The sequence below is a fragment of the Methylobacterium sp. CM6246 genome (assembly GCF_054818005.1).
This window is the reverse complement of record NZ_JBTXKY010000001.1, coordinates 772,798-1,214,053: the sequence shown is the minus strand read 5'-3', so window position 1 is coordinate 1,214,053 and position 441,256 is coordinate 772,798. Positions and strand designations below refer to the sequence as shown.

The 441,256-nt window shown below is 67.1% G+C and carries 451 protein-coding genes, 6 tRNA genes and 6 pseudogenes (2 of these 463 running past the window's edge); 196 read left to right on the top strand and 267 right to left on the bottom strand.

Annotated features, from left to right (window positions below; translation table 11 throughout):
- From ACYQPG_RS06145 to ACYQPG_RS06115, 7 genes are all read right to left on the bottom strand, one after another.
- Nucleotides 1-268 carry the 5' portion of a hypothetical protein gene (locus ACYQPG_RS06145; RefSeq protein WP_147908462.1) on the bottom strand. 152 nt of this gene lie to the left of the window's left edge, so the window shows 268 of its 420 coding nt (coding positions 1-268); its start codon is at nt 266-268; the stop codon falls past the left edge of the window.
- Between the two features lie 95 nt (nt 269-363).
- On the bottom strand, nt 364-849 hold the full coding sequence (locus tag ACYQPG_RS06140) for a MerR family transcriptional regulator (RefSeq protein WP_147908463.1): 486 nt from the start codon (nt 847-849) through the stop codon (nt 364-366).
- A 156-nt stretch (nt 850-1,005) separates the two neighbouring features.
- Complete coding sequence (locus ACYQPG_RS06135) at nt 1,006-1,335, bottom strand: integration host factor subunit alpha (RefSeq protein ID WP_147908464.1); 330 nt, start codon at nt 1,333-1,335, stop codon at nt 1,006-1,008.
- A gap of 217 nt (nt 1,336-1,552) precedes the next feature.
- Nucleotides 1,553-2,545 carry a beta-ketoacyl-ACP synthase III gene (locus ACYQPG_RS06130; RefSeq protein WP_147908465.1) on the bottom strand — a complete coding sequence of 331 codons (993 nt, stop codon included), beginning with the start codon at nt 2,543-2,545 and terminating at the stop codon, nt 1,553-1,555.
- 298 nt (nt 2,546-2,843) lie between these two features.
- Nucleotides 2,844-3,878 carry a phosphate acyltransferase PlsX gene (gene plsX, locus ACYQPG_RS06125; protein ID WP_147857119.1) on the bottom strand — a complete coding sequence of 345 codons (1,035 nt, stop codon included), beginning with the start codon at nt 3,876-3,878 and terminating at the stop codon, nt 2,844-2,846.
- Nucleotides 3,879-4,297: 419 nt separating this feature from the next.
- A complete protein-coding gene (locus ACYQPG_RS06120; protein ID WP_238261464.1) occupies nt 4,298-4,813 on the bottom strand; it encodes a YceD family protein in 516 nt (171 codons plus the stop codon).
- Complete coding sequence (locus ACYQPG_RS06115; RefSeq protein ID WP_147908467.1) at nt 4,810-5,367, bottom strand: ubiquinol-cytochrome C chaperone family protein; 558 nt, start codon at nt 5,365-5,367, stop codon at nt 4,810-4,812. Before ACYQPG_RS06115 ends, ACYQPG_RS06120 begins: the two co-directional genes overlap by 4 nt.
- A gap of 191 nt (nt 5,368-5,558) precedes the next feature.
- Between ACYQPG_RS06115 and ACYQPG_RS06110 the strand changes: the two genes are divergently transcribed.
- Nucleotides 5,559-6,056: an outer membrane protein assembly factor BamE gene (locus ACYQPG_RS06110; RefSeq protein ID WP_147857231.1), complete on the top strand. Its 498-nt coding sequence runs from the start codon at nt 5,559-5,561 to the stop codon at nt 6,054-6,056.
- A gap of 143 nt (nt 6,057-6,199) precedes the next feature.
- On the opposite strand, the gene ACYQPG_RS06105 is transcribed toward ACYQPG_RS06110, so the two are convergent.
- The 3 genes from ACYQPG_RS06105 to ACYQPG_RS06095 all read right to left on the bottom strand — a co-directional run bounded on the left by ACYQPG_RS06105 (nt 6,200) and on the right by ACYQPG_RS06095 (nt 10,307).
- A complete protein-coding gene (locus ACYQPG_RS06105) occupies nt 6,200-6,862 on the bottom strand; it encodes an HAD hydrolase-like protein (RefSeq protein WP_461230537.1) in 663 nt (220 codons plus the stop codon).
- A 1-nt stretch (nt 6,863) separates the two neighbouring features.
- The gene (locus ACYQPG_RS06100) at nt 6,864-8,777 is read right to left on the bottom strand and encodes a PAS domain S-box protein (RefSeq protein ID WP_461230536.1); all 1,914 of its coding nucleotides are present in this window, start codon (nt 8,775-8,777) and stop codon (nt 6,864-6,866) included.
- Between the two features lie 438 nt (nt 8,778-9,215).
- On the bottom strand, nt 9,216-10,307 hold the full coding sequence (locus tag ACYQPG_RS06095) for an alkene reductase (RefSeq protein WP_147940113.1): 1,092 nt from the start codon (nt 10,305-10,307) through the stop codon (nt 9,216-9,218).
- Nucleotides 10,308-10,750: 443 nt separating this feature from the next.
- On the opposite strand from ACYQPG_RS06095, the gene ACYQPG_RS06090 reads away from it, so the two are divergent.
- Together ACYQPG_RS06090 and ACYQPG_RS06085 are read left to right on the top strand one after the other, a co-directional pair.
- Nucleotides 10,751-11,314: a hypothetical protein gene (locus ACYQPG_RS06090; RefSeq protein WP_461230535.1), complete on the top strand. Its 564-nt coding sequence runs from the start codon at nt 10,751-10,753 to the stop codon at nt 11,312-11,314.
- The gene (locus ACYQPG_RS06085; protein WP_419828953.1) at nt 11,311-11,589 is read left to right on the top strand and encodes a hypothetical protein; all 279 of its coding nucleotides are present in this window, start codon (nt 11,311-11,313) and stop codon (nt 11,587-11,589) included. Before ACYQPG_RS06090 ends, ACYQPG_RS06085 begins: the two co-directional genes overlap by 4 nt.
- A 243-nt stretch (nt 11,590-11,832) precedes the next feature.
- Here ACYQPG_RS06085 and ACYQPG_RS06080 read toward each other — a convergent pair whose 3' ends face one another.
- The gene (locus ACYQPG_RS06080) at nt 11,833-13,977 is read right to left on the bottom strand and encodes a sodium-translocating pyrophosphatase (protein ID WP_461230534.1); all 2,145 of its coding nucleotides are present in this window, start codon (nt 13,975-13,977) and stop codon (nt 11,833-11,835) included.
- Between the two features lie 503 nt (nt 13,978-14,480).
- Here ACYQPG_RS06080 and ACYQPG_RS06075 point away from each other — a divergent pair.
- Nucleotides 14,481-14,882 (top strand): hypothetical protein, encoded by a 402-nt coding sequence (locus tag ACYQPG_RS06075; RefSeq protein WP_147908473.1) that lies wholly within the window; start codon nt 14,481-14,483, stop codon nt 14,880-14,882.
- Here ACYQPG_RS06075 and thiL read toward each other — a convergent pair.
- The 4 genes from thiL to ACYQPG_RS06055 all read right to left on the bottom strand — a co-directional run bounded on the left by thiL (nt 14,802) and on the right by ACYQPG_RS06055 (nt 17,606).
- Complete coding sequence (gene thiL, locus ACYQPG_RS06070) at nt 14,802-15,797, bottom strand: thiamine-phosphate kinase (RefSeq protein WP_147940110.1); 996 nt, start codon at nt 15,795-15,797, stop codon at nt 14,802-14,804. The two genes, ACYQPG_RS06075 and thiL, sit on opposite strands and share 81 nt — an antisense overlap.
- A gap of 3 nt (nt 15,798-15,800) precedes the next feature.
- Complete coding sequence (nusB, locus tag ACYQPG_RS06065) at nt 15,801-16,424, bottom strand: transcription antitermination factor NusB (RefSeq protein ID WP_461230533.1); 624 nt, start codon at nt 16,422-16,424, stop codon at nt 15,801-15,803.
- 11 nt (nt 16,425-16,435) lie between these two features.
- Nucleotides 16,436-16,924 (bottom strand): 6,7-dimethyl-8-ribityllumazine synthase, encoded by a 489-nt coding sequence (ribH, locus tag ACYQPG_RS06060; protein ID WP_147908475.1) that lies wholly within the window; start codon nt 16,922-16,924, stop codon nt 16,436-16,438.
- Between the two features lie 112 nt (nt 16,925-17,036).
- Nucleotides 17,037-17,606: a carboxymuconolactone decarboxylase family protein gene (locus ACYQPG_RS06055; RefSeq protein ID WP_461230532.1), complete on the bottom strand. Its 570-nt coding sequence runs from the start codon at nt 17,604-17,606 to the stop codon at nt 17,037-17,039.
- Between the two features lie 176 nt (nt 17,607-17,782).
- Here ACYQPG_RS06055 and ACYQPG_RS06050 point away from each other — a divergent pair, with 176 nt between their 5' ends.
- The 11 genes from ACYQPG_RS06050 (at nt 17,783) to dxs (ending at nt 26,353) form a co-directional block, all read left to right on the top strand.
- Entirely contained in the window at nt 17,783-18,505 is a 723-nt protein-coding gene (locus ACYQPG_RS06050; RefSeq protein WP_058193267.1) for an SDR family NAD(P)-dependent oxidoreductase, read from the top strand.
- A 22-nt stretch (nt 18,506-18,527) separates the two neighbouring features.
- Nucleotides 18,528-19,658: a hypothetical protein gene (locus tag ACYQPG_RS06045; RefSeq protein ID WP_461230531.1), complete on the top strand. Its 1,131-nt coding sequence runs from the start codon at nt 18,528-18,530 to the stop codon at nt 19,656-19,658.
- Nucleotides 19,655-20,128, top strand: coding sequence for an NUDIX hydrolase (locus tag ACYQPG_RS06040; protein WP_419828951.1), 474 nt, complete (start codon nt 19,655-19,657; stop codon nt 20,126-20,128). The genes ACYQPG_RS06045 and ACYQPG_RS06040 overlap by 4 nt, the downstream gene beginning before the upstream one ends.
- 11 nt (nt 20,129-20,139) lie before the next feature.
- Nucleotides 20,140-20,553 carry a TIGR02301 family protein gene (locus ACYQPG_RS06035; protein WP_461232427.1) on the top strand — a complete coding sequence of 138 codons (414 nt, stop codon included), beginning with the start codon at nt 20,140-20,142 and terminating at the stop codon, nt 20,551-20,553.
- 159 nt (nt 20,554-20,712) lie between these two features.
- Nucleotides 20,713-20,967, top strand: coding sequence for a hypothetical protein (locus ACYQPG_RS06030; RefSeq protein ID WP_007564226.1), 255 nt, complete (start codon nt 20,713-20,715; stop codon nt 20,965-20,967).
- Between the two features lie 110 nt (nt 20,968-21,077).
- The gene (gene ygfZ / locus ACYQPG_RS06025; RefSeq protein WP_461230530.1) at nt 21,078-21,932 is read left to right on the top strand and encodes a CAF17-like 4Fe-4S cluster assembly/insertion protein YgfZ; all 855 of its coding nucleotides are present in this window, start codon (nt 21,078-21,080) and stop codon (nt 21,930-21,932) included.
- A 75-nt stretch (nt 21,933-22,007) separates the two neighbouring features.
- Nucleotides 22,008-22,622, top strand: a complete 615-nt coding sequence (locus ACYQPG_RS06020; protein ID WP_461230529.1) for a DNA-3-methyladenine glycosylase I — start codon at nt 22,008-22,010, stop codon at nt 22,620-22,622.
- On the top strand, nt 22,619-23,239 hold the full coding sequence (locus tag ACYQPG_RS06015) for an HD domain-containing protein (protein ID WP_461230528.1): 621 nt from the start codon (nt 22,619-22,621) through the stop codon (nt 23,237-23,239). The genes ACYQPG_RS06020 and ACYQPG_RS06015 overlap by 4 nt, the downstream gene beginning before the upstream one ends.
- A gap of 76 nt (nt 23,240-23,315) precedes the next feature.
- Nucleotides 23,316-23,828, top strand: coding sequence for a tyrosine phosphatase family protein (locus ACYQPG_RS06010; RefSeq protein WP_147908482.1), 513 nt, complete (start codon nt 23,316-23,318; stop codon nt 23,826-23,828).
- A 226-nt stretch (nt 23,829-24,054) separates the two neighbouring features.
- On the top strand, nt 24,055-24,315 hold the full coding sequence (locus ACYQPG_RS06005; RefSeq protein WP_058193261.1) for an exodeoxyribonuclease VII small subunit: 261 nt from the start codon (nt 24,055-24,057) through the stop codon (nt 24,313-24,315).
- 43 nt (nt 24,316-24,358) lie between these two features.
- Nucleotides 24,359-26,353: a 1-deoxy-D-xylulose-5-phosphate synthase gene (gene dxs, locus ACYQPG_RS06000; protein WP_461230527.1), complete on the top strand. Its 1,995-nt coding sequence runs from the start codon at nt 24,359-24,361 to the stop codon at nt 26,351-26,353.
- 116 nt (nt 26,354-26,469) lie between these two features.
- Here dxs and ACYQPG_RS05995 read toward each other — a convergent pair whose 3' ends face one another.
- Together ACYQPG_RS05995 and ACYQPG_RS05990 are read right to left on the bottom strand one after the other, a co-directional pair.
- On the bottom strand, nt 26,470-27,561 hold the full coding sequence (locus tag ACYQPG_RS05995) for a tartrate dehydrogenase (RefSeq protein ID WP_147910955.1): 1,092 nt from the start codon (nt 27,559-27,561) through the stop codon (nt 26,470-26,472).
- A gap of 101 nt (nt 27,562-27,662) precedes the next feature.
- Nucleotides 27,663-29,597 carry a chloride channel protein gene (locus ACYQPG_RS05990; protein WP_461230526.1) on the bottom strand — a complete coding sequence of 645 codons (1,935 nt, stop codon included), beginning with the start codon at nt 29,595-29,597 and terminating at the stop codon, nt 27,663-27,665.
- 150 nt (nt 29,598-29,747) lie between these two features.
- On the opposite strand from ACYQPG_RS05990, the gene ACYQPG_RS05985 reads away from it, so the two are divergent.
- Nucleotides 29,748-29,824, top strand: a tRNA-His gene (locus ACYQPG_RS05985).
- Between the two features lie 373 nt (nt 29,825-30,197).
- Here ACYQPG_RS05985 and ACYQPG_RS05980 read toward each other — a convergent pair.
- The 12 genes from ACYQPG_RS05980 to ACYQPG_RS05925 form a co-directional block, all read right to left on the bottom strand.
- Nucleotides 30,198-30,812 (bottom strand): hypothetical protein, encoded by a 615-nt coding sequence (locus ACYQPG_RS05980; protein ID WP_461230525.1) that lies wholly within the window; start codon nt 30,810-30,812, stop codon nt 30,198-30,200.
- The gene (locus tag ACYQPG_RS05975) at nt 30,794-31,831 is read right to left on the bottom strand and encodes a hypothetical protein (RefSeq protein WP_461230524.1); all 1,038 of its coding nucleotides are present in this window, start codon (nt 31,829-31,831) and stop codon (nt 30,794-30,796) included. The genes ACYQPG_RS05980 and ACYQPG_RS05975 overlap by 19 nt, the downstream gene beginning before the upstream one ends.
- A 1,426-nt stretch (nt 31,832-33,257) precedes the next feature.
- A complete protein-coding gene (locus ACYQPG_RS05970) occupies nt 33,258-34,220 on the bottom strand; it encodes a hypothetical protein (protein ID WP_461230523.1) in 963 nt (320 codons plus the stop codon).
- Between the two features lie 212 nt (nt 34,221-34,432).
- Complete coding sequence (gene drmB, locus ACYQPG_RS05965) at nt 34,433-36,286, bottom strand: DrmB family protein (RefSeq protein WP_461230522.1); 1,854 nt, start codon at nt 36,284-36,286, stop codon at nt 34,433-34,435.
- Nucleotides 36,287-36,288: 2 nt separating this feature from the next.
- Nucleotides 36,289-39,834 carry a DISARM system helicase DrmA gene (drmA, locus tag ACYQPG_RS05960; protein WP_461230521.1) on the bottom strand — a complete coding sequence of 1,182 codons (3,546 nt, stop codon included), beginning with the start codon at nt 39,832-39,834 and terminating at the stop codon, nt 36,289-36,291.
- Nucleotides 39,831-40,673 (bottom strand): hypothetical protein, encoded by an 843-nt coding sequence (locus ACYQPG_RS05955; protein WP_461230520.1) that lies wholly within the window; start codon nt 40,671-40,673, stop codon nt 39,831-39,833. Before ACYQPG_RS05955 ends, drmA begins: the two co-directional genes overlap by 4 nt.
- Before the next feature lie 51 nt (nt 40,674-40,724).
- A complete protein-coding gene (locus ACYQPG_RS05950) occupies nt 40,725-44,630 on the bottom strand; it encodes an Eco57I restriction-modification methylase domain-containing protein (RefSeq protein ID WP_461230519.1) in 3,906 nt (1,301 codons plus the stop codon).
- A gap of 51 nt (nt 44,631-44,681) precedes the next feature.
- Nucleotides 44,682-47,885 carry a DISARM system SNF2-like helicase DrmD gene (gene drmD / locus ACYQPG_RS05945; RefSeq protein ID WP_461230518.1) on the bottom strand — a complete coding sequence of 1,068 codons (3,204 nt, stop codon included), beginning with the start codon at nt 47,883-47,885 and terminating at the stop codon, nt 44,682-44,684.
- Between the two features lie 292 nt (nt 47,886-48,177).
- Complete coding sequence (locus tag ACYQPG_RS05940) at nt 48,178-48,669, bottom strand: hypothetical protein (protein ID WP_461230517.1); 492 nt, start codon at nt 48,667-48,669, stop codon at nt 48,178-48,180.
- Nucleotides 48,670-48,798: 129 nt separating this feature from the next.
- Entirely contained in the window at nt 48,799-51,153 is a 2,355-nt protein-coding gene (locus ACYQPG_RS05935) for a bifunctional DNA primase/polymerase (RefSeq protein ID WP_461230516.1), read from the bottom strand.
- Between the two features lie 383 nt (nt 51,154-51,536).
- The gene (locus tag ACYQPG_RS05930; RefSeq protein ID WP_461230514.1) at nt 51,537-51,719 is read right to left on the bottom strand and encodes a hypothetical protein; all 183 of its coding nucleotides are present in this window, start codon (nt 51,717-51,719) and stop codon (nt 51,537-51,539) included.
- A gap of 230 nt (nt 51,720-51,949) precedes the next feature.
- Complete coding sequence (locus ACYQPG_RS05925) at nt 51,950-52,159, bottom strand: helix-turn-helix transcriptional regulator (RefSeq protein WP_461232426.1); 210 nt, start codon at nt 52,157-52,159, stop codon at nt 51,950-51,952.
- 477 nt (nt 52,160-52,636) lie between these two features.
- On the opposite strand from ACYQPG_RS05925, the gene ACYQPG_RS05920 reads away from it, so the two are divergent.
- Nucleotides 52,637-53,581, top strand: coding sequence for a tyrosine-type recombinase/integrase (locus ACYQPG_RS05920; protein ID WP_461230513.1), 945 nt, complete (start codon nt 52,637-52,639; stop codon nt 53,579-53,581).
- Between the two features lie 397 nt (nt 53,582-53,978).
- On the opposite strand, the gene ACYQPG_RS05915 is transcribed toward ACYQPG_RS05920, so the two are convergent.
- The 3 genes from ACYQPG_RS05915 to ACYQPG_RS05905 form a co-directional block, all read right to left on the bottom strand.
- Nucleotides 53,979-55,157 carry a DUF4062 domain-containing protein gene (locus tag ACYQPG_RS05915; RefSeq protein WP_461232425.1) on the bottom strand — a complete coding sequence of 393 codons (1,179 nt, stop codon included), beginning with the start codon at nt 55,155-55,157 and terminating at the stop codon, nt 53,979-53,981.
- Between the two features lie 383 nt (nt 55,158-55,540).
- Nucleotides 55,541-56,227, bottom strand: coding sequence for a hypothetical protein (locus ACYQPG_RS05910; RefSeq protein WP_461230511.1), 687 nt, complete (start codon nt 56,225-56,227; stop codon nt 55,541-55,543).
- A gap of 235 nt (nt 56,228-56,462) precedes the next feature.
- Nucleotides 56,463-57,665, bottom strand: a complete 1,203-nt coding sequence (locus tag ACYQPG_RS05905; RefSeq protein ID WP_461230509.1) for a tyrosine-type recombinase/integrase — start codon at nt 57,663-57,665, stop codon at nt 56,463-56,465.
- A gap of 423 nt (nt 57,666-58,088) precedes the next feature.
- On the opposite strand from ACYQPG_RS05905, the gene ACYQPG_RS05900 reads away from it, so the two are divergent.
- Complete coding sequence (locus ACYQPG_RS05900) at nt 58,089-58,229, top strand: hypothetical protein (protein WP_461230508.1); 141 nt, start codon at nt 58,089-58,091, stop codon at nt 58,227-58,229.
- Between the two features lie 693 nt (nt 58,230-58,922).
- On the opposite strand, the gene ACYQPG_RS05895 is transcribed toward ACYQPG_RS05900, so the two are convergent.
- The 4 genes from ACYQPG_RS05895 to ACYQPG_RS05880 all read right to left on the bottom strand — a co-directional run bounded on the left by ACYQPG_RS05895 (nt 58,923) and on the right by ACYQPG_RS05880 (nt 60,260).
- A complete protein-coding gene (locus ACYQPG_RS05895) occupies nt 58,923-59,270 on the bottom strand; it encodes a hypothetical protein (RefSeq protein ID WP_461230507.1) in 348 nt (115 codons plus the stop codon).
- Between the two features lie 65 nt (nt 59,271-59,335).
- Nucleotides 59,336-59,638: a hypothetical protein gene (locus ACYQPG_RS05890; RefSeq protein WP_461230506.1), complete on the bottom strand. Its 303-nt coding sequence runs from the start codon at nt 59,636-59,638 to the stop codon at nt 59,336-59,338.
- Entirely contained in the window at nt 59,635-59,874 is a 240-nt protein-coding gene (locus ACYQPG_RS05885) for a hypothetical protein (protein WP_461230505.1), read from the bottom strand. Before ACYQPG_RS05885 ends, ACYQPG_RS05890 begins: the two co-directional genes overlap by 4 nt.
- Nucleotides 59,871-60,260 carry a hypothetical protein gene (locus ACYQPG_RS05880; RefSeq protein ID WP_461230504.1) on the bottom strand — a complete coding sequence of 130 codons (390 nt, stop codon included), beginning with the start codon at nt 60,258-60,260 and terminating at the stop codon, nt 59,871-59,873. Before ACYQPG_RS05880 ends, ACYQPG_RS05885 begins: the two co-directional genes overlap by 4 nt.
- Nucleotides 60,261-60,730: 470 nt before the next feature.
- Here ACYQPG_RS05880 and ACYQPG_RS05875 point away from each other — a divergent pair, with 470 nt between their 5' ends.
- Nucleotides 60,731-60,883, top strand: a complete 153-nt coding sequence (locus ACYQPG_RS05875; RefSeq protein ID WP_461230503.1) for a hypothetical protein — start codon at nt 60,731-60,733, stop codon at nt 60,881-60,883.
- 87 nt (nt 60,884-60,970) lie between these two features.
- Here the strand turns inward: ACYQPG_RS05875 and ACYQPG_RS05870 are convergent, their stop codons facing one another.
- The 10 genes from ACYQPG_RS05870 to ACYQPG_RS05825 all read right to left on the bottom strand — a co-directional run bounded on the left by ACYQPG_RS05870 (nt 60,971) and on the right by ACYQPG_RS05825 (nt 69,703).
- Complete coding sequence (locus ACYQPG_RS05870) at nt 60,971-61,513, bottom strand: hypothetical protein (protein ID WP_461230502.1); 543 nt, start codon at nt 61,511-61,513, stop codon at nt 60,971-60,973.
- Nucleotides 61,514-61,518: 5 nt separating this feature from the next.
- Nucleotides 61,519-62,466, bottom strand: coding sequence for a hypothetical protein (locus ACYQPG_RS05865; protein ID WP_461230501.1), 948 nt, complete (start codon nt 62,464-62,466; stop codon nt 61,519-61,521).
- Nucleotides 62,466-63,065, bottom strand: coding sequence for a hypothetical protein (locus ACYQPG_RS05860; RefSeq protein ID WP_461230500.1), 600 nt, complete (start codon nt 63,063-63,065; stop codon nt 62,466-62,468). The genes ACYQPG_RS05865 and ACYQPG_RS05860 overlap by 1 nt, the downstream gene beginning before the upstream one ends.
- A gap of 561 nt (nt 63,066-63,626) precedes the next feature.
- Entirely contained in the window at nt 63,627-66,119 is a 2,493-nt protein-coding gene (locus ACYQPG_RS05855; protein WP_461230499.1) for a hypothetical protein, read from the bottom strand.
- A 30-nt stretch (nt 66,120-66,149) separates the two neighbouring features.
- Nucleotides 66,150-67,268, bottom strand: a complete 1,119-nt coding sequence (locus ACYQPG_RS05850; protein ID WP_461230498.1) for a phage baseplate assembly protein — start codon at nt 67,266-67,268, stop codon at nt 66,150-66,152.
- Nucleotide 67,269: 1 nt separating this feature from the next.
- Nucleotides 67,270-67,392, bottom strand: coding sequence for a hypothetical protein (locus tag ACYQPG_RS05845; RefSeq protein ID WP_461230497.1), 123 nt, complete (start codon nt 67,390-67,392; stop codon nt 67,270-67,272).
- Complete coding sequence (locus tag ACYQPG_RS05840; protein WP_461230496.1) at nt 67,389-67,979, bottom strand: hypothetical protein; 591 nt, start codon at nt 67,977-67,979, stop codon at nt 67,389-67,391. Before ACYQPG_RS05840 ends, ACYQPG_RS05845 begins: the two co-directional genes overlap by 4 nt.
- Before the next feature lie 207 nt (nt 67,980-68,186).
- Complete coding sequence (locus tag ACYQPG_RS05835; RefSeq protein WP_461230495.1) at nt 68,187-68,393, bottom strand: hypothetical protein; 207 nt, start codon at nt 68,391-68,393, stop codon at nt 68,187-68,189.
- Between the two features lie 231 nt (nt 68,394-68,624).
- Nucleotides 68,625-68,897: a hypothetical protein gene (locus ACYQPG_RS05830; RefSeq protein WP_461230494.1), complete on the bottom strand. Its 273-nt coding sequence runs from the start codon at nt 68,895-68,897 to the stop codon at nt 68,625-68,627.
- A 2-nt stretch (nt 68,898-68,899) separates the two neighbouring features.
- Nucleotides 68,900-69,703 (bottom strand): cell envelope integrity TolA family protein, encoded by an 804-nt coding sequence (locus ACYQPG_RS05825; RefSeq protein WP_461230493.1) that lies wholly within the window; start codon nt 69,701-69,703, stop codon nt 68,900-68,902.
- A 1,007-nt stretch (nt 69,704-70,710) separates the two neighbouring features.
- Here ACYQPG_RS05825 and ACYQPG_RS05820 point away from each other — a divergent pair.
- Nucleotides 70,711-70,965 (top strand): hypothetical protein, encoded by a 255-nt coding sequence (locus tag ACYQPG_RS05820; RefSeq protein WP_147899136.1) that lies wholly within the window; start codon nt 70,711-70,713, stop codon nt 70,963-70,965.
- A 1,179-nt stretch (nt 70,966-72,144) separates the two neighbouring features.
- On the opposite strand, the gene ACYQPG_RS05815 is transcribed toward ACYQPG_RS05820, so the two are convergent.
- The 8 genes and pseudogenes from ACYQPG_RS05815 to ACYQPG_RS05780 all read right to left on the bottom strand — a co-directional run.
- On the bottom strand, nt 72,145-74,262 hold the full coding sequence (locus tag ACYQPG_RS05815; protein WP_461230492.1) for a DUF3987 domain-containing protein: 2,118 nt from the start codon (nt 74,260-74,262) through the stop codon (nt 72,145-72,147).
- Nucleotides 74,259-74,552, bottom strand: coding sequence for a hypothetical protein (locus tag ACYQPG_RS05810; protein ID WP_461230491.1), 294 nt, complete (start codon nt 74,550-74,552; stop codon nt 74,259-74,261). Before ACYQPG_RS05810 ends, ACYQPG_RS05815 begins: the two co-directional genes overlap by 4 nt.
- Nucleotides 74,549-74,752 carry a hypothetical protein gene (locus ACYQPG_RS05805; RefSeq protein WP_461230490.1) on the bottom strand — a complete coding sequence of 68 codons (204 nt, stop codon included), beginning with the start codon at nt 74,750-74,752 and terminating at the stop codon, nt 74,549-74,551. Before ACYQPG_RS05805 ends, ACYQPG_RS05810 begins: the two co-directional genes overlap by 4 nt.
- Nucleotide 74,753: 1 nt before the next feature.
- The gene (locus tag ACYQPG_RS05800) at nt 74,754-74,966 is read right to left on the bottom strand and encodes a helix-turn-helix transcriptional regulator (RefSeq protein ID WP_461230489.1); all 213 of its coding nucleotides are present in this window, start codon (nt 74,964-74,966) and stop codon (nt 74,754-74,756) included.
- A 49-nt stretch (nt 74,967-75,015) separates the two neighbouring features.
- Nucleotides 75,016-75,549 carry a hypothetical protein gene (locus tag ACYQPG_RS05795; RefSeq protein ID WP_461230488.1) on the bottom strand — a complete coding sequence of 178 codons (534 nt, stop codon included), beginning with the start codon at nt 75,547-75,549 and terminating at the stop codon, nt 75,016-75,018.
- Nucleotides 75,533-75,817, bottom strand: a complete 285-nt coding sequence (locus tag ACYQPG_RS05790; RefSeq protein WP_461230487.1) for a hypothetical protein — start codon at nt 75,815-75,817, stop codon at nt 75,533-75,535. Before ACYQPG_RS05790 ends, ACYQPG_RS05795 begins: the two co-directional genes overlap by 17 nt.
- The gene (locus ACYQPG_RS05785; RefSeq protein ID WP_461232424.1) at nt 75,817-76,461 is read right to left on the bottom strand and encodes a tyrosine-type recombinase/integrase; all 645 of its coding nucleotides are present in this window, start codon (nt 76,459-76,461) and stop codon (nt 75,817-75,819) included. The genes ACYQPG_RS05790 and ACYQPG_RS05785 overlap by 1 nt, the downstream gene beginning before the upstream one ends.
- A gap of 99 nt (nt 76,462-76,560) precedes the next feature.
- Nucleotides 76,561-76,755: pseudogene (locus ACYQPG_RS05780) on the bottom strand (Arm DNA-binding domain-containing protein); the annotation flags it as partial.
- A gap of 502 nt (nt 76,756-77,257) precedes the next feature.
- On the opposite strand from ACYQPG_RS05780, the gene ACYQPG_RS05775 reads away from it, so the two are divergent.
- From ACYQPG_RS05775 to ACYQPG_RS05740, 8 genes and pseudogenes are all read left to right on the top strand, one after another.
- On the top strand, nt 77,258-78,334 hold the full coding sequence (locus ACYQPG_RS05775) for a tartrate dehydrogenase (RefSeq protein ID WP_147940767.1): 1,077 nt from the start codon (nt 77,258-77,260) through the stop codon (nt 78,332-78,334).
- A 123-nt stretch (nt 78,335-78,457) separates the two neighbouring features.
- Nucleotides 78,458-79,027 carry a hypoxanthine phosphoribosyltransferase gene (gene hpt / locus ACYQPG_RS05770; RefSeq protein WP_147909684.1) on the top strand — a complete coding sequence of 190 codons (570 nt, stop codon included), beginning with the start codon at nt 78,458-78,460 and terminating at the stop codon, nt 79,025-79,027.
- A 184-nt stretch (nt 79,028-79,211) separates the two neighbouring features.
- Complete coding sequence (locus ACYQPG_RS05765) at nt 79,212-79,577, top strand: response regulator (RefSeq protein ID WP_007567202.1); 366 nt, start codon at nt 79,212-79,214, stop codon at nt 79,575-79,577.
- Nucleotides 79,578-79,667: 90 nt separating this feature from the next.
- Nucleotides 79,668-79,994: a hypothetical protein gene (locus ACYQPG_RS05760; RefSeq protein WP_461230486.1), complete on the top strand. Its 327-nt coding sequence runs from the start codon at nt 79,668-79,670 to the stop codon at nt 79,992-79,994.
- 246 nt (nt 79,995-80,240) lie between these two features.
- Nucleotides 80,241-80,618: a hypothetical protein gene (locus ACYQPG_RS05755; RefSeq protein WP_147909685.1), complete on the top strand. Its 378-nt coding sequence runs from the start codon at nt 80,241-80,243 to the stop codon at nt 80,616-80,618.
- Nucleotides 80,619-80,805: 187 nt separating this feature from the next.
- Nucleotides 80,806-80,878, top strand: a tRNA-Thr gene (locus ACYQPG_RS05750).
- Nucleotides 80,879-80,959: 81 nt separating this feature from the next.
- Nucleotides 80,960-81,592, top strand: a pseudogene (locus ACYQPG_RS05745) (DUF6538 domain-containing protein); the annotation flags it as partial.
- A gap of 285 nt (nt 81,593-81,877) precedes the next feature.
- Nucleotides 81,878-82,318, top strand: coding sequence for a site-specific integrase (locus ACYQPG_RS05740; protein WP_461232534.1), 441 nt, complete (start codon nt 81,878-81,880; stop codon nt 82,316-82,318).
- A gap of 782 nt (nt 82,319-83,100) precedes the next feature.
- Here the strand turns inward: ACYQPG_RS05740 and ACYQPG_RS05735 are convergent.
- The 8 genes from ACYQPG_RS05735 to ACYQPG_RS05700 form a co-directional block, all read right to left on the bottom strand.
- Nucleotides 83,101-83,415 (bottom strand): ArsR/SmtB family transcription factor, encoded by a 315-nt coding sequence (locus ACYQPG_RS05735; protein WP_461230484.1) that lies wholly within the window; start codon nt 83,413-83,415, stop codon nt 83,101-83,103.
- A gap of 581 nt (nt 83,416-83,996) precedes the next feature.
- Nucleotides 83,997-84,209 carry a hypothetical protein gene (locus ACYQPG_RS05730; protein WP_461230483.1) on the bottom strand — a complete coding sequence of 71 codons (213 nt, stop codon included), beginning with the start codon at nt 84,207-84,209 and terminating at the stop codon, nt 83,997-83,999.
- Nucleotides 84,210-86,305: 2,096 nt separating this feature from the next.
- Nucleotides 86,306-87,004 (bottom strand): haloacid dehalogenase type II, encoded by a 699-nt coding sequence (locus ACYQPG_RS05725; RefSeq protein WP_461230482.1) that lies wholly within the window; start codon nt 87,002-87,004, stop codon nt 86,306-86,308.
- 96 nt (nt 87,005-87,100) lie between these two features.
- Nucleotides 87,101-87,967, bottom strand: a complete 867-nt coding sequence (locus tag ACYQPG_RS05720) for a hypothetical protein (protein WP_461230481.1) — start codon at nt 87,965-87,967, stop codon at nt 87,101-87,103.
- A 54-nt stretch (nt 87,968-88,021) separates the two neighbouring features.
- Nucleotides 88,022-88,513, bottom strand: a complete 492-nt coding sequence (locus ACYQPG_RS05715; protein WP_461230480.1) for a hypothetical protein — start codon at nt 88,511-88,513, stop codon at nt 88,022-88,024.
- Between the two features lie 958 nt (nt 88,514-89,471).
- Entirely contained in the window at nt 89,472-90,332 is an 861-nt protein-coding gene (locus ACYQPG_RS05710) for a DNA N-6-adenine-methyltransferase (RefSeq protein WP_461232423.1), read from the bottom strand.
- 1,060 nt (nt 90,333-91,392) lie between these two features.
- Nucleotides 91,393-92,673, bottom strand: coding sequence for an IS66 family transposase (gene tnpC, locus ACYQPG_RS05705; protein ID WP_461230479.1), 1,281 nt, complete (start codon nt 92,671-92,673; stop codon nt 91,393-91,395).
- Between the two features lie 246 nt (nt 92,674-92,919).
- The gene (locus tag ACYQPG_RS05700) at nt 92,920-94,203 is read right to left on the bottom strand and encodes a hypothetical protein (RefSeq protein ID WP_461230478.1); all 1,284 of its coding nucleotides are present in this window, start codon (nt 94,201-94,203) and stop codon (nt 92,920-92,922) included.
- Nucleotides 94,204-95,287: 1,084 nt separating this feature from the next.
- Between ACYQPG_RS05700 and ACYQPG_RS05695 the strand changes: the two genes are divergently transcribed.
- Together ACYQPG_RS05695 and ACYQPG_RS05690 are read left to right on the top strand one after the other, a co-directional pair.
- A complete protein-coding gene (locus tag ACYQPG_RS05695) occupies nt 95,288-95,989 on the top strand; it encodes a GAF domain-containing protein (protein WP_461230477.1) in 702 nt (233 codons plus the stop codon).
- Between the two features lie 36 nt (nt 95,990-96,025).
- Complete coding sequence (locus tag ACYQPG_RS05690) at nt 96,026-96,256, top strand: hypothetical protein (protein WP_461230476.1); 231 nt, start codon at nt 96,026-96,028, stop codon at nt 96,254-96,256.
- 9 nt (nt 96,257-96,265) lie between these two features.
- Here ACYQPG_RS05690 and ACYQPG_RS05685 read toward each other — a convergent pair whose 3' ends face one another.
- Nucleotides 96,266-96,664, bottom strand: a complete 399-nt coding sequence (locus tag ACYQPG_RS05685; protein WP_461232422.1) for a PAS domain-containing protein — start codon at nt 96,662-96,664, stop codon at nt 96,266-96,268.
- A gap of 650 nt (nt 96,665-97,314) precedes the next feature.
- A pseudogene (locus ACYQPG_RS05680) lies at nt 97,315-97,677 on the bottom strand (recombinase family protein); the annotation flags it as partial.
- Nucleotides 97,678-98,046: 369 nt separating this feature from the next.
- Between ACYQPG_RS05680 and ACYQPG_RS05675 the strand changes: the two are divergent.
- The 3 genes from ACYQPG_RS05675 to ACYQPG_RS05665 are packed head-to-tail and all read left to right on the top strand — an operon-like array spanning nt 98,047 to nt 100,600.
- The gene (locus tag ACYQPG_RS05675; RefSeq protein ID WP_419828914.1) at nt 98,047-98,676 is read left to right on the top strand and encodes a TadE/TadG family type IV pilus assembly protein; all 630 of its coding nucleotides are present in this window, start codon (nt 98,047-98,049) and stop codon (nt 98,674-98,676) included.
- A gap of 11 nt (nt 98,677-98,687) precedes the next feature.
- On the top strand, nt 98,688-99,296 hold the full coding sequence (locus ACYQPG_RS05670) for a TadE/TadG family type IV pilus assembly protein (RefSeq protein ID WP_461230475.1): 609 nt from the start codon (nt 98,688-98,690) through the stop codon (nt 99,294-99,296).
- Complete coding sequence (locus ACYQPG_RS05665; RefSeq protein ID WP_461230474.1) at nt 99,281-100,600, top strand: TadE/TadG family type IV pilus assembly protein; 1,320 nt, start codon at nt 99,281-99,283, stop codon at nt 100,598-100,600. Before ACYQPG_RS05670 ends, ACYQPG_RS05665 begins: the two co-directional genes overlap by 16 nt.
- Before the next feature lie 449 nt (nt 100,601-101,049).
- Here the strand turns inward: ACYQPG_RS05665 and ACYQPG_RS05660 are convergent, their stop codons facing one another.
- Nucleotides 101,050-102,087: a YihY/virulence factor BrkB family protein gene (locus ACYQPG_RS05660; protein ID WP_461230473.1), complete on the bottom strand. Its 1,038-nt coding sequence runs from the start codon at nt 102,085-102,087 to the stop codon at nt 101,050-101,052.
- Nucleotides 102,088-102,330: 243 nt separating this feature from the next.
- Between ACYQPG_RS05660 and ACYQPG_RS05655 the strand changes: the two genes are divergently transcribed.
- Nucleotides 102,331-102,405 (top strand) — tRNA-Thr (locus ACYQPG_RS05655).
- A 319-nt stretch (nt 102,406-102,724) separates the two neighbouring features.
- Here the strand turns inward: ACYQPG_RS05655 and rsgA are convergent.
- The 9 genes from rsgA to ACYQPG_RS05610 all read right to left on the bottom strand — a co-directional run bounded on the left by rsgA (nt 102,725) and on the right by ACYQPG_RS05610 (nt 111,785).
- Nucleotides 102,725-103,759 carry a ribosome small subunit-dependent GTPase A gene (gene rsgA / locus ACYQPG_RS05650; protein ID WP_461230472.1) on the bottom strand — a complete coding sequence of 345 codons (1,035 nt, stop codon included), beginning with the start codon at nt 103,757-103,759 and terminating at the stop codon, nt 102,725-102,727.
- Nucleotides 103,744-104,208: a transposase gene (locus ACYQPG_RS05645; protein ID WP_419829984.1), complete on the bottom strand. Its 465-nt coding sequence runs from the start codon at nt 104,206-104,208 to the stop codon at nt 103,744-103,746. The genes rsgA and ACYQPG_RS05645 overlap by 16 nt, the downstream gene beginning before the upstream one ends.
- A complete protein-coding gene (locus ACYQPG_RS05640) occupies nt 104,153-104,680 on the bottom strand; it encodes a chromate transporter (protein ID WP_210249209.1) in 528 nt (175 codons plus the stop codon). Before ACYQPG_RS05640 ends, ACYQPG_RS05645 begins: the two co-directional genes overlap by 56 nt.
- On the bottom strand, nt 104,677-105,282 hold the full coding sequence (locus ACYQPG_RS05635; protein ID WP_419828908.1) for a chromate transporter: 606 nt from the start codon (nt 105,280-105,282) through the stop codon (nt 104,677-104,679). Before ACYQPG_RS05635 ends, ACYQPG_RS05640 begins: the two co-directional genes overlap by 4 nt.
- Complete coding sequence (locus tag ACYQPG_RS05630; protein ID WP_147939648.1) at nt 105,260-106,246, bottom strand: phospholipase D-like domain-containing protein; 987 nt, start codon at nt 106,244-106,246, stop codon at nt 105,260-105,262. The genes ACYQPG_RS05635 and ACYQPG_RS05630 overlap by 23 nt, the downstream gene beginning before the upstream one ends.
- A 390-nt stretch (nt 106,247-106,636) precedes the next feature.
- Nucleotides 106,637-107,707, bottom strand: a complete 1,071-nt coding sequence (gene cydB, locus ACYQPG_RS05625; protein ID WP_419828907.1) for a cytochrome d ubiquinol oxidase subunit II — start codon at nt 107,705-107,707, stop codon at nt 106,637-106,639.
- Nucleotides 107,708-107,709: 2 nt separating this feature from the next.
- A complete protein-coding gene (locus tag ACYQPG_RS05620) occupies nt 107,710-109,122 on the bottom strand; it encodes a cytochrome ubiquinol oxidase subunit I (protein ID WP_461230471.1) in 1,413 nt (470 codons plus the stop codon).
- Between the two features lie 2 nt (nt 109,123-109,124).
- Nucleotides 109,125-111,416: an FdhF/YdeP family oxidoreductase gene (locus tag ACYQPG_RS05615; RefSeq protein WP_461230470.1), complete on the bottom strand. Its 2,292-nt coding sequence runs from the start codon at nt 111,414-111,416 to the stop codon at nt 109,125-109,127.
- A gap of 171 nt (nt 111,417-111,587) precedes the next feature.
- On the bottom strand, nt 111,588-111,785 hold the full coding sequence (locus ACYQPG_RS05610) for a hypothetical protein (protein ID WP_147939652.1): 198 nt from the start codon (nt 111,783-111,785) through the stop codon (nt 111,588-111,590).
- A 343-nt stretch (nt 111,786-112,128) separates the two neighbouring features.
- On the opposite strand from ACYQPG_RS05610, the gene ACYQPG_RS05605 reads away from it, so the two are divergent.
- The 8 genes from ACYQPG_RS05605 to ACYQPG_RS05570 all read left to right on the top strand — a co-directional run bounded on the left by ACYQPG_RS05605 (nt 112,129) and on the right by ACYQPG_RS05570 (nt 118,971).
- A complete protein-coding gene (locus ACYQPG_RS05605; RefSeq protein ID WP_147939653.1) occupies nt 112,129-112,437 on the top strand; it encodes a UBP-type zinc finger domain-containing protein in 309 nt (102 codons plus the stop codon).
- 186 nt (nt 112,438-112,623) lie between these two features.
- Nucleotides 112,624-113,661, top strand: coding sequence for a cupin domain-containing protein (locus tag ACYQPG_RS05600; protein WP_461230469.1), 1,038 nt, complete (start codon nt 112,624-112,626; stop codon nt 113,659-113,661).
- An 81-nt stretch (nt 113,662-113,742) separates the two neighbouring features.
- Nucleotides 113,743-114,792 carry an FUSC family protein gene (locus tag ACYQPG_RS05595; protein WP_147939655.1) on the top strand — a complete coding sequence of 350 codons (1,050 nt, stop codon included), beginning with the start codon at nt 113,743-113,745 and terminating at the stop codon, nt 114,790-114,792.
- Entirely contained in the window at nt 114,792-114,998 is a 207-nt protein-coding gene (locus tag ACYQPG_RS05590) for a DUF1656 domain-containing protein (RefSeq protein ID WP_147939656.1), read from the top strand. The genes ACYQPG_RS05595 and ACYQPG_RS05590 overlap by 1 nt, the downstream gene beginning before the upstream one ends.
- Nucleotides 114,999-115,001: 3 nt before the next feature.
- The gene (locus ACYQPG_RS05585; RefSeq protein WP_461230468.1) at nt 115,002-116,000 is read left to right on the top strand and encodes an efflux RND transporter periplasmic adaptor subunit; all 999 of its coding nucleotides are present in this window, start codon (nt 115,002-115,004) and stop codon (nt 115,998-116,000) included.
- Between the two features lie 17 nt (nt 116,001-116,017).
- Entirely contained in the window at nt 116,018-116,887 is an 870-nt protein-coding gene (locus tag ACYQPG_RS05580) for a Crp/Fnr family transcriptional regulator (RefSeq protein WP_461230467.1), read from the top strand.
- Nucleotides 116,872-117,699 carry an NAD(P)/FAD-dependent oxidoreductase gene (locus ACYQPG_RS05575; protein WP_461232421.1) on the top strand — a complete coding sequence of 276 codons (828 nt, stop codon included), beginning with the start codon at nt 116,872-116,874 and terminating at the stop codon, nt 117,697-117,699. Before ACYQPG_RS05580 ends, ACYQPG_RS05575 begins: the two co-directional genes overlap by 16 nt.
- A gap of 81 nt (nt 117,700-117,780) precedes the next feature.
- Nucleotides 117,781-118,971: an MFS transporter gene (locus tag ACYQPG_RS05570; protein WP_246692733.1), complete on the top strand. Its 1,191-nt coding sequence runs from the start codon at nt 117,781-117,783 to the stop codon at nt 118,969-118,971.
- Nucleotides 118,972-119,059: 88 nt separating this feature from the next.
- Here the strand turns inward: ACYQPG_RS05570 and ACYQPG_RS05565 are convergent, their stop codons facing one another.
- The 5 genes from ACYQPG_RS05565 to ACYQPG_RS05545 all read right to left on the bottom strand — a co-directional run bounded on the left by ACYQPG_RS05565 (nt 119,060) and on the right by ACYQPG_RS05545 (nt 123,526).
- A complete protein-coding gene (locus tag ACYQPG_RS05565; RefSeq protein WP_147939658.1) occupies nt 119,060-119,683 on the bottom strand; it encodes a response regulator transcription factor in 624 nt (207 codons plus the stop codon).
- Nucleotides 119,684-119,842: 159 nt separating this feature from the next.
- Nucleotides 119,843-120,259 carry a cupin domain-containing protein gene (locus tag ACYQPG_RS05560; RefSeq protein WP_147939659.1) on the bottom strand — a complete coding sequence of 139 codons (417 nt, stop codon included), beginning with the start codon at nt 120,257-120,259 and terminating at the stop codon, nt 119,843-119,845.
- Between the two features lie 19 nt (nt 120,260-120,278).
- A complete protein-coding gene (actP, locus tag ACYQPG_RS05555) occupies nt 120,279-121,943 on the bottom strand; it encodes a cation/acetate symporter ActP (RefSeq protein WP_461230466.1) in 1,665 nt (554 codons plus the stop codon).
- Nucleotides 121,940-122,245: a DUF485 domain-containing protein gene (locus tag ACYQPG_RS05550; RefSeq protein WP_147939661.1), complete on the bottom strand. Its 306-nt coding sequence runs from the start codon at nt 122,243-122,245 to the stop codon at nt 121,940-121,942. The genes actP and ACYQPG_RS05550 overlap by 4 nt, the downstream gene beginning before the upstream one ends.
- A 27-nt stretch (nt 122,246-122,272) precedes the next feature.
- Nucleotides 122,273-123,526 carry an FAD binding domain-containing protein gene (locus ACYQPG_RS05545; protein ID WP_461230465.1) on the bottom strand — a complete coding sequence of 418 codons (1,254 nt, stop codon included), beginning with the start codon at nt 123,524-123,526 and terminating at the stop codon, nt 122,273-122,275.
- 246 nt (nt 123,527-123,772) lie between these two features.
- On the opposite strand from ACYQPG_RS05545, the gene ACYQPG_RS05540 reads away from it, so the two are divergent.
- Entirely contained in the window at nt 123,773-124,498 is a 726-nt protein-coding gene (locus ACYQPG_RS05540) for a TetR/AcrR family transcriptional regulator (protein ID WP_461230464.1), read from the top strand.
- A 36-nt stretch (nt 124,499-124,534) separates the two neighbouring features.
- Here the strand turns inward: ACYQPG_RS05540 and ACYQPG_RS05535 are convergent, their stop codons facing one another.
- Both ACYQPG_RS05535 and ACYQPG_RS05530 read right to left on the bottom strand, forming a co-directional pair.
- A complete protein-coding gene (locus ACYQPG_RS05535; protein WP_461230463.1) occupies nt 124,535-125,194 on the bottom strand; it encodes a helix-turn-helix domain-containing protein in 660 nt (219 codons plus the stop codon).
- A gap of 393 nt (nt 125,195-125,587) precedes the next feature.
- Nucleotides 125,588-126,355: a helix-turn-helix domain-containing protein gene (locus ACYQPG_RS05530; protein WP_419828899.1), complete on the bottom strand. Its 768-nt coding sequence runs from the start codon at nt 126,353-126,355 to the stop codon at nt 125,588-125,590.
- A gap of 233 nt (nt 126,356-126,588) precedes the next feature.
- Here ACYQPG_RS05530 and ACYQPG_RS05525 point away from each other — a divergent pair, with 233 nt between their 5' ends.
- The 3 genes from ACYQPG_RS05525 to ACYQPG_RS05515 all read left to right on the top strand — a co-directional run bounded on the left by ACYQPG_RS05525 (nt 126,589) and on the right by ACYQPG_RS05515 (nt 129,524).
- Complete coding sequence (locus ACYQPG_RS05525; protein ID WP_461230462.1) at nt 126,589-128,070, top strand: sensor histidine kinase; 1,482 nt, start codon at nt 126,589-126,591, stop codon at nt 128,068-128,070.
- Nucleotides 128,071-128,077: 7 nt separating this feature from the next.
- Nucleotides 128,078-128,458: a response regulator gene (locus ACYQPG_RS05520; RefSeq protein WP_187193514.1), complete on the top strand. Its 381-nt coding sequence runs from the start codon at nt 128,078-128,080 to the stop codon at nt 128,456-128,458.
- Nucleotides 128,459-128,687: 229 nt separating this feature from the next.
- On the top strand, nt 128,688-129,524 hold the full coding sequence (locus ACYQPG_RS05515; RefSeq protein WP_461230461.1) for an alpha/beta fold hydrolase: 837 nt from the start codon (nt 128,688-128,690) through the stop codon (nt 129,522-129,524).
- A 102-nt stretch (nt 129,525-129,626) separates the two neighbouring features.
- Here ACYQPG_RS05515 and ACYQPG_RS05510 read toward each other — a convergent pair whose 3' ends face one another.
- The 5 genes from ACYQPG_RS05510 to ACYQPG_RS05490 form a co-directional block, all read right to left on the bottom strand.
- Nucleotides 129,627-130,592, bottom strand: a complete 966-nt coding sequence (locus ACYQPG_RS05510) for an alpha/beta fold hydrolase (RefSeq protein WP_461230460.1) — start codon at nt 130,590-130,592, stop codon at nt 129,627-129,629.
- Nucleotides 130,593-130,889: 297 nt separating this feature from the next.
- Nucleotides 130,890-132,137 (bottom strand): amidohydrolase family protein, encoded by a 1,248-nt coding sequence (locus ACYQPG_RS05505; RefSeq protein ID WP_461230459.1) that lies wholly within the window; start codon nt 132,135-132,137, stop codon nt 130,890-130,892.
- Between the two features lie 58 nt (nt 132,138-132,195).
- On the bottom strand, nt 132,196-135,384 hold the full coding sequence (locus ACYQPG_RS05500; RefSeq protein ID WP_461230458.1) for a helicase HerA domain-containing protein: 3,189 nt from the start codon (nt 135,382-135,384) through the stop codon (nt 132,196-132,198).
- On the bottom strand, nt 135,381-136,076 hold the full coding sequence (locus ACYQPG_RS05495; RefSeq protein WP_461230457.1) for a hypothetical protein: 696 nt from the start codon (nt 136,074-136,076) through the stop codon (nt 135,381-135,383). The genes ACYQPG_RS05500 and ACYQPG_RS05495 overlap by 4 nt, the downstream gene beginning before the upstream one ends.
- Complete coding sequence (locus tag ACYQPG_RS05490; protein WP_461230456.1) at nt 136,069-137,031, bottom strand: endonuclease domain-containing protein; 963 nt, start codon at nt 137,029-137,031, stop codon at nt 136,069-136,071. Before ACYQPG_RS05490 ends, ACYQPG_RS05495 begins: the two co-directional genes overlap by 8 nt.
- Nucleotides 137,032-137,465: 434 nt before the next feature.
- On the opposite strand from ACYQPG_RS05490, the gene ACYQPG_RS05485 reads away from it, so the two are divergent.
- Nucleotides 137,466-137,834 (top strand): NepR family anti-sigma factor, encoded by a 369-nt coding sequence (locus tag ACYQPG_RS05485; RefSeq protein WP_246692143.1) that lies wholly within the window; start codon nt 137,466-137,468, stop codon nt 137,832-137,834.
- Nucleotides 137,831-138,427 (top strand): sigma-70 family RNA polymerase sigma factor, encoded by a 597-nt coding sequence (locus ACYQPG_RS05480; RefSeq protein WP_147909697.1) that lies wholly within the window; start codon nt 137,831-137,833, stop codon nt 138,425-138,427. Before ACYQPG_RS05485 ends, ACYQPG_RS05480 begins: the two co-directional genes overlap by 4 nt.
- Before the next feature lie 6 nt (nt 138,428-138,433).
- On the opposite strand, the gene ACYQPG_RS05475 is transcribed toward ACYQPG_RS05480, so the two are convergent.
- The 8 genes from ACYQPG_RS05475 to chpT form a co-directional block, all read right to left on the bottom strand.
- Nucleotides 138,434-138,964, bottom strand: coding sequence for an isochorismatase family protein (locus tag ACYQPG_RS05475; protein ID WP_147909698.1), 531 nt, complete (start codon nt 138,962-138,964; stop codon nt 138,434-138,436).
- Nucleotides 138,965-138,970: 6 nt separating this feature from the next.
- Nucleotides 138,971-139,987 carry an asparaginase gene (locus ACYQPG_RS05470; protein ID WP_147909705.1) on the bottom strand — a complete coding sequence of 339 codons (1,017 nt, stop codon included), beginning with the start codon at nt 139,985-139,987 and terminating at the stop codon, nt 138,971-138,973.
- Nucleotides 139,988-140,216: 229 nt separating this feature from the next.
- Entirely contained in the window at nt 140,217-141,083 is an 867-nt protein-coding gene (locus ACYQPG_RS05465) for a CheR family methyltransferase (protein ID WP_147939673.1), read from the bottom strand.
- Nucleotides 141,080-142,276 (bottom strand): chemotaxis-specific protein-glutamate methyltransferase CheB, encoded by a 1,197-nt coding sequence (cheB, locus tag ACYQPG_RS05460; protein WP_419828888.1) that lies wholly within the window; start codon nt 142,274-142,276, stop codon nt 141,080-141,082. The genes ACYQPG_RS05465 and cheB overlap by 4 nt, the downstream gene beginning before the upstream one ends.
- 45 nt (nt 142,277-142,321) lie before the next feature.
- Entirely contained in the window at nt 142,322-142,714 is a 393-nt protein-coding gene (locus ACYQPG_RS05455) for a response regulator (RefSeq protein WP_147909951.1), read from the bottom strand.
- Nucleotides 142,715-142,724: 10 nt separating this feature from the next.
- Nucleotides 142,725-143,216, bottom strand: a complete 492-nt coding sequence (locus tag ACYQPG_RS05450; protein ID WP_147909950.1) for a chemotaxis protein CheW — start codon at nt 143,214-143,216, stop codon at nt 142,725-142,727.
- Between the two features lie 45 nt (nt 143,217-143,261).
- Complete coding sequence (locus ACYQPG_RS05445) at nt 143,262-146,009, bottom strand: hybrid sensor histidine kinase/response regulator (protein ID WP_461230455.1); 2,748 nt, start codon at nt 146,007-146,009, stop codon at nt 143,262-143,264.
- A gap of 103 nt (nt 146,010-146,112) precedes the next feature.
- Entirely contained in the window at nt 146,113-146,823 is a 711-nt protein-coding gene (chpT, locus tag ACYQPG_RS05440; protein ID WP_147909948.1) for a histidine phosphotransferase ChpT, read from the bottom strand.
- A 542-nt stretch (nt 146,824-147,365) separates the two neighbouring features.
- Here chpT and ACYQPG_RS05435 point away from each other — a divergent pair.
- Nucleotides 147,366-150,302, top strand: coding sequence for a bifunctional [glutamine synthetase] adenylyltransferase/[glutamine synthetase]-adenylyl-L-tyrosine phosphorylase (locus ACYQPG_RS05435; protein WP_461230454.1), 2,937 nt, complete (start codon nt 147,366-147,368; stop codon nt 150,300-150,302).
- A gap of 23 nt (nt 150,303-150,325) precedes the next feature.
- Here the strand turns inward: ACYQPG_RS05435 and ACYQPG_RS05430 are convergent, their stop codons facing one another.
- Nucleotides 150,326-151,987: a methyl-accepting chemotaxis protein gene (locus ACYQPG_RS05430; protein WP_461230453.1), complete on the bottom strand. Its 1,662-nt coding sequence runs from the start codon at nt 151,985-151,987 to the stop codon at nt 150,326-150,328.
- Between the two features lie 239 nt (nt 151,988-152,226).
- Complete coding sequence (locus ACYQPG_RS05425; protein WP_461230452.1) at nt 152,227-153,174, bottom strand: cytochrome-c peroxidase; 948 nt, start codon at nt 153,172-153,174, stop codon at nt 152,227-152,229.
- Between the two features lie 415 nt (nt 153,175-153,589).
- On the opposite strand from ACYQPG_RS05425, the gene ACYQPG_RS05420 reads away from it, so the two are divergent.
- On the top strand, nt 153,590-154,471 hold the full coding sequence (locus ACYQPG_RS05420) for a 3'(2'),5'-bisphosphate nucleotidase CysQ family protein (protein ID WP_147939679.1): 882 nt from the start codon (nt 153,590-153,592) through the stop codon (nt 154,469-154,471).
- On the opposite strand, the gene ACYQPG_RS05415 is transcribed toward ACYQPG_RS05420, so the two are convergent.
- Nucleotides 154,452-155,054 carry a YHS domain-containing (seleno)protein gene (locus ACYQPG_RS05415; RefSeq protein WP_246693292.1) on the bottom strand — a complete coding sequence of 201 codons (603 nt, stop codon included), beginning with the start codon at nt 155,052-155,054 and terminating at the stop codon, nt 154,452-154,454. The genes ACYQPG_RS05420 and ACYQPG_RS05415 overlap by 20 nt on opposite strands.
- 252 nt (nt 155,055-155,306) lie before the next feature.
- Between ACYQPG_RS05415 and ACYQPG_RS05410 the strand changes: the two genes are divergently transcribed.
- The 10 genes and pseudogenes from ACYQPG_RS05410 to ACYQPG_RS05365 form a co-directional block, all read left to right on the top strand.
- Nucleotides 155,307-155,927 (top strand): DUF1134 domain-containing protein, encoded by a 621-nt coding sequence (locus tag ACYQPG_RS05410; protein ID WP_147939680.1) that lies wholly within the window; start codon nt 155,307-155,309, stop codon nt 155,925-155,927.
- Nucleotides 155,928-156,036: 109 nt separating this feature from the next.
- Nucleotides 156,037-156,738 (top strand): hypothetical protein, encoded by a 702-nt coding sequence (locus ACYQPG_RS05405; protein WP_461230451.1) that lies wholly within the window; start codon nt 156,037-156,039, stop codon nt 156,736-156,738.
- 127 nt (nt 156,739-156,865) lie between these two features.
- Entirely contained in the window at nt 156,866-157,168 is a 303-nt protein-coding gene (locus ACYQPG_RS05400; protein ID WP_147909941.1) for a 3',5'-cyclic-nucleotide phosphodiesterase, read from the top strand.
- 114 nt (nt 157,169-157,282) lie between these two features.
- Nucleotides 157,283-157,630: an LPS translocon maturation chaperone LptM gene (gene lptM / locus ACYQPG_RS05395; RefSeq protein ID WP_147909940.1), complete on the top strand. Its 348-nt coding sequence runs from the start codon at nt 157,283-157,285 to the stop codon at nt 157,628-157,630.
- 136 nt (nt 157,631-157,766) lie between these two features.
- Nucleotides 157,767-159,035, top strand: coding sequence for a diaminopimelate decarboxylase (gene lysA, locus ACYQPG_RS05390; RefSeq protein WP_461230450.1), 1,269 nt, complete (start codon nt 157,767-157,769; stop codon nt 159,033-159,035).
- Nucleotides 159,032-159,877, top strand: coding sequence for a glycosyltransferase family 2 protein (locus ACYQPG_RS05385; protein WP_461230449.1), 846 nt, complete (start codon nt 159,032-159,034; stop codon nt 159,875-159,877). The genes lysA and ACYQPG_RS05385 overlap by 4 nt, the downstream gene beginning before the upstream one ends.
- A gap of 12 nt (nt 159,878-159,889) precedes the next feature.
- A tRNA-Ser gene (locus tag ACYQPG_RS05380) sits at nt 159,890-159,981 on the top strand.
- 87 nt (nt 159,982-160,068) lie between these two features.
- Entirely contained in the window at nt 160,069-160,521 is a 453-nt protein-coding gene (locus ACYQPG_RS05375) for a DUF6538 domain-containing protein (protein WP_461230448.1), read from the top strand.
- Nucleotides 160,522-160,587: 66 nt separating this feature from the next.
- On the top strand, nt 160,588-161,352 hold the full coding sequence (locus ACYQPG_RS05370) for a site-specific integrase (protein ID WP_461230447.1): 765 nt from the start codon (nt 160,588-160,590) through the stop codon (nt 161,350-161,352).
- Between the two features lie 228 nt (nt 161,353-161,580).
- Nucleotides 161,581-162,279: pseudogene (locus ACYQPG_RS05365) on the top strand (alpha/beta hydrolase); the annotation flags it as partial.
- A gap of 413 nt (nt 162,280-162,692) precedes the next feature.
- Here the strand turns inward: ACYQPG_RS05365 and ACYQPG_RS05360 are convergent.
- From ACYQPG_RS05360 to ACYQPG_RS05340, 5 genes are all read right to left on the bottom strand, one after another.
- Nucleotides 162,693-163,007, bottom strand: coding sequence for a GCG_CRPN prefix-to-repeats domain-containing protein (locus ACYQPG_RS05360; RefSeq protein WP_461230446.1), 315 nt, complete (start codon nt 163,005-163,007; stop codon nt 162,693-162,695).
- Nucleotides 163,008-163,147: 140 nt separating this feature from the next.
- A complete protein-coding gene (locus ACYQPG_RS05355) occupies nt 163,148-163,516 on the bottom strand; it encodes a hypothetical protein (protein ID WP_461230445.1) in 369 nt (122 codons plus the stop codon).
- A 10-nt stretch (nt 163,517-163,526) separates the two neighbouring features.
- Nucleotides 163,527-163,703 carry a hypothetical protein gene (locus ACYQPG_RS05350; RefSeq protein ID WP_187193456.1) on the bottom strand — a complete coding sequence of 59 codons (177 nt, stop codon included), beginning with the start codon at nt 163,701-163,703 and terminating at the stop codon, nt 163,527-163,529.
- 562 nt (nt 163,704-164,265) lie between these two features.
- Nucleotides 164,266-164,475: a hypothetical protein gene (locus tag ACYQPG_RS05345; protein ID WP_461230444.1), complete on the bottom strand. Its 210-nt coding sequence runs from the start codon at nt 164,473-164,475 to the stop codon at nt 164,266-164,268.
- A complete protein-coding gene (locus tag ACYQPG_RS05340) occupies nt 164,472-165,128 on the bottom strand; it encodes a sigma-70 family RNA polymerase sigma factor (protein WP_461230443.1) in 657 nt (218 codons plus the stop codon). The genes ACYQPG_RS05345 and ACYQPG_RS05340 overlap by 4 nt, the downstream gene beginning before the upstream one ends.
- A gap of 219 nt (nt 165,129-165,347) precedes the next feature.
- Here ACYQPG_RS05340 and ACYQPG_RS05335 point away from each other — a divergent pair, with 219 nt between their 5' ends.
- The 11 genes from ACYQPG_RS05335 (at nt 165,348) to ACYQPG_RS05285 (ending at nt 174,567) form a co-directional block, all read left to right on the top strand.
- A complete protein-coding gene (locus tag ACYQPG_RS05335; protein ID WP_147910239.1) occupies nt 165,348-166,808 on the top strand; it encodes a helix-turn-helix transcriptional regulator in 1,461 nt (486 codons plus the stop codon).
- A gap of 92 nt (nt 166,809-166,900) precedes the next feature.
- A complete protein-coding gene (locus ACYQPG_RS05330; protein WP_147910238.1) occupies nt 166,901-167,062 on the top strand; it encodes a CsbD family protein in 162 nt (53 codons plus the stop codon).
- Nucleotides 167,063-167,119: 57 nt separating this feature from the next.
- On the top strand, nt 167,120-167,623 hold the full coding sequence (locus ACYQPG_RS05325) for a CsbD family protein (RefSeq protein WP_461230442.1): 504 nt from the start codon (nt 167,120-167,122) through the stop codon (nt 167,621-167,623).
- Nucleotides 167,624-167,752: 129 nt separating this feature from the next.
- Complete coding sequence (locus ACYQPG_RS05320) at nt 167,753-168,673, top strand: PhnA-like protein (RefSeq protein WP_147908394.1); 921 nt, start codon at nt 167,753-167,755, stop codon at nt 168,671-168,673.
- A gap of 75 nt (nt 168,674-168,748) precedes the next feature.
- Complete coding sequence (locus ACYQPG_RS05315; RefSeq protein WP_147908393.1) at nt 168,749-168,952, top strand: CsbD family protein; 204 nt, start codon at nt 168,749-168,751, stop codon at nt 168,950-168,952.
- Between the two features lie 70 nt (nt 168,953-169,022).
- Nucleotides 169,023-169,460, top strand: a complete 438-nt coding sequence (locus tag ACYQPG_RS05310; RefSeq protein ID WP_461230441.1) for a CsbD family protein — start codon at nt 169,023-169,025, stop codon at nt 169,458-169,460.
- Nucleotides 169,461-169,634: 174 nt separating this feature from the next.
- A complete protein-coding gene (locus ACYQPG_RS05305; RefSeq protein ID WP_461230440.1) occupies nt 169,635-170,081 on the top strand; it encodes a BA14K family protein in 447 nt (148 codons plus the stop codon).
- A 480-nt stretch (nt 170,082-170,561) separates the two neighbouring features.
- Nucleotides 170,562-171,062, top strand: coding sequence for a YidB family protein (locus ACYQPG_RS05300; RefSeq protein WP_147908390.1), 501 nt, complete (start codon nt 170,562-170,564; stop codon nt 171,060-171,062).
- Between the two features lie 104 nt (nt 171,063-171,166).
- Entirely contained in the window at nt 171,167-172,300 is a 1,134-nt protein-coding gene (locus tag ACYQPG_RS05295; RefSeq protein ID WP_461230439.1) for a chromosome partitioning protein ParA, read from the top strand.
- A 75-nt stretch (nt 172,301-172,375) separates the two neighbouring features.
- Nucleotides 172,376-172,651 carry a hypothetical protein gene (locus ACYQPG_RS05290; RefSeq protein WP_147908388.1) on the top strand — a complete coding sequence of 92 codons (276 nt, stop codon included), beginning with the start codon at nt 172,376-172,378 and terminating at the stop codon, nt 172,649-172,651.
- A 155-nt stretch (nt 172,652-172,806) separates the two neighbouring features.
- Complete coding sequence (locus tag ACYQPG_RS05285; RefSeq protein ID WP_461230438.1) at nt 172,807-174,567, top strand: LysM peptidoglycan-binding domain-containing protein; 1,761 nt, start codon at nt 172,807-172,809, stop codon at nt 174,565-174,567.
- A 731-nt stretch (nt 174,568-175,298) separates the two neighbouring features.
- Here the strand turns inward: ACYQPG_RS05285 and ACYQPG_RS05280 are convergent.
- Nucleotides 175,299-175,907 carry a PAS domain-containing protein gene (locus tag ACYQPG_RS05280; RefSeq protein ID WP_461230437.1) on the bottom strand — a complete coding sequence of 203 codons (609 nt, stop codon included), beginning with the start codon at nt 175,905-175,907 and terminating at the stop codon, nt 175,299-175,301.
- A 345-nt stretch (nt 175,908-176,252) separates the two neighbouring features.
- Here ACYQPG_RS05280 and ACYQPG_RS05275 point away from each other — a divergent pair, with 345 nt between their 5' ends.
- The 6 genes from ACYQPG_RS05275 to ACYQPG_RS05250 all read left to right on the top strand — a co-directional run bounded on the left by ACYQPG_RS05275 (nt 176,253) and on the right by ACYQPG_RS05250 (nt 182,987).
- Nucleotides 176,253-176,477 (top strand): hypothetical protein, encoded by a 225-nt coding sequence (locus ACYQPG_RS05275; protein WP_147938796.1) that lies wholly within the window; start codon nt 176,253-176,255, stop codon nt 176,475-176,477.
- A 381-nt stretch (nt 176,478-176,858) separates the two neighbouring features.
- The gene (locus ACYQPG_RS05270; RefSeq protein WP_246692068.1) at nt 176,859-177,398 is read left to right on the top strand and encodes an SRPBCC family protein; all 540 of its coding nucleotides are present in this window, start codon (nt 176,859-176,861) and stop codon (nt 177,396-177,398) included.
- A gap of 14 nt (nt 177,399-177,412) precedes the next feature.
- Nucleotides 177,413-178,582 (top strand): zinc-dependent alcohol dehydrogenase, encoded by a 1,170-nt coding sequence (locus ACYQPG_RS05265; RefSeq protein ID WP_147908379.1) that lies wholly within the window; start codon nt 177,413-177,415, stop codon nt 178,580-178,582.
- Nucleotides 178,583-178,785: 203 nt separating this feature from the next.
- Nucleotides 178,786-179,961 (top strand): zinc-dependent alcohol dehydrogenase, encoded by a 1,176-nt coding sequence (locus ACYQPG_RS05260; RefSeq protein ID WP_147908378.1) that lies wholly within the window; start codon nt 178,786-178,788, stop codon nt 179,959-179,961.
- Nucleotides 179,962-179,978: 17 nt separating this feature from the next.
- Nucleotides 179,979-180,569, top strand: coding sequence for a hypothetical protein (locus tag ACYQPG_RS05255; RefSeq protein ID WP_147908377.1), 591 nt, complete (start codon nt 179,979-179,981; stop codon nt 180,567-180,569).
- Between the two features lie 222 nt (nt 180,570-180,791).
- Nucleotides 180,792-182,987, top strand: coding sequence for a PAS domain S-box protein (locus tag ACYQPG_RS05250; protein ID WP_461230436.1), 2,196 nt, complete (start codon nt 180,792-180,794; stop codon nt 182,985-182,987).
- Between the two features lie 125 nt (nt 182,988-183,112).
- On the opposite strand, the gene ACYQPG_RS05245 is transcribed toward ACYQPG_RS05250, so the two are convergent.
- The 3 genes from ACYQPG_RS05245 to ACYQPG_RS05235 form a co-directional block, all read right to left on the bottom strand.
- Nucleotides 183,113-183,940, bottom strand: coding sequence for a Crp/Fnr family transcriptional regulator (locus ACYQPG_RS05245; protein ID WP_147938793.1), 828 nt, complete (start codon nt 183,938-183,940; stop codon nt 183,113-183,115).
- A 67-nt stretch (nt 183,941-184,007) separates the two neighbouring features.
- Nucleotides 184,008-185,105, bottom strand: coding sequence for a two pore domain potassium channel family protein (locus tag ACYQPG_RS05240; RefSeq protein WP_419828865.1), 1,098 nt, complete (start codon nt 185,103-185,105; stop codon nt 184,008-184,010).
- A gap of 99 nt (nt 185,106-185,204) precedes the next feature.
- Complete coding sequence (locus tag ACYQPG_RS05235) at nt 185,205-185,438, bottom strand: hypothetical protein (RefSeq protein ID WP_147938791.1); 234 nt, start codon at nt 185,436-185,438, stop codon at nt 185,205-185,207.
- Nucleotides 185,439-185,677: 239 nt separating this feature from the next.
- Here ACYQPG_RS05235 and ACYQPG_RS05230 point away from each other — a divergent pair, with 239 nt between their 5' ends.
- Nucleotides 185,678-186,856 (top strand): peptidoglycan-binding domain-containing protein, encoded by a 1,179-nt coding sequence (locus tag ACYQPG_RS05230; RefSeq protein ID WP_461230435.1) that lies wholly within the window; start codon nt 185,678-185,680, stop codon nt 186,854-186,856.
- A gap of 216 nt (nt 186,857-187,072) precedes the next feature.
- Here ACYQPG_RS05230 and ACYQPG_RS05225 read toward each other — a convergent pair whose 3' ends face one another.
- Together ACYQPG_RS05225 and ACYQPG_RS05220 are read right to left on the bottom strand one after the other, a co-directional pair.
- Nucleotides 187,073-187,231: a hypothetical protein gene (locus ACYQPG_RS05225; protein WP_187278383.1), complete on the bottom strand. Its 159-nt coding sequence runs from the start codon at nt 187,229-187,231 to the stop codon at nt 187,073-187,075.
- 57 nt (nt 187,232-187,288) lie between these two features.
- Nucleotides 187,289-187,438 (bottom strand): hypothetical protein, encoded by a 150-nt coding sequence (locus tag ACYQPG_RS05220; protein WP_187278382.1) that lies wholly within the window; start codon nt 187,436-187,438, stop codon nt 187,289-187,291.
- A 71-nt stretch (nt 187,439-187,509) separates the two neighbouring features.
- Here ACYQPG_RS05220 and ACYQPG_RS05215 point away from each other — a divergent pair, with 71 nt between their 5' ends.
- Nucleotides 187,510-187,806, top strand: coding sequence for a PAS domain-containing protein (locus ACYQPG_RS05215; RefSeq protein ID WP_147938790.1), 297 nt, complete (start codon nt 187,510-187,512; stop codon nt 187,804-187,806).
- Here the strand turns inward: ACYQPG_RS05215 and ACYQPG_RS05210 are convergent.
- From ACYQPG_RS05210 to ACYQPG_RS05195, 4 genes are all read right to left on the bottom strand, one after another.
- Nucleotides 187,790-188,677, bottom strand: a complete 888-nt coding sequence (locus ACYQPG_RS05210) for a PDR/VanB family oxidoreductase (RefSeq protein WP_348642421.1) — start codon at nt 188,675-188,677, stop codon at nt 187,790-187,792. The genes ACYQPG_RS05215 and ACYQPG_RS05210 overlap by 17 nt on opposite strands.
- A gap of 64 nt (nt 188,678-188,741) precedes the next feature.
- Nucleotides 188,742-189,311, bottom strand: coding sequence for an MOSC domain-containing protein (locus ACYQPG_RS05205; RefSeq protein ID WP_147908369.1), 570 nt, complete (start codon nt 189,309-189,311; stop codon nt 188,742-188,744).
- Nucleotides 189,308-189,700 carry a RidA family protein gene (locus ACYQPG_RS05200; protein WP_147908368.1) on the bottom strand — a complete coding sequence of 131 codons (393 nt, stop codon included), beginning with the start codon at nt 189,698-189,700 and terminating at the stop codon, nt 189,308-189,310. Before ACYQPG_RS05200 ends, ACYQPG_RS05205 begins: the two co-directional genes overlap by 4 nt.
- A gap of 95 nt (nt 189,701-189,795) precedes the next feature.
- A complete protein-coding gene (locus ACYQPG_RS05195; RefSeq protein WP_147908395.1) occupies nt 189,796-191,124 on the bottom strand; it encodes an MFS transporter in 1,329 nt (442 codons plus the stop codon).
- Nucleotides 191,125-191,295: 171 nt separating this feature from the next.
- Here ACYQPG_RS05195 and ACYQPG_RS05190 point away from each other — a divergent pair, with 171 nt between their 5' ends.
- The gene (locus tag ACYQPG_RS05190; protein WP_461230434.1) at nt 191,296-191,907 is read left to right on the top strand and encodes a helix-turn-helix domain-containing protein; all 612 of its coding nucleotides are present in this window, start codon (nt 191,296-191,298) and stop codon (nt 191,905-191,907) included.
- Between the two features lie 334 nt (nt 191,908-192,241).
- Nucleotides 192,242-193,834 (top strand): ABC transporter substrate-binding protein, encoded by a 1,593-nt coding sequence (locus ACYQPG_RS05185; RefSeq protein WP_461230433.1) that lies wholly within the window; start codon nt 192,242-192,244, stop codon nt 193,832-193,834.
- Nucleotides 193,835-193,852: 18 nt separating this feature from the next.
- Here ACYQPG_RS05185 and ACYQPG_RS05180 read toward each other — a convergent pair whose 3' ends face one another.
- The gene (locus ACYQPG_RS05180) at nt 193,853-195,319 is read right to left on the bottom strand and encodes an amidohydrolase family protein (protein ID WP_147908365.1); all 1,467 of its coding nucleotides are present in this window, start codon (nt 195,317-195,319) and stop codon (nt 193,853-193,855) included.
- Nucleotides 195,320-195,614: 295 nt separating this feature from the next.
- Between ACYQPG_RS05180 and ACYQPG_RS05175 the strand changes: the two genes are divergently transcribed.
- Complete coding sequence (locus ACYQPG_RS05175; RefSeq protein WP_461230432.1) at nt 195,615-196,328, top strand: aspartate/glutamate racemase family protein; 714 nt, start codon at nt 195,615-195,617, stop codon at nt 196,326-196,328.
- Complete coding sequence (locus tag ACYQPG_RS05170) at nt 196,310-197,629, top strand: dihydroorotase (protein ID WP_461230431.1); 1,320 nt, start codon at nt 196,310-196,312, stop codon at nt 197,627-197,629. The genes ACYQPG_RS05175 and ACYQPG_RS05170 overlap by 19 nt, the downstream gene beginning before the upstream one ends.
- 15 nt (nt 197,630-197,644) lie before the next feature.
- Here the strand turns inward: ACYQPG_RS05170 and ACYQPG_RS05165 are convergent, their stop codons facing one another.
- From ACYQPG_RS05165 to ACYQPG_RS05130, 8 genes are all read right to left on the bottom strand, one after another.
- Complete coding sequence (locus ACYQPG_RS05165) at nt 197,645-198,937, bottom strand: hydantoinase/carbamoylase family amidase (protein ID WP_461230430.1); 1,293 nt, start codon at nt 198,935-198,937, stop codon at nt 197,645-197,647.
- 83 nt (nt 198,938-199,020) lie between these two features.
- Nucleotides 199,021-199,419, bottom strand: coding sequence for an oxalurate catabolism protein HpxZ (gene hpxZ / locus ACYQPG_RS05160; RefSeq protein WP_461230429.1), 399 nt, complete (start codon nt 199,417-199,419; stop codon nt 199,021-199,023).
- Complete coding sequence (locus tag ACYQPG_RS05155; RefSeq protein WP_461230428.1) at nt 199,420-200,604, bottom strand: amidase; 1,185 nt, start codon at nt 200,602-200,604, stop codon at nt 199,420-199,422.
- Nucleotides 200,601-202,217 (bottom strand): ABC transporter ATP-binding protein, encoded by a 1,617-nt coding sequence (locus ACYQPG_RS05150; protein ID WP_147908360.1) that lies wholly within the window; start codon nt 202,215-202,217, stop codon nt 200,601-200,603. The genes ACYQPG_RS05155 and ACYQPG_RS05150 overlap by 4 nt, the downstream gene beginning before the upstream one ends.
- Complete coding sequence (locus ACYQPG_RS05145; RefSeq protein ID WP_461230427.1) at nt 202,214-203,041, bottom strand: ABC transporter permease; 828 nt, start codon at nt 203,039-203,041, stop codon at nt 202,214-202,216. Before ACYQPG_RS05145 ends, ACYQPG_RS05150 begins: the two co-directional genes overlap by 4 nt.
- Nucleotides 203,042-203,043: 2 nt before the next feature.
- Entirely contained in the window at nt 203,044-204,015 is a 972-nt protein-coding gene (locus tag ACYQPG_RS05140) for an ABC transporter permease (protein WP_147938780.1), read from the bottom strand.
- A gap of 4 nt (nt 204,016-204,019) precedes the next feature.
- Nucleotides 204,020-205,522: an ABC transporter substrate-binding protein gene (locus ACYQPG_RS05135; protein WP_461230426.1), complete on the bottom strand. Its 1,503-nt coding sequence runs from the start codon at nt 205,520-205,522 to the stop codon at nt 204,020-204,022.
- A 179-nt stretch (nt 205,523-205,701) separates the two neighbouring features.
- Nucleotides 205,702-205,974 carry a hypothetical protein gene (locus ACYQPG_RS05130; RefSeq protein WP_461232533.1) on the bottom strand — a complete coding sequence of 91 codons (273 nt, stop codon included), beginning with the start codon at nt 205,972-205,974 and terminating at the stop codon, nt 205,702-205,704.
- Between ACYQPG_RS05130 and ACYQPG_RS05125 the strand changes: the two genes are divergently transcribed.
- A complete protein-coding gene (locus ACYQPG_RS05125; RefSeq protein ID WP_147854674.1) occupies nt 205,892-206,626 on the top strand; it encodes a maleate cis-trans isomerase family protein in 735 nt (244 codons plus the stop codon). The two genes, ACYQPG_RS05130 and ACYQPG_RS05125, sit on opposite strands and share 83 nt — an antisense overlap.
- 10 nt (nt 206,627-206,636) lie before the next feature.
- Here ACYQPG_RS05125 and ACYQPG_RS05120 read toward each other — a convergent pair whose 3' ends face one another.
- Genes ACYQPG_RS05120 through ACYQPG_RS05100 form a run of 5 tightly spaced genes read right to left on the bottom strand, consistent with a single transcriptional unit; the run spans nt 206,637 to nt 211,786 of the window.
- On the bottom strand, nt 206,637-207,401 hold the full coding sequence (locus ACYQPG_RS05120; RefSeq protein WP_461230425.1) for an aspartate/glutamate racemase family protein: 765 nt from the start codon (nt 207,399-207,401) through the stop codon (nt 206,637-206,639).
- 3 nt (nt 207,402-207,404) lie between these two features.
- Nucleotides 207,405-208,946 (bottom strand): amidohydrolase family protein, encoded by a 1,542-nt coding sequence (locus tag ACYQPG_RS05115; protein ID WP_461230424.1) that lies wholly within the window; start codon nt 208,944-208,946, stop codon nt 207,405-207,407.
- Between the two features lie 27 nt (nt 208,947-208,973).
- On the bottom strand, nt 208,974-209,771 hold the full coding sequence (locus ACYQPG_RS05110; RefSeq protein ID WP_147908353.1) for an ABC transporter ATP-binding protein: 798 nt from the start codon (nt 209,769-209,771) through the stop codon (nt 208,974-208,976).
- A gap of 28 nt (nt 209,772-209,799) precedes the next feature.
- Entirely contained in the window at nt 209,800-210,729 is a 930-nt protein-coding gene (locus ACYQPG_RS05105; protein ID WP_147908352.1) for an ABC transporter permease, read from the bottom strand.
- A 4-nt stretch (nt 210,730-210,733) separates the two neighbouring features.
- Nucleotides 210,734-211,786 (bottom strand): ABC transporter substrate-binding protein, encoded by a 1,053-nt coding sequence (locus ACYQPG_RS05100; RefSeq protein WP_147938775.1) that lies wholly within the window; start codon nt 211,784-211,786, stop codon nt 210,734-210,736.
- Nucleotides 211,787-212,296: 510 nt separating this feature from the next.
- Between ACYQPG_RS05100 and ACYQPG_RS05095 the strand changes: the two genes are divergently transcribed.
- Genes ACYQPG_RS05095 through ACYQPG_RS05070 form a run of 6 tightly spaced genes read left to right on the top strand, consistent with a single transcriptional unit; the run spans nt 212,297 to nt 218,683 of the window.
- Entirely contained in the window at nt 212,297-213,523 is a 1,227-nt protein-coding gene (locus tag ACYQPG_RS05095; RefSeq protein ID WP_419828859.1) for a transporter substrate-binding protein, read from the top strand.
- Nucleotides 213,516-215,192, top strand: a complete 1,677-nt coding sequence (gene urtB / locus ACYQPG_RS05090) for an urea ABC transporter permease subunit UrtB (RefSeq protein WP_461230423.1) — start codon at nt 213,516-213,518, stop codon at nt 215,190-215,192. Before ACYQPG_RS05095 ends, urtB begins: the two co-directional genes overlap by 8 nt.
- On the top strand, nt 215,189-216,289 hold the full coding sequence (urtC, locus tag ACYQPG_RS05085) for an urea ABC transporter permease subunit UrtC (RefSeq protein WP_461230422.1): 1,101 nt from the start codon (nt 215,189-215,191) through the stop codon (nt 216,287-216,289). Before urtB ends, urtC begins: the two co-directional genes overlap by 4 nt.
- On the top strand, nt 216,286-216,996 hold the full coding sequence (locus ACYQPG_RS05080; RefSeq protein WP_244039817.1) for an ATP-binding cassette domain-containing protein: 711 nt from the start codon (nt 216,286-216,288) through the stop codon (nt 216,994-216,996). Before urtC ends, ACYQPG_RS05080 begins: the two co-directional genes overlap by 4 nt.
- Entirely contained in the window at nt 216,993-217,700 is a 708-nt protein-coding gene (urtE, locus tag ACYQPG_RS05075) for an urea ABC transporter ATP-binding subunit UrtE (RefSeq protein WP_147938772.1), read from the top strand. Before ACYQPG_RS05080 ends, urtE begins: the two co-directional genes overlap by 4 nt.
- A 20-nt stretch (nt 217,701-217,720) precedes the next feature.
- A complete protein-coding gene (locus ACYQPG_RS05070; protein ID WP_461230421.1) occupies nt 217,721-218,683 on the top strand; it encodes an acetamidase/formamidase family protein in 963 nt (320 codons plus the stop codon).
- Between the two features lie 53 nt (nt 218,684-218,736).
- Here the strand turns inward: ACYQPG_RS05070 and ACYQPG_RS05065 are convergent, their stop codons facing one another.
- From ACYQPG_RS05065 to ACYQPG_RS05050, 4 genes are all read right to left on the bottom strand, one after another.
- A complete protein-coding gene (locus ACYQPG_RS05065) occupies nt 218,737-219,099 on the bottom strand; it encodes a transposase (protein ID WP_461230420.1) in 363 nt (120 codons plus the stop codon).
- 518 nt (nt 219,100-219,617) lie between these two features.
- Nucleotides 219,618-220,193, bottom strand: a complete 576-nt coding sequence (locus ACYQPG_RS05060) for a PilZ domain-containing protein (RefSeq protein WP_461230419.1) — start codon at nt 220,191-220,193, stop codon at nt 219,618-219,620.
- Nucleotides 220,190-220,459 carry a hypothetical protein gene (locus tag ACYQPG_RS05055; protein ID WP_461230418.1) on the bottom strand — a complete coding sequence of 90 codons (270 nt, stop codon included), beginning with the start codon at nt 220,457-220,459 and terminating at the stop codon, nt 220,190-220,192. The genes ACYQPG_RS05060 and ACYQPG_RS05055 overlap by 4 nt, the downstream gene beginning before the upstream one ends.
- Nucleotides 220,460-220,542: 83 nt before the next feature.
- Nucleotides 220,543-222,930, bottom strand: coding sequence for a bifunctional diguanylate cyclase/phosphodiesterase (locus ACYQPG_RS05050; RefSeq protein ID WP_461230417.1), 2,388 nt, complete (start codon nt 222,928-222,930; stop codon nt 220,543-220,545).
- Nucleotides 222,931-223,163: 233 nt separating this feature from the next.
- Here ACYQPG_RS05050 and ACYQPG_RS05045 point away from each other — a divergent pair, with 233 nt between their 5' ends.
- On the top strand, nt 223,164-223,910 hold the full coding sequence (locus tag ACYQPG_RS05045; protein ID WP_147938767.1) for a dienelactone hydrolase family protein: 747 nt from the start codon (nt 223,164-223,166) through the stop codon (nt 223,908-223,910).
- 310 nt (nt 223,911-224,220) lie between these two features.
- Here the strand turns inward: ACYQPG_RS05045 and ACYQPG_RS05040 are convergent, their stop codons facing one another.
- A complete protein-coding gene (locus ACYQPG_RS05040; protein WP_461230416.1) occupies nt 224,221-224,724 on the bottom strand; it encodes an SMP-30/gluconolactonase/LRE family protein in 504 nt (167 codons plus the stop codon).
- Here ACYQPG_RS05040 and ACYQPG_RS05035 point away from each other — a divergent pair.
- The 8 genes and pseudogenes from ACYQPG_RS05035 to ACYQPG_RS05000 form a co-directional block, all read left to right on the top strand.
- Nucleotides 224,714-225,247 (top strand): annotated as a pseudogene (locus ACYQPG_RS05035) (pirin family protein); the annotation flags it as partial. The gene ACYQPG_RS05040 and the pseudogene ACYQPG_RS05035 sit on opposite strands and share 11 nt — an antisense overlap.
- A gap of 1,021 nt (nt 225,248-226,268) precedes the next feature.
- The gene (locus ACYQPG_RS05030; RefSeq protein ID WP_461230415.1) at nt 226,269-226,712 is read left to right on the top strand and encodes a hypothetical protein; all 444 of its coding nucleotides are present in this window, start codon (nt 226,269-226,271) and stop codon (nt 226,710-226,712) included.
- Between the two features lie 405 nt (nt 226,713-227,117).
- On the top strand, nt 227,118-227,360 hold the full coding sequence (locus tag ACYQPG_RS05025) for a ribosome modulation factor (protein ID WP_147908638.1): 243 nt from the start codon (nt 227,118-227,120) through the stop codon (nt 227,358-227,360).
- Between the two features lie 162 nt (nt 227,361-227,522).
- Nucleotides 227,523-227,741, top strand: a complete 219-nt coding sequence (locus ACYQPG_RS05020; RefSeq protein WP_419828850.1) for a hypothetical protein — start codon at nt 227,523-227,525, stop codon at nt 227,739-227,741.
- A gap of 114 nt (nt 227,742-227,855) precedes the next feature.
- Nucleotides 227,856-229,940: a sensor histidine kinase gene (locus ACYQPG_RS05015; protein ID WP_461230414.1), complete on the top strand. Its 2,085-nt coding sequence runs from the start codon at nt 227,856-227,858 to the stop codon at nt 229,938-229,940.
- 11 nt (nt 229,941-229,951) lie between these two features.
- On the top strand, nt 229,952-230,617 hold the full coding sequence (locus tag ACYQPG_RS05010) for a response regulator transcription factor (protein WP_419828848.1): 666 nt from the start codon (nt 229,952-229,954) through the stop codon (nt 230,615-230,617).
- Between the two features lie 150 nt (nt 230,618-230,767).
- On the top strand, nt 230,768-231,169 hold the full coding sequence (locus tag ACYQPG_RS05005) for an exopolysaccharide production protein YjbE (RefSeq protein ID WP_147908641.1): 402 nt from the start codon (nt 230,768-230,770) through the stop codon (nt 231,167-231,169).
- A gap of 220 nt (nt 231,170-231,389) precedes the next feature.
- Nucleotides 231,390-232,775 carry an SLC13 family permease gene (locus ACYQPG_RS05000; RefSeq protein ID WP_461230413.1) on the top strand — a complete coding sequence of 462 codons (1,386 nt, stop codon included), beginning with the start codon at nt 231,390-231,392 and terminating at the stop codon, nt 232,773-232,775.
- Nucleotides 232,776-232,923: 148 nt separating this feature from the next.
- On the opposite strand, the gene ACYQPG_RS04995 is transcribed toward ACYQPG_RS05000, so the two are convergent.
- The 4 genes from ACYQPG_RS04995 to ACYQPG_RS04980 form a co-directional block, all read right to left on the bottom strand.
- A complete protein-coding gene (locus ACYQPG_RS04995) occupies nt 232,924-234,222 on the bottom strand; it encodes a DUF2254 domain-containing protein (RefSeq protein ID WP_147908643.1) in 1,299 nt (432 codons plus the stop codon).
- Nucleotides 234,219-235,214, bottom strand: a complete 996-nt coding sequence (locus tag ACYQPG_RS04990; RefSeq protein WP_461230412.1) for a mechanosensitive ion channel family protein — start codon at nt 235,212-235,214, stop codon at nt 234,219-234,221. Before ACYQPG_RS04990 ends, ACYQPG_RS04995 begins: the two co-directional genes overlap by 4 nt.
- Nucleotides 235,215-235,324: 110 nt before the next feature.
- Nucleotides 235,325-235,576, bottom strand: coding sequence for a hypothetical protein (locus ACYQPG_RS04985; RefSeq protein ID WP_461230411.1), 252 nt, complete (start codon nt 235,574-235,576; stop codon nt 235,325-235,327).
- A 26-nt stretch (nt 235,577-235,602) separates the two neighbouring features.
- Nucleotides 235,603-236,082 carry a PRC-barrel domain-containing protein gene (locus ACYQPG_RS04980; protein WP_461230410.1) on the bottom strand — a complete coding sequence of 160 codons (480 nt, stop codon included), beginning with the start codon at nt 236,080-236,082 and terminating at the stop codon, nt 235,603-235,605.
- A 383-nt stretch (nt 236,083-236,465) separates the two neighbouring features.
- Here ACYQPG_RS04980 and ACYQPG_RS04975 point away from each other — a divergent pair, with 383 nt between their 5' ends.
- The 4 genes from ACYQPG_RS04975 (at nt 236,466) to ACYQPG_RS04960 (ending at nt 240,062) form a co-directional block, all read left to right on the top strand.
- Nucleotides 236,466-237,020, top strand: a complete 555-nt coding sequence (locus ACYQPG_RS04975) for a fasciclin domain-containing protein (RefSeq protein WP_461230409.1) — start codon at nt 236,466-236,468, stop codon at nt 237,018-237,020.
- A gap of 229 nt (nt 237,021-237,249) precedes the next feature.
- Entirely contained in the window at nt 237,250-237,585 is a 336-nt protein-coding gene (locus ACYQPG_RS04970) for a hypothetical protein (protein ID WP_246692137.1), read from the top strand.
- 79 nt (nt 237,586-237,664) lie between these two features.
- Complete coding sequence (locus tag ACYQPG_RS04965; RefSeq protein ID WP_147940271.1) at nt 237,665-238,732, top strand: endonuclease/exonuclease/phosphatase family protein; 1,068 nt, start codon at nt 237,665-237,667, stop codon at nt 238,730-238,732.
- A gap of 55 nt (nt 238,733-238,787) precedes the next feature.
- Nucleotides 238,788-240,062: a cation:proton antiporter gene (locus ACYQPG_RS04960; RefSeq protein WP_147940272.1), complete on the top strand. Its 1,275-nt coding sequence runs from the start codon at nt 238,788-238,790 to the stop codon at nt 240,060-240,062.
- A 514-nt stretch (nt 240,063-240,576) separates the two neighbouring features.
- Here the strand turns inward: ACYQPG_RS04960 and ACYQPG_RS04955 are convergent.
- From ACYQPG_RS04955 to coxB, 7 genes are all read right to left on the bottom strand, one after another.
- Nucleotides 240,577-240,831, bottom strand: a complete 255-nt coding sequence (locus tag ACYQPG_RS04955) for a hypothetical protein (protein ID WP_147908648.1) — start codon at nt 240,829-240,831, stop codon at nt 240,577-240,579.
- Between the two features lie 212 nt (nt 240,832-241,043).
- Nucleotides 241,044-241,433 carry a c-type cytochrome gene (locus tag ACYQPG_RS04950; RefSeq protein ID WP_147908649.1) on the bottom strand — a complete coding sequence of 130 codons (390 nt, stop codon included), beginning with the start codon at nt 241,431-241,433 and terminating at the stop codon, nt 241,044-241,046.
- Nucleotides 241,427-241,834 (bottom strand): hypothetical protein, encoded by a 408-nt coding sequence (locus ACYQPG_RS04945; RefSeq protein WP_147940273.1) that lies wholly within the window; start codon nt 241,832-241,834, stop codon nt 241,427-241,429. Before ACYQPG_RS04945 ends, ACYQPG_RS04950 begins: the two co-directional genes overlap by 7 nt.
- A gap of 4 nt (nt 241,835-241,838) precedes the next feature.
- A complete protein-coding gene (locus tag ACYQPG_RS04940) occupies nt 241,839-242,471 on the bottom strand; it encodes a cytochrome c oxidase subunit 3 (protein ID WP_147940274.1) in 633 nt (210 codons plus the stop codon).
- A complete protein-coding gene (gene ctaD / locus ACYQPG_RS04935; RefSeq protein WP_461230407.1) occupies nt 242,464-244,443 on the bottom strand; it encodes a cytochrome c oxidase subunit I in 1,980 nt (659 codons plus the stop codon). Before ctaD ends, ACYQPG_RS04940 begins: the two co-directional genes overlap by 8 nt.
- A 22-nt stretch (nt 244,444-244,465) precedes the next feature.
- A protein-coding gene (locus ACYQPG_RS04930) for an IS5 family transposase (RefSeq protein ID WP_461230406.1) occupies nt 244,466-245,220 on the bottom strand; the annotation gives its coding sequence in 2 pieces (ribosomal slippage) (nt 244,466-244,890 and nt 244,890-245,220; 756 coding nt in all).
- 66 nt (nt 245,221-245,286) lie between these two features.
- A complete protein-coding gene (gene coxB, locus ACYQPG_RS04925; RefSeq protein ID WP_246692798.1) occupies nt 245,287-246,342 on the bottom strand; it encodes a cytochrome c oxidase subunit II in 1,056 nt (351 codons plus the stop codon).
- A gap of 407 nt (nt 246,343-246,749) precedes the next feature.
- On the opposite strand from coxB, the gene ACYQPG_RS04920 reads away from it, so the two are divergent.
- The 8 genes from ACYQPG_RS04920 (at nt 246,750) to ACYQPG_RS04885 (ending at nt 252,379) form a co-directional block, all read left to right on the top strand.
- Nucleotides 246,750-248,528, top strand: a complete 1,779-nt coding sequence (locus tag ACYQPG_RS04920; protein WP_461230405.1) for a methanol/ethanol family PQQ-dependent dehydrogenase — start codon at nt 246,750-246,752, stop codon at nt 248,526-248,528.
- A gap of 1 nt (nt 248,529) precedes the next feature.
- Entirely contained in the window at nt 248,530-249,393 is an 864-nt protein-coding gene (locus tag ACYQPG_RS04915) for a substrate-binding domain-containing protein (RefSeq protein ID WP_461230404.1), read from the top strand.
- On the top strand, nt 249,390-249,845 hold the full coding sequence (locus ACYQPG_RS04910) for a c-type cytochrome (protein WP_147908655.1): 456 nt from the start codon (nt 249,390-249,392) through the stop codon (nt 249,843-249,845). Before ACYQPG_RS04915 ends, ACYQPG_RS04910 begins: the two co-directional genes overlap by 4 nt.
- Before the next feature lie 38 nt (nt 249,846-249,883).
- Entirely contained in the window at nt 249,884-250,231 is a 348-nt protein-coding gene (locus tag ACYQPG_RS04905) for a GlcG/HbpS family heme-binding protein (protein ID WP_419828841.1), read from the top strand.
- Nucleotides 250,232-250,335: 104 nt separating this feature from the next.
- Nucleotides 250,336-251,124, top strand: a complete 789-nt coding sequence (locus ACYQPG_RS04900; RefSeq protein ID WP_419828840.1) for a cytochrome c oxidase assembly protein — start codon at nt 250,336-250,338, stop codon at nt 251,122-251,124.
- Between the two features lie 243 nt (nt 251,125-251,367).
- The gene (locus ACYQPG_RS04895; RefSeq protein ID WP_147908658.1) at nt 251,368-251,787 is read left to right on the top strand and encodes a CBS domain-containing protein; all 420 of its coding nucleotides are present in this window, start codon (nt 251,368-251,370) and stop codon (nt 251,785-251,787) included.
- Nucleotides 251,788-251,835: 48 nt separating this feature from the next.
- Nucleotides 251,836-252,039 carry a hypothetical protein gene (locus tag ACYQPG_RS04890; RefSeq protein WP_461230403.1) on the top strand — a complete coding sequence of 68 codons (204 nt, stop codon included), beginning with the start codon at nt 251,836-251,838 and terminating at the stop codon, nt 252,037-252,039.
- Between the two features lie 28 nt (nt 252,040-252,067).
- Nucleotides 252,068-252,379, top strand: a complete 312-nt coding sequence (locus tag ACYQPG_RS04885) for a hypothetical protein (RefSeq protein WP_461230401.1) — start codon at nt 252,068-252,070, stop codon at nt 252,377-252,379.
- Between the two features lie 128 nt (nt 252,380-252,507).
- Here ACYQPG_RS04885 and ACYQPG_RS04880 read toward each other — a convergent pair whose 3' ends face one another.
- Nucleotides 252,508-252,921: a hypothetical protein gene (locus ACYQPG_RS04880; protein ID WP_147940279.1), complete on the bottom strand. Its 414-nt coding sequence runs from the start codon at nt 252,919-252,921 to the stop codon at nt 252,508-252,510.
- A gap of 409 nt (nt 252,922-253,330) precedes the next feature.
- Here ACYQPG_RS04880 and ACYQPG_RS04875 point away from each other — a divergent pair, with 409 nt between their 5' ends.
- The 3 genes from ACYQPG_RS04875 to ACYQPG_RS04865 all read left to right on the top strand — a co-directional run bounded on the left by ACYQPG_RS04875 (nt 253,331) and on the right by ACYQPG_RS04865 (nt 254,452).
- On the top strand, nt 253,331-253,648 hold the full coding sequence (locus tag ACYQPG_RS04875) for a GCG_CRPN prefix-to-repeats domain-containing protein (RefSeq protein ID WP_461230400.1): 318 nt from the start codon (nt 253,331-253,333) through the stop codon (nt 253,646-253,648).
- Nucleotides 253,649-253,733: 85 nt separating this feature from the next.
- Nucleotides 253,734-253,925 (top strand): DUF3606 domain-containing protein, encoded by a 192-nt coding sequence (locus ACYQPG_RS04870; RefSeq protein ID WP_147908662.1) that lies wholly within the window; start codon nt 253,734-253,736, stop codon nt 253,923-253,925.
- Nucleotides 253,926-254,128: 203 nt separating this feature from the next.
- Complete coding sequence (locus ACYQPG_RS04865; RefSeq protein ID WP_147940280.1) at nt 254,129-254,452, top strand: hypothetical protein; 324 nt, start codon at nt 254,129-254,131, stop codon at nt 254,450-254,452.
- A 50-nt stretch (nt 254,453-254,502) separates the two neighbouring features.
- Here the strand turns inward: ACYQPG_RS04865 and ACYQPG_RS04860 are convergent, their stop codons facing one another.
- From ACYQPG_RS04860 to ACYQPG_RS04835, 6 genes are all read right to left on the bottom strand, one after another.
- Nucleotides 254,503-254,787: a hypothetical protein gene (locus ACYQPG_RS04860; RefSeq protein WP_461230399.1), complete on the bottom strand. Its 285-nt coding sequence runs from the start codon at nt 254,785-254,787 to the stop codon at nt 254,503-254,505.
- A 30-nt stretch (nt 254,788-254,817) separates the two neighbouring features.
- Nucleotides 254,818-254,979 (bottom strand): YqaE/Pmp3 family membrane protein, encoded by a 162-nt coding sequence (locus tag ACYQPG_RS04855; protein WP_147908665.1) that lies wholly within the window; start codon nt 254,977-254,979, stop codon nt 254,818-254,820.
- Between the two features lie 76 nt (nt 254,980-255,055).
- A complete protein-coding gene (locus ACYQPG_RS04850) occupies nt 255,056-255,229 on the bottom strand; it encodes a hypothetical protein (RefSeq protein WP_187193510.1) in 174 nt (57 codons plus the stop codon).
- 193 nt (nt 255,230-255,422) lie between these two features.
- Nucleotides 255,423-255,710, bottom strand: coding sequence for a hypothetical protein (locus ACYQPG_RS04845; RefSeq protein ID WP_461230398.1), 288 nt, complete (start codon nt 255,708-255,710; stop codon nt 255,423-255,425).
- A 139-nt stretch (nt 255,711-255,849) separates the two neighbouring features.
- Nucleotides 255,850-256,134, bottom strand: a complete 285-nt coding sequence (locus tag ACYQPG_RS04840) for a hypothetical protein (protein WP_187193509.1) — start codon at nt 256,132-256,134, stop codon at nt 255,850-255,852.
- A gap of 184 nt (nt 256,135-256,318) precedes the next feature.
- The gene (locus tag ACYQPG_RS04835; protein WP_147908668.1) at nt 256,319-256,579 is read right to left on the bottom strand and encodes a hypothetical protein; all 261 of its coding nucleotides are present in this window, start codon (nt 256,577-256,579) and stop codon (nt 256,319-256,321) included.
- A 519-nt stretch (nt 256,580-257,098) separates the two neighbouring features.
- On the opposite strand from ACYQPG_RS04835, the gene ACYQPG_RS04830 reads away from it, so the two are divergent.
- Entirely contained in the window at nt 257,099-259,561 is a 2,463-nt protein-coding gene (locus tag ACYQPG_RS04830) for a bifunctional diguanylate cyclase/phosphodiesterase (protein ID WP_461230397.1), read from the top strand.
- 101 nt (nt 259,562-259,662) lie between these two features.
- On the opposite strand, the gene ACYQPG_RS04825 is transcribed toward ACYQPG_RS04830, so the two are convergent.
- Nucleotides 259,663-259,947, bottom strand: a complete 285-nt coding sequence (locus tag ACYQPG_RS04825; protein WP_461230396.1) for a hypothetical protein — start codon at nt 259,945-259,947, stop codon at nt 259,663-259,665.
- Nucleotides 259,948-260,333: 386 nt separating this feature from the next.
- Between ACYQPG_RS04825 and ACYQPG_RS04820 the strand changes: the two genes are divergently transcribed.
- Nucleotides 260,334-260,588 (top strand): hypothetical protein, encoded by a 255-nt coding sequence (locus tag ACYQPG_RS04820; RefSeq protein WP_147908671.1) that lies wholly within the window; start codon nt 260,334-260,336, stop codon nt 260,586-260,588.
- Nucleotides 260,589-260,650: 62 nt separating this feature from the next.
- On the opposite strand, the gene ACYQPG_RS04815 is transcribed toward ACYQPG_RS04820, so the two are convergent.
- Nucleotides 260,651-260,965 carry a hypothetical protein gene (locus ACYQPG_RS04815; RefSeq protein ID WP_461230395.1) on the bottom strand — a complete coding sequence of 105 codons (315 nt, stop codon included), beginning with the start codon at nt 260,963-260,965 and terminating at the stop codon, nt 260,651-260,653.
- 405 nt (nt 260,966-261,370) lie between these two features.
- Entirely contained in the window at nt 261,371-261,655 is a 285-nt protein-coding gene (locus tag ACYQPG_RS04810) for a hypothetical protein (RefSeq protein WP_147908674.1), read from the bottom strand.
- A 182-nt stretch (nt 261,656-261,837) separates the two neighbouring features.
- Between ACYQPG_RS04810 and ACYQPG_RS04805 the strand changes: the two genes are divergently transcribed.
- Entirely contained in the window at nt 261,838-263,133 is a 1,296-nt protein-coding gene (locus tag ACYQPG_RS04805; RefSeq protein WP_461230394.1) for a TAXI family TRAP transporter solute-binding subunit, read from the top strand.
- A 284-nt stretch (nt 263,134-263,417) separates the two neighbouring features.
- Entirely contained in the window at nt 263,418-263,945 is a 528-nt protein-coding gene (locus ACYQPG_RS04800; protein ID WP_147908676.1) for a hypothetical protein, read from the top strand.
- A gap of 119 nt (nt 263,946-264,064) precedes the next feature.
- Here the strand turns inward: ACYQPG_RS04800 and ACYQPG_RS04795 are convergent, their stop codons facing one another.
- From ACYQPG_RS04795 to groES, 5 genes are all read right to left on the bottom strand, one after another.
- Entirely contained in the window at nt 264,065-264,433 is a 369-nt protein-coding gene (locus tag ACYQPG_RS04795) for a hypothetical protein (protein WP_147856340.1), read from the bottom strand.
- A 123-nt stretch (nt 264,434-264,556) separates the two neighbouring features.
- Nucleotides 264,557-264,799, bottom strand: a complete 243-nt coding sequence (locus ACYQPG_RS04790) for a DUF6522 family protein (protein ID WP_147908677.1) — start codon at nt 264,797-264,799, stop codon at nt 264,557-264,559.
- Between the two features lie 130 nt (nt 264,800-264,929).
- Nucleotides 264,930-265,295: a hypothetical protein gene (locus tag ACYQPG_RS04785; protein WP_461230393.1), complete on the bottom strand. Its 366-nt coding sequence runs from the start codon at nt 265,293-265,295 to the stop codon at nt 264,930-264,932.
- 182 nt (nt 265,296-265,477) lie between these two features.
- Entirely contained in the window at nt 265,478-267,121 is a 1,644-nt protein-coding gene (groL, locus tag ACYQPG_RS04780) for a chaperonin GroEL (protein WP_419828831.1), read from the bottom strand.
- A 207-nt stretch (nt 267,122-267,328) separates the two neighbouring features.
- Nucleotides 267,329-267,616 carry a co-chaperone GroES gene (gene groES / locus ACYQPG_RS04775; protein WP_007565402.1) on the bottom strand — a complete coding sequence of 96 codons (288 nt, stop codon included), beginning with the start codon at nt 267,614-267,616 and terminating at the stop codon, nt 267,329-267,331.
- Nucleotides 267,617-268,185: 569 nt separating this feature from the next.
- Here groES and ACYQPG_RS04770 point away from each other — a divergent pair.
- Entirely contained in the window at nt 268,186-268,395 is a 210-nt protein-coding gene (locus ACYQPG_RS04770) for a cold-shock protein (RefSeq protein WP_147856337.1), read from the top strand.
- A gap of 180 nt (nt 268,396-268,575) precedes the next feature.
- Nucleotides 268,576-268,938: a DUF6481 family protein gene (locus tag ACYQPG_RS04765; RefSeq protein ID WP_187193508.1), complete on the top strand. Its 363-nt coding sequence runs from the start codon at nt 268,576-268,578 to the stop codon at nt 268,936-268,938.
- Between the two features lie 153 nt (nt 268,939-269,091).
- Here ACYQPG_RS04765 and ACYQPG_RS04760 read toward each other — a convergent pair whose 3' ends face one another.
- The 9 genes from ACYQPG_RS04760 to ACYQPG_RS04720 all read right to left on the bottom strand — a co-directional run bounded on the left by ACYQPG_RS04760 (nt 269,092) and on the right by ACYQPG_RS04720 (nt 279,528).
- Nucleotides 269,092-270,438: an LLM class flavin-dependent oxidoreductase gene (locus ACYQPG_RS04760; protein ID WP_461230392.1), complete on the bottom strand. Its 1,347-nt coding sequence runs from the start codon at nt 270,436-270,438 to the stop codon at nt 269,092-269,094.
- A 36-nt stretch (nt 270,439-270,474) separates the two neighbouring features.
- A complete protein-coding gene (locus ACYQPG_RS04755) occupies nt 270,475-271,038 on the bottom strand; it encodes a cupin domain-containing protein (RefSeq protein ID WP_419828829.1) in 564 nt (187 codons plus the stop codon).
- A 34-nt stretch (nt 271,039-271,072) separates the two neighbouring features.
- The gene (locus ACYQPG_RS04750; RefSeq protein WP_419828828.1) at nt 271,073-272,077 is read right to left on the bottom strand and encodes an ABC transporter substrate-binding protein; all 1,005 of its coding nucleotides are present in this window, start codon (nt 272,075-272,077) and stop codon (nt 271,073-271,075) included.
- Entirely contained in the window at nt 272,077-273,174 is a 1,098-nt protein-coding gene (locus tag ACYQPG_RS04745; RefSeq protein WP_461230391.1) for an LLM class flavin-dependent oxidoreductase, read from the bottom strand. The genes ACYQPG_RS04750 and ACYQPG_RS04745 overlap by 1 nt, the downstream gene beginning before the upstream one ends.
- A gap of 19 nt (nt 273,175-273,193) precedes the next feature.
- The gene (locus ACYQPG_RS04740; RefSeq protein ID WP_461232420.1) at nt 273,194-274,342 is read right to left on the bottom strand and encodes an acyl-CoA dehydrogenase family protein; all 1,149 of its coding nucleotides are present in this window, start codon (nt 274,340-274,342) and stop codon (nt 273,194-273,196) included.
- 306 nt (nt 274,343-274,648) lie between these two features.
- Nucleotides 274,649-276,655 (bottom strand): family 2A encapsulin nanocompartment cargo protein cysteine desulfurase, encoded by a 2,007-nt coding sequence (locus tag ACYQPG_RS04735; RefSeq protein WP_461230390.1) that lies wholly within the window; start codon nt 276,653-276,655, stop codon nt 274,649-274,651.
- A complete protein-coding gene (locus tag ACYQPG_RS04730; RefSeq protein WP_147908565.1) occupies nt 276,642-278,033 on the bottom strand; it encodes a family 2B encapsulin nanocompartment shell protein in 1,392 nt (463 codons plus the stop codon). The genes ACYQPG_RS04735 and ACYQPG_RS04730 overlap by 14 nt, the downstream gene beginning before the upstream one ends.
- A 417-nt stretch (nt 278,034-278,450) precedes the next feature.
- A complete protein-coding gene (gene cysE, locus ACYQPG_RS04725) occupies nt 278,451-279,296 on the bottom strand; it encodes a serine O-acetyltransferase (RefSeq protein ID WP_419828826.1) in 846 nt (281 codons plus the stop codon).
- A 40-nt stretch (nt 279,297-279,336) separates the two neighbouring features.
- A complete protein-coding gene (locus tag ACYQPG_RS04720) occupies nt 279,337-279,528 on the bottom strand; it encodes a hypothetical protein (protein ID WP_147857105.1) in 192 nt (63 codons plus the stop codon).
- Between the two features lie 320 nt (nt 279,529-279,848).
- Here ACYQPG_RS04720 and ACYQPG_RS04715 point away from each other — a divergent pair, with 320 nt between their 5' ends.
- The gene (locus ACYQPG_RS04715; protein WP_147908567.1) at nt 279,849-280,262 is read left to right on the top strand and encodes a YeeE/YedE family protein; all 414 of its coding nucleotides are present in this window, start codon (nt 279,849-279,851) and stop codon (nt 280,260-280,262) included.
- Nucleotides 280,259-280,717: a DUF6691 family protein gene (locus ACYQPG_RS04710; protein WP_461230389.1), complete on the top strand. Its 459-nt coding sequence runs from the start codon at nt 280,259-280,261 to the stop codon at nt 280,715-280,717. The genes ACYQPG_RS04715 and ACYQPG_RS04710 overlap by 4 nt, the downstream gene beginning before the upstream one ends.
- 45 nt (nt 280,718-280,762) lie before the next feature.
- Here the strand turns inward: ACYQPG_RS04710 and ACYQPG_RS04705 are convergent, their stop codons facing one another.
- Together ACYQPG_RS04705 and ACYQPG_RS04700 are read right to left on the bottom strand one after the other, a co-directional pair.
- Entirely contained in the window at nt 280,763-281,830 is a 1,068-nt protein-coding gene (locus ACYQPG_RS04705) for a helix-turn-helix domain-containing protein (RefSeq protein WP_461230388.1), read from the bottom strand.
- A gap of 347 nt (nt 281,831-282,177) precedes the next feature.
- Nucleotides 282,178-282,935 (bottom strand): IS5 family transposase gene (locus tag ACYQPG_RS04700; RefSeq protein WP_461230387.1). Its coding sequence is split into 2 segments (ribosomal slippage): nt 282,178-282,605 and nt 282,605-282,935, totalling 759 coding nucleotides; the frame shifts between segments, so codons are not numbered across the junction.
- A gap of 140 nt (nt 282,936-283,075) precedes the next feature.
- Here ACYQPG_RS04700 and ACYQPG_RS04695 point away from each other — a divergent pair.
- The 3 genes from ACYQPG_RS04695 (at nt 283,076) to ACYQPG_RS04685 (ending at nt 290,108) form a co-directional block, all read left to right on the top strand.
- A complete protein-coding gene (locus ACYQPG_RS04695) occupies nt 283,076-287,695 on the top strand; it encodes a S8 family serine peptidase (RefSeq protein WP_461230386.1) in 4,620 nt (1,539 codons plus the stop codon).
- A gap of 389 nt (nt 287,696-288,084) precedes the next feature.
- A complete protein-coding gene (locus tag ACYQPG_RS04690) occupies nt 288,085-288,435 on the top strand; it encodes a hypothetical protein (RefSeq protein WP_419828822.1) in 351 nt (116 codons plus the stop codon).
- 287 nt (nt 288,436-288,722) lie between these two features.
- A complete protein-coding gene (locus tag ACYQPG_RS04685; RefSeq protein ID WP_461230385.1) occupies nt 288,723-290,108 on the top strand; it encodes an FAD/NAD(P)-binding protein in 1,386 nt (461 codons plus the stop codon).
- Nucleotides 290,109-290,151: 43 nt separating this feature from the next.
- Here ACYQPG_RS04685 and ACYQPG_RS04680 read toward each other — a convergent pair whose 3' ends face one another.
- Nucleotides 290,152-290,559: a helix-turn-helix domain-containing protein gene (locus ACYQPG_RS04680; RefSeq protein WP_246692463.1), complete on the bottom strand. Its 408-nt coding sequence runs from the start codon at nt 290,557-290,559 to the stop codon at nt 290,152-290,154.
- Between the two features lie 747 nt (nt 290,560-291,306).
- Between ACYQPG_RS04680 and ACYQPG_RS04675 the strand changes: the two genes are divergently transcribed.
- Both ACYQPG_RS04675 and ACYQPG_RS04670 read left to right on the top strand, forming a co-directional pair.
- On the top strand, nt 291,307-293,655 hold the full coding sequence (locus ACYQPG_RS04675) for a TonB-dependent siderophore receptor (RefSeq protein ID WP_147908574.1): 2,349 nt from the start codon (nt 291,307-291,309) through the stop codon (nt 293,653-293,655).
- Nucleotides 293,656-293,665: 10 nt separating this feature from the next.
- Entirely contained in the window at nt 293,666-295,240 is a 1,575-nt protein-coding gene (locus tag ACYQPG_RS04670; protein ID WP_461230384.1) for a PepSY-associated TM helix domain-containing protein, read from the top strand.
- 43 nt (nt 295,241-295,283) lie between these two features.
- Here ACYQPG_RS04670 and ACYQPG_RS04665 read toward each other — a convergent pair whose 3' ends face one another.
- Entirely contained in the window at nt 295,284-295,814 is a 531-nt protein-coding gene (locus ACYQPG_RS04665) for a DUF3016 domain-containing protein (RefSeq protein ID WP_147908576.1), read from the bottom strand.
- Between the two features lie 245 nt (nt 295,815-296,059).
- Between ACYQPG_RS04665 and ACYQPG_RS04660 the strand changes: the two genes are divergently transcribed.
- Nucleotides 296,060-296,188 (top strand): hypothetical protein, encoded by a 129-nt coding sequence (locus ACYQPG_RS04660; protein WP_281407077.1) that lies wholly within the window; start codon nt 296,060-296,062, stop codon nt 296,186-296,188.
- Nucleotides 296,189-296,205: 17 nt separating this feature from the next.
- Here ACYQPG_RS04660 and ACYQPG_RS04655 read toward each other — a convergent pair whose 3' ends face one another.
- Nucleotides 296,206-296,484, bottom strand: a complete 279-nt coding sequence (locus tag ACYQPG_RS04655; protein WP_147908577.1) for an adenylosuccinate synthase — start codon at nt 296,482-296,484, stop codon at nt 296,206-296,208.
- Nucleotides 296,485-296,620: 136 nt separating this feature from the next.
- Nucleotides 296,621-296,866 (bottom strand): DUF6894 family protein, encoded by a 246-nt coding sequence (locus tag ACYQPG_RS04650; RefSeq protein ID WP_147854111.1) that lies wholly within the window; start codon nt 296,864-296,866, stop codon nt 296,621-296,623.
- Between the two features lie 277 nt (nt 296,867-297,143).
- On the opposite strand from ACYQPG_RS04650, the gene ACYQPG_RS04645 reads away from it, so the two are divergent.
- Nucleotides 297,144-297,596 carry a hypothetical protein gene (locus tag ACYQPG_RS04645; RefSeq protein WP_419828819.1) on the top strand — a complete coding sequence of 151 codons (453 nt, stop codon included), beginning with the start codon at nt 297,144-297,146 and terminating at the stop codon, nt 297,594-297,596.
- A 40-nt stretch (nt 297,597-297,636) separates the two neighbouring features.
- Here ACYQPG_RS04645 and ACYQPG_RS04640 read toward each other — a convergent pair whose 3' ends face one another.
- The 5 genes from ACYQPG_RS04640 to ACYQPG_RS04620 form a co-directional block, all read right to left on the bottom strand.
- The gene (locus tag ACYQPG_RS04640) at nt 297,637-298,095 is read right to left on the bottom strand and encodes a Ros/MucR family transcriptional regulator (protein ID WP_419828818.1); all 459 of its coding nucleotides are present in this window, start codon (nt 298,093-298,095) and stop codon (nt 297,637-297,639) included.
- A 561-nt stretch (nt 298,096-298,656) separates the two neighbouring features.
- Nucleotides 298,657-299,304, bottom strand: a complete 648-nt coding sequence (locus ACYQPG_RS04635) for a hypothetical protein (protein ID WP_147939968.1) — start codon at nt 299,302-299,304, stop codon at nt 298,657-298,659.
- Nucleotides 299,305-299,342: 38 nt separating this feature from the next.
- Nucleotides 299,343-299,726: a hypothetical protein gene (locus ACYQPG_RS04630; protein ID WP_147908581.1), complete on the bottom strand. Its 384-nt coding sequence runs from the start codon at nt 299,724-299,726 to the stop codon at nt 299,343-299,345.
- 213 nt (nt 299,727-299,939) lie between these two features.
- On the bottom strand, nt 299,940-300,164 hold the full coding sequence (locus ACYQPG_RS04625) for a hypothetical protein (protein ID WP_147908582.1): 225 nt from the start codon (nt 300,162-300,164) through the stop codon (nt 299,940-299,942).
- A 93-nt stretch (nt 300,165-300,257) separates the two neighbouring features.
- Nucleotides 300,258-300,866 (bottom strand): PAS domain-containing protein, encoded by a 609-nt coding sequence (locus tag ACYQPG_RS04620; protein ID WP_461230383.1) that lies wholly within the window; start codon nt 300,864-300,866, stop codon nt 300,258-300,260.
- Nucleotides 300,867-301,043: 177 nt separating this feature from the next.
- On the opposite strand from ACYQPG_RS04620, the gene ACYQPG_RS04615 reads away from it, so the two are divergent.
- The gene (locus tag ACYQPG_RS04615; protein ID WP_147939964.1) at nt 301,044-301,310 is read left to right on the top strand and encodes a hypothetical protein; all 267 of its coding nucleotides are present in this window, start codon (nt 301,044-301,046) and stop codon (nt 301,308-301,310) included.
- A 60-nt stretch (nt 301,311-301,370) separates the two neighbouring features.
- On the opposite strand, the gene ACYQPG_RS04610 is transcribed toward ACYQPG_RS04615, so the two are convergent.
- From ACYQPG_RS04610 to ACYQPG_RS04540, 15 genes are all read right to left on the bottom strand, one after another.
- Nucleotides 301,371-301,883: a DUF1440 domain-containing protein gene (locus ACYQPG_RS04610; RefSeq protein ID WP_419828816.1), complete on the bottom strand. Its 513-nt coding sequence runs from the start codon at nt 301,881-301,883 to the stop codon at nt 301,371-301,373.
- A gap of 417 nt (nt 301,884-302,300) precedes the next feature.
- Complete coding sequence (locus ACYQPG_RS04605; RefSeq protein ID WP_147908585.1) at nt 302,301-302,987, bottom strand: response regulator transcription factor; 687 nt, start codon at nt 302,985-302,987, stop codon at nt 302,301-302,303.
- The gene (locus tag ACYQPG_RS04600; RefSeq protein WP_147908586.1) at nt 302,984-303,520 is read right to left on the bottom strand and encodes an MxaH protein; all 537 of its coding nucleotides are present in this window, start codon (nt 303,518-303,520) and stop codon (nt 302,984-302,986) included. The genes ACYQPG_RS04605 and ACYQPG_RS04600 overlap by 4 nt, the downstream gene beginning before the upstream one ends.
- On the bottom strand, nt 303,517-304,479 hold the full coding sequence (locus tag ACYQPG_RS04595; RefSeq protein ID WP_461230382.1) for a YncE family protein: 963 nt from the start codon (nt 304,477-304,479) through the stop codon (nt 303,517-303,519). Before ACYQPG_RS04595 ends, ACYQPG_RS04600 begins: the two co-directional genes overlap by 4 nt.
- The gene (locus tag ACYQPG_RS04590) at nt 304,476-305,009 is read right to left on the bottom strand and encodes an SRPBCC family protein (protein WP_147939960.1); all 534 of its coding nucleotides are present in this window, start codon (nt 305,007-305,009) and stop codon (nt 304,476-304,478) included. The genes ACYQPG_RS04595 and ACYQPG_RS04590 overlap by 4 nt, the downstream gene beginning before the upstream one ends.
- A 2-nt stretch (nt 305,010-305,011) precedes the next feature.
- Nucleotides 305,012-306,061, bottom strand: coding sequence for a vWA domain-containing protein (locus ACYQPG_RS04585; protein WP_461230381.1), 1,050 nt, complete (start codon nt 306,059-306,061; stop codon nt 305,012-305,014).
- A complete protein-coding gene (locus ACYQPG_RS04580; RefSeq protein ID WP_461232419.1) occupies nt 306,058-306,642 on the bottom strand; it encodes a tetratricopeptide repeat protein in 585 nt (194 codons plus the stop codon). The genes ACYQPG_RS04585 and ACYQPG_RS04580 overlap by 4 nt, the downstream gene beginning before the upstream one ends.
- The gene (locus ACYQPG_RS04575) at nt 306,642-307,703 is read right to left on the bottom strand and encodes a vWA domain-containing protein (RefSeq protein WP_461230380.1); all 1,062 of its coding nucleotides are present in this window, start codon (nt 307,701-307,703) and stop codon (nt 306,642-306,644) included. Before ACYQPG_RS04575 ends, ACYQPG_RS04580 begins: the two co-directional genes overlap by 1 nt.
- A 4-nt stretch (nt 307,704-307,707) precedes the next feature.
- Nucleotides 307,708-308,619 carry a nonribosomal peptide synthetase MxaA gene (locus ACYQPG_RS04570; RefSeq protein ID WP_147939957.1) on the bottom strand — a complete coding sequence of 304 codons (912 nt, stop codon included), beginning with the start codon at nt 308,617-308,619 and terminating at the stop codon, nt 307,708-307,710.
- A gap of 148 nt (nt 308,620-308,767) precedes the next feature.
- Nucleotides 308,768-309,625, bottom strand: coding sequence for a DUF58 domain-containing protein (locus ACYQPG_RS04565; protein ID WP_147939956.1), 858 nt, complete (start codon nt 309,623-309,625; stop codon nt 308,768-308,770).
- Nucleotides 309,622-310,653, bottom strand: coding sequence for an AAA family ATPase (locus ACYQPG_RS04560; RefSeq protein ID WP_147939955.1), 1,032 nt, complete (start codon nt 310,651-310,653; stop codon nt 309,622-309,624). Before ACYQPG_RS04560 ends, ACYQPG_RS04565 begins: the two co-directional genes overlap by 4 nt.
- Nucleotides 310,654-310,924: 271 nt before the next feature.
- Nucleotides 310,925-311,221 (bottom strand): methanol dehydrogenase [cytochrome c] subunit, encoded by a 297-nt coding sequence (locus tag ACYQPG_RS04555; RefSeq protein ID WP_461230379.1) that lies wholly within the window; start codon nt 311,219-311,221, stop codon nt 310,925-310,927.
- A gap of 86 nt (nt 311,222-311,307) precedes the next feature.
- A complete protein-coding gene (moxG, locus tag ACYQPG_RS04550; protein WP_419828810.1) occupies nt 311,308-311,901 on the bottom strand; it encodes a cytochrome c(L), periplasmic in 594 nt (197 codons plus the stop codon).
- A 62-nt stretch (nt 311,902-311,963) separates the two neighbouring features.
- Nucleotides 311,964-312,869 (bottom strand): methanol oxidation system protein MoxJ, encoded by a 906-nt coding sequence (moxJ, locus tag ACYQPG_RS04545; RefSeq protein WP_147939954.1) that lies wholly within the window; start codon nt 312,867-312,869, stop codon nt 311,964-311,966.
- A gap of 114 nt (nt 312,870-312,983) precedes the next feature.
- Entirely contained in the window at nt 312,984-314,867 is a 1,884-nt protein-coding gene (locus tag ACYQPG_RS04540) for a methanol/ethanol family PQQ-dependent dehydrogenase (RefSeq protein WP_461230378.1), read from the bottom strand.
- Between the two features lie 501 nt (nt 314,868-315,368).
- Here ACYQPG_RS04540 and ACYQPG_RS04535 point away from each other — a divergent pair.
- The gene (locus ACYQPG_RS04535; RefSeq protein WP_461230377.1) at nt 315,369-316,121 is read left to right on the top strand and encodes a trypsin-like peptidase domain-containing protein; all 753 of its coding nucleotides are present in this window, start codon (nt 315,369-315,371) and stop codon (nt 316,119-316,121) included.
- 27 nt (nt 316,122-316,148) lie between these two features.
- On the opposite strand, the gene ACYQPG_RS04530 is transcribed toward ACYQPG_RS04535, so the two are convergent.
- Complete coding sequence (locus ACYQPG_RS04530) at nt 316,149-316,298, bottom strand: hypothetical protein (RefSeq protein WP_187193506.1); 150 nt, start codon at nt 316,296-316,298, stop codon at nt 316,149-316,151.
- Nucleotides 316,299-316,406: 108 nt separating this feature from the next.
- A complete protein-coding gene (locus ACYQPG_RS04525) occupies nt 316,407-316,955 on the bottom strand; it encodes a GAF domain-containing protein (RefSeq protein ID WP_461230376.1) in 549 nt (182 codons plus the stop codon).
- Nucleotides 316,956-317,367: 412 nt separating this feature from the next.
- Between ACYQPG_RS04525 and ACYQPG_RS04520 the strand changes: the two genes are divergently transcribed.
- Entirely contained in the window at nt 317,368-318,204 is an 837-nt protein-coding gene (locus ACYQPG_RS04520; RefSeq protein ID WP_147897873.1) for an outer membrane protein, read from the top strand.
- A 173-nt stretch (nt 318,205-318,377) separates the two neighbouring features.
- On the opposite strand, the gene ACYQPG_RS04515 is transcribed toward ACYQPG_RS04520, so the two are convergent.
- Nucleotides 318,378-319,019, bottom strand: a complete 642-nt coding sequence (locus ACYQPG_RS04515; RefSeq protein WP_147909617.1) for an HD domain-containing protein — start codon at nt 319,017-319,019, stop codon at nt 318,378-318,380.
- A 115-nt stretch (nt 319,020-319,134) separates the two neighbouring features.
- Between ACYQPG_RS04515 and ACYQPG_RS04510 the strand changes: the two genes are divergently transcribed.
- The 3 genes from ACYQPG_RS04510 (at nt 319,135) to ACYQPG_RS04500 (ending at nt 324,661) form a co-directional block, all read left to right on the top strand.
- Nucleotides 319,135-320,097 (top strand): GlxA family transcriptional regulator, encoded by a 963-nt coding sequence (locus tag ACYQPG_RS04510; protein WP_147939122.1) that lies wholly within the window; start codon nt 319,135-319,137, stop codon nt 320,095-320,097.
- Between the two features lie 737 nt (nt 320,098-320,834).
- Entirely contained in the window at nt 320,835-324,050 is a 3,216-nt protein-coding gene (locus tag ACYQPG_RS04505; RefSeq protein WP_461230375.1) for an autotransporter domain-containing protein, read from the top strand.
- A gap of 116 nt (nt 324,051-324,166) precedes the next feature.
- Nucleotides 324,167-324,661, top strand: coding sequence for a phosphohydrolase (locus ACYQPG_RS04500; protein WP_419828807.1), 495 nt, complete (start codon nt 324,167-324,169; stop codon nt 324,659-324,661).
- A gap of 166 nt (nt 324,662-324,827) precedes the next feature.
- Here ACYQPG_RS04500 and ACYQPG_RS04495 read toward each other — a convergent pair whose 3' ends face one another.
- From ACYQPG_RS04495 to ACYQPG_RS04485, 3 genes are all read right to left on the bottom strand, one after another.
- A complete protein-coding gene (locus ACYQPG_RS04495; protein ID WP_187193505.1) occupies nt 324,828-324,995 on the bottom strand; it encodes a hypothetical protein in 168 nt (55 codons plus the stop codon).
- A 128-nt stretch (nt 324,996-325,123) separates the two neighbouring features.
- A complete protein-coding gene (locus tag ACYQPG_RS04490; protein ID WP_461232417.1) occupies nt 325,124-325,798 on the bottom strand; it encodes a DUF4142 domain-containing protein in 675 nt (224 codons plus the stop codon).
- A 475-nt stretch (nt 325,799-326,273) separates the two neighbouring features.
- Nucleotides 326,274-327,194 (bottom strand): outer membrane protein, encoded by a 921-nt coding sequence (locus ACYQPG_RS04485; protein WP_147909621.1) that lies wholly within the window; start codon nt 327,192-327,194, stop codon nt 326,274-326,276.
- A 290-nt stretch (nt 327,195-327,484) separates the two neighbouring features.
- Here ACYQPG_RS04485 and ACYQPG_RS04480 point away from each other — a divergent pair, with 290 nt between their 5' ends.
- The 3 genes from ACYQPG_RS04480 (at nt 327,485) to ACYQPG_RS04470 (ending at nt 329,418) form a co-directional block, all read left to right on the top strand.
- Nucleotides 327,485-327,637 (top strand): hypothetical protein, encoded by a 153-nt coding sequence (locus tag ACYQPG_RS04480; RefSeq protein WP_187193504.1) that lies wholly within the window; start codon nt 327,485-327,487, stop codon nt 327,635-327,637.
- Nucleotides 327,638-327,917: 280 nt separating this feature from the next.
- Nucleotides 327,918-328,553: a peptidase inhibitor family I36 protein gene (locus ACYQPG_RS04475; protein WP_461230374.1), complete on the top strand. Its 636-nt coding sequence runs from the start codon at nt 327,918-327,920 to the stop codon at nt 328,551-328,553.
- Nucleotides 328,554-328,908: 355 nt separating this feature from the next.
- Nucleotides 328,909-329,418, top strand: a complete 510-nt coding sequence (locus ACYQPG_RS04470) for a Ros/MucR family transcriptional regulator (RefSeq protein ID WP_461230372.1) — start codon at nt 328,909-328,911, stop codon at nt 329,416-329,418.
- Between the two features lie 175 nt (nt 329,419-329,593).
- Here the strand turns inward: ACYQPG_RS04470 and ACYQPG_RS04465 are convergent, their stop codons facing one another.
- Complete coding sequence (locus ACYQPG_RS04465; RefSeq protein WP_461230371.1) at nt 329,594-330,673, bottom strand: molybdopterin-dependent oxidoreductase; 1,080 nt, start codon at nt 330,671-330,673, stop codon at nt 329,594-329,596.
- A 79-nt stretch (nt 330,674-330,752) separates the two neighbouring features.
- Here ACYQPG_RS04465 and ACYQPG_RS04460 point away from each other — a divergent pair, with 79 nt between their 5' ends.
- Both ACYQPG_RS04460 and ACYQPG_RS04455 read left to right on the top strand, forming a co-directional pair.
- Entirely contained in the window at nt 330,753-330,902 is a 150-nt protein-coding gene (locus ACYQPG_RS04460) for a hypothetical protein (protein ID WP_419828802.1), read from the top strand.
- 50 nt (nt 330,903-330,952) lie between these two features.
- Entirely contained in the window at nt 330,953-331,207 is a 255-nt protein-coding gene (locus ACYQPG_RS04455) for a hypothetical protein (RefSeq protein WP_147939117.1), read from the top strand.
- A 68-nt stretch (nt 331,208-331,275) separates the two neighbouring features.
- On the opposite strand, the gene ACYQPG_RS04450 is transcribed toward ACYQPG_RS04455, so the two are convergent.
- The 5 genes from ACYQPG_RS04450 to ACYQPG_RS04430 all read right to left on the bottom strand — a co-directional run bounded on the left by ACYQPG_RS04450 (nt 331,276) and on the right by ACYQPG_RS04430 (nt 333,797).
- A complete protein-coding gene (locus ACYQPG_RS04450; RefSeq protein ID WP_461230370.1) occupies nt 331,276-331,560 on the bottom strand; it encodes a hypothetical protein in 285 nt (94 codons plus the stop codon).
- A gap of 1,113 nt (nt 331,561-332,673) precedes the next feature.
- Complete coding sequence (locus ACYQPG_RS04445; protein ID WP_281407058.1) at nt 332,674-332,796, bottom strand: hypothetical protein; 123 nt, start codon at nt 332,794-332,796, stop codon at nt 332,674-332,676.
- 162 nt (nt 332,797-332,958) lie between these two features.
- Nucleotides 332,959-333,165 (bottom strand): hypothetical protein, encoded by a 207-nt coding sequence (locus tag ACYQPG_RS04440; protein WP_147939115.1) that lies wholly within the window; start codon nt 333,163-333,165, stop codon nt 332,959-332,961.
- A 10-nt stretch (nt 333,166-333,175) separates the two neighbouring features.
- Nucleotides 333,176-333,493, bottom strand: coding sequence for a hypothetical protein (locus ACYQPG_RS04435; protein WP_147909627.1), 318 nt, complete (start codon nt 333,491-333,493; stop codon nt 333,176-333,178).
- 58 nt (nt 333,494-333,551) lie between these two features.
- Complete coding sequence (locus tag ACYQPG_RS04430; RefSeq protein WP_147909628.1) at nt 333,552-333,797, bottom strand: putative hemolysin; 246 nt, start codon at nt 333,795-333,797, stop codon at nt 333,552-333,554.
- Nucleotides 333,798-334,104: 307 nt separating this feature from the next.
- Here ACYQPG_RS04430 and ACYQPG_RS04425 point away from each other — a divergent pair, with 307 nt between their 5' ends.
- A complete protein-coding gene (locus ACYQPG_RS04425) occupies nt 334,105-335,208 on the top strand; it encodes an SMP-30/gluconolactonase/LRE family protein (RefSeq protein WP_246692683.1) in 1,104 nt (367 codons plus the stop codon).
- A gap of 341 nt (nt 335,209-335,549) precedes the next feature.
- Nucleotides 335,550-335,729 carry a hypothetical protein gene (locus ACYQPG_RS04420; protein ID WP_147909629.1) on the top strand — a complete coding sequence of 60 codons (180 nt, stop codon included), beginning with the start codon at nt 335,550-335,552 and terminating at the stop codon, nt 335,727-335,729.
- A gap of 536 nt (nt 335,730-336,265) precedes the next feature.
- On the opposite strand, the gene ACYQPG_RS04415 is transcribed toward ACYQPG_RS04420, so the two are convergent.
- Both ACYQPG_RS04415 and ACYQPG_RS04410 read right to left on the bottom strand, forming a co-directional pair.
- A tRNA-Arg gene (locus tag ACYQPG_RS04415) sits at nt 336,266-336,334 on the bottom strand.
- Nucleotides 336,328-337,623: a tyrosine-type recombinase/integrase gene (locus ACYQPG_RS04410; RefSeq protein ID WP_461230369.1), complete on the bottom strand. Its 1,296-nt coding sequence runs from the start codon at nt 337,621-337,623 to the stop codon at nt 336,328-336,330. The genes ACYQPG_RS04415 and ACYQPG_RS04410 overlap by 7 nt, the downstream gene beginning before the upstream one ends.
- Before the next feature lie 165 nt (nt 337,624-337,788).
- Here ACYQPG_RS04410 and ACYQPG_RS04405 point away from each other — a divergent pair, with 165 nt between their 5' ends.
- The 7 genes from ACYQPG_RS04405 to ACYQPG_RS04375 all read left to right on the top strand — a co-directional run bounded on the left by ACYQPG_RS04405 (nt 337,789) and on the right by ACYQPG_RS04375 (nt 342,725).
- Nucleotides 337,789-338,391: a hypothetical protein gene (locus tag ACYQPG_RS04405; RefSeq protein WP_461230368.1), complete on the top strand. Its 603-nt coding sequence runs from the start codon at nt 337,789-337,791 to the stop codon at nt 338,389-338,391.
- 12 nt (nt 338,392-338,403) lie between these two features.
- Nucleotides 338,404-338,649 (top strand): DNA-binding protein, encoded by a 246-nt coding sequence (locus ACYQPG_RS04400; protein ID WP_447672503.1) that lies wholly within the window; start codon nt 338,404-338,406, stop codon nt 338,647-338,649.
- Nucleotides 338,650-338,833: 184 nt separating this feature from the next.
- Entirely contained in the window at nt 338,834-339,085 is a 252-nt protein-coding gene (locus ACYQPG_RS04395) for a DUF6074 family protein (RefSeq protein WP_419828758.1), read from the top strand.
- A 1,210-nt stretch (nt 339,086-340,295) separates the two neighbouring features.
- Nucleotides 340,296-340,571: a hypothetical protein gene (locus ACYQPG_RS04390; RefSeq protein WP_147907869.1), complete on the top strand. Its 276-nt coding sequence runs from the start codon at nt 340,296-340,298 to the stop codon at nt 340,569-340,571.
- 72 nt (nt 340,572-340,643) lie between these two features.
- Nucleotides 340,644-340,946, top strand: a complete 303-nt coding sequence (locus ACYQPG_RS04385) for a hypothetical protein (RefSeq protein WP_461230367.1) — start codon at nt 340,644-340,646, stop codon at nt 340,944-340,946.
- A gap of 25 nt (nt 340,947-340,971) precedes the next feature.
- Nucleotides 340,972-342,039 carry a DHH family phosphoesterase gene (locus tag ACYQPG_RS04380; protein WP_447672504.1) on the top strand — a complete coding sequence of 356 codons (1,068 nt, stop codon included), beginning with the start codon at nt 340,972-340,974 and terminating at the stop codon, nt 342,037-342,039.
- Complete coding sequence (locus ACYQPG_RS04375) at nt 342,036-342,725, top strand: SDR family NAD(P)-dependent oxidoreductase (protein ID WP_461230366.1); 690 nt, start codon at nt 342,036-342,038, stop codon at nt 342,723-342,725. The genes ACYQPG_RS04380 and ACYQPG_RS04375 overlap by 4 nt, the downstream gene beginning before the upstream one ends.
- Nucleotides 342,726-342,901: 176 nt before the next feature.
- Here the strand turns inward: ACYQPG_RS04375 and ACYQPG_RS04370 are convergent, their stop codons facing one another.
- Nucleotides 342,902-344,473 carry an ABC transporter substrate-binding protein gene (locus ACYQPG_RS04370; RefSeq protein WP_461230365.1) on the bottom strand — a complete coding sequence of 524 codons (1,572 nt, stop codon included), beginning with the start codon at nt 344,471-344,473 and terminating at the stop codon, nt 342,902-342,904.
- Nucleotides 344,474-345,211: 738 nt separating this feature from the next.
- Here ACYQPG_RS04370 and ACYQPG_RS04365 point away from each other — a divergent pair.
- Nucleotides 345,212-345,535: a hypothetical protein gene (locus ACYQPG_RS04365; protein WP_461230364.1), complete on the top strand. Its 324-nt coding sequence runs from the start codon at nt 345,212-345,214 to the stop codon at nt 345,533-345,535.
- A gap of 17 nt (nt 345,536-345,552) precedes the next feature.
- Entirely contained in the window at nt 345,553-345,783 is a 231-nt protein-coding gene (locus ACYQPG_RS04360; protein WP_461230363.1) for a hypothetical protein, read from the top strand.
- 68 nt (nt 345,784-345,851) lie between these two features.
- On the opposite strand, the gene ACYQPG_RS04355 is transcribed toward ACYQPG_RS04360, so the two are convergent.
- A complete protein-coding gene (locus tag ACYQPG_RS04355; RefSeq protein ID WP_461230362.1) occupies nt 345,852-347,747 on the bottom strand; it encodes a potassium transporter Kup in 1,896 nt (631 codons plus the stop codon).
- Nucleotides 347,748-347,967: 220 nt separating this feature from the next.
- Between ACYQPG_RS04355 and ACYQPG_RS04350 the strand changes: the two genes are divergently transcribed.
- From ACYQPG_RS04350 to ACYQPG_RS04305, 10 genes are all read left to right on the top strand, one after another.
- Entirely contained in the window at nt 347,968-348,195 is a 228-nt protein-coding gene (locus tag ACYQPG_RS04350) for a hypothetical protein (RefSeq protein WP_461230361.1), read from the top strand.
- 134 nt (nt 348,196-348,329) lie between these two features.
- Nucleotides 348,330-348,695, top strand: coding sequence for a hypothetical protein (locus ACYQPG_RS04345; protein WP_461230360.1), 366 nt, complete (start codon nt 348,330-348,332; stop codon nt 348,693-348,695).
- Nucleotides 348,685-348,879 carry a hypothetical protein gene (locus ACYQPG_RS04340; RefSeq protein ID WP_461230359.1) on the top strand — a complete coding sequence of 65 codons (195 nt, stop codon included), beginning with the start codon at nt 348,685-348,687 and terminating at the stop codon, nt 348,877-348,879. Before ACYQPG_RS04345 ends, ACYQPG_RS04340 begins: the two co-directional genes overlap by 11 nt.
- Complete coding sequence (locus tag ACYQPG_RS04335; protein WP_461230358.1) at nt 348,879-351,413, top strand: hypothetical protein; 2,535 nt, start codon at nt 348,879-348,881, stop codon at nt 351,411-351,413. The genes ACYQPG_RS04340 and ACYQPG_RS04335 overlap by 1 nt, the downstream gene beginning before the upstream one ends.
- A complete protein-coding gene (locus ACYQPG_RS04330) occupies nt 351,379-352,296 on the top strand; it encodes a hypothetical protein (protein WP_461230357.1) in 918 nt (305 codons plus the stop codon). The genes ACYQPG_RS04335 and ACYQPG_RS04330 overlap by 35 nt, the downstream gene beginning before the upstream one ends.
- Nucleotides 352,286-352,906, top strand: a complete 621-nt coding sequence (locus tag ACYQPG_RS04325) for a hypothetical protein (protein ID WP_461230356.1) — start codon at nt 352,286-352,288, stop codon at nt 352,904-352,906. Before ACYQPG_RS04330 ends, ACYQPG_RS04325 begins: the two co-directional genes overlap by 11 nt.
- An 82-nt stretch (nt 352,907-352,988) precedes the next feature.
- Complete coding sequence (locus tag ACYQPG_RS04320; protein WP_461230355.1) at nt 352,989-353,246, top strand: hypothetical protein; 258 nt, start codon at nt 352,989-352,991, stop codon at nt 353,244-353,246.
- Between the two features lie 130 nt (nt 353,247-353,376).
- A complete protein-coding gene (locus ACYQPG_RS04315) occupies nt 353,377-353,742 on the top strand; it encodes a hypothetical protein (protein ID WP_461230354.1) in 366 nt (121 codons plus the stop codon).
- A 127-nt stretch (nt 353,743-353,869) separates the two neighbouring features.
- Nucleotides 353,870-354,187: a Rha family transcriptional regulator gene (locus ACYQPG_RS04310; protein ID WP_461230353.1), complete on the top strand. Its 318-nt coding sequence runs from the start codon at nt 353,870-353,872 to the stop codon at nt 354,185-354,187.
- 39 nt (nt 354,188-354,226) lie between these two features.
- Nucleotides 354,227-354,589, top strand: a complete 363-nt coding sequence (locus ACYQPG_RS04305; protein WP_461230352.1) for a phage antirepressor KilAC domain-containing protein — start codon at nt 354,227-354,229, stop codon at nt 354,587-354,589.
- On the opposite strand, the gene ACYQPG_RS04300 is transcribed toward ACYQPG_RS04305, so the two are convergent.
- The gene (locus ACYQPG_RS04300) at nt 354,586-354,732 is read right to left on the bottom strand and encodes a hypothetical protein (RefSeq protein ID WP_461230351.1); all 147 of its coding nucleotides are present in this window, start codon (nt 354,730-354,732) and stop codon (nt 354,586-354,588) included. The genes ACYQPG_RS04305 and ACYQPG_RS04300 overlap by 4 nt on opposite strands.
- 784 nt (nt 354,733-355,516) lie before the next feature.
- Entirely contained in the window at nt 355,517-356,071 is a 555-nt protein-coding gene (locus ACYQPG_RS04295) for a Ros/MucR family transcriptional regulator (RefSeq protein ID WP_461230350.1), read from the bottom strand.
- A 391-nt stretch (nt 356,072-356,462) separates the two neighbouring features.
- Between ACYQPG_RS04295 and ACYQPG_RS04290 the strand changes: the two genes are divergently transcribed.
- Complete coding sequence (locus ACYQPG_RS04290; RefSeq protein ID WP_461230349.1) at nt 356,463-356,636, top strand: hypothetical protein; 174 nt, start codon at nt 356,463-356,465, stop codon at nt 356,634-356,636.
- An 85-nt stretch (nt 356,637-356,721) separates the two neighbouring features.
- Here ACYQPG_RS04290 and ACYQPG_RS04285 read toward each other — a convergent pair whose 3' ends face one another.
- The 3 genes from ACYQPG_RS04285 to ACYQPG_RS04275 are packed head-to-tail and all read right to left on the bottom strand — an operon-like array spanning nt 356,722 to nt 359,069.
- Nucleotides 356,722-358,089, bottom strand: coding sequence for an ATP-binding protein (locus ACYQPG_RS04285; protein WP_461230348.1), 1,368 nt, complete (start codon nt 358,087-358,089; stop codon nt 356,722-356,724).
- Nucleotides 358,086-358,748: a response regulator transcription factor gene (locus ACYQPG_RS04280; protein ID WP_238262693.1), complete on the bottom strand. Its 663-nt coding sequence runs from the start codon at nt 358,746-358,748 to the stop codon at nt 358,086-358,088. The genes ACYQPG_RS04285 and ACYQPG_RS04280 overlap by 4 nt, the downstream gene beginning before the upstream one ends.
- Nucleotides 358,749-358,763: 15 nt before the next feature.
- Nucleotides 358,764-359,069: a PepSY domain-containing protein gene (locus ACYQPG_RS04275; RefSeq protein ID WP_147907885.1), complete on the bottom strand. Its 306-nt coding sequence runs from the start codon at nt 359,067-359,069 to the stop codon at nt 358,764-358,766.
- Nucleotides 359,070-359,239: 170 nt separating this feature from the next.
- Here ACYQPG_RS04275 and ACYQPG_RS04270 point away from each other — a divergent pair, with 170 nt between their 5' ends.
- Together ACYQPG_RS04270 and ACYQPG_RS04265 are read left to right on the top strand one after the other, a co-directional pair.
- The gene (locus ACYQPG_RS04270) at nt 359,240-359,824 is read left to right on the top strand and encodes a thermonuclease family protein (RefSeq protein ID WP_461230346.1); all 585 of its coding nucleotides are present in this window, start codon (nt 359,240-359,242) and stop codon (nt 359,822-359,824) included.
- 761 nt (nt 359,825-360,585) lie between these two features.
- On the top strand, nt 360,586-361,029 hold the full coding sequence (locus ACYQPG_RS04265) for a hypothetical protein (protein ID WP_461230345.1): 444 nt from the start codon (nt 360,586-360,588) through the stop codon (nt 361,027-361,029).
- 18 nt (nt 361,030-361,047) lie between these two features.
- Here the strand turns inward: ACYQPG_RS04265 and ACYQPG_RS04260 are convergent, their stop codons facing one another.
- The 3 genes from ACYQPG_RS04260 to ACYQPG_RS04250 form a co-directional block, all read right to left on the bottom strand.
- On the bottom strand, nt 361,048-361,746 hold the full coding sequence (locus ACYQPG_RS04260) for a thermonuclease family protein (protein WP_461230344.1): 699 nt from the start codon (nt 361,744-361,746) through the stop codon (nt 361,048-361,050).
- A 648-nt stretch (nt 361,747-362,394) separates the two neighbouring features.
- Complete coding sequence (locus ACYQPG_RS04255) at nt 362,395-362,994, bottom strand: hypothetical protein (RefSeq protein ID WP_461230343.1); 600 nt, start codon at nt 362,992-362,994, stop codon at nt 362,395-362,397.
- Nucleotides 362,995-363,071: 77 nt separating this feature from the next.
- A complete protein-coding gene (locus ACYQPG_RS04250) occupies nt 363,072-363,356 on the bottom strand; it encodes a hypothetical protein (RefSeq protein ID WP_461230341.1) in 285 nt (94 codons plus the stop codon).
- A 1,926-nt stretch (nt 363,357-365,282) separates the two neighbouring features.
- Here ACYQPG_RS04250 and ACYQPG_RS04245 point away from each other — a divergent pair.
- Entirely contained in the window at nt 365,283-366,416 is a 1,134-nt protein-coding gene (locus tag ACYQPG_RS04245; protein WP_461230340.1) for an acyltransferase family protein, read from the top strand.
- 526 nt (nt 366,417-366,942) lie between these two features.
- On the opposite strand, the gene ACYQPG_RS04240 is transcribed toward ACYQPG_RS04245, so the two are convergent.
- The 7 genes from ACYQPG_RS04240 to ACYQPG_RS04210 all read right to left on the bottom strand — a co-directional run bounded on the left by ACYQPG_RS04240 (nt 366,943) and on the right by ACYQPG_RS04210 (nt 369,582).
- The gene (locus ACYQPG_RS04240) at nt 366,943-367,134 is read right to left on the bottom strand and encodes a hypothetical protein (RefSeq protein ID WP_461230339.1); all 192 of its coding nucleotides are present in this window, start codon (nt 367,132-367,134) and stop codon (nt 366,943-366,945) included.
- A gap of 9 nt (nt 367,135-367,143) precedes the next feature.
- Nucleotides 367,144-367,449, bottom strand: coding sequence for a hypothetical protein (locus ACYQPG_RS04235; RefSeq protein WP_461230338.1), 306 nt, complete (start codon nt 367,447-367,449; stop codon nt 367,144-367,146).
- Nucleotides 367,446-367,709, bottom strand: a complete 264-nt coding sequence (locus ACYQPG_RS04230; protein ID WP_461230337.1) for a hypothetical protein — start codon at nt 367,707-367,709, stop codon at nt 367,446-367,448. Before ACYQPG_RS04230 ends, ACYQPG_RS04235 begins: the two co-directional genes overlap by 4 nt.
- Nucleotides 367,710-368,144: 435 nt before the next feature.
- Nucleotides 368,145-368,519 carry a DUF4440 domain-containing protein gene (locus ACYQPG_RS04225; RefSeq protein ID WP_461230336.1) on the bottom strand — a complete coding sequence of 125 codons (375 nt, stop codon included), beginning with the start codon at nt 368,517-368,519 and terminating at the stop codon, nt 368,145-368,147.
- A gap of 161 nt (nt 368,520-368,680) precedes the next feature.
- Nucleotides 368,681-368,914, bottom strand: coding sequence for a hypothetical protein (locus ACYQPG_RS04220; protein WP_461230334.1), 234 nt, complete (start codon nt 368,912-368,914; stop codon nt 368,681-368,683).
- 116 nt (nt 368,915-369,030) lie between these two features.
- Nucleotides 369,031-369,210: a hypothetical protein gene (locus tag ACYQPG_RS04215; RefSeq protein ID WP_461230333.1), complete on the bottom strand. Its 180-nt coding sequence runs from the start codon at nt 369,208-369,210 to the stop codon at nt 369,031-369,033.
- A gap of 120 nt (nt 369,211-369,330) precedes the next feature.
- Entirely contained in the window at nt 369,331-369,582 is a 252-nt protein-coding gene (locus tag ACYQPG_RS04210) for a hypothetical protein (RefSeq protein WP_461230332.1), read from the bottom strand.
- A 172-nt stretch (nt 369,583-369,754) separates the two neighbouring features.
- Here ACYQPG_RS04210 and ACYQPG_RS04205 point away from each other — a divergent pair, with 172 nt between their 5' ends.
- Complete coding sequence (locus ACYQPG_RS04205; RefSeq protein ID WP_461230331.1) at nt 369,755-369,970, top strand: hypothetical protein; 216 nt, start codon at nt 369,755-369,757, stop codon at nt 369,968-369,970.
- Between the two features lie 443 nt (nt 369,971-370,413).
- Here the strand turns inward: ACYQPG_RS04205 and ACYQPG_RS04200 are convergent, their stop codons facing one another.
- The 4 genes from ACYQPG_RS04200 to ACYQPG_RS04185 all read right to left on the bottom strand — a co-directional run bounded on the left by ACYQPG_RS04200 (nt 370,414) and on the right by ACYQPG_RS04185 (nt 371,932).
- Nucleotides 370,414-370,596, bottom strand: coding sequence for a hypothetical protein (locus ACYQPG_RS04200; RefSeq protein ID WP_461230330.1), 183 nt, complete (start codon nt 370,594-370,596; stop codon nt 370,414-370,416).
- 91 nt (nt 370,597-370,687) lie between these two features.
- Nucleotides 370,688-370,888 carry a hypothetical protein gene (locus tag ACYQPG_RS04195; RefSeq protein WP_461230329.1) on the bottom strand — a complete coding sequence of 67 codons (201 nt, stop codon included), beginning with the start codon at nt 370,886-370,888 and terminating at the stop codon, nt 370,688-370,690.
- A 44-nt stretch (nt 370,889-370,932) separates the two neighbouring features.
- Nucleotides 370,933-371,457, bottom strand: coding sequence for a hypothetical protein (locus ACYQPG_RS04190; protein WP_461230328.1), 525 nt, complete (start codon nt 371,455-371,457; stop codon nt 370,933-370,935).
- 142 nt (nt 371,458-371,599) lie between these two features.
- Complete coding sequence (locus ACYQPG_RS04185; protein ID WP_461230327.1) at nt 371,600-371,932, bottom strand: hypothetical protein; 333 nt, start codon at nt 371,930-371,932, stop codon at nt 371,600-371,602.
- A gap of 476 nt (nt 371,933-372,408) precedes the next feature.
- On the opposite strand from ACYQPG_RS04185, the gene ACYQPG_RS04180 reads away from it, so the two are divergent.
- From ACYQPG_RS04180 to ACYQPG_RS04165, 4 genes are all read left to right on the top strand, one after another.
- Complete coding sequence (locus ACYQPG_RS04180) at nt 372,409-372,570, top strand: hypothetical protein (RefSeq protein ID WP_461230326.1); 162 nt, start codon at nt 372,409-372,411, stop codon at nt 372,568-372,570.
- A gap of 9 nt (nt 372,571-372,579) precedes the next feature.
- Nucleotides 372,580-373,083 (top strand): hypothetical protein, encoded by a 504-nt coding sequence (locus ACYQPG_RS04175; RefSeq protein WP_461230325.1) that lies wholly within the window; start codon nt 372,580-372,582, stop codon nt 373,081-373,083.
- 2 nt (nt 373,084-373,085) lie between these two features.
- Nucleotides 373,086-373,319 carry a hypothetical protein gene (locus ACYQPG_RS04170; RefSeq protein ID WP_461230324.1) on the top strand — a complete coding sequence of 78 codons (234 nt, stop codon included), beginning with the start codon at nt 373,086-373,088 and terminating at the stop codon, nt 373,317-373,319.
- A gap of 87 nt (nt 373,320-373,406) precedes the next feature.
- Entirely contained in the window at nt 373,407-373,682 is a 276-nt protein-coding gene (locus ACYQPG_RS04165; protein WP_461230323.1) for a GNAT family N-acetyltransferase, read from the top strand.
- Nucleotides 373,683-373,789: 107 nt separating this feature from the next.
- Here the strand turns inward: ACYQPG_RS04165 and atzF are convergent, their stop codons facing one another.
- Genes atzF through ACYQPG_RS04140 form a run of 5 tightly spaced genes read right to left on the bottom strand, consistent with a single transcriptional unit; the run spans nt 373,790 to nt 379,129 of the window.
- Nucleotides 373,790-375,595, bottom strand: a complete 1,806-nt coding sequence (gene atzF / locus ACYQPG_RS04160; RefSeq protein WP_461230322.1) for an allophanate hydrolase — start codon at nt 375,593-375,595, stop codon at nt 373,790-373,792.
- 34 nt (nt 375,596-375,629) lie between these two features.
- Nucleotides 375,630-376,544: a polysaccharide deacetylase family protein gene (locus ACYQPG_RS04155; protein ID WP_461230321.1), complete on the bottom strand. Its 915-nt coding sequence runs from the start codon at nt 376,542-376,544 to the stop codon at nt 375,630-375,632.
- Nucleotides 376,544-377,326 carry an ABC transporter ATP-binding protein gene (locus ACYQPG_RS04150; RefSeq protein ID WP_461230320.1) on the bottom strand — a complete coding sequence of 261 codons (783 nt, stop codon included), beginning with the start codon at nt 377,324-377,326 and terminating at the stop codon, nt 376,544-376,546. Before ACYQPG_RS04150 ends, ACYQPG_RS04155 begins: the two co-directional genes overlap by 1 nt.
- Nucleotides 377,319-378,182, bottom strand: a complete 864-nt coding sequence (locus ACYQPG_RS04145) for an ABC transporter permease (protein WP_447672514.1) — start codon at nt 378,180-378,182, stop codon at nt 377,319-377,321. The genes ACYQPG_RS04150 and ACYQPG_RS04145 overlap by 8 nt, the downstream gene beginning before the upstream one ends.
- The gene (locus tag ACYQPG_RS04140; protein WP_461230319.1) at nt 378,179-379,129 is read right to left on the bottom strand and encodes an ABC transporter substrate-binding protein; all 951 of its coding nucleotides are present in this window, start codon (nt 379,127-379,129) and stop codon (nt 378,179-378,181) included. The genes ACYQPG_RS04145 and ACYQPG_RS04140 overlap by 4 nt, the downstream gene beginning before the upstream one ends.
- Before the next feature lie 117 nt (nt 379,130-379,246).
- On the opposite strand from ACYQPG_RS04140, the gene ACYQPG_RS04135 reads away from it, so the two are divergent.
- Nucleotides 379,247-380,143, top strand: coding sequence for a LysR family transcriptional regulator (locus ACYQPG_RS04135; protein ID WP_147907912.1), 897 nt, complete (start codon nt 379,247-379,249; stop codon nt 380,141-380,143).
- A gap of 389 nt (nt 380,144-380,532) precedes the next feature.
- Here ACYQPG_RS04135 and ACYQPG_RS04130 read toward each other — a convergent pair whose 3' ends face one another.
- From ACYQPG_RS04130 to ACYQPG_RS04085, 10 genes are read right to left on the bottom strand one after another with little or no spacing between them, the layout of a single operon-like run.
- Nucleotides 380,533-380,877, bottom strand: coding sequence for a RidA family protein (locus ACYQPG_RS04130; protein ID WP_147907913.1), 345 nt, complete (start codon nt 380,875-380,877; stop codon nt 380,533-380,535).
- A 29-nt stretch (nt 380,878-380,906) separates the two neighbouring features.
- The gene (locus tag ACYQPG_RS04125; RefSeq protein WP_461230318.1) at nt 380,907-382,067 is read right to left on the bottom strand and encodes an NAD(P)/FAD-dependent oxidoreductase; all 1,161 of its coding nucleotides are present in this window, start codon (nt 382,065-382,067) and stop codon (nt 380,907-380,909) included.
- Entirely contained in the window at nt 382,064-382,690 is a 627-nt protein-coding gene (locus tag ACYQPG_RS04120) for a hypothetical protein (RefSeq protein WP_461230317.1), read from the bottom strand. The genes ACYQPG_RS04125 and ACYQPG_RS04120 overlap by 4 nt, the downstream gene beginning before the upstream one ends.
- Entirely contained in the window at nt 382,687-384,060 is a 1,374-nt protein-coding gene (locus ACYQPG_RS04115) for an FAD/NAD(P)-dependent oxidoreductase (RefSeq protein WP_461230316.1), read from the bottom strand. The genes ACYQPG_RS04120 and ACYQPG_RS04115 overlap by 4 nt, the downstream gene beginning before the upstream one ends.
- Nucleotides 384,057-384,389 carry a (2Fe-2S)-binding protein gene (locus ACYQPG_RS04110; protein ID WP_147941441.1) on the bottom strand — a complete coding sequence of 111 codons (333 nt, stop codon included), beginning with the start codon at nt 384,387-384,389 and terminating at the stop codon, nt 384,057-384,059. Before ACYQPG_RS04110 ends, ACYQPG_RS04115 begins: the two co-directional genes overlap by 4 nt.
- Entirely contained in the window at nt 384,370-385,515 is a 1,146-nt protein-coding gene (locus tag ACYQPG_RS04105) for an NAD(P)/FAD-dependent oxidoreductase (RefSeq protein WP_461230315.1), read from the bottom strand. Before ACYQPG_RS04105 ends, ACYQPG_RS04110 begins: the two co-directional genes overlap by 20 nt.
- On the bottom strand, nt 385,512-386,312 hold the full coding sequence (locus ACYQPG_RS04100; RefSeq protein WP_147941439.1) for an ABC transporter permease: 801 nt from the start codon (nt 386,310-386,312) through the stop codon (nt 385,512-385,514). Before ACYQPG_RS04100 ends, ACYQPG_RS04105 begins: the two co-directional genes overlap by 4 nt.
- Nucleotides 386,309-387,205, bottom strand: coding sequence for an ABC transporter permease (locus tag ACYQPG_RS04095; protein WP_461230314.1), 897 nt, complete (start codon nt 387,203-387,205; stop codon nt 386,309-386,311). The genes ACYQPG_RS04100 and ACYQPG_RS04095 overlap by 4 nt, the downstream gene beginning before the upstream one ends.
- Complete coding sequence (locus tag ACYQPG_RS04090; RefSeq protein WP_461230313.1) at nt 387,202-388,251, bottom strand: ABC transporter ATP-binding protein; 1,050 nt, start codon at nt 388,249-388,251, stop codon at nt 387,202-387,204. The genes ACYQPG_RS04095 and ACYQPG_RS04090 overlap by 4 nt, the downstream gene beginning before the upstream one ends.
- On the bottom strand, nt 388,251-389,240 hold the full coding sequence (locus ACYQPG_RS04085; protein WP_461230312.1) for an ABC transporter substrate-binding protein: 990 nt from the start codon (nt 389,238-389,240) through the stop codon (nt 388,251-388,253). The genes ACYQPG_RS04090 and ACYQPG_RS04085 overlap by 1 nt, the downstream gene beginning before the upstream one ends.
- A gap of 236 nt (nt 389,241-389,476) precedes the next feature.
- Here ACYQPG_RS04085 and ACYQPG_RS04080 point away from each other — a divergent pair, with 236 nt between their 5' ends.
- Complete coding sequence (locus tag ACYQPG_RS04080) at nt 389,477-390,361, top strand: LysR family transcriptional regulator (protein ID WP_461230311.1); 885 nt, start codon at nt 389,477-389,479, stop codon at nt 390,359-390,361.
- A gap of 384 nt (nt 390,362-390,745) precedes the next feature.
- On the opposite strand, the gene recD2 is transcribed toward ACYQPG_RS04080, so the two are convergent.
- Nucleotides 390,746-392,947: an SF1B family DNA helicase RecD2 gene (recD2, locus tag ACYQPG_RS04075; protein ID WP_461230310.1), complete on the bottom strand. Its 2,202-nt coding sequence runs from the start codon at nt 392,945-392,947 to the stop codon at nt 390,746-390,748.
- Between the two features lie 245 nt (nt 392,948-393,192).
- On the opposite strand from recD2, the gene ACYQPG_RS04070 reads away from it, so the two are divergent.
- Nucleotides 393,193-394,179: an SDR family oxidoreductase gene (locus ACYQPG_RS04070; protein WP_461230309.1), complete on the top strand. Its 987-nt coding sequence runs from the start codon at nt 393,193-393,195 to the stop codon at nt 394,177-394,179.
- Between the two features lie 229 nt (nt 394,180-394,408).
- On the opposite strand, the gene ACYQPG_RS04065 is transcribed toward ACYQPG_RS04070, so the two are convergent.
- The 3 genes from ACYQPG_RS04065 to ACYQPG_RS04055 form a co-directional block, all read right to left on the bottom strand.
- Complete coding sequence (locus tag ACYQPG_RS04065) at nt 394,409-395,068, bottom strand: carboxymuconolactone decarboxylase family protein (RefSeq protein ID WP_461230308.1); 660 nt, start codon at nt 395,066-395,068, stop codon at nt 394,409-394,411.
- Nucleotides 395,069-395,259: 191 nt separating this feature from the next.
- Entirely contained in the window at nt 395,260-395,646 is a 387-nt protein-coding gene (locus ACYQPG_RS04060) for a hypothetical protein (protein WP_461230307.1), read from the bottom strand.
- A 306-nt stretch (nt 395,647-395,952) separates the two neighbouring features.
- Nucleotides 395,953-396,029: transfer RNA gene (locus ACYQPG_RS04055), tRNA-Arg, on the bottom strand.
- Between the two features lie 224 nt (nt 396,030-396,253).
- Between ACYQPG_RS04055 and ACYQPG_RS04050 the strand changes: the two genes are divergently transcribed.
- Nucleotides 396,254-398,461, top strand: a complete 2,208-nt coding sequence (locus ACYQPG_RS04050; RefSeq protein ID WP_461230306.1) for an FUSC family protein — start codon at nt 396,254-396,256, stop codon at nt 398,459-398,461.
- A 19-nt stretch (nt 398,462-398,480) separates the two neighbouring features.
- Here the strand turns inward: ACYQPG_RS04050 and ACYQPG_RS04045 are convergent, their stop codons facing one another.
- Complete coding sequence (locus ACYQPG_RS04045) at nt 398,481-398,711, bottom strand: hypothetical protein (protein ID WP_461230305.1); 231 nt, start codon at nt 398,709-398,711, stop codon at nt 398,481-398,483.
- A gap of 369 nt (nt 398,712-399,080) precedes the next feature.
- Here ACYQPG_RS04045 and pth point away from each other — a divergent pair, with 369 nt between their 5' ends.
- From pth to ACYQPG_RS04015, 6 genes are read left to right on the top strand one after another with little or no spacing between them, the layout of a single operon-like run.
- Nucleotides 399,081-399,689: an aminoacyl-tRNA hydrolase gene (gene pth, locus ACYQPG_RS04040; protein ID WP_419828741.1), complete on the top strand. Its 609-nt coding sequence runs from the start codon at nt 399,081-399,083 to the stop codon at nt 399,687-399,689.
- Between the two features lie 41 nt (nt 399,690-399,730).
- Nucleotides 399,731-399,961: a hypothetical protein gene (locus tag ACYQPG_RS04035; protein WP_147907930.1), complete on the top strand. Its 231-nt coding sequence runs from the start codon at nt 399,731-399,733 to the stop codon at nt 399,959-399,961.
- Nucleotides 399,954-400,400 carry a PIN domain-containing protein gene (locus ACYQPG_RS04030; RefSeq protein WP_147941308.1) on the top strand — a complete coding sequence of 149 codons (447 nt, stop codon included), beginning with the start codon at nt 399,954-399,956 and terminating at the stop codon, nt 400,398-400,400. The genes ACYQPG_RS04035 and ACYQPG_RS04030 overlap by 8 nt, the downstream gene beginning before the upstream one ends.
- A gap of 4 nt (nt 400,401-400,404) precedes the next feature.
- Nucleotides 400,405-401,502: a redox-regulated ATPase YchF gene (gene ychF, locus ACYQPG_RS04025; protein ID WP_147907932.1), complete on the top strand. Its 1,098-nt coding sequence runs from the start codon at nt 400,405-400,407 to the stop codon at nt 401,500-401,502.
- 34 nt (nt 401,503-401,536) lie between these two features.
- Complete coding sequence (locus ACYQPG_RS04020; protein ID WP_147907933.1) at nt 401,537-402,526, top strand: MaoC/PaaZ C-terminal domain-containing protein; 990 nt, start codon at nt 401,537-401,539, stop codon at nt 402,524-402,526.
- 60 nt (nt 402,527-402,586) lie between these two features.
- Complete coding sequence (locus ACYQPG_RS04015; protein ID WP_419828740.1) at nt 402,587-403,630, top strand: aldo/keto reductase; 1,044 nt, start codon at nt 402,587-402,589, stop codon at nt 403,628-403,630.
- Between the two features lie 6 nt (nt 403,631-403,636).
- Here ACYQPG_RS04015 and mtnA read toward each other — a convergent pair whose 3' ends face one another.
- Nucleotides 403,637-404,737 carry an S-methyl-5-thioribose-1-phosphate isomerase gene (mtnA, locus tag ACYQPG_RS04010; protein ID WP_147907935.1) on the bottom strand — a complete coding sequence of 367 codons (1,101 nt, stop codon included), beginning with the start codon at nt 404,735-404,737 and terminating at the stop codon, nt 403,637-403,639.
- Nucleotides 404,738-404,912: 175 nt separating this feature from the next.
- Between mtnA and ACYQPG_RS04005 the strand changes: the two genes are divergently transcribed.
- On the top strand, nt 404,913-407,585 hold the full coding sequence (locus tag ACYQPG_RS04005; protein WP_419828739.1) for a DNA translocase FtsK: 2,673 nt from the start codon (nt 404,913-404,915) through the stop codon (nt 407,583-407,585).
- 433 nt (nt 407,586-408,018) lie between these two features.
- On the opposite strand, the gene ACYQPG_RS04000 is transcribed toward ACYQPG_RS04005, so the two are convergent.
- From ACYQPG_RS04000 to ACYQPG_RS03990, 3 genes are read right to left on the bottom strand one after another with little or no spacing between them, the layout of a single operon-like run.
- The gene (locus ACYQPG_RS04000) at nt 408,019-409,059 is read right to left on the bottom strand and encodes an aldose epimerase family protein (protein WP_147941678.1); all 1,041 of its coding nucleotides are present in this window, start codon (nt 409,057-409,059) and stop codon (nt 408,019-408,021) included.
- 14 nt (nt 409,060-409,073) lie between these two features.
- Nucleotides 409,074-410,348, bottom strand: a complete 1,275-nt coding sequence (locus ACYQPG_RS03995) for a thermonuclease family protein (protein WP_461230304.1) — start codon at nt 410,346-410,348, stop codon at nt 409,074-409,076.
- A 42-nt stretch (nt 410,349-410,390) separates the two neighbouring features.
- Nucleotides 410,391-411,272, bottom strand: a complete 882-nt coding sequence (locus ACYQPG_RS03990; RefSeq protein WP_461230303.1) for a hypothetical protein — start codon at nt 411,270-411,272, stop codon at nt 410,391-410,393.
- Between the two features lie 290 nt (nt 411,273-411,562).
- Here ACYQPG_RS03990 and ACYQPG_RS03985 point away from each other — a divergent pair, with 290 nt between their 5' ends.
- The 3 genes from ACYQPG_RS03985 to ACYQPG_RS03975 are packed head-to-tail and all read left to right on the top strand — an operon-like array spanning nt 411,563 to nt 414,113.
- The gene (locus ACYQPG_RS03985) at nt 411,563-412,516 is read left to right on the top strand and encodes a lipid kinase (protein ID WP_147910974.1); all 954 of its coding nucleotides are present in this window, start codon (nt 411,563-411,565) and stop codon (nt 412,514-412,516) included.
- Nucleotides 412,513-413,271: a TerC family protein gene (locus ACYQPG_RS03980; protein WP_147910973.1), complete on the top strand. Its 759-nt coding sequence runs from the start codon at nt 412,513-412,515 to the stop codon at nt 413,269-413,271. Before ACYQPG_RS03985 ends, ACYQPG_RS03980 begins: the two co-directional genes overlap by 4 nt.
- A 56-nt stretch (nt 413,272-413,327) precedes the next feature.
- Nucleotides 413,328-414,113, top strand: coding sequence for an ABC transporter substrate-binding protein (locus tag ACYQPG_RS03975; protein WP_461230302.1), 786 nt, complete (start codon nt 413,328-413,330; stop codon nt 414,111-414,113).
- A gap of 304 nt (nt 414,114-414,417) precedes the next feature.
- Here ACYQPG_RS03975 and leuS read toward each other — a convergent pair whose 3' ends face one another.
- Nucleotides 414,418-417,000, bottom strand: coding sequence for a leucine--tRNA ligase (gene leuS, locus ACYQPG_RS03970; protein ID WP_461230301.1), 2,583 nt, complete (start codon nt 416,998-417,000; stop codon nt 414,418-414,420).
- Nucleotides 417,001-417,179: 179 nt separating this feature from the next.
- Between leuS and ACYQPG_RS03965 the strand changes: the two genes are divergently transcribed.
- Complete coding sequence (locus tag ACYQPG_RS03965; protein ID WP_461230300.1) at nt 417,180-417,932, top strand: YggS family pyridoxal phosphate-dependent enzyme; 753 nt, start codon at nt 417,180-417,182, stop codon at nt 417,930-417,932.
- Nucleotides 417,933-417,935: 3 nt separating this feature from the next.
- Here the strand turns inward: ACYQPG_RS03965 and ACYQPG_RS03960 are convergent, their stop codons facing one another.
- Nucleotides 417,936-418,463, bottom strand: coding sequence for a L,D-transpeptidase family protein (locus ACYQPG_RS03960; protein WP_461230299.1), 528 nt, complete (start codon nt 418,461-418,463; stop codon nt 417,936-417,938).
- 418 nt (nt 418,464-418,881) lie between these two features.
- On the opposite strand from ACYQPG_RS03960, the gene ACYQPG_RS03955 reads away from it, so the two are divergent.
- The 4 genes from ACYQPG_RS03955 (at nt 418,882) to ACYQPG_RS03940 (ending at nt 421,963) form a co-directional block, all read left to right on the top strand.
- Nucleotides 418,882-419,568, top strand: coding sequence for a response regulator transcription factor (locus tag ACYQPG_RS03955; protein ID WP_007563457.1), 687 nt, complete (start codon nt 418,882-418,884; stop codon nt 419,566-419,568).
- Nucleotides 419,569-419,695: 127 nt separating this feature from the next.
- Nucleotides 419,696-420,145 carry a cyclic nucleotide-binding domain-containing protein gene (locus tag ACYQPG_RS03950; RefSeq protein WP_147910363.1) on the top strand — a complete coding sequence of 150 codons (450 nt, stop codon included), beginning with the start codon at nt 419,696-419,698 and terminating at the stop codon, nt 420,143-420,145.
- Between the two features lie 88 nt (nt 420,146-420,233).
- On the top strand, nt 420,234-421,079 hold the full coding sequence (gene dapD, locus ACYQPG_RS03945; RefSeq protein WP_147910364.1) for a 2,3,4,5-tetrahydropyridine-2,6-dicarboxylate N-succinyltransferase: 846 nt from the start codon (nt 420,234-420,236) through the stop codon (nt 421,077-421,079).
- Nucleotides 421,080-421,105: 26 nt separating this feature from the next.
- Nucleotides 421,106-421,963: an alpha/beta fold hydrolase gene (locus ACYQPG_RS03940; protein WP_147910365.1), complete on the top strand. Its 858-nt coding sequence runs from the start codon at nt 421,106-421,108 to the stop codon at nt 421,961-421,963.
- 93 nt (nt 421,964-422,056) lie between these two features.
- On the opposite strand, the gene ACYQPG_RS03935 is transcribed toward ACYQPG_RS03940, so the two are convergent.
- Together ACYQPG_RS03935 and ACYQPG_RS03930 are read right to left on the bottom strand one after the other, a co-directional pair.
- Complete coding sequence (locus tag ACYQPG_RS03935) at nt 422,057-422,494, bottom strand: hypothetical protein (protein ID WP_147940905.1); 438 nt, start codon at nt 422,492-422,494, stop codon at nt 422,057-422,059.
- A complete protein-coding gene (locus ACYQPG_RS03930; protein WP_461230298.1) occupies nt 422,491-423,054 on the bottom strand; it encodes a hypothetical protein in 564 nt (187 codons plus the stop codon). The genes ACYQPG_RS03935 and ACYQPG_RS03930 overlap by 4 nt, the downstream gene beginning before the upstream one ends.
- 226 nt (nt 423,055-423,280) lie before the next feature.
- On the opposite strand from ACYQPG_RS03930, the gene ACYQPG_RS03925 reads away from it, so the two are divergent.
- The 5 genes and pseudogenes from ACYQPG_RS03925 (at nt 423,281) to holA (ending at nt 427,478) form a co-directional block, all read left to right on the top strand.
- Nucleotides 423,281-424,147, top strand: coding sequence for an acid phosphatase (locus ACYQPG_RS03925; protein ID WP_461230297.1), 867 nt, complete (start codon nt 423,281-423,283; stop codon nt 424,145-424,147).
- Between the two features lie 375 nt (nt 424,148-424,522).
- A pseudogene (locus tag ACYQPG_RS03920) lies at nt 424,523-424,711 on the top strand (hypothetical protein); the annotation flags it as partial.
- A gap of 107 nt (nt 424,712-424,818) precedes the next feature.
- Nucleotides 424,819-425,772, top strand: a complete 954-nt coding sequence (locus ACYQPG_RS03915; RefSeq protein WP_147910369.1) for an AEC family transporter — start codon at nt 424,819-424,821, stop codon at nt 425,770-425,772.
- Between the two features lie 121 nt (nt 425,773-425,893).
- The gene (gene lptE, locus ACYQPG_RS03910; protein ID WP_147910370.1) at nt 425,894-426,439 is read left to right on the top strand and encodes an LPS assembly lipoprotein LptE; all 546 of its coding nucleotides are present in this window, start codon (nt 425,894-425,896) and stop codon (nt 426,437-426,439) included.
- 7 nt (nt 426,440-426,446) lie between these two features.
- Nucleotides 426,447-427,478 carry a DNA polymerase III subunit delta gene (gene holA, locus ACYQPG_RS03905; RefSeq protein WP_147940902.1) on the top strand — a complete coding sequence of 344 codons (1,032 nt, stop codon included), beginning with the start codon at nt 426,447-426,449 and terminating at the stop codon, nt 427,476-427,478.
- Nucleotides 427,479-427,792: 314 nt separating this feature from the next.
- Here holA and ACYQPG_RS03900 read toward each other — a convergent pair whose 3' ends face one another.
- The 4 genes from ACYQPG_RS03900 to mnmG are packed head-to-tail and all read right to left on the bottom strand — an operon-like array spanning nt 427,793 to nt 432,193.
- Nucleotides 427,793-428,713 carry a ParB/RepB/Spo0J family partition protein gene (locus ACYQPG_RS03900; protein WP_147940901.1) on the bottom strand — a complete coding sequence of 307 codons (921 nt, stop codon included), beginning with the start codon at nt 428,711-428,713 and terminating at the stop codon, nt 427,793-427,795.
- A 56-nt stretch (nt 428,714-428,769) separates the two neighbouring features.
- On the bottom strand, nt 428,770-429,675 hold the full coding sequence (locus ACYQPG_RS03895) for a ParA family protein (RefSeq protein ID WP_246692111.1): 906 nt from the start codon (nt 429,673-429,675) through the stop codon (nt 428,770-428,772).
- On the bottom strand, nt 429,672-430,307 hold the full coding sequence (rsmG, locus tag ACYQPG_RS03890) for a 16S rRNA (guanine(527)-N(7))-methyltransferase RsmG (RefSeq protein WP_461230295.1): 636 nt from the start codon (nt 430,305-430,307) through the stop codon (nt 429,672-429,674). The genes ACYQPG_RS03895 and rsmG overlap by 4 nt, the downstream gene beginning before the upstream one ends.
- Nucleotides 430,304-432,193 carry a tRNA uridine-5-carboxymethylaminomethyl(34) synthesis enzyme MnmG gene (mnmG, locus tag ACYQPG_RS03885; RefSeq protein WP_461230294.1) on the bottom strand — a complete coding sequence of 630 codons (1,890 nt, stop codon included), beginning with the start codon at nt 432,191-432,193 and terminating at the stop codon, nt 430,304-430,306. The genes rsmG and mnmG overlap by 4 nt, the downstream gene beginning before the upstream one ends.
- A 363-nt stretch (nt 432,194-432,556) precedes the next feature.
- Here mnmG and ACYQPG_RS03880 point away from each other — a divergent pair, with 363 nt between their 5' ends.
- The gene (locus ACYQPG_RS03880) at nt 432,557-432,706 is read left to right on the top strand and encodes a hypothetical protein (RefSeq protein ID WP_461230293.1); all 150 of its coding nucleotides are present in this window, start codon (nt 432,557-432,559) and stop codon (nt 432,704-432,706) included.
- A 110-nt stretch (nt 432,707-432,816) separates the two neighbouring features.
- Here ACYQPG_RS03880 and ACYQPG_RS03875 read toward each other — a convergent pair whose 3' ends face one another.
- Both ACYQPG_RS03875 and ACYQPG_RS03870 read right to left on the bottom strand, forming a co-directional pair.
- Nucleotides 432,817-433,038: a heavy-metal-associated domain-containing protein gene (locus ACYQPG_RS03875; protein WP_147857329.1), complete on the bottom strand. Its 222-nt coding sequence runs from the start codon at nt 433,036-433,038 to the stop codon at nt 432,817-432,819.
- Nucleotides 433,039-433,115: 77 nt separating this feature from the next.
- A complete protein-coding gene (locus ACYQPG_RS03870; protein ID WP_461230292.1) occupies nt 433,116-433,988 on the bottom strand; it encodes a MipA/OmpV family protein in 873 nt (290 codons plus the stop codon).
- Between the two features lie 302 nt (nt 433,989-434,290).
- Here ACYQPG_RS03870 and ACYQPG_RS03865 point away from each other — a divergent pair, with 302 nt between their 5' ends.
- Nucleotides 434,291-435,760, top strand: coding sequence for an EAL domain-containing protein (locus ACYQPG_RS03865; protein WP_461230291.1), 1,470 nt, complete (start codon nt 434,291-434,293; stop codon nt 435,758-435,760).
- Nucleotides 435,761-435,782: 22 nt separating this feature from the next.
- On the opposite strand, the gene ACYQPG_RS03860 is transcribed toward ACYQPG_RS03865, so the two are convergent.
- From ACYQPG_RS03860 to bla, 6 genes are all read right to left on the bottom strand, one after another.
- Nucleotides 435,783-437,057 (bottom strand): OprO/OprP family phosphate-selective porin, encoded by a 1,275-nt coding sequence (locus ACYQPG_RS03860; RefSeq protein WP_461230290.1) that lies wholly within the window; start codon nt 437,055-437,057, stop codon nt 435,783-435,785.
- Nucleotides 437,058-437,180: 123 nt separating this feature from the next.
- Nucleotides 437,181-438,095 carry an alpha/beta hydrolase gene (locus ACYQPG_RS03855; protein WP_461230289.1) on the bottom strand — a complete coding sequence of 305 codons (915 nt, stop codon included), beginning with the start codon at nt 438,093-438,095 and terminating at the stop codon, nt 437,181-437,183.
- Nucleotides 438,096-438,295: 200 nt separating this feature from the next.
- On the bottom strand, nt 438,296-439,144 hold the full coding sequence (gene panC / locus ACYQPG_RS03850) for a pantoate--beta-alanine ligase (RefSeq protein ID WP_461230288.1): 849 nt from the start codon (nt 439,142-439,144) through the stop codon (nt 438,296-438,298).
- 171 nt (nt 439,145-439,315) lie between these two features.
- Entirely contained in the window at nt 439,316-439,639 is a 324-nt protein-coding gene (locus ACYQPG_RS03845) for a hypothetical protein (RefSeq protein WP_147910443.1), read from the bottom strand.
- Between the two features lie 244 nt (nt 439,640-439,883).
- Complete coding sequence (locus ACYQPG_RS03840; RefSeq protein ID WP_461230287.1) at nt 439,884-440,390, bottom strand: YbaK/EbsC family protein; 507 nt, start codon at nt 440,388-440,390, stop codon at nt 439,884-439,886.
- Nucleotides 440,391-440,507: 117 nt separating this feature from the next.
- Nucleotides 440,508-441,256 carry the 3' portion of a class A beta-lactamase gene (gene bla / locus ACYQPG_RS03835; protein WP_461230286.1) on the bottom strand. 151 nt of this gene lie beyond the right edge of the window, so only the last 749 of its 900 coding nucleotides appear in the window; the start codon falls outside the window, past its right edge — the gene reads right to left on this strand; it ends in the stop codon at nt 440,508-440,510.

Genomic DNA, 441,256 nt, shown 5'->3' with positions numbered 1-441,256 from the left:
GGCGGCAGACCCGGCGGATCGTCTCGGCGGCGGCGAGCAGCTTCTCCCGGTCGGGCGGCCCCATCTCCCACAGGGGGTTGCGCAGGCGGCTGATCACCCGCTTGGCGTCCCGGTACTCCCGGTCGACGTTGGTGGCGGCCTCGATCTGGCTCACCAGGAACATCAGTTCGAGGACTTCGGAGGCGGCCTCCGGGCAGGTGCGGACGATCCGCATGATGCGGGCCATCAGTTCCTGGCTGGGAGACAGCTTGGGTTTTGGCACGGCCATGCGGGCAACAACGCGGTTTGGGGCCGGAAGGTCCGCCCGCGCCGCAAGATGCGTGCGCGGCATCCTCAACCAATCGGCGAGATGCCGCGGGAACGCTACACGTCGCGGTCGTAGGGCCGGCGCAGGGCGTCGAGCAGTGCCCGGCAGGCCTGCAGGTCGTCGAGCACGTCCCGCAGGGCCGCCCGGTCGGGGGTGTCGGCGAGGTCCTGCATGGTCGCCTCGGGGGCGTCCTCGACCTCCTGGATCCGGGGCTCGGCCGCCCGGGCCTCGCCGCGGCCGACCGCCTGGACGAAGCGGATGCCGTTCTCCTTGAGCACCCGCTGCGCGCCCGCGATGGTGTAGCGCTGCACGTACAGGAGCTGCCGGATGCCGGCCACGAGCTCGACGTCCTGCGGCCGGTAGTAGCGCCGGCCGCCGGCCCGCTTCACCGGGCGGATCTGGCCGAATCGCGTCTCCCAGAACCGCAGGACGTGCTGGGGCACGTCGAGCTCCTCGGAGACCTCGCCGATGGTCCGGAAGGCGCCGGCGCTCTTCGCGCCGATCGGTTCGAGGGGCACGTCGGCGGCGAGGGCTGGGGGCATGGTTATCTGATGCGGCGGGACGACGGCGATCTTGCCGGTCCGCGGGGCCGGGCTCAAGCCTTACCGAGGGTTGAAGCGATAAAGTTTGCCGCGCCGGAACGACATCCGCTTAGCGCGCGTCGCCCGCCCCCCGCTGCGCGGTAGGGCGGTCCCCGCTCAATCGTCGTCGTCCGACCCGTCGGCGCCGTTGAGCGCCTGGCCGTTGATCTTGGCCTTGAGGACGTTGGAGGGCTTGAACACCATCACCTGGCGGGGCTCGATCGCGACCTCGACGCCGGTCTTGGGGTTGCGGCCGACGCGCTTGCCCTTGCTGCGGACCACGAACGAGCCGAACGAGGAAAGCTTGACCGTCTCGCCCCCCGCCAGGCAGCCGCAGATCTCCGACAGCACGGTCTCGACCAGGGCGGCGGATTCGGTCCGCGACAGGCCCACCTGGTGGTAGACGGCCTCGCTCAAGTCGGCGCGCGTCACCGTCTTGCCTGCCATGCCGTGTCCCCTCGCCTGCTGTTCTCATCCGGCAGCCCACGGGCGCGACGAACCTCGCCGCACCGTGAGCTGAAGGTGTATCCCTATGATCCGGCACGCTAATCTGCGTCCGCCGCCCGGTCAACCGCGCGGGGCGGACGAATTGGCCCCGCGCCTCCCGACGGATGGCGGCCGCCGGCTTCGGCGCCGGGCGCGGCCTACCTGAGGCCGTGCCGCGTCACCAGCGGATCAGCGCCGCCCCCCAGCTGAAGCCGCCCCCGATCGCCTCGATCATCACGAGGTCGCCGGGCTGGATGCGGCCGTCCCGCCGGGCCACGTCGAGGGCCAGGGGGATCGACGCGGCCGAGGTGTTGCCGTGGCGGTCCACCGTCAGGACGATCTTCTCCCGCGCGATCCCGAGCTTGTCGGCCGAGGCCTCGATGATCCGGCGGTTGGCTTGGTGCGGCACGAACCAGTCGAGGTCGGCGGCCGTGATCCCGGCCTGCGCGAACGCGTCCGCGATCACGTCGGTGACCTGCCCGACCGCGAACCGGAACACCTCGCGGCCCTCCATGCGCAGGCGCCCGGTGGTGCCGGTGGAGCCGGGCCCGCCATCGACGTAGAGCTTGTCCCGGTGCCGCCCGTCCGAGCGCAGGCTGGCGCAGAGGACGCCGCGCTCGCCCGCATCGGCCCGCGCCTCCAGCACCACCGCCCCGGCCCCGTCGCCGAACAGCACGCAGGTGGTGCGGTCCTCCCAGTCGACGATGCGCGAGAAGGTCTCCGCCCCGATCACCAGGGCCCGGCGGGCCGAGCCGGTGGTGAGGAACTTGTCGGCCGTGGAGACCGCGAACACGAAGCCGGCGCAGACCGCCTGCAGGTCGAAGGCCGCCCCCCGGTGGATGCCGAGCGCCGCCTGGATCTGGGTGGCGGTGGCCGGGAAGGTGTGGTCCGGCGTCGAGGTCGCGCAGATCACCAGGTCGATGTCGTCGGCGGTGAGCCCGGCATCGTCGAGGGCGGCCTGCGCGGCCCGGGCGCCGAGCACCGAGGTGGTCTCGCTCGCGTCGGCGATGTGGCGCTGGCGGATGCCGGTGCGCTGGACGATCCATTCGTCCGAGGTGTCGACCCGCTCAGTCAGGGCGGCGTTGGTGACGACCTGCGCGGGCAGGCTCGACCCGGTCCCGACCACCACCGAGCGCGGCGCCTGCGGAGACTCTGTGCGGAGGGCTGACATCGCTTTCCTTCCCGGACGGCGCAGGCGTCACAATTCTCAGTTGTGTCGCCCCGGACGTCCGAATTCCATCCGTTTGAACACGCGGAGCCGAGATAGGGATCCGGCCAACGCGGCACGCGCGTGGACAGCGGTCCGGCCGCACGCACGATCGCAGATCGTCCAGGGCCGCCCCGGCCACGTTCGGTGACCGGAGGAGCAACCTCGCGAGCACCGATCACACCGTCATTCCCGGGCGAGCCAGGTATGACGGGGAGGAGGTTCGGGCGTAGTGGGAGACGCCACGGCCGAAGACAGAGAATCAAGCCGGCGCCAGGACCGCCGTCTGGTCGAGCATTTCGCGGATCGTGCGGATCATATCGTGGCGGGCCATGTCGTGCGCCAGATCGATCGCGGCGGCGAAACCTTGCGCGTTCTCCGAGCCGTGGCTCTTGATCACGATGCCCTCCAGCCCGAGGAACACGCCGCCGTTGGCGCGGCTCGGATTCATCTTGTCCTTCAGGGCCTTGAACGCCTGCCGGGCGAACAGCGCGCCGATCTTGGCCGACAGGGTCCGGGTCATGGCCGAGCGCAGGTAGCTGCCGATCTGCTTGGCGGTGCCCTCGGCGGTCTTGAGCGCGATGTTTCCCGTGAAACCTTCCGTCACGACCACGTCGACGGTGCCGCGCCCGAGATCCGTGCCCTCGACGAAGCCGTGATAGGTCAGCCGCGTGCTCTCCATCTCGCGCAGCAGCCGCGCGGCTTCCTTGACCGCCTCGTTGCCCTTCATCTCCTCGGTGCCGACGTTGAGCAGGCCCACGGTCGGCTTGTCGAGATCGAACACGATGCGGGCCATGGCCGAGCCCATCACGGCCATCTCGACCAGGTGCTCGGCATCGGTGCCGATGGTGGCGCCGACGTCGAGCACGACGCTCTCGCCGCGCACGGTGGGCCACAGGCACGCGATGGCCGGGCGCTCGATGCCCGACATGGTCTTGAGGCAGATCTTCGACATCGCCATCAGGGCGCCGGTGTTGCCGGCCGACACGCAGGCATCGGCCTGCCCGTCCCGCACCGCCTGGATCGCCTGCCACATCGAGGACTTGCCGCGGCCCTGGCGCACCGCCTGGCTGGGCTTGTCGTCCATGGCCACGGCCACGGTGGTGTGGCGGATCTCGACGCAGTCCTTCAGCCGCGGCTCCTTGGCGACCAGCGGGGCGATCACCGCCTCGTCGCCGAACAGCAGGAAGGTCATGTCGGGATGGCGCTCGCGGGCCAGGGCGGCGCCGGGCACGACGGTCGAGGGCCCGTGGTCGCCGCCCATGGCGTCGAGCGAGATGCACACGCGTTGGGACATGTCTTTGCGGGTCGCGGTCTCGGCAGGGGGAACGGCGGCGGGAACGGCGGCGGGACGGACGAGGGCCGCCCGCCGGGCGCGCCGGACCATAGCGATACAGGCCCGCCGGGCAAATGAATTCGGGCCGGACGGGTCAGGCAATTGTTTCGGGGCGGGCCGGAGCGGGGCTCTGCGGGGGGCTTCTGCTTCTGCGAGCGATCCCGTCCACCCCCCTCATCCTGAGGTGCGAGCGCAGCGAGCCTCGAAGGAGATCTCCAGGGATCGCGCGGCCGGCTGGAGGGCTCCTTCGAGGCCTCCGCTGCGCTCCGGCACCTCAGGATGAGGGCGTAGGTTGGAGATTCCTCTTGGTGGAAACCGAACGCCCGATTCTTCCCTCTCGCGCAGCGACCCGACTGTTGACAGCGCCGAGCCGGACGGCCTCAGCCCTCCCCGTCGCGGAGCCGGCGCAACGCGTCGAAGGGGCCGGCATCCTCGCCCGCCACCACGGGCTCGAACGCGATGCCGGGCTTGCGCGGATAGGGATCGAGGCCCAGCGCCAGGAATTCGGCCGTGAGCGCGCCGAAGTCGATCCGGCCGCCGACCAGCGGGTCGGGCACCTCGACGTCCTCGGCGTCGGTGCCGGCGAGCTGGTCGGTGTCGGTGTAGACGACCTCCACCGGCTCGCGGACCGGGCCCTCGAACGGCTCGAGGCTGACGGTGCAGACCTGCGTCACCACGGCCTCGACCGTGCCGGTGACGGTCATCCGGTTCGTGGAGCCCGAGATGTCGAAGCGGCCGACCAGGTCGCGGATGGCGGGGATCTTGAAGTCGGCCGCGAGCGCGTCGCACTCGGCCTGGCTCGCCTCGACGGTGACGGCGCCCCGCCCCTGCGGCAGGCGCTCGACATTGACCCAGCGGGAAAGCGGCCCGCTCTCCGGGCCCGTACGGTGTCTCATGTCCTGTCTCCGGTCGGGGCCGGCGCGAACGCGTCCGGCTCCGGAAAGGGCGGCCCGGCACCGAGCAGCCCGTCGAGATCGGCCCCGGCCAGCGCCGCATCGGCCGCCAGCACGTAGGCGGCGAGGCCCGCCGGGTCGCCCTCCCCGCCGAGCACGTTGCGGGCGAGCACCACCCGCAGGGCCGCGTCGTCGCGGGCGTCGAGCGCAGCATCGTAGCCCGTGGCCCGGCCGTAGAAGGCGGCACCGAGTTTTTTCATCCGCTTGCCGACGCCCATATCGCCGACGCCGAGTTCGCGCAAAGCCGCGTCGAGCTGGGTGAAGACCGCGTTGACCAAGTCCTGCGCCACGTCGGCCGCCGGGGCCGGCAACCGGTTCAGCCGGCGCAGAACCAGGATCACGTGCAGGCACAGGGCCTCGAACCGGCCCTCCACGGTGTCGGGCACGGCGAGCCCCGTGTAGAGGCCCGGCCGGCGCGCCGCCAGGCTGATGGCCGCGTGCAGCCCCTCGACGGCGCGGCGGCGCGCGCCATCGCGCCGGAACAGCGCGGCGATCATGGATGCCTCCGAAAGAAGGGCGATGCCGGGCCGCGGCGGCATCGGGCGGCCGGGGCGTGTGGCCAAGCTTGCCTTGTCAAAGCCATATCCCCGCGGTACGGCAACCCACGCCCAAGGCGCAAGCGCCGTCGGAGACATGGACCGGCGGCGGCCTGCGTCGCTCGTCCGTCAACACGCTCTTTGGGGGCCCGATGCGGCGCCGTCTCGTCCAGTCCTTTGCGCGCCTCGCCCTGATCGGCCTCGCGGGTGCCGGCCTCGCCGGCTGCGTCGGCGAAGAGCTCCGCCACGGCTACCAGATCGACCAGGCGGCGCTCGCCACGATCAAGCCCGGCATGGCCCCCGAGCAGGTGCTGCAGATCCTCGGCACGCCGTCGACGGTCTCTACGGTGGGCAACAAGTCCTGGTACTACATCTCGCAGAACACCAGCCGGACGATCATGTTCCTGGGCGAGCAGGTCGAGGACCAGAAGGTCACGGCGGTCTACTTCACCCCCGGCTTCAAGGTCGAGCGGGTGGCGCTCTACGGCCTGCAAGACGGCCGGGTGTTCGACTTCATCGAGCGCACCACGCCGACCAGCGGCGCCGACCGGGCGTTCCTCAGCCAGCTGTTCCGCGGCCTGACCCGCTACGAGCCGTTCGGCTCCGGCAAGGGCACCAGCGTCGTCCCGGGCGCCAACCGCGGCCTGTAAGAACGAGCGTCAGGGGTTTCCGAAGGGCTCAGCCCTTTGACGGGGTTCGGGGGCGGAGCCCCTGAGCACCCAGAGCGGGGCTCTGCCGCAGGGCTCTGCCCTGCACCCGCAAAAGGTCGCAGACCTTTTGAACCTGACTTGTCTCAGACCAATTCGCGTCGCCGCACCAGCTGGGCGATGTCTGCCGGCTCGGCGAACAGGTATTCCGGCCCGAGCGCCGCCAGCGCGCCCGCATCGGTGTAGCCCCAGGCCACCGCGCCGAACGGGCAGCCGAGCGCCCGGGCCGCATCCAGGTCGCGGACCTCGTCGCCGATGCACAGGGCCCGCTCCGGCGCGACCTTCCGGTGGGCCAGCAGCGCCCGCAGCCTCCGGGCCTTGCCGAACAGCGAGGCGCCGCAGGCATAGGCGTCGATCCGGGCCGCGTTCTCGGGGCCGAGCACCCGGCGGACGGTGTCGGCGCGGTTCGACGACAGGATCGCCAGGGGCACCCCCGCCGCCGCGAGGTCGGCCAGCATCTCCGGCACCCCGGGAAACAGCGCGATCGCACCGGCGTCGCGGGCGGCCAGCGCGTGCATGTGCCGGGCGATGAAGGGCAGCTTCCAGCGCGGGATGCCGAGATGGGCCACGATCGCCCGCGCGCCCTGCAGCCGCAGCGCCTCGACCTCGTGGGCCTCGACCCGGCGGAAGCGGTAGCGGTCGGCGACGCCGTTCAGGACCGAGCAGAACCAGCCGAAACTGTCCGCGAGGGTGCCGTCGAAATCGAGCACCACGAGCGCGGGCCCGGCCCCGCCGGGGCTGCGCGCCATCTCAGTGCTGGAGGTTGGCCAGCGGCATGCTGAGCCGCATCAGCAGCCCGCCCGGCGCCCAATCGTGCTCCAGCACGCCGTCGAGCTGCCCCGCGACGCTGCGCTCGGCCAGCACGGTGCCGAATCCCTTCCGGGAGGGCTTTTGCGTGACCGGGGGCCCGCCGGACTCGGCCCAGGTCAGGGTGTAGCGGGCGCCGTCGCGCAGCCCGCTCAGCGTGACGCCGCCCGCCTTGGTGGAGAGCCCGCCATACTTCATCGCGTTGGTGGCCTGCTCGTGCATGATCAGCGCGAGCGCGGTGGCGGTGCGCTCGCCGATCGCGGCATCGTCCCCGGAGATCGCGACGCGCGCCCGGCCGTCCTCCTCGTAGGCGGCCATGATCAGGCGCATCAGCCCGAGCACGGTCTGGCCCTCGACCTCGGGGGCGCTGTCGGGGGAATGCGGGCGGACGTATTCGTGGGCCCGGGCGAGCGCGCCGAGCCGCTCGCGGAAGGCCGCCGCGAACGGCTTGGCCGCCGGGTCGCTGCGGGCGGTGAGGGCCGCCAGGCCGCCCACCACCGCGAAGATGTTCTTGATCCGGTGGGACAGCTCGCGGATCAGCAGGTCGCGGGCCTCCTCGGCGCGCTTGGCCTCGCGCAGGTCCCGGGTGACGGTGGCGTAGCCGATCTCGGCCCCGGTCGGGTCGCGCACCGGGAAGATGTTGTACAGCACGGCCACCGGCTCGCCCGTGCCGAAATGCCGGAAGGCCAGTTCGCCCTCCCAGTAACCGCTCCGGCGAACCGCCGGCATCACCGTCCCGGTCAGCACCCGGCGGCTGTCGTCGCCGAAGAAATCCTCCATCCGGTGCCGGCGGGCGGCGGCGAGGTCGGGCAGCCCGACCAGCGCCAGCGCGGCCTCGTTGAGATGGGTGACGGCGCCGTCCAGGGTGAAGAGGCCGATGAAGTCCTTGGAGGTCTCCACGATGGCGGCGAGCTTGCGCGCCTCGGCCTCCGCCTGCTTCAGGTCGTCGATGTCGGTGCAGGTCCCGAACCAGCGCTCGATCCGCCCCTCCGCGTCGCGGATCGGCATGGCCCGGCCCAGCGTCCACCGGTAGGCGCCGTCTTTATGGCGCAGGCGATACTCGATCTCGTAAGGCTCGCCGGTCTTCAGGGAATGGCGCCAGCGGGTCCAGGCCCGCTCCTGGTCGTCCGGATGGAACACGCCGTTCCAGCCCTCGCCATCGGTGGAGCCGTACGGCATGCCGGTGAACTCGTACCAGCGGTCGTTGAAATAATCGTGGAACCCGTCCGGCAGGGTGGTCCAGACCATCTGGGGCATCGCCGACGTCATCACCCGGAAGCGGCGCGCGCTGGCGGCGATCTCGGCCTCCCGGGCGGCGACCTGGGCGTGGGTCCGGCGGTTCTCGAGCAGCGTCGAGATCTGGCGCGCCAGGGCGGACAGCGTGGCGGCCTGGTCGGCGTCGAGCCCCTCGGGCCGGGGCGTCCGGTCGAGGACGCAGAGTGCCCCGAGCGGAATGCCCTGCGCGCCCCGGATCACCGCCCCCGCGTAGAAGCGGAAGCCCGCCCCGCCGGTCACCAGCGGGTTGTCGATGGTGCGCGGGTCGTCGGCGAGATCCGGGATGATGAGGCAGTCGCCGGCCTCGATCGTGTGGGCGCAGACCGAGCAGTTGATCGGCAATTCCCGCTGGCCGAGGCCGAATTCCGACTTGAACCATTGCCGCTCGGCATCGACCAGGCTGACCAGGGCCACCGGCGCCCGGCAGACATGGGCGGCGATGCGGACGAGGTCGTCGTAGAGCGGCTCGGGCGCGCTATCGAGGATGGCGAGGTCGTGCAGTTCCGCCAGCCGGTCCGCTCTGCTCCAGCGCCGGTCGGTCGGTTCGCGGTCCGCGCGTGAATTGGGGGGCGGCACATCCATGGTCTGGCGCTCACATAGGCGCGCGACGGGCGGCTGCATAGGCATGGCCGCGTATTAAGGCCCCGTATCAGGGTGCGCGGCGGGGTATTCGCTTCACCGGCCCGCGCAGTCGGGTCGGCGACATCGCCGCCCTGGGGCGGCTGATCCACCCGGCGTCGGCGCGGCGCCCGGACTCTGCACCATTCCGTATGGACCGCGCCCGTTTTCGGCCGGCTTGATCGTCGCGGGGACGCGCGCGGTTCGCTGCGCCATGCCGGGGCCCGGGATCCGGATCCGCCGACATCGCGAGGCCTTGCGCCGTCGGTGACCCTGCAATCCGGGCTCGCCTGCGGCGCCCCGGAATGACGAGGCGGTCCACGCGGCCGGCGTTGGCCTGTCGATCGAGACGGCATCCGGCACCGGGACCCGCCGCGCGGGCCCCGGCGCCGTGCCGGTCGATCAGGCGGCGCGGGCTTCGCCGAGCGTCGGGTAGTCGGTGTAGCCCTGCGGCCCCTGGCTGTACCAGGTCGCGGCCTCGTCCTTGGCGAGCGGGGCGCCCTTGGCGATACGCTCGACCAGGTCCGGGTTGGCGATGTAGGTCCGGCCGAACGCGATCGCGTCGGCGTCGCCCGCGTCCAGCACCTTCTGGCCGCTGACCCCGTCGTAATCGGCGTTGAGGATCATCGGGTTGCGGAACACCTTGCGCATCGCCGGGGCGATCGGCGGGTGGTCGGCCTTGCCGAAGGTCCCGTCCGGGCCGGGCTCACGCATCTCCAGGAAGGCGATGCCGCTGTCGGCGAGCGCCTGGGCGGCGGCCACGAACAGGGGCTCCGGGTTCGAATCGTTGGTGCCCTGGATCGCGCCGTTGGGCGACAGGCGCACCCCGGTGCGCTCCGGCCCGGCGACGCCCGCGACCGCGTCGGTCACCTCGCGCAGCAGCCGCACGCGGTTGGCGATCGTGCCGCCGTACGCGTCGGTGCGATGGTTGCTGCCGTCGCGCAGGAACTCGTCGATCAGGTAGCCGTTCGCGGCGTGGATCTGCACCCCGTCGAAGCCGGCCGCCAGGGCGTTGGCGGTGGCGCGCTCGTAATCGGCCAGCAGACGCGGGATCTCGGAGACCTCCAGCGCGCGCGGCTCGGCGTAGGGCTTCTTGCCGGAATAGGTGTGCGCCTGATCCGGGGCCACGATGGGCGAGGCCGAGACCGGCTTCTCGCCGCCGAGGAAGTCCGGATGGACCAGCCGGCCCATGTGCCAGATCTGGCAGACGATCTTGCCGCCGCGGTCGTGCACGGCCTTCACGATCGGCCGCCAGGCATCGACCTGCGCGTCGGACCAGATCCCCGGCGCGAACGGCCAGCCCAGGCCCTCCTGGGAGATGCCGGTGGCCTCCGTGAGGATCAGCCCGGCGCCGGCGCGCTGGGTGTAATACTCGGCCATGATCGGGGTCGGCACGTGCTCGCGGGTGGCGCGGCCGCGGGTGAGCGGGGCCATGAAGATCCGGTTCTTCGCCTCGATGGCGCCGATGCGGATCGGGTCGTGCAGGGACGGCATGGATACCTCGTGCTGGTGCGGCGACGCCGCGTCCGAAACTCAAACGCCGAGGTGGCGTCGCGGCGCGGTGATGCCAGGGTGCAGCGCAGCATGGGGGCTCGGTCCGTGCGCGAGCGCACGTCCCAGGGGGGTGGAATCATCCCGGTTTTCTTTGGATTTGGGGGTGGAACGATTCCAGGGGTCGGTCGGCGCAGCCGATCGTAGGGAGCCAAATGCATCGCTCGGCACTGAAAAGAAGTGCGCCCATCTCAGTATAGCGCACGCGGCAATTGACGCTCGAGACAGTCTATAAGCAGAAAAAGGCGCGGCCCCTAAGAGCCACGCCTTTCAAAAATTTTGGTTTAGACTCTCAAGGTGCCATGGCAATCCCATGGGCTCGCGACACCATTGCGCCGCCACCAAGCGAGTAGGCTTGTTATAAGGCGAGACTCAGACCATCACAAGTGCTGATGCCTGTCTCGAAGCGCCATGTCCCGACTCGCGAACTGCTCGGAGCGTACCTGACGTTCACGCCTCGCTCGCATGAGGTCGACTTGCTCGATAAGGACATGCGGACGCTGAACCCAACGCTGCTCCGGGACGCGATTCGCGAGGCCACGGAAATACGCAAGCTCCGGTTGGTACCACCTGACGCACAGCGATCCCTGGTGCATCAGATCTACACCCGGAAGATCAAGGAATTCTCCGCGATCTACCCGTTCCTGTTCGCGGTGGAGAACGGCCTCAGGTCGGCCCTGGCAGAGCAGTCAGCGATCAAGTTCAACGGTGTGCATTGGTGGACCTTGATCCGGGATGCCCGGGCACGCGGCCAGACGGCTCAAGCCCTCCCAACCATTTGGACGATCCCCGTGAGCGCTGCCTTCTTAAAGGCGGTCTGGCGGGCATTCGATACCATTGCCAATCCGCTCCACGTGCAGAGCGTCTCGGACCGGGTCGCACCGATGAGTTTTTCTACACCCTCAACCTCGGCGACCTGTGGAACATCCTCAGTGCAGACTGGTCGATGACACGCGGAATGTTCTGCTCGGACGCAGAACTCGGCTTCAAGCTCGACAGAAAGATGTTCGAGGATACGATGCGGGTCATCAAGGAAGCTCGCAACGAACTCTATCATAGCAATCCGATCACAGACCGCACGAAGGTCGTCGGGGCCTGCGAACGCATCCTGAACGGTCTCAATGTCCATCTCGGTGACTACGACACGGATTTAGCTACGATCCGCCATGTACGGGTGCCGCCGACTGTGCCCCGGAGTCCGCGACACGTCATTCCACCGCGTTGAGTTGTTCGCGAGGGCACACTTGAAGGCACCCTCCAGGGCTCGCGCGCCAGGCTGGAGCCCTCCTTCGAGGCCTCCGCTTCGCTCCGTCGCCTCAGGATGGGGTGAGGGATTGGGATGGCCGCTGAGGCGTTATCGCTGCCCTACCGTCATTGCGAGCGCAGCGAAGCAACCCAGGGACACGCGACCTTCACGGGCGGCGCGCTGAGCGCCGAGTCCGGCGCGGATCCGCGCCGGACCCGCCCCTCAATAATGCGCCAGCACCGCCAGCAGCAGCAGGGCGATGATGTTGGTGATCTTGATCGCCGGGTTCACCGCGGGGCCGGCCGTGTCCTTGTAGGGGTCGCCGACCGTATCGCCGGTCACCGCCGCCTTGTGGGCGTCGGAGCCCTTGCCGCCGTGGTGGCCGTCCTCGATGTACTTCTTGGCGTTGTCCCAGGCGCCGCCGCCCGAAGTCATCGAGATCGCGACGTAGAGGCCGGTGAGGATCACGCCGAGGAGGCTCGCCCCCACCGTGGCGAAGGCCTGGCTCTTGCCCGCGATCGCCTGGATCACGAAGAACAGCACGATCGGCGACAGCACCGGGAGCAGCGACGGGACGATCATCTCCTTGATCGCCGCCCGGGTCAGCATGTCGACCGCCCGGCCGTAATCCGGCCGGTCGGTGCCCTGCATGATCCCGGGCTTCTCCCGGAACTGGCGCCGGACCTCCTCGACCACAGCGCTCGCCGCCCGGCCGACCGCCGTCATGGCGATGCCGGCGAACAGGAACGGGATCAGGCCGCCGAGCAGCAGCCCGACCACCACGTACGGGTTGGACAGGGAGAAATCGACGCTGACGCCCTGGAAGAACCGGTACTGCGTCGGGCTGGCATTCGCGATGAAGTAGTTCAGGTCGGACGTATAGGCGGCAAACAGAACCAGGGCGCCGAGGCCGGCCGAGCCGATCGCGTAGCCCTTGGTGACCGCCTTCGTGGTGTTGCCGACCGCGTCCAGCGCGTCCGTGGACTTGCGCACGTCCGGCGGTAGCCCGGCCATCTCGGCGATGCCGCCGGCATTGTCGGTGACCGGCCCGAACGCGTCGAGCGCCACGATGAAGCCCGCGAGCGCCAGCATCGCGGTGACCGCGATGGCGATGCCGAACAGGCCGGCCAGGGCGTGGGTCGCGATGATGCCGGCCACGATCACGATGGCCGGCAGCGCGGTCGATTCGAGCGAGATCGCGAGGCCCTGGATCACGTTGGTGCCGTGGCCGGTCACCGAGGCGTCCGCGATGGACTTCACCGGGCGGTAGTTGGTGCCGGTGTAGTATTCGGTGATCACCACGATCAGCGCCGTGATGGCGAGCCCGATCACCGCGCAGCCGAACAGGCCGCCCGACGTGAAGGTCACGCCCGTGGAGGTGGTGAACGCCGTCGAGAAGCCGCCCAGCAGGGTCAGGTTGACGATCGCGATCGCCACCACGGAGAGCACGCCCGCGGTGATCAGGCCCTTGTACAGGGCCCCCATGATCGACTGGTTGGCGGACAGCCGCACCGCGTAGGTGCCGGCGATCGAGGTGACGATGCAGGCCGCCCCGATGGCCAGCGGATAGAGCATCATCGGCTCGAGCACCGCCCGGCCGCTGCCGGTGGGCCCGGAGAAGAAGATTGCGGCCAGCACCATGGTGGCCACGATGGTCACCGCGTAGGTCTCGAACAGGTCGGCCGCCATGCCGGCGCAGTCGCCGACGTTGTCGCCGACGTTGTCCGCGATGGTGGCCGGGTTGCGGGGGTCGTCCTCCGGGATCCCGGCCTCGACCTTGCCGACGAGGTCGCCGCCGACGTCGGCGCCCTTGGTGAAGATGCCGCCGCCGAGCCGGGCGAAGATCGAGATCAGCGAGGCGCCGAAGCCGAGCGCCACCAGCGCGTCGATCACCTCGCGGCTCGACGGGTCGAGCCCGGCGCCGCGGGTGAGGTAGAGGTAGTAGAGGGCCACCCCCAGCAGGGCGAGGCCGGCGACCAGCATGCCGGTCACCGCCCCGGACTTGAACGCCATGTCGAGGCCCGCCCCCAGCGAGGCCGAGGAGGCCTGGGCGGTGCGGACGTTGGCCCGCACCGACACGTTCATGCCGATGAAGCCGGCGGCCCCCGACAGGACCGCGCCGATCAGGAAGCCGACCGCCACCTTGATCCCGAGGAACACCGCCAGCAGCACGAACAGCACCAATCCGACCACGCCGATGGTGAGGTATTGCCGCTTCAGGTAGGCCTGCGCGCCCTCCGCGATGGCGGCGGCGATCTCCTGCATGCGCTGGGTGCCGGCGTCCCGCCGCATCACGTCGAGGATCGTGACGATGCCGTAGGCGACGGCACAGAGCCCGCCCACGATGATCAAAGCCAAGGGGATCATGCTCTACCGTCCTTGTTCTTATCGTGCCTGGCGGGGGCTTGTGATCGGTGTCGCGCTTGGCCGTCGCAGGACGACCATGGGACGTTGTGCGCGAATCAGTGCATTCCTTCCCAGTCGGTAAGTCTTAGCGCGTCCGCCGCCGAAGTGCAGACCGGTTCGGCGACAGTGAGCCGTCTCAGCAAAGGATAAGAGTCGGCCCGAGCATGGCGTGATCGGGCGGAGTCTAGTTGCCAAACTTCGCCGGTGAGCGCAAACGCCGCGTTTTCCGGCTTGGGCACTGCATCATGCCGATGCTGCATTGCGCCATGCCAGGATGCGGACCCAGACCGCGAAGGCTCTTCGCAGCGAAGCGGCGTCCGAGGTGTCGGTTCGTCGAAGTCTGGACCGATCCGACCGCCCCCGCGCCGCCCCGGCCGCCGAATTCTTCGCGGCTACGCAGGGCCTTAACCCGCGGTTAACCATACGGATCTCTACTTCCGGTTGTATAACGGATGGGGCTGAACATGAGCAGCGACCAGGTTGCCAAGCTGGCGGCGACGATCGAGGTGTTGACCGGGGCGGTGCACTTTTTGATCGCCGAGCGGGTCTCGGCCCAACCCGAGGCGGTCCAGGGCGACCTCCTGCACATCCTGCAGCGCGCCTTCTCGACGCCGCCCCGCCCGGAGGAGGCGCTCACCGGCCGCGCCGCGCTGACCAGCGGCGACCTGGCCCTGTGGATGCCGATCGTGGCGGCCGGGATGATGGACGAGGTCCGCCGCCAGATCGGGCGCCAGCCCGAGGGGGTGACCCACATCGTCCTCGGCCGGACCAATCCGGGCCCCGCCTCAGAAGTGGCTGAACGCCCCAGCCGCGAACACGCGCGCAGCGCCATCGCCCATTTCGAAGCGGGGCGGGCCGTCGCCTGAAGTGACGGTCCCGATGGCGGTGAGCGGGACCCCGGCTTCCGCCGCCTCGGCCCGGAGCGCGTCGAGGTCCTCGGGGGCTACGGTGCAGAGAATTTCGTAATCATCGCCGCCGGTTAGGACCGGGTCGATCAGGCCCGGCTCGGCGGCGCTCGCCCGGGCCGCGGCTTCCGACAGCGGCACGGATCCAACCGCGATCCGGGCGCTGCGGCCCGCGCCCAGCATCTTGGCGAGGTCGCCGGCGAGCCCGTCCGACACATCCATCGCGGCCGAGGCATGGCGGCGGATCGCGGTCGCCAGGGCGAGGCGCGGGCGCGGGTGCAGGTACCGGTCGGCCAGCACCGCCAGCAGCGCCGGGTCGAGGGCCGCCGCCCAGGCGGCGTCCGGCTCCAGGCGCAGCCGCAGGCCGAGCGCCGCATCGCCGATCGTGCCGCTGACGCAGATCCGGTCGCCGACCCGGGCGGTGCCGCGCCGGACGATGCCGCCGGACGGCACCTCGCCGAACAGCGTCACCCCGATCAGCGCCGGCCCGCCGGAACGCACCGTGTCGCCGCCGAGCAGCGGGCAGCCGACCTCGGCCGCCGCCGCCCCGAGTCCACCGGAGAAGCCGGCGAGCCACGCCTCCGTCCAGTCGTCCGGAAGTGCCAGGGTCAGCAGGAAGCCACGCGGCACCGCCCCCTTGGCCGCGATGTCGGACAGGTTCACCCCGAGCGCCTTGCGGGCGATCGAGGCCGGGGGATCGTCGGGAAAGTAGTGGATCCCGGCCACCACCGCGTCGGCGGTGACGACGAGATCATGCCCGGGGGTGGGCGTCAGGGTCGCGGCATCGTCCCGGAGCCCGTCCGCTCCCGGCCCGGCCAGCGGGGCGAAGTAGCGGGCGATCAGCCCCTCCTCGGAGGCGCGGCCCGGCCCGGACACGGCTCAGGCCTTCTTGGCGGGCGGCTTTCCGGAGCCCGGCTTGCCGCCCCCCTTGTTGCTGCCGCCCTTGTTGCTGCCGCCCTTGGGCGCGCTCATCTCACCCGGCCGGACCTCCCGGGCGACCCGGTCGAGGACGGCGTTGACGAGGCCGGGCTCGTCGGCGGTGTAGAAGCTGTGGGCCACGTCGACATATTCGGAGATCGCCGCCGGCGCCGGCACGTCGGGCCGGAACAGCAGCTCGTAGGCGCCCGCCCGCAGGATCGCCCGCAGCACGATCTCGATGCGCCGGAGCGGCCAGCCCTGGGCCAAAGCCTGGTCGAGCTTCTGGTCGATCGCCCGCTGCTCCTCGACCGTGCCGCGCAGCAGGTCACGGAAGAAGGCGGTCTCGGCCTTGGGATGCATTATCCCGTCGACCTCCTGGCCGATCCAGAAGGCCTCGAACTCGGCGAGCGCGTCGAGGACGCCCTTGCCGGAGATGTCCATCTCGTAGAGCGCCTGCACCACGGACAGGCGCGCGCCGCTGCGCGGGCTGATAGCCCGGGCCGTATCGTGAGCCGTCTCCTGGGCACCGCCTCCGGCGCCATCCTGGGCGGTGTCGTCCGGCCTGGTCTCGGTCGTCGCGGTCATGTCGGTTCTCGTTATCGCGGGCGCGCCGCCTCGGCTGCGCGCTTGAGGGCGAGCACCCCGAGCGCCGCCTCAGCCGCGCCGCCGCCCTTGTTCATCTCGGCGACCCGGGCCCGTTCCAGCGCCTGCGCCTCTGTCTCGACCGTGAGGATGCCGTTGCCGAGCGGCAGCCGGCGCTGGACCGAGAGGTCCATCAGGGCGCGGGCGCTCTCGCCGGCCACGATGTCGTAATGCCCGGTCTCACCGCGGATCACGCAGCCGAGCGCCACCACGGCGTCGTAGTCATCCGCCAGGATCGCCACGGCGGCGGGGATTTCAAGGGCGCCCGGCACCGTGACCACGGTGGCGTGCGCGGCGAACGCCTCGATCACCGCGAGGGCGCCGGCCAGCAGCTCGTCGGCGAGCGCCTCGTAGTAGCGGGCCTCGACGACGAGGATCCGGGCGCCGGCAAGGGCCGGATCCGCGGGCATCGGCGCCGTGGCGGCGCGGTTATGGGCGACCATGGCTGAGTCCGGTCGGTTTTTCGGGGGTTGGCGAGGGCGCCGCGCTTCGGGCGCCCTCGGGATAGAGGGACGGTTAGACCGAAGCGGCCGGCGCGACAAGCACCGCGGTACGCTACCGCACCAGCGGCGGCAGCGGCGGCGCGCCCGCCTCCGGGAGTGCCGTGCGGGCCACGTTCATGGTCATGGCCAGCAGCGCGTAGTAGCCGTTGATTCCCGTGAGATCGATCGCGCCCTGCTCGCCGAAGCGCCCCACCACGGACGCGTAGGTCGCATCGCTCACCGCACGGTTGTGCTGCAGCTCGGTCGAGAAGGCGTACGCCAGCGCCTCGTCGTCACTCATGGTCTCGGGGCGGCGGCCCTCTACCAGGGCCTGTGCGGTCTCCGGTGCGACCCCGGCCTTGAGCGCGATCGGGTGGTGGATCTGCCACTCGACCTGCTGGCTCCACAGCCGGGCGACGATCAGGATGACGAACTCGCTGATCCGCAGCGGGAGGGCGCTGCCGTAGCGCAGGTAAAGCCCCATGCGGCTGGCGCATAGCATCAGTTCGGGGCTTCGCAGCAGCGGCACGAACGGCCCGAAGACCGGGACCCCGCGCTCGGCGCGGAACACCTCGGCAGCTGCGGCCTGCACGTCCGAGAACTGGTCGGCGGGGATCTCCGGCAAGCGGTCCGTACCCGTCATGGCTTCCTGCCCTCACTAGCACCGTGCGCGCGGCACGCGCTCTGGATTTCCGGCCCCCGTGAGCCTAGACCGTTCAGGCTCACCGGCACGACGAGCGCCCGGGCCGGACGCGATCCGAACACACGCCAGCGAGGCTTACGGCTTTGGCCCTCCCCGTCAACGAACGCCGGCGCATCATGCTGCTCACGGGCGCGAGCCGGGGCATCGGACACGCCACCGTCAAGCGCTTCTCGGCGGCCGGCTGGCGGGTGATCACCTGCTCGCGCCACGCGTTCCCCGAGAACTGCCCCTGGGAGATGGGTCCCGAGGACCACCTCCAGGTCGATCTGGCGGACGCCCAGGACACGATGCGGGCCATCGAGGAGGTCCGGGGACGGCTCGATGCCGAGGGCGGCGTGCTGCACGCGCTCGTCAACAATGCCGGCATCTCGCCGAAGGGCCCCGCGGGCGAGCGCCTGGGGGCGCTGGCCACCGAGTTCGACGGGTGGCAGCGGGTGTTCCAGGTCAACGTCTTCGCCACGATCCTGCTGGCCCGCGGCCTGCGCGACGAACTCGCCCGGGCCCGGGGCTCGATCGTCAACGTGACCTCGATCGCGGGCTCCCGGGTCCACCCGTTTGCGGGTGCCGCCTACGGCACCTCCAAGGCCGCCCTCGCCGGCCTGACCCGCGAGATGGCCGCCGATTTCGGGCCCCTCGGGGTGCGGGTCAACGCGATCTCGCCGGGCGAGATCGACACCTCGATCCTGTCGCCCGGAACGGAGAAGCTCGTCGAGCAGATCCCGCAGCGGCGGCTCGGCACCCCCGACGAGGTCGCAAAGGCGATCTACTTCCTGTGCACCGACGCCTCGTCCTACGTGAACGGGGCCGAGCTGCACATCAACGGCGGCCAGCACGTTTGACCCGCCGCTCCGGGCGGCGGACATGACCGCCATGCGCTATTTCCCGCCCCGGCAACGCCGGATCGTCGCGGCCCTCATGGGATTGGTCCTGTGCGCGGCGCCGCTCGCCACCGCCCGCGCCGAGCCACCCGGCCTCCGGATCCTGGACCTGCCGTTCAAGGTGAGGGCGCTGCGCGGGCCGCGCAGCGAGGTCGCGATCTCGGTGGCGACCTCCGGCCTGCTGCCGATCGCCGGTGCGAAGACGAGCCAGCCGGCCGGCGACGAGGAGAGCGCCCCGATCGCCGTGGTCTGGGGCGACGACGGCGGTGCCGTGCTCGGCCTCGCGGACGGCACCGTTACGGCGCGGCCGATCGGCCGTGAGGCGGTCGAGGGGCTGACCGCCGCCGAGACGCCGCGGGGCGCCCTGCCGGGTTCGCGCCGGGTCCTGGCCGGGCCCCTGAGCGCCTACCTGACCGGCCGTACCCGGGCCGCAGATGGCGGCGAGGCCGCCGCCGTCCTGACGATCCGCGAACGCCAGCCGATGGCCGTCAGCACCGATCCGAAGCCGGTCCCGGTCGCCACCGTCACGGTACCGGCGGGGGGCGACGCGGCGTTCGCGCCGCTCCGGCCGCGCCTGCTGCGCCTCGCCGGCCGCCCGGCCCTCCTGGCCGCGACCCTCTCGGGACTGGATTCGGGCGGCCTCGTGCTGATCGGCCGCCCCGACGGTGCTGAGGCCTGGAGCGTCACGGCCCGCACCCCGGTGCAGCCCGGCCCGCCCCTGAAGATCGCCGGCATCGCGGATTTCGCGGGTTCCGGCATCGTGCAGGCCGCCACGGTCAGCGCACGGGGCCTGCTGCAGCTCTGGACCCTGCAGGCGGGCCGGATCGAGGCCGCTGGCGAGGCCCCGGGCTACGCGGCGGGCGAGGGAGATGCGGACCTCGCCGTCACGGCCCCGGCCGCAGGCCCACCCGAGCTCGCGGTGCCGGTGGCCGGACGGCCGGAGATCGCCCTCGTTCAGGCGAAGGGTGCGCTGCACGAGCGCCTGCGCATCCCGCTGCCGGCACCGGCCACGATCGGCATCGTGGCACTCGGCGAAGGCGCCGCGACGCGGCTGGTGGTCGGCCTCGCCGACGGGCGGGTCGCAATCGTCGCCCCCGACGGAGGCAAGCCGTGACGGCGGGCGAAGCCGATGGCGGCGGGCGCCTGTTCCCGACCCGGCCCTTCGTGGGCGCGTCGATCGCGGTGATCCGCGGCGATCGCGTCCTGCTGGCCGCCCGGGCGAACGAGCCGATGCGCGGCGTGTGGACCCTGCCGGGCGGCCTGGTCGAGGCCGGCGAGGCCCTGGCCGAGGCGGCCCTGCGCGAATTGTCCGAGGAGGTCGGCCTGGCGGCCGAGGTGGTCGGCGTGCTCTCACCCACCGAGATCATCGTCCGGGACGAGGCCGGCCGCGTCCGGCACCACTACGTCGTCCACCCGCACGCAGCCCTTTGGTGCGGCGGCGAGCCCGTGGCGGGCCCGGAGGCCCTCGGGGTCCGGTGGGCGACGCTCGCCGAGATCGCCGGCCTCGCGACGACGCCGGGCCTGATCGGGACCCTGCAGGAGGCGTTCGACCGGGTCGGCGACAGAGGAGAGGCGCGCCCGTGAGGCTTCCGGTCATGCTCTGCCTCGCCGTGGCGCTCGCGGGGCCGGCCCTGGCGCAGCAACGCGGCAGCCGCGCGGCGCCAGTCAAGGAGGCGCCCAAGGAAGCGTCCCCACCGGCGGACGTGCCCGCTCCCTACGACCGCGACCTGATGCGGATGTCCGAGATCATCGGGGCGCTGGCCTTCCTGCGCGGCCTCTGCGCGGCACCCGACGCCGGGGAATGGCCGGCCCGCATGAAGGCGCTGATCGAGTCCGAAGGCGTGACGCCGGCCCGGCGTGATCGACTGGCCGGCGCTTACAATCGCGGCTATCGCGGCTACGCGTTGACCTACCGGGTCTGCACCCCGGCCGCGCACGAGGCGGCCGCCCGCTATGTCACTGAGGGTGACAGGCTGTCGCACGCCTTGGCTGGGCGATTCGGTGGGTGATGCAGAGGCAACACAGGCGGGACGCATCCCCCGTAAGGATCAACTTCGAGCGTCCGCGTTAACCGATCTGAAATTCTCGGCTGGCCGAGCCGCGGGGAGCCACCTATCATTCGTTGGTCCGCCGGGTCCCGTGCCCGGCGCAACGGAAGTATCGGGTCCATGCAGCACATCTCTCAGACCGCCCCCATCGAGGTCGATGTCGAGGAGAAGCGCGTCGCGCTGAGTTATGTCTCGGAGGCGTTCGCGGAAGGCTGTCTCGACGGGCTCGACGGCGACTGCATGGCTCAGGCCGCCCTGTTCGCGGCCTTCCAGGAACTCGTGATGACCTACGGCGAGGAAGCCACCGCCCGCTACGCCGAGGGCTTTCCCGAGCGCATCCGCGGGGGTGCTTTCACCACGACCCTCCAGCATTGACGAGGCGGCCGCGGAGCCCGGACGGTTGAGGCACGGGTGCGCAGCGACTACCTCCCGGCCCTGCGCTCCGGAATTCCGGATTGCCCCTGTCGCGTGAGGATCTGACTGCCATGCCCGTCGCCCTGCTGCCGGACCGCGCCCTCGTCACCGTCACAGGGCCTGAATCCACCGCACTGCTGCAGGGCGTGCTGACCTGCAACGTCGAGACCCTGCAGGCCGGAGAGGCCCGCCTCGGCGCCCTCCTAGCGCCCCAGGGCAAGATTCTGTTCGACTTCCTGATCTCGCGGATCCCGGACGGTTTCCGGCTCGACACGGCGATCGACCGGGCGGCCGACTTGGCCAAACGCCTCACGCTTTACCGGCTGCGCGCGCAGGTGGCGATCGCGGTCGACCCAACCGTGGCGGTGGCGGCGGCCTGGGCCGGGGCCTCGCCGGCGGCCGAGTCGGACACCGTGGCGGATGCCCGCCATGTGGATCTCGGCGCCCGGATCTACGCCGGCGAAGGTGCCTTCTCGGCCGACGCGTCGGAGGCGGAATACCACCGGCGCCGCATCGGCCTCGCCGTGCCCGAGGGCGGACGCGATTACGTCTACGGTGATGCGTTCCCCCATGAGGCGCTGTTGGACCAGCTCGGCGGCGTGGACTTCAAGAAGGGCTGCTACGTGGGCCAGGAGGTGGTTTCGCGCATGCAGCACCGGGGCACCGCCCGCACCCGGATCCTGGCGGCTCGCTATACGGGCGAGGCCCCTCCCCCCGGCACCGAAATCGCCGCCGGTGGCAAGGGACTGGGTACCACCGGCAGTACCGCGGGCGAGCACGGCCTCGCGCTGGTGCGGCTCGACCGCCTGGCCGACGCCCTCGCGGCCGGCGCAACCCCTCTCGCCGGCGATCGTCCGGTGACGTTCGAGAAGCCGGCCTATGCGACGTTCTCGATGCCTGAGGCCTCTGCATCGCCGGCCGCCTGATCGCTGATCGCAGCGTAACGTGACGTGGTTGGCGTGGCGATAGCGTTCCGCTCCTGTTCTCGCTAAACCACCGGGATGCCCGAGACCGGCCTGATCGACCATCCCGACGGTTGCCCCCGCTGCTGGTGGGCCGGCCACGACCCGCTCTACGTCGCCTATCACGACACCGAATGGGGCGTGCCCGAGCGCGACGGGCAGGCGCTCTACGAGAAGCTGATCCTCGACGGCTTCCAGGCGGGCCTGTCCTGGATCACGATCCTGCGCCGCCGCGAGGGCTTCCGCGACGCGTTCTCCGGCTTCGACCCGGAGGCCATCGCCCGCTACACTGAGGCCGACGTGGCGCGGCTGATGGCCGACGCCCGCATCATCCGGAACCGCGCCAAGATCGTCGGCACGATCGCCGGGGCCCGGGCCTGGCTGCGGATCGAAGAGAGCGGTCCGGGCTTCGCGCCGTTCCTGTGGGACTTCGTGGACGGCCGACCGATCCAGGGGAGCGCCCGGAGCCGCGCCGAGATCCAAACCGAGACGCCGGTCTCCCGGGCGATCGGCAAGGCCCTCAAGGCGGAGGGCTTTTCGTTTTGTGGACCGACCATCGTGCATGCCTTCATGCAGGCGGTCGGCATGGTGAACGACCATCTCGTCGGCTGCCACCGCCATGGACCCTGCGCCGCGCTGGGCCAGCCGGCATGAGCGACCCGGCACCCCGGGCCTGGCAGCGGATGCTGTCCGGCCGCCGCCTCGACCTCCTCGATCCCGCGCCGCGGGACATCGAGATCGCCGACATCGCCCACGGGCTCGCCCGGGTGGCACGCTGGAATGGCCAGACCCGGGGGCCGCACGTCTTCTCGGTCGCCCAGCACAGCCTGCTGGTGGAGGCGGTCGGCCGCCACATCGCCCCGGGCCGCACCGATCGGGACGGGCTTGAGCTACTGCTGCACGACGCCCCGGAATATGTCGTCGGCGACATCATCTCCCCGCTCAAGGCGGCGATCGGCGACGCCTATCGCGGGGTCGAATTGCGCCTGCTCGCGGCCGTGCGCCGCCGGTTCGGCCTCGCGGCTCCCGTGCCCGCCATCGGACGGCTGGTGAAGCGGGCCGACCGGATCGCGGCCCATATCGAGGCCGTCGAACTCGCCGGCTTCGCCCTGGATGAGGCCGAGCGCTATTTCGGGCGCGCCCCGGACCTGCCGGCGGGTATCCTCGCGCTCGCCGAACCGTGGCCGACCGCGCAGGCGCAGGCGCGGTTCCTCGACCGCTTTCATACCCTGGCGGAAGATTCCGGGGCCCCATCTCCCGATCCGGAATGAGGCGCCATGCCGAGGCTGCGGGCCGCCGCCGCGTCGCCCTCGATCCGTCACGATCACGCGTCAGGTGCCCGCCATCATGCCAACCCTTCACGTCTGTCCGCTCTCGCGCCTGCCCGAGACCGTCGCCGCCACCGGGGCGAGCCACGTGCTCACGCTCGTCAACGTCGGCACGCCGCTCGAGCGCCCGGCGCTGATCGATGCGGAGAACCACTCCGTCATCGGGGTCAGCGACATCGCTGAGCCCCGGGATGGACACGTCTTGCCGGCCGACGAGCACGTGGCCGGCATCCTGGCCTTCGCCCGAGCCTGGCCCCGGGACAAGCCGCTGGTGATCCACTGCTATGCCGGGATCAGCCGGTCCACCGCGGCCGCCTACATCGCGGCCTGCGCGCTGGCACCGGACCGCGACGAGGGTGACATCGCCGACGCCTTGCGCGCGGCATCCCCGTCCGCGACGCCCAATCCGCTGTTCGTGGCGATCGCGGACCGGATGCTCGACCGTGACGGCCGGATGATCGCGGCGGTCGCGCGGATCGGCCGCGGCGCCGAAGCGTTCGAGGGGACGCCGTTCTGCCTGACGCTGACGTGACAGCCGGGCGGATAACCTCCGGTTGTCGGCGCCCCCGCCGCCGCGCACGACCGTCCGGTAGGCGTTCCACGCCGGGTTCGCTAAGGGGCGCCCCAAGGCGCGGAGAGTGTGGCGCAAACGCCGCCGCATGCTGCCAAAACGCGGCCTATCCGGCCGGCCTCGCCCTCGCGTGGGTTGTGGCCGCACCGGCTGCCGCCTTAGAACTGACCCAAAGGATGTGTGTGGGATGAACGCGAGCAGACCCGAGGTGGCCCCGGCCGCCGGCGACCTGCCCTTCGAGAAGGCGCTGGAGCAACTCGAAGAGATCGTGCGTAGGCTCGAGCGGGGTGATGTCCCGCTGGACGAGTCGGTGGCGATCTACGAGCGCGGCGAGGTGCTGAAGAAGCACTGCGAGGCGCTGCTGAAGCGGGCCGAGGCGCGGATCCAGAGGATCACCCTCGGCGCCGACGGGCGGCCCGAGGGCGTGGCGCCGCTCGATATATCCTGAGGCTCGGCGGTCAGACCGATCCCGTCCGATAGAGGTTGATGCCGTGGCGATTTCCCCCGAGCTGAGCGCACTTCTCGACCGTATCCCGGAGCCTGCGGCGCTCCGGCAGCTTCCCGAATCCGAGTTGCAGGCGGTGGCGGACGCGGTGCGGGCCGAGATGATCGACGCGGTGTCGATCACCGGCGGCCATCTCGGCTCCGGGCTGGGCGTGGTCGAGCTCACGGTCGCCCTGCACCACGTGTTCGACACCCCCGACGACCGCATCGTCTGGGACGTCGGCCACCAGTGCTACCCGCACAAGATCCTGACCGGACGCCGCGACCGCATCCGGACGCTGCGCCAGGGCGGCGGCCTGTCCGGCTTCACCAAGCGCTCCGAGAGCGCCTACGACCCGTTCGGGGCCGCCCATTCCTCGACCTCGATCTCGGCCGCGCTCGGCATGGCGGTCGCCCGCGACCTCGACGCCGAGGCCGCCAAGGCCAAGGGCCGGACCGCGAAGCGCCGCAACGCCATCGCGGTGATCGGCGACGGCTCGATGTCGGCCGGCATGGCCTACGAGGCCATGAACAACGCCGGCGCCCTGCACTCGCGCCTGATCGTCATCCTCAACGACAACGACATGTCGATCGCCCCGCCGGTGGGCGCGATGTCGGGCTACCTGGCGCGGCTGGCGTCGGGCGGCACCTACCAGTCCCTGCGCGAGACCGCCAAGCAGCTCGGCAAGCTCCTGCCCAAGGCGCTCTACCAGCGCGCGGCGGCCGCGGAGGAGTACGCCCGCTCCCTGGTGGTGGGCGGCGGCACGATGTTCGAGGAGATGGGCTTCCACTATGTCGGCCCGGTCGACGGGCACAACCTCGACCAGCTGCTGCCGGTGCTGAAGAACGTCCGCGACGCCGAGCACGGCCCGATCCTGCTCCACGTCGTCACCCGCAAGGGCAAGGGCTACGCGCCGGCCGAGGCCAGCGCCGACCGCTACCACGGCGTGGTCAAGTTCGACGTGGTCTCGGGCGTCCAGGCCAAGGCCAAGCCCAACGCCCCGGCCTACACCCGGGTGTTCGGCGAGAGCCTGATCAAGGCGGCCGACGCCGACGACCGGGTCGTGGCGATCACGGCGGCGATGCCGGGCGGCACCGGCATCGACCTGTTCGGCAAGGCGCACCCGGACAAGACCTTCGACGTCGGCATCGCCGAGCAGCACGCGGTGACGTTCGCGGGCGGGCTGGCGACGGAGGGCTACCGGCCGTTCGTGGCGATCTACTCGACGTTCCTGCAGCGGGCCTACGACCAGGTCGTGCACGACGTGGCGCTGCAGAACCTGCCCGTGCGGTTCTGCCTGGACCGGGCCGGTCTGGTCGGCGCGGACGGGGCGACCCATGCCGGCGCGTTCGACCTGGCGTACCTGTGCTGCCTGCCGAACATGACCGTGATGGCGGCCTCCGACGAGGCCGAGCTGGTGCACATGGTGGCGACCGCGCACGCCCATGACAGCGGCCCGATCGCGCTGCGCTACCCGCGCGGCGAGGGCGTCGGCGTGGAGCTGCCGGAGCGGGGCGAGGCGCTGGCGATCGGCAAGGGCCGGATGGTGCGCCAGGACCCGGAGGCGCGGGTGGCGATCCTGTCGCTGGGCACGCGGCTGTCCGAGGCGCTGAAGGCGGCCGACACGCTGGCGGAGCAGGGCGTGGCGGTGACGGTGGCGGATGCGCGCTTTGCCAAGCCGCTGGACGAGGCGCTGATCCTGGACCTGGCGCAGAGCCACGAGGTGCTGATCACGATCGAGGAGGGCTCGCGCGGCGGGTTCGGGGCGATGGTGCTGCACCTGCTGTCCGAGCGGGGCGCCCTGGATGCGGGGCGCGTCCGGGTGCGCACCCTGACGCTGCCGGACCTGTACCAGGACCACGACAGCCCGGAGAAGATGTACGCCGAGGCCGGCCTCGACGCCGCAACCATCGTCAAAACCGCGCTCGCGACCCTGCCGGCATCCTCCGGCCAGGTCGAGCAGGCGAGCAACGTGGTGAGCGTCCGCCGCCGCCCGCGCTGATTTTTCGAGCGGCGCGCCCAACCAGCCAAAGACCTTGTCCTGACGGCTGTGTAGCCCTCGGGGGAGCCCTTCAGTGATCTCGCGATCCTGCAGGGCTCCTCAGGATAGACGGGGATTTATCCCAACGCGTCCGCCACGGCCTTCCCGCAGGCCTGCGTGTCGGCATTGCCGCCCAGGTCGCGCGTGCGCAACGTCCGCTCGGACAGCACCCGCTCGATCCCGCTTACGATCTCCCGCGCGGCCTCGTGCTCGCCGAGATGCTCCAGCATCATCGCGCCCGACCAGATCTGGCCGATCGGGTTGGCGATGCCCTGGCCGGCGATATCGGGGGCGGAGCCGTGGACCGGCTCGAACACCGACGGGTGAATCCGCTCCGGATTGATGTTGCCGGACGGCGCGATGCCGATCGTGCCGGTGCAGGCGGGTCCGAGATCCGACAGGATGTCGCCGAACAGGTTCGACGCCACGACCACGTCGAACCGATCCGGATTGAGCACGAAATGCGCGGTCAGGATGTCGATGTGGTACTGGTCCCACCGCACGTCCGGGTAGCCCTCGGCCATCGCCTTCACGCGCTCGTCCCAGTACGGCATGGTGATCGAGATGCCGTTCGACTTCGTAGCCGAGGTCAGGTGCTTCTTCGGCCGGCTCTGGGCCAGCGCGAAGGCGAACTTGAGGATCCGATCTACCCCGTGGCGGGTCATGATCGTCTCCTGCAGGGCGAACTCGCGGTCGGTGCCGGCGAACATGCGGCCACCCGCATTCGAGTACTCGCCCTCGGTGTTCTCGCGAACTACCCAGAAGTCGATATCGCCGGGCTTGCGGTCGGCCAGCGGGCACTTCACCCCGGGCATGAGGCGCACCGGGCGCAGGTTGGCGTATTGGTCGAACTCGCGCCGGAACAGGATCAGCGAGCCCCACAGGGAGATGTGGTCGGGCACGCGTTCCGGCATGCCGACGGCACCGAAGTAGATCGCGTCGTGTTTCTCGATCTGCGGCTTCCAGTCCTCCGGCATCATCCGGCCGTGCTGCTCGTAATAATCGCAGCTCGCGAAATCGAACCAGTCGAACTGAAGCGCGAAGCCGTGCCGCTTGGCCGCCTGCTCAAGCACGCGCACGCCCTCGGGCACCACCTCCTTGCCGATGCCGTCGCCCGGGATCACCGCGATGCGGTAGCGGCGCTGGGAGCTGCTGTCTTGACCGGCCATGGATCCTCACGGGTCTCGCGTCGGGGGCCGCGTACCAGCCCCGGGTTGCACGATGCCAGGGTGTTGCACGCGCGCATGCGGTCAACACCCCGGCCTGACAATCACGCAGATTCGCCTGCCATGGCTCGGCGCTGACGGTCCAGTTCTTCGCTGTAGCGCTTGAGCGTGTGGCTCTCGGTGAGCAGGCCCAGGACCTGGCGGCTCGCGGCATTCTGGACCACCGCGAGCGCCTCGCTCTCGCTACGGTCGAAGGTTGCGGCCGCATCCCTGGCGTTCATCTCCGGCGTCAGGAACCGGTCGGGGTGAAGCAGGAGGTCGGCGAGGACCGGCGGGGCGCCGGCCTCGGCGTCGCGGGCGGCGGCATGAGCCTCTGGAACGTTCACGATCCCGGCGTAGCGGCCCTGCGCATCCACGGCGACCACCCGGGAGGGGGAGCCCAGCGGATGCGCGCGCAGGAAGGTCGGCAGCGGCGTGTCCACCGCCACGGTGGCGACGTCCCGGCGCATCAGCCGGCCCACGGTCAGCGAGCGGATCCAGCCGACATCGTGGGGACTGCGGATGGTCTCGCCGCGCAGGTGGAAGCGCCAGGTGGCGAAGGAGTAGCCGAAGATCTTCCGGACGGTCAGCGAGGAAGCGATCACCGCCGCCAGCACCAACCCGGTGATCGGCAGGCTGCCGGTGATCTCCAGCGCCAGGAACGTCATGGTCAACGGGCCGCCGATGATCGCCACGGCGAGCGCGCTCATGCCGATCACCGCGTAGGCCAGCGGCGTGAGGCCGAAGACTGCCATCGCGGGCAGGAGCTCCGGGGCCAGGGCGGCGAACAGCTTGCCGGCGATCGCTCCGAGGAACAGCGACGCGAAGAACAGGCCGCCCCGGAACCCGGAGCCGATCGAGATCGCGGTGGCCGTCGCCTTGGCGGCGAACAAGCCGGCCAGAAACGCGGCTCCGTGCCCCTGCCCCTCGGCGGCGAAGTGCATGTGCAGCGCCCCGTGCCCCCCCGAGAGCACCTGCGGCGTCGCGATCAGCGCCAGCGCGCCGACACATAGCCCCCCGAAGGCGGGACCGGCCGCCCGAGGCAGGCCGGAGGCCTGGACCAGCCGCTCGACCAGGGTGACGCCACGCATGATCAGGATACCGAACAGCGCGCAGATCAGCCCGAGGGCGAGGCTCGGCAGGATCTCGAGGCTGGTGATGTGCGAGGTCGTGACCGCCTGCATGTCGCCGAGGTCGACCAGCGGCTGGGTGTGGATCAGCGCCCGGGAGACGAGGTTGCCGCAGAGCGCTGCGACCACCACCGGCGCCAGGGTGGCGATCGAGTAGGTGCCGATGATCAGCTCGAAGGCATAGAACGCCCCGGCCAGCGGCGCCCCGAACCCCGCCGCGATGGCCCCGGCCGCCCCGCACCCGACCAGGGTCCGCAGGTCGCCCCGGCGTACCTCGAAGGCGATACCGAGTCGCGAAGCGAGGCCGGAGGCGAGCTGCGTGTAGCCGGCCTCCAACCCCACGGAGGCCCCGGAGCCGTTCGAGATCACGTTCTGCAGGGCAAGGTAGAGGCTGTCCCGCAGGGACATCCGGCCGCCGTGCAGGGCGTTGGCCTCGATGGGGTCGATGGCCGGGCGCTTGCGCGGCCCGCGCAGGTAGTTCGCTGCGAGGATCAGCAGCCCGAGCAGCACGCCGCCGAGACACGGGCCGATGAGCAGGAGCGGCGGTGCGACCGCGTGGGCGGCGCTGAGCCGGGTCCCTGCCGGGAGGTGGTAGAGCGCCTCGCGCAGGGCCTGCGTCACCCAGGTCATGGCCGAGACCGCCAGCCCGCTGATGCAGCCGACCAGGGTCGCCAGCAGGACGAGCCCGCCCTCGCTGCGCCGAACCAGGCTGCGCAGCCGCCCGGGCGCCAGGAAGATCCGAGAGCGGGTCCAGCGCCTGCGGGGGCTATGGCCCGGCCGGGCAGCCGCCCGGTTCGCCGCCCCCGTCTCGGCGGCCTGGCCCCGATCCCGGCTCCCGGTCGCGCCCGACGCTGGCTCTCGCGCGCTCACGCTCGCCCCTACCCCCCGATCCGCCCTGGCCGACGCGCGGTTTCGTCGTTGCACTTATGAGGCGAATCCGCCCTGCGTCCACCGAGACCGCATGAGCCTGCACACATCGTCTTGAAAACTGCCGCGGCCCACGATACACCGCCCGCCAGTGCCGCCGTAGCTCAGTTGGTTAGAGCACCAGATTGTGGATCTGGGGGTCCCCCGTTCGAGCCGGGGCGGTGGTACCATCGAATTTGTGACTGTTGGGAAGGGGTTGGCCTATCGCCGGCCCCTTCTTCGTTTGAAGGATGCTTCCTGGAAACGGCAACCAGGAAGCGAATAGGAAGCATTTCGGGAAGCTAGCCTCGGACAGGTGGCGTGCGGCTCCGTTTTGCTGGCAGCGCGCTCGCCTACCCTGTGGCGCAGATGCAACGCTTCATCACCGTGTCTTAGCTGCGTGGATAGCTTCGGTGAGGTCGCGAACTGCGAGCTTGCCCCCCGTCAGCCCGTTCGATCACCCGCCACAGCGCAGCTTGGCACGCATGCGCAATTTCATACTGCTGTTAGCCAGCGTGCCCACACTGCTCTCGTACGAGCGTCAAGGCGTGCGGCCAGTTTGTATCAGGATCCCGCAACTCCATCCTTCCTGTTGACGATGTCAGTCAGGAAAAAAAGGGCCCAAAAGACCGTAACGGCTAGGCTCGAGAGCAAAACGGAGAGCAGGAAGGCACCCGTCAGATGCACTGCGTCTTTGATGCCGGGATATGCCCTCGTCCAAACGACAACCGGGTCGTGCAGCAGTCCGGCAAAGACGACCGCACCGAGCGTCAGTAGACCCAGAAACGAAAGATATCCCAGCAGGTAACAGAGGAACTGCCGCAGGGTCAGTACCTCGCCATCGAGAAGGATCTCTGCTCCTGCTGGCCGTCGATCGAAAGCAGCTCCAGGTGAGCCCATCGAGACTGAAGCGAGCGCTCCAATCATGAATGGGACAGCCATGATTAGTAGATCGCGGGCGAAGCGAAGGAGGCCGGCATCGCCGAAAAGAGGGATCTTAGGAGTGAGCAGCGAGTAGACAGCCCACCCAAGGACACCAATCACGAGCGGCAGTTTGATGTCGTAGAAGGCTTTCTCGGCGTGATAGATCCACAGGTAGCGAAGTGGCGTGAGCAAGCGCAGGCGAGACGGTGTTCCGCCCTGCCTAACATCCTGCAACCCTACCCGGCGCGCCGCCATAGCTCGTCCCTGTCGACCAGTTCGCGCAGCTTTCCGACCACCTCGTCGTCGATATCCTGGCGCCAGCGCCGCGGAGGCGCACTCAGAGATATAACCTCCTTCGGACATAAAAGCAGGTCTGTAACCCCTTCGACCTCCTCGTGCAGCTTGCCGCCGATCGTCGCGTTGCCGGTGCTCCGATAGAAGACCTCCGACTGAAAGCCTCGGTGCTTGAAATCGTCGACGATCCGCTGAGCCCAGTTGCGCCGCTCTGCCGGATCGCCAGGCCCTTGCGAGACGTTCACCCGCATCTCTACGTCAGCCCGAAATTCTTCGTGCAGCACCGTGGTGGCTTGCCCTGTCGCATGTTTCTCTGAGCGCTTTGTGAAGATGAGGTGGGATAGCTCTCGGCCTACGCCCACAGCGGCATCAAGACTACGGCTGACGTCTGCCAGAAGATCAAGCTTAGGCCAGTATCTGTAGTTCTTCCTAATAGGCTTCCCCTTCTTATCCTTGGAGAATGCCTCGAATTCCCAACCCTCGGATTGCGCATGCCTTCTAAGCTGCCTGCGAAGTAGGGCAGCAATGTACTTTCGGCTCACACCGCCATGAATGTATTCGATCGCACATCTATATGAACCATCGTCGTAAGAACCAGCCCTGGGCAACTTAACGACGACATGCGCGGTCGATGCACCCACTTCATCCTGATCACCGGATAGTTCTCTCCCAATGAGTTTTCTCGTGTCTATAACTGAAAGGCTTTTAACATCGTAATCCGCGTGCTCAAAGAACAGCACGGCATAGCCACTATCGCCGCCCTCGAAGAATTTACAATCTTTTATTCTAATAAAATCATGGCCATATCCGTTACTTGCTCGTATTATTTCATCCTGACTATCAGTCGATCCAATAAATTCAATGGCATGGCCCAGCGCACGCCTTTCTTCAATGATACGCAAAAGCTCTGTTGCGCCATGTAACGGCGCCTTATGCTGATTGCCTGCATGTGTTACCGAGCGACTTACAAGGCGGTTCAACAGGATGTGACGATCGTGATTAGGTGCTCTCATTGCTTCCCCACACGGTCCCGTGTCGAGGGACGTGCTGACAGATTTGGCTAAGGCGAACTGTAGTTTCGCTTAGCGAGGGCCAGCAACCGCAATGCAACCTTTCGTCGTAGTGCTCCACGGGTTTGTGCGGCTCTTAGCGCCAGAGGCGCGCTCCACAGAAGCAGCCTCAGGTCGGGCAGCCCCGGTCCCGATGCTGACGCGCGGCTAGCCCATGCACGGGGCCAATCGCTTCCACGTTGGCATGAGCGCATGCAAACGATCTGAGTTGGCCAGCGGCAGACTAATTTGCAGCGGCTATGGACCTCAGAAAATTGTGGTGCACACCGCTGGTAAGGGATTAAGGCTGGCGGGGCTATGTACAGAAAGGCCTCGTTTAAGCTCGGCCATTGCTGGCGATGGAGCCCTACCTACCCTTCCGCAATATCAGTGTCATAATGGCATGGCTCTGATTTCTGCATTGTAAGCGCAGCTCTTGGCTACGACCCTCGTCGCACAAAATCAGTCTACGTAGCGGAGCGATCCCTTGGAACAAGCGAACCGTAAGCGAGCCCACCTGGAACGCGTTTTGCTCGTCTGTGGGAACCAGAACGCAGGGAAGAGCCGTCTTCTCCGACAGATGCTAGGCGACGAGCGATTAGGCGGCGAGGTTCCTGTGCACCCCCGTATTCGGGCCAGACCTTTGTCGCGGGAGAGATGCCTGGCGGTCCGTTTCACATCTCCTCATGAAATGGGTGAGACCCCTGCCGAGTTTCATCGGAAGGTAGACCGGGTCACAGAGATTGCGTGGTGGCACTTCTGGCGCGTAAATTTCGCCTGCGCGGTTCAGCCTCGACCGTTTAGAAATATGCCCGGGATCGTCGAAATTTGTGACGGCTTAATTAAAGAATTCATGCCAGAACGCATCCGGGTCGTACAACTGACGCCGGATCAGTGGGGCAATTCACCGAGTAGCTTGACGACTATCGACGTTGATGGGCTGAGAGCACTCGATGTCGAAGTGATAACTATCGATGCCCGCCGGAGCAGTCATCCGGCGGAACCCGGCAACGTTCGCATACTCGCGGATTTCTTCGAATTTTCATAATTGCATATCCGCCGATTTCGATTGGCTTTCTAATGACTGCGTCTAGTTAACGAGCAGTCATTGAAGCCTCTCCAGTTGAACATTCGGAAACAGCGCAACTGAGATCTACAACCGAAACTTCAGCAACGGCTACCGCGGACAAGCCGCAAAGATCGACTGAGCGGATAAAACGAGCAAAGGCAAAGGTTGGCTTTCAGACGGCAGCTTAATGCCGACCCGCCATTTGCGAGCCTCGCAAATGAGTACCCACCATCAGACTTGACTGCCTAGAGAAAACATTAAGGCAACATGACCGCCAGACAAAACACCTTAATATTTGACGTAAACTGCCTCCGCGATGTCGGTTAAATCGCCAATTTCTATGAAAAAGGCTGACAACTGCGTCTCTGGATCGCATGGCCACCACGTCGGGCGAAATTCACTCTGGTAAGAAAACGAAAAGTTTTTTGAGAACCCCGGCTCAAGTTCCTGCCGCTCAACCGTATATGGATCGTAGTATTTGACTGGTCCAGCTTTAAATTGAAGCTGCGGAAAGTTACTTGCTGTTGCTGCACTCAGGCGCCTAAGGAAAGATACGGGATCGCGAATGATAATCGCTGCATCTTTATCAAAATCTTTAAACATCCTCGCGTCAAACTGATCAGTGAGACATAGCACATAAAAATTTGCGCTATTCATGTATTGGAACATTTCGCCCCAGTTGACAGGCATCGGACGAGCTTGGCTCGGATCCTCGCCAGGCAAATACCCGTTGATCTGCATAACTATTCGGCGATCCCCTCGTACAGCCGCATGTGACAGCTCGTCATCTTTTTGCGCCGCATTCAGCGAAGGATCGTTATAGCCTCCAGCTGGAGCTATGCGAAATCTTCCATGCTCCAAAGCATCTTTAACATATTTCGCTTCAGTAAAACGGACCAAGAACGGCGATGTAGGTAGAACAAGGGTTTGGACCGCACCTACTACTTTTGTGTCCAACTCCGCATTTAAGAGCAGTTGGACCTCGTCAAACCCAATAAATGCCTCTGGCGATCCCTTGTAAAGACCAACTGCGTTCGAACGTCGAAATCTTTCAGATCGAACTTCTACCAGCTTTTTGGACCAAAATGCAGCTTTATGGGGGTCGGTATGCAGCTGTGGGCTTCCGGGCGGTGGAGCTATCCAGAGATTTGCACACACCGCATCGTGCCGCAGCGTAACTTGGGCTTCTGCCGCTTTAGATAAGTATGGATGCTGCAAGTATGCGCCAGCAATTGATGTGTTATAGATCATAGCGGCAGAAAATCCTCCGAGGTAGTTTTCTTATAGCCTGCGCTGGCTATATATGGACAAACTTTCGCAGATTGGCTCGATGTCGGCCCTGCCACCGATTGCACTCTCCCGTGAGCCGGTGCGAGGAAGCGAGGCGTCGATAGTTTGAAAAGCGCGCCCCGCGCAGGATCAAGGCTCCGGTGTTGCGCACACAATCGCGACCGTGAGCGATCTCACCCGTCGATCTCAAAGCAAGCGAAGCGCGGTGTCGACATGGTCGGCACCAGCAGGCTGCGATCGAGGAACAGGTTGCGGCTCTCGCAGCTCGTCTCGGCTATGAGCAAGCATCCATGACAAGCTGCCCCATGCGTCGCCCGGTCGCCTGTCTGATGCTCAGGGTCGTGGTCGCAGCACACGGGATCGTTCGAGCAGATGGCGATCCGCTCGAGCGCCGCATTTAGGATCTGGGCGAAGCGTGGTGCGGTACCGACGAGCCCACCGAGCGTCCCCTGTGCGCCCGCACTTGCTGTGTAGATTAGTATGCCGCAGCGCTCCGCCCCGTTCGCTCCGAGAGCGTAGATGCGCTCCTTTAACGAGCTTGCCGGGTAGCCGCAGTCGAGGGCAATTTCGGTCATCAGCGCGTGGGCGAGGCTGTGCAGCAGGACGTAGGGCGTAGTGGGGTACTTAGGGGCGGCGGACCCGAAGCGGACCTTCCAGCGATTGTAACCGCCAACAAGCTGCTGATGGCGAGCACCAACTTTTTTAAGCCAAGTCGCCATTGCGTCGCTATCGACGTGAACAAACAATCCTTCGCCGAACTGCTCGCAAGCTGGTAGCCAGTCGGTTGCCCGGGCGATCGGCGCACCGTGGACAGCGAGGCTGATATCTTCGATATCGCCGTCAGCTTCCGTTGGGGCCGCTTCAAAGCGTGTGAAGCCATATAAGCAGGACACCTCGCGTAGGCGGTGCACAACTACCAATGCGCGAACGAAGCTCAAACTGAGCCAGCTTTCGTCGGTCCAGTCGCTGCGCTCTAAAGTCTGCGCATAGAGTTTGGCACCGGCGTGGTTGGTCCCGATCTCGGGTCGCCCACTCGCGAACAAATCGAACTCAGCGACCTTCGGCGAGCGCGCCGCATCTACGGTGGCGCCTTCGCGCAGGCGGGTCAGGCGCTCAAAAATTTCGTCATCTGAGTACCCTGTTAGACTGGCCGCTGCCGCTTCATTAAATTCCCGAAATAGGCCAACCCGCTCGACAGAGGTAACCTTGTTCATCTCGCCGACGACTTCAGCGACGAGCTTTGTCAGCGCGTCTTCCTCGCTCGGCAGCGATATCACAGTCAGTACTTGCGGGAAGTAGGTGTTGGTCGCGGTGCGCGTCAGCAGCTTGAGCGGAGTGGTGCCGTCACCGCACCCCTCAGGATCTCGGTCGAGCAGCCAGGGTCGCTCGCCCCTGCAAAAGCCGAGGCGACGGGGCTGGAAGGCCTCCTGTAGCGAAAGCCGCTTGCCACAGCCGCAGACCACCGAGGTGTCAGCTGGATCAGCGCTTGTCCCGCGGTCCTCGATCCACATTGGTTCCTGGCACGGGGTGGCGCCGTGGACGACCCAGCGCCATTCGATGTCCTGCAAATGGCCCTTGTCGCAAGCGCATACGAAGCGGATTGGAGTGACTTCCGTGCGCTTGCCGCCCTCCGGCGTGAAGCGGCGGCGGCCTTTGGGATCAAGGTCGCGCCACTGAACCAGCCGGCGCCGGCGGGTTGGGATGCCTTCGGCGTTCGCCTCGACTTGGTCGCAGACGAACCAGTTCGGGAAGATAGGCGCAGCTACTCCTTTCGGCTCGCCGTTTCCGTCGCTGACGGGTGGGGTGCGCAAACTGAGGCGCTGTCCCTCGTCCAGTTGGCCGCGTTCGTGCAACAGTACCTCGAGGCGCTGGGCCAGGCGCGGTTCACTAATGACCTGAAATGTGCCAGGCCGCATGTCCCATTGTTCCAGGCCGCCGACGACAACCGAGCGCGTTGGTAGGTCGACCATACTGCCGGGACCAAAGGTCGAGACTAGCTGCGATAAACGTTGGGCGTTCTTGCTCATGCTCAGACGTCGTCCGCGTTGGAGATTGTATAGCCGTTGCGGTCTCGCACCTTCAGAAGCACGGCCGGCTCGACGTCACGCATAGAGCGACCCGCCTGAAACCGTTTGTGCGCTGGTTCAAGGCCATCCAATTCGCGCTCAAGTGGCATGTGAAGGAGGCGTCCCGGGCTCTTTTTCTGTGCATAGGCGAACGGTACGCCACTCGCCGTTTGCGCATCCACCGTAGCGATCCAAGCGTCAATCAAGCTTTCGACTTGTGCCCTCAGCGCCGCTCGGCCGCCGGGGATTGCGGCCTCCGGCGCTCTGGCGACGATAGTTTCGCATACTGCGGTCCGGGTTGCGGCCTGATCCTTTAGCATCACAACCGCCTCATTGGGCGAAAGCGTCGGATCGAGGTGTCGGGCGACCGCCACGACCACGGCTGCGAGCGCTCGGTCCAGCGCCCGAGCAGCCCACGGGGTTACACTGGTGGCCTCCACCGCGCGGTAAAAGGTGCGGTGGAAGTGGCCGAACTGCTCGAAGTGCATTCGATCGCGTGGCTTATGCAAGTTGAGGATCGCCACAACGAGGCCAGGCCGATCGTGGTCGCGCCCGACGCGGCTCGTGGCTTGAATGTATTCGGCCGCCGTTTTGGGCTGCCCTTGCACCAGCATTAGACCGAGCCGAGTGATGTCGAGGCCAACCGAGATCATGTTGGTGGCGAGCGCCACGTCAACGGTAGCCTCCTCACTCCCGAACGCCGCCTCAAGTCTCTGCTTGGCCGCTGCGACCTCGTCGGTTGAAACGCGCGAGGTCAGCTCCATCGGTTCGCGCAGCGCCCGATCTGCGAACGGCTGGACCGACGGATCCTTTCGGCGGCGGTCTCGTCCGTAGACGGTCGCGTATTTGCGCACTTCGTCTTCGACAATGCGCCGCGCCCCGCCAAGCTCTCGAAGCGCGTTGAAGTAGCATAGTGCCGTCATGTACGGGTCGGCTGGGTTCTGCTTACCCTCTGGCACGCCCGACGCAGCTGCCTCGTAAGAGGCCTGTGCGGCTGCAAGGAGAGTGTTTAAAGCCCTCCGGTACACAAGCTTCGGGCCTCGCCCCTGTGCGGCCAGACCCAGGTAGAGGCGCGCTGGGTTGACGTCCGTTGGGACGGTACGAGCAAAGAAGCTGTCTGTGCGGCTTACCCCTGGTGGGGGGAAGATCTGCGTCTCGTCCCGGTCGAACAACGCTTTGATCTGCGCGCCCGCCCGACGGACAGTCGCGGTCGAGGCGACTATCTTGGGGCGCACGCGGATCTGGCCCTTCACGCGCGTCGCGAGCGCGTCGATCGCCGTCTCGTAGAGGCCGGCCACCGTTCCCAGAGGACCGCTGATTAGGTGAAGCTCATCCTGAATGATGAGATCCGGCGGGTCGAGTGACCAACCGTTGTCGAGGCGCTTGCCCATCCGAGTTTCAGCCGCGCCGTAGAAGCCGGTTGGGTCATGGCGGTCAACGTGACCGAAGAATGCGCCGGTGCGCCCCTCCCAAGGCAAGCTAGCGAACTTGTCGACCGTGGCGATGAGGAAGGCTGGAAGGCGCCGGTAGATCGGCTCGTCGACGGTGAGTACCGGCAGCGCTCTCGATCCGTTGAAATCGCAGTCGAGGTTGTCGCAGCGCAACTCGAGGTTTGTAGGCGCAGTGTCATTAGGTACGCATTTGAAGGAATTCTTTGTGAACGAGGTGCCGCACCACGGGCAGGCCTTCAGCGGTGCCGGTGCCTTACCCTTACCTTTGATGTAGTCTGCTACGCGCCCAACCGCAGTATCGTCGCCCTTGTCGCCTTTACCGCCAAGGCGATTGGGTGAGGCATCGGAGCCTACCCAAAGCCCGATCTCGATCGGCCAATCGCCAAGTAGCGGTTGGCCCTTTTCGTCGAGGTGCTGGCCATCTGTTCGCATCAACTCCAGAGCGCAGACGACGCCGGCGGCACGGGCGAGCTGATCGAGGGTCAGAAGGCGCAGGGTATAGCGCATGATGACCGCCACGCCCGCTCCGAGCAGACCAGACCCAGTTACACGGCGGTGGGCAATCGTATAGGCGGCGAGACCTAGATAGGCTTCTGTTTTACCGCCGCCTGTCGGAAAGAACAGTAGGTCGGCGACTGCGCGGTCGGGGTGGGTCTTCTCGGTGAGACCTGCGAGATTAAGTAAGATGAACGCGAGCTGGAACGGCCGCCAAGCCGGCTTCGCATAAGCTGCGTTGCGCCGGCGGGCAGCCTCCGCAACTGCCACATTCATCAGCTGGAAAGCTGAGCGGGCGTGACGGTTTTCCGCCCCATCGCCCGTCAGCAGCGCAATGCCCTCGGCGATACGGTCTCGAGCGTGCTCTTGTTCGGCAACAAGTGTTTCGGCAGTCGCTCGCCGCCGGTTAGGAAGATTGGCTAGTTCAGTGCGCTGTGCTGCTGCGATCCAAGCATCATAGAGCCCCGGTAGCGCGCCGAGTGCCTGAGCCAAGGTCGGACCACCAGCTTGTGTGGCCGCAGCGAGGTCGTCCATGCCGAAGGTGACGGCCTGCTTCAGCGCGTCGTCCTCGTTCGGCGCCACGCGCTCAACTTCAGCACAAGGTAATGGGTCGGTCTCTGCCCAGGTGACTGAGCCCGCGGTTGGCTCTTCCCAGCGTGCGGCAGTGTTGCGACCGACCGCCCACTCGCAGACATCACGGTAGTGCAGATCGGCAAGCCGCAGATCTGGATCAGCGGCCTTGAGGCCAGAAAGGTCGCGCCGCGGGCGCAAACCTTGCGGACAAACGAGGCGCAAGCGCGCCTGGAAGGCGAAGGCCACGTCGGCGTAGTAGTGCCCAGCGGGGCGGCGCCGATTGACCAAAACGACTGTAAGTGCGCGGACTTCCTCACGGCCACCGTCCGGCGTCTCGTAGGAGAACAGACGAGCGTGTGCATCGAGCTCAAGGCCGCCAACAGCCGCTTGTTCGGCCGAACTCTCTGGGACCACGAGGGCATGGGGTGCGCGGCCGCCCTCGGGTACAGTGATGGGCAGCCGACGCTCTTTGGGTACGCGAACCCACTCGGTGCTGTCGCTGTCTTCCTGCCGACGTCTCTTGCGCTTGCCGTCCTCGTCGGTCTCCGGCTCACCAAGCAGGACGCTGTCGGGCAGTGGTGGAATTGTAGCGTAGTCGCCCCACGTAATGACTGCTTCAACTTCCCGAACGTCGGGTGGCAGCAGCACGGTGAGCCCAATCGTTGACGGTAGAAAGCGCCGCCGCGTATTAGGGGGTTCGGGCTCCTGTCGATCGGTCGCCGCACCACCGGCTTCCACCGGGTCAGTAGTCTCACCCTCGTTATCGCCATCCTCAACAAAGCTGGGCTCGTTGTCATCGGCCTCGCCACCAAGCGTGGCGGTGTCGTCGGATGGCGCTAGGAAGCCAGTCAGGTACCAGCGGGAGGGCCTTTCTCCTAGGCGCTCGCGAGCAATGTCGGCGTCCTCCGACGAGGGACCAACGAGGTCTCGGCGGAACGTTTCGATGAGTTGGCTGCGGACCGCGAGCGGCGTTATTGCGGAGGCTGTCATTGCGATCCCAGCTTTGGTGCGGTGGCGACACTGCGAGCCTCGGCTTCGTCGGCGGCGGTGTAGCGGCCGACCACCCAGATGAAACTTTGCACGTCGATCATGTCAGCGGGCTGCAGGTCTGCGATGTCAGCCTGCGTTGTAGCGGTAAGATCACGGAGCGCGTGGTAGACGTCCGGGTGAAGGTCCGGCGCGTAAGCGCGGGCGAAGGGGTGTCCGACACGCTCCGCGAACTCGCGCGTAACCTCGGGTTTTAGAAACATCTGCGTGTCTGGCCGCCAGAGGAATGGCAGGTAGGTGAGCGCCGTCCACTTGGCGATTGCGAAGGGCTTTAGGGCTTCCTGCATGGCCAGGATCCCGTCCTCAACCGCGCCGTCCGCGAAGGCCGCAGCGCCGCGAATGAATGGAGCGGCCGCTGTTGAGCGCAGGGCCTCACCAATCCGGGTGTTTTCAAATGGCGAGAGCAAGTTGGTTGCTCGGAAGGCGGCAAGCGCAGCTTCGCCGCCTCCGGTCCAGGTCAGCGCTGCGTCAAGCGGTAGGGCTGCATCCAGCCGCTCCTTCGCGCGCAATTTGTAGGCGCGCTCCTCAGCCAGGTAGACAGGGTCCGCGAAACCCTTCGGCATCATGCGTAGGAAGCGCGCTTGAGCGCCGGAAAAGCCGAAATAGCTTGGACTGAGCTTGGCGGCCTCGTCATGTAGGCGCCGCCAAACGTCATCGGCCGTGTCACCCTCGACAGTAGCGCGGAGTTTGTCCTCGACGAAGACGACGCCCGTGAAGCCTGCCTTGGTCTGGAGCAGCCTCAACCAAGCCTCACCGGAGCGAGCCTCTCGGATGGTTTTCATCGGCCCCTCTCAAACAGCTCAAGCCCGCGGCGCATTACAACGTCCTGAAGTTCAGGCTGCTTCATTGTCGGCCTCATCGGACGAGGCTGCGACTAGCCCCGCAGCGCGCTCTGCCGCCGCACGCTCGGCATTCACCGCGAGCAGTCGACCCAGCACCTCATCACGGAAGGCCGAGGGCCAAAACAGGCGACCTTGGTAGGAGTGCTCGGGCTCGTTCTCTTCGTCGAGCCACTGAGCTCCTGCGCGAGCGGCAAGGTCGTCCCAGCCGTAGCTCGCGAGTACGGCGCGGTCCATCTCATCGTGCAGGTCGCGAAGGCGTGCGATATCTTCCGCCTGCTCGGCGTGGTCATGAAAGCGGTTGTAGGTCTTGGTCATTCCCTCATCGCGGGCGATCATCAGGGCAGCGCGATTGTCATGGTAAATTCGGCCCGTGTCTTCGAGGGCAGCAATATTTTCAAAGTTGCGCGGAAACGGAAAGGTTTCGAAGCAGTCGGATGGGGTGTAGCGGAGATCGTCCTTCATCGAGGAGGCGAAGAAACGGGTCCAAACCTCATGAATACGAGACTGGCAACATGCGAAGAATGCAAGTTCCTCGTAAAGAAACACGTTCAATGTATTCGCAAATATTTGTTTAGAACACAACCTAGCGATCGCCATATGCGGCGAGGCACCACAGTTAATGGCAAAAACCGTTTTTATATGACGCGCGCCTTCGTAAAGAGAATTTTTTCTGTACGCGAATTGCCACCACCTATCTCTTAAATCTTTCCTTTTTTGCTTAATACGATCTTTTTTGACGCGTTTTTCGACGATAGAAATCAGCGATGGCCAGTTATCATGGCACTTCTGATGTGTAAAATCTTCAAAATCTATTATATATCGAAAGTGGGAATGCCTCGGATGATTTGTAATTTCCTCACCACCTACATAGGGGAATATGCGCTCGGCATTTCGACTATCTTGAGATATTAGTGCATGCATAGTAGTGAGGTTTTCGGCTTCACGCTTTGCAGCCGCTGCGTCGTCGAATGTGAAGCCCATTCCGAGCACGATTGAGCCCTGAAATGCCTTTCGGGCGTTAGCTACGAGGCGTGCTGGCGATCTATCAAGATCACCCTCGACGAGGTAGGCGGAGACGCGTCGGACCTGCCGTCCATCAAGGATTGGCGCCACAACCACGCGCTTGCTTATGTGGATGACGCTGATCACTACGGCCGCGTCGCCCGGCCACTGCAGACGCCGTGTCGCGCGAAAGATTGCTCCGCCCGCAGCAATGATCGCTGCGAGGCCCGTGTCGCGGGTATCTCCCTGACCAATCGTGTTGGTGGCGATGAGCCCAAAAGCACCGCCGTCACGCAGAAGCGTGAATGAGCGTCGGAAAAAGTGCGAGACGAGGTCGGCGTTGCCGTGCGCACCTGAGTGCAGGGTCTGAAGCCAGGGCAGGTACCCATCGCGGTTGCCGGCAATAATCGTGTTTTTACCTGCGAAGGGCGGGTTGCCGAGGATTGCATCGAAGCCCGGGTTCACGCGTGAGAACACCTCCGGAAACTCGATTGGCCAGTGGAACGGTCGCAACGGATGTAGCTCGCTCGCAAGGGCAGCTGAGAGCGGCGCCACTGCTTGATGCCACGCGGGCGAACCAAGATGGACCTGCACCGCCTTCTGCAAGGCGACGAGTGCTTCGACGCGCTTCTTTGTCTTGTCGGTAGCAAAATGGGCCGCGATCACACCATCGCCGATCAGGCGCGCCATCGTTAAGTTGGCGTCAGCCCGTTGCAGGCGTGGACGTAGGTCCGCCTCGCTGGCGCCCTCGGCCTCACTTCGGATTGCGGTGCGCTCAGCCTCTGCCTCGCGCAAATGGCTTGCGACGAGGTGGCCAGCGAGCGTCGGCGGTTTGCTTTCGTCCCAATGTAGGGCGGCGATTTGAGGTCGGTTCAGGCCCGCGAGGCTGTCACCTTCGCGCAGTGCGTGGTCGAGGAAGGTGAACTCGTGATCGGCAGCGAGCGTCGCTAGCCAAAGCGAAAGCTTAGCTAGGTCCACTGCGCGAGGGTTCTTGTCGACGCCGTAGAGGCAGTTCTGCGCCACGAGGCGGCGAGCATGAAGGTCGGCATCCTCGTCCGGTGGCAGCGTCGGTGTTGCCTGATGATAGGCCCACGCTCTGACGAGGCGAGCGCCGAGCTGGCGGCAGGCCTCGACCAGGAAGGCGCCTGAGCCCATGGCTGGATCACAGACTTTAAGATCCAGTACCTGCTCCGCGGTTGCCTCCTCGCCGAGACGTTCGAAGGCCGGCTGCAAGGCGTAACGAACGATCGGCTCCGTGAGACTGCGCGGCGTGTAATGCGAACCAGTACGGCGGCGCTCGTCAGTAGGCTGGAGCACAGGGGTGCCAGCAGACTGTACAGCCCGGCCGGGACAAGCACGCTCGTCGACGATCCCGTCGAGCGCTGCAGCCAAGTCGGTCACTGTGACTGCTGCCCTTACCGCTTTGTCCTGGGCTGTGGTGAGGCTCGCGCGGCCCGCAGTCTTGATACGCTTCGGCCGTTCCTCGCCCTCCAGCCCCGCAATCTCGGCAAGATCAAGATAGATCGGCGTACGGTTGTTTTTGCCGCCCTTCACCGCGAGTGCCGGGCCACTCGCAGGCAGCACAGTGAAGCCCATCACTGTCTCGTAAACCGATCCGATCTGCTCGACGTCGAGGGTCCGATAGGACAGCCGCTCACGGGCTCCACCGCGACCTTTTAGGGTCATTAACCCTTCAAGCACGCGCAGCACGCAGTCGTCCGATACCGGCAGCACGCGGGCAGGCGCATCGGCCTCTGCGCGGCCTTCAAGGAACGGGTAGACCGCGGGGTCGAACAGTTTGCCGCCGCGGCGCCGCACGAAGCCCGAGTAGCCACCGTGGACAAGGCGGAACAAAGCAACAAGCTGCCCCCAGCCACCGCGGCGCTCGTTCATCGTGTCGGGGTGCAACCCCGCATCCTCGGCGAGCCGGCCGTAGAGGCCCCGGAGCGAATAACTGCTTTCGTAGATCTCGCGTGCCCGAGCCTCGCCCGACGAAGGCAGCAGGCCGCGGTCCTCGGCGTAGAGGATGAAGACGAGGCGCATCAGCACAGCGAGCAACCCCTCGTAGAGATGGCCCTGGCCGGCGGCGGTGGCAGCGAGCCCCCGCATCAGTGCTGCATCGGCCGCGTCCAAGCCGCGCAGAAGCTCGTGCAAAGCTCCAAGCACTTGGCCGGCGAGCTCGGTCGAGACGTTCGACTGTTCGTCGCGCGAGCGCCGTAAGATCGCTGGCAGGCGGTGCGTGTCGCCGTCCGTAAAAAGGGCAGCGCGACCAAGTACGCGTTTGAGACCGCCGAGCATCGGCCGGCCTGCTACAGTCGCGAGCGGGCGCAGAGGGAAGCCGAGCCATCCCGATGTTTCGCCCTTCGGGGCGTACACAAGACGCAACGCGCCGTCTGTGACAAGCAGACCAGCCGGCACGCCTGTCTCACGCAGTAGGCGCTCCAAACGCTGTTGCGGCGTGGCTTCCCAACCGTCGAGCGCGCCCCGTGTGTCCGGTCCAACGCCCGAGGGTTCCAAACGGACAAGGAGCTGCCACACCTCGCTGTCGCGTATCGCGCGATCGCGCACAGCGAATGTCGGCGCTAGCGTCGTGTCGTGCTCAGGCAAGCGGACGTGCAGCGCTTCGGGGATCGGTGGTCCGCCGGGGCTGCCAGCAACGACGCCGGGCTCCCACCCTAGGATCTCACGGAAGAATGCCCACGGGTCTAGCAGCGCCGGCCCATCTTCCTCCGGCGAGGCGATGACAGCGGCGGCAGTGGCCGTTTCATGTGCCCCCTGCGGCTCTGGTGCTATGCCGAGATCCACCAGCACGGAGGCCGCGACGACGAGGCCTGAGCTGAACGGCTCGAGGTACTTCAACCAGTCGATGGTCGGATTAAGGGGAATTTCGGGCATGCGGGTCCGCGGCGCGATGAGAAACGGTAGCGGGACAGAGTGACCTCGGCCTCAGCCGGTTGCTGGCCAGAGATAGACTAGGCCGAGGGGCTCGAGCCGGTGCGCGTTCACTCGGTATCCGGCGCGTACCCGCTCGGGCTCGGTTTCGACTTGACGCTCTAACGCTGCGAGTTTCTCGCCCCAGTGGCGACGGTCTCGGTCGCGTTCGCGGCGCTCCTCAGCAAGGAACCCGAGCTCGAACTGGGTGGCTTCCCGCTCGGCCGCGCCGAGCTCCCGCATAATACGTGCGCGCTGGCTGGATAACAGGGCGGCGAGACCGTTCGCCTCCTCTTCTGCGCGTTGGGCGAGCAGCGCCTCGGCGCGGGTAAGCCGTTCGGCTGCGATCCGCTCCAGTTCTGGGCGCAGCTCGGCGATGTCCTGCGCGACGAGGCGCTTCACGCGGGCGACGGCACCTTCGGGTGCTGGCACCGCTACGCGCAATGCGTCCTCGAGTTGGCGCAGCGTTGTCGCCCCGCCACTCTCTCCCAGCGGACGCAACGGCTTCACGCCTCTATCAGCCTCGGTCCAGATCGCCGTGATTGGGATAATCTCCTCATGCAACCGCGCTGCCGCCGGCCCGTACACGCAGAGCCGACCAATCAGCACGACGCGCGGCTGCGCCCCGGGTCCACGGATCACCGAGACCCGCGAAAGGCCAGCCTGGAACCCCTGGCTGATGAAGCGCGAGAGCAGCCGCCGCACGAGGCGGTGCTCGAGATGCACTTGCACGACACCCGCCGCGAGGCGCCCGTCAGCGAGCTCCGGCGTCTCGAAGCTCACCGCCCGCGGGGGCGCAGCCCTGCGCCACTCGTTGAGCCGCTCGCCGCGGCGGCGCGGACGGACGCGTAAATCGTCAAAAGCGTCCGACCAGCCGCCCTCAGATGCGAAGGCCGGGTGCTCGCTATCAAAGCGGAAGGTCTCGACGCGATCGACAGGGTCGGAAATCGCCTCGTCGAGTTTGTAATCGACCCGCGCGAGCGCAGCCCGCACAACCCGGCGCAGGTCATCTGGGTCAACGCCGACGCGCTCACGTGATGCCTCCAGGGCGCGGCGGAGCACATCCTGCTCCCGCAACAAGCGCTCGTGACGAGCGTGCTCGGCATCATCCATCTCGTCGCGTGCACGAGCGAGGAGCACGGCATCGTCTTCAGCTACGATGGCGAGCGCAAGGTCGGTCTCGCCGCGCGCTCGGATACCTTCCTCCGCCAAGCGCTTGGCGATGCGCCCCTCGATCACCTGCCCAACCGAGCCGAGCTGTTCGCGGATCGTCTCGGTTTTGCGCACCAGTGCGTCGAGAACGATGTCGGCAGCGCGCTGCTCGTACCGGAAGTAGCGGCAGCGGATTTCTGGCGCTGGCTGTAGCTTGCGGTCGATGCGCCCGTTGCGCTGTTCAAGCCGGGCTGGGTTCCAGGGCAGGTCGAAGTGCAAAAGGTCGGCGCAGTGGCTTTGCAGGTTCAGACCTTCGCGCGCGGCATCCGTGCACAACAAGATCCGCACAGGTTCTTCACGCGGATCAGCGTTGAAGGCGCGCTTGACGTCCTCGCGACGATCGGCCGGCGTCGCACCGGAAAATACGAGGATGCGTGCCTCCGCGTCTTCGGTATCGCCGATCATCTCCATCAAACGCCGCTCCAACCAGCGGCGAGTGTCTTCGTACTCTGTAAAAATGATGAGCCGCCGGTCACGCCAGCGGCGGCCATCGAGTAGCTCTGCGCGGATCCAGTCGGCCAACCAGCGCGTTCGCGCGTCGCCCCTCCCCTTTTCGGCGTCGGCGAGCGCGAGCATCGCGTCGACAGCCGCAAGCTCGGCCTGTAGAGCGGCGCGCGGGGCCTCGACTACACCGGCTCGGGCCTCGTTATCGGCTACTGCATCAGCGTCGGCCTGAGCCGCTTGCTCCGCTTCGTCTCCGTCGAGCCCAAGATCGAACCGTGCTCCGAGATCGTCGTTCGCGTCGCTGACGGTTGCCTCGACCGTCGGGCCGTCCTCGATTGCGGCCAGCAGTGAGCGACGGTGAACCGCAAGCGTTCGAGCGAAAGCTGCGATTGAGGACAGCAGCCGCTGCTGGAGACCCACGAAAGCGAGCTTGGCCATCGCCGCCTTCGCCGCCGGCAGCCCGGCGATGCGTTGCAGACGTAACTCACCATAGGCTGCGAGCCGGTCAGCCAGGACAAGTTCTGGAGCGCCCGCCGGGAGATCTCTAATAGGGATCGCCTCTACGACCCGGTTCGGGAAGCCACCGCTGATCCGACGCAGGTCACTCTTTAAGCGCCGGACCATGACCGGCTCAATTTCCTTCGGGCTTACGGGAAAGCCGCGTGTGAACCTCTGGGGGTCCAGCATCTCAAGGAGGGCCGAGAAGCTGTTTGAGTGGCCGTTGTGCGGTGTTGCCGAGAGGAAGAGGCGGTGCTCGAAGCGGTCGCCCAGGTCGCGCACGGCCTTCGTGAACTGGCTTGAGACGGCATAGCGCGCGCTGGCGGCCGGTGCCGCGTGATGCGCCTCGTCGAGAATTAGGAGCGCGCGGGCGCGGAAGGTGCCCAGCGCGTCGCGCAGGTCGGCGGCGTAGGCCTCGTCCGTGAGAAGGCGGTGCGAGATAATAAAGCGCGATCCCGTGCGCCATGGGTTCGACCCGAAGCCCCGCGTGCGACGCAACTCGTTTAAGTGCTCACGGTCAATGATCTGGAACGACAAACCGAACTTCGCCGCGAGCTCGTCGCGCCACTGCTCGGTCATTGCCGGGGGCGCAGCTACTACGACGTAGTCGATCCGTCGCCGTAGAAGCAGCTCACGCACAATGAGCCCGGCTTCAATCGTCTTGCCCAGGCCTACGTCGTCGGCGATCAGGAGGTTCACTCGGGGCAATCGCATCGCTTTGCGAAGCGGAAGGAGCTGATAGGCGTCGAGCTTTATCCCGGCTCGAAATGGCGCCTGCAGAAGGTCCCGCTCTGCAGCAGTCGCCGAGTTCCACTGCATCACCCGCAGGTAGGCGGCGAGCACCTCGGCACTGTCGGGGCCACCCTGGCCCACACGCGCCCAATCATCGCGATCGAGTACGCGGGCGTCGACCTCGGCGTCCCAGAGCACCTCGAGCGGTTCGCCTTGTGCGTCGTCAGCGATGCAGGACAGGCGTACAGGCTTTAGCGGCGTGTCGGTGTCGACGGCTTCGACGAGCCAAGGACGCCCGCGCAGCTCGACGAAATCGCCCGGCGTTAGATCCATCCCTAGCACCTACCACGCGCCAGCGGTGCCTTTAGCCACCGCTCTCCACCCCCTATCGACGGGGCTTGTTCCGAGCAGGGTGTACCGACCAGCCTAGCAATGTCGAGCCGAAGGAACAGCTTTAGGTTGATTGATGGGCGGGTGTTGCAGCCCAGCAATAAGCCCTCGCCTCCGCCATGAAGGAGCAACAAGCCGTTCATAAATTTTAGAAGATGGGTGGGGGTTTTTAGCGCCGGAAAATTTGACGACTTGCAACACTATCCGCCCTTGATACTTCTAGAAAATTTCAGTTTTACGAGGATGATAACAGGGATGCGAGGTAGGTTTGGAAGCCAGCCGTTGTGAAACGCACACCTCCTATCGCCGGGCCAACCGCGCGAGCGTACATCACCGCGAGGCGGCGTATCTCGGGCGGATCGCCGGTCTTGGTGCCGAAGTCCCGCGCGAGCGAGAGCCGCCAGGTGGTGAGGGGGTCAAGTTGTTCCCCGCGCTTCGCCGCGAGCCACACTAGCACATCGCTCACCTGGTAGATCAACGGCGAGCCGGTGGCCCGGCGGAACCAGACACGCGGCAACGGAGCCGGCGTAAGTCGGCGGTTGCGCCACACGTTCCAGCTTCCGGGATCAACGCCGAGGGCGGCGGTGACGGTGGGGGAGGAGACCACCGACCAGGCGAACACGCCCGGAAAGTTCACCTCGGAGGCTAGCGGCAGCTCTTTGAGGCGACCTGTCGGCTTCCTCATAATAACCTTGGGATGGGTCTCAGATCGCAGATCGCAGTACATGAAAAAAACTCCTAGACCCTTCAGAGTACCAAAGGAGGGCCGGGGTGCCTGGCACCCCCGGCCCTCCTCCCTGGTAACGTCGCATGCTCCAGAGGTTTGCGAGGGGTACTGCGATCCGCGACTGTGCGATTAGCCGCCGGTCCGCCGAGCCGCCTCCTCCATCGCCCGCTTGAACGCGGCTTCCCGAATGTCAGCCACGTTGGCCCCTGCATCACCGGGGAGGCGCAGGAACTCAGCCTTCAGCTCCTCACGAGACGCCGTAGCCCAGCGGGCCGTGTTGCGGATGGCCCAGGGACGGATCTTCTTCCCGCCGCCGATGACCAGCTCCATGTGCTTCCCGTCCTCCATGTTCACCTGCTTGCCGCTCACGGCACGGATCACGTTGGCGATCTTCTGCGGGCTGATGCGTTCCAGCGTGTTGGCGTAGTCAGACATCTTCAGGGCGTGGACCACCTCCTTCACCTCCAGGATGTCTTTGTGGAACGGGGCCGCCTCTGTTGAGATCAACTCGGCCAGCACCTGCGCCACCGGGGTGCGGCTGGCTGTTGTTGCCGTCTCCTTCGCCGCCGTCATGAGCGGCGTGCCCTTCGGCTCGAAACCCTTCAGATCCACCTCATGCATGATGTGGTATGCGAAAGCGGCCAGCGCGGTGTCGTCCCGGTCCAGGACCTCATACAAGCGCTTGAAGAAGGCGCGGTGCTCCCGCTTTTCCTCCTCCGTCTCCGGGGTCGGCAAAGTGGAGGTGACGAACCAACGTCGATCGCCGGGCGGCAGGACAATGGGGGCCTCATCGTTCGACACCAGGGTGATGCCGCGCGGGGTACGCCCCTGGAACTGGCGGACGTACTTGTCGTGGACGTGAATGTGCTCCGCGACCAGCAACTCCAGGGTGCTCTTGAACACCTCCAGGCGCTCACCGTGGTGGGCCTCCTCGACCATCAGAACCTGGCAATCCACCCAGCGAGCGTTGTACGTGGACGCCAGCTCCGCACCCTCCAGTTTGCGGGCATTAGACTGGCCGAACAGGCCCTTCACCAGGCGGTGAAAGGTGCTCTTGCCGCTGCCGAAACCGCCCGTGATGATGGCCCCGAACTCGATCTTCACCTCCGGGTGACGGTACAGGTGGGCGAGGTACTGGATGAGGAACTGGCGGTCGCTCGGGATCGGGATGAGGCGGTCGAAATAGTCCAGGATCGGGCTGGCATCGCCCTCTACCGGGATCACGCCCGCGCCTTGCCACATGTTCACGGCCTTGGTGCCGTCCTCCTGATGCAGGATCAGGTTGGGGTTGCCCGGTAGGTACTCGCGGCGCGCCACGATGGGCATCGTCGGTGAACCCACGAGCTTGTCGTGCGGCTGCGGGCCAACCTTGGCTCGCACCCCGTCGGCGAACTCCTGCGGATCCAGCTTCTCCCCGCTCGCCAGGACATAATAGACCCGGCCCTTCTGGATGAAGACGGTTCCGCGCTGAACCTTCACCAGAGCGCGCGGCTGGTTGGCTAGGCTGATCGGACTGGTGATGGAGAAGGGGCATCGGGCGCACCCCTCGAACCCAAGTTCGTTCGCCACCTTCTTGCAGGTGACCGGGCCAGCGTCGTTCAAGGCATGGTCGATCTTGTCTTCGGTCTCCTGGGAGCTGTAGTCCGCGTAGGGCTCGGAGAGCTTATGCGACAGCTCCCGACCGTTCTCGCAGCGGGCGGAGATGCTGAGCATGGAATGCCACTCCGGCTCCGACAGGCTCGCGGCGTCGGCCTCGCAGTGTTCCATCCAGGCGCAACCGGCCAGAACCGACGCCAGGCTGTCCGGCTTAGCCTTCGAGATGGCCGCCTTCTTCGCCTGGTCCCTCAGCATGGCCGAGACCCCGCCGACCGTGCCCTTCGCCTTGGTGGTCACCTTCGGCACCTTGAGCTCATAGTCCCTAAGAGCCTCGACTACGACAGACGGCAGCTCAGCGAACTTGATTTCCCCGGGCGCGCGGTCCGCCTTCCACCGATGCTGACCGATCATGCCGTCCGGGTATTGGACACGCGAGGGCGGGAGGATACAGTTCACGGCGCCAACCCGGAACTCTAGGTCCGGTAGGCCGAGCATCTTCTTCTGGAACATCAGATTGGCGCCCGCCGGCACGCTGTAGATGCGTAGACCGCCACCGCTGGCCGTGACAGCCTCTACCGTGTCGGGGAACGGCCCGAGACGTTCGTTCAGCTCGGCCCAACTCTCCCGCCCCTTGCCGCCGTGCTTCGTATCGATATCGATCGCCGCAAACAGGTCGCCGGGTTTGAAGCCGATGTTCTGCTCCGGGTTCAGGAACATGATGCCGGCATGGATCGGGTCGGTGACACCGGGACGGTTCGGCCAATCGGCGTTCACCGGCTGCTTGGTCAGCGGGTGAACCACCAGCAATTCCATGCCGAGACCGACGTAAATCTTGGCTGCTTCGGCCGGATTGAGGTTGCCGGAAGCAGGCGGGATGATCATATTCATGGTTGTAGCGATCCTGTAATTCGCTGCTAGTCTTAGATCCGGGGTCAGGTGTTGGTCGCACCTGACCCCTTCATTTTATTTACGATTAAGCTCAGTCTCTTGACCAAAGCTATGTCTTGGGGTACGGCGCGCTCGCTGGTAATGGCGGCTCATCGCAGGCGATGATGTAGTATTCTCCTGAGAACGGCAGCCTACCAAGGCAATGCGGCACCCGGAAACCGGCGCCGTCACTATGCGTGTGAAGCTCCCCGCAGTAGGGACACGCAATCACCTGGAGGATTGACTTCCCGTCTCGGGCGAACCGTCGCTGCAGCGCGATCGCGAGCCGGTCGACCACACGCCCTTGAGGCGTGTCGGTCACGTACGCACCGAAGTGGAAGCGATCACGCTGCATCACGACGACCCTCCCCTTCGGTGATCGCGCGGATGTCCGTGAGGCGGATCAAGGCTCGATCACCCAGCCGCTGGAGGGGGAGGTTCTTGCGCACCGTGGCCGGGCACACGCCGAGGATTTTGGCAGCGTCTCGAACACTGACCATGAGGGGGGTATGGGACGGCTTCAGCACTGCTGGCCTCCGTGAGAGCACGCCGAACGCCGGCACGGCGCTCGACAAAAAGGGCTCATCCTCGAACGGCTGGCTGAAGTTGTCTGTTATCAGACTTCTTCAGCGGGGTTGTGCCTGACGTTACTTGGGAAGCCATGCGGGATCCTGCAAGGATATTTCGTATCTTGCAGGGACGTCACTACTGACTAGACGCCCTGAAGGACAATCCCGTCATCTAACCCGCAATCAAATCAGCGCCCGGCCAGCCACATTTCCAAGTCGGATCGACGAACGCCTAAGCGCCGTTCACTGAGCTGTAGGATGCGGGGTCCGCGGCCCGCCTTGATCAGCCGCCTCATTGTGGAGACAGACAAATTTGCTGCCTCGCACGCACTGCGAAAGCTAAGGACGACAGAGTACGGTTGCGGGATGAAAGGCGCCCACGCGGTGCCCTCGGTCATGCTGGGCATGACGGATCTCCAGCTCTCAATGGAGCTGGGTATCGGCCCGCGTATCGCGCAGGGCGCGTCGCAAATGGGCCTCTAATCTGACCTGCACCCAGCCGTGCAAGCCCAAACTGTGACTGTGAACTGAGGCCGAGATAGGCCGGCTTGAGCGGTCAGGCAAGGTCATCAGAGACCGCCGGGCATCACGAAGCTCTGGCATGGCCCATAGCTTCCTCCTTATTTCCCCGCTCTTCATCCTGGTGGCGAAAACCAGAGGTACGAAACGTACAATACAAACGCGTCGTATATCTCCAGACTTTAAATGTAAGAAAAATAAATTCAAGACTTTCGACAATAAGCAAACCGATATAAGACCGAGCGGCCCATCGGGCTAGAAATTTCGATCTCAGTACAAAATTAATGTGATGATTTATGCTTGAATTACTATGCATGCACGACAGAAATCATCATTACGGAACGAATGAGGATGATATGAACGAAGTCGTTACAATCGGATCGCTCATCCCTGAATATCTGAAGGAGCGATCACAGCAGCTCAGCACGAGTTACCTCGGCGATTTGAAGCGGTATTTAGAAGTCAATTTGAAACCGCTTCATCATATACCTCTCGAAGATTTGACGCGCGCTCAAGTTAAAGCGTGGCTATTAACACTGCGTGGTGCGACAGCGGCCAATCAGGCACGCGCTGCACTCTCAAAATTTTATAATTGGGCCATCGCGAGTGGTCTTGCCGAAAAGAACCCCGTTGCCGGGACTGATAAGCTCGGGCGTCAAGTGCGACGAGACCGGGTACTTAAGGGGGACGAACTCAAGGCCATTTGGGGCGCTTGCGCGGGGGATGACGATTTCAGCCTGATCGTGCGCTTACTGATCCTTCTGGGCCAACGACGCGACGAGGTTGCCAGAATGCGATGGGAAGAGATCGATTTCGTCGACGCGACTTGGTCGCTTCCCGGCGAGCGGACCAAGAACGGCCTACCTCACGAAGTTCCGCTTCCACCAATCGCTCTTAAAATTTTGCGGCAGCGTGACGATCGAAGGATCACAGGTCGAACTCACATCTTCGGCATGTGGGATAATAAGGGCTTTTCTGGCTTCTCGAAATCGAAGATCGCATTGGATGAGCGCTGCCCGCTAAGGACACCGTGGCGGCTGCATGACCTGCGCCGTACTTGCGCCACCCAACTTGCTCGATTGCGGGTTCCACCATACGTGATCGAGGCTGTGCTTAACCACATTTCGGGCACCAAGGCGGGCGTGGCGGGCATTTACAATCGCCACCTGTATGACGTCGAGAAGAGGGAGGCATTGGAGTTGTGGGCAAAGCACATTGCCGCCTTTGACACCACAACTTCTTCTGAGCAAATATCTGGGCCTACGATCTCAGACAAGCGGCACTCTATTATTGACTGCTAACGATTAAATACACTGTACTGCGCTCTTCGACCCAAAACGTGCGACGCGTTTTGCAGCTCTAAGGCTCAGTGCATATGCTGATGTGTTCGGCCTGCTGGTCGAACCTTGCCCTTATTGGTCGCCGAAGCGCCTGCTTCCAGCAGCGGCACGCCGCTGCTGACCCTGACCAACGCTGCACCGTTCAAACCGACCGATTTGGTCCCAGCCAACCTAGTTGAGCTGGAGACGCTCGCCGGCCTGCCGCGCACCCGCAACCTCATCCTCTGCAGAGCCCGCTCAAGCTGCTTGGGGCCATGCTCCTCATCCCCGAGGGGCTCGACTGGAACCACGACTGGCCGGCGAAGGGCCGGAGCCAGCTCCACGCCTTCATAAGGAGACGGCCCTAAAACGTTGAGCGTCAGTGTTTTCTGACGGCCATGGACGAGATGTAGATTTGTTCGCCAGCCTTGGTCAGACTAAAGAGCAGGCCCGGCTTTTCTTCCAAAAGGCTCATGGCAATGAAGTGCGTACAGATGACGTTGTAGTCGTAGTCACCAATTCGAGGAATGGTGTGAGGACCTAAGGAGCTTGACAGAGTTTTAGTGCTTGTAATTAAATTCGCCGCGAAGGCACGTCGCACAAGATGAGCTTGCGATTGATTTTTGATCGCGGCCACCAGAGAGATAAATATTACACGCCACTGAAACGTGCAAGAGTTTGCTGATACTACTTCGTCATTACCGAATGTAATGCTTAGATCGACGCCGTACTCGTCATTAAAATCCGCAAGTCCTTCGATTAACGGTACCGCACTTGAATTAATTTGGCCTATCTGCTGCTTTAGATTGTCGTTCTCTTTTCTAATCTCATTTATTTCCTTTAAGAGATCTTCTGTAGAGCTCTTTGGGGTCCGCACCCAGCCGTCTTGTGGATATCTCTTGAACGCAGCGGAAAGGGATTTGACGACAGCGAGTTCCAGATCTTTCTGGTCTTCCCAGGTGTTGATAAGACGACCTGACATAATCTCGGCTCTGAATGCATCAAGTTTAGCTAGTACTGCGGGGTCTGTTTCAGTTTGTTCGCGCCGTAATTTCGATATATCTTTAATCGGGAAGCCAAGCACCGTTTTCCCAATAAATTTTGCATATTCATATTCGCGCTGCGTGTATGATACGCCAAGATTATCGACGCTCCCGTACTTGCCGGCGGTCACGAGTACGTAATAATCGCATTCATCTATAACCTGCTTGATGTATTCAAGCTGCTCCTCATCCATGGCGGGGAAATGTTCCATGGCGGCGGGTATATGTTGTAAATCGAGGACTGCGCGCGCGATCGCTCTACGCTCATCAATCAAATCGCGGTACGTAGATGAGATAAAAATCTGGTACTTTTTTTCAGCCACTTCGGCGCCCCCGAGAATGTCAAGAGATCGTTTAGCCAAGGAAGAGCATTGATGCCAGTCCTTAGACCTGAACAGATCCAGGATCTGGTCTGGCCGTCTTTCAAGGAGCGCCGCTGCATACACGGCGGCGAGCCCGTCACCGGCAAGACGCCAGCGATCTGCGTGCTTCAGCGTGCTTGCTGAGACAAGCATGGCCACAAGGGCTTGTGGCTCATGCCAAAAAGTTAAAGGGAAGGACCTCGATGACGCTGTCGGTTAGCAGGCAATGGTCTTTAATCGTTGGTATTCCTGAGAGGGAACGATCCGACAAATGAGAAGCGGTTAGACAACCGACGTTTAGGTCTTCACCGGCCCCTATGAAATCGAAAGGAATTGCAGTGAACGGCGTTTGCGTTCCGCCGAGCGACATCGGGCACTTGGACGCCGAAGTTCGTCGCGTAAAACTCGCGCATTAGGGAGATACAGTCATGCTTCCTGTGCTTGAACTCCCGACCCAAGAACCCTGCCATGTTCGTGGCCCCAAGATGGTACGTATCGTACCGATCTGCTAGTGGCTAGGTGGCGTGCATGCGCTGCTAATGAACAAAGATCTTCACGAGCGCGCCAATTCCTCCGCAAGCACCAGCTAAGGCCAATAGCGGACCCTTCGGGTATTCCGCAACTCTACGCATTGATATTTCCAAGGCATATAGGCCGCCGCTGATTATCAATAGAATAATAATCGGCGATGCCACAAATAATAAGAATGCTTCCGCTATGTCACTAGATGCAGTGTATATCAAGACATAGGCCCTGGCCTGATCCACTGTGAACAAATCAGCAGATTTCAAAAAAATATAAGCAGTCATAAACACAGATAGCTGCATCAATATTAATGTGACAAATAGTTTTGAAATGGCAATATACCAAGGTGCGGGACTTAGTATAATTCTTAGAATAAATGGTCCAATTAAACAGCACACAAGAAACATGGCGAGATATAAGTATAAGAGCGGTATCACATTCAATCTATAAGCAACATAACATTGATACAGAACGGGCGCCGAAAATAGAATTGTTAGGCCCATCCTCCAAGGAAAACTCCTCAGCCGAATTAGGGTTTTATCGCTATTTTTTAGTGCATCGATCAGGAGCCAGTACTCAATCGATTTATCGGAAATCAATTTCTTTTGCTTTTCAGAAAGAAACACATTAAGAAAATTCATCAAAAACAATGTTACTGCCGCGACCATTAATGAATTAGCCAGAATTGTTGGCAGCATTTGTGGGCTCTCTGTTCTGCATCGGCGTATAGTCGATACTTTCAAAATTGGAAAGACCAGGCGCCGATTATCAAAGGGTCACGAACGGGAAGCCCTCGTTGGGAACGCGCAGCTCGAATGAGATGCTTTGGCGGGAAATCAGGTCCTTCATTCGGCCAACGAAAATGCGTTGCAGCATAAGGTTTTAAGCCACGGCCTCGTGGTCCTGCACGCACCTCACCTCAGCCGCCAGCATCTAGCCCGAATTGGGCTCCGTTCTTGAGCAGGTCGAACTAACCAACCCAAGAACGTCCGCCGCCCAAAGATCTAGGGCCTCCCGCTTTTCACGAGCGTAGGTTGCCCGGTTGTAAATGCCGGCGACGCCCGCCTTTGCTCCCGATACGTGGTTCAGAACGGCTTCGACGACGTGTGGCAACACCCCGATGCTGGCCATCCCCGTAGCTGCCGTCCTTCGTAGATCGTGAAGCCGCCAAGGTGGCATCACAACCCCGGACGCGGCGATCCGCTTATCCAAGCGCTCCTTTGAGTTCGACCACCCACTGAAGGCTCCCACACCATGACCGAACAGAAGGCTTCGGCCTTCGGTCCGCGGCTGAGTGGCGAGGATCTCAAGCGCGGGACGGGATAGGGGCACCTCGTGCACGAGGCCATTCTTTGTTCGCTCACTTGGAATGGTCCAAACAGCCGCGGCCAAGTCCACCTCGATCTCCGTCATCGAGCCAACCTCGTCGCGGCGCTGGCCAGTGAGCAGGAGTAGCCGGACGATCCGGCCGTACGTATCATCCCGGCAGGCACGCCAAATGGCACGCAACTCCGTCTCGTTCAGCACGCGGTCTCGCGCCTTCTCGTCGGCCGGTTTGTTGGTACCCACGACTGGGTTGCTCTCTGCCAGCCCCTCCCCCATCGCCCACGCGAACATGGCTGACAGCGCGGAACGAGCGCGGGCAGCTTTGACCCGGTGGCCGTCGACGGCGATCACATTGAGCTGGGCGGCGACGTTCGCCCGCTTTATCTGGGTCACCGGCATGCTTGCGAGCGGCTGCCAATCTCGCTTGAGATGCCGTTCGACCTGCTCAAAAGATCGTGACTTCAACCTGCTCTCGGCCTGCTTCAGGTAGGCCTCCGCGACGCTTCTAAGTGTCACCGCTGCCTGCACTTTGGCGGCCGCCTTCTCGGCGTGAGGGTCAATGCCGACTTGAAGACCGCTCAGGAGATCGCGAGCGCGCCTCCGCGCTTCATCAAGCGTGAGCGTACCAACCTTGCCGACGACAAGTCGGCGCGTGCGCCCTTCCTTGTTGCGATACTGGATCAGGTAGTTTCGTGATCCCCCCGCGTTCAGCTTCACGCCGAAGCCCTTCAGCGTGTCATCCCATTCGTAGTGCTCGCTCTTGCCAGTCGGCAGGGTCAAAGCATCGATCGACGTCTTGGTGAACCGCACGGGGCCGTCTCCAGGAAGCAGGCAGGAAGCACGCGCGCGACATTCCTGGCATTTTCTGAACGCTTCTGGCTACCTCAGACTTGAGGGTCTCTTAATAAATCAGTGACTTAGACCCGCACTAGCAATCCCTGAATGCATACGCTCGCAGATTGTGGATCTGGGGGTCCCCCGTTCGAGCCGGGGCGGTGGTACCAAGGACTTAGCTGGTTTCAGACAGCTCGAAAGTGGACCAGGGGTAACGCTGAGGGTAACAGCGACCCCTGGTTTTCTTTTGCCCGTACGGGATGCGCGAGCGGCGTTCGTGAGGGCCAGCTCAGGCCAGACATGAGGTGGCAACCTGTATAAAGTACCCGTTCATTGCCGGCATTGAGCCAGCAGTGGATGCTCGCGTGATGGAGCCGCGCGGGCACGGAGGCGCCTGCCGTGGCCATCCTCAGCCTGCTCAGCCTTATCTTGGGCGGTGTGCTCACTGGCTTCACTCCGAACCGTCGCGTGCTGCAGGCGGTGCTGGAAACGGCAGGCCTCGTTCTGATGGTCTTTGGCTTGGTCTACCTGCCCAGTTAGCCGATCGGATTGAATGCGCGATCGCCGCTTCCAATGACGTCGCATGTATTTTGCATTCAGCGTGAGGTCGGATTGGTCTCCGATCTCCACGCTCGCCCCGAGCAAAGCCCCCCAGCGAGGGGCGGGCGTGGATGCTGATAAATCCTAGGGCGTGCCGGAAACAAACTGTTCAGCCCTGGGTTGTCGGTCGGATCTGCCCTACGGCGGAACACCACCAGCCAGCAGCGCCTTCGCAGAAAGCGGCCGCCGATCATGTTCGAGCTAGCCTTCACGGTTGCCTACTCAGCCGGGGCGTTCGTTGCGGTCGGCGTGATCCTGAGAGGCCTGGCGGCCTAAGTTTAACTTAGCCATCGGCCGCTCGGCAAAACGGAAATCATTTCCGTTCTTCAGGCATCAGCGTAGGGTGACGACGTCGGCACGCTTTGAGGGGGCGGTTCGTCGGCCTTCACGCCCGCTATGTGATACCCCCCGGATCGCGTGGGCGGGCGTGAATGCAGGGGGATCGCAATTTGCTACCCCCTTTCTGCATCGAGGCCAGCGATGGCAGGTCCGCCCGAGCGGCTAGAGCCTCAGCTCGCCGCACTCGATCCCGGCACCGAGCGAACGCAGCATCACCGTCCCGGTACAGCATGTCGGATCGGGCGAGGTCGAAGCGGGCGAGCCGGAGCATCCGGACCGCGAGGAAGGCGTAGATCACGCGCATAGCTTGATCACCTCCCGCAGGACGGTGAGGACCAGCTTTTGCCCCGCATCTAGGCGGCTTTCGTCCTTGTCGTTCCTGAACGGCAGCGCGTGATTTTCAAAATCCTTGAGGCAGAGCTGCGCCTTGGCCTGCAAGTCTGACATGGAGCGCGACGGTTCCGCGATAGCCCGATCTATCACCGCGTCGGACTTGTCTCCTTCCTCAGCGATCCGGTCGTCATCCCATTCGTCGGCGATGGCGGCGGTGTTGATGTAGTCGACGTGCCTCATGGCCCAGAGACAGGCTTCGGCGAGGTCGGACCGCCCCAGATTTGGGGGCAACATTGAAGGGAGGGCCATGACGGCCCCACCTGTAAGTGGGGCGGCTAGGATGGCGCCGAGCGCGGAACGGCGGGTGGAGGCTATCATCGGGCCGCCTCCGCGATCAGGTTTTCGACAGCCTCAAGGCTTTGGCACGCTGTCTGCGCGATGCTCCTGATATGCTCGCTGATGAAGTGGACGCTGCGGTATTGCTCCTCCGTCAGCACGACCACGATGTAGCCGTCCTGCGGTTTCATGCCGGCGGCTGTCCAAGCCTCCGGTATGTTTTTAATGTGATTGTCCATCACGGTGACGCTGATCGCCGAGAGCGCCGCCAAGTCGTGAATGGCACCGCTCATGTCGAGGAAGGGCGTCTGCAGATCTAGCCGAGTGGCAGGCCGGCTCATCGGGCCACCTCCCTCAGATCACGCGAAAGATGGAACGCCGCGTTCCAGTCCGCCTGGAGTCGCTTCGCTACGGCTTCCATTGCCGAGCCGACGACCTGGACGCCTTTGGCCTCACAGTTATCGGAGGACCCAAGGTCGTAGACCACGAGGGCCCAAGCCAGCAGGTCCGCTACATCGCTCTCCATATCGCAAATGAGATCCGCGAGATTATCGCGTCGGTGCTCGCGGCGACTCATGCCACCCTCCCGACATTGAAGCGGTGAGCGCCACGGCCGGTCCACTCGGTGGCGCAGCCATCCTGCTCGTCAGGCTCACGATCCAGATCTGGTTCGTGGTCAGCGTCGCCGGCCAAGGCATCCAGTAAGGCTAGGTCCGCCTCGATCCGGTCGGCGATCCGGCTGCGCAACTCACGGACGCGCTGGCGGTCGGCATCGGCGAAGAAGCTCGCCAGGCCGATCTGAATGTCGGCGATGGCCAGATCGGCCGGGTCGGTTTCGCGGCAGGCTCGAATGGCCCGGGTGACGGGCCCCAGCTGCGGGCCGAACCCCTGGCCTAATAAGGGCCGAGGGTTGCCGGACTGGGGTAATAAGGGCGTGTGTGTGCTATGGGCGTGAGTAGCCATTGACGTAGATCCACGACGTTGATGGTTAGGTCCGGTGCGGGAGCTTCCACCTTCCCGCCGGACCGAACTCGTGTTATCACCAGATCATGAGCTGGTCAACTCGTGATAACATGAACGTGCCTCGCAAACCTCGTCCGAAGCAAACCGGCACATTCATCGGGGTCAGGGTACAGCCCGAACACCTCCAGCCGCTTGATGCTTGGATTGCGGCTCACCCCGATCCTCAGCCATCGCGACCGGAAGCTATTCGCGAAGCGCTGGCCGAGCACCTGAGGGCGAAGGGCTATCTGAAGTGAGGCCCGAACCCTTGGCGGTAGGCCTGGGCGTTATGGTCGTGGCGGTAGCATCGGTCCGGCTCCTCCATGAAGCGGGCTACCAGCACGCTGGTGTCATGATCCTGCTGGCCGGGCTGCTTGTCGGCGGCCTCATCACAGCGTTGGGTAGGACGCGGGCGAACTGACGGAGCCACCGTGAACCCCTACGTGCTTGCCGCCATGGCTGCGCTGCTGACGGCCTGGATTGGGATCGGCGTTCTCGTGATCGCCTACGGCACGCCGCTCGGCGTGGGCCTCTACGTCCTGGCCGTCGTCGCCACGAACCCGAGGGTGTGGCGGCTGCACTGATCCCAGCCGCCGTTTGGTGGAAACAGCTTATAGAGCAAAACGGTGGCCATTTTCTAAGCGGCTAGGCTCATTCAAGAGTTGTCAAGTCTAAAGTCCGCGCTCACTAAACTTCACGGCGGATTTTTTATTTAGCATTGACAAGCACTTGTCCTTCGCTGCGGTAGAAGGATGCCAACCTAGCCTTAGACCTTTAGCGATATTTATTGTAATATCTGCCTGTTTGATGACCATTGGCGGTCGCTTTAGCAGTAATTTTGCGAGTGTAAGAGCCTTTGGTCCGTCCAGTTCAGTTATGTCATAATGGAGCCCTCTGAGGGCAACATCCCCTATGTCTCCCAGCGTTTTCGCATAGGTTATGCCGTACTTATCTAAGTCATTCGTATGCACAAAGCGGAACGGCAGCTTTTTCGGATCCTGTGTCTGAGTGCCTTGCATATAAAACGCTGCGGCCAACCGTTTTAGCACATTGTCGCCACGCGCCTTGCACTCATAAAAGGAAAGCCCGCCATTGCCTGATCTGCCATCCCTGAGTTCATGCAAAATCTCAAAGGGAAAATCGCCATTCTCCCATTGATCCTCTGCATCGGCCCATGGACTGTCGTTGTCTATACGGCGAGCGAGCAGGGGCATGTCTCTTAATCTATCGAAGCAGCAATTAACGCGGCCACAGTACGGTTCTTCTCAGTTTTTAATCTAATATTCAGGATCTGCTTCACGTCCTTGTCTATATGATAACTCAGCGCTTCGATTGCCGCATACCTAACGCTCGACTTTGGCGACATGGTATAATCTATCAGCAGTCCCCTCAAATCAGCGCGCGACAGCTTGGATGCCACATTAGAAGTGGCGAGAAAAAGAGCGGACGTGAATTCTGGATCTGTTTTGGTTTTTCTTATAAATTCTTTTATAGCAAAAGGATTTGGGTGTTTTTGCAGAAAATCATCTAGTGCATCCGGTAAGCTCTCAGGGGTCTCAAGATCTTCTTCCCACCTCATATGGATGTTCTCCAGCTTTTCGACGGCGGCCATTAGAGATGGGCCATCAATCAGCGAAGCATGTGTGGCAGGCGTTGGTGATATCTGAGCAGCATCAAGCACTAAGCGCTTGAACAGATCGACGATGCCCAGGCCGAGCGGAACTCGGTTCAAGCTGGTATCGTCGGTGTTGACCCAATGCGCACCGTTTGGCTGCCTGAGAACTAGTGCGTCCCCGGGGTGGGGGTACACACACGAAGCAAATTGATCCACTTCTGAAACAAGCAACATACATGTAATATCGAAGCTGCGGGTCGATCTCCCGTTCATATAAACATCAATGCCAAACTCGAATTTTCCAACATTCTTATTGATTTTGAAAGCTTTTTGATAATCGGACGAACTATCCAGTCGGGTCCACAATGGGGTATAAGTATTCGATGCAATATTAGAAACATCAGTATTATGTTTTGCTAAAGATCCGCTTTGATAATTCGACGTTAACTTGGTTTGGTATTCGGGCGTGGTGAGAGCTACCAAGGGCAGCGAAGCGCCTTGCGTTGCGTTGGATATCAAATTTCTTGTAGTATTGCTGCTATCAATAGGCATTACTTTTCTCCAGTCGTAATAATTTTATGCGCCTCTCGTTGCATTTCGCCGATAATCTTGCCTAGCATGTTTTTTTCTATAATAGATGGCGACCTTGCGTCAGTACTTAAATCCAAATCCAGCCGACACATTGAATGCGAAATTACTTTAGAAGGAACTGATGCAATACCGACAATGTGCATCAACTGCATTTCCGCTACTTGCCATTTAAAAATTCTGTTTATCTTTGCGCCACCTAATTCAGGAAATATTTTTGGTTTGTTAATCTGGAGTATTATATCGCTATCACGCTCAGGATCTATATTTAGCTCCGGCATGTAGGCGGCCATGACTTGATTAGATGCTAGCTGATTTGCGTCGATGATTAGTGCGATCGGGGCATATCCAATACGTATAACCGACTCGAAATTGATTACTTCGGCAGCCGCCCTGCTATTGAAAAGATGTTCTGCCTCCAAAAAAGGGCCAATTTCAACAAAAGGAGAACTTGCCAGTTCCGTTTCACTAGGAGCTTTCGGCCCATAAATGATATCGACTCTTCCTGGTAGCTGATTGACGGATAATACGCCGTTCCCAAATGGTCCGGTGGATTGCCGCATGCCCTGAGAGGGTCGCTCAGTTACCGTGTCTGGGGGAGATCCAGCGATCTTCTCCCATAGATCCAGAGCTTTCGGGTCAGGAGACAACAGAAAGAGCGTTACGCGAAATGACTCCGCGAGCCAGCGATCAGTGAGGCCTGATGCCGGAGAGGCTATCCGTTGTTTTTTTGCAGAATTCATACCGTCGAGTGATCCTTCAGCATAAGCCTCTTGGCTCTCCAGCTAGCGACGGCGTCAATAGCAGCCTAAGCCGTACCCATCGTGCGTTGTGTAATAAATTTGCCACTGCCTGAACACGTTGTGTCTCACTCGCCGCTAGCTTCCCATAACACCAGTATGTAAGCTGTTAGCGACCGACGCAAAAGCGGGCCGGACGTATCGACGCGATTGTCTCGTGCTGGGGCCGTTACCGTAATCACGGCCTGCCCTCCACCGTTCGCAAGCGGCTAAGCCGCTTGCGCATCTACACAGACCGTCGGTGACTGGGGGTCACTCCGCCTTTGCCATCTGCCGCCCGTGGTTCGGCACGATGTCGCGGAAGAGGGGGCCGGAAGCAGAGGTCTACAACACCTTCTGCATCTGGCGCCCGTGGTTCTGCACCACGTCGCGGAAGAGGTTGCCCGCGGTTGAGGTCGTGACCCTGGCGTCAGCGCCGGCCTTGTGCACGTTGACCACCACAGAGCCGTTGTTCTCGACCTTGGGCCCGGCCACGATGCCGGCACGGCCAGCGGAGGCGTCGAGGCGCCCTTCTCCCTGCTGCATCGCCTCGAAGGCTTTCCGAGCCTTCTCCCGGGCCGCCCAGCCTGCACCATCGGCCTGTCCGCCGCGAAGGCGGTTCGACTCCTCCATGGTCAGGCCGGGCGCGTCCTTCATGCTGTTGGGCTTCAGCACGCGCGGGGCACCGTTCGGGAGGAAGTCACCACCTGCGATGGATGGTAGGCGGCTCGGAGCTGCAGCGATTTCTGGGCCCGTGCGCAACGCGTTGCTGACCGCGCCAGAGCGCCGGTTGATGATCTTAGGCGCCTCGAACTCGCCTGTGATCCGATTGGTGTCAGCCTCAAGGTTACCCGAACCGCCACCCATCAGGATGCTGCGGGTCCGCGGGTAGCGCCCCGACATCGCGCTGTGGGCCATCTCGCGCATCTGCCCCTCAGCGGAGTTGCGAGCGTACCCATTCTTTTCCAGCCACCGCACCATGTCGCTGCGCCGGGCCCCGGGATATGTGCCCCATCCCTTCGGATCGCGGGCGCCGTAGATGCCGTAGCCGGTGCCCCCGTCGTGAACCTTGTTCGGGTCTAGGCCGGACTCCATCGTGGCCTGCCCGACAAGATGGGCTGCCGACTCCCGTAGCTTTTCCTCTGGCACGCCCTCACGGCGGAGCTGATCCATCGCGTAGGCCATCATCTGGCCGGTACGTGCGGCGCCCGCACTCCCACCGCCATCACCACGAGGAGCCGAGCCGCCGCCGATCCCGGGCAGCCGCGACGTGCCGCTACCGAGGCCGTTGAGGCGTCCGCCGGCGCGGCCCGCGCCCGATCCTGCAGGACCGGCCTCACCACTGTAGCCGGGGCCCGACCCACCGCCGGGCAGGCTGGCCCCGCTGCCGAGTCCCTGGGGCCGCCGGAAGCCACCACCGCCCGAAAAGGCTGCCGTCTGGATCCGGGCACCAGCAAAGGGCCCGTCGCCCTCAGCCGAGGATTTCTGAGCCGTAGCGCCCTGGTCCAGTAGCTTCTGGAGCGCGTCCTCCAGCGACTTCAGGTGCCTGGAGTTGGCGTCCATGGCCTCGCGTAGGCGCTTGGCCCCATCCTTGTCGCCGCGCTCGTCCAATTCCTTCAGGAGGTCCGACTGCAGGACGGCCTGCTCCTTGGCCGTGCCGATCTTGCCGCGGAGGCTGCCGACGGCTTCCTCGTTCACGAACTTTTCGTCCCCAGGCAGCGGTGCGAGACGACGGGCGAGCGGGCCGTGGCCGCCGTCGAGGTGGCGCAGGCCTTCAATCACCTTGCCGTTGTTGAAGCTTTGGATCGCCGCCGCGATCTCCTTCACGCTCTCGGCGAGCGGTCGGACCAAGGCGGTTGTCGAGACCAGCATCTCCTTCGCGGACGCGCCGGCACCCTTCCAATCAATGGCGTTCAGCTCACGGCTGATGTCCTCTAGGCCGGTACGGAGACCCTTCACGAAGTCGCCGCGCTGATCCTTGGCAATGCCGTCGACCCACTGCGTGAATTCGGACGCATACGGCAGCACCTGCCGGGCGATGGTCGTGCCGATGGTCTGCATCGAGGTTCGCAGATCGGCGACGGCCTGCTCGAACTTTTCGGCCTGGAGGATGGCCTTCGGGTCGAGCGGTCCCAGCCGCTGCTTCTGAGCGTTCCACACGTCGGCCAGCTTGCCGAGATGCCCATCGGCGATGCGCCCGAAGTCGGCGTTGCCGAACACGTGCTGGGCGAAGATGCCCCGCTCGATCGGGTTCTTGATCGTCTCCATGAAGGTGAGGCTCTTGCGGAGCTTCTCGCCCTCGTCGGTCGTGCCACGGATGTCCTGGGCGAAATCCTGGAAGGCCTTCCGCCCGGCCGCGTCCGTGCCCTGCCGATTGATCCACTGGTAGGTCTCGCCGATGCCCCGGCTGAACTCCCGCATGTTGCCGGCGAAGGTCTTGGTGCCGGCGGCGACCGCGTCCTGCTCCAGCCCGAACTTGCGGGCGACGGCACCGAAGGTCTGAAGCGTGCCGGCCGCCACGCCGGTCTCACGCGACAGTGCGCCCAGGCTCGACAGGTTGCTGGAGAGCTTGCTCAGCGACATCGCGACCCCGGCGACTGCTGCACCGGCCGTCAGACCGGTGATGCCGACGGTCGCCAGCGCGGGGTTCAGGATCGTCGTCGCCGAGCGCGCCGTGGACTGGATCGCGGCCTCGGCCTTGCCCATGCCCTTCGCCAAGGTCTCGCCGTGGCTGGCGCCCTGCCGTGACACATCGAGCAGCTGGGCCCGCAGGGACTTCAACGGACCGCTGAACCGGTCCACCACTTCCGCCTGCATCCTCAGGGTTTCATCGGCCATGGTGGCCTCCTATCGAGTCTGTGGCGGCGCTCAGGTGTAAAGGCCCGCCGGGGTGCCGCCGGAGCCACCCTGGCCGGCGCTGGATTGAGTCTGGCCACCACCGTTGAAGGCTTCCGGCAGGACGAGGCTGATGTCGGTGGTGGTGCCCTGTGGACCTTGGCTCGCAGTCACGGCCTGGATCGCCAGCTGCATGCGGTCCTTGGTGAACAGCATCGGCGAGTAGACCGACACGACATCGCCGATGTGTTCGAGCCAGAGGCTGTTCTGGTCCTTGAACCAGCCCTGGACCTTGATGTTCACGCTGATCTGGTTGGCGAGGTTGAACCCGTTTTCGTGCTGGGCTCGCATCCGCATATCGGCCTGGTCGCCCGGCTGCTCGGCGATGAAGTGGAACGGCGCGTGTTCCGTCACCGCCGAGTTCTTCACGGTCGCGGTCACGTCCCGGGAGGCGTCGCCGAAAGTCTGATCGTTGCCGGGCTGCTGGCCGATGGATTGGATCTCGGAAAAGGCGTCCGCATAGTCGAACACGGCATTGGCCGCGAGGATGTTGCGGCCTTCCTCCAGCTCGGCGATCGCACCCGACTTGGCCTTCAGTCGGTAGCCGACGATATCCGCGCCCTGCCCAGGCAGCAGGTAGATGTTCCGGAACCGGCACAGGCGCTCGATGAAGGCGAAGACGCTCTCACCGGCCTGGACGTTGATCTTCGAGAACGGTTTGTCGGCCCCGTCCGTGTCGCCCTTCAGGCTGAACTTGATGCCGTAGGGCTTGAGGACGGCGCCTGCGATCTGGCTCAGCGAGTAGCCTTTGAACTCGCCTTGCTTCTCATGGTCGACCGTCGCGCGGGCAATCACCTGCGAACGGGTCGTGCCGGTGATCTGGAGCCCATGCTCCTTGGCATCGTAGGCCGGCTGCCGGCCCGTGATGCGGCCTTCAGAAACGGCCTGACGCCCACCGAGGATCACCTCGCAGGGGTCGCCGATCCCGAGCTTCATGGAGGCGAAGTCCGGAGCGCTCTCAGCCGGCGCGGCCGCGGTGAAGGCGAACTTCGGGAACAGCTCGACCCCGGACCGGGTGACCGACACGGTCTGCCAGTTCAGGTAGTTCTTGCCCTTTACCTTTATACTGGCGACTTCCTGCGGCTTGGGCATGTCAGGTCACCTTCTGCCACTGAGAGCCATTCCACCGGAGCTTGATCCCGAACAGCTCCCGGATCTCGCCGATGCGCGGTGGGTCGTTCGAGGCGATGGACTGAGGATGCGATTGGTCGGTCATGCCGACACCTTCACGCAGGCGCCGTCCCGAGCCTCGACCTCGCTAAGGAACCTCTCGCAGGCGTCTTCGTCGAAGGTGGCGTCGGTACGGTCGGCCAAGGCAGCCCAGTCGGGCCCCGGGAACTCGGCCGTGCCGCACAACTCACCGACGGTGTAGCCTTTGGCGAAGCCCTCAAACCCGCGGTGAGCGAGTGCATCTGATGCGGCGTCGTCCAGGGCGTTCGCGACCATGACGCTGAGGACGTAGGCCAGCTCGATCGAGGCGCCGGCCGCCACTGCGCTCTGCGCTACCACCGCCTCGGCCGATCCGATTATGCTGCGGGCGATCGCCAGTTCGGGCTCGTAGCCATCGACCAGGACGGGCGGGCTGGGCTTGCGCAGCGGCGTCTCCGCCAGCTTGCGCGCCCGAACCACGCCCCTGTCTTCCTGGGTCTGGCTTGACTGAGTCCGGTTGATCCAGTTGAGAGCATCATCGCGGTTCAGTTTACCGTCTGAACGTACAGGCAAACCCGCCTTCACGTATTGGCTGACGCGCGACTTAGAAATTCGTAGCTCGGCAGCAAGTGCAGCCTTAGTTGTGATGGCCATGAGTCCGCTGCCAATTGTGAAGGGTTAATTGGTTTTGAAGGGCTGCACCTAGACAGAAGCCAAACTCGCGCGGACCCTCGGTCTCTACCCCCTCCCGGAAGGACCCAGGGACTCGCATGACCGGACACCCTCCTTTGGGGAGTGCCAGTTGGGTCCCGCCCTCTGGCATCGCGGGAAGGTCACTCACCGCATCCCAGCCGATCACCGTCACGCCACCGCATCCGCACGCGACCAGGTGTTGCCGCTCCAGCGCATGGTGTGACCGTCGATCACCTTCGTGTCGCCAACGTTCGGCCAGCCGGCCATGCCAACGCTACGCGCGTCCCCAGGGTCCTTGCTCATCATCGTGTTGGCGAGGTCGTTGTAGACGGCGAGCATCTGAGTGTCGGTCGGGTTCGGCGGGGTGTTGGCCATGATGGCTCTCCAGACTGTCGGGTGAGGAGACCGCAGCAGGCCACTACACCGCCGCGGTCTCCGATAGTCCGTCGCTTGGTCGACGGGGCGCAGTTGCGCCGGCCTTGGTATCCCCGGGTCCATGGCATTCGAGGCAAGGGACAGGCTGGCTTGTCGCTGTTGGGCTGGCTGCATCGCCCTCAATGGCGTGGGTGAAGGAGGCCCTCTCGGGTCTGGCCCACGCAATTCCGTTCAGGCCACGCGCTTCCAGCGAGTGCCGTCCATGGCGAAGCGCTCGGCGCCGACTTTGTAGGCAGCACCGGGAGTGTGGACATCGCGCCGGGTCTGCTCGACGACCGCGCGCGTCTGCGTGCCCTTGGCATCGTTCTGGCGGTTCTGCGCCGACCACGCCGCAAGGCGCTCAGCCTGGGTCGGCTTGCGCTCAGCGGTCACCGGCTCAGGCTTGTTGAGGACACGGCGCCAGAAGGCGGCGTGCTCGCCGGGGTTCTGTCGATCAATGCTCATGCTCAGCGTCCCGTGTTGGAAGTGATGGGAGAGGGAATGCCGCCCCAGATGCGGGGAGCATCGCGGCCGAGACCGGGCAGCGTGACGCGGTGGGACAGCGGGATGTGCGGCTCGCCTGGCGTGCCGGGCACGTAGACTTCCTGCTCGACCCGCTTCGCCGCACGGTGCCGTAGGTCGGCGCCGGCCATTGCGCTCGCGCGGGAGCCGTCGCGGCTGTCGACCCAGACGAGGTTGTGTGAGGTCTCGTAGCGGGTGGGTATGCCTGCGGTGCCATTGAACGGCTCGCCGGGCGGTACAGGCTCGGCGCCGTCAGGCAGGTTCTGGTTCGCCTCGGCGATTGCCCGCTCGTGCCCGCGCAACTGGCTGAGCAGCCCGGCCATCTCCTGAGCCATGGCCACGTACCTGTCCGCGAGCTTGCCGGCCTCGGCGCTGGCCTTCAGGCCGACCTTGCGCAGAGCTTTGCGGCGGGCCTGCTCGGCCTCATTCTTGGCCTTCGCGTCGGCCTCGGCGATCACTGCGATGGCGTGCTGCGCCTCTGCCTGATCCTGCTTCGCCTTCGCCAACGCGATGCGGGTGTCGAGGGCGAGCAAATCCTCGACCGAGCCGTTCACCAGCACGTCGGAACGGGATGCCTCTAAGGACTCGCGCTCGACTTGAGCGAGGTCACGGTCCGCTATGATCTGTGCGGCAGTCCGGGGCTCGACCGGCACCGTCACCGGCAGACGGTCAATGTAGCTGCGGCCCAAGCTGACGTGCGGCGCGACGTTACCGTCGTGATTGTTGTGGCGGATGTTGACGTACTGCATGCCGGCCATCCTCAAGCTGCCTGACGGAGAGCGGGAGCGGCCGGAGGCGTGCGGGGACCGTCGTCTGGGCTGAGCCGAACACCGTGACGGGCGAGGTGGGCGCGCACGCCCTGGCGGACGAACTCATACATGGTCTGACCGCGATGGCGGGCCGTCGCTTCCACCGCTCGGGCTAGGTCTGTTTCGACCTTGAACCGAAGCAGGGCTTCTCGTCGGAGAGGATTGGTCATGATGTGGCTACGCCTCAATCAATGCGTAGCCAAACGATGGGCCGCATACTGCAATGCGGCAAGTCACTGATCGATATGCTTGAGCCATTGGCTCTGCCATCCCGCAGTCCTTAGTTGTGCACTGTTGCGCTATGTTATATTTGGGCCTAAAAATTCATGCCAATATGCCGCACCCGAGGTTGGTGTTTTGCGTCGAGGGGCCATGATTGAGCACGCACCACGAGCGGCGAGAGAGTTCCACGTCGGCCCAGGCGGTGACCGTTGGTTCCTAATGCGAGATCTGAGTACGGGGCAGCCTTATGTTCTGCACCGCCCAACGGACGAGCCAGAGGTCGAGCTAGATCTCGGATCCTTCCTCGTCCTCTTCCGAGGTCAGGAAAGGGTAGGCCTGATGCAACTGATCGCATCGCTGCTGCCAGACGAGGCTGCGTTGAACGACGGCGCTGCGAACGTCGTCCGTCCGTTGAAGTTCATGTCGCGGTGGATAGCGGGCCAGCCCAACTAAGCTGGGCCCTTTCATCAAAGCAGGGCGATGAGCTTACTTAGCATCTTCTTGATTGCGCTTCTCGTCCTCGCCGTCTGCGGCGGCTTTTTGGGCGGCCGAACCTACGGTGGCTACGGCTATGGGATCGGCGGGATGATCGCGATCGTTTTGGTGGTGCTCGCATTCACAGGCCGGTTGTAATGCCACGCCGGCCGCCTATGCTTCTCTCTCGACGAGGTTGAAAAGAAGCGTATCCTCACGCTAGCCCAAACATAAGGGCACGGGAGGAATAAATGTCCGCGAACTGGAAGCTAGTCAAAGACGATCTGGATTGGAGCCTGAATACCGGCGAGGATGTGAAGGGCCGAGCTGAGCTGAAGGAAGCCTTCAACAAGGACGACGCCAAATATGTAGGGTCCGCAATTGAGGCGTACAAAATGGGGCAGCGCGACAATCACAAGCTGTCAAACATTTCTCGATGTGCGCAAGAGGACGATAAGCGGCTGTATAACATGGGCCGAAAACTCATCGGCTTAAAGGCTCTGTAGACATCGAGCCGTAGGCGCAAGTCAGGGCTGCCATCGCCTAGACTTGCGCGCAATTGCAGCTGCGGATAAGTTATTCAACTTTCGACTGACAGTATTCTAAGCAATCTGATGCGTGGTGGATCTTCTTATATAGCTGCTTATTCTCAGCATCGCTCAGTCTATCGTTTACTTTGTTTCTAAGTTTTTCCAATTCACTCTGATAGAATTTAATTTCTATTTCCCACAGATTGTTTGCGCGGCTCTGAGTGTTGACAATCCGCGTCTCTTTGTTCGGCGACGACATTTGTTCGCTCCAAGGGCTCATCGTTCTCGTCCGCTAACTCGGATCGAGCGTGATGCATCGGCTTATGCCCTGTCATGTGCCTGCGAGGAACGGTCAACCAGTTGGGCGCCTCGGTTTTGCTGCCACCCGCAATGCTGCCGGCCTCTGTCTACGCTATTTCATCGCTGAGAAAGATCGCCGCCCCGCACGTTACTTCCTGCGTTTTACTCCTCCAGAAGGCCCCGAGGGCACTGAGCACCCTCCTGACGGGCTGCAGTGGCTGGTGGCGAAAGGTGCGGGATCCTGACGTCCCCGCTTCAGGCGCAAGCTTCCGTTAACCATGCCGGCCTCCTGTGGAAGAGCGCGACCCAATCTGGTCGTGATCGGTAGACCTGTCGGCTACGGAGATCAGTGATGGACCAGCAGGCCGGAGACGATCACCAGGACCGTCAGCAGATGCAGGGGTAGGGCACGACGTTACGGCATCGTCCCCGCACGCGTTGCCGCCCACTCTTGATCACGTTCGGCTTGCCGCTCCCGCTGCCGGGCTTCGTAGGCTGCCTGCTCAACCAGCTCTTTCATTAGCCTGCGGTCAGCCGCTACGGCTGCCCGGCGCCGTTCCGCATCGGCTTCAGCCCTCTGCCGAAGCACCTCCTCCAAAGTCGGCGGCTTCACAGGCCGCTTCGGTTTTGCCCTGGGCGGGGTGCGACGTGCCGCGCGGGGCCGTGGGTACGGCCAATCCATTCTTGGTGGGGCTGGCCGAGAGCCGCCGACGGCAGCCTTGGCTTCGACCAGCGTCATGCCGGTAGAGGCAGCAACACGCTCGGCTGCGGCAAGACCAGCTGCGCGTTCGCCGGCTGTGGCGCCCCGCTTGGCCAAGGCGAGGCACTTCTCGAAGCGGTCGCGTTCGGCAGGCGTCATAGGCCTGCCTCCGCATCCGACATGGCCCGCAGCTCGTCGAGGAAGGCATCCGGAATTCCGGACTGTGCCCAGATTGCCAGGACGTTGTGCTTCAGCAACGCGGTCTCCTCCATCGTGCCGGATGAGTGCTGCAGGCCGCGGTAGTGATCGGTCAGCCGACGCCGAGTGTCGTCAGTTAACGGCACGAGCTCCCGGCTCTTACCCTTGCGCTTCGGCTCCGGCCGCGCGCCGACCAGCACACCGATGCCGTGCCGCTTGTGGAACAGCGCGCGCTCCGCTGGGCCCATCTCGACGTACCGCTGCCGGACATTGAGCCCGGCCACCTCGCCGAGCCGGATCATCCCGTCGAGGTCGAGATCGCTGATCATCTCCGCAAAGACGCGACCGATCTCACGCCCGTCCGAATTTATCTTACCCCCCTGTGCCGATAGTGCCGTTGGCGCCGTTTGCAACGAATTTGGGGCTATTGGCGCCATTGGCACTGCCGGCACAGGGGGGGAGATCTTTTCAGGAAGGGGGCTACCGACAAAAGGGCGGTCGGCGGTGACCTCCGGATGCACCTCATAGTTTAGGGCCTTTCGCCCCTTGCCCTCGCCGGCCCGGGCAAACCGCTGGCGGATTAGCCCAGACCCTACGAGCTGCTTGCAGGCCGCCTCCATGTCCGCCGCGTCCCGCAGCATGCCGCCGACCTGGCGCCGGACATCGCGGGCGTTGAACTCGGACAACCGGTTCTGCCGGAGGTGCTGTGCCAATAGCATCCCGCGCCGCTCCACCATCGGGATCGTGGCGTCGCCGAACACCCGCTCAGCCATCGGCAGGAAGTAAGCGTTCAACAAGTCGGCCGCCGCGGTGACTGCTTCCGGAGAGATGACCTGCGGCTCGGCCTGATCAGAGCCGCCGCACCACCACAGGAACTCAAGCACGGCGGACAAGCGCAGGGCGTGCCCGCGGGCCTTGCCGAGCGTGCCAGCGAGCAGGCCGCTGGCCATGTGGCAGCGCTCGACGATATCCCTGGCGAATGCTTCGAGCCGGTCCTCTGCGTCGCGGGCGAGCGGCACCGACACCGGTTCCGGGTGCCCGAACTCGTCATGGAGTTGCAGCAGGTCGGTGAGGCGAGCGAACGCGCGCTGCATCGGCCCATCGTCCTGCGCGCCGCGGGCGAGGTTGAAGTCCGGCTTCGTCTCCGGCCATGCCCAGAGCAGCCGTGAGGCCAACCCGTCGTCAGGGCCGTTCAGGATCATCTCTAGCTTGTCTGGCTGGACACCACCGAGGACGCCGATGCTGAGATGCCGGATCCGCAGCGGCTCCGGGTTCTTCATCCGGTCAACGACGTAGGCACGCCCGCCATACATCTCGATCGCGAATGCCCGATCGGATCCGCCGCCGCCGTATTTATCAAAGGCGCCGAGCCAGCCGGCCAGTTCGTCTCGCACGAGCAGCAGGCCACGCGGTAGGCCAGCCGCCAGGGCGCCCAGCGCCTCGACCGTGGCATCCGCCACCCGGATCCGCGGCCGAACCGGCGCAGGCGGCTCCTGCGCGTCAGCCGGCATCGCGGGCGGCGGGTCGCCGTTCTTAACGGCGGTTCGGACCTCGATCTTCCACGCCTCGACCCGAGCCTCGCACGCCTGCTTGACGGTAGCATGCTCCTGCTGAACCGCCTCGAAGCCATCGGCCATCCGATCCTCGGCGAAGCGCACGAGGTTGAAGGCCGCGTCCATGCTCGGCGATTTGGACGAGGACGGCGGCCCGACCTCCGCGCACCACAAGATCGGCGGCTCCGACCACGCCGTACCGGCCTGGGGCCAGCGCACGTTGGCGATGGTGGCACCGACGCTGGCGAGTAAGGCCACCGCCACATAGTCGACGGGTGCGGACGCTCCCTTGGCCTTGCGCTCGCACCACCCGGCCCAGGGGCCGAGCAGGTGGAGAGGGAAGGCCGGCGGCGAACGCCGACCGGTGCCGAGCAGGCTCAGGTCGGGCTCAGGCCAGGAACTAGACACCCCTGTGCCGATAGTGCCGTTGGCGCCGTTAGGTTTGGCGCGATAACTGTGACGGTGGTCATCGGCGGCTGAGCCGAGGCGGGACACCTCGGCGGCGAAATGCTGCGTCTTCATACGCGCGCCTCCTGATTTGAGTGGGGTCTTGAGGCAGGCACGGGCTGCTGCCGCTGGCGCTCGCGTTCCAACTGCTCGGTCAGATCACCGAGCAAGTTGAGGGCAGCACGGAATTCTGCCGCCGCGCACTTCATCGCGTACCGCATCCCCGGATCGTCGCGCAGGAACGCATAGTCGCCGACCATGCTGGCCCGCATACTGACGCCAGCCATCAGCTCGGCGATATGTGCCCGGAGCTTGTCCGGATCGCCGTAGGCGTAGTCGTTGGGATTGAGGGTGGGGGTGCTCATGCGCGCCCCCAACGATCAGTCACCGTGAAAGCCAGTTCGGCCACGGCGGAGGCAACGGCCGGCGAGAGACCGAAGCGTGCGGCGAGATAGAGATCTTGCCGAAAGGCGGGGGCGGGAGTATTTCCGTGAATGTCGGCCTGCGAAGCGACAATCAAGGAAACCTGCCTCGGCCCGCGCTGAGCGCAGGTTTTCTTTTGCATACTATGCGGCCTCCTTCGAAGCCTGCCGGGCCTCAAAGGCCTGCAGGTCGGCCAGCCGCCAGTAGCGGCGTCCATTGATGCGGATCGGCTGGGGAAACCCAAGCTTCGGGTCAGCCAGCCACCGGAAGATCGTCATGTCCGACACGCCGTAGCGTGCGCGAGCGGCGGTGGCCGGCAGCAAGTCTTCGTTGGATTTTGGAACAGCAAAAGGCATTGCGTGGCTCCTTGTTAGGACACGCTACGAATTGCAGATTGGAGGGCACTCAGTCTGGTGGGGAAAAAGCGGGCGGATCGAATTTCGCTTTCAACATGGGAAGCAAAATAGCTTCCGCATATTGCGCCTCGCCAATTTCAGACGTGAGTTTGCTGATAAGATCTGCGCCCGCCTCGAATTCTTTCGCACTAAATGAAGCCGCGAAAGCTAACGCCATATTCGTCCGCCAGATGGCCTCATCGAGAGATAGTTTTTTCTTGGGAGACTTATTTCGCGTTCTCAATTTTGATTTTCCGCGAATTGTGTCTGATTTTCCTAGAATTGTCACACTTGGTGAGCCAGGAAGGGCACTTTCGTACTGAACCTTTACCCGACCATCAGGCATGACGCTTGATGCAGTTTCGCGACCGACAACCAAAGCGGCAACCAGATCAAATGATGACTTTTCCGTCAGGCCCAATAACTGCAACGCATCTGACAGAGCGACAGCATATCTTTCCGGGTCGGCCAGAAAATTTTTGCGGGGGCGACCTAGTGGCCTTCCAGTCTTTGGCGTCACCATCAGCTCATTGAGCCTTCGCATCGACAACAGTCTCGACGTGCGCCGCCCAGGCCTCCAGTGCCGCGCGCTTCTCGTCGAGGTACTGGTAGCGGTTGTAGATGGCCGCCACGCCCCTGATGACGCCGGAGCGATGGTTCAGCACGGCCTCAATCACGTGCGGTTCAATCTTCAGGCGGCCCATACCTGTGGAAGCCGTCCGGCGTAGATCGTGCAGCCGCCAGGGTTCGATAGCGATGCTCTCAGGATCGCCCCCAGCGGCAATCGCGTCGTTGCGTGCAAGGGCCAGCATCACAGGGTCGAGGCGCGCCTGGCCTTGGCGTAACCCGAAATGCCGCTGTTGCCTGTCGTGCTGATGAGATAGCCGGCTCGCCCTGCCACCCGCGGCAGTGAGCCCAGGACGTCCTGTGCCGCGCCGCTCAACGGCACGTCGTGAGCCTGACCGTTCTTCGCTCGCTCGGACGGTATGGTCCACAGCGTGCCGCCCTCTCGCAGCTCGACCCGCCGCATCTTCGCGACTTCGTCGCGGCGCTGAGCCGTCAGCAACAGGATCTGCACGAACGGACCGAAGGGCCATCCAATCTTAGCGCATGCCCGCCAGAGCAGCCGCAGCTCGTCGTCGCTCAGGACTCGGTCGCGGCTCGTCTCGGCGGCCGGCGCCTTGATCCGCACGCACGGGTTCGCGTCAATGACACCGCGGTCCGTAGCCCAGTTGAACAGCTTGGACAGGGCCGCGAGCGTGCGGTTGGCTGCCACCGGCGTTCCGGCATCCACGATCCCATCGAGAAGGTCGATCACATCGCGGCGGCCGATGTCCTGGATCTTCCGCCCGTCCCAAACCGGCAGCACCTTGGTCCGCAGGATCCGGATCGTCTCCTCGGCCGTGCGGGGCCGGTTCCGCGGCTTCACGTGACGCTCAATGAAGCTGTCGATCACCGAGCCGATGAGGTCACGCGTCGGCAAGGGCACGGCCACCTTGCGTTCGGCGATTGGATCCTGACCCAGCGACACGGACTGAAGTGCCGCCCTCCCCTCGGTTCGAGCCTTCAGGAGGTCGAGGGCCGGATATGCGCCGAGGGTAAGCTTCCGGGTCCGGCCGCCATGCCGGTATCGGACCGCCCAGCTTTTCGCGCCGGACGGCTGGATGATGAAATACAGCCCGGGCAGCGTCGCATCCGGGATTTCGAGCCGGCGCGCTGCGTCCGGCTTTAGGCGCTCTATGGCTTGCACGGTGAGGACTCGCGCTGCCACTCTGGTGATCCTCCGGGGTAACCAGGGGTAACAGAAACCGGGCGTTATGCCCTGTTACCCCGTGTTACTAACAAAGCATCACAATGGCAGTTTTAGCTAGTCCTGGCAAAGCCGTTGACCTCCAGCGAACCACCTGAATGTTAGGGCTTGTTTTGCTCCCTAACCAGATTGTGGATCTGGGGGTCCCCCGTTCGAGCCGGGGCGGTGGTACCATCCATTCAGCACGATAGCGCAAGGGGTTGGCGGATCGCCGACCCCTTTTGCGTTGCGGATGCTTCGCGGCGCGCGGGTAGGATCTTCCGGCCGGCGTCGACCTCCACGCTTTTGGCATCCGCTTGTTTCAGCGCCCGCCCTCTGGCTGAATCGCAGGGCCAAGACGGTCGCCGATGCATCGCTGTCGGCGGCGCATCGGCCCTGTGCCCACCTGGGGGACGCCGGCGTGTCCGGAATGGCGTACGGTCCAAGAAACGGAGGACGCGCCATGAAGCAGTACCGCATCGCCGCCATCCCGGGGGATGGGATCGGCCAGGAGGTCATCGCCGCCGGGATCGACGTGCTCGACGCCCTCGCCGAGCGCGACGGCAGCTTCGGATTCGCGTTCGACCAATTCGACTGGGGCTCGGACTACTACAAGGCCCACGGCGCCATGATGCCCGCGGACGGGCTGGCGCAGATCGCGGGCCACGACGCGATCTTCTTCGGTGCGGTCGGCGCGCCGGACGTGCCGGACCACATAACCCTGTGGGGCCTGCGGCTCGCCATCTGCCAGCCGTTCGACCAGTACGCCAACGTCCGGCCGACCCGGATCCTGCCGGGCATCACCAGCCCCCTGCGCCACGTCACCGGGCCGGAACTGGACTGGGTGATCGTGCGCGAGAACTCGGAGGGCGAGTATGCCGGCGTCGGCGGGCGGGTCCATCAGGGCCATGCCAACGAGGTCGCCACCGACGTCTCGATGATGACCCGCTCGGGTGTCGACCGCATCATCCGCTACGCGTTCGAGCTGGCACGCGCACGCCCGCGCAAGCTGCTCACCGTGGTCACGAAGTCGAACGCCCAGCGCCACGCCATGGTAATGTGGGACGAGATCGCCGCCGAGGTCGCGGCCGAATTCCCGGACGTGACCTGGGACAAGATGCTGGTCGACGCCATGACCATGCGGATGACCATGAAGCCCCAGACCCTCGACACGATCGTGGCGACCAACCTGCACGCCGACATCCTGTCGGACCTCGCGGCGGCCCTGGCGGGATCGCTCGGCATCGCGCCCACCGCCAACATCAACCCGGAGCGCCGGTTTCCCTCGATGTTCGAGCCGATCCACGGCTCGGCCTTCGACATCGCCGGCAAGGGCATCGCCAACCCGGTCGGGACTTTCTGGACCGCCTGCCAGATGCTCGAGCATCTCGGCGAGACGCAGGCCGCCGCCCGGCTGATGCGCGCGGTCGAGCGCGTCACCGCGGATCCCGGGCTGCACACCCCCGATCTCGGCGGCACCGCCACCACCCGCGCGGTCACGGACGCGGTGATCGCGGCGATCCGCGGAGACAACGGCTGACGGAAAGCCGCCGCGCCCGCCGCGATCCGGAGTTCCCCCGGCGGGCTTGGGGCGCTAAGACCGTCCTCCGATCGCGGCGGCGAGCCCGCCCCACAAGAAGAACCAGCCCCCGGGACCCGTCCGATGAGCATCCCCGAGCGGCGTGTCCGCCCCCTGTTCGACGAGGCGGCGATCGCCAAGCGCAACACCGAGCTGGCGCAGGAGATCCTGTCGACCAACCCGGAGGACCTTCTGGTCGTCGCCGTGCTCAAGGGCAGCTTCATGTTCGCCGCCGACCTGCTCCGGGCCCTGCACCGGGTCGGGCTGTCGCCGCAGGTCGAGTTCGTGCACCTGTCGAGCTACCGCACCGGCACGGTCTCCACCGGGCAGGTCGAGATCCTGCGCGACGTGCAGAGCGAGGTGCGCGGGCGGGACGTGCTGCTGGTGGACGACATCCTCGAATCCGGCCGGACCGTCGTGTTCGCCAAGGACCTGCTCATGGCACGGGGCGCCAAGCGGGTGCTCACCGCGGTGCTCCTGGAGAAGCCGGGTAAGCGCGCCGTGACGATCGACGCCGATTTCGTCGGCTTCACCTGCCCGGACGTGTTCGTAGTTGGCTACGGAATGGATGCCGCCCACGCCTACCGGCAACTGCCCTTCGTGGGCGTGGTCGATTTCGGCAGCGGCGATCCGGACCTGTTCGACGAGGCGTGACCGGCCCGCTGGACGGCGCGGCATTTTCGTCCCGTCGGACGGGGATGCGATTGTTTTCCCGAGTTGTGCCTTGACAGCGCAACGGTTCCGTTCGTGATCTGTTATCCATGAGCAGGCCTGAAGTCTCATCTTGGCGGGACATCCTCGGAATCAGGCCCGGGATCAGGAACGTTTACGGGACCCCATGGCGCGCATCCTCCTCGTGGATGACGAAGAGACCGTCCGCGGCTTCCTCAAGCGGGGGCTGGAGATCGACGGCCATGCCGTCGTGACCGCCAATGACGGCAGCGACGGGCTGGATCGGCTCAACGAGGCCGATGGCGGCTTCGACCTGATGCTGACCGATATCCGCATGCCGCTCATGGACGGCATCGCGCTGGCCCTGGCGGCCAAGCGCGATTTCCCGGACCTGACCATCCTGCTGATGACCGGCTTCGCCGATCAGCGGGAGCGGGCCCGCGGGCTCGACGCGATCGTCACCGACGTGCTGACGAAGCCGTTCTCCCTGGCGGATTTGCGCGCCACCGTGAGACGGGCGCTGGCCGCCTGACGGTGCGCGTCCTCGTGCCGGGCGTCGATTTCATCCGCCTTTAAACATCCGTTTTAGGTGGCGCTTCACGAAAGCGTGTCAGTTTCGGCGGTGGATACCGATCCGGCCGGGCAAGACAGCGCGATGGACCGTCGAGACAGGCACGCCTCCGAGGCGGATTGGGACGACGACTGGGACGCGCCGCCGCGTCCTCGCAGGAGCGTCTTGGGACGGACGTTCGTCCTTCTCAAGCTCGCAGTCTTCGTCCTGCCGGTGGCGATGCTCCTCTATGGCAGCGTCGCCGATTGCAGCACGCGTCCCGCCCCGGGGAGCTGGCTGGGGCTCGTCGGCGCGAGCGCCTGTGCGCGCGGCGAGATGATCGGCAGCGTCCTTTCGATCCAGGACAACTTCGCGCTGCTGAAGCGGCTGATCGATTGAGGCCGGCCGGTGAACGCGTGCCGGATCCGCCCGAGAGCATCGTTCCGAATGGCGGTCGCCGGCCTTCGGGACAACGACGATGGGAATGAAGAAGCGACCGCCGCGTGACGGGCCCGAGATCCGGCCCGCCGCCCTGGAGCGGATACCGGCTCGGCGTCAGCGAGCGCGCCACGTCCAGCATTGAGAGGCGAACCCGATTGCATCGCGACCGGGCTCGTCTGTTACACCGATCTTCGCGAGCCCAGCATGTCCAGCCAGCCCCTCCCCCCGTCTTCCGCCGCGAACGGGCACGACGCGCTTGAGGAGGCCCAGTTCCGCGCCCGCATGGCGCGGCTCGGCTCCGACCCAGCGAGTCGGCGCCGCCCGCGGAACCCGCGGGCCGCCGGCCGCGGCGGCTTCCGCCTCGGCTGGAAGGGCTGGCTCGTCGTCGACAGCCTGATCGTGCTGCTGGTCGTGGCGGCGGTGGTCGCCTGGCCGCCGATCCAGGCCTGCCGGCACCAGGACAAGACAACCGGCTTTTACGCCGGCGATTCCGTCGATCGCTGCATCCGCCGGGGCATTGCCGAGCGCATCGACCGGGCGGACCAGCGCCTCAAGGCCCTGGTCCGCGGCTCCGGCCGCTAAAGCACGCGCCGCCGACACGGAGGCCGGCTCGGCCTGAACGCGTCACACCAAGGATCTGGCGCCGTTTCCTGTCACACCGGCATCGGAAATGACGCCCGCCTCGGCACAGGTGATCGGGTCGGACCCCGGATCCTCGCCGGGGCCCGCTTGAGCGGCGGCACCGCGACTGGTAGCAAGCGTGTCGTGGGCCGGTGTAGCACAGCGGTAGTGCAGCGGTTTTGTAAACCGAAGGTCGGGAGTTCGATCCTCCACCGGCACCAGATTTTTGTCGAACAATTTCAACAAGTTCGGCAGACGATGATCGCAGGATAGCCGCTACTCTCACATAGCGGTTTCACACATTGTCCCTTCGAATCGCCCGGCCGTGGAAAGACCCAAAAACCGGGGTCTACTATCTGCGTCAACGTGTCCCATCTGACCTTCTCGTAGGAGTGAAAGGCCAGACTGTGGCTCTACCCATTGGTCCAGCTTGGGCATCGATCAAAGTTGGATCTGTCGTTCAGGCTTCGTTGCGGACCAAAGAGCCGAAGGAAGCACGAGTCCGGCATTCAGCCGCTGACGGTGCTCTGAAAGAATTTTGGCAAGCTGAGCGGAGCAGATCTGTATCAGTTACGGATCAGGGAGGCTTTTTCGCACGCAAAGAATGGGGCCAGCGTCCTGTTCCTGCTGGAGATCTCATTCCGCTAAAGCCCTTGCCGGCCCCCTCCCCTGCCAAGGCAAGGGAGCCTCATTGCACAGCGGCCGATCTATTCAAACGATGGGCTCTCGACCGGGCGGACAAGCGTGCCCCGAACACGATCAAGCGTTACCGTGGCAGCTATCGATCCTTCGAAGCTTTTGCGAATGGAAGAGACGCACGGGATCTAACCCCTGACGATGTGTTCGCCTGGGCGGAACGTCGACGGGACGTTGAAGGCATCAGCCCTAGGGCGATCAACAAGAACGATCTCGTGGCCGTCAGCTCTGTGTTCCGATGGGCCTCAAGCCGAGCAAGTGGCAAGCTTATAGAAATGAACCCAGCTGCAGGCTTGTCTTTGGATGAGCCCAGGATCGTCGCACAAAGGGAGCGGACTTTTCGAGAAAGCGAGATAGCAGCGATCCTGTCAGCTGCTTCGTGTGTAGAACCAAATGGCCATAATCCAACTAGGGCATCTGCTCGACGCTGGTGCCCTTGGCTGGCAGCTTATACAGGAGCACGGATCGGGGAGCTTACAAGCCTTGAGCAGCGAGATATTCGTATCGAGGCAGGAATTCCGATCATGCATCTACGGGTGACAAAAACGGGCGAACCCAGGATGGTGCCCTTACACGCTCATTTGATTGAGCAGGGTTTCCTCGACTTTGTAGAGGCATTACCGGCCGGCCCACTCTTCTACGATCCAAAGAAACACCGAGTGGGGTCGGCCGCCACGCCGGCAGAATTACGAAGTCGCTCAGTAGCCGAGTGGGTGCGTGAAACGGTCAAGCTAGATCCCGGTGTCGATCCAAATCATGGTTGGAGACACACTTGGAAGACACGGGCTCTAGGAGTGGGGATTGAAGAACGCCTACGGGATGCCATTACCGGTCATCGTGTTGAATCCGTGGGCCGACGATACGAAACACCGACGCTTGCGATGCTGGCAGACGCCATGAGCCGATTTCCTCGCTATCAGGACGAGATTGTACTCGACGCCTACGGCAAGGTGATCCATTCGTAAGGCCTGACGCCGACCGAAAGCTCCCTCAAAACAAGCTGTTAGCCTTCGGAGGGTAATCAGCGGCTTGCTAACCAGCCAAGCCTGGGGAGGGGCTCATTGCCTCACCTGGTACGGCCTAGTTTGCCAGGATTGTGCCAGCAAGCAGACGCTGGCTTTGACCTGAGTGGGCCCGCAGCCAAGGGTGAGGAGGCCCCTACGGCGGTTCGAGCCAAGGACGTGAAGGCCATCGTTGAAGCATCGAATTTTCACAGCCGGTGAGCCGAACGAAGCCCCACATGCTTCTGCGGCGTCTAAGCGCCTGAACCGAGACCGCTCCATGGAGGTTATCCGACATGGAACAGATCTTTTGCCGGGTCGTGATCGCTGCACCTGGATGCACCACCAGGATCGATTCTGAGACAGAACGGAAAGCGGCAGATGCGGCGGAGGCTGTTCTGCGTCTATACAGAGGGCAAACGCAGTCGGTCACGGTCGAAGTCGAGTGCTTTGACGGCCATGCGGCCAATCGTATTCTAGACTATCTATCGGATTTGGCTGACGAGTGGGAACGGGTCTAATTATGTATTTTTAATTATCTCTAGAGTACATCAAGTGAGATAACACAGACAGAGCATCAATTAATCATGTTTTTCTTCTTATCAAATCGTCTTGGCTGCCTCGGTTCAATCGTCATTTCGCTTATGCTTACGCTAATTGTTGTTGCAATCTTTCGAGGATTCTAGCTGTCTTAGTTAGTAGCAACGAATTATTTGGCCAGGCGCTTCAGATAGTGAGACTTAGCCTTAGCTGGCGTCATGGCTTTCGTGCTGTTCGTCCCTGAATGCTGTGATCGATCTGAGCCATGTCATGGCTGGCACCAACGCCCTTAAGTTTAGACTGCAATGGTGCACTCGGCCTCGGACGTCCCGCTGGATGAGGTTTGCCTCTTCGAGGACCTTTACGTGTTTCGAAGCAGCGGCAAAAGACATGCTGTAAGGCCGAGCAAGCTCTGAGATCGTGTGGCTTGCAGAAATCAACTGCTGGATCATCGCTCGACGGGTCGGATCCGAAAGCGCATGAAATACGGCGTCGAAGCCGCTTCGAGGATGCTCAACCATTTGGGTGAATATCTCATGCCACTAGCTGACATGCAAGAATTTGAGCTTCACAGGGCAATTTCGAAGTTCACCGGCGGTCTGTGTCGCCGGCCCGGTTAGCCGTTCCGTTTGCGATCTCGCATGTCCCTCTACCCTGGCTTACGCTGGTGAGGCAGGGGGATGTTCCGAATGTCAGATCGCCGAGAACTCTACCAAAGCCCAAGCGGTGACGTTTGGTATCTAGCTAGGGAACCGGGGGACGGAAGTGCCTTCATCATCCATCAGCCAAATGGTCCTTCAGGGGGGCGAAGAAGCCATATTGAGCTTGGAGCTTTCCTAGGCGACGGATCGGGAAAGCCTGAACAGCAAGCCCTGCTTCGATTGATTGGAACGCTGGTGTCCGTTCCGCCGTATGCCGACCAACTGCCGGAAAAGTGAGTCGGACCGCAAACGGAGTCGGTTAGGCCGCCTACCGTGCTCAGGTGGTTACGGTGAGTTGCACCAGGGAACTTGTGCCCCAGGGGCAGCTCAGCTAGTTCGCACAACTCAGTGGGAAGCGGTTCCAGCTACGAAGCTGGCCAAGGAAGCCTGTTGGAATTCGATCAGCTGTCGACCTGCTTGGCAGTGACTTCCACAATCTGACCGTTGGCATCGAGCACCTGGAAGGCAGCCTCGATCGAACGGAGTTGGTAGGCCAGAACTTCGGTCGTTCCTGCCTCCCAAGCTTCCTGCAGATAAGCGAATGAGCTTTCCATCTGTTTGGATGGAAGCGGCTCGTTTTGGTTCAGGAAGAGGATTCGGACGCCATAGCTCATGTATCAGTCATGGCACGGCCATCGGCCATGACCAAGCGAGGAGCAGGACCTAGTAGTGTCATGCTTGCCCAGCCGGGGGGGGGGGGGGGGGGGGGGGGGGGGCGTCGGTCCGGTATGCGGCTGGGACCCCTCAGATGGCTTGGTTGCCGGAACCACCTCGGACAGCTCGAGGTTTCTGCGGATACACCTGACGCTTGTCACCCATGAAACGAGGGCCAATGAGTGTGCCTGTTAAGCCGCTGTTCGCCCTTGGGATCGCCTTCGCCGCAGGGGTCGGAGTGACTGCCGCCTATGTGGGTGGCAAGCCGGAAAGGGCGACGACCCACGTAGGGAAGACCAGGGGGATTTTGGATAGCGTCGTTGCATCGGACGCTACGAAGTCGGCTTCCCCTACACCGATAGGTTCAACGGAAAGTCCGGCATTGGCGGCCCCCGATAATCCGTCTGCTGCGAACGGATGGGTTGATCCAGTGAAACAGACTGCTGTGGCGTCACAACCTCGTCAGCCTTTACCTCCCCTCGTGTTCAACTTGGAAGAAAAGCAGGGAAGCGCATCTGACCGGGCTTCACATGGAGCCAAATCGAACCGGCAACCGGATGCCAGTCAATCCATAGTAGCTCAAGTTTCACCGCCTCAACGGCCGGATATTTCGGCACTTGTTGCTACACCTGAAGATCGTTCAGCTACCGCTGGACCTATGACGACAGATCGGAGCCTGCTGTCACGACGGGCAGATGCGAATTCGCTCGACCGAACGAAGGCCATCGAGCCTGCAATCAAGTCAAATCGAAAGTCTTCCGACGGTCGGATCGATTTCACAAAAGACGAACGAAGCAATCGTCTTTCGTCCACATCAAAACGGGTGCAGAGCGCAGATGGAATGGAGAGTGCGTACAGCGACACCTCACAACATTACTACCCCTCTAACCGAGATCGTCATGTCAATTCAAATTATCCAACTCCGCCAGTAGTCCGTCGAGGCTACAGAGAGGCATCTACGAATACCGCCCCTTCAGGCGTTATGCGCTGGTTGAATCAGTGATAAAAATTGGCAGTCGAATGATTGACATAAAGCATTTGTTGGCGGTCGGCGCTTTAACCGTCGCTTCAATTGGCTCTGCAAGTGCGATTAGTCCCCGGGAAATGAAAGACCGCACAGCGTTCATTGCAGAACGTTATCTACAGATTTGGTCATCGAGCAACGTGAGTCCGGTTGCAGGCGTACCTTACATGTATGGGCGAACAGTCCAGTTTTATGGCAAGCCCTACACGCAAGCAGATCTACAAGCGGAGAAGCGAAGAGCTATCTCACAGTGGCCAGTCCGGCGTTATGTTCACCGACCAGGCACTATGCGCATAGACTGCAACTATGCGTTACAGAAATGCGCAGCTCGCTCGACAATTGATTTCTTTATTTCTAACCCAAATCGGGGCACTCGAAAGAGTGGATCAGCAAAATTCGATCTCGGAGTTGGTTTTTCAGGTCCCCACCCAGTGATCCTTTACGAGGGCGGCAGCTCAAACAAAAACCGAAATCTTTAGAGGCCATGTGCAATAACTGCCGATGAATAAGGACTTCCAGTTAGTGGATCGAAGTTGAGCTTGGTTGGTTCCTGCACAAAACCGCAAGCCAGGTTGGGACCGATGAAGTTCCGCTAGGATGAGCGAAGTCGGCAGGGCCACAGTAGAACTGCCCCCTGCCGTACAGATTTAACGGCCCGACGCAGCACCGCTGGTCGGTGATCCTGAGCCCGAGCCATCCTGCTTGAAGCCAGCAGCGTTTGGCGGCCCTTTCATTCGACCGTCTTGGTTCGGCGTGGAGTCTGGCGTTTGGCCACCAGCTGTGCCCGTAGTTTCCGCCTTACCGAAGCCTGCGGCATTGGGTGATCCCTGCATCTTAGGCGTGGCACCCGAGCCACCGGTGGCACCCTGGTTCTCAGCGGCTAAGCTGGCAGTACCCATCGACAGCAAGCTTACTGCTGCGATCAAAGCGGTCTTCCGCATGGCAAGTTCCCTCAGGCGTTCCTCGGTCACTTCTCGTGAGTGGCCTCCTGTCCAACGCCTGTGATGTAGCTCTGCTCCTCACAAGAAGGGCTCATGGGGCAGATAGGAGCTGCGGCAGATCAGTGAGGTCGTTCAGGACAGCATGGGGTTGCCAGCGGGGATCGAGAGGCTCACCGACACGATCTATCCACACGGATCGAATTCCAAGTTCATGGCAGACCTTCATGTCTGTGACTTGGCCCATCCCTACGTGAACGGTCTCGTCCTTGGTGACGCCCAACGTGTTGTAGGCATGTTGGAAAAGACGGCGATCCGGCTTGTAGGCTCGAGCCTGCTGAGCTGTGATAACAAAATCTATCGGGACCCCAATCGCCTGAACCGTCTCAGCGATTAGGTCATCATCCGTGTTGCTGATGATGGCGAGCCTGTAGCGATCACGTAGCCGGGTGAGTGCAGCCGGCACCTCAGGATGTGGCTCGATCCGTCGGAGGATGGATAGCAGCGTCTGGTGGCCATCCTCAGTGCCCTGAAAGCCAACTTGGGCGAGAACCTCATCCAGACTCAGTTGGAGGATCGCCTTGTAGTCCTGGAACGGGGGACGATCTTGATGGAGCACTGCCCTGCTACGCAACTGGTCTGCCAGAGTGACTGATTGCTTTTCAAGACCATCTCCAGATAGGTGATTTGAGAGGATCGCCTTGGCCGCTTCTCTTACAGCTTGATGCCATTGGACCAGAGTGCCGTAACAATCAAAGGTGATCACCTTCGGAGTAGGTTCAAGCTTGAGCATAAGCCTCGGATACCTTGATTCGAACGCCTTGCACTACGTGGCCGTGCGATCGGGTGAACGCATATGGGTCAGACAACTCAATCGTCGATTGGTAGGTCAGTTCAAAGCGAATCCCAAAAGCCCTTCGGACGTTTGGCCTTCACACGTAGGGTCGGTCGAGACAAAGTGGTCATGGGCGGCAGCGTTGCAGCGATAGATCGGATGAGTGTCCCTCTGTCGATTGTCATAGACGTAGCCGGTCTGGCCCAGGGGTGTCTGGCCCTCACAGCTGAGATCACGGCTTAGGAAATGGTCGGAGCCTGCTACGCAGCTCATGAGCTTGGAGGTCCCGAATCTCGGCAGAAGGAACAGAGAGCCGACGTTCGCTTCGAAGGCGTAGCTGGGATCGGTGTAGCCCGTAGTAACCCAATGACCATTCGATCCGAGGGTCCGCTTGAGTGGGACACGTTCTGACGTGTTTGTCTCGGTAGCTGTAGCGATCTGCCATGTGCCTGGATACGGATCACCGCCTGAAAAGAAGACGGTGATGTTTGGCAAGAATGACGTGAGATTGCCGTAGGGATCACGTTGAAAGCCAGGGCTGTGGTTCAGGTAGAAGCCCGTGACGTCGCTATTCAAGTAGCCGACGGGGGACCACTTCGCTGGTGTCCCACTTAGGAGGGCTTTCAGCGGCATCTTGAAGAGGCCAAGCTGGTAGGTCTCCCTGTCCGGATTGCGAGCTGAGTCCTTGCAGGTCACCTTCTGACAGTTCCGGCCTGGTAGACCGGTAATGACGTAGACATCACCTTTGGCTGAGTCGTAGGCAAAATCCGAATTCGGGTTGACGGTAGTGCCATCAGTTGCCTCGTTCGGTATCCGTATCGGCGGGTTAAAATTCACTCCATCTGCAGTGTGGCGAACGTAAAGATCTCCAAAGCCAGCAATGCCCTGGGGACCACTCAGATCCGTTGTGAAGACGAGCAAGCTCGAACGGCCATCGACGTTGATCGTTGCTGGCTGACCGTTACCATAATTGCCTTAAGCAACTGCTGGATTGAGCGGTGAGATGACAGGCTTGGGATAGTTTGCCCAGTTGATTTTGTCGTTTGAAAAAGCTAACCCCGTCTGATTGTTGTTCCCCGGCGCGTTATCGACGCCAGAATAATACATGGCGTAGGTGTAACGCTGACCATCTGCCGGATTGGCAAAACTGCCTTTGATCACGCTCGGATCACAGACATGCAGTTGGTTCCAAGAACCAGATGTGGGTTGAAAAACAACTTGTGCGGGTGAGAAACCCGTCTGAGGGCTGTAGGACCGGTGGAAGATAACGTCGGTTTTACCTTGACCACACCACCAAAAATCCGTTGTTCCATTCTCGGTGATCACGCTCGGGGCGTAGTTGTAGCCCTTTGGGTTGGCCTCGTTGGCGAAGAGAGCCTTTGATGCTGGTCCTGTCCATTCAGCGTATGCAGGCTTCAAGAACTTGGGAACAGCAAGTAGGACGGCAACGGACAAGGCGGCAGCCAACTTCCGTCTCACGAAACCTCCAAAAGGCTCAAATTAGCTGCGTCAACCAGGTGAAGTTTTAGGGCCATCTAACCCTCAATTGCCCAAGCTATTTGACCGTCACGGCCCCTTTAATCGCTTCGTAGTCGCTTCGCTTAAGAACACGTCGAGCAAGAAGTTCGTCAACTGAGAGGTATGGGCGAAACTCAATGATCCGCTTTCCGATCATTCCCGCCCCAAGGGCGTTCAATTGCTCCACAGAAGCCGAGTTGAGATTGACGCAGCTAGCTGTGGCAACAGACTGATCGACAGGACCGTTTGTTGTCGTGCCGGCGCTTAAGCCAGTAGTCGATGTATTCTCAGGCGATTTGGCGGGTGATCGGATATCCGCCGATGCAGATGGACTCACCGTTTCCGTAGAGGGTGATTGCACAGCTGGGGTTGCAGCTGAGGAAGCCGATCCTGACGGCTCTCTGCTAAGTGACGTAGGGGCGATGCGCTGAGCGGAGCTAGAGGATGGCCCAGTAGTGATGATGCGAATGGGCTGGCCACTCGAATCCGTCGTTCGCTGCTGCTTAGAGAGCGGGACAACGGTAGCAGCCTGCTTTTCTCCACCAGATTGGGAACGGGGACCGTAACCGACCCATACGCTGGTCAGAACCACTGCGACAACAGCCAGAATGGCGCTGACGGAAAGAGCCGATTTGCCCACTGACGAAACCTGATTGATGATCTGACGCTTGATTGCCCCGTCGACATGTCTCTATCATGGCATCCTCCGGGAAGCCCCACCGTAGCTCGGCTTTGAAACGGAGCCCCCTTGGTAGAAACCGAACTAGCTCTCTGATTTTCTTAGCAAAATCACGAAAGCAAACGAGTTCCCACCGAAACACATTGAACCCCTGCCCCTAACCGAAACACGGTCGTTCATCGAGGACGTTGACGTTCCTCGGACTACTGTCACGCTTAGCTGCAGCAATCACCCGGGTATGTTTTTTGCTGCAGGAACGTGCCACGCCCCTAACAGGGCGGTACCCAGCTCAGCCACCTGCATCGCACTTGCTCCCCACACTACCACAGCTGATGGAAACGGTGCCGGCATTGTCCCGTCCCCAAACTTCAACCGTCCCCGCAGCATGAACACGTCAGCTGCCCCGGCAATATGCCGGTGCCACCAACGGGTATCGGTACGAGCAGGCACCAGGCCGACCACCACTGCGTTGCTGGCTCCCTCCTCGGCACACTTGGCAATCCAGGAGCCAATCTGACGCCCGTAGGGTGGGTTCACGAACACTCGCCCTCGCCAAGGCACGGCCAAGCCGTTGTCATGAATGGTAAGCCGGATTCGAGCTTTCACCCGTGCCCTGTTGGCGACCGTTGAGGCTGCACATGGATCTAGGTCAAACCGACCGAAGACGCTTTCCAGAGCGGCCACAAGCTCCGGCGGGGTCTCCCAGCCGTGATGGACTGAGCTATTGCCGGCTGCAATGAAGAACCCAACCATCGCATCTACCGGAGCAAGGTACAGTCCAGCCCCGACTGCAGCCCCATACATCTCAAGAGTTTCCAAACGACCTGGCCCGCCAGCTTCCAGGCTGGCCAAAGTGGTACGTGATACTCCAAGCATGCAAGCCAGTGCCCGCCGACTCACTCCACGCCGCTTCCGTAAAGCAGTCAGGGAGCGACCTAGGGGACCTACGACCAAATTGCGGCCTCGTACTTCGTACTCAAGTGCTCCCAACGCCGCCCATAAACTCGTAAGCGTGCCCCGCCCCTGTTCCAGGTTATGCACTGCTGCAACCCCGATCCCAGCTACTTCAGCAAGTTGAAGCTGTGTCATTTGTTTAAGGCGTACAGCCCGAAACGCCGACCCAATCGCAGAAAGTTGGGCCACGGCAATCCTCCACCATCCCGGAATACCCGGATAGTTGGGCCAACCTGATACCTTGAGTCAACACGTAGTTCAGTGGGGTATACTTCGTGCTGCGTCTCCAATGACGTCGACAATCATGCTTTTCGTCAAATCAGGCACGAAGGCTTAGCTGCAGGCATCACGAGCCTCTGCTGAAGGGCAGAACGGTCGCTTGATGCAGGTATCAAACGTCAGATTTCAGCCGCCAGGCTGCTAAGATACGTTCGATGAAATTCCCAAGGAGGCCAAAAATAAATTCGACAGATATTGGATAAATTCCAGATAGTGACTGCTGTTGATTAGCCCCTGGATCGATCGCAACCTACAGCAATTGTGCTACTTGCTGGCTGAGAGACTGGCTGAAAGGGCAGGATGTGGAAGTGCGGCACCAGATGGTAAGGAAACCGCACTTCGACAAACCGTCGTTACAGAGATATCTAAGACATTCAGTTCATTTGAGCGGAAGTGCCCTCAAAGAACTCATATGTTTTTTTCATTGTAAGATTACCCTGGTAACCCTTAGATTCTCTGATTTCCTTAATCGCCTTTTTCAACAATCTTCGGATCATACTCGGCTTACCTTTAAATGAATTACATAGGTCATTGTAGGTTGAGCCAATGCTCAAGCTTCCAACAGCAATTCCAGACCTTGCTGGATTGCATGAATTACACCAAAATTGGGGAATTGAATGACTGGAGTGAAATGAAAACCTGGTGGCTTGTGAGCCACATCGACACTCTCTACAAAAACTCTTATTGTCCATAATATTCTTTAATCGACAAAACTCTATATACAATATAGATGACTTGTTACCGTCCTTGCAATAACAATCTACGTATGCTGGATCTTTAAGAATAATCCAGTGAGCTGATCTTCCTGCATAAGGGCCATATTTTAGTATGAATTCTTTACTTCTAACACTATTTAAACTCGTAGATTGATTTGAATGAATATCGATGTAATTACCCACCCCTGTGGCGGCGTGATTTAGGCGCTGACGGTTTTGAGGATGGTGGCGAACGGGCTGGTCCCGGTGAGGCGGGCGGTATCGACGACGGTGCGGATGTCGGCCTCGCCCTCGGCAGCCCACATCGCGCGGTAGCCGTTGGTCATCTTGCGCTGGATGACGGAGGGACGCAGCAGCCTCTCCGAGCCGTTGTTGGTCGGCTCGACCGAGCCGGGGTGGGCGAGGAACACCAGGAGCTGACCGCGGGCCCGGCCGATCTTGGCCTGCAGATCGCGGGTCAGGTCGCAGCGGCTCGGTGTGGCGAGGATGGCCCCGAGTTGTCGATCCAGGCTCCGGCGCTTGGCGGCGAGTGTCGAGGTGGCCAAGGTGGTGACACGCTCGGCCACAGCGAACACGGATTGCAGCCAGAGCTGCAGGCGCCAGGGCACCGGATCGTCGCTCGCCTCGACAACGTAGGCGACGTCGCGGGCGAGATGGGCGAGGCAGGTCTGGTGTTCGGCGGCATGACTTTGCTGGGCGGTGTAGCGATCCGAGATCCACACCGCGGGCCGGTGGCCGTCCATCATCTCCCGCACTACGACAGCGCCGCGCGTCGGCGAGGCCGTGTGCACCACCGCGTCGGCCACGTGGAACACCCAATGGAAGGCGTTGCTGCCCTCGATCCGCACGCCGGTCTCGTCCGACGCGACCACCGCGGCCCGGCGTAGGGTCGACACGGCCTTCTCGCGACCGGAGCGGAAGCGGCCCTGCGCGCGCTGGAGCAGGTTCATCAGCCCGCCCTGGCTGAGCGTCAGACCGAACAGATCCGACAAGGCCGCCTGGAGCCGTTCGTAGGACAGCGCCTGAAACGTCTTGAGATAGGTCGCCACCGCATGCAGCCGCGGGCCGAACGGGGTGCCACGCTCTGCCTCCGGAACCGGCGCGACCACGCGCGCCCCGCAGGTCGGGCACTGCACGGCCAGCCGTCGATGCTGGGTGACGACCGGCATCACCGCCGGCAGCTCGATCCGCTCGGAGACGCTGACGACCTCGGCGCAAAGATCCTCGTGCAGGGCGCCACTGCAGCACGCGCAGCGGTCGGGACGATGCTCGACGACCGCGTCGGGATCCTCGCTCATCACGCGGCTGTGGCCTTCGTGCCCGGGCTTGGCCCCGCCGGGCTTGGACTGCTCGCGGCGCTCCTTACGGTCGGTCGACGGTGGCTTCGAGGACGTGCGCGAGGTCTTGTCCGGACGCTGCAGCCGCAGCACCAGCTCAATCAGCTCCTCGCGGCTCAACCGCTCAAGATCGCTGCGCCCCATCCCACGAAGGAATCAGCGAAATCCAAACTCTGCAAGAGGGGAACGCCCGCACGATGCGAGCCGCAGTCGCCGGATACCCCCTGGGTAATTACATATCGATAGTATGATAGGCCATGCTAGTTGTCTATATCTGTGAAAGGGGTTGTATTAGGGATTGTAAGAAAGATGCAAATAGGACAGATAGAGAAGATACGGGACCGAGACCGTTGAGGACGGCTCGGCCAGTGATCTCTTCGGTACTCTCCTTTACTCTGTGGGACCTTTTTGAGGGAATTTGTAACGGCTATAAATGTTCCGGAGTTGCTCCTTCTGAATGAAATTGGACCATGCTTCTTTCATGTACTCCTTTGTTTTTTCCTCAAATCTTTCTGGCACAATAAAAGAGTCGTGCACAGGAAGACATGGGATACTGCTCCTTTGACAGGCCTTGATTACGTATAATGCTAGTTCGCTATCTATTTTCTGAAACTCAACTCCTTTGTCTGCCGCTATAAATTTTCTAATAGCAGAGTTTCGGTCAATAACTTCGTCGTAGATAATCGTAGCTGCTTGAACTGTGCACTTCAGTTTCTTCCTGATTGCATGTATAGCCGCTTGTGGGCTACGAGCATTCATACCTATTAGTAAGGCAAGCTTGTATTCTGCCTTATCGAGAAACCCTCTTTCCTGATAGATGTCGTAATCTTTGTCGAAAAATTCTCCTACATAAGCGTAAGCAATTTTCGGATGTAGAGATGGGAAGTCCGGCTCCGCTGTCGGTTCACCATTGATGGTCAAGCATTTTCTAGCTTCTTTTGTTAGGTTCTGCCAAGATCCATAAAGTCTTCCGCCACAGTCAAAAGATGAACGGCAAAATACACGTCGAAGCTGAGGTTTACCGTAAGGTATAGCCAGTTCTACATCTTTTCGATCTTTCTTATTTTTATGAGGAATAATAATATGATTTCTTGTTTTGCGAACTCCGTCCATAGCAACATCGTATTGGATCTTACCCATTACATCATTGATGGATTGAATTTCATATCGCATCTCAGAAGTAAATTCGGTTTCGGTATAATCTATCCAGTTTCCATCAATGTAACGCTGCCAGATACACTCGTGTTGAATAGGTGTGACTATGAAGCCCTGGCAGGCGTCGATCAGCTTTGGCATTCCATAGATCGTTGACTGAGTGCCCTTACGACCTTTTGTTGGTCGACGAGCCGGAGCAATCCAATTGATGACATAGTCAGATTTTGCAAGAATATCTATTGCTTTCCGAATTCTTGCATATGTAAAGCCACGGCCGTGATATCGTCTTCTATCCTTATAGAATGTTCTTCGTCTTGAGTAAGCTATTGCTTGATCAGTTTCGGAGGCTACGATTAATTCTGCGATGATCGATCGCATGACCCCATACTTATCGTTGGTTAGGTTGAGTTTTTCCAATAGTGATGGGTCAACGTCCCATTTAAGGCCCAACATGCGATCATCGTTCACGTAATCTTCGCCGTCGATGAAATCAAATTCGTCGGTAATCTGGTTTTTCAATGTAAATCTCCTAAGCTCATGAGTCTGCACGATCCCTCGGTAGAGGGAACTTCTTGCCGTTCTCAGCCTTGATGTGGATGAGTAAAAAAAATCGTCAGAGATATTGCGTGAGTATCTGTCGTCTAAAGATGTAATCTTCGACAAAAATCATTCTTATGCTTTATGCTTGAATATTACCTAGTCGACAGACGTTCGCCGGGCGTTTCGTGATACGGGTTAGTTTCTTTGCTTCTTCTTTTCTTCATATAAGGAAGGCTCTTCCGCCGAGAAATCGTCGAAATTCTCCCCCAGGTGGAGAATTTTCTACTCGAGTGGAATATCCGGACGAATTTCTGCCTCTGAAAGCTTCGAAAGATGAAGATCTCTTTCTTCTTCACGATTTTACGCCGCTTTCGTCACCCAGGATCCGTGCTTCCGAACCGGCTCCGGTTACGGGGCAACGTTTCATCGTTGGACCTGCTCAGTTCAGACCAGCCAGAAATGCCGATTTGCAGCTGCTTACTGCCAAGTTTGAGACGGTCGTAGCCCGGTAGGCGACGATCGCTGGCGGATCTTGAAGCTACCTTCAGCCCGACAAGAAGGAACTCTCAAGCCTCACGCTTGGTGGGCCGGGTTCAGCGATCTCTTTATGGAGGCGGCTGATCGCTCTGCACGAAATTTCTCATTGTCTTCTCGTGCTTTGGAGAAGGAAGGCTTTCCCCGGCAAGTACGATTATCTCTCTCAGGTTGCGTATACTGAAACTTAGAGTTTCTTTTTGGGTGGAAATCGAACATGCAAGTCGTGAAAGCGACGGATTAGGTACGATCGTTACGAAGTTCCGGCTGGTTGGGCGTCCGTCTGCGGACCAGTACAAACCCAAGCCGAGGCGAACGGATTGGCAGGACGGTTCACTGATTGAAGGTTCCTTCGGCCAAGCTAGCCGGATCAGCGTCCTGGCAAGTCAGCTGTGTGCAGTTCGCTCTCTTCATCAGCGACGGCAATCGCTACCGATTTACACCTGCATCAGGATCGCCTTGTTCTCAACCAGAAGTTTGGTCACAGGGGCCGCAAAGCTCCCCGACTGATTGAGGAACGTGACCCGATATGGCTGGAATTCCATGGTCTATCATTCTAGACCCACATCGACTCGAAGAACTCAGCTCGTTGAATATACTCGATACTAAGCCAGAGCAGTCATACGATGATTTAGCTGCCATAGCCCGCTTGATATGCGGCACTCCAGTCGCAAACGTAACTTTAGTCTCCGATGACAGACAGTGGTTTAAGTCAGCCGTTGGAAACGATGTGCTGGAAACGCCGGTAGAGCAATCTGTTTGTGCTCATACCATCGACGAAGAAAACATACTGATTATCAACGATTTGACTAAAGATGTCCGAACTTCAGATAATACGCTTGTTACTGGAGCCCGATCGTTGCGGTTTTATGCTGGGGTACCTCTTCGCCTTGATTCAACATACGGCATAGGCACGCTCTGTGTTCTTGATACCAAACCACATCCTCACGGTCTCACCTACGACCAAGTCGAGGCTCTCAAAGCCCTGGGTCGCCAAGCTACAATTCTTCTGCAAGTTCGAAAGTTTCTTGCGACAAGCAATCAAACACTTGAAGCAGATGCGTCGATTGATCAAACGTTGGAGGAAATTTCAGACGCTATGCTCAAAGCATACCGACTGAACAAGATCTACAAGGATGGTGTTCTAAAAAATTTGCTTTTCAGCGGCCTGAGCCATATCGCTATCGGCATCGCTCGCTCTGGAAAAGCAGCGGAAACAATTCTGAATTGATGCTCTGCAATCTTCGGTGCGACGTGGAGCATCCTGATGAGTAGAAATGATTTCGAAAATAGCCGTATCCTCAAAAGCATTGCTGATGCTCTTGGAACGGAGCCAGCTGCCTTTTATACCGATGAAGGCTTGCCATCCAAGGTCCTGGAGATCCGAGAGCTTCTGGAGTCGTTCGATCGCATCAGAGATCCGAGTGACCGGCGCATCTGCCTCGATTTCATCAACTCGGTCGTGGCCCGGCAGGGAGAGGTCCCCGATGGATCTTGAGTTCGACCATCAGGAGCGACGCAGTGCTAGCGATCGTCCAAATCCAACCAAGAGCATCTCTGTAAGACGACGGAGATCGGGGTAATCACCCCGCTTCAGGGTCGAGTGCATCTCAAGGCAGCGGTCAGCAGCAGCGTTCAGCGGATCTTCAACCACCTGGTTGAGTGAGTTGGCCGAGATGAAAACGTCCGAGTGGGCGTCAGTGGTATCGATGTAGGCACCTTGGCCCTGCATCCTCCCGGACTCATCCGGCAATAGAGTTCCACGGTTTAGAACCCAACGAACCCCCCTCTCGGTCACCACTCTGAACTCAGCCGAGAACGAGCCTCCCGTCTGCCTCACACGACGGATGCGTTCGAACACCCACCCTTTGTCGTCAGCGTGAATCCGTCCAAGAGCAACTTCCATAGGAAGCTGTTCACCGGCGAGGCTTGGATTTCCGGCCAAAAGAGCGGCCGCTCCTTCGTCGAGCAAAGATCGTCCGGCTGTGACGTTGGTGCTCCAGATACCAACAAACCCAGCGGCTGTTAGAGCTGGCTCTACGCTTAATAATGAATTCATTTATCCCCCTACCCTTGAGTTCAACCTAGGAACTCGCTCGGTGGACGAATAGTTTCAGTCGTCCTTTTTATCTGAGTCGTGCAGCATCACCGAATGCGGTTCGGTGACGGCTGCCACAGTTGCATTTCTCCGGCCATTGAGCTGTAAGAGAAATCTTCTCTTTTGGACCGTATTCGTAGAAATCTAATCTACATCAAGAAATATGGAGATTTTTGATGTCTGAGTATGACAGTCGAAGTAAATTTCAGTTGATAGCACGGACGCTTGAGATGTCTGAAGATGCATTTCTGCCTGGAGGCGGCTCAGCGCATGAGAGATTGATTATCTCTACCATGACTGAACTTTCAGAAATTATCGATGCATTTTGCAACATTCAGGACTCGGCCTTGCGCAGAGGATGCCTCGATTTTGTTCGTAACGCCGCATCGAAATGTGCGGCAAGTCGATAATTTCTCACAGGTATATAAATAACTCGATTGCTATATGTTGTTCATTAGTCATTTGCTAGTGTGGCTGTTAGTCCGAGCACGTCGGAAGTAGATGTAAAACGTGTCTCGGTTGACGCCGAGCTGCTTGGCCATTTCAGCGATGCTTATTGTCTCAGCCTAATGTAAAGCCGGACCGACCTCGATGTCCTCTGCGGACAGTTTCTTGGGTCGTCCTCCCTTACGACCACGAGCAAGGGCCGCCTTGCGCCCTTCCATCGTTCTCTCTCGGTTGAGGTCGAGGAAATACTCCGCCATGGCTCCGTGGAGCAGAAAGGCAAACCGGCCGTGGGCGGTTTCGCTGTCGAACTGCTCGGTGCGGCTTGGAAAGTGGACGGCCTGCTATCGCAATCCGTCGATGGTCCGCATCATCTCGCAAGCCTGAGCGCTAACTGACGCTTCGAGAAACGTGTGGGGAGGGTGGTGAAAGCACCTTGCGCCTTCAGACAGCCTACCCAGTGGGCGCAAGCGTCTATGGAGGCTGAACGTGGCGTAAGGTGAATCATTGATAAATACCCAAAGAAACCGCTTATTTAGGCGTAGGTACTTATTTCAACGTCTATTTTTTCGCTGTTTTTTCCTCCTAGAAAGACAACGTTGGCATTAATAGCAACCAATTAGCAATACATATTCCGCCAATGTGGTGCCGTTAGAAAAAGCGATTCCCGGTGAGGGGATCGAAATTCACATGACGTGCACAGAATGTGGAAACGGCTCCGGCTCACGACACGGATAGGCAATGGGGTGGCACTGACCACCCTTCGGTCTGTTCTAGACCCGTTTGGTAGGGCTTCCCGTGAGCTATCCCGTAACCGGGGTGGATCCTCGGCGGTCGAGTTCGCCCTCGTGGCCGTTCCCTTTTTGGCTCTCTCAGGAGCGATTCTTGAGGCTGGTGTGACCTACTTTGCTCAGGGCATCCTTCAGCAAGCCGTAGTCGATGCTGGACGTCAGATTTACACAGGCCAGTTTCAAACGGCGAACGCCAACGTCACGGACTCAACGACCCTGCTCAACAACTTCCGGACCGCCATGTGCTACCCGGGAGGTCGAGCACGCATCACGGTGTTCCCGTGCTCTAACGTCCGTATCAGCATCACGAAGGCTGCGAGCTTTGGTTCAGCAACGCCGGTGCAAGCAACCTCGACCAATCCTAAGACTGGTATCTCGGACTGGAACGCAAGTTTCCCATCATACAGCTGTGCACGAGCAAGCGACGTGATCGTGGTCCAAGCAGCAGTAGACGTGCCTGTCTATTTCCCACTGCTCGGAGCAGCCTACGCCACCTTACCGAATCGTCGTCGCCTCCTACAAGCAGCCACCGTCTTCCAGGTTGAGCCGTTCAACTCGAACGCTGCCTGCTCATCTAGCTCTTGAACTATCTCGCCATGAATATCATCGCAGATCAGATTCATCGACTTGAAAAAGACAAAGGCGGCGTAGCAGCCTTAGAGTTCGCTCTAATACTTCCGCTGCTAATAACGCTGTATTTTGGCTTGATTGAACTCGTGCGCGCTATCGATACTGGCCGCAAGACCACGCTCTATGCACGAACCATTGCAGACCTTTCGGGTCGTGCCACCAACGGCAATCCCAGCACAGCTGACATGGATGCCATAGTAAACGCTGCTGGTCCGATTATGCGCCCCTATCCGACTATCAATTTGCAAATTGCCATTCATTCGATGGGCGTCGAAAAGATATCCGGTGCGCTGTTTGGTGGAGTTTGCTCGAGTTACCCTCTAAATTCTCGCCCTGTTCTCACAATCAATGGTAACAGCGGACTGCCAAATACTCCAGCCACATTTCAATATGACGGTGCTCGGTATGTTCTAGCTGAAGTGACTGTAGCCTACGTCCCAATTATCGGCTCCAAACTATACCAAATGATTTTTGGCTCGAGGGGCCTTGTTTTTAGTCGGCAAATCTCATGGGCGCAACGTCTCGATAAGGGCGAAGTGGTCATGCCAGGAGGCTCTAAGTGTCCGACTTATTAACTCGTCCTAGGCGATCTATTGTCTGGGCATTCAATTTGCTTCAAGACAACTTTTTTCGCAACTTCAAGCAGGATCAAAGCGGTCAGATAGCAATCCTTTTTGCGTTGCTCAGTATGCCCATGCTTTTCGCAGCAGGTGCAGCGATAGATTATGGACGCCGTAACGCTGCGAAAGCTCAACTTGACGCCGCAGTCGACTCTGCTGTTTTAGGCGTCATAACGCAAAAGACAAACACGCTCACGAGCGACATGTTAACTAGTGCAAGAACTCAATTTATGGCGGATGCGGCCAAGCTGCCGGGTGTGACAATAACTTCATTTACTCCAACGCCGCTGCCGGGCGCAACTCAGGTTGGTATCACCGCAAATTATACAGCGACGGTAAAAACGACATTAGGTAGTATGATGAATGTCGTGACCATGAACATCTCTGGTCAGTCCGGAAGTGTTCGTAATGTTGCGCAATATATCGATTTTTACTTACTTCTGGATAATTCGCCTTCTATGGGCCTTGCCGCCACAGCAGCCGATATATCGAACATGCAAAGAGTCGCTAATGGCTGCGCTTTTGCATGCCATCTGTTGAATAGCAACGGAACTGAAAACAATAACGACAATTACAATATTGCAAAAAGAAACAACGTCAAGCTTAGAATACAAGTGCTACGTGATGCTGTTTCTAACTTAGTAGACTCCGCGAAGTCCAGCATGAACTTAACTCAGCAGTTCAGAATGGAGATGTGGACTTTTAGCGACTTCCAAACAAAGCTTATGTCACTGACCCCATCTCTGGATCTAGTGAAGTCCGCCTCCAGCCAGATTGATTTGGCATATTCATATCAAGATCAGAGGGATAGTCAAACAGCCTACGAGCGTGCGATTTCCAAAATGACGAGTCAGATTCCTGCAAGTGGCAACGGCGTTACCGCCGCTACTCCTATACGCTTCTTGTTCTTCGTCACTGATGGGGTTCAAGACACCCCAATTGACGGAACGATGAGCAATCAGAGTTCCGGATATAAAATCAATAGCAATCGCTTTATCAGCGCCATCAGTCCGTCTACCTGTCAGACAATGAAAAATAGCAACATTAAAATCGGGATTATTTACACACAGTATCTTCCGTTGTATAGCGATGACTTCTATAACCAAAACGTGAAGCCATTTGAAAACAATATCGGTCCGATGCTCAAAAGCTGCGCGACTGACGGGCTCTATTTTCCGGTTGCGACAAACGGCGATATCAATCAGGCAATGCAGCAACTATTCAGTGCCGCCCTTGCTTCGGTGCGTATCACCAATTAGCTCGCCGGTTCTGTGTCCGACCATTTTAGTCATACGACCGACGTACCGCCCGGGTTCATACAGGGCCTAACGGTCAATCGAGTCAATCTGGTCATTAATCATTCGTTAACCATTTTCTCCCATCCAACGGCAGGAACGAATGGGGAACGAGCCATGCAGCAGTCAGGGATCTCTCTTACCTCCGCTCTGTCCGAGGGAACACGTTTGGCCTTCGCAGCGAGCATTAGAACAACGTATGCTAGCTTGGGCGCTGAACCACTTCCGATGGTCCACGTTGACCTGCTACTGACTATGAGGAGACATGAAAGGCTGCATAGACCAACCAAGTCGGGTAGCTCAAATCTGTTTTGATAAATGGTCCAATGCTGTCCGGCTTGGAGCCTCAATCCGCTTCGTCGATCATGAGGCTCGACGGTATTGCTATTTGCTCCTGCACTCCGGCTGCCGGCTTACGGATGTCCAACCGTATCGGCGGCAAAAGCCTTTCGAGACCCCAGGGGTTTCGGTCTTCCAATCGTGCTGTCTCTTGCTGTCTGTCGTTCCATCTCGGAGTTCAGTTCTGCACCGAGCAGGACGATCACAATCGAGAGCCAGATCCACGTCATGAATCCAATTCCGGCACCTAAACTACCATAGATTCGATTGTAGCTGTCAAAGGTCGCTACATATAGGGTGAACACGACTGAAGTGCCAACCCATCCTAAGGCAGCGGCAGAGCTTCCCCAGCTCACCCATCTCCATTTGGCTTCCCGCCGGCTCGGACCGTATCGGTAAACCAGTGAGAGGCCGGCGCTCACGAGAATGACGAGAACTGGCCAGCGTATGAACCGTAGCAACGTATCCGTCCGCTCGCCCATCCCGATTCGGCCTAGAAAGATGGGCAGTCCTACGACCACGGCGATCGTCGCAACGGTTACAAGGGCTCCGGTGATCGTAAAAAGCAACGTCGTCAAATAGACCTGTACCAGGGTGCGCTTCTCTCTCTCCCTGTAGATGACGTTCAGGGCATCAAAGAGGGCGGCTACACCTGAGTTCGCACTCCAAAAGGCGATCAGGAAACTCAGCAGTGAGGCTGTGCCCAGGGTCCCTGCTCCCTGCTTGGCCACGTGTTGAAGCTGGTCCGAAATCAGATTGAGAACACCATCTGGTAGCACGCCTCTCAGCAGGCTGAGGTGCTCTCCAATGACGCTTGGATCCGCAAACAGGCTGTAGAGCGAGACGACCGTGGCAATGCCAGGGAACGTTGACAAAAGGCTGAAGAAGGCGACGCCACCAGCGGTGGACAGCACCCTGTCCCTAGGGATCGCCCAAAACACCCGCTGAAGAACATCCTTCCATCCGGCAGGTGGGATATCGGTGGGGCTCTCTGCAGAATGACCACGACCCGGCTCACGTGCCAGTGCCTCTGCGATCTTAATCGTTGGCTCGTCGGGAGCCCTAGTGGCTTCCGAGCGCCAATCCGCACCCTCTTCCTCGTCCTGGGTCATGCGACGGCTCATACGGACAGGGTGGTCTCAAGTGAGCCTATTGCCCTTCTGTCCTGCTTGCCAGTGACCTGATTGGATCGTCCGCTCCCGGGGAAGTTCCTGTCTAAAGTAGGCAGCAAGCTATAGAAATTTGCTTCCAGCCTAAGCCCCTCTCGGCCACAGTCGGGTGGGTTGACGATCACACAAAATTCTCACACACCGAGGCTTCCTGGTTATCCCTCGATACGTCGTTTCTCACTGTGGGCCGGTGTAGCACAGCGGTAGTGCAGCGGTTTTGTAAACCGAAGGTCGGGAGTTCGATCCTCTCCACCGGCACCAGATTTTTGTCTAACGATAGCAGTAGGTTAAGCGGATTTCAGGCCTCGGCGACCGCATCGCTCGTACAGCGGCATGTCGCATCGACTCTTCGAACCGCCAGGCCGTGGAAGGACCCGGAAATAGCGGTCCACCATTCGGCCAGCCTTCATCGTGCCATTCTGTGAGGCGCTTCAGACTCGCACAATGCGCTGCGATCGTATGACCTGGCCGTACCACGATCGGCGCCCGTGCTGCCGCCGACCGGACCGTAAGTCCTATCGGTCGGGCAAAGCGTTCGCCGTCTCTGTTTCAGACGCTCGCTTCGACGCAGACCGACAGCCTACCGGCCGGTATTCTGACGGCCGCGCGGCCCGCTGGACACCTTGGCGTTGTCGAGGTTCTCGGTGAGCAGCTTGCGCCATCGGGTCAGCCTATCGGGATCCAGCTGGCCGTTGGCGACGGCGGCCCGCACTGCGCAACCGGGTTCGTGGGCATGCGTGCAGTCGCGGAACCGGCACGAAGGCGCCAGTTCGGTGATCTCGGCGAACAAGGTCGCGATGCCGTCGGCAGCGTCGCTGACCTGAAGCGTTCGCATCCCGGGCGTGTCGATGACCCAGCCGCCGCCCGCGATGGCGTGCAGCGAGCGCGACGTCGTGGTGTGGCGCCCCTTCGCGTCGTGCTCGCGGATGCTGCCCGTCTCCTGGGAGACCTCCGCGTTCACGCCGGTCAGGGTGTTCACCAGGGTCGACTTGCCGACACCGGAGGAGCCGACCAGTGCAACGGTCTGTCCGACGCCGCACCACGGCGATAAGGCGCCTGCAGCCTCCGGGAGACGGGAATCGACGATCACGACCGCCAGACCGCGCTGCAACGCGGCGGCTTGGTCCCGGTAGGTTTGCGCATCGGCCACCGTGTCCGCCTTGGTCAGCAGGATCACCGGATTTGCACCGCCCTGATTGGCGAGAGCCAGATAGCGCTCCAGCCGAGCAGGATTGAAATCCGCGTTGCAGGATGTGACGATGAACAGCGTATCGACGTTGGCCGCGGCCACCTGCGGAATCCTGCCGCCTTCGGTGCGTCGCTCCAGGACCGACCTGCGGTCCAGGCGGCGGTGCAGGGTCTGGGTCCGCGGATCGACCAGCACCCAATCGCCCACCGCGAAGGCGCCGGTGTTCGTATGAACCGGAAGCGTCAGCTTGACCGGTCCGGTGAGAGCCAGGGCGGTCATGCGGGAGCGGTGGACCGTGGCGATCCGCATGGGGGCGAGATCGGCCTCGTCGTCCCCCCGCTGGTCTTCGAAGAAGCTGGACCAACCCAGGCTGGCAGGCTGCGCGGGAGGGGGGCAGACGGGATGATCAATCACCGGCTTGGCCATGCCACGGCCTCCCGCCCATGGCCAGCATCGAAATTGTAACGCTGCGCCGGACCCGGCGTGCTTCCAGCGATGCATCCGTCCCTGTCATCGACCCGGATGCACTTCGCGCCGCGTCCCTGGGAGTGATATCGTCGGCTTCCATTGGGTACGCGCAGTGGCAGGCGGAGCAGAAAGACCGATCGCCTCCGGTGGGTTTCAATGAGATGCCACGGAACAACCAGCCGCTTGAGCTTGCCGTTCTCGTCCTCAAAGTGCTTGCGCCAGCGGATCGCCAGCACGCCTATGCCGACGAACTGATTCGTCCCGCGATAAAGCGTCGGATCGGGCACGCCCATCTCCCGGCAGACCTCGTCCACTGATCCGCCGTTCTCCGCCTGCCGCCGGCCAAAGGACTCAGATCGCGCGCATCCAGCCCAGAAAGCCCGCGATGGCCAAGATGGGGAGCGGATTGAGATTGGTGCGCCAGAACAGCAGGGTGAAGATCGCTGCGGCGCTGTACCCGCGAGACGAGAAGCCGGCCCCCTCCGCGACCGTCCACCCGCTTGCCAGGATCAGCCCGACCGCGATCGGCCCGAGCGCCGCCTCCAGGGCGATATGCCAAGCGGCCCCCGAGGACGCCTGCCAGATCCGCGCCACGACGATCATCAGCACCGCGGCCGGAAGCATCATGGCGGCCTGGGCGACGACCGCCCCGGCGAGGCCCGCGACCTTGTAGCCGATCATCGCGACGATCAGGTTGCTCGGCCCGGGCGCGGCCTGCGAGATCGCGAAGAGGTCGGAGAACGCGCCGCCGGTGAGCCAGTGCGCCTCCCCGACCGCATGACGCGCCATCTCCGGCACGACGCTGTTGCTGCCGCCGATCGACAGGATCGACATCGTGCTGAAGAAGGTCGCGAGCGCGACGAGAGCGCCGGGTCTCACCGCTCGGTCTCCGCGTCTCCGCGCCGGCGCGGATGCCGCCACGCCACCAGGAAGGCCGGGGGTGCCAGGATCGCCAGGACGGCGAGGAGCGGGAGGTGCAGAACGATCGAGCCCACGAAGGCCAGGGCGATGATGGCGAGCGCCGCGGGCCGCCGCGCGAAGCCCTCGCCGGCCTTCAGGCCTGCCGACAGGGCGAGCCCGACTGCGGCGGCGGTGACCCCGCGCAGGATATCCTGAACCGCCGGGACCGCGCCGCTCCGGAAGTAGGCCCAGGCGAGGCCCAGGACGATGCAGAACGGCACGAGCGTCAGGCCGAGCAGGGCGGCCGCCGCTCCAGGCACGCCGCGGAAGCGGTGGCCGACATAGATCGCGAAGTTCGCCTGGTTGGCCCCGGGCAGCACCCGGGCCAGCGCGTAGGCGCTGAGGAACTCGGCGTCGTCGAGCCAGCGCTTGTCCTCGACGATCAGCTTGCGCGCCCAGGCCGTGAGACCGCCGCCGAAGCTGACCAGCGTCAGCCGGTTGAACAGCCAGAACAGCTCCGGAAGTCCGGGCGCCACGGCGGTTCGGACCGGGACGGGCTCAGCTGTGTCGGAGGTCGGCATCCGGCTCGAACTCCGCATTCTCCTCCGCGTCGGCCGCGGCGATCGGATAGGGGGGCTCGTACCGCCGCGAGCCACGCCAATCCGCCTCGAAGATCGCCGCGATCGCGCCGACGGTCGCGGCGTCTCGGACAACGACGCCGAGCTCGCGCCGCAGGTCGAAGGCGGCCTGATCGAGGTTCTGGGTGCCGAGATAGACCCGCGCCCCGTCGATGATCGCGATCTTGCCGTGGCTGCGCAGCCCCCGCTGCTTGTGAAGCCGGCCGCCGGCCGCGCGGTACAGGCGCCACAGGGCGAAAGAGTACATCAGGTCGGGCTGGTGCAGCCCGTGCTTGCCGCCACACAACAGGCGGACACGCACCCCGCGCTTCAGGGCGGCGTGGATCCGCTCGAAGATCACCGGCTCGGCGAATTTCGGGTGGGCGAGATCGATGCTGCGCTCGGCGCCGTCGAGCAGGTCGCACAGGATCGCCCTGGCGCCCCCGGGGCTCCAGGACAGGTCGGAGCCGCCGTCGGGCGCGAACGCCTCGCCGCTCCAATCGCCCTCGAAGCAGGCCCGGATGCCGGCGACCTGACCGGGATCGGACAGGACGACCGCGTAATCCCGGGTCTTGGTGAAGTACTTCTCCATGAAGTTGAACGTCGCCACCATGGCGCGCGCGCCGTCCACGACCAGGGACTTCTCGTGCGTGACAAGGAAGCGCGGCGACGTCCAACGCACGGGGATGCCGGCCTCCTCCAGGCGCGCGAAGGTCCCGTCGTTGATGCGTTCGCCGGTGCCCTTGGCCGGGTTGAGGAGGACGCGCACCGCTACGCCCTCGGCGTGGCGAGCCAGAACCGCGTCGATCAGCAGGGGATGGTCGAAGGTGAATTGCTTGAGCAGGATTTCCCGCTCGGCGCTCCGCATCAGCGCGACGACCGGCTCGACGCCGTGGTCCGGTTGAACGATGAGCTGCGGCGCTTGCATGTCGTCGCTACGACCTCCTGACGTCAGACCCGTGCGATGGCCGCGATCGAGCCGGGGCGGTCGAACCGGTTATCGACGCTGCCGCGACGCAGCGGTCTGCCGTGGCGACTCATGTAGATGTACATGGCGGGCGCCGTATAGAGTGTGGAACTCTGCGCAGCGATCAATCTTCGCACCATCGTCACCTATGCCGGCTGGCGCAATTTTGCGCCGGCACCGGTCGCGAACAATATCGGCCAGAAATCCGCGCTGCGGCGGCTGCGCTCTCGACCGCCGTGGCGCCCGGGACCGGAGCATCGCCCTCCACCGCCCGAGCCGTCGATCGGAGCTGCGAGGGCCAGGGCGATGCGGTCCGTGAGGATTCGGCTGCGGCGGCGCCGGGGGCCAGCATCAGCACAGGTGCAGGGCGGTCTCGGACGCGGTGGCGCGTCGGCCTACGGGCGGAGCCGCTGGCCGAGCCTCCTCGGTCCCGTGCGCCTCCAGCACCGTCTTCCCGCGGAAGACCCAGTAGGCGTGGCCGAGATAGGCCATGATGACCGGCACGACGATCAGCACACCGACCCCGACGAAGCGCAGGGTCGCGTCGTCGGACGCGGCGCTCCAGATCGTGGCGTGGCGCGGGACGACGTAGGGCCAGAGGCTGACCACCAGACCCGCGAAGCCGAGGAGGAACAACACGATCGTCAGTTGAAAAACGCGGGTCTCGCGCCGGCTCCACAGGCTGCGCCCGATCAGCACCGAGACGCCGGCGGCCGCCAGCGGAAAGAGCGCCAGCGGCAGCACCTGCGGCCCTGCAAACCACCGCTGCGCGACTTCGGGAACCGTGAGGGCCGTCCAGGCACTCACGAGGGTCATCATGCTGGCCGTGAGGATCAGGGCGGCGCGTCCGACCTCCCGGCCGAAGACCTGAACCGCACCCTCGGTGCGCCAGATCAGCCAGCCGGCGCCGAGCAACGCATAACCGCCGACGAGACCCGCGCCGCAGAGCAGCCCCAGCAGGCTGAAAGCATTGAAGGCGGTTCCCGAGAAGGCGCCATCGTGCATCGGAACGCCGCCGATGAAGCCGCCCAGGACGATGCCCTGCGCCAGCGCGGCGAGGAGGGAGCCACCCGCGAACGCGAAGTCCCAGACGCGCCGGAAACGCGTCGCCTGGAACCGGAACTCGAAGGCGATGCCGCGCAGGATCAGGGCGAACAGCATCGCCATGATCGGCAGGTAGAAGGCTGGAAGCAGCACGTAATAGGCGACCGGGAAGGCGGCCCAGAGAAGGGCGCCGCCGAGCACGAGCCAGGTTTCGTTGCCGTCCCACATCGGCGCGATGCTCTGCATCATCAGGTCCCGATGCCGATCGCGCGGAGCGAGCAGGAACAGGATGCCGATGCCGAGGTCGAAGCCGTCGGCCAGAACGTAGATCGCGATGGCGAAGGCCGAGACGAGCGCGAAGATCAGGGGCAGGTCCATCGTCATCCCCCGGCCGCGATCGGCGTGGTGAGGGCGCGCCCCCGGCCCAGGACCGCCGTTCCGGCCTGCTCGAGGCCGGGGCGCACCGCGTTCGGGTGCATGCCCGTGATCACGGCCGGTCCGCGGATGACAACGCGCGCGCCGTACCAGAAGAAGGCCAGGAGCAGCAGGTTGTAGACCAGGGCGAACATCAGCAGCGAGGTCAGTACGGCGCCCGGCGCCAGCGGCGCCACGGCGTCGGCCGTGCGCAGATGCCCGTAGACGACATAGGGCTGCCGCCCGGTCTCGGTCACGGTCCAGCCGGCGATCACCGCGATGAAGCCCAGCGGGGTCGCCGCCATGGCCGCGAGCTGGAACCAGCGGGTGGTGAACAGGCGGCCGCGCCAGCGGAGCACACCGCCGATGATCGCCAGGATCAGCAGCACGATGCCGATGCCGACCATGATGCGGAAGGCGAAGAACACCAGCGGCACATAGGGCCGCTCGGCGGCCGGGACGGCCTTGAGGCCCTGCACGTAACCGTTCCAGCTATGCGTCAGGTAGAGGCTCGCGACGTGCGGGATGGCGATCTCGAAGCGGTTGCGCTCAGCCGCCATGTCGGGCCACGCGATCAGCGTCGCCGGCACGCCCGAGCCGGAATCCCAGAGGCCCTCCATGGCGGCGAGCTTCGTCGGCTGGTGGCGCATCGTGTTGCGTCCATGCGCATCGCCGATGACGAGCTGAAGCGGGACGAGCACGAGGGCCGCGCCCATCGCCAGCGAGAAGCCCTTGCGGGCAACCTCGACATGCTGCCGCCGCCAGAGATGATAGGCCGAGACACCCGCGACCACGAAGCTGCCCGTGATGTAGCTGGCGCAGACCATGTGCAGGAAGCGATAGGGAAAGGACGGGTTGAAGAACGCCGCCCACCAGTCGGCCACGTGGAACAGGCCGTCGGCATCGAGCGTGTAGCCGGCCGGGGTCTGCATCCAGCTGTTGGAGGCCAGGATCCAGCTGGCGCTGAACAGGGTCCCGGTGGCGACCATCAGGCAGGCGAAAAAATGCGCGCCGCGCCCGACCCGGTTCTCGCCGAAGATGACGATGCCGATGAAGCCCGCCTCCAGGAAGAAGGCGGTCATGACCTCGTACATGAAGAACGGACCGAGCACGTTGCTGACGGCCCGGGAGAACCCGCTCCAGTTGGTCCCGATCTGGTAGGAGAGCACCAGCCCGGTCACGACCCCCATGCCGAAACCCAGCGCGAAGATGCGGATCCAGAACCGCATCAGCGCGCCGTAGACCGGATTGTCCGTCCGCCACCACCGGAAGCTCAGGAACGCGACGAACGAGGCGATGCCGATCGTGAAGGCCGGCCACAGGATGTGGAAGCCGATCGTGAAGGCGAACTGGATCCGGGAGAGCGTGAGGGCGTCCATGGTCAGGCGGCTCCCGTCTCGAGGCGGCGCATCCGGACGGGAATCGCCTTGAAGGAGGGGGTGTGGCTCTGCGGATCGTGCAGGCCGAGCGGGACCAGGGGGTTGGCCTCGGGGTAGTAGGCGCCGACGCAGCCGTCGGGCAGCCGGTAGGGCACGACCTGGAAGCTCTCCACCGAGCGGGCGACCCCGTCGTCAGCGATCGTGTCGAGCGCCACCCGGTCCCCGGCCCGGACGCCCTGCCGGGCCATCTCGGACTCGCTGAGGAAGACCACCATGCGGCCGCCGAAGACGCCGCGATACCGGTCGGACAGACTGTAGAGTGTCGTGTTGTACTGATCGTGGCTGCGCATCGTGGTGAGCCAGAGCGCCCCGGGGTCGCTCATGAGGGCATCCTCCTCGAGGCCCTCGAAGACCGCGAACTCGGCCCGGCCGGACGGCGTGGCCCAGATCCGCTCACGCGCCAGCGAGGTGAGATGGAAGCCGCCGGGCACGCGGATCCGCGCGTTGAAACCCTGGAAGATCGGGAACACACGCTCGATCGCGTCGCGGATACGGTCGTAATCCGCGGCGAAGTCCTCCCAGGGAACGGCCGAGCCCGGGCCGAGCGTCGCCCGGGCGATGCCGGCCACGATCGCGGTCTCGCTCATCAGGTGCTCGGAGGCGGGCCTGTTGCGGCCGGCCGAGGCGTGCACCATCGACATCGAGTCTTCGACGGTGATCGACTGGGGCCCCGTCGCCTGATGGTCGACTTCGCTGCGGGCGAGGCAGGGGAGGATGTAGGCTTCACGGCCGTGGACGAGTTGTCCCCGGTTGAGCTTGATGTTGATCGCCACCGTCAGGTCGAGCGTGCGCATCGCCTGCTGGACGCTTTCGGTGTCGGGGACGGCGGCGGCGAAATTTCCGCCGAGCGCGATGAAGGCCCGCGCCTGGCCCTGCACCATCGCGCCCAGCGCCGCGACCACGTCGTGGCCATGCGCCCGGGGCGGCTCGAAGCCGAAGGCGTCCCGAATCCGGTCGAGCATTTCCGGCGTCGGTTTCTCGGTGATGCCGACGGTCCGGTTGCCCTGGACGTTGGAATGTCCGCGCACCGGGCACAGGCCGGCGCCCGGCCGCCCGACATTGCCGCGTAGGAGCGCGAGGTTGCTGATCAGGCGGACGTTCTCGGTGCCGCGCCGATGCTGGGTGATCCCCATGCCCCAGACCAGGATGGCGTTCTCGGCCGCCACGTAGGTCCGCGCCGCGGATTCGAGATCCGCGCGGGTGAGACCGGAGCGGCGCTCGATCGCCGCCCAGGATGTGGACCGGAGGTCGGCCGCGAGGGCTTCGAAGCCGTTCGTGTGGCCGGCGATGAAGTCCACATCGAGCACGCGCCCCTCGTCGGCGGCGGTGGCGGCATCGTCCATCGCGATGCAGGCCTTCATGATGCCCTTGAGGGCCGCCGCGTCGCCTCCGACCCGGACCTGGAAGATGCGCGACGAGATCGGCGTGGACGTCAGCGATGCCATCTCGACGGGGTTCTGGGGCGCCTGAAAACGCTCCAGGGCTCGTTCCGGGAACGGGTTGAAGCTCAGGATGGCCGCGTTGCGCCGCGCCGCGTCGCGCAGGCTCGTCATCATCCGCGGGCTGTTGGTGCCCGGATTCTGGCCGAAGATCAGGATGGCGTCGGCGCGGTCGAAATCCTCCAGCAGCACCGTGCCCTTGCCGACGCCGATGCTCTGCGGGAGGCCGACACTCGTCGCCTCGTGGCACATGTTCGAGCAGTCGGGGAAATTGTTGGTCCCGTAAGCCCGGCCGAGGAGCTGGAACAGGAAGGCGGCCTCGTTGGAGGCGCGACCCGATGTGTAGAACTCGGCCTGATCCGGCTCGATATCCTCGCGCAGGATCGTCCCGATCCGCGCGAAGGCCTCATCCCAGGCGACCGGGACATACCTGTCGCTGGCCGCCTCGTAGCGCATCGGATGCGTGATGCGACCGACCATCTCCAGATCGTAGTCGCTCCACGTCTCCAGTTCGGAGACCGTGTGGGCGGCGAAGAAGTCCGGGGTGCACCGCTTGGCGGTCGCTTCCCAGGCCATGGCCTTGGCGCCGTTCTCGCAGAACTCGAACGGGCCCGGCTTCTTGGGATCGGGCCAGGCGCAGCCCGGGCAATCGAATCCCATCGGCTGGTTCATGCGCAGCAGCGTCGCCGCTCCCCGCACCGGAATATCCTGCTCGACAAGGGCCTTGCCGGTCGCCTCCAGCGCGCCCCAGCCGCCGGCAGGATTGGTGTAGGCGCGGATCTTGACTTTGGCCATCAGGGTCCTCGGGCGGGAGACGGGCGTGGGCTTCACGGGCATCCGGAGCGGCGGCGGTCAGGGGCGCGCGGCGTCCGATGCGCAGGCGCGCGGCCTCCAGCTCTCAGAACCCGAGGCCGGAAGCCGCCGGCCCCGGTCGCGCCGCGCGGTGAGCTGAGTTGTCCGGACGCCTCAGCGACGATGATGGCGACGCGGACGCATCACCCCGTACCGTGAGGTGATCCGAGCGCCGCGGTGCATGCCGGCGAAACGGCCGTTGCCCTGCGCGGCCGCATCCCGATCCAAGCCGTCACCGGCCGCAAAGCTCGGATTGGCCGAGGCGATCAGCAGCCCGACCAGCATGGTGGCACCGAGGAGAAGTGACTTCATCGTCCATGATCCCTGAAGATCGCCGTATCCCGGCGACGGATTCGGGCCACCTGGGCGCCGCAGGCAATCCGGGGCGACGTGCAGGTGGATGCTGCAGGGATGGAGCAGGCAGCTTCACGAATATTGATGGATCTTATCTTTTTGGAACATTCGTATCACGGCGCCCGCCAGCCATGGCCGGCTGATCGCGTGCCGATGTCGGTGGAACCGATCCGATCGTCCAAATGGCCGCAGCTTTCGACAAGATGCTCGGGCGGGATCGCTGTCTCTTGAGTGAGGCTGCGTCCGGGTCGCGCTGCTCCCGCACAATCCGGATGCCGTCGGTCAAGCATGGAGAAGCCGGGTGGCGCCAGTTTGCAGGCACGGTGCAGACATTCAGACGGTGACGCCGAGTGCGCGTGGCTGTGAGGACTGCCTCCGGATCGGCAGCGCGTGGTTTCACCTGCGGATCTGTCGAACCTGCGGTCATGTGGGCTGCTGTGATCAGTCGCCCATGCGTCACGCGACAGCCCATTTTCACGCGACCGCGCATCCCATCATCGAGGGATACGACCCTCCGGAAGGTTGGGGCTGGTGTTATGTCGACGCGGTTATGATCGATCTCGACGGTGACACCACACCTCAGGATGGTCCGATCCCAAGGTATTACTGAGTTCGACCGCTTTCAGATCAGGAACACGATCAGCGGATTCCGAACCGGAACGTTGGCGCGCGGCGCTGTGGGGTGGGGTTTCCCCCCGGCACCGCGCAACCGTTCCACCGCTTCCGGATGTGACGCGGCGCATCGCCCGGAGCGCCCCGCGAGACGTCACGTTTCTCTTGCAACGAGGGTTGTACGGTGACCAGCACGGATCTGTCGTTCCGCTACCGCCTCGAGATGCAACCACCTCGCCTTGGACCCGGAGGCGTCACCCGCGGCGCCTCGGTGAAACAGTTTCCCGCAAGTCAGGGCATTGCCGGCGTATCCATGCGGCTCGCGCCCGGCGGGATGCGGGAGATGCACTGGCACGCCAACGCTGCCGAATGGGCCTACGTCGTCTCGGGGTCCTGCCGCACCACGATCCTGAACCCCGACGGCGGCTCGGCGATCGACACGTTCGGCCCCGGCGACGTCTGGTATTTCCCGCGCGGCTGGGGGCACTCGATCCAGGGGCTTGGACCGGAGGAGTGCCACTTTATCCTCATCTTCGACAGCGGCGACTTCTCCGAAGACCACACCTTCAGCGTCACGGATTGGCTGGCGCATACGCCTGAGGCCGCCTTGGCGCAGAACCTCGGCATCGCACCCGCGGATTGCGCCGGCTTACCCCGGGGCGAGGCGTACTTCGCCCTGGGGCCCGTGCCGGACGACCGGTCGCCGGATTCTGCGCCCCGGGCGCGGCCGGAGCTGACGTCGCGGCATCGGTACCCGCTCCACGCACAGGAACCGCGGCGCGTCCCGGGAGGCGGCACCCAGCGCACCGTCACGGTCGACGAATTCCCGCTCTCGATCACGATGGCAGGATCGGTGCTCGAGATCGAGCCGGGGGCGATGCGGGAGCTGCACTGGCACCCGAACGCGGACGAATGGCAATATTACCTGGACGGATCGGCCGAGATGGCCGTGTTCCTGGCTGAAGGCCATGTCATCGTCGAGACCTTCGAAGCTGGCGATATCGGCTACGCCCCGATGGGATCGGGACACTACATCCGGAACACGGGGCCCGGCATCCTCCGGGTGCTCATCGGCTTCAACAACGGGCGTTACCAGGCCAACGATCTCTCGGCTTGGCTGGGCTCGAACCCCCCGGACGTGCTGGCGACCAACCTGGGGGTGCCGCGTCCCGTGGCCGAGGCGCTGACGCGCCGGCGGGGCTTTCTGATCCCGGCAGCCTGATCCTCGCACTGCCGGGCAGCGCGGCCCGGAAAGCCCCACCGCCTGGCCGGACGCCGGTCCTGCGGGGAGCGTCCCTCGACGATGACAGATTCCTTGATTGACCACGCGACCCACGTTCTGCGGCGCCTCGCTGCGACCGGCGTACCGTTCGGGATCCGGACGACGCTGGCTGCTCTGGCGGCGCTCTGGCTGGCCATGTGGCTTCAGCTCGACACGCCGCGCTGGGCCGCCTGGACGGTGATGTCGCTGGCCTTGCCCACCCGCGGGCTGGTCGCCCGGAAAGGGGCATGGCGGATGATCGGGACCGTGCTGGGGCTCGTCGCCGGCGTGGTCGGGATCGCGGCTTTCGGTCAGTCGCCGATCAGCTTGGGGGTGTATCTGGCCCTGTGGTTCGGGCTCAGCGCCTATATCGGGGGCAGCCTACCGGGCCTTGCCTCCTACGGCGCGGCTCTGGGTGGCCTGACGGCGGGCGTGATCGTCGTCCTGAGTTCGGATGCGCCCTTGTCGGTATTCGGGACGGCCCTGGCGCGCGGTGCGGAGATCTCGCTGGGGATCGGCTGCGTCTACGCGGCGAGCGCGCTTGCGGAGATCGGCCAGGGCGCACCGCCCGCGATCGCAGCCGCCGCGATGCCGAGTTCGGACGTGGTCGCCGCCAATGCGCTTCGAACCTTCCTGGTCGTGGGGGCCGCCTGGGCGATCTGGATCACGACCGCCTGGCCCACCGGCGGCCTCTTCGTCGCCTTCGCGGGCGTCGTGTCGATCATCTTTGCGACGATGCCCGATTCCGACAGGCACGCGCGCGCCTATCTCTGGGGCGTCGGCGTCGGACAGATCGCAGGGCTCGGCGCGAAGTATTACCTCCTCGGTACGCCGGCCGCCTTCGAGATCCTCGCCGTCGTTCTGTTCCCCTTCCTCTTCGTCGGTGCGGTCGCGGTCACGGATCTGCGGACGACCGGAGCTGCGATCGGCTACAACCTGTCATTCCTGACTGCGGTCGATCCGACCAACCCAATGCAATACGATCTCGGCGGCTCGCTGAACGAGAGCCTAGCGGTCTTCGTCGGCATTGCGTTCGCGGTCGCGGCTTTCGAGGTGGTGCTCCCCGGACGGATCTGGAGGGCCGCCCCGTGATGCCGCTGCGCGAGATCGATATCCTGGGGGTTTTCGTAGCGCCCTTCGCGCCCTGCGTGCTGATCGCCGGGTGCGTGACCGGCGGCGTCGTCATCGCCGTGCGCCGGATCCGGGCGACTCGGCGTTGGTCGCATGCGCCGCTCATCGAACTCGTTTGCTTCACCGTGACGCTGTCGGGGCTCGTCCTCATGCTCGGGCGTCTGTGAATGATGCCACGTTTCCAACAGGACAGGGCACCGCCGGCACGGGTGCAGCCGCCGACCCCGCTTCCGACGCCGCTTCCCCATCCCGCGGTCCCGTCGGTCTTCGGCCTCTTCGCGGTGGCGACGGTGCTGGCTGGAGCCGGGTTCCTCGCCTGGCTCGCCTGGGCCTACTACGTCGACACGCCCTGGACCCGCGACGGCAGCGTGCGCGCCTACACTGCGCAGGTCGCGGCCGAGATATCGGGACAGGTCACCGAGGTCCTCGTCACCGACAACCAGCCGGTCCGCAAAGGCGACGTGTTGTTCAGGATCGATCCGCGCGACTACCGGATCGCGGTCAAGCGCGCGCAGGCCGCCGTGGCGCGGGCCGCTGCGCAGGTCGCCAACGCCCGGGCCGAGGCGGACCGCCGCAACAAGCTCGATGACCTCGCGGTCAGCGACGAGGTGCGCCAGACGTTCCAGAGCAACGCGGACGCGGCCGAGGCTGCCTACCAGGGTGCCGTCGCCGATCTGGAGAACGCCGAGCTCAACCTCTCGCGCGTGGAGGTACGCTCGCCCGTCAACGGCGCCGTGACCAACCTCCTCCTGCAGGCCGGCACGTACGCGATCGCGGGCCAAGCCGCGATGACGCTCATCAATTCCGACAGCTACTGGGTCGCGGGCTATTTCGAGGAAACGCAGCTGCGCCGCATCCGGGTCGGCGACGCCGCCAGGATCGTGCTGATGGGCTACCCGGACCGGGTGCTGGACGGACGCGTCCAGAGCGTGGCCGGCGGCATCATGGACCCGAACGCGACGCTCGGCGTCGCCGGCCTGCCCGCGGTCAATCCCGTCTTCACATGGGTCCGGCTCGCCCAGCGGATCCCGGTCCGCGTCACGATCGACGCCGTACCGGATGACGTGACGCTCGCCGCAGGCTTGACCGCGACCGTGAGCGTCGCGACCGGGGCGCCGAGTCCGTCCTCCGTTTCCGGCGACGGGGCGATCCCGAAACCAGCCCGCTGAACGAGGAGAAATCTCCGATGGTCCAGACGCTCGGCGATGCCGCGATGTCCTCCCCCCTCGATCAGACGGATCCCTACCTCCGGGAGGCCCAGACCTTTCCGCGCCTCGACGCGGGCATGATCGCGCGCATCGCCCGGTACGGAACGGAGGAAACGGTGCCGGCTGGCTCGTTCCTCTACCGGCGGGGCGATCGCGCCGCGGACTTCTTCTTGGTGCTCGATGGCGAGGTGGAGACGTTCGACGAGGGTCCGGACCGTGAGCGTCACGTCTTCACGGTCCATCATCCAGGACAGTTCGCCGGCGAAACGAACTTCCTGAACGGGCGTGCATCCCTTGTCAGCAGCCAGGCCCGGATGGAGACCCGGCTGATCCGGGTTCCGCGCCTGGAGTTCCGGCGGATGCTGGCAGCCGAGCCGGACCTCTCCGAGATCGTGATGCGGGCCTTCATCCTGCGCCGCCTCGGCTTCGTGCGGCACCAGCACGGCGGCGTGGTGCTGATCGGACCGAGCCACTGCGCGGAAACGTTGCGCCTCCAGCGCTTCATGACGCGCAACGCCTATCCGCATCGGACCGTCGCCACCGACCTCGACGCCGACGCGGCGGAGATGATGCGACGCTTCGGACTCACGCAGTCCGATCTCCCGTCGGTCGTCGCGCCAGGCCCACTCGTTCTGCAGAATCCCTCCACCTGGGAACTGGCCGACCGGATCGGCCTCACCGAACCCCTCGACGACGGCCGGATCTTCGACGTCGCGGTCGTGGGTGCCGGGCCGGCCGGCTTGGCCGCCGCAGTGTACGCGGCCTCGGAAGGCCTCTCGACCATCGTGATCGAGGAGGAGGCCCCCGGGGGCAGGCCGGCACATCCTCCAAGATCGAGAATTACCTAGGCTTCCCGACCGGCATCTCGGGGCAGGCGCTGGCCGGACGGGCCCAGATCCAGGCGCAGAAGTTCGGCGCCCATCTCGCGATCTCCCGCGCGGCCTGCCGTCTCGACTGCACGGATCGCCCCTACAGCATCGTCCTGGAGGACGGGCGGTCCGTCCGCGCCCAGGTGGTCGTCGTCGCGACGGGGGCGCGCTACCGCAAGCTCGACCTGCCGGATTACGCGAGGTTCGAGGGACAGGGCATCTATTACGCGGCGACCGGGACGGAGGCGCAGTTGTGCGAGCAGCAGGCGGTCGCGGTCGTCGGCGGCGGCAACTCCGCCGGGCAGGCGGCGATGTTTTTGTCCGCCACCGCCGCCCACGTCCATATCCTGGTGCGCGGACCCGGCTTGCGGGCGACGATGTCGGACTATCTCGTCCGGCGGATCAGCACGTCGCCGAAGATCACCGTGCATCCGTTCACGGAGGTGGCCGCCCTCGACGGCGACGCGTTCCTGCGTCGTGTCTCGTGGCGCGACACCAAGACCGGTGACGTCCAGGCACACGCGCTCGGCGCTCTGTTCGTGATGATCGGCGCCGCGCCCAACACCGCATGGTTGTGCGGCTGCCTGCCGCTCGACACAGGCGGCTTCGTATCGACCGGTCGGGACGCCGCCGGGCAGGCTCTGTCGTCGCCCTTCGCCACCACGACACCCGGCATCTACGCGGTCGGGGACGTCCGCGCGGGCTCGGTCAAGCGCGTCGCGTCCGGGGTCGGGGAAGGATCTGTCGTGGTCCAGGCGATCCACCGCTTCCTCGACCCAGACTTGGCCTGAGCACCCGGTAACGCGTTCCGCCGGTGCGCTCGTGCTGCCGCCTCCCGGTGGCGCCCGCGCCCGGCTTGATGGGAGATGGCGATGATCACGCAGGAGTCTCTGGAGACCCGGGAGCCCGCTCTCCTCCGGCGCGGGCTCATGTTCGCGATGGCCGGCGCAGCCGGCATCGCGGTCGCCAACATCTACTACAATCAGCCGATGCTGAGCATCATGGAGGCGGATCTGCCCGGCGGCCTCACCGGGCTGGTGCCCACAGCGACGCAGTTCGGCTACGCGTTGGGTCTTTTCCTGCTGGTCCCGCTGGGCGACCTCGTCGAACGCCGCGCACTCATCGTCGGTCAGTTCGTGGTGCTCGCCGTCGCGCTCTTGCTCACAGCCTTGGCGCCCAACGCCGCGCTGGTCGTCGTGGCCTCGCTGCTCGTCGGCCTGTCCGCCACCGTCGCGCAGCAGATCGTCCCGCTCGCCGCCCACCTCGCCGAACCCGAGCGCCGCGGTGCCGTCGTGGGCACGGTCCTGTCCGGGATCCTCACCGGGATCCTGCTGAGCCGAACGCTGGCCGGGTTCGTGGCGACCCACGGCGGTTGGCGGGCGATGTTCTGGCTGGGCGTGCCGATGGCCCTGGGAGCCGGAGGGCTGATGGCAGTCAGCCTACCGGTGAGCCGACCCGCCCAGGCCCTGCCCTACGGTGCGCTGATGCGCTCGCTCACGCACCTCTGGCGCGAGCTGCCGGCGCTTCGTCTCGCAGCCGTGACCCAGGCGCTGATCTTCGCCGCCTTCACGGTGTTCTGGACGATCCTGGCCTTCCGCCTGCAGGAACCGCGCTTCGGCCTCGGCGCCGACGTGGCGGGCCTGTTCGGAATCGTCGGCGCGGTCGGCATCTTCGCGGCCCCGATCGCGGGCCGCGTAGCGGACCGGCGCGGCCCTCACGCGGTGGTGGCGATCGGCGCAGCGGTGACCTTGATCTCCTGGCTCGTGCTGGGGGCCTGGAACGCGCTCGCGGGAATCGTGATCGGCGTGATCCTGCTCGACTTCGGCATGCAGAGTGCCCTCGTCTCGAACCAGCACCTGATCTTCGCCCTCCGGCCCGAGGCCCGGGGCCGTCTCAACACGATCCTGATGGGCGCCATGTTCCTCGGCGGCGCGGCCGGCTCGGCGGGGGCCACCGCCGCTTGGCAGGCGGGCGGCTGGCTTGCGGTCTCGGGCCTGGGCGTGTCGCTCGCCGCCGCCGCGACAGCCCTCCAGCTTGCCGGGCTTTCCGGGCGAAACCGATGAGGCTCAGGCCGGCACCGGCAGAGACGAACGGCCCGTCCGGCGATCTCACCGTGCAGGATTCGGCGAAGGCCGGGACCGATCGGTTTGGTCAACGCTGCCGCGTCGCCTCGATCCCGAGGTGATGCGCCATCAGCACGAGGTCCGCGAGCGAGCGGGCCTGCATCTTCTCCATCATGCGGCGCTTGTGGACCTTGGCGGTGATCTCCGTGATCCCGAGTTCGGCGGCGATCTGCTTGTTCATCAAGCCGCCGATCGCACATCGCAGCACATCGCCTTCCCGCGCCGTCAGCGCTGCGAGGCGCCTGGACAACGCGTCTTGAAGGCGGCCGGCCCGCAGGGCGGCGGCGTCCATCTCCAGCGCGCGATGGATGGCCTCGAGCAGCACGCCGTCGCCGACCGGCTTGGTCAGGAACTCGACCGCTCCTCCGCGCATCGCCCGCACGGTCATGGGGATGGTCCCGTATCCGGTGAGGAAGATGATCGGCACGGTGCAGCCGGCATCGCGCAAGGTCTCCTGGACCGTCAGACCGTTCTGCTCGGTGAGGCGCACGTCCAGCAGGATGCATTCCGACGCTTCGCGCGTCCGGGCGATCGGCAGCGTGGTCGGATCCCGATGGGCGACCGCCGCGAGACCGGCCGACCTGCACAGACGCGTCAGCGCGCTGCGCACAGCCGGATCGTCGTCGACGATGTGAACGGTTGCTTCCGGCATGTCACTCGCAAGGCCAAACGTGTCCGATCCGGGGGGAGCGACCCAGGAGGTTCTCATGATGCCGTGCCGCGCCGGCGTTCACAGCAAGGTTCGTGCGTGGCGACGGCCTCCGGTCGGGTCCGGCGTCGCCGCCGCGTGGCCGGACGGCCGGGGCGGACGTCATCGCCCCGTCAGGGGAAGCGGCGCGTTCGCGCTGTCGAGGAACTCGACGGTCGTGAAGGTGAGTTCGGTCGGACCGATATTCTCGAGATCGTGGATCATGAACGCGCCGGCCGGAAAGGTGTGGTGCTGGGTGTCACCCGGCTCGTAGGCGACTTCGTTGATCCGGCCGTCCGGATAGTGTGAGCGGGCGCGCCCTCCGGTGACGGCAGTCCAGAAGTAGTCGAGCACATGGGTGTGGAAGCCGATCCGCTCGCCCGGCTTCAGGCTGAGCGCCCACACCCGGACGCGGTCCGTCTCCGAGACGAGGCGGCTCCCGACCTGTCCGCGCCCCGAACCGGCGGCGAAATCCGCGCGCAGGTCCTGCGGCCAGTCGCCCGGGGGCGTCGGCCAGTTCCACGTCGTCTGCTGCGTCATGGCCGTTCTCCTTGTCGGTTCAGTGGGCGGCCGGTGCGGCGGCCCGGTCGAAGCCGGTATGGGCCGTCACGTGCTGTGCGGCGTAGGCCGTGCGGACCGATGCGGCGGCCTCGCTCCGGTCCAGCCGCGACACCGCCCAAGAGGTCAGGAAGGCCAGCGGGACCGAGAACAGGGCGGGGTTGTCGTACGGGAACGGGGCGGCGCCGAGCTTCAGCGTCGCGGTCCAGACGCCGGGGCTCAGCGCGACCAGAACGAGAGAGCTGACGAGGCCCGCAAGCGACCCCGTGACCGCCCCGCGGGTGGTCAGGTCCCGCCACGCCACGGAGAGGAGGATCACGGGGAAGTTCGCGCTCGCCGCGATGGCGAAGACGAGCCCGACCAGGAAGGCGATGTTCTGATTCTCGAAGAGGATGCCGAGCCCCATCGCGACCAGGCTGATGGCGACCGCGGCGGCCTTCGACACCTGAACCTCCCGTTGCTCGGTGGCGCGGCCCCGGCGCAGGGCGCGGGCGTAGAGATCGTGGCTTGCCGCCGAGGCCCCGGCGATCGTCAGCCCCGAGACCACGGCCAGGATCGTCGCGAAGGCCACCGCCGAGATGAACCCGAGCAGCAGGGAGCCGCCGAGCTTGTCCGCCAGGTGGAGGGCGACCATGTTGGTGCCGCCGATGACGCCGCCGGCCGCGTCCAGGTAAGCCGGATCGCCCCGCACCAGCGCGATGGCGCCGAAGCCGAGGATGAACAGCAGCGTGTAGAAGACCGTGATGAACCCCGTGGCGACGAGGATCGAGAACCGCGCCTGGCGGGCATCGGCCACGGTGAAGAAGCGCATCAGGATATGCGGCAGGCCGGCCGTGCCGAAGATCAGCGCGAGCCCCAGCGACATCGCCGAGACCGGATCCCGGACCAGCCCCCCCGGCGCCATGATGGCCAGCTTCTTCGGATGAAGGGCCACCGCGCGGGCGAACAGCGCCTCCAGGCTGAAACCGAAGCGGGCCAGGATCAGCGTCGACATCAGGACGGATCCCGAAAGCAGCAGGACCGCCTTGATGATCTGGACCCAGGTCGTCGCGCGCATGCCGCCGAACACGACGTAGGCCATCATCAGCACGCCGACGAGCACCACCGCGGCGATGTAGGGCAGCCCGAAGAGCAGCTCGATCAGCTTGCCGGCCCCGACCATCTGGGCGATCAGGTAGAACAGCACGATGACGAGGGTATTCACGCCTGCCACGAGGCGCACCGGAACTTCAGACAGCCTGTAGGCCGCCACGTCGGCGAATGTGAAGCGACCGAGATTGCGCAGCGGCTCGGCGATCAGGAACAGGATCATCGGAAAGCCGACGAGGAAGCCGACCGCGTAGATCATCCCGTCATAGCCCGACGTGTAGATCAGCGCCGTCACACCCAGGAAGGTAGCCGCGGAGGTGTAGTCGCCCGCGATGGCCAACCCGTTCTGGAAACCGCTCAGCCCACCGCCGGCCGCGTAATAGTCGCTCGCCGTCTTGGTCCCGCTGCGCGCAGCCCGGACGGTGATCGCGAGGGTGATCGCGACGAAGGCGAGGAACATCGCGATCGCCATCGAATTCAGCGGCTGGCGTGTCACCGGCCCCGCCAAGGCGTCCGCGTGGGCGACGTCGGCGAGAAGGATCGCCGCCGCGGCGGGCAGGAAGCGCGCGCCGGTCATCGGAGATCCTCCCGCAGGCGCCGGCTGAGGCCGTCGAGGCGCGTGTTGGCCACGAGCACGTAGATGAGCGTGAGCACGAACCCCAGACCGAGGAGCGCCACCCCGACGACAAGCCCCCAGGTCAGGATCGTGCCGTCTTCGTCCCGGATGGGTGTGCCGAGGAGGTCGGGCCGGAAGGCGATCGTGAGGATGTAGGCGAAGTAGGCTGTCGCCATCACCACCGCCAGGGAGATGCCGAGGCAGTTCCGCTCGAAGCACAGCCGACGGAAGGTGGGGTGGCTTGAGATGCGTGCGCTGTTCACTGCGTCCTCCTCTGCGGAAGCCTCGGATCAAGCCGCGATGCCGGTGGCGACGGCGGTCTCGGCCATCACGGCCTCCGGCCGGCGATGGCGCTCGGCCATGGCGCGCTCCTCCGGGGTGAGGATCTGGGCCTGCATGTAGGCGCCGAGTTCCCGGGCCCGGCGGATCACGGCGGCGCCGTAGCGGAGGCGGCTCGCCTCGAAGGCCGCCAGCGCCGCGTCGCGGTCATCCGGATGCGCCGCCAGCGCATCAACAAGGCTCTGCGCATCCGAGGCGGCCTTGGTAACGCCCATGCCCACATGCGGCCGGGCGACGAAGGCGGCATCGCCCAGGATGACGACCCGCCGGCCGAGCCGCATCCGGGGGGGTTCGAGGTCTTGGATCGCCTGGATGAACGGTTGCTCGGCCTTCTCGACGACCTCGGCGAATTGCGGCGCCAGGAGCCGGCGCGCGTCCGAGCGCATCGCCGCGACGATCTCGGGGCGGATCCGGCCCGGCGGTATCGACAGCGGATGGGCGACGCCGTCGCGATCGGTCAGCAGGTCGCGCAAGACGGTGTCCGCCGCGGCCGGGCGATACCAGACGAAGTTGTAGCGGCGGCGGCCGCGCGCCATCGCATTGTCGGCACCCGCCACCGGATAGCCCAGCATCTGCTCGCCGTCCGGCAACGCGAAGGCGAAGTGGTCGAGGAGCGCCTCACGCGTCTCCGGCGACACCGCGGCCTCATCCACGAGGCCGCGCCAGGCGATGTAGCCGACGTAGCTCGGGACAATCTCCGGTGAGAACTGCGCGCGCACCGCGGAGAAGATCCCGTCCGCTCCGATCAGCAGGTCCCCCGAGACCGAGGAGCCGTCCTCGAAATGGGCCGTGACGGTCCTGACGCCCTCCTCGACCCGCGCGAGGGTGCAGCCGTGATGGTAGCGCGCGGCGGGGAGCGCATCGCGGAGCAGCCCGTAGAGATGTCCCCAGGAGGTCAAGACCTGGGGAAGCGCCAGCGCGCCGACGATCGAGCCGTCCCGCGCCAGCACCCGCCGCCCGACCACCGACACGCCGACTTCGGCGGCCTGCCGATCGATCCCGGCGGCCTGGAGGATGCTGAACAGCTCGGCGTGGGTGACGATGCCGGCGCCGCGCCCGGACAGCTCGCTGCCAGCGCGCTCGAAGACGTCGACCTCCCAGCCGGCCCGCTGCAGGAGCAGGGCTGAGAAGAGACCCGCCATGGAGCCGCCGATCACGACAGCGTTGGGCCGCCTCCCGCGACGCCCGTTCCCGGTCGTTCCCATAACGCCCCCTCCCCTGATTGGGTGATCCGCCCGGCCCTCGGCGCGGCGCGTCCAATCCCGGTCGCTGATTATCGCTTGATCAATAATGAGACAGCCTCGGCTGCCTGTCAATGTTGTTTATCGTTCGATAAAGAATGTGGCGGTGCGCTGACTTTGATTGTGCGCGGCGGAGGCTCTGACAGCGGCGAGGACGGATCCGCCTCGTTTATCGTTTGATCATTCCGGCCCCTATGGTATCGAGGGCTCATGGCCCGTTCGCCCAAGCCGAAATCCGGCCCTGCTGGTCCGCTCACCGCCTCCCGCCCCCCCCAGAACCCTGCCGAGCGGGGCCAAACCGGGTCGCGCAGGCGGCTTTCGCCCATCGACCGTGAGAAGAGCATCGCCACGGCAGCCGTCGCGTTCTTCGCCGAGCGCGGCTTCGAAGGTCAGACGCGCGAACTCGCCACGATCCTGGGGATCACGCAGCCGCTGCTCTACCGCTATTTCCCGAGCAAGGAGGCTCTGATCGAGCGCGTCTACCAGGACGTCTTCGTGGGGCGCTGGGACCCGTTCTGGGAGGAGACGATCAAGGATCGAAGCGTCCCCTTGGAGACGCGGCTGACGAAGTTCTACATCAGTTACGCCAACGTCATCCTGACGCCGGAGTGGGTCCGGCTCTTCATGTTCGCGGGCTTGAAGAACCTGGATTTCAACGCCCGCTATCTGAATTTCCTGCGCGACCGCGTGTTCGAGAGCGTGGTCGAGGAATTGCGGACCCACTTCGATCGGCCGTCGATCAGGGATGTGCCGGCATCGAACATCGAGATCGAGATCGTCTGGTCCATCCATTCCTCGATATTCTACCTCGGCGTGCGGGAATTCATCTATCGCCTTCCGCCGGACGGGAACATCAAGGACATCATCCAGGCCAAGATCCAGACGCTCCTCGGGGGAGTCGCCACGGTGCTCCCGTCGGCCGAGCACGCGACCTGACGGCGGCGTCGCGGCGGGCGGGCGGACCGGAGCGGCTCAGCACGCGGCCGAGTCCCGTTCGATCGACCGGCGCCAGCGGCCCGGGCTCATGGCCTCCTCACGGGCGAAGACGCGGGTGAAATGACTCTGATCGGCGAAGCCGCAGGCCAGGGCGATGTCGGCCAACGACAGGTCTTGCGCGCGCATCAGGTCCTTGGCGCGGGCGAGGCGTTGCCGCACGAGCCAGGCATGGGGCGAGACTCCCGTGGAGCAGCGGAAGGCGCGGGCGAAATGGCTGGGTGACAGGCCGCAGGCCGCCGCGACCGACGGCAGGCTGAGCGATCGGGCGAGCGCATCGCGCATCCGATCCTGAGCGCGCTTGAGTTGCCAGGGCGCGAGACCGCCGCGTGCCGGCTCCGCCGCGTCTACGAAGGCCGCGTAGGTTGAAAGCAGGTGCGCCGCCAGCGCCCGGCCGAGTTGGTTGCGGAACACCGTCGCCCCGCGATCCGTTCGATCGACCGTTGCGCAGGCGCGCAGTGCCAGATCGCGGATCGTGGCATCGGTCAGGCGCCGGCCGCAGGCCTCCGTCAGCGCGTCGAGGGGGTTGGCCCGGCCGGAGCGAAAGCATGCGGCAATCTCCCCGAGCAGCGTGCTGTGGAGGGCGATATGAACGGCTCCTGGCAGGACAGCGATCGCGTGGGGTTGCCGCAGATCCACGAGTAGAACATCCCCGGGTTGTGGCCGTTCACGCTCCGCGGCCGGCCGATCCGTCGGCAAGACCTGCACGAGCAGGGCGTCGCAACGCGCGATGGAAGAGGGGACATCCGATGCCTCCACTCTGTGGGCCAGGATGTCGGCCCCGTCCGACCACGTCGCGGGCCAGTCCCGGGGCCGCCGAGGTGGACAATGGGACGGCGTGATTGCCCGCTCCCAGGCGCGCAGTGCGGACAAGCCGAGGCGCGTCTCCGATCGATCAGGGCGCGAGGGAGATGTATCGAGCATCGTAGTCTCTCCTGTTTCTGCAGGAAAAACACTATCTTTATTTAAACTGTAAAGTACTCATCGAGATTGCGGGACTTTTCTTCGATCTTGCTTTTCGAAATCCGACACCTAGCTGAAGAGCCTCCGATATTCGGACGGCGTGTGACCTTTGACGCGCTTGAACGCCGTTCCGAAGGCGGCCTGGCTCGAGAACCCGGAGCGCAGCGCGACGTCGAGGATCGGGGTCTTGCGGTCGGCCAGGAGCCGGCAGGCACACGCCAATCGCTCCCCGCTGACGTAGCCGTAGGGCGTCTGTCCCGTCACGCGCTTGAACATCCGGGCGAAGTGAAACGGGCTCAGGCACGCGACGGCGGCGAGCTCGTTGATCGAGAGATCGCGCTCGAGATTGTCGCGAATGAAGGCGATCGCGCGCTGAATCCGGTCGGGACAGGCGCCCTCCTCCGAGGTTGCGGCGGCCGCGTCCGGGCGATCGTGCCCGTAGGCCTGGGCGATCCGCGCGGTGAGGGTCAGCGCGGCGGTCTCCACCATCATCCGGCCCGCCGAACTCTCCGCCACGAGTTCACCGAGGATCGACAGGGCGATCTGGCGGATCAGCGGATCCTGGACGTCCGCGAGGTAGCGCACCGTATCGGCCCGGATGCGGGCATCGCCGTACAGGTCGGCCAGGGCTTTGAAGCGATCGACCGGCAGGTAGATGTGCAGGATCTCGGTGAGTGGCGCCGAGATGTTGATGTCGTCTTCACCGACACCCACCGGGCACAGCCAGATCGTCCCCGCCTCGACGGGCGTCTGCTGGCGCACGCCCGCGCCCTTCCGGCTCACCCGGGCACCGGGACTGCGCCGCGTCGCCAGAGTGATCTCCATCTGGGTCGGCACGATCGCCGGAAGGTCTCCGGACGGATGGGAGCGGAACTCGGCCGCGACGCCCGTCCAACCCCGCGCGTGGGACGAAGCGAGCAAACCTGCGTTCGGAAACTTGATGATGCCGTGCCGATACAAGTCCATAGCGGCAACATGCAATCCACGGTCGAATTGCGCCATTATACAGGCGTATCGGAGACGGGCTGGTGCAATCTCCCTAAGCTGGTGGACCCGGTTGGATGAGTGGCATGCGGCAGGTCTTCTCGCGCTGGCCGAGCCTGGCGCAGACGTCCCACCACCAGGTCACGGGCAATGACGACCTGCCGGCCTGGATGCGGGCACAGCCATTCCGCCCCACGCACATCGGCGCGGGAGACCTCGCCGCGGCGGGGCTGTCGGTCGGCATCCCGGTCGCCCTGGCCTTCCTGGCGGGCTCGACGGACGCGTCGTCGAGCGGCGTCCTGCCGATCCTCTGCGGGATCCTGGCGCTTCTCGCCGCGGCCGCCACCGCGGCCCATCTGATGGCGCTGCGGCGAGGCCGGCGGAGCGCCGACCGTGCCTTCGAGGCCATCTACGAGCGCTCGGGCATCTCGATCTGGCGCGAGGATTGGACTGCCGTGGCCGACGCCGTCGCGGCCCTGCGCCGGGACGGAATCGTCGACATCGAGTGCCATTTCGCCAGTCACCCCGATGAGCTCCGTGCCCTGCGGGCGAAGGTCATCATCACGGATGTGAACGCCTTCACCCTCGAGGAGACCGGCGCGGCGGCCAAGGACGCCTATCTCGGCTCCCTGGATCGCCTGCTGCCCGACACCGACCAGACCTTCGTGCAGTGGCTCGTCGCATTCGGCCGGGGCGACCGCTTCTTTCGCTCGGAAGCCCACATCCTGGGCGCCGATGGGCGCGAACGCGACGTGCTGTTCACGGCGACGCTGCCGCAGGAGCGCGCGGCGTTCGCCGACGTGATCGTCACGTCGCTGGACGTCACGGCGTTCAAGCGCGCCCAGGCCCATCTCGCGGCGGCCGACACGGAACTCGCCAGGACCTCGCGGATCACCACGGTCGGGGCGCTCAGCGCCTCCATCGCCCACGAGGTCAACTCGCCCCTGGCAGCCATCGTCGCCAACGCCCAGGCGGCCCTGCGCTGGCTGCGCCGCTCCGAGCCCGACGTGATCGAGGCCTCCCTCGCCCTCGACGACGTGGTGGCCGAGGCGACGCGCGCCCGCGATGTCGTGGCGCGGACGCGCTCGTATCTCAGCAACGCGCCGCGGATCGTCGCCCCGATCGACCTGGTCCAGGCCGCGCGGGACGCGAACCTCCTGGTCGAGCGCGAGATCCGCAACCACGGCGCCACGATCCATCTCGCCGCCGAGGAGGCGATCCCGCCCGTCCCGGCGGATCTGATCCAGATCCAGCAGATCTTCGTCAACCTGCTGGTCAACGCGGCCCAGGCCATGGCGGACGCCCCGGGCCGGAAGGACATCACCATCGCGATCCGCCGGGTTGCCGCCTCCGTGGTGGTCGAGGTGGTCGATACGGGTCCCGGCATCGAGCCCGAACGGCGTGCGCGGATCTTCGAACCGTTCCACTCCACCAAGGTTGGTGGCATGGGGATGGGTCTGGCCATCTGCCGGAACCTGATCGACGCGCATGGGGGCGACATCTGGGTCGATGCCGCCCCGACGGGGGGCGCCGCCTTCCACTTCATGCTGCCGCTCGCCCATGGCTGAACGTTCCGTGCGCAGTCCCGTCGTCGCCATCGTGGACGACGATCCCTCGATCCGCTCCGCCCTCGATCGTCTGACGCGCGCGCTGGGATACGAGGCCCTCGTGTTCGACGGCGTGGAGCCGCTGCTCGCCACCCTCGACGAGGCCAACATCGCGTTCGTGGTGACGGATGTGCAGATGCCGGGCTTGAGCGGCCTCGATCTCCTCCGGATCCTGGCGGGCCAGCGGCCGCATCTTCCCGTCATGGTGATGACGGCCTATCCGAGCGAGGCGACCCGCGAGCGGGCGCTCGCGCTCGGAGCCTTCGCGTATTACGCCAAGCCTTTCGAGGCGGACCAGTTCGAGCGCTGCCTGACCACCGTGCTCGGGTCCCGCCCGCTGTCACGTTAGGGGCGCGCCGCCGGGCTTGCCCGAGGCCGATCGGCTCGGCATCGCTGCCGTCCGGGACAACGCTCGGCACGAACCCGCGCGGCCCGTCGGGACGCGGGTCTGTTCGGCGCCGTGACGGCACAAGCGCGATGCTTTCGTACAAGCGGGCGTGGGCGCGGCGCCCTAGGAACCGTGCTCGGCCGTCCGGCGGAACGGCCGGAACGGAATTGGAAAAGGTACGGGGAACACCATGGCCACGGTTACGACCCGGGACGGCACCGAAATCGCCTACAAGGATTGGGGTCCGAAGGATGCCCAGCCGATCATGTTCCATCACGGCTGGCCGCTCTCGTCGGACGATTGGGACGCGCAGATGCTGTTCTTCGTGGGGAACGGCTATCGCGTCGTGGCCCATGACCGCCGCGGTCACGGCCGCTCGGCGCAAGTCTCGGACGGCCATGACATGGACCACTACGCGGCCGATGCCGCCGCCGTGGTGGAGCATCTCGATCTCCGGAACGCCATCCATATCGGCCATTCCACGGGCGGCGGCGAGGTCGCCCGCTATGTCGCCAGGTTCGGCCAGCCGCAGGAGCGGGTCGCCAAGGCGGTCCTGGTGAGCGCCGTCCCACCACTGATGCTCAGGACCGAGGCCAATCCGGAGGGGTTGCCCCGCGACGTGTTCGACGGATTCCGCAAGGCGCTCGCCGAAAACCGCGCCCAGTTCTTCCTCGATGTCCCGGCCGGTCCGTTCTACGGTTTCAACCGCGACGGTGCGAAAACCCTTCCGGGTGTCATCCAGAACTGGTGGCGGCAGGGGATGATGGGCAGCGCCAAAGCCCATTATGAGGGTATCAAAGCCTTCTCGGAGACCGATCAGACCGAAGATCTCAGGGCGATCACCGTACCGACCTTGGTGCTCCATGGCGAGGACGACCAGATCGTGCCGATCGCCGACGCGGCGCTGAAGGCGATCACGCTCCTGAAGAACGGAACACTGAAGACATATCCCGGATACCCGCACGGCATGCTGACGGTGCATGCGGATATCATCAATGCCGACATTCTCGCCTTTGTCAGACGCTGATCGTCGATAGCTCGGTGGCCTTGCCGACGCGGGCATCGCTTCGGGGTGCCCGAAGATGGCCCACGTCCAGCGTGGGCCCTCCTCTCGACGTGAGCCCTCCTCTCAACGTGGGGCCGACGACGGGAGAGGCGTTGTCTCGACGCGGCCGAGGAAGTCGCGGGTGAGCCGGGCGATCTCGTCCGTCGCCTCGTCCAGCGCGAAGTGCCCGGCATCGAGGATGTGCAGTTCCGCCTTCGGCACGTCGCGCAGGTAGGCCTCGGCGCCCGGCACGATGAAGGATGGGTCGTAGCGGCCCCACAGCACGAGCATCGGCAGCCGATGCTCCCGCATCCAGGCCTGCCAGGCCGGGTAGGACGCGACGTTCGTGCGGTAGTCGGCGAGCAGCGCCGCCTGGATCTCCCGCTCGCCCGGCCTCGCCAGGATGGCGTACTCGTCGGCCCAGGTGTCCGGGTTGTAGCGCTCGGGGTTGGGACTGGTGCCGAGGTGGCGCTGCTTGGCCCCTTCGAGCGACGTGAACGCGTCGATCTGCTCGGGATGAGCGGCGGGATCAGCCCAGTACCGGGCGATGCCCTGCCACTTGGCACCGAGGCCCTCCGCATAGGCGTTGGCGTTCTGAACGATGAGCGCGTCGACCCGTTCGGGATGAGCCAGCGCCATGCGGAAGCCGACCGGCCCGCCGTAATCCTGCAGGAACAGCGTGTACCGCTCTATGCCGAGCCGGGCGACCAAGCCTTCCATGGTCTTGGCGAGAGTGTCGAAGGTGTAGGTGTAACGGGCCGGCGACGGCGCGTCGCTCTGTCCGAAGCCCGGGTAGTCCGGGGCGATCAGATGGTAGCGGTCGGCGAGGAGCGGCAGCAGCGGGTCCCACTGCCGGGACGACGACGGATAGCCGTGCAGCAACAGGACCGTGGGCGCGTCGCGTGGCCCGGCCTCACGGTAGAAGATGCCGACGCCGTCGATCTCGACCCGATGGTAGGTCGTCGTGGCCGAGACTGAGGGAATCGGTTGCGCCGTGCCCTGCCCGAGGGCCAGGGCGGTCGTGGCGGCCAGGATGGTCTGCGTCGGCATGGTCCGAACTCCTTCGTCGGCGGAGGGCGTTACGGTCGAGCGCATCGACGGCGGCATGCGGGTGCGGGAGGATCCAGCCCTACAAGGAGGTTAGGACGCAAGGAGGTTAGGACGTCGGAGCCGCGGAGAGGAAGCCTGCGGTCCGTCTCCTCCGTCGCCCTGCCGGCTCGCCGCCGAGGCGGCGGCGTTCAGGATCTCGGCGGCGGACCGGACCGAACCCGCGCGCACGGCAGCGAGGACGTAGCGAAGGGCTCGGCGGTCTTGATGGGCGACACCGTGCCTGCGGCGCCCCCGCCGTCAAGCCGGCGACGGCGTCGTTCCGGCGACCGGGCCACGGCGGTCGATGGCGACCACCCCCTTCGCCAAAACCAGAACCGGTTCCTGGCGCTCGACGATGATCTGCGGCGCGCAGGCGGCGTCGAACGCGACGAGGTCGGCCCGCACGCCGGAGGCCACCGTCCCCGGGCCAAGCCCGGCCAACCGCGCCGGCACGGCGGTGACCGGATCGAGCAGAGCCGTGAGGTCCGCGTCGCTCCTGAGATCGAACCGGTACGCGGCGAGCAGGACGCGGTCGATCATGCCGGTGACCGTGGACGGGTTCCAGCAGTCGCGTACGTTGTCGGTGCCGAAGCAGACCGCGACGCCGAGGTCCCGCAGGCGCGGGATCGGCGGGCACCTGCGTGTGCCGGGCACGCTGCTCACCAGGGTGACGCCGGCTTCGCGCAGCGCCTCCGCGATCCTGCCGAGCCGCAGGTCGTCGGCATCCGCCAGGGCGAAGGCGTGGCTGATGGTGACCTGGCCGCCGAGCCCGGAGGCCTTCGTGCGCGCGACGATCGCGTCGATCTCGTCGAGGCCGGCCTCGCCGCCGTCGTGGAGATGGATGTCGATGCCGCGGCCGTGACGCTCGGCCAGTCCGAAGACGGTGTCGAGCGGCCCGTCCCGGTCCCCGTCGATGCCGACGGGATCGAGGCCGCCGACGAGGTCGGCCCCCATCCGCAGGGCTTCGTCCAGGTAGCCGGCGACCGGGGCGCAGCGGAGGATCCCGCTCTGCGGAAACGCGACGATCTGGATCTGCATGCGATCGGACCAGCGCGCGCGCAGGTCGAGGATCTGCGCGAGGTGGTCCAGCCGGGTCACGTCGTCGATGTCGACATGGGTCCGCAAGCTGGTGGTGCCGCCGCGGAGCATGCGTTCGAGGAGCGCCTCGGCGCCCTGACTCGCCAGCGGGATCCGGCGGGCCCGGCGGACGGCCTTCTCGTCCTCGATGATCGCGCGGACGGATCCCTGGGCCCGGTGCGGCCGCCAGTCCAGGCCGAGCATGCACTTGTCAAGATGCACATGGCTGTCCGACAGGCCGGGCAGCACCAGAGCGCCGCCAAGATCGATCTCCCGGCCTGCGGGCGGCAGGGGTCGGTCTGGGGCGTGGAGCGCGGCCACACGCTCACCCTGGATGTCGATGGTGACCTGGCCGCCCGCGATCGTCGTGGCGTGCAGCAGGCGCAGGTCGCAGGACGCACCTCCCGGCAGATCAGACCTCGCCGTCATCGTGAACCTTCTTCTCGGCGAGCCCGGTCGCAGCTACGCCGGCTCGGGACCTGTGGCGTCAGGAGGCGCGCGCCCGGGTGCCCGCCTCGATCGAGCGCTTGGCCTGACGGATGACCTCCTCCGGCGTCGGCGGGTTGGCCGGATGGTAGGACAGGCAGAGGGGTGTGCGCAGCTTGGCCGGCCGTCCAGAGCCCTCGGTGGCGAAGTAGAACTCCCCGGCCCCCAGCTTGCCGATGTCGGCGGCCGCGCCTCCGTTCGCCGCCAGGATCTCCTGGGCGGCCGCGATCGTCGCGGGCGCGCTCTGTCGCCCGAAGAACTGCGTGGTGCAGTTGGAGACGACCTGGTTGTGGATGCCGCGCGGCACCTGTGTCGCCACGATCATCCCGAGCCCATACTTGCGGCCCTGGGCCACGAGCTTGATGCCGCTTCCGAGACTGGGCGACGCCCTCTGGGCCGGCAGGAACGTCTGCGCCTCGTCGACGACGTAGAGCATGCCGCGCGGGGACGGGTTCTTCTTGATCCAGCCGAACAGCGTCATCTGGAGCCGGTTCACGAAATCCTCGCGGGCCGCGTCCGATGCGAGACCCGACAGGTTGATCACCGAGATGCGGGTGCGCGCCGGGTCGCGCCCGAAGAACAGGTGCCGCGGGTCGAGCACCGTGCCCTCCACCTTCAGGAGCGGGTTCGTCGCCACGGCGGCGTGGAGCTGGTCCGCCATGCCGAGCCCGAGCTTGGCGGCGTTGCCGATCTGGCTGATGCCGTCGGGTAAATCCGCGAGCAGGGCCATGAAGGCAGCGAGGTTGCCGCCGCCGCGCTCCGCGAAGCGGCGCAGCGAATCCGCCAGCACGCCGCGCTGGAGATTGGTCTTGGCCCCGGCCAGAGGCCCCAGAGTCTCGGCCGCCATCTCGATCGCCTGTTGGCGCTCATCCCGATCCTCGCCCAGGTCCGCGAAGTCGGGCAGGACGGAGAGGAACAGCGGGTTGCCGGCATGCACGCCCGGCGTCCACACCACCACCTCGACCCGCTCGGCGTAGAGCGCCGCCTTGCGATCGTCGTCCGGCGAGAACCCATGCGGCCGCTCGGGCCAGCGATCGCCAAGGCGCGAGAGATCGTTGTTGGGGTCGATGACGATGGCCGGAAGCCCCGCAAGCGCGGCCTCCTCCACGAGGCGGCGCAGGAGCACGGTCTTGCCGGAGCCGGAGCCCGCGATGATCGCGGTATGCCGGGGCAGAAGGCGCAGCGGCAGGCTCACGCCGGGCGCATCGGGCGTGAGCCGGTGCCCGACCGATATCGCATCCGCTTCGGCACCCGGCGCCGACGGTCCGGGATTGGGCCGATCCGGCCGAACTCCCCGTCCCGCCGGGGCGTGAGCCGCCGGGGGCGCAGCGGGTGCGTTCGCGACAGCGGCGCCCTCGCCGGCGGCTTGAGCTTGTCCCGGAGCTGAAGCGGCCTTCGCCGCATGGGCGAGGCCCGCATCCCGGAAGAACGCGGTGTTCACGAGCGGCTGCTCGGCACGGATCCAGCGCTCGAACCGATCGGACGCGCCCGCCTCCAGCGCCCGCGCGTGGAGGTCGCGCAGGGCGACGAAGACGCGCAGATCCGCGTCCGAGGGGTCGATCGACATGCCCCCGGCTGCCGTGAACGCGTCGACGAGCTGCTTCGTCTTGGCCCCGCCGGGCATGGGCCCGCGGCGGATCAGCAGCAATTCCCGGTCGGGGATTCGCGCCGAGATGCCGGAGGCCGTGAGCGCCGCCCGCAGACGGGCCTGGAACGCGATCGCGTTCTGGTGCTGGAGGGCCCGATAACAGACGTGCCGCTCCCGGTCGTTCTCATCCCGATGGATGTAGATCAGCCGTCCGTGCAGGGGCGGGATCCGCTGGTCGGGCTCGCCTTTGCTGGCGACGTCGAGGGTGTCGTCCGGATCGTCTTCCAGGGCGTAGAGGTCGAAGGTGTCGCGCAGCAGCTGGCCGAGCCAGGTATCCTCATCGCTGCGGATGCCCGCAATGTCGGCCTCCCGGCACGCGGCGGCGAGATCGAATCCGGCCTCCTCGGATGGGGCTTCCGGAGGTGGACCGGCCGTTCCGAGACTGTCGCAGACCGAGACGGCGCCCTCCGCGAGGCAGCGGCGTCGGAAGGCGTCGCAGCGCATCAGCAGCGTGCGGGGCATCATGCCGGCCGCCGCCGCGGCGGCGAGGGCGCGCTCGCTGAACGGCCAGGTCGGGAACGGGGGCACGTAGCCGGCCTCCGCGTAGGCCGGCTCGAGACGACCGGCCACGAGAGCGGCGGCGGCAGCCCGCTCGTTCATGCCCACGAGCCCCGTCGCCTCCGCGAAACGCTCCCGCATGGGCTTCAGGCCGCGTACCTCCAGCCGCTCCCAGGATTCCTGGAGGCAGGTCATCACCGTCATGCTGCGGTCGCAGACGATGTGGACCTCCAGGAGCCCCGCGGCGAGCACCTCGGCCAAGCCCGCCTCCGCGTCGATCCCATCCTCGGCCGCGAGACGGCCGGTCTCGATCACCCCGTCGATCTGGTCGACGGCGATGAGCGTCGGCCCACTCAGCGCCATGATCCAGCACATGCCGCGCACGAGCTCGACGGGAGCCGGCGGCGGCGTCTTGAAGCCCAGGGCCGCCCGCTCCGCCGGGTCGGCATCGTAGCCCTGCAGCCAGGCATGCGCGAGGCCGACGACGGCGAGATCCTGCGACCGCAGGAGACACAAGGCGCGGAAGACATCGAGGTGCTTGAGCGCCCGACCGGGATCGACGCTCATCAGCGCCCGGACCAGCACGTCGACGATCCGGCGGGCATCCATGTTCGGCGTGTTGAATGCGGCCTCGACCTGCGCCTCGACACGGAAGCGGCGTGCCACGCCGGCGAGCACGGCATCCGACTGCCGCCGCCCGTCCGGCATCGTCTGCAGCAGGGCGGTCACGAAGCTCAGGGCCGCGCTGCGCCAGAAATCCGTCAGCCCGAGGACGTCGAGGGGCACGAACCACGCGCCCGTGCGCCAGGCCTCGCGCCGGACCTGCCCGATGAGGTGGGTCTTACCGATTCCGGATTGGCCGACGAGCACCCGGCCCAGCGCCCGGTCGGCCGGCTGGCGCGCCTTGCCGTGCAGGTCGGCGACGATCTCCGGGACGAGCCGCTCGTTCGGGCCGCCGGTCGGCGCCGTATCGATCCAGATGCTGTCGAGCGTCCGCACCCAGTCGAAATCGATCGCGCGCAGGGCGTCGAGGGCATCGATCATGATTGAATCCAGAGGATGTGGAACGGCTCGCCGGCCGGGCTGAACGCCGCCTCGCGCTCGGCGGCATCCAGCGATTTGGGGTCGCTGAACTGGCTCAGCCGCGCCGTCCGATCGTTGCGCAGGATGGCCGCGAGGCCCGCATCGACGGTCGCGCGGTCGAGGTCCTCGAGATGGGCGCGCAGGGCACTCAGGCGCACGGCCTTGGCCCGCGCCCCGCCCGTCAGCGCGAGGTAGGCGGCGTCGATGCGCGCCCGGAGCTGCTTGGGTCCGAGCTGCTTGGGTCCGAGCTTCTTAGGTCCGCGTTTCTTCGGCCCCTCGGCCGTCGATCTACTCGCACGTGGGGCAGGCGCCGCCGGTGCCGGCTCGTCGGGGGCGCTCCCGACGAGGTCGGCGAGGGGCCGACCCGTTCTGGCGAGATCGACATGAATGCGCTCCAGCCAGTCCTGCAGCACCCGGAAGGTTGGCGGCAGGGGCTCGCGCATGTGCTCGCCCGCCCAGTTCCAGCCCTTGTCCGTGACGGTCAGGCGCAGGGAGCGCCCCTGCCGCTCTGCCTCGAGGTAGCGCCCCGCGATCAGGGCCTCCCGGTCCGCTTTGTCGATGCGCGGCGCGAGTGTGCTCTGCAGCGCGCTTCCACAGCGGCCGAGGAGGCACCACAGGATCAGCGCCTGCTTCGGCGTCGGCATCTCACGCATCGATTCGCCCTTCCTGCGCACCGCGTCGCAGGCGGACGACGGCTCGAATCTTCTCGATCGCGAGGGGAAGGTCGGTCGCGACCTGATCGTTGGTCAAGCGCAGCACGAGGTAGCCAGCCGTGAGGAGCTCGTAGTCCCGGTGACGATCGTTGCCGAACTTGGGCTCGGCCCGGTGCTCGGGGCCGTCGAGTTCGACGACGATGCGGTATGCGCGGCAGAGCAGGTCGACGCGGTGTCGTGCGCCCCAGGCCCCCACGGGCACGGGGGCATTGCAGACGAACAGGCCCCCGAGGTCGGCGTCCTGCGCCAGCGTCTCCGCGACGTGCCGCTCGATGGCGCTCGCGTGGTGTGCTCCGGCCGGCGCGATGAAGCGCTCGGCCGCCGCACGTTCCCTCCGTGCGAGTTCATGGGCGCCGTAGAGGATGCGGTCGTAGGGCGCGGCGCCGGATGGCTCCGCGGCGAGCACCGCCACCACCGTGGCCCCGTGCCGGACGCACCATTCCAGCGCCTCGATGGCCGGACGCGCCCGCGTCGCCGCCACCGGATCGACCTCCCAGACCAAAATGACGCCGGCGGGGTCGATCAACCGGGACAGGCGGCGGAGTTCGAGGTCGCGCCCCATCTTGCGGAAGCGCGGCGTCAGGCCGAGCCTGGCGCGCTTGGCGGCCGCCTTCAGCCACGGATCGGCGACGACCGGGGTGGGCGACGCATCACGGCCGTACCAATGCGGCCAGCTCTCCAGCGCCAGCTCGGCGAGATCGTCGAGAAGCCGGTCGATGAGCGCCGCGGCCGTGCGTCGGCCTCCGCTTGCGACCAGCAGCGCGCTGCGGTCTGTGCCATCTGAGATCAGCGTCCCCATGGCGGCGCTGTCGACGCCCAGGACGACCAGACGCTCGCCCTGCCCCAGGCCGGCAAGCCTCCGCGCCAGGTCGTCTGGCGTGAGCTGCGGCCTCACCGCAGCGACGGGATGGAGAGGCGATAGCAAACTGCGACCGTGCTGCCCGCTTGCTGCCGGCGCCGAGGCGTCCTGCAGCCGTTCGTCGGACCTATTCAGCACAGCTGCCCGGCCCTGGCTACAGACCCCGCATCTTCAGGTTGTCGCATCCTGCGGGACGCGCCTGGCTTGCGCACACCGAACGTCAGCGCGGTCGCGCACCCTCGACGCTTTCGCCCACGAGGTCCCGAACGTCGCCAGGATGCTCAGCCGCCGTTCAGCCTCAGTGGACGACCTTGGCTTATGGCCAAGCTATAAATAGTATTTCTGAATTGTAACTGGAATATTTGCTAATCAATCACCGTCTAGCTCATAAATTCCGACATTAAGATTTGATGAATACGAAGTTCAGAACCGATTAAATCCGCCGCGCCTACCAGCGCCGTCGGAAGGCGATGGAGCGCGTCTTCGCCGGATCCGGTCGACAGACCGGGGCGGCGGGGGTGCCGCCCCCCCGGGGCCGCATCGCCGAGGATCGGGGCGTGATCATGATCCAGGGCAAGGACGAGCGGGTGGTGACGCGCCTCGCCGGGGAGGCGGAGGGCGCCGGGCTGACGCCCGCGAACGATGCTGCGCCCCCGCCCGACGGCGCGGCCGCACGCCCCATGCCCGGACGACGGCCGATGAGCGAGGCGGATCGCGACCGGATCGGACGCGGCCTGCGCCTGCACTACGCCGACGTCCTGGCCCTGCCGATCCCGGAGCGGCTCCGGACGCTGATCGACGACCTCGCCGCATGCTCCGACACGGAGGCCCTGCAATGATGATGATGACCCAAGCCGCTCCCGCCGGCAGCAATTCCGGGCCGCCATCCCAGGGGGTCGATCCCGAGATGCGCGGCCTCCTGCTGGGGGCGATCCCGGCCCTGCGGGCCTTCGCGTTCTCGCTGACCTACGACATCGACCGGTCCGACGACCTCGTGCAGGACACGCTGGTGCGCGCCTGGGTCAATGCCGGAAGCTTCCGGCGGGGGACCAACCTCACGGCCTGGCTGTTCACGATCCTGCGCAACCTGTTCTACTCGGAGCAGCGCAAGCGCAAGCGCGAGGTCGAGGATGCCGACGGCGTGCTGGCGGGGAAGCTGACCTCCCTGCCCGAGCAGGAGATCCGGGTGGAGATGGCCCAGTTCCAGAGCGCCCTGAACCGCCTGCCCTACGCCCAGCGCGAGGCCCTGGTCCTGGTGGGCGCCCAGAGCTTCACCTACGAGGAGGCGGCCGCGATCTGCGGCGTCGCCGTCGGGACGATCAAGAGCCGGGTCAGCCGCGCCCGCATGCGGCTGATCGAAGTGCTGGGCCTCGAGGGCCTGGACGATATCGGTACCGACGCCCGCACCCGTGCGGCTCTGGACGGCGGCTGAGCCCGCTCACTTGATCAGCTTGACGGCCTCGCGGAAGCGCGGGTGCCGGGCGGTGCCGAGCCATTCGAACACCACCATCTCGGTGGTGACGATCTCGGCTCCGTGGGCCGCCATCCGGGCGAGGCCGGCCGCACGGTTCTCGGGCCGGCGCGAGCCGACCGCGTCGGCGACCACGCAGACGCGCCGGCCGGCCTCCAGGAGGCCGAGGACCGTCTGCAGCACGCAGATATGCGCCTCGCAGCCGGTCACGACGAGGTCGCGGTCCCCGATCCGGTCAAGGAAGCCCGGCGCCTGCGCGGCGCCGAAGCTCATCTTGGCGAAGGCCGCCCCGGGTTCCGGGGCGAAATCCGGCACGGTCGGCCCGAGGCCGCCGGCATTCTGTTCGGTGAACAGGGACGGCACGTCGAGCATCCCGGCCGCAGCCAGGAGGCGGCCCGTGTTGGCGATCACCCCGGCGCCGTCCGCGATGGCCGGCATCAGCCGGACCTGGATGTCGATGACCAGGAGGCGCGTCCGGGCGGGATCGATCAGGGGCATCGGTTCTCAATAGGTCGCGAAGAGGCGCGCGACCGCGTCGGGCTCGGAGGTCGCGGTCAGCGCCAGGGCGAGCAGGATCCGGGCCTTCTGCGGCGTCAGGTTGTCGGCGCTGAGGATGCCGCGGGTGCGCAGCCGCGTGGTCAGTGGCACCACCCCGCTGCCGGCCCGGGTCGACATCACCACCGGGATGCCCGCTGCGGCGGCCTCCTCCAGGGCGTCGGCCTCGGCCGGCGGCATCATCCCCGGGGCGAGCCCGGCCGCGACCAGGCCGCGCGCCCCTGCTTGCCGGAACGCCCGCACCGCGGTGCCGTCGGCGTCGGCGTAGCCGTAGCACACGTCGACCCGCGGCAGCGCGGCCAGCGCCCGGATGTCGAAGGGCGTGCCCGGCGCGTGCGCCCGCTCGGAGCGGCGGTAGTAGCGGACATGATCGCCGTCGACCTGGCCGAGCACGCCGAAATCCGGGGTGCGGAAGGTCTGCAGCCGAGCCACCGAGGTCTTGGTGACCTCGCGAGCCGCCTGGATCTCGTCGTTCAGCACCACCAGTACGCCGCGCCCCCGGGAGGCGGGGCTGGCGGCGGTGCGGACCGCCGCCACGAGGTTGAGCTTGGCATCGGTGGACAGCGCGCTCATCGGCCGCTGCGAGCCGACCAGCACCACCGGCAGGTCGATCGTGAGCGTGAGGCTCAGCGCGTAGGCGGTCTCCTCCAGGGTGGCGGTGCCGTGCCCGATGACGATGCCGGCGAGGTCCGGATGCTCCCCGGCGGTCCGCTCGCACAGCAGGACGAGGTCGCGCCACTCGGCGAACCCGATCGCCGGGCTCGGAACCGCCCGGAACGGCACCGGGACCACCGTGGCGACCGTGGCCAGTTCCGGGACCGCATCCAGGATCGCGCCGGCTTCCAGGCGCCGGTCGGTGGCGGTGTAGTCGAGGATGTCGAGGGCGTCGCGTCCCAGCGACGAGATCGTCCCGCCCGTGCCGATGAACGCGACCTTGGGCAATCCCGCCCCGTGTCCTGCCGCCATTCCTGCCGCCATGCCGTGTCTCCTGGCCGCCGGGCCGTCCGCCGATCCCGGGCTGCTGCGCAGGCCCTTGATGCCGCCTCGCTACGCCGGGGTCGACCCCGTCCGGGCGCAGGCGGGCGATGCGCCCGGCGGCGGGGCGCCCGTCAGGACGCCGGCACCGGGCATGGCACCGGGGCCGGCCGCGACGATCCCGACGCGCAGAACGGGGCCCGGACCGGCCGCCGGGCCGTCAGACGCCGGCGGCCACGCGCAGGGGCGGTACCATCTCGGGGGTGCGGCCCACCGGTTCGGAATGGCCGTAGAGGCCGCGCTGCTTCGGGTTGGGACTGAGCCGGTCGGTCAGGCCGATCACGGTCTCGGCCGCCCCGAGCAGCAGGGCGCCCCCCGGTGCAAGCTGGGCCGCGAGCCGGGCAAGGACATCCGACTTGGTCGGTGCATCGAAGTAGATCAGCACATTGCGGCAGTAGATCACGTCGAACTGGCCGAGCGACGCGAAGCTGTGCAGCAGGTTGAGCTGGCGGTAATCCACCATGGAGCGCAGGCTCTGGGCGATCTGCCACTGCTCGCCGATCTGGGTGAAGTACTTGATTAGCCACTGCACCGGCAGGCCACGCTGAACCTCGAAGTGGCTGTAAAGGCCGAGCTTGGCCTTCTCGATCACCTCGGTGGACAGGTCGGTGGCGACGATCTCCACCTGCCATCCGGCGAGCCGGGGCGCTGCCTCCTGCAGCAGCATGGCCAGGGAATAGGGCTCCTGGCCGGTCGAGGCCGCGGCGCACCAGATCCGCAGCCGGCGCCGGCTGGCGTTGCGTGCCAGGGCCTCGGGCAGGATCGTGTCGCGGAACAGGTCGAACGGGATGCGGTCGCGGAAGAAGAAGGTCTCGTTCGTGGTCATCGCCTCGACCACGGCGCGCTCGGTCGCCCCATCCTGCCCGAGCTTCAGCGCGCCGATGAGATCGCCGAGGGTCGCGAGCCCGAAACGCCGGCAGACCGGGGTCAGGCGGCTCTCGACCAGGTAGCGCTTCTCCGCGGTCAGCGCGAGGCCGGAGCGCTGTTTGAGGAAGCTGCGCAGGTATTCGAACTCGAGTTCGGTCATGACAGCTGCCCCGTGATCAGGGCGCGCAGCGCCGTCGCGAGTTCGGGGAGCGGCAGCACGGCCTCGGCGAGGCCGGCTCGGGCGACGCTGCCGGGCATGCCCCAGACGGTGCTGGTCGCCTCGTCCTGGGCCAGGACCGGGCCGCCCGCCTCGGTGAGCGCGCGCGCCCCGTTGGTACCGTCCGAGCCCATCCCGGTGAGGATCACCGTCGCGGTGGCGGCGCCGAACACCACGGCCGCATCCTTGAACAGCACGTCCACCGCCGGACGGCAGAAATTCACCGGCGGCCCGTCGGTGAGCCGGATCGTGGGACCGCCGGGTCCCGCCACGAGCCCCATGTGGCGCCCGCCCGGTGCCACGTAGATCCGGCCCGCCTCTAAGCGCTCGTCGGCCTTGCCCTCGGCCGCGCGCAGCCCCGTGCGGGTGGAGAGGTGCTCGGCGAAGACGGCCGTGAAGATCGGGGGCATGTGCTGCACGATCAGCACCGGCACGCGCCGCAGGGCGGCGGCGCCGATCCCCTCCAGCATCTCGCCAACCGCCCGCGGTCCGCCGGTGGAGGAGCCGATCAGCAGGGCGCGGGGCTGGGTGCGGTTGCGGACCTTCGGCCGGAGGGTGAACGGGGTGGCCGGGCGCGGCACCGGGGCGGCGGCGGGCGCCAGCGCGGGCGCGGCCTGGGCGGGGGTCGGAGCGGCACCCGGGGCGCCCATGGGACGCCGGGCCCTGGCCCGAGCAGCGCCGAACACCCGCACGCGCTCGATCAGCTCCACCCGGAACGTCTCCGAGGTGGTGACGCCGCGGTTGCTCTCGGGCTTGGCGATGTAGTCGACGGCGCCGAGGGCGAGGCATTTCAGCGAGATGTCGGCGTTGCGCGTGGTCAGCGTCGACATCATCACGACTTGGAGGTTCGGGCTCATCGCCAGCATGCGCGGCAGCGCCGTCGTGCCGTCGAGCTCCGGCATCTCGATATCGAGCAGCACGACGTCCGGGTCGTGCTTGGCCATCATCTCCAGGGCGATGCGGCCGTTCGAGGCGGTCCCGGCGAGTTCGAACCCCGCTTCGGCGATCCAGCGGGCGACGAGCCCGCGCACGACGGCCGAATCGTCGGCGATCAGCACCCGGATCGGAGCCGCCGTGGATGTCGTGGATTGCGCAGGCGGACTGCGAAGCGGGACGACCGCGGGGCTCAGGGCCATGATGTTTGCCTCGGGTACTGGGTCGCGGTTGGGGGCGGCGCCGATTCAGGCCGCGTCTGCGACGAGACCGACCTGTTCGAGCTTGGCCGCCAGGATGTCGCGGTCGAAGGGCTTCATGATGTACTCGTCTGCCCCGGCGCGGAGTGCCCGGGCGATCGCCCCGACATCGTTCTCGGTGGTGCAGAACAGGACCTTCGGGACCGTCCCCCCCTCGCTCTGGCGCAGGGCCTGGAGGAAGGTGTAGCCGTCCATGTTCGGCATGTTCCAATCGAGCAGGATCGCGTCCGGCATGCTGGCCGCGCAGACTTCGAGTGCGGCGCTGCCGTCCTCGGCCTCGCTCACATTGATGCCGAGGGCCTCGATGATCCGCCGCGCGACCTTCCGGATCACCGCGGAATCGTCGACCACCAGGCAGGTCGTCTCGTGTGGCGCTTTCATAGCCCCTCCTTCACGCCGCCTTCGCGCCGGCAGCGCTGAAGCCGAGGAGCGCGTCCACGTCGAGGATCACCAGGAGGCGGCCGTCGAGGCGGTGGACGCAGGTGGCGAGGTTGCGCCAGCGCGGATCCAGGTTGATCGGCACCGCCTCGCGGCTGTCGCTGCCGAGCTTCAGCACCTCGCCGACGCCGTCGACCACGAGCGCGAAGGTCTCGCCGCCCTGCTCCAGGCCGATCGCCATCTTGGGATTGGCCTTCTCGTCCTGCACCACGGCATCGGGCAGGCCCAGGCGTCGGCGCAGGCACACGGCCGTGACCACGCGGCCGCGCAGGTTCAGCAGGCCGACGATCTCGGACGGCGCCAGCGGCACCGGCGTCACGCCGGAGGGGACGAACACGTCGTGGACGCGCTCGATCGCCAGGCCGAACAGGGTGTCGCCCACGAAGACGGTGACATAGTCGTCGGTGGGGCCGGTCTCGGCGCCGTTGGCATTGGCAGCCTGCATCAGAACTCTCCGGGTTCGATCGTCGTATGGCGGGCGGTGCCGGGATCAGGCGGCTTGAGAGACATCCGTGGCGCTGATCTCGGCCAGGGCCGCGATCAATCCGCTGCGGTCGAACTTGGCCACCAGGTCGCTGATCGCCAGCGCCCGGGCCCGCTCCACCGCCTCGGCGCCCACCGACCCGGTGAGGCCGATCACCGGCAAGCCGGCGAGGCGCGGCTCGGAAGCCCGCATGGCGGCGACGAGGTCGAAGCCGCTGCGGCCCGGCATCTCGAGGTCGGTGACCACGATCTCGATCCGGGTCTCCGACTGGAGGAGTGCCAACGCGGCCTCGGCGCTCGCCGCGGTGATGACCTGATAGCCCGCGGCCTTCAGCACCGGGCTCAGCATGTCGCGGAAGAAGGCCGAGTCGTCGACCAGCAGGAGCGTCGAGACCTGCTCCGACTTCTTCGGGCCGCGCGCCCAGTCGTCGTAGGCGAGCGGCAGGAAGTGGGCGATGTTGATGATGTCGGTGGCGCGGCCACGCAGCACCGCCGAGCCGATCAGGTCCGAGCGGTCGGCCGCGATCTCGATGTCGAGGCGCTCCTCGACGATGTCGACGATCTCGTCGACCACGAGGCCCATGGCGCGCTCCCCGTCGGAGAACACCACCAGCGCCTGGGTGCCTTCGGAGCGGATCGTGATCGCCGAGTCGGCCGGGACCAGCGGCATCAGCCGGCCGCGGTACTGGATCAGCGGACGGCCGCCCAGCCACTCGACCTTGTCGCACTCGATCTCTTCGAGGCGGGTCACCAGGGAGAGCGGCACCGCCTTGAAGCTGCCCTGGCCGCCCTTGAACACCAGGAGCGTGGTCTTGGAGTCGATGCCGTCGGACATCTCCGCCTCGGCGTCGGGATCGGCATGGCTGTTGCTGCCCTGGACGCCCTGGGCGACCTGCCGGGCCACGCCGTTGGGATCGACGATCAGCACCACGGCGCCGTCGCCGAGGATCGTGTTGCCGGCAAACATCGGAATGTGCCGCAGCTTGGCCGACATCGGCTTCACGACGATCTCCTCCGTGTGGAAGACCTCGTCGACCAGAATGCCGAAGCGCTCGCGCCCGACCTGGGCCACCACCACGAAGCCCGCCTGCGTCGCCTCCTCGCTCGTGTCGGCCGATTGTCCGAGCAGGCCGGTGAGCGACACGATCGGCAGCAGCCGCTCGCGCAGGCGCAGCACCGGCGAACCGTTGATGCGCTCGACCCGCTGCGCCCCGGCATCGACCCGCACCAGTTCGAGCACGGCCACCTGCGGCAGCGCGAAGCGATGCTCGCCGGCGCGCACGATCAGGGCGGCCACGATGGCCAGGGTCAGCGGGATCTTGATGGTGAAGGTGGTGCCGCGGCCCGCCGTGGTGGCGATGTCGATGATGCCGCCGATGGTCTCGATGTTGGTCTTGACCACGTCCATCCCGACGCCGCGGCCCGACACCGAGGTCACAGCCGCCGCGGTCGAGAACCCGGCGTCGAAGATGAACTTGGCGACCTGCGCGTCGGTCATCCGCTCGACATCGGCCTGGGCCGCCAGTCCGCGCTCCACCGCCTTCCTGCGGATCGCCGCGAGGTCGAGGCCCTTGCCGTCGTCGGCGATCTCGATCGTGATCGTGCCGCCCTCGTGGTAGGCGGCGAGGCGGATCGTGCCGCGCGCCGGCTTGCCCGCCGCGATGCGCCCGGCGGTCGACTCGAGGCCGTGATCGGCCGAGTTGCGGACCATGTGGGTCAGCGGGTCCTTGATCACCTCGAGGACCTGCCGGTCCAGCTCGGTCTCCGCGCCGACCATCACGAGGTCGATCTGCTTGCCCAGTTCGGCCGAGAGGTCACGCACGACCCGCGGCAGCTTCTGCCAGGCACTGCCGATCGGCTGCATGCGCGTCTTCATGACGCCTTCCTGCAGCTCGGCGGTGACGTGGGACAGGCGCTGGAGCGGAACCTTGTAGCTCGAATCCTCGTGCCGGCGGGCGATCTCGAGGAGCTGGTTGCGGGTCAGCACCAGCTCCGAGACCATGGTCATCAGGTGCTCGAGCGTGTCCACATTCACGCGGATCGTCTGGATCTTCCCGGCCGCCGTCGTCTCGGTGGCCACCACGGCCTCGGCGTCACCCGCCGGCTCTGCCCTGCCCGACTCGGGCTCGGACGACTCGGGCTTGGCCGCGGCGGGCTTGGGCGCAGTGGCCTTGGCGACCGCGGGCTTGGCGGCCTCGACCTTCGGCGCCTCGACGGGAGCCGGGGCCGGCGCGGCGAAGTCGGCCTCGCTCGGGCCCGGGGCTGCCAGGAAGGCCGCCTCCAACTCGTCCAGGGTCACCTCGCCCAGCTTCGGCTCGCGGGAGACCGGATCCGGCAGCACCGGCTCGGGCGCGGGGGCCGGTGCCGCCTGGGGCTCGGGCTCGGCCGAGGCCAGGCGCTCCAGCTCGGAAATCAGGTCGTCGTCGGAGCCCGCCGGCTCGGTGCCGGTGGCTTCCAGGTCGGCTAGGATCGCCTTCAGCCGGTCCAGGGTCGAGAGAATCACCGTGACCGATTCGGAGGTGGCGGGCAGGCCGTCCCGGAAGCGGCCCATCAAGGTCTCGGCGGCGTGCGCCAAGGCCTCGAGGCGCGGAAGGCCGAGGAACCCGCAGGTTCCTTTGATCGTGTGAACGAGTCGGAAGATATTCCGAAGTATCGTCTGGTTATTCGGATCCTGCTCGAATCGAACCAATTCAGCATCGACCGTGTCGAGGTGCTCCCCGCTCTCGGTCAGGAACTCACGAAGCAGGTCGTCCATCGGCGATACTCGTTACACGAAGAGGCTCTCGCGTAACGTACTTACTCGCGCGGGGTTAGGGAAGCGTTTCAATCCCCTCCCCACCCCGTGGTTTTCCAGTTTTTTAGGCGAGCGCGGTGCCGGAATCTTCGTCACCGGCCTCCGCGGGCGCAGCGATCACTGTCGGCGAGGCCGTGATCGTCACTTCATCACCTTCGATGGCGAATCGCACATCCATGGCGGCGGCCTGCGCCACGAGGCCGGCGTAGAACGGCAGGATGGCGTGGGCGTCGACGGTGCCGCTCTCCGGGCTGCCGGCCATCAGCTCCTCGACATGGGGCGGGATGCGGGCATGCGAGCCCTTGGCGGTGAGCACGAGGGTCGGCGCCTCGCCGTCGCCGGAGACGGTGACGTCGATCAGGCCGCCCCGCGGGATCGCCGAGGTGGCGATCATCACGAGGTTCAGGAGCAGCTTGACCTTGTTCTTGGGGAACAGGGCCTGCGGCGCGCTCCAGGCCAGCTTGGTCTTCTCGTCGCTGAACATGCCCTTGGCCACGCTCTCGGCGTCGGCGAGGTCGATCGAGGCGCCGGCGGAGCCGGCCGCCCCGAAGGCGATCCGGGCGAATTTCAGCCGGGCCGAGGCCTGCCGTGCGCTCTTGCCGATCAGTTCGAGGGCGAAGACCCGCATCGATTCGTCATCGTCGTCCTCCAGCACTTCCAGCCCGTTCACGATCGCGCCGACGGGGCTGATCACGTCGTGGCAGACGCGGGAGCAGAGCAGGGCGGCGAGGTCGAGGCCGTCGAGAGTCAGGCGGGGTGCGTTCGGGGAGGACATGCTGCGCTCCGGGCGGGCGGATCTGGGGGCGAATCATCTGCGGGTCGGCCCGTCGCGTCGGAGCCGCCGATCCTTGGCCGCCCGGTTGGCGGTCGAGTCCCCGCGAAACACGCCGCGCGGCCCGGCGGCCGGGCCGGGGGCGATGGACCGGTCCGCACGGATAAACGCCACGGTCGCCTTTGAAAAGCGTTACCGGGCGGTTCGGCAGGCAGCTCCATGGGTAGCTTGGCGGGCAGCTTGGAAAGCCCCGTGCCGGCCGCGCCCGGATCGGTTAGGATGCCGGCCATCGTGCCGAGGGCGACGCGGATCGTGCGCCGTCCCGGAAGCCAGACGCGATCGGGTGCAGCGCGCGACTGGTGCAACGCGCTCGCTGACGCCGAACCGGTCTCCGCTTCGGCGGCCAGCGCTTTAGGGAGGATCGGCGTGAGACGCGAGACCACCGGTCGAAGCGGAAGCTCCATCGCCCAGGCGCGCGCCGGCATTCCCACAGAGCCGATCCGGGTGGACGCGCCCGGACGGCCGCGCTGACGACGGCCCGGCCGATGCAGCCCGAACCGACCCTGCGCGACAGCCTGCGCCCCAGCCTTCGGCCCGCCGATCCCGAGACCGCCCGCGCGCGGCTCGCCGAGATCGAGCCGGCCCTCCCGGAGGGTTTCCTCACCCCGACCTGCCGCACCCTGCTGCTCGGGCTCGCCGACCATTCGCCGTTCCTGTGGCAGGCCGTCACCCGCGCGCCGGAGCGGCTCGTCGCCCTGATGGCGCAGCCGCCGGGCGCCGCCAGCCGGGCGATCATCGAGCGGCAGCGCGCGGTCGGCGGGGCCTGCGGGGCCAACCCCGACCTCGCGGAGGTGGCCCGCCAGCTCCGCAGGAACCGCGAGGCGCACGCCCTCCTGGTGGCGCTGGCCGATCTCGGGGGCTGCTGGGACCTCGACACGGTCGTCCGGGCCCTGTCCGACTTCGCCGACGCGTCGGTGAGCGCGGCCACCGACGCGCTGCTCCGGCAGGGGATGGCAGCCACCCGGTTCCGGCCGCAGGACCCGGGGGCGCCGCAGGTCGGCTCCGGGCTGGTGATCCTGGCGCTCGGCAAGCATGGCGGGGCCGAGCTGAACTATTCCAGCGACATCGACCTCGTCGTCTTCTACGAGGCCGAGCCCGCCGCGGCCGCCACCGGCGGCGACCCCAAGGCGTTCTTCGTCAAGCTGGCGCAGGGCCTCGTGAAGCTCCTGTCCGAGCGCACCGCCGACGGATACGTCCACCGGATCGACTACCGGCTGCGCCCGGACCCGGGCTCGACGGCGGTGGCGCTCTCCACCGGCTTCGCCTTCGACTACTACCAGACGCTGGGCCAGAACTGGGAGCGCGCCGCCTTCATCAAGGCCCGGCCGATCGCCGGAGACATCCCGGCCGGCGCGGCGTTCCTGGCCGACCTCGCGCCGTTCATCTGGCGCCGGCACTTCGACTTCGCGGCCATCGCCGAGATCCACGCGATGAAGCGGCAGATCCACCTGGTCCGCGGGCACGACACGATCACGGTGGCGGGCCACGACATCAAAATCGGCCGCGGCGGCATCCGGGAGATCGAGTTCTTCGTCCAGACCCAGCAGCTCGTGTTCGGCGGCCGCAAGCCCGCCCTGCGGGGGCGCCGGACCGTCGAGATGCTGTCCCGCCTCGTTGAGGAGGGCTGGATCGACGCGCGAGCCCGGGACGAGCTCACGGAGGCCTACGGGTTCCTGCGCACCCTCGAGCACCGGATCCAGATGATCCGCGACGAGCAGACCCAGCGCCTGCCGACCGGGGATGCGGCGCTCGACGCCCTGGCCCTGTTCGCGGGATTCGACACGCGGGCGGCGTTCGAGGCGGCGCTGCTGCACCAGGCCGGCCGCGTCCAGGCCCATTACGCCCTGCTGTTCGAGGCGGCGCCCGGGGATGGGGCGCCGGAGGACGCCCTGGTCTTCGGCGAGAGCGAGGCCGACCCCGCCACCCTGGAGGCCCTGGCGGCGTTCGGGTTCCGCGATCCGCGGCCGGCCTGGGAGACCGTGCAGGGCTGGCATGTGGGCCGCCGTCCGGCACTGCAGACAGGCCGGGCGCGGGAGATCCTGACGGAGTTGCTGCCGAGCCTGTTGCGGGCGCTCGGCGGCACGAACGATCCGGACGCGGCCCTGCTCACCCTCGACCGGGCCTTCGCCCGGATGCCGGCGGTGGCGGAGCTGCTCGCCATCCTGCGCTCGCACGCGCGTCTACGCCTGCTGTTCGCCGACATCCTGGGGACCTCGCCCCACCTCGCCGACACGGTCAGCCTCAGCCCCCACGTCCTCGACACCGTGCTCGATCCCGACTTCGTGGCGCCGGTGCCGGGTCCCGAGCAGGTCAGCGACCAGTACCGGGCGCTGGTCGGGCAGCCGGCGAGTCACGAGGAGCTTCTGGACCGGTGCCGGGACGCCACCCGGCAGATGGCCTTCGTCACGGGCGCGCGGCTCCTGTCCGGCCTGATCACGCCGCGCCAGGCCGGGGAGGCCTATTCGGCCATCGCGGAGGCGACGGTCACGCTGAACCTGGAGGCGGAGGAGCGCCGGTTCGCCCAGGACCACGGCGCCGTGCCGAAGGGCCGGTGCTGCGTGCTGGCGCTCGGCCGGCTCGGATCCCGGCAGCTCAGCGCGGTCTCCGACCTCGACCTCGTGTTCCTGTACGATTTCGATCCGGAGAACCGGATGAGCGACGGCCCGCGCCCGCTGGACGCGGTTGTGGCCTATAACCGCCTGGCCCAGCGGCTCTACGCGGCGCTGACCACCGCCACACGCCGCGGTCGGCTCTACGCGGTCGACCTGCGCCTGCGGCCCTACGGCAGCCACAGCCCGCCCGCCGTGCAGCTGAACGGCTTCGCGACCTATCAGCGCGAGGCGGCCGAGCCTTGGGAGCACATGGCGCTGACCCGGGCCCGGGTGGTGGCGGGCGATCCCGAACTCGGCGCGGCCGTGATGGCGACCATCGCCGAGACGATCGCGCAGCCGCGCGATCCCGCCCAGGTCTGCGCCGCGGCCGGAGAGATGCGCCGGCTCGTCGCCGAGGAGCGCGGCCATGCCGGGCCCTACGACCTCAAGCTCGCCCCCGGCGGGTTGTTCGACCTCGATTTCCTCGCCCAGTCCATCGTGCTGAGCCACCCGCCGGTCCAGTCCGACGGCCTTGGCCTCTCGGGGGAGACTGTGCTCCGGAAGGCCGGCGCGCGCGGGATCCTGCCCGCCGCCCTGACCGAGCCCCTGGCCGAGACCTACGGCTTCCTCGACGCGGTCTACCAATGGCAGCGGCTCGTGATGGCCGATCCCGGCTCCGACCCGTCCGACGGGGCCGCCCGGCAGATCGCGAAGGCAGTGGGCCTGCCGGATGCCCGCAGCCTCGCGGCGGAGCTGCATCGCCACCGGCGCCGGACCTGCGCGCTGCTCGCCCGGATCAAGCGGACGGCGATCGGCCCATCCCCGCGATAAGGCTTCGCCCGGCGCCGACGCGCTCAGGCGGCCCGGACGTTCCTGAGGAACTGATCGATCTCCGCGTGCAGCGCGCGGGACTGGACGGCCAGATCGTCGGCCGAGGTCGCCACGGCCTTCGCGGCGTGACCGGCCGCGCTCGCCGAGCGGGCGACCTCGGAGATGTCGGCGGTCACCTTGTCGGTCCCGCCCGAGGCTTCGGACATGCTGCGCACGATGTCCTGCGTGGTGACGCCCTGATCGTCGATTGCGCCGGCGATGCGCGTCGTCACGCCGCCCATCGCGTGGATCTGAGCGGTGATGTCCTGAATCGCCTCGGCGGCACTGTTGGTCGCGCACTGGATGGCGTCGATCTGACGGCCGATCTCGTCGGTGGCCTTCGCGGTCTGCCCGGCCAGCTCCTTCACTTCGGCCGCCACGATGGCGAAGCCCCGTCCGGCTTCTCCGGCGCGGGCCGCCTCGATCGTAGCGTTGAGCGCCAGGAGATTGGTCTGGCCCGCGATGGTGGAGACCAGGCCGACCACGTCGCCGATCCGGGTTGCGGCGGCGGAGAGCGCCGCCATGATCGTGTCGGTGCGGGAGGCGGCCTGCACGGCAGAGGACGACAGCCCGGCCGCATGCGCGACCTGCTGGCCGATTTCCTGCACGGTCGAGCCCAACGCATCGGCGGCGGCTGCCACGGCGGTGACGTTCCCGCCGGTCCGTTGCGCGGCGTCCGCGGCGCTGGTGGAGCGCAGCGCCGTCCCCTCCACGGCCGCCTGCATCGTGCCGGACGAGGCCTGCAGGCCGGCCACGGCTTCGGCCACGTGGGCGACGATACCCCCGACCGAGCGCTCGAACCGGTCGGCGAGGTCGTGCAGCATGGCGCGCCGCGCCTGCTCCTCGCGCAGGCGCGCGGCTTCGGTGGCCTCGAGCTGCTGTGCCGCCTCGTCCCGGGAGGTGTCGCGGATCGCCACGACGGCGCGGGCGATGGCGCCGATCTCGTCCCGGCGCTGCGCGGCCGCCAGGGCGACGCTGGTGTCACCCACCGCCAGGCGGGTCGTCTCGCTGGTCAGGCGCACCAGCGGCCGCGCCAGAGTCCCGGCGAGCCACCACGCCGTGAGCGATCCGAGAAGGACGGCGCCGCCGCTGAGCCCGAGCATCGCCCAGATCTTCCACGCCGTGGCCTCGCGGGTCGCCTGCATCTGAGCCCGGGTATCCGCGGCGGCGAGCGCCACGGCTTCGTCGAACCGGGTCCGCAGCCGTCGGCTCTGCTGGACCATGCGCTCGTGAACCGGGATCTCCCGGGCCTGCCGGATGCCGAGCAGAAGCTCGGCATCGTCACGCCACTGGCGGGCATCCGCCTCCGCGTTCCGGGCCAGGACCTGCATCGGTCCGGACAGGGCGATCTCGTTCAGGCGCCCGAGCAGGGTCGCCACCTGAGCGCTCGCCCCGGCGAACTCCGTCTGGATCGGCGCCATGTCGAGGAAATCGGTCATCGCGCTCACCCGCGCGACCAGGCTTTCGGCCCGCAGGAACTGATCCCGGGCGGCGCGACTGGTCTCGGCCGCCTCGGTGGTGCGTTCCGAGAGCCGCGAGAGGTCGCCGACCGCTCCGAGGCCGACGAAACCGGTGATTCCGGCCAGGAGTCCGGCGAGGAGCATGAAGGCAAGCAGCGGGAGCAGGATCTTGTAGCGGATGGACATGGTGACTTTCCGGTTTCCCGCTCAGAACAACATCGCGCAGTGTGACGTCCGATTTTTGAATCGCGACGATGGAGAGCGAAGATCTGGATCGATGGTCGAAACGCGATTCCAGGACGACGCATCGAGGCGGCGCTCTGGCGCAGAGTCCAACCGCAAGCGGGCGGGCTCGCCTCAAGCCTGTTTGATGCGACGCGCCCGCTGGCGCCGGACCGATATCCGCTGCGGCGGCAGCGGGCGCCCTAGTTGGGCAGGTTCGGCAGTGCGGTCCGGGTCTGCTCCGCGGTCAGGGAACGCAGGAAGGCGATCACGTCCGCACGCTCTTCCTGGCTCAGCTTGAGCGGCTTCATCAGGGGCGACTTCGAAGGCCGGTCGAGACCACCGGTCACGTAGAACGCCACGATCTCCTCGAGGTTGGCGAACTGGCCCGCATGCCCGAAGGGTGCCCGGTAGGTCAGGTTGCGCAGCCCCGGGGTCTTGAACGCGTGCTGCGCCAGCGGGTTGTCGGGCTCGACGGCCGCCCGGCCGATATCGGTCGTCGGGATGCCGAGATCGTGGAACTTGTTGTCGGTGAAGTTCCAGCCGGTATGGCAGGCGGAGCAACCGGTCTTCCCGGTGAACAGGGCGAAGCCACGCTGCGCCGCCGGCGAGATCGCGGCGTCATCGCCCTCGATCCAGCGGTCGAACGGAGCCCATTCCGCCACGACAGTCCGTTCGTAGGTGGCGATCGCCCTCAGGAGATTGTCCTGGGTGATGCCGTCTCGCGGGAACTGCGTGACGAACCAAGCCCGGTACTCCGGGATCCGCTCGAGTGTCGCGATGATCTCGGGGAACTTGCCGTCCATCTCGGCTTCGGCCGTGATCGGTCCCATCGCCTGCATCTCCAGGCTCGGAGCACGCCCATCCCAGAACAGCGTCGGGATCCAGGCCGCGTTCAGCAGGGTCGGCGCCTTGCGGGCAAGCGGCGCGTTGGCCGACCCGATCGCCCCGGGGACAGGAACCTCGAAGCCGAATGACGGATTGTGGCAGCTCGCACAGCTGAGATTCTGCTTCCCGCTCAACCGCGGGTCGAAGAACAGCATCTTGCCGAGGGTCGCGACCTGCGGCGAGAACAGCGCATCCTCCGGGAACGCAATTGCCGTCGGCCTCTTATATTGACTTTTGATTACATCCAGCTCTGCTGCATTCAAACCCGTAAATCCGATAATTTTTAGCAAAACCATCGAAATACCGAATATAATAATCGATCTCATATCGCATCCAGACCAAATCCCGTCGCCTGCCGTAACAACACCTCTGTCGGAGGCGCAAGTTTGGGGGCTGATTCTACGTGACTCTATCAGATCTCAGTTCGATTTTTCTTAAGAAGTCACGATACGGCTGCCTTTCTTCTGCGCGCCATCGCGAGACGCAGGGCGTCCCGATCGCGCCGGGAAAGACCCGCGCTCGAATCGCCGGCATCCGCGAAGGGCTGGGTGGGGCCGGGTCGGGCCGGGCTGGCCGTCGGCCGTCCCCCGATCAAGACGACGCAACGGAACCGTTTGCCGGCCCGAACCGTCGACAATCTCAACCCGCTCGGGCATGCAGGCGGGGGCGGGAGGCGACATGACGGGCGCGGCGATGTTTTCGGGGCCTGAGCGCGAGCGGATCGCCGCGGTGCTCGCCGAGATCGCCTGCGCCGCCGGTGAGGTGCTGCGGCGCTATCATCGCGGTCCCTGCCCCCACGCCCTCAAGCCCGACGGATCGCCGTCGAGCGCCGCCGACGTCGAGGCCGAGGCCTTGATCGTCGCGGCTCTGGCCGCCCGCTTCCCCGGGATAACCGTCGTCGCCGAGGAGAGCACCCCGGCATCCGAACTCGCGGTGCGGCCGTCCCAGAACTTCTTCCTGGTCGATCCTCTGGACGGCACCCGCGACTTCCTGGCCGGGACGCCGGATTACTCCGTCAACATCGCCCTGGTCGCCGGCGAGCGCCCGGTGGCGGCCGCCCTCGTCGCCCCCGGCCTCGGGCGGGCCTGGTGGGCCGGCGCGGCCACCGTCGAAGGCCCCGTGATCGACGGACGCCCCGGCGCGGGCAGTCCGGTGCAGGCCCGTCCGGCGCCGCGCAGCGGACTCGTCGCCCTGGGGAGCCGGCGGCACGGCGATCCCGAGACCGCGACGTGTCTCGCCGCCCTGCCCGTGTCGGAGACCCGCCAGACCGGATCCGCGCTCAAGTTCGGGTTGATCGCGGCCGGCGAGGCGGATGTCTACGTCCGCTGCGGGCCGACCATGGAATGGGACACGGCCGCCGGCGACCACATCCTGGCGGCGGCCGGCGGCTGCGTGGTGGTCCCCGGTGGCGGCCCGATCCGGTACGGCTGCTACCGCGAAGGCTACCGCAACGGGCCGTTCGCGGCCCTGGGCGACCCGGACCTCGCCGCCGGCCTCGCGCTGCCGGCCCCCGGGCCCGCCCGGCCGGTGCGGACGCGCCTCACCGCGGCGCATCCTTGAGCGGTTCATCCTTGAGAGGCGGGGCCTTGAGCGGCGGGTCCCGAGTCGGCATGTCCAGCTGGTCCTGCAGGCCGGGCCAAGCCGCCTCCGCCTTGCGGACCAGTTCGGGCGCAGCCAGGAACCGGTCGCGTCGGGCCGCATCCCGGAACAGGTAGAGGCGCTCGCCGATGACGGCGAAGACGAGCGGGTCGGCATCGACAAGGCGCCCATCCAGGATCCCGGCGGCGTCGAAGCCGCCGAGCCGCGGGGCGTAGACCTCCGGGTTGTCCCGGAAGGCCGTCCTGTCGGCACCGTTGGCGAAGCGCCAGACCTGGCCGCCCCACGACAGCTCGAACCGTGCGGCGCCGGCCCGCGGCCCGTCCTTGAGGAAATAGCTGACCGGGTCGAACCCTTGGAGCGCCAGCAACTCGATCGCCGCCGTGTCTCCCGGCTCTGCCGCCGTCGGCGCGCCGCCCATCAGGGCGGCGGCGAGCGCCAGGACCGGCACCAAGCCGGAGCGTGCCGCGTGGAGGCGCCGGCGCCCGGGACGCGGCGCGTGGAGCGAGGCCGGAGCGGGAGCGGCGTCAGGGCACGTTAACCACATCTTGCGGTTTTCCTCAGAAGCTGGTCCGACGTATCGATCCGCGCCGCCCCGGATCGCGGGCCCGTCCTCGAGCGGATCCCGGTCGCGGGTGCGGCCGAGACCGGCTCATGTCCGCGGCGGCCAGGATCCGCCGCGGAACCGTTAAAGCATCGCCCGAACGATGGTCACCGGCTTTCGGACGATGCGGAGTCTCAAGACCGGCGGCATCGGCCTGGATCCGATGCTGCCGTCGAACCGGGCGAGGAGGCAACGATGACGGCACGAGACGAGCGCGGCACCCACCGCCGCCACCTGCTCCGCGCGGGCCTCGGCCTGGCGCTGGGCGCGCCGCTGGCGGGTTTTTCCGGAGTCGGCGCGGCGCTGGCCCGCGGCGAGGACCTGGACACCCCCGAGACGTTCCGCCCCGGCGAGATCGTGGAATCGGGCCATCGCTTCTTCGGGTCGGTCTCCCGCGGCCTCGCACTCACCGTCGAGGAGGCGGGGCGGCGCTGGGGCGAGCCGAACGGCTACATCCTCGGGCAGGAGGGCGGAGGTGCAGTGGTCGCCGGCGTCCGCTACGGCGAGGGCACGCTCTACACCCGCAACGCCGGCCAGCGCCGCGTCTACTGGCAGGGGCCCTCGGTGGGCTTCGACGTCGGCGGCGACGGCGCCCGCACCATGATGCTGGTCTACAACCTGCCGAACGTGCGCGAGCTGTTCCGGCGCTTCGGCGGCGTCGACGGCTCGGCCTATCTGGTAGGCGGCTTCGGCATGACGGCGGTCGTGAGCGACCGTATCATCGTGGTGCCGATCCGCAGTGGCGTCGGCGCGCGGCTGGGGATCAATGTCGGCTATCTGAAGTTCACCCGGGAGGCGACCTGGAACCCGTTCTGATTGATGGGTGGAGCTTGATTTCGCCCCGGCGACCGACCTGGGTTAGACTGATCCTGGGCCGGGTCTTCCGGCCGTCTGCGCGGGCCGTCCCCTCGTGATCGAAACCGTGATGATCTTCGCGCTGGGATTCCTGGCAGCGAGCCTGTGCGGCCTTCTGCTGCTCCCGGCACTCAACGCGCGCGCCGCGCGCCTGGCGCGGCGGCGGGCGGAGGCGCGGCTGCCGCTGTCGCCGGCCGAGATCGCCGCGGAGCGGGATTTCCTGCGCGCGCAGTTCGCCGTGCAGCAGCGGCGCCTGGAGCGCCGGGTCGAGACCGTGCAGGCCAAGCGCCATGCGGATCTCGCGGCGATCGGTGCCGGCGCCATGCGGGCGGCCGCCCTCGCCCGGGACGTGGCGGCCCGCGACGGCGAGATCGCCCAGGCGCAGGCCAAGACCCGGGAGCTCGAGACCGAGCTCACCAGCGCCCGCGAGGACGGCACTGCGAGCGTCGCTACGCTCCGCGTCCTCGAGGAGGCGCACGCGGACCTGCTCGACAGCCTCCTGGCGGTCCGACAGGGCCGGCACGCCGACCAGGCGCCGCCCGGCAATGCCGACGCGAATCCCGTCGCCCTGGCGGTGGAGCGCGACGACCTGCGGGCCAGCCTGAAGGCCGCCGAGGAAGCCCTCGCCCAGACGCTCACGGATCGCCAGGGCGGCGTCGAGCGGGAGAACGCCGACCTGCGCAGGCGGATCTCGGAGGTCGCCGACGCCCTCACCGGCCAGGACCGGATGCCCAGGGCGGCCTTTCCCGCCCCCCAGCCCGAGCGCGTCTGATCGGAGCGCAAAGCCCGATCGCCGCTCAGAAACGTTCGCTGATTGCCTTGTTTCGACCATGCAAAGGCATCATCGCAACCGGGACTTTTCCCGACAGTCCTGCCTCCGAGAGATGGTACGTATCCCCATGCGCCTGAAGCCAATCCTTCTCGCCGTCGCGGCGGCTACCGCCCTGACGCTGCCGGCCGCGGCGCAGCAGTCGAAGCGCGGCAACGAGACCCTGAAGAAATACTGCACCGGCGATTATCTGACCTATTGCGGCAACCTCGCCCCTGACGACCCGGCCACCGACGCCTGCTTCCAGAAGAACTGGAAGAAGCTCAGCGAGAATTGCCGCCGGGCGATCGACGCGTACGAGGCCCAGCAGCAGCAGGACGCCCCGGCCAAGGGCAAGCAGGGCGCCCGCGGCACCAAGGAGCAGCGGGGCTGAGGCGAAGCCGCTTGCTGTGGCGGGTCCGCGCTCGCGCCGCCGCCCGCCAACCGCTAAGGTAAGGCTCCCGCCGGCCCTCGAGCGCCGGCGCCGAGCCCGCCGGACCCTCGCGCGATGTTGTCGTCTCCCGCCCTGAAGCTCCTCGCCGCTTCCGGCCTCATCGCCCTGGCGCTCGCCGCCTGCGGCCGACGCGGCTCCCTGGAGCCGCCGCAGACCGCGGCCCCGTCCCCGACCGCGCAGGCGGGCTCCGATGCGGTCGCCGGCCGCCGGACCCTGCCGGTCTCGGTCGGTCTCGGCGGCGGCGCGGAAGAGCCGACGGCCGCGGCCGTGCGGGCCGGGGACGAACTGTCCATCGCGGCGGTTCCGCCGGGCGGCACCGGGGCCCCGATCGAGACCGGCCGCGGCGCGAAGCGCGGCTACCGGATCCCCAAGGAGCCTTTCATTCTCGATCCGCTGCTGTAGACGGCTTTTTGCCGGAGCCCGCCTCCGCGCCTACGCCGTGTCGTCCCCCTCGTCGATGGGCGCCCCGCCGGCAGGCGGCCGGGATGTTTCACGGGAAACACCCCGCGCTCCGGCACGCAGGAGAGACACGGCCGAGATGCACCACTTCCACTATCGCGACGGTCGCCTGCAGGCCGAGGACGTCGATCTGACGGGCCTTGCCGCGGAGGTCGGCACCCCCTTCTACTGTTACAGCAGCGCCACCCTGGAGCGGCACTACCGCGTCTTCGCGGAGGCCTTCGCGGGCGACGACGCGCTGGTCTGCTTCGCCATGAAGTCGAATTCGAATCAGGCCGTGCTGCGGACGCTCGCCGCCCAGGGCGCGGGCATGGATATCGTCTCGGGCGGCGAGTTGCATCGGGCTCTCTCGGCCGGGGTCGACCCGGCCAAGATCGTATTCTCCGGCGTCGGCAAGACCCGGGACGAGATGGTGGCGGCGCTCCGGGCGGGGATCTTCTGCTTCAACGTCGAGAGCGAGCCCGAACTCGCCCAGCTGTCGGAGACGGCGGTCGGCCTAGGCCTGACCGCCCCCATCTCCGTGCGGGTCAACCCGGATGTCGATGCCGGCACCCACGCCAAAATCTCCACCGGCAAGTACGAGAACAAGTTCGGCATCCCGATCACCCGGGCCCCGGAGGTCTATGCCGCGGCCGCCGCCCTGCCGGGGATCGCGATCCACGGCGTCGACATGCATATCGGCAGCCAGATCACCGACTTGGCCCCGTTCGCCAGCGCGGCACGGCTGCTCGCCGACCTCGCCCGACAGTTGCTGGCGGCCGGCCATCCCCTGCGCCACATCGATTTCGGCGGCGGCCTCGGCATCCCGTACCGGGACGACAACGCCCCGCCACCCGACCCCGCCGCCCTGGCCGCGACCCTGCGTCCGCATTTCGCGCCGCTCGGCCTGCGCCCGGTCTTCGAGATCGGCCGGATGATTTCCGGCAATGCCGGGATCCTGGTCACCCGGGTGCTGTACGTGAAACAGTCCGAAGGGCGCACCTTCGTGATCGTCGACGCGGCGATGAACGACCTGATCCGGCCGACCCTGTACGAGGCCTATCACGGCCTGCGGCCCGTCGCAGAGCCGGGCGCGGACGCGCCCCGCATCGTCGCCGACGTGGTCGGCCCGGTCTGCGAGACCGGCGACTATCTCGCCCTCAACCGCGAGATGCCCGCGGTGCAGGCGGGCGACCTGATCGCCGTGATGAGCGCGGGCGCCTACGGGGCGGTCCAGGCCTGCACCTACAACACCCGCGCCCTCGTGCCGGAGGTGCTGGTGCGCGGCGACCGGGCCGCCGTGGTGCGCCCGCGCGTGAGCGTCGAAGCCCTCGTCGCCCTCGACCGGGTTCCGGACTGGCTGGCGTGACCGGCGCGCCGGCGGGCTCGCGGGCGGCCGGGGCGGGACCGCTGCCCCTGTCGATCTTCCTGATCGCCCGGAACGAGGCGGACCGGATCGGCGCCACCATCCGGGCGGTGCGCGACCTGACCGACGACCTCGTGGTGGTCGATTCGGGCTCCACGGACGGCACCCAAGCCCTGGCGGCCACGCTGGGCGCCCGGGTGATCCACAATCCCTGGCCCGGCTACGGCCCGCAGAAGCGCTTCGCCGAGGAGCAGTGCCGGCACGTCTGGCTGCTGAACCTCGACGCCGACGAGGTCGTTCCCGCCGAGCTGGCGGCCGAGATCCGCACCCTGTTCGCCTCCGGCGAGCCCGGCCGGGCGGCCTGGCGGATCGGCATCGCGGAGGTCTTTCCGGGCGAGGGCCGGCCCCATCCCTGGGCCTACCGGCTCACCCCGGTGCGCCTCTACCGCAAGGACCGGGGGCGCTACGCGGCCTCCCCGGTGCACGACCGGGTCGCCCTGGAGCCCGGGGTGAAGCCCGGCCGCCTCCGCGGGGTGATCCACCATTTTTCGGTGCGCTCGCTCGGCGATCAGCTGGACAAGCTCAACCGCTATTCCGACCAGCAGGCGGACGACCTCGAGGCCCGGGGCGTGGTGATTCCCACCTGGCGCGTGTTCGTCGAGTTGCCGGGCAATTTCCTCAAGGCCTACCTCGGCCGACGCCACGTCGTGCGCGGCACCTACGGCTTCCTGACGGCCATGAACTACGCCATCTCGCGGCATCTGCGCATCGCCAAGCACTACGAACGCCGCCGCTGCACCGCCACCGGCCCGGATCGGGTTGACCCGCCCGATCCGACCTTCTAGAGCCAGAGCGCCGGAGACGTGGCCGAGCGGCTGAAGGCACTCGTTTGCTAAATGAGCATACCCCGAAAGGGGTATCGAGGGTTCGAATCCCTCCGTCTCCGCCATTCCTTCCTCAAGTCCTTGAGTTCAAAGTTCCTTAGGTTTCTCAAGAACCTACGGGCCGCCGAGTGGTACACACGGGTGGTCCACCTATGATTCTCCCAATACCTCGTCCCTGGCGACACCCCGCGACCGGTACGTATTGGTTCCGAAGACGCGTCCCGAAAGACCTGCAGCTCCTTCTCGGACGTACGGAGGAAAAGGCCTCCCTCCGCACCAAGGACCCCGCGACGGCGCGTCGGGTGCACCTCGAGAAGTGCCGGGAGGTTGAGGAGCGATGGGCGCGGCTCAGGGCAGGCGCGGCGGCCCTCGTCCAATCGACCGGACAGGCCGGGACCGCGGCAATCGCGAAGGAACCGTCATATCCGATCCATTCCTTCGAACCGGAGTCGACCATCCCCGTGGGAAGACCGCCGGAACGGCAAGTCGAGCCCGCCCGGCGGATCGTCCCCTGGCGTCCGGTCTTCGCGGCCTATGCCGCGGAGGCGAGGTTGGCGCCGTCGACGGTCAAGCGACGGTCGGGGGTCATGGCCGCGCTCGAGTAGCGCCTCGGAAGCGACGATCTGGCGGGGGTCACGGGGGAGGAGCTGTTCGACTGGAAGGATGCGCTGTTGGCATCGGGTCTGGCGCCCGGGACCGTGCGCGACGCCTATCTCGGTGGCATCAAGGCCGTGATGAACTGGGCCGTGGCGAACAGGCGCATTTCAGCGAACCCGGTCGAAGGCCTGTCCTTGAAGGTGCCGAAGCCCATCCGCCTGCGCGACCGCGATCTCACCGACGACGAAGCGCTCGTGATCCTCACGGCCGCAATTTCCCCATCGACCGGACGGATTTCGAGAGAGCATGCTGCAGCCCGACGCTGGATCCCGTGGCTGTGCGCGTACGGAGGGGCACGCGTCAACGAGATGACGCAGCTCCGAGGTTGCGACTTTCGGGTCGTTGACGGAATTCCGCTCATCCGCATCACCCCCGAAGCCGGTTCGGTGAAGACCGGCTTGAGGCGCGACGTACCGGTGCATCCCCATCTCGTCGAGCAAGGTTTTCCGACCTACGTGCGCGAACGGGGAGATGGTCCTATCTTCTACGATCCGACGGCGGCGCGAAGCTGGACCTCCGCCCATCCTCTGTACAAGAAGATCGGCGAGCGCCTCGCGGCATGGGTCCGTTCGTTGGGGGTCGTCGATACGGGCGTCGATCCGAATCACGGGTGGCGGCATCGGTTCAAGACCGTCGGGCGTCGATCCGGCATATCGTCCGACATCCTCGACGCGATACAGGGGCATGCCCCGCGCACCGAAGGAGAGCAGTACGGACGCTACCCTCCGGAGCAGCTCTACGACGCGATCTGTCGTATGCCGCACTACCCCGTCGCATGATCCGCTCTCGGGTGCCTTCAGGACCTGCGACTCCATGTTTCCGGCAAGGCTCTGACTGCGAGACGCCCTACGGTTCGGGCAATCCACCTCTCTATGCCGGACGACCCGCAGCGCAGTGGCGCCGCAGGTATGGGGAGGGAGCTTCGCCCGGGATCTTGACGATCCGTACCGGACTTTCGCAACAAGTCAGATGGAAGTGCGGCGACGCGGGATGATCTGCTGGAGGCAATGGGTGGCTCTACGGCTCTCAAACTCATATCCGGGCCCGCAACCGGTGAGCGCCGACATGTATCGGTGCTGTTCGTCCTCGGCATCAACGTGGGCGCCTGGGTTTGGGACGGGCACTTCCTCGATCATTTTGCCGAAGCCGGTTTCGACGCCCATGCGGTGAGCCTTCGTGGGCACGGACGGAGTTGGGGCTCCGAACGCATCCGCGAGTGGACTGTGGCCGACTACGTCGATGATCTCTGCGAGGCGACAGGCCGCATACAGGGTTCGGTCGTCCTGGTCGGCCACTCCTTGGGAGATGCCGTCGTACAGAAGTTCGTACAACGTGGCGGGCGGGCCGCCGGCATGGCGCTGATGGCATCGGTCCCGCCATGGGGTCTGGCGCCGTCGACCTTCCGCATGGCGGCTCGGTCGCCCCGGATGCTCGTGGTCCTGCTGGAAATGTCTTCCGGCCAACGGCCGACAAACGGACAGGTCGAGCGGATGAACCGCACCATCAAGGACGCCACGGTCAAGCGCTACCACTACGACACCCACGACCAGCTCCGGGCGCACCTGCAGCTGTTCGTCGACGCCTACAACCACGCCCGTCGGCTGAAGACCCTGCGCGGCCTCACGACCTACGAGCATATCTTTCAGGTCTGGACCAACGAGCCCAAACGCTTCAGACTCGGTCCGTCACACCTCATCCCGGGACCATACAGGCGACCGTCTTCGGGGTCAGGTCATACGCCACGACAAGGGCGCGGCTACTTTCCTTCGACCTTTGGAGTTCAGCTCGTCCTTAGGCCGGCTCAGGAGGAGGCACGCGGCGTCGTTCGGGCGCTACCGTGAAAAATTCCTGCCACGAAGAATTCCTGCCAGAGTACAACCTCCGCCTGACGCATCAGCGTCCATGATGCACCATCACACGTCGGGACTGTACACCCTGAGTTCGGCTGGAAGCATTGCGGGTGCGATGCGCCGGCGCGCAGTCCATTCCTCGCGAACGAACTTCACGAGGGCCTCGCTGTGCCAACCCTGGAGAAGGCGGGGGACCGACGCCTGCAAGGGGGGATCCGGATTCTCAGCGCAGGAAGGCGCCCGGATCGAACCGGGCGCCTCGTCACAAGTCACCAGCGCTGATGCCAGCCGCCGCCGTGCCAGCCGATATGCCTGTAGCCGCCGTGCCATCCCCAGGGACGATGGAGGCCTACATGGCGATACCCACCCCATCGGTGCCAGCGCGGGCCGTACCAGCCAACCCGGCGGTAGCCGTAGAAGACCGGACGATAGACGACTGGGCGGTACACTATGTTCGGGCGGCAATATCCGTAGAATCCGCGGTGCCCTCCGATGCCGCAGCCGTCCCGTGCCTCGGCAGCCCCGGCGGTCGCAGCAATCGTACCAAGAGCGAGAACGGCCGCCCCAGCGAGTTTCATCCGCATTGGCATCTCCTCTATTGTGATAGATGCCAAATAAGCATATCTACTTTGCGGTTGCGATTGTATTCTGAGATTTTTGTTTCCTATTATGTCGGGAGACGCTCCTCTTGTTTCGCAATGTCAATGGCGAGGCGCCTGCCACGTCAGCCGAACTTGCTTGCCGTCCAGCGACCGCTGCAGGAAACAGGACCGGCGAGGTTCCAGCGCCCTGATCCGGCGGATGCTCGGAGTCGTCCCTTGACGGCGATGCTGGCCAGCCCGCTCTTGATCGAACCGACGATGCGGCCGTCGTCCGCGGCCCGTCCGGAGGCGTTGGTCATGCTGCCGCCCGGGTCGTCGACGGCGCCGTCACGACCAACGATAGGATATCGGTACGGCCCAGTGCAGCTGCCGCCATCGACGGTCGCGGAGACCGACCATCGCCCATCGAATTTGGTCTGAGCAGCGACTGGAGCTGGGGCGACGCACGCAATGGTCAAAGCCAGCGCGGAGATCTTCCAGTGGGGTGACATGGGCTCCTTCTCAGGACCGGCCCGTCAGGGGCGGCACGATGTCGTCGTCGTCCAGGGACAGATAGCGGACCATGAGTTCGCCCGTGGCCCGGGCCACGAAGTCCGCTATCGGCTCGCCGGCATGGGGCGGGATGAGTTCCGTCAAGCGCAGACCCCCGAGGGTCGCCATGAGTTCGGAACGTGCCATGCCGGACTCGACGGCTTCCTGGATGGCAAGCGCCTCGTATGCCTCCAAGGATATGCCCAGGCGCGTTGGCCCGGGTCGGTCGGCACACCCGGAAGAGGATCGGAGTCGATCCCAGGTTCGACCCGCTCCTCAATGGGCGTATCCTTATAGGGCACGGAGGGCTCGTCCGGCCCGAGCGGCCGCTCGTCCGGAACCGGTCGCGACGGCATCTCCGGAGAGATGTCACCTCCGGGAGTGGGGTCGGGCATACCGGGATTGGCCATTCGTGAGATCCTCCAGGGCCATTCGTGATGGATCGCCTACGGGCCAGACGCGCGCCCGGAGCGGCACGACGCCCGGCCCTGCGGCCATGCCGGACCTGATCGGGGAAATTCTTATGGCCCGGCACACCGTCGAAGCCGTCTCGCCGCTCGCCTCGGGGAGTCCGTCGATAGCGGAAAGATATATCCGTCATGCCGGCGCTCAATGATGCAGATGCATCATTTTTAAGGGCAACGATTTGGTATAATCGAACGTGATGGCGACGCCCGAGTGTCCTGCCCCTGCAGCACCCGCCCAGGACTTAGAACTCGGTGGGTGCCCGGACCGGGCATCCGGCGAGTTCCTCGAAGTCCCCGCCGTAGCCGAGGGCGACAGCCTTCCAGAAGGCCAGGCGCTGGTGGGATGCGCGTTCCCGCAGGTAGCTGTCCAGGGCAGCCCGGACCTGTGCGGCGAGGGGGGAGGGATCGAACGGTAGGCCGACCTCCTCGGCATCGGGTGTCGGCGCGGTCAAGACAGACCCAAGGCCGTAGCGAGCCGCTCCCGCGCCCGGCTCACCCGGCTTTTCACTGTGCCGACCTGGCAGCCGAGGATGGCAGCCGCCTCCTCGTGCCGGAGCCCGTCCACCGTCACCAGCAGCAAGGTCTCGCGTTGGTCCTCGGGAAGGGTCTCCAGCGCGCCCTGCAACTCGGAGAGGGCGATCCGATGCTCTTGGTCGGGTGCCGATGACAGCGTACCCGCGATGGCCCCGTCAACGTCCTCGATCTCGCGCCGCATGCGCTGGCTTTGGTTCAGATGCGTGTTGCGGAGGATCGTGAACAGCCAAGCGATGAGGTTCGTGCCGTCCTCGAACCGGAACCGGTGTTCCCAGGCCTTGAGCAGAGTCGCCTGGACCAAGTCGTCCGCTTGGGCGGCGGCGGCCGTCCGCACCAGGGCGAAGCGGCGCAGGCGCGGCACGAGGGCGATGAGTTCGTCGCCAAACGATTTTGTGACCTGTCGTTCCGCCTCGGCGTCGAGTAAGGCGGCACGGAGGCGAAGCAAAACCTGGCCGAGCCGCGTATCGTCTTCGACCGCATCTATTTCAGGGATGAGCTCATTCAGTTGCCGTCCGATTGCATCCTGGACGTGACGGGGCAATCCCTCGATCGGCGAAGGTTCGTCAGACATCGTTCTTAAGTACATGCAGGGGACTCGATCTTCATGCAGGCAACTACTGGTTGTATCAGCCCCTATACGATGGAGATCACAAAAACGGTTCTGACTGATCGATCACGTTCACGTCAATGATCCAAATATACCAATCGATCGCTAGTCTGCACTGGAACCCTCCTGTGCGGTGGCCTGTTACGGCTTGGCTTGATTCAGGCATTGGGAGGGTGGTCGAAGGTGACGGTTGGCGTCGACAGGCATGAGCTTCGGCAGATCATCGCCGGCCTCACCGAAGGGGTGATCCTGGTCGAGCCCGACCAGTCCATTGCCTACGCCAACGAGGCTGCCCTCGCGATGCATGGCGCTGAGACTATCGACGAACTTGGCGGGACGGTTGACGCCTACCGCGAGCGTTTCGCGCTTCGCTACCGCAACAACCACACCCCGAACCAGTATCCGATGGAGCGCGTCGTCTCCGGCGAGCGCTTCCACGACGTCATCGTCGACGTGAAGCGGACCGACCGGCCCGACGTCGACTTCGTCCATTCCCTGCGCAGCCTCGTCGCGACCGACCATGAGGGCAATCCGAGCTGTCTCGCGCTCATCCTGAAGGACGTCTCGGACCAGTTCGAGGCCGAGGAGCGCTTCGAGGCCACCTTCAACGCCAACCCGGCCCCGGCGGTGATCTGCCGGCTCTCGGACCTGCGCCACGTCAAGGTGAACCTCGGCTTCCTGGAGATGACCGGATACACCCGCGACGCCGTGATCGGGCGCAGCGTCTACGAGGTCGACGTGCTGGCCGGCGCCCGGAGCCGGGACCTGGCGATCAACCGGCTTAACCAGGGCGCCACGATCCCGCAGATGGAGGCATGCCTCGACCTGCCGGACGGCGGCACCCGCTACGTCATCGTCGCCGGCCAGCCGATGGAGTTGGGCGACGAACCATGCATGCTGTTCACCTTCGCCGACCTGGACCTGCGCCGGAAGGCGGAGACGGCATTGCGCCAGAGCGAGGAACGGTTCGCCAAGGCGTTCCGCCTGACGCCCGTGCCCACCTTGCTGGCGCGCGCTGACGGCTTCGCGGTCACGAGCACCAACGAGGCCTTCACCCGGGTATTCGGCTACGGAACGGACAAGGTTTCCGGGCGCTCGCCAGCGGATCTCGGCCTCTGGGTCCACGATGCCGCCCGGATCAAGTTCGAGACGGCGGTGGCGCGCACCGGTTACGTCCTCGGCCTGGAGGTCTGCCTCAGGCACGAGGACGGCACCAACTTCGATTGCCTGGTCTCGGCCGAGCGCGTGGAGATCGGCACCGAGACCTTCGCCCTCATGGTCCTGCAGGACATCACCGAGCGCAAGCGCAGCGAGCGCGAGCTGTTCGAAGCCATCGAAGCGGTGATGGCCGACACCTCGTGGTTCAGCCGCGGGCTGATCGAGAAGCTCGCCAACCTGCGCCGGCCCGGAGCCGACCACCAAGACGGCATTGTCCCGAACGTCACGGTGCGCGAACGACAGATCCTGGACCTGATCTGCCAGGGGCTCGGAGACGACGCCATCGCCGGGCGGCTCCACCTTTCCAGGAACACGGTGCGGAACCACTCCGCGTCGCTCTACCGGAAACTCGGCGTCCACAAGCGCTCCGAAGCGATCGTCTGGGGCCGCGACAACGGTTTTCCGGCCTCCGGCCCTGGCAAATAAAAACCTGCCAACTGGTACATCTGCATCATTGTTCGGCGGGATCGGCGGGCCACCTGACGGTTGCGTCAATCGTCCAGGCTTTGGAGAGCACCGTGAACGCCCAGAAGACGACGGACAGCTCAGAAAAGATCAGAGGCTCGATCGCGGAAGCCATTGGAAAGTTGGTCGGCGCCCCCAAAGTCGAGGCTGAGGGCAAGTCCCAGCAGAAATTACCGAAGTCCGCCGTGAAACCGGAGGCCACCCCTAAGCCCTAGCCTCGGTCAAGCGTCGCAGCCGACGAACACTCTTCGAACTGGAAAAGGACACATCTTATGGTTGATACGGATCGGATCACAGGCGCTGCCAAGGAGCTCGGTGGCAAGGTGCAGGGCACGGTGGGCGACCTCACCGGTTCGAAGCGGGACTCGGTAGAGGGCCGCGCCCGCGAGGCTCAGGGTGCCGCCGAGGACCTGTACGGCCAGGCCAAGGACACCGTGCGCGACGCCGCGGAGACAGTAGCCGACACGGCACGCGACCTCGGCGGCAGGGTCCGCGACACGGTCGGCAGCCTGATCGGGTCCGACGACGTCGAGGACCGCGCGCGTCGCGCCCAGGGTGCTGCGAGCGACACCTACGAGCGCGGCGAACGCTACGTCCGCATTGCCGGTCGCGATGTCTACGACCGCGCAGGGGACGCCTACGAGAACGACAGCCGCTCGCTGCGCCAGGGCGGCCGTGAGGCCACCAGCCAGATCGCCGAGCACCCCGTCGCCGCGCTGCTCGTCGCTGGCCTGCTTGGCTACGGCCTCGGCCTGCTCATCCACGGCCGCGACTGACCCCTCCGCGCCGCAACGGACGGTTCGGTCGCGCGGGGACTGCGCGGCCGAACCTGATGGTTCCCCCCCCCGCCCACCCTCTCGAACGACCGAACTTATCGGACGACCGACGACCCGGAGTACCTGTACGTGTCCACTTCCCCCGTCATTCCCTCGACCGCGCTCGCGGCCTCGGCCGACACCCGCACCGTCCTGCTGAACCAGGTGTCGTGGGGCGCGATCTTCGCCGGAGCCGTCACTGCGCTGGTGACCCAGGTCGTCCTCAACATGGTCGGCGTCGGTGTCGGCCTGTCGAGCGTTAGCACCACAGCCGCCGACAACCCGGCCGCGTCGACCCTGTCCATGGGCGCCGGCATCTGGTTCGTAGCTTCCGGCATCGTCGCCTCGCTGGCCGGCGGTTTCCTCGCCGGACGACTGTCGGGCAAGCCGGTGACCGGGGCTGCCGGCTTACACGGACTGGTGTCTTGGGCGGTAACGACCCTGGTGGTGCTCTACCTGCTGACCTCGGCGGCCGGTGGCCTCATCGGCGGTGCCTTCTCGGGCGTGACCAGCACGCTCGGCGGCGCCGGCTCCCTCGTGGGCGGCACCGTGCAGACGGCGGCCCAGGCTGCGGCCCCCTCGCTGTCGAAGATCTCTAATCCCTTCGACGGCATCGAGCAGTCGGTTCGCAACCAAGCCGCCGGCCAGGATCCGCAGGCCGCCAAGGAGGCTGCCGTCGCCGCGATCCGCGCCATCTTCACGGGTGACGCGTCGCAGAAGGCACAGGCCGAGAACCGCGCCGCCGACGCGCTGGCCAAGGCCCAGGGCATCCCGGTCGATCAGGCCAAGACCCAGATCCAGACCTACGAGAAGCAGTACACTGAGGCCGTCGCCACGGCCAAGCAGAAGGCTGAGGCCGCCGCCGTCGTCGCCAAGTCGGCCGCCACCCAGGGCGCGTTCTACGGTGCGCTCGCGCTGATCCTCGGCGCCCTGGCGGGCTTCTTCGGCGGCCGCCTCGGCGCCCCGAAGCTCCACACCCTCGCCGCCAGCTACGACGCCCGTCGCGTCTGAATCGACCACCCCGGCCGGTCTCAACGACCGGCCCGAGCCTGAATATCCCCCCTCTCACATCGAAGGAGCCATCCCATGAGCAGTACCACGGACAAGCTTAAGGGCCTCGCCAACGAGGCTGCCGGGAACGTCAAGCAGGCCGCCGGCAAGGTCACGGGCAACGATAAGCTGGTCGTCGAGGGCAAGGCCCAGGAGCTCAAGGGCGAGGCTCAGCGCACCGTCGGCGAGGCCAAGGACGGCATCGCCTCGGTCGTCGACAAGGTCACCGGCAAGCGCTGAACCGAAACGGCAGCGGGAACTCCTCTCGAGGTCCCGCCGCCTCGATCATCCTCGAATCCAGGAGTATCCCATGAACGGAGATCAGTTCCGCGGCGCGTCCCGACACCTCAAGGGTCGCGCGCAGACCGCCGTCGGCGGCATCACCGGTGATCCGACCCGTCAGGTGCGCGGTGCCGTGAACCAAGTCGCCGGCGGCGCGCAGTATGCCTACGGCCGCGCACGCGACCGGGCTGAGGACCTCATCGAGGATGGACGTGACATCGCGCATGAGGTTCGGGATCGCGCCGGTGACCTGATCGAGGACGGGCGTCATCTCGTCGACGACGCGCGCGACCGGGCCGGCAACCTCATCTCGGACGGCCATGATCTCGCCCGCCACGCCCGTAAGCGCGGCACCACCTATGGCCGGCAGGCCGTGCGCTACGCCGACGACAACCGCACCTCCACCCTGCTCGGCCTCGCCGCCGTCGCCTTCGCGGTCGGTTGGCTGTCCCGTCGCCGGCGCTGAACCCGCAATCCTGGAGCCCGTCCCATGATCCGCAAGCTGATCACCGCCTTCGTGCTCCCGAAGGTCATCGCCTACGTCAGCCGCCGGCTCGGTCGTTGGTCCTCCGCGCCGACGAATCGTCGGGGCTACTGACCTTCCCGTCGCTGTCGAACCCCCTCCAGGATACCATCCACGATGAAGCTGACCCTCGCCCTCGCCGCCACCGTTGCCGCCACCTTGGTCGGCCTGCCGGCCTATGCGGCACCGCCCTCCGCCGCGCCCGTCGAAGCGCTGGTTCGCGGTGATCTGCCGACCCACTACGTCCAGTACAGGCGGATCGGTCATCGTCACGGCTGGCGTGGCGGGCGCGGCTACGGGCGGGGCTACGGCTATGGTCGGGGCTACGGCTACCGTCGCGGACCCGGGGTCGGCGCAGCCGTCGGCGCCGGCGTCGCCGGACTGGCGGCCGGCGCCATTATCGGTGGCGCCATCGCGAATTCGCAGGCTCAGGCCACCCCGGTGGTGGTGCAGGGCGGACCCGATCCGGAAGCGGTCGCCGCCTGCGCCCGTCGCTTCCGCTCCTACGATGCCGCCAGCGGCACCTATCTTGGCAACGATGGCGACCGTCACCCCTGCCCGTGATCACCCGAACCACCGGGTCCGCCAGCGCGGCGGGCCCGGGTCCATGACGGCATAGCTCCCGGACGCCCGCGCGGATCCGTGGATGTCTCGTGTTGCCGACACCCCGCGGACATCCCCGACCTCGATCCGAAAGCTCGCCATCCATGCGCCCGTACCTTGCCGAGTTCATCGGCACCTTCGTCCTTGTCTTCTGCGGCTGCGGCAGCGCGGTGCTCGCGGCCGACCATAGCCGCCGGCCTCTACGGCTCGATGCGCGCCCTCGATCCGGTTCTCCAGATGCCCGAGCGGCAAGGTCTGCAGGCGCTGGCAGGCGAGACCGAACAGCGGATGGAGAAGGCCGGTATCAAGCCGACCGAGTTCTAGCCCCTCCCTCCCAAACCAGCCTGGCCCCAAGCCGGGTCAGATCCCGGTCGCCGGCACGGTGGCGGAGTCCCCGCGGGCGGACCTCCGTTCGATCCTCTTAACCGACAAGGAAAACCGATGAGCAAAGGCTATCCCTCGATGACCGCGCTGCTGGGCCTGTTGGCCGTGGCCGGCTACCAGAACCGCGACAAGCTCGCCGAGCTGCTGAGGGCCCCTGACGCCCCATTGTCCCCCTCGCTCAACCCGGGCCACGGCACTGTCCCGCCGATCCCGAACACCGCATCCCACACCAGCGCCACGGGTGGCATCGGCAATCTTGGCAACCTGTTTGGTGGTCTGGGCACGGCAGGCGTCGGCGGTCTGATCGCCAGCGGCTTGAGCGAACTCGTCGACCACTTCACCAAGGGTGGCCACGGCGAGACGGCGAACTCGTGGGTCAACCAGGGTGTCAACCGCGACATCCCCGAGGCCGACCTCGAACGCGCCATCGGCCCAGACACCCTCGACCACCTCACCCAGCAGACCGGCCTGAGCCGCAGCGCACTCCTGTCGCGCCTCTCGCGCGAGCTGCCCTCGGCCATCGACCGCTACGCCACCGACGGCCGCCGCCCGGCTTGAGGCCACGACGCGGCCGGTGCCTCAGGGCGCCGGCCGTACGAGACGCCGGGCGACGCCGCGCCGGGGTTCGATCCACCGCCTATCCCCGACCTTGCGAGAACCCCATGGCCATCGACTATCGCTCCGAACTGCGCAGACCCTTGCCGTTCAGCCTCGCGGTCGTGGCCACCGTCCTGCTGATCTGGCTCATCGTCGCGTCTATCGCCGGCTCGCGCCAGCGTAGCGCCCGCGACCATCGCATCGAGGACCTGCAGGGCCAACAGACGGCGCTCCGGACCGACTTGGACCGGCAGATCTCGACCGCCGGCACTTTGAGCGCGTTGCAGGCCAAGATCGCCACCGCCCAACAGCAGGACCAACAGGCGAGCAAGGCGGCCGAGGCGGCGAAGTCCCGCGCCGCGACCCTGAACCAGGAGCAGCAGGCGGCCGAAGCCAAGGCGAGCGAGGCGAAGAAGGCGGCCGAGGCCGAGACGCAGAAGCTTACCGATCTACAATCCCAGATCACGCAAGCCGAGGGGAAGCTGTCCCCGTTGCGCGAGGCCATCGCCACCGCCGAGAAGGCCGCCGTCGACCGGACCCAAGATCTCGCCGAGGTCGGACGCCGCCTCGAGGAAGCCCGGGTGCAGGAGGCCAAGCTGCGCGCCGATCTCGCGACCATGACCCAGGAGGCCACGGCCAAGACGGCCGACCTCGCCAAGGCCGAGGAGCGCCAGCAGAACGCCCGCGAGGCCGCCGCCGCCGCCCAGAAGGAACTGGCCGATGCCCGGACCGCGACCGAACAAGCCACCAAGCAGCGCACGGACACCGAGCAGGCCGTCGCAGCCCTGACCGCCAACAAGGACAAGCTCGCCGCCGAGGTCGAGCAGGCGAACCGCGATGCCCAGCAGGCCCGCGACGCCCTGGCGAACGTCCGCAAGGAACTCGCCGAGGCCCAGGCGCAGCGCGACCGCGTCGTGTCCGAGCGAGGCCAGGCAGAGCAGGCGCTACAGAAGCTCTCCGCCGACCGCGATGCCGACACGGCGGCCCTCGACGCCCTGCGCGAGCGCCAGACAGACGCTCAGGCCGAGCTGGCCACGCTGAGCGAGACGCTGGCCACCCGCAACAAAGAGGCGGCAGCCCTCGACGAGCGGCTGGCCGCGGCTCGGCAGGACTTGTCCGCCGCCCAGGCGAAGCTCGCAGAAACCCGCCAGCAGCTCGCCACCCCGCCGGCCGCGGCGCCGAGCCAGCCGGCTCGCTGAGACGACGGCGATCCACGCGGGCAACCACCCGCGTGGATCGACCATCCCGGGGCCATCGCACGTAAAGATCGCATCATGAACATCCGTATCCTTGCCTTGACGGCACTCGCCCTCGCGGGCCCCGTCGTCGTTTCCAGGCCCTCCGCGGCGCAGGTCGGACCTGAGATGGAGGCAATGCGAGCCAGTTGTGGGGGCGACTACCTGCGCCTGTGCGCCGGCATGAAGCCGGGCGGCCCCGAGGTGAAGGCCTGCTTCAAGCGCAATCGCCAGAACCTGTCGAAGGGCTGTTCGCAGGCCATCGCCGCCTACGAGCACTCCCGGAGCGGGGCGTCGGGTGAGGCCGACGACTGACCGACGGGACGAGGAAAACGGGCGCTTCGGCGTTGCCGAGGCCTGTTTTCCTCGCGCCTGAACCTGGTGCCCGGGCACCCGCTCCGACCGAACGAAGGCCCGATGCCCGGAACAACGGGACAGGCGGCGCGGCGGCATAGGAAAACGAGAACGGTATGCTGACCCGCCTGAGCCGCGCCTTCCTTCGGGTATTCCCCGCCCTCCTTTTGGTCGTCGTGGGGCTGCTCGCCGCCCTGTTCCGTCGGCGTGGCGTGCCCCGAGCGAGCGCGACGACGCCCATTCCGGCTTCTACGAAGCCGGCGATGCCGCCGGTACGACGTCGCGGAGCGGCGATCGCGCTCCTTGCCCTCGTCCTCGGGATCGGGCTGGTCCTGGCCGTGAGCGATGGCGACGGCGCCCTCAGGCGGATCGTGTCGCGGCTTCAGGCGTCGCTCGGCGAGGGCCCGCGACCGGTGGCGGCCCTCTCGCCGACGGATGTCGGCATCGGCCGAGGAAACACTTCGGATGCGGGCGCTCCGGTTGGTTCCGTTGGCCAGGGCTTCGCGACGGATCCCGGAACGTCGGGTCAGGGCGAGCCAACCTTCGACACCGTGCGCGTCGAGCCCAACGGGGAACTCGTCGTAGCCGGACAGGCGCCAACGAACACCACCATAGAACTGCTGGTCGATGGCAAGGCCACGGCGAAGGTGGTCGCCGATGCGAACGGTTGGTTTGCCGTCGTCCCCCCGGCGCTCCCGGCCGGCAACAGCGAAATTGGTATCCGGGTGACCGATGGAAGAGGCTTCGTTCGCCAATCGCGGGACAGCGTCGCGGTGGCGGTTTCCCCGTCGCACGATGCCAAGCCGCTGGTGGCCCTGACATCGCCCGACAAGCCGACCGTGGTGCTGTCGCAGCCAGGCTCGTCGCAGGCGGCGACCCGCGCGGTTCCCGACGCCAAGTCCCCACCACGGACGATGACGGGCACAGCGTCCCCACACGTCCTGGGCTCCCGCGAGGCCCCTTCGGCCGCTGGCGCTTCGACCGCCGCCGTCGCCAAGGATGCCTCCCGATCCAGCCGAACGGGGGACGGCGGCGATGCCGGTTCGGGGGGCACGGGGCAAGCCTCGTCCGACGGGGCCAAGCCCGCCTCCTCGGATACACCAGTGTCTCCGCCGTCGGGGAAGGCGGTCGCGGAAGGATCGGGGGATGCCGCGATCAAGATCGTCAGCGTCGATGTGCAGGAAGGCGGACGGCTTTACGTCAGCGGTCAGGCCGGGGCCGGAGCGACCGTGCGCTTCTACCTCAACGACACCCTGATCGCCCCCGCCAGGGTCGGCCGCGACGGCACCGTGACCTTCACCATCGGCAGAGGCGTCAAGCCGGGAGCCTACAAGGTCCGTCTCGATCAGGTCGATACTGCGTCGGGCAAGGTCCGCAGCCGCGTGGAGGTGCCTTTCTCCGTTCCGGAGGTCGCTCGGAGCGCCGGTACGAACGGTTCGCGCGTGGCACCATCCGCGACGGCCGCCGACAAGGAGGACGGCGGGACGATGGCATCGAACGCGCAGCATCCGACACCTCCCTCGCCGGCGACGGCGTTGAGCCAGAGCCAGGGCGCGGGTGCCGCGGACGGGCCGCGAAATGCCATCCCCGGCCCACCCCAGGAGCTGACATCCTCGGGGCCCGCGCGCGATCCACTCGGATCCGTGCCTGAGGCCGCCATCGTCTTCGTCCCGGAGGTGAGGACCGCCCGGATCGAGCGCGGCGACAGCCTTTGGGCGATCAGCCGGCGGACGTATGGCGAAGGCGACCGTTACACGGCGATCTACGACGCGAACCTGGATCAGATCCGCGACCCGGACCTGATCTATCCCGGCCAAGTCTTCGTGCTGCCGAGCGAGGACGCCATCGATGCCGTGCAGAACGGGAAGCGCGGCTGAGGGAGATGCAACCATGACCAAGTTCACCAAGACCGTAACCTATGCGGTAGTGGTCGCGGCATTATCAATGCTTGTCGTCATCGTCGTGCAAACGACCAGTATGTTGACGGGATCACCCCGCTGATATGGTGGGATCGACCCCTGCGGCGGCCCCGCCGAAACATGCCATCCGATATTTTTATTACGCATTCCAGAAAAGCGTTGGATGCTAAAACACAATCAACGCTCCAAATTTATAATATCCTGCATAAATTGAATATCAAATCGCCGGTGGAACAATATTGATAGCTTGTTTTGGAACATTTTCGATTGCTTCGGACAAGAATTTGCGTCAACGCCTAGCGTGTTTCAAGTTTAAGAATTTAAGATGTCTTCAAGAAGGTAGCTATCAGTATTTGGCACACACCGCGCCGAGTCTTTGGACTCAGACACATGGAACGTCCGGTTCCTTAGGTTCAGACGCTTAAAGCGGACGTGCTGCTATCGGCCAGCCTCAGCCATGCCGGATCGCCGATGGGCGCAGAAGCGGTCGTTCCGCTTTGCGCCCTTCCCGGTCATTGTAACAGACTGGAACGCTCCTCCGTAGCGGACATTCAATGTCACCACAGCGTCGCCACGCCATTCAATTAAGGGCGGCGCATGCAAGCCCTAAATTAAACCGCCCTAAGATAAAAATTCAGAGCGCTTCCGGATCAACACGATTGGCTTGTAGGCCGAAGTGCAGCGCGCGTTTAGTTCATGTACCTGCGTCGCGCTCGAACTTCGTGCTGAGCCAGCCGCCGCCCCACTTCGAATAGCAGGGCGTCTGCGCGTGCCTTCAGGTCCGGGTCTTGGAGTTCGGCGATGATGCGCTGCGCGGCCACCGCGTGGTCTGCCGCCTGCTCCAGAGGTGACACCACAGGTGCAGGATCATCTACTGTGGCGGTGAACTTGCCCGTGCGCGAGCGCGTCAGGTCGACGATGATGCCGCGTCCGCGCGCAGGGCGTCCCAACGAGTCGCGCATGATGTACCCTCGGTCGAGCACCCAGCGTGTGACGCCATCGGCCGAATGCACCCGGTATTCGGCGACGAAAGGCACATCCTCGTCGACGCTGCGGCGAATCAGGGTGTGGACGTGTTCCTGGTCGTCTCGATGCACGCCGCGAATGTAAGCGGACAACGGAAGTCCGGCAGCGGCCTCATCAGGGTCGACGCCGAACAGCAACGCGACAAACGTGTTGGAACGAACCACGTCCGAACCAATATCCCAATCCCAGGGCCCGGCAATCTCTAAGGTATCCAGCGCGTACTGAAGCGCCGTCGCACCAATTCGGTCATCGGAGGTCTTTAGCTTCGGCACCTGCTACCTGCGGCTGTCTCGAAAATCGATTGTCGACGACAAACGTATCCCGGCGGGCAGCACGACTCAAAGAGGCAGTACCATTCCAGCAATTACGACGTGTATCGACACCGATCCAATTGCAATCGGTGTTCGATGACGACGTCAAGAGTGGCGTCTGGGACCGCACGGGGATCGATGGGGGACGGAATGCCGCCTCCGATCAGGCCGATCGTGGTCGAGCCGGGCGAAGGCGGCTCGTAGAACGCGTCGTCCAGGCATCGCGGGTGCCGCCAGCGGGGCATGACGCGTCGCCCGCCTCAGGAGACCCTCCGTCCGGGACGGATGCATGAGCCGTGATCGCAGATGGCGGCCTCGACGGAAGTCGCGCCCCAACTGAACGCCTGCAAGCGCCGCCACCGGGCGATGCACCACCGCGTTCTGACCCTCGTGCAGGCGACGCCCGATCGGGTTCAACCCGTGTTCGTCGGCAACCGGACCCGATCGCATCTGAGGCAGGAAGCATTGGAGCGGCCACCCATTCGAACGAATGTCAAAAGTCTCACGCATGTTATTGTTTTGGATGCGTGAACGACGTTAGAAACCGAGCGCAATCGGATCTCCTAAGGCGGAGTGCCGGCAGCTCTCCGAAAGTAAAGCTCGAGCACAACATTTCGCAGCCCTTGAGAGCACCGAGCCGCTCCATCGTGTGAGGCCCTCGCACGCACAGGTAGGCTCGGATGGCCCTCGACGCTTCTGAGGTGTGCCATGGCGGGACACGACGGTGAAATTCTCGCGCGCGATCGCCGCGATAGACCGGGTCTCACGCAAACAACGGCAGACGCACGGTCCCGGCCGGACCACCACCGGCAGCACCGGCAGGATGCCCCCGATATCCGTCCAAGTTCCAGCCTCGTCGGGCTTGCCCTGGCCGCCGCCGGCGTGGCCGCCATCGGTCTGATCGGCGCTCAGATGAGCGCAACGGGTAGCCGAACCGGAAGAGGGCCGAACCGACGGTCGGCCGCGGGACATGAGCCGGAGGTCGAGCGCTCGATCACGATCGAGGGTATTCCTAAGGACGAACTCTATCGTCGCTGGCGCGATCCAGAGACCTTGCGGCGGATCATGGCGCCGTTCGCGGATGTCCAGCCCACGGGTGACGGGCGGACACGCTGGAGCGCCGGCCACGATCTCGGCTCCTGGGACATGCGCTTGGCCGACGACGAGCCTGGCGCGTTCATGCGCTGGGAGGCCCTGGACGAGGGAGCCCTGATCCGGGAGGCGTCCGTCCGCTTCCGCTCCGCTGCGGGCAACCGGGGCACGGTGGTCGTCCTGCGCGCCAGCCTCGATCCGCCCGGCGGCATGCTCGGCCGGGTCGCGACCCGGATGCTGAACGATACGGTGCCGGCGGCCCTCGCGAGCAAGTCGCTGCACTACTTCAAGGCTCTCGTTCAGACCGGAGAGATCCCCACCACCGAGCGCCAGCCGGCGGCTCGGCCCGACCCGCGCTGACGAGGAGGCTCTTTATGCGTGCGCTCATCTGGAATGGCGTCAACGACCTCCGTGTCGAAACAGTCAAGGATCCCGAGATCGTCAACCCGCACGACTGCATCCTGCGGGTGACAATGTCGACCACCTGTGGCTCCGACCTGCACTTCATCGACGGCTACATCCCGACCATGAAGGCTGGCGACGTGATCGGCCACGAGTTCATGGGCGTGGTCGAGGAGGTCGGGCCCGAAGTGAAGAAGGTCAAGGCGGGCGACCGGGTCGTCGTGCCGTCCTTCATCACCTGCGGCCAGTGCTGGTACTGCAAGAACAAGCTTCATTCGCTCTGCGACAACACCCATCCCAAGCCCGAACTGCAGGAACCCCTCTTCGGGTATCCGACCGCAGGCATCTACGGCTACACCCACGCGTTCGGCGGCTATGCCGGCGCGCACGCCCAGTATGTGCGGGTCCCGTTCGCCGACAACGATTGCTTCAAGGCGCCGGACGGCCTGCCGGACGAGCAGGTGCTGTTTCTGTCGGACGCCGCGCCGACCGGCTACATGGGGGCGGATTTCTGCAACATCCGGCGCGGCGACGTGGTGGCCGTGTGGGGTTGCGGCGGCGTCGGCCTGATGGCCCAGAAGAGCGCCTTCCTAATGGGGGCCGAGCGGGTGATCGGGATCGATCGCCTGCCGGAGCGCCTGCAGATGGCCCGCGCGCATGTCGGCTCGGAGACCATCAACTACGAGGAGGTCGACAGCGTCCTCGAAGTCCTCAGGGAGATGACGGGCGGTCGGGGCCCCGACGCCTGCATCGACGCGGTCGGCATGGAGGCGCACGGGACCGGGCTGCAATACGCCTACGACCGCGCCAAGCAGCTCGCGTACATGCACACCGATCGCGGCCAGGCGCTGCGCGAGGCGATCATGGCATGCCGTAAGGGAGGCACCCTATCGATCCTGGGCGTCTACGGCGTGATGGACAAATTCCCGATCGGCGCGATCATGAACAAGGGCCTGACCGTGCGCACGGCGCAGCAACACGGCCAGGCCTACATGGGCCGCCTGCTCGACCATGCCCAGAAGGGTGAGCTAAATCCGTCGTTCCTGGCGACGCACCGCTTCTCGCTGGAGGATGCGCCGCGGGGCTACGCCATGTTCAAGCACAAGAATGACGGCTGCGTTCGCTCCGTGTTCATTCCCTGACGGAAAATCGCGGCCCCGAGGAAACCCTAAGACGTCGATCCAGTTAGAAATACAGATACACTGATATCGCGTTCGACAGGCTAAATTTCTGGCCGTGAAGCATACTGATCTAAATCGGAGCCATCATCTCCGCAGAGTCCGCAGATCAACCAGACCCTTCTGAACTGCAATGAACCTCTGCAACCAACCGGCGGGAGAACGGCATGCGAGCCCTGGTCTGGCACGGGAAGGAAGATATCCGCTGCGATACCGTCACCGATCCGGAGATCGAGGACGGGCGTGATGTCATCGTCAAGGTCACGAGCTGCGCGATCTGCGGCTCGGACCTGCATCTGTTCCACAACTTCATCCCCGCCATGCTGCCCGGCGACATCATGGGCCACGAGGCCATGGGCGAAGTCGTCGAGACCGGGCGCGGGCTCAACGGCACGCTGAAGAAGGGCGACCGGGTCGTGGTGCCGTTCACCATCGTCTGCGGTGAGTGCGACCAGTGCAAGCGCGGCTACTTCTCCGTCTGCCAGAAAAGCAACCGCAAGAAACACCTCGCCGACAAGGTCTTCGGCCACACGACCGCGGGCCTATTCGGGTATTCCCACCTCACCGGCGGCTACCCGGGCGGCCAAGCCGAGTACCTGCGCGTGCCGTTCGCCGATGCGACCGTCCAGAAGGTGCCGAAGGGTATCCCAGACGAGAAGCTGCTCTTCCTCTCGGACATCTTCCCGACCGGTTGGCAGGCGGCCGTCCAGGCTGACATCCAGCCCACCGATACCGTGGCGATCTGGGGGTGCGGCCCGGTCGGCCAGATGACGATCCGCTCCGCCGTCCTCCTGGGCGCCGAGCAGGTCATCGCTATCGATCACCTGCCGGAACGATTGGAGATGGCCGAGGCGGGGGGCGCCATCACGATCAATTTCGACGACGAGAACGTCGTCGAGCGGCTGAACGAGCTGACCGGTGGCGAGGGTCCCGAGAAGTGCATCGACTGCATCGGCATGGAGAGCCACGTCAGCCCCACCATGCCGGATACGGTCTACGACCGGGCCAAGCAGATCTTCATGGCCGAGAGCGACCGGCCGCACGTGCTGCGCGAGATGATCCATGTCTGCCGCCCCGGAGGCCTGATCTCGATCCCGGGGGTCTACGGCGGCCTGGCCGACAAGATCCCAATGGGCGCGGCGATGAACAAAGGCCTGACGTTCCGTATGGGGCAGACCCACGTCCAGCGCTGGACCGGCGATCTCCTGCGCCGGATCGAGGAGGAGCAGATCGACCCCTCCTTCGTCATCACGCACGAGGTCCCGCTCGACAAGGGGGCGGAGATGTACCGGACGTTCCGGGACAAGCAGGACAGCTGCATCAAAGTCGTTCTCAAACCCTGACACAGTGCGGAGGGAGCATGTCGAGCATCGCGAGCCTCTCGAACATCACGCGATCCGAGGGCGATCCGAAGGTCATTCGCACCGGGCCGAGTTCGCGCGGCATACCGGACAGCCTTGCCAAGGGGCTCGGGTGGTTCAGCCTCGGCCTGGGCCTCACCGAACTCCTGGCGCCGAGGCGCATCACGCAGGCCCTCGGCATGGAGGGCAAGGAGGCCTTGGTGCGTGCCTACGGGGCCCGTGAGATCGGCAGCGGCATCCTCTCGCTGTCGATCGACAAGAAGCTCGGGCTCTGGAGCCGGGTCGCCGGCGACGGTCTCGACATCGCGACCGTGATGACGGCGCTGCGGGCGGACAACCCGAAGCGCGACAACGCCGTCGTGGCATTGGCGCTGCTGCTCGGCATCACGGCGGTCGACCTGATCGACGCCCAGGCCACCACGATGCGGCACAGCCGCGGGGCGGGCCGGAAGCGATCGTACCGGGACCGCAGCGGCTTTCCGCGCGGTGTCCAGGCGTCCCGCGGTGCGGCCCGGGACTTCAAGACACCGCCTGACCTGCGGCACACGCCGCCCCTCGCTTCAGTCTCGAAGCGGACGTCTGCCGCTTGAGGCCACGCGGGTTTCCGAGGCGATCCATCCTGTCCCCGATGTCGGAGACGGATCGCGCCGCCGGGCGACGGAGGGCCACCCAGCACGTCCTATCGCGCCTGTTCGGCTCTCAAGGAAAGCGCCCCGTCGTCGGCCAAGCAGCGCGAGGCGGCGATGCGCCGGGATACATCACCCCTGGATCATGCATCACCTCGGGATCACGGCAGGTTGGCCTCGGACGCGATGGCCGTAAATGAGTCCCGGGACCGCTCCGACGCGGTGATGGTGCCGGGGCTGGAGACCCTCCTGGCGGCGTTTGCCCGTCAGGCCCAGATGTTCATCGGTCTCGTTGACTCGCAACTCCGGCCCCTGTTCCTGAACGCGGCCGGCCGCAGGATGGTCGGACTTCAGCCCGACGACGACATCGCGATCATCCCGGTCTCGGACTTCTTCCACCCGGCCGATCGCGCCGTCGTCCGCGACGTGGCGCTGCCGGCGCTGCTGCGCGGCGGCCGTTGGGAAGGCAAGTTGCGGTTCCGGCATTTCCGCCACGGCTCCGGAATGACGGTCCGATGGCACGCATTCGCGCTCTACGACGGTGACGAGAGCTTCATCGGCGCGGCGATGATCGGCACCGACATCTCGGCCCGCAAGCGCGCCGAGGCCCGGCTCCGCGCGAGCGAGGCCCGGCTGCAGGCCGCCGTAGATCTAGTCGGCCTGTCACCCTACTCCTGGGATCCGCAAACCGGCGCGCTGGATTGGGATGCGCGTGTGAAGGCCCTGTGGGGCCTCCCCCCCGACGCGCCCGTCGACAAACAGGTGTGGCTCTCCGCCATCCACCCGGACGACCGCCGGCGCGTCGAGGCGGCGGCGGCGCGCTGCGCCGACCCGAGCGGCGACGGCGTCTACCACATCAAGTATCGCGTGATCGGCCTCCGCGACGGCATCGAGCGCTGGGTCTCGACCTACGGCCGAACCGGGTTCGAGGACGGGCGGCCGGCGTCGTTCGTCGGCGTCGTCGTGGAGATCACCGCACAGGTGCGTGCCGAGGCGGCGTTGCGCGAGAGCGAGCATCGTCTCTCGGCGACGCTGGCCCAGTTGCCGATCGGGGTCGGTCTGGCCGACCCGAACGGGAGCATCGCGCTGGCGAACACGGCGCTCAATCGCTACGCACTCGAACGGATTCCCTCGTTGGAGGCGCAGTCGAACCAGCGCTGGCAGGCGTACGCCCCAGACGGGCGACGGCTGCCCCCTGCCGAGTATCCGGGGGCCCGGGCCCTCCGGGGCGAAACGGTCGTCCCGGGCATCGACTTCATTTTCACCCATCCCGACGGTCGGGAGTGTTGGACGCGCGTGAGTGCCGCCCCGTTTCACAACGTCGACCGCGAGATCAACGGTGCCATCGTGGTGGTGCAAGACGTCGATCGGGAGAAGCGGGCCGAGGCGGCCCTGCGGGAGAGCGAGGAGCGCTTCCGTCGCTTCGCCGAGCATTCGACGAACGTGCTCTGGCTCGCCGACCTGGAGAGCGGACAACTCGATGTCCTCAGCCCGGCCTTCCGGCAGGTGTGGGGTATGGACCCGGCGGACATGCCGGATGTCGCGGGCTGGCTCGCCAGCGTCCACCCGGAGGACCGCGACGCCGCATCGCGGGCGCTTGAGCGGGTCGGCGGCGGCGAGACCCTGGTCCTGAAGTACCGGATCCTGCGCGCCGCGGACCACACGGTACGCCGCATCCGTGACACCTTCTTCCCGATCCCGGCGCTCGATGGGCACATCCGATTGGTCGGCGGGATCGCGCAGGACGTCACCACCGATACCGACCTGCGGGCCTACGTGATCGCGACGGGAAACGACGCCAGGCGTGGCCTCGTCGGCGCCCTGGAGGCCGCCGGTTACGAAGTGCAGGCCTTTGCGAGCGGACGGGCCTTCCTCACCGTGGCGGGCTCGCTGATGCCGGGCTGCGTCGTGCTCGAATTCGAGGAGGCCGGCGACCTGGTCGTCGCAAGCGAGCTGAAGGCGGCACGTACGCACCTGCCCGTGGTGGCAATCGGTGCGAGCAGGGGCGACGTCGGCTTCGGGGTCCGCGTCATGAAGGCGGGCGCAGTCGATTTCCTCGAAGAACCCTGGACGCCGGAAGCGCTGCTGTTCGCCGTCAAGACTGCCCTGGCCGAGATCCGCGACGTCGCGGAGCAAACACGCGCGCGCGACGAGTCGCGCGGGCGGATCGCGGCCCTGTCGGCACGCGAGCGTGCGGTGCTGGAGGGATTGCTGGCGGGCGGCACGAACAAGACCATCGCGCGCACGCTGGGCCTAAGTCCGCGGACGGTGGAGATCCACCGTGCCCGGGTCATGGAAGCCCTCGGGGCTCGCACCCTGCCGGAGGCGGTCCTGATCGCGACCGCGGCCGGCGTCTGTCCCGCCGTTCAGGACGGCGTCTAGAACAGCGTTCCGAAAGGTGTCCGCCGGCTTTCGGAAAGAGGGGATGCGGATCAGGGGGCTCGCGCATCGTGCCGGTTCCGATATCCGGCACGATGCGCTCGGCCGCGGCGCCGGCGCCCGGCCCTCTAATAGGGGTCGCCGGAGACGGCCGGCGAACGCGAGAGGTACCCAGCCTCAAACTCTGCGAGCTGACGCAGCCGACGCGGCGCGAGGATGCGCAGGCGGCGTTTGCGCAGCGAGATGAACCCGTCGCGCCGCAGGGTCTGCAACACGCGGTTCACGTGCACGCTCGACAGGCCGAGCGCGTCGGCGAGATCCGCCTGTGTCAGCGGCAGATCGTACTGCCCGTCCGCGGTCTGGCCGATCGCGCCCAGCCGTTCCAGCAGCTCGCACAGGAGATGGGCCATGCGTTCAGGGCCCGAGCGCATGCCGAGGTTGACCAGCCACGCGCGCGCCATCGCCTCCTCCGCGAGCCTTGCGCGCTGTAGCGCCAGAGCGATGCGGGGATGCCGGCCGAGCAGGTCCATGTAGGGGACGCGCGGGACCTTGGCGACCCGACAGGGCGTGAGCGCCTCGATCGCGTGGTCGAGCGGGTAGCCCTGGAGGGCGCCGCGGTCGCAAAGATCACCGGGCACCAGATAGGCCAGGATCTGGCGACGACCCGACATCCGGCACTTATGACGGTTGGCGAACCCAGCAAGGACGATCAGCGCGTGGTCGGCCACGCGTCCCTGTTCCACCAGAACCGTGTGCCGCGCGACCGGCCGGACATAGTCGGTCCAGCCCTGAAGGGCCGCACGATCCTCCTCCGTCAGCGGCGCAAAGCTGTCGAGCTTGCGGGCCAGCGCACAGACGGCGCCGCCCCCCTCCCGGGCCGGAGCCGAAAGCCGCGGCACGCGAGCGGCCCCGGCGACGGAAACATCCGTCACGGTGATCAGGGCGCGTGTCTCCATCGGGCTTCCTCCGGGATCGTTGCCGCATTCTCCCGCCGTCGCGGAGTGCGGGCATCCGGTTGGTCCCTTAGGAGCCCTCCGGTCCGCCCGCTGCGATATCTTCGCTCCGGTAGGCCATCGCGGGGGCGAGCCGCGCGATGTGCGGGGACCATTGCGCGCGCAGGTCGAGATAGGCTTGCACGGCTGCGTCATCCCGCACGACCGCGATCCCCGCCTCGGCGAGCCGGGATGCGGCTCTGTCCCAATGGGCGCGCCACCGCTGCCGCGCCTCGGGATCGGCCGCCAGCGCCCGCGGCGGAGCCCCCGCCAGGAAGGCCGTTTCCAGCGTGACGACCAGCCTGTGAGCCACCCGCCAGAGTGCTTCGACCGCCGCCGCCTCCCTCAGCAACGCCGCCTCCTCGCCCGCAAGTGTGCTGCGGATCAGCGACGCCGTATCGAGTGCGAGGTGAGCCTGCGCCGAGACCGAGTAGTACGGCTGCTGGAATCGGAAGTAGAACAACACCGGGTAGAAGTGATGCGCTTCCTTCATCTCGGCCATCGCGTCGCCCAGCGAGACCAGATGGCTGTACCCAGCGCTGAACTGCCCACAAGGCCCAAGCCGCGCCAGCAACTCACCCGCGTCGGACGTCTCCCCCGAGAGGACGTGGAGCTGCAGCCCGAGTGCGTTGCGCCGCAGGAGGGCGCCGTAGACCTGCATGACGTAGGTCAGAACCAGCGAGGTCACGGACATCCCGATCAGCGAGTTCGCCAGGTAGACGACGCGGTAGGCGTCGTTCGTCGGCTTGAAGTCGCTGGCACCGACGATCGCCATGCTGCTGCCCCCGGCATAGAGCGCGGTGAGGAAATCCGTGGGTGTGGGGCCGTTGCTCGCCTGCACGCCCGTGCCGAGGCCTGGATGGATGATCAGCGCCGCGCCGAGGGTCAGGCCGCCAGCCCAGAGCAGGACGTAGAGCAGAAGGATGACTGGTCCGCAGAACGACAGCACCGTACCGCGTCGTGAGCCGGCTGCCTCAGCAGCGCGGCGGAAGGCAATCCAGGTGAGATGCGCGGCACGCTCGGCGAGCAGCCCGGTCCCGATGCGCGCGTACAGGACGGTGAGGAACACGTCGGAGAGGACGATCCCCATGACCAGGGCACCGGACGCGCCTTCGAGGGCGGACAGCATGGGCAGGCTTCCACGTGGCTTCCGGCGCCGCTCGCACCGCTCTCGGCGCGAACCGGCGGTTGCCGCCTCCGTTCCTGCGATATGTCCGTAGGACGATCCCTATCGTTCCTCCACGGATGGCCGCGCATCCAGGCCCGATCTCGCCGCTCGATCGGTCCGGTGGGCGGCCTGGGTGTCCAACCGATAGTGCCGGTCGACGGCGGTCCAGAACGCGATCCTCATCTCGGGACCCCGGCGATCGAGCACCGCTTCGATCACCGCGATGGCTTCGCGCGCACAGATGACAGGGTCGTCTGGTTCGTATCGATCGTCCTGCGGAACAACATCGGTCACGGCGGCACTCCGGGTCGGCGGGCAGCCGAGACACCCGCGTGGGCGCGAAAATGGCCCCGCACATCGCGCAGGGCGATCCGGGCATATCCGTAGGTTGGACGCGGTGCCTGTCCGCCCGCGCGGCAAGTCCTCTCCACGCCTCGGAAACCGTGCAACCAGGAGGTGTCCTGAGGGATCGTCCGTAGGAAACGGGTGCTGGCCGTGCCGGTTCGCCCCTACGTCACCAACAGGAGGTGTTCATGAAACTGAGGCATATCTTCCTCGCGAGCACGGTGCTCGTCGCATTGACCGGTGGTTACGCACAGGCTCAGCAATCGGCTGTCAGCAACCAGCGTGTGACCCAGGACCAATCGGACGGGCAAGGCACTCAGATCTTCGTCAGCTCGGCGGGCGTGCGGCAGATCCAGCAGGCGTTGACCCAGAAGGGCTACAGCACGGGCAACGTGGACGGCCGTTGGAACTCGCAGACTGCGGCAGCGGCGCGCAGCTTCCAGCAGGCGCAGAACATGGAGCCGACCGGCACGCTCACCATCCCGCTGGTCTACGGTCTTGGTCTCGAGCAGGACATCATCTCGGGCAATCGCGGCGGAAAGGCCGGGGACCAAGCGCGCGACCAGGGGACGAAGCAGGCCGACAACCAGCGCGTCGTCGTCGAGCGCGCGGATAGCCGCGGCACGCCCCTCTATGTCAGCCCCGCGGGCGTCAGGCAGATCCAGCAGGCCCTGAACCAGCAGGGGTGGAATACCGGACAGGTGGATGGACGCTGGGGACCCGCGACCGTGCAGGCCGCGCGCAGCTACCAGCAGGTGCATGGGCTCGAGCCGTCGGGACGGCTCGAGGTTGGCCTGATCTCCGCACTCGGTCTAACCGATCCGATCTTCTCGGCCGGGCATGGCACAGGCCCGCAGGCTGCCAACGTGGCACGACCGCAGCCGACGCAGGCGAGCGGGTCGGGCGGCGACCGGCAGGTCGACAACCAGCGCATCGCCGTGGAGCGCACCGATACCTCCGGCGAACCGCTTTGGATGAATGCCGACGCAGTGCGCCAAATCCAGCAGGTGCTGAACCAGCGGGGCTATGCGGCCGGTCATCTTGACGGCAGCTGGAACAACGACACGACGATCGCGGCGACTCACTTCCAGCAGGCGCAGGGTCTCGAGCCGACCGGCACGTTGACCACCAACCTGCTAGCCTCGGTCGGCATGTCACGCTGGCAGCGGGGCGAGTTGCTGGGCGGCATGACGGCCCAGGCGAACGCGCCGGGCAATCCGAACCCACAGACGACCGGCTCCTTCAACCAAGCTGGGAATGCGGGCTCTGCCGCAACGAGCGCCGCGGGATCCGGCGACTCCGCGAAGTCCAATGCGCAAAGCGACCAGAATGGCAGCGATGCGCAGGGGACGTCGGGCGCGCGGTAGAGCGCTCGCCCGCCGAATTGGAGACCGGTTCGGCGTCGGCGAGCGCGTTGCATCAAGAACTGAGAGCCATTCCCGATTGCAACGCGAGCGGGGACGGCTCTAGCCCAGCTCAGGCGGCGGACCTTGTGCTCGTCGCCACGTCGGTCGCCTGTCCGGCCTCCGAGCCGGGCGGGCGGTCGGTCCGAGGCTGGAGATCCCCGCTGCCAACGCAAGATTCTAGGCCAAGTGGCGGCAGCGGAGGCCGCGCAAGGTCTTCAGGCGGCGTACGAAGTTGTAGGCGCTGACGAAGTTGGCCAAGTGCCCACGGAGTTGCCCGTGGCGGTCGTCGTTGTAGCGCTTGACCGTTGCGTCCCCCGCCTTCGCGAGGGCAAGCACTCGATCGGCCGTTCATCCGCTTTACCTAACCGTTCGTCGAGGCGAGGCGCTGTTTGATCAGCCGCGGTCGATACCGTTGCGAGCGCAGGCAAGTTCGAAGCTATGGGCCCAGAATATCTCGGCGGCTGCGATCGCCGCCATGATGATGGAATTGGCCAGAGCGACGTTGCAGAGCGTGGTGAACTGGGTGCCGTTGTCGGTGAGCACCGTGTGCACATCCTTAATGGCGGAGGAAGTTGCCTGCGACCCGCCGCCCTGGATGATCCGCAGCGGCGCGGATGAGCTGGGACCGCTCCATCGCGACCGGCGAGCAATACGAGGTCGAGTTGGGCATTCGTAGCGCCGATGACGCCCATCGCTGGTTTCTGGCGCAACCGCAGACGGTCAGGGATGCGGCTGGGGCTGTGACCCAATGGGGCTGCACCGACACCCATATCGACGACCGGCGCCCCCAAGCGAAGGAGGAAGCCGTCCACTTTTTCGGCGGCTTTGCTTCAAAGCAGCCATTCTGCTTTCGGCCAGCATCGGACATGGAAAGTCTTGAGCTTCAGCTGCCTGTCAGAGTTCGAGCGTGACCTTCGTGCGGGCGCGGGAGACGCAAGGCATCATCCGGTCCTGACGTTTGGCGACTGGCAGCACCACATCGCGGTGGATGACGGTACCGTCCCGGTAGCCGCACTCGCAGGACCCGCACACGCCCATCTCGCAGGACGAGGGCATCGCGAAGCCGCGCTGGCGCAACACGTCGAGCAGTGAGACATCGGCCGGGACGTGGACGACCGCTCCAGTCGAGGCGATTAGTGCGTCGAAGGGTTCGGGTTTGTAGTTCTCGTCTGCCATTGGCACGAAGTGCTCGACATGCACCCGCTCCGCCGGCCATCCGGCGGCAGTCAGTCCGGTCTGCACCGCGTCGGTGAGCCGCTGAGGCCCGCAGGCGTAGACGTGGATGCGCTCATCCGGAGATCCGAGTATTGCGGGCCCGAAGCGCGAGCCTTCCGCGGAGAACCAGCAGCGGAGCCGGTCGCCGCAGAGGGCCAGCAACTCGGGTAGCAGTGGCGCTTGCTCGGCAGAGCGTGCGCAAAAGTGGAGGGTGAAGTCTGCACCGGTTGAAGCGAGGCGCCGGGCCATGGCGGCGAGCGGCGTCACGCCGATTCCGCCGCCGATCAGCAGATGACGCTGCGCGTCGGCGGCGAGCCCGAAGTTGTTGCGCGGCTGCGAGACGTGCGCGACGGCGCCCGCAACCAAGTTGTTATGCGTCCACAGCGAGCCGCCGCGACCGGCATCCTCACGCTTGATCGCCAGAACGTATCGGCCACGGTCGGCTGGATCGCCACAGAGCGAATACTGGCGCGTGCGGCCATCCGGTAGGCGCAGGTCGACATGCGCACCGGGCTCCCATGACGGAAGTTCGGGACGCTGAGGGTGGACGAGCGTCAGGCGCAGCACCTCCGGTGTGGTGGCGACTGCCTCTACGACCTTCAACTTCATGACGATGCGAGCGGACACCGGCTCAATCCACCAGCGAGATCGGGTCGCCCGGGCGGATGATCCCGCCACGCTCGATCCCACAGTTCAGGCCCGAGCGGTTGTAGAGCGGCAGGTAGACCGGCGATCCGAGTAGTTCCTCCAGGTACTTGCAAGGAAAATTGAGACGACCGCCGCGCAGGATCACCTCACCCACTTGGAAGCGACGTCCCACAAGGTGATTGAGCGGTACGCCAAGCACCGTGAGGTTCCTACGGTGGTCGATGGGCGCGAGGTTGATCGGGCCGCCCTGGAGAGGCGGATCGTTCCGCGCGAGGGCTTCGAGCACCTCCTGCTCAATGAGGGTGATCTCGCGGGTATCCGGCTTGGGCGAGTAGGTACCCGTCCCGAGGAAGTAGCGGTCACCTTCGATGCCGCGGCCGGCAACGCAGTGGGCCTCGTCCAATTCCTCCATCTCGTAGCTGGCTGCCGGCGCGATGTGAATGTTGAGCAGCGTGCCCTGCCAACCGGTCGCGCCGCCGGGCACGCCGATAGCTAACGAGCCGGCCGCATGCACGAAGGCCTCGACGTGGCGGGGGGCGGAAGTCTCGCTCATCGTGCCGGTCCCGTCGCCAGCGCGATCGCCTCGACCTCGACAAGCGCATCGCGGGGCAGACGCGCAACCTCGACGGTCGAACGCGCTGGTGCATCGCTGGGGAAGTGCTCGGCGTAGACGGCATTCATCGCGGCAAAGTCGTTCATGTCCTTCAGGAAGACGGTGGTCTTTGCCACGCTCCCGAGGCTGGCGCCCCCGGCCTCCAGCACGGCCGCAAGGTTCGAAAGTGAGCGGCGAGTTTGCGCTTCGATGCCTTCTGGGAACGCCCCGGTGGCCGGGTCGATCGGTAACTGCCCGGAAGCGAACACGAGGTCGCCGACGCGGGTCGCCTGCGCGTAGGGGCCGACGGCCGGGGCCGCATCCTTCGTGGCGATGATGGTCCTATCCAAGTCCGTCTCCCCGTCTTGTGATCGCTTTCATCACTATTCCATCACAGTGGATATTCGTCCACTGCCTGGTCTGAATTTAGGCGCCGCGGAGCCGTTCAGTCTATCTGCCGGCGGGCAGTCTCTGGCGCTGCGAACGTCGCCACGAGGGTGATGCATGCGAGCACGATGAGGTAGACCGAGATCGGCCACGTCGCCCCGCCGCTCCAGGCAAGCAGGGCTGCGGCGATAAGTGGCGTGAAGCCGCCGCTCAGTGCCGCGCCGACTTGGAAGCCAAGCGAGGCGCCGGTGTAGCGCAAGCGGGCATCGAACAGTTCGGACATCCACGCGGCCCCGGTCCCGAACATGATGCCCTGTCCAAAGCTCAGCGCCACCGCGACGGTCAGCGTGATGATCGTCGGGTCGCGCGTGTCGAGGAGCTTGAACATCGGGAAGGCGAAGGCGACCGAGAACAGGCAGGCCGCGATGAACAACGTTTTGCGTCCGTAGCGGTCGGACAGCCAGCCGAAGACGGGGATCGTGAAGAGTTCGATGACGGCGGCGACCAGGATGCCGTTGAGGATCACACTCCGTGACAGTCCGAGCTGGCCCGTGACGTACGAGATCGAAAAGACCGTCACGACGCTCACATACGCGATCTCTGAGACCTTCAGGCCGACGGCCTTCAGGAACATGCCGGGATGTTCGGTAAGGATCTCCATAACCGGCAACCGTGCCGTCACCGCGCGCGCTTTGATCCGCCTGAACGCCGGCGTCTCGTGAAGCCGCAGGCGGATGAACAGGCCGACCCCCACGAGGAGCGCGCTCGCCAGGAACGGAACACGCCAGCCCCAAGACAGGAACGCTGCCTCGGGCATCAGCCCTGTCAGCGCGAACGCGCCGATCGAGAGGATCACGCCGATCGGGTACCCGAGCTGGACGATGCTCCCAAAGAACCCGCGCCGTTCCGCCGGCACGCTTTCTACCACCATCAGTACGGCTCCGCCCCACTCGCCGCCGATTCCGATGCCCTGGACGAGGCGCAATGCTACCAAGAGGATAGGCGCGAGGATGCCGATCTGCCCATAGGTCGGCAGGCACCCGATCAGAAAGGTGCCGAGACCCATGATCATCAGGGTTAGCGACAGCATGGCCTTGCGACCGATCCTGTCGCCGAAATGGCCGAAGACGGCCCCGCCCAGTGGACGGGCTAGGAACCCGACGGCGTAAGAGCCGAACGCCGCGATCGTGCCGACTACCGGGTCGATGCTGGGGAAGAACAGCTTGTTAAAGACGAGAGCGCTGGCTGTGCCGTAGATCAAGAAATCGTACCACTCGACGGTGGTGCCGATGACGCTTGACCAGACGATTTGGCGCCGTTCTGCGATCGTGACCACGCCGGGCTCGGCGTTCCGCATCGCATCCGACGGCATCGTGGCATCGACCATGGGTGGGCATCCACTTTCAGAGATGAATTTCCACTCATAGCAATACAAGCCGCGTGCCAATCCTGGTGGGCGGTGGTCCGGGCGCGACCACGCCGCCTGTGCTAAGCACCGGTCGATCAGCCCCCAGCGCTCAGGGACGAGGAATGGCCGGGGGACTAGGACGAGACACAGATGACGGTGACGACAGAGGTGCGGCGGGTCCGGATCGAAGCAGAGGCTCGCTCCCAGATCCAGGTGCTTGCTGAGGAGATCCGACGCAGACGCAGGGAGCGGGATCTCTCCCTCGAGGCACTGGCGTCCCTGTCTGGGGTAAGCCGCTCGATGATCTCCAAGATCGAGCGCGGAGAAGCCGCGCCTTCGACAGTGGTGCTTTCACGCCTCGCTGAGGCGCTGGGTGTAACCTTCTCCAGGCTGATGTCACCCGCCACCGAAGTTGAGGTGCTGCTGATCCCGGCGTCCCGCCAGCCTGTGCTGCGCGATGAAGCTTCGGGCTTCCTACGCCGCTGCCTTTCTCCGGTGCTGCCCGGGCGAGGGATCGATTGGGTGCTCAACACGCTCCCGCCAGGCGCAACCACGGGAGAGTTCGTCGCCCACCGCCGCGGCGTGTCGGAATACATCTTCGTACTGAAGGGGCGCCTGCGCGCCACGATCGGCGACCGCTCGGTCGTGGTCGAAGAGGGCGACAGTTTGTATTTTGAGGCAGATGCCGGGCACACCTTCACCAATTTGGGCGCGGAGGCGTGCCAGTACTTCCTGGTGATCGACGCTACGCGTCTGCGCTGACTCTCGCCCGCGAGGGTGCTCCTCGCTCGGCCGGCTCAAAGGCAGTCAGCGTAAAATCAGCTAGATCTGGCCAGCCGCTTCGCGCCCTTCCCAGTCATGCGCAAAATCGTAGCTCTTTCCCGGAAGCGGACTTGTTGTGCCGATCCAACTCGGTCGTTCAGCAGAGTGGCACTGGTCGCTGAAGCGGATAGATGAGTCGAACTCCGCAGGGCTTTCTCCCCCGACTAGGCCGCGGCCTCGTTCCTGCAAGCCGGGGTGCGACGGGTTCGGTGTGCGTTCCGGATCAGCGCTGGCAGTCGAGCGAAGACCGCCCGAGCAGAGTGAGAGTTGCCCGATGAAAAGGCGTACACTGTTGCAGGGAGCCGGGGCTTCCGTGGCCAATGCGATCGGGGCGCCAGCCCTAGTCCGTGCCGAGGCCGCCACGACCCTACGCTTCATCCCACAGCAAGATCTCGTCACACTCGATCCGGTTACGACCTTCGCGTACATTACCCGCAATCACGGCTACATGGTCTTCGATACCCTCTACGGCATGGACGGAAACTACCGCGCCACGCCGCAAATGGTTGAGGGCCACCGCGTCGAGCAGGATGGGCGTCGCTGGGACCTGACACTGCGCGAAGGCCTGCGCTTCCACGACGGGACCTCCGTTCTCGCTCGCGACTGCGTTGCCTCCCTGCGGCGCTGGGCCAAGCGCGACCCGTTCGGCGGCTCACTCATGGAGGCCACCGACGACCTGTCGGCGGCCGATGACCGGACCATCCGGTTTCGGCTCAAGCGCGCTTTTCCACTTCTGCCGATCGCTCTGGGCAAGGCTTCCGTGCCGCTCTGCGCCATGATGCCGGAGCGCCTTGCTGTCACCGACCCGTTCCAGCAGGTGCCGGAGCTGATCGGCTCCGGGCCGTTCCGTTTCAAGGCGGACGAGCGTGTGCCCGGCGACCGCACAGTCTACACCCGCTTTGAGGGCTACGTGCCACGCAAGGACGGCGCGCCCACTTGGACCTCCGGGCCGAAAGTCGTCCATTATGACCGAGTTGAGTGGCGCGTGATCGGCGATACCTCCACGGCCACCTCGGCGCTGATCGCCGGCGAGGCCGACTGGCAGGAATACGCCTCTCACGATCAGCTGGGTCTCTTGAAGGCGGCCAGGGGCGTGACCACCCGCGTCCTCGATTCGACTGGCTTCGTGACGATGTTGCGAGTCAACCACCTGCAGCCGCCGTTCAACAATCCGGCCATCCGGCGGGCCCTCTGGGGTGGGATCGACCAGACGTCCTGCATGCAGGGGGTTGTGGGCGCGGATGATCCCAGCCTGTTCCACGTACCCCTCGGATTCTTCTGTCCGGACACACCGATGGCCTCGACCGACGGGCTCGGGCCGCTCACGGAGCCACGCGATCCGAACAGGGTGCGCGCCGACCTCAAAGCTGCCGGCTATACCGGAGAGACCGTGTTGCTAATGGTGCCGTCGAACTCGGCGCCTCTCCTGGCGCTCGGCCAAGTCGCAGCCGACCTGCTCCAGCGCGTCGGCATGAATGTCGAGGTCTACGCAGTCGAGTTCAATGCAATGCTACAGCGGCGCAACCGCAAGGGGCCGGTCTCCGAGGGCGGCTGGAGCGCCTTCGTGACCAACTGGTCGGGGATGGATTGGCTGAACCCCGCCGGCTACATCGCCCTGCGCGGCACCGGCGAGACCGGTTATGCCGGCTGGGCTACGACTCCGCGGATCGAGGCCCTGCGTGACGCATGGTTCACCGCACCGGACGAGGCGGCCCGCTCCGCGGTCTGCCGGGACATCCAGCTTCAAGCGATGCAGGACGTGCCCTACTACCCTCTGGGCCAGTACTTGCAGCCGACTGCCTACCGGTCCAGCCTCACCGGCATCCTCGACGGGTTCCCAACATTCTGGAATGTGCGGCCTGCCTGAGGGGCGGGCCGCTACGCCTTACAACCCCGGGAAGGTGGGTGGCGCGATGGCATCGGCGCCACGGCCCGCCCAGTCGAGCTGCCGGATCTGCGCCAGTGCCCGGACCTGCGCCTCCTCCAGGGCGGCGGCGGAGGCTGCGTAATCGACCAACAGGGCGCGACCGTCGCGGACGATCTCGCGGCCGCCGACAAAGACCTGCCGGACCGCGCGATCGCCGGCCGAGTACATCAGGGACTGCACGGGGTCCCGGCACGGTCGCATGGCGGGATGCGCGCAATCGACGAGCACGAAATCGGCCTTGCAGCCCGGCGCGAGCCGGCCAATATCGCCGCGTCCGAGCGCCTTGGCGCCTCCCACGGTTGCGGCGTGGAACACGTCTGCCGCCCGGGTGTCGCGCGGATTCTGGGCTACGACCCGGGCGAGATACGAGACGAGGCGCATCTCGTCGAGCATGTTGTGCGGGTAGACGTCGGTGCCGATGCCCATGTTGACGCCGGCCTGCAGATAGCGGCCGAAATCGTGTAGCGCGATGCCGCGGCGGGCGAAGACGGTCGGACAATGGGCGACCGTGGCACCGCGCTGGGCCATGCGCCGCAGGTCCGTGCCGGGGCTGTGCCAGTGGGTCCAGGGATGGTCGTCCAGAAAGATCCCGTGGCCCACGATGGTGCGCTCAGTCAGCACGCCGAGATCGTCGAGCCATTCGATAGGCGTCATCCCGGTGCGGCGGGTGATCTCGTGGAACTCTGACAGGGACTGCGCCGCGTGGGTGTGGAAACGCAGGTCGCGCCGGACCGCCTCGTCATGGGCATCTCGAAGCAGCGCCGCCGTGCAGGTGTCGACCTGAGCCGGACAGAGCATGCCGAACAGGCGCCCGCTCGCGTGCCGTTGCGCCGCGGTGATCTCGGCGAGCGCCTGCTCCAGGCCGCGATAGCCCGCGGCCTCATCCCATTCGTACTCCACGCTGTGGCCGTTCCTCGTCAGCCAGCGGCCGGACCGGAACATCGGGGCGATGCAGACCCGAAGGCCTGAGGCACCGAGAAGGTCGAGCCAGCCGTCGCTCGGCAGGGCGAGATCGCAGACGGTGGTGACGCCGGAGAGGGCAAGTTCGGCGAGCGCCACCCCGTAGGCGGCCCGCGTCCCCTCCGCGTCGGGCCGCAGGATCGGCAGATACTCGTAGAGCGAGGTGTTGTAGAGGCGCTGGCTGCCGACCTCGTCCCACATGCCCTTGTTCATCGGCTCCGAGAACAGGTGCGTGTGGATGTCGACGAGCCCTGGCATAACCAGGCAGCCGGAAGCGTCGATGGTTCGGTCCGGCGGCGGCCCCGTATAGCCCGGGCCGACATGCGTGAGGACGCCGTCCGCGAAGACAACATCAGCGCCGGTCTGGTAGACGTGACCGCCGCTGTCCGGGTCCCAGGCGACGACCCACCGGGCCCCCGTCACCAGGGTGACGTCCACAGCCCCGTCCGCAGCATCGTCGTGCATCGATCACCTCTTCCTCAGGTCGAGGGGGCGGGCAAGATCGGTGCCTATTCGGTTGCACCGAGGGGTTTGCGGCCCGGGTTTCGCTAGGCCGTCTTGAACAACGGCGTGTCGGTCTACCGGGCAGCTGTACGCACCAGCACGAGGCGGCCTCAGGACGCCCACATAGCCCCAGGAGGCCGTTCAACTCACAGCCTCTCAGGGTGAGGTTGGAAGTGGGATTGGCCCGCGCAACGCCGTTGCCGACGGGGCGAGGCCCGAATGCGCTGTGAAATTCGGTGTTCGGAAGGACGGCAGCATGCACCAGCGCGATACCACCGAGCCCGCACGGATCCTGGTCATCAACCCGAACTCGTCCCAGGCCGTGACCGCCGCCATCGACGCGGCGCTCGACCCGCTGCGCTTGGCCGGCGGCCCCGCCATCGCGGTGACGGACCTGCCCAATGGGCCGGCGAGCATCGCGTCCCAGCAGGACGCCGATTCCGTCGTGATGCCGCTCGCCCGGCGCATCGCAGCGGACGGGGCGGACGCCTTCGTGATCGCCTGCTTCAGCGACCCGGGCCTGCACACGGCCCGCGAGGTCGCCAAGGGCCGGCCCGTGATGGGCATCGCCGAATGGGGCATCCTCCGGTCGCTCACCCTCGGCGAGCGCTTCGGCATCGTCGCCCTATCGGAGGGCAGCGTGCGGCGCCAGCGCCGGATGGTCCGCCAGATGGGCCTCGGCGAACGCTATGCCGGCAGTCGGCCGGTGGAGGCGCGGGCGGACGAGACGGCCGGCGAGGCGATCCGCGACCGCCTGGTCGCGGCGGCCCGCATGCTGATCGCGCGCGACGGCGCCGACGTGATCGTCCTCGGCTGCGCCGGCATGGCGCCGCACCAGAGCGCAATCGAGGACGCGGTCGGGTGCGCGGTCGTCGAGCCCTGTCAGCAGGCGGTGGCGGCAGCCCTCGGGGCCGTTCTGCTCGAGACCGCCTCTTTCGGAAGGACCCGGCGATGCACTACGACCTCCTGATCCGCGGCGGCACCTGCGTCACGCCTTGGGGGACCGAGGGGATCGATCTCGGCGTCCGCGCCGGACGGATCGCGGATCTCGGTGCGCCGATCGGCGCGACCGCGGATACGGTGATCGACGCGGTAGGCCTGCACGTCCTGCCCGGCCTGATCGACAGCCACGTCCACCTGCGTGATCCCGGCGACCCAGCCGTGGAAACGATCGAGACCGGCACGCGGGCCGCGATCCTCGGCGGGATCGCCACCCTGTTCGACATGCCCAACACGGTTCCGCCAATCGCCGATACCGAGCGCTTGACGTGGAAGCGCGGCTACGTGGCGGGTCGTAGCTGGTGCGATATCGGCCTGTACGTGGCGGGCGCCAAGACCAACATCGACAGGTTGGCGGCGCTGGAACGCGAGCCAGGGGTCTGCGCCGTGAAGGTGTTTGCGGGCAGCTCCACGGCGGCGCTGATGATTGAGGACGACGCCCATCTCGAGCGGGCCATGCGAGCCGGCCACCGGCGCATGGCCTTCCACAGCGAGGACGAGTTCCGGTTGCAGGCGCGCAAGCCGTTATTCGCCCGGGGGCAGCCGTACCGGACCCACATGGAATGGCGCGACGAGGAATGCGCCTTCCTAGGGACCCAGCGCCTGATGGCCCTGGCCCGCAGGACCGGCCGGGCGACGCACATCCTCCACGTCTCGACCGCCGAGGAACTCGAATACCTGCGCGATTTCCGCGACGTCGCGACCGTCGAGGTTCTGGTCAACCACCTGACCCAGGTGGCGCCCGACTGCTACGATACGCTTGGCGGGCTCGCGGTGATGAACCCACCGATCCGCGGCGAGCGGCATCGAGCAGCCGCATGGGCTGCCGTGCGCAACGGGACTGTCGATACGATCGGCAGCGACCACGCGCCTCATGCCCGGGCAGCCAAGGAGCAGCCCTGGCCCGATTGTCCGGCCGGCCTCACGGGGGTTCAGACCCTGGTCCCGGTCATGCTCGATCATGTCGCAGCCGGGCGCCTGTCGCTGGCGCGCCTCGTGGACCTGATGGCGGCCGGTCCGGCTCGTGTCTACGGCCTGCTCGGCAAGGGGAGAATCTCAGTCGGATACGACGCGGATTTTACCCTGGTGGATCTGAAGGCGCGTCGCACAATCGAGGACTCTTGGATCGCGTCGCCCTGCGGTTGGACTCCGTTTGCGGGACTACGCGTGACCGGATGGCCGGTCGCCACCGTTGTCCGGGGCAGATCCGTCATGCGTGATGACGAGGTCTTAGGCGATCCGGTCGGGCGCCTGGCGCGCTTCTCCGGCTGAGCCGAGGCGCCCGGATCAAGCACATCCGGTTTCGGCCACCAGCCAGGTGGTGAGGATCGCGACGGCGTCCATGAGGTCGTCGATCTCCATGGCCTCATCGGGGTTATGGCTGCCGTTGGCGTTGCGCACGAACAGCATCGCCATTGGAACACCGGCTTTGGCGAAGGCCGCGGCATCGTGCGAGGCCGGGCTGCCGAGAGGCATGGTGGCGATGCCGAGGGCTGTGGCCGCGGCCTCCAGACCGCTGCGGATCCGTGGCGAGACATCTCCGACCGCCACCTCGGCGCGCGGGCCGAGCACGATCTCGACGTTGCGGCGTGCCACGATTGTCGCGACGTGCCTCAGGAACTGCGTCTCGATCTCCGCCAGCATGTTCGCCGCGTAGGCACGCACGTCCAGGCTGAACCGGAACTCGCCCGGGACTGTAGTCAGCCCGTGGGCTGCACCGTCGGTGTGGAACCGGCCGAACGTGACGGCCATCGGGCGGCCGGCCTCCTCGTTGGCCTGCCAGATCTGGTCGAGCGCCAGGGCGATCTCCGCGCCCGCCATGGCCGCATCGCGCCGGAACCGGCGGGGCGTGCCGACATGGTCGTAGCGGCCGAGGATTCGAGCATCCGGATAACGGAAGTTGCCCGGGATCCCGGTGCAGAGACCGACCGGAATTCCGGCCTCGACGAGGCTCGGCGCCTGCTCGATATGCACCTCGAGGAAGGCGTGGATCGCGGACGGATCGAGCGGCGGCGCATCGCCGCGTAAAGCCTCGGGATCGCCGCCGGAGGCCGCGATGTGATCGGCGAGGTCGCGCCCCGTATCGGCCCGGGGCATGGCGAGCGCACCCTCCGGCAGGGTGCCGAGCGCCGCTCGGCTTCCGAGATAGGACACCTGGAACCAGACGCTCTCCTCGGCGCGCACCGCCATGACGGTGATATCGCGCTCCGGGATCAGTCCGAGGCTTTGGATCGCCGCGACAGCTGCGAGCCCGGCGACGACCCCGGCGGCGCCGTCGAAGTTGCCGCCGTGCGACACGGTGTCGAGATGGGAGCCGATCAAAATCGGCGGCCGGGTCCGATCCCGGCCGGGCAGCGTCATGTATGTGTTGGCGGCCGCGTCCCGGCGGACCCGGAGACCCAGCTCGGCCGCACAGTGCGTCGCGCGCGCGTGGGCTTCGGTTTCCTCCGGGCTGTAGGAAGGCCGGGTAAACCCGGGATCGTCGTGGCCGCACCGGGCGAGTTGTGCCAGCAGGTGCTCGATCCGGCCTCGCTGTGCGCTGACCGCCTCCCTAATGGCGGTGACGGTTGCGTGTTCCAATGGGTTTCTCCCTGACCGCGCAATGGCCCCTGGCCTTCACGCGGTCCCGTTGGGCTCGCCATCATGACCCAGTGGTCGGGTCATCAGGCCTGCGCGGCCATGATCGATACGTGTGCAGAGATCACCTTCCAACCAAGATCGGGGAGGCGCATCCATGTCTGGCTCTGGCGCCCGATACCGGTCTTGCCGCGCGGCTTGAACTCAAGATTCACGGTGGCCACGTCCGAGCCGACGGTCAGGACCTCCAACCGGATGCGTGCTTCCTTCGTGCCTCCAGGCGGTGGATCGGCGGCGATGCGCGCGGCTTGAATCGCCGCGAAGCCGTAGCCATTCTCACCCACGGCGTAGCGGATCGTGTGAGGGCTGTCCCAGAATGTTGCGTCCAACACCCCGACATCCTTGTCGATCAGCGCCTGCTCGTAGCGTTCGAACAGGGCGGTGACTTCAGCCACGACCTCGGGGCGGTTCAGGGTTGTGTCCATTCAGGCCTCCAAGTCGAGAACGGTGCGGATCAGGTCGAGGTCGGATCCACGCGTGCCGATGAGAGACAGGCCCACCGGAGCGCCATCGACCCGCCCGCCCGGGATACTCACCTGCGGGACGCCGGTGAGGCCTCCGTGGCTCGTCAAGCAGCCTATGCGCTCACGCAGCGGGTTGAGCGTGCTGAGCGGCAGCCCGCGCAGGGGAGCCGGGAACGGCGTGGTGGGAAGGCACAGGATGGTCCCGGGGGGCAGAAGCCGCGCGAGGCGGGCTCGTGCCTCAATGCGCATCAGGATCGCGGCGTTGCGTTCGCCCTCTGTCATCATCGAGCCCTGGACGAGCGCTCGGGCGACCGAGAAGGCGAGGCGCGGATTGCAGGTGTCGAGCCAGGGCTCGAAGGTCTGCCACGCCTCGCTGCTCTGCAGGACGCGCTGGGCCCGCTGCCACACCGACAGGCCCTGCGGCGCCATCGTCACGTCACGCCGGTTGCCGATCAGCGCGGCTAGACGATCGATGAGCGGCATAAGCGCTTGCTGCACGGCCTCGTCGGCGAAGCCGAGCGCGTCCGCGGCCACCAGCAGCGTATCGGGCAGCCGGTCCGGCATCGACGCGCCGAACAGGACCTCCCCGACCCGGGCAAAGGTGGCCGCATCGTGGGCGAACCAGCCGCAGGTGTCGGCGCTCGGCGCCTGGACGCAGATCCCGGAGAAATCGATGCGCCCGTGGGTCGGGCGGATCCCGTAGAGACCGCAGAAGCTCGCCGGCACACGCACGGAGCCGCCGCTGTCAGTGCCCAGCGCGAAATCGCAGGCTCCTGAGGCGACAGCTGATGCCGAGCCGCTGGATGAACCCCCCGGCACCCGGTCCGGCGCGGCTGAATTCAGCGGGGTGCCGTCATGGGCATTCTCGCCGAGGATCCCCAGCGAGACCTCGTCGGTGATGGTCTTGCCCACCACTGAGGCACCAGCGTCGAGAAGCGTCTGCACCACCCAGGCGTGTCGCGCCGGAGTCGGGTCGATGCGCGGCCAATCCGGGTTGCCGCCACCGGTGGGGATCCCAGCGACGTCGATCAGGTCCTTGACGGCGAAACCGAGCCCGGCGAGCGGCCCCGTCGCGGAACCGGCGACGCGGGTGCGCGGACCCGGCAGGAATGGATCGGTGGATACGATGGGCTGCTCTTGCATCATGCGGAGATCGGTTCCTGCCATTGGGCGCCGGGCACGGCCGCGAACAGCGCCCGGGTGTAGGGGTGCTTCGGCGCGAAGAAGATCTCGGATGTCGGCGCAACCTCGACCACCTGGCCGGCCCGCATCACGGCGATCCGATCGCAGACCTGCAGGGCGACGCGCAGATCGTGGGTCACGAACACCATGCTGAGGTGCAATCGCGCCTTGATGTCGGCGAGCAGCGCCAGAACTTGGGCCTGCACGGAGACGTCCAGGGCTGAGACCGGCTCGTCGGCCACCAGCACCTCGGGCTGCATGGCCAGAGCTCGGGCGATCCCGATCCGCTGGCGCTGGCCGCCGCTGAATTCGTGTGGGAAGCGCTGCGCCGCCGCGGGGTCGAGGCCGACGAGCGCCAGCATCTCGCGGGCTTGGGCCTTGGCGACCTCAGGCATGGTGCCGTGTATGATCGGGCCCTCGGCCACGATGTCGACGACGCGCTGGCGCGGGTCGAGGGATCCGTAGGGGTCCTGGAACACCATCTGCACCCGCTTGCGGTGCGGACGCATCTGGCGGCGGCTCAGCGCGGCGACGCTGTGCCCGGAGAGAAGGATCTCGCCGCTATCGACGGGCATCAGCCGGGTGATCGCCCGCGCCAAGGTGCTCTTGCCCGAGCCGCTCTCGCCAACGAGCCCCAGGGTCTCCCCCCGCCGCAGCTCCAGATCGACGCCGTCGAGCGCACGGGTGACGCGCCCGCCGAACAGGCCGCGCGCGCCGTAGGTTTTCTCGACCGCCCGGGCTTCGACCACCCGAGGGGCCGTGCTGGGCGGTCGTTGCGGCGGCGGCGTCAGCCTGGGCACCGCCGCGATCAGGGCGCGTGTATAGGGATGCTTCGGGGCGCCGAGAACCGAAGCCGCGGGGCCCTGCTCGACCAGTGTGCCTTTCTGCAGCACCGCGACCGTGTCCGCGATGTCGGCGACCACGCCGAAATCGTGGGTGATGAACAGGACGCTGGTCCCGTGCTCGCGCTGCAATTCCCGGATCAGGTGGAGGATCTGCGCCTGGGTGGTCACGTCCAGCGCGGTGGTCGGCTCGTCGGCGATGAGAAGCCGTGGGTTCAGCGCCAGCGCCATGGCGATCATCGCGCGCTGGCGCTGGCCGCCGGAAAGCTGGTGGGGATAGGAGCGCAGGAGCCGAGCGGGCTCAGGCAGGTGGACGCTGTCGAGCAGCGCGACGACCCGGGCCCGCCGGTCGGCGCGGCCGAGCGCCGTATGGATGCGCAGGACCTCGTCGAGCTGGCGCCCGATCGTGTGAAGCGGGTTGAGAGCCGTCATCGGCTCCTGGAAGATCATCGCGATGCGCGCCCCCCGGATGCGGCGCATCCGCTTCGGCGTGATCGTCGCGAGGTCCTCGCCCTCGAAGTCGATGCGCCCGCCGGAGACGCGCACGTGCGGCCCCGGCAGCAATCCGAGAATCGCCCGCGCTACCAGCGACTTGCCCGATCCGCTCTCGCCGATGAGGCAGGTGACGGCGCCCGGCCGCAGCACGAGGTCCACGTCGGTGACCGCGTTCGGCCGGTCCGCACCCGGGGGCAACGCGATCGTCAGCTTCTCGATGTCGAGGACGGAGTCGCTCATCGCTCGCGGAGCCTCGGGTTCAGTGCCTCGTTCAAGCCATCGCCAACGAGATTGATGCCAAGGACGGTGAGCAGGATCGCGATGCCCGGGAAGGTGCAGATCCACCACGCCGAGCGAAGGACCGCGCGTCCTGCACTGATGATCAGGCCCCAGCTCATCACGTTCGGGTCGCCGAGCCCGAGGAACGCGAGCCCCGCCTCGATCAGGATCGCTGTCCCGATCAGCAGCGACCCCACGGCGATGATCGCCGAGGTGCAGTTCGGCAGCATGTGGCGGAAGATGATGCGGGCGTCGCCTGCCCCGAGGCCGTCGCAGGCGAGCACGAATTCGCGCCCGCCGAGCGCCACGAACTCACCCCGCACCAGACGGGCGATCCCCGGCCAGGACACCGCCGCGATGGCCACGATCTCACTGGTGAGCGATGGCGACAGGATCGCCACGATGAGGATCGCCAGCACGAAGGCCGGGATCGTCTGGAAGAACTCCGTGAGCCGCATCAGCGCGATCTCGACGCCACCCCGGTAATAGCCGGCCAACCCTCCGACGAGGGTTCCGAACAGGATCGCGGCAAGCGTCGCGCCGAGCCCGATCATCAGCGAAGTGCGCGCGCCGTAGGCGATCTCCGCGGCCACATCCCGCCCGAGCGTGTCGGTGCCAAGCAGGAAGCGGCCGCCCGGCGGCTGGAGCGCGGGCCCGACCAGGCGGAACGGGTCGCCGGGAAACAGCAGGGGCGTCAGCATCACCAGGGCGAGCAGCCCGAGCAGTACGGCTGCACCGAGGAGCGCCAGACGGTTGCGCGCGAAACGCGCCAGAGCGGCCCGCATCGCTACAGCTCCATCCGAGGATCGAGGCAGACGTAGACGAGGTCCACGGCGAGGTTGATCACGACGACGAGGCAGGCCGAGACAAAAAAGATTCCAAGCAGGAGGTTGAGGTCGCGCGACTGGAGCGCGTTGAAGGCCAGGGTGCCAACCCCCGGCCAGCCGAACACCGTCTCGACCACGATCGAGCCGCCGATCAGGTTGCCGGCCTGTACCCCCGCCATGGTGACCACCGGCAGTAGGGCGTTGCGCAGGACGTGGCCGGTCATCACCCGGGCCTCGGTCTGGCCCTTGGCCCGGGCCGTGGTGACGTAGTCCATGCCGACCTGTTCCAGCACGGAAGCGCGCATCACCCGGGCGTAGACCGCGAGGTAGAAGAGCGAGAGGGCGACGGCCGGCATGACCAAGTGACGCCCGACGTCCCAGACCTCGTCCCAGCCCTCGTTGTCGGCCCCCACCGTGTCGAAGCCACTAGTGGGAAGCCAGCCGAGCCGGATCGCGAAGATCACGATCATCATCAGCCCGAGCCAGAACCCCGGCGTGGCATAGGCCACCAGGCTCACAAGCGAGATCACCGCGTCGCGCCAGGAGTTGCGCCCGGTGGCCGCTACGAGGCCGAGGAGCGTACCGATCACCAGGGCGGTCCCGAAGGCGGTCAGCATCAGCAGGCTCGTCGGCCACAACCGGTCGAGGATCAGGCTCGCCACGGGGCTGTCGTTGCGGAACGAGTAGCCGAGATCGAGGTGGAGCATGTTGAGCAGGTAGACGCCGAATTGCGTCGCCATCGGTTGGTCCAGGCCGAACTTGCGGCGCAGCTGCTCCATGTATTCCGGACTGGCCGCGCCACTTTCGCCAGCAAGAACCGACGCGGCGTCGCCAGGCGCCAGGTGAATCAGGAAGAAGTTCAGCACGACGATACCCAGGATCACCGGGATCGCCAGCAAAAACCGGTGACCGAGAAAGCGCGCGAGCCGCACCGGATTACTTGTCCATCCAGGCTCGCTCGAACGCCTGTTGTGTGCCCAGCGGTCCGGTGGTGTGATCCTTGAGACGCCGGTTGAAGACGCTCACGTATTGCACGTCGATCAGCCAGATCATCGGGCTGTCTTCGGCCAGGATCTGCTGGACCTTCTTATAGATCGCCCCGCGCTTTTCCGGATCCAGCTCGCGCGCGCCCTCGCCGAGCATGCGGTCGACTTCCGGGTTCGAATAGAACGTGTCGTTGACGAAGGTGACACCTTTTCGGATCTGCGAGGTCAGGAACTGCTTGTTCAACCCGTAGACCGGATCGACGCCCTGGCTCAGGAACGGTTCGTTGATGTCGTAATCATAGTTCGTGTAGACGCGCCGCAGCCAGGTGGCGGTGTCTTCTGAGCGCAGAGTCACGTCGATGCCCACCGCGGCGAGGGCCTGCTTCAAGTATTCGGCCTGCCGCAGCCACTGTTCGCCGAACGAGTTCACCTCCAGATGGAGGGCGAAGCGCATCCCGCCCGCGCCGCGGGGTGCGCCGGCCTCATCGAGCAGCCGGTTGGCGATTTCCAGCCGATCCGGCACGTCATACTGGCGCACGTCGTCGGTGTAGAGGCCGGCCGTCTTGAATTTGCGGCTGAGTGGACCCGAGGCGGGCAGGCCGTAGCCAAACATCACGTCCCTGAGGATGACGTTGCGGTCGATCGCGTAGGCGATGGCTTGGCGCACCGCCTTCTTCTGAAGCTGCGGATGGCGGCCGTTCAGCTCCAGGACGCTCTGAGCCGGCGTCATCTCGTAGCCCTTGGTGGTCAGGTCGAGGACTGGATTGGTCTTCATCCGCGCGAGATCGGCATAGTTCACCGCGCTGTAGCCGGCGAAATGGGCTTCCCCGGCCTCCATGGCGGCCGAACGCGTTGCGGCATCCGGGATGAAGCGGGCGACGATACGGTTGAGGTACGGCAGCCCCGGCTTCCAGTAACTCTCGTTGCGGTCCAGCCGCACGGACTGACCGCGCTCCCAGCTCACGAACTTGAACGGGCCGGTCCCGATCGGCTTGTTGGCGGTCGGGTTCTGGAGGACATCGGTTCCCTCGAACACCGATCGGCACAAGATCGGCAGGTCGCGCCCAGAGAGCGCTTTCATGATGTACGGAGCCGGGTTGGCGAGCCGCAGCACCGCGGTCATCAGATCGGGCGTGTCGACGGCTACCAGTTCGGCGAGCATTACTGGGGCGATCGGATTATACTTCTTCAAGATCTCCATGAAGGAGTATTGCACATCCGCGCTGGTGAACGGTTTGCCGTTGTGGAAAGTCACGCCCTCCTGGAGCGTGAATGTGATGGTCTTTCCGTCCGCTGCGACATCCCACGACTTGGCCAGGTTGGGCCGTGGGTTCAAATCCCAGTCGTAGGTGCACAGCCCTTCATAGACCTGCGTGGCGATCGGCGGGATGTTGCCGGCCGATACGGCGTAATGCGCTAAGGTCGAAGGCTCTGGATGCACGATCATCACCATCGTGCCGCCCCGCCGCGGTTCGGCGGCGCTTGCGCCGTTCGAGGCCGCGGCGAGGCCGAGCGGGAGCGCCAGAACGGTGCGGCGAGAGAGATCAGTCACGTGAGGTGTGCGAGACAAGCCGAAGGACCCCTGAAGCTGTAGGGGGACTCAGCAACGGTCGTGCCACCCGATTGGTAGATTCACCCCGGTATCATGTCGATTGATCGGGGGTGATCTGTGCCGAGCCTCGAATACGGCATAAAAGCAGACTGGGAGGAAACCTTGATCTCGGTGGCCGGATGCCGGATGCCGGAGGTTCGCGTCGGAACGAACCTTGCCATGAGCTGCGGCCGAGCCGTCCCTGGCTCGTGCTTGGAGCCCTTGGTCACAATGCGCGAATCCGGACGGACGATCAGGCTGGGGATGCTCACCCCTTCGTCGAACAGCGTGCTCGAACCGATGACGGCGCGCATGCTGGCCGGGCAGGACGGGGTCACGGCCCACTTCTCGCGCGTGCGCGTGACCCAGATCGGCCTGTCAGCCGTCGCACTGGGCCAATTCGCGCAGGAACCGATGCTCGCGGCCGCCGATCTGCTCGCCGATGCGCGGGTCGCCTCGATCCTTTGGAACGGGACTGCGGGTGCCTGGCTTGGCTTCGACAATGACGTGGCGCTCGCAGCGGCAGTGACCGAGCGAACCGGCGTGCCGGCCTCGACCTCCGCGCTTGCTTTCCGCGACCTGTTTCGGCGACGCGGCATCGAACGCATTGGGCTGGTGACCCCCTATACCGGGGACGTCCAGGCGCGGATCCAGGCGAATTGGCGCTCCGACGGGTTCGACTGCTCGGCAGAGCGGCATCTCGGTCTGTCAGAGAACTTCGAATTCGCTTTGGCCGGCACAAGCGAGATCGCCGGGATGGTGCGCGCCGTCGCGGCCGAGGGCGCGCAGGCCGCGGCCATCGTCTGCACCAACCTCGCGGGCGGCGCGATCGCCGCCGCCCTGGAGGCCGAACTCGGCATCCCGGTCTACGATTCGGTCGCGGTCAGCCTGTGGAAGGCGATAGACCTTGCCGGCGCAGGCACCGAGGCACTCATTGGATGGGGCGACGTGTTCGCGACCGCCTGAGCGACCTGCCTCAGCAGGCGTCATCCTCGGCGTTGCGGCGCTCGATCCACCGCCGCAGGGACGGCGCGAAGCCGGTGGCCGGCTTGGCCGGCGGACGCGCGAAGCGGCCCGCCCGCGGGGGCTTCACGCCGAGCCGGACCATGACCTGCGCCTGCCCGAGCGCGGCAGAGAGCGGATCGATCAGCGGCACCGGGACCGCCTCGGCAATCCGAGCGGCCAGGCCAGTCAGCGGCGCTCCAGCCAGGATCACCGCGTCGACACCATCCTCGGTCACAACGCGGTTCGCGAGGGCGATGATCTCGGCCTCAAGTTCGTGCTGCACCTCCGTGACCGACCGGAAGCCGGCCGCAACAGACCGGACGCAGGCGCATCGGGCAGAGAGTCCGGCCAGCAGCACCGCATCCTCGTACCAGGGCAGCAGGGTGCCCGAGAACGTCACGACACCGAAGCGCTGGCCGAGCATGCAGGCGGTGAGCATCGCCGCCTCGGCCATCCCAACGACGGGCAGGTCGAACAGCTCGCGTGCTGCGATCAGGCCGGGATCGCCAAAAGCCGCGATCACGGCGGCGTCGAAGCCGGATTGATGTTCGGCCAGAGTCTCCAGCACCGCTGCGCCGGCGAGCTGCGCCTCCGCTCGGCTCGCGATGTAGGGGAGGCCGTGCGCCGCCGTCAGCGCAGTGAGCTGCACGTCCGGGGCCAGCGCGCTGGCGGCGGCAGCCTCCATCCGGGCCGTCATGGCCGCCGAGGTGTTCGGGTTGACGAGGAGGATTCGCACGCCTCAGACGCGCGAACTCGGACGGTAGAACGGCTCGTGCCGAGCGGGGTCGATATAGTCTGCGTAAAAGCGCCGGGCATGGGGAAGGAGGGCCTTTGAGAGCTGACGACGCTCGACCTCATCGTCCGACAGGGCGCGTGCCAAGTCGTCGTGCAGGGCCTTCAGGGCGGCGTCGCGGTCGACCCGGGTGAAACGGCCATCAGCGTAGAGCACCTCGCCGTCGCACAGCACCGTCGTGACGCCGCCGGTCTTGGCGCGCTGGATCACCGCGTCGAGCAGCGGCGTCTCGGCGTCGAGGTAGGGATATGCGATCTGGTCCCAGTCCAGCAGCACGAGGTCGGCGGCTTTGCCGACCTCGATCGTGCCGAGGCTGTCGCCGAAGCCGGTGGTGCGGGCGCCCCCGACAGTCGCCATGCGCAGCACCTGGGCCATGCCCGGCACGTCGGCCTCGTCCATGCCGGGCACCCGGTGGGCGCGCAGCACGAGCCGCATCTCCTGGAGCATGTCGCGATCGTCGTTGATGCCTGCTTCGTCGAGGCCAATCGCGGTGTTGATGCCCTTTGCCTCGAAGCGGTTGAGCGCCGCCACGCCCGAACGCAGACGGAAGTTTGAGGAGCAGTTGTGGCAGATGCAGGTTCCGGTCGCGGCCACGCGGTCGATGTCGGCCTCGTTCAGCCAGACGCCATGGCCGAGCGTCATGCGCGGCCCGAGCAGGCCGAACCGGTCAAGATGTTCCACCGCCGTCCCGCCGCTGCGCTTTTCCGCGTAGGCCTTCTGGTAGGCGGTCTCGACCAGATGCATGTGCATCGGCACATTGTAGGATTCGGAGAGCCCGGACAGGCCCTCGAGCGCCGCGTCGGAGCACCAGTGGAGGTTGGCGGGAGCAAGCTGGATCTTGGCCCGGGCAGCCCCGGCCTGGCCTGAGTGCAAGCTACGGAACAGCGCGAAATTGTCCTCCAGCGACATTTGAAAGCGTTCGAACCAGCGCTTCATCGGGTCCTGGAGCGACGTCGGCAGGCTCGCCACGAAATCCATGTCCGCCTGGTAGACGAGTCGGTTCTGGTCGCGCACTGCGAAGCAGTACGAGACCCGCATGCCGATGTCGCGATAGGCGCGCAGCACCTCGTTCGAGCGCGCTTCGACCTCTTCCAGGCTTCCAGGCATCCAGCCGTGGATGTGCTGGACCGTGGTGATCCCGGAGCCGACCATCTCGAAGGCCGAGTACAGGGTGTCGAGGTAGAGGTTCAGGTTGCGCGCCACCATGCGGGTGACGAACCACAGCTCCAGCGGCATGTCGGGGGAGCCGAGCTGGACCGGCGTCAGGCCGACATGATGATGCCCGTTGACAAAGCCCGGCAGCAGGATCTCGCGGCCGGAGCCGATGACGGGCGCGTCGGGATAGCGCGCATGCAACTCCGCGTAGGTGCCGACCGCCTCGATTACCCCGTCCTTCTGGAGCACAGCTCCGTCGGCGACCTCCTCCCAGCGCTCGCGGACGAGGGTGCGGGTGATCATCTGCCGGCTGCGAATCAACGATGTGGCCATGCTTCGGTCCGTTATGGTCGGAATTGGTCAGGCGAGGGCTTCCTGCTCGGCGAAGGCCCTGTCGACCTCATCGCGCAGGAGTTCGGTGAGATGCCGCCGCATCGCTTCGGCGTCGGGCGAGAACGGGTCGCGGGGGCGCGGCAGGGTGTTGACCACGATCGTCTTGATCCGCCCCGGGCGAGCGGTGAACACCACCACGCGATCGGCGAGCGCCACCGCCTCGTCGATGTGGTGGGTCACGAACAGCACCGAGGCGCCGCTGTCGCGCCAGACATCGAGCAGGAAGTCCTGCATCTTCTGGCGGGTCTGCACGTCGAGCGCCGCGAAGGGCTCGTCCATCAGCAGGACTTTGGGGCGCATGGCGAGCGCCCGGGCGACCGCTACGCGCTGACGCATGCCGCCCGACAACTCGTCGGGCCGCTTGTCGAACGCCTCGGCGAGGCCGACCCGCTGGAGTGCGGCCCGCGCGATGCTCCGGCGCTCCAATTCCGGCACACCCTTCAGCGACAGGCCAAAGCTGACGTTCTGCCAGACGCTGAGCCAAGGGAAGAGCGAGGTCTCCTGAAAGATCAGGCTGCGTTCGGGGGATGGTCCAGCCACCGGCTCGCCGAAGGACTGGATCCGCCCCCCCGTGGCGGCCTCGAGCCCGGCGATCAGGTAGAGCAGCGTGCTCTTCCCGCAGCCGGACGGGCCGAGGAACACCACGAACTCGCCGGGCTGCACGTCGAGGTCAATGTCGCGCAGGGCCTCGTGGGCGCGGGCGGTGCCAGCGGCCCAGACCTTGGAAACGCCACGGCAGGACACGGCGTCGCTCTCGCCGGACACGGCCGGGCGATCGGCAACGGAGAGACGGTCAGAGCCCAAGGGAAGACCCCGCGTCGCGTGGCAGCCAATAGAGCATCCGCCGCTGAACCAGCCGGAACATCAGGTCGAAGGCGAAGCCGAGGAAGCCGATCAGCGTAATGGTGAAGAAGACCAGCGACGGGTTGAAGGTGTTGCGCGCCAGCATGATCACCTGCCCGAGACCGTAGCCGACGCCGGTCGCCTCGGCGACGAGCACCACCATCCAGGCCCCGAACAGGTTGAGGCGCAGCACCGCGAGCAGCCCCGGCAGGATCGCCGGCACGATCACCCGCGCGTAGATCTGGCGCTTCGACGCACCCATCGTCCGGGCGACGTTGATGTAGTTCCGGTTGACCCCGTCGATCTGATGGATGGTCGAGAGGACCATCGTGAAGAACAGGGCGATGAACACCATGAAGATCGCCGGAGCGTTGCCGATCCCGAACATGAAGATCGCCACGGGCAGCCACGCGATCGGCGAGACCGGGGCCAGGAGCGTGATGGTCGGCAGGGTCAACCGCTCGAACAGCACGACGTAGCGGATCGCCACGCCGACCAGGATCGACAGGGTTGCGGCCAGGAACAACCCTGCCAACACCCGCCCGGTGGAGGCGAGCACGGTGATCAACACCGCCATGGCGGGGCTCGGGCCGGCGTTCATGCCGGTGCCGATCTGCCAGCGCTGCGCGGTATTGAAGAAACGCGCCTGCTCGACGAGGTTGCCGAGGAAGATGTGGGGTGGCGGCAGCAGCTTGGCATCGGCGATGCCGAACGCCCAGAGCAGCTCCCAGAGGCCGGCGAAGCATCCGACCGAGACCAGCATCCAGCCGATCCGTTGCAGCAGTGGGACGAACCCGTCGGGCAGCGCCAGGCGCCGTGCGAACGGGAGACGCGGCTGGCCGTGCGGGACGGCGGCGGCGCGGGCGAGATCGATGGCCATTCGCTCAGGCCGACTTCAGCTTGAGCTTGCCGTAGAGCTCCGGGTTTTCGGCGATGACCTGTTCCAGCAGGGTCCAGTCGATCGCGTCGCGGCCGGGCTTCTTCTTGATGTAGCCCATCTCGGCGACGGAATCGGTCCGGTCGAGGATGAACTGCGTCTGGTTGCGGGCGTCCACCACCGAGGGCTGCCGGCCCATGGCGAGTTGGGCGTTGCTCATCGAGGTCTTGTAGTAGGAGCCGACGAGCTTGTTCAGGGCGGTCTGGGGGTCGCCCTCTGCCACGGCCTGGGCCTTCATCATGCCTTTGATTAGGGCTTTGACTGCCGCTGGGTTCTTGGCGATCAGCTCATTGCGCACGGCGAGCACGCAGTCAGTATAGCCCTTGCCGTAGATGTCGGTGCCGTCGGAGAGCTTTACGGCGCCCTTCACGTCGGTCAACAGCGCCGTGCCGTAGGGCTCGATCGTAGAGATGATGTCGAGGGCGCCGGCGCGGAACGCCTCCACGGCCTCCGGGGTCGAGCCCATGTAGCGGACCGTGATGTCCTTGAAGGCGACGCCATTCTTCTTCAGCCAGTCGTAGGGCAGCACTTCGAGCGTATCGAGCTGGAAGGTGCCGAGCGTCTTGCCCTTAAGCTTCTCCGGACTGTCGAGGCCCGGCTGGGCTACGAGCACGCAGCCCTCGATGCCGCCGCCCGCCACGATCTTCACCGGGGCACCCGCATCGTAGAGTGCCATGAAGCTGGTGTAGGGCATCACGCCGGCATCGACCTGACCCATCCCGAGGAAGGTGACCTGATCGGAGAAGGTCGGCGTGTTCACGAAGTCGATGGTGAGACCGTCGTCCTTGGCGAGCTGCATCGCCTCGGCCAGGAAGAAGTTCAGGTTGCAGAAGCCGGTCCCGTGCGTCGCTCGGATACCGTTGGCCGCCATCGCATGGCCGATCGTGCCGGGCCCGACGGCGAGCGTGAGCGCCGCGGCGGTTCCGCCGAGGAAGCGTCTGCGGGTGGGTTTGAACTGCGAGAAATCAGGAACGCGATAATCGCCGTGACGGTCGCACATATCGGCTCTCCTCAGGAGGCGGATGTCGGAGTCTTTCAGGCGGTGCGCCGGCTCCCGGCCGGACGCGCGACGATGTCGAGGTCGTGACGGGGGCAGAGCGGTCGAGGAGATCCGGTCACCCGGCAGCTCTCAGTATCGACGGCACGCCAACCCGTAGTCGCCGCTCTACGCGACGCTGCGCTAGCGAACTCCTCACAAGAAGCGTGCCATTCGCGACCGAATACGTCCGATGAGACGCGCTTCGGCAGACCCAGACATCCCTGCGCGTCGGCGATGGGGCGGGATGCGCCCGCCGTCGTGATGTTGAAGACGTCGCGTCCCGGTTCAGGCGGCGGAGAAGCTCGTATTCAATACGATAATTTTGACGTTCTCCGATGAATACCGCCATCCACGCGCGCAAGTGCCGCTAATATGCGCAAATTCCTGGCCGGACTGCGGCCTCTTTCCCCTTCCCGTCGACCGGACGGCGGCCGACAATCGGATGGCCAATCCACGGGAGCTTCGGGATCGATGACGCATCTCACGCGGCGCAGCTTCGTCGGCGCAGCGGCGCTGCTCGCGGCACCAGCCCTCATCCGCCCATCCTTCGCAGCCGACCCGGTCAAGCTCGGGTGCCTGTTCTCGTCCTCCGGCACGATGGCCAATCTCGAGGGCCGGCTGAACCACGTCGTTCGCATGGCCGCCGACGAGATCAACGGACGCGGCGGCGTCAACGGCCGCCAGATCGAGGTCCTGACTTCCGATCCCGCCTCGGACTGGCCGCTCTACGCCCAGGTCGGCCGGCAAATGCTTCAACAGGAGAAGGTCGCGGCCCTGTTCGGCTGCTGGACCTCCGTGTCCCGCAAGTCGGTGCTGCCGGTCGTCGAGCAGAACGACGGGCTGCTGTTCTACCCGCTCCACTTCGAGGGCGACGAGAATTCAAAGAATGTCGTCTACATGAACTCGCCGCCCGCGAGTTCCGTGCTGCCGGCGGTCGATTACCTGATGGGCCCCGAAGGAGTCGGCGCAAAGCGCTTCTTCATGATCGGTTCGGACTACGTCTGGCCGCGCACGATCAACAAGCAATTGAAGGGGTACTGGAAGAGCAAGGGCATCCCGGAGACCGCGTGGCGCGAGGAGTACGTGCCATTCGGCTTCTCGAATTTCCAGACGCTCGTGAACCAGGTGCGCAGCTTCGCCAGCCAGCCCGGCGGCCAAGCGATTGTGGTGCTTACCGTCGTCGGATCCTCGATCCCAGATTTCCTGCGTGAATTCGCCAACCAGGGCGTCACCGCCACCGACGTGCCGATCCTCGGCCTCGACATGGTGGAGGCCGATCTCGAAGGGCTCGATACCGCCAAGCTCGTCGGCCACCTGAACTGCTGGGCCTATCTCCAGGCCGCCAAGGGCGAACGGAACAAGAAATTCCTTGGCGACTGGGCCGCCTACGTGAAGGCCAAGAACGTCCCGTTCAGCGCCGACACAGTCATCGATCCGATGGTCTCAGCCTACGACAGCGTCCATCTCTGGGCGCTCGCCGCCGCCAAGGCGGGCTCCTTCGCAGTACCGGAGGTGCGCCAAGCCTTCGCGAACCTCAGCTTCGACGATCCGTCGGGCTACACGCTGACCATGACGGGCGAGAACAACTACGTCTCCCGCGGCGTCTTCATCGGCTCGGTCAACGAGAAGCGCGGCTTCGACGTGCTCTGGCAATCTGCCGACGCGCCGAAGCCGGTCCCGTTCAGCCCCTATGGCTGATCCGAGGGGGCGTCCTCGCCAGGCAGGCCTGCCGCCCTGGTACCTGGCGCCCTGGTACCCGGCGTTCTGGTACCTGGCGCTCTTGTGTCTGGCGCTCCCGGCAATGCCGGCCTTTGCAGCGCCGCTCGACCGGGCGATACTTGCCGGGGCCTTGTGCGGGGATGGCGCGGCACAGGTTGGGGCGGCAGAGGGCCTCGTCCGCGCCGGCGGCGATCTGCCGGCCGACGACCTCGCCTACGCCGGGCGGCTCCTCGGCGCCCTCGTCGAGCGTCGCCTCGCCTGCTTGCCGGACGGTGCCTTGCTGCTCGTGGGCCAGAACGCGCCGGAGGGCCAGGACGCCGTGACCGGCGCGCGCCGGCCGGCCGCGGAGGCGCGCGCGCCGGTCCTCGGCCTACGCCAACGTGCCGCCGTCGAGACGGCGCGCGGCGTCGTGGCCCTGCTCACGGAGGGGACGCCCGCCGCTCGCGCCGCCGGTCTTGCCGTCCTGGAACGGCGCATCACCATCGTTCCGGCAGCGGTGCTCGACCGGGCACGGGATGCGGAGAGTGATGCTGCGCTGAAGGGTACGATCGCCAGCCTCGCCGAGGCGGCCGCCCTGTCCTCGCCCGATCCGGTCCGGCGCCGGGCGGCGATCGCCGCCGTGGCCGCGAGCCCGTCCGGGGCTGCCGCGGCGCGGCTTGACGCTTTGAAGAGCGACCCTGCCTACCGTGCCGACCCGGCCTTCCGGGTCGCCCTCGATGCGGGTCTGGCCCAGGTCCGGCGCGCGGTCGCGATCGGCGATGGTCTCGCAATCGTCTACAACGGGCTGAGCTTCGCAAGCATCCTGTTCATGGCGGCGGCCGGGCTCGCCATCATCTTCGGGCTCATGGGCGTGATCAATCTCGCCCAGGGCGAGTTCATCATGCTCGGTGCCTACACCACTTATGGCGTTCAGGAGGCCTTCCGCCGGTTTGTCCCAGGACTGCTTGACCTCTACCTCGTGGCGGCAATCCCGTTGGCTTTCGTGGCGGTCGCTCTGGTGGGCATCGGCGTCGAGGCGCTGGTCCTACGCCACCTCTACCGGCGACCGCTGATGAGCCTGCTCGCAACCTGGGCGGTGAGCCTGTTTATGGTCAACCTCGTGCGCGTCACCGTCGGCACGCAGAACCTTCAGTTTTCGATGCCCGCCTACGTCAGCGGTGGCGTACCGGTCTATGCCGACTTCGTCATGACCTGGAACCGGCTCTTCGCGATCGGCTTTGCGGGGGCCACCCTCATTCTGACGCTGCTGATCCTGCGCCGCACGCCGCTAGGGCTCGACATCCGCGCCGTGACACAGAACCGCGACATGGCCGCCTGCCTCGGCCTGCCGACCCGCCGGATCGACCGCCTTGCCTTCGGCCTCGGCTCGGGCCTGGCTGGGCTCGCCGGAGTGGCACTCTGCCCGATCTACAGCGTCAATCCCGGTATGGGTTCGGGCTTCATCGTCGACAGCTTCATGGTCGTGGTGCTGGGCGGCGTCGGAAGCCTCATCGGGACCCTCGTGGCGGCAGTCGCGGTCGGCGGCGCCAACGTGCTGATCGAACCGATTTCCGGTGCGGTCGCCGCCAAGGTGATCGTGCTCGTCGGCATCATCCTGTTCCTGCAGCGACGGCCCGAGGGCCTGTTCGCCGTCCGGCGACGGCGATGAACGGCGCGATGCAGACCATCCGGGCGCGCCCCGCCGGACCGGCGCTACGCGCCGTACGCGATCCCCTGGTGGCCGGGCTTGTGGTCCTCTGCCTCGTGGCCGCCGCAGCGCTCCTCGCAGCGCCCCCCGACCCGTATCTCGTCAACGCTCTGGGCCAACTCGCCGCCTTCGCGATCCTCGCCGTGTCCCTCGACCTGGTCTGGGGCTATCTCGGAATCCTGAGCCTTGGGCATGGGTTGTTCTTCGCCATCGGCGGCTACGTCTGCGCCATGCACCTGCTGGCCCACGGCGCAGCCGTGACCGGCGTCCTGCCGGACTTCGTGCAGTTCATGGGCTGGAAGACCCTGCCGACCTATTGGGCGGGCCTCGACCTCGCCGCCTACGCGTTCGTCCTCGCCCTTGCGCTCGCCGGCCTCGTCGCCTTCGTATTCGGGCTTGCCTCGTTCCGCTCGCGGGTCAACGGCGTCTACTTCTCGATCATCAGCCAAGCTCTCGTCTACGTCGCGATGCTGTTGATGTACCGCAACGATACCGGGCTCGGCGGCAACAACGGCATGACCGGCTTCCCGCTGCTGTTCGGCTGGCCGATGGGCTCGCCGCGCGTCGGCACCGGGCTGGCCGTCGCCGCCCTCCTGACGCTGGCGGCGGTGCTCGCCGGAACGCGGCTTCTCGTCGGCGGCGCCGTCGGACGGCGAATGCTCGCCTGCCGAGACGACGAGATCCGCCTGCGCACCCTCGGTTACAGCACCACGCGGCTGAAGCTCGGGATCTGGTGCCTCTCAGCCATGATCGCCGCGCTCGCGGGCATCCTGTACGTGCCGCAGGTCGGCATCATCAACCCGCGCGTTCTGGCCCCCGACCTTTCCATCGAGATCGCCGTCTGGGTGGCGGTTGGCGGGCTGGGGCGGCTCGGCGGGGCGGTGATCGGCGCCGTTCTCGTCAACGGCCTGAAGTTCTGGCTCAGCGCAGCGATGCCGGAAGCGTGGCCCTTCATCCTGTCCGGGCTGGTGCTCCTCGTGGTGCTGGTCCTGCCGAACGGCCTCCTCGACCTGGCGGCCCTGCGCCCGCGCCCGATTTGGTTGCGGAGGGGGCGATGAGCGCACTCGTGGTCGACGCCCTGACCGTCGCCTTCGGCCGCTTCACGGCGCTCGACGCCGTCTCGCTCGCGGTCGATCAGGGCGAGGTGCGGGCTGTGATCGGCCCGAACGGCGCTGGCAAAACCACGTTGCTCGATGTGATTTCCGGGATCACCAAACCGGTTTCCGGCCGGGTGATGCTGGGCGATTCTATCGACCTGACGAAGTGCTCGGAGGCCGAGATCGCCCGGGCCGGCGTGCGGCGGAAGTTCCAGAAGCCCAGCGTCTTCCCGGCACTCACCGTACGCGAGAACATCGAGATGGGCTGCGGACCCGCCTTGAAGGCGCGCGCCCGCGTCGCCCGCGTGGCCGCCGTTCTCGACGAGATCAGCCTTGCCCCACGGGCCGCCGTGCAGGCCGGCGCCCTCGCGCATGGCGAGAAGCAGTGGTTGGAAATCGGCATGGTGCTCGCCGCCGAGCCCGCGCTCCTCCTCCTCGACGAGCCCGTGGCCGGCCTCTCCGACGCCGAGACAGCCCAGACCGCCGCGCTGATCCGGGACCTGCGCCGGCCGGACCGCGCGATCCTGGTGATCGAGCACGACATGGCCTTCGTCGAGGCCATCGCCGACCGGGTGACGGTGCTGCACGAGGGCCGCACGCTCTACGAGGGCAGCATGCAGGGTGCCCGCGGCGATGCCCGCGTGATCGAGGTCTTCCTCGGCCGATGACGCATGCACCCGCACGCCTCGCCGTCGAGGGGCTCGATCAGCATTACGGCAGCGCGCAGGTGCTGCGCGGGGTCGGCTTCGCGGTCGAGCCGGGGCGCTGCCTTGCCGTTCTCGGCCGCAACGGCGCCGGCAAGACCACGCTTCTGCGCTGCCTCACCGGCCTGATCCCGGCGAGCCAAGGCCGGATCGCCCTCGACGGGACCGAACTGACGCGCCTGTCCTCGGACAGGCGCGCCCGGACAGGCCTCGCCTACGTGCCGCAGGGGCGCGAGATCTTCCCCGACCTGACCGTCGCCGAGAACATGCGGGTCGCGGCCCGGGCCCACGGCCTCGGGCGGACCGACGCGGTGGACGAGGCGGTCACCCTGTTCCCGGCGCTTCGCGACCTCTGGCACCGTCCGGGGGGCAACCTATCGGGTGGCCAGCAGCAGCAGCTCGCCATTGCCCGAGCGCTCGCCACACGGCCCCGCGCCTTGCTGCTCGACGAGCCGACGGAAGGCATCCAGCCCTCGATCGTCGCCGCCATCGAGGCGGTGATCGCCGGGCTCAAAGGGCGGATCACCGTGCTGCTCGTGGAGCAGTATCTCGATTTCGCCCTTCGGGTCGGCGACGCCGTGGTGGTGTTGTCCCGGGGTAGCGTCGTCGTGCGCGGTGACCCCGCCACGCTGAACCACGAGATCCTTACCCGTCACATCGCCATCTGACGGACAACCCAGGAGACGCCGTGTCCGCCCATCACGAGATCCCCGCCACGCCCGAAACGATGGTGCTCGGCTACTTCGACGCCGCCTTGCCGCCCGTGCTGACGGTCGCCTCGGGCGACACCGTCACGCTGCACTCGCATCCGGCGGGTGGACGTGAGTCGCTCCACCCCGACCCGGCCCGCGTGCCGCCAGACCTGCTGCACGCCCTCGACACGCTGGAGCGCGGCCCCGGCCCGCACTTCGTCACCGGCCCGGTCCACGTGCTGGGCGCCGAGCCCGGAGACATGCTGCAGATCGACATCCTCGACCTGAAGTTCCGCCTCGACTGGGGCTTCGTGGCGATCCTGCCGCTGCTCGGCACCTTGCCGGACGAGTTCACCGACTACGAGACAGTCCACGCCGACATCGACACGGCGCGCGGTGTGTGCCGCCTGCCCTGGGGCACGGAACTGCCCCTCGACCCGTTCTTCGGCATCATGGGGACCGCCCCACCTGCCGCCTGGGGTCGGGTCGGGACGCCGGTGCCCCGCGCGTTCGGCGGCAACATGGATAACAAGGAGATGCGGGTCGGTACGAGCCTCTACCTCCCGGTGTTCAACCCCGGCGGCGGCTTCTACGCGGGCGACGGCCACGGCGTGCAGGGCGACGGCGAGGTCTGCATCACCGCCCTGGAGACGGGGCTAAGCGGCACCTTCCGGCTCACTGTGCGCAAGGACCTTCCGGGCGCGTGGCCCTTCGCCGAGACGCCCGCCGACCTGATGTCGATCGGCCTGCACGAGAGCCTCGACGAGGCCATGCGCCAAGCCGTGCGGGAGATGGTCCGCCTCGTCTGCGCGCGTACGCGCCTCACCCGCAACCAGGCCTATATGCTTTGCTCGCTCGCCGGGAACCTGCGGATCACCCAGACTGTCGACGGCAACAAGGGCGTGCACATGATGATGCCCAAATCGGCCCTCGAGTCGGCGCCATCCGGATTGGTCTGAGGCTGGAAACACGGGACCGCGACACGCCGACCCTGACTACGGGATTCCGGCGTTCAGTTGGCGCTTCGAACGAAGGCAAACCTGCCGACACAGGCGTGGGCGCCGCGGTAGCGCGGGCCTTGATGCAGGGCCACGCGCTCCGTCGATGTCGGTTGCGTTGGCTCCGCGCGCAACGGCTGCATGAGCAGGGCAGCGCGGAGTCGCTGCACCTCGGCCCGGAGGCCGGCATTCTCCCGCTCGACCTGATCGAGCCGGACCAGGCCCGCAGGCATCAGCCCGCCGAGCCGACGACGCCAGCGGTAGAAGGTGCCGAGCGAGACATGGGCGCTCGCGCAGATGTCGGCGATGGGGATGCCCCGCGCGGCCTCGTCCAGCAGGAAGGCGATTTCCTGATCCGTGTGCAGGGATCGACGCATGCGGAATCTCCGGATTCGGCAGCCATGAGTGCATCCAGCGAGCGCAGGAGGAGCAAGAAGCGGACCGGCTTCGACGCCTCGGTTCCGAAGTTTTTACAGGTGCCAGCATCGGCGCACCCGCTTGGCAGACACCGCCTCGCGCAGCCAGCGTCCAGCTCTGTGTTTTGCTTCGCACGAGACTGCGGACATTTTTTGTAAGCGCCTGGATTTGCGCCGCGGCTGCGGCATGTCCGGTTGTTGATTCCAGGCGCTCTAAAGCAGCCGTTCTGCGTTCGGCCAGACTACGCCATGCCGGATCGCCGACCCGCGCCAAAGCGGTCGTTCGGCTCTGCGCCCATCCCAGTCATTCAAGCGGTCTTGGCAGCTCCCTCAAAGCAGACATTGCGCGTCACGGCCTTTACGCCGAGCCATTCACATAAGAGCGACTTTCAGTACCCGCGAAGCTCGGATTTAATCTTGATCATTGACGTCATGGATCACAGTCGCTGATATGTACGCGACAGCCTAAACACCGCGCCTCAAAGCACAGTGTGCTCGCCGACCGCCGCGTCCTCGAGCGGTTCGAGAAAGGCCACGCCGACGCCTCGCTCAATTCGACGCGCGACTGTCGCCTGACGGCGCCCAACTCGAATTATTTCGCCCAGCGCTGGAGCAGTATCCAATGAGAGCGCCACGCCCGAGGCCGACAGGTTCAGGATCTGCGCCGGCACGCGCCGACCATCCGCCAGTTCGACCTCTACGGCCGTGCGCTCTGGAACGATCCGTCGGTGAACCCGCACGACCTCGGACAACTTCGCTTGCCGGCGAGCCAGCTCGATGAAGCGTCGCGCCACGTCGCCGGGTGAAGGAGTCGTGCCGATGACGCGCACGGCAAAGTCGCAGCTCCCCGCCCACACGACACGAACCTGAATGGATCCAATGTCACGGATGTTGCAGATCAAACGCTCGTCGACCACCGGCAGCGTTGCTGATCGCAGTCTCAACCCTTCAGACGAGATGTCCACAGTGACCGCGTGGAACTCGGATCCGTCGCTGCGAAGGCACAGAGCGGGGACGACGACGGGGTGCCGAGCGGCGGCTCGACGCTCGCTCATGCGTCGATCGCCGCAGCGACAGGACAGTAAGCACCCCCGAGCGAGCCGGCGATTGGACCTACCATATCGTTCAAGATTGCCAGTGCTTTCGCAGACATGAGCTGCCGGTAGGGCTGCCGGTCGATCAGCGCTGCATAAACCTTCCAGATCGAAGCTATCGCCTGGTCGAGGTCGTGCATACGGCAGGCGTCGACCGCGCTGAGGGCGCGTACAGGGCACTCGCCACGACGCGGGGCATCCGTGATCAGCGCGAGATGGCTCACCATACATCGACTTTCTGAGTTCTAGCTCACACGGTTAGAACCGACGGCCTCGTGCCGCTCCCCGCCGCGAAGCATTTGAAACTGCGCTAGGCTACCAAGGCGTGACGGTCGCTATCAGATCGAGCACCATGCGTGTGCTCAGTGAAAGTCTTGATCGCAGCGGGTCGGCCCATCAGGTAGCCCTGTGCCGATTGGCAGTTCTCGCCTGCCAGGAAGCTCAACTCCGCCTGCGTCTCGACTCCCTCGGCGAGAACCGGAAGTCCCAGACCGCGGCCGAGCCCGAGAACCGACCGCACGATCGCGGCCGTCTGCTCGTTGAGATCGACCGCCCGGATGAAAGAGCCGTCGATCTTGATCTTGTCGAACGGGTAGGCGCGCAAGTTCGACAGGGACGAGTAACCGGTCCCGAAATCGTCCATTGCGATGCGGACTCCGAGAGCCTTCAGCTGGCGCAGGGTGGACTGGGCCCGACCAGGATCACGGATGAGTGCCGTCTCGGTGATCTCGATCTCCAAGCGATTGGGCTTGAGCCCAGTCTGGAACAGGACTTCGTGAACGAGCTGGGCGAAGTGCGGCGCGTGTAGCTGCACGGCGGAGACGTTGACGGCAATCGTGAGTGGGTTCGGCCAGCTCGTCGCCTCACGACAAGCTTCCCGCAACACCCACTCGCCGATCTGCAGGATCGCGCTGCTCTCCTCCGCGATCGGGATGAACACGCCAGGCGAAACTGGACCGCGCTGGGGATGCTGCCAACGCAGCAGCACCTCGAAGCCGAGTACGGTACCGGTCTGCACGTCGGTCTGAGGCTGGTAGACGAGGTGCATCTCGCCGCAGGCCACGGCGTGGCGCATGTCGTGTTCGAGGAGGCGCCGCTCTCGAACCTGCGTACCCAGCTTGGCTTCAAAGAAGCGGTAAGTGCCTCGACCCTCGGCCTTGGCTTTGTAGAGCGCCGTGTCGGCGTAGCTCAGGAGCAGCGCGCGCTCATCCGCGTCGTCCGGGTAGAGCGCGATACCGATGCTGGTGGCGATCATCGGACCGGTGGCATCGGCGCTGCTGCTGCGCAGCGCTTCTAGGACCTGCTCGGCCAGGCGCCCGGCTGCGACCGCTTGCTCGCAGGGGATCAGGATCGCGAACTCGTCGCCGCCAAGACGGGCCATCAACTGCGTCTCGTCGAGGAGTGTCGTGACGGAGCGGGCGACGGTGACCAGCATGGTGTCACCGGCCGCGTGACCGAAGAGATCGTTGACCTCTTTGAACCGATCGAGGTCGAGGCAGAGAACCGCGAGCTTTCGGCCGGTCGCTTCGGCGACCTTCAGCTCCTGGTCGAGGCGTTGATTGAAGCTCGCGCGATTGGCGAGCCCGGTGAGCGCGTCGTGATGGGCGAGGAACTCGATCTGTCCCTCGGCCCGTCGCCGAGCGCGCAGGTCGCGCACGGCGACCGCGTAGTGCGGCTGGTTGCCGTAGGTGACCGGACGCATGATCAACTCGACGGGGATCTTGCCATCGTCCGCGCGCGTCAGCTCGGCATCGATCAGCTGATCCGACGGTTCAGTCAGCGCGAGGCGGGTTGCAGCTTCGGGCAGGAACCGCGACAGCGCAGCCCCGGTGAGTTCAGTCGCAGCGAGGCCAACGAGTTTGCCGAAGCTGTCGTTAGCGCTGATGATGAGGTCACCCCGGCACACGACCAGTCCTTCGACGGCCGCGTTGGCGAGGCTGTGTAGGCGATCCCGTTCCAGCGCCACGTGGCGCCGGTCGCGGATGTCGAGGGCCAGCGCCGCACTTGCGAGGAACAGGATGGCGAGGCTCGCCAGGGCGATGCCGACCGCAAGCCAGCGGGCCGGGATGGCACTCTCTGAGATCAGGACGCTCGCATCAGGAACGATCGTGACCGCACCCATGGCGATGAAGTGGTGGCTGCAGATCGCGAGCAGGAGCAACAGCGCGCCAGTCGTGCGCCCGCGCAGGCTCTCGCCTACGAGGGCGACCGGGAGGGCAACGCTGCCAAGCACACCGCCGAGGATCAATGAAGCCGCCACGAGGGCGGGGTCCCATATGATGTGACCAGCGATCTCGAACGCGGCCATCCCGGTGTAGTGCATGGCCGCAATGCCGAGCCCCAGGATCGCGCCGCCGAGCGTGGCTGCGAACGGGATGGCGCGAGCGAGCGCGATGGTAAGGCCAAGCCCGGTCATGGCGATGGCGTAGACGAGCGAGAGGCTGGTCAGGCCGACGTGATAGGCGCTCGGCAGGCCTGGCTCAAACGCAAGCATAGCGATGAAGTGTGTCGCCCAGATGCCGGAGCCACCGGCCACGGCCGCGACGCCGAGCCAGATCGCGCGCATCCGCGGGCTTGCTTTGCCAGCGTGGCGCAGCAGCTCGACGCATGTGATCGCAGCGAGCGCACACATGACAGCCGCCAGACCGACGAGCCAAAAATCATGTGAGTCCGAGAAACAGCCAATAACCTTAAGCATGCGATGTAACCAAGCAGGTATAATGATACTATCCTTGGCATGTACGCGTTTTTAGATCGTTAATCTTGAACGGGATGTGTCTTATGGTATATTATGTCTAAACCCTATTTATTATCCAACCACAGATTGTAGGTCATAGAAGGGTAAGTGGATCAAATGGTTTGTGGTCCATTGGCTGACGGTCGCCAGTGGTTCAAAGCGGACATCGCAGACGTCCCGCCGAGGAGCCCCTCATGCCAATCGAACAAGTCACGATCCGGACACGCGATGGCGATTGCCCTTCGCACGTGGTGATCCCCGCCAGCGGCGGACCATGGCCCGCGGTGATCGTCTACATGGACGCCGGCGGTATCCGGCCGGCGATGCTCGACATGGCACAGCAACTCGCTGCCTCTGGCTACATCGTCCTGCTGCCGGATCTCTTCTACCGCTACGGACCCTACGGGCCATTCGTGCCCAAGGAGGTGTTCGCAGGTGACTTTCGCGCCGTCCTCGGGCCGCTCATGGCTACAACCAGTCCCCTCAAGGCCGCGGAAGATGCAGAGGCCATGCTCGCTTATCTCGACACGCGCGACGACGTCAGAGGTCGGGCGGTCGGGGTGGTGGGCTTCTGCATGGGCGGCGGCATGGCCTTAGCCACAGCGGGAACCTACCCCGAGCGGTTCGCTGCAGCCGCAAGCTTTCACGGGGGCAATCTCGCGACCGATGCGCCCACGAGCCCCCACCTGTTCGCGCCGAAGCTGAGGGCGGAGGTCTATATTGGCGCTGCCGAGAACGACGGCAGCTACCCGCCTGCGATGGCCGAGCGGCTGCAGCGATCTCTGACGGAGGCCTGCGTACGCTATACATCGCAAACGTATCCAGCCGCGCACGGTTGGATGATGCCGGACTTTCCAGTCTACGATCATGCCGCTGCCGAGCGTGGCTGGAGCGCAATGCTCGCGCTCTTTGGGCGAACCCTGTACGGCGGCGAAAGATGACGCGTGGCCCTGATCCAACATTTCCTTTCTCGGCAGGCAGTGGAATGGTCTGAACGGCAAGATCGGGTCGGTAGGAGATCGTTTGCTTTCCCGGCAGCCTTGCCCCGAAGCGGACAGACCGCAATCGGCCAGCATCAGCCGCGTCGCATCGCTCGCATGAATGTCTCAGATGGGTGGAACCCGCCTGTCCACTTCCGAGCGAAAACTCGTCGAATTAGACGCTGCCGTCATGCCCACAGGCGACCGAGCCTCTCCTGCGCAAGGGTTGAGAGTTCACGCGCGGCAGTCGTTGTGGGGCGGCCGAGGTACCCTACGGCACCATTGCTCCCTGCGTCTCGACATAGACCGCGTAGATCGAGGTGCTCGCCGCCATGAACAGCCGGTTCTTCTTCGGCCCCCCGAAGCAGAGATTTGCGCAGGTCTCGGGCAGGTTGATTTTGCCAATCAGGTCGCCCGACGGCATGTAGCAGCGCACTCCGTCCTCCTTCGGGTCGGCCCAGCCCATCGAGCACCAGACATTGCCGTCGACATCGGTGCGGACTCCGTCTGTGAAGCCCGGCGCGAAGCCTTCGGCGAAGACGCGGTCGCCGATGAGCCGGTCGCCCTCGACCGTGAAGGCGCGGATATTGGCCCGCCCACCATGGGTGATGCCTGAATCAACGACGTAGAGGATCTTCTCGTCGGGTGAAAAGGCGAGGCCGTTGGGCCGATCGATGCCCTCAGCCGTGACCTTGGCCTGCCCGGTCGAGGGATCGAGCCGGTAGACCCGGGTCGGCAGTTCCGCCTTGTCCTTGTGACCCTCCTCGACCGTCACCTACCTGTTCGACGGCGAGATCATGCATCGCGACAGCCTCGGTACCGCGCTGCCGATCCGGCCGGGCGAGTTGAACTGGATGACCGCCGGACGCGGCATCACCCACTCCGAGCGCACCGCACCGACCCTTCGGCAGACCGGCTCGAAACTTTTCGGGATCCAGAGCTGGGTTGCCCTGAGTTCAAAGGACGAGGAGACGGCGCCAGCCTTTGAGCACTACGACGCGCCGTCGCTACCGGTCCTGACCGGCGAGGGCAAGACTGTCCGGCTGATCGCGGGCGAGGCCTTTGGGGCGCGCTCGCCGGTGCGGACCTCAAGTCCAATGGTCTACGCCGACGTGGCGCTGGAGGTGGGCGCTGTGCTCCCCCTTGATCCGACCTACGACGAGCGGGCAATCTACACGGTCTCGGGCGCTATCGAGATCGCCGGCGACGGCTTTGGGCCCGGGCAACTGTTGGTATTCCGCCCCGGTGACTGCATCAGCATCCGCGCCACGGAAGCTGCCCGGTTCATGGTACTCGGCGCCGTGCGCTGGCCGGCGACCGTCTTCGGGTTGATCCTGTAGCGCTTCGAGAGCGTCTTCAGGCTCGCTTGACTCTGCTGGATCGCGCGACAGATCGCCTCCGTCGTCGTGGCGCTGTCGTGAAGAACCTACCCAATAGCGCGTCCCTTCACGCGGACATGAAGGGTGCACCATCAAACCCTGGGATCAAACATCTCGCCGACCCGCACGACGGCCTTGCATTCATAGACTTATCGCGAAACTCGGGAGTGGATTGGTTCCCGATTCAAGATTGAGCGGTTTATCGGCACGCCCAGTCAAGTCATCAGGGCTAAAAGAAAGCACACCACAACGACGCATCCGAGGATGACGAGGCCGAGCGTGTGGATACCACGCGCCGACGCATCGGCGCCGTTGTCGTTGGCCGGTTCCGGAAGCGCGCGGGGCCAACGTCGCCACCTGTGGCAAGCGGAGGGGGCCTGACGCCGGGAGCCTCCGGTATCCGAACCCGGCTCACGTCGACATGTCATGGGCGGGATATCGGATGCGGCCCCAGTCAGGGGCGGGGTCGGACACTGCGAGTCCTCCGCCGTACCGGGCGCAATCCTCGATGGCACGTTCGATCGAGGTCGCCGGTCCGGTGCCGGAACCACCCGGCGGCGAGGCGAGGCCCGGCCGTCTCCGGAGCGCGCGGACCAGCCGTGCCGTTCGATCCAACGCTTGCCTCATGGCACTCCTTGCCGCCTGGCGGAGGGAACCCCGGATTGGCGGAGTCACGACCGCGCCCGGAACCAGGCTGGGGTCGTCGTATGGCTCCGCATCGAACGCAAGCCGCGCCCGGAGGGGCTGCAGGCGGCCGTCAGGTTTATCCCGACGCGGTTGCGGGCTTCTCTGACTGAAAGGAGCGCGTCCGGCGACACAGATGACCGTGTGAGCCGGTGAGGTTGCGCCACATCCGACCGGGGCGCTCACCCGGGTCGGCCTGTCGGCCGAACCTTTCCTCCCGCCGCGCGGCCACGCATGGCCCATTCGGAGTCGCTCCATGAAACGCATCGCACTCGCCCTCGCGGCGGTATCGAGCCTCGTCCTGTTCGCCCCGTCGAGCGAGGCGAGGCCCTTCGGCAGGGGGCATGGCTTCCACGGACATCACGGCGGTTCCCACGGTCACCGCGGAGGCTTCCGAGGGCATCGCGGTTTCCATGGGATCGGTTTCCGCGCGCATCATCGCGGGTTCGGCCGCTATCGCGGGTTCGGCTTGCGCCATGCCCGCTACGGGTATGGACGCCACTACGGACGCTACGGTTACCGTCGCGGTTATCGCGGCCTCGGTCTCGCGACGGGCCTGGGCCTCGGGCTCGCCGCCGCGACGGTGCGGCCAGCCTATTACGGTGCCGGCTTCGGCCGCCCCTACGGCTATGGCTATGGATACGGCTACGCCCCGGTCCGCTACGGTTACGGCCGCCCGTATCCCGGCTGCGGCTACTAGTCTCCGCACGCGAGGAGAGAGCATGGGCCGCCCATCGGCGGCCCATGCCGCGCTTGTGGCCAGCGCGGTCCTTGCCGGTCCGGCGCTCGAGCAGAACGGGACTGTGCGGAGGTTTGGCGGCGACAAGACCGGTGCGATGACGGCGCCTCACGGACGGACAAGAAGAATTCCCGACCGCCAGGCGCTGAGCGGCCAGGTCACGTCGCCCGTTCGCCCCGCCCTGTTTTCTCCAGATAGGCGGCACGACAACGGTCAAGCGTAATCCGGGCACCGGGACGTCGGGATTATCCTGACGTGTGTCGGTGAGAACGGCGGCCGGGAGCGAACACGCTTGTCGGGACCGGCGATCCGCGCGCTACTCGACGCCGTCACGAAAGCTTCGTGGGGGCGGGAAGACAGGCGCCAATGATCATGGAAGTCATCAAGCAGGGCGCGCGCGCCCGTACCTTCGGCCGACCCAGGGATGCCTGCCCCTACCCGGGGGATTCCCGCGAGCGTCGGGCCTGGTACGAGGGCTATGACGGCGCGGCATGGAATTCGGCATGGGATCTTGGCACGCGCGTGCCCCATCCGGCCGCGGCACACCGGGCGGGCACCGCGACGGTGGAGACCGCGGCCGCCGTGAGCCCGGTGGTGTCCCGGATCTGAGGCCATCGGTACATGCCAAGCTTTCACCGGCGGCCCTCCGGCCCGCATGGCACCGCCCCGGCGGTGCCGCTTCGGTTCGACCCAGGGGCAGGTTGGACGAGGACGCAGTCGAAACACCGGCCATCCCTCGAGGGCCGGACCTTCGGCCGGCTGGAACGGGTGGTGACCACTCTGGTGGAGGCAGGGCTTCAGCACCGCGACGCCGCACCGCCGAACCTGATCGAACGTCTGCGGCACCTCGAGCACGGGGTGTTGGCATCGGGCGGCGACCGGCAGGTCCTGCAAGTCATCGCGTCCGGCCGTCGCCTTCTGGGCGACCGGATCGAACCGGTCTCGTCGGACGATGCCGCGCGCATCGACCCGGGGGAGGCGCTACCCTAGGTCACTCGGAGCCTTGACGCGCGCGTCGGCTGTCGGACGGGGCGAGATTCAGAGGCCTGCGGACCGTGCAGGCTGCGGCGCTCACCACGGACGTTCTCCTTCGAGTGCCCGCGTATGCCCCTTCGGAGAGACGACGTCGACGGCCGCGGCGACCGGCCCGAACTGAGCCGGGGCAACGGCCGCACCTTCGTCGCGCTCGCGCTCGCCGCCGCAATCCCCGTGCTCCTCCTCAGCGCCTGCGTGGCCACGCTGATGGCGCAGCAACAGCGGGACCTGACCCGCAGCGCCGCGGTGGCGAGCGCGACACGCGTCGCTGAGCGCGTCGCCTCCGACATCGCCGCGCAGATCGGCGTCCTCGAAGCGGAGGCTGCATCCGCCACCCTCGACAAGCCCGACCTCGCCGCCTTCTACGCCGAGGCCGAGCGGCTGAAGGCGGGGCGTCCCCTCTGGGAGACCGTGGAACTGGCCGATCCGGACGGCCGCCAGGTCGTCAACCTGCTCCGCTCCCTCGACGACGAGCTGGGCCCCACCGCCGACCGCGGGAGCTTCGATACGGTGGTCGGGACGCGGCGTCCCGTGGTCGGCGGCATCGGCCCGGTCGGCCCGGTCTCGGGCAAGCGCCTCGTCGCCCTGCGGGTGCCTGTCATCCGGGGAGGCGGCCTCCGCTACGTCCTCTCGGTCGGTCTCGCCAACGATGCGGTCAGCTCGATCCTGCGCGACGCCGGCGCGCCGGACGGCTGGGTGGGGACCATCGTCGATGCCGACGGAAACACCATCGCCCGCACCCGCGCCGAGGCGGAGGAACTCGGGCAACCGGCCGACGCCGCACTCCAGGCGGCGATCCGGCACGCGCCCAACGGCTTCTACTCGGGCTCCACGTTGGAGGGCTCGAACGTCGAGGTCGTCTACCGGACGTTGGCGGATACCGGGCGCTGGTCGGTGCATTTCGGGATGCCGGCCGCGACGCTGAACGCCCCGGTCCTGCGCGCCTACCTCGTCCTGGCCGGCGGCAGTGTCCTCAGCATCGGCCTCGCGCTGGCGCTGGTCGGCCTGGTGGGCCGCGACATGGCGCAGAGGCGGGCCGGCGAGCGCGCGCGGTTCTCCCTGGCGCTCAAGTCGAGCGAGGAGCAGGGCGCCGTCGCCGCCGAGGCCGCCGAACTCGGAACGCTGCGATGGGATATGGTTCGGGACACGGTGACCGGGTCGCCGCGCGCGGCCCATCTCCTGGGATGGCAGACCGGCATCCCTGAGTCCGGCGAGACGGAGGCCGATGCCGGCAGGGTGATCGGGATGGTGCATCCGGACGACCGCGCCCGGCTCGCCGACGACCTGCACAGGAGCCTTGCGGACGGGGGCGCGCTCGACGTCGAGTTCCGGGTCGCGGGCTCGCCCCCCGCGCCGCGCTGGGTCCGCCTGGCCGGCCGAGCTCCGCGGCTGCACGGCGCCGCCGCGGCCGGCCTGATCTACGGCGTGGTGTCCGACATCGAGCCGCGCAAGCGGGCCGAAGCGGAACGGCTCGAACTGCTCCGCCGCCTCGGCGAGGCGCAGGAGAACGAGCAGCGCCGGATCGCGCGCGAGCTCCACGACCAGGTCGGCCAGACCGTGACCGGGCTCTCACTTGGCCTGAAGGGCCTGGAGCGGCTCCTCGCAGCCGGGGGCGCGACCCTCGAGGCGGGGCGTCAGGTCCAGTGGCTGCAGGCCCTCGCCGGCGAGATCGGGCGCGACATCCACCGCGCCGCCGTCGACCTGCGCCCGACCGCCCTCGACGACCTCGGCCTGCAAGAGGCCCTCGCCACGCAGTTGCGCGAGTGGGGCCAGCGCCACGGCGTCCGCGCCGACCTGGAAATCCTCGGCGAGCCCGTGCGCCTGCCGCCCTCCGCCGAGAGCGCGGTCTACCGGATCGTGCAGGAAGCGCTCACCAACGTCCTCAAGCATGCCCGGGCCGACACCGTCAGCGTCTCGGTCGAGCACCGCGCCGGGGAGGTGCGGGTGATCGTCGAGGATGACGGCGTCGGTTTCGATCCCGAGGCCGTTTCCCAATCTCCAGAGGACCGCGCGCCGGCCAAGCCGCGCCTCGGCCTGTCCGGTATCCGCGAGCGCCTGTCCCTCCTGGGCGGCGGGCTCACGCTTGAGAGTTCCCCGGGCGTCGGCACGACGTTGTTCATCGCCATCCCCGTTCCGCCAGCGCCCTGCGCATGAAGGACCGATCCATGGGCCGCATCCGCGTCGTCCTCGCCGACGACCATCCCATCGTCCTCGCGGGCATCCGTGCGCTCATGAACGCCGATGCCCAGGTTGAACTGGTCGGCGAGGCCACGAACGGCGGCGAGGCGCTGCCGCTGATCCGGTCCGTGGCACCCGATGTCGCCGTGCTCGACGTGTCGATGCCCGGCCTCAACGGTCTCGAACTGACGGAGCGCGTCACCGGCGAGTGTCCGGAGACCAAGGTGCTTGTGCTGACGGTCCACGAGGATGCCGCCTACGTCCAGCCGCTGCTGAAGGCCGGCGCCCGGGGCTATCTGCTGAAGCGCTCGGCGGCCGAGGACCTCCTGCGGGCGGTCCACGCCGTCGCGGCGGGCGGCGTGTACCTCGATCCGTCCGTCGCCGGACACGCCGTGGGGGACGGCACCGCGACGGCGGCGGGGTCCAAGCCGGCCGAGACCGGCGAAGCGCTCAGCCCGCGGGAGACGGAGACGTTGCGCCTGATCGCGCAGGGCTTCAGCAACAAGGAGATCGCGCGGCGCATCGACGTCAGCGTGAAGTCTGTCGAGACCTACAAGGCCCGGGCCGCCGAGAAGCTCGGCCTGAGATCCAGGGCGGAGATCATCCGCTACGCCGCAGCCCAGGGCTGGCTGGACGCGCTCACCCTCCGGTAGCGCAGCACGCGTCCGCAGCGTCGCCGGATCGGGCCGCGGGCGCGGCAGGGTCGCTGAATTCCACCTGCGCGCGTGCGACCGTCTTCGCCTGGAACCTGGGGCTGTCCAAAGTCTTGTCAGCGACAATCAAAGACTTCTGAGGATACGCTTATGAAATCCGTTGCCATCGCCGTCGTGGCCACCCTCGCCCTGGCCGTGCCGGCCCTCGCCGCCCCGTGCAACACCGGGACGACGAAGGCGAAGGACCCCACCCCGGGTCAGGTGAACCCGAAGAGTTCGGACGTCGACAAGTCGAGCCAGAACCTGGCTGGCGGCCAGCAGCCCGCCTCGCCCGGCACGGTCGGCGCGATGAACGCCGCAGGTGCCAACCAGATGGTCGGCCAGAAGCCGGGATCCGAGGCGAAGACCGACCAGGGCGCCGGCGTCGGCACGTCCAGCAAGAACCTCGCTGGCGGCCAGCAGCCGGCCTCGCCGGGCACGGTCGGCGCCATGAACAACGCGGGAGCCAACCAGCAGCTCGGTGACAAGGCCGGCAAGGGCGACGATTGCTGAGCCAGGCCACGTATTAAGCCATCGTCACAGGGCCCGCCGCGGATCGCCGCGGCGGGCCATTTTCATGGTCATCTACGCTGTCATCCGGCGACGACGGCAGCGGAAGGATCTCCATGCGCACGCCCGTTTCTGTCGCCGTCCCTGATAGCGGGACGTACCTCGCCCCGGCATCCGATCGCCGCGGGTCTATCAGTCCCCCGAGCCGCACCGACCAAACCTGATGGCGATTCATGCGCGGGAGCGGGTGGTTGCGGCGGCCCTCGCAGCACTTGCCGCGGCGGTGTGGTTTCCCGACGGGCTCGATTGGCCGGCGCGGGCCGCGCTGTTGGCCTTCGGCGGAGCCGCGATCCTCTGGATACTGACCGACCTGAGCGCGGCCTACGTCGCTGTGGCCGCCGCCGTCTTCCTCGTCGCGGTCCGGGCCGTCGAGCAGCGGGCGCTGATCGAGGGCCTCGGCTCGAAGGTGGTGTGGCTCGTGATCGGCACCTTCGTCCTCGGTGCGGCGGTCGAGAAGAGCGGGCTCGCCGACCGGCTCACCGCCGTGATCGCCGGGCGCGGGACCACGGTCGGCGGCCTGATGTGGCGACTGACGCTCGGCATCGTCCCCCTGGCCTTCCTGATCCCCTCGACCTCCGGGCGGGCGACCGTGCTCCTGCCGCTCCATCGCAGCCTGACCGAGGCGGATGACGACCCGCGTCTCGCCAAGGCCGTCGGGCTGCTGATCCCCGCCCTCGTCGTCATCTCGACGATCTGCAGCCTCACGGGCGCCGGCTCGCACCTCGTCACCGTCGACCTGCTGGAACGGCTTTCCGGTCAGAGCATCGGCTTCGGGCAATGGATGCTCTGGGGCCTGCCGTTCGGCATGGCCGCCTGCCTGATCACGACCTTCCTGATCGGCCGCCTGTTCCTCGACCGGCAGACGCTGGCGCGGCGGGTGGCGGAGATCGAGGCCCCGTCCGGTCCTCTCTCCGCCCGGGAATGGCGGACGGGCGCGGTCGTGCTCGCCATGCTGGGGCTCTGGCTGACGGAGGGGTATCACCCGTTCGGCATCGCCACCGTGGCGGTCGTGGGTGCGGTGGTCCTGACGATGCCGGTCGTCGGCGTGCTCGACTGGGACGATGGCGTGAAGGCCGTGAACTGGGGGCTGGTACTGTTCATCGCCGCCTCCCTGGTGCTCGGCCGGGCCCTCATCTCCACGGGGGCCGCGAAATGGCTGATCGGCTCGGCGTTGTCGGCGAGCGGCCTGGACGGCGACAGCCCGACGCTCCTGATCCTGCTCGGATTGTCGGCGCTCAGCCTGTCGGCGCACCTCTACATGGTGTCACACACCGCACGGGTGGTCGCGTTGCTGCCACCGCTGCTGCTCCTGGCGGACAGGCTCGGCCTCAACCCGGTCGCGGTCGCGTTCCTGGCGAATGTCGGGATGGATTACTGCCTCACCCTGCCGGTCTCCTCGAAGGCGCTGCTGATCTTTCAGGGCACCGAGCGACCGGCCTGGACGGCGAGGGACCTGCTCAGGCTGGGGGCGCTCCTGGCGCCCGCCTACGCGGCGCTGATGGTCGCGGCCTACTATCTCTTCTGGTCGCAGGTCGGCCTGTCCTTGTGACGCCGTCCTTGCGTCGTTCCGAAGCGGGCGCGAGCGAGGGGGATGCTGCGATGCGGAGCAGGAGCGCGTAGCCGGTCAGTCGGTGGTCGGCCTGATGGACGACGTGACGATGGCCCTTGGCGATGGCGTCCGGGATTGCCGTGCACGCTCACGCGGGATCGCCGCCCATGCGTGTCACCGTGAAACGGACATGCCGTGCCTCCAGGTCGGCAAGGTCGTGCGGATCCGCGACGTCGCGCCGGGCCGCGGCGAGGACGAGGTCCGCATGGCGGGCGAGTTCGGCGGTCCGGTCCGTCAGACGCTCGACTTCGGCGACGCGGGTGAGCACGTCGAGCATCCGGGCCAGCACGTGCACCGAGCCGGCGGCGTTCTGGCGGATCATGTGAAACATGGCATCGCACAAGCCGTCATAGTCGGTGACCGGAACGACGAGCACGACCCGGCCGTCGCGCACGACCGTTCCGGACGGCAGGTGGCGCCACGCAACGCGGCAGAGGGCGTCCCCGAGATGGTCGACGACGCTTCCGGCCGTGAACGGGTCGTTGATGCCCGGCGACAGCGCGCGGACTGCAATCTCGACGAGCTGCCGGATCGAGTATTCCAGATCCTGGAGGGCGGCCGGGCGGCGTCCGAAGGTCAGCGCCCGGTTGAGCGCCACCTCGACGTCCTCGATCCCAGCGGAGAGGAACGCGACCGGGAATCCCCTCGGGACGTAATCCCCCGGTCGCACGCGCAGGGCAACGGTCGCGCCATGCGCGTGAGCCCAGTCGGCCAACCCGTCCTCATCCACGGCCTGGAGATAACCGCTGCCCTCGATGCGGACCCCGCCACCGGTCGGCAGCCGGGCCGGGAGCGTCATACCGGCCGTCTCGCAAGTCCGGGCCTCGACGGCAGCGCACAGGTCGCGGTGCACGGCGTCGACAACCGTCTCGACGTTGATGCTGACGGCGATGTGGTGGACGAACCAGACCAGGGTGGCCAGTGACAGCAGCGCCAGCGCGATGGCCCCGGTGATCGCGAGGTGCGGGACGAACGGGCTCTCCTGCACCGTGCGCACCGTCCGCAGGACCATCAGCGCGTACGCGAAGGTGCCGAGGAAGATGCCCAGGACGACCTGGTTGCGGGCGTCACGGGTGAAATTGCGCAGCAGCCGCGGGCCCATCTGGCCGGAGGCCAGCGTCAGGGCCGCGATGGTGATGGAGAAGGTGGTGCCGGCGACCCCGATGGTCGAGGACGCCACCGCACTCAGGAGTGCCCGCGCCCCCTCGGCGCCTCCGGAATAGCCCCAGTTCTGGTTCGGCGAGGACGCGTCGTAGCTGGCGATGTGGGCCGTCTCCAACCAGACCCCGAGCTGGGCCAGCCCGAGGCAGCCGAGAACGATCAGGGCGGGCCTGAGCCAGAACAGGTCGCCCAGGAACTCGATCCAGGCCTGGAGGCGCGCCTTCATGCCGGCTCCTGCTTTCTCTCGGAACGACCGCCTTCGGCGTCCTCGCGTTCGCGGTCGTCACGATCGGCGCGGAGCACCTGCCAGCGCGCTCGCGGCGGAGTCTTGCCGGCGGGCCAGCCCTCGCGCTGGCGGGTGCGGTCGCCGTCCGACGCCTCGGTCTGGTCGTGCAGAAGCACCTGGCTCGTGGGGTACGGCAGGTCGATGCCGGCGGCGGTCAGCGCGTCCTTCACGTTCGAGATCGCGTGGTCCAGCGCATCCACCGCGTCGCGGCGGCGTGGCGGGTCGATCCAGAACCGCGCCGTCATGTCGACGCCGGCGGCGCCGAGCCCGGTGACCAGCGCCTCCGGCGCCGGGTCGGCGAGCACGCCCCCGGTCCCGCGCAGGGCCTCGACGATGACGCGGCGGGCCTCCTTCATATCGTCGCCGTTGCCGATGGTGAGCGGGAAGGCGAGCCGGCGCTTGTCGTGCGCGGTGATCACCGTGATCTTGTCGACGAACAGCGTCGCGTTCGGGATCAGGACCCGCTGATTGTCGTAGGTGCGCAGCACCGTGGCCCGCACCCACACGTCCTCCACCGTGCCCTCGTGCGAGCCCGCCCGGATCTGGTCGCCGATCACGAACGGACGGGTCAGCAGGATGAGGATCCCGGCCAGCAGGTTCTGGAGCACGTCCCGGAAGGCGAAGCCGATGGCCACGCCGCCGATTCCGAGGAGGTTGAACAGGTCGGCCGCGGAGACGGAGGGGAAGGCCACCGAGGCCGCGACCAGGAACGACACCAGGATCGTCATGCCGCCGGCGATGCGGCCGAGGACCGAAGCCGAGCCGGGCGAGGCCTGCCGCAATTCGGCGGCCCGGCGGACGGCGGCCCGGACGCCGCGGGCGATCAGCAATCCGACGCCGAACAGGACGAGGGCGATGACGAGCCCCGGCACGAGGGCGGCGGCCGAGCGGCCGAGCCCTTCGAGGCGTCCCAGCGCTTCCGAAAAGATCATGCGGGATCCCGATTCATGGGAAAGCCGCCGGTGGCGGATGTGCCAGCCGGCGGCGCTTCATCTTCGGTCCGCGAGGGCGGCAGGCCCCCGCGGATCATATCTCAGCCGGATCAGCGACGCGGGCCGCCGGTGGTTCCACCATATTGTTGGCCGCGGGCTCCCCGTGAGGGCATGGCGGCGTTGCCGCGGCTCGCCGAGCCCTGCCGCATGCGGTGGCGCCGGTGCATGCGCACCTGCACGAGGTCGGCGTTCGCGGCCGGAGCGACGCCCGTCATGGTCATCGGCAGGGCCGTCGACGGCATCGTGGAGGCACCGAGGCCGAGACCGGCCAGGAGCGCCGAGGCGAGGATGGTGTGCTTCATGGTCGTCTCTCCTTCCGTGGGGCCGATCAGCTCTTCTTCTTCGAGTAGGTGAACTTCGGCGCGTTCTTGAGGGTGTCCTTGTCGGTGTCGGCGTGCGCCGCCCACGTGCCGTCCTTGTCGCTGATGGCGAGCGTCGCGGGATCGAGCACGACGTAGCTCTCGCCGATGCCGAGGAAGCCGCCGACGCTGACGACGACGCCGGTCAGCGTCTTGCCGTTCTCGATCGCGAGATCCTCGATCTCGCCGACGGTCTCGTTCTTGTTGTTGTAGACGGTCGTGCCGATGAGCTTGGACGACATCACGTCCGCGGGCTTCACGGTCACGTACTTCAGCTTGACCGTCGCGGTGTCGGCCATCGTCATCCCCCGGCCGGAGGATGTCATGTCGGAGGACGCGGGCATGGCGGTGCCGGGAACCGGGGCCGCGGGCGTCGTCTGGGCCAGGGCCGGGGCCGGGGCCGACAGGCAGGCGAGCGCGACGGCGGCGGCGAACGTGCGATAGAGCAAGAAGATCTCCCGAGTGTTGGTTCGAAGGTGCCGCTCGGATCGCCCCTGACGGGACCGGACTCGTCCCCGTTCCGGCTGCACAGTTCGGAGCCCCAACGTTCGCGTTCAGGAAACGTTCAGAAAAAACGACGGCCCGCGTGTGACTATTTGGCTAGTTTCCCGCTCGTCAGGGACCGAACAAAGGGCCCGGGAACCGTGCCGCTGACAATTAAGCGTCAGCATAAGGTCGAGCAAACTGGCATGAAGAAAAACTAAGCCCGCGTCATTTACGCAGGGGCGATGAATTTCTTGTGATCTAGGCTGTGAAACCCGAACGCTCATCATCCCGTAACGCCGTGACGAGCCTCGACGATCGAGCCGTGATGACGCCTACAGGACCCTTTATGATGCGTACGATTCTGCCTGCCGCCCTTCTCGCCTCCGGCCTGGCCTTCGCGGCGCCGGCCTTCGCCGAGACCGCCCCCATGGTCGGCGGCGCGCCGATGATGCCCATCAAGACCATCGTGGAGAACGCGTCCAAGGCCAGCAACCTGACGACCCTCGTCGCCGCCGTGAAGGCCGCCGGGCTCGCCGACACCCTGAATGGCAAGGGCCCGTTCACGGTGTTCGCGCCGACCAACGACGCCTTCAAGAAGCTGCCGGCCGGCACGGTCGACGCGCTCCTGAAGCCGGACATGAAGAAGACGCTGACGGCCGTGCTCACCTACCACGTCGTTCCGGGCAAGCTCGACGCCAAGGAACTGATGGCCAAGGCCAAGATGGGCGGCGCCGACGCCAACCTGAAGACGGTCGAGGGTCAGGTCCTGACGGTGAAGATGGACGGCGACCGACTGGCGCTGATCGATCAGAAGGGCGGCGGCGCCTTCGTGGAGCAGGCCGACGTGAACCAGTCGAACGGCGTCGTGCACGTCATCGATAGCGTCCTGATGCCGAAGTAAGCCGACACCTCGGACGGCCCGCCCCGTGTGTCACGGGACGGGTTCGACCACGGCGACATCGCCGTCCCGGCAGCGTGCCGGGCCCGGCTTCGCGTTCGACGTACGGACGGACCACCCGGGAAACGGATCGTCGCGCCTCGGCGGCCCTGCGCCCGACGAGGAACCAAAGGGGCCGGCGGGGTTTCAGATCGACACCCCCGATCGCCGTCCATCCGACAGGACCGTTTGCATGAATTCGCTCCACCTCGCCCGGGCCGCGTCCGGTCGCGCCGCCACGCGCATCGTCGGCCCACTCCTGTTTGCCGTCGGCGTGGCGTTTGCCAGCCCCGCGAGCGCGCAGTCCGCGGCCAGCTCTATCGACCAGCCGACCGCTGGGACGCTGCCCTCGGGAACCTCGACGGTGAAGGGCGCCGGAAACGCGCGCCACGAGGGCAACGGGCAGGTCGCACCGCCGAGCGCGATCCAGTCCTCGACCGACGTCATGCAGTCCGAGGGTTCGGTCCAGAGCAAGACCCAGGGCGGCCGGACCGACCCGATCAAGCACCTGCCCAAGGACATGCGCTGAGCTCCGCCTGCCCCGATTGCGGGGACAGCCCGACCGGCGTTTCTCGGCTGGCGGTGAGCCAACCTGCCGGGCGCCGCCCGTGAAGGCCCTCGCCCGCTACGCGCTCATCCTGCTTGCCGCCATCCTGGCCGCCGCGAGCTTCGTGCCCTTGATCCCGACCGAGTGGTGGGCGGTGCGGCTGCTCGACTTTCCGCGCCTGCCTTTCGCCGGAGGCCTGCTGGCGGTCGGTCTGGCCCTGTTTCCCTTCCTTCGGGGAGCTCCCAGGTCGACCCTTCCGGCTCTTGCGCTGGTGACCCTCGCACTGGCGGTCAACGCCTGGATCCTGTGGCCATATCGGCCGACGGGCGGCATGCGGGTCGAAGAATGCCCCGTGGAGCGCAGGCTCTCCGTGCTGATCGCGAACGTGCAACTCGGGAACCGGAACGCCGCGCCCTTGGTCGAGGCCGTCGGGCGGGAGGAACCCGACCTGTTCCTCGCCATGGAGACCGACACGTGGTGGGACGAGGCCTTGAAGCCCGTGCTCGCCGCGATGCCCCACGCCCTGCAGCGGATCACGGGGTCGTATTACGGCATCCACTTCTTCTCGCGTCTGCCCCTGGTGAACGGCGGCATCCGTCATCTCGCCGGGCAGGACACGCCGGCGGTCGTGACCGGCGTCACCCTGCGCAGCGGGGAGGTCATCGATTTCGTCGGCCTCCACCCGAAGCCGCCGCAGCCCTGGCAATCCGCCCGCGGACGGGACGCCCAACTCTACGCGGCGGCCGCGGTGCTGCGCGACCGGGTCGAGCCGGGCGTCCTCGCCGGCGACCTCAACGCCACGCCGTGGGAGATCGCCGTGGAGCGGATGGCCAGGCTCTCCGGATTGATCGACCCGCGCCGCGGCTACGGCTACGTCGCGACCTGGAACGCCCATTCGTCCTGGATCCGCTGGCCCCTCGACCACGTCTTCCACGAAGGCGGGTTCGCGACGCTGGACGTCGAGCGCCTCGACGCCTTCGGCTCGGACCACGTCCCCCTTCTCGTCCGTCTGTGCCGGCAGACCGGGGAACGGGGGAGGATGACGCCGCAGCGGGACGCCGACGATGTCGCCGCCGCCAACGCGGTGCTCGCCGCCGCCGGGGCGACCGAACGCCTCCAGCCGCGATGAGCCTCCAGTCCGGCAAACCCATCGCAGCCCGCTCCGGCGCGGGCGGGAGAGTCCCATGATCTCGATCTTCGACCTCGCCGCACTGCTGCTGACCCTCTCGGCCCTGTTCGGCTGGCTGAATCGCCGCTTCCTGCGCATGCCGCATACCATCGGCCTCCTGGTGATGGGGCTGCTTGCCTCGCTCACCCTCGTCGGTCTCGACCTCGCCTTCCCGGGCCAGCACCTCTACGAGGACCTGACCAGGGTGCTGAGGCAGGTCGACTTCACCGAGGTGGTGATGAATGGCATGCTGGCCTTCCTCCTCTTCGCCGGCGCCATGAGCCTCGACCTGCGCATGCTTCGCGACCGGGCCTGGCCTGTCGCCACGCTGGCGCTTTTCGGCACCCTGATCTCCACGGCCATCGTGGGCGGCGCGTTCTGGCTGGCGGCCGACCTCGTCGGGCGGCCGGTCCCGCTCTCCTGGGCCCTCGTCTTCGGCGCCCTCATCAGCCCGACCGATCCGGTCGCGGTGCTGGCGACCCTGAAGAACGTCAAGGTGCCGGAAACTCTCGAGGTCGAGATGCAGGGCGAGGCCCTGTTCAACGACGGCATCGGCATCGTGCTGTTCACCGTGCTCGTGGCCTTCGCGGCGGGCTCCGGCGGGGAGGCCACGAGCGCTGGCGGCATCGCCACGCTGCTCCTGCAGGAGGCCGGCGGCGGTCTCGTCCTGGGGATCGCGACCGGCTACGTCGCCTACCGGGCCATGCGCGCCATCGACGACTTCCCCGTCGAGGTGCTGATCACACTGGCGCTGGTCGCGGGCACCTACGCCCTCGCCCAGAAGCTGCATTTCAGCGGCCCCCTCGCGGTGGTCGCCGCCGGGCTCCTTGTCGGCGACCGGGCCCCGCGCGACGCCATGAGCGAGGAGACGCAAGGCTACGTCTCGGCGCTGTGGACCCTGATCGACGAGGTGCTGAACTCGGTGCTGTTCCTGCTGATCGGGCTGGAGGTGCTGGTGCTGCGATTCGAGCTCGGCGGCCTGGCACTGGCCGCCTGTGCGGTTCCCATCGTCCTCGTCGCCCGGTTGGTGGCCGTCACGACGCCGCTCCTCGCCTTCCGCTGGGGCGGCAACCTCTCGCCCCGCAACGTGCCGTTCCTGACCTGGGCCGGCGTTCGGGGCGGCATCTCCGTGGCACTGGCGCTTTCGATACCGGAGAGCGACGCCAAGCCCGCGATCCTGGCATCGACCTACGCGGTGGTGCTGTTCACCATCATCGTGCAGGGCTCGACGCTCGGGCTGGTGGCGCGACGCACGCTGCGTGAACGAGTGCCGCCCTCGGATGTCTCCTGAAAGGCCGACTTGTTCGCCGGGCGCTGTCCCGCGCCGGTAGCGCCGTCCGCTTGATGGGCCATACCCCTGACGCAGCCGGTCAGCTTTCGGCCGGACGATGCCATGCCGGATCGCCGATGGGCGCAGAACCGGCCGTTCGACCTTGTGTCCATCACGGCCGTCGAGAGCACCGCGCAGGCGATCACCCCGGGTAGTCTTCGGTGGCGGGCTGCGGCCTCGCTTCCGGCGCTCCGCCTCCAAACGCCCGAGCGGATCGGGCCATTCGCGCATGGAGCTACGAGTCTGAGCAGTCCTTACGCGGCCGGTTTTTATCGGGCGCTCAGCGTTCGCTGATCCGGTTCGGGTTCAGTTCGCTCACCTCGTCGGCCCGGATCGATGGCCGCTGTTTCGTCCTCCGGCGAGGATCGGTTGTCATCTGCTGTCGGGTCCGTCGCATCCACGGGCAGCCCTCTGCGGTCGAGCTGCTTTGGCGTGAAGGGCGGGCATCCCGCTCGATCGCGCTCCTGAGCCATCGTCAGGTCCGGGAGAACGGGCCGTCCGTTGGGCCGATCTCGCTGCGGTCTCCGAGCACGTGCCGACCCGAGGCGATGACCTGAATGGCCGCCCGGCTTTCGCATTCCCGGCGCGCGACGGTCTCCAGATCACGGAGATAGGCGATGACCGGACCCCGCGCGCTCCGGCGCTGTCGAAGGACGGGCCGGACCTTCGCGGTGACATGGTCCGCGACCGTGTCCCAAAAGCCGTCAGGCGTCGCGGCGGTGTGGGGCATGATCCATCCTCATGGCGGCGTGTGAACGAGAGGCGGCTCCGCCGGCCAGGATCGGGGGCGTGTCAGAACCGGCGGAGCCGACCGGAGCATGTCCGGTGACCCGATCTACATCGGCGGCGCCGGTCCCGAATCGACCTGGATCAGAGTCCGTCCAGAAATCTCGCGTCGCCGAACCAATCTTGCATCGTCGTCCGATCGGCGTCGGAATCCGTTCAGCGGAGGGTCGCGAGATAAGCCGCGATGGTCCGGGCGTCGTCCTCGGTGATCCCCATGTTCGGCATGGCATTGCCGGGTACCACGGATTGCGGATCCCGGAGCCAGCGGATCATGGATTGCGGTTCGTTCCGCAGCATCCCTGCGAGGAAGACCCGCCGGCCGATCCCGTTGAGGGGCGGGCCGACCCGACCGGTCGCTCCCTCGACGCCGGGGATCTCGTGGCAGCCTCCGCAGCCGTAACTCCGGATGAGGTGCACCGCGCCATGGGCATCGGTCCGATCGCCGGCGGTGGCCTGACCGTCGCAGCCGGCGGTCGAGAGAGCGCAGGCGAGCGCGGCGAGGGCGAGCGGCCCCCTCGGCCGGGGACGACGGCGATCGATCAGCATGTCGAGACCAGCAGGATGGGAAGGAACGCGAACAGGATTCCGATCGCGAAGCCGAGGCTCGTCACGATCCCGCATAGGGCCAGGAAGCGCGTGCGGCCTTCCCCGATCTCCAGCGTCCGCTGCTGGCCGCCCGCCTGCTCGGTCCCGGTGCGTCGCCACGCGGCGTGCGCGTACCAGAGGGCGGCCAGGGAAATCCCGAGGCCCAGGATGTCGGCCACGCCGAGGATTGCCCAGGTCGCGCCCGCCGCATCCGTGGCGCAGGACTGGCTCGCGAGGCCGTAATTGACGAGGCTCAGACCGACCCAGGCGAGTGGTGCGCCCGCAAGTCCGAAGGCGACCTGAACGAGGCCGACCCGGTGGCGCTGAGGTGCCGGATGCCCGGCGGCGAGGTCCGGTGCCATCGCGCTAACTCAGGTGTGGCGACAGGGACAGGGTCGCGAAGACCGCGACCTCGGCAGCGACGACGAAGTACCAGTAGGCGGCCCCGATCCGCACCGGCGCCGACCGCGCGGCGCCGAAATAGCCGCGCAGCGTCCAGCCGCTCAGGGCCGCCAGGATTCCGAGTCCGACGACGAGATGCGCGACGTGGACCCCGGTGATCGTCAGGTACAGGGAACGGTAGGCCCCGGCCGTGAGGCTCGCATGGGCGCGCCAATCGAGCCCCTGGATGCCCAGGAAGACGAGGCCCAGGAGGAACGCCGCAGCCAGACCGGCTGCGGCGGGGCGCGGCTGGTCGACGCGAATGGCGCGATCCGCCCACCATACCGCCCCGGCGCTGATGACGGCGAGGACGAGGTTGGTGAGGGCGTAGCCGAGGCCGGGCGACCCCTGCGGTGGCCATGCGCCCTGCGCGGAGGCGGCCGTGTAGAAGTATCCGAAGATCAGGTAGCCAAAGATCGTCGCCTCGGTCAGGATCAGGAACAGCATCCCGAGCATGCCGGAGGAGCGGACGTCGCTCACCGTGCCGACCGGCAGGGCCCGCTCGGCGGGCTCCAGGGTCCTGTCCGCCGGCGGTGCGAGCGTTGCTGAATCAGCCATGGGCGGGGGCTCCCGTCGCTGCGGCAAGCCGCTGCCCGAGGCCGCGTTCCGGCCAGAGCCAGGCCAAAATGGCGAGGCCGGTGCCGATCATCGCCGCCCCCGCGAGCCACCACGCGTGGAGGAGCAGCGCCACGAACAGCAGGGCCAGGGCGACCGTCAGCCAGAACGGCGCTTGGCTGTCGCCGGGCATCTTCAGGATCACGTCGGGCTCGGCATCCAGCACCGTCGTCGCGATGGTTTCCCGGCCGTGGTCGAGGAGGAGACCCCGGTCGATCTGCGAGCGGTCGGTGCGCTCGTCGGCATCGAGGCGGTCCTCCCAGAGCGGATGGCGGCTCGCCACGGTGGGGATCACCGCGAAGTTGTAGGGCGGCGGCGGTGACGGGGTCGCCCATTCGAGGGTCGGCGCGTCCCAGGGATTGTCGCCCGCCACCGCTCCGCCCCGCAGGCTGATCGCGACGTTGACGAGGAACAGGAGCACGCCGAGCGCGAACAGGAAGGACCCGATCGTGGTGACGAGGTTGAGGTTGGTCCAGCCCATCTCCGGGCCGTAGGTGTAGATGCGCCGGGGCATCCCCATCAGGCCGGTGATGTGCATCGGGAAGAAGCCGAGGTTGAAGCCCACGAACATCGTCCAGACGTTCCACCGGCCGAGGCGCTCGTTCATCATCCGGCCGGTGAATTTCGGGAACCAGTAATAGATTCCGCCGATCACCGGGAAGACGTTGATGCCGACCAGAACGTAGTGGATGTGCGCCACCACGAAGTACGTGTCCGTCAACTGCCAGTCGACCGGTACCGAGCCGGTCATGAAGCCGGAGACGCCGCCGATCACGAACAGCAGGACGAAGCCCACGAAGAACAGGAACGCCGTGGTGACGACAGGTCGCCCGCCCCAGATCGTGGCGATCCAGGCGAAGACCGCCACCGCGCTCGGCACCGCGATCACGATCGAAGCCGCCGAGAGGAAGGAGAGCGCGAGGTCGGGGATGCCGGTGGCGAACATGTGGTGCACCCACACGCCGAAGCCGAAGATCATGGTGGCGACGGTGCCGAGCGCCACCAGGGTGTAGCCGACCAGCGGCCGGCGGCAGAAGGTGGGCAGGGCGTCCGAGACGATGCCCATGGCCGGCAGCACCAGGGCGTAGACCCATGGGTGGCCGAACATCCAGAACAGGTGCTGCCACAGCAGCGGCGAGCCGCCGTCCCGCGGATCGAAGAACGTCGTGCCGAACTGCCGGTCGAGCCACAGGAGCAGGCAGGCGAGGCTGACCGCCGGCACCGCGAACAGGTTGGCGACCGAGGCGGTCATCGTGCCCCAGACCAGGATCGGCAGGCGGTTGATCGACATGCCCGGCGCGCGGGTGCGCATCAACGTCACGACGAAGTTCACCGAACCGACGGTCGTGGAAATGCCCAGGAAGATCAGGCCCAGCAGATACCAGTCGATGTTGGGGCCGGCATTGTAGACCTTCGACGCGTAGGGGACGTAGTTGAACCAGCCGTCGTCCGGCGCCTGCCCGATGAAGAAGCTCGCGTAGAGGAAGAGCCCCGAGGCCAGGAAGATCCAGTAGGACAAGGCATTGAGCCGGGGGAAGGCCATGTCGCGCGAGCCCAGCAGCAGCGGCCAGAGGTAGTTCGAGAAGCCGGAGAGCACGGGGAAGGCGTAGAGGAACATCATCGTCACGCCGTGCATCGTGAAGAGCTGATTGTAGGCCTGCGGCGAGATCAGCGCCCGGTCGGGGCCGGCGAGCTGCAGGCGGATCACAAGGGCCTCCAGGCCACCCGCGATGAGGAAGGCGAAGGCGGTGACGAGGTAGCGGATGCCGATGATCTTGTGATCGACGGTGCCCACCACCCCGAGGAGGCCGGGCTCGGTCCGCCAGATCCGCTCCAGCCGGTCGAGCACGTCCTGGCCGGGCCGCTCGATCGCCTCGGGGATGCGCGCGGGGGAGGCCGCCGGTGAATGCGCCATGGCGGTCTCCTAGCGTCCGGACTCATAACCAGTAGCTGAGGGTGGCGGCGAGACAGACAGCGGCGAGGTAGTTGGTTGCCAGGCGGTCGTAGCGTGTGGCGATACGCCGGAAGTCCTTGAGGCGGCCGAACATGCGCTCGATGGCGTTGCGTCCGCGATAGAGCACGGGCGAGAAGCACGGTTTCCAGAGGCGATTGACCTTGGGCGGGATGTTGGGTGCGGCCCCCGTGGCCTCGATCTGCCGGCGGATGGCGTCGCTGTCGTAGCCCTTGTCGGCCAGCACGATGCGGCAGGCGGGCAGGCGTTCGAGCAGCAGCGCGCCGGCCTTGCAATCGGCGACCTGCCCGCCGGTCAGGAGGAAGGCGAGCGGGCGACAGAAGCGGTCCGTGAGCGCATGGATCTTGGTCGTGCGACCGCCCCGCGAGCGGCCGATCGCTTGGTTTTGCTCCCCCCTTTTCCTCCCGCCGCGCAGCGGTGCGCTTTCACGGCGGTGGAATCGATCAGCACCTGGGACGGCGGGCCGCCAGCCTGCGCGAGCGTCTCGAACAGCGCGACCCAGACGCCCTTGGCCGCCCAGCGCACGAAGCGGTTGTAGAGCGTCTTCTTCGGCCCGTAGACCTCGCGCGGTGCGTCCGTCCAGCGGCCGCCGGACTTCAGCACATGGACGATACCGCTGATCACCCGCCGGTCGTCCACGCGTTCCTTGCCGCGCGTATCGTTCGGCAAATGCGGTGCGATCTTCGCAAACTGCTCGTCCGTCAGCCAGAACTGATCCATCGGCCCCTCCCATGGGAGCCGTGAATCACACCCGAGCCGTCCGCGCCACCGTTATGGGTCCGGACGCTAATCCAGCGTATCGAGATAAGCCTGGACCCGGGCGAGCTCCGGGCCCGAGATGTCGAGACGAGGCATTTTCGACCCCGGCTTGATGTGCTGCGGATCGGCGATCCAGGCGCCGCGATAACCGGGGTTGTTGGGCACGGTCCCGGCAGCGAGGGTCGTGCGCGACTTCAGATGGGTGAGGTCCGGTCCGAGCCTGCCGCCCACCGGCGTTCCGCGCACGGCGTGGCACAGGCCGCATTTGGCCGCGAAGGTCGTCTGCGCCTCAGCGAGGTCGCCGGTCGGCGGCGGTGTCGGCGCCAGCTGATGCCGATACCACGTCTCGAACGCCTCAGGCTCCTGCGCGATGACGACGAAGCCCATATGCGCGTGCTGCTGCCCGCAATACTCCGTGCATTGCCCGCGATACGTGCCGGGCACCCGCGCCTGAAGCCAGGTCGTGTTGGTCTGGCCGGGGATGACGTCCGTCTTGCCGTGCAGCGCCGGCACCCAGAACGAGTGGATCACGTCCTCGCTCGCGAGCTTGAACGCCACAGGCTCGCCGACGGGAATGTGGATCTCGTTGGCGGTGGTGAAGGTGCGCGCGTGATCGGGGCTGAGGTAGCGCACACCCCACCACCATTGCCGGGCGGTGATCTCGATCGTGAGCCTGGGCTTGGTCGCGGGCCGGGCCACGGTGGAGAGCACCACCATCGTCCAGGCCGCCGCGCCGAACAGCACGAGGGTCGAGACGCCGACGCCGACATAGATCCACGGCAGGCCGCCGCCCGAACGAGCCACGGCCAGCGCTCGGGGATTGCCCGAACGGTCGGTTCCCCGGTGGCGGAGGAGGGCCCAGGCCAACAGGGCCGCGATCAGCACCGAGACGAGGCAGGAGATCGCCATCGTGCCGTAGGTCAGCGGCAGGATGCCGTCGGCCCGCGTGCCGAACGCGGTCATGTACCCGAGCGGGGCCGCCGCCGCGCAGGCGGGGTCACACAGTAAAGCTACGCCGAGCGTCGCGCCGGCAAGCAGGAAGTCCCGGCCATCGCGATGCCCTGACCTGCTGTCCTCGCGCAAGCGCTACCTCATGAAGCGATGAACCCGTCCAGGGGGGCCGGCCCCGCACACTCTATCTTGAAGTCTATCGTTCATCTCCCACCGACCTACCGAAACAACATAGATCATAAATCCCGGCGGAATTCTTTTCGCAATAAAAACCCTTACTTTGAGAACCCGAATGGAAGATCGCGGTTGGCTCGACAGGGGGCGAGCATCGACTTGGCCCGGTCTGCTGCGACGGAGCGATCATGCGACTGACCGTCACCTCGGTATCTGTTATCGCACTTGTCTGGGGCAGCGTCGCGTTCGCTCAGGATGCGGGCCGGGACAGGAGCCCTGCGACGGGCAAGGGGACCGGAACGGAGGGGCCCTCAGGCAAGACGCCGCCCCCCGGGGACGAACTGGCGAAGAACCCTCAGGTCCTCATGCCGACCGTCAACCCCGTCACGGAAAGCGCCTCGAAGGCGACGCTACCGGCCTTCGCCGCGAAGGCCGACACGGACAACGCCGGTCAATGGCCGAGCCCCGGGCGCAACACGGCGCTCACCCGCTACAGCGACCTCGACGAGATCACCAAAGACAACGTCCAGAGCATGCAGGTGGCCTCGACGTTCTCGGTCGGGACGAACCGCGGCCAGGAGAGTGCACCGATCGTGGTCGGCGACACGCTCTACCTGGTCTCCGCCTTCCCCAACATCCTCTACGCGCTCGACCTGACCAAGCCCGGTTTCCCGATGAAGTGGTCCTATGACCCGAAATCGGAGATCGCCTCGCAGGGGGTCGCGTGCTGCGACACGGTCAACCGCGGGCCGACCTATGCGGGCGGCAAGGTCCTCTACAACACCCTCGACAACGTCACGGTGGCCGTGGACGCCAGGACCGGCAAGGAGGTCTGGCGGCACAAGAACGGCGACATCAACCAGGGCGAGACGATGACGATGGCCCCGCTGGTGGCGGGGGACAAGGTCATCGTCGGCAATTCCGGCGGGGAACTCGGCGTACGCGGCTGGTCGAAGGCCCTGGATCTCGGCTCCGGCAAGGAGATCTGGCGCGCCTACACGACGGGCCCGGATACCGACGTGAAGATCGGGGCGGATTACAAGCCCTTCTACGACCAGGAGAAGGGCAAGGACCTCGGGGTCAAGTCCTGGCCCTCCGACATGTGGCGGCATGGCGGCGGCTCGGTCTGGGGCTGGGTCAGCTACGACCCGGATCTCCGGCTCGTCTATTACGGCACGTCGAATCCCGGGCCGTGGAACCATGAGCAGCGACCGGGCGACAACAAGTTCACTGCCGGGATCTTCGCCCGCGACGTCGATACGGGCAACGCGCGGTGGTATTACCAGTTCAGCCCGCACGACTATTACGACCACGACGGCGTCAACGAGAACGTGCTGCTCGACATCGAGTGGAAGGGCAAGCCGCGCAAGGCCCTCGTCCATCCGGACCGGAACGGCCACGTCTACCTGATGGACCGCACGAACGGCGAAGTCCTCTCGGCCGGCACCTACCACTACACCAACACCAATTTCGGCGTGGACCTGAAGACCGGCAAGCTGAAACACAACACCGAGAAGGCACCGAAGGTCGACACCGTGGTGCGCGACATCTGCCCGAGCCCGCCCGGCGCCAAGGATTGGAGCCCGTCGAGCTATTCGCCCCAGACCGGCTTCCTCTACCTGCCGCACAACAACCTCTGCATGGACGAGCGCCTGTCCGAGGTCGGGTACATCGAGGGCACGCCCTATGTCGGGGCCGACGTGAACATGAAGCCGGGCCCCGGCGGCCACCGCGGCGAGTTCACCGCCTGGAACGTCACCGACGGCTCGGAGGCCTGGACGATCAAGGAGAAGTTCCCGGTCTGGGGCGGGGCGGTGGCGACGGCCGGCGGCCTCGTCTTCTACGGGACCATGGACGGCTGGTTCAAAGCGGTCGACGCGCATACCGGCAAGGAGCTTTGGAAGTTCAAGACCGGCTCCGGGATCATCGGCCAGCCCACCACGTGGAAGGGGCCGGACGGACACCAATACGTCTCGATTATCGACGGTGTCGGCGGCTGGTCCGGGGCACTGGTGTCGGCCGGGCTCGACCCGAAGGAGGGTACCGCGGCGCTCGGTTTCGTGGCGGCCATGCGCGACCTCCCGCAATACACCACGGCCGGAGGCACGCTGTATGTCTTCAAGCTGGCCAAGAACCCGGCCTAGCATGGCCGCGCGTCTCGTTGCGCTGGCGGCTGCGCTGCCCCTGCTGGCGACCGCGACCCTGAAGCCGGCCGCGGCACGCGACCTGCGGGTCTGCGCCGACCCGAACAATCTGCCCTTCTCCGACAAGGCCGGGGGAGGCTTCGAGAACAGGATCGCCGAAATCGTCGCGAAGGACCTCGGCGCCCAGCTCACCTATACGTGGTGGGCGCAGCGGCGCGGGTTCCTCCGCAACACGCTCAATGCCGGCCTGTGCGACGTGGTGCCGGGCCTGCCGGTCGGCGTGGAGATGGCTCGACCGACCGCGCCGGTCTACCGGTCCGGCTACGCCTTCGTGCAGAAGGCGGATGCCGTACCCATCACCGCCCTCGACGATCCGCGCCTGAAAGACCTGCGCATCGGCGTGCAGATGGTCGGGGACGACGGCTACAACACGCCCCCGGCCCACGCCCTGTCCCGACGGGGAATCGTGGCGAACGTGCGCGGTTACGATCTCTACGGCGATTACGGCACGCCGCACCCGCCCTCGCGGATCGTCGAGGCGGTCGCGAAGGGCGAGGTCGACGTCGCCGTCGTCTGGGGGCCGTTGGCGGGCTACTTCGCCGCCCGGCAGGATCCGCCGCTTCAGGTCCACCTCGTGCGGCCGCCCTTCGACGGGGCCCGTCTGCCGCTCGCCTTCGACATCGGCTTCGCCGTGCGCCGCGAGGAGGACGGGGGCGCCTTCGCCCAGGAGATCGGCGGAGCGTTGCGGCGGCACCGAGCCGAGATCGACGCCATCCTGGTCGATTATGGCGTGCCGCGCCTCGACACGCCGGAGACCCAGGACGCTCCGAACCCAACGCCCTCACGCCAGGATTCGCAACGATGATGCGCCGCCATGCCCTCCTCGCCGGTCTCGTCGCCCTGGTGTCCGGGCCCATGCTGCACCGTGCGCTCGCCCAGGACCCCGCGGGCAACCAGCAGCCTCAAGTGGTGCTGACGCCCCAGGGCGTCGGTGGCGCCGCGGTCCCGACGACCGGCGCGGAGAAGGCCAAGAAGTATGAGAACGACCCGGCCGCGATCGAGCAGGGCAAGGCCCTCTACGCCGCCTTCAACTGCAACGGCTGCCACGCCGGCGGGGGCGGCGGTTTCGGGCCGGCCCTGTCGGACGACAACTGGATCTACGGCGGCTCCCTGCCGAACATCGTGGACACCCTCTACGAGGGCCGCCCCAAGGGCATGCCCGCGTGGCGCGGCAAGATCCCCGACGAGCAGATGTGGCAGATCGCGGCCTACGTGAAGTCGCTGAGCAAGCCCGGCGGCATCGCCCCGCCGCTCTGACCGTTCGCCCGGTTCCCGAGGCCCGAAGGAGATTGCCCATGCTCACGCTCGACGACGCCAAGCGGATCATCGCCGTGGTCGATGCGGGCGGCCACCTCCTGGCCTTCGCCCGGCAGCCCGGGGCATGGCTCGGCAGCATCGACATCGCCATCAACAAGGCGTTCACCGCCCGCGCTTTCGATATCTCGACCAAAGCGCTGGCGGAGCTGTCGCAGCCCGACGAACAGTTCTTCGGCATCCATACGAGCAACCACGCCCGGGTCGTCATTTTCGCCGGTGGCATCCCGCTCAAGCGCGACGGGACGGTGATCGGCGCCGTCGGTGTCAGCGGCGGGTTCTCGAAGCAGGACCAAGCCGTGGCCGAAGCGGGCGTCGCTACCCTCTAGAGCCGTTCCCAATCCTCGATTCGACGTGCTCGCCTGCGCCGGACCGGTATCCGCCTCGGCGGCGCGTGCTCCAGCCGATCGTTTTCCAAGAGAGGAGGCGCACGATGCCGGCGCAGATCCCCTATTGTGGCAGCCCGCCCGATCCGGGCACGCTGATGGCGCACTGGAACCTCGACCCGGTCCTGATCGCGGTCCTCCTGGTGATCGCGGGGTTGTACGGAGTGGGCAGCACCCGTGCCCGGCTGAGCCGCGGGGAGCGCGCTTCGTTCCTCGCCGGCTGGGGTATCACCGGCCTGGCCCTGGTGTCGCCGCTCTGCGCCCTCTCCGTGGCGCTCTTCTCCGCCCGGGTCGGCCAGCACATGGTGATCTCCCTCATCGGTGCGCCCCTCGTCATCCTGGGACGCCCGGTCCTGGCGTTCGGAGCGCTGATCGGCCGGCAGGCGGCGGGCACGCGACGCCCAGGCCCCGTCGTCGCGGGGCTGGTCTTCGCGATGGCGCTCTGGTTGTGGCACAGCCCCGCCCCGTACGCGGCCACCTTCGCGAGCGACCGTGTCTACTGGCTGATGCACATCACCCTGTTCGGCAGCGCCCTGATGGTGTGGCAGGCCCTGCTGGCCGACGGGCGGGACGCGCTGATCGCCCTGGGCGTCGGCATCGGCACGTCGATCCAGATGGGCTTTCTGGGAGCGATCCTGACCTTCGCGGGCCGGCCGCTCTTCGCCGACCACCTGCTGACGGCCCCGATCTGGGGCTACACGCCACTGGAGGATCAGCAACTCGGCGGCGTCCTGATGTGGGTGCCGGGCTGCTCCATCTTCGTCATGGCCGCCTGCCTGTCGCTGGGACAGCTGATGCGGTCGGCCGGACCGGCGCGGAACGTCCCGGCGGCCTGAACCGGATCGTCCGTAACACCTTGATCTTACGGCTTGGGCGGGAGGCCAAGGTCGGCGCCACCCCGCAGCCGGAATGATCTCTTTTGACATCGACCACATCAACAAAGATGCCTGAAATATCTTTGCTGTCCGTCTTTGTTGATCGGAACACTGTCGATGGTCTTGCTTTGATCGGTTGTAGATCTTGCTGATCCGCCGCGTTTGGCGATCACGAGCCCCGTTGCCGTCATTTGGGAGAATGCCATGCCGATCAGTGACGTGATGACCGCGGACGTATCCGTCGTACGATCAGACCAGAGCATCCGGGACGCCGCGCGCTTGATGGCGGATCTGGACGCGGGTGTCGTTCCCGTCGGCGAGAACGACCGGCTGGTCGGCATGCTGACGGACCGCGATATCACGGTGCGTGCGGTCGCCGCGGGCAAGGGGCCGGATACGCCCATACGCGAGGCGATGACCACCGAGGTCCGGTACTGCTACGCCGACGAGGATTGTGCTGCGGGCGCGCAGACCATGGGCGAACTCCAGATCCGACGCCTGCCGGTGCTGGACCGGGACAAGCGGCTCGTCGGCATCGTGTCGCTCGGCGATCTCTCGACGCTCTACAGCAGCGGCTCGGCCGGGAGCGCCCTCGGCTACGTGTCGGAGCAGTCAGGGTCGTGACCGTGGGCCTGATCTTGCGCCGTCATGACCGATACCACGACGATTCACATGGCGGATAGGAAGCAACGCGAGCACACGCCCCGCAGCCGGGACGAAGCACGGTCTCCGCTGGATGAAGAGCCACCGCTGTTCTGCAGCCACGAGGATCGCTGGCTCGACCGGATCATCGTGGGGTTCCTGGCGCTGATGCTCATCCTGGCTGCGATCGGCCTGATCACCACCCTGGTCGACCTGCGCGTCTTGCTCCGCTGAAAGCGCAGCCAAACCGGGAGTTGTCCCGATGGACAGACGCACCCATCACATGACCGATCCCTCGCCCCAGCGGCTCTCACGCGAGGAAGCCTGCGCGATCGATAAAAAACCGCCTCCGATGCAGGCCGGGACGAGCCGAGAGGCGGTCGTCCCGTCCCCGTCGACCGAACGGCTGCCCGACCCGTCGTGGTCCGAGCGACGTTCCACGGCGACCGCAGGGTCGGCGGGTACGGCCCCCGCTGGCACCGCTGGGGCAGCGATCGCCCCGTCGGATTCCACCCACCCTGAGGCGGCCGGCACGGCGGTTGGCATCACCGCCGATGATCCGACCCTGACCTGAACGACGCCGCCCGGAGCGACGGCCAGGCGGCCTCAGGCCTTCGGGTGCGGCGCATTCCACCTGCGAAAAGGGGCACCCGGATCGAATCCGAGTGCCCCGACAAACGCCAGAGTCAGGTGGTGGAAGGCTCAGTAGCCGTAGCCGTAAGCCGGGTAACCGTAGCCGCCGCCGTAGCCGTAAGCGGGGGCGTAGCCGTAGGCCGGCGCGTAGCCGTAGCCACCGCCGTAATAACCGACCGGGCGTCCGTAGCCGTAGCCACCGTAGCCGCCGTAGCTGTTGGCCACGATCGCGCCCGCGGCCAGGCCGGCGATGCCGAGGCCGATGGCTGCGCCCGGGCCGATGCCGCGACGGTAGCCGTAGCCGCGGCCGTAACCGCCGTAGCCACGATAGCCGCCGTAACCGCCGCGGAACCCGACGCCCCGGTATCCGTAGCCGCCATGACCGTAGCCGCCGCCATAACCCCAGCCGCGTGCCTCGGCAGGTGCCGACGCCAGCAGGCCTAGTCCGAGCAGTGCCGTCGAAGCGAGTGCAAGCTTGCGCATCCGGGTTGTCCTGTTCTGGTGAATATGGCGTTTCAACAATTTGGCCGCCGGCCCGTTCCAAAATGAAGCTGGTTCAGCCTGTCACGGTACAGACGGATGGGCATACTGGTGAGAGCGTCGAAAGCGGCGGACCGGACCCTGGCGGCGCACCGCGTTCCGGATCCGGCACCCACACTGCTACGCCTGCCGGCGATCCGGCGCCGTGCGCGTCCGCACGGGTCTTCGCAGCGCGCCAGACTGGCGAACACGCTGTCTTGATGCGTCATTCCGGAAGGCCGCCCTGCGATCGATCAATCCAGTCCCCGTCGGATTGATGAACGATCCGACCGGAACCGGTTCAGGCCGCCGGCCACATCCTCTGGTCATCCGGTCCGGCAGATGCGGGCCGACGGGTTCAGGAGATCGGGTCATGGTGCGTTCCAGGATGCTCGGTATCGCCGCGATCGTCGCGGCAGGACTTGCCACCGGCACGGCGGCGCAGGCGGCCCCGTTCGGGTACGCCCCGCCCGACAGCGCCGGGCTGATCGAGCACGTGGCCGGCGGCTGCGGTCCGGGCTTCCATCCGAACCCGTGGGGTCATTGCCGTCCCAACGATCGCGGATGGGGCTATGGCGGCCCGCGGGGCCCCTATGGCGGCCGTCCGGGATATGGGTACGGCCACGGGGGTGGTTACGAGCGTGGCCCCGGGGGCTACAACGGCCCGCGCCGGTTCTACGGCGGCTGGTAGTCCGTACGGACCGGGGCTCGTCCCGCCCCGTACCCAGCGTCTGAACCGTCCGGGCTCCCGGGCGGTTCTCCCGGCGGAGGTTGCCATGTCCGATGTGTCCCAAGAGCCGAAGCGCGTGAACGTCGAGGACCCGAGTTCGGCTGCGTACTGGGCGCGGCGCCTTCAGGTGCCCGTCGAGACTGTGACGGCCGCCGTGCGGGCGGTCGGCGACGATCCGGCCACCGTCGCGGCCCATCTCGGCCGGCCGTGGCCGTACGACGGCAGCGGTATCGTGTAGGACGTAAGGCCCGCCCTCGGCGACGACACGGATCGATGGAGCCTTGCGCGCAATTGCAACCACAGGGTGCAATTATTTGAGATCATCGACGCAAAAGTAGTATTCGGCGCCTTACGGTCAAGCTGATACGCAGTCTTTGCAGCTGTGTGCGCCGCAATAACTGGGACATGCTCTGGCAGGGATTCCGTGCAGAGCATGACTTTATGATCGATGAGTTCTCGGACGACCAAGCCGGCAGCCCGGAGCCGGGCTCCGAGATGGCGCAGGAAGCCAACGGGGTCGCGTTTCTACTCGCCAGCGCGGCCTACCTGGCCCTGGCGGATGCCTACCTGCGCCGGGAGGGCCCGCAAGCCCTGACGGTCATGGAGGAGATCGAGGACCGGATCGAGGAGGCGCTCCAGAGCTTCGTCACGGAAACGTCCTACGACGAGGCGCGCCCCGACATCCTCGCCCACGCCACCGCGAAGATCCGTGCCTTGCTCGAGGCCGGGCGCTCGATGTCGCCGGGTCCGGGCTCGCTCCAGTAAGGCGCAGGCCCAGGGACCCGTCGGCGTCGCGGAGCGAGGGACGCGGCTCCCTACGGACGGGCCGCGGGCGCCTGCGGCGACGCCGTCGGATCGCTCGGAGACTGCGGGTTCGAAGACTGCGGGTTCGAAGACTGCGGGTTGGGAGTCTGGGGCGGCGGCGGGGTCTGCTGCTGCGGAGCCGGGCCCGGCGCGGTCTGGTCGGTCTGCAGCGTCTGGTTGGCCTTGGTCTGGATCTGATCGGCGGTCTGCTGGCTGATGACCCCGTAGGACACCGCCGCCGCGAGCGCGACGGCGACCACGGCCCCGATGATCGTCTTGGTGAGCTTGGGCGGCATGCGGACCTCCTCGTCAGCGCCGGCGGCGTATCAGGCGGCTTCCCTGCGGGTGACCACCAGGGCCCAGATCGTCGCCGGGATCCAGCCGATGATCGTGATGTGGAGGATGATGCAGAGGATGCCCTGCAGAACCTTCCCGCGCAGGAACATGGCGAGCCATGGCGCGAGGAAGCAGATGATGATCATGATCATGGATTGAACGGCTCCTTGCAGCGGAGACATAGGCAGCCTGGCCGTTTCAGGTAGGGCCGATCCCGCCGCGGTTTTCCTACCACGCGTTCACGAGGTGCCCCCCGGCCAGCACGAGCACGGCGAGGGTCACGAGCGAGACGAGGACCTTCCGGACAGCGCCGGCCGCGCGAAAGGAACGGCGTCGGCCATCCGGCGTCTTGAGGACCCGGATCTTCGGATCCGAGAGATGCTGCGTCAGGCTCTCGGGCAAAGCCCGCTTCGATACGCCAGACCTGGACCGACCCTTGCGCATGCGCACCCCTGCTCAAAACCGCTCCCCCTTCGTCACCGCTCCCGCGCGGCCGGCCCATCGCGCCGGACAGCGGAATTGGAACGGTGCGCTCCCATTCGAATGCGGCCCGTCGTCCCGCCGAACGCCGGAGACCGGCCTTCGGGACGATGCCCTATCCGACGGTCACGGCACCATCGATCGGGTTCACCGCGACGACGCGCAGCCCGCGGATCTCGGGGTCCCGCTGCTCCCATGCGGACAGGGCCGCGTTGGCGGCCTCGACCAGCGCTCCGGGCGAACCGGTCCCGACCTCGGGGCGGATCGCCTCGACGAGCCGTGCCAGGATCGTCTGCTCTTCGAGCGGGTGGGCCGGCATCGTCGCCTGCCGGCAGAACGCGGCGTAGACGTTCTCGGCAATCCTCCGGGCGACGCGGTCGGCGTCCGGTGTGTCGTCAGCCATCTGTCCGTCTCCCGATCGCCTGCAGCGTGCGGACCTCCGAAGCGGAGACCGGCTGGGCGCCAGCGCGCGTGACATCAAAGCCCGAGCGGCGAACTGGGTTGCACTGCGATCGGCACCGCGCCCGCCGCGCGGCAGCCGCTCAGTCGTCGTCGGTATCGGCCGGCGAGCCAGGCGGCAGGGGGCCGTCATCGATGACGCCGCGGTCGCCGTAATTGTCGGGCACGCCGTCGAAGCCGACGACGCCGTCGGGATTGTCCGGCGTCACGTTCGGGTCGACCGGCCGGATGCCGTCGCGGTCGAGGCGCCTGTCGAGCCGGTCCATCCGCCTGAGGTCGCGCTGGACCGGGACGTCCTGCATGCTCTGCGCCAGCGCCTCCGGTGCTGCCGTGAGGGCCATGACGGCACCGAGAGCCAGAAGCCTCATGTCGGATCGCCCTTCGCGTTCAAGTCCACGCCCGCGGATGGTTGCCGGCAGCGTCGGCATATTCGTGCGTACAGTGGCGGTGATTGCTCGGGGGATCAACGACAAGTGGCGGGCTGTCCCGCCTCCTGTTCGGCTTGCGGCCGCCCGGGCGAGTCGCGCGTGGGCCCGCCCGATGCCGCGACCGTCAATCGACCCCGCATCCTTCCGCACGCTCCCGCCTGCGGCGTTCCGCGTTCTGCTGCGCCTGCTCCTGCCAGCTGTCCTCGGGCGGGATCACGGCGACCCTGTCGGACTCGACGGCCAGGGCGTCCAGGTCCCGCATCCCGGTGGGCAGAGAGCCGGTCGTCTGCGGGTCGTCGCAGCCCGGCCCGGACCGGTCGCCCCGGGCGAGGGCCGGGCCCGCGCATACGATCATCAAGGCCAGGAACGCGAAGCGGTTTTTCATGCGGGATGCCAAAGGAAGCCGTCGAACGATCCGTCGGCGGCGGGCGGAGAGCCGGGCCGGCGTCGGATCGTGGATACAGAAGAGGGGTATGGGGAAACGCTTAACGAAAAAGAGCCCGCCGCGGCTTGTGCCGAGCGGGCCCGAAGGGGTCGTCTTGGGAGGAGCCGTCACCTACCGCGCGTCCGACGGCCGGGCCACCGGTCATGAGGCATGGCCGACGCGCGCTGGCGGCATGTAACCGCCACGCTGGCAGGCTTGAGAACCGTCCCCAAGAGCAATCTTCGGGGCCTTTCGCGCTTATCGACGGCGATTCTCCGTGCCGGATGGGTGGGCCGGGCGCGAAGATCCGGCAGGCCCGCATCGGAGTTCGAGCCGGGACTGTCTGGTCATGCCGCGCAAGAGACGACGCGATGACCCGGAACAACCCTCCCGAGGGGTGAATTCTTATCCCGAAATGCAACTTCTGATTAGTATTGGCCGCGCTATCGTGCGCCCGTATTGCCGCGTGGCGAGGCTCCCATGTACCGCGCTTTGGCCTGCCTGACCGACGAGCACACCCCTTGGGTGGTTCCCCTGGCAGCCTGTGTCTGCTGGATCTCGTGCTACGTCGCCCTGCTGCTCGAGCAGCGCGTGCGCAAGGGTGGCGCCTGGGCGCCGAGCTGGCTTCTGGCCGCCAGCTTCTCGGCCGGCGCCGGCATCTGGAGCACCCACTTCATCGGGATGCTCGGCTACGATCCCGGTGTCGTCGTCGGCTACGAGGTCGCCACCACGCTGCTGTCCCTGATCGTCGCCATCGCGGCCGCCCTCGTCGCCTTCACGCTCCTGCGCGCCGCGCATCAGGGCTCGCCCTGGGCGGGGGCCGTCGCCGGCGTGGTCCTGGGCGGCGGCATCGCCTGCATGCACTTCCTGGGCATCGCCGGCGTGGTGCTGCCCGGACATTTCGATTGGGATCGGACCCTGGCCGTCGTGGCGGCGACGATCGGCTGCGGCCTCTCAGGCGCTGCCCTGATGGTCCACGGACGCGGCGGCGACGCCAGGACCCGGGTGGCCGCCGCCACGATCCTGACGGCGGCCATCGCCGGGCTGCACTTCCTGGCCATGGCGGCGGCGCGCGTGGTCCCGGACCCGGCGCAGGAGACCCTGGATCTCGGCCTCGCCCGCGGCGCGGTGGCGGGCGGCATCGCGGTGATGATGGCGGTGATCCTGGCCTTCGCGGCGCTGGCGCTGATGCTGGACCACCTGCGCACCATCAACGCGGCGTTGGCCCGCCAGGGCCTCGCCCTGCGCGAGAAGACCCTGCTGCTCGACATGACCCTGGACAGCATGGACCAGGGGCTGATCCGGGTGGACGGCCGCGGCACGGTTCAGGTGTGCAACGAGCGGGCCCTGGCGCTCCTGGACCTGCCGCGCGCGATGATGCTGGGAGCCCCGAGCTACAAGGCCGTCCTGCGCCATCAGCTGCGCCACCGCGAGCACAACCGCACCGATCGGTCGTACCGGGACTGGATCGAGCGCGGCGGCCCGGAGCAGGCGCATGTCCACGAGCGCGTGCGCCCGAACGGCCTGGTGCTGGAGATCCGGACCGTGCCGCTGCCGGACGGTGGCTTCGTGCGGACCTTTACGGACATAACCCAGCGCAAGGCCGCGGAGGCCGAGGTGGCGCGGCTGGCGCGCCACGACATCCTGACGGGCCTGCCGAACCGCGGCCTGTTCCGGGAGCATCTCGACGGGTGCCTCGCAGAGATCGCCGTCCGGGGCGGCACCGCTTCGGTCCTGTACCTCGACCTCGACGGCTTCAAGGGCGTGAACGACACGCTCGGCCACCAGGCCGGCGACGACCTGCTGCGCAGCGTGGCGGACCGGTTGCGGTCGTCGGTGGGGGATGGCGTCGTGGCCCGCCTGGGCGGCGACGAGTTCGCCGTCCTGCTCACCGGCGGTCCCGAGGAGGCCGTCGCGGTCGCCGAGCGCCTGACCGGCCTGTTCGCGGCACCGCTCCAGGTGGGCGGGCAGCGGATCGGCGTCGGCCTGAGCGTCGGCATCGCCCTGGCGCCGGAGCACGGGGTGAGCGCGGAATGCCTGTACCGGCGGGCCGACCTCGCACTCTATCGGGCCAAGGCGGAGGGCCGGGGCACCTTCAGGGTGTTCGGGGCCGACATGGACGAGGAGGCGGAGGAGCGCCGGGTGCTGGAGAGCGACCTGAGGCAGGCGCTAGCGGACGACGCGCTGAGCCTGCACTACCAGCCCCAGGTGGACGGCGCCTCCGGCGCGCTGGTGGGTTTCGAGGCGCTGGTGCGCTGGACCCATCCCGTGCGCGGCCAGATTCCGCCCGGCGTGTTCGTCCCCCTGGCCGAAGAGACCGGGCTGATCATCGCGCTCGGCGACTGGGTGCTGCGCGAGGCGTGCCGCGAGGCCGCGACCTGGGCGCCGTCGCTCAAGGTCGCGGTGAACCTGTCGCCGCGGCAGTTCCAGAAGCCGGACCTGCCCGAGACGGTGCTGGCCGTGCTGGCCCAGACCGGCCTGTCGCCGGACCGGCTGGAATTGGAGGTCACCGAGAGCGTCATCATCAACGACATGGCCCGGGCGATCAACATCCTGCGGCGCCTGAAGAGCTTCGGCGTCCGGATCAGCATGGACGATTTCGGCACCGGCTACGCGTCGCTGGCGACCCTGCAGGCCTTCCCGTTCGATAAGATGAAGATCGACCGCTCGTTCGTGGCGCAGCTCGGCGTCGATCCGCAGGCGGCCGTGATCGTGCGGGCCGTGCTGAGCCTGGGCCGGAGCCTCCGGATGGGGGTCGTCGCCGAGGGCGTCGAGACGCCCGCGCAGAGGCGGTTCCTGGCCGACGAGGCGTGTGGGGAGATGCAGGGCTACCTGTTCGGGAAGCCGCGCCCGATCGGCGACTACGCGGACCGGCTCAGCCATCCCGACCAGACCGACGCGGCGCTGCCGCGCCTGGTCCAGCTCATCAGGGCATCGGCCTGAACCGCGGAAGCCGCGGGCCCGGGGATCCGGGTCCCGCGCAGGCTCCAGGGGCCGTGCCGGGCGCCAAACGAACACATCTCGGGGCGTCGGGGCCGGCCGGCTCAGCCGTGGGGCGTGCGCCGCCGGGCCGAGGACCGCGCCTCCACCTGCCGGGACGCGGTCGCCGCACGCATCCGCGCGGCCCGTGCACGCTCGAGGTCGGCGACGCCGACCGGCCGCGGCGGGCCCTCGCGGGTGAACGGCATCCGGCTGCGGATGTCGCCGTAATAGTCCGAGCCGCTCATGCCGAAGCCGCCAGCCGCCACCGGACCGTCCAGGAGCGGTTCCCCGGCCGAGGCGGCCGTGGCGCAGCAGACGAGGAGGGCGGCGGCGAAGATCGTGCGCATGCGGGAATCCTGGCAGCGGAGGTGCGGCCGTTTTGCGGCCACGGACGCAGCGTCGGCGCAAGCGCCGGGGTTCTGGCCGCTCGGCCCCGCCCCGATCTGCTCACGGGGCGGGGGAGCGTCCGATCTCACCAGCGGTCGAGCCCATACGCAACGCGGCTCGCGACTGGGTATGCCGGAGCGCGGTTAGCGGATCCTGCGGGCCGGTCGGCCGAGCGTTCCCACCGCGGGACTCGTCCGCTCGCGGGTGCCCGCGGACGCGGCCGCGAAGGGTGCGGAAACCCGCACGCGTCGCGGCTCGTTGCCGATCGGACAGGACGGACGCGGCCCTCGCGTCGGTGTATCGATCACGCGCTGGAAGACCGCTCGGCAGGATGTGGGGTTGCCCGATGAGACGCGCGACGGTGATGGGGCTCGTGATCGCGCTCGCCGGCTTCGCCTCGGACCCCGCCGCCGCCCAGCATCGCGGGGCCGACCGGCCGCATCGGCGCGGCACGATCGAGCGGCTGCGCTTCGGCGTCCCCCCGCCGCCGGCGACGACGCTGCGCCCGGCCGACGACGGCATCATCCATTGGAACACCCCCAACAAGGACGGCAATCTCGGCGGTCCCGGAACGGGTGGCGGCGGCGGTGGCGGCGGTTGAGGCATCGCCTCGGAAGATGGCCGCCGGCTTTCTGAACACGACGATGCGCGAACGCGGATCGTTCAGCCGCCGCCGTTGTCGCCGCTCCCGCCCCCGCCGGTCTGGGGAACACCGCGCTCGGGCTGGCTGGCGTTGCCGCCCGCGGCCGTGTCGGTCGTGATCGTCGCCGCGCCCGTGCCGGTGGGCGCGATGACGGCCGTCGTGCCGGGGCCGCCGTTCTTGGCGCCGTCCGGGACGACGACCGTTCCCGGCGGCGTGCCGGGGGCCACCTGCCGGGGCGGTCCAGGCTGCTTGATCGGCGCCGGACCGGTATGGGTCTGGGCAAGGGCCGGCGCGGCTGCAATGAGGGCAAGAACAGTAAAGACGGCCTGACGCATCATGGGCTCCTCGACATCCTGGTTGCAGGGTGCGCGTTGCACACGGTCTTCGAGCCAAAACGTACCGCGGGAGCCGGAGTTTCCTTCCGGCAGCCCACGGGATCGAACCGGGCGCTCCAGGACGGCAGGGGCGTCGGAGGGATGCCGGAGCCGAAGCGCCGGTCGAGAAGCCCGCCGCGACGGGGCCGGAGGCTGAAGCGTCATTCCGAAAGATGGCCGCCGGCTTTCGGAAGACACGCGGAAGGAACGATGCGGATCACGGAGCGCGTGCATCGCTCCGGTGCCGGTATCCGGCATGACGCGCCAGCCTGCTCGCCGGCGACGTGTAGGCCGGTTCGGCGCAAGCGAGCGCGTTATTTCGAGGCCTGAGCGATGACCCCGATCGCACCGTGATCGGGACCAGATCTAGCGTCCGCTCGGGGCGGCGTAGCTGCCGGTCGTGCCGTTGCCGCCGCTGCTGCCGGCCGGCGCGCCCCGCGTGGTGTTCCGCACGAAGCTCGCACCCGGATATTTCCGCTGCGTCCGCGCCATGCTGCCCCGGCGCATGTGGTGGCGCCGCATCCGGACCTGGGTGAGCAGGGCGGACGGCGTGGCCAATCCGGCGCCGGGACCGGCAGGGACGGCCGCCGCAGGCAGGCACAGGATGACGAGGCCGACACCGGCCAGCGCTGCGAGAGAGGGGATGCGCATCGGGATTCCTCCTGCCGCGGCACGAACGGATCGCCCCGGCGGATGGAGAAGTCCGTGAGCCGCCCTCCGGTTCACGGACCCATGCGACGCGGAAGGGTCGCCGTCGGACGGCGAGCGGTCGGCCCGGACCCTGAGCCGCCCTCTCACGTTATGCTGTCGGCTCGGCAGGCAGCGCGGCACGGATGATCGGGCGGTCCAAGACGACACTCATCGCCCTGAGCGTCATCGCGTGCGCCGCGATCGTTGCCGTGCTGGTCCACCTGCTGCTCGGCCTGCTCGCCCTCGACATCGCGGTCGCGAAGACCAGCACGGAGGATCGAGAGGCGGCCCAGGCGCTGACTCAGCTCTTCGAGACCCGGCATCCGCGGGTCCGCATCCGGACGATCTTCGAGCCGGACCGCCTCGGGGCAGCGGAGGCCCTGGACCGGGGCAAGACCCAGCTCGCCCTGGTGCGCAGCGATGCCGCCCCGAAGGACGGACAGACCCTGGTCATCCTGCGCCGAGACGCCGTGGTGTTCGTCGCGCCCGGCGGCAGCGCCGTCGACAGCGTGGCCAAGCTGCGCGGCAGCACGGTCGGGCTCCTCGACGGGCGAAAGCTCGATCCGCGGCTGCTCGACCTGATCCTGACCCATTTCGGCGTGCCGCTGGGCAGCGTGCATCGCAGGATCCTGAGCCTGGACCAGCTGGCCGAGGCCGCCCGCACCCGGCAGATCGGTTCGATGTTCGTCGTGGCCCCGGTCGGCAGCGCGCTGTGGCTGCCGCTGTTCACGGCGCTGCGCAAAGGCTCCGGGGCGGTGAAGCTGTTCGAGGTCGACGAGGCGGCGGCGATCGCCAAGGAGCATTCCGTACTCGACACGATCGACGTGCCGAAGGGCGCCTTCCTGGGCTCCCTGCCGGCGCCGGGCGACGACATCACCACCCTGTCGGTCAGCCACCGGCTCGTCGCCAGGGGCGCGATGCCCGACTGGCTCGCCGGCGAGATCACCCGCGAGGTCCTGACCGGCAAGCCGCGGCTCGTGGCGCTCGACGACGACCTGGCCGGCATCGAGGCGCCCGACACCGACGACAAGGTCCAGGCGCTCCCCATCCATCCGGGTGCCGCTTCCTACCTGACCGGAAACCAGCCGAGCCTGGCGGATCAGGCCCAGAACGGGGCCTACTGGCTCGGGCTGATGATCAGCGCGGCGGCCTCGCTGAGCGCGGCGGGCATCGGCCTGTATCGCCGCTTCCGGCCGCGGCGGCCGCCGACCCGGGTCATGCGCCTCCTGGAGATCTGGCTGTCCGTGTCGGGCGCCGAGCCCGCCGAACTCGAACGGCTGGAGCGGGAGGCCGACGCGCTCGCCGCCGAGGCGATCCGGTCGGAGGCGCACGGGCGGACGGAGAGCGTCGAGATGCGCCTCGTCGCCCTGCTGGTCACGCATGTCCGCGAGGCCGTCCAGAGGCGCAGGCGCGCGGCGCGAGAGACGCCCCAGCCTTGAACGGCCCGGTTTCGACGCCGGCTCGGCCGCCGGTCCCGGGTTGGCGACGCGCGAACCCGATCGGCCCAAATCGGCACCGCCGCCACAACCGTGAAGCGCAGAAGGCAGTACTTCGACTGTGCTATGGAGCCGCGGCACTTGAGGTCATCCCAAAAGCCTATGCTGCACGAACAGGATTGTTGATCTCCGCGCTCGACAACGCGCGGTTCAGTCCCGTATGATGCTTGAACGTTGCCGGCACATTTTGCGCCGCCGGGCACGTTAGTCTCAGGAATTCCGCACACATGAAGCGCCGGAGCGCGCGGCCGTTCACGGTCGAAGTCAAGCATACCCGCACCTCCCGCGTCGCGCTGGTCGATACGACGACGCGGCACCGCGACAATCCCGACCAGTGGTGGGACATTCCGCCGGACACCGCCGACAAGCCGGCCGAGGCCGCATTCGCGCCCGCCGTTCCTGTCGAGCCGGTGCCGGCCGAGACCCCGGCCCGCCGGGTGCTGCCGAGCCTCGTGCCGATGTTCGCGACGGCGAGCGAGCCCGAGGCCGACGCGGCGGACGAAGCCCCATCGGTCGAGCGCCTGCCACGGGTGCGCCGTGCCAAGGCCGTTTCGAAGCCGGCTTCGAAGGTGCCGTCCAAGCGGGCGCAGACGCCGGTCGTCGCGGTGGCGCGCCCTGTTCTCGCCCCGCCGCCGGTCGCTGTCGTGAGCCAGCCGGCCGCGATGCCGACGCGCCCGATCCGGCTTTCCCGGCAGGGCGACACCCTCAAGGCCGGCGAGCGCTGGAAGCGACGGTTGCCGCGCAATCTCTGGTGATGGGATCCGGGGCCGCCCCGCGGTAACGCCGCGGAGCCCCGAAAGCCCCGCGGCGTCTCTCCCCCGGTTACGACCCTCTTGCAGACGGTATCGGGCGGCGCGCAGCCGTCCGGACGTCCTCAGATGCCGACGCTGGCTGCGCCGGCCTCCGCGGCCTGGCTGACGGTCGCACCGTTCCGGAGCGCCATCGCGATGGCGGTCGAGGCCGTGTCGACGGCCTCCGCACGGTCCTCGCCGTAATCGTACATGCTGTTGGCCTGCGACCCCAGCCGGGCGTGAAAATTATCGGGAAAGTTCTTGTCCATCCGCTGTTTCAGCAGGTTGGTCGCTGCATGATAATCACTTTCGAACCCGGATGACTGATAAGCCGGGGCCGCATCGTAGGTCCCGCCCTCCTTGTCGGCAGCAGCTTTGCGGTTCTTGTGGTCGATCGTCTGCGAGAACAGGAAGCCGATAACCTTGGCCATAAGCCATCTGAAGGCGTTCATGTCGGTCCTCGGCGAGAGCAGCGGCGGAATCTCTTCAGGTCTGTACCACGCATTGTCCCGGCGCCGCGGCTTTCTTGGCCGCGATGACCGTTTGCCCGGCCACGAACCGCTCCGGGCGGCCCGTCACCATCGCTCCTCGGCGATGAGCGCCCCGCTCCCATCGAAGATGCCCCGCCAGCCCTTGTCGAGCAGGCGAACCGTCACGCGGGTCTGATCCGCCTCCGCGCCCGAACCGGGCTTGATGCGGGCCTCGACCTGGCCGAGGCGTTCCTGCTGCTTGAGCACGGCCATGGTGACGCCCAGACGCGACGCGAGTTCGCGGGGATCGACGATCCAATCGCCTTTGTGACCGAGATCGAGCCGCACGGAGCGTATCCTTCATCCCCACGGAAAGCCGGACAGAGCCGGCTGCCAACGACGCCGCCGTCGGACTTTGGCGCAGCCGGAGCATCATCCCGAAGGGGGCGCCGGGTTTTCGGGACGACGACGGTGCGGCTCAGGAGGCGCGGGCCGTATTGCGGCGCTTGCGCGGTATCCTGTGATGGGGCCGGGCCGAGTGGCGCCGGACCTGGACCCGGGGCGGCGGCGCTGCCTGCGGCACGACCACCGGGACGCCGTCATGCTCCGCGATGACTTCGCGCGCACGCGCGACGCTCATGTCGCAGGCGCTGGTCATGCCCTGGAGAGCGCCGAGCGCGCGATTGTATTCGGGAAGGTTGCTGCAACCGGGAACGCCCCAGGCCCGGGCCGGGGCGGGCGCCGCGAGGAGGACAGTCGTCACCAGCGCCAGGATGACGACGCAGGGGGCGAGCGGCGGGCGGAGGGCCAGGACGATCCCGTCCCGATGGGTCTGCACGCGCATCGAAATCTCCCGACCGGCATCAGGGACAACCCGCATCGGCCCGCTTGGTGCGGTGTGGACGGGGTCGCCGTTGCGGACGGCGCCGGCCCGGATCGATGATCCGGGCCGGCTTACAGATGACGACCCGGCGCGGCCGCGAAAGGCGCCCGCGCCGGGTCGTCGTGTCGAGGTCTGGAGCCGGCTTAGAAGTCCATGCCGCCCATGCCGCCCATGCCGCCGCCGCCCGGCATGGCCGGGGCTTCCTTGCGCGGCAGCTCGGAGATCATCGCCTCGGTGGTGACCAGCAGGCCGGCCACGGAAGCCGCACCCTGGAGCGCCGCCCGGACGACCTTGGACGGATCGACGATGCCGGCCTGGAGCATGTCGACATACTCCTCGGTCTGGGCGTTGAAGCCGTAGGTCTCCGAGGCGTTGGCCAGGATCTTGCCGACGACGATCGAGCCTTCGACGCCCGAGTTCGAAGCGATCTGACGGATCGGGGCCTCGAGCGCCTTCAGCACGATCTTGATGCCGGCCTGGACGTCGGGGTTGTCGCTGGTGAGGCCCTGGGCGGCCTTCTTGGCGCGCAGCAGCGCGGTGCCGCCGCCCGGGACGATGCCTTCCTCGACAGCCGCGCGGGTGGCGTGGAGGGCGTCGTCGACGCGGTCCTTCTTCTCCTTGACCTCGACCTCGGTCGAACCGCCGACGCGGATCACCGCGACGCCGCCCGCGAGCTTGGCCAGGCGCTCCTGCAGCTTCTCGCGATCGTAGTCCGAGGTGGTCTCCTCGATCTGCGCCTTGATCTGCGAGATCCGGCCCTCGATGTCGGTCTTCTCGCCGGACCCGTCGATGATCGTGGTGGTCTCCTTCTCGATGCGCACCCGCTTGGCGCGGCCGAGCATGTCGAGCGTCACGTTCTCGAGCTTGATGCCGAGGTCCTCGGCGATCATCTGGCCCTTGGTCAGGATCGCGATGTCCTCGAGCATCGCCTTGCGGCGGTCACCGAAGCCCGGCGCCTTCACGGCCGCGACCTTCAGGCCACCGCGCAGCTTGTTCACCACCAGGGTGGCCAGCGCCTCGCCCTCGATGTCCTCGGCGATGATCAGCAGCGGCTTGCCGGTCTGCACCACGGCCTCGAGCACCGGCAGCATCGCCTGCAGCGACGACAGCTTCTTCTCGTGGATCAGGATGTAGGGATCCTCGAGCTCGGCGACCATCTTCTCCGCGTTCGTGATGAAGTACGGGGACAGGTAGCCGCGGTCGAACTGCATGCCCTCGACGACGTCGAGCTCGGTCTCGGCCGTCTTGGCCTCCTCGACCGTGATCACGCCCTCGTTGCCCACCTTCTGCATGGCGTGGGCGATCATCTCGCCGATCTCCTTGTCGCCGTTGGCGGAGATCGTGCCGACCTGGGCGATCTCCTCCGAGGAGGCGACCTTGCGGGAGCGCTCGCTGATGTCCTTCACGACCGCGGCGACCGCGAGGTCGATGCCGCGCTTCAGGTCCATCGGGTTCATGCCGGCGGCGACGTACTTCACGCCCTCGCGGACGATGGAGGCGGCCAGCACGGTGGCGGTGGTGGTGCCGTCACCCGCGATGTCGCTCGACTTCGAGGCCACTTCGCGCACCATCTGGGCGCCCATGTTCTCGAACTTGTCGGCGAGTTCGATCTCCTTGGCGACGGTGACGCCGTCCTTGGTGATGCGCGGGGCGCCGAAGCTCTTCTCGATCACGACGTTCCGGCCCTTCGGGCCGAGCGTCACCTTCACCGCGCTGGCGAGCAGCTCGACGCCGCGCAGCATCTTCTCGCGGGCGTCGACGGAAAAACGAACGTCTTTGGCTGACATGGACAATCTCGTCTGTTGTCGTTCGGCCCCGAGGCGCGCCGGAGCGGGCGCCTCGAAGGGCTTGGGCAGCATCTGCGGGAGCGGACGCCCTCAGAGCGCCGGCTGCCGAAACGGGTACCGGTTCGGCGTTCGCGGGCGCGTCGAATCAAGGACTGAGTGCCGTACCCGATTGCAGTGCGATCAGGGACGGCGCGATCCGGTACGACGCTAGGCGACGACGCCCATGATGTCGGATTCCTTCATGATCAGAAGGTCCTGGCCGTCGATCTTGACCTCGGTGCCGGACCACTTGCCGAACAGCACGCGATCACCGGGCTTCACTTCCAGGGGATTGATCTTGCCGGCCTCGTCCCGGGCACCGGGTCCGACGGCGACGACCTCGCCCTCCTGGGGCTTCTCCTTGACGGTGTCGGGGATGATGATCCCGCCCTTGGTCTTCTCCTCGCCCTCGATGCGGCGTAGCACCACGCGGTCGTGCAGCGGGCGAAACTTCATGTGTGGCATCCTGGTCGTCCCGCCTGCGGGTCTCGCGTCGGCATGACGGAGCCCGGACGGGAAAGGCGGCGGCGGACCGAATCATCCGCGCCGGGTGTGGATCTCTTAGCACTCAATCGGCGAGAGTGCTAACGCGCTTCGAAGCCGCCGGGCTCGATCGCGGCCCTCCGAAGCGGCTGAGCCTGCACGGGCGGCCTGGAATATTGAAAGTCGCACACCAAAACAACATCGCAAGAAGCCGCGATTTCGCCGGCACGCCAGACGGTTTTTCTCCGCGGCCTATTTCGGGATTGTGATTATCCCGGCGATGCGCTAGAGATCACGGATCGATTTGAGGCCAGATATTCGGCCGTCTCGCCACAACAGGGCGAGCGCTCTGCATCTCTCCCATTTTCGACGACTCGCGGATGAGCGCATGCACGGCGTGCGCTCGACCCATTCGATCGTCCAGCGTTCGCTGCCCGTGCAGCGCATCAGCAGCAAACACTGGATCTTTGTTACCGTATGATGATTTTGGTCGGCCGGAATGCTGGTCGATCGCATCATGCTCTAAAGCAGTTGGAATATTTATGACCATCGGCACCGTTAAGTGGTTCAACGAGACCAAGGGCTTCGGCTTCATCCAGCCTGACGACGGCGGCAAGGACGTGTTCGTTCACATCTCGGCTGTCGAGCGCGCCGGCATGCGCAACCTGATCGAGGGCCAGAAGCTCTCCTTCGAGCTGGAAACCGACCGTCGCAGCGGCAAGCAGTCCGCCGGCAGCCTCCAGGCCGCCTGAACCGAGCGCCTCACCAGAGGACGCGTTTCGAAGCCGTTCCCTGTGTGGAGCGGCTTCTTCTGTTTCTGGACCGGCATCCGTGATGCCGTTTCGGGCTCTTGATCGGGCATCATCGGTCTCCGATACGCTTTCGGGATGATGCTCTCGCCACCGGCGCTGCGAAGCGCGCGAGGAGTATCCGTGGGTCAATTCAAAGAAACGCAGCTGTCCGATCGTCTCGAGGCCGGCGCGAAAGCCAAGGAAGAGCGGCTGGCCCAGTTCCGTGCACGGCCCGCGGCGGACGATCCGGCCGTCCTCGCCCGGCAAGCCGAGCGCCAGGCCGTCGTCGAGGCCCGCGAAGTGCGGGTGAGCGAGCGGGAGGCCGCCCGCGCCGCCGCCGAGGCGGTCCGCGCCGCCGAAGCCCTTGCCGAACAGGAGCGCGCAGCGGCCGAGATCGTCCGTCAGGCCGCCGAGAAGGTCGAGCGCCAGGCCGCCCTCGCCGCCGAGCAGAAGGCGACCCGCGATGCCCGCTTCGCCGCCCGCAAGGCCAAGGTGAAGCGGTAACGCATCGCTTCCTGCGAAAGCCGTCTGTCCAGGCTTTCCCCCGGAATCACCGTGTCATTCCGGGGCCGCGACGCGGAGCCCGGAATGACGGAGTGGCGCCTTGGGTAGGCGCGCAGATCTCGAACCGTTCGCAAACCGGCCCACCCTTCTCAGTCACGCGCTCCTCGTCTCGTCCGACGCGAAGAACCGGTTCGGCGGGCGCGGCAGGCCGAGATGGTCGCGCAGGGTCGTGCCGGCGTAGTCGCGCCGGAACAGGCCGCGCCGTTGCAGTTCCGGCACGAGCCGGTCGACCACGTCGTCGAGCCCCTCGGGCACGAACGGGAACATGACGTTGAAGCCGTCGCACCCGCGGCTCTCCAGCCATTCCTCCATCCGGTCCGCGACCTGCGCGGGCGTCCCGACGAACTGAAGCCCGGCATAGGCGCCGACCTTGCGGGCGAGGTCGCGCACGGTGGCGCCGGTCCGGCGGGCCTCATCGAGAATCTGGGCCTGGCTGGTCTTGCTGGCGTTGGTCGCGGGGATCTCGGGCAGGGGCGCGTCGAGATCGAACCCGGAGGCGTCGACCCCGAGCCGCACCGACAGGTTGGCGAGCCCGCTGTCGGGATGGACGAGGTCGTCGAGGCGCGCCCGCTTGGCCTGCGCCTCGGCCTCGGTCTCGCCCAGGACCACCAGGGCGCCGGGCAGGATCTTCAGGTGGTCGGGATCGCGCCCGAGCGCCGGCATCCGGCCCTTCACGTCGGCGTAGTAGGCCTGCGCGGCCTCCAGGGTCGGGCTCGCGCCGAACACCATCTCGGCGGTCTCGGCCGCGATCTGCCGTCCCGCCTCCGAGGCGCCGGCCTGAACGATCACCGGCCAGCCCTGGACCGGCCGGGCGACGTTGAGCGGGCCCTTCACCGTCAGGAACGCGCCCCGGTGGTCGAGGACGTGCAGCTTGTCGGCATCGAAGAACAGGCCGCTCTCCGGATCCATCCGGAAGGCGTCGTCGGCCCAGGAATCCCACAGGCCGGTGACCACGTCGTAGAACTCGCGCGCCCGGGCGTAGCGCACGGCATGGTCGAGATGCGCGTCGCGGCCGAAATTCAGCGCCTCGTCCGGGTTGCCCGAGGTGACGAGGTTCCAGCCCCCGCGGCCCTTGGAGATGTGGTCGAGCGAGGCGAACTTCCGGGCCACATGATAGGGCTCGTTGTAGGTGGTCGAGGCCGTGGCGATCAGGCCGATCCGCGACGTGAGGACGGCCAAGGCCGGCAGCAGCGTCAGCGGATCGAACGAGGTCACGGTGGCCGAGCGGCGCAGGGCCGCCATCGGCATGTTCATCACCGCCAGGTGGTCGGCCATGAAGAAGGCGTCGAACTTCGCCGCCTCCAGCCGCCGGGCGAAGTGCGCCAGATGCTCGAAGTTGAAGTTCGCGTCCGGGTAGCCGCCCGGATAGCGCCACCACGCCGTGTGGATCCCCACCGGGCGCATGAACGCGCCGAGATGCAGCTGGCGGCCTCGACTCATGTCTGCGCTGCACTCACGGCTGCGCTCCGCGGCGGCTCACGGGTGCTTGTGGATCGGATCGACCCAGTGGACGGATTCGGGCCGCTCCACCGGCTCGACATCCGGGATGTTGACCACCACGGCCTCGTTGTCCGAGCGCACCAGCACGCAGTGCAGGGGCTCGTCCGTGGAGGCGTTGATCTCCTGGTGCGGCACGAAAGGCGGCACGAAGATGAAGTCCCCCGGCCCGGCCTCGGCCACGTATTCGAGCCGCTCGCCCCAGCGCATCCGGGCGCGGCCGGAGACCACGTAGATCACGCTTTCCAGGGCGCCGTGATGGTGCACGCCGGTCTTGGCGTCGGGCTGGATCGCCACCGTGCCGGCCCAGATCTTCTGGGCGCCGACCCGGGCGGCGTTGACCGCCGCCTGCCGGAACATGCCGGGGGTCTGCGCCGTGTTGCTGTCGAGCTGGTCGCCCGGGATCACGCGCACGCCGTCATGCTTCCAGCGCGCCGCCCCCTCCCCTGCGGGATGATCGTGATCATGGTTGTGATTTTGGCCGTGATTTTGGCCGTCCTCGTGGGCATGGCTGTGGGTGTGGTCGTCGCCGGTGTCGTGCATCGTCAGGACCTCTGATCCGGGGAACAGCCCCTCATCATTGCACCGCGACCGGGACTTTCGACAGGCCTGGGGTGAGACCCTGGGATGGGGCTTGGGAAAACCCCGTGTCGAAGATCGCCGCCGCCCGTGGCGCGCGGGCCTTCGGGATCAGGCCGGCGCGGACGTAGAGCTCGATGGTGCGCTGCTCGTCGGCGATCACGTCGGCATCGATCGGCACGGTCCGGTAGCCGGCCCGGCTGAACCAGCGCAAAGGCACCGCCTCCGGCAGGCCGATCAGCTTCGACCACACCGCCGCGTAGGGCGCCGGGTCCTCGAGCGCCCAGGCCCGGGCCTTCGCGAGGCGCGCGGCGAAGTCGGCGAGCAGCGGCCGCTTGGCCGCCAGGGCGCTGTCGCGCGCCACCGTGAAGGTCAGGCCCGGGGTGATGCCGTTGCCATCCCGGACCACCCGGGCCAGGCCGGCGAGTTCGGCCGCCGAGGTGTAGGGCTCCCAGGTCGCCCAGGCATCCACGGACCCGGACGCGAGGGCGATCTTGGCGTCGGCCGGTGGCAGGAAGCTGAACACGACGCCGTCGAACGGCAGCCCCGCCTCCTCCAGGGCCGCCAGGACGACCTGGTGGCCGATCGAGCCGCGGTTGGTGGCGATGCGCTTGCCCTTGAGATCCGCCACGGTGCGGATCGGCGAATCCCGCGCCACCAGGATCGCCAGCCCGTCCTGCCGGTTGCGGAACGCCATGAACGCCTTCACGGGCGCCCCGGCGGCGGCCGCGAAGGTGAAGGGCGCGTCGCCGACGCCGCCGGCATCGATCGCCCCGGCGTTGAGCGCCTCCAGCAGGGGCGCGGCGGCCGGGAACTCGCTCCATTCCAGCCTGTAGGGCAGGCCGTCGAGCACGCCGGCCGCCTCCATCAGGGCGCGGGCGTTGCCGCGCTGGTCGCCCACCCGCAGCACGTCCTCCGCCCGGGCCGGCGTAACGACCAAGTGGGCCAGAAGCAGGAGGGCCAGAAGCAGGAGGGCGAGCCCCGAAGACAACGCGGCGCGCATCAGGCGGCCTCGGCGGCGCTGCCGCGGGCTGCCAGCGCCGCCTTGAACGCCGGCAGCAGGTCCCGGCCGTACTGGATCGCGTCCTCCAGGGGATCGAAGCCGCGGATCAGGAAGGTGCGGATTCCGAGGTCGTGATAAGCGAGCAGCGCCTCGGCGACCTGCTCGGGCGTGCCGACCAGGGCGGTGGAATTGCCCGCCGCCCCGGTCTCGGCCGCGATGGCGGTGAACAGCCGCGTGTCGAGGCGCGCACCAGCGGCCGCCGCCGCGAGCAGCCGGCGCGAGCCCTCGTTCTGCGGCGCGGCGGCGGGGCCGACTCCCCTGGCCGCCCGGGCGGCGCGGGTCCGGGCCAGGATGTCCTCCGCCCGGGCCCAGGCGCGCGCCTCGGTCTCGGCCAGGATCGGCCGGACCGACAGGCTGAAGCGCGGGTGGCGCCCGTGCGGCGCGGCGGCCTCCCGGACGCGCCCGATCAGGTCCCGGACCTGGGCCTGGGTCTCGCCCCACAGGGCGTAGGTGTCGGCGTGCCGGCCGGCCACCGCCAAGGCCGCCGGCGAGGCGCCGCCGAAATAGACCGGAATGGCGTCGACCGGCTTCACCTCGGAGAAGCCCCGCTCCACCCGGTAGAACGTACCCGCGTAGTCGAACGGCGCGGTGGCGGTCCAGCTCTGTCGGGCGATGTCCAGGAACTCGGCCGTGCGGGCGTAGCGCTCGTCCTTGGTGAGGTGGTCGCCGTCCTGGGCCAGCTCCCGGTCGTCGCCGCCGCTGATCACGTGGATCGCGACCCGGCCGCCGGTGAGCTGGTCGAGGGTCGCGAATTGCCGGGCCGCCACGGTCGGCGCCGTGAAGCCGGTCCGGTGGGCGATCATCAATCCCAGGCGCTCCGTCACGGCAGCGACGTGTCCGGCGAGCAGCAGGGCGTCCGGCGCCGTCGCATGGAACGCCATCAGCACCCGGTCGAACCCGCCCCATTCATGCGCCTGGGCCAGCAGCTTCAGGTAGTCCCGGTCGATCGCCGGACCTTGGGCCGGGTGGATCTCGGAGGTGTGGCGGGGGGCGACGAAGCCGATGAACTCGACGGCCTCCGGGGGCAGCAGACTCATGGAAGATCTCCGTGTCGGGTTATCGGACGTCGAGGGCGGCCTTGCCGGCGGCGACCCGTACCGCGTCGGCCTGGGGCCAGTGGATGCGCGCGCACAGGACGTCGCGCAGGTGCCGCTCCAGCGGGTTCGCCCGCGCCAGGGCGGCGTTGCCGCAGAACTCGACGGCGCGCTGGACCACGGCGATCGCGTTCTCGGTGACGGTGAGCTTCACGAAGCCGGCCTCGTGCGGCGGCGGCGGCCGGCCGGCATCGACCTCGGCCGCCAGCCCGGCGACGAGGCGGGCATTGATGGCAAGCAACTGTGCGTTCTCGCCGACCGCCTCCTGGACGCGCGGCACGCTGGCCAGCGGCGCCCTGAGACTGCCGGGCTTGCGCGCAAGCAGGTAGCCGACGAACCAATTCTGTGCGGCCCCGGCTACCCCGTCGTAGAGCGCCGCCAGGAGGCCGCAGCTCCAGGCCTGCTGGGCCGGGTCCGGCCGCTGCCAGCCCTCCGGCGGCCGCAGGTCGACCGCGTGATCGTCCGGGACCGGCACATCTTCGAAGAACACGTCGTGGCTCGCCGAAGACCGCAGGCCGAGATGGTCCCAGGTCTCCGCGACGCGAAGGCCCTTCGCTGCGAACGGCACCAGCACGTTGCCGATCCGCGGAACGTCTTCGTCGGTTCGGACGAAGACGACCCCGTAGGCGAGCCCCGGCGCGCCGGTAGCGTAGATCTTCCGCCCGGTGATCCGCCAAACCTTGCCATCGCGCCGGGCGATCGTCTCGGGCACCCCGCCCCGGGCCGGCGTGCCCAGTTCCGGCTCGACCCGCAGGGCGTTGATTAGCGCCCCGGTCTCGACGGCGGCCCTGCCGACCGCCTCGGCGACGGCGCGTGGCCAAGCCGAATCCGCCCGATGGATGATCCCGTGCTGCAGACAGTGCATCGCCAGCACCAGGGCGGTCGCCGGATCGCCGGCCGCGATGGTGCGGACCGATGCGGCGGCCCGCTCCAGTCCGGCGCCGCCGCCGCCCAGCCGCCGCGGCACGGTGAGCGCCAGCAGCCCGGCCGCGCGCAGCGCCGCGATGTTGTCATGCGGGAACGTGCCGGCGCGGTCATGCCCGGCCGCACGGTCCGCGAAGGTCTCGGCCAGGCTACGGACGATGTCGGGAAGCGGGACGGCGAGGGTCATGCAGGCGAGGGGGGCTGCGAAGCGGGCCGCCATCGTCCGCCCGGCACCGCGACGGGTCAACGAAAGGGTTTTTCGAATATTGCGCGGCGGCAGGACGGGTCTTCGCCTCGACCAGCCGATATCGAGAAAGAGCTTACCGCCGACGCGTGGATCGAAGGCGTTTCCTGGTTAAAGCCGCGCAGCCGCATCCCACGTCGGCTCATGCCGGTGGCAGGCCGTGCTGAATCCGACCCCACGCGCCGCCCCCCCAAAAAAAGGCCGGCCGGACCTGTCGGGGTCCGGCCGGCCTTCGGTCCGGGACAACACTCAGTGCCGCGGCAGGCTGTGCAGCGCCTTCAGGAACACGTCGACGTCCGACTTGGTGTTGTAGAAGGCCAGGGAGGCCCGCACCGACTGGTCGACCCCGAACCGGCGCAGGGCCGGGAGGGCGCAGTGATGGCCCGAGCGCACCGCGATGCCGTGCGCGTCGAGATGGTGGGCCACCGCCTCGTTCTCCTGCCCCTCGATCACGAAGGACATCACGCTCGCCTTCTCGCGGGCCGTGCCGATCAGGCGCAGGCCCTTCACTTCGGCGAGACCGCCCTGTGCGTAGTCCAGAAGGTCGTGCTCGTAGGCGGCGATCGCCGGCAGGCCGATCCGCTCCAGATAATCGAGCGCTGCCCCCAGGCCGACCGCGCCGGCGATGTCCGGCGTGCCCGCCTCGAACTTCTCCGGGGCGCCCTTGTAGACGGTCCGGGTGAAGGTGACGTCCTCGATCATGTGGCCGCCACCCTGCCAGGGCGGCATCGCGGCGAGCAGCTGCGTCTTGCCGTAGAGTGCGCCCACCCCCGTCGGCCCGAACACCTTGTGGCCGGAGAAGACCAGGAAGTCGGCGTCGAGGGCCTGCACGTCGAGCGGCATGTGCGGCGAGGATTGCGCCGCATCGACCAGCACCGGCACCCCGTAGGCGTGGGCCAGCGCGATGATCTCCCGCACCGGGTTCACGGTACCCAGCGCATTGGCGACATGGGTCACCGAGACGATCTTCGTCCGGCCCGAGAGCAGGGCCGCGTATTGCTCGAAGATGATTTCGCCCCGGTCGTTGACCGGGATCACCCGCAGCGTCGCACCGGTCGCCTGGGACAGGAGCTGCCACGGCACGATGTTGGCGTGGTGCTCGATCGTCGAGACGATGATCTCGTCGCCCGGGCCGATATTGGCCCGCCCGAAGGAGTTGGCGACGAGGTTGATCGCCTCCGTGGTGCCGCGCAGGAAGACGATGTCGTCCTTCGAGGGGGCGTTGAGGAAGCGGCGCACCGCCTCGCGGCCACCCTCGAACAGGTCCGTGGAGCGCGCCGCCAGGGTGTGGGCGGCCCGGTGGATGTTCGAGTTGTGCCGCCCGTAGAACTCCGAGGTCGCGTCGATCACGGCCTGCGGCTTGTGCGTGGTTGCGGCGTTGTCGAGCCAGACCAGCGGGTGGCCGTTGACGCTCTGGTGCAGGGCCGGGAAGTCCCGCCGGACATGCTCCACGTCGAACGGTGCCGCCACGGGGCTCGCCCCCTGCGCGGTGAGCCGCGGGGCGGGCCCCGGATAGCGGGCGGGCTCCACCCGCGGGCTCGCCGGCGCCTTGCGGGCTGGCCCCGGGCCGGCGTTCAGGAAGTAGTAGTCGGACAGCGGCGCCTCGGGCGCCCGGGACAGGTGCCCGGTTCGCGCGAAGCTCTCCTGGGCGACGTCGCCGCCCGGCCGCGCCGGGTCGGCCGGCACGAGTTGCGGCGCGATCGCGTGCGCGAAGGCCTTGGCCCGGGGATGATCCCCGGCGACCTGCCGGTACAGGTCGGGACCGCCCGGGAAGGCCGCCGGCGCGGTTGGGAAGGACGCCGGCGCGCTCGGGCCCCCGAAATCCGGCAGGATCGGACGCGGGCTCGCCGGATGGACCGGCGGGATCGCGGCGACGTCGAAGAAGGCCGGGCTCGCCGGCGCCAGGTTCGGCACGATCGGGCCGGTGAGACCGGGCACGCCGAGCGCGGGACCGCCGAACGACCGGGCCCCGAGGGCGGAAGCATCCGGCTGCAGGCCGGAGGGTTGCCCCCCGGCCGGAGCCGAGGGGATTCCCGTGGCCGCGCTCGGCACCGGGGCGGCGCCCGGTCCCTGAGGCAGGCCTTCGAGGGCCTGCGGGACCTGCGGTCCCGCGGGCAGCGTCGGGGCGAGGGGCCGGCTCGCGGCCTGCCCCTGCTGGTAGATCTCACGGGCGAGGCGCCCGATCAGATCGCTGTGGGCGAGCTCGGCCGGGCTCGCCTCCGGTCGACCGAAGGCCAGTCCCTCAGGCATAGTCATGGTAGTTGCCGAGGAGGACGTTATCGAGGCGGGCGATCGAGTCCTCGACCAGCACGGCGGCCGAGAAGTAGCGGGTCACCAGGTGCGAGGCGATCGAGTGATCGTTGGTGCCCATGTAGCGCACCGACAGTCCGGGCTCGATCTCGCCGGTCACGCCCGACTTCTGCAGGCCGACCACGCCCTGCTCGCCCTCGCCGACGCGCAGCAGCAGGATCGATGTGGTCTCGGCGCCGGTGACCGGATCGATGTCGATCGGCAGCTTGTCGCTCGGCACCAGCGGGACGCCGCGCCAGGTGATGAACGGGGCGCCGAACAGGTGGACGACGACCGGCGGCACGCCGCGGCGGGTGGCCTCCCGGCCGAAGGCCGCGATGGCGCGCGGATGCGCGACGAAGAAGGCCGGCTTCTTCCAGACCAGGGTCAGGAGTTCGTCGAGATCGTCCGGGGTGGGCGGGCCGCCGCGGGTGGGGATGCGCTGACGCGGGCCGACCTCGTTCAGGAGGCCGAACTGCGAGTTGTTGAGCAACTCCCACTCCTCGCGCTCCTTCACCGCGTCGACGGTGAGGCGGATCTGCTCGCGGAGTTGATCGATCTCGTTCGAGTAGAGGTCGGTGACGCGGGTATGGGTGTTGAGGATCGTCTGGATCGTCGACAGGTGATACTCGCGCGGATGCGATTCATAGTCGACGAAGGTGGTCGGCAGCCGCGGCTCGCCGGTCTGGACCGCCAGCAGCTCGATGCCCTGCTCGCCGTGCGAGCTGGTGTGGCCCTTCAGCCGCTCCTGCTCCTCCCGGTATTGCGCGATCTTGGCGCGGATCTCGTCGCTCTCGAGGGCGTCCGGATCCAGGGTCAGCAGGGTGACCGCCGAGAGCGCCTTGACGGCCGGTGCGGGCGCGCCGGCGCCGAGGAGGTCGCCGTCACCGAAATAATCGCCCCGGGTCGCCAGACCCTGGCGCAGGCGGCCCTTGTAGGGGCCCGAGAAGGTCAGCTCGACCGTGCCGTCCGCCACCACGGTCAGGGTGCGGGTGCCGGCGCCCTCCTCGTGGATGATCTTGCCGGCCTTGTGCTTGCTCTCGGTGAAGCGCTCGGCGATCTTCGCCAGCTCGGCATCACCCAGGCGGCTGAACAGCGGCACCGCCCGCAGCGAGGCGGAGCGGATCGTCCGGTCCTTGTTCTCGGTGACGAGGTCGACGCGGCCGGGCTGGGCCAGCACGACGGCGCGCCGGTTGACGCGGTAGACGCCGCCCGCGACATCCACGAAGGGCAGGAGCCGGAGGAGCCAGCGCGGCGTGTTGGCCGCGTTCTGGACCGACGTGACGGTGGCTGTCGCAAGATTGCGTGCCGCCGTGGCGCTCACGCTCAGACCCGGTCCACTCATCGTTCGTCCTCTTTCGTCTCGATTGCAGGCGCGCCGCATCGACCCACGGCTTGGCGAGCTACCGCGCAGGACGTGCAGGTCGGGCACAATGTTTTGTTGATTCCGACAAGATCGGATGACCGTGTCGCCTTTGAGAAGATCTCATTTTAGCGCATCCGCACAGTCAGCAGCCTGCGCGACACTTGCCCTTTGCTTCAGCGAGCCAGCAAAGCCAAGGTAAGCTTTGATTCCACACGCGGTCAACGAAACGATTTTTCTTATTTACCGACGCTTCGTGGAATGAATCGCCCGGTAGCGCTACGATTGTAGAATGACGGGCGCGCAAATTCTCAAGATTATGGAATTATATTCTCATCGCAACGCCAATCTTTCAGGATTGGCGATTCTCGTCTGAGAGAAAAATTTTTCTGGCCGGGATCAGATTCCGTCCCCGAAGCCGAAGGACTGATCCATGCTCTGCGCCGGCTGTTCGGCGCCCGCGGCAAGGCGTGACACCACCCGGGCCGGGACGCCCGCCACGGTGGTGTGTGGCGGCACGTCGTGCAGCACCACCGCGGCGGCCGCGACCTTGGCTCCCTCGCCGATGCGGATGTTGCCGAGCACCTTGGCCCCGACGCTCAGCAGCACCCCGCGCTCGACCTTCGGGTGCCGGTCGCCGCTCTCCTTGCCGTTGCCGCCCAGCGTGACCGACTGGAGGATCGATACGTCGTCGGCCACCACCGCGGTCTCGCCGATCACGACCCCGGTGGCGTGGTCGATGAATACGCCCGAGCCGATCCGGGCGGCCGGGTGGATATCGCAGCCGAACACCTCCGAGATGCGGCTCTGGACATGCAGGCCGAGCGTCGCGCGGCCCTGGTGCCAGAGCCAGTGGGCGACCCGGTAGGCTTCGAGCGCCGCCAGGCCCTTGTAGAACAGGAACGGGTCGAGGTAGCGCCGGCAGGTCGGATCGCGCTCGCGGATGGCGATCAGGTCGCGCGCGGCGTTGGCCCCGGCATGGGGGTCGGCCTCGAAGGCGGACAGGCAGAGGTCGCGCATCGACAGGCGCGCGAGGTCGCCGTCGCCCAGGCGGTGGGCGAGCCGGTAGGCCAAGGCCTGGGCGAGGCTGCGCTGATCCAGGATCGTCGCCTGGACGATCCCGGCATAAAGCGGTTCCTCGACGAGCACGGCCTCCGCCTCGGTGCGCAGTTCCGCCCATAGCTCGCCCTCGAGGCTGCTGCGGCTGGTGGCCCGCAGCGGCGGGATCGCGGCCGAGGCCGTCACGTCCGGCGGATCCTACAGGGGTTCTGGATGACGGGCGCCATCAATGCACCAGCTGGAACAGGTCGGCGAGGTAGTGCTCCAGCGTCTCGTGCCCTTCGAACTTCACGTCGACCGTGGCCGAATGGCCGTGCTGCCGGTGGATGCCGACGATCCGCCCCCGCGCATGGCGCCAGATCCCCAGGATCTCCGCGAGGTCGAGCCGTTGGAAAACCACTTGATCACCGTGCGCCATCGTCGCTGAACCTTTCGCGCTGTCGTCGCTGCGGGAGCCGATCGTGCCGGCCCGATTCGAAGTCCGAAGCAGGTCCGGTGAGGTCCCGGCTCGTTCCAGGAAAGCTCTTCCGCCTGCCCGGCCGTTGAGGAGAAGGTTTCGTTCGCGGATTGCTCCTGAAAGAGCACGATCTTCATTAAGTACCTGAAAGTAATCGATAATTGCCGGTTCAAGGGCGTTTGGCAAGGCTTGTTCCGCGCCGTCCCGGGCGCTACCCCGATGGTCGGGGGCTGCCGGGGCGGCCTTCGAGTCGCGACACGAGACCCCGAAGCGAGACCTGCATGAGCACCTATCTCCCGCCGCTCGCGGGCGGCCTGCTGATCGGCCTCTCCGCCGCGATGCTCCTGCTGCTGAACGGCCGGATCGCCGGGATCAGCGGCCTGGTCGCAGGCCTCGGCCGGCCCGGGCGCGCGCGCTGGCTCGCCGATGCCGCCTTCCTGCTCGGGCTGGTCCTCGGGCCGCCGGCCTTCGCGTTGCTGGCCGGGCGCTGGCCCGAGATGCGGATCGCAGCAAACCTGCCGGTCCTGGCCCTGGCCGGCCTGCTGGTCGGCTTCGGGACCCGGCTCGGTTCCGGTTGCACATCCGGGCACGGGGTGTGCGGCCTCGCCCGTCTGTCGCCGCGCTCGCTCGCGGCGGTGCTGGTCTTCCTCGCAACCGGCATGCTGACGGTGGCCGCAACCCGGGTGCTGGCGTGAGCGCGGCCCTGCGCAGCCTCGCGGCCCTGGCCGCCGGCCTCACCTTCGGGCTCGGCCTGGCGCTCTCCGGCATGCTCGATCCGGCCCGCGTGCGCGGCTTCCTCGACGTCGCGGGCGCCTGGGATCCCAGTCTGGTCCTCGTGCTCGGAGGGGCCGTCACGGTGTCGGGGCTCGGCTATGCCGTGAGCCGGCGCCTTCCTGGCCCGGTGCTGGATGCCCGGTTCGACCTGCCGGGCCGGCGCAGGATCGATGCGCCCCTGCTCCTCGGCGCCGCCCTGTTCGGGATCGGCTGGGGGCTCTCCGGCTTCTGTCCCGGCCCGGCGGTGGCGGCCCTGTCCACGGGAGCGGTGCCGGTCCTGGTGTTCGTCGCCGCGATGCTCATCGGCATGGCGCTCCACGGCCTGCTGCCGACCGCACCTGCCAGAAACGCGCCCTCTGTGAGACCCTCGGCCTGACCGGCCGATGATCGGACCGGGCGTTCCGCGCGCGGGCCGGCCCCTTCAGAGGCTCTCGATCCAGCTCTGCAGGACCGACAGGGGTTCGGGTCCCCGGCCGGGGCCCGGGCGCTGCGCGGCGTCGCTCGGGATGAAGCCGAACCGGCGCTTGAAGGCGCGCCGGAAGGTGCGCTCGTCCGAGAAGCCGACCGCGAAGGCGACCCGCGAGACGCGCGCCGGCTGCGCCTCGTCCCGGACCAGCATCCGCATCGCGTGCATCAGGCGGCGGTCGCGGATGTAGCTGACGATGCCGTTCGGCGCGAACACGCGGTACAGGGTCGAGCGCGACAGGCCGAGCCGCGCGGCGATCAGCGCCGGCGAGAGCTTCGGGTTGCCGAGCTCGGCCTCGATGAACCGGCGGACCCGGATCCGCACGTCCTGGTGCGGGACAGGGTTCCCCGCGTCCCGGCCGCGCAGCCAGGTCGCGCAGAGCTGGGTGATCGCCGCGGCCGCCGCCAGGGCCTCGCGCTGGTCCAGACGGTCGCCGCAGGCCACGACGTTGGCGACGAAGCTGTGGACCAGGCGCCCGAACGGGTCACCGTCGTGGTCCAGGGGCCGGCCGTGCAGGGCGTCGGGGTGGCAGCCCTGCTTCTCGAGCAAGACGCGCGGGATCACGACGTTCGTGGCGTCGACGGCGCCCGCGACGATGCGCACGGGCTGGGCCAGATCGAACACGATGCACTGGACCTCGCCGACCGGCTCAGCGTCGTGGTCCGTCTCGACGAGGCTTTGGCCACGCCGGTAGAACTGCAGCAGGATGTGGTCGAGCCCCTGCTGGCGGATCATCTCCGGCGACCGTTCGAGGATGTGCGCGGGCGCGATCACGTCGCCGACCAGCAGCTCGCCGAGGTGATAGCTGCGCATCGCGATCGGGACGGTGAGGTCGGTCTCGGGTCCGAAGCTGACCGCGAAGACCGGCGCCAGATGCGCCTGCCAGGCCCGGCCCAGCGCGACCGGATCCTCGGGCGGGGCGAAGCGGAGGGCCGGAGCTGCGGGCGATTCGCTTGCGCGGGATGTCCGTTCGCCGCCATCGGATTCCGCGGCGATGGCCGAGCCCTGCCGTCGGCTGGTCACGTCTCCGATCGTCGCAACGGCCCGATGTTTTATAATATCAGAACCGCAATGTTTCCTATTTTCTCGCATTTACGTCAATATTCCGACGCCGTATCTGATAAAAGATGGATTAAATCACTGCTGATTGTCGATTATCGCCATAATTTCTCGCCGGGACCATTCCAGCAGGCTCTCGCGCCGGTCGATCCCGATCGCGTTCGCGCATCACATGGTCCCGTTGGATGCAACATATCTCAAAAAGGGTGAAGGAAGTGCCAAATCGCTCCTGCGCAGCATTCTGTGGCCGAGATGTCATAGCCTGTGAAATAGGCATCCGCTTAAGGGCGATGGCTAGGGTCTGGACTCGATCAGCACCAGAAGGCGATGACGGCGGCCAGGGCTACGGCTGATGCGTAGTTGCGGGCGAGCTTGTCGTAGCGGGTGGCGATGCGGTGGGAGTCCTTGAGGCGGTTGAAGGTCGCCTCGATCCGCCAGCGTTCGCGGTAGCGGCGCTTGTCGTGGCGGATCCTCTTCTTCCGACTGCGCTTTCCCGGGATAATCGGCGTGATGCCCTCCGCGCGCAGGTCAGCGCGCAGCCAGTCGGCGTCGTAGCCCTTGTCGGCGGCCAGGCGCCGGATCCGGCCGGGTGCCTGGGCCAGCACGGCTGGAGCTGTGGTGACATCGCTGGCGTTGCCGGGCGTCAGCAGGAGGACGCCGGGCCGGCCGAGGACGTCGGTGAGGGCGTGGATCTTGGTCGTCTGGCCGCCGCGCGACGGGCCGATGGCTTGCGCACGCGCCCCCCTTTACCGCCGTGGGCCGAACGGTGCGCCCGCACGTAGGTGCTGTCGATGGCCGTCGCCTCGCCCGACCATCCGGCTTGGGCCATCGCCGCCAGCATGGCCTTCCAGAAGCCGCGCCGGGACCAACGGTTGAAGCGGTTGTAGACGGTCGTGCGAGGCCCATACGCGGCCGGGCAGTCGCGCCAGCGGCAGCCGGAGGTGAGCACGTGCAGGATGCCGGAGATGATCTGCCGGTCGTCCTTGCGCGCCGGTCCGGGCTGATCCTTCGGCATGAACGGTTCGATCACCGCCCACTGCGCATCCGAGAGCCAGAACAGCTCCGCCATCGCCGCCTCCGTGCTGCACGCGGCGGTCCTGAATCACGAAAGCGCAAAGCTCGCAAGAGCTTGGTGCGGTTCACACCCTAGACTCTTCCGAGACGGACCAGATGCTTTTCATCTCAGACCAGCATGGCCCGATAGGGCCTGTGGGCGAACGTAGCGCCCCTGCCCCGGGATCGTACCGGGCCGGCCGTCGGCGCGGCCCGGCGCGGCGCGGCCTGATGCTGGGCTGCTCCCTCTTCGCGCTGATGGCGGCCCTGGGGCCGGCGACGGCCCAGAACCTCGCGCGACGCCCGCCCTCGGACCTGGGCCTGACGGCTTCGGATTTTGACACGCCCGAGTACCGGGCCGATTGGGGCCTCGCCCAGATCAACGCCGCAACCGCTTACGCCCGTGGCTTCACCGGCCTCGGCGTGCTGGTGGCGGTCTACGACACCGGCATCGACCGGACCCATCCGGAATTCACGGGCCGCATCTCCTCGGCCTCGGAAAACGTCTTCTCGGCGCCCGGCGTAGTGTTCGACCCGACCTTCGTCCAGGATGTGCAGGGCCACGGCACGCATGTGTCCGGCACGATCGGGGCGGCCCGAGACGGCGTCGGGTCCATGGGCGTCGCCTACGACAGCACGATCCTGACCCTCTACACTCTGCCGCCGGCCAGCGCGTGGAAGACCATACCGGATCTCCGGGTCGATGGTCCCGCGGCCATGGACCATGCGACCCAGCAGGGCGCGCGGGTCTTGAACGGCAGCTATGGGCCGGCGCTGCCGCAACTCTACATCAAGGACAACCAGGGGAACGTGATTCCCAATCCGGACTATGTCGAGCTGGAATTCCAGCAGTATATATTCAGTCAGACGAAACGAGAATACGACGCGATCAAGCGGGCGGCCGACAGCGGCATGCTGCTCGTCTTCGCGGCCGGCAACGACCGCATCAGTCAGCCCGTCATCTCCGTGAACCCGAGCGGGGCGGCGCTCTACCCGTATATCCGGCCCGGCAACGCAGACAGCGAGATCTACCAGTTCTACGACGATGCGGGTCGCCCGATGGACCAGAGCCGGATCGACTTCTCCGGGGTCGCCGGATCGATCGTGTCCGTCGTGGCCACCGACCGCAACAACAAGATCGCTTCGTTCAGCAACTGGTGCGGCGTCACCGCCTCCTGGTGCATCGCGGCGCCGGGGGTCGGCATCTACTCGACCTGGCCCGAGAATCTGGACAAAAGCTACAACACGATCAGCGGCACCTCGATGGCAACCCCGCACGTCGCCGGGGCGGCCGCGGTGCTGCGCCAGGCCTTTCCGTTCCTGACGGCGCCGCAGATCGCCCAGACGATGTTCACCACCGCCACCCATCTCGGCAACGGTCCCGCCGACGTACCGAACGCCGTGTTCGGCTGGGGCCTGCTTAATCTCGGCAAGGCGATCGATGGGCCGGGCCAGTTCACCGCGACCTGGACGGTGGACACCCAGGGCTATTACGGCCGCTTCGCCAACGACATTTCCGGCGTCGGCGGCCTGATCAAGACCGGGGCCGGCATCCTCGATCTCACCGGCACCAACAGCTACGCCGGCGGCACTGCGATCAACGGCGGTGTGCTCGGCGTCCTGGCCGACCGCAACCTCGGTGCGGCGACTGGCGGGCTCGCGTTCGGCGGCGGCACGCTCGAAGTCCTGGCCGACGGCTTCGCCACCGCCCGGCCGGTGACGCTCAACAGCACCGGCACGCTGCAGATCGATACCGGGACCTCGAGCTTTGCGGGGGTGATGACCGACGGGACGGGACCAGGCTCCCTGGTCAAGACCGGCCCCGGCACGGCCAGCCTGTCGGCGGCCAACACCTATACCGGCAGCACCTTCGTGGCTGCGGGCACCCTGGCGCTGACGGCGACCGGCTGCCTCGTCGCGCCGATCACCGTCGGCACGGCCGGCAGCTTGCTGAACGCCGGCACCGCCTCGGGCGGACTGGCCAACGCCGGCTACACCGCCAACACCGGCACCCTCGCGGGCGGCGTGATCAATGCGGGTATCCTGGCCACCAGCGGCACGCTCTCGGGGGGCCTCGCCAATGCCGGATACACGTCAAACAGCGGCACCATCTCGGGCGGCGTGATCAATGCCGGCCTCCTCGCCAGCAGCGGAGCGATCTCCGGCGGCCTGGCCAATGCCGGGTACGCCCTCAACAGCGGCACCATCGCCGGCGGCGTGAGCAACGCCGGGACGCTGGCCTCTAGCGGCAGCCTCTCCGGCGGACTGTCCAATACCGGCTACACCGCCAACACCGGTACCATCGCGGGCGGCGTGAGCAACGCCGGAACCCTCATCACCAGCGGCAGTCTCTCGGGCGGTCTGGCGAATGCCGGATACACGGCCAACACCGGCACGATCGGCGGCGGCGTCGCCAATGCCGGGATTCTCACGACCAGCGGCACCGTCTCAGGCGGCGTGACCAACACCGGCACGCTGGTCGCCAGCGCCGGGCGGGTCGACGGCGCGATCCGGAACGCCGCCGGCACCTTCGCGGTCACCGGTACGGTCGCCAGCGACGGCACCTTCACCAACGCCGCGGGCGCCACCCTGTCGGTGGCGGGTGGCGGCGCCTACGGGCTGGCCGGTGCGCTTGGCAATGCCGGCACGGTCGCGGTCGCCTCCGGGGCGAGCCTCTCGGCCGCCGAGATCGGCAATGACGGCCTGCTCGTCAGCGACGGCGCCCTCAGCGGCCCCGTGTCGAACACCGGCACCGCCCGCCTGTCCGGACAGATCAACGGCGCCCTGACCAACACCGGCAGCTTGGTCTTCACCGGCCCGATCACCGGGATCACCGCGCTCGCCACCACCGGCTCGCTCGACCTCGGTGGCGGCGCCTACACCGTGGCCGCCCTGTCCGGATCGGCCACGGCCGTCCTGGGCAACGGCCGGCTCACGGTCGGCGGCCCCGCCTCGTCCACGTATGCCGGCACCATCCTGGATGGCACCAGCCCGACCAGCCTGACCAAGGTCGGCACCGGCACGCTCAACCTCACCGGCACCGGCCGCTTCTCCGGACCGACCACGGTGCAGGCGGGCACGCTGTCGCTCAACGGCTTTTGGACCTCGCCGATCACGGTGGCGGCGGCCGGGACCCTGCGCGGCACCGGCACGGTCGCCGCCCCGGTGGCGGTGGCCGGCGCATTGCGGCCGGGCAACTCGCCCGGCACCCTGACGGTGGCCGGCCCGGTGAGCTTCGCCCCCGGCAGCGTGTTCGGGATCGACATCGACGGCCTCGGCACCGGCGCCGGCACAGGCAACTATTCCCGCCTGCTGGCGGTCGGCCCGAGCGGGGCGGTCGCGGCCAACGGAACCCTCGTGCCGAGCTTGCGCGGGATCACCGGCAATGCCGGCAACGCCTTCACGCCGGCGCTGGGCCAGCGCTTCTCGGTGCTGGTGGCGCAGGCGGGCCTCGGCGGGTCGTTCAGCGGGCTCGCCCAGCCGGCGGCCGGCTTGGCCGCGGCCACGCGCTTCGATGCGCTCTATGGCGCAACCGGCCTCGACCTGGTGGTCACGCCCACCGCCTACGGCAACCTCGCGCCCCTGGGCCTGGCCCAGACCGGCAATGCCCGGGCGGTCGGTGCGGCCCTCGACCTGGCCCGGCCGGACGCCGGCACCCGGCCCGACGCGGCGCGCGCGCGGTTCTTCGATCCGCTCTACGCGACGGCGCCGGGCTCCCTGGCGGGCGGGCTTGCCAGCCTGTCGGGCCAGAGCTACGGCGACGCCGTGATGGCCGACCTCACGGCGCGTCGGCTGGTCACCGCCACGATCGACCGGCACATGAGCTTCGGCGGCGGCAGCGCCAGCTTCAGCGCCGGCGGTGCCGGGCTCGGGCCCAACCGCACCGCGATCGACCTGCGCGGTGGGGCGGGCGCCTCCGACCAGCCGTTGGCCTCCGGCGAGGGCCGGATCTGGGCGGACGCGCTCTACGGCTTCGGCAGCCGCGGCGGCGACCGCGCCGCCGGCGGGGCCAACGTCGATGCCGGCGGCCTGCTGCTGGGCGTCGATCGCCAGGTCGGGCGCGACACACTGGTGGGCGGCGCGTTCAGCTACCTGCGCGAGACCGGGGCGTCCCGGAGCGGCGGGGCCGGCTTCGCGCCCGGCTCGTTCAGCGCCGACAGCTACGGCGGCACGGTGTACGGCACCACCCGTCTCGGCGCCGTCGTCCTGCGCGGCACGGCCGGGGGCGCCTACGCCGACGGCCGGGTCGACCGGACGGTGACGCTCGGCTCGAACCTGACCCGGGCGCACGGCGCACCCGCGGGCGGCGACGTGAGCCTGTCCGGGTTCGCCGGCTACGCGATCGGCACCGGGTTGCCGGTCGAGGTCGTGCCCGAGTTGGGCTTCAGCTACGACCGGCTGAGCCGCGGCCGGGTCGCCGAGCGCGGCGGTCTGGCCGAGCAGGCCTTCACCACGGCGACGCTGGACGGTGCCCGGATCCTGGCGGGCGGCCGGATCGCCCGCGTGGCGGTGGATGCAGGCGCGGGGCTGCGCCTCGATGCCCGGGCGTACTGGGCGCACGAGCTGGCCGACACCGCGGCGATGGTGCGCTCGAGCCTGTTCGGGGTGCCGTTCTCGACCCGAACCTCTGCGCTGTCCCGGGACGGGGCGGTGCTAGGCGTGAGCGTGTCCGGCCCGGTTGCGCAGGGCATGTCTTTGTCGGTGAGCTACACCGGCGAGGTCCGCCCCAACGCCACCGCCCAGGTCTTCTCCGCAGGGTTGCAGGCGGCCTGGTAGTGCAAACGTTGACCGCTGCCCCTGCCCGGTAGCCGCGGTCACGATCTGTCGCCTGATCTATTGGGTCGGCACGCACAGCGGAAAGCCACACGGGACCCCTCGGCGCTCGCGCGCGGAGGGGAGTTGGGTTCGGGCCATTGAAGGGATCATGCGCTGATCCGCCGGCTCGCTGGTACAGGCGTGCGGGTTCGCGGATGGGACGGGCCAGCCGTCCGAGGCCGGTGTCAGGCACTGCGGACGGCTGCTTCGCTTCCGACGATGAGGGTCGGGCCGTTGCTGGGGTTAACCGCCTTTCCATCTGCCACGTGTGCTTCGGTTGTAAGTACAACTCCTGATTGTAAATTAGACTCCCATCGGCGACGCTCGGTGTCGACGCTCGGGAGAGAACCGTGATGGAGACGACCGCCAACGAGAGCCCGGCACACCAGGGCACTGAGCGGCTCAGGGAGGCGATCACCGCGGCTGCGGCCATCGGCTTCCTGGCTGGCGGCGGAATCCGGGTGATCGCTGACCTCGGCACCGTGCAGACCCTGCTGACGGCCATACTCTACCTTCCACTCGGGGCCATGGCCGCGGCAGTTCTGGCCGGTGTTGCGATGAACCTGATCGCGCTTCCCGTCCTGGGCACGGTCCTGACGCAGCGTCGACTACCTGCACTCGCCTACCAGGCAGCCGGAGCGTTATCAGGCGTTGCGGCCTTCGCGGGGGCTTTCGTCCAGTTCGCACCCGGGGTCGCATGAGCGACCGGAGCCGATCCGCATACCGGATCGGTGACGAGGGAGGGCTTGCCGATGTTTCACGGGAAACATCGAACTGAGCGCGGCGAACCGATGAAAAAGAAGCCCCGGCCTGGCGAACAGGGCGGCAGGTTCGCCCAGCGCAACAGCACGGCATATCCCGGCGATATCGGACCACGTCGCCGCGACCGTTATCGGTTCGGGCCGGACTCGTAAGCGATCAAGCCGGGGTTGCACACACGGCGCCCGCCTGATCGAAGGTGCCCGGAACTTCGCCGGGACATGCCGTGATGACGCGACCGACATCAAGCCCGCTCCGCATCGCGATCGTCGGCGGCGGTTTCACCGGCGCGGTGCTCGCCATCCATGCCGTGCGAGCCTCATCGGTCCAGCTCGACCTCGTCATTCTGGAGCCCCGGGCCGAGCTCGGGCGCGGGGTCGCCTACAGCACCCGCGACCGTAGCCACCGCATCAACGTCCCGAGCGACCGCCTCGACATCGCAGCCGAAACGCCTGGTGCCGTCACCGCGTGGCTGCACGCCAACGGCTTCCTGCCCGACGCCGCAAGTCAGGATGAGGCCGGCGGCGCCTACGTGCCGCGCGCCGCGTACGGTGCCTACATCGCGGATGTCCTGGCCGAGACGCTGGCGGCGGCCGCCGAGCGCGTCCACCTGCGCCACCTGCGCACCAAGGCCGCCTCGGTGGCGGCGGCGGAGGATGCTTGGCGCGTCGTCACCGAATCCGGCGAGACGATCATGGCCGACCGCGTCGCGCTGTGCTTCGGCCACGCGGTACCCGCCCTGCCCTGCCGGCTTGGGCCGGGTGTCGCGGAATCCGCGGGCTTCGTGGCCGATCCCTGGAGGGCCGACACGCTCGCGGGGATCGGCGCGGACGCCTCCGTGCTGGTTGTCGGCACGGGGCTGACCATGGCCGACGTGGTGACGAGCCTCGGCGCTGCGGGTCATCGCGGGCCGATCACCGCGGTGTCGCGACGGGGCCTCCTGCCGAAGGCCCACGGGTTGTTCCGGATGGATCTCGACGTAGTCGGCGCCTCGCCGCCAACCACCGCTTTAGGCCTCCTGCAGCTGGTCCGCCGGCAGATTGCGGAAGCCGATCCGGCCTTGGGCTGGCACCCGGTGGTCGATTCCCTGCGCACCGCGCTGCCCGATCTCTGGGGCGGGCTGCCGGCCGCCGAGAAGCGGCGCGTCGTCCGCCGCCTGCTGCCGTTCTGGGAGGTCCACCGGTTCCGCATCGCCCCACAGATCGCAGTGACGTTGGAACGGGCGCGGGCCGAGGGGCGCCTCGTCGTGGAGCAAGCCGCCCTCGCCGGACTCGATCGTGACGCGGACGGGCGTCTGGAAGCCACGCTGCGCCCGCGACACGGCCCGATCACGCGACGGCGGTTCGACGCGGTGGTGCTGTGCACCGGCCCGGAACGTGAGGTCGCGCGCAATCCGCTGGTCGCCGCGTTGCTGGTCGATGGGACGGCCTGCCTCGATACGGTCGGTCTCGGCTTGGCCGTCGACCGCCGAAGCCGCGTACTCGGGCCAGCGGGCCGCCCGCAGCCGGGCCTTTACGCGTTCGGACCGATGACCCGCGGCAGCTTCGGTGAGATGACCGGCGCACCCGACATTGCGCAGCACATCGAGCGCGAGGTGGCCGGCCTGCTCGGGTGAGGAGCGTGACGGCGCGGCATCGACGGCCAGGGTGGTTGTGGGATCAGTTCCCGGTGCCGGCGGCCTGCCGCAGGGCGGCGGCGGCTTTCACGATCGACAGGACGCCGCTGCGCGTGGTCTGATCCGGGATCGAACGGAATGCTGCCACGAGATCCATGATTTCGGGGTCGTCGAACAGGGCCTGGATGGATTCGGTGCCAGCCTCAGCGGGCACCTTGTCGGCGAAGAAGGTCTCCACCGGGACCTTGAGCAGGTCGGCAATCATCTGCAGGCGGCTCGCACCCACGCGATTGCGGCCCTTCTCGTATTTCTGGACCTGCTGGAAGCTGACCCCGATGGCATGACCGAGAGTCGTCTGGCTGAGGCCTTGAGCGGCTCGGAGCGCCGCGATGCGGCTACCGATCGCGCGGTCGGCTTCGGTCGCCAGCTTCGGCTTGGTCACGACGCTCATCATGGTCTCACGGTCTCTCAAGGCGTGCAGCCGAGGTCGGCCACGTTCCACAGGCTGCCTAACTGAATAGCGCACGATTGAGTTTCGCACTACCATGCAACCCTCGCTTGTGCGAGATGCATATCTTGGCTGTATCCGATGCCCTGTGTCACCGTGTCATCGCGTCGTCGGGCTGCGATGGGCCACACCCACGATCCGATGCGTACTTTGCCACGCCGGCATCCGATCGAACACGCGTGAGGCGTATTCAGCGGAACTCCCACGCTCCTCCCTCCGGCCCGTCGTTCCGCGGCCCCGTCACGGGTTGCCACCGGAGATCCCCAGGGTGGCTGGGACTGCGGCGACCCTGCCATCCGGAACAGAAACCTCTGCGGACAGGCTCTTAGCCGGATTACGTTTCCAGATTGCTGCCACCCGTTCGCATACGCCGCGCGCCGCTTTGTGACGACACGATCGAGGCATCGGCGTCGGCACTGCGCCCGATGCCACGCGGCCAGCGCGTCTCGATGCACCTGAATACCCACAGCTCAGCGGGAGGCGCATTGCCGGCCTCGACATCATCATTACCCAAGGGAGAGGCCTCCCGTAAGCCGCTCAACTTGGAATGAGTCCAGGTTATCTTAGAATCCTTCCATAATATTCCGGTTGCTTTGACCAATAAGGAGATGCCAACACGATCACGGCGGCGTGAAGTCGCGGTTTTTGAGAGAGTACGGTCGGATCCGTGCTTGTATTAGAGGCATCAAGATGAACCGGTCCCGGGCTGCATCGACCTGGAACGTGATTGAACGGTCCGTGGCCGGATCCCTGTATCTCGCGTTGCTCTCAACGACTTGCGCCGTGGTCGCGCCGGGTGCCGCCGGGGCGCAGACCGCGCCGACCACCGACATCGAGCTATCCGAACTGAGCGTGACCGGCGTGGCCCCCAGCCGGACCCTCAACGGTGACCTGTACGGTGCCGGCGGCGCGACCGGCCCGGTTCCAGGCTACGTCGCCAGCCGGAGCACGGTCGGCACGAAGACCGACACGCCGATCCTGGAGACGGCGCAATCGGTCTCGGTCGTCGGCCGACAGCAGATCCAGGACCAGAACGCGCTGACCGTCACCCAGGCGCTGCGCTACACCCCGGGGGTCTTCGCCGAATCGCGTGGGGGTGCCGGCTCGACCCGCCTGGAGCTGTTCAACATCCGTGGCTTCGCCGCCCCGGTCTTCCTCGATCAGATGGCGATCATCGGCGGACGCGACGCCAACACGTCGATCGACGTCTACCGTCTGGAGCGGATCGACATCATCAAGGGGCCGGCCTCGGTGCTGTACGGGCAGTCCGGCCCGGGCGGCATCGTCAACCTGGTCTCGAAGGTGCCGCAGTTCGTCCGCCACGGCGAGGTCTTCATCCAGGGCGGCGGGTTCAACGAGGTCCGGAGCGGCTTCGACGTCGGCGGCCCGATCGCGTCCGACATCCCGGGCCTGGCCGACCAGTTCGCCTACCGGGTGGTCGGGCTCGGCTGGAACGGCGACGGGCCGGCCGTGACCACCAAGGTCGAGCGGGCCTTCATCACGCCGAGCATCACCTGGCGCCCGTCCACCGACACGTCGCTCACCCTGATCGGCAATTACCAGCGCGATCCGTTCTCGGGGTTCTACGGCGGCTTCCCGGCGGTGGGCACCGTGTTCGCACGCAATTTCGGCAGCGGCCTGTTCGGCCGGCTACCGGTGAATTTCTACGACGGCGATCGCAACATCGAGCGCTCCGACCGGACCCAGGCCTCGATCGAGTACCTGTTCGACCAGCGTATCGGCGAGAACCTGCGGTTCCACTCGGCCGGGCGCTACCTGCGCACCCAGGGCGATTACCGCAGCGTCTACGGTGCCTTCAACGACCGGAACGGGCCGACCGCGACGGGGCCGCTCCTGGCGCGGTCGATCATCGGCACCAACGTGGCCGCCGAAGCCTACACGATGGACAACAACTTCATCGCCGAGTTCGATACCGGGTTCATCGCACACACGGCCCTGCTGGGCGTCGATCACCGGACCTTCAGCACCCGCACCAGCGGCACCCCGTTCCCGAGCGCCCCGGACCTCAACATCCTGGCGCCGAACTATGCCATGAACATCGCCTTCCCGGCCTTCAACACCACCTCGCGGGTCGATGCGCAGCAGACCGGCGTTTACTTCCAGGACCAGGCGAAGTTCGATCGCCTCGTGCTGACCCTCGGCGGCCGCTACGACGTCGCCCGCCAGACCGGCCCGACCCGCAGCTTCTCCGGAAACACCAGCACCCTGACGCTCCAGGACGCACCGTCCGACGCCCTGACCTATCGTGCGAGCCTGCTGTACCACTTCGACAGCGGCGTGGCGCCGTACGTGTCCTACAGCCAGGCCTTCGAGCCGATCGTGAGCGGGCGCGTGTTCGACAGCGCCTTCGGGTCGGTGGGCCGCGTGCCCGACCCGATCCGCAGCGACCAGTACGAGGCCGGCATCAAGTACCAGCCGCTGGGCACCGACATCCTGCTCACCGCCGCATTCTTCGACATCCGCCAGTCGAACCGGACCTCCGCGGATCCCCTGCGCCAGGGCTTCGTGGTCCAGACCGGGGAAGTCGGCGCCCAGGGTTTCGAGTTCGAGGCGCGGGCCAACCTGACCGAAGGCCTGACGCTGATCGGCGGCGTCTCGCTCCTCGACATCCGCAACGTGCGGGATGCCGGCAGCACGGCGAACGACCTCACGCGGCTGTCGGTGCCGCTCCAGGGGCGGCGCCCGGTCCAGGTGCCGGACACGACGGTCTCGCTGCTGGCGAATTACCGTTTTACCGACGGCCCCCTGCTGGGCCTCGCGATCGGCGGCGGCGTGCGCTACCTCGGCCCGTCCTGGGGCGATCCGGCCAACACCTTCCAGGTGCCGGAGAGCGTGGTCGTCGATGCCCTCGCGTCCTACGATATGGGGCACATCGCTCCGAGCCTGGCGGGCCTCACGGCGGAGCTGAACGTCAACAACTTGCTGGACGAGCGCTTCGTCTCGAGTTGTCTGTCCTACTCGGCCTGCTTCTACGGTCTGCCGCGCACGGTCTATGGAACCCTGCGCTACCGCTGGTGAGGGCCGACCGATGCGCAACAGCTTCCGGCAGTCGATGGCGTGGCTGCACGCCTGGTCCGGCCTGATCGTCGGCTGGGTGCTGTTCGCGGTCTTCGTCACCGGAACCGCGAGCTATTACCGGCCCGAGATCTCGCGTTGGATGCGGCCCGAGCTCCGCGCCGATGCCGTGATCGGCCCGGACGCGACGGCCGCAGCGGTGCAGCGCGGCGTCGCCTACCTGCAGGCTGAGGCGGGCGGCGCGCGGGCGTGGTTCATCACGCCACCGCGCCCGGACCTGCCCCTGCTCGAAGTGCTCTGGCGCACCGGGCCGGGGCAGCCGCCGAAGCGGGTGTTCCTCGATCCGGAGACCGGGACGCCGGCCGCCCTGCGCGACACCCGCGGCGGGGATTTCCTCTACCGGTTCCACTTCGAGCTGAACATGGCGCCCCTCTGGGGCCGCTGGGTCGTCGGCATCTGCGCGATGATCATGCTGATGGCGCTGATCTCGGGCATCGTCACCCATCGGCGGATCTTCGCCGACTTCTTCACCTTCCGGCGGGACAAGTCCGCCCAGCGCGGCTGGCTCGACGCCCACAACGTCACGGGCGTGCTCGCCCTGCCGTTCCACCTGATGATCACCTATACGGGGCTCGTCACCCTGTCGTTCATGTACATGCCGTGGGGCATGAACGCGGTCTATCACGGCGACACGCAGCGCTTCTTCGCCGAAGCCGGCCAGATCACCGCGCCGCGCCCGGCCGCGGGCCGGCCCGGTACCCTCGTGCCCGTCGGGCCGATGGTGGCGCGCGCGCTGGAGACGGTCCACGAGCCCCTGGAGCGGATTTCGGTCGTCAACCCGAAGGACGCGAACGCCACCGTGGTGGTCGTGTTCGAGGAGCCGCACGGCCTCTCGCACGAGCATCCGCAGGTCGCCTTCGACGGCACCACCGGCGCCGTCCTGGAGGTCCGGGCGGGCGGGTTGAAGCCGGCGGCCAAGACCTTCACCACCATGGTCGGCCTGCACGAGGCGCATTTCGCCGGCCCGGGCCTCCGCGTCCTGTTCTTCCTGTGCGGGCTCGCCGGCAGCGCCATGGTGGCCACGGGGCTGATGCTGTGGTCGGTGGCACGCCTGCCCAAGATGGCCGGGACCGCCCTGCATCCGGGCCTACGCCTGGTCCAGGGTCTGAACATCGCGACGATCGCCGGGCTGCCGGCCGCGATCGCGGCCTATTTCCTCGCCAACCGGATCCTGCCGGTGGATCTGCCGGACCGGGCGCTCTGGGAGATCCGCGGGTTCTTCGGCGTCTGGGTGCTGATCGGGCTGGTCGGAATGCTGCGGCCGCAGCGTCTGGCCTGGCCCGCGGTGCTGAGTGCGGCCGCCGCCCTGTACGCGGCGGCCGCCGTGGCCGATGGCTGGCGGATGCAGCGGGCCTACGGCGCGGGCGATCCGGTCGATCCGCTGTTCGTCGGGGTCGATCTCGTCCTGCTCGGTCTCGCAGCCCTCCTGTTGTTCGCAGCCGGCAAGGCTGCCCGCTACGACGGCCCCCGGTCGTCGCGCGCGCGCGGCGCGAACCGGCAGGCCTTCAGCGGGACCGCCGCCGAATAGAGGGCCGGGATGGATGGGTTCGGCGACCGCTCGGGCCCGCCCGTCAACCGCGCTCGGGCCCCGTGGGGAAGCGGCGCGCGAACCAGTTCCGCAGGAGCTGGCGCTCATAATACAGCCCGCCGGTGGAGAAGCGCGGATTGGAGGTCAGCAGGAAGTTGATGTCCGTGACCGTATCCTCCCCCTGCGCGACGATGCGACCGCCGCGGCGCAGCACGTAGGCGAGGCGGATGCGCGGCGGCGTGGCGTCGGTGACGACGCGAACGCCGCTCGGCGAGGCGAATCCGGACCGGTCGAACCCGGCCAGATCGACGTCGAGGACGGTGATGTCGAGGCGTTCGTCCGGCCGGAGCCGCGTGTTGCCGAGATCCACCAGGATCCGGGTCAACTCCGCCAGGGTTACCCGGAGCGGCTGGCCGGAGGCGAAACGGTTCTCGGCGTCGGTGAAGCGTTCAGGCGCGGCGTAGCGGACCTGCACCTCGGCGGCGGCCGGTCCGGCCGCCAGCAGGGCCGACCCGGCCGTCGAGAGCATCCCGGCAAGGACGAGGCCGACCTTGCCTGTACCGTGCTTGCTCATCGCGCGCTCACCGTCTCGCTGTGTCGTGATCCGCGGTTGCGGCCGTGTGTCGCCGGGACCGGGCACACTGTGTCCGACTGAGGGGAAACCGCCTGCGCGGGCTCCTGTTTCCGCGTTCCGGGCGATGATGAGCCGGATATGTATTCAGCCATCGGGTGACGGGGCGTCCATAGTCTCGCCGCGTTCCGGGCGCCAGCTGTCGTCATCAGCCCGCGAGGGCAGCCCTTCATGGGAGCGCGCACCGCTTGCTCAATTCTATCCTGGCGATCCTCACCGTTGTCGCGGTCCTGGCAGTCACGGCGCTGTTCAAGCTGCCGCTCCTGCCGTTCCGCCTGGCCGGTCGTCTGCTGCGGGGTCGTCCGGCGGTCGCCTGATCGGCGGCCCGACCGGATCATCCCGCCGCGTCGATGACGAATTCCATCCCGCGACCCGGCCCCTGATCGGCATAGTCGACCAGGGCCAGGCCGCGCTCGGCGAGCGTCTCCTCGACGATCGCGCGTTCCTTGCGGACCATCTGGCCGATCGCCAGCGGGGTCAGGCGCGGGCTCGCCCGCCGCAACTGGTCGACTCCGATATGCGCGGGCGTGCCATCGCCCTCGGCAATCCGTGCGAGCGCGAGGGCCAGATCCTTCGCCTTGGTCTCCGCGGCAGATTTCGGCTTGAATGCCATATGACCGTCTCCCTGTATTCCTAGCGCATCGTCCCGAGAAGCAGCCGCCGGCTGTCGGGAAAAGACGATGCGGATCAAAAAGCTAGCGCGTCGTGGTGGCTCCGGTATCCGGCCTGATGCACTGGGCACCCGCGCCTCACGCGGCCTGGACATCCACGTTCACGTCCACGAACGCCCGGATCCAGACGCGCCGCCCTTTGGCGTCGTAGACCTCGACCTGCCAGGCCGACCAGTCGAACCGCTCGATCCGCTCCATCAGCCCGAGCGCGACCCGCTCGGCATGGACGCGCATCTGAGCCGCCGTCGGCAGGCGCCGGCCCTTCAGGTCGATCACCAGCTCATGCCCGTCCGTGCAATGGAAGCGATACAGCCGCGTCGGCATCGGCCTGTCCTCGATCAATCGACAGCCCTCCTGAAGAGTTCGAAGCCGCGGCGCCGGCGCAGCCGGACGCCCCCGCGATCGCCTGAAGTTCATGATATGTTCTAGTTGCGTCGGGGTCGTGATGCACCCGTGGCCGTGCGAATTCCCTGTGTGAATTCGTCTCAACCGGATGATGGCGGACCAGGATGGGCGAGCGGATGCAAGCCATCGGATCACGGCGGTGGCGCTGTCTCGTGGGGGCGCCGGCGGCCGTCCTGGTGGGGCCGGGGGCGCGCCCATGCGGGGCGAGACGGGAGACCTGACGGCGCTCCGCACGGTCGCGGCGCGCCTGACCGTGCACGCCATCCGTCATCGCGCGGCCGTCGAGGCCGCGCTCGGCATCACGCTCAAGCTCGAGAGCGAGGGCCCCTTCAGGTTCTGGTCGGGACCGGGCTTCCGGCTCGCTGGGATCCCGGTTCGCGACGTCGATTACCGGGAGCCGACGGCCGAGGCGGACCCGGCGGCCGGACCGCTCCTGGTTCTCGACCTCGAACCCGCCGCCTGCCTCACCATCGACGCGATCCGGACAGCCTTCCCGGACACCCGGATCACGGCCATGCCGCGCGGCTCGTACGGCGAGCGAACCTCTGTGTCGATCGAGTCCGGGGGCGGGGAACTGACCTTCGGCATCGCCGCAGACCCGCCGGAATGCCTGAACGTCCTTGTCTTCACACGCAAACGGACGTCCTGACCGCCGGGACGCGCGCGGTCCGAGGCACGCCCGGTCGCGATCAGGCGGCCTGGCCGTTGCGCTTGGCCATCGAGCCCGGCTGGCCCAGACCGATCGCCTTGGCGAGGGCGGAGCGTTGCTCGGCATAGCTCGGGGCGACCATCGGGTAGTCGGTGGGGAGGCCGTAGCGCTCGCGGTAGCTCTGCGGGCTCAGGCCGTTGGCGGACAGGTGCCGCTTGAGCGTCTTGTAGGTCTTGCCGTCGATGAAGCTGACGATCCCGTCATGCTGGACCGACTTGCGGATCTGGGCCGCGCTCGGCCTGTCGACGGCAGCCGGCGCAGCGGTGCTGCCCTCGGTTGGCACGGTGCCGGATGCCAGGGCGGCGATCGCCCCATACACCCGGGCGATCAAGGCCGGCAGTTCGCTGGTCGGGACGGGGTTGTTCGCGACATAGGCCGCGACAAGATCAACGGCCAACTCGGTGAAGTTGGACGATTTCCCATAGGATGTCTCGTTCATATTCAGCCCCTCTGAACCTGCGTCACCATCTTGTTGTTTCGGGCGGTCTTGGGATTCAACACAAGAAATCGGGCTTTCAACGCTATTCTGCTGGCACAGCCCGCTTTTTGGCCACCCCGGCACGGGACATTTAGGCAATGACAGGCGCTGTGGCGGCCCTCAGACCAGCCGGCCGAAGCCCCGAACGGGCTTGGATTCGGCGTCGGCGGACCCGGATGTCCCCTCCAGACATGGCGTGCCCTCCCCCGTCCTGCGAGGGCTCCAATGTCGCACGGACCTGTCACGGTCCCATCCCGACGTTCCCGGATGCGCGCCAATCCGTGCGGCGACCGGTGTCCAGCCCTGGCGCTCGCGGGGGCGCCGGTTTGCGGGGGCATGCGCTGCGAGAAAAACGGCGCGTTCCAGTATCGGTCCATCCGCGGGAGACGGGGAAAGCCTCCCCGGCAAACAGCCCTGTCGGCGACACCGCCCGGTGGCCTGGGTCCGAACGCAAAGCGGCCGGGACATGCGTCCCGGCCGCCAGCATCTGTCATCGATCAAAGGGTCGGGCTTGCGGACCCCTCAGAGGCTCGTCGTGCCCGGGTAGGACCGGACCCGGTTCCGACCGTCGGTCGCGCCGGTTGCCGCCGAGCCGGCGGCCGGAGCCTCCCAGCCCTCGGCACGCCAAGCGCTGGCCTTCTGGTCGAGATCGACCGAGCCGTGCTGCTCCAGGACATCCATGACCATCGGCACCGAGGTGGAGCGCGCCTCGTCGACCCGGACGGTAACGAGCGTCCCGCCCCGGCGCACACCCTCGCCGTAAGCATGGGCATCCGCCTCGCTGACGCCCGCACCGGTCAGGCCGCCGGCCAGACCGCCCGCGGCGGCACCGACGCCCGCCCCCGTCAGGGTGGCGACGAGCCAACCCGCGGCCACGACCGGACCGACACCCGGGATCGCGATCAGCCCAAGACCGGCCAGGAGGCCGGCTGCGCCGCCGACCACGGTCCCGAGCGTCGCTCCGGTTCCCGTTCCGTCCTTGGCCTTCTCCTTGGTGTCGTCGCTGACGTGTGTCCCGTCGGTCGCGGTACGGCCGGCGTGGCGGTCCCCTTCGTTGTTGCTGACGATGCTGATGTCGCTGTGCGGGATACCGCCCGCCTCAAGCTTGCCGACAGCCGCGGTGGCATCCTCGTAGCGATCGTAGAGGGCCGTAATGGTTTGCTGAGCCATGGAAAATCTCCTTCGTGAGGGTCGCGAGGGTCAGGACGTCACTGCGCCGACACGTTGCCCTTGAAATCGAGGCCCACGTTGACCTGCTTGCCGTCATGCATGGCGGTGCCGCGCCAGATGCCGTCACCGTCCTTCATGAGGTTCTTGGCGTCCTTGAAGCCGGACTTCTCGAGCCGCGAGCGAGCCTCACCCTCGGTGAAGCTGTTGGCGCCCTTCTCGAGCTGGACGGCGCCATGGGCGGCGGCAGTCCCGCCATTGGGGGTCATCTTGTCGGTGTTCGGCCGGGTGACGCTCTCCTGGCCGCCGGATTGCTGGCTGCTCTTCGCGTCAGGGGCGGCCGGGGTGCCGGTCACGGTGGTCTGCGCGAGGGCGCTCGATCCGAACAACGTGGCGACGAGAAGGGCGGCGAGGGGGGTACGCATGATAGGCTCCGTCGATCATTCCGGACCCCTTCAATCCCCCCGGCAGGTGATGCGTTCCATTATTCGAGGATCTACCGACCAAGCTTTACTTTTTAAACCTTCAGCACGTTTTGTTCCCAAAAATCGTCGCTTAATATCCATTGAACAAAGGCACAGCTTAGGGAACATCGGCCCGGCGGCGACCAGCGGGGCCGCCACCGGGTGGGGTGCCGGTCAACCGGTGCCGTAGCCGCCCTTGCGGTTGTCCGGCTGGGGCACGGGCGGCCGCGTGTCGTAGCCGCCGCTCTCCGGCGCCACCCCTTCAGGGGCTTCGGGATGCCCCGGCGCGTGCGGGCCGTTTCCGCCGGCGGCCGTGTCGGGTGCCTTGCCCGTGTCCGCCTTCCGTGCCGGCGGTACCGTTCCGAGCGCTTCGCGCGCGGCCTCGACATCCTGTCCCATGCGGTCCTCCCAGGTGGGTCTGGAGGGCCAAGACGGAAGGGCCGGCGCATGTTCCCGCGAGCGCGCGTGCGCGGCAGGCGGGATGGGCGCAGCTCAGCGGTTCCCGCTGCTTCGCGCGATCGCGCGGCCGAGGCTCATCAGCAGCACGTCCGCGGCGGCCCTGATCTCGGGCGGGGTCTCGGATACGAGGGTGCGCTTGAGCTCGATGGCCAGGTCGGCCGCCCGCTCCAGCGAATCGACCGGGGCCGACAGGTTGCTGAAGACGTAGCGCTCGCTGCCCTGATGCATCTCGGTGATGTCGATGATGATGCCCCGGGAGCGGACCGCCCGCCCGTTCGGGTCCTTGAACGTGCGGCCCCGGCTGAGCAGCCAGCGCACCGTGCCGTCCTGCGCGACGACCCGGTACTCGGCGACCACAAGGCCGCCGGTCCTCGACGCCTGCTGGACGTGATCGAGCAGCCAGGCGTGATCGGCGGGATGCACGGCGGCCATGCTGGTGAGGCCGTCGAGGTCCTTATCCGCCAAGGCGGGATCGCCGGCCAGCAACCGCGCGGCGCCGGCATCATACACCACCGTGCTGCGGACGATGTCCCAGTCCCAGACACCAACCACGCACGACGCCTTGAGGGCGGCGCGGAGCCGGTCGAGCGGTTCACTGAAGCCGTCGATCGCGTTGACCGGCGTCTTCGAACGCTGTCCCATCGTCTTGATCCCGCTTCGCCGCACCCGGAGAATCTGGTGCGGGATATTACCATTTCATCCGAGAACCTGTCGAAAATTTCATGATCGGCTCGGGATGCATTTGCGTCGCAGGCTGGTTGAACAGCTGGAGCCATTGCTCCATTCGCTCGACAGAGCCCGAACCGGGCCGGACCGTTCATGTGTGACGATTCCAAGCCGTCCGGTACGCCGAACCGCATCGAACCGCACGGAAGCTCCCTCGGCGAGATCGCGCGGGTGCTGGGCGTGCCGGTCTCCAGCTTCTTCGCATCGGCGCCGGACGCCGGGACGCCGGGGGCGCACGAAGATCCGGCCGCCGCAGCCCTCCTGGATCTCGTCCGATGCTACCTGTTGCGGGCGAGCCCCGAGGCGCGCCGCTACTTCGTCGCCCGCCTGCGGGTGATGCTGGACCCCGCCTCCCCGTGATGCGCGCCGTCGGCGACGATCCGCCGGCGCGCCCCGCTCGCGCTGTGCGACCTGTCCGGATCAGGACCGGGCGGCACGGGGGCGCGAACCCATCCTGTCGCGCCGGACGATCTCGATCGTCCAAGCCCAGAGCAGGTGGCCGAATACCTCGGAGAACGCCTCATGGCCGGAGATCTGCCACAGCGGCGGCCCCCACCCACCCAGCGGCAACAGGATGCCGTGAAACAGGAGGGTGACGATCGCGCCGAAGGCCAGGCCCTGCCCCAGGGTCACGAGCGGACAGCTGACGGCGGCGAGGCAGTAGAACAGGCCGAAGACGATCGAGAACCCCTGGTGCATCAGCGCGACGCCGTAATTGATGACGTGCCCGGTGAATGTGTAGGTCATGTCCTCGACGCCGAGGCCGAGCCATTTGAGGATGGCGAAGGGCGGCGCGATACGGCCGGCCTCTCGGGGCGGGAACAGGATCTCCGAGCCCCATTTGACGAAGCTCGACAGGTTTCCGCCCACGAACCCGGCGGCCAGCGCCGTCCTGAACGCATGCTTCGGAACAACCGTCGCGTTGACGCGCATGACAGATCTCACCTCACTGGTTTTGGATGTCATATTGTCCGTGCGTCATCGAACGGGCCGGCTGGAACAACTCAGGCCGCGGTCCGCAAGTCCGCGCCCGACCTGAGATGATTCACGGCCCGTGGGCCCTGCCAACAAGAGTAAGATGTCCGGCATCACCACGAACCCGGTCGATCGTTCGCGTTTTTATCCTTTTGATCGCAGAACAATCCCAACCCATTCCCGAACATCCGTCGGATCGCCTTGATAAGTATCTGCGCCTCGCAATCAACAACGTAGGATATCGCGAGCAGGCAGGACTTCAGCCACGATCCCGCGCACGCCGCGACCTCTGGAGAATGAACCCGGTGAGGCAGCCGCCGGCTTTCGGGGAAACGATGCTGCGAAGCGAAGGGCGCGCGCCGCGGCCCGGTGCCCTCAGGGCAGGGTCCGAGCCTGCGACGCGGCGATCCGCATGAGCTCGGCCATGCTGCCGACGCCGAGCTTGCATCGCAGCGCCGCGGTCGCGTTCACGACGCTGCGGTAGTTGAGCGTCAGGATCTCGGCGATCTCGTCGTACGACTTGCCCTTCCCGATCAGCACCAGGATCTGCATCTCCCGGCTGGTCAGGTTCGCCAGCGGCAGCTCGCGCGCACCGGCATTCAGCATCGCGATCTCGATGGCGATGTCGTGGGGCAGGTAGGAGCGGCCGTTGGCGACCGCCTCCAGCGCATCGAGGAAGGAGGCGGCCGGCGTATCCTTCAGGACGAATCCCAGCGCCCCACATTCCAGGACCCGCGCCACGATGACCGGGTCCCGGTGCATGCTGAGCGCGAGGATGCGCGCACCCGGCTCCAGCGCGCGGATCCGGCGGATCAGCGACAGGCCGGACAGCCCGTCGTCCCGAAAGCTCAGGTCGGTCACCACCACGGCCGGCCGGTGGCGGTGGAACGTGCGGTAGGCGGCCACGATGTCCCGGGCCTCGTGAACGCGCGCGATCCCGGCTTCCTCGGCCAGGAGCCGGAAGCCCTGGAGGACGATCGGGTGATCGTCGACGATCAGGAGATCGCGCGGCCGGGCGGTGGGCCGCGCCGCGTGTTGAGCGAATCCCGGCGCGGCGCTCATGGCGCCGCCCCGGAATTGAGGCCCGGCGCGAACCGGTCGGCGAGCAGCGCCAGGGCGGCGGCGTGGTCGACGCCCCGGGCCCGGGTGTTGAAGTAGTGCTGGCACATCTCTCCGTAGAGACTCTTGTGGCGGCCGCGCCGGGCCGCGACTGCGCTGAAGCCGGTCAGCAGCAGAGCGTATCGCTCGGTCTTGCCGATTTCGGCCAGCATCTGCCCAAGCTGGGCCGTGCGGTTGGCGATCATGCGCGGATCCTCGATGAAGGCGGTCCGGGCTTCCGCCAGCGCATCCTGAAGCACCCGGACGGGCTCCGACCCGGCCGGCACCGGGTGCCCGGCCTCCCGGCCGGCGAGCCAGCGCGCCGGGTCCGTCCCATCCGTGGGGGACAGCCAGGGCGGCAACTCGCTCTCCGCGGTCCGTGCCACCACGGCCTGCCCCTCCTCCGATCCCGATTCCTGGGCCCGGTCGCAGGCGGCGAGCACGAGGCCGGCGACCACCAGGCTTGCGGCCACCAGGCTGGCGAGCCCCCGCCTCACCGGCCGGCCTCTGCGGCGACAGGCCCCTGACGCTGCGCCACCACGGTGCGCGGCCCCTCGGCCACCGGGATCCGGTCGGTCTCCTTCAGCGCCGCGAGGTCCACCACGGAGACGTCGTCGGAGAACCAGTTCGCCACGTAGGCGCGTCCACCGAGGATCGCCACACCTTCGGGATAGCGGCCCACCGGAATCGTGGCGACCGCCGCCAGCACGTCGGCATCGACGATCGAGACGGTGCCGGCATGCTGGTTGGTGACGACCACCCGGCGCCCGTCCGGGCTGACGGCGACGCCGTAGGGGCTCGCCCCGACCGGTATCGTGGCGACGGGCTTGAGCGTTGCGGCGTCGATGACGCTGAGGTCGTTGCTGCGCACGTTGGCGACGTAGAGCCGGTCGCGGACCGGGTCGTAGGCCAGGGCGAAGGGCCCGTCGCCGACCGGGATGCCGGCGATCCGGGTCATCCCGGCGGTCTCGACCACGCCGACGCTCCGGCCCTCGCGCTCGGCCACGTAGAGCCGACCTGCGCCACCGACGGTGAGCCCGGCCGGATCGTGCCCGACCGCCACCTCCGCCTCGACCGCGCCGGTCTGCGCCGAGAGGCGCAGCACCCGGTTGCCGGACCAGTCGCCGACATAGAGGCTGCGCCCGTCCGGGTCCGCCGCGAGTCCGAAGGCCTGGCCGGAGACCGGCCATTGCCGCATCGCCCCATCCGGGGCGATCACCGTGACAGCCTTGCCGTCAGGATGGCTGAGATAGAGCTGCCCTCCGGGACCGGCCGCGACCGCGGCGGGCGACGGCGCCACCGCGGATGCCACCGGGGCGACCCGCGCACCGTCCGGACCGGCGACCCGGGTGACGCGGGCGCCCTGCTGGCTCGCGACCCAGACCGAGTCCGCCGCCGCCGGCCCGGCGGCGAGCGACAGGCCCGCGAGCAGGATCAGGCGCCGCACCGGCCTCATCGCTGCGGCCCGCTCTCCAGCTTCGCCTTCAGGCCCTTGAGCCCCTCGGCGAAGTAGCGGTTCATCGCCTCCCTGCCGGCGGCATCACTCAAATTCTCGGGCGGCTCGTTGCCGGTATCGCCCCGGTAGAACCGGCCCATCCACTCGACCTTGGCGCCATCGCCTTCCGGCGTCACCGTCACGGTCGCCGAGTAGGACGAGACCGGCAGCGCGTCGAGATCGGGGTCGGACATGCGGTAGGAATAGGTGCGCTCGGCCCCCTTCCACTCGTCGAGGCCCTCGACCAGGGTGCCGCCGCGCTTCAGCGTGACCGTGCGGATGCCGCCCGAACCGTCGCCCCCGGTGGCCTCGACCTTGGCCACGTCCGGATGCCAGGCGCCGATGCCGCCGAACGGCCCGACCACCTTCCAGACCGCGTCCGGCGTCGCCCGGATCGTGATGGTCTGATCGACCTTTTGGGGGGTTGGGCCGTGGGCCGAGGCCGTGCCGGCGGCGAACAGGATGGCGAGGGTGGCGAGGACGCGACGCATGGTCAGGCTTTCCGGAAACGCATGAGGTTGGTGGTGGAGAGGGACGCGGCGGCGCGGCGCAGGAGGCTGCGCAGCGGCGCCGCGAGCAGGGTGCCGAGCACGAGGGCGAGCGCGAGGCCGCCCAGGACGGGGCGCGGATCGATGCGGCCCGGCAGCGGGCGCGGCGTCCCGGCGGCGATCAGGGGGCGGTCGAGCCCGCCCGCCGCGTCGAGATGCGCGTAGGCCAGGCCCGTGCTCGCGGCGAGTTGCTTCAGGTGGTCCTCGCGCACGGAGGACAGGTGCTCGCTGCCCACGGCGGCGGCGGCCCCGAACGGGGCGTTGCGCGGATTGTAGCCGGCACGGGACTCGGCATCGGCCGGCGGGGGGCCGAACCGGTTCTCCTGCTGCACGTCGGTCTCGGCGTAGAAGCCGCGCTCGCGGCCGCGCTCGTCGAAGCGTGGGATCGGCGACAGGCCGTAGGCACCCGCGCCGACGATCAGGCCCCGCACCAAACCGGGCTTGCCCTCGAAGGGCGGGATGCGGCCGCCGGGGAGCGGCGGCGTCTCCTGGCCGTCGGTGACGAACAGGAGATCCGTGCCGAGGCCGGCGGCCATCTCGACCGCCCGGTACAGGCCGGCCGCGACGCGGCTGTCCCCCTCCCAGGCCATCCGCCAGTCGATGGCCGCCAGCGCGCCGTCCAGCGGCGCGAAGTCGGCGCAGACCTCCACGGGGGTGAACAGCAGGAACGGCCGCCGCTCGGTGAACAGCGCCAGCGCCACCCGCGAGCCGCAGGGCAGGTCCGCCACCATCCGGCGCAGGGCCGCCTTGGCGGTGTCCAGACGGCTCTCCGGGCGGCCATTGCGCGTGTAGTCGCGCACGTTCATCGAGCCGGTGATGTCCATCACGGCCAGGACCGCGACGCCCGCGCGGGTCACCGGGAGCGCCGGCACCACCAGGGCGGCGATCACCAGCGCGAGCGCGAGGGCCAGCGCCTGGAAGCGGCGCCCACGCAGGTTGCGGGCGAGCGGCAGGTTTCCCAGGATGGTTCGCCGGCTTTCTATCTCCCGGCTCATGGTCCGCCCCTCGGCTGCCCCGGGATGTCGGTCCAGATCTGTTTCGGCTCGGCGCGCAGCTCGTCGCCGCTGGCGCGGTCGAACTCCGGGAAATCGCGGATCAGCCGGGAGGCGACGTCGAGGTTGAACTTCGCGTCCCAGAAGTCCGACCGGTCGCGCAGCGCCCGCCGGTAATCCTGGCGGGCCAGGGTCACCTGCGGGCCGGCCTTGTCGATGGCGCCGCGGGTCAGGAGCGTGAAAGCCTCCCGCATCCGGGCGTTGGCGACCCGGTATCGCGCGCGGGACGCCGCGTCGGACGCGCCCATCCGGTCGAGCACTGCGACCAGCGGCTCGGTTTCCGCCAGGCGCCCGTGCCCCGCGAGGTAGCCGATCCGCGACACCAGGACCGGCTCCGGCGCCCCGGTCCCGGGGTCGAGATCCCTGCCGGCATCGAGGGCGGCGATGCTCCGGTTGGCGGCATCCGCCCGCCAGGCGGACCCGCCGAAGCCCAGCGCCGCGAGGCCGAGCAGCACCGGCAGGCTCACGAGGAGCCGCGGCCGGATCCGGCCCCAGAGCCGCTGCGCCGTCCCGGTCGGGCGCATCACGCCGCCCTCCTCAGATCCAGATCCGCCCGCTGCTCCGGCGAGGCACGGGTTTGGGCCTGGGAGCGTGCGGCGAGGAGGTCTGCCTCGGCGAGGGCCGCCAGAACCAGCACGAGGAGCCCGAGCCCCGCGAGCGCGTAGGCGATCCCGGTCAGGTCGCGGCGGGGCCGGGGCTCGATGTAGGGGATCGGGTTCCGTTCCAGGGCGGCGATCTGCGCGATGGCGGCGGCGACAGTCGGGGCGCCCTCGGCCTCGAAGGCACGGTAGGGCACGCCGAGGCTCCTGAAGAACAGGTCGAGATGGCGCTCCGGGGCGGCCTGGGGGGTATCCTCCCCGGCGGGGCGGTCGTTGATCGACGGAGATCCCTTGGTGCGCAGGAACAGCCAGTACAGGTTCGGGTGCAGCTTGGTGAAGGCGGCCCGCAGGGCGTCCTGCACCCGCGGATCGATCACCGCGGCGCCGTCGGAGATGAACAGCAGGACGCGGGAGCCGCTGCTGTCCGGAGCGAATTGCGACAGCGCCATGGCGAGGCCGCGGGCGACGTTGGTGTACTCGAGGCCGGGCCGGTCGATCGCCGCGATGGCGGCACGGACGGCGGCGTGCCGGTCGGTCATCGGCATCACCAGCATCGGCGCGGTCGAGAAGGCCGTGACGGCGAACAGGTCGTGCGCCCGGGCGCCGACGAAATCCGCCAGCAGGCGCCGGGACGCGGCGGCCTTCGATTCCTCCGCGCCCGAGGGCTGCCGCCCCGCGAAGGTCTCGTTCATGCTGCCGGAGCGGTCGATCAGCATCGAGATCTGGGCGCCGATGCCGATGCGGGTCACCGGCGCGCCGGCGCCGTAGGGACCGGCGAGCGCCACGACCAGGCTCGCGATGGCGAGCATGCCGGCGCCCCGCAGCAGCCGGGCGATCCAGCGGGATGGCGCATCGGCGGGCGCCGCCGCGAGCGCGGGAACCGGAACCCGCCGCCGCCCCGAGGCGAGGAGCGGCACGAGCGCGAGCGGCAGCAGCCACAGCCAAGCGGGCGACACGGCCCCGAGCGGAAGCGATCCGAACGGCATCGCGTCAGGCCTCCCGCTCGGCGGCGGCCAGCCGGCGCAGGCCGGCCTCGACCTCGGCCCAGGGCAGGCGCGCCCGGGCCGCCTCGAGTTCGCGGCCGAAGAAGGCCCGGCGGGAGGCGTCGAAGAACCGGGCCAGCGCGGGCTCCTCCCGGCGGAAGGCCGGATGCCGGTCGAGGAAGGCCGGGAGATCGTCGGCCAGCACACGGCGCCCGTCGGTCTCGTCGAGGCCGCGATGGACCAGGCGCAGGGCCTCGCGATACCCGCCGTCCCGGTCACCGGCCATGTCGGCAGTTCTGGCGCGGCGCCGCAGGGCACGGACGGCCCGGGCGAAGGGACGTCCGGGCCGGGCGAACCAGCCCCGATCGTACCCGAGCGCGGCGAGCGCCAGCACGGCTGCCCCGAGGGCCGCGAGGGCGGCCCACAGGTCCGGAAGCGGATCCAGCCGGGGGACGCGCCCGTCCGGCCGCAGATACTCGGCCGGGTCGTCGTGCTTCTCCGGCTGGACCTCCCGCAGGGGCGAGACCCCGAGCGACCAGGCGGGGATCTCGGCCTTGGCGGAGGTCGTGCCGCCCGCGGCCGCGCTCTCCAGGGAGACGGAAAAACCCGGGATCGCGATCTGGCGGGCATCCAGCGCCGCATAGAAATTCTGGTAGGTGAGATGCAGCCGGACCCGGCCGGGGCTCTCCTCGACAGTGATGTCGCGCAGGTCCAGCCAATAGGTCAGGGCTCCCGGCGCCGGCAGGGAGGCGCGCTGCAGCGTGAAGCCGGGATCGACCGCGATGTCGGCCTGAGCCCGGACGAGGTCGCCCAGGAAATACCCGAAGGCGCGGGGCACCCGCACCTCGACGGAGCGCACCTGCGCCCCAGCGGCGCCGGCCCGAAGCAGGAGGAGCAGTGCGCAGCAGGCCAAGATCACGGGTTTCCGAAGGGAGAAGCCCTTCGGCGGGGTATCGGGGCGGAGCCCTGATGCCTTGGGTCTCGCCCGATCGCAGGGCTCTGCCCCGCACCCGCAAACGGTCTCGGACCTTTTGAAACCGGGACGTCCGACGTGAAAGCCAGCCATCTCAGGTCGCCAGCAGGTGGCGGGTCAGCGCCTGGGCGTCGAAGCGGTCGACCAGGTGGAACGGCACCCGCGCCGAGGACGCCGCGGCGGTTCTGCGCAGCGCCTCGCGCCGGGCCTGCTCACGGGCGATCCAGCGTCGCTTCAGGGCCGGGCGCAGGAACACGAGGCGGCGGCCGGCGCCTTCGAGGTCGTCGAGTTCGGCGAGCCCCCAATCCGGCAGGCCCGCATCCTCGGCGCTGTCGGCGAGCAGGACCGGGACCGTGTCGTGGAGGGCGAGCGACGCGAAGACCCGCTCGATCAGGGCCTGCGGCCAGCGGAAATCGGAGACGAGGAAGACCAGCCGCGGCCGGCCGAACAGAAGGCGGGCGGCCTCCAGCAGGCCCTCCGCGCCGGCCGCGTCGCAGCGTGCCGCGGCGATCCGGCCGGCCATGTCGAGGGCCGGTCCGCGCCGACGGGTCGCCGGCAGGTAGAGGTCCGCCCGGATTGCGCGGTCGCACCCGATCACCCCGAACCCGTCGCCGATCCGGGTTGTCGAGGCGGCGAGCCCGGCGCAGAGGTCCCCCGCGAGACGGAGGCGGTCGCCGGCGCCGCAGAAGCGCATCGAGGCCGAAAGGTCCACCAGTGCCCAGACCTCGACGGCGTTGCGCATCTCGAAGCGCCGGACATGCACGCCCTCGAACGGGTCGCGCAGGCTCGCCCGCAGGTCGATCCGGCGGGCATCCGGCAGGGTGAGGAACGGAACCTGGTCCCGGAAGGTGCCCAGCCCGCCGGCCTCCTGGCCGCGATGCGCCCCGAAGCGGCGCCCCCTCGGGCGCCAGCGCGGCAGGTAGACGATGTCGGCCGAGGGCGCCCCGGTCATGGTGCCGGCACCGTCTCGAACACCGCCCGGCACAGCTCCGGGACGATCTCGGCACGGCGCATCTCGTGGACCGGCTCCAGGAAGATGCGGTGCGCCATCACCTCGGGGAAGACCGCCCGGATATCCTCCGGCACCAGCCAGTCCCGCCCTTCCAGCCAAGCGCGCACCCGGGCCGCCCGGACCAGGAAGGCGAGGCCGCGCGGCGAGGCGCCACCCTGGACCAGGCGCGTCATGTCGATCCCGGACAGCCGGATCCCGGCCTCTGCCGGGCGCACGAGCGCGTCCCAGAGCCCGACCACGTAGGTCTCGATCTCCGGGGATGCCTGGATCGCCACCTGGATCGCGCTGGCGATGGCGCCGAGGCGGGCCTGGTCGAGCACGCCCTCGGCCACCTCGCCGATCAGCCGGTCGGTGTCGTGGAAGCGCGGATCGAACACCAGCGCGCGCCTTGCCTCAGCGCCGCGGGGCGCGTCCATCCCGATCTCCATCAGGAAGCGGTCGCGGGCGGCGGCGGGCAGCTCGAAGGTCTCCTCGCGCTCGACCCGATTGCGGTCAGCGAAGACCTGGAGATTGGGGAACCGGTACTCCCGGGCGAAGGCCGAGACGCTGCGCTCCGCCATGATGCGCAGGAGCAGCGCATGGACCTGCGGGCGCGCCCGGTTGATCTCGTTGAAGAAGAACACCGCCAGGTCTTCGGCCTGCCGCAGGACCGGCCCCGGCTCGACCCGCGGACGGCCGTCTTCGGCAAGGTAGGTGTGGTAGATCAGGTCGGTCGGCATCATGTCGACCGTGCCCTCGACGCGCTCGTAGGCGCCGCCGAGGGCCCGGGCCACCGCCCGCAGCAGGGTGGTCTTGCCGACGCCGACATCGCCCTCCAGCATGACGTGGCCGCGGGCGAAGATCGCCGTGGTGACGAGGCGGATGACCCGCGCCTGGCCGACCACCGCCTTGGCGACCTCCGCCTCGAAGCGGGCGGCCGAAGCCCGCCAGTCGGTCAGCGTCGCGTCGCCGGGATGGAGCGTGTTCATCGCGCTGGTTCCGGGACAGGGTGGTGGGCCTCAGGGAGAGACCGGCGTGAGGCGCGCAACCGGCTCGGCCACGCGCGGCGAGATCGAGGACCGGACGCCTGTCGGCCTCCGGCTTTTCACCCTCGACCTCATCCTGGGATGCGTTCCCGAAGCGAAGGCCACGAGGGAGCCCTCCGGAAACCGCTGCGATCTCCGGAGCCCTCCTTCGTGACCCGGCGATCTTCGATCGCCGGGCATCTCAGGATGAGGGATAGATTTGGATCGTCGCGGCTCAGTTCGCAAAGATCTTGCTGACGTCGTACTCGAACTTGCCGGTCTTCTTGGCGTTCTCGATGCGCTTGCGGTTGCGCTCATCCATCTGCTTGATGGATTCCGCCTGCTTGCCGATTTCCTTGGGGTCGTGCTTCGGGTCGTACTTCGATCCCGCGACCTTCTCGGGGAAGCCGGGCTTCGGCTCCCAGCAATTGCCCGGCGCCTTGCAGGTCTGCCCGTCATAGGCCAGCGCCGGCAGGGCACTGAACGCCCCCGCGGCCACCATCGCGGCGGTGATCATGATTCTGTTGCGCATCGTCGACTCCTTGCGTTCGCTCCCAGGGCGGCCCGATGGGCCGTTCTTTGGCGCCGGCTCGGCCGGGCGCTGCTCCGCGCGGACGCTCACTCCAGCGGCTTGCACTGGCCGGGGGCGTCCTTTGCGAAAGTCTCGCCTTCCTTGAAAGGCGTGTAGTGTTTCTTCTGCTCGTCGGTCAGCCAGGCGGCATCCTGGACCGGGCCGGTATAGAGATGCCGGATCCACGCGATGACCTGCAGCGCCTCGTCGGGGTTCAGGTCCTCGTTGTGCGGGCCCATCATGCCGTTGGCGCCGCCCCAGATCGTCGCGAACAGGCCGGTATCTTCGGTGTTGGCGGGATAGGTCCAGTAATTGTCGTTGAGGCCGGGCCCGACCTTGCCCTCGGCGAGATGGCCATGGCAGCCGGAGCAGGAGGTCAGGTACAGGCTCTCGCCGTTGCGCAGGCACGCCTTGTCGTCGATGTACAGGTTCTTCCCATTCTGGAAGAAGGTCTGGACCGCCTTGGTATCGCGCCCGCCCGGCTTGCCCTCGGCGAGGTCGAGCGGCTCCCCGGTGATGGTATTGCGGAAGATCAGGCCGGATTGCGGCCCCGATTGCGGCTGGGCCATCACGGCGGCCGCGCAGAGCGCCGAGGCGGCGCCGGCCAGGATCATCAACCGGATACGTGGAGTCTTCGTCATCTCACATTCGCTTCACGGGGACTGGGTCGCGCGGCGCTCGCTCGCCGGCCGCGCGGCGAGGGTCAGTTGGTGGCCACCGGCACGCCGTCCTGCTTCAGGATCGCGTCGATCCGGGGCTTGGCCGCGACGATGGCGGCGTCGAGGGCGTCGCGGAGCGCCGTGTCGTCCCGGCGCACGCCCATGGACTGGTCGAAGCTCTGCGGCATCTTGCGGCCGTCGCTGCTCACCGTGTCGTTGGGCACGAGCGTCATGCGCAGGGGCACGGTCGAGTCCTTGACGTAGCGGGCCACGTCGGGGGCGAAGGCGACGCCCACATCCGCCTTGTCGTTGGCGACCTCGCTGACGATGCGGGCCGGATCGATCTGCGTGTACTGGTTGCGCGGCGCCCGGAAGCCGACCAGCGAGTAGAGGTAGGCCATGTCCTCCTCGTAGCGGCCGATATCCTTCAGCATCGCCTCGCCCGGCGAGCCCAGCGGGACGACCATGTGGTCGACCGTCTTGAGGCGCGGGTCCGACCATGACTTTACGTCGAGGTCCTTGTCGGCGCGGGTGATGAAGACGTAGCCGCTGCGGTAATAGGGCTTGGTGGTCAGCACCCGCGGGTCGTCGCTGTCGAGCCCGACCACCACGTCGCAGGTCCGCTTCTCCAGCCCGTCGCGCACCAGGTAGATCGCCGGCTTGTCGAGCCAGACGAACACCGGCTTGCGCCCCATCGCCTCCGCCACCGCGGCCGCGACGCGGTTCTCGAGCCCGGAGCCGTCCCGCAGGGACAGCGGCGGCTGCTTCTCGGAGGCGCAGATCCGCAGGATGGACGGGTCGGCCTTGGGCGCGACCGGAGCCTTGCCGGGCGCGGACTGGATGGCCTGGGCCTCGGATTCCTGAGCCCGGGCGTTCTGGGCCGGGATCGCCAGGGCGAGCAGAGCCGCGGCGCAGGTCGCCGCGCGAAGGAGTCCGCCGAGGAGCGGCATGTTTCGATCCCTCAATGCATGTCTTGGGCGGGCCGGGGGCTCCGCCGCTCTTGGGCGGGCGGGGGCTCCGCCGCCCCGAGCGGGCGGCGGAGCGGTCGCGCTACGGGGCGCGGCTCACTTTGCGGCGTGCTGCGCGTACTCGCCGACGTTCGGGTCGTCGTAGGGGCCCTTGCCGTCCAGCGAGAACACCACCACGCCGCCGCCCATCTGGGTGTAGTTGGCGAGTTTCTTGAAGGCGCCGACCGCGCCGAGGCCGGCGGTCGGATCCTGCAGGTCGAACACCAGGCCCACGCCCGGCCAGCCGCCGACGCCGTAGTAGATGGCGACGTACTGGGTGCCCTTGTGGGTGTAGGTGATCGGGTAGCCGATCGCCCCGGACGGCAGCTTGAACTTCCAGAGCAGGTCGCCGTTGTCGGAGTCGCGGGCCTTGATGAAGCCGTCGAGCGTCCCGTACAGGACGAGGCTCCCGGCGGTGGCGGTGGTGCCGCCCCAGACCGCGAAGCGCTCCATCTTCTCCCAGTTGAACTTGCCCGTGATCGCGTTGTAGCTCTTGATCTGGCCAAGACCTTCGTAGTTCTGCCGGTCACCCTTCGGACCCGGATACATGTTCAGCGTCGCGCCGACGAAGAACTGGCCGGCCCGGTAGGGCAGCATGAAGGGCTCCCAATCCATGCAGATGTGATTGATGCCCATGTAGAAGGCTTGGCGCTTCGGGTCGTAGGAATCGTGCCCCTGGTTGTGGTAGCCCATCGCCGAGGGACAGATGTCCTTGGCGAGGTGATCCATCCGGGTGCCGTATTCCGGGTCGCGCACCGGCGTGTCGGACTTCAGGTCCACCGACTTGAACACGTTGACGGTGTCGTCGATCTTGTTGGCCGTGACCAGCGAGCCGTCCGTGCGGTCGAGGGTGTAGACGATGCCGTTGCGGTCCGGGTGGGTGAGGAGCTTCCTCATCTTCCCGTCCTTGTCCTTCTGCTCGGACAGCATCATCACGTTGACGCCGGCATAGTCCCACTCGTCGTGTGGCGTCTTCTGGTAGCCGAAATGTGCCTCGCCGGTGTCCACGTCCCGGCCGAAGATCGTCATCGTCCACTTGTTGTCGCCCGGACGCATGGTCTCGTTCCAGGGCGCCGGGTTGCCGGTGCCGAAGTAGATCATGTTGGTGCCCGGATCGTAGGCGTACCAGCCCCAGTTGGTGCCGCCGCCGATCTTCCAGGCGTCGCCCTCCCAGGTGGAGGTGCCCAGGCCCTTCTGGCCGTAATGGGCGTTCTTGATGTTGAAGTCCTTGGCGAGCAGCAGGTCCTCGTCCGGGCCGGTCGCGTAGGCCCGCCAGACCTGGGCGCCTGTCTTCACGTCGTAGGCCGTGAGGTAGCCGCGCACGCCGAGCTCGGCGCCCGAGGAGCCGATGATCACCTTGTCCTTCACCACGTAGGGGGCGATCGTCAGCGTCGAGCCGACCTTGATGTCGGAGTTCTCGACCTTCCAGACGGTCTCGCCGGTCTGCGCGTTCAGCGCCATGACGTTGCCGTCGAGCAGGGTCTTCAGGATCAGCGCCGGCGTCTTGCCGTCGCCCGGCCAGTAGGCCAGCCCGCGGTTGACGAGGTCGCAGCAGGCGACCGACCGGGCGGCCGGGTTCTGCTTCGGCTTGTCCTGCCACAGGATCTTGCCCGGATCGTCGAGATCGAGCGCGAAGGTGTTGTTGGGGAACGAAGTGTGGACGTACATCTTCCCGTCGACGACCAGGGGCGCGCCCTCGTGGCCGTTGAGCAGGCCGGTCGAGAAGGTCCAGGCCGGCTTCAGCTGCTTGACGTTCGTCTTGTTGATCTGCGTCAGGTCGCTGTAATTGTCGGAGTCGTAGTTCTTACCGGGCATCACCCAGTTGTCGCCGCTTTTCGACTGCTCGATGAGCTTGTCGTTGGCGAAAGCCGCGCCCGTAAGGCCGACCGGCGCCAGTGCCAGGATCGCCAGGGCCGAGACGGAACTCGCTAGCCTTCTCATGGATGCATCTCCTCGCCAGGCCGCCTCGCCGTCAGGCTGCGCGGCTATTGATTGTTGCAGTGCAAGATCGATCGCGGTCGGTCGCATCGATAGTCAGCTTTATTTGCGACTTAGAGACATTCGACCTTTATGATCTGCTTATTAAGATCTTGTCACCTTTCAGTTTTATGCGCCAATGCCCGATGATGTCTTCAGGCAAGCTGACATTTGTTGTCGGGATAATTTGGCAATGCCGCCGGGCAGGGTCGTAATACGTTCGGCCCGCTTGACCGCGCCCCGGTGCCTGCCCACAACAGTGTTCCCGGCCGGGCCTGCCCTCGGCCTCCAGTTTTCGGGGCCGACGGATGGGCTCGATACGGTCCAGAGCGCTGTCTGCCGCCAAAAGGCCGGTCGCCCGAAAGGCCGACCGCCGGGCTCCGGGCCGGTGCGGAATCGGGCTGCTCGTGGCAGGACTGGCGCTTGCCGGTGTGGCCCGGGCCGAACAGCCGCAGGCGACCCCGTTTGCAGGACCGGGCCGGTCCGTCTCGGCGGCTGGCAGCCCTCTACCCGCAGGACGGACGCCGCGACCTCACCGGGGGCGACTTCGACCGCTTCAGGGGGGCCGGCATCCTGTGGTGCCGCAGCCGCGACGGGGTGCCGCAAAAGGCCGCGGCGGCCTGGCTGATTGGAGATCCGTCGACCGTGGTGCTGAACGCCCACAATTTCCGCGACCGCCGCCTGGCGGTCACGCGCTCGGTGGCGGATTGCTACTTCCAGATCGGCGGCCGCAATTACGATTTCGAGCCCGACAGCCTGGTGCTGGGAACCGCCCCCGGGGCGGACGGCCTGCACATCACCGACGATTGGGCGATCCTGCGCCTGACCCGGCCGGCCGAGGCCGTCCCGCAGCCGCTGCCCGATCCGCCGGATCTGCCGATCGGGGACATCGCCCTGCCGGTGACCATGGTGTCCCCGGCCGGCCACGGCAATTATCGGGGCCCGAACAGCCTGGAGCGCTGCGCGATCCGCCGGATCGACCAGCCGAGCGAAGATGCGATCCGGCGCGCGCGCCATGATTGCAACGACGGCTACGGCGGATCGGGCTCAGGCCTGTTCGACGAGGCTGGCCGCCTCATCGCGCTTCAAAGCGCATCCCTGGCGATGAATTCCCGCAGCCGGTTCGACATCGAGTTCCACTACGGCTCCGCCCTGCTCTTCGAAGGCGGCCTTTTGGCCGCCCTCCGCGGCCGCGCGGAGGCGGGCGGGCGCCGGTGAGGGCGCCGCCGGGGCGTCAGCGCCACATCATTTGCGCTGCCCGGTGGGGTTCGGGGTCGCGGAGGTGTCGGGCGCCACCGCAGGATTGATGGGCGTGACCATCGACCAGCGTCCGGCGATCGCGATGATCCCGGCGAACAGGGCGACGAAGATGCCGATGAGAATGAGGCGCTTCATGAGGCTGGCTTGCGGCGTCCGGGCGAGTTGAGACCAGCGGGAAACGGCGCGGGGCCGGCGATCGATCCGCGCTGCGACGCCGCCGCGCGGCCCGTCCCGGGCCGAGGCTCACTGCGGCTGCCGCGCCTCGCGGGCGAGCGGCGGCGCGGAAACCGGGCTCCCGGCATTCGAGGGCGCGCGCAGACGGACCAGCGCGGCCCCGGCCTGCTGAGCCAGCGTCTCGATCCGACAGACCGTCGCGTCGTCCGGGATCACCGAGGCGCACCAATAGGCACCCAGCGCGGCGCTCGGTTCGGGTGATCCGATCGGCACCATCACGAGGCTGCGCATCGACGTGGTGCGGTAGGCCTCGGCCGGCAATCGTGCATCGACCTCGATATCCGGAACCACGGCGGTCTGGTCGTTGAGCATCGCCCAGCCGGAGATGCAGGAGGTGAGCGGGAACCGGCGGCCACACCAGAGCGGCTCGATCGCGTCCTCCGCGGCGTAGAAGCAGAACTCGCCCTCGCGCAGGACAACGGCGATCCCGTCGGAGCCGACGATGTCCCGCGCCGTCTCGCGCAGGATGGACACGACGTCCGCGATGGAACGGGCAACCGCCAGGCGGTCGGTTGCCCGCGCCAGCCCATGATCGGGCGGGAAATGGGCTTCTGACATGCCTCGAAACTACGGGACGCGACCCGGATCGTCCACGCCGCGCGTGACGGGCACCGCCGGCGGACCCCGCGCGGGGCCATCCGTGGGGCCGGGTGCTCGCCGCCCGCTTCACGGTGCAATCTGCAGGCGACGCGACCGCGGACGCGGCCCCGGGCGCCGACCTGCGAATGTTGCCGCAGGTTAACAACCGTCCGCCCTCCGTAGTGTGGAGGAATAGTTCTATCGGCCGGCAGCTCTGGCCCAATAATGCGAGATGCTGGGGCTTCGACTGCCCTTGATGTGTGCCAGCGCACGTTTTCTACCGCCGGTTCGGAGCCTTGGCGGGCGCTGTTGCAAAGCTGCACTATCGCGTCGGGCCGTCCTCACGTCCTGTCGTCCGGCACATCCCGATCAACGGGAGATTGAGGACCAGATGATCAAGAAGCTTCTTCTCGCGAGCGCCGCCACGGCCCTCCTGACCGGCGCCGCCTCGGCCGCCGACCTGCCGCGCCGCGCCGCCCCGCCGCCCGTGTTCACCCCGGTACCGGTGTTCACCTGGACCGGCTTCTACGCGGGTTTTAACGCCGGCTACGCCTTCGACGCCAGCAGCCGCTCGAACAACTCCACCTTCGGCGTCCCGGCCCCGTTCGCCGTTCCCGGCACCACCGCCACCTTCCGCAACCGCAGCCAGGACGGCTTCTCCGGCGGCGCGCAGATCGGCTACAACGTCCAGTTCACCCCGGGTTCGGGCGTGGTCGTCGGCATCGAGGCCGACGCCCAGTACCTCGACTTCGGCCGTAGCCGGAACAACGCCTTCGTGAACGGCGCCGTCGCCCCGGGCTACTACGTCACCGACCCGCGCGGCCTGTCGAGCCTCGACTACTTCGGCACCGTGCGCGGCCGCCTCGGCTACGCCTTCGACCGCACCCTCGTGTACGGCACCGGCGGCTTCGCCTACGGCTCGGGCAGCGCCGACCGCTCGTTCGGCGGCTACGCCGGCAACGACAGCTTCCGCACCGGCTACGCCGTCGGCGGCGGTGTCGAGTTCGCCCTCCCCACCGAGTCGTTCCTGAACTTCTTCCGCTCCTCGGCCGTGACGTTCAAGATCGAAGGTCTGTACGTCAACCTGGAGCGCGGCAACCGCAACCAGGGCGCCCTGGTCGTCAACGCCGCCAACCTCGTCCCGGTGGCCTACAGCGCCATCGGTCGTCGCGACGACGAGTTCGCCGTCGTCCGCGCCGGCCTGAACTACAAGTTCGGCTCGTACTAGGACCCGCGACGCTCCCGGCCTCAACGCCGGGAGCCGTCTTGGCCGGAAGTCGTCTTGGCCGGGAGCCGCTTCGGCAGCCCAGCCCGATCAAACCGGCCGCTCAGGTCGTGCAGAACCCCGGGTGCCCCTGGCGCCCGGGGTTCTGCCGTTTTGCTGGATGGCAAGCCGCAGCCTCATCCGCGCCAGGGCGACTCGCGGATCACGCGACAAAAGTTGCCGGCGTGGAAATGCGGCTCCTTGTCGGCAATGACGTCGGCCTTGACGTTGCCGAAGGTCGTCTCCGGCTTGTGCCGGATCCCCTCGTAGAACGCCTGGATGATGTCCTCCTTGAAATGCGGGGTCCGCGGATGCGCCCGCACCACGGCCGAGCGCTCCGCGTCGCTGTAGTCGGCGTAGGTCAGGCCGAGCACGTCCATCTCGACCCCGGCGGTGACCAGCGCGACCACGGGGTGCATGTGCTGCGGGATGCCCGGCGTGGTGTGCAGCGCGATGGCGGTCCACACCGTGTCGATGTCGGCCTGGTCGATGCCGTACCCGCGTAGAAAATCCCGTGCCGCGTTGGCGCCGTCGACCTCGAAGCGGTCCTGCGCGCTGCTGTGCTGTGGGGTCAGCCCCATGTCGTGGAACATCGCCCCGACATAGAGCAGCTCCGGATCGTAGCGCAGGCCGCGCTGCTTCCCTGCCAGGGCGCCGAAGTAATAGACGCGGCTGGAATGGTGGAACAGCAGCGGCGATTCCGTATCCCGGACGCGTTCGGTCACCGCCCGGGCAAGCGTGCTGTCGGGAATCGCGACGTCGCGGATGGGTTGGTCCATGGCCATCACTCCTTGCTGACTGGGAAAGACTAGATCACGCCCTTCGCGTCCGAAGTTGACGGCACACGTTCCAAACGGACAAATCACGCCCGCGACGGACGCGCGGGGGGGCATTATGGAGCGGAGGCTGGTGATCGCCGCGGGACCGGGCGTGCAGATGCTCGACGTCTCCGGTCCGCTGGACGTCTTCGCGGAGGCGAACGTCCAGGCCGGGCGGTGTGTCTACCGCACCGAGATCGTCTCGACCGACACCGCCGTCATCCGGGCCTCGTCGGGCGCGCGACTGCTGGCGGATCGGACTATCTTCGAGGCCGATGCCGGCACCCTCGATACGCTGCTGGTGGCGGGATCGCCGGACGCGCCCCATCGCCGTCCGGCCGCCGCCTTTCTCGACTGGCTGCGGCGCACGGCACCCGCGGCCCGGCGCTATGGGTCGGTCTGCACCGGAGCCTTCGCCCTCGCCGAGGCCGGCCTGCTGGACGGGCGCCGGATCACCACGCATTGGGCGGCCGCCGACGCCCTGGCCCGGCGCTACCCCGCGATCCGGGTCGAGCCCGACGCGATCCAGGTCCGGGACGGCCCGGTCTGCACCGCCGCCGGGGTGACCGCCGGCCTCGACCTGGCCGTCGCCCTCGTCGAGGAGGATCTCGGCCGGGACGTCGCCAAGCGCGTCGCAGCGCAGCTCGTGATGTTCTTCAAACGCCCCGGCGGCCAGTTGCAGTTCAGCCGTCGCGGCGCGACCGAGCCGTCAGGCCGGGCCATCCTCCAGGAAATCCAGCGCTGGATCGCGGCCGCGCCCGCCGAGGATCACAGCGTGGCCCTGTTGGCCGGACGGGCCGGCCTCAGCCCCCGGCACTTCGCCCGCCTGTTCCGGAGCGAGGTCGGGGTGACGCCGGCCGACTGGGTCGAGGCGGCGCGCGTCGCGGCGGCGCGGCGCTGGCTGGAGGCGGAGGGCCTTCCGCCCAAGCAGGTCGCCGCCCTGACGGGCTTCGCCAATGCCGACACCCTGCGCCGGGCCTTCGTGCGCCACGTCGGCATCACGCCTGCCGAATTCCGCAGGCGAAACGGCGCGGGGTGAGCGGGCGGTCATTCGGAAGCGGCTGGTGATCGTCGGACATCAACGCCGATCAGCCGGACATCGTCGGGATCATGCGCCCCCGGCGCGGGAGGTTTTGTCGACATACCGGTGGTCCTCACCGGAGCGCTGTCACAAACCGGCAACAGGGGGATCGCCTTCACGCCGTCGCTTGCAGGCTCGCCACACGGAGCGGAGACGTCTGATCTTTTCTATCGGGATCGAGTGCAAGTCGTGATGTGCGCTGGATCGGTCTTAGATCCAAATTGATGTATATCGCAAAAACTCAAACATCTTGATACTGCTGGCGATAAACGTTCACTTTGTTGTTGCGTTGGAAATTTAATGCGTCCCATGCTTCGCATCGGACTATCAACACCATGCTTGCATCGTGAGGCATCGTCTTATTCTACATTATTGGTGAATTCTTACAATACACTGCGCGAAGAGCGCGGCTTGCACAAGAAATATCAGCATTAACTTTGGTGTCTGGCCCAACAATCACCGGACACACCGTGATCTGACCCAACGTCTTATCGGACAACCCGATCGCGTCGCGCATCAGGAACCGCGAGACGGGCAGGAGGCCGTATCAATAATAAGAACTGATAAAAATACAAAAATAGGGGGGATACACAATGAAAAACCCAATAAAAATCGCTGCCACGGCCATATTATTTCAGATCACACCCAGCCATAGCTTTGCGGCGGGTGAGTATCCGCCGTACGACGGATATTTATTGACCTATTTTACCGGCAATCGGCCCTGGGAGGAGACGTTGAAGTTCTCCTACAGCCTGGACGGCCGCCGTTTCAACAGACTGAACAACGGCAATTCCGTCATTGACGCAAGTCACAGCGAGATGGGCGGCCTCCGCGACCCCTACATCTACCGTGGGCAGGACGGCAATTTCATCATGACCGCGACCGATATGCAGAGCTGGAAGGGTTGGGGAAGCAACCGGGGCATCGTCCTGATGCAATCTCCAGATCTCATTCATTGGAAATCCGCCACCGTCAATTTTGAAAAGCAGTATCCAAATCTGTTCCCCGGCCTCCACGCCGCCTGGGCGCCGCAGGTCGCCTACAATCCGTTGACCGACCGGAACATGGTCTATCTGACCGTCGGATCAAACGATCCCTACAAGGCCTATTACGCCCACACCAACCGAGATTTCACAGCCCTGACAGAGACGCCGCGGCAGCTTTTCTATGCTCGGGACGGGATCGGCTACATCGACTACGACATCAACGAACAAGACGGCAAATATCATATGCTGATGAAGGCGGAGTCATCGCCTCAGGGAAGTACGGCCCGGCTCCGGGTCATCAAGCATGCCGTGTCCGACCATCTGACCTGGGGCTATATCATGCCCTCGCAGGATGAAGTGCAGAGAACCGGCAACGCCGTCGAAGGGCCGCAGGCTTACCGCCTGAACGATGGCAGCGGGTACATCGTCATGTACGACAATTACCTGAATGGCGGCTTCCAGCTGGTGAAGACCACAGATTTCAAGACCTTCACGCCCGTCTCGGGCTCCGACGTCAACCAGCTCTCGCCGCGACACGCTGGTATCATTTCTCTGACGTCCGACGAACTCCACCGCGTACTCGACAACGACACCCATATCACCGTCGAGAACGCGGTGCCTGCCACCGGCACGGGCAGGCAGGTTCAGGCCGCCCCCACGGTCGGAAGCAGCGAGAAGAGGGATCTCGGCACGCTCAAAGCCGACAATGGCTGGGCTTCGGAGATCTGGGGCCTCTCCGCAACCGGACATGTCGCCGTCGGGGATGCCTATACCGACGACCGGGGCGCCGACATGCGCGCCGCGGCCTGGTCGGGCTCGGACCTCTCGCAGAAGCGGGATCTCGGCACCTTGAGGGCCGACAACACCGGCGCCGCGAAGGCCTATGCCGTGTCCAAGGACGGTGGCGTCATCGCGGGCATCGCGGAGAACGCCGACCAGAGGCTGCACGCCATCGTATGGTCGGGGACCAATTGGGCGACCAAGACCGATCTGGGCACCCTGACGTCGAACCAGTCGGGCACATCCGGCGTCTACGCCCTGTCCAATGACGGGCGCGTCGCAGCCGGCGAGTCGAGCGTCGATTCCGGGACGACCCATGCGGCGCTGTGGTCGGGGCGGACCTGGACGACCAAGACCGATCTCGGCACCCTGCGGTCCGACAATACCGGGACGTCCTGGGCCTACGCCCTGTCGAAGGACGGGTCCGTGGTCGGCGGCTATGCGGCTCCCGATCGCAGCGTGGACGTCTATTCGCACGCCACCCTGTGGTCCGGCGCCAACTGGACGACCAAGACCGATCTCGGCACGTTGAAATCCGACAACCGGGGCACCTCGGTGGTGCGGGCGCTCTCGGCCGACGGCACCGTGGCGGCGGGCAGCGGCACGACCGATTCCGGCTACACCCATGCGGCGCTCTGGTCCGGATCGCGCTGGTCGGAGAAGCGCGATCTCGGCACGCTCCGGGCCGACAACAGCGGCTCGTCCTGGGTGCGGGCCCTGTCCGCCGACGGGCGGGTCGCCGGCGGCATGGCGAGCACCAGTTCGGGGTTCGCGCACGGCGTCGTCTGGTTCGGCGACGGCTGGCGCAGCAGGACCGATCTCGGCACCCTGAGGTCCGATGGCGGTGGCGTGTCCGAGGTCCAGGCGCTTTCCGCCGACGGCCGGGTTGCGGCGGGTTATTCCGAGACCGACTCGGGCGATCCCCACGCCGTCCTGTGGAAGATCACCTATCCGGGGACGCCCGCCAGCGGGCCCTCGACCCCGCAGACCCAGCCCCAGGCCCGGGCAGCCGTCCAGGCGTCCACCCCGGCGTCGGGGCAGGCCTCCGCCCCGGCGTCGGGGCAGGTTTCCACCCAGGCGTCGGGGCAGGTCGCCGCCCCGACGACCCCGTCGGCTCAGGGGCAGCCCGCCGCACCGACCCCGGAACCGGCTCCAACGGTCTCATCCGCCCAGGCTCCGGCCCCGGCCCAGACCGCGACGACCTCCGCGCCGTCCACGGACGTTCGGACTCAACTCGTCGATGTCACGAACACGCGCCGGTCGATCGCCCGGCTGCGGTACGACACGTTCTCGGTTCTGGAGATCCAGCGCCAGTCGCTCTCCTATCTGCAGCAGACCTGGTCCTGCAGCCGCGGGAGTCTCTGCTGGTCGGCCAGCGCGGGGATCGTCTCCGACGGCAGCAGCACCGATACGCTCTCGACGCTACCCCTGAGTTACGGCCTGACCGACACCCTGACGGTCGGCGGCCATCTCAGCTACGCGCCCTACCGGGCCCTGCCGTCACCGGCGTTCAACGACAACCGCAACGCTGTCGGCGCGGGGGCCTTCCTCAACTGGAGCCAACCCTACGCGGGGGGTGCGTGGTACCTGCGCACCGCGTTGGCGGCCAGCCAGTACCACGCCGATGTCCGCCGCCTGCAATCCACCGCCACGGAGGCCGGCACCGGCAACGCCCGGATCGGCGGCCTCGCGGGCACGCTGGAGATCGGGCAGTCCCTTCCGGTCTTCGGGGATTTGGTGCTGGGCTGGCATGGCGGGGTCAGGACCAGCCGCGTCACCCGTCAGGGCTACACGGAAGCCAATGTCAGCTTTCCCGTACAGTACGACGGGATCGTCTACCGCAGCACGCTCGCCTTTCTCGGCGCGGATGTTTCGGTGCCGCTGACGACGGGCCTCAGCTGGATCTCGGGGGTCGAGATCGAGCAGGCTGTCCGCAAGCCGACGATGCGGTTCACGGCCCATGCCGACTACATCGGCGACTTCGGCTACAAGGCCGACCTGCGCCGCACCCGAGGCGAGGCGCGTACCGGCCTGGCGTTCGGCCTCGGCAACAGCCTCTCCGTGTCGGCGACCGCCTCCGTGCGGACGACGGCGCTGGGCACCACGGCGATCGGAGGCCTGCTCAGCTTCGGCGGCCAACTCTGACACGCGACGACCCGAACGCCACCGCCGCTCGGGTCGTTCTCCACCGACGGGCCGGTGCGGGCGCGCGCCATGCGCTATCCGGCACGCGTGCCGGTGGATCCGTTGGGGGAGATAGCGTGCCGACGATCTTCGACGCCCACACCTTCGCGCTCACGGCTCACGCAGGTCAGATCGACAAGGGTGGCCAGCCCTACATGCGGCACCTGGAGCGGGTCGCCAACGCTGCGCTGGCCCGGGCCGGTCATGCCCGGCTGGTGGACGGTCTCGACATCGACCCCATGGTGGTGATGCAGGCCGCCCTGCTTCACGACGTGCTCGAGGATACGCCGCGCTCCACCGCGGACCTGCGGGCGGCCGGGTTCACGCCGGAGGTGATCGAGGCCGTTGGGATCCTCACGAAACCGAAGGAACGGACGGCTTATTCCGAGCGGATCACGCAGGTGATCGCGGCGGGCAGTCTTCCGGCGATCCTGATCAAGATGTCCGACAACGAGGACAATCTCTGCCCCTCCCGGACCCTGCCGAACGCCACCTTTCTGCGAGAACGCTACGCGACGGCGTTCGGGCGCCTGAAGGAGGCCGCGGCCGCACTCGGGTACACGGGGCGATGAGGCGCGGCACGCGTAGACCCGGTCCGCCCTGCCCAGACGACGGGTCTTCCCTCAGGCGCACGGACCGCCAGGGCGGCGGCCCCTGGTCGGTTCGCGCTGCGTAGCCGGGTCTGCGGCGGGCGGTCCTCAGACTGCCGGAGGCGTCGCTGCGTGGGCCGCGCCGTTCTCAGCCGCCGCCGATACCCGTCCTGACCTTACCGGTCCCCGCACAAGCCGGGCAGGCCTCACCCGCGACCTTGCCGGAACCGCTGCATTCGCGGCACAGGTTCTCGCCGGTGCCGGGGGCGTCGGGGGGTGCCTCGTCGCCGGGTTTCACGGGGTCTGGCTCACCCATCGGCTTCTCCCTGGATAGGAAGGAAACCGAGGGGCGCCGACACCGTTCCCGCCGCCTTCGCCCACCGGGCGAGCCGGTTTGCCCGCTCGGTGGGCGAAGGCCGCGAGAGCAGGCTCGGATCCGGGTCGTCAGCCTTGGGTATTGCTCATCCTGCCCTGCATCTGCGTCAGCTGCGCGATGTGCAGGTTGATCAGAGGCAGCGCGCCGCGGGCGATGCGGCGCAGGCCGGGATCCTCACCCGACTGCGCGTAGGAGCCGTGAATGTTGAGCGCTTCCCGGTGGCCCTGCAGCGCGTTCGCCACGAAGGTGGCGTCGTATTGCGGGCCCGGCGGCATCGCGGTGAGCTGGGACAGGATCTGCGCCTTCTGCGCGTCGGTCGTCATCCCCTGCGGTGGCGGGGCGACCCCGAGCAGGCCGCCGGCCGCGCCCGTGGCCGTACCGACCGCCGCCCCTGCTACGGCGACCGGGGCAGCGACGAGGCCGCCGAGGAGGCCGCCGGGACCCACCGGCGCACCGGCGCTCGGCGCCGGCGCCACGCCGCCGGTGTAGGCGTTGATCTTGCGGGCCAGGTTCACCTGTTCGACCACCTCGGCGCGGGAGAACTTCTTGAGCGCCGGGTTTCGGGTCTTCTCGTGCGCGTCGCGGGCCGTGTTCTCCAAGAACAGGCCGCCGGTGGTCGCCATCTGGAGGTAGACGCCCGACGGGATCGCGCCGGACGGGGTGACTTGGGCGACAGCGGTACGCGTGATTGCGAGGGCGGCCGTGGCGCCCAGCATCGTGGTGAGGACTTCGCGACGGTGCATCATGAGAAGGCTCCGGGTCGTGAGAGAGGACACCGAGGCGCCAGAGGTCGCTTGAGGTGCCATCCCGCGAACCGGACGGCTCAGCCCAAGTTTCCCGCAGGAAGAGCGATGAGACAAACCGCCACGCGATGCGGACCAGCGAGACGGGGCGGGCGGCCCAGCCCGACAATCGGCCGGCGTATCCCGCACCACCGCCGTCGCGGCGAGGAACCGCTCCGCCGCAATGGCGAACGCCCCGGAAGCGGTTGCTTCCGGGGCGCTGCCGACCTCGCGACCATGCTGATAGGACTGGGGACTCGAGGTCGAGTGACGTCCGGGGCCTCCCTGGTGAGTGGGCGAATCACAGGGCGAAGAGCGAGGCTCCGCCCACCGAGTTTCCCGGCGCGCACGCCGGGGGATGAGTTCAGCGGCTCTGAGTCTTGGATTCGACGCGCTCGCTCACGCCGAACCGGTATCCGCGTCGGCGGCGATGGCTCTAGAAGGAGCCGAACTTGTAGTTCAGGCCAGCGCGGACGACGGCAAACTCCGTGTCACGGCGCAGCACGGTCGGAGAGACAGGCACGAAGGTGACGCTGTTGCCCAGGGCGACGCCAGGGCTGAAGACGCTCAGTGAAGTCACCCCGTTCGATGCGAAGATCCCGTTGTTCTGATTGCCGCGATCGAGGTTGACGTACAGACCTTCGACTTTGAAGGTCACGGCACTCGAACGGAAGAAGTTCAGGAACGAGTCGGTGGGCAGCGCGTATTCGAAGCCGCCACCGACGGTCCAACCCGTCTTGAAGTCGTCGCGGCTGCTGTTCGGCAGGCCGAAATCACGGCCGCCGCCCGCGCCGTAGGCGAACCCGCCGGTGCCGTACACGAGCACCCGGTCGAAGGCATAACCCAGGCGGCCGCGCACGGTGCCGAAGAAGTCCAGGCTCGCCAGACCGGACGGGTTGAAGATCAGGGTCCCGGGCGCGGCGCCGCCACCGCAGGTGCCGGTCGCGGGGGTGGAGACGCAGTTGCGGTTCCGGTCCCGGCCGAAGTCGACGTACTGGGCGTCAGCCTCGAAGCCGATCACGACACCCGACCCCGGCGTGAATTGATAGTTGTAGCCGACCTGGCCGCCGCCGGTGAAACCTTCCTGGGACCGCTGGCCCGAAAAGCCAATGAGCGTGCCACCGGCAGCCGGGAACAGCGGGCTGGCCCCGGGGGCGATGCCGACGCCGAGATTATCCTGCCGGCTGCTGGCATCGAAGCCATACCCAGCATTGATACCGAAATACGCCCCCGTCCAGGTGAACACCGGCACCGGTGTGAAGACCGGGGGCGGGGCCGCTCGGCGCGGTAGATCCGCTGCCGATGCTGTTGCCGTGAGCGCCGTAAGCGCGGTCAGAATGACCGAAATCTTTTTCATGACCCTTCTTGCCCCTCGAAATACCCCGAACGGGCAGGAACGTAATCAATAAAAACCAAACGTGATGTATCCAATTCGCAACACCAAGAATTCGATTTTATCGATTTCTTCAATCTGGCATATATCCGGTGCACCATGCCGTCGATAGGATATGAAAACAGCATATCCGCGGATTCTTTGCGGCATGCTCATCCAGAGATGGGCCGGACCCCGATCGGCATACGATGTGCCCTGCCGATCCGGCGCGCGCGCCGGCGATCGACCGATCAAACCCTGAGACGATGGAGCGGATGCGTGTCGCGGTGAAGGAGAACGGCGCGCAGGGCGCGTCCGATCGGCATGTCGAAGCGATCGCCGGCAGGTCGATCGGCGCTGCAATCCTCTGGCGGCCGGCCGCCCGGATCATGCACCGCCCCGAGGGCGACGACCGCGGCACATCCTGATGCGACAGCCCTATTCCCGGTAACCCGGCGGATGCTTGCCGCGCCGCATCCATGCGGGCGCGGTCTGGTGCCGACCGCCGCTCCGGGCAACGGAGCCGTGGCGGCTAATCAATATTGGTACATTAACGAAATATTAACGATTTAATTAATGTTAATGAACCGCCGCCGTTTCGACACCGGACACATGCCTGTCCAGGACGCGAAATCGCGCTTCCTGAAGAGCGGCAGATGTCGCCCCGAGGCATAGGCAACCTGGGGAAGAGCGGAGCGGGAGGGAGACATGGGGGCGATCATTATGGCGGCACCGCTCGCCGGCCCCAGCGCCGAGAGCCGTCGGAGTACAGTGCTGCACATCCTGCTCGGTCTCGGTTGGGCCGGGCTGTTCGCCTATTGCGGCGCCTATCTGGACACGGATCTCCCGCTCCAGACGTCATCGGTTCAGTCCGTCGGGGAACCGCTCATCGCTCAGCCCGATGACCTGTCCCGGCCTGTGATGGCGCTTGCGGCACCCGAGCCGGCCGGGGCCGTTGCGGCACCCGATGCCGGGGCGCCCCTCGCATCGCCGATCATCGCAACGCAACCGGTCGCACCGCCGGCGACGCCCCGTTCGGCCTCGGCCGGGTTCGCCTATGTCGGGACCTGGGGGCCCACTCCAGATGCCTGCAGCGCCCCCGCGCGCCGCAAGGGCTACGTCCCGGCGACGTTCACGCCCGATCGGGCCCAGGCCGGCGACACCATCTGCAGCTTTCGCGGCGCTCATCGAACCGGCAATGCCTGGGCCATGGCGGCCGATTGCGGCGCCCGCGACCGCCGCTGGTCCTCGCAGGTCCGCATCGCGGTGAACGGCGATCGCCTGACCTGGACGAGCGCCATGGGCACCTCGACCTACGTCCGTTGCGCGCGTCGCGCTGGTTAGAGCGCTCGCCCGCGCAGTGGATACCGGTTCGGCGAAAGGGCGCAACTCCAGCCGGCACGAAGACAACGCCGCCCCGTCACCGGAGCCGGTCGGCCCGAGCGGCAACAGGGCTTGGCAATAGGGCTTGGAATGCCCCGCACCGCGCGGGCCCCGCAGCGCGCGGCCTCCAATCCGCGCGAACCGGCTCCCGGTTTCACCGTCATGCGCGATGACGACAGCGGGAGGGCGCCGATTTCGGAGCCGTGCAGCGTATCCACCGCGAATGCTTGTAGAAACAATCAGCACAATCGTTATCGCATTGCCTTGTGACGTTCGACAGCACATTGTGCCGATTCTTCAAGCACAGGTGCACACCGTGGACGAAACCGTCGAAACGATCGAGCGTGGGGCTCCCGACTACATCGAACTGACGGCGGGTCTCGTTTCCGCCTACGTCTCGAACAACCACCTGCAGCCGGGCGAGATTGCCAGCTTGATCGCCAACACGCACGCCGCGCTCGCGGGGCTTGCCCATAGCGGCGCCCCCGAGGCACCGGCGGCCGACAGGCCGACCCCATCCCAAATCCGGAAGTCGATCACCCCCGATGCACTGATCAGCTTCGTCGACGGCAAGCCGTACAAGACGCTGAAGCGGCATCTCAACGGCAACGGGATGACGATCGAGCAGTACCGGGAGCGCTACGGCCTGCCGCGGGACTACCCCTCGACGGCCGCGAGCTACTCCGAACAGCGCTCGGCCCTCGCGAGGAGCCTCGGTCTCGGCCAGCAGCGCAAGAAGGCGGCCCCGAAGGCCGAGGACCTCACACCGACAGCTGCGGAGAAGCCGAAGCGTGCCGGGCGGCCGCGGAAGACCCAGGAGGCCTGAGGCCGGGCAGGGATCTGCCCGCCCCCTCCGGCGATCCTGATCTCCTCACAGATCGCGGCGGTCGAGCCTGACCGGGCTCCCGCTTGCGAGCACGCCAGTCGTCGTGCCGCACCCGTTCACGCACGGCCGGCGCGCCCGCACCGAATGCCCGGGCGACCGCTCTGCCAGGCAGCCCTCAGGCGACGCTCACCGGCACGCGGTGCCATGCCGTGCCGAGATAGCCCTTGTAGTTCCAGGTCACGTCGGGGTCGGCAGGCTGTGTCTGCCCAGCCTCGTCCCACGCCCGTACCACCAACGTGCGCTCACCGGAGGGCAGGTCGAGGTCGATGATCCAGAACGTCCAGGCGAAGGGCGACGCGGCGTCATGCTCGAGCGAGGCCTGGGCCCAGGATCGCCCACCATCGCCGGAGACGTCGACACGCACCACGGCGCGGTCACCCGACACCGCGTAGCCGCGGATTCTGGTCGTTCCGGCCCTCAACGCGGCGCCGCGCAGCGGCTCGCAGATCACCGCGTTCAGCGGCATGGTGTTGATGGTGTGGCCCTTCGCCGGGTCGGCCGTCTCCGCGGTCACATCGGCCGGGAACAGCTTGTAATCGCTCGCCTGGATCGGGTTGTCGGAGGGGTGGTCCTGAACCGTGATGCGCTTGAGCCATTTCGGGCTCCGCACCCCGGCGTAACCCGGCACCACGGCCCGCAGCGGGAAGCCGTGCTCCGGCAGGAGCGTCTCGCCGTTCATGGCGAAGGCCAGCAGGGTTTCCGGCGCCAGCGCCTTCGCGAGCGGAATCGAGACGCCGTAGGGATGCCCCTCGACCATGTCGTGGCTCTCGAACGCGACATGCAGGGCCGCGCCCTCTTGGATCCCGGCCGCGCGCAGCACATCCCCCAATCGGATTCCGGTCCAGTCGGCCGTTCCGATGGCGCCGCCGTCCCACGGATCACCGGACACCGGTGCGACCGCCCCCATGTCGGCGCGGCGATTGCCCGCGCATTGCATCGTCGCGGTGACGACGACGTGCGGAAAGTGCGACTGCACGTCGTGCAGCGACAGATCGAGGGGCGTCGGGACCGCACCGTCGACGCTGATGCGGGCCTCATCCCCGACGATCGCCGGCAGATCTCCGTGGGAGCGCACGTAGAACGCATCCGCCGGCGTACGGTAGGCGGCGCGCAGCCGGACCAGCGGTGGCTCCGCGTTGTAGGGCGCATCCCCGTGAACGATCAGGCGTGCCTTTCGCTCGGCGAACGTCGACATGCAGCTTGTACCCCCTTGATGCGAACTGGGAACGCCTGGGCTCATGGAGCGTAGCGCTACGAGAACGGAGGCGCGCACCATGATTCAGGCTGATACCCCGATGCCCGGCGAGGATCCGGGCGCGTTGATCGAGGATCCGTCCCGCCTCGACGAGATCGAGCCGTCCAAGCCCACCGTGCCCGAAGAGGACGACCCCGAGGTGAAGGACACCGAGGTGCAGCCGACCTGATCTCGGCCGCCCAACCCCGTCCGAAGGCCGATACGAAGAGCGCCGCGACCATGATCGACCCGAAGCGCCCAGAGACCGATCCCGCCCAGGCAGAGCCGGGGGAGCGTGGCTACGAGAACCTGCCGGTCCGCGGGACCTCGCAAGGCCCACGCTCCCTCGGCGCCTCCGAGCCCGGGGACATCGGTGCGCCGCGAAACGACGAGGCGAAGCGGGTGGCCGAGCAGGGCGACACACGCTCGCCGGTCGAGCGCGCCGGGCATGAAGCGTTCGACACGGCGAAAACGGACACGCAGCGGCGAACGTGACCGGGCGGGACGCCGGATTCCCGGTGGCCGGATCCAGCCCACCGGCCACCGTGGAACCGGCCGGATCGTCAGTACCGGACGTTGGAGAAACCGTTTCCGCTTCGGCCGATGACGCTCTGGATGACCTCCTTGGTCGAGGGGCTGATCCCGCCATCGCTGCGTAGGCGCCGCCCGTCCGCCCGCTCAACGCGATCGAACTCCGGACCGCACCGCTCCAGCGCAGGGCGGATTTTGGAGGCCGGGTTCACGCCGCGTTGCGCCTCGGCGCCCTTCATCTCGAACCTGAGGCAGGACGCCAGATACCCCTTCACGTCATCGAACGCCGCGGCGTGCGCGCCCGACGTCAGGGCCACGAAAAGCAATGCGGATCGGATGAGCATCGGACACTCCGGCAAGGCTCGAGGATGGCCAAGGCTCGAGGATGGCCAAGGCTCGAGGATGGCCAAGGCTCGAGGATGAGCAAGGCTGGATGATGCCGTCAACGCACGACGAGAGCATTCGTCGCCGGCGTTTCAGGCCCGCGCACGCCGTCGGCGAAGGAACGCCACAGCCCCCGCGGCCAGGATCACGCTGAGCCCGGCATTCACCTCCGGCGACGGCGCTCCGCCGGAGGCGCCTCCAGCTCCCCAACCCGCCCCTGCCCCGCTGACGGCGCTGAACGCGAAGACGGGGTCTTCGGAACCGCGGAGCGCGGCGGTGAAGGACATCGTCCTGCTTCCCCCGGCGCCCGGGGGCGACGTGGAGGACGGATCTGCACCGGTCACCGGGGCAATGGCGGGAAGCAAGCGGAGAATGCCGGCGGACAAACCGGGGTTCTGATCGGCCACGCCGGAATTGCCGCCGCCGCCCGCCGCATGAGCGCACAGGCAACGTCCGACCTCAGTAAAGTAGCATATCCCTACGTAGTCCATTGCCAATACTCAAGTTACGCAACGTAAATACATTGACCTTCAGAGGGGTCATTGGCAATTATTTATTGTGGTTAATAGCACTCAATCACAGATAAAACATGCAGTTAAGATTATAGCCAAGCTTCGAGCATCTGGGGCTCTCGTTTCACTTCGCATGGTGCCAGATCCCACGCGACCCGCTCGGGCCGCGCCCCCACGCGTCAGCGACCCCGCCCGCGACATCCGACGTGCCCACGGGTGCCGGAAGGGCGAGCCCGGTTGTCTTGCGATCGGAACCGGCTCCGCGCCGCGGCCCCCGCCGCCCACCGCGCGCACTCGAAAGCGACGCGACGAGGGAACCAGATCATGGGCGCGGCGGGTCGTGGATCGCTTTGACCAGACTCGCCGAATAGACTGTCCTTATCTGGCGTTTAGACTTTTTTAACTATGATAATCGACATTCGTTGTGGTCCATGGTCCTGGATCAGCAATCTTCAGCCCGCCCGGTTCGCCGGTGCGGGCTTTTTGATGCCCCGCGCCCGGGCGTTTGCCCCGGGGTGGCGGGGAGGCTCCTGATCAATCCAGAACCATGAGCGATGCAAGCAGGAACGCCATCTCTATCGCCAGCATCATGGCGATGATGCGAATGACAGACCGATCCTTCGCATTGTCGAGGTGATCCGAGCGGTCATCGGCCATGGTTGGGATCCCCATCCACGAAGCAGGCTATAGCCGCATTGGCCGCACGCTTTATCATGGATTGGAAACGCAACGGTTCGGCGAATATTTTCACGCGCCGAGATAGATCTGGCTACGCAGCCAACGCTAAGGATCGCTGAACCCTCGGCGCCGCATTCCCCGCTACGGTTGCCACACGCGCAGCAGGTACCCGCCGGCCAGCACGATGATGGTGAGGGTCACGGCCGAGACCGCAAATTTCCTGGCCGCCTCCGATCCCAGATCGACGCCACGACGACGGCTTCGGGGCCTCAGGACCACGACCTTCGGATCGGAGAGCGGCTGGGTCGAACGCTCGGGTCGCCGATGCTTGGATCGCCCCATACGCATGGTCGCCTCCCTAACGCCGCTTCGTCGCATCGAGAGCTTGCGTCAGGTGCGCCACGACGTCATCGCCCTCGGACGCGGTCGAGCCGAGGTCGGCTGCAACCTCAGCCTCCGCGACACGCTTGGCCACCTCCATCAACACATGCTCCACAGGCGGCGGCCAGGGCGTCCCGTTGTCGAGAAGCATCCGGGCGGCCCTGACCAGCATGGTGAACTGCTCCGGCGGGATCGTGATCCCGGCCGCGTTCTGCTCGAGGATGCGGTCGGCGATCGCCGTCGCGAGCCTGGCCACCTCGGCCACCTTGTCGGGTTCAGTGTGGGAGCCGGTCACGTCGGGAATCCCGTTGTCTCACGAGCCCAGGGGCCGCCGACTCGATTGCGTGCCGGTCTCATGCCGGCGGCTTGCATAGGTTGTCCCGGAACAGGGCCCATTCCTCGCAGATGCGACCGTCCGAAAAGCGACAATATCCGATCTGGCCGCCGACGCCGTCCCGGATCTCCGTCGTACCGCCCTGTTTAGCGCAGTTCACGGACGAGGGGTTCGCCAGCGCGACCCGGACGCCGGCGCTGCCAGCCTGGCTTGTCCCCGCGACCAGGCAGACACCTGCGGCTGCAAGCAGAGATTGAGCGATCACGTCAGTTCAGCCCTTCGCCTTCCGGTACACGGTGCGGCGCTTCATGGAGCGCCTCCGATCCTATCACGGTCTCAAGCCCCGTTGATCTACGCTCACTGTGCCCGCTGCAACCCTGAGGATCAACGTCGATGGGAAGACGGCCGCACGCCTCTGGATAAGCGAGAGGCCGGGCAGGTCGTCATGAGAGGGCCGCCCGGTTGGTGCGGGCGGGGGAAGCTGCCGTTTCCGGCCGCCGCCGAGGAACACCCGCGGCGCCTCGCGCCTTGCAGCAGGAGACCCGGCTACCGCACATCAGGCCCGACTCCGCATGATCCGCTCCTCGATCGTCGCCCTTCTGATTGTCGGAGGCCTGATCTTGCCCGGCCGTGCCGCCGACGCGCAGCACGGGTCCGACACGCTCAAGCCGATGCTGCAATCCGATAGCTTGGTCTTCAACGGGTTCACGCGGTCGAAGGATGGCCGATTGTTCTCGCCGTTCCAGCGCCAGTCGAAGGGCAAGGGCATTGAACTCGGCGAATGGCGGGACGGTCAGCCGGTGGCATTCCCCGACGCGGGCTGGAACGCGTGGAAGCCCGGTGACGACCCGGCCAAGGCCTTCGTGGCGGTCAACGCGATCCGGATCGGACCGGACGGCGACCTCTGGGTGGTCGACAAGGGCGCACCCGGCATGGGCGAGGTGCCACTCCCGGGCGGCCCGAAGCTCGTGCAGATCGACCTGGCCACCAACGCCGTGCGCCGGGTCTATCCGCTGCAAGCCGCAACCACCGACCGGAGCTTCATCGACGATTTCCGGTTCAACGGCCGCAACGTCTACCTGACGGATGCCGGCCAGCCTGGGCTGATCGTGCTCGATCTCGATACAGGCGCCTTGCGGCGTGCGCTCGACGGGCACTGGTCCACCATCGCGCAGCGGCCGCTGACCGGCCAGGGCCGCACCTTGCGGGACGACACAGGCAAGCTCCTGTTCATCCACGCCGACCAGCTCGAAGTCTCTCCCGACGGCAAGACCCTGTATTACCAGGCCTGCACTGGCCCGCTCTACAGCATCGAGACCCGCTATCTGGACGATGCCGGCCTGGCCGACGCCGAGCGGGCCAAACACGTGACGCTGTTCGCCGCCACCGTAGCCACGGGCGGGACCGCGATCGACGCGGACGGGACGATCTACGCCAGCGATACGGACGGGCTGCGTATCCTCAAAATCGCCCCGGATGGGCGCATGAGCACGCTCGTGGAGGATCCGCGCCTGGTCTGGGTCGACGCGATGTGGATCGACGAGCAGGGCGGCCTGTGGATTCCGGCCGCGCAGATGAACCGCACGCCGGCGATGAACGGTGGCGAGGCCTCGGCGGTGAAATTCCCGACGACGATCTATCGGATGCAGATCGACGCCAAGCCGCTGCGGAACTGATCCGCGTTCGAGCCCCCGGGCGCAGGCCTGGGCGCTCATCGGCGCGCCGCGGCATGCGGTCGGGAGCTGCCGCGCTGCGGGCAGGCGCCGGGCCGTGCGCACGTGTTCGGTCCGCGCGCACGTGTTCGAACGGAGGGGGCGTTGAGAGCCGACCGACACCCGGCCGCGTTCCGCCGGATCTTGCCGGCAGGTCCTGCGTCCGGAAGCGGGGGGCTCATGCGGATCGGGCGGATCGCCGGACGCGGTGGCCAATCCCATGGTGACGGGGTCCCGCCGCCCGCTTGCAAATCGCAAATGAGCGGTTAAGCTCGAATGCGTAAGTAGTGACGAGGGGCATCGCCATGAAAACCGTACACCCGCAGAACGAGAGGCTTCCTGCACTGCCGATCCACGCCGCGATGACAGTCAATCCATCGTACGAGGATGAGGTTCATCAGGACCGGATGCGCCGTCTGCACAATGCGCGCGCCAGCCAGCGCGCAGCGCGATACCACCGCATCCATCGCGCCGCCTCGATCTGACGGCGGCGCTTCCTGTTCCGCTTCCGCGGGGCTGAAGACGAGGACATACGGCGCCTCCGGGACGGCATCGTCCTGGGGGCCGGCCCGCTCTGGGGACCTGGGTTCGAGGCGCACGCCTGAGCCGTCTTCGCACCGAAGGCGCGCCCGCCGCAGCTCGGTCGACGCGCCGGAACCGAAAGCCTTTCACAGGGCCAGATCAGCGGCTTACGAGCCCGACGAAGGGTCGAACCGCTTCACGTTCCACCCAACCCGCGCGCCGAAGCGGCGCCGTGATCCGACGATCGCCGTTGCGCCCATGCCGGAGCGCCGGTGCGACGGTGGCAGTTGTCGGAGCGCGTTCACCCTCACCCGCACAGACACGTCGGGCCGACGCTCCGACGAGCTCAGCAGGCAGGATGCTGAGCCAGGGTGCGGCCGGCGAATCGTTCGGACACGCCAGGGCCGGCAACGACGGGGACGACCTCCGCCCCGGGGCGCCGGGCTCGTACGCTGCGTGAACTGGCGCAGGCGACGCTCGACCGCCTCCAGAAAACGCCTGGCGACCCCGGTTGGGCTCGAACCAACGACCTGCCGCTTAGAAGGCGGCTGTTGCGGCCACCTAAGCCGTTGCCGGCGTGTTCTTTTTTATCGCGTTGTCGTTGCCGTGTTGCGTTGGTGTTGCTGGCTCGATTGCACCAAGCACAGAAAGCTCGCCCGCAGTGACTGCCCGGCGGTCCATTCGCCCAGCCCTGAACAGGTGCCCATAGACGCGCTGGGTGAACTCGGAAGACTCGTGCCCAGCCCATTCCGACACCTGCCCGATCTTCGCACCTTCATCGATCCACAGGGACACGGCAAAGTGGCGGAAGCTGTGCGCCGTCCATCGTGGAGACCCATCGGCCGCCACGATGCCGAGGACGATCTGTAGGGGCCCGAGCTGCCGATTGACGATGTTCGGGTAGCCAATTGGTGTCCCGGTCTCCGAGGGGAACACGAGACCACCCTCCCCTGCCGTCCTTGCCCGCCAGTTCGCTAGGATCGTTGCGAGTTGGGGGCCGATTGGCACGCTGCGCAGCGCAGCCGCCGTCTTCACTGTGTCCCGAACGTTGTAGCGGTCGACTCCCTCGCGGACCTGCAGGTGCTCTGACTCAACGCTCGTCCAGGATAACCCGCGTGCCTCACCAATCCGCAGACCGGCGAGGGCCATCGTGGCAAGAAGCGGCCGCAGCCACGGCGTAGGGCGGAAGGTCTGAACCACCATCTCCGGGTGCCGCACGCGGAAGGCACGCGCCTCCCTTATCGGATGCTCAGCCGAGATGCGCTGAACCTCGACAATACGAGCTCCCTCCCCTTGTCGTTCGCGAGCGATCAGAAATAGCGCTTCGGTGTCCGCGGCCGCGGCAAGCATTGCCCTGACGACCTCACGCTCTGGGATTCGGATCGTCTCCTCGACCTCACGGATCTCCGCGCGCCGGGTCTTCCGCCGGCTGCGAAGCGATCGAACCGGATTGGTGTGGGCGAGACGCCGGCGGATCGCCTCATCGAAGACAGCACCCAGCACGATCCTGGCACGCCGGCACGTATCGTCGGTCCGCCCCTCGGCCTTAAGCCGCTCGAGCCAGTCGCCGATGTCCGCCGGGTGTAGCTTCGGAAGCAGCCGCGAGCCCAGGTACGGCTTCACGTGGCCACCGTAATAGACACGGTAATTGTGCAGCGTAGCACCCGCAGCCTTGTCCGCCTCCAACGCCGAGAGGAGCAGCGCATAGGCGTCATTCACCGTGCTTGCTTGGCGATCCGGAACGTGGGTGCCAGCGGCAACCTCAGCCTTCGCACGGGTGAGGAAGGCGTCCGCATCGCGTTTGCGGTCGAATTGCTTGAACCGGCGCTTTCCGCCGCTGTCGATATATCCAGCCAACCAGACGGCTTTCCCGCTGGGGAGCGTTCGCTTTCGGATTGAAGCCATTCCATGCCTCCTGCGTCGATGTCATATCGGCCGCGGCAAGCGTATCACGCTTCTTTCAGAATTTTCCAGATAGCGCTTGACGCTCTATCGGAATGATCCTTATTGTCGGTTTGTGCGATGGCGCTCTTTCGTGACCTAATCAGGACAATCGCTGAAGCCGAAGGCATCAGCGAGATGACCGTGACAGGCGTTGGCCAGTATCTTCGCGATGCCGGCCTGATCTCCAAACACGGCCGCGGGCGAGCCGCAGCGCAGATGACCATCGAAGATGCAGTACACCTACTCATTGGCGTAAATGCATCTCCTCTGGCGAAGGAGGCGCCGAATGTGGTGCGATCGTTTTCAGAACTATGCGACGTCGAAGAAGTTTACCCAATCTTTGATGACGGAGATAATCTGAGCCTGGCCCTTCATAAGCCTAAAAATGCTATATCGTGCCTGCGTTCTATACTCGAACTCTATGCCGGGTCAGATGAGGATCGCGGTTTGATAGCAGGGCACAATCTAACAGTGACATTCAGACAGCCCCGCCCAGGTCTTTACCTCTGGCTTGGATGGCAGTCGAATAACGATGAAGAACCAGATGAGCCGACCTGCATCCTTCAATTCAATTCGCAAAAACGAATCGAAGAACAGGATAAAGTTTTCGGCGACAGAACCGACGCGACTACCATAACCGAAGTGACATTATCTGCCGTCGGAAAGACCGTACGCAACTAGGAGACTCCAGGTATGACAACGGCTGCAACGCGCCACTCTGGCGCGAACGATACCGGCTTGCCTCTTGCCCAGGATCTGATGTCCGGGGCCGGTGCCATCGCACAGTTCATGTTCGGCGATGACGCCGAGGCAAACCGTCGGAAGGTCTACCACGCGGCCGACAAGCTTGGGCTGCCCTGCTTCAAGATCGGCGGCACTCTGTGCGCCCGGCGTTCAACGATCTTGAGCTGGATCGAACGGCAGGAGAATGCCGCATGAAGGCCGCCGGTACAGTCCGCGGAGATCGCAGCATCTACGCTGGCAGGTCCCTCCTCGGAACTACTCGCAGCACCACAGGCGGCGTCATGGCCTTCGATGCCGATGGCAGGATCATCGGCACCTTTCCGAATGAGAAGGCTGCTGCTGCCGCTCTCGATCGGCCATTTTGCCCCGGAGGTGGATCATGACGGCGATCGTCCTTCCCTTTCGGTACGCCCGCCGTCTGCCGCAGATCAGAAAAACGGCGGCCTACATGGCAACGGTCCCTGCCAATCATGCAGAAGGCCACCTTCGCGAACAGCTCCGGCGTCTCGAAGAGGGGCTCCGCAAGAAGGGGGTTGCTGAGCCACTCATCCGGGCCGAGGTCGGATCATACGAGGGTGCAATTCGTGCACATCTCTGGCGCCTCCTAATCAGCCAAGGAGGTGCAGCGTGAGCAAGTCCAACAAGACTGGCCGCTCTAAGGGTGAGGGTAGGTACATCGCGCTACGGCATTGGCTGTACGACAGCTGTGCTTGGCATTCGCTTTCGGCGGGTGCTCGTGCCGTCTACCTCATGCTCCAGCGCAGGTACGCTGGTCCCGGCAGCAACAACGGAAGCATCCCGCTTTCCATTCGTGAGGTGGCTGACGAGTTTCATGTTGGGAAGAGCACCGCTCATGGTTGGTTCGTGGAACTCCAAGAGCGTGGCTTCATCGAGGTGGTGATCCGGGGCACATTCTCCCGCAAGGACCGACGTGCCACGGAATGGCGGCTAACTGAATATGTATGCGACTCGACGGGGGAGTTGCCGTCCAAGCTGTTCATGAGGTGGCAACCCGGAAGCAATTTCACAGTTCGCCCTCAGGTACACTCGGTCCTCCCTGGCGAACCAAACGGTACCTGTAGGCGAACCGTACACCTACAAAAGGTGGCTCACGGTACCTGAGGCCGAACCGTCAGAGCTGAAAACTTACGTCCACGGTTCGGCTGCAGGTACACTGTATAGTCTACCAGTCCCCGGAGGGATCGCCTGAGCGTTCCCGATGCACGCCGACTGCCGAGTCTACCAAAAATCCCGAGACCATCCGCTCCGACGGCGTGTGCTGCGTATTTGTGGTCCATTGGAACCAAAACGGCCGAGGAAGCCCCTGCCAGGGCCCCTCAGCCTGATCACGAACCCCAGGAACGAAATTCGATGACTGAATCAGCCTGTACCACAGAGCCTGCACAATCCGGAGATGATGCGCCGAAAAGACGTCGAACGGTTCTGATTGGCGCCGCCATTCCGCCGACCGGCATGTTCGAGCGGCCGATATCTTATCCATCAGCGCGACCAACGCAGCGGGATGCTCATCTGATTGGTCTTTGGTCGATGAAGGGACGCCGATGATGTGGCGACTCTCAATCCTGCTCACCGTCGCGCTGCCCATGCTGTGGGCTCGGCGTCGCCTATGGCCCTGGTGGCTGGAGGTGCTCACTCGCTGGGACCGCCGCGCTGCCGGTCATGCGGAGGCCCGTGCCGATAGGGACGCGGAGATCGCCCATCTGGAGCGCGCTGAATGCCGTCTCGGCCGAGCAATCTGCGCTGTTCGTGGATCCTGAATCAAATCGCCCATGCCGGTTCGGTTTGGGCGGCCGCCATATCGCATCATGGAGGTCGGACAGATGAGCGGCGTTCGCATCACCCGAAAGGTAGGAATTGCAGGTGAGCGTGATCACCGCGCAATCGTCAGCACCATGATGGTGAATGGCAGGCCTCAGGTCCGCCTCCGCCTCCGGGCAGGCGCCGGTGAGTCATCGAAGGCTACTGATCGGATTGAACTCACGGTAGCTGGCGCCGATGCGATGATGGCGGCGATCCGATCGGCCATTGAGGCGGCCGAGCTGGATTCAGCTTCCGACGACATCCGCCGTCCGATCACTCGTTCGCCTGGAGGCTGACGCCTGCGTCAAGCGATTCGGCAACTCTGCCCTCCTGACGCGGTTGCCCGGTGCCACCCTGAGGAAAACCGCATGTCCGAGAACAGCCACAACCAGTCGGCCAAGGCGCATAAGGCCGAAGAAGTGCAGGCGGCCGGAAGTGCAGAGGCCGGGGCCGGTCATTCCGAGGTGCCCGAGGGCGGCAAGGCTGAATCGCCGACCAATAGCAAAGGGCATCCGAAGCAGGCGGCTTCCACCGCGGCTACCGACAACTCCCCGGAGGCCGGCACTTCGTCCGCCACCGCCGGCAAGGCCGAGAAGCTGGCGGCGGCTGAGGATGCGGCGATGACGAAGGAGCAGCACGGCCGCGGGCGGCGCAAGGCGGAAGAAGCCTGAGGCAGCTATCCAGGAGATGACGGCCATGGCCGATCTTGCCGCCCACGGGGCAACCTTCGCCAAGGCCGTCTCGAGTTTCGGATCGGGAGCTCCGGCGATCCTCTGCCATGACGATGCCGATGGCTTGTCCGCGGGCGCCATCCTGGTGAGAGCTTTTGAAAGGGCTGGCCGCGGCCCCACCCATGTCCGAGTGATCGGTCGTGGAGAGTCTGCTTGGTCGACGGCGATCCACGATGAGCTCGCACCGCTCGCCCCTGGTGGCATCGTGGTGACCGATCTCGGCGTGCAGGCCGGCGCCATCCTGCCCAGCGTGCCCACGATCCTGGTGGATCACCACGTGCCCCGCTCAATGCCCGGCGAAGCTGAGGCCGCGGTGATCAGCGGTCATGCGGATGCGCCGATCCCGACCTCAAGCCTGTTGGCCTATTCCTGCGCGTCCTCACTTGGGGAGGCGGACGATTTGGCTTGGCTGGCCGGGATTGGGCTCGTCGGCGATCTCGGGGAACGGGGAGCGAGTGCTGATTTCCCCGATGTGATGGCGCCTATCAAGAAGGCGCACACGGCCAAGGCCCTGCGAGAGGTGGTGAGCCTCGTCAACGCACCCCGACGCTCAGCCTCCGGCGATGCCGGTCCCGCCTTGCGGTTGCTCCTGCGGGCTGCCGGGCCCGCCGACATTTTGTCCGCCGCAGATCCGGACGCTGAGGCTCTGCATGCCGCCCGAGCCGAGGTGAAGGCCGCGCTTGATGCTGCCCGTGCGGTACCACCGCTTTTCGCCGGGCCGGTGGCGTTGATCCGAGCCGACTCGCCCTGCCAGATCCATCCGCTCGTCGCGCAGTCCTGGACCCACCGCCTGCGCCGGCAGGTGGTGATCGGCGCAAACGCAGGCTTCCGATCTGGTTACGTCCATTTCGCCACGCGCAGCGCCACCGTCCCGGACCTGATCTCATTCCTGCAAGAGCGTGCACCTGAGCTCGGTGCTGATGATCAGTTCGCTCAGGGGCATCGCCGCGCCACCGGCGGCCAAGTCCGGGTGGAGACCTGGAATCGATTTGCGTCAGGCCTGGGCTTCGGCCCTGAGGCCTTGGTCTCATGAGCCAGCGCCGCGCGTTGATCGTCGGGGCGTCGCGTGGGCTTGGTCTCGGGCTCGTCAGACGGTTCCTCGAATGCGGATGGGACGTCACAGCGACGGTGCGGCGTCCATCCGAGGCGCTCGCTGAGCTCAGCGCTACCGGTCCTCTGCGGATCGAGGAAGACGTCGACATCGACGACGATGCAGCGGTGCTACGGCTTCGCACAGCGCTCGCCGAGGTGCCTGATTTCGACCTCGTGTTCGTGGTCGCCGGTGTGGCTACCCAAGCCGGCACCCCAGCCGCTTTGTTGCCCCGCGAGATCGCGACGGCAATCTTCCAGACGAACGCCCTGAGCGCGATCCGCTTTGCCGAGACGTTTCACCGGCGTGTCAGGCTTGGCGGGCTCATTGTGCTGATGACGTCGAAGCTCGGCTCGGTCGCCCTGAACCGTGGTGGCGGCTGGAGCAGCTATCGAGCGAGCAAGGCGGCGCTTAACACCCTCGCGCGCTCGTTCATGGGCCAGCACTCAGGAGCAGATTGGGGCGTGGTGTTGATGCACCCTGGCTGGGTGAAAACTGATCTCGGCGGACGGCGAGCGACGCTGGATGTCGAAACCAGCGCGCAGGGAATGGTGGAGGTACTGGAAGCCCAGCTTGGGCAGCGAGGCTGCACGTTCCTCGATTACGCAGGGCAAACTGTGCCCTGGTGACGTCTACACATGCGGAACATATCTATCGATATCGTCGATGTGATATACGGCGTCTATCGATAGGATCGATGCAGAAACCTTCACGGACTTGGACGCTGCCGCTGCCGTGCTCATCCGTCGCCTGACGGTAGCGGCCGGATCCTCCGCGGCATCTCAAAAGGCGCTGAGGGCACACCCTAGTCTTTGCGAAGGTTCCACAATATTGGAAACCCCAAAACGCGGCCGGTGAGATTGCGTCTGTAAGAGGTCATCGATCGGTAGGAACCAACTGGCACATAGACCACCTCGTCCAGTGCAACGCGTTGCATTTCCGCACAGACTGCCTTCCGAGCATCTACATCGGGAGCAGCAAACCAAGCGGTTCGAAGTTCCTCCAGTTTCGGAATCGACGGCCAGCCGAACCAGGCACCCGCGCCGTTGGCTCTGAGCGGTTGAAGCGCCGCCGGATCAGCATTGTCGAACGACGAGAACGTAGTCAGCAGCACGGACCAGCCGCCCTTATCAACGGGCTCGCGTGAGACGCGGCGTTGGATGACCGTACCCCAGTCGCTCAGGGCCAGATCCACATTGAAGCCGATACGGGGCAGCAGATCGGCCGCGACCTGGGTGATCGCCGAGGGCGCCAGGATGTCTGTCGGACCGATTAGCCGAACCTTCGCGCCGCTATAGCCCGCGGCTTTCAGCGCCGCCCGCGCCTTCTCGACGCTACGCGGCCCCGTGAGCACCTCCATGCCGGCATCCGTCGCCATCGGCGTTCCCGGCGTGAAGATCCCACACCGATCGTCATAGTTGGCGGGATCATCACCGGCCACAGCTGCCATGAAGTCGCTCTGCATGATGGCCGGCAGCACCGCTCGGCGCACCTCGACATTGTCGAACGGTGGCTGCAGGTGGTTCATGCGCAGAATGGCTGGGTTGGTGAAGCGGTCGAGGCCTTCGACCACGATGTTCCGATTGCGTGCGAGCAGTTGCTGAAGCTCGGGCGGCGGTTGCTCGTACCAGTCGATCTCGCCGTTCTGCAGCGCGGCCGCCGCGGTGGCACCGTCAGCGATGATCTGCCATTCGACCCGGTCGAAGTGTGCGATTTTACCGCCGGCGGTCAGGCTCGAGGCACCGGGGGCGGGCACGTATCCGCTGTGCCGCTCGTAGACCATCAGACTGCCCGAGTTGAACTCGTCCGCCTTCCAGCGGAACGGCCCGGAGCCGGTGGCATCCGTGATCTGCTTGAACGGATCAGTCTGCGCGATCCGCTCGGGCATGATGAAGGCGGGTTGGCTGACGCTCGCTAGAGCATTCGGCAACAGCGGAAACGGCGCCTTGAGCCGAAACACGATGGTTGTATCGCCGTCGTGGCTGAGCTCGTCTGTTGCGGCCATCAAGGTCTGGCCGAAGCCGTTCCGCGCGGCCCAGCGCCTGATGCTGGCGACGCAATCGCGCGCGAGGACGGGGGTCCCGTCATGAAAGCGCAGCCCCTCGCGGAGGGCGATCGTCACTTTCCGCCCATCCTGCTCGACCCGGTAGCCGGCCGCCATCTGGGGCTGGGGCTGCAGGTCGGCATCGAGGCCGAAGAGCGTATCGTAGACGACGTAGGCGTGGTTGCGCGTCACGATCGCAGTCGTCCAGATCGGGTCGATCGACGTCACGTTCGCTTGGGGCACCATGCGGAGCACCCGCGAACCTTGGGCTCGACCGACGATCGGCGCTGCCAAGGTGGAGGCGCCCGCGGCGAGGAACGTGCGTCGCTTCATCGTCAGCCTCCGCGTGGGATGCGCAAGCTTTGCAACCATCGGACCAAAGCGAGAGGCTGGAGGCGATAAAGCTCTTCTGCGTGAGGATGCCCGACTCGGCCAGAGTCGTAAGCTTCAACAGCCGACACCGCATCAATTGGCGGAACCCGCTCCACCGAGCCCGTGCGCTATCTATCGACCATGTCAATATGATATACGATGTCTATCGATAGGAGCGATGCGAGATGCGTCTCCAACTGTTCAGCGACGGGGTGTTGATCGGCAGTGTGGTCCGCGGAGGGACACGCTGTGTGTACGCCTACGATTTCGAGGGCATCCCCATCGGGTCCTTCGTCGACATTGATGCTGCAGCTGCGGCGCTAGCGAATAGGCAGGTGGCAGCATGACGCCAAGACAGGCCGTCGACATCGAACGGATGCCACCTGGCGACCGTGGGCCGTTCTTGCGCAGTCTCGCAGTCCGCTACGGAGCCAGACGAGATGCCGCGCTCGCCTATGGGCCGGACTTAAGCGCAGGCCGAAAAGCTGCTCTGTCTCGCGCCGAGCGATCGCTGAGGAAAGTGCAAGCCCTCGCTCACCGGTACGGCGTCTTGCTCAATCGGGATGACATGGAGGTCGCACCGGGCGGCCTCACCGATGTCCAGAGGCGTGCCTTGGCTCACGCGCTGGCCGACCCGGTCTCGTGCGCCTTCCTCGCCAATGCCGCCCTAGCACAGGCCCAGCATGGAGGAGCCGTATGATGACGACGGTCGCCGTCCATCCGCCGTCGAATCATTTCCCAGAGAGCGGGATGGAGCGTCCGGTGATCCGGTCGGCCGATAGCTGGGGGCCGTTCGCGCCCGACCTCGAACCAGGGGAGCGCGTGGCTCGTCTGCGCATCCTACGAGCCATCGCCCACCTGTTGCTGGGCCCCCGCGGTCTCAATCTTCAGGGCTCCATCCGGGCCGCCGAGCAGCACCGCACGATGGGCCGCCTGTCCGATGTGCTCAGCGAGATCGACGCCCTGGCCGCCAAGGACCGGCGGAACGTCCTGACCAGCTATGCCGCGGTGACACGGCCGTAACCGGAGGAGCCCCATCCATGCCGGACCGGATTGTCGGCGAGATCCCGAAGAGCGCTCGCGAGAGCATCAGGGTGAGCCTGCGAGAGAAGGGCGGCACCCTTGGTTGCGATCTGCGCGTGGCCACCACCATCGGCCACGGGCCAATGCGCGAGACGCCAAAGGGTATCAGGATACCGTTGGCTCGCCTCGCTGATGTGATCGAGGCACTGCAGGAAGTTCAGCGATTGGCAGGCTCGATCGATCAATAAGCCCACCGTCGCATTTAGGTTCAGATCTGGTCGCCACCCGGGAGAGGCGGGCCCGGTATCATGAGCGCCTACATCTCAACCTGGGTCCCGAGTTCGACGACCCGAGGCGGCGGAATCCGGTAGTAGTCCGGCGACCGCACAGCATTGCGGGCCATGAAGGCGTAGAGCGGCTCTTCCCATGAGCTCAGCTCTGGGCGCAGCGACGGGACTGGTTTCTCCCGCCCGATGAAGAACGAGGCGGTGTCCGGATCGACCCCGACCTCATTCCGATGCAGCCGCAGCGCCGCCATAACATCGGGTTTCTCGGCGAACCCAAAGGTCAGCCAGACCAAGCTGAAACCGGCCGGCAGCGGCTCGATCTTGACGCGCTCTGTCTCAGGGACGCGGGGAGCCCGTTCCGTCGTCACCTTCAGCATCACCACGCGCTCGTGCACCACCCCATTGTGTCGAACGTTCAGCGCAAGCGCCGCAGGGACGATCTCGGTCTGCTTCGTGAGATAGATGGCGGTGCCACGCATTCGGATCGGCGCGTCCGGCCGATCGAGGCCGGCGATGAAGTCCGTCATCGTGGCGAAGTCCTTATCCCGACGGTCGAAGGCGACAGCCCGGCCCTTTCTCCATGTGAGCATCAGCGTCAGCGCAATGCTCCCGACCAGGAGCGGAAACCAGCCCCCTGCCGGGATCTTATGGATGTTGGCTCCAACGAAGGTCAGGTCGAGCACCAGGAACAGACCGGCGACCGGGAAGACTAGGTAGGGCGGCCAGCGCCATAGACCGTAGGCGACGGTGGTGACGAGGAGCGTGGTCACCATCATGTCGCCTGCAACCGCAATGCCGTAGGCGTTGGCGAGCGCATCCGACGAGCGGAAGCCGAACACCAGGCCGAGCACCACCGCAGCGAGCAGCCAATTCAGCTGAGGCACGTACACCTGCCCAATCGACTCCTCCGACGTCTGCCGGATCTCAAGGCGAGGGATTGCGCCGAGTTGGATGGCCTGCTGCACGAGGGCGAAGGCACCCGACAGCACCGCCTGACTGGCGATTACAGTGGCCAATGTCGTGAGCCCGACGAAGGGAGCCAGCGACCAACTCGGAAACAGCAGGAAGAACGGATTGGCTGCCGCGGCGGGATCGGTGAGCACGAGTGCGCCCTGTCCGAGGTAGTTGAGCAGGAGGGCGGGCAGCACGAAGGCGAACCAGTTGATTCGAATGGCGCCGCGGCCGAAATGGCCCATGTCGGCGTAGAGCGCCTCACCGCCGGTGAGCGCTAGGAAGACCGATCCAAGAACCGCGAAGGTGACCCCCGCCCCCGCGTGACCGACGTAGGCCAGCGCGTATCGGGGATCGAAGGCGAGCAGAACACGTGGCTGCTGCAGCAGGTGGTACAGCCCGAACAGGGCCAGCGTCAGAAACCAGGCAGCCATCACTGGGCCGAACAGGAATCCGACGCTGCCGCTGCCTCGGCTCTGAATCGCGAATAGCCCGATCAGGACGACAGCGGCGATGGGCACGACATAAGGGGTGACGACCGGGGTCACGAGTTGGAGGCCCTCGATTGCGCTGAGGACCGAGATTGCCGGGGTGATCATCGCGTCACCGAAGAACAGCGATGCGCCCGCCAGCCCGATGACGGCGAGAACAGGCCGCAGCTTTCCGGCGACCGGCAGCGCCAGCGATAAGAGAGCCATGGTGCCGCCCTCGCCCTGGTTGTCAGCCCGCATGACGAAGACGACGTACTTGAGGGCGACGATCAGGATGACGGCCCAGAACACCATCGAGAGGACGCCGAACACGGTCGCCTCGGTGGCGGTTTCGCCGGCGGCCTTGAGCGACTCTCGAAAGGCGTAGATCGGGCTCGTGCCGATGTCGCCGAAGACCACACCGAGTGCACCCAGGAGCAATGCGGGTCGGACGGGATGCTCAGCGGCAGCTGGTGTCGAGACAGCGCCAGCGGATGAGTTCATCGAGCTTCCTGTCAGGTGCCAGCTGTTGCGATGCCATCGCGGTCTCGATCGCCGACGCGAGCACTATGCAGTGGGACAGCTGAATACGCGATCAGGAACGAGCGGATCCGGAGACACCACGACGGTCCTGCGGTCCGAGCGGCCGCGTCCTTTCAGCCTGGGCGAGCCTGGATCGTCGTGAGCGGCGTTGCTGATGTTCCAAGGCAGCGTGAGATCGATCATGGAAGTCAGCGACATGAAGAACCCGCCGTTCTGCGTGTTCACTTACCGTGACGGCCAGCAGGTCCTGGCGGAGGATGTGGAGACCGACATCGCCGCGCGTACCCGCTTCGCTTCGGCGATCGACCTCTGCAAGACGCGGGACGATGCGCACGCCCACCGCGTCGAAATGCGTGCCGGTTCAGACCTATTGGACTCCTGGCCTCCGAGCTCGAAAGACGCCGCTTGATCCGAGACACGGTTTCACGATACGTTCTCGTGTCGCCATCGGCCTAAGCCGACGCTGCGACATGCCATAGGGCCACCCGAGACAGGGTTGGCCGCGGGCCCCTCGATCCGGATCAACCGGTGGAGCCCGCCCGCATGTCGCCCGAGACCGCAATCAGACAGAAGCCCGGTCGCAAGAGCACCATCGCCACGCACCCGCAGCGTGAAGCGATCGAAGCCGCCTGTGCTGCCGGTATCAGCCTTCGCAGGGTGGCCATTCGATTCAACGTCGGAATCATGGCCATCCATCGGCATTGGAATAGCCTTGCCTCCGAATACCGAATGGCGCTCTCCGCCGCGGTGTCCAATCTGGACGATACCCGATGGCGCGAAGTGGCGACCGGTCTCGAAGCCATCGCCCGTCGCCATCCCGATGCCCGAGCCGATCTCGACGCATTGGTCCAGCGCATCAGTATTCCAATTGCCGCCTCGGACATTGGAGGCCGCGCTCATGCCGCATGAAGCCATCGCCGATCGCCCGAATGCCGGAAGGGATAGGGGGCCTCGATTAAGGAATCCAATCGAGGGAGCGGCAACCGCATGGGAAGCCTTTTTCCGAGACGCGATCCGAAAAAAATTCCGCGGTGAAATAGCCCTGGCCCGCGCCTTCAATCTCGATTCGATGATCCTGGTTGGAGGCTTCTGATGGCCGCGATCGAACAGCACGTCGACGAATACGTCTTCCGCTACACGACGGAGGGCGTGGATCAGACGAAAGCGAAGGTCGACGCCCTTGGCACATCACTCGACAAGCTGACGGCCACGCAGGACCGGTCCGCGGCGAGCAACGACAAGGGGGCCGCCTCCAGCGATCGGGCGGCTCGGGCCACGGCCATGCGGGAGGCGGCGGCAGCCAAGGCGCAGCGGCAGCTGGACATGGAGGCCCGCGCCCTTGCGCAGGTGCAAATGGTGCAGGACGCCGCCGCCGCATCAGCCGGTGGCCTTACGGCCGCGCAGGAGCGGGCGGCATCCTCCGCGGCTTCCGTGCAGAAGGCTGCCAACGATAATTCAGCCGCCCTCGGCAAACAAAGCTCCGTCTATGCTGAGGTCGGAAAAGCGGCCGCGGCACATCCGATCCTGGTGCTGGCCGCCAGCGTTGCGGCGGCGCGGGCGCTTGGAGGCCTCGCTACGTCGGCGGCCGGTTATCTCGGCACCGCGTCGGCGGCCACAGCGGCATTCGCGGAGGGCAGCACCGCAATGGGCGGCGCGGTGGCGGCTGGCGGCACGCTGGCAGCCCGTGGCCTTGCGGTGGCGGGAGAGGCGGCGACGGTGGTGGCCGGCGGCCTGGCCGCTTATGCCACGAAAGTGGAGGGCGCCACGAGCGTCGTTGGCCTCCTGGTCGGCGCGCTGAGGCTCATCCCGAACGCGCTCCTGCCGATCGCCGCCGCTTTCGCCGTTTTCCAGGTTGCCTCGGCGGTCATCGGGAAGGCCTATGACGACCTGCAGAAGCTCATCGACCTCGGTCAGAAGGCACAGAGCCTCGACGTCGGAGCACCTTTCCTAAAGAGCTTCGAGTCGCTCGGAAAGGTGATCGGCGCGACCAACGAGCAAATGGATCAGGCTCTGTCCAAAGCTTCAGGTTTCCTGAAGGACAGCTGGGGACAGGACAACAACAACCTGTCCAAGATGCTCAACAGCATCAGCGCCACAGGGGCAGCCGGCGCCAACGGCCTGCAGTCCACCGCGCTTGCCGACACCGCCACGACCCTGGAGGAACGCCTAAAGGCCGGCCTCGCCGCGATGAAGGAGCTCGAAGCCCTCGGCCTACATCTCGCCAGCATCCAGGTCGGCGAGAAGGTGCTCGGCCCCGAGACCGTCGAGCGGATGCGCATCACCGGCACAAGCGCGGAGCAGCTTTCCGCCGCGTTGCAGGCCGCCGCCGAAAAGGAGGTGTTGAAGCAGGAACAGGTCGATCGGGCGCTACAGCTCAACAAGAACATCGCAGACACCAAGCAGGAAATTGCCGATGCCTGGGCGGTCAACTTGGATTTCAGCGCCGCAGCTACACTCCTTGACGGTATCTGGCTCAGGATCCTGCAGATTGTTTTATCGATTGTGCTGGCGATAAACAGCGCGATTGATGGCGTGGTGGCGTTCGGTGCGACCATAACGTCGGCGGTCGGCGGCGCTTTCAGTGCGGTTGCTGGTCAGATCTCTGGTGTGTTGGCTCAGCTCGGCACCATTTCCAAGCAGGCAGAGCAGGTGAAGCAGGAAGTTGCCGGACCGCCCGAGGCCGCAGGCCCTGCACCTCAGAAGATAACCGGCCGCGATTTGGGCTACGTCAGCACCGTCGTCGACGGGCGCGCGCAGCAGGGGGCGAAGGGAGCCAAGCAGGCCCAACAGGCGGCTCAAGAGGCCATCTCGTCCTACGACAGCCTGATCCAGCGGACGAAAGACCGCATCGAAGAGCTCGACTTAGAGACGCGCAGCGTTGGCCTGAACAGCGACGCCGTGATCAAGCTGAAGCTTGCACACGACCTGGAGCGGGCGGCGCAGAAATCCGGGACCGAAGTCACTGCTGATATGCGGGCCGAATGGGACAAGCTCGGCACGACGCTCGCAGCCAGCACGGATGCGCTCGCGCACGCCAAGCGGGGCATGGAGCTGACCCGAGATGCGCAGCGCCAGATGGCTGACGACTTCGCCAGCTTCGCAGATGACGTGATCCTTGGCGGCCAGAAGATCGGCGACGCCTTCGCCAGCCTGGCTAAGACCTTCGGCAGCAGCAGCCTCAAGGCGCTCCTGACCGGCCAGGGTGGGCTCTCGGGCCTGTTCGGGACTGCCGGTGAGAAAAGCGGTGATCTCGGCGGCCTGCTGGGCGGCAAGATCAGTCTCGGTGGCCTTTTTGACGGCGACAAGATCACCTCGGCCCTCGGGCTCGGGGCTGAGTCCGGGATCGGCAAGGCACTCAGCGAGGCGCTCAAGCCGCAGAAGGCGGGCGGGGGCATCATGTCTTCGCAGCTCGGCCAGGGCTTTGCCGCAGTCGGTGCCGGTGCCTCGATCGGCTACTCGTCGCAGTCGCCGCTAATGGGGGCTGGTGGCGGTCTCCTAGCGGGTCTGGCCAGTGGCAACCCAATTCTGGCGGTCGCTGGCGCAGGCGCCGGCGCGATCGGCAGCATTCCCTCCAGCAAGAAGGATCGGCGGCATGTCGCTCGTCAACGTCTTCGCGACTTCGCGTAGGGTCGTCGTCCTCACCGATACAACGCTCTACGATGCGTCGTGCCGGATCTTTGGCTTAGATCAAAAGAGCTATCCGGTCTCCTCCTGGACGGGCGCCTTGACCTTCAGAGGCAACATCTGGGGTATTGGTGCAGGACTTGATCTTGCAGAGAAATACGGCAGCTTCGACGAGTTCTTGAGCCTGAGCGCCGCAGAATTTGAGCGAGAGCATAAGAGCGCGCTCGCTGGTGGCCGCCTACTCGGCCAGACCATCGTCGAAATTCACGTCGCTGGCTGGTCGGAGCGAGAGGACCGCGCCCGCGCCTTTGTCCTGCGCTCGCCCGGCGTCCACGGCGACGATACCCCGCCCTATACCTGGGTCGAGATCGAAGGGGCGTGGCACGACGATTTCGATCTTATGGCGCTGAGCCGGCTGCACCGGCAAGGTGCCGAACCGGATGTTGATTGGACGCCTGAGACCTTCGAGGCGATCACGCACGGCATTCCCCTCGCGGAAGAGCAACGCCGGAAAGGTGCCGCGGCCTGGACCGAGTTCGCCGGCAGGCACGTGATCGGCGGCGAGCTGTGGCTGACGGTGGTGGACCGCGACGGCGCACGCCTCGGCGCCATCCACGAATGGCCGGACGTGGCCGGCGAGCCGATTCAGCCAGCCCCATTCGATGAGAGTCGGTGGCCGGAGGCGGTGCCGTTGGGCCTGCCTTGGTCTTACGAGATGTTCCTCAACGCGCTGAAGAGCGGTGCGCTGGACAATGAGACGTTCGAGATCGACGACGAGAAGATGGCAGCGCTCAAGGCCGCGCACGCGCCGGCAGCGAACATGACGCGAAAGCAGCGTCGTGCAGCCCAGGCGCAGGCGAAGAAGGCGCACGCCCATGCCCGCTGAGCGCTCGGTGCTTCTTGCCTTCGCTGACGGGGCTGAGCACGCCACCTTCAATCGCCTGTTGGCTGAGCGGCCGGACCTGCAAGCCTTCGTGCAGGGGCAGATCGAAGCCGTTATCGAGAGCTTTGTCCCGAGGATGCACACAGGTGCTTGGGGGTTGACGGCCGAAGAAATTGACCAGGCGATCGCGGTCACGTCCGCGGACGCAGACTGGCACAACGCTACCGCACCGAAGGCCCAGCGCCTCGACGACGACGAGCGCCTCATGTGCCGGCTTGCCTACCAGGCCGCATGCCGAAGCGCGCGTAACGACTTCCTCGCCGCGCTATCCGAGCACGAGCCTGCCGCGAAGGCGCTCATCGCTCTGGCCGCCTACGGCAGAACCGTCGCCGACGGGATGGACGCCCTGCGCGCCGCGCTGCCGGTGAACGTCCTAGCTGCTCCGCCACCGCAACACCGCCGACTCAGGCCGGAAGACTTCGGAGCGCTGCCACAACGGCGTCGCTCGGCCGGCATGCCCTGGGCGGACCGGGTTCGGCGAGCTGCAGAGCATCCGAGCCGCGGCATCGGACAGATACATGGAACAGGCGAGCCGCCCGCAGCGGACGTCTAACGAGGCGCGCCGGCCGACGACGGCGCGTGTTAGCCCTGGTCGCTGCCCGACACGGCGGCCGGGGCTGCGCAGGAGGTGTCCGATGCTTCATGCCCTCGCTACAGCGGCGAGCATCGCCGCGGTGTTCACGCTGGGCGGCTTCGCGATCACCCGGGCGGGTCAATACGCGGGCCAGACCACCGTGATCCTGGTCGCGGTCGCTACTGGGCTCGGGATGCTGGCATTGATCGGCGGGCTTACCCGGCTCGATGCCCAGGGGCCGGCGATCTCTCGTGCCGAGGCCCGCCCCGACTATGGGATGAGCTGGCGACCGTCCGCGCAAGCTCCGGCGGATCGCTAAAGGCTCGGCTTCAGCCGGTGCTAGAACAGGACGGAGCCAAACGGCCGTGGCGCCACCGAGAAGTGCGCCATGCTCGCTGAATACTGATCCCTGATCCGCTCGGCTCCGGATCGGACCGCGGATCCTGGCCATGCAACGATTGGACGAGCTCTGCCACCGCGCCTACGCCGGCCTCTTCCCGAACCCGAAGTTTGAGCGGGGCGTGGACGTTTCTAAGGGGCTCCCGGGCGTCCCGGATGATCGCTGCGATGGGCTGGCAGAGATGCAGCGCCTGTCCTCAAGGATCGGCGAGGAAGCTCAGGCTCTGCTCTTTCACCGGGTGTTCGAGAGAAGGACGTTCACCGCCATGCGCGACATGGGCATGGGCGGGGAGCGCGAGCTTGCTGTGCTGTTTCTGCGGGCCGTTGATGGGGTTGCCCGGTTCTATGGGCTCTCCGAGCGACCGCGATCAATCGAGACCATGGAGGCGCGAATCACCTCGTACCAAACGAGTTAAGCAAACATTAGCCGGTCCCGAGTAAACGTTACTGGCCGGTTAAGAAATTGCCGGAAATCGGCGGCGGGGCCCAAGCCTGCAAGCGCGACCCCGCCGCCTCCTGACCACCCGATGGAGGGCCATCGAAATGATCAACCAAACCCATAGCACTGGAAACGTAAACGCCGCGACCCTCGGCGCCATGCCCCTCACGATGTCCAGCTTGGAAATCGCCGAGCGAACGGGGAAGCGCCACGACAATGTGATGGCTGACATCCGCAACATGCTTGAAGAGCTAGGTGAAGGAGCAGCCCTGAGTTTCCAGGGCTCGTATCGGGGAGGCAACGGGCGAGACCTCCCCTGCTTCGACCTCCCGCAGCGCGAGTGCCTGATCCTCGTTTCCGGCTACAGCATCGAGTTGCGCGCCCGCATCATCGACCGCTGGCAGGAATTAGAAGCTGCTTAAGCCCCATCCCTACCAAAGACGTTTGCTGAGGCTTTGCGATTGGCTGCTGACCAAGCTGCTGAGATCGAACGTCAGGCCGGACGCATTGCCGAACAGGCGCCTAAGGTCGAAGCGTACGATCGCCTTGCCGAATCGGATGGATCGCTCTGCATGCGCGACGCGGCTAAGAGCCTTCAGGTGCGACCCATTGATCTGAAGAGCTATCTGATCAGCAATCGTTGGATCTATCAGCGCCCAGGTTGCCAGGAGTGGATCGCGTACCAGTCTCGGATTATCACCGGCTTGCTGATTCACAAGGTTACGGCGGTGCCACACGATGACGGGCACGACCGGATTCGAACTCAGGTACGTGTGACGCCGAAAGGCCTCGGGCGATTGGCGGAAGAGCTCGTTCTCGCTTAGCGCCGGTCGCCTTCTCCTTCATCGCGCACATCATGCGCATGCTCGTCCGCCCATTGGCGGGCGAGCGCCATTGCCCTGGGTTCCTGTTGCCAGATGTAGAGGCTGCTCTGCAGATGGATCGGGACGTCCTCGCCATGGAGCATCTTATCGATCCGGTCTGAGCGAATGCCGGTGAGGCCGGCTTGTGATAGATCTAGGGCGGACCTCATGGATGGCAGATCACGCGCCCCTGATTTTAGCGAGCCCAGCGACCGAGACGCCGCTTCCAACGTTCGCCAGGTGCGAGGTTCGGCCCTGTCTTGATCTTGAGAGGGCGTAGCGCCGGCGCGAGAGCTTCCGAAGCGTGATCTTCATCCACATGCGGCGCAGGGGCGACCGCAGGCGTCGGTGCAGGCGCGGCGTCGACAGGATATTCAATTGACGCGCACGGGGCAGGAGCAGTTTTGCGAGGCCTGCCGCGCGGACGCTTCACGCGGACTTCATCAGCAGCCAGAATTATCTCGACTTCGATCTCGGCCGCCTCGGGCACGATGATGCTGGGCAGGACGCGACGCTGCTCTGGGACCGGTGCTAGCGGTTCAGGAGAGACGACCGTGCTGAACCACGGCGAGACAACTGCTGGTGGGGCCGAGCGCCGAGGGATGATGGTCGCATGCCGACGATCGGTAGACTTGATCTCGACGGTGAATGAGCGACGTGAATCTCTGCGCATAGGGATCCGAGACTGTCATGCCGATCTATGTCGGCTACCGCGGCAGGCTGAGCATACGGTACTTAACGAACCGATACGGCCGCTCATTGAGGCGGAGCCGGATCCGATAACCCATCGATCCCAGACCGGGCCGAAGCATGGGCAGCATTCGCTCGCCGCCCACGTCCTGGATCCGCCTACAGCCAGGATCGATAGGCTGTCGGCGCCGAACACTCTCACTCGGCCGCGACGGCCGCTGAAGCCTTCTTGCGGCCCTTGGTGGGCTTCGCTGCGGGCTCCGCAGCCTTCTTCGATCGGCCGGCCTTCTTTGGCGTCTCGGTGATGGTCTCGTCGGTCTGGGCGGTCTTCGCCGCCGCCTTCCGCCGCTGCTGACCCAGCCCGAGGCTCTTGGCGAGCGCCGAGCGCTGCGCCGAGTAGCTCGCGGCCGTCGAGGGATAATCCCTCGGCAGGCCGAAGCGCTCGCGGTACTGCTCAATCGTCATGCCGTTGCCGCTGAGGTGACGCTTCAGCGTCTTATACGGCTTGCCGTCGATGAAGCTCACCAGCGCGTCGTCTCTGACGGACTTGCGGATCTGTGCAGGGGTGGGCTTCTCGACCGCAGACGCCTCCGGCGCGCCACCCTGGCCGAGCCCGGAGAGGGCCGAGTAGACCCCGGAAAGCAGGCCCGGCAGTTCGGTCACAGGAACGCTGTTGTTCGACACGTATGCCGCCACGATATCGGCGCTCAGTTCGATATGGTTATTCTGCGGGGTGGGTGTGTTCTCGGACATTTCATGATCCTTTCATGCTTAGCAACACGAACAATCCGAACCACCCCGAAAGTCAATAGATTGGAGCGCAGCGCCTTGTCGAAAAACAGCCTTATTCAGGCATTTTCTCAATTGGCCTCCCGAAGATCCATTTTCCATTCCTAGGCTTGTTCGCTCTGCTGCGTCGGATGCTGAGCTTCTTTTAACCTTGGCGATTTGCAGTGCGCGGCAGGCGCCACAGCTAGCAGCAGCGTCAGATCATTCATCGGCGACGCTGCTCCAACTTCACGCCGGTCGGGTTCTCTACGGACATCAGGATCAACATCCGGCTGACATTCATCGGATCGCGCAAAAACTTCGCCTGATCTGCGCTTTTCTTGCGAATTACTGTTGACGACGAAAGCATTCGCAAGTGTTACATAGTCATCGGCAGCGAGGAACTCAGCAAATAACCAAGACCTTCGAGATCATCGACACCAAGCTCAACAACATCTTCCTCACCAAGATCAACCAGCACGAGGCTCACAAGCGGGTGAATCTGCTGAACTCCTGCGGGATCGTCCGGTACAAGGCCCGGGCGATCTGATCGGAGGGCCTTCGGGCCCTCCTCCTTCTCCGGGGGAGGGTAGCCAAGGTGATGTTAGTTCGGCAGCGACGAACGCGCGCGGCATTCAGATGTGACTGGGTCTGAGACCGTCGCTCGAGCCACGCCATCTCAGCTCGATCAGCAAACCACCCATCTCCGATCGATTGAAGCGCATCCTCACGCCCGCGGCTTCGGAGATATCTCGGGCAATGGCGATACCGAAGCCCGTACCCGGGCGGCTTTCGTCCCAGCGTTGGCCGCGACCGATGCCGGAGATCGCGGCTTCGCTCATGCCAGGGCCGTCGTCCTCGATGGTGAGCTGCAGGCCCCCACCATCTACTGCCCCAGCCACTCGGACGCGGCGGTGCGCCCATTTACGAGCATTGTCGAGCAGGTTGCCCAGCACCTCCATCAGCTCGCCCTCTTCGCCCGGATAGGCGAGCCCGTCCGGCACGGCGATGTCCCAAGCGAGCGAATCACCCTCTGGCAGCCGGCGCATGGTCGCAATCAGGCGCTCGGCCACCGGGGCGACCCGGCAAGTCCGGCGCCGCAGGTCGCCGGCTGCAGCGATCCGCGCTCGGGCGAGCGCGCGCTCGACCTGGCCCGCCATCGCCCGGGCCTGCTCGGCGATCTCCTCCGACAAGCCGGCATTGGTCGGCCCGGTCCGGCGCGCCAAGGCGTCGAGCACGGCGAGTGGCGTCTTCAGGCCGTGGGCCATGTCGGCGGCCGCGGCCCGGGCTCGGATCAGGGCGCGCTCCTGAGCGTCGAGCAGCCGGTTGAGGTCGGCTACCAGCGGCAGAACCTCGTCGGGAAAATGATCCGGCAACCGCGTCCGGGTCCCGGCATGGACCGCGCTGAGATCCTGCTGCAGCACGCGGAACGGCGCCAGCGCCCGGTGCACGAACAGCCACAGGGCGAGGGTGAGCACCCCAAACAGGGCCGCCAGCCCAGGGACCAGTAGGCGCAGGAACGTGACGCGGCTCGCCGCCAGGTCGCGACGGTCCTCCGCCACGACCACCCGCAAGCCGGTCTCGGCACCGCGCGGGCCGATCTCCAGGGGGCGGACGATGGCGATCAGCCGGCCGCCATCCGGCCCGGTGGCCTCCACGGTCGCTGGGGCGTCGCCGGTAGTGGGTCCCAGGTCCAGGCGCTTGTCCCAGAGCGAGCGCGAGCGCAGGACCTGGCTCCCAGCCTCAACCTGCCAGTACAGTCCGCCATAAGGCGTGGCGAAGCGCGGGTCCGGCGGCTCTCGGGAGACGGTCGGGCTCCCATCCGCGGCGAGGTTGACTCGGCCGGCGATGAGCTTGGCGGTCCGGTCGAGCTCGTCGGCGGTGCGGACGTCGAGCACCCGGTCGAGGATCACCGTTAGGCCGACGCCGGCTAGCAGCAGGGCGAGCCCGATCAGCCCCGCCGCCGCCAGCCCCAGCCGCAGTTGCAGGGAGGCGCGCCTCACGATGCGTCCGGGATGCGGTAGCCCTGGCCGCGGCGGGTCTCGATTACCCCGGACCCGAGCTTGCGACGCAGGCGGGTCAGAAGCGCTTCGAGTGCGTTGGTCTCGCGCTCGGTGCCGACGCCGTGGAGGTGGTCCAGGAGCTCGCCTGCCGGGACGACCTGTCCCTGCCGGTGCAGCAGGAAGGCCAGGAGCCGGTATTCGAGGGCGGTCAGTTCGGTCGGTCGGCCTGCGACACTCACCGCTCGAGTGCGGGTGTCGAGTTCTACGTCTCCGGCCCGGAGCACCGGCGAGGCGTGGCCGGCCGTGCGCCGGAGGATCGCTCGTAGGCGTGCGTTCAGCTCCTCCATGCGGAACGGCTTGACCAGATAGTCGTCGGCGCCGGCATCGATGCCCTCGACCCGTTCGCGCCAGCCATCCCGGGCCGTGAGGATCAGCACGGGCAGCGCCACCTCGGCCGCCCGCAGCCGCCGCAGCACGCCGAGCCCGTCGAGGCGCGGCAGGCCGAGATCGAGCACCATCGCATCGTAGGGCTCGGTCTCGGCGCGGAACCACGCCGCCTCGCCGTCCGCGACCACGTCGACGACGTAGCCGGCATGCTCGAGCCCGTGCTTCACGTCCGCGGCGATGCGCGGTTCGTCCTCGACCACTAGGACGCGCACGACCTGCTCCCGCGCTCAATCATCGTCGTCTTCGTCCAGGATCTTGAGCGAGCCAGCATCGACCTTTACGGAGCGGCGCTTTCCGTCGGTGCCGAGAATGCGCAGCTTGTACAGCCACTGCCCATCGTCGCGCTTGAGATCGACCGCCACCACGTCTCCCGGCACCGCCTCGCGGGCGGCGCGCAGGATCTCGTCGAGCGGGCGGATCTCGCCCTTCTCCAGGGCGCGACGGGCGCGATCGGCATCCTCGGAGGCGTGCGCCGGCCAAGCCACGCAAGCGAACAGCATGAGCGCGGCGCGTCGGGACGGGAGCTGGATCATACGGGCTCGGGCTCGGCCATGACGGGGAGAGGTGGGGTCCGGTCGCCCGAAATCATCCCGTGACCGCACAGGCATAGCTCCGGTTGCCTGACGGCAGGCTGACAAGGGCCGTCAGGGTTGCGAGGCGGCTCTCAAGCAGAAGGGGACCAGACCTCTTCCGGAGACGACCCATGTCCCTGATCCTCGGTGCCCTCCTCGCCTGCGCCGCCGGCCTCGCCGGTACCATCCTGTGCCCCGATGAGACCGGCCGCCGCTCGCGGCTGCCTTTGCTGGCGGCGTTACTCGCAGGCGGGCTCGCATGGCATGCCCCCGCCCAAGCAGGCGAGACTCTACGCGGCCCAGCCAGGGTGCTCGACGGCGAGACCGTTGTGGTCGGCGTCAGCCGCATCAGCCTCTACGGCATCGTAGCGCCGGATGCTGACCAAACCTGCTCAGACACGCAGGATCGGCCCTATGCATGCGGTCGAACGGCGGCCCGAGCGCTCAAAGACCATATCGGCGGCGCTATCATCGCCTGTGAACCACGCAGCGGTACGGCCGGGGGTGCGGTCGAAGCGATTTGCCGGGTCGGTGACGAGGATCTTGGCGCCTGGATGGTCGGGCGTGGCTACGCCGTGCCAGATCGGACCCATGGGCTGGACTACACGAAGGCCGCCGAGCGGGCGTGGGGGCAGCATCTGGGTCTGTGGTCCGGGGTGTTCCAGGACCCAGCTGAGAGGCGGATCCGACCGGCCGATGTTGTCCCTGCTACATAGCCCGCGTCGCCTGACGTGGTGCACTGCGGGTGGTCCTGTTGCGCCGCAGCACTACAATTGCCCGGCGCCCGTCTCAACAGCTGGCGCCATCAGAGCCTCGGGCACCGCGGTGACACCTTTGTCCGAGGCTGAAAGCCCGCCCGATTCAGCATCGTGGCGGGCTTTCCTATACCGGTATTTGGGGTATGGTCCGCGCGATTTCCGACTCCCCCGAGTTCGAGGTCACAACCTTCGCCCGCCCGGTTCGCCGGCGCGGGCTTTTTCATGGCCTATGCTCTCCCATAGGCGTTGACGGCAGTGAGCGGCTCGACCTCGGCAACGGCACCATGCGGATGCCGGATGGGTCGATCCGGTCGATCGTCCCGGAAGCCCTGCCGGCGGCGTCGGCAGTGTCGGCGCTCGGGGCGCATCGGGCAGCACGTCGATGCGTTCGGCAAGCATGTCGACCGGCTGGGCGACATGGTTTTCCACGGCCAGATCAGCCTCGCGGTCACCGGCGGCGGGCGACGGCGCTTAGGGTGCGGGGCCGCAGCGGCATGACGGACGATCGCGGGATCTCTGAGCCCGGGACCAAGGACGACATGGCCGACTGGCTCTGACCGTGGGTAGCCTCGGGCCGCGCAGACCGGATGGCGGGTGATCGAGGGTGAGAGGAGCATGCCCGGGCCTGCACACCCAAAGCGCCTTGTCGCCCTTCCAGACCCGACGTAGCGTCTGACTGGCGAAGCCTTCGGGTCTGGGCGCCAATGGAGCGATCGGCGATGGCAGCCCACTCGGCGTTGATCGGGAAGGCCGGCGAGATGATGGTGGCGGCCGAACTGATGCGCCGTGGCGTCGAGGTCGCCCAGCCCCATTCCGATGTAGGCGTCGACCTGCTGGCCTATCGCCTGGAGCCGGGCTCGACCGTGCCGAGTCGCATCGTTCCGGTCCAGGTCAAATCAGCTTCGAACGTTGCCTTCAACTTCCACAAGAGCTGGCTCAGGAAGTCGACCAACCTCGTGCTCGTGTGGCGGCTCGAAGCCACGCCCGAGTTCTACGTCTTCGACTCGTTGGCGAGGATTGAGGAGGCGCTCGGCGCCACGTTCAGCGCGTCCAAGTCCTGGGCCGAGAACGGGGTCTACGCGGTAACGAACCCCGGCGCTGCGGTCTTGGAGCGGATGACCCCACATCGTAATCGGTGGGATCGCATAATCGGGCAGTTGTGAGCGCGGCTGGAAGTCCGATCACCCGCGTGCCGCCCGCCAGCCGGCCGCCTTCGCCTCGTCCTCGCTGCAGAACATCCTCTCACCGGAGCCGGCGTTGATCACGGTGCGCTCGTAGTCCCGGGTCCCGGGCAGGTAATAGATCTTGTCGCCCTTCCGCGAGATGTTGCCCTTGATCGCGCAGGTGACCGGCGCTGGCGCCGGCGCGGCTGCCGGGGGCTTCTCCATCTCCGGCCTAGTCTCGACGCCACCCGCACGCTTGGCGCGCCGCCAGTCCGACGGTGGGTCGAAGGTGCCAGCCCAGAGCCCGCGCTTCGCAGCTCTCGCAGTCGTCTCGGCCGGAACGTAATCGCGGGAATACCGCTGGTAGGCTGTGGCGAGGCCCTGCTGGACCATCCAGGCGTTCAGATCCTCCGTGCCCTTCCGGCACACCGCGACGGTGCGCCCGTAGCGGTCCGTGTCGCGCGGCTCGCAGGAGATGGGAGCCTCGCCGATCCGGTCGGCCAGCGCCAGCGCCGCCCGCTGGCCGCAGCGATAGTCCTTGCCCGCCGCGTCCTGGCAGAGTTGAGCGCTCTCCGGCGCGTCAATGCCGAACAAGCGAATGCGGGTTCCGTGGATCACCACGGTGTCGCCGTCCGTGACGGAGGCGCGACCGGTGATGGGCTCGGCAGCCAGAGCGGGGCCGCTCAGCAGCAGGAGTGCGAGGAGGGTGTGGCGCATCCCGAAGCGATAGCCGATCCGCGGCTTCCGGCAACCGGTTCGAGAGCGCGATGCCGAGCGAAGGACGGACGATCGAATGGCGGTGCGGATACTATGCTTCCGCAACGGGTTACTCGTTATCGGCTGAATCGGAGAACCGTTTTGAAGAAGCTCCTACTAGGCGTGTGCGCCCTAGCCTTGTCGTCTTTCGTCCTGTCACAGACGACAGCGCCAGCTGATGCGCGCTCACGTCACATGAAGTCGGTTAAGCGGACGGGCATCCCCATCACGAACAACACCGGCGGGCGTGGCTCGTCGAGCTCGGCCGCTGCTGGCAATGCAGGTCAGCCTTCTCGCGGGTCACGTTCGACGGGTGGCAGCGGCGGTGGTACCGGCAACGGTGGCGGCGGTTGAACGGCACAGGCTGCGCAGTTCAGCCACCGCGGGCTTCCATCTTGGTGGCCCGCCACATGATACGTGAACGCCAGCCTCGAACTCCGCGGTGACACCTTTGTCCGAGGCTGAGAGCCCGCCCGATCTGTCATCGCAGCGGGCTCTCCTGCGCCTGCAATGCTGATACGGTCGACTCGTTGCCTGGCGTAACGCACCAGGGGACTCCTTGACCTTCGCCCGCCCGGTTCGCCGGCGCGGGCTTTTTCCATGGGTTGGCTAAGAATTTTGGCCAGAAACCTCGCGGAATATAAGAATAGGTGTTATCCCGAAGTGCGTCCGGGGCCGGCCCAATAAATTTCTAGATATATTTGCCAAGTTGGCAGCAATTCTTACTAAGCCGTCCGGTATAGCGTTTGCTCCTAATTCGTCCAATGTCTTCGGATCCGGCTCTTCCTCGGTTGGATCGTTCCTCAGGTCTGGCCAGGCATCTATTATGCCAAGAACTCTCCAGTGTCCGCGAACCAGCGCGCCGTGCTTAAAAGCCAAATCGTGCGCCGCTGCAACCAAAGACTCGGGCATAATGGTTGCCCAAGCGTTAGTTCCATCCTTGTAGATATAAAGATGTATTGCCTTCGGCATGTCTGTTATCATGCCGAGACTTTGTCTTAACTCCTTACCAGCCGGCGAATCGATACTCACACCACTCTCTTCGCACCCCTTAAGCACCATTACTTCGAATAATTCCGGGTTTTTCAGAACCGGAGTTATGGTGTTCCCGTCCACAATCGAGACGGACCCCTCGATCAGGACGAAACGGCCCAGTGCAGCTGCCCACAAATCTTGTTCTATCAAATCATGTTCGTAAAGATAATCCAAAAACCGACGCGAATTAGCCCATAGCGGATCGAATGTGTACTCAGCTATGTCCTTTGTTTCGTCCGCGGTAGCTGTATCTACGTTTGCTGACGCACCAAGTACGGCGGGCAGCCCGATCGTTCCGACAGCGGCTCCTTTAAGGTTTGGGTCTGTCCGACGCTCTCTGTAGCCTTCACAGACTGTCGGACGCCGTACTCATCGAATTGAGCGAGGAAGGATCCGACACGCCGAACGTCTTGGTAGAGAAAGTCATAGACGGAAGTGCTTGGTAGGGCCCCTGAGTGCGCTTCGTAATCTTCTTCTTCGTTCGTCAGCGTCTTTTCTGATTTCGGCTGATCGTTCTTGGTTTTGTCGGACGGCATCTAAGATCTTCTCCTCGAACGGCTTTGTTTCTGCGCCGTCTGTTTGGCCCGGGGGTCCTGTTTTTTCTCGTTCCGACATTGGTGCGCTCCCAAACTTCCGCTTTGCCGCTACCACAGGAAGCTCGAACTTTTCAGCCTGCATCATATGCGGATTGCAGACGCACGCTAGCGCGCAGGCATGCACGAAGCTGCGCCCGGCTTGATACCGCTTCTTAATTGCCAGCCTCTACCGCCGGTCGCCATGCTAGACCTCCCGCCCGCCGTCGCCACCTGGCGCGACCAGATCGAACGCATCTCCGAGCGAGCCTCCCCGTGCCGCTACCTCACGCCGACGCAGTGGGCGACGATGCGGGAATCGGCCATCGATTTTGCAGATAGGTTCAAAACCATGCTCTCGTCTTTCTATTGGGCCGAGTGCAGTCCCAAAATCTAAACCTGTGATTTACCCCCCCGCCTCGTCCGAAAAGCGCTGAATTCTGACTTAATTTGAATAAGTTAGATTGTCATCTCAACAGCTAGCAGTGGGCTGTTACTAGAACCTTGAGAAACCTTCAGGTTTTCTGATCACTACGAGAGTTGCGGCCGTCGGTAAAAAAATCAAATACCAATGGCTCTGGCGGAAAAATTTCTAATGCACAGACGGCCAGTTGTTGTCTATAAATAGGGTTAACATCGAATCGCGACGCGAGTTTTAAATATGTCTAGAGATCTATATAGGTTTAACCTCAAGAGTCCGGTTGAACTTTGGAGCAGTAACATTGAAGTGATGTCACCACAAATATCGCCATGTCGGTTTCTGACAGTAGAACGCTGGGCGCAAGTGCGAGAAAGCGCCCTAGACTTTATAAAACGCTTCGGTGAGGAGGCACATCATCTGGGCTGGACTACATGCGAATTATTCGGCGTTGATCCGCAATATGGTACTGGGGGGATCAAGCGCTGTGGCGCACTGATGGTGGATGGTAGACCAGCATATCTCCTTGAGCTTCACAAGGTTAGGTTCACCATTAGCTCGTCGTCAATGAACAAATTTACTCAATTGCCTGGAGTTCCTGTTTGGGAGTTTGGGCCAACGCTCAATCAGAAACCTCCTTTTACGTATCAGGTCACTCCGACCTAAAACTAACGGCCTGATGTTCCCTGCCCGGAATGGGGCCCGCTGATCCGCGAGTTTGTGGCGCAGGAGAGCTAACGGTACCAACCCAAGGCTTCGAATTCCTCGCCACGGCAGCTTTCGGCCCTTTTCAAAAGCAGTGGATATCCGCTCGAAGGCGACTGGCTGACGCACAGACCTATGGCGGAGGGAGTTGGGTTTGAAATAATTGGCTTCCCGGCCTCAAAGAAGCCGATTCCGGACAACTCGTTTGGCCCGTTCGGCAGAGTGGACGGTGCCACTGACCTTCAAGACGAGTTAGATAACGAGTTCTTTGAACCAGATCGTATTGCACGGGGTCTACATCTGTGACTGAATTTGAGGCCGCGAGGCGATAGCTCACGACGCATTAGGCGATAGGTGCCCTGCTTAGCGGCCCTAAGCTGCCGCTGTTCGTGCAGTTGAACGCGGCTTTGCGGACGCCTTTAGCACGGCCGACGGACGCAAGTGCGATGGGCCGCTTTTGCAGCAATGCTGCAGAGATGAGCGCCGAGACGGCCGAGGCGTCTTGCTATGGGATCCACACGCTTGAGGGTATGGGGCTGCCTCAGCGTTGACTTAGCCGTGCAACCTAGCCGACACGGAGCGTCACGGCTCGGATCAAGCGCAGCGGTGCAAATGCATGACCTAATGGCCGCTCTCTATCTTGGCGAGGGCGGCCCACAATGCCGAAACGCGCGATCAGCTAATCTTTTCTTAGGACACGCTCGTCAAGGCCGCGATAAATGCATATGAGCTCGCACGACCTCACTGAATAACGATACGGAGTGATCTTGAAAAAGCGATTGGATCATCTTGATGGCCTTCGCGGGTTAGCCGCAGTTGTCGTTGTTGTGTTTCACTTAATGTCAGCGGTGGTTCCTTGGCTCGTTCCTGATCAGCAAAACGGTGCTGCCTGGATTGCCTACAGTCCTATCGCTGTTTTGTGGAATGGGACCTTCGCGGTATCTGTATTCTTTGTGCTCAGTGGCTTTGTTGTCACGAATGCGACGATACAAAAATCTGATCCCTTGTGGATTGATCTTATCATTCGCTATCTACGTCTGGCAGTCCCTGCAACTTTGAGCGCGTTCGTAGGCTGGGCACTATTGAGTGCGCTTCCCAATGCCGCAACAGAACTATACCAGATCACGGGCAGTCGGTGGCTTCAATGGACCTATCAGGGAGAAATCCCAAGTTTACTAGCTGCCGCCTATAACGGGTTGATCGGTATTTTCGTTACCGGGGGGTCGTATTTTAACAATGTATTGTGGACAATGCGACCCGAGCTAATTGGATCAATAATCTGTTTTTTAATATGCTTCTTCAATAATAATATAATTCGCTTGATCGCGGCCACTATCTTTGGTATTGTGGCACTAGTAAGTAGTCATTTTGAATATGAGTGCTTCGTTTTTGGCATCTATATTCGTGAAGCTTGGGTTTCCGATCGATTGCCGTCTGCATTTCCAATTCCGGTGCTACTCATAGGCCTTATTATTGGATCTCAAAGCGGTGACGCCGCAAGCATTATTGGTCTAGGATGGTTGCCGAGCGCCCTGAAGCCGAGCGGAAAGGGAGGACTCCTATACCCGATCGCAGCGACATTCGTTGTCTACGGGTGCATGCGCTCAGCGTCTCTCGTTCGTTTTTTGTCAGGAAGCTTGGGGCGCTTTCTTGGTTCAGTGTCGTTTCCTCTATATTTGATCCATGTTCCGATTATATATACTTTCTTTGCAAAGGGTTATGTAATGGCCGAACCTAGTTATTTTAATATATTGTCTATCTTAACAGTCTGTATGGTATTAATTTTTGCTATATCTTATATTTTAGAACGGTACTTAGAAAGACCGTACTTAGTTGTCTTGGGAAGACTTAGAAAAAAATTGAGAGAGAAAGCAAACACAGTGGCATTACCGCTGTCGTAGAGAAAATCAAGCATCAATCAGACGAATAAATTAATCAACGCGTCGGAAATTGGGGTTAATTATTTTAGCGCCTAAAGGAATGAGGTTTTCCTCTTATTTCAATGCGTTTGTGTCGCAATAGAACGTAATACCTGAACGAGTCTTTTGATCTGAGCAGCGAGCATTCGGAAAGGCAGGGTTGAACCGGAGCCGCAATCTCTGTTCCTCGCCAAGAGCTATTGTCCGCTCTCCACCCGTTGAGGAGGTTGCAGGTAGTACCGCGAGCCAGATTTCGGTCAATAAAGAACTCTTGACTCGTCAATCTAACCTTGGCGACAATTTCGCGCCCGGCAGTAGTAACCAGTACGCGGCCCGCCCCTCCTTCCCTCCAGTTCGTCGCATCAAAAGTTTCTGTGCTTCCAAGTTCGGTATGACGCTTGGATAGGCATTGCACGTGAGACCCTGCGAGTTCGCAGCACAGGCTCGAAATGCGTCGAGGCGCCGCTTGGCGACCGCGGGGGTGACGATCGACATAGCGTCAGCGACCCTAGACGAGCCAGATCAGCAGGCCTGCAGCCACCATCAGCGCAAACAGCAGCAGGCATGCAACGACTTCTCGCCGCGCTATAAGGCCGGCACCTAACCCGCAATCGAGCAGCCCGGCGGCGGTCGAACTGGCGCTAATTCCCGACAGGAGAATTGCTGCGATCAGGATCCAGCCGGCGAGGGTCTGAGGCATCCGTTCGAGCTACCGCGGTTGGTCCTGCGATTGTCGGGCGCGTTCGAGCGTCTCAGCATCCTCCTGCGCGGCAATCAGCTCGATGCTGCTGGCCAGAGCGTCAGCGGCCTCGCCGTGCTCCACTGCGCCGGCTGCCACGGTCCGGCAGAAGCGAGCCGCGCGCCGCAGCCCCTCTGCATGCGCAGTGTCCAACGCCGTCAGCACAGCGTTGAGGGCAATCTCGCGCTCGGCATCGTCGCCCCGCAGGTGCGGCAGCAGAAAGGCCACGAGGCGGACCTTCCATTCGTTTCCGGCTTCCGGCGTATCGTCGCTCATGACTTCACCGGTTGTGCGAGCAGGATCGCAGATCTGACCGCAGCTCGTCTGCTGCCCGGTCTTGCTGTCGGCTCCTTCAGAGTGGCCGTCGCATGCCGGTCCGCCTTAACGGCCGCGGTGACGTCCAGGATCCAGCCGGAAGCCAGCTCGAACGGTCCGGTGTTTGGATTGGCAAGCACCGCGTCGACCGCAGCATTCACTTGCGCATCCGTGACCTCCTTCGATTTATAAAGGTCGGAGACGGTCAGGGTGGAAGCCATGATTGCCCCTACCGCGAGAGGGCAACGGTCGTCGAGGCGGCATAAGAGGTCCGTGTGGCTGGCCTCACGCGCCCAGGCGCTCTCTGAGCTCGCGTCCAGACCCAGGCCACACCGATCTCGTGTAGTCTCTGTCACCCGAGAACCCGAGGCAGACCCCGATGCATGACGATCAGGACCGGGTCGTCGACCCAAACGGACCGCCGCCTTGGATCCACCTGCTCTCGCCGCAGCAACGCGACTGGCGGGCAAGGCAGCACATGATGGGCCGCAATCCCGACTCATACATTCTGGAACAGTTGGATGATGTTGGCGCTTGGCCGCCGAGAACCAAGCATCGCACCCGCCGCAAGCCTGCGGCCCCCGGCCGTTCTGTTGGATGAAGATGACGCCGGCCGCTTCGTGGGCGACCCGTTAGAGCCGCCCCGTCCCTGCCGATCAGCCGCTGACCTTCGCCGCGGGTGTCACGAGCGGAGGCGTCTGCTGGTGCTGCACTACGCGCCAGACCTCGTACTCCAGCCGCCGGTAGGTTGATGTGCAGTGCGCCTCGTACGTCTCGCCGTCGCGGCTCGCCTTGGCACGGTAGGCGATCACGATGAGGCCTTCCTGCGGACGACTGATCCGCTCGTCCGAGATATCGATCTCAGTCCACCGCGGTGTGGACGCGACTGCCTCGATGGCCTGGGTCCCGCTGAGGACGAACGGCGGCTGTGGCAGGACCATGAGGCATTCCTCGTCGACGAGCTCACGGTAGTGCTCGGCGTCGCAGGTCCACAGGCTCTTCTCGAACGACCACACGCGATCATCGTCCACGGCGCTCTCCCAGGTTCTTCGGATTGACGAGGAAAGCGGATCGCCGGCGCGATCGTTCCACCCTGGATCCAGCGCCCGCGATGGAGATGATCCCGGTGGCTTCGAGCTTAGAGCGATGCCGTGCACGCGCGACTTCGCCGTCGCAGCGGGTGCAGCCCGGATCAGAGATCGGGCACAGTGGCGTCGAGCCATTCCGCAGCCCCTAACAGCGTCGGGAATGCGTGCTTTCCCCGCTCGAACGGTGGTGGGAAGGGCGGACTCTCGACGAGGGTCTCGGCCACCCAATCGCCCTCATGACCGTCGTCAGACACGTCCCTAACGAGGCTGCCGACGACCTTGCCGTCGAGGATAAGGTCGAAGCTGCCCGGGGCGAGGCGTTGAAGGGTGTAGGTCATCGACTCTCCAGATTGGACGCACCGTGCGACATTACCACCGCAACGCCGGGTGAGGATGCTAGTTCGCCCTCTTGGGATCCTCGCGGTGCCGCACGTGGTCCTGGCCGGTGGACCGATCAGGATCCGGCGTTGTCCCGCGCCAGCCGCATCGCCCGCAGCTTCGTTGTGCGCTCGTCGACAGCCTGCCTCTCCCTCTGGACCTCGGCCCAGACCTGATTGGCTCGGTCGTGCATCTCCGCGGCTCTGGCAGCCTTGGTCTCGCGATAGCCTTGAACGTGGCTTGGGTTCTCGGACATCGTCGCTCCTCTCAACCTGAGGGCGAGAGAACTAGGACGCCGTGCTGCCGCGTCATCGGTGAGGAGTTTCAGGCCTTCCGTCGCTGTTTGCCTACGCCATCTGCTTCGCCTGTAGCCGTCCTATTCTGCGGCCAAGCACGCATCAGCCTCTCGCGTGACGAACCCGCGGGCGGCAAGCAACAGGCTCCGCCGATTTTCAGGATCTCGGATCGCTTGCCAGAGACGGAATAGTTCGGCCGCTTCGGCGGCGTCGGACTTGTAGGGCGCTTCCCCGAGAAAGGCCTCAACCGGCTCGTCGAGCACCTGAGCTAACCGCTGCAGCAGTTGCCCGGTGCGCTCCGCATTGGCCGTTGGCCGAGGGTCGTTCGGCATTTGCCCGCTCTCCATCAGCCACACAACCGGTGAGGTCTATTGCACGCCTGGATTGCAGGCCATGCGACAGGGCGCAACCCGGCTATGCAATCTTCAACCGCATGGCACCCCCCTAAAACCACCGGTTGTACAATCATTGCGGGGCCGTAATAGACGCTCAATAGACGTACTGATGACGGAAGCGATGACCGAGGATCCAGGTCCTGAGGCGATGCTGGACGCCTGTATCACCGCCTATGAGGCGGTGAAAAAGCACGGCACGAGCGAGATGCAGTTGGCCGCTCGCGTCCTTCTCCAACTAGTCGGCGAGCAGATTGCTCGTGAGGTCACGCCGCTAGCCACCGATGCGTGCAACGAAAACATCGGCGAGCGCTTTCAGCGATCCTGATCGTTCTCGCCTACCTCAAGAAGGCGATCACGCCGCTGGCAAACAGGCCTGCTGCAAGAACCATGAACTGAGGATGCTCATAGCCAAAGCCGTTGAGGATGTTCACCGCTCCCGCCGAAAGGCCCACGACACCCAGGATTATCGCGGCCCGGGGTGACTTCACTTCAGATAGCCCTTCGCCTTCAGGTGCTCGGTTAGGCGCGTCAGCTCATGCTCTCAGGATCCGACACTCTCGCGCGCCAGTCTCATTGCTCTCAGACGCGCTGTCCGCTCCTCAACGACCTGACGCTTTTCCTCGATTTCAACCCAGACCTCGGCGGAGTTCGTCTCGCGGGTCTCAGCCTTCAGGTGCAGGCTTGTGTGGTCGTTGGAGCGTATAATCCGGAAGTGAGACACTAGCCCTCCGCGATGATTGGGAGTGGTTGAGATGCACGCACTGTGTGTCAGAGCTTCTTCAGCTCGCCCGCGGACCCATCCCGTTCCAACCGCGCAGCCTTCAGCCGAGCCGTGTTCTGATCCGCATCGCGGATACCCGGCGCGACGGAGGTTTTGTCGCCAGGATGATCTTGTATCTTGGCGAACGCAGCCTCGGCCTGCTTCCGCTCTTTGCTATGATTTTCAGGCAAACTGGATTCCTTAGTTTGCGCCCTCAGGATCCTCGCGGTGCCGCACGTAGCCCTGACCGGTGAGCCAGTCTGTGCGTGCGTAGCGGTCGGTCTACCACAGGCGCAGCAGGTACCCACCTGCCAGCACGACGACGATGAGGGTCACGGCTGAGATCCCGATTTTCTTTGCCGCCTCGGACCCCTGAAGAACGCCACGCCGGCGGTTCCGGGGCCGAAAGGCTACGATCTTCGGATCCGACAGGTGCTGGGTCAGGCTGTCGGGCAGCCTACGCTTCGATCGTCCCATACGCATATGCCTGTCCTCTCACGAGCGCTTCGCCGTCTTCGGCTGCCCCGCTATTCGGCGGCTTTGGCAAGCTCAACTTCGGTCGGATCGGGTTCTACGCCCTCGTCGTCTTCGGTCTCGGGATCATCGCTCTCAGGCGTCGCGGTTGGGGCGCCTGCACGATAGAAGTCGCCATGACGGACCAGCTCGCCGCTGGTCGTCATCACGCTGAGGTACGTGGCCAAGGTGTTGGCCGCCACGTCCGTCAGGCGCTCGGTGATTTGAGCGTGCGTCAGCCCCTCGGACCCGGCTTCCTCCAGGAGCGCTTTCAAGCGTCCCTTGGCAGAGTTGGCCCGGGGGCCACGGGGACCACGAGTGCCACGAGGTTGACCGTCTTCCGCGGGAGCGCGGCGGCGCTTCGGCTGATCATCGGCCGGCTCGTCCATCGCCGTGCCTTCAACGATCGATGCGAGCGACCGCTCGGCCATGCGGAGCTTCGTCAGCTCGCCGCTCACTCGCTCGTATTCAACCTCAAGGGTTTCGCGCTGATGCCTCACGCTGGCCAGGGCCTTCGCGAGAGTGTCGTCATTTGCCATCGGTGGATCGACTTCTTCGGTTTCGGGACGTGGATCTGCGGATGTGGTCGCTATGCGTATCAAGTAGCGCCCTCCAGATCCTCGCGGTGCTGCACATATCCCCGGCTGATGGGCCCGTCGGTGACGGCGAGCGATGCCGTGTTCATCTGCTGGCCCCGACGCGACGCTTAACGGCGCCGAGGAACTGCGACAGGTTCCCCACGACCTCGTCGCCGACAGACGCGGCTTGGGAAGCGTCGGGTGTCTCCTCGGCTTGCTCGGCGCGCTTAGCGACTTCCATCAGAACTTGCTCCACCGACGGCGGCCAGGGAGCCCGATTGTCCTGAAGCATCCGGGCGGCTCGGACCAGCATGATGAATTGCTCCGGCGGGATCGTCGTCCCGGCGGCATGCTGCTCAAGAATGCGGTCGGCGATCGCTGTCGCGAGCCTGGCGACCTCAACCAGCTTGTCGGGCTCAGTGTGAGAGCCCTTCATTTTCCGTAGCCCTTCGCCTTCAGGTGCTCCGAAACTGCCTCTCGAATGGCTTCGGGCCGACTGGGCTTGGGCTCTGGATGATCCGCGATCCATGCATCTAGACTGTCGAGCTGACCGGGTGGCACCCGCACGGTGATCGGGGTGGCATCGACACGAGGGCGGCCGCCTTTGTTTTTACCAGTTTCTGACATTGACAACCCCTCGTAGGTTGATAATGTCAGAAACTGCCGGACCGAACAAGAGGTGGTGCTCTTGCTCGGCCCTGACCCTGCAACGCCGTCCGGAAAGACCGTCACATGGCTGCCGATAATCCTACAGCACCGGCTCCCGCCGGTGAACGCCCGCGCTCGCCTTCTCGGCTTTTCGCCAACATCCCAGACTTCAGCCAGCCAGTCCCAATTCGCCGGCCGGACGTGATCGGCACAGTCCGCGAGCTTCCAAGCGAACGCCGTTCCCCAATCCTGCCGAACGAGCCGATGCCTGGCACCATTGAGCCGTGGGAGGCCGTGGCTCCTGTTCGCCCCGACACAGCGCACGTCCGGGCCTGGCGCTTCCTAGATCTCGCTGGCGAGGCGCTGGCCGCTACCTTCATCATCGCCGGGGGCGTGTTCGCCTACGGCTACCTCCCTCTCGCGTGAGGGGGGGGCATGAGCAAATCCTCCTCCAGGAAGGCACCGGCTGGCCCGCGCCCCTCTCTGCGCGAGCGGGCTGCCGACGTAGGTGCCTCGGCCGCCCGCGTTCTGAGACGGAAAGCCAAGGAGCCGGCGGCGTCTCAATCCATGCCGTTGGCTAAGATGCAGGCTGACGCGGTGGAACTGAGCGGCCTCAACATCTCTCAGCTCAGCAACCTCTTCGACGTGTTCGAGGCAATCCACCACCAGTGGCTCGCGGTAGGCTGTCAGCCGTTCGCAAAGAGCCATGACCCAATCGTCGGCGTGCGTCCGAATGCAGCTGGCGATCTTGCTGAGCAGGAAGCCTCGCGTGCGGCCCTGATCCGTGACCGCATCGCCGATGAGGCGCGTCTGCGAAGGCCGCAGGACGACTGGCAGCGCGACGAAGCCCTAAGCCTGCGCATCAAGGACGAGATCTTATGCGAGGGGGCGATCCGGGATCGCGATCTCCTCATGAAAGCCGTGAAGGCCTGGGGCTGATCATGAGCAATGTCGTTCCGTTTCCCACCGGCCGTCGGGTGATGGCCAGAGCCATTCCGCGAGAGGAGTTCGAGCAGCTCGCGGAGCTCGCGCTCGATGTCGTAGAGCGGATCGTCGCGCTGTTAGATGATCAAGATCGAGGGCCCGCCGCCCAAGCCGGCGACTGGGGTTTCCAGCCCGACAATCTCCACAGCATGCAAATCCAGGACGGTTATCTTGGCATTGAGATGGAGTGATAAGCCGGACACCGACGACCTTTAGATGTTTCAATCCGGCTGAAGGGGGCAAAACGCTCCCCGATTGATGTGAGGCAAGGGAAGAGCATGACGGACTCGGTGCGCAACAACGTCGACCAAAGCCGTTTCGAGCTGGGGGCCGGCGATGCAGTTGTGTTCGCAGATTATCGGCGCGAAGCAGGCTGCCTCATCATCAGCTACGTCTACGCACCACCTGTCTTGCGAGGCACCGGAGCTGCTGGACGGCTCATGGAAGGCGTGGTGGCACAGGCCCGGGCAAGCGGTGAGCGGATTGTACCCTTGTGCGGCTACGCCAGGACTTGGCTGCATAGGCACCGCGCGCACCGCGATCTGATCGCGTGAGGTAGCCAAGACAGGCTATTCAGATCAATTGGGATCGTCGGCCTTGGCATAGCAAGGTGCGTGGCCGATCCTTTGAGTCCAGAGGCTTCTTAGAAGCCGCAGGTCTATTAGGCCGCGGCACCACCGGCCACGTAGCTGCGCCAGCCGCCGAACTGCGTGATGTCGTCCGCATCTGCGACGCCAGCCACCTCGACGAGAAAGCCCTTCGGCGCCGTCCCGTCGGCCAGCTGCAGGGTGCCGATACCGAGGGGCGTCGGGATGGCTGCCACGAACTCGCCGAAGGCGGCGGGCGGCAACGCCCAGACCTCCGTCTCGATGCGACCGCCTTCGCCATTAGCCACCCGGAGCAGGCCCGGGCGCTGCGGCGGCCCGCCCGGCAGGGCGTAGAGGCGGTAATCCGGCCCAGTCGTCACCGCGCGCAAGTAGCGGGCGCCGCGCTCAATCAGCTCGCGGTTCAGGGGCAGGCCGGAGAGATGCGCGCCGACAACCGCCAGCTCGATCTCGCCCGGGCCGGCCCGGACCGGGCCCGGCTCCACCGCCGGCACCGGCATCGTGCCGGCGCCGATCCGCCCGGCGGAGGCCGCGTGCAGGCGCGCCCCGAGCGCTGCGAGGAGCCCGTCCGACCCGCGCGGCGCCAGCAGGGTGATCCCAGCGGGAAAGCCGTCGGCCCGGGACCGGCCTGGGATCGCGAGGGCGCACCAGTCGAGCAGGTTGACGAAGTTGGTGTAGGTTCCGAGCTCGCTGTTCGGGCCGATCGGGTCGGCCGCCACGGCCGCGCAGGTCTGCGGACGCGGATAGGTCGGCACCGCTAGCACGTCGACGCGCTCCCAGACCACGTCAGCATTCCGGCGCAGCTCCGCCAAGCGGTAGAGGCCCGCGAAGGCGTCCGCAGCGCTGTAGCGTTCAGCGGCGCTGATCACCGCCCGTGTGGTCGGGTGCAGGATCCCAGGGCGCGTTTCCATCACCGGGCGGATCGCCGCGTAACGCTCGGCGACCCACGGTCCGTCGTAGAGCAGCGCCGCCACGGCGAACATCGGGCTCAGGTCGACCCGCGCCGCTGCGCCGGCAAGCGCTTCAAGCTCGGCCACGGAAGCGGCGAAGGCCGCCTCTGAAAGGCTGTCGCCGCCGAAGCGCAGACTTGCCCCGTCCGGGAGCCCGAGGCGCAGGCCCGGCGGGAGACCCGCTGGGGCGGGAGCCACGGGCAGCGCCCGCGACCAGGGATCCAGCCCGTCGGAACCCAACATGGCGCGGAAGGCTGCATCGGCGTCGGCGACAGTACCGGCGAAGACCGAGAGCGTATCGAGGGTGCGGCAAGCTGGGAGCATCCCGCGGCTCGAGATCGCGCCAAGGGACGGCTTCAGCCCTACAACGTTGTTGAGCGCCGCCGGCACCCGACCCGAACCCGCCGTGTCGGTCCCGAGGGCGAACGTCACGATCCCGTGGGCGACCGCCACCGCCGAGCCACTGCTGGAGCCTCCGGGCACATAGGCCGGGTCGATGGCATTGCGCGGGGCAGGATGGGGCGTGCGCAGGCCGACGAGCCCGGTGGCGAACTGGTCGAGGTTAGTCTTGCCGATCAGGATCGCCCCGGCAGCGCGGAGCCGTACAACAGCGTGCGCGGTCTCGGTGGGGGTGTAGGCGAAATCCGGGCAGGCCGCGGTGGTCGGCAGGCCGGCCACGTCGATGTTGTCCTTCACGGCGAAGGGCACGCCCCAGAGCGGCATTGCCGCGGGGTCGAAGGGTGGGAGCGCGGCCGCTTCGGCTTGAGCCTCCGCCTCCGGCACCAGCGCGAGGAAGATACCGGGATCATCGACTGTCACGAGTCGCCGGTAGCACTCGGCCACGACTTCGCGCGGGTCCAGGCCCGCCGCATAAGCTGCGTGCAGGAGCGGGATCGTCGGGAAGGGGGGCACTGCGGCTCTCCTCGTCTCTGGCCGGCTCGGGGGTTCAGGATTCGTCGCCAGATCCGAGATACCAGTCGAGGATCTCGGTCCCCTGCATGAAGACCGCGTCGCTGCGCGCGACCAGGGCGTCCAGCAGCCGTTCCAGCAGGCCGATGCGGTGTGGAACGCCGGTGATGTAGGGATGGATCGCGAAGCTCATCACCTTGGCGCCGCCGAGCGGACCGGGACCTGCGGCCTCGGTTGCGAGGCGGTCGAGGTTGGCCAGCGCCCGATCTACGAACTCGTCGGCCCGGTGGTGCTGGATGGCTAGCAGCGGAATGTCGTTCAACTCGACGGAGTAGGGCAGCGCTACGAGGGACCCGGTGCGCGTCGCCACGCGACAGGGGCGATCGTCGACCACGAAATCGCCGACGTATTCGATGCCGGCCGCGTGCAGATGATCGGGCGTATCGAGGGTCTCGGTGAGGCCCGGGCCGAGCCAGCCGCGCGGCGGACGCCCGGTGACCTCCGCGATCGCCGCGACCGTGCGCGCAATCATCTCGGGCTGGTCCTCGACCCGGTGGGTCGGGACCTGATGGAAGCCGTGGGCCATGAACTCCCAGCCCGCCGCATGGGCGGCTTCGGCGATGCGGGGATAGGCTCTGCAGACCGAACCGTTGATCGACAGGGTCGGGCGGATGCCACGGCTGGAAAAAGCCTCGAGGAAGCGCCAGAAGCCGACCCGCATCCCGTACTCGTGCCACGCCCAGTTCGGCAGGTCGGGCAGCAGGCTCGCGGCGGTCGGCGGCACCAGGATCTGGCGCGGCATCGGATGGTCGATCAGCCAGTGCTCGACATTGACCACCGGCCACACGGCGACGTGCTTGCCTTCGGGCAAGGTGAGCCGAGGGCGGTCGACGGCGGCGCGGTAGGCCAGACGGTTCTCGGGCCTGCGAGGGTCGTCGAACGTGATGTCCATCAGGCAGCCGCCCGCGGCGCGTGGTGACTATGAAGCTGCGCGGCCAGCATTCGGCGCAGGTCGTTGAAGGCCGGGCTCGACACATCGCGCCGCCGCTTCAGGTCGATCGCGTGCACCGCCTCGATCCGGCCGGGACCGGGCGACATCATCACGATGCGGTCGGCCAGGAAGATCGCCTCCTCGATGGCATGGGTGACGAACAGGATCGTCAGCCCGGTGCGCGACCAGAGGTCGAGCAGCTCGTCCTGCAACCGCTCGCGGGTCATGGCGTCCAGCGCCCCGAAGGGCTCGTCCATCAGCACCACCTCCGCCTCGTTGGCGAGCACCCGGGCGATGGCGACCCGCTGCTTCATCCCACCCGAGAGCTGGTGCGGATAGGCGTCGGCGAAGGCCTGGAGACCAACGAGCGAGATGTACCGCTCAGCGACGTCGCGCACTTCGGCTGCGGGCCGCCCGCGCGCCTTCGGGCCGAAGCCGATGTTGTCGCGCACGGTGAGCCACGGAAACAGGCCATAATCCTGGAAGACTATGCCGCGGCTCGGCCCCGGCCCCGCGATCGGCTTGCCCCACATTAGGGCCTGCCCGGAACTCGGCGCCTCGAAGCCGGCGGCGACCCGCAGCAGCGTCGACTTCCCACAGCCCGAAGCGCCGAGCAGGCAGACGAACTCGCCCCGAGCGACGGTGAGGTTCGCCTCGCGCAGGGCCTCGGTCCGGCGACCGCCCGCCGTGTAAGTCTTCGATACCGCGCGCAGGTCGAGGATCGGGATCGAGGGATCAGCCATGGTTGGGGCTCCATGCGAGCAGCCGACGGCCGAGCTGCATGACCAGCCAATCGGAGACGAAGCCCGCGACTCCGATCACCGCCATGCCGCAGATTACGATCTCGGTGCGCGACAGCTGGCGCGCCTCCATGATGATCGCGCCGAGGCCGGTCTGAACGCCGGTCATCTCGCCAACCACGATCACCACCCAGGCGAAGCCCAGGCCCAGCCGGAGACCGGTGAAGATCGACGGCAGGGCGGCCGGCAGAACCACCCGGGCGAACTGCGCCGGCCCGGTGCAGCCCAGCATTGCGGCCGCCTCGAACAGGCGCGGCTCCACCGAGCGCACCCCGAACACGGTGTTGACCAGGATCGGATAGAACGCTCCGAGGAAGACGAGAAAGAAGGCCGAGCGCGGACCAAGGCCAAACAGGATCATCGCCAGCGGCAGCCACGCGGTGACCGGGACGGGCCGCAGGACTTGCAGGACTGGATCGAGGAGCGCCCGGACAAGCGGGACGCGCCCGATCAGCAGGCCGAGCGGTAGGGCTGCGGCGGCGGCCAGCGCGAAGCCGCCGTAGACGCGGCCGAGCGACGCCGCGAGGTGCGTCCACAGTGTGCCGCTGAAGGCGTCGTCGTTGACGCCGCCGATCGCGAGATCCTGCATCTCCGCCCAGACATCGGCGGGCGGCGGGATCAGGCTATAGGGCCGGCCTGCGGTGGCCACCTGCCAGACGGCGACGAGCAAAGCCGGCACCACGCTGGCCAGTCCCAACCGGCGCAGGCGTGCGAGCCCGGCCCCGGTCCTGGCCGCGGGCCTGGATGTCGATCCGACCGGCGACGCCGGCAGGGCGCCGGCCTCGATCCCGGTGCTCACGCTCGCCCCATCGCGTCAACGAAGCGGGTGTCGATGAAGCCGGGCCCCGGCAGGCGCTTGATCTGCTTGAGCGCCAGCATGTGCTGGGCGTAGGCCCCGGCCTGTCGGACTTCGTCCGGACCGAGGCGCCAGGTCAGCTCCACGTTCGGGGCTGAGAGCTCCAGCGCCTCGCGCTTCTGCCCGAGCTTGGCCACGGCCATGGCGATCATCGCGTTGCGGTCGCCGGCGGCGAAATCCGTGGCCTTGCGGTGGATCTCCAGCATGGTCCGGACGAGGTCCGGGCGCTCGGCCAATGTGTCGCGGTGGGCGCCGAACACCATGTTCAGCGCCCCCATCTCGGTGCCGTAAGGATACTCGACGAGCTGGCCGATGCCCGAGGCGAGGCTGACGCCGGGACCTGGCTCGGCGCCAACATAGGCGTCGATGTCGCCGCGGGCCAACGCGATGTGCATCTCCGAGAACGAGATCCGCACGGGGGTGATGTCCTTCACGGACAGTCCCTCCATGCGCATCCGTTCGAGGACGAAGACCTCCTGGGTGCTGCCGGGCCAGATCGCGACCCGCTTGCCCCGCAGGTCCTTGATGGCGCGGATGTCCGAATCCTTCTTAGCGATCACCGCCATCCCGCGGTTGCAGGTGGAGGCGATCACCACGAGCGGCTCGCCCGCGGCGGCTCCCAGCGTCGCGGCGGCGATGCCGAAGGTGCCGAAATCCACCGACTTGGTGACGACGGCGTTCTTGCATTCCGTCGGGCTCTCGAAGGGCACCACCTCCACCGTCACGCCCGCGGGAGTGAAGCGCTCGTAGAAACTCGGCGCGATCGAGTGGATCAGCTTGAGCGATCCCATCCGGATCGTGACGGGCGTGCCCTGGGCGCGCGCGCCAGCCAGGGGGCCAAGAGCGAGGCCGGCCCCGAGACCGGCCATAAGGGTGCGGCGGCAGATCATCGAACGGCTCCTTCAGAGTCCCGATGCCGCGAACGCTATGAGTCTCCCCTGTTGCAAGGAAGTGCTATTTGATGATCGTGCCGTTGCTTCGCAGGCAACGGCAAGCATGATGGAGGCATGAAATACCTGCGCACGGTAACTTATGTCGCCGAAGTCGCCCGGGCCGGCTCGATTCGACGCGCGGCGGAACGTCTGAATCTCACGCCCTCGGCCCTGACGCGGCAGATACAGGACCTTGAATACGAGCTCGGCACGCCGATCTTCGAGCGCCTGCCACAGGGAATGCGGCTCAACGCGGCCGGCGAGCTCTTCGTCCGCCACATCCGCGACCAGGCCGCGGATCTTGAGCGGGTGCGCTCGCAGATCGCCGACCTGTCAGGGGTGCGGCGAGGGCACGTGGCCCTAGCCTGCAGCCAGGCCTTCGTCACGCAGGTGGTGCCGGAAGAGGTGGAGGCCTATCGTGCTCGCTTCCCGCAGGTCGGCTTCACGGTGCAGGTCCGCGACCACGCGCAGGGAGTGAGCGCCCTGGCGGCCTTTGAGGCGGATCTCGCCCTGATCCTGCAGCCGCCGCCTTCGGCGGAGCTACATCCGCTCTATTCCGGCCAGCAGACGCTCTGCGCATTGATGCGCAAGGGCCACGCGCTGGCGGCGGAGACCGGGCCGGTGCGGCTGCGTGATTGCCTGGCTCACGCTCTGGCACTGCCCGACCATTCGTTGGCCATCCGCCACCACATAGAGCACGCGCTGGCTCGGCGCGGCGTCGAACTGCGGCCGGCGGTCGAGTCAGGATCGCTGGAATTCTTGCGCAATCTGACGCTACGCGAGGACGTGATCAGCCTTCAGATCCCCAGTGGCATCCCCCAGGATCCGCGTCTGCGCAGTCGTCCTATCGACACGCGCGATCTGACGCCGATGACGCTGGTTCTCGCGCAGCTGCGCGGGCGATCCCTATCGGTAGCCGCAGCGAAATTTGCCGATCAGCTTGTTCTTCGGCTCAATCGGGAAGCAGTCTGACCAATCGTTCGGTTGGGTATTACTAGCAGCGCTGGCTAACGTACCTTTTATTTTATAATAATATTTCCAAATTCGTCAGACGATCGCAGGCATTAAAACGGATATTGATTTATTGCATTTTATGTTACAGACATAAATTGCTAATCAATTATCTCAGAATGCTACCAGTTATGAATTAAAATTGCCAAATCAGATGTCTGCGTCCTGATCTAGTTTATAAGTTACGAATTAGTACGTATTCAAAGAGACAATTGACTGATTTTAAGTCTTTCGACATCGGTGGGCAGAACATGCCGTCTGCTCCACCGTCCGTCACTCCTGCCTTAGACAAGAACCTAGATTTCAGATCGGTAGGGAATGCATATGAAAGACACCATTCGATTCACGCGCTACTTCGCAGCTGTGATCACGGCCTCGATCAACACTTTAGGACCGAGCTCAGCAACGCCGATGGTCGATCGGCTTGGCAGAATTTCTGGAGCCAACCATGCGGTCCAGGCCTCGTTCATCTCGTCCTTCAGATTCATGTCGGTGATGTAGAGCGTGGCTGTCAGGATCTTGCTCTTGTCGCTCCCCGTCTCGCTGAGCAACGCATCGACGCGAGCCAGAACCTGCTCTGTCTGCCCCTTCATCGAGGCCGAACGGTCTTCAGCGACGATTCCGCCCAAATATAGCACCCCACTATGCTCGACGACGCGATGCATGATGGGCGTGCGGATATGACGTTGGATCACAGGTGAGGTCCTCTCTGCGGATGGTGAACTCAGCCTGCCGGCTGCGGCAGGGCGGGCCGGAGGCTTGAGCTGAGGGGGACGCGGCCGAAGCGGTCAGCCGCGAAGGGCTCGATGGGGAAGCGGGTTCGTCCATCGAGGAGGAGGTCGGCGACGATGTCGCCGATCACCGGTGCCAGGGCAAAGCCGTGGCCGGAGAAGCCGAAGGCGTGCACGAGCCCGTCCGCGACCGCCGAGCGGCCGATCACCGGCAATTCGTCCGGCGTGACGCCCTCGATGCCGGCCCAGGCGTGCACGATGCGCGCGTCGCGAAGGATCGGGAACAGGTCGAGAGCCGTGCGGGCTGAATAGGCGAGACGCGGGACGTCGAGGCGCACCTGACCGGTGTCGAGATCCGCCAGGCCCTTGTGGCCGCCGCCGATCATAACGTGCCCGCTCTCGGATTGCTTGAAGGAGAGCGGCCGCCCGGTTGCGCCGACCACGGGTGTTAGGAACGGCGGCAGACTGTCGGTGAGGAGCATCTGGAACGCGTTGAAGCCAAGCGGGATCGCTTCGCCCACCGCCCTGGCAAGGCGCCCGCCCCAGGCACCGGCCGCATTGACGAGATACGGGGCCGCATAGGTGTCCGCGTCCCGGCTCTTCAGGATCCAGCGTCCGTCCCGCCGCTCGGCGTCGGAGACGCGCACGCCCTCCAGGATCTCCGCGCCGGCGGCTGTCGCTGCGCGGCCGAAGGCCTGCGTGGTCCGGAGCGGGACCGCGTAGCCATCGCGCCGCGCGATCAGGCCGCCGACCACGTGGCCGGCGACGGCCGGCAGCAGGCCGCGCAGGGTGTCGGCATCCACGACCTCTTCGTGGCGGAAGCCCAGCGCGCGCATCTGCGCCGCGCGTTCCGCGAGGCGGGCAAGTTCGGCCCCGGTCTCGGCCACCCGCACCTGCCCGACGCTGCGGAAGCCGCAGGTCTCGCCCACCAGGGTGGCGATGCGATGCCATCGGTCGAGGGCTTCCAGCGCGAGCGGCACCTCGGCGACGTGGCGGCCCAAGGTGCGCACGCCGCCGGCCGAGTAGCCCGACGCGTGCGCGCCGACCTGTTGCGCCTCCAGTACGCGGACCCGGATGCCGCGCCGGGCGAGATGCAGGGCTGCGGATAGGCCGTGAAGCCCACCGCCGACCACGAGGACGTCGGACTCCCTCATGCGAGCTCTCCACCGTCCAGCTGCGGCGGATGCGGCTCCGGCGCCTCCGCGACGAAATTCGCAAGCGCCGCGAGGCTGACGGGCCGGGCCGGGCGGACCGGACCCGCGAAGATGCTATGCGCGCGTAACTGCGCATCGCGGGCCGGATCGGCGGGACGCTCCAGAAGCGCCGCGAGGTCGAACGGATCCAGCCACGCCGTCCCGATAGACCCCGGAAGCGACGCCGGGACCGGGGCTGCGGCAGGCCCCGCCATCAGCGCCTCGGCGGCGGCAGCCCCCTGCCTAACCGCGGCGTCCACCGAGTCCGCGCCGGCCACCCGGCCAGCGGCCGATATGCCCGGAACGGTGGTGCGTCCCGCCTCGTCGATAACGAGGTGGCCTTCCGTGAAAGCGCAGCCGAGGCTTGCCAGCAGCAGGGGCTCGTTGGCGCAGACCAGCAGGCGGTCGAAGGGCTCCGGCCGGACGTGGCCCGCGCTCTCGATCCAGAGGATCCCGGGCTCGGCATGCCAGCCAGTCGCCTGCGGGCGCGCGATAAGCACGGCCCCAGGCAGCCGGGCCAGGGCTGACTTCCCAGCCGGACCGCCGCCTAGCACGCAGATCCGGAGCGCCACGGGCGCGCTCACGCGGCCGCGTCCTGCGGTTCCCGCGCCAGCTCGCCGACGGTCATCGGCTTGAACGGCGCCCGCGGCCGGAGCGCGCCGACCTCCTCCATCGAGGCCCCGCGGGTTTCAGCGATCAGGCCGGCGACCACGGTCCCACACATGCGGCCCTGGCAGGGGCCCATGCCGGCGCGCAGGAACGCCTTGACCTGGTTCGGCCCGGTGGCGCCGAGCCGCGCGGCCTCTCTGATCTGGCCGCCGGTGATCTCTTCGCAGCGACACACGATGGTGTCGTCTGCAGGCGCCAGCACAGTCGGTGCGGGGGCGTAAAGCCGGTCGAGGAAGGGTCGCAGCGACAGCGCGGAACGCAGGGAGATGCGTGGGGCCGCCGCGCGCGCATCACGGGCCGCGGCATCGAGCTTCCCCAGGCGGTGGGCCGCATCGATAGCCGCCAGCCGGCCGCTGGCAACCGCCGCCTCCCAGCCACCGATGCCACCGCCATCGCCCGCGACTGCCACGTTCGGGTGGCTAGTGGCGCCCCAGGGGTCGAGGCGGGGCCGCCAGCACAGCTGCTGCGCGTCCCAATCGTGGTCGAGGCCGAGGGCCCGGGTGATGTGCGTCGACGGGATCACGCCCTCGTGCAGGAGCAGTGTGTCGCAAGGCAACGAACCTCCATGCCAGTGCACCGCCTGGACATGCGCGTCGCCCTCCGCCCTCAAGTCGCGTACGCCCCGCACGACCTGCAGGCCGCGTCGCTTAGCCTCCCGGACGAGCGCAACGCCCTTTCCGAGGAGCCGGCGGCCGGTCCAAAGGCCGCCGGCGCGGAACGCATCCCAAAGTGCGCCGCCGGCACCGGTCTCAAGCAACGTCAGCGGCCCGACCCCGGCACGCAGAAGCTGGACCGCCAGCAGCCAGCACAAAGGTCCCTGGCCGGCGATCACCACGGCGCCCTGCGGGACGGCGCCGGCGGTTTTCAGCAGGATCTGGGCGGCGCCGGCGCTCATCACGCCGGGGAGGGTCCAGCCAGGGATCGGCACCGGTCGTTCCTGAGCGCCGGTGGCCAGCAGCACGCGCCGGGCCGCGAGTTCCGACGACGCCCCACCGGCTTTCACCGAGAGCGCTCCCGTGTCGGGCGCGAGATGCCACAGCGTCGAGGAAGGCCGATAGGCGATCGTCGTGACGCTCCGGAACGACGCGGTGAGCGCACCGCCGGCGTCCAGGTACTCGCCCGCGAGGGCCGGGTCGCCGGAGGCAGATTCCACCGCGCGGAACACCTGCCCGCCCGGGGCAGCCTGCTCGTCGAGCACGGTGACCGAGAGCCCCAGCGCGGTGGCCTCAATGGCGGCGGCCATGCCGGCCGGGCCGGCGCCCACGATGGCGAGATCGTAGCTCATGCGGCCTCCGGGGCATTATGGTGGGGCCGGGCCGCGCGCGGTCCCTGCTGCGGCTCGATGCGCATGCCCGGCGCCACCGGGACCAGGCAGGCCTGGCGGTTGGCGACGCCGTCGATCTCAGCGAGGCAATCGAAGCAGATGCCGATCATGCAATAGGGCAGGCGCGGAGCTCCGCTTACCGGCGTTGTGCGGATCGCCGGGGCGCCGGAGAGCAGCACCGCGGCGGCGGCGGAAGCACCCTCGGGGACGCGGACCACCGCGCCGGCTACGTACACGTCCACCAGCCGGTCCCCCGGGGCGGGGCGGGCTTCAGGCCGCCTTCTGAACATCGAACCGTCTCGCGCTGAAGGGGGACATCTCCGGCGCCAGCGCGCCGGCCGCGATCATCGGGGCGAGCAGGTGCGCATGCGCCCCCGCCAGGGTCACGCCCGAATGGCAATTGGCCAGGAACGCCCCGGGGCAGCGCTCGGACTCGTCGTAGATCGGCTTCCCATCGGGCGACATAACCCGCAGGGCCGCCCAGGCCCGGACGATGTTCAGTTCAGCGATCCACGGGAAGGTCTGCACCGCCCGTTGGGCGATGGCCCGCATGATCGTGGGGGTCTGGCTCAGGGTGTCGAAGCCCATGTCCTCCTTGCTGTCTCCGAGGAGGAGCGAGCCCTCGTCGGTCTGGCGGACGACGTGGGTCGGCAGAGCGAGCACCTCGCGGGTGCGTTCCGTGACGAGGATCTGGCCGCGCTCGGGGCGCAGCGGAGCGGCGAGGCCGACGAGCGGTGCAAGGTCGGCGTTGCCCAACCCTGAGGCCAGCACGAGCCGGGGCGCCCGCACGATCGCCGTGCCGAGGCTGACGGAAAAATCGTGGGGCGCCGCCGTGACGGCCTCGACCCGTGCATTCGGCCGGTAATGGCCGCCCGCCCGCTGGAACCCCGCATGGAGCGCGCGCAGGAGATGCAGCGGGCTCGCATGCCCATCGTAGGGGGTCCAGGAGGCGCCCACGACCTTGGGCCCGAGGCCCGGGACCATGTCGCGCAGGTCCGCGACACTCAGCATGCGGTATTCGTAGCCGGCATTGCCGGCCTCTCTGCGGAGCTGACCCATCAGCGCGTCGCGCTGCGCCATCTCCGCGTCCGAGAAGCAGAAATGCAGGCCGCCCGGCTGGTGCAGTCCGACGCCGATGCCGGTGGCCTCGGACAGATCCTCGGCGAGCCCCGGCCAGGCCTGCGCTGAGCCATGGGTCCAGTGCTGGTAATGGGGTGCGCCTAGGCCTTTCGACTGGACCCAGATCAACCCGAAATTGCCCCTGCTGGCCCGGTGTGCGATGTCGCCCTCGTCAAGCATCAGCGTGGACAGGCCTTGCCGCTGCAGCCCGTACGCGATCGCTGCGCCCACGAGTCCGCCACCAACCACGATGGCGTCGCGCGTCTCACCCTGCAGCGTCTGTGTTGCCGAGATCATGCGCGGCGCTCCCCGGTGAGGAGGCGGTCGATCGGGTAAAAGCGATCGAGCACCAGGAGGACCAGGGCGGTGCCAAGGATCAGGGCCGCCGAAACGGACGCGACCAGCGGGTCGGTCATCTGGTCGATGTAGTTGAACAGCTGCACGGGCAGCGGGTTGGCGGACGGGGAAGCCAGGAACAGGCTAACCGTCAGCTCGTCGAAGCTCGTGACGAAGGCCAGGATCCACCCTCCGGCGACGCCCGGGGCGATCAGCGGCAGGGTCACCCGACGAAATACGGTCAAGCGCGAGGCTCCGAGGCTCTCCGCAGCGCGCTCGATGCGCGGATCGAGACCCGACAGGCCGGCTCCGACGAGGCGCAGCATGTAGGGGGTAATCACGATGACATGCGCGGTGACCAAGCCCTCGAAGCTACCCGAGAGGCCAAAGCCGGAGAAGAATCGCAGCAGCGCAACGCCCAGCACCACGTGCGGGATCATCAGCGGCGAGGCTAGGATCGCCACCAGAGCCCCGCGGCCGGGGAAGCGCCACCGGGCGATCGCCAGAGCTGCCGGCACCGCGATCAGCGCGGATAGCGTGGCGGCCGTCACGCCAAGTCGCAAGCTGAACCAGAAGCTCTCCAGGAAGCGCGGATTGTCGCCGATCGCGCGCCACCAGCGCAGGGAGAGCCCGTTGAGCGGCAGGGCGAGGTAACCCTCCCCGGTGAAAGATACGCCGATCACCACGAGCAGCGGTGCCAGGATGAAGGTGAGGAACAGCGCGTGGAAGGCCAGCGCCAGGGGACCGTTGCGGCTCATGCCCGGCTTCCTCCCTTGCCACCTACCGCCACTTCGCCCAGGCGGCGCATGGCCCGCGTCTCGACGAAGCGTGTCCAGATCAGCGTGGCGGTGAGGATCGCCACCATCAGCAGCGTCGCGAGCGCAGCGCCGAGCGGCCAGTTCAGCGTGTTCAGGAACTCGTTGTAAGTCATGCTCGACACGACCTTGAGGCGCTTTCCCCCGAGCATGGCCGGGGTCGCGAAAGCCGAGGCCGACAGGCAGAACACCATCAAGGCACCGGCCATGATGCCCGGCATGACGTTCGGGAGGACGACGCGGCGGAACACCGTCAGACGGCTCGCCCCAAGGCTGAAGGCCGCGCGCTCCAGCACCGGATCGAGCCGACCGAGACTCGCCCACACGGACAGAACCACCAAGGGCACCATCACGTGCACCAGGCCGATCACCACGGCGAGTTCGGTGAACATCAGGCGGAAGGGCGCGCCTGGCACGCCGAGGATCGTCAGTACCTGGTTCACGAGCCCGGTCGTGCCGAGCAGTACCATCCAGCCGAAATTGCGCACGACCACCGACACGAGCAACGGCCCGACCACGATCAGCAGCATCGCACCGCGCCAGTGCGGAGCCATGCGGTAGATGATCCAGGCTTCGGGCACGCCAACCAGCAGGCAGATCGCCGTGGTCCAGAGTGCGATACGCAGAGTCCGCAGCAGCGATTCCGCGAACAGGCTATCGGTCAGCAGGTCTCGGTAATTCTCCAGGCCCCAGCCGGGCAGGATGCCCTTCTCGAAGTCGAACCCATGCAGGCTGAGGAGCAGCACGCCACCGAGCGGCAGCAGCAGCGCGCCGGCATAGACGACGAGGGAGGGCGCTGCGAGAAGCGCAGGCGTCAGATTACTCCGGCCGTTCATGCGCGTTCGAGCCGGCGCAGGCTGTGGGCATCCCAGTCCAGCGTCACCGGGGCACCCTCGTCGTGCGGCACGGTGCCGGTGTTCTGCAGCATCACGGCGAAGCTCCCAAGGGCCGTCTCGACGGCGTAGAGCCAGAAGCCCCCGAGGAAGAGGCGCGACTGCACCCGCCCGCCGAGCCCTGCGGCCCCATCATTGCCGATGCGCAGGCGCTCCGGCCGGATGGTGAGCAGGATGTCGCCCTGGCGATCGGCCAGGTCCGGCGGCAGGGCGAAGCGATGCCCCCCAGCTTCCGCCTGGCCGCCCCCCGCGCAGGCAGGCAGGCGGTTGCTGCGTCCCAGAAAATCGGCGACGAAATCATCCGCCGGGGCGTCGTAGGCCCGCCACGGTGCGTCGATCTGAACGATGCGGCCGCCCTGCATGATCGCAACGCGGTCGCACAGGGCCATCGCCTCCGACTGGTCGTGCGTGACCAAGATCGTGGTGACGCCGATCCTGCGCTGGAGTTCGCGCAGCTCGACCTGCATCTCCTCGCGCAGCTTCGCGTCGAGGTTCGAGAGCGGCTCGTCGAGGAGAAGCAGGCGTGGCTCGATCACTAGGGCGCGCGCTAGTGCGACCCGCTGCTGCTGGCCGCCCGACATCTGCCGCGGGAAGCGGTCGGCGAGATGGGCGAGGTGGACCAAATCAAGCGCCTCAGCGACGCGCTTTATGCGCTCAGCCTTCGACACCCGACGCATCTCCAGGCCGAACGCCACATTCTCGGCCGCGGTCAGGTGCGGGAACAGGGCGTAAGATTGGAATACCAGCCCGATGCCGCGCTTGGCCGCCGGCACCGTGGTCAGATCGCGCCCATCCATCGTGATGCGGCCGCGGCTCGGGGCCTCGAAACCGGCTATCATCTGCAGCGTGGTGGTCTTGCCGCAGCCGGAAGGGCCGAGCAGGCCAAGGAACTCCCCCGGGGCTACCGAGAAGCTGACCTCACGGATTGCCGTGAAAGCCCCGTAATCCTTGCCGATTTGGTCGAGGGTGAGGAAATGCGGGGCGGCCATCAGCGCTCGACCTCGCGCTGCCAGCGGCGGGTCCAGTCAGCGCGGTTGCGGTTCACCACATCCCAATCGAGGCCGATGAGGCTCTTCACCTGATCCTCCCCATAGATCACCCGGTTAGCAACCTCGGGGGGCAGCTTGGTCGCCGGGTTGGTCGGTCCGGCGCCGTACTGGGTGGCAAAGGCCAGCTGCACGGTCGGCGAGATCATATAGGCCAGGAACTTGTCGGCCAGGGCGGGCTCCGGGCTGCCGGTGACGGCGCATCCCGCCGTCATCAAGACCACGGATCCCTCCTTTGGCCGCACGATTGCCAGGGGGAAACCCGCCTGCTGCATCGCTGCGACCCGCGAGGAGCCCCAGACTGCGAGCCAGATCTCGCCGGACTGGAACATCTCGCTCATTTTGCCCGGGCTGCTCTCGTAGGCGAGGACGTTCGGGTTGATCTGCTGGCGCAGCACCTTGAGGCCCGGCGCAATGTCGGAATCGCTGCCGCCGTTGATGCGCGAGACCATCGCCAGGGTGTGGACGCCGTACGTATTGTCGATGCCCGGGATGGCGATGTGCTGCCGGTATTCAGGCCGGGCGAGGTCCATCCAAGACGTTGGGACCGGCAGGTTCTTCTGCGCGAAGACATCCTTGTTGTAGGCGATGCCGGTGAAGCCGAAGCCGGTGCCGACGGCCTGATCGCTCGCAAGGCGGGCGATCGGGTACACGGCGTCCCGGGTGGTCTCCGGCAGCGGGCGGCAGAGGCCGAGCCCGGCCGCCTGGACCATCGGACCGTCGTCCAGCACGGCGACGCCGATGGTCTGATTGCCGCGCTGCGCCTGCATGCGGGCGAGATTGTCGGACGAGTTGCCGGTCAGGTAGTCGATCCGGACATTGTTCTCACGTTCGAAAGTCGGGATCACGCTGGAGCGCATGACCTGCTCATAGCTGCCACCGTAGCCGGCAACGGTCAGGCGCTGTTCGGCCACGGCCGAGGAGGCCGCCATGCTGAGCACGGTGGCCGTCGCAGTAAAGAGACCTAGTGTCGACCGCAACATTGCTTGCCTCCGTGAGCAATCGGAAAGCTATTCATGGGCATAAAACGAGCACGTCGCTTCCGGCCTGAGCATCTCCGCGAATTTCCAGCCCCGAATGCTTCACAGCGTGCGATCTCTTGACGAGGGACGCAAATTCATAATTTTTGTCGTTTCATTCCTTTCAGTAGCGAGTTGCAGGATTTTGGATGACCCCGAGCCGGCTTCGCCAGCTAGAAGCATTCCGCGCAGTCATGCAGAGCGGCTCGGTCAGCCGCGCGGCGCAGCGGATGTTCCTCTCACAGCCGGCCGTCACGAAGCTGCTGCGCGGCCTGGAGGACGAGACCGGATTGCCGCTCTTCGATCGCTCGCGCCGCCATCTTCAGCCGACGCCGGAAGCCGTGAAGCTGGAAAGCGACGTCGCGACCTTGTTTGCGGCCGCCGACCACCTGGATCGCACCATCGACGATATGCGGGGGGTCGGAAGCGGAGAGTTGCGCGTCGCCGCCATGCCACTGATGGGTCTGTCGCTTATTCCGCGGCTGCTAGCTAAGTTCGCCCGGGAGGTGCAGCCGGTGCGGATATCGCTCGTGGTGGCGAGTTCGCGTGAGGTCCATGATCTGGTGCAGGCCGGCAATGCCGACCTCGGGTTTGCCCTGCCGGTCGGCCGAAGCGCCCTCGTCGCAGCACCACCGATCGACCTGCCCGGACTTGTTGTCCTGCCACCCGGGCATCGCCTCACGCGGAACAAGGCGATTCCGCTTTCTGAGCTGCATGACGAACCCTACATCTCACTCGGTCGGCAGTACCGCCTTCGCGATCAGGTTGACGAACTCTTCACTGTCAACGGTGTCGTGCCTCGCCTTGTCGCGGAGACGCAGAACGCGACAGCCGCCTGTGCCATGGTCGCCGCTGGCCTCGGCTTCGCTGTAGCGGAGGCTGTCACTGTGAGGGCCCTAAAGGGACAGGTTGTCGTGCGAAGATTGCAGCCGACTGTGACGTTCTCGGTCACTGTACTGGGAAGCCCTGGGCGCCCGCTATCAGCCGCCGCCCTGTCCTTCCTTAAACTGGTTCGCAGCGACTTAGACAACTGATCTTTTACTCAATGCGCTGCTCCCCCTTGTTATTCAAGCGATTAAAACAGCAAATTTAATCATTTTATCATATAAATATCAGCCGTTCCGTTTCATATCTTAATAAATCGGATTAGTTCTATAGCATAAAATTGGACAAATTGGGCATTTATGTTACGCTTCATATATACTGACGGACACCACACTAAGGGGCTGTCTTGTCGCCTTAGATACCGGCACCTCAATGGCGGCTTACTTAAAAAAGTACGCGGTCTACCCTCGAAGTTCCGTAGTTTGCTATTCCACGTCCGCATTGCTTCGGCGGGGACTCTGTCCGCTTCAATGGCCCCCCTTGCTTCGGAACGATTGTCCCGTCTCAATCTCTTGTCTCTATCTCCATAAAGATCAAGTTCCCCGCGCCAGCCACTCGCGCAGTTTAGTCCAGCGGGGCTTAGTATTACCGCCGCGGACCGTGATGCCCAGTGCTTTGCGCTGCCCGAGCAGTACAACCAACCGCTTTCCGCGAGTGACCCCCGTGTACAGGAGGTTCCTCGCCAACATCGTCCAGTGCTGCATGGCCAATGGGATCACCACCGCCGGGTACTCCGAGCCCTGCGACTTGTGGATGGTCGTGGCGTAGGCCGGCACCAGCGTGTCGAGCTCGCCGTACGGGTAGACTACCTCGCGGCCGTCGAAATCGACGATCACCGCGCCCTCGTCCTCGTCGATGCGCACCACCGTGCCGAGATCGCCGTTGAACACCTCCCGGTCGTAGTCGTTCTGGCTCTCCATCACTCGGTCGCCGGGTGAGAAGCGCCAGCCGAACCGCTCCACCGAGATGGCGGGGTTCGGGTTCAGCACCGCCTGGAGCTCGTGGTTGAGGTTGCGCGCGCCAAGCACGCCGCGCTGCATCGGGGTGAGCACCTGCACGTCCCGGACGGGATCGAGGCCGAAGCGCGCCGGGATGCGTCTGGTCACCACCTCGATCGATGTCGCCATCGCCGGCTCGGGCTCGTCGATCTCGATCAGATGGAAGTCGCTGTCCGCGCCCCGAGCAGCTGGCTCGGGCATCTTGCCGGCGTTGATCCGGTGCGCATTCACGACGATCCGGCTCTCGGCCGCCTGCCGGAACACTTCGGTCAGCCGCGCCACCGGAATAGCCCCCGAAGCGATGATGTCGGCCAACACCTGACCGGGCCCGACCGAGGGCAGTTGGTCAACATCGCCGACGAGGAGCAGTGCGGCGTGCTCCGGCACCGCCTTGGTCAGGGCATTCATCAGCGGCACGTCGACCATCGAGGTCTCGTCGATCACCAGCAGGTCGCAGGCGAGCGGATTGTCCTCGTTGCGCGAGAAGCCGCCGTGCTTCGGGTCGATCTCCAGCAGGCGGTGGATCGTCTTGGCCTCGAGCCCGGTCTGCTCGGTCATGCGCTTGGCCGCCCGGCCGGTCGGGGCGGCAAGCAGCACCTGCACGCCCTTCGCCCGCAGGATCCGCAGGATCGTGTCGAGGGTCGAGGTCTTGCCCACGCCCGGACCGCCGGTGATCACCGCGAGCTTGGCGCCGAGCACCCGCCGCACGGCTTCCCCTTGCGAGGGCGAGAGCGTCTTGCCGGTTTTGTCCTGGACCCAGGGCAGAGCCCGGGCGAGGTCGATCTCGGGCCAGGGCGGTGTGCCCTTCGTTCGGCGGAGCAGCCGCTCGGCGATCATTCGCTCGGCGGCGTGCAGCCCGGCCAGGAAGATGCACGCCTTGTCGCCGAGGATGTCCTGCACGACCTCGCCGGTCTCCAGCACGTCGAGCAACGCCGAGCGGATCAGCGCCGCGTCGACGCCGAGGAGGTCGCTCGCGAGCTTGATCAGTTCCACCACAGGGAGCGCGCAGTGTCCGCCGTCGGTCGCCGTCTGCAGGGCAAACGAGATGCCCGCGCGCAGCCGCTGCGGTGCCTCCGGGGTCAGCCCGAGCTTCATCGCGATGGCGTCGGCGGTCTTGAAGCCGATGCCGCGGATGTCCTTGGCCAGCCGGTACGGGTCCTCGGTCATGACCGCGATGGCGTCGTGCCCATAGGTCTTGAAGATCCGCACCGCCCGCGCTGTGCCGACGCCGTGGGCGTGCAGGAACAGCATGATCTCGCGCACCGCCTTCTGCTCGGCCCAGCCGGCGATGATGCGGGCGGCGCGCTTCGGGCCGATGCCGGCGACCTCGGGCAGCCGCTGCGGCTCGGCTTCAATGATCTCAAACGTGCCCTCGCCGAATGCCGCGACGATGCGCTTAGCCATGGCCGGGCCGATGCCGCGCATGTGGCCGGAGGCGAGGTATTTCTCGATGCCCTCGACCCCGGTGGGTGGCGTGACCTTGAGGGTGTCGGCCTTGAACTGCACGCCGTGCTGGCGATCCGTGTGCCAGATGCCGGTGGCGGTGATCCACTCGCCGGCCGCGATGGCGGGGGCATGCCCGATCACCGGGACGAGATCGCGCTTGCCCCGAGCCTGGACCTTGAGCACGCAGAAGCCGGTCTCGGGGCTGTGGAAGGTGACGCGCTCGATGGTGCCTGCCAGCGCCTCGACGGGCTGACCGCGTTCAAACTGCCGCGGTCGCCCTCTCTCAGTCATGGGATACGTCCAGGCACCGTTCGCTGACGCTTCAAACCGATACTGGCTCGAAATCTCGGAGCAGACAGGCAGCGACTACGAGAAGATCGGCCAAGCCTGATGAAGGCACAATGGCGACGCGTCGCCCCGCTCGCGAGTCCACCAGGTTATCCGCTACACCTGACGACCCACGGTCTCTCTGCCGCAGGAACACGACAATCCTACTCTGGTTCGCTGATCGAGATCAACGAGCGGGAGTGCGAGACATGGCGCAAGTGCGTGGATCTACGGTCGTGATCACGGGCGCGTCGAGCGGCATCGGGCGTGCCGCGGCTTATGCCTTTGCTGCCAGGGGGGCCTGCGTCGTTCTCGCTGCCCGGCGTTCCGATGTTCTCGACAACGTTGTGCGCGAGATCCGGGACGGTGGTGGCGCGGCGATCGCGATCCCAACCGACGTGACCGACACCGACGCCGTCTTCGCGCTGGCGGAAGGCGCGGCGAGGGCGTTCGGTGGCATCGATGTCTGGATCAACAATGCAGGTGCGGGGGTATTCGGGCCGCTCCTCGACGCTCCGCTCGACCTGCACAGGCAGACGATCGAGATCAACCTGATGGGTGCGATTCACGGTGCCTATGCCGTGCTGCCACATTTCTTGCGCCAGGGACACGGCACGCTGATCAACACGGTCTCGATGGGCGGCTGGGCCCCGACGCCGTTCGCGGCAGCGTACACCGCGAGCAAGTTCGGCTTGCGCGGCTTCTCGGCCAGTCTGCGCCAGGAACTTGCCCGGCATAAGCACATCCACGTCTGTGGCGTGTTCCCGGCAATTGTCGACACCCCCGGTCTGGAGCACGGGGCCAACGTCACGGGCAAGACGCTCAACCCAGGCCACGTCTACTACGCGCCCGAGGATGTGGCCGAGGCCTACCTGCGCTTGGTTCGGCATCCCCGACACGAGACGGCGGTCGGCTGGCCGGCCCGCCTCGCCCAAGCCGGCTACGCGCTTGCGCCCTCGCTGACCGAGCGTGTGATGGGCGTAGGATTCCGCTTCGCATTGGACCGGGCCGATCCAGGACCAAGGACCCATGGGGCGCTGCGGAAACCGATCTCACAAGGAACGAGCGCTGACGGCGGCTGGCGGGCGCGCAAGGGTGTACCGTCGGCGGGGACGATAAGCGCCGGGATCGTTTGGGCCGGTGTCGGCGCCGCCGTCTTGCTTGGCGTCGCCCTGAGCACGCGGAAGGCCCGATAGAGGATTGTATTCTCGTCTGCTCGGGCGGCGATCCGTGAACCGTCAACCGCGCCGAGCGTCAATCTTGGAACGATGTCGCCCCGCGACCGTGGAGGACGTGCGGGCAAACCTGGCGTTCGACTACGAACCGAGCGCTCCGACATGCGTTGCAGCGTGCGCGGGCGGATGTCCGCCGCGCCGAGGATCCAGCGGGTCCCGACAACAATCCGCCAAGACCGCCTGCCGCTCGCTACCGTTCGCCCGGCTTAAACGGGGGTTCCTTGCCTGGCGGCACGCCTTCCTCGGCCATGCTCAGTAGCATGGCCACCGTCACATAGGTGCCGGTGAGTGTCGTCAGGTCCACTACGCCTTGCTCGCCCAGCACCTGCTTGGCACGATCAAAGGTCTCGTCCGAGACTGCATGCTGCGTGGAAAGCTCCATGCAGAAGTCGTAAACGGCCGCCTCGTCGGGCTTCATGCCCTCCGGCCGCTTGTTAGCTTTAAGATCCGCCGCCACCTGCTCGGAGAGTCCCGCTTTGATCGCCAGCGGGTAATGGGCGTACCACTCGACCTGCGAGCGCCAGAGGCGTCCCTGGATCAGGATCGCGAACTCATTCAATCGCGTCGGCACGGAGGTGTGCCAGCGCAGGTAGTCGAGCAGGTCGTACATCCGCTGAGCCATCTCGGGGCTTCGGATCATCGGATTGTACGGGCCGGCAAGTCCGACGCTCGATACCTTCATGATCTTCTCGCCAACCGGACGCTGAGCAGGCGTAAGCTGCTCGAGGGTTAACTGCGGGAACCGCGGTGGGTGGTCGGATGCTCCCCAGGAAGTCTGGGCAAACAGCCAGCCGCCTGAGGCCGCGACGACAGCCAGCGCCACGGTCTGGCCGGTTTTGAGCACGCCCATCGAAGTTCCTCCAAACGCGCGGACTCGTCTCAGCGAGCCGTCGTGCTCCAGCATAGTCCGCCAAGCGTCAGAGAAGATCCAGCAGATCCCTTTTGATCATGAGGTCTGTTGTTATGATGGCTATAACCTTCGCGTTTTTTGACACTGTCGTGCCGGTCGGGCGGCGGTGAAGTATGGGCGGCGGCGTACGGTCAGATCCGATGGCTGCTGCACACCCGCTCGACGGCATTACCGCTATCCTCAGGCCGCGTGTTGAAGGCGATCGGAACTGTCGGCGCAGCCTCCCGAGCTACGTTGATAAGGACTTCGAATACCGCCAGGTGCCGCGGCCAGGAACGCACGCCAGCGCCGATCACGAGGCAGTCGTAGGAGCCGGAAGTGAGCATCTGCCGCAGGATCAGGCCGGCTTGATCGTCCGGTTGTATGAAGCACTGCTCAGCCGCCCAGCCGCGGTCGCGCATATCCTTAAGCGCCACCTCGATCCCATGGTGGATCTTCTCGGCATTTAGTCCGTGCGGGAGAGCTGGGTCCGAGAAATCGACCGAGTCAGGTTCATAGCCAACCATCAGAACACGCATCGGACTCTCCGGCTTCGGCCACCGGACTGTGCCGGTCGCTCCGCCAGCTAGCGGTGATGACGGCGGCTGCAAGGCATAACGCTCAGGCTTGGGACCTGCGGTCCGCCACTCGTAGAGGCTCACGCTGAGGCATACAGACACGCCTTTCGTGTTGCATCCGTGTTGCGTGGAGCACCCGCAAGCGCCTCGGCTCGCGTCGTAAGCCATTGTAAAATAACGATCGGTGTTGCGGCGTGTTGCGCGCTTAGAATGCCGTATACAGGCCAAGAAAAACCCGCCAAGTCATTGACTGGGCGGGTGAATTGCTGGCGACCCCGGTTGGGCTCGAACCAACGACCTGCCGCTTAGAAGGCGGCTGCTCTATCCAGCTGAGCTACGGAGTCTGGGGTGCCAGCAGGCCCAGAAGCCACGGGCTTGGCCGAGGGTCAAGCGTCTGCGGCCGGTCCGGGGCGCCCCGATGGGGCAGCCGGTCGGCGTGGCAGCGAGCGCGTTCCGTCGCCCCGGCGCGGCAAGGCAGGGTTGCGGCCCGGGGTGGATCCGGACAGGTCGGGGCGCGGTTCATGCCGGGGCCCAGCGCCCGCAGGAGCGCCCGCACAGGAGTCCGAGCTTGTCGCCCCCGAGTCCCCCCGCATCGTCGCCCAACCCGGCGCCCAACCCGGCGCCGAAAGGGGCGCCCAGGCCGGCTCCGCGCCGCCGGGCTGAGGGCCGGGGCAGCCTCGGCCGGCCCGGGGCGGATCTGCGGCGCCTGCCCACGGGCCTGGATCTGCGCAACGTGCGGCTGGTCGAAGGCGTGCGTGCGGCCTTCGCGTTCGGCGTCGTGATCCTGATCAACATCTGGGTGCAATGGCCGCCGCTGCTGACCATGGCGCTGGCCGCCAACCTCGCGTGCTTCTGCGACAATGGCGGCCCGATGCGGGTGCGCCTGCGCGTGCTGACCGCGTTCTCGCTGCTCGGCGGCCTGCTCTGGGCGGGCCTCGGCCTGCTGCAGCCCCTGGGGCTGCTGGTGGTGGTGCCGGTCTCCTGTGCGCTGATCTTCGCGTGCTCCTACGTCCGGGTCTGGAGCGTGCAGGCGCAATCGGCCGGGAACGTGCTGGTGGTGGTGCTGTGCATCGCGCTCGACCGGCCGCTGACCCTGGAGCAGGCCGGGATCGTGGCGCTGATGTTCGCGGCCGGCGGGCTCTGGGCGACGCTGCTCGCCCTGGTGATCTGGCGCCTGCACCCGTACCGGCCGGCGCACCGGGCGGTGGCCGAGGTCTGGCACGGCCTGGCGCGGCTCTGCGGCGACCTCGAGCGGCTCGTCGCCCTGCCCGCTCCCGACGCGGACGCGTTCGACGGGCATGCGCGCGGCCACCGGCGGGGCGTGCGCGCGAGCATCGAGGCCGCCCGCACCATGATCCTCGACCTCGCCCGATCCCGGGAGCGCGTCTCCGAGCGCACCGCCCAGGCGCTCCTGCGCCTTGAGAGCGCCGAGCAGATTTTTTCCGCCCTGATCGCCGTTTCGGAGCTGATCGACAGCCGGCCCGATGCCCGCCGCCGGACCCTGGCCAAGACCTTCCTGCGGCGCCTGCGCCCGCTCCTGGTCACCATCGCCCGGGCGATCCGCGACGATGCCAGCCTCGATCTCGCCCGGCTGGAGCGCTCCATCGCCCGGGCGGCCGAGGACCTGTCGGAGGATCCGACCCTGGCGCGGCTGGCCGACCGGATCGTCGGGCGCGTCCGCATGGGCGCCAAGCTCTCGACCCCGGAGGGCTATCGGCCCGGCGGCACCCTCACGGACGGCCGCAGCCTCGACCGCTGGACCCGCTATTGGGAGCCGCTGCGGCAGAACTTCACCCCGGCCTCGCCGAACCTCCGGCACGCCCTGCGGGCCACCGCGGTCGCGGCGCCTGCGCTGGCCGCGACCCTGACCTATGCCGGCGCGTTCACGCATTGGCTGGTGATGACCGTGGTGCTGACCATGCAGCCGTTCTACGCCGCGACATGGCAGCGGGCACTGGAGCGGATCGGCGGCACCGTGCTGGGCGGCCTCGCGGGCGCGGTGCTGGCCTACTACGCCACGACCCCGCTGGTGGAGGCCGGGCTGATCCTCGTGCTCAGCGTCGTCGGGTTCGCCGCGCGCCAGATCTCCTACGGCTTCTTCGTCACCTGTCTGACCCCGCTGGTGGTGCTGCTGGTCGAGTTGCTGGAGCCCGGCCACAGCTCCTGGGAGATCGTCGGCATGCGCGCCGGCTTCACCGTGCTGGGCGGGCTGATCGCAGTGGCGAGCTGTCTCCTGCTCTGGCCGATCTGGGAGCCGGACCAGGTCCGACAGGAGTTGCGGCGGGCGCTCAAGGCCCATGCCGGCTTCGCCGAGGCGGTGCTGCTCGCCGTCCCCGGCGAGGCGCGCGATGCCGTCGTGCTGGCCCGGGCCCGCACGGCCGGCCTCGCCCTCAACGACCTGGAAGCCGCCCTGTCGCGGGCCCTGCAACAGCCCCGGGCGGGGAGCCACCCGGAGGTGGAGGCCGCCATGGTGGCGGACGCGACCCTGCGCCGGATCAGCGCCCGGCTGTCGGTACTGCGCCACGCGCCCGAGGCCGGCGCCCCCGAGGCGGAGGCCTGGCGGGCCTGGATCGCCGCCACCTTGGCGGCGCTCGGTGAGGACCGGCCGCTGCCCGAGCGGCCGGTCCTCGACCGGGGGCAGTCGCTCGCCCGCCTCGTGAGCCAGGTCGATCTCCTGAGCGGGACCCTGCGGCCGGGCGAGTTGCGGGCGATCGATGGCGTGGGGCCGGAAGCCGGCATCGGCGTGCGGGACGAGCGGGCCGTCCCGGTACGCTGACGGGCGGCGCCCCCCGGCGTCAGTACCGCGGCAGGGCGTTGGCCGGGCCGCCGGCATGCGGGCCGGCATAGCGATAGGCGGAGGCCCGCGCGGACGGGGTCCGATCCTGCTGCAGGACGCCGGCATTCCCGACCCAGCCCGAATAGGCCGAGGCCGGGTATGGCGAATGCTTCGAGTCCAGCCCCTGCGCCAGGGCCGGCGTGGCCGCGGCGGCGAACAGGGCGGCGGCGGCGAGCATGCGACTATTCATGGCGATCTCCTCGTGTCTGCGTCTGACTGCGACGGGAAGTGATCCGGTCAACCGTGTCGGGTGAGGAAGATCGTCGGTGCGGCGGTCTTGATCGCTCGGGCTTTGCTTGGCCGAATGTGACCTCTCAACCGCGATACTCTGCCGGCGGTTCGACCGATGCCGTGCGGTGGCGCACGGTCGGCGCAAGGTCGGCGACCGTGCGGCTCCGAAGGCCCGATGCAGGATCCGGTGAGGCCGGAACGGCAGGCGCGGCGGTGCGGGTCTCGCGGCCGGCGCGGGGATGCGTCGCGCGGGGAAGCGTGCCACAGACCGCCGCGAAAAGGATGCCCGGTGAACGGGCATGAACCGGATCGCGCCAGGAACTCTGCCATGCGGTTGATCGTCGGCCTCGGAAACCCGGGTTCGCGCTACGCGAACAACCGGCACAATATCGGTTTCCTGGCCATCGACGCGATCGCCCGCCAGCACCGGGCGAGCCCGTTCCGGCACCGCTTCCAGGGCGAGGCTGCCGAGGTCGTGCTGGGCACCGAGCGGGCGATCCTGCTCAAGCCCTCGACCTTCATGAACGAGTCCGGGCGCTCGGTCTCGGAGGCGCAGCGCTTCTACAAGATCCCCTTGAGCGACGTGATCGTGCTGCACGACGAACTCGACCTCGCCCCGGCCAAGCTCCGGGTGAAGCTGGGCGGCGGCAATGCCGGCCATAACGGCCTGCGCTCGATCACCGCCCAATGTGGCAACGACTACCGCCGGGTGCGGCTCGGCATCGGCCATCCCGGCGACAAGGCACAGGTGCACGCCTACGTGCTCAACGATTTCGGCAAGGCCGAGCTGCCCTGGGTCGAGGATCTCTGTCACGCGGTCGCCGACCACGTCGCCCTGCTGGCGGTGGGCGAGGATGCGAGCTTCCAGAACAAGGTCCACCTCGCCATGGCCGGCCGAGGCTGGGACACGGTGAAGACGCTGGGCGCGAAAAATTGACACGGAAACACGAGGACACGATATAGCCGGCGGAGGCTGCGATGAAGAACGTCACCGTGACGATGAGCGAGGCCCTGCTGCAGCGGGCGCGTGTCGCCGCCGCGCGCGACGGCAAGAGCCTGTCGCGGTTCGTCGCCGAGGCCGTCGAGCAGCGCGTCGGCCGGCCGCTGACGCAGCTCGAAGCGATCGAGCGGTTCCTGGCCGGCCCCCCAATGAACCTGACCGACGAGAACGGACGCGCCCCGACACGCGACCAGCTGTACGATGACTGACCAGGTCTTCGTCGATACCAACGTGCTGATTTATGGGCGCGACGCCAAGCAGAGCGACAAAAAGGCGACCGCCCAGGAATGGGTGCGAAGCCTCGGCGCACAGGGCGCCGCGCGCATCAACATGCAGGTCCTCAACGAGTTGACACGCTGGATCCTGAGGAACGAGCCGAGGCGTCCCCTCGCCGACATCCAGCAGGAGATCGAGGCGCTTAAGGTCTGGGGCGACAAGCCCTTGGACGAGGAGGAACTCGAGGTCGCCTGGGCGGTGCGGGACAAGCTGGGCTATCAGTGGTTCGATTGCCTCCTGGTAGCCGCGGCCCAGCTCGCCGGATGCCGATACTTCCTGACCGAGGATATGGCACACGGCACCGTGTTCGAGGGCCTGACCCTCATCAACCCTTTCCGCGCGTCGCCCGGCGACGTGCTTCAACGGAACTGAGTCCATGGGCTTCAAATGCGGCATCGTCGGCCTGCCGAACGTCGGCAAGTCGACCCTGTTCAACGCGCTGACGCAGACGGCGGCCGCGCAGGCGGCGAACTATCCGTTCTGCACCATCGAGCCGAATGTCGGCGAGGTGGCGGTGCCGGATCCGCGCCTGGACGACCTCGTCCGGATCGCGAGTTCGAAAGAGAAAATCCCGACGCGGCTGACCTTCGTGGACATCGCCGGGCTGGTGCGCGGCGCCTCCAAGGGCGAGGGCCTGGGCAACCAGTTCCTGGCCAACATCCGTGAGGTCGACGCCATCGCGCACGTGGTCCGCTGCTTCACCGACGGCGACGTCACCCATGTCGAGGGCAAGGTCGATCCGGCCGCCGACATCGAAACCATCGAGACCGAGCTGATGCTGGCCGACCTCGACAGCCTGGAGCGCCGGGCCATCGCCCTGGAGAAGAAGGCCAAGGGTGCCGACAAGGAGGCCAAGGAGAGCCTCGATCTCGTCAACCGCGCCCTGCCGCTGCTGCGCGAGGGCAAGCCGGCGCGGCTGGTCGAGCGCAAGCCGGACGAGGAGAAGCTGTTCCAGTCCCTGGGCCTCATGACCGCCAAGCCGGTGCTCTACGTCTGCAACGTCGACGAGGGTGATGCCGACAAGGGCAACGCCTACTCGGATTCGGTCTTCGCCCGCGCCAAGGCCGAGGGTGCCATCGCGGTGGTGGTCTCGGCCAAGATCGAGAGCGAGATCGCCGTGATGCCGGAGGGCGACCAGGCCGAGTTCCTGGAGGCCGTGGGTCTGACCGAGCCCGGCCTCAACCGGGTGATCCGCGCCGGCTACGACCTCCTGGGCCTCGTGACCTACTTCACGGTCGGCCCCAAGGAGGCCCGTGCCTGGACGATCACCAAGGGCACCCGCGCGCCCGGCGCCGCCGGGGTGATCCACTCGGATTTCGAGAAGGGCTTCATCCGCGCCGAGACCATCGCGTTCAAGGACTACACCACGCTGGGCGGCGAATCCGGTGCCCGGGACGCCGGCAAGCTGCGACTCGAGGGCAAGGAGTACGTGGTGCAGGACGGCGACGTGCTGCATTTCCGCTTCGCCAACTGAGCCCCCCTCCCCTGACGCACTGGACGAGGCTGCCATGCCGGACCCCGCGGTCGAGGATTTTTCCGTCGGCGACGTCATCGCCGGCGAGCCCCTGACGGTCACCCGCGACGCCATCGTGGGGTTCGCGCGGGCGTTCGACTTCCAGCCATTCCACCTCGACGAGGCGGCGGCGGAGCCGACCTTCGTGGGCCGTCTGATCGCGTCGGGCTGGCACACGGCCGCGCTCGGCATGCGGCTGCTGCAGCGGGGTCCGTTCCAGGGCGGCTCGTCGTTGGGCGCGCCCGGGATCGACGAGTTGCGCTGGCTGGCGCCGGTCCTGCCCGGCGATGCGCTGACGCTGACCTTCCGGGTCGTGGGGATGCGGGACTCGGCCTCGAAGCCGGGGCTCGGCTTCGTCACCGCGGAGGTCGCGTTGGGCAACCCGCGCGGCGAGACGGTGCTGACCCAGCGCTTCACCTTCATGCTGGCCCGCCGCGGCACCGATCCCCTGCCGCCCCGCCCCGTCGAGATCGGCGAGCCGGGCCCGGTCGAGGAGCCGGAGGATGCCGAGATCCTGCCGTTCCTGCGGGACGCCGAAATCGGCTTGGTCCGCGACCTCGGGGCCTACCCGTTCAGCGCCGCCGCGATCGTGGCCTTCGCCGAGGCCTACGACCCGCAGGCGTTCCACCTCGACCACGCGGCCGCCAAGCGCAGCCATTTCGGCGGTCTCTGCGCCTCCGGCTGGCACACCGCCTCAGCCTACATGAACCGGCTGCTCACCACCCGCGCCCGGGACGCCGCCTACACGGCGAGCCGCGGCCCAGTTCCGGAATCGGGCCCCTCCCCGGGCTTCAAGAACCTGCGCTGGCTCAAGCCGGTCTACGCCGGCGACACGGTCCGGTTCAGCACGAAGCTCACCGACAAGCGCGCCTCCGCGTCCCGCCCCGGCTGGGGCCTGGCGTTTGCGCGCAACACCGGGGTGAACCAGCGCGGCGAGCCGGTTTTTTCGTTCGACAGCGCGGTGTTCCATCGCTGGGAGCCGTGAGGCGCAGCGGTTCCGGTCCCCGTGCGTTGTCGCGACGGAGACGGACGGGATACCGGATACATGTACCAGAAGAAGCTCGGCAACACGGGGCTGTTCGTTTCGGAACTCTGCCTCGGGACGATGACCTTCGGAGGCGGAGCCGGGATGTGGCGCCAGATCGGCGCCCTCGACCAAGCCGAGGCGGGGCGGCTCGTCGGGCGGGCGATCGACGCCGGCATCAACTTCATCGACACGGCGGATGTCTACGCCGAGGGGCTCTCCGAGGAGATCACCGGACAGGCCTTGCGCGATCTCAAGGTCCCGCGTGACAGCGTCGTCGTCGCCACCAAGGGCTACGGGCCGATGGGTCCAGGCGCCAACGCGCGGGGCGCCTCGCGCTTGCACCTGATCGACGCCTGCAAGGCGAGCCTGAAGCGGCTCAAGCTCGACCACATCGACCTCTACCAGATCCACGGCTTCGACCCGGCGACGCCGATGGAGGAGACGATGCGGGCCCTCGACATCCTCGTGCAGCACGGCCACGTGCGTTACGTCGGGGTCTCGAACTGGGCGGCGTGGCAGATCGTCAAGGCGCAGGGCATCGCCGAGCGGGCCAACCTCGCGCGGTTCGAGACCCTGCAGGCGTATTACTCGATCGCCGGGCGCGACCTCGAACGGGACATCGTCCCGATGCTGCGGTCCGAGGGTCTCGGACTCCTGGTCTGGAGCCCCCTCGCCGGCGGCCTGCTCAGCGGCAAGTATTCCGGCGGTTCCGGGGAGGGTCGGCGGGCGAGCTTCGACTTTCCGCCGGTCGACGGCCCGCGCGGCGAAGCCTGCATCGCCGCGATGCGCCCGGTGGCGGAGAGCCGCGGCGTCTCGGTGGCTCAGGTGGCGCTCGCCTGGCTGCTGCACCGCCGGGCGGTGACCAGCGTCATCGTCGGCGCCAAGCGCCTCGACCAACTCGAGGACAACATCGCGGCCACGCGGCTGAGCCTCACCGACGCGGAACTCGATGCCCTCGACGCGGTGAGCGTCCTGCCGCCCGAATACCCGGGTTGGATGTTCGAGCGTCAGAACGCACGGGCGCAGCAGCTCGCCGAATCCGGCCGGCCCGGCGTGCGCTGAGGCGGCTCACGCCGCCTTCCGGCGCTCCGGGTAGAGCCCGCACAGCCCCTCTTCGCTCGCCGCGCAGATGCCGCGCTCGGTGATGATCCCGGTCACGAGGCGGGCCGGGGTCACGTCGAAGGCCGGGTTGGCCACGGGGCTGCCCGGGGAGACCACCTCGATCGTGGCGAAGCCGCCCTCGGCCAGGCGGCCGGTCATGTGGGTGACCTCGCGGCCGTCGCGCTCCTCGATCGGGATCTCCTTGACGCCGTCGTGGAGCGTCCAGTCGATCGTCGAGAACGGCAGGGCGGCGTAGAACGGCACGCGGTTGTCGTGGGCGGCCAGCGCCTTCAGGTAAGTGCCGATCTTGTTGCAGACGTCGCCCGACGCCGTGGTGCGGTCCGAGCCGACGATGCACAGGTCGACGCCGCCATGCTGCATCAGGTGGCCGCCGGCATTGTCGGCGATCACCGTGTGGGGCACGCCGTGGCCGTTCAGCTCGAAGGCGGTGAGCGCCGCGCCCTGGCTGCGCGGCCGGGTTTCGTCCACCAGCACGTGCACCGGCACGCCCCGCTCGTGGGCGGCGTAGATCGGCGCCAGCGCGGTGCCCCAATCCACCGTGGCGAGCCAGCCGGCGTTGCAATGGGTCAGCACCGTGACCGGCCGCCCGCCGTTCGCCTTGTGCAGGTCGGCGATGATCTGGCCGCCATGGGCGCCGATCGAGCGGCAGCTGGCGACATCCTCCTCGGCGACGCGGCCGGCTTCCGCGAAGGCGTGGGCGAAGCGCTCGGCCGGCTGGATCTGCCGCAGGTTGCCGGCGACCCGGTCGAGCGCCCAGCGCAGGTTGATCGCCGTCGGGCGCGTCGCGGCGAGCGTCGCCACCGCCCGGTCGATCCCGTCCATCGACGGATCCGCCCGCATGGCGAGCGCCAGCCCGTAGGCCGCGGTGACGCCGATCAGCGGCGCGCCGCGCACGATCATGGTGCGGATCGCCACCGCCGCGTCGTCCAGCGTGGCGAGGCGCCTCAGCTCGAACGCGAAGGGCAGGCGTGTCTGGTCGATCACCTGGACGCTGACGCCGTCCGGGTCCGGGAAGATCGTGCGATAGGGCTGACCGTCGATGTTCATGGCGGTTTCTGTGCCATAGCGGGGCGGTTTTTGCACCACCCCAGGCCCGGACACGCCCGCTCCGGATCCCGCGCGGGCCCGGGTACGGGGGGTCAGGCTTCCTCAACCTTAGCAGGTCGTTAAGGCCGGCATGACTAGCCTTCGGGTCAGAGTCCCCGTTCGCGTCCGGTCCCGCATGCGCTCGCTTCGCCGTCCCGCGTCGCCCTACGACACTTACGTCGACAGCGTTCGCCCCTTCTTGGGCAAGCGCCTGACGGAGCTCGGAGGGCTCGTCCTGTTCACCGGCGCGGTCGCGCTCACCGTGGCGCTCGCCACGTGGTCGATCGACGACCCGAGCCTCAACCACGCCACCGACCACCCGGCCCACAACGTGCTCGGCCAGCCGGGCGCCGTCGTGGCCGACCTCGCCATGCAGATCCTCGGTCTGGGTGCCCTCGCGTTCGTGCTGCCGCCCGTGCTCTGGGGCGTCCGGCTGATGCGCGAGCGCGACCTGCCCCAGGGCGGCATGCGCCTGGCGCTCTGGATCATCGGCTTCTGCGCCGCGAGCGCGGTGGCGAGCGCCCTGCCGCCCACCGCGCGCTGGCCCCTGCCCACCGGGCTCGGCGGCGTCGCCGGAGACGGCCTGCTGTCCATGGCCCGGGTGATCGTCGGGGCGGTGTCGTCGGCGGCGGCCCACCTCGTCGGCTTCGTCTACGCCGCGGTGGCGATCCTCAGCCTGACCGGCGCCTGCCGGTTCGGGGCCGCCGAGGAGGAGTCCTTCCACGACGAGCCCTATCCCGCCCGGCATCCGTCCGTGCGGGGTCGCGACGAGCGCGAGGATGCCGACGAGCCGAGCCTCGGCCTCGTGGGCATCGGCGCCCTCGCCCAGGGCCTGATGCGGATGCGCGTCGCCCTGGCGCGGCGGATCGAGGCGTGGCGGACCGGCCGGGTCGAGCCGTTCGACAGCGCCTCCCCGGCGCTCGCGGCGCGGCGCGCCTTCACGGATGCGGACCTGCCCTGGGCCGAGCACCTGCCGGAGGCCGCCCAGCCGGGCCAGGCGCGGCGCGAGCCGGTTTTCGAGGCCCCGTTCGACGGTCAGGATCCGAGCCGGGACGCGTCGGCTCCTGCGGGGGCGACCGCCCGCCGGGCACCGGTCCCGCTGCCCCCGGAAGAGGACGAGCCGGACGCGTACGAGGAGGCCCCGCCGCGGCCGGCCGCCGCCCGTCCGGAGCCGACCGCCTCGCGGGTCGCGGCGCCGGCCGCCGCGCCGGTGCCGGCCCGCCGGGCGCCCGCGCCGCAGGTCCGGCCCGAGGATTACGCCCTGCCGGCCCTCGATCTGCTGGCGGCCCCGCGCGGCCCCTCCCCGGCAAGCCAGGTCTCGGCCGACGCCCTGGAGCAGAACGCGACCCTGCTCGAGGCGACGCTCGGCGATTTCGGCGTGCGCGGCGACATCCTGGCGGTGCGCCCCGGCCCGGTCGTCACGCTCTACGAGCTGGAGCCCGCACCCGGCACCAAGTCCAGCCGCGTGATCGCGCTCGCCGACGACATCGCCCGCTCGATGTCGGCGGTCTCGGCCCGGGTGGCGGTCGTCCCCGGCCGCAACGCCATCGGCATCGAACTGCCGAACGCCAAGCGCGAGACGGTGTTCCTGCGCGAGCTTCTGGCCTCCACGGACTTCGCCGAGAGCAAGCACAAGCTGGCTTTGTGCCTCGGCAAGAACATCGGCGGCGAGCCGATCATCGCCGACCTCGCCCGGATGCCGCACCTGCTGGTGGCCGGCACCACCGGCTCGGGCAAGTCGGTGGCGATCAACACCATGATCCTGTCGCTGCTCTACCGGCTGAAGCCGGAGGAGTGCCGGCTGATCATGGTCGATCCCAAGATGCTGGAGCTGTCGGTCTACGACGGCATCCCGCACCTGCTCTCCCCGGTCGTGACCGACCCCAAGAAGGCGGTGATCGCCCTCAAATGGGCCGTGCGCGAGATGGAGGAGCGCTACAAGAAGATGTCCAAGATCGCGGTCCGCAACATCGACGGCTACAACGCCCGCGTCTCGGAGGCCGCCGCCCGCGGCGAGGTGTTGACCCGGACCGTCCAGACCGGCTTCGACCGGCAGACCGGCGAGGCGATCTACGAGGACGAGGCCATGGACCTCGCCCCCCTCCCCTACATCGTGATCGTGGTCGACGAGATGGCCGACCTGATGATGGTGGCGGGCAAGGACATCGAGGGGGCGATCCAGCGGCTCGCCCAGATGGCGCGCGCGGCCGGCATCCACCTGATCATGGCGACGCAGCGCCCGTCGGTGGACGTGATCACGGGCACGATCAAGGCGAACTTCCCGACCCGGATCTCCTTCCAGGTCACCAGCAAGATCGACAGCCGCACGATCCTGGGCGAGATGGGCGCCGAGCAGCTGCTCGGCCAGGGCGACATGCTGTTCATGGCCGGCGGCGGGCGCACGACCCGGGTGCACGGGCCGTTCTGCTCGGACAGCGAGGTCGAGAGCGTGGTCGCCCACCTCAAGCGCCAGGGCCGCCCGAGCTACCTCGACGCCGTCACGGCCGACGACGAGGACGGCGCCCCCGAGAAGGGGACCAAGGGCAAGGCCGGCGCGGCCGAGCTGGAACTCGACGGCGCCGTGTTCGACCAGGGCTCGTTCGGCGAGACCGGCGGCGACCTCTACGACCAGGCCGTGCAGGTGGTTCTGCGCGACCAGAAGGCCTCGACCAGCTACATCCAGCGCCGGCTCCAGATCGGCTACAACCGCGCCGCCTCCCTGATGGAGCGGATGGAGACCGAGGGCATCGTCGGTCCGGCCAACCACGCCGGCAAGCGCGAGATCCTGTTGGAGGAGGCGGCGGGCTGAGGGTCTCGCGGTTCGGCCGAGCGCGTCGAATCAAGGCTCGAGCGCCGGTCCCGATTGCACCGTGGGGACCGGCTCCGGGCCCGGGACGCGTCCCTGAAAGCGGTGGCGGCCGCCGAGGGCGAGCCCTCGGTACCGTGGCGGCGCATCATGCGGGCGTCGCGGCCGCGACCCTGCAATCGGCCCGGCAAACGGGCGCGGCCTTGGGTGTCGCCATCTTCGGCGCGTTGCTTACGGCACTGGCCAGCTTCGACGGCGCCCTGCCCGTCGCCCTTTGGATCATCGTGGCCGCGTCTCTGACAGCGGCGCTGGGCTGGCGGCTCTCGGCGGGTCGCAGTTCGGATGCGGGCCCCGGTCACGGGAACCCACCATTGGGCAGGGGAAGGGGCTGATCATCGATCGCCTGCGGAGACCGGTGTCTCGAAGGCGTGGCGCCTCACGCCACCGAGAACCGGAACGTGGTGGCCGCCCGAAAGACCTCACCCGGGCGCAGGGTCGCGGACGGGAAGTCCGGCTGGTTCGGGGCGTCCGGAAAGCCCTGCGTCTCGAAGCAGACGCCGTCCCCGGAGCGGTAGATCCGGCCGGAGGGGCCGATCAGCGTGCCGTCCAGGTTGTTGCCGGTGTAGAGCTGCAGGGCCGGCTGCGTGGTCGCCACGTCGAGCCGCCGGCCGCTGCCCGGATCGATGCAGGCGGCGGCCGGGCGCAGGGTCCCGGCGGGGCCGCGCAGCACGAAGGTGTGGTCGTAGCCCTTGGCGTAGGCGAGTTGCGGGTCGCCCTCGCGGATGCGCGCGCCCAACCGGTGCGGTGTCCGGAAATCGAACGGGGTGCCGGCGACCGGCTGGACCGTGCCGGTGGGGACCTGCGTCGCATCCGTGGGCGTGAACGCGTCGGCCTCGATCTGGACGACGTGGTCGAGCACGCTGCCCGTCCCCTCCCCGGCCAGGTTGAAGTAGCTGTGGTTGGTGAGGTTCAGGACCGTGGGCCGGTCGGTCAGGGCCTCGTAGGCGATGTGCAGCAGCCCGTCCTCCGGCAGGCTGTAGCGCACGCGGACGTCGAGGTTGCCGGGGAACCCCTCCTCGCCGTCCGGGGAGCGGCGGGCCAGGGTGAGGCTGGTGGCGTCCGCCGCCTCCGCCTGCCAGAGGCGTGTGCCGAAATTCCGGTCGCCGCCGTGCAGGGTGTTGGGTCCCTCGTTCACCGGCAGCCGATAGGTGCGGCCGTCGAGGTTGAAGCGCCCGCCGGCGATGCGGTTGGCGTAGCGCCCGACCACCGCGCCGAAGCTCGGGCTCACGGTCTCGTAGCCCGCGAGCGTGTCGAGCCCGAGGACGACGTTGGCGCTGCGGCCCACGCGGTCGGGCACCTCGATCGCCGTGATCACCGCGCCGAAATCGATGACGTGGACGCGCAGGCTCCCCCGGGCCAGTCGGTGCCGGGTGACGATTTGACCGTCCGCGGTGCGCCCGAAGATCTCGCCCGCCATGCTGCGATCCCCGCTCAGCGCTTCCAGACGCCGAGCCGCTCGGTGCGCGCGTGGTCCTCGGCGGCGACCAGTTCGGGGCTGGCCTCCGGGGAGGCGCGGCCGCCGCCGTTGAACAGCACCACCTCCGAGAGGTCCCGCCCGTTCACCAGGCAGTTCATCGTGTCGCTGCCCGGCGCCGGCTGGCAGGTCACCGGGCGGCCGCCGATGTAGCGGGTCAGCTCGTCGGCCTGGCCGCCGCGCACCCACTCGACGCCGAACAGGCGCACGACCTTGCCGGCGACCTTCAGGGTCGCGGTGTCGATCACCTGGGCCGGTCCGGTGATGGCGTTGGCCGCGGGCGGCGGCGTATCGGGCTCCGGATCGCCGCCGGTCTCGGGCGGGGGCGTGACCGTATCGGGGGCCGCGGGAGACGCCGCCGACGGCCCAGTGGCTTGAGATCCGGCTTGCGATCCCGCTTGCGGTGCGGCGGTCTGGACACTCGCGGGCGCGTCGCCGGTCTGGGGCGAGGTGGTCGTGGAGCGCGTGGCTTCGGGCTCGCGGCCGGCCAGGACGAGGCCCGCAGCGACCACCGCCACCAGGGCGGCCGCGCTCGCGCCCGCGAGCCAGCGCCGATGCCGGCGGCTGCCCTCGTCGCCGCCGGCGAGACCGAGCCGTTCGCGCAGACGGGGCAGGCTGTCACGCACCGACTCGCCGAGCCGGCCCGGGCCGTCGTTCCACGCCGTGACCGGATCCGCGCCGGACGCCGCGACGTCGGAACGGCGGGTGAGCCGGGCCTGCAGGCCCGTCCGCAGGGTGGCGAAGCGGCCGGCCGCGGTCTGCGCCAGCGCCCGTCCCTGGACGGAGGAGCGCTCGGCGAGCGACCGGGCCCGCTCGGACTGGGTCTCGACGAAGCGCGCGGTCGCGGCCTTCATCTCGTAGGCGCCGGTCAGGATCGGGGAATCCTTCGGATCTTCGGGCTCGGCCTCGGGCTCCGGTGCCACCTCCGGCGGCAGGAACAGGGCCGGATGCCGCGCCTGGAGCTCCGCCACGAAGTCGGCGAGCGTCAGCGGCTCGCCGGTGCCGGGCCGCGTGCGCACGACGCCGTGCCGGTCGAGCACCCGGTAGCCCGCGTCTCCGCGCACGATCGCGGCCTCGGCCATGAGCCCGAGGGTCCGCACCGCCACCGGGCGCGGGCGCGCCCGGGCGATCGCCGCCTGGATCGCCTCGCGGAGGGCGGCGCGCTCCGGATCGTCGAGCGCCGGACGCGCCGGCCTCGATTCCTGTTCCGCCACCACCGTTGAAGACGTCATAAACCCGATCCCGGCATCACCGCGCGCCGCACGGAAGCCGCTTTACGCCTTGCCGGGCGAGGGGGCCAGGGTGCCGGCCTGGACGCTCCGGTGCAGGACCCGTCCGGACTCGCCGACGATCACCGGGCGCGTGCCCGCGAAGCTCACCTCCAGGACCAGCTCGGCCGCCCCGGTGGAGACGGCGCCGCGATCCGGGTTCGCAGTGCGGAAATCCACGATCGTGCGGATCGTGCAGGTCTCAGCGTCGCAGGCAGTGCGGATGGTCCGCGGCTCGTAGCGCCGCTCGGGCCAGCGCTGCACGAAGCTGCGCTTCTCGGCGACCAGCCCCGCCAGGGTGACCGGGTGCCCGTAGAAGCGCACCCGCGACCCGTAGAAATGCGGTGCGGCGCCGACCATCGTGTCGCCCGAGCTGGAGACGGTGGCGAGGTAGTTCGCCGCCAGGGCCCGGGCCACGGCGGCCCGCTGCCCCGAGGCGGCCGAAGCCGGCGCCACGGCCGCCGGCGTGTCGGCGAGCCGGCGCGGATGCGCAGCATGCCGCGGCGAGGCCTGGCGGGCGTGCGGACGCTCCAGGGCGGCCGCCCGCTTCGGGCCCGCGGCCCGGGTCACGGCGTCCTGGGTCGCGGCGCTCCCGGTTGCGGCGCTCTTGGTCGTGGCGCTCTTGGTCGTGGCGCTCTTGGGCAGGCCGTCGTCGGCGGGCTCCGGCTTGGCAGCCTGCCGGACCGGCTCCGTCTCCGGGACGGCCCGCTTCGCCTGGTCGGCCGGATTCGACTTGGCTGCCGCGGACGGCGCGCTGCGGGCCGGCGGATCGACCCAGGAACTCTGGGACCCCGCCCCCTGCTGCTGGGCCGAGGCGCCGCCGACGAGGGCCAGCGGCAGGATCACGCCGAGGGCGAGGGCAGAGCGGGTGGGAATGGTGGCGGGCATCGGTGCCTTCCTGGCGGCCGGAGCGTACGTGGGGAGAACGCGCCCGCATGCCGAAGCGGTTCCACGGTTTCCCCGGGCGCACCCGTGACTCTGACGATGTGCCGGGCCCACACCAGCCCGGGATTGCGTGGATGACGGGGTTGCGCTCGATCTTTTCACCACCAAGTCGGGGACAATCTTGGCTGTCGCGCGTTTCGGGCTGTCATCCCCCCTTTCGCCGCCCTGAGCATCGAGGTTCCTGTGTCCCGACACGAGACCGCGGTGACCTCGCAGATGCATCGGAGCCCGTGATGAGTGCCGACCAACGCCGGGCGCTGCTGATCTGCAACGCGAAGGCGCGCAACGGCGGCCTCGACCTCGACGAGGTGCGGAGCATCCTGCGGGCGGGCGGCATCGAGCCGGTGGAGCCGCCGCCGGACGCCGATTGCCGAGAAGTGATCCGGGCGCACGCCAAGGATGTCGACCTCGTGATCCTGGGCGGCGGCGACGGCACCATGAACATGGCCGCACCCGCCCTGGTGGAGAGCGGGCTGCCCCTCGCTATCCTGCCGCTGGGCACCGCCAACGACCTCGCCCGCTCCCTGGACCTGCCGCTGGATCCGATCGCCGCGGCGCGGTTCATCCCGAATGCCGCGACGCGGCCGGTCGATCTCGGCTGGGTCAACGGCCACTACTACTTCAACGTCGCCAGCATCGGCTTCTCGGCCGAGCTCGCGGGCGAACTCACGGCCGAATCGAAGAAGACCTGGGGTGTGCTCGGCTACGCGGTGGCGGCCATCCGGGTGCTGCGCCGGGTGCGGCCGTTTACGGTGACGATCGAGCACGACGGCACGGTCGAGCGGGTGACGACCATCCAGGTCTCGGTCGGCAACGGGCGCCATTACGGCGGCGGTATGACCGTGGAGGAGGCCGCCACGGTCGATGACGGCAAGCTCGATTTCTACAGCCTGGAAGTCGCCCATTGGTGGCGGCTGATCGCGCTGCTGCCGGCCCTGCGCCGGGGCACCCATGGACGCGCGGCCGACGTGCGCGCCTTCCAGACCCGGGAGATCAAGATCGCGACGCGCAAGCCCCGGCCGGTGAATACTGACGGCGAGCTGACCACGCATACGCCCGCCCACTTCAAGGTCTTCCCGAAGATCCTCCGGGTGTACGCTCCCGATCCGGCGGACAGTGCCGGTCCGTTCGATCTGGCCGCCCTCGGCAGCCGCCTCTTCCCGACCAGCGAGACGCACGACCCGTGACCGACCTGATCCAGCTTGCGAGCCAGCCCGCGATCTGGGTCGCCCTGGCGACCCTCATCGTGATGGAGGTGGTGCTCGGCGTCGACAACCTGATCTTCATCTCGATCCTGACCAACAAGCTGCCGGCCGACCAGCAGACGCGGGCGCGGCGGATCGGCATCGGCCTGGCCTTGATCCTGCGGCTCGGTCTGCTGGGCACGGTCGCGTTCATCGTGCACCTGACCGAGCCGGTCTTCTCGGTGCTCGGACAGGACTTCTCCTGGCGTGACCTGATCCTGATCGGCGGCGGCCTGTTCCTGCTCTGGAAGGCCACCAAGGAAATCCATCACAGCGTCGACCCCGACGACCCGGCCGACACCGGGAAATCCGGCGGCACGATCGGGTTCGGCGCGGCGATCGGCCAGATCCTGCTCCTCGACCTCGTGTTCTCGATCGACTCGATCATCACCGCGGTGGGCATGACCGAGCACGTGCCGGTGATGATGGTGGCCGTGGTCGTGGCGGTGATCGTCATGCTGGTCGCGGCCGAGCCGCTCTCGGCGTTCATCGCCCGCAACCCCACCGTGGTGATGCTGGCTTTGGGCTTCCTGATCATGATCGGCATGACGCTGATCGCGGAAGGCTTTGGGGCGCACGTGCCGAAGGGTTATATCTACACCGCCATGGCGTTCTCGGCCGGCGTCGAAGGCCTCAACATGCTGGCCCGCGGACGCAAGCGGGCGGCCGCCGCCGGCACGGAGCGGAGCCCGCGCTGAGCGGTCCCGTCCCGCCGGCCTCCGGCGCAAGCGGCGACACGGCGCTGGAGACACCCATGCGGATCGCGGCCCTCCTGTGCGCCCTGCTGACCGCCAGCCCCGCCGGCGCGGAGACGGTCCCGATGCCCCCCTCCCCTGCGGCCCGGCACGACCTCGCCCCTACCGGCACCCTCCGGGCGGCGATCAATCTCGGCAATCCGGTGCTCGCCCGGTCCGGGGCGGACGGCCCGGCCGGCGTGTCGGTGGATCTCGCCCGGGCGCTGGCGCAGCGGCTCGGCGTGCCGGTGGCGTTCGTGACGTTTCCCGGCGCGGGGGCCGTCTCGGGCTCGGCCGGGTCCGGGACCTGGGACATCTGCTTCCTGGCGATCGACCCGAAGCGCGCCGAAGGCATCGCCTTCACGGCCCCCTACGTGCTGATCGCCGGCAGCTACCTCGTCCCGGCCGACGCGCCGATCCGGAGCCTACCCGACGTCGACCGCGACGGGATCCGGATCTCGGTGGGGCATGGCAGCGCCTACGACCTGTTCCTGACCCGTACGCTGCGCCACGCGACCCTGGTGCGGGCGCCGACCTCGGCGGAGGCGGTCACGGCCTTCGCCCGGGACGGGCTCGACGTGGCCGCCGGGGTCCACCAGCCGCTCGCCGCCTACGCGGCCGCGCACCCGGAGGTGCGGCTGCTGCCGGGGCACTTCATGGAGATCCCGCAGGCGATGGGTCTGCCGGTGGGCCGGGACGCGGGGGCGGCGTATCTGGCCGACTTCCTCGCCCAGGCGAAGGCGGACGGGATGATCGCACGCAGCCTCGCGGCCGGCGGGCAGGATCCCGGGCTGGCGGCACCCTGATCCAAGCCGAGTGCATCATGCCGCCTCGATCAGCGCGATTCGCAGCGCAGGGTGAGCCGCGCTGGCGATATCGACGCGGGCGTCCAGCGAGAACGTGTCGCGCTTCCCGCGCATCAGGTCGCCACGCGGGCGCGCAAGGCCGGGCCGCGCGGCGACGCTGCAAGCAGCGGGTCGGCCCGTGCCGCCATGTCAGGCGCTTCGATCGGTGTGTTCGCGCGATCCCTGGAGCCCTCCTGCGAGGCCCAGCGATCCTCGATCGCCGGACCTCGCAGGCCGGTGCGCGGGATCGGCAGCCCCGCCCTCGTTACACCACCAGATTGACGATCCGCCCCGGCACGACGATCACCTTGCGCGGCGGCTTGCCCTCCAGGATCTTCTGGACCGTCTCCAGGGCCAGGGTCGCGGCTTCGACAGCCTTGGCGTCGGCGTCGCGCGGCACGGTCACGTCCGCGCGCTTCTTGCCGTTGATCTGGACCGGCAGGGTGATCTCGTCCTCGACCAGGAGCCCCGCCTCGGCCTCCGGCCAGGGGGCCTGGGCGGCGAGGCCGGGGCGGCCGAGCGCGGTCCAGCATTCCTCGGCGAGGTGCGGCATCATCGGGGCGATGAGCTGCACCAGGATGCCCGCCGCCTCCGTCGCCACCGCGCGCGAGACCGGCCCGCGCAGCCCGTCCTCGAGGGCGTTGGCCAGGGTGTAGATGTGGGCGACGCAGCGGTTGAACCGCAGGCGCTCGATATCGTCCTGCACGGCGGCGAGCGCCCGGTGGGCGGCCTTACGCAGGGTGAGGTCGGCGGCGCCATCCCCGCTCGCGGCCAGCGCGGCATGGGTCAGCCGCCAGACCTTCTGGACGAACCGGGCAGCGCCCTGCACGCCCTCCTCGCTCCAGATCACGTCGCGCTCGGGCGGCGAATCGGAGAGGACGAACCAGCGCGCCGTATCGGCCCCGTAGCTCGCGATGATGTCGTCCGGATCGACCACGTTCTTCTTGGACTTCGACATCTTCTCGATCGAACCGATCGCGATCGGCGCCTGAGTTTTCACGTGAAACGCGCGGCGCTCGCCCTCCTCGGTGGAGAAGCGGATCTCGGCCGGCGGCACCCAGGCGCCGGCCGCGTCCTTGTAGGTCTCGTGGACGACCATGCCCTGGGTGAACAACCCGGCAAACGGCTCGGAGACGCCGGCCCAGCCGGTCTCGCGCATCGCCCGCATGAAGAACCGGGCGTAGAGCAGGTGCAGGATCGCGTGCTCGATACCGCCGATATACTGGTCCACCGCCAGCCAGCGATCGACCGTGGCGCGGTCGGTGGGGGCGTCGGTGAGCCAGGGCGCGGTGAAGCGCGCGTAGTACCAGGACGAATCGACGAACGTGTCCATCGTGTCGGTCTCGCGCCGGGCCGGTGCGCCGCATTGCGGGCACGGTACCGTCCGCCAGGCCTGGTCGCGCTCCAGCGGGTTGCCGGGCTGGTCGAACGAGACCTCCTCGGGCAGCTTCACCGGCAGGTCGGAGACCGGCACCGGCACCGGGCCGCAGGACTCGCAGTGGATGATCGGGATCGGGCAGCCCCAGTAGCGCTGGCGCGAGACGCCCCAGTCGCGCAGGCGGAACTGGACCTTGCGCTTGGCCACGCCCTCCCGCTCCAGCCGGCGCGCCACCGCCTCGAAGGCCTCCCCGGTGGTCATGCCGTCGAGGAAGCGCGAATGGATCATCCGCCCGTCCTCGACATAGGCGGTGGTGGTGATCAGGAACGCCTCCGGGTCCTGCCCCTCGGGGCAGACCACCGGGACGTTGCCGAGCCCGTACTTGTTGGAAAAGTCGAGGTCGCGCTGGTCGTGCGCCGGGCAGCCGAACACCGCTCCGGTGCCGTAGTCCATCAGCACGAAGTTCGCGACGTAGACCGGCAGCGTCCAGGCCGGGTCGAGGGGGTGTCGGACGGTCAGGCCGGTGTCGAAGCCGAGTTTTTCAGCGGTGTCGATCGCCGCCTGGGCGGTGCCGGTGCGCCGGCATTCTTCGATGAAGGCCTGGAGATCCGGGTTGTTCGCGGCAACTGCTGCCGCCAGGGGATGGTCGGCCGCGATCGCCAGGAACCGGGCGCCGAACAGGGTGTCGGGCCGGGTGGTGTAGACCGTCACCGACTCGGCAGCACCGGCCGGAGGCTGGGTAAGGGCGAACCGGACTTCCAGTCCCTCGGAGCGGCCAATCCAGTTCTTCTGCATCAGCCGGACTTTTTCCGGCCAGCGGTCCAGCCCGTCGAGGGCTGTGAGCAGATCCTCGGCGAAGTCGGTGATCTTGAAGAACCACTGGGTCAGCTCGCGCTGCTCGACCAGGGCGCCGGAGCGCCAGCCGCGCCCGTCGATCACCTGCTCGTTGGCCAGCACGGTGTGGTCCACCGGGTCCCAGTTCACCTTGGCGGTGCGCCGGGTCACCAGGCCCTTGTCCAGGAAGTCGAGGAACATCCGCTGCTGGTGCTTGTAGTAATCGGGGTCGCAGGTGGCGATCTCCCGGCTCCAGTCGAGCGACAGGCCCATGGCCTTCAGCTGGTCGCGCATCGACGCGATGTTGGCGTAGGTCCAGTCCCGCGGGTTGACCTTGCGCTCCATGGCGGCGTTCTCGGCCGGCAGGCCGAACGCGTCCCAGCCCATCGGGTGGAGCACGTTGAAGCCCCGGGCGCGCTTGTACCGGGCGACCACGTCGCCCATCGCGTAGTTGCGCACGTGGCCCATGTGGATGCGCCCCGACGGGTACGGGAACATCTCCAGCACGTAGTATTTCGGGCGCCCGTCAGAATTGTCGGTCTCGAACAGGCGTTGCTCGGCCCAGGCGGCCTGCCAGCGCGGCTCGGCATCCTTGGCGTTGTAGCGCTCGACGGGCTGGGGGGCGGTGCTGGTCATGGGTCCGGCTGGGTCAGAGGCTCGGCGGCTGATCGGGGAGAGCCGCGGCACGGTTGCGGCCCAGTAGCATATCTGCGCCGGAGCCGGTCAACGGATGCAGGGATCCGGGCTTGCGCGAGGCGCGCAACGGCATAGGTCGGCGGGGCAAGGGACCGATGTCCCATCAGGATAGGCACGCGATGGACGACGCGATCACCGGGCAGACCGCTCCCGCCACCGACGGGATGGGGCAGCCGACCGCCAAACCCCCGGTCGGCGAGGCCGACGTCGCCGCCGGCCTCGCCGAGGTGCGAGCCGCCGTCGCGCAGGCGGCCGAGGATTCGGAGCGCGACCCCGCGGAGGTCCAGCTCGTGGCCATCTCCAAGACCGTGCCGGCGGAGGGCATCGTTCCGGCCCTGGAGGCGGGGCACCGGGTGTTCGGAGAGAACTACGTCCAGGAATCCGCCGCGAAATGGCCGGACCTGCGGGCCCGCTACCCGGATGTCGAGCTGCACCTCGTGGGCCCGCTGCAATCCAACAAGGCCCGCGAGGCGGTGGCCCTGTTCGACGTGATCCACGCCCTCGACCGGCTGTCGCTCGCGGCGGCGCTCGCCAAGGAAATCAACCGCGCGGGTCGGACCCCGAAGCTGCTGATCCAGGTCAACACCGGCGCGGAACCGCAGAAGGCCGGGGTCCTCCCGGATCAGCTCGCCACGCTGCTGGCCGAGTGCCGCGACACCCACGGGCTCGCGATCCAGGGCCTGATGTGCATCCCGCCCGCGGAGGACCCGCCCTCGGCCCATTTCGCCCTGCTCGCCCGCCTGGCGCGGGAGCACAACCTGCCGATCCTCTCGATGGGCATGAGCGCGGATTTTCCGGCGGCGATCCAGCAAGGCGCCACCCATGTCCGCGTCGGGACCGCCATCTTCGGGGCCAGGCCCCGGAAGGCGTGAGCCTCACCCGATCCGAAGATGCGTGCGTGGGCCGAGGCGCCCGAGCAGGCGCAGCAGGTCCGACCGGGCCAGGGCGACGCAGCCCTCGGTGGGTCGGTAGCCGTCCCGGGCGATGTGCAGGAAGATCGCGGAGCCCCGTCCCTTCCGGATCGGCGCGCGGTTGTAGTCGAGGTCGATCACCACGTCGTAGAGCCCGTCGTCGCGCCACATCGATTCGGCACTGATGCCCGGGGCCGGCAGGCGGATCGGCCGGTTGTAGCGGCGGTCCCGGCGGTCGTCGCACCAGCCGTCGCCCGGCCGGGTCGCCCGCAGGGGCAGCGCCGAGCGCGGGCGCAGGCCGAGATGGTCCGGGCGGTACGCGCCGCCCCGCAGGCGGAAGCGACCGCGCGGCGAGCCGCCGTCGCCCTCGCGCTTGTCGGAGACGATGCCGCCCGCCCCGAGGGCGCAGGGGATCACCGCCTTGCCGACCAGGAGCTGGCCCCGGCAGCGGTCGCCGACCAGTGCGCGGACCCGGATCTCGCTCACGGTCATGCGGACCGGTCCGGGCCGCTCGCGCCGATGTCCCCGCACAACACCCCTCCCCTGCCGGTCGCACGCGCCCCGGTCCGGCCCGCGGTGATGCGGCGCCAGGGGCGGATCGGCAGGGGTTATGCCCGGTATCCAATACCGAAACCGTGAAAAATTGCGCACAAGGCAATTTCCGGCCACAAACGAAGCTCTATCCTTGCGGTGGAACCTAGGCCGTCGAAGCCGGGATTCGGGAGCGAATCAGCCCACCGCCCTGCGACGGGGGGACCGAGCGCCCTTGGATTCCAGCGCGCCGGCCCCGCTTTCCTGGAGCCGGCCGTGTTGTCACGCGACGGGCGGCGTGCTCCAGATCCTTGTCATCGCGCACTGTCTCCGAACACCGGGTCTCCCGGTCCCGCAGCGTGCTCCAGGGCCCCGGACGATGTCGAATGTCTATCGCCTGCTGATCTGTGACGACGACGCCATCCTGCGCGACACGCTCACCGAGCAGCTCGACCTCTGCGAAGAATTCACCGTGGTCACCGAGGCGAACGCCGCGGACGCGGTCCGGCGGGTCGGGGCCGAGCGCATCGATCTCGCCGTGATGGATGTCGGCCTGCCCGACCTCGACGGACGCGAGGCCGTGCGCCGGATGCGGGCCGGCGGCTTCCGCGGCCCGGTGATCATGCTGACCGCGCAGGACTCGGAGGCGGACCACGTCGAGGGGCTTGAGGCGGGCGCCAACGACTACGTCACCAAGCCGTTCAAGTTCGGCATCCTGCTCGCCCGGATCCGCGCGCATCTGCGCAGCCACGAGGCGTCCGAGGACGCGGTGTTCCAGATCGGCCCGTACACGTTCCGGCCCGGCGCCAAGCTGCTGGTCGGCGAGCGCGGCTCGAAGCTGAAGCTCACCGAGAAGGAGACCGCGATCCTGCGCTTCCTGTACCGGGCCGGCCGGGCCGTGGTGAACCGCGACACGCTGCTCGCCGAGGTCTGGGGCTACAACGCCCACGTCACCACGCACACGCTGGAGACGCATATCTACCGGCTGCGCCAGAAGATCGAGCCGAACCCCGCCACCGCGGCGATCCTCGTCACCGAGGGCGGCGGCTACAAGCTGCTGCCCTGATCGAATCGCGCCCGTCGCAGGGCGCACGCGGAGCCGGGTGCGATTGCAACGCGGTTGGGAACGGCTTTAGGGATTTGCGTGTACGCGAGGCGCAGGCTCGTTTGCACGCAGGCGGTGAGGCGGTTCCTTGGGGCTCGACGACGACATCGCGATCCTCGCCGACGCGCCGCTGTTCGGCTTCCTCGACCGGGACGCGCTGCGCCTGCTGACCTTCGCGGCCGAGCGGCGCGAGCTGGCGGACGGCGACCTGCTGTTCGCCCGCGGCGACCCGGCCGATGGCGGCTTCGTGGTGATGTCGGGCACGATCCGGCTCGCGCCCCGGGTGCCGGATGCCGAGCCGGTCCGTGCCGGGCGCTCGGCGCTGATCGGGCAGCTCGCCCTGTTCGTGCGCGGCACCCGGCCGACCGAAGCCCGGGCCGAGGGCGCCGCCGAGGTGATGCGCATCACCCCGACGCTGATGCGGCGCGTGCTGGAGGAATTCCCCGCGGCCGCGCAATCCGTCTACGACACCCTGGCGATCGACCTCGTGGACCTCGTGACCGATCTCGACCGGGTGCGGGTGCTGCTCGAGGATTGATCCGGGCGGATTGCGCCGGCTCCCCGGGTGACAGCCCCGGTGCCCGCGAGTAAGCACGGGCTCCCGCCATCGAGAGCATCGTGCGCCCATGTCCACCTCCGACCTCGCCAAGACCATCGAGACGGCCTGGGAAGAGCGCGCCGGCATCTCGACCTCGACCCAGGGCGCCGTCCGCGAGGCCGTCGAGGAGGCGTTGAACCTGCTCGATTCCGGCAAGGCCCGGGTCGCCGAGAAGAGCGGCAACCAGGATTGGGTCGTCAATCAGTGGCTGAAGAAGGCGGTGCTGCTGTCCTTCCGGCTCAACGACATGGCGACGATCGATGGCGGCCCCGGCGGCGCGCCGTGGTGGGACAAGGTCGCGTCCAAGTTCGCGGGCTGGGGCGAGGCGGAGTTCCGCGCCGCGGGCTTGCGTGCCGTGCCGGGCTGCTTCGTGCGCCGCGGCTCCTACATCGCGCCGGGCGCCGTGCTGATGCCGAGCTTCGTCAACCTGGGCGCCTATGTCGGCGAAGGCACCATGGTCGACACCTGGGTGACGATCGGCTCCTGCGCGCAGGTGGGGAAGAACTGCCACATCTCCGGCGGCGCCGGCATCGCCGGCGTGCTCGAGCCGCTCCAGGCCAACCCGGTGATCATCGAGGACGATTGCTTCATCGGCGCCCGCGCCGAGGTGGCCGAGGGCGTCATCGTCGGCCAGGGCAGCGTGCTGTCCATGGGCGTCTATATCGGCGCCTCGACCAAGATCGTCGACCGCAGCACCGGCGAGGTCATGTACGGCCGCGTGCCGCCCTACTCCGTGGTGGTCTCGGGCACGATGCCCGGAAAGGCTCTGCCGGACGGCACCCCGGGCCCGGGCCTGTACTGCGCGGTGATCGTCAAGCGCGTCGATGCCGGCACCCGCTCCAAGACCGCGATCAACGAGCTGCTGCGCACCTGATTCTTTTGGGACTTGAGGGCGGCCCTGTGGAGACGACGCGGACCCTGGACCTGATCGTGGCGGGCCGGCCGGTGCCGACCCCGTGCGCCGTGATCGGTGCGGGGCCCGACGCGCTGCTGCTGCCGGCCCTGTCCACGATCTCGGACCGGTCCGAGATGCACGCCCTCGCCCACGCCATCGGCTCCGAGTACCGCTGCCTGGTGCCGGACTGGCCGGGCTTCGGCGCCCGGCCGCGCACCCGGCTGCCGCTCGGTCCCGACACCCTGCACGCCTTCCTGGACGCGCTGCTCGCCGCCGCGCCCGGCCCCTACGCGGTCGGGATCGCGGCGGGCCACGCCGCAGGCTATCTCGTCGCCGCGGCGCGCAGGCACCCGGCAGCGTTCGCGCGCCTGGTTCTGGTGGCGCCGACCTGGCGCGGGCCGCTGCCCACCGCGATGCCGAGCCGGGCGCACTGGTTCCCGCGGATCCGCCGGGCCGTCGAGGCGCCGATCCTCGGCGAGGCGCTCTACCGGCTCAACATCAGCCCGCCGATCATCGGCCGGATGATGCGCGCCCACGTCTACGCGGACGCGGCTCACGTCACACCGGCTCTGATTCGCGCCAAGCACGCCATCACCCGGCAGCGCAACGGCCGCTTCGGCACCGCCGCCTTCGTCACCGGCGGCCTCGACCCGGTGGGCGACCGCGCGGCCTTCCTGGACCTGTTCGGGGACGGCCTGCCGCCGACCCTGGTGCTGCGGCCGGAGAACGCTCCGCGCCGCTCCGGCGCCGAGATGGACGCGCTGATCGCCCACGGCCGGGTCGCCAGCACCGCGATCCCCGGCGCGCTCAGCCCGCACGAGGAGTTTCCGGCCGCGGTCGCAACCGCGATCCGAGCGAATTAGCCGGCAAATTTACGGATTCAAAAAGGTCCGGGACCTTTTGCGGGTCCAGGGCTGAGCCCTGGCATCATCAGGGCTCAGCCCCGATCACCGGGCTCAGCCCTTTGGAAACCCATGTTCCGGTGGCATCGTGATGACACCGCGATGGTACGGGAAGCGGGCGCGCTGGAGCGGATCTGGGCCGGTGAAGATCAGCCGCGTCCGGAACGAGACCGGGCTGACGCAGATCAGGTAGCCCCGCAGGGCCTTGTCGCCAGGGACGAACAGGGCCGTCGCCAGATACCGCTCCTCGGCCCGGACCCAACCGGGGATGGGCAGGCCCCAGCGCCGGGCCAGATGCTCACCGGCCCCACCCAGGAACGCGTCCGCCTCCGGCCGCCCCAGCAGGCCGGGCTCGTCGGCCACGAAGGCGGCCTGCCGGGCAACGTCGCCATCGGCCGCGTAGAAGGCGTCGAGGAAGTCGCGCAGGTGATGCTCCCAGTCGCCGTCGCCGCGCGCGCGCTCGACCACGGCGGCCAGGGAACGCGGCCTCATGGCGTCCCCGCGAAGACGGCCGAGAATCGACTGCGGGCCTCCGGTGATGGGTCTTCGCCGTAGATCGCGCGGTACAGCTGTTCCAGGGCTTCCACATCACGCAGGCCCAAGTGAGCGGCCAGGGCACGGGCGTCGTTCAGGTCACGGTCGCCGCGATCCAGGCTCTGCAGGGCATGGAGTTTCATCGCCAGGAGGTAGGTGGGTTTGGCCACAACCGTCCGAAGTCCCGGCGTCCCATCAGCCGGGAACGTGCCGGACAGGGCGAACAGCGTCTCATCCTCGTCGAGCGGGGTGAATATGCCGACGGCGTCGTTGAGCCAATCCGACTCCAGTCCCATCCGCGCGGCGACCCGGGCCACCGAGGGTGCCAGGGCTGCCTCGTCGTAGCCGGGTCGCACGACCGCATCGACATCCTCGGTGCCGCGCCGCCAGGCGAATTGCAGCATCAACGCGCCGCCACCGTAGACGGCGATCTCGACGAACCGTCCGTACTCGGCGAGGTCGGCACCGAGTGCCTCGAAAGCCTCGAGGAGGCGGGCGCGGTCGAGCGGCTGAGCCATGAGGTCGGAAAGCCGGAGCGGGGATGGTGCAGCGTTCGCGTGAACGCGGCTTCGGGTCAACCGCCCCGCCCGCTCGACGAACCACCGGGTTCGCCCCTGGACAGAATGAGAGCCCTGTGTGCGGACTGAACCGTCCCGCCAAGTCGTTCGTTTGCAAGTCGGTCGTTTGTCTGCGGGACCGGCCCGCCTCCGCTCCCGCCCCTTCGCCGACACCGCCAAGGATCCGATGCGCCGCACCCTGACCTTGCCGATCCTCGCTCTGCTGGCGGCCGCGACCCCGGTGCGCGCCGAGGATATGCCCCAGCCAGCCCCGGCGAACCCGCCGGCGGCGCCGTCGCTCGGGGCCGACACGCTCAAGCCGGGCAAGCCGGCGATCAAGCCCTACCTGGCCGAGACCGCGGGTCCCGATGCCGTCCAGATCCTGCCGGCGCCGCCGGCCCACGACGCGCCGCTCGACAAGGCCGACCGGGCGGCCTTCAACAGCACCCGCGCGCTGAAGGGCAGTGCCCGCTGGGAGATCGCCGCGAACGACGTGTCGGAGGGGGCCTCCGCGGTCCTCGAGAACTTCGCCTGCGTGCTCGGCATCCGCATCGACCAGACCCGGGTGCCGGCGGTGATGAACCTCCTCGAGCGCACGCGCCTCGACCTCGCCCGGGCGACCCGCGGCCCGAAGGTCCATTACCGGCGGCTGCGGCCCTTCGTGGGCAACGAGGCGCCGATCTGCGTCCAGCGGACCCAGGCGCTCACCGACAGCTTCAGCTACCCGTCCGGCCATGCCACGCAGGGCTGGGCCTACGCGCTGATCCTGGCCTCCCTGGTGCCCGAGAAGGCGACCGCGATCCTGGCGCGTGGCCGGGCCTACGGCGAGAGCCGGGTCGTGTGCGGGGTGCACTGGCTGAGCGACGTGGCGGCCGGGCGGATCACCGGCTCCTCGGTCCTCGCCACGCTGATGGGCGATCCGGGCTTCCGGGGCGACCTGGAGAAGGCGCGGGCCGAGCTCCGGGGCGCCCTGTCCGGCGGCGGCGCGGCCCCCGACCAGGCCATCTGCACCCGCGAGGCCGACGCCCTCCGGGAGCCACCGCTGGAGTTCTGAGCCTCGAACGAGTCCAGATGCGAACACCTCCAAGTGTCCGACTGACGACACGCTTTCGGGCTGATCGATCGCCCGCGACGGGATGATCTTGGGGTCGAAGCGCCGATGCGTGGCGCATCCCGGGATCCATCGTGCCGCCGCGTTCCGCCCGCCTCGGGCTTCTGCTTACCGCCACCGCCCTGACGAACGCCGCCGTCGCGCGGGGCACGGACGTCAAGGGCGCAGACGTGCAGCTCAACGAGATCTCGGTCGAGGCCGCCCGCCCGACCTCGGTTCTCCCGGCCGGGGCCGGCTTCGGCGGCGCCAACGTGAGCGGCGGCAACGGCAACAGCGCGGCCAACGGCGGCGGGGGCGGCGGCCCCTCGGGCTTCACCGCCGACCGTCACCCTGTCCGACGCCCTGGTCGCCTACGACGTTGCGGCGCTCGATCCGAAAGACAAAGGGTTTCGTGCACCGATCAACGCGCTCAACCTCTTCGACCGCAGCTCCACGACCTGCGAGGCGGGCTTCTGCTATCGCGGCGCCCCCGCCACGGTGATCGGCAGCCTGATCTATCGCTGGTAGCGGCTCCCGCGGGGCAGGGGAGCATGGCAGGTTCCCGTCCCCGGCACTGGAGGTCGATGCGGCTCCTGTCCTAAGGCCGGAGCCTCGTCCTCCCACCCGGGCCGCCCATGCTCTCGACCCTGCTGGTCGTGCTGCCGATCTTCGCGCTGATCTTCGCCGGCTGGCTGGCGCGGCGGATCGGCGTGCTCGGCACTGCGGCGACCACCGAGCTCAACCGGTTCGTGGTGTTCCTGGCCCTGCCGGCGCTGCTGTTCGACGTGACCGCGCACGCGCATTGGAGCGCGATCTGGAAACCCGGCTTCATCGGCGCCTTCGGGCTGAGCAGCCTCGCGGTGTTCGCCGTGACGGTGCTGATCCGGCGCGGGGAGGGGCGACCGCTCTCCGACGCCGCCGTGGACGGGCTCAACGCCGGCTATCCCAATACCGGCTTCATGGGCTTTCCGCTCGGGCTGGTCGCGTTCGGCCCGGAGGCGCTGGCCCCGACAACCGTGGCTGCGATCCTCACGGTCTGCGGGGTGTTCGCGGTGGCGATCGTGCTGATCGAGACCGGCCTGCGGCGGGAGACCGGCGATGGCGGCGCGGGCGGGTCCGGCGTCCCGGTCTGGCGCACGGTCGGCCGGTCGCTGATCCGCAACCCGCTCCTGGTGGCGCCGGCGCTGGGCGCCCTGGTACCGACCGCCGGCCTCACCCTGCCGGTGTCGGCCGAGACCTTCCTGAAGCTCCTCGGGGGCGCGGCCTCGCCCTGCGCCCTGGTGGCGCTCGGCTTGTTCCTGGCCCAGAAGCGCCGGCCCGGCGGCGCGCAGACCCGGGCGGCCGCCCTTCTGGTCGGCCTCAAGCTCGCTGGGCAGCCGCTGCTGGCCTACGGGCTCGGCCGCTTCCTGTTCGACCTGCCGCCGCTGCTGCTGCACGTCGCGGTGCTGATGGCGGCCCTCCCCACCGGCACCGGCCCGTTCATGCTGGCGGAATTCTACCGCCGGGAGGCCGACCTGACCGCCCGGGTGGTGCTGGTCTCGACGATCCTGTCGATCGTCACGGTGTCGGGCTATCTGGCAACGGTCTGAAACACCGCGACCACGCTCCCGCCGCAGAGGAATCGTAACGGTTGCCGCGTAGCCTCATGGCGCGGCCCGCCCGGTCCGGGCTAAGAGTGGCGGCGATGACGCGGGGCGGAACGGCGACGTGATGGTGCGTTCGGAAGTATCGGTTGCGGGCCGGGTCGGCCGCCTCGCCTGCGTCGCCGGCCTGGCGCTGAGCCTGTCGGCCTGCTTCCGTCCGTTGTACGGGCCGACCGCCTCCGGCGAGACCGTGCAGGCCCTGCTGGCCTCCGTGCAGGTCGACGACGTGGCGATGGCGCAAGGGCAGGAGCGGCTCGGGCATTACCTGCGCAGCGAACTGGTGTTCGAGCTCGACGGGTCGGGCCAGCCGTCGAGCAAGCGCTATCGGCTGAAGCTCTCGGGCTCCGAGATCGTGCAGACCCCGATCGTCTCCTCCACCACCGGCCGCGCCGAGGCCGGTACGCTGGTCGCCAACATCAAGTACAGCCTGGAGGACATGGCCGGCGCCAAGGTCTACTCCGAGGGCGTGGCCACCTCGACCGCGACCTACGACCGCTCGGTCCAGCGCTTCGCCAGCCAGCGGGCGGCGCGCGACGCCGAGATCCGCCTGGCCAGCGTGCTGGCGGACCAGATCAAGACCCGCCTCGCGGCCGTGCTGTCGACCAAGCCGTGAGCCGGCTTTGACGGCCGTCAAGGCGGGCGAGATCGAGGGGCTGATCCGGCGCGGGCCCGATCCGCGCATCCCGGTGATCCTAGTCTACGGGCCCGATACCGGCCTGGTCACAGAGCGCGCCCGCAAGCTCGCCGAGGATTTCGTCACCGACCCCGGCGATCCCTTCGCGCTGGTGCGGATCGACGGCGACACCCTCGCCTCCGACCCGGGCCGGCTGTGCGACGAGGCCGGCACGATGGGGCTGTTCGGCGGCCGCCGGTCGATCTGGGTCCGGCCCGGCAGCCGCAACTACGCGCCCGCCGTCGAGGCGGTGCTGGCCGCCGAGATCGCCGACGCGCGCGTCGTCGTGGAGGGCGGCGACCTCGCCAAGAACAACCCGATGCGCGTCCTCTGCGAGCGCTCGCCCCGGGCGCTGGCGATTCCCTGCTACGCCGACGACGAGCGCACGCTCGGCGACCTGATCGACCGCACCCTTCAGGAGCGCAGCCTGCGGATCGACCGGGCCGCCCGGGAAGTCCTGGTCCGCAGCCTGGGCGGCGACCGACGGGCGAGCCTAATGGAGATCGAGAAGCTGGCGCTCTACGCGGCCGGGGAGGGGACCGTGACCCTCGACCATGTCGAGGCCGTGACCAGCGACGTCGCCGCCAGCGTGCTCAACACCCTGATCGACGCCGCCTTCGACGGACGCCGCGAGGCGGTGGAGCGCGACTACCGGCGCTTCCGGCACGAGGGGCTGGATCCCGGCGTGGTGCTGGGCTCGGCCCTGCGGCACGCCCTGACCCTGCTGGCGACTCGCCTCGACAATCCGGACAAGACCCCGGCCCTGATGGCGGCGGCCTGGCGGGGCCTGCATTTCAAGCGCAAGGCCAGCATCGAGGGCCAGCTCGCCACGTGGCCGGCCGGCACCCTCCGGCAGGCCGCCAAGGCCCTGCAGGAGGCCGTCCTGGCCTGCCGACGGGCCGAGCCGGAACTGGCCCACGCTCTCGCTTCGGCGGCGCTGCTGCGGGTGGCGGAGGCGGGGGCAAGGCGGCGGCGTTAGAGGTGATGCTGGCTCGATAGGACGTGCAGGCCTGCAATGGCGTGCGTTCCCCTCACGGGGGATTTGAGTCTTCGCACGGTCGGGACTTCTCGCAGCGCGCGATCCTCCACCTCGTCATCTCAGGGCCGCGCAGCGCAGCCCGGGATCCATAGACGCCGAAAGATCAAGGTCCGGCGCCGTCGGCGGATCCGGATTCCGGGCTCGCCTGCGGCGCCCCGGAACGACAAGGCGATTCATCCTATGGCCGCGACACCTCCGATCGAAGGCGGGATCTCGGAGGTCGTTGAAGCGCTGGGAGACCGCGAAACGCGTCCTCAGCCCTCCTCCGGCTCCGACACCTTGAAGCGGTTGAGCAAACCTTCCAGCTCGTCCTGGGTCTCGTAGCGGATGCGAATCTCGCCGGATTCCGCGTCCTTGGGCTTGTACGTCACCTCGACGCCCAGGGCCCGGCGGATGCGCAATTCCAGGTCGCGCACCGGGGCAGGGCGCTCGGCGGAGAGCCGCGGACGGCCGGGGCGGGGGGTGTCGGGCTTCGCGGCCTCGGCGGCCTCCGACGCCGCCACCGCCTCGACCTCGCGCACCGACAGGCCTTCGGCCACGACCCGGCGGGCCACGCCCTCGGGATCGCGCACGGCCAGGAGCGCCCGGGCATGGCCGGCGGTGAGTTCCCCGGCGGTGACCCGGTCCTGCACGGCGGGCGGCAGGTTGAGCAGCCGCAGGGTGTTGGCGAGATGGCTGCGGCTCTTGCCGAGGATCTCGGCCAACTCCTTCTGGGTATAGGCGAAATCCTGCATCAGGCGCTCGTAGCCCGAAGCCTCCTCGATCGGGTTGAGGTCGGCCCGCTGGACGTTCTCCAGGATGGCGAATTCCAGGGAGGCGCGGTCGTCGATCTCGACGATCACCACCGGCACCTCGTCGAGGCCGCCCTTCTGGGCCGCGCGCCAGCGCCGCTCGCCCGCCACGATCTCGAAAGCCCCCGGCACATCGCCGAGCGGCCGGACCACGATCGGCTGGATGATGCCGCGCTGGCTGATCGATGTCGCGAGCTCGGCGAGTTCCGCCTCGCCGAAGCTGCGGCGCGGGTTGCGCGGGTTCGGGCGCAGGAATTCCACCGGGACCTTGCGCTGCGGCTCGATCTTTCCGTCGAGCTTGGCCGCCTGTCCGGCGTCGCCGAAATCGCCGATCAGCGCCGCGAGCCCGCGCCCGAGACGGGGTCGTGCCCCCTCCTCCGCCATCCTTGTCACCCGTGTCACGCTCCGCACTCGATCCCCGGCTTCTGGGGATCACACAATCACGCCGCCGCCGGCACCCGGCCTTCACGCTGGATCACCTCGGAGGCGAGGCGCAGATACGCTTGGCTGCCGGCACATTTCAAATCGTAGAGCAAAGCCGGCTTGCCGTGGGACGGCGCCTCGGAGATGCGGACGTTCCGGGGGATCACGGTCTCGTAGACCTTGTCGCCCATGAAACCGCGCACATCCGCCACCACCTGGGCGGAGAGGTTGTTGCGCGGGTCGAACATCGTCAGCACGATGCCCTGGATGGTCAGCTTCGGGTTCAGGGCGCCCCGGACCTGCTCGACGGTGCGCAGCAGCTGGCTCAGGCCCTCCAGGGCGAAGAACTCGCATTGCAGCGGCACCAGCACCGCGTCGGCGGCGGCGAGCGCGTTGATGGTCAGCAGGTTGAGCGAGGGCGGGCAATCGATCAGCACGTAGCTGATCCGGTTCAGGCTCTGCGCCTGGGCGATGTCCTTGAGCACGGCGCGCAGCCGGTGCGCCCGGTCGGGCAGGGTCGCCAGCTCCATCTCCAGGCCGAGCAGATCCATGGTGGAGGGCGCGATCGACAGCCGCGGCACCGCCGTGGGGATCACCGCCTCGGCCAGCGTCGCCTCGCCGATCATGACGTCGTAGGTCGAGACGTGACGGCGTGCCCGGTCGATGCCCAGCCCCGTGGAGGCGTTGCCCTGCGGATCGAGATCGAGCACCAGCACGTCCTCGCCGATCGCCGCCAGCGCGGTGCCGAGGTTGATCGCGGTCGTGGTCTTGCCGACGCCGCCCTTCTGGTTGGCGAGCGCGAGGATGCGCAGGGGATGCCGCACGGACGGGCCTGGGGTGGAGCTACGGGCGGGATCACGGACAGGATCGCGGGAAGGATCCATGGACCGGTCGGCGGAGTCGCCGAGGATCGCTTCGGTCATCGATGGCTCGGGGCGGCGAGGGCAGTGACGCGCACGATCCGGGCTTCGGAATCAGTCCGGCTCGGCACGAGGTCGTTAACGACTCTCCACTGCGCGGCGGCCTGGGTCAATTCAGCTTGCACGTCGCGCCCTTTCGGAAACAGGCCGGTGGTGCCCGTTTTCAACAGCGGCTCGGTCCAGGCGAGGAGCTGCGTCATCGGCGCCAGAGCACGGGCGCAGACCACGTCGACGCCAGCGAACTCGCCGATCACCGCCTCGATCCGCGCGTTGCGCACCCGCGCCGGGGCACCGGTCAGCCGCGCCGTCTCGGTGAGGAAGGCGCATTTGCGTGCGTTGCTCTCCACCAGATCGACCTGGATGCCGCGTGACCGACCCGCGATGGCGAGGATCAAGCCCGGTATCCCGGCGCCGGAACCGAGGTCCAGCCAGGTCTGGGCCTCGGGGGCGAGGTCCAGGAGTTGCAGCGCGTCGTCGATGTGCCGGCTCCAGACCTCCGCCAGGGTGGCCGGGCCGACGAGGTTCTTGATCGGCTGCCAGCGCCGGAGCTGCGCGACGTAGAGATCGAGCAGCGCGGCTGTTTCACGTGAAACACCGGAGGCCGCCAGGATCCGGGTGCGGTCCGAGTCGCTCATGACGCGCGCCGGCCGGCGTCCGGCACGGCCCGTCTGGCATGGGCGGCCAGGAGGGTGAGGGCAGCCGGCGTGACGCCCTCGATCCGGGCCGCCTGGCCGAGGGTGCCCGGCCGGACGGTCTCAAGCTTGACCCGCATCTCGTTCGAAAGGCCGCTGATCCCGGCATAGTCGAGGCTCGGCGGCAGCCGCACGGCCTCGTCGCGCCGGAAGGCGGCGATGTCGGCGTTCTGCCGATCGAGATAGACCGCGTAGGTCGCGTCGGTCTTGAGCCGGTCCGCCACCCGCGGCGACGTCCCGGCCAGTTCCGGCCAGATCGCGGCGAGCTGCCCCCAGGCGATCTCGGGATAGGCCAGCAGCTGGAACGCGCTGCGGCGGATGCCGTCGCGGTTCAGCACGATCCCGTGGGTGGCGGCCTGGCTGGGGGTGAGGCTGACGGCATCGAGGCGGGCCCGCGCCGCCTGGAGCTGCTGCTGGGAGGACGCGAAATGAGCCGCACGGCCCGGCCCGATGCAGCCCAGCGCGAGGCCGCGCGGGGTCAGGCGCTCGTCGGCATTGTCGACCCGCAGCGACAGGCGATACTCGGAGCGCGAGGTGAACATCCGGTACGGCTCGCTGACCCCGTGGGTGACGAGGTCGTCGATCATCACCCCGAGATAGGATTCGGCCCGATCGAAGGTCGCGGCGTCGAGGCCGCCGGCGCGCCGGGCCGCGTTGAGCCCAGCCACGAGCCCTTGGCCGGCCGCCTCCTCGTAGCCGGTGGTGCCGTTGATCTGGCCGGCCAGGAACAGGCCGGGCAGGCGCTTGACCTGCAGCCCGGCATCGAGCTCGCGCGGATCGACGTAATCGTACTCGATGGCGTAGCCCGGCCGCAGGATGGCGGCGCGCTCGAGCCCGGGGATCAGCCGGATGAGGTCGTTCTGCACCGCTTCGGGCAGGGCCGTGGAGATGCCGTTCGGGTAGATCGTCGGATCGTCCAGCCCCTCCGGCTCGAGGAAGATCTGGTGCCCCTCCCGGTCGCCGAAGCGCACCACCTTGTCCTCGATCGACGGGCAGTAGCGCGGGCCGCGGCTGGCGATGCCGCCGGAATACATCGGCGAGCGGTGGAGGTTCGCCCGAATCAGGTCGTGGACCGCCTGGTTGGTCCGGGTGATGCCGCAGCGGATCTGCGGCGTGGTGATCTTGTCCGTGAGCGTCGAGAACGGCACCGGGTCGGCATCCGCGTCCTGCATCTCCAGACCGGACCAGTCGATGGTGCGTCCGTCGAGGCGGGGCGGGGTGCCGGTCTTCAGACGACCCAGTCGCAGGTCGAGCCGGTCGAGGGTCTGGGCCAGCCCGATCGCCGGCGCCTCCCCGACCCGGCCGGCCGGGATCTGGCGCTCGCCGATATGGATCAGCCCGCGCAGGAACGTGCCGGTGGTGAGCACCAGGGCCCCGCAGGCGATGGTGCGGCCATCGGCCAGCACGAGACCGCGGAGGCGCCCCTCGGGATCGAGGACGAGATCCTCGCAGGCGCCCGCAACCACCGTGAGGCCGTCCGTTTCCGCGACGGCCGCCTGCATGGCGGCGGCGTAGAGCTTGCGGTCGGCCTGGGTGCGGGGTCCGCGCACGGCCGGCCCCTTGCGGCGGTTGAGCAGCCGGAACTGGATGCCGGCCGCATCCGCGACCCGGCCCATGAGGCCGTCGAGGGCGTCGACCTCCCGGACGAGATGGCCCTTGCCGAGCCCCCCGATGGCGGGATTGCACGACATCGCCCCGATCGTGGCGGGGTCGTGGGTGACCAGGGCCGTGCGGGCGGCGCAGCGGGCGGCGGCGGCAGCCGCCTCGACGCCGGCATGGCCGCCGCCGACGACCACGACGTCGAACCGATCGGATGATGGGGTGCGCATGCGGGTGATTACGCGGGCGCGGCCGGGACGGTCAACGCACCCGGCCGCGGGACCTTGGGATCAGCCCGGGGAATCGACGCCTGCGAAGGCTGTGTCCAGCGCATGGCGGGGCAGGGCGCCATGAACACGGCGCAGTATTCGAGGCCGTCCGGGCGAGCGCAGCACGAATTCTTGCCGGCAGAACTTCGGAAATTCCAAGCGGCGCGCAGACAGACAAGCTCTCGCGCACGCTTGCCAGTGCTTTCGCGTCGTGCCAGCCTGTACACGAGATGAAATCCTGAACGGACAACGGCGTCCGACAGGCCCCGGGACCGGGACTGTTTCGCAGCGTCGGCGGGCGGCGCGCGATGCGGAGGGATTGCGATGTCGTCGCTGACCATCAGCCTGGGTGCCGCCTGCTGCGCGGCCGGCGCCGCCGCCCACTTCCTCGATCACACCCACCGCAAGGAAGGCCTGTTCGGCCTGGCGGCCTTCGGGCTGCTGCTGACCGGGATGTTCCTCAGCCGGTCATAGGCGGGCGTGGCGGTCGAAATCTGGGGGTAGCTGTTCCCCGCCCCACCCCGCGGCGCGACCTCATCCGACGCGAGCCGAGCGCGGACGGGAGATGCCGACCGGGCTTCCCCTCACCCGGTCATGGCCGTGGCGGTGTAGCCGGCCTTGGTGAGGGCGTCGGCGATCACCAGGGCCTGGGCGTCGGTGCGGATCGCGACACGCCCGGATTCCCGGTCCACCTCGACCTCGGCCCCCGGGTCGATCCGGTTGACCGTGCGGGTCACCGCGGCGGCGCAGCCGTCGCAGGTCATGCCCTCCACCTGCATCAGCAGGTCGGCGCGCGTCTCGTCCATCCGGGCCTCCATCAACCGTGTCACCGGCATTACTATGACGGGCATGTCGGAGCGCGGCGCAGCCGGCGCAAGACGCCTCAGAATTGAGCGGGCATGCGGAACGCGTAGTCGACCTTCAGGCCGAACTGGAACTGGTCGGGATTGCCGAACGGCCGGCGCACCAGCGGGCTGTCGCCGGACGCGCCCAGGATGCGGGCGTAGCCGGCATAGGCCGTGTAGGCCCAGGTCTCGCTCTGGGTGTAGGTCACGGCGCCGAGCACCCCCGCCGAATAGAAGCCGCCGGGATTGTACGGGGTCACACGGCCGTTGAGCGCGGCCTCGGCCGGCGACACGCCAAAATACTTCCGGGCGTAGCTGGCATCGCCGACGTTGAGGCGCGGGCCGATCGAGAACAGGAACGCACCCGTCGGCATCAGGTAGTCGGCGGCCAAGGAGCCGACCGTGCCGTGATGCCCGTAGACGCCCTGGCGGATTTCCACACGGGTGCGGATGGACGGGGCGGGGTAGAACTCGGCGAACACGCCGGGCTCCAGGGCGATGCGCGCATCCCGGAATCCGAACAGGTGGCGCCGGTCGTCACCGTAATAGCGGCCGGGCACGATCCGGGCGGTCGGGCCGATCCGGAACACCGGATCGTCGTAGAACGAGACGCTGAAGCCGTCATCCGAGGTCGAGAAGCGGCGCGGCTCGCCGGCCTTGCGGATGTCGATCGAGGGATAGCCGACCGCGGTGTAGTCCGATGCGCCGGGATAGCGCGGGATTGCCTGGAGCGAGGCGCTGACCGTGACGATCCAGGTGCTCGGATCGACGTCGCCCGGTTCGAGCTGCGTGAAGACCGGCCCCCGGCGCGCGGGCGCCGCCTCAAGATCTGCCGCGCGGCTCGGGGCGGCGGCGAGGACCAGAACGAGGGCGCCGACGGACGAGCCGACACGACGGAGAGAACGGAGCATCGGAACGCACTTCGGAACGCTTGAAGACACTGTGGTCATAGCCGCGCTTTATGCCGCCTTTTCTTTCCATCCACATGAGCGACCCGCGCAATCGTCTTCCGAGCACTCGCAAACCGCCTGTCCGTGACGATTCCGCAACGTTCCGGCTGGCTCCGGCACCACACCGGGCGGAAATCGCGTCCGCTCGCCTTGCCGCCGGGGCCGCGCGGCGACAAAGATCTCCGAATCGGTCTTCGCCCGCCGAATCAATCCCGGGACTTCTCCCGGCGGCCGGTGCGTGACCCGGGTAGGTGTTTTTGAAGATGGTCCCGGTCCTCGGCCGGTACGCGGGGCTGTTGGCGGCCGGGCTCCTGGCGCTGGTCGTGCTCGGGCCGCTGGCGGTGTTCGCGCCGCTCATGAGCGCCCTGGCGCTCGGTGCGCTCGCCGCCGTGGCGGCCGGCCTCGCCCAGGCGCGTACCACCGCCCTGAAGGCGCGCTGCGAGAAGCTGTCCGGCGAGGTCGATCTGCTGTCCCGGCGGCTGCTGAAGGCCGAGACCGCCGTCGTGCCGCCGCGGCCGGAGGCCGGCGATCCCGCACTGCGGGCCGAGGTCCAGGAGCTGACCGTGGAGCTGGGGCTGCTCAGCGGCATCGTCCGCGACCTGACCACGGTGGTCAGCACCCAGGATACCGAGATCGCCAGCCTCAAGGCCCGGCCCGAGCCGCGCCCGGAGCCCCCGCCAGCCGCGCTGCCGCCGGCCGAGCCGGTGCGCATCCCGGCGGCCCCCGGCGCCGAGCCTGACACGGCAATTCCCGCGAGCCCGCCGCGGGCGGCCCAGCCCGCGCCGCAGCCCGTCGCCGGGACGCGCACTCCGGAGGCACCGCCGGTGCCGCGCCCGATCCCGCCCCGTCCCGCCCCCCGAGCCGCCGCGCCTTGGTCCGCCACGCCTCTGACCGCCACGCCTCAGGCCGACCACGAGGCCGAGATCGTCCGGGCTTTCGAGGCGGATGCCCTCGAGATCCACCTGCAGCCGACGGTGAGCCTGCCCCAGCGCAAGGTCACGGCCTACGAGGCGCTGGCCCGCCTGCGGGTCGATGGCCAGCTGACCGAGCCGGAGGCGTTCCTCCCGGTGCTGGAGCGCTACGGCCGCACCACCGAGCTCGACCGGCGCATGCTGCAGCGGGCCGCCATCGTGGTCCGCCACCTCGCCCGCCGGGGCAGCGAGACCATGCTGACCTACGGCCTGTCGCCGCTCTCGCTGTTCGAGCCCGGGCTGCTGCGCGAGCTGGCCCGCACGGTCGCGGACGATCCGGCCCTGGCCGGGCTGGCGATCGCGCTGCCGCAGGCGAGCTGGCAGGGTCTCGATGGCGGGCAGCGCGGCCTGCTCCTGTCGCTGCGGGGCCGGATCGGGTTCAGCCTCGACCGGGCGGACGACCTGCGCTTCGACGTGGCCCAGCTCGCGGGGCTCGGGGTCGGCCAGGTCAAGGTTCCGGCCGAGCTGCTGCTGCGGCCGGGGCCGGAGCGACGGCGCCTGTCGGACATCGCCATCGAGGATCTCGCCCCGGCCCTGGCCCGGGCCGGCATCCGCCTGATCGCCACCGGCGTCGCCGACGAGGCGGACGTGCCGGACCTGATCGACCTCGACATCCCGTACGCCCAGGGTGCCGCCTTCGCGGCGCCACGGCCGGTGCGCGCCGAGGTTTTGGCCGCGCCGCCGCCGGAGCCGCCGCCCGCGCCGGCCGAGCCCGAGCCCGAGCGGCGGCCGTTCCGCTCGGTCCTGCGCAGAGCCGTCTGACCGGCGGTCCGAGCCGTGCGGCTCACCAATAGATCTGAAGCCGTCCCAGAACGGTGTCGACCGAGAACGGCGCGGTGCCCCGCGCGTCCGACTGGGCCGCGCCGGGCTGAACGCGGCCGTGGATGACGTTCGCGATCAGGCGCAGGTTCGGCTCGGGATACCAGCTCAGGCCCAGGCTCACGTCCCGCTCGGCGCCGCCGCGAAAGCCCCGGGCGTTCAGCTCGATGGCGCTGTAGCGGGCGGACAGCTCGAACACGCCGATCCCGCCCCGGGAGACCCGCTGGTCGTCCCGGGGCTGGACGCCCCTGAAAATCGCGTAGGTCGTTCCGCCATTGGGGGCCAGCGCGTAGGCGCGGCCGGCGCCGTTCAGCACCCAGCCGGCCTCGACATACCCGCCTTGAAAATTGAGGCCAGGGACGGCCCCGCCCGGGCCGCCGAACCGGTCGATCGCGGCGTGGATATACTCGGCCTGCACCAGGACGGGGCCGTTGCGATAGGCGAACTCGGCGCCGACCCGGGACACGCGCGCCACGTCCGGCAGGTCGCCGGTGTCGACGAAGGGGCGCGTGAACAGGAACGTCTCAGGCGCGGTGGAGAAGCCGAACGCACCGTCGGCCCGGCTCCGGCTCTGAAAGACGCCGGCGAGGCCGAAATGCAGGGTCTCGCGCTCTTCCAGGATCGGCGCCACGGTGGCGCGGCCCGCCGCCGCCACCCCGTCCCCGGTGATCCCGTTGCTGGCGGCGTCGCCGAACACGCTCGCCACGGCGGTCCAGGCCTGCCCGTGATGCCCGATAGCGAAGCCGAAGCGGCGATCCGGCACGAACGCGTTGGCGAGGGAGCGCTCGGCGAACAGGGTGTCGTTGTTGCTCTGCAGCCATTCGAGGCTCAGGGGCACCTTCATGTTGCCGAGCGTCAGGATCGTGTCCGGCAGCCCGGTCCAGGCGACGAAGGCGTCGTTGATCGGCAGGACCGGGTCGCTGAAATCGTACTGGAAGGCGACCACCCAATCCTTCCCGATGGTGAGCGTCGGCTCGATCCAGGAGCGGCGCACCGCGACGCTGTCGGGGAAGGCCGCGGCGAGGCCCGGCCGGCTGAAGCTGGCCGCGCCAGCATCCAGGTGGAGGCGGCCACCGATCTGGAGCTTCATCTCCGGCTCGGGCACGGTGAAGGTCAGGCCCTTCGCGTCGTAGCGCAGGCGCTCGCCGGCGGGGCCGGCCATACCCTCGATCGCATCCTCGGCCGCCCCGGCGGGCGAGGCGGCCAGGGTCAGGACCACGAGGGCAGGGACGGGGCGCATGCCCATCACCGGGCCATGGATCGGGCGGGGCGCCAATGACGTAGAGCAAGAATCGCCCGAATGATCGGGAGCGTGGCCCCGCGGTCCCAGTCCGTGCGGAGCGGATCCCGGACCGACGGCCGATCAGCCTCCGGCGGCCCCGTCGAGATGCGTCCGGATGTAGCGCCCCGCGCTCGCCAGGGACCGCCGGCCGGCCGCGACCTCCGGGTAGAACAGGTGCCAGGCATGGATCATGTGCGGCCAGACCTGCAACTCGACCGCCACGTCCGCGGCCGCCGCCACCCCGGCGAGCCGCAGGGCGTCGTCGAGAAGCGTCTCCGCGGAACCGACCTGGATCAGCATCGGGGGCAGCCCGGCGAGATCGGCGCGGATCGGCGAGACCAATGGGTCGCCGGGATCGGCACCGTTGAGGTAGGCGGCGGCGAGTTCGGCGAGGTAGACCCGGCTGAGCAGCGGATCGACCGCAGCCTTGGTGTCCAGGCTCACCCCGGTGAGCGCGAGGTCAGTCCAGGGCGAGCTGAGCCAGAGGCAGGCGGGCAGGGGCAGGCCGCGCGCGCGCAGGGTCAGGGCCACGGCCAAAGCGAGGCCGCCGCCCGCGCTCTCGCCGGCCAGGGCGATCCGGCCAGGGGCGAACCCGGATTCGAGCAGGAACCGGTAGCCGGCCAGGGCGTCGCCCAGCGCGGTCGGGAACGGGTGCTCCGGCGCGAGCCGGTACGCGAGGGCGAGGGTGCGCGTCCCCGCTTCCCGGCCCGCCTGGGCCACGGCGTGGCGGTGACTCTCCAGCGACCCGGAGACGTAGCCGCCCCCGTGCAGGAACAGGATCACCCGGTCGCGGTCCGCGGCGGGCGTGGCGGTCCATTCCGCGGGCACGTCCCGGAGCTTCGCCGGCTGGACCGCGACATCGTCCGGCAGGCCATATCCCGCCCCCAGCGCATCGACCCGGGCGCGCCGGGCCGCGAGGTCGGCCAGGCGAGGACTGGCCGCGAGGCGTGCACGGATGACGGCGATCTCGCTCGCGTCGACGGAAGGACTCGGCATCGTCGGATCCCGGCACGGTTGAATACAGTCACGATGGCCGGAACCGCGTGATTGGCCAAGATGATCGGGATCCGCAACCCAATGCAACGGGGATTGTGATCGGCGCGCCACCTCGCAGGGCTCTGCCCCGCACCTGCAAAAGGTCGCGGGCCTTTCGAAACCTCGCGTTTTGGCCGGCGCGCCCGGGCGTCGGACGAGCGTTAGACCGCCACGTTGTCGATCAGCCGGGTCCGGCCCAGGAACGCGGCCGCCAGGACCCGCGCCGGGGCCTCGACCCGCTCGACCTGGGCCAGGGTCAGGGTGTCGCAGACCGCGAGGTACTGGACCTCGAAACCCGCGGCCTCCAACGCGGCACGCCCGTCGGCGACAGGGCCCGCCACGGGGCTGCCGCCCTGGGCTGCCGCGGCGATGCCGGCCAGGACCGCGTGCAGGCGCGGCGCCACCGCGCGTTCCTCGGGCGTGAGGTAGCGGTTGCGCGACGACAGGGCGAGGCCGTCCGCCTCGCGCACGGTCGGGACACCCCGGATCTCGACCGCGAGGTCGAGGTCGGCCACCGCCTGCTGGATCACCCGGAGCTGCTGGAAATCCTTCTCGCCGAACAGGGCGACGTCGGGCCCGACCTGGTTCAGCAGCTTGGTCACCACCGTGGCGACCCCGGAGAAGTGGCCGGGCCGGAACGGGCCGCACAGCCCGTCCGTCAAGCCGGCGACATCGATCCGGGTCGCGAAGCCCGGCGGGTACATGGTCTCCACCGCGGGCGTCCAGGCCGCGTCGGCGCCGGCTTGGCCGAGCAGGGCGAGGTCGGCCTCGGCGTCCCGTGGGTAGCGCGAGAAATCTTCGTTCGGGCCGAACTGGGTCGGGTTGACGAAGATGCTCGCCACCACCCGACGGCCGATCCGCCGGGCCTCGGCCACCAGCGCGAGGTGGCCCACATGCAGGGCCCCCATGGTCGGGACCAGGACGACGCGCTCGCCCGCACGCCGCCAGGCGCCCACGCTCTGGCGCAGGGGAGCGAGATCGCTGAAACGCAGGGGATTCGATTCGGGCACGGGTCCGGCTCCGCGGCGGGGCGCCGATCTAGCGCATCGGGCCGGATATCGGAACCGGCACCCGGCGGGCGAACGCCGATGTGCCCCGGCGTATGGCTGAACGCCGGCCGCCACCGTTCGGGACGATGCTCCGGAGCCTGCTCCGGGCGCCGGGACCCCACCGATGCCGGTTCAGGGGCAGTAAGGCAGGAGCGACCGGCCGAACGGGTCGTCGACACCGAGTGGCGGCGTGAAGCCGTAGTAGCTCGGATGCGACAGGCCGTATTCCGAGCCGACATAGCTCGGATCGTCGGGCGCGTTGGTCGGCACCGGCACCCGGCGGGGCGTGCAACCCACGGGGATCGCCCGGGTGCGGAGGGCGTAGACCGGGCGCCGCTCGATTCCATCGTTGCGCGGGAAGAAGCGCGGGCCGCTCCGGGTGACGGTCTCGTAGCTCCCGCGCCCGTCGAGGCCACCGCGGACGTCCAGGTCGGCCGCCCGGGCGCCGGCACACATGGCCAGGAGGGTGAGGCCGAGCACCGTCCCGATCCCGTGCGGCCGGGTCCCGCATGCCCCGCGTCGCTGCCGTGCCGTCACCCGCATGCCGAACCCGTCCCGCATCCCGGGCCAGGGTGCTGCACCGGGGTAAACGGCGGCTTACCGTCGGGGTGTGCCCTTGAGGTGATCGCTCGAAGTGATCGCTTGTCGCGATCCCTGGAACGATTTTTGGAGCGTTCCTTGGAGCGTTCCTCGGGGCCGATCAGGTCAGCGGCACCACCAGGGCCGTCAGCACGGCCGCGAGGTCCCCCTCGGTGAGACGGATCTGCAGGCCGCGCCCGCCGCCGTTCACGTGAATCTCGGCCGCCGGATCCGACAGCGAGCCGGCATCGATCGCGGTGGGAAAAACCCGCTTCGGCCCGAGCGGGCTGATACCGCCGACATGGTAGCCGGTGAGGCGCTCGGCATCCGCGGGCTTGAGCATCGCCGCCGCCTTGCCGGAGAAGGCCGCCGCCACCCGCTTCATCGAGACCTCCTTGTCGGAGGCCACCAGGAGGCAGACCGTCCGCCCATCCACCGCCGCCATCAGGGTCTTCAGCACACGGCCGGGCTCGACGCTCAGCGCTTCCGCGGCCTGGAGGCCGATGCGCGGGGCGTCCGGATCGTAGGCGTAGGCGTGGAGACTGTAACGGATCCCGGCCTTGTCGAGGGCCAGGGTCGCCCGGGTGGTTTTGGTGGCAGGCGTTTTGGTGGCAGGCGTTTTGGCCATGGAGCATCGTCTCGAGAGGTGGCGGCCGAAATTCGTGAGAAGACGCGGCGGACCAAAAAAGGCGCGCGTATCGGACCGGCTCCGATACCCGGCCTGCTGCGCCACTGCAGTCTCGGATCAGGTGGCGCCCACCCTGGCGGCGATGAGCCGGCCGATCTCGGCGTAGGCCGACTCGACAGCCGGCGCGGGGGCCGTGGCTCCGGTGACGTACACGCAGGCGAGGACCGGCGCAGGTCCGGACGGGGAGCCCGGCGGCCGAAGGATCGCCACATCGTTGAACGTGCCGTTGTCGCCGCTGCCGGTCTTGTCGCCGACGATCCAATCCGGTGGCAGCCCCGCGCGCAGGCGCTTGGCCCCCGTCTGGCACGCGATCATCCAGGCCTCCAATCGCCCGCGCGAGGCCGCCGACAGGACCGGACCGAGCAGCACGCGCCCGAGGGTCTGGCGCATCGCCTCCGGGCTGGTGGTGTCGCGCGGATCGCCCGGCAACGCGGTGTTCAAGGCCGGCTCGTCCCGGTCGAGGCGGGTGCGGGTATCGCCGGTGCCGCGCAGCCAGACGGTCAACGCTTTGGGTCCGCCCAGCGCGGTCAGCAGCAGGTAGGCCGCGCTGTTGTCGCTCCACACGATCGCGGCGGCGCAGAGGTCGGAGATCGACATCCGCCCGGTGCCGCCGCCGGCCTCCACGACCTTCCGGGTCACGGGTGCATAGCTCAGGAGGATGTCGGGTCCGAAGTCGACGACCCGGTCCAGGGATTCCGATCCCGCATCGACCCGCGCCAGGATGGCCGCGACGGCGACCGCCTTGAATGTGCTGCACATCGGGAACAGCTCGTCCGCCCGGTGGCTCAGGAGCACGCGGTCCCGTG

Bases quoted from the DNA above. Each gene is read 5' to 3' on its own strand.
- ACYQPG_RS05920 (WP_461230513.1), top strand. From the start codon at position 52,637: ATGAACGAAGTCGTTACAATCGGATCGCTCATCCCTGAATATCTGAAG.
- ACYQPG_RS04585 (WP_461230381.1), bottom strand. From the start codon at position 306,061: ATGAGCCGGGAGATAGAAAGCCGGCGAACCATCCTGGGAAACCTGCCG.
- ACYQPG_RS05995 (WP_147910955.1), bottom strand. From the start codon at position 27,561: ATGGCCGGTCAAGACAGCAGCTCCCAGCGCCGCTACCGCATCGCGGTG.
- lysA (WP_461230450.1), top strand. From the start codon at position 157,767: ATGCACCACTTCCACTATCGCGACGGTCGCCTGCAGGCCGAGGACGTC.
- ACYQPG_RS04270 (WP_461230346.1), top strand. From the start codon at position 359,240: ATGTCCCTGATCCTCGGTGCCCTCCTCGCCTGCGCCGCCGGCCTCGCC.
- ACYQPG_RS04195 (WP_461230329.1), bottom strand. From the start codon at position 370,888: ATGCGTATGGGACGATCGAAGCGTAGGCTGCCCGACAGCCTGACCCAG.
- ACYQPG_RS05005 (WP_147908641.1), top strand. From the start codon at position 230,768: ATGAAATCCGTTGCCATCGCCGTCGTGGCCACCCTCGCCCTGGCCGTG.
- ACYQPG_RS04525 (WP_461230376.1), bottom strand. From the start codon at position 316,955: ATGTCAGAAGCCCATTTCCCGCCCGATCATGGGCTGGCGCGGGCAACC.
- ACYQPG_RS05250 (WP_461230436.1), top strand. From the start codon at position 180,792: ATGGCCGTAAATGAGTCCCGGGACCGCTCCGACGCGGTGATGGTGCCG.
- ACYQPG_RS05800 (WP_461230489.1), bottom strand. From the start codon at position 74,966: ATGCCTTTTGCTGTTCCAAAATCCAACGAAGACTTGCTGCCGGCCACC.
- ACYQPG_RS04215 (WP_461230333.1), bottom strand. From the start codon at position 369,210: ATGTCCGAGAACCCAAGCCACGTTCAAGGCTATCGCGAGACCAAGGCT.
- ACYQPG_RS04565 (WP_147939956.1), bottom strand. From the start codon at position 309,625: ATGACCGGGGCGCCCTCGGCCGACATCGTCTACCTGCCGCGCTGGCGC.
- ACYQPG_RS04845 (WP_461230398.1), bottom strand. From the start codon at position 255,710: ATGGCTGACGACACACCGGACGCCGACCGCGTCGCCCGGAGGATTGCC.
- ACYQPG_RS05265 (WP_147908379.1), top strand. From the start codon at position 177,413: ATGCGTGCGCTCATCTGGAATGGCGTCAACGACCTCCGTGTCGAAACA.
- ACYQPG_RS04140 (WP_461230319.1), bottom strand. From the start codon at position 379,129: ATGATCTGCCGCCGCACCCTTATGGCCGGTCTCGGGGCCGGCCTCGCT.
- ACYQPG_RS05055 (WP_461230418.1), bottom strand. From the start codon at position 220,459: ATGGTGAGCCATCTCGCGCTGATCACGGATGCCCCGCGTCGTGGCGAG.
- ACYQPG_RS04785 (WP_461230393.1), bottom strand. From the start codon at position 265,295: ATGCGCGTGCAGACCCATCGGGACGGGATCGTCCTGGCCCTCCGCCCG.
- ACYQPG_RS05190 (WP_461230434.1), top strand. From the start codon at position 191,296: ATGACGGTGACGACAGAGGTGCGGCGGGTCCGGATCGAAGCAGAGGCT.
- ACYQPG_RS05610 (WP_147939652.1), bottom strand. From the start codon at position 111,785: ATGAAGTCACTTCTCCTCGGTGCCACCATGCTGGTCGGGCTGCTGATC.
- plsX (WP_147857119.1), bottom strand. From the start codon at position 3,878: ATGTCCCAACGCGTGTGCATCTCGCTCGACGCCATGGGCGGCGACCAC.
- ACYQPG_RS05065 (WP_461230420.1), bottom strand. From the start codon at position 219,099: ATGCGTCGATCCCTGCACACGGATCAGGAAATCGCCTTCCTGCTGGAC.
- ACYQPG_RS04100 (WP_147941439.1), bottom strand. From the start codon at position 386,312: ATGAGCCGCAACGGTCCCCTGGCGCTGGCCTTCCACGCGCTGTTCCTC.
- ACYQPG_RS05510 (WP_461230460.1), bottom strand. From the start codon at position 130,592: ATGCCGACGCAGACCATCCTGGCCGCCACGACCGCCCTGGCCCTCGGG.
- ACYQPG_RS04125 (WP_461230318.1), bottom strand. From the start codon at position 382,067: ATGAGGGAGTCCGACGTCCTCGTGGTCGGCGGTGGGCTTCACGGCCTA.
- ACYQPG_RS04995 (WP_147908643.1), bottom strand. From the start codon at position 234,222: ATGAAGGCGCGCCTCCAGGCCTGGATCGAGTTCCTGGGCGACCTGTTC.
- ACYQPG_RS04675 (WP_147908574.1), top strand. From the start codon at position 291,307: ATGAACCGGTCCCGGGCTGCATCGACCTGGAACGTGATTGAACGGTCC.
- ACYQPG_RS04265 (WP_461230345.1), top strand. From the start codon at position 360,586: ATGGCAGCCCACTCGGCGTTGATCGGGAAGGCCGGCGAGATGATGGTG.
- tnpC (WP_461230479.1), bottom strand. From the start codon at position 92,673: ATGGGGCGCAGCGATCTTGAGCGGTTGAGCCGCGAGGAGCTGATTGAG.
- ACYQPG_RS04885 (WP_461230401.1), top strand. From the start codon at position 252,068: ATGGACAGACGCACCCATCACATGACCGATCCCTCGCCCCAGCGGCTC.
- ACYQPG_RS05285 (WP_461230438.1), top strand. From the start codon at position 172,807: ATGCTGACCCGCCTGAGCCGCGCCTTCCTTCGGGTATTCCCCGCCCTC.
- ACYQPG_RS05695 (WP_461230477.1), top strand. From the start codon at position 95,288: ATGGCTGGAATTCCATGGTCTATCATTCTAGACCCACATCGACTCGAA.
- ACYQPG_RS05870 (WP_461230502.1), bottom strand. From the start codon at position 61,513: ATGCCCCTGCTCGCTCGCCGTATAGACAACGACAGTCCATGGGCCGAT.
- ACYQPG_RS05670 (WP_461230475.1), top strand. From the start codon at position 98,688: ATGAATATCATCGCAGATCAGATTCATCGACTTGAAAAAGACAAAGGC.
- urtB (WP_461230423.1), top strand. From the start codon at position 213,516: ATGGCTGATCCGAGGGGGCGTCCTCGCCAGGCAGGCCTGCCGCCCTGG.
- ACYQPG_RS05735 (WP_461230484.1), bottom strand. From the start codon at position 83,415: ATGGTTGAGCATCCTCGAAGCGGCTTCGACGCCGTATTTCATGCGCTT.
- ychF (WP_147907932.1), top strand. From the start codon at position 400,405: ATGGGCTTCAAATGCGGCATCGTCGGCCTGCCGAACGTCGGCAAGTCG.
- ACYQPG_RS05765 (WP_007567202.1), top strand. From the start codon at position 79,212: ATGGCGCGCATCCTCCTCGTGGATGACGAAGAGACCGTCCGCGGCTTC.
- ACYQPG_RS04830 (WP_461230397.1), top strand. From the start codon at position 257,099: ATGTACCGCGCTTTGGCCTGCCTGACCGACGAGCACACCCCTTGGGTG.
- ACYQPG_RS04485 (WP_147909621.1), bottom strand. From the start codon at position 327,194: ATGAAAAAGATTTCGGTCATTCTGACCGCGCTTACGGCGCTCACGGCA.
- ACYQPG_RS03915 (WP_147910369.1), top strand. From the start codon at position 424,819: ATGCTCTCGACCCTGCTGGTCGTGCTGCCGATCTTCGCGCTGATCTTC.
- ACYQPG_RS04045 (WP_461230305.1), bottom strand. From the start codon at position 398,711: ATGAATAGTCGCATGCTCGCCGCCGCCGCCCTGTTCGCCGCCGCGGCC.
- ACYQPG_RS05820 (WP_147899136.1), top strand. From the start codon at position 70,711: ATGTCCGCGAACTGGAAGCTAGTCAAAGACGATCTGGATTGGAGCCTG.
- ACYQPG_RS05045 (WP_147938767.1), top strand. From the start codon at position 223,164: ATGCCAATCGAACAAGTCACGATCCGGACACGCGATGGCGATTGCCCT.
- ACYQPG_RS03995 (WP_461230304.1), bottom strand. From the start codon at position 410,348: ATGACGTCTTCAACGGTGGTGGCGGAACAGGAATCGAGGCCGGCGCGT.
- ACYQPG_RS05240 (WP_419828865.1), bottom strand. From the start codon at position 185,105: ATGCTGTCCGCCCTCGAAGGCGCGTCCGGTGCCCTGGTCATGGGGATC.
- ACYQPG_RS03880 (WP_461230293.1), top strand. From the start codon at position 432,557: ATGTCGTCGCTGACCATCAGCCTGGGTGCCGCCTGCTGCGCGGCCGGC.
- ACYQPG_RS04080 (WP_461230311.1), top strand. From the start codon at position 389,477: ATGACCCCGAGCCGGCTTCGCCAGCTAGAAGCATTCCGCGCAGTCATG.
- ACYQPG_RS05505 (WP_461230459.1), bottom strand. From the start codon at position 132,137: ATGACGGCGAGGTCTGATCTGCCGGGAGGTGCGTCCTGCGACCTGCGC.
- ACYQPG_RS04950 (WP_147908649.1), bottom strand. From the start codon at position 241,433: ATGCTGATCGATCGCCGTCGTCCCCGGCCGAGGGGGCCGCTCGCCCTC.
- ACYQPG_RS04515 (WP_147909617.1), bottom strand. From the start codon at position 319,019: ATGGACCAACCCATCCGCGACGTCGCGATTCCCGACAGCACGCTTGCC.
- ACYQPG_RS03900 (WP_147940901.1), bottom strand. From the start codon at position 428,713: ATGGCGGAGGAGGGGGCACGACCCCGTCTCGGGCGCGGGCTCGCGGCG.
- ACYQPG_RS04655 (WP_147908577.1), bottom strand. From the start codon at position 296,484: ATGGCATTCAAGCCGAAATCTGCCGCGGAGACCAAGGCGAAGGATCTG.
- ACYQPG_RS04295 (WP_461230350.1), bottom strand. From the start codon at position 356,071: ATGTCCGAGAACACACCCACCCCGCAGAATAACCATATCGAACTGAGC.
- ACYQPG_RS04665 (WP_147908576.1), bottom strand. From the start codon at position 295,814: ATGAGCAAGCACGGTACAGGCAAGGTCGGCCTCGTCCTTGCCGGGATG.
- ACYQPG_RS04975 (WP_461230409.1), top strand. From the start codon at position 236,466: ATGATGCGTACGATTCTGCCTGCCGCCCTTCTCGCCTCCGGCCTGGCC.
- ACYQPG_RS04520 (WP_147897873.1), top strand. From the start codon at position 317,368: ATGATCAAGAAGCTTCTTCTCGCGAGCGCCGCCACGGCCCTCCTGACC.
- moxJ (WP_147939954.1), bottom strand. From the start codon at position 312,869: ATGCCGCTCCTCGGCGGACTCCTTCGCGCGGCGACCTGCGCCGCGGCT.
- ACYQPG_RS04760 (WP_461230392.1), bottom strand. From the start codon at position 270,438: ATGAGTCGAGGCCGCCAGCTGCATCTCGGCGCGTTCATGCGCCCGGTG.
- ACYQPG_RS04880 (WP_147940279.1), bottom strand. From the start codon at position 252,921: ATGCGCAAGCTTGCACTCGCTTCGACGGCACTGCTCGGACTAGGCCTG.
- ACYQPG_RS05885 (WP_461230505.1), bottom strand. From the start codon at position 59,874: ATGAGTCGCCGCGAGCACCGACGCGATAATCTCGCGGATCTCATTTGC.
- ACYQPG_RS05275 (WP_147938796.1), top strand. From the start codon at position 176,253: ATGGCGGCCTCGACGGAAGTCGCGCCCCAACTGAACGCCTGCAAGCGC.
- ACYQPG_RS05355 (WP_461230445.1), bottom strand. From the start codon at position 163,516: ATGTCACCCCACTGGAAGATCTCCGCGCTGGCTTTGACCATTGCGTGC.
- ACYQPG_RS04955 (WP_147908648.1), bottom strand. From the start codon at position 240,831: ATGCCCCACACCGCCGCGACGCCTGACGGCTTTTGGGACACGGTCGCG.
- ACYQPG_RS05205 (WP_147908369.1), bottom strand. From the start codon at position 189,311: ATGAGCGAGACTTCCGCCCCCCGCCACGTCGAGGCCTTCGTGCATGCG.
- ACYQPG_RS04865 (WP_147940280.1), top strand. From the start codon at position 254,129: ATGATCGATGAGTTCTCGGACGACCAAGCCGGCAGCCCGGAGCCGGGC.
- ACYQPG_RS04230 (WP_461230337.1), bottom strand. From the start codon at position 367,709: ATGGCTTCCACCCTGACCGTCTCCGACCTTTATAAATCGAAGGAGGTC.
- ACYQPG_RS04855 (WP_147908665.1), bottom strand. From the start codon at position 254,979: ATGATCATGATCATCATCTGCTTCCTCGCGCCATGGCTCGCCATGTTC.
- ACYQPG_RS05300 (WP_147908390.1), top strand. From the start codon at position 170,562: ATGAGCAAAGGCTATCCCTCGATGACCGCGCTGCTGGGCCTGTTGGCC.
- ACYQPG_RS04740 (WP_461232420.1), bottom strand. From the start codon at position 274,342: ATGACCCTCGCCGTCCCGCTTCCCGACATCGTCCGTAGCCTGGCCGAG.
- ACYQPG_RS04890 (WP_461230403.1), top strand. From the start codon at position 251,836: ATGGCGGATAGGAAGCAACGCGAGCACACGCCCCGCAGCCGGGACGAA.
- ACYQPG_RS05315 (WP_147908393.1), top strand. From the start codon at position 168,749: ATGAGCAGTACCACGGACAAGCTTAAGGGCCTCGCCAACGAGGCTGCC.
- ACYQPG_RS05595 (WP_147939655.1), top strand. From the start codon at position 113,743: ATGACAGATTCCTTGATTGACCACGCGACCCACGTTCTGCGGCGCCTC.
- ACYQPG_RS06120 (WP_238261464.1), bottom strand. From the start codon at position 4,813: ATGAGACACCGTACGGGCCCGGAGAGCGGGCCGCTTTCCCGCTGGGTC.
- rsgA (WP_461230472.1), bottom strand. From the start codon at position 103,759: ATGGCCAAGCCGGTGATTGATCATCCCGTCTGCCCCCCTCCCGCGCAG.
- ACYQPG_RS04560 (WP_147939955.1), bottom strand. From the start codon at position 310,653: ATGAACACGCTCCATCCCGGCGACGCGACGCTGACCGACTGGCGGGCT.
- leuS (WP_461230301.1), bottom strand. From the start codon at position 417,000: ATGACCAGCACCGCCCCCCAGCCCGTCGAGCGCTACAACGCCAAGGAT.
- ACYQPG_RS04615 (WP_147939964.1), top strand. From the start codon at position 301,044: ATGTGTGACGATTCCAAGCCGTCCGGTACGCCGAACCGCATCGAACCG.
- ACYQPG_RS04115 (WP_461230316.1), bottom strand. From the start codon at position 384,060: ATGAGCTACGATCTCGCCATCGTGGGCGCCGGCCCGGCCGGCATGGCC.
- ACYQPG_RS05150 (WP_147908360.1), bottom strand. From the start codon at position 202,217: ATGAGCGACTCCGTCCTCGACATCGAGAAGCTGACGATCGCGTTGCCC.
- ACYQPG_RS04510 (WP_147939122.1), top strand. From the start codon at position 319,135: ATGGAGCGGAGGCTGGTGATCGCCGCGGGACCGGGCGTGCAGATGCTC.
- ACYQPG_RS04060 (WP_461230307.1), bottom strand. From the start codon at position 395,646: ATGCGTGTTCTGATGGTTGGCTATGAACCTGACTCGGTCGATTTCTCG.
- ACYQPG_RS06115 (WP_147908467.1), bottom strand. From the start codon at position 5,367: ATGATCGCCGCGCTGTTCCGGCGCGATGGCGCGCGCCGCCGCGCCGTC.
- ACYQPG_RS04910 (WP_147908655.1), top strand. From the start codon at position 249,390: ATGATGCGCCGCCATGCCCTCCTCGCCGGTCTCGTCGCCCTGGTGTCC.
- ACYQPG_RS05690 (WP_461230476.1), top strand. From the start codon at position 96,026: ATGAGTAGAAATGATTTCGAAAATAGCCGTATCCTCAAAAGCATTGCT.
- ACYQPG_RS06130 (WP_147908465.1), bottom strand. From the start codon at position 2,545: ATGTCAGCCCTCCGCACAGAGTCTCCGCAGGCGCCGCGCTCGGTGGTG.
- ACYQPG_RS03870 (WP_461230292.1), bottom strand. From the start codon at position 433,988: ATGCTCCGTTCTCTCCGTCGTGTCGGCTCGTCCGTCGGCGCCCTCGTT.
- ACYQPG_RS04840 (WP_187193509.1), bottom strand. From the start codon at position 256,134: ATGAGGCTTCTGGCTCTCGGTGCCGTCATGGCCCTCACGGCAGCACCG.
- recD2 (WP_461230310.1), bottom strand. From the start codon at position 392,947: ATGACTGAGAGAGGGCGACCGCGGCAGTTTGAACGCGGTCAGCCCGTC.
- ACYQPG_RS05050 (WP_461230417.1), bottom strand. From the start codon at position 222,930: ATGCTTAAGGTTATTGGCTGTTTCTCGGACTCACATGATTTTTGGCTC.
- ACYQPG_RS04715 (WP_147908567.1), top strand. From the start codon at position 279,849: ATGAGCACCTATCTCCCGCCGCTCGCGGGCGGCCTGCTGATCGGCCTC.
- ACYQPG_RS04540 (WP_461230378.1), bottom strand. From the start codon at position 314,867: ATGAGAAGGCTAGCGAGTTCCGTCTCGGCCCTGGCGATCCTGGCACTG.
- ACYQPG_RS05445 (WP_461230455.1), bottom strand. From the start codon at position 146,009: ATGGACGACCTGCTTCGTGAGTTCCTGACCGAGAGCGGGGAGCACCTC.
- ACYQPG_RS05180 (WP_147908365.1), bottom strand. From the start codon at position 195,319: ATGCACGACGATGCTGCGGACGGGGCTGTGGACGTCACCCTGGTGACG.
- ACYQPG_RS05260 (WP_147908378.1), top strand. From the start codon at position 178,786: ATGCGAGCCCTGGTCTGGCACGGGAAGGAAGATATCCGCTGCGATACC.
- ACYQPG_RS04985 (WP_461230411.1), bottom strand. From the start codon at position 235,576: ATGAAGCACACCATCCTCGCCTCGGCGCTCCTGGCCGGTCTCGGCCTC.
- ACYQPG_RS04420 (WP_147909629.1), top strand. From the start codon at position 335,550: ATGAAAACCGTACACCCGCAGAACGAGAGGCTTCCTGCACTGCCGATC.
- groL (WP_419828831.1), bottom strand. From the start codon at position 267,121: ATGTCAGCCAAAGACGTTCGTTTTTCCGTCGACGCCCGCGAGAAGATG.
- ACYQPG_RS04065 (WP_461230308.1), bottom strand. From the start codon at position 395,068: ATGGGCGTGCTCAAAACCGGCCAGACCGTGGCGCTGGCTGTCGTCGCG.
- ACYQPG_RS06020 (WP_461230529.1), top strand. From the start codon at position 22,008: ATGCCCGAGACCGGCCTGATCGACCATCCCGACGGTTGCCCCCGCTGC.
- ACYQPG_RS05465 (WP_147939673.1), bottom strand. From the start codon at position 141,083: ATGACCGAACTCGAGTTCGAATACCTGCGCAGCTTCCTCAAACAGCGC.
- ACYQPG_RS04685 (WP_461230385.1), top strand. From the start codon at position 288,723: ATGACGCGACCGACATCAAGCCCGCTCCGCATCGCGATCGTCGGCGGC.
- ACYQPG_RS04440 (WP_147939115.1), bottom strand. From the start codon at position 333,165: ATGCGTATGGGGCGATCCAAGCATCGGCGACCCGAGCGTTCGACCCAG.
- ACYQPG_RS04465 (WP_461230371.1), bottom strand. From the start codon at position 330,673: ATGTCGACGTTCGCCGAGCGAAAGGCACGCCTGATCGTTCACGGGGAT.
- ACYQPG_RS05415 (WP_246693292.1), bottom strand. From the start codon at position 155,054: ATGTGGTTAACGTGCCCTGACGCCGCTCCCGCTCCGGCCTCGCTCCAC.
- ACYQPG_RS05620 (WP_461230471.1), bottom strand. From the start codon at position 109,122: ATGGACGCCCTCACGCTCTCCCGGATCCAGTTCGCCTTCACGATCGGC.
- ACYQPG_RS04380 (WP_447672504.1), top strand. From the start codon at position 340,972: ATGGCCGATCTTGCCGCCCACGGGGCAACCTTCGCCAAGGCCGTCTCG.
- ACYQPG_RS06035 (WP_461232427.1), top strand. From the start codon at position 20,140: ATGCTCTGCCTCGCCGTGGCGCTCGCGGGGCCGGCCCTGGCGCAGCAA.
- ACYQPG_RS04870 (WP_147908662.1), top strand. From the start codon at position 253,734: ATGTCCGATGTGTCCCAAGAGCCGAAGCGCGTGAACGTCGAGGACCCG.
- ACYQPG_RS04395 (WP_419828758.1), top strand. From the start codon at position 338,834: ATGACGGCGATCGTCCTTCCCTTTCGGTACGCCCGCCGTCTGCCGCAG.
- ACYQPG_RS05980 (WP_461230525.1), bottom strand. From the start codon at position 30,812: ATGGCGGCGCGCCGGGTAGGGTTGCAGGATGTTAGGCAGGGCGGAACA.
- ACYQPG_RS05270 (WP_246692068.1), top strand. From the start codon at position 176,859: ATGAGCGCAACGGGTAGCCGAACCGGAAGAGGGCCGAACCGACGGTCG.
- ACYQPG_RS05865 (WP_461230501.1), bottom strand. From the start codon at position 62,466: ATGCCTATTGATAGCAGCAATACTACAAGAAATTTGATATCCAACGCA.
- ACYQPG_RS04020 (WP_147907933.1), top strand. From the start codon at position 401,537: ATGCCGGACCCCGCGGTCGAGGATTTTTCCGTCGGCGACGTCATCGCC.
- ACYQPG_RS05255 (WP_147908377.1), top strand. From the start codon at position 179,979: ATGTCGAGCATCGCGAGCCTCTCGAACATCACGCGATCCGAGGGCGAT.
- ACYQPG_RS04150 (WP_461230320.1), bottom strand. From the start codon at position 377,326: ATGGCTGATCCCTCGATCCCGATCCTCGACCTGCGCGCGGTATCGAAG.
- ACYQPG_RS05360 (WP_461230446.1), bottom strand. From the start codon at position 163,007: ATGCGGATGAAACTCGCTGGGGCGGCCGTTCTCGCTCTTGGTACGATT.
- ACYQPG_RS04105 (WP_461230315.1), bottom strand. From the start codon at position 385,515: ATGATCTCGGCAACACAGACGCTGCAGGGTGAGACGCGCGACGCCATC.
- ACYQPG_RS05100 (WP_147938775.1), bottom strand. From the start codon at position 211,786: ATGTGCGACCGTCACGGCGATTATCGCGTTCCTGATTTCTCGCAGTTC.
- ACYQPG_RS04345 (WP_461230360.1), top strand. From the start codon at position 348,330: ATGTCGCCCGAGACCGCAATCAGACAGAAGCCCGGTCGCAAGAGCACC.
- ACYQPG_RS06005 (WP_058193261.1), top strand. From the start codon at position 24,055: ATGAACGCGAGCAGACCCGAGGTGGCCCCGGCCGCCGGCGACCTGCCC.
- ACYQPG_RS04035 (WP_147907930.1), top strand. From the start codon at position 399,731: ATGAAGAACGTCACCGTGACGATGAGCGAGGCCCTGCTGCAGCGGGCG.
- ACYQPG_RS06080 (WP_461230534.1), bottom strand. From the start codon at position 13,977: ATGATCCCCTTGGCTTTGATCATCGTGGGCGGGCTCTGTGCCGTCGCC.
- ACYQPG_RS05515 (WP_461230461.1), top strand. From the start codon at position 128,688: ATGGCCACGGTTACGACCCGGGACGGCACCGAAATCGCCTACAAGGAT.
- ACYQPG_RS04445 (WP_281407058.1), bottom strand. From the start codon at position 332,796: ATGGCCGATGACCGCTCGGATCACCTCGACAATGCGAAGGATCGGTCT.
- ACYQPG_RS03875 (WP_147857329.1), bottom strand. From the start codon at position 433,038: ATGGACGAGACGCGCGCCGACCTGCTGATGCAGGTGGAGGGCATGACC.
- ACYQPG_RS05825 (WP_461230493.1), bottom strand. From the start codon at position 69,703: ATGCAGTACGTCAACATCCGCCACAACAATCACGACGGTAACGTCGCG.
- ACYQPG_RS05230 (WP_461230435.1), top strand. From the start codon at position 185,678: ATGAAACTGAGGCATATCTTCCTCGCGAGCACGGTGCTCGTCGCATTG.
- dapD (WP_147910364.1), top strand. From the start codon at position 420,234: ATGTCCACCTCCGACCTCGCCAAGACCATCGAGACGGCCTGGGAAGAG.
- ACYQPG_RS05095 (WP_419828859.1), top strand. From the start codon at position 212,297: ATGACGCATCTCACGCGGCGCAGCTTCGTCGGCGCAGCGGCGCTGCTC.
- ACYQPG_RS04030 (WP_147941308.1), top strand. From the start codon at position 399,954: ATGACTGACCAGGTCTTCGTCGATACCAACGTGCTGATTTATGGGCGC.
- ACYQPG_RS04940 (WP_147940274.1), bottom strand. From the start codon at position 242,471: ATGGCTGATTCAGCAACGCTCGCACCGCCGGCGGACAGGACCCTGGAG.
- hpxZ (WP_461230429.1), bottom strand. From the start codon at position 199,419: ATGGACACAACCCTGAACCGCCCCGAGGTCGTGGCTGAAGTCACCGCC.
- ACYQPG_RS06010 (WP_147908482.1), top strand. From the start codon at position 23,316: ATGCCAACCCTTCACGTCTGTCCGCTCTCGCGCCTGCCCGAGACCGTC.
- ACYQPG_RS05030 (WP_461230415.1), top strand. From the start codon at position 226,269: ATGAAACGCATCGCACTCGCCCTCGCGGCGGTATCGAGCCTCGTCCTG.
- ACYQPG_RS04635 (WP_147939968.1), bottom strand. From the start codon at position 299,304: ATGGCTCAGCAAACCATTACGGCCCTCTACGATCGCTACGAGGATGCC.
- ACYQPG_RS04070 (WP_461230309.1), top strand. From the start codon at position 393,193: ATGGCGCAAGTGCGTGGATCTACGGTCGTGATCACGGGCGCGTCGAGC.
- ACYQPG_RS05830 (WP_461230494.1), bottom strand. From the start codon at position 68,897: ATGAGCATTGATCGACAGAACCCCGGCGAGCACGCCGCCTTCTGGCGC.
- ACYQPG_RS04375 (WP_461230366.1), top strand. From the start codon at position 342,036: ATGAGCCAGCGCCGCGCGTTGATCGTCGGGGCGTCGCGTGGGCTTGGT.
- ACYQPG_RS05585 (WP_461230468.1), top strand. From the start codon at position 115,002: ATGCCACGTTTCCAACAGGACAGGGCACCGCCGGCACGGGTGCAGCCG.
- moxG (WP_419828810.1), bottom strand. From the start codon at position 311,901: ATGACGAAGACTCCACGTATCCGGTTGATGATCCTGGCCGGCGCCGCC.
- lptM (WP_147909940.1), top strand. From the start codon at position 157,283: ATGTTGTCGTCTCCCGCCCTGAAGCTCCTCGCCGCTTCCGGCCTCATC.
- ACYQPG_RS04300 (WP_461230351.1), bottom strand. From the start codon at position 354,732: ATGCTCCATGGCGAGGACGTCCCGATCCATCTGCAGAGCAGCCTCTAC.
- ACYQPG_RS05880 (WP_461230504.1), bottom strand. From the start codon at position 60,260: ATGGCTACTCACGCCCATAGCACACACACGCCCTTATTACCCCAGTCC.
- ACYQPG_RS06055 (WP_461230532.1), bottom strand. From the start codon at position 17,606: ATGACGGGTACGGACCGCTTGCCGGAGATCCCCGCCGACCAGTTCTCG.
- ACYQPG_RS03935 (WP_147940905.1), bottom strand. From the start codon at position 422,494: ATGAGGCCGCGTTCCCTGGCCGCCGTGGTCGAGCGCGCGCGCGGCGAC.
- ACYQPG_RS04730 (WP_147908565.1), bottom strand. From the start codon at position 278,033: ATGAGTGGACCGGGTCTGAGCGTGAGCGCCACGGCGGCACGCAATCTT.
- ACYQPG_RS03930 (WP_461230298.1), bottom strand. From the start codon at position 423,054: ATGGCTCAGCCGCTCGACCGCGCCCGCCTCCTCGAGGCTTTCGAGGCA.
- ACYQPG_RS04165 (WP_461230323.1), top strand. From the start codon at position 373,407: ATGACGGACTCGGTGCGCAACAACGTCGACCAAAGCCGTTTCGAGCTG.
- urtE (WP_147938772.1), top strand. From the start codon at position 216,993: ATGACGCATGCACCCGCACGCCTCGCCGTCGAGGGGCTCGATCAGCAT.
- ACYQPG_RS05080 (WP_244039817.1), top strand. From the start codon at position 216,286: ATGAGCGCACTCGTGGTCGACGCCCTGACCGTCGCCTTCGGCCGCTTC.
- ACYQPG_RS04360 (WP_461230363.1), top strand. From the start codon at position 345,553: ATGCCGGACCGGATTGTCGGCGAGATCCCGAAGAGCGCTCGCGAGAGC.
- ACYQPG_RS03840 (WP_461230287.1), bottom strand. From the start codon at position 440,390: ATGGCCAAAACGCCTGCCACCAAAACGCCTGCCACCAAAACCACCCGG.
- ygfZ (WP_461230530.1), top strand. From the start codon at position 21,078: ATGCCCGTCGCCCTGCTGCCGGACCGCGCCCTCGTCACCGTCACAGGG.
- ACYQPG_RS05455 (WP_147909951.1), bottom strand. From the start codon at position 142,714: ATGAAAGCGCCACACGAGACGACCTGCCTGGTGGTCGACGATTCCGCG.
- ACYQPG_RS05540 (WP_461230464.1), top strand. From the start codon at position 123,773: ATGGCCCGTTCGCCCAAGCCGAAATCCGGCCCTGCTGGTCCGCTCACC.
- ACYQPG_RS05725 (WP_461230482.1), bottom strand. From the start codon at position 87,004: ATGCTCAAGCTTGAACCTACTCCGAAGGTGATCACCTTTGATTGTTAC.
- ACYQPG_RS05935 (WP_461230516.1), bottom strand. From the start codon at position 51,153: ATGAATATGATCATCCCGCCTGCTTCCGGCAACCTCAATCCGGCCGAA.
- ACYQPG_RS04680 (WP_246692463.1), bottom strand. From the start codon at position 290,559: ATGAGCGTCGTGACCAAGCCGAAGCTGGCGACCGAAGCCGACCGCGCG.
- ACYQPG_RS04555 (WP_461230379.1), bottom strand. From the start codon at position 311,221: ATGCGCAACAGAATCATGATCACCGCCGCGATGGTGGCCGCGGGGGCG.
- ACYQPG_RS04235 (WP_461230338.1), bottom strand. From the start codon at position 367,449: ATGAGCGACGATACGCCGGAAGCCGGAAACGAATGGAAGGTCCGCCTC.
- ACYQPG_RS05325 (WP_461230442.1), top strand. From the start codon at position 167,120: ATGGTTGATACGGATCGGATCACAGGCGCTGCCAAGGAGCTCGGTGGC.
- ACYQPG_RS04220 (WP_461230334.1), bottom strand. From the start codon at position 368,914: ATGACCTACACCCTTCAACGCCTCGCCCCGGGCAGCTTCGACCTTATC.
- ACYQPG_RS03955 (WP_007563457.1), top strand. From the start codon at position 418,882: ATGTCGAATGTCTATCGCCTGCTGATCTGTGACGACGACGCCATCCTG.
- ACYQPG_RS04155 (WP_461230321.1), bottom strand. From the start codon at position 376,544: ATGGACATCACGTTCGACGACCCTCGCAGGCCCGAGAACCGTCTGGCC.
- ACYQPG_RS05860 (WP_461230500.1), bottom strand. From the start codon at position 63,065: ATGCGGCAATCCACCGGACCATTTGGGAACGGCGTATTATCCGTCAAT.
- ACYQPG_RS04915 (WP_461230404.1), top strand. From the start codon at position 248,530: ATGGCCGCGCGTCTCGTTGCGCTGGCGGCTGCGCTGCCCCTGCTGGCG.
- ACYQPG_RS05775 (WP_147940767.1), top strand. From the start codon at position 77,258: ATGAAGCAGTACCGCATCGCCGCCATCCCGGGGGATGGGATCGGCCAG.
- ACYQPG_RS04260 (WP_461230344.1), bottom strand. From the start codon at position 361,746: ATGCGCCACACCCTCCTCGCACTCCTGCTGCTGAGCGGCCCCGCTCTG.
- drmD (WP_461230518.1), bottom strand. From the start codon at position 47,885: ATGGATCTAACGCCGGGCGATTTCGTCGAGCTGCGCGGGCGTCCTTGG.
- ACYQPG_RS04170 (WP_461230324.1), top strand. From the start codon at position 373,086: ATGAGCAATGTCGTTCCGTTTCCCACCGGCCGTCGGGTGATGGCCAGA.
- ACYQPG_RS06095 (WP_147940113.1), bottom strand. From the start codon at position 10,307: ATGCCGTCCCTGCACGACCCGATCCGCATCGGCGCCATCGAGGCGAAG.
- ACYQPG_RS04820 (WP_147908671.1), top strand. From the start codon at position 260,334: ATGAGACGCGCGACGGTGATGGGGCTCGTGATCGCGCTCGCCGGCTTC.
- ACYQPG_RS05010 (WP_419828848.1), top strand. From the start codon at position 229,952: ATGGGCCGCATCCGCGTCGTCCTCGCCGACGACCATCCCATCGTCCTC.
- ACYQPG_RS04875 (WP_461230400.1), top strand. From the start codon at position 253,331: ATGGTGCGTTCCAGGATGCTCGGTATCGCCGCGATCGTCGCGGCAGGA.
- ACYQPG_RS05430 (WP_461230453.1), bottom strand. From the start codon at position 151,987: ATGTCCATCCGCTACAAGATCCTGCTCCCGCTGCTTGCCTTCATGCTC.
- ACYQPG_RS05970 (WP_461230523.1), bottom strand. From the start codon at position 34,220: ATGATCTATAACACATCAATTGCTGGCGCATACTTGCAGCATCCATAC.
- ACYQPG_RS04920 (WP_461230405.1), top strand. From the start codon at position 246,750: ATGCCGACCGTCAACCCCGTCACGGAAAGCGCCTCGAAGGCGACGCTA.
- ACYQPG_RS03965 (WP_461230300.1), top strand. From the start codon at position 417,180: ATGGACGACGCGATCACCGGGCAGACCGCTCCCGCCACCGACGGGATG.
- ACYQPG_RS05175 (WP_461230432.1), top strand. From the start codon at position 195,615: ATGCACCAGCGCGATACCACCGAGCCCGCACGGATCCTGGTCATCAAC.
- ACYQPG_RS04340 (WP_461230359.1), top strand. From the start codon at position 348,685: ATGCCGCATGAAGCCATCGCCGATCGCCCGAATGCCGGAAGGGATAGG.
- ACYQPG_RS05170 (WP_461230431.1), top strand. From the start codon at position 196,310: ATGCACTACGACCTCCTGATCCGCGGCGGCACCTGCGTCACGCCTTGG.
- ACYQPG_RS05840 (WP_461230496.1), bottom strand. From the start codon at position 67,979: ATGGCCATCACAACTAAGGCTGCACTTGCTGCCGAGCTACGAATTTCT.
- ACYQPG_RS05025 (WP_147908638.1), top strand. From the start codon at position 227,118: ATGATCATGGAAGTCATCAAGCAGGGCGCGCGCGCCCGTACCTTCGGC.
- ACYQPG_RS05710 (WP_461232423.1), bottom strand. From the start codon at position 90,332: ATGACACAGCTTCAACTTGCTGAAGTAGCTGGGATCGGGGTTGCAGCA.
- urtC (WP_461230422.1), top strand. From the start codon at position 215,189: ATGAACGGCGCGATGCAGACCATCCGGGCGCGCCCCGCCGGACCGGCG.
- ACYQPG_RS04625 (WP_147908582.1), bottom strand. From the start codon at position 300,164: ATGGGACAGGATGTCGAGGCCGCGCGCGAAGCGCTCGGAACGGTACCG.
- ACYQPG_RS06075 (WP_147908473.1), top strand. From the start codon at position 14,481: ATGAGCAGCGACCAGGTTGCCAAGCTGGCGGCGACGATCGAGGTGTTG.
- ACYQPG_RS05950 (WP_461230519.1), bottom strand. From the start codon at position 44,630: ATGCCCGAAATTCCCCTTAATCCGACCATCGACTGGTTGAAGTACCTC.
- ACYQPG_RS04530 (WP_187193506.1), bottom strand. From the start codon at position 316,298: ATGAAGCGCCTCATTCTCATCGGCATCTTCGTCGCCCTGTTCGCCGGG.
- ACYQPG_RS04095 (WP_461230314.1), bottom strand. From the start codon at position 387,205: ATGAACGGCCGGAGTAATCTGACGCCTGCGCTTCTCGCAGCGCCCTCC.
- ACYQPG_RS03985 (WP_147910974.1), top strand. From the start codon at position 411,563: ATGAGTGCCGACCAACGCCGGGCGCTGCTGATCTGCAACGCGAAGGCG.
- ACYQPG_RS06100 (WP_461230536.1), bottom strand. From the start codon at position 8,777: ATGGATGTGCCGCCCCCCAATTCACGCGCGGACCGCGAACCGACCGAC.
- ACYQPG_RS05495 (WP_461230457.1), bottom strand. From the start codon at position 136,076: ATGCGTGAGATGCCGACGCCGAAGCAGGCGCTGATCCTGTGGTGCCTC.
- ACYQPG_RS04455 (WP_147939117.1), top strand. From the start codon at position 330,953: ATGATCGACCCGAAGCGCCCAGAGACCGATCCCGCCCAGGCAGAGCCG.
- ACYQPG_RS04650 (WP_147854111.1), bottom strand. From the start codon at position 296,866: ATGCCGACGCGGCTGTATCGCTTCCATTGCACGGACGGGCATGAGCTG.
- ACYQPG_RS05755 (WP_147909685.1), top strand. From the start codon at position 80,241: ATGTCCAGCCAGCCCCTCCCCCCGTCTTCCGCCGCGAACGGGCACGAC.
- ACYQPG_RS06085 (WP_419828953.1), top strand. From the start codon at position 11,311: ATGACACGCGGAATGTTCTGCTCGGACGCAGAACTCGGCTTCAAGCTC.
- ACYQPG_RS05635 (WP_419828908.1), bottom strand. From the start codon at position 105,282: ATGCCGACCTCCGACACAGCTGAGCCCGTCCCGGTCCGAACCGCCGTG.
- ACYQPG_RS04205 (WP_461230331.1), top strand. From the start codon at position 369,755: ATGACGGAAGCGATGACCGAGGATCCAGGTCCTGAGGCGATGCTGGAC.
- ACYQPG_RS04385 (WP_461230367.1), top strand. From the start codon at position 340,644: ATGTCCGAGAACAGCCACAACCAGTCGGCCAAGGCGCATAAGGCCGAA.
- ACYQPG_RS04800 (WP_147908676.1), top strand. From the start codon at position 263,418: ATGAAGCGCCGGAGCGCGCGGCCGTTCACGGTCGAAGTCAAGCATACC.
- ACYQPG_RS05400 (WP_147909941.1), top strand. From the start codon at position 156,866: ATGCGCCTGAAGCCAATCCTTCTCGCCGTCGCGGCGGCTACCGCCCTG.
- ACYQPG_RS04815 (WP_461230395.1), bottom strand. From the start codon at position 260,965: ATGCGTCAGGCCGTCTTTACTGTTCTTGCCCTCATTGCAGCCGCGCCG.
- ACYQPG_RS04810 (WP_147908674.1), bottom strand. From the start codon at position 261,655: ATGCGCATCCCCTCTCTCGCAGCGCTGGCCGGTGTCGGCCTCGTCATC.
- ACYQPG_RS05835 (WP_461230495.1), bottom strand. From the start codon at position 68,393: ATGGCCAACACCCCGCCGAACCCGACCGACACTCAGATGCTCGCCGTC.
- ACYQPG_RS04990 (WP_461230412.1), bottom strand. From the start codon at position 235,214: ATGATCTTTTCGGAAGCGCTGGGACGCCTCGAAGGGCTCGGCCGCTCG.
- ACYQPG_RS05350 (WP_187193456.1), bottom strand. From the start codon at position 163,703: ATGGCACGTTCCGAACTCATGGCGACCCTCGGGGGTCTGCGCTTGACG.
- ACYQPG_RS05125 (WP_147854674.1), top strand. From the start codon at position 205,892: ATGCGCGAATCCGGACGGACGATCAGGCTGGGGATGCTCACCCCTTCG.
- ACYQPG_RS04370 (WP_461230365.1), bottom strand. From the start codon at position 344,473: ATGAAGCGACGCACGTTCCTCGCCGCGGGCGCCTCCACCTTGGCAGCG.
- ACYQPG_RS04320 (WP_461230355.1), top strand. From the start codon at position 352,989: ATGCTTCATGCCCTCGCTACAGCGGCGAGCATCGCCGCGGTGTTCACG.
- ACYQPG_RS04275 (WP_147907885.1), bottom strand. From the start codon at position 359,069: ATGATCCAGCTCCCGTCCCGACGCGCCGCGCTCATGCTGTTCGCTTGC.
- ACYQPG_RS03960 (WP_461230299.1), bottom strand. From the start codon at position 418,463: ATGACCGTGAGCGAGATCCGGGTCCGCGCACTGGTCGGCGACCGCTGC.
- ACYQPG_RS04350 (WP_461230361.1), top strand. From the start codon at position 347,968: ATGGAAGTCAGCGACATGAAGAACCCGCCGTTCTGCGTGTTCACTTAC.
- ACYQPG_RS06045 (WP_461230531.1), top strand. From the start codon at position 18,528: ATGACCGCCATGCGCTATTTCCCGCCCCGGCAACGCCGGATCGTCGCG.
- ACYQPG_RS05185 (WP_461230433.1), top strand. From the start codon at position 192,242: ATGAAAAGGCGTACACTGTTGCAGGGAGCCGGGGCTTCCGTGGCCAAT.
- ACYQPG_RS04085 (WP_461230312.1), bottom strand. From the start codon at position 389,240: ATGGCGGCCTCCTCGGCCGTGGCCGAACAGCGCCTGACCGTTGCCGGC.
- ACYQPG_RS06050 (WP_058193267.1), top strand. From the start codon at position 17,783: ATGCTGCTCACGGGCGCGAGCCGGGGCATCGGACACGCCACCGTCAAG.
- ACYQPG_RS06030 (WP_007564226.1), top strand. From the start codon at position 20,713: ATGCAGCACATCTCTCAGACCGCCCCCATCGAGGTCGATGTCGAGGAG.
- ACYQPG_RS04645 (WP_419828819.1), top strand. From the start codon at position 297,144: ATGCGGGGCGAGACGGGAGACCTGACGGCGCTCCGCACGGTCGCGGCG.
- ACYQPG_RS04180 (WP_461230326.1), top strand. From the start codon at position 372,409: ATGCCTGGCACCATTGAGCCGTGGGAGGCCGTGGCTCCTGTTCGCCCC.
- ACYQPG_RS05410 (WP_147939680.1), top strand. From the start codon at position 155,307: ATGACGGCACGAGACGAGCGCGGCACCCACCGCCGCCACCTGCTCCGC.
- ACYQPG_RS04310 (WP_461230353.1), top strand. From the start codon at position 353,870: ATGATCAACCAAACCCATAGCACTGGAAACGTAAACGCCGCGACCCTC.
- ACYQPG_RS06110 (WP_147857231.1), top strand. From the start codon at position 5,559: ATGCGGCGCCGTCTCGTCCAGTCCTTTGCGCGCCTCGCCCTGATCGGC.
- ACYQPG_RS04175 (WP_461230325.1), top strand. From the start codon at position 372,580: ATGAGCAAATCCTCCTCCAGGAAGGCACCGGCTGGCCCGCGCCCCTCT.
- ACYQPG_RS05500 (WP_461230458.1), bottom strand. From the start codon at position 135,384: ATGATCGATGCCCTCGACGCCCTGCGCGCGATCGATTTCGACTGGGTG.
- ACYQPG_RS04110 (WP_147941441.1), bottom strand. From the start codon at position 384,389: ATGTTCAGAAGGCGGCCTGAAGCCCGCCCCGCCCCGGGGGACCGGCTG.
- ACYQPG_RS04240 (WP_461230339.1), bottom strand. From the start codon at position 367,134: ATGCCTCAGACCCTCGCCGGCTGGATCCTGATCGCAGCAATTCTCCTG.
- ACYQPG_RS04325 (WP_461230356.1), top strand. From the start codon at position 352,286: ATGCCCGCTGAGCGCTCGGTGCTTCTTGCCTTCGCTGACGGGGCTGAG.
- ACYQPG_RS04390 (WP_147907869.1), top strand. From the start codon at position 340,296: ATGAGCGGCGTTCGCATCACCCGAAAGGTAGGAATTGCAGGTGAGCGT.
- rsmG (WP_461230295.1), bottom strand. From the start codon at position 430,307: ATGAGCGACTCGGACCGCACCCGGATCCTGGCGGCCTCCGGTGTTTCA.
- ACYQPG_RS05815 (WP_461230492.1), bottom strand. From the start codon at position 74,262: ATGAAGACGCAGCATTTCGCCGCCGAGGTGTCCCGCCTCGGCTCAGCC.
- ACYQPG_RS05195 (WP_147908395.1), bottom strand. From the start codon at position 191,124: ATGGTCGATGCCACGATGCCGTCGGATGCGATGCGGAACGCCGAGCCC.
- ACYQPG_RS05940 (WP_461230517.1), bottom strand. From the start codon at position 48,669: ATGTACTGCGATCTGCGATCTGAGACCCATCCCAAGGTTATTATGAGG.
- ACYQPG_RS04905 (WP_419828841.1), top strand. From the start codon at position 249,884: ATGCTCACGCTCGACGACGCCAAGCGGATCATCGCCGTGGTCGATGCG.
- ACYQPG_RS06015 (WP_461230528.1), top strand. From the start codon at position 22,619: ATGAGCGACCCGGCACCCCGGGCCTGGCAGCGGATGCTGTCCGGCCGC.
- ACYQPG_RS05910 (WP_461230511.1), bottom strand. From the start codon at position 56,227: ATGCTGCCAACAATTCTGGCTAATTCATTAATGGTCGCGGCAGTAACA.
- ACYQPG_RS05310 (WP_461230441.1), top strand. From the start codon at position 169,023: ATGAACGGAGATCAGTTCCGCGGCGCGTCCCGACACCTCAAGGGTCGC.
- ACYQPG_RS05890 (WP_461230506.1), bottom strand. From the start codon at position 59,638: ATGAGCCGGCCTGCCACTCGGCTAGATCTGCAGACGCCCTTCCTCGAC.
- ACYQPG_RS04590 (WP_147939960.1), bottom strand. From the start codon at position 305,009: ATGCGTCGCGTCCTCGCCACCCTCGCCATCCTGTTCGCCGCCGGCACG.
- ACYQPG_RS05845 (WP_461230497.1), bottom strand. From the start codon at position 67,392: ATGACCGACCAATCGCATCCTCAGTCCATCGCCTCGAACGACCCACCG.
- lptE (WP_147910370.1), top strand. From the start codon at position 425,894: ATGGTGCGTTCGGAAGTATCGGTTGCGGGCCGGGTCGGCCGCCTCGCC.
- ACYQPG_RS05685 (WP_461232422.1), bottom strand. From the start codon at position 96,664: ATGGAAGTTGCTCTTGGACGGATTCACGCTGACGACAAAGGGTGGGTG.
- ACYQPG_RS05305 (WP_461230440.1), top strand. From the start codon at position 169,635: ATGAAGCTGACCCTCGCCCTCGCCGCCACCGTTGCCGCCACCTTGGTC.
- ACYQPG_RS05810 (WP_461230491.1), bottom strand. From the start codon at position 74,552: ATGAGCACCCCCACCCTCAATCCCAACGACTACGCCTACGGCGATCCG.
- ctaD (WP_461230407.1), bottom strand. From the start codon at position 244,443: ATGGCGCATTCACCGGCGGCCTCCCCCGCGCGCATCCCCGAGGCGATC.
- ACYQPG_RS05615 (WP_461230470.1), bottom strand. From the start codon at position 111,416: ATGGCCAAAGTCAAGATCCGCGCCTACACCAATCCTGCCGGCGGCTGG.
- ACYQPG_RS05590 (WP_147939656.1), top strand. From the start codon at position 114,792: ATGCCGCTGCGCGAGATCGATATCCTGGGGGTTTTCGTAGCGCCCTTC.
- ACYQPG_RS05105 (WP_147908352.1), bottom strand. From the start codon at position 210,729: ATGGCCATCGATCTCGCCCGCGCCGCCGCCGTCCCGCACGGCCAGCCG.
- ACYQPG_RS04860 (WP_461230399.1), bottom strand. From the start codon at position 254,787: ATGCCGCCCAAGCTCACCAAGACGATCATCGGGGCCGTGGTCGCCGTC.
- ACYQPG_RS05560 (WP_147939659.1), bottom strand. From the start codon at position 120,259: ATGACGCAGCAGACGACGTGGAACTGGCCGACGCCCCCGGGCGACTGG.
- ACYQPG_RS04670 (WP_461230384.1), top strand. From the start codon at position 293,666: ATGCGCAACAGCTTCCGGCAGTCGATGGCGTGGCTGCACGCCTGGTCC.
- ACYQPG_RS04480 (WP_187193504.1), top strand. From the start codon at position 327,485: ATGCGTGTCGCGGTGAAGGAGAACGGCGCGCAGGGCGCGTCCGATCGG.
- mnmG (WP_461230294.1), bottom strand. From the start codon at position 432,193: ATGCGCACCCCATCATCCGATCGGTTCGACGTCGTGGTCGTCGGCGGC.
- ACYQPG_RS04405 (WP_461230368.1), top strand. From the start codon at position 337,789: ATGGCGCTCTTTCGTGACCTAATCAGGACAATCGCTGAAGCCGAAGGC.
- ACYQPG_RS05915 (WP_461232425.1), bottom strand. From the start codon at position 55,157: ATGCTTGTCTCAGCAAGCACGCTGAAGCACGCAGATCGCTGGCGTCTT.
- ACYQPG_RS04795 (WP_147856340.1), bottom strand. From the start codon at position 264,433: ATGAACGCCTTCAGATGGCTTATGGCCAAGGTTATCGGCTTCCTGTTC.
- ACYQPG_RS04400 (WP_447672503.1), top strand. From the start codon at position 338,404: ATGACAACGGCTGCAACGCGCCACTCTGGCGCGAACGATACCGGCTTG.
- ACYQPG_RS05790 (WP_461230487.1), bottom strand. From the start codon at position 75,817: ATGCTGGCCCTTGCACGCAACGACGCGATTGCCGCTGGGGGCGATCCT.
- ACYQPG_RS05570 (WP_246692733.1), top strand. From the start codon at position 117,781: ATGATCACGCAGGAGTCTCTGGAGACCCGGGAGCCCGCTCTCCTCCGG.
- ACYQPG_RS05525 (WP_461230462.1), top strand. From the start codon at position 126,589: ATGCGGCAGGTCTTCTCGCGCTGGCCGAGCCTGGCGCAGACGTCCCAC.
- ACYQPG_RS05580 (WP_461230467.1), top strand. From the start codon at position 116,018: ATGGTCCAGACGCTCGGCGATGCCGCGATGTCCTCCCCCCTCGATCAG.
- ACYQPG_RS05480 (WP_147909697.1), top strand. From the start codon at position 137,831: ATGATGATGATGACCCAAGCCGCTCCCGCCGGCAGCAATTCCGGGCCG.
- ACYQPG_RS04895 (WP_147908658.1), top strand. From the start codon at position 251,368: ATGCCGATCAGTGACGTGATGACCGCGGACGTATCCGTCGTACGATCA.
- ACYQPG_RS04630 (WP_147908581.1), bottom strand. From the start codon at position 299,726: ATGCGTACCCCCCTCGCCGCCCTTCTCGTCGCCACGTTGTTCGGATCG.
- ACYQPG_RS04610 (WP_419828816.1), bottom strand. From the start codon at position 301,883: ATGCGCGTCAACGCGACGGTTGTTCCGAAGCATGCGTTCAGGACGGCG.
- ACYQPG_RS04315 (WP_461230354.1), top strand. From the start codon at position 353,377: ATGCAACGATTGGACGAGCTCTGCCACCGCGCCTACGCCGGCCTCTTC.
- ACYQPG_RS05740 (WP_461232534.1), top strand. From the start codon at position 81,878: ATGCATCTACGGGTGACAAAAACGGGCGAACCCAGGATGGTGCCCTTA.
- ACYQPG_RS04605 (WP_147908585.1), bottom strand. From the start codon at position 302,987: ATGAGCGCCGCGCCGGGATTCGCTCAACACGCGGCGCGGCCCACCGCC.
- ACYQPG_RS04575 (WP_461230380.1), bottom strand. From the start codon at position 307,703: ATGCCGTTCGGATCGCTTCCGCTCGGGGCCGTGTCGCCCGCTTGGCTG.
- ACYQPG_RS03860 (WP_461230290.1), bottom strand. From the start codon at position 437,057: ATGCGCCCCGTCCCTGCCCTCGTGGTCCTGACCCTGGCCGCCTCGCCC.
- ACYQPG_RS03895 (WP_246692111.1), bottom strand. From the start codon at position 429,675: ATGACCGAAGCGATCCTCGGCGACTCCGCCGACCGGTCCATGGATCCT.
- ribH (WP_147908475.1), bottom strand. From the start codon at position 16,924: ATGGTCGCCCATAACCGCGCCGCCACGGCGCCGATGCCCGCGGATCCG.
- ACYQPG_RS05730 (WP_461230483.1), bottom strand. From the start codon at position 84,209: ATGAGCTATGGCGTCCGAATCCTCTTCCTGAACCAAAACGAGCCGCTT.
- ACYQPG_RS04495 (WP_187193505.1), bottom strand. From the start codon at position 324,995: ATGGGTGAGCCAGACCCCGTGAAACCCGGCGACGAGGCACCCCCCGAC.
- ACYQPG_RS05470 (WP_147909705.1), bottom strand. From the start codon at position 139,987: ATGGCGGCAGGACACGGGGCGGGATTGCCCAAGGTCGCGTTCATCGGC.
- ACYQPG_RS05290 (WP_147908388.1), top strand. From the start codon at position 172,376: ATGAACATCCGTATCCTTGCCTTGACGGCACTCGCCCTCGCGGGCCCC.
- ACYQPG_RS05475 (WP_147909698.1), bottom strand. From the start codon at position 138,964: ATGCCCCTGATCGATCCCGCCCGGACGCGCCTCCTGGTCATCGACATC.
- cydB (WP_419828907.1), bottom strand. From the start codon at position 107,707: ATGGACCTGCCCCTGATCTTCGCGCTCGTCTCGGCCTTCGCCATCGCG.
- ACYQPG_RS06140 (WP_147908463.1), bottom strand. From the start codon at position 849: ATGCCCCCAGCCCTCGCCGCCGACGTGCCCCTCGAACCGATCGGCGCG.
- ACYQPG_RS05060 (WP_461230419.1), bottom strand. From the start codon at position 220,193: ATGAGCGAGCGTCGAGCCGCCGCTCGGCACCCCGTCGTCGTCCCCGCT.
- nusB (WP_461230533.1), bottom strand. From the start codon at position 16,424: ATGACCGCGACGACCGAGACCAGGCCGGACGACACCGCCCAGGATGGC.
- ACYQPG_RS05565 (WP_147939658.1), bottom strand. From the start codon at position 119,683: ATGCCGGAAGCAACCGTTCACATCGTCGACGACGATCCGGCTGTGCGC.
- ACYQPG_RS04185 (WP_461230327.1), bottom strand. From the start codon at position 371,932: ATGAAGGGCTCTCACACTGAGCCCGACAAGCTGGTTGAGGTCGCCAGG.
- ACYQPG_RS04330 (WP_461230357.1), top strand. From the start codon at position 351,379: ATGTCGCTCGTCAACGTCTTCGCGACTTCGCGTAGGGTCGTCGTCCTC.
- ACYQPG_RS04620 (WP_461230383.1), bottom strand. From the start codon at position 300,866: ATGGGACAGCGTTCGAAGACGCCGGTCAACGCGATCGACGGCTTCAGT.
- ACYQPG_RS03975 (WP_461230302.1), top strand. From the start codon at position 413,328: ATGCGGATCGCGGCCCTCCTGTGCGCCCTGCTGACCGCCAGCCCCGCC.
- ACYQPG_RS04355 (WP_461230362.1), bottom strand. From the start codon at position 347,747: ATGAACTCATCCGCTGGCGCTGTCTCGACACCAGCTGCCGCTGAGCAT.
- ACYQPG_RS05155 (WP_461230428.1), bottom strand. From the start codon at position 200,604: ATGATGCAAGAGCAGCCCATCGTATCCACCGATCCATTCCTGCCGGGT.
- ACYQPG_RS03990 (WP_461230303.1), bottom strand. From the start codon at position 411,272: ATGCCCGCCACCATTCCCACCCGCTCTGCCCTCGCCCTCGGCGTGATC.
- ACYQPG_RS05660 (WP_461230473.1), bottom strand. From the start codon at position 102,087: ATGACCCAGGACGAGGAAGAGGGTGCGGATTGGCGCTCGGAAGCCACT.
- ACYQPG_RS05145 (WP_461230427.1), bottom strand. From the start codon at position 203,041: ATGCGGGCCGCTCTGGCGCGTTTCGCGCGCAACCGTCTGGCGCTCCTC.
- chpT (WP_147909948.1), bottom strand. From the start codon at position 146,823: ATGTCCTCCCCGAACGCACCCCGCCTGACTCTCGACGGCCTCGACCTC.
- ACYQPG_RS04770 (WP_147856337.1), top strand. From the start codon at position 268,186: ATGACCATCGGCACCGTTAAGTGGTTCAACGAGACCAAGGGCTTCGGC.
- cheB (WP_419828888.1), bottom strand. From the start codon at position 142,276: ATGGCCCTGAGCCCCGCGGTCGTCCCGCTTCGCAGTCCGCCTGCGCAA.
- ACYQPG_RS05435 (WP_461230454.1), top strand. From the start codon at position 147,366: ATGCAGCCCGAACCGACCCTGCGCGACAGCCTGCGCCCCAGCCTTCGG.
- ACYQPG_RS06135 (WP_147908464.1), bottom strand. From the start codon at position 1,335: ATGGCAGGCAAGACGGTGACGCGCGCCGACTTGAGCGAGGCCGTCTAC.
- ACYQPG_RS05925 (WP_461232426.1), bottom strand. From the start codon at position 52,159: ATGACCGAGGGCACCGCGTGGGCGCCTTTCATCCCGCAACCGTACTCT.
- ACYQPG_RS04335 (WP_461230358.1), top strand. From the start codon at position 348,879: ATGGCCGCGATCGAACAGCACGTCGACGAATACGTCTTCCGCTACACG.
- ACYQPG_RS04900 (WP_419828840.1), top strand. From the start codon at position 250,336: ATGCCGGCGCAGATCCCCTATTGTGGCAGCCCGCCCGATCCGGGCACG.
- ACYQPG_RS06105 (WP_461230537.1), bottom strand. From the start codon at position 6,862: ATGGCGCGCAGCCCCGGCGGGGCCGGGCCCGCGCTCGTGGTGCTCGAT.
- ACYQPG_RS04735 (WP_461230390.1), bottom strand. From the start codon at position 276,655: ATGACTATGCCTGAGGGACTGGCCTTCGGTCGACCGGAGGCGAGCCCG.
- ACYQPG_RS04750 (WP_419828828.1), bottom strand. From the start codon at position 272,077: ATGCGCGCCGCGTTGTCTTCGGGGCTCGCCCTCCTGCTTCTGGCCCTC.
- ACYQPG_RS05955 (WP_461230520.1), bottom strand. From the start codon at position 40,673: ATGAAAACCATCCGAGAGGCTCGCTCCGGTGAGGCTTGGTTGAGGCTG.
- ACYQPG_RS04365 (WP_461230364.1), top strand. From the start codon at position 345,212: ATGACGACGGTCGCCGTCCATCCGCCGTCGAATCATTTCCCAGAGAGC.
- ACYQPG_RS05545 (WP_461230465.1), bottom strand. From the start codon at position 123,526: ATGGGAACGACCGGGAACGGGCGTCGCGGGAGGCGGCCCAACGCTGTC.
- ACYQPG_RS05135 (WP_461230426.1), bottom strand. From the start codon at position 205,522: ATGGTGATGATCGTGCATCCAGAGCCTTCGACCTTAGCGCATTACGCC.
- mtnA (WP_147907935.1), bottom strand. From the start codon at position 404,737: ATGAACATCGACGGTCAGCCCTATCGCACGATCTTCCCGGACCCGGAC.
- ACYQPG_RS04755 (WP_419828829.1), bottom strand. From the start codon at position 271,038: ATGCACGACACCGGCGACGACCACACCCACAGCCATGCCCACGAGGAC.
- ACYQPG_RS05130 (WP_461232533.1), bottom strand. From the start codon at position 205,974: ATGCGCGCCGTCATCGGTTCGAGCACGCTGTTCGACGAAGGGGTGAGC.
- ACYQPG_RS04960 (WP_147940272.1), top strand. From the start codon at position 238,788: ATGATCTCGATCTTCGACCTCGCCGCACTGCTGCTGACCCTCTCGGCC.
- ACYQPG_RS04835 (WP_147908668.1), bottom strand. From the start codon at position 256,579: ATGAAAAACCGCTTCGCGTTCCTGGCCTTGATGATCGTATGCGCGGGC.
- ACYQPG_RS05000 (WP_461230413.1), top strand. From the start codon at position 231,390: ATGGCGATTCATGCGCGGGAGCGGGTGGTTGCGGCGGCCCTCGCAGCA.
- ACYQPG_RS05855 (WP_461230499.1), bottom strand. From the start codon at position 66,119: ATGGCCGATGAAACCCTGAGGATGCAGGCGGAAGTGGTGGACCGGTTC.
- ACYQPG_RS04945 (WP_147940273.1), bottom strand. From the start codon at position 241,834: ATGGCACCGGACCTCGCCGCCGGGCATCCGGCACCTCAGCGCCACCGG.
- ACYQPG_RS04580 (WP_461232419.1), bottom strand. From the start codon at position 306,642: ATGCGCCCGACCGGGACGGCGCAGCGGCTCTGGGGCCGGATCCGGCCG.
- ACYQPG_RS05405 (WP_461230451.1), top strand. From the start codon at position 156,037: ATGATCTTCGCGCTGGGATTCCTGGCAGCGAGCCTGTGCGGCCTTCTG.
- ACYQPG_RS04745 (WP_461230391.1), bottom strand. From the start codon at position 273,174: ATGAGTCTGCTGCCCCCGGAGGCCGTCGAGTTCATCGGCTTCGTCGCC.
- ACYQPG_RS04460 (WP_419828802.1), top strand. From the start codon at position 330,753: ATGATTCAGGCTGATACCCCGATGCCCGGCGAGGATCCGGGCGCGTTG.
- ACYQPG_RS04805 (WP_461230394.1), top strand. From the start codon at position 261,838: ATGATCGGGCGGTCCAAGACGACACTCATCGCCCTGAGCGTCATCGCG.
- ACYQPG_RS03865 (WP_461230291.1), top strand. From the start codon at position 434,291: ATGGTCCCGGTCCTCGGCCGGTACGCGGGGCTGTTGGCGGCCGGGCTC.
- ACYQPG_RS05295 (WP_461230439.1), top strand. From the start codon at position 171,167: ATGGCCATCGACTATCGCTCCGAACTGCGCAGACCCTTGCCGTTCAGC.
- ACYQPG_RS05245 (WP_147938793.1), bottom strand. From the start codon at position 183,940: ATGGAGACACGCGCCCTGATCACCGTGACGGATGTTTCCGTCGCCGGG.
- hpt (WP_147909684.1), top strand. From the start codon at position 78,458: ATGAGCATCCCCGAGCGGCGTGTCCGCCCCCTGTTCGACGAGGCGGCG.
- ACYQPG_RS04090 (WP_461230313.1), bottom strand. From the start codon at position 388,251: ATGGCCGCCCCGCATTTCCTCACCCTCGACCAAATCGGCAAGGATTAC.
- ACYQPG_RS04190 (WP_461230328.1), bottom strand. From the start codon at position 371,457: ATGGCAAATGACGACACTCTCGCGAAGGCCCTGGCCAGCGTGAGGCAT.
- ACYQPG_RS03925 (WP_461230297.1), top strand. From the start codon at position 423,281: ATGCGCCGCACCCTGACCTTGCCGATCCTCGCTCTGCTGGCGGCCGCG.
- ACYQPG_RS05420 (WP_147939679.1), top strand. From the start codon at position 153,590: ATGACGGGCGCGGCGATGTTTTCGGGGCCTGAGCGCGAGCGGATCGCC.
- ACYQPG_RS04490 (WP_461232417.1), bottom strand. From the start codon at position 325,798: ATGCACCGTCGCGAAGTCCTCACCACGATGCTGGGCGCCACGGCCGCC.
- ACYQPG_RS03855 (WP_461230289.1), bottom strand. From the start codon at position 438,095: ATGCCGAGTCCTTCCGTCGACGCGAGCGAGATCGCCGTCATCCGTGCA.
- ACYQPG_RS04015 (WP_419828740.1), top strand. From the start codon at position 402,587: ATGTACCAGAAGAAGCTCGGCAACACGGGGCTGTTCGTTTCGGAACTC.
- ACYQPG_RS04640 (WP_419828818.1), bottom strand. From the start codon at position 298,095: ATGAACGAGACATCCTATGGGAAATCGTCCAACTTCACCGAGTTGGCC.
- ACYQPG_RS05850 (WP_461230498.1), bottom strand. From the start codon at position 67,268: ATGCCCAAGCCGCAGGAAGTCGCCAGTATAAAGGTAAAGGGCAAGAAC.
- ACYQPG_RS05485 (WP_246692143.1), top strand. From the start codon at position 137,466: ATGGAGCGCGTCTTCGCCGGATCCGGTCGACAGACCGGGGCGGCGGGG.
- ACYQPG_RS05795 (WP_461230488.1), bottom strand. From the start codon at position 75,549: ATGCGAAGGCTCAATGAGCTGATGGTGACGCCAAAGACTGGAAGGCCA.
- groES (WP_007565402.1), bottom strand. From the start codon at position 267,616: ATGAAGTTTCGCCCGCTGCACGACCGCGTGGTGCTACGCCGCATCGAG.
- drmB (WP_461230522.1), bottom strand. From the start codon at position 36,286: ATGAGCAAGAACGCCCAACGTTTATCGCAGCTAGTCTCGACCTTTGGT.
- ACYQPG_RS05895 (WP_461230507.1), bottom strand. From the start codon at position 59,270: ATGGCCCTCCCTTCAATGTTGCCCCCAAATCTGGGGCGGTCCGACCTC.
- drmA (WP_461230521.1), bottom strand. From the start codon at position 39,834: ATGACAGCCTCCGCAATAACGCCGCTCGCGGTCCGCAGCCAACTCATC.
- ACYQPG_RS04970 (WP_246692137.1), top strand. From the start codon at position 237,250: ATGAATTCGCTCCACCTCGCCCGGGCCGCGTCCGGTCGCGCCGCCACG.
- ACYQPG_RS05375 (WP_461230448.1), top strand. From the start codon at position 160,069: ATGATTCTCCCAATACCTCGTCCCTGGCGACACCCCGCGACCGGTACG.
- ACYQPG_RS05805 (WP_461230490.1), bottom strand. From the start codon at position 74,752: ATGCAAAAGAAAACCTGCGCTCAGCGCGGGCCGAGGCAGGTTTCCTTG.
- ACYQPG_RS04135 (WP_147907912.1), top strand. From the start codon at position 379,247: ATGAAATACCTGCGCACGGTAACTTATGTCGCCGAAGTCGCCCGGGCC.
- ACYQPG_RS04425 (WP_246692683.1), top strand. From the start codon at position 334,105: ATGATCCGCTCCTCGATCGTCGCCCTTCTGATTGTCGGAGGCCTGATC.
- ACYQPG_RS04825 (WP_461230396.1), bottom strand. From the start codon at position 259,947: ATGCGCACGATCTTCGCCGCCGCCCTCCTCGTCTGCTGCGCCACGGCC.
- ACYQPG_RS04005 (WP_419828739.1), top strand. From the start codon at position 404,913: ATGCGCTCGCTTCGCCGTCCCGCGTCGCCCTACGACACTTACGTCGAC.
- ACYQPG_RS05340 (WP_461230443.1), bottom strand. From the start codon at position 165,128: ATGTCTGACGAACCTTCGCCGATCGAGGGATTGCCCCGTCACGTCCAG.
- ACYQPG_RS05115 (WP_461230424.1), bottom strand. From the start codon at position 208,946: ATGGCCACATCGTTGATTCGCAGCCGGCAGATGATCACCCGCACCCTC.
- actP (WP_461230466.1), bottom strand. From the start codon at position 121,943: ATGACCGGCGCGCGCTTCCTGCCCGCCGCGGCGGCGATCCTTCTCGCC.
- ACYQPG_RS04475 (WP_461230374.1), top strand. From the start codon at position 327,918: ATGGGGGCGATCATTATGGCGGCACCGCTCGCCGGCCCCAGCGCCGAG.
- pth (WP_419828741.1), top strand. From the start codon at position 399,081: ATGCGGTTGATCGTCGGCCTCGGAAACCCGGGTTCGCGCTACGCGAAC.
- ACYQPG_RS04250 (WP_461230341.1), bottom strand. From the start codon at position 363,356: ATGCCGTCCGACAAAACCAAGAACGATCAGCCGAAATCAGAAAAGACG.
- ACYQPG_RS04720 (WP_147857105.1), bottom strand. From the start codon at position 279,528: ATGGCGCACGGTGATCAAGTGGTTTTCCAACGGCTCGACCTCGCGGAG.
- ACYQPG_RS05215 (WP_147938790.1), top strand. From the start codon at position 187,510: ATGAGCTGGGACCGCTCCATCGCGACCGGCGAGCAATACGAGGTCGAG.
- ACYQPG_RS04595 (WP_461230382.1), bottom strand. From the start codon at position 304,479: ATGAGGCCGGTGCGGCGCCTGATCCTGCTCGCGGGCCTGTCGCTCGCC.
- ACYQPG_RS04000 (WP_147941678.1), bottom strand. From the start codon at position 409,059: ATGGCGGGCGAGATCTTCGGGCGCACCGCGGACGGTCAAATCGTCACC.
- ACYQPG_RS05450 (WP_147909950.1), bottom strand. From the start codon at position 143,216: ATGCAGGCTGCCAATGCCAACGGCGCCGAGACCGGCCCCACCGACGAC.
- ACYQPG_RS05630 (WP_147939648.1), bottom strand. From the start codon at position 106,246: ATGCAAGCGCCGCAGCTCATCGTTCAACCGGACCACGGCGTCGAGCCG.
- ACYQPG_RS04210 (WP_461230332.1), bottom strand. From the start codon at position 369,582: ATGCCGAACGACCCTCGGCCAACGGCCAATGCGGAGCGCACCGGGCAA.
- ACYQPG_RS03845 (WP_147910443.1), bottom strand. From the start codon at position 439,639: ATGTGTGCCGGCGCCCGGGCGGCCGACCTGGACGTCCGCGGTGGCCTC.
- ACYQPG_RS05015 (WP_461230414.1), top strand. From the start codon at position 227,856: ATGCCCCTTCGGAGAGACGACGTCGACGGCCGCGGCGACCGGCCCGAA.